Genomic DNA, 461373 nt, shown 5'->3' with positions numbered 1-461373 from the left:
TGTGGAGAATCGACGCCACTATTCTCCAATCGATGCTAACACCGCACCTGCCGTTGCCATCATTGTCCCCGGTTATAATGAGGAGGTGAATGTCGTGCGCACGCTCACAACCCTCAAACAGCAGGACTATCCTAATCTGCATATCTACTTCGTTGATGATGGTAGTAAGGACCATACGCTCGAACGAGTGCGGGCAGCTTTCAACAATGATGACATGGTCACGGTGTTGGCTAAGAAGAATGGCGGAAAGGCTTCAGCCCTGAACTATGGTATTGCGGCCTGTCCTACAGAGTATGTCGTTTGTATTGATGCCGATACACAATTGAAGAATGATGCTGTAAGCCGACTGATGAAGCATTTCATTGCGGATAAGGAGCAGCGTGTCGGAGCCGTTGCAGGAAATGTGAAGGTCGGGAACCAACGGAATATGCTCACCTACTGGCAGGCTATTGAATATACGAGTAGTCAGAACTTCGACCGTATGGCTTACTCTAATATCAATGCCATAACGGTTGTGCCAGGTGCCATCGGGGCTTTCCGCAAGAAGGTGATTGAGGAAGTGGGTGGCTTTACCACCGATACCTTAGCCGAAGACTGCGACCTGACGATGAGTATCAACGAGCATGGATATATCATTGAGAATGAGAATTATGCCGTGGCAATGACTGAAGCACCAGAAACCCTGCGTCAGTTCGTAAAACAGCGTATCCGCTGGTGCTTTGGTGTGATGCAAGCCTTTTGGAAGCATCGGTCATCACTCTTTGCGCCTTCCAAGAAGGGTTTCGGTCTGTGGGCTATGCCGAACATGCTTATCTTCCAGTATATCATCCCAACGTTCTCCCCACTGGCTGACGTGCTGATGCTACTCGGACTCTTCAGTGGTAACGCCTTACAGATATTCTTCTATTACCTTATCTTCCTCATCATCGATGCGAGTGTGTCTATCATGGCTTACATCTTTGAAGGCGAAGGCTTATGGGTTCTTCTGTGGGTTATCCCCCAGCGCTTCTTCTATCGCTGGATTATGTATTATGTCCTCTTCAAGAGCTATCTCAAAGCAATCAAAGGCGAACTACAGATGTGGGGCGTGCTGAAGCGAACAGGACATGTGGGGGAATAGAGAAGGAAAGAGAATGGGTATATCAAAATGCAAATACCATTTTGATAACCTTACAGTTTGAAACAATTCATTAAAAAAAGACCGTTTCTGTACTCAATTTTGAGTCTAGAAACGGTCTTTTCTTTGCTTTAAGAAAATTACTTATCGTTTGAAAGTTGTCAAGTTATTAATTTGCCTTCTGACACCCCCTCATGTTCGTAGTCGCTATTTTACTGCCTGCCTCGTTACTGTCTTCCCCCTTCTACCCGCAGCTGACCTCAATCTTAATGCGGAGCATAGCACTGACAATACGCAGGACTTTTACTTTTTCCTTCGTTGTAGTAGGGGTGGTAAGCCATCGCTGTTCATCAATCTGCACCTGATACTTCGTTTGCTGTGTAGATGTTATTAATTCGCTTTTGCCCCATGGAATATGTTTACGCACGATATCATTGATACCCATCTTCTTTATCGCCTCAAGATAGGTTTCTGTAGCATTGCCCTTGCCTATCGTCTCACCATCGGGAAACGTTACCTGCAACCTATCACTATTTCTCTTCCTTTTCGAGGTATCGGAATCAGTATGGACATCAAAATCTGCACCCACTTCAACGACAAGTCCTAGGGAGAGCTGATTACTGATAGACCGCAGCTGCATATACCTCGTATCTGCATCAGACTGTGTGTTAACATACCAACCATCGCAGACGGGTTTCATCCATTCTTCATACTTTGGATAGATGGTCTTTGACAAGAGTGGGAGGTGGCACATCGTCATGTCAATCAAAGGGAATTTGTCAGAGCCTATCTCGATAAAAGTGGCTATCATCGTTGATAAAGAGCTCTTACAGCAAATCACTTTCCCATCGGGAAAGGTGATGCGAAGACGCTTTTTCTTTGTCCGTTGACGTAATTCATCTTTTTCATTCATAGCTTAATATATTGTTATAGTTTATCAATTCAAAATTTTTCAAATGATATCTGTCCATCAGTTTCCTCTTCTCACGGTTCACACATTAACGTTTAGTGCATTACACCTTCTCGAAAATAGACTCTCGGCTAATTGGAATTATTAGGTTTTAATTCTATCTGATTAAAAGTTTCAAACAACATAATGTTATACACAGATTCAAAGGTAAGACGCAAAATCTAAAGAACAAACCATATACGTACAGACGCTGTTATCTTTTGATTTTAAGGCTTCACATGGAAAATTGAAATTCTGGTTTTCTTTCTATCCATTCTCTAAGAGGTACATTGTATTCGTTAGCAAACTCACTGCATGTTCTGAGCCATGACTCATACGCATTACCATTTTCCAGAAGAGTTGGATTAAAATCCTTTATCATCATAACCATCTCAGTAGTTAGATTGTTTAGCAACGCCTTTATATCCTCAGCATGTCCAACAATAATATTAAAAACTTGTGGTACAGGCCTATCTAACTTCACACCATCCACATGCGTTATTTTTCCACCAGCAGAATATAAGTCACGAATATTAGGATTAACAACCTGATTATATGAGCATAACCATAGAGTCGTATTATTATATTTTGTCTTAGATACCGCAGGGTTTAGTGCCTCTGGAAAAAGTATCATACATTTTGTTTGAAGTTCTCTCCTCTCTTGAGGAGTAAGTGTACTCCATAATTGAATATTAAACGAATGACCCGTTTCAACATTTTCAGATGTTATCCACCATGGCATTTCTACACGTTTAAGTTTAATAGCGCGCTCTCGATAATACTTTCTTACTTGTGAGATATTATCAGGTGATATCCTGAATTTATTATAAGTTGTTCCCATCTTTGCAAAAATAGTTTCAGATTTTTTCAACTCCATATTAATAAGATAACGTGGAGAATGGGTAACGGCTATATCATATAGAACCTCTTCATACGGCTTACATTTGAACTCTGGTATTTTACCCCCCCAACTTACCAAACAGCATATAGATATCATCCACATTCTCGACACGAGTTGTTTCGACGATACTACTTCCAGTTGAAGTCCAATGATTCTCTTTTGTAGATTTTACTTCTATTCCATAGTATTTCTCTGTAACTATATCAGGAAAACGCTGGCCTGAGATAAGTTTGACCTCATTAGGATTAAATGGAGAATCTGCACATGCCAATTTTATTTTTTCAACGGCACATTGTTCTAAAGTTGATGCGTTTAATTGTTTATAATCCTTGGGATTATTTCTTGCCTCAGTATTAAGTATATCCTCAGTTTTGCTCATCAACTCAACAAAAGCTTCATGAGCGGCATCTACATCTCGCTTTCTGATAGCAATAATGTTATTTCTAGTATTCATAATTATTCAAAGTATAAAGGCCAAACTTCTTGAATTCTTCGTGCAATATTAAATGCCAACATTGGTGGTACTGCATTTCCTATAACTTTATAAGCACCAGAAGGACTAACAGCATATCTTTTAGAATACGATTTACGGAACACAAATGGATAATCAGGTGGAAATGTTTGTATAAGCGCACATTCACGTGGCGTTAAGCGACGTTCTTGATACCCCTCATTTAGTTCTTCTTCTAATTTCCCTCCATGCTCCTTTGATAATCTTCTAAATTCTATATTACCATGATGCTCTGAACGAATAGTCGGAGCTAAACCATCAAAGTTTATTTCTGTTTGCCCTTGGCTTCCATTGGTTAAAAACTTTGCTTTAGAATAAAATTGTTGTGCAAGATCTAAAGAATTAGAAGGTTCTGGTAAGTCCTGAAGGACATCTCTACAACTTACAGGATTAGGCAACTTTTCATTGTTCACATTATAATTATGTGTTGGCAAAGGATATGGATTATATTCTACAGGAATAACCTCTTGCTCCAATGCTTCTATTGCGGCAGGTGTTAACGCTGAACGCTTTATACCTATAAAGAATACACGTTCTCTTGTTTCAGGAACTCCATAATTAGCCGCATGAAGTACTTGAGGATTCAAAACAATGTAATTATTACCATTCGCAGAAGAGAAATCGCGCTGAATGATATCCTTTACATCACCAAGACTAACAAGTCCTTTTACATTTTCAGCAATAAACATCTTGGGTTGAACAATATCTATAACTTGCTTCATCCACATATATAACTTTCCACGCGTTTCCTCAGAAGGTTCGTCCTTAAGTCTTTTCCTTCCGTCATGTGATACTGATGATTCAAAGCCCTTTCTTTTGCCAGCAACACTAAAGTCCTGACATGGGAAACCACCTGTAACAATGTCAATATTACTAGGAAAGATATTCTCATTCCCGTCTTTATATAGTTTTACAAGATCGACTATACTATCTAAATGATAAATGTCAGGGTTGATATTATATCTTGACATATAATGTAACCATGTAAGTCTTGCTTCCTCCAAAATATCACAACCGAAAACAGTACGGAATCGATTTCTGTGAAGTAATACCCAATCTTTATTTATTTTACTATGTATCCATGTCGGACTTGTTACAGATTTACGATGGCATATAAAGCCACCCTCCAATCCTAAATCCATACCACCACAACCTGAAAATAAAGAAAGAACTCTCAAAGTTCCTTCTTCGTGACGTTCGTTTTGTCCATTGTTAAAAAACAAATCACATATTGGTTCAGATATTATATCTGATTGTGACTCGAATTCTATATCATTATATTCCGTAACCTTCTTTTCCATTAACGTTTCATTCAGGTAAATAAAATAGTCACAAGCCACCTTTCCTCCTAAAGGAATAAGCTAGGATAACATCCATTATTGCACACAAAGAGAGATAAACTTCTTGCACAATTCTTCACCATTTGTCAGACAGGGCGTGATTATTGAGATACACTTTGGGGTTGGTTGACGAGTTTTTAGTCAACTTGCTGCTTGTAACGGAAAACCTCAGCAAACGGAGGATATCATAATTTCAAAAGATTTTCTGTCTTTCAATACAAACAACTTGTTAACTTGTTAACTAAAAACTCGTCAACTACACAAAGTTATGCTTCTCCTCACGCCTACAGCAAGCTCTCGCCGAAGATGGCGTTCTTAATATCCTTCTCGTGCTCGAAGACGAAGCGGGCAACAATGGCACTAAGCAATGCTGTTGAAGGGAGTTTCACGCTCGTAGCGGACTTCAGGCGATCAAGGACACCCTTGAGGTCTGAGTCGATATAGACGGTGGCCAGACGAGAGTCGCGTGCCTTATAATCGCGTGCCAAGTCGAGGAATATCTGCCAGCTATCCTCACCACTATCCTTTGCTAGCGAATACTCACGTGCCAGCTGTCGGCCTTCAGCTTTCGGCAACTTCTTTGCTGCAGGTGCTGTACGATCCTTGCGGTCAGCAGCCTCTTGCTTTGGATCTATGCGTCCGAACTGACTTGATGGTGCTGCAGGTTCAGCTGGCTCAGCAACGGCCTGTGTTGGCTCATCATACTGCGTTGGCTGCTGTTCCTCAACCTGAGTACGAACCTCCTGCTCAACACTGTTTGTATCATACTGTGCAGGCTCATTAGCTTCCTGCTCATCCGCCGTCGTCTCCTCTGAATTGGTAGTAGGATTTGGTCTTGCACCCTTCTGTACGCTATGTGCCAAGTCGGTCATTGCACCAGGCATCATAACCATTGTTTTCTTCTTCTTAGCCATTGTATCTTTATGTCTTTGTTTTTACTTTATTATATATAAACGTGGGACCTTATCATTTCCTTTCTCTTGATGTGTCCCCTCGTCATCATCTCTCCCCTATTGCGTCTTCACGAAGTCTTCTCAGTCAGAATCGTCTAACATCGTTTGTCTAACCAATTTTATTAGATTTTATTTATCTAATCAGTTTTATCAGACCCTATTTATCTAACCAGTTTTATCCAACTTCATCCCGTTAGGCACTCCCCTCTCCCTTCGGAGAGGGGTTGGGGGTGAGGCTTCGTTTTGGGGGTGAGGCTTCTACTTCATCCTCCTCAGCATATAATCAAATGCCTTTTTCACTGCGTCGCGCTGTGTACCGAGCAGTTCGAACGTGTTTGTGCGCTTCAGTGTCGCACGGCTATTGACAACGGGTGTGACAAGTCCAAAGTTACCAAACACCTCATCAGTTCTGCGCCACATCTCCTGCTCTTCAGCCGTACCAATACGTGGGTCGATGCGGTTTGGAACGAAGAACAACTTCGCATTCATCTGTGGATTGTGTTCACGCAACACGTTGAGTACCTGCACGAAGACACCAGTTGAGTCGAGTGCCTTATCCTCGTATTCGTAAGGACAAACTATGTAATCGGCACCTACGAAGAGCGGTGCCAAACCGTCCTCGCTGATGTTACCTGGTGAGTCAAACAGCACGAACCCTTCTACCTGCGAAGCTGAATCGACCAGTGTCTGCATTGTCTCAACATCGGTCACGTCGAAGTCCTGAACGTTATAGGGTTCTTCCTCACCCTCATAGATGAGCTTATCCTTTCGACGCTGCATCAGAATCGTCTTCTGCAAGTCGGTATCGATGATACAAACGTCCTTACCCTTTGCAGCGAGATAGTTGGCAAAGAGGATGCACAACGTGCTCTTCCCTACTCCACCTTTCTGATTTGCAAAAACAATTTTCTTATTCTTCATTGTTTATATATTTATATTTTTACCTTTTCGATTGTTTATCTTTTTATACGTTCGAGTATTTATATTTTCACCCGTTCGTTTATTTACGTATTATAGTATTTGAATGTTTATATCTTTATCCGTTCATCTATTTACGTATTTTTGTCGGTTCGTCTTTCTATCGTCAGATGATTGTGCATGGACTAGTTTGTCCCTATCTCTTCACCGCAATGTTGGAAGTTTTATGAGCGAAGGACGAACTTTCTGTTCTTTTAGTCCTCTTCGTATGCTTTTTACGCCTTTTGGACGCTATTTCGTCTTCTTTCATCAACAACTTTATGAACATCAAAAATATCATATTGATATTGTTTTATCTTCATTATTGTTCATTTCAGTTCAAAACTTGCTCACTCTGACTGATTCTCATCCGTAATACTTTCATTCTGTCAACCGTCCCCCACTCCATCAGCTTTCATTTCTGCGATATTTTCAAACTCCTTACTCCTTACCCGCAAATTTTGAAATTATGAACGATTTTTTCAACACTTTCTGCAATCTGCTCGAATGTTATCTTGACGGATGGCTCCTAACGCTACACGGATGTTCAAAATAATCCCTGATTATATGTAATCGAAATCTACGCAATTTGATATTTATATATTTACATTAATAACAAAAACAGCTTTTTACATATTTATATGAATGCTGCACCTGTCGTATCATTCGTATTTACATTTTGTCTTCAGCAGTCAATGTATATTTAATGCTGGTGCGTAGGCGGTTTTCTCTGTGCGGGAAACAGCATACGTTAATCTTCTGCAACCATTGTGGTCCTTAACAGGAAGTAAGGAATCAGACCAACGGCAGAACCGAAGACATCAGCCATCTTACTATAAGTCATGATGTCATCCATGGAAACTCCTGCGACAGAGGTATATATAAAGAGGTAGGCGAGATTAGCCAACCAAGTGATGACTTGACAACCGAAGAAAGCAGCACCAAACAGACGTATCTTACCGGCAAAATTCTTAACTAATTGCAGAGATAGAACGAACTGTGTGATGACCAGAACAACATAAGTTACCTTTGAGAATGAATAAAACAATGATGGGCAGCCTCCATGAATCAATGACTGCACACGTTCCAGTGAACTAAAAAGGAACATTGGCAATATGTCTGCCATTGCCAGACTGAATATGAGTGCCATCAGAATGGTAAGCGTGAACTGTGCTATCTTATGTCCTGCCTTATTCAGACATCTGCGGAATACTTCAAACATCGTCAACTTGGTTGCTGCAATCATGAAGTATTCGATAGCACGAATGAAATCATTACCTTGTAGGGTAGCGAAGGCTTCAGATAGAACACCTTTTTCGTCAATAGGTGCTGATGCCCAACCATCAATTAGATTGAAGACACTAAAAACAAGAAGTAAGCTCAAACTCCAATTAAGAATCTGACCAGACTTAGATGTAATAGAAAATGTCTGTATTTTCATATCTATTTATATAAATGTGGAATCAAATAAATACACACATAATGATGTGGTTATATTTTTATACTTGCAAATATACGTCTATTTATCGAAAAAAACAAATACATCAAAACATTTTTAACGAGAAAAATAAAAAGATAAGAAAACAAAAATACAATTAGATATTTATTACTCTGTGTCTTAATATTTTTATATATTTATTTGTTTGTATATTCAAAATTTTAAGTGCGTGGAGTGTTCTTATTAAAAGAATATTGCAAAAATAGCATATAGAAAATAAATCATCAAAACGTTTTTATATATTTATATATTGTATATACATTTGTTCATCTAAGATATAACTATATGTTTATCTATTTATCTTTTTCCATGTATTTGTATTTATACATATAACGATTTAAAGAAATAAATAATAACATAAAATTGACATGATAAGATGTTAGACAAAGGTGAATTGAGCATACATTATAAGCAACGAAAAAACACTAAAAGAACGCTATAGAATAGGGATTATCTCGATTAAATCGAATAAATTCTACTGAATATATTCAGATAAATATATAAAAATACAGAATACTAGTAATCAAGAGCTAACTATATGAAATATTCGATTATTTCAGAGAATATAAATAAATGTAGATAAGAAAAATGTTTAAAAACATACGAAACCATCGAGAAAAAAGAAATAGAGCCGATAAATAAAACATGAATGTTATATAACAACCTACGAAGATACTTACAAGTAAAGACAAAAATATACTTATAGATTTATATACATATATATAATTCAACATTACAATGGATTACACACCTGGTCCTTATAAAAACGGTTCCTAATCATATAAACTAAGACTTCCCTTGGATACTGATACGAACCATAGAAAGAATAAAAACAAGAAGGAAGAATACATCTGAAAAGAAAAGAGAGAAAAGTGATTTGAAAAAAAACAAGGAACGCAAAATCACCAGCAGCATGTCTATAACACAAACTAAGACAACAGGAACTTTCAATGATAGTTCGACTATGGTTTATTAATAAGTAAAAGAATAATTTCAGAATAACAAAAGAATAATATGTATTTATATATTTCTTTATTTTTAAAACAAAACACATTAATCACCTTGCATTGTATATATTTATTTTATTCTTTATCTAAGTGTTTATATATTGTTTTATATATTTATATATTTATTTTACAAGTAAACATAATTATATTTTTTTGTGTTTATATATTTATTGCTTTACGTTTTCTTGTATTCATAGAAAAAAACAATTACGTAAATAAAGAAATAAAGTAAAGATAGAGTAAATAAAAAAGCAAAGAAATAAAACAATAAAAGTATTTTTATATACTTAAATATTCAAGCAAAAATATCAAAAAATAAACAGATGAAAGGGTAAAAATGAAGCCAAAATAAAGAAGAGAAAGTGCGACGAAAAGATGAAAAGAGACAGAATGACATAAAGACAAAATAAGAAGAAAGACAGAATAACAGGAAAAACAGAATGAAGAAAGACAAAGTAATAAAAGAGACAGAGTAACAGGAAAGACAGAATGCATAAAACAAAATACAATCTGAAATAAGAAAAGTAAGGATATAAAAATGAAAAAAAACAAGCTATAAACAGAGATGGGTAACAAACAAATTAAAAAGAATAGATAAATAACAAGAAAAGTTTAGATTAAATTTGCTGTCACTTTTAACAATTAAAACAAAATAACTATAACTCAAACGGTTACAACATAAAACTGAGTGAGAGGAGTGACAGCAAAACAAAAAATACTTCAAAACAATGAAAGGAAAGACAATGATCACCTGAAATATAGAGGAATAAAACAAAGCTCTTATATCCCTAATTCCGCAATATTTTTTCTTGTGAGAAAATTTTATATGTTGAGACGTCTTTTGGGGCTCTATATGTTGATATGAGGTGCTTCGGTGTTTCTTGGCTCTTTTCTAAGCATAAAAGCCCCCACCCAAACCAATGGGGAAGTATGATAACCACAAAAAATACTTCCATAACAGAATGCTTTGCCGCTACTTCCACGTTCACCCAATACAGATTCGGTAAGTTTTTCAAAGCCCAACTTTGAGAAAACGTCCATAATGTGATAAATTCCACCGAAAGAAGTGATATTCATGTTTTTAATTGCTACCTTTGCCATGTCAGATTTTTGCTTACTTGTTATGTTTGCAGCACCAAGATAGGTGAAATTTCTGACATATCCAAGTGTTTTGAGAACTTTGTTTCTCAGGCAATTGGAGTTCTCACAAGAGTTTATGCTGCGGAATTAAGGTAAGGTAAACCATATATGAACCATCATTTTATCAACTCTATACTTCAATGGCTGCTCATTGCTATTGTCTTGACAGCAATCGGAGCATTGGTCTTAGGGGTCGTTGCCGATGGCGGTAAGGGGCCGACAGTGATAGGTCTGCTCATCGGCGGGGCGCTCATCTGGGCAGAGCATTACACCAAGAAGCGGGCCGAGAAGCGTGACGTGCTGGAGATGGAAACGTCGGCAGATAAGGCGGAGGACGGCACGGATGCATTGCCAGCGAGCGAGGAAGCACCGACCGAGAGCTATCGCATCGAACGGGAAGACAATTTTTCCACAGCCATAGAGGCACTGACGCATCAGGAGATTGCCGCAGGGCAGAATAGAGTGCTTGCTTTTGAAGACTCGATGGTGTACGCCTATGAGCTGACGGAGGTAGGATTGCTCACGGGAAGCGGAGAGCAGATGCGCTTCTCGGTGGTGATTCCGCTGCGTCGCAGCAACTGGCAGACGGAGCAGGAAGAGATAGAGAGAAGGCTCGCAGAGGTATGGAGGTGTCTGTGGCAAGACTATGGTTTTGAGACGGCGCATGCGTTGTCAGAGAGCAGCCTGATGCTCAAGATAGAGGCTTGCGGGCCGGTAGCCCACGCCGTGAAAGCGTTGAAGCCCACGCAAGATATACTTCACGAGATTATCATACGTCGGGATCTGCATCTGTTAGACTCGTATTTGCTCATTCACGGCTATGATTGGCCAGAATATGCCTATCTTAGAGGTGGACAGGTGGTGCACGATTTCAGAGAAGAAGAGGGTGTGGCAAGAAGTGTGTACCATGAAGATGAGGCGATGGCTGTGGCACGACTGTACGACTTCCAAGACTGCCAACGTATCAGCGAGGCGGAGTATTTAGAGGCACTTTCCTCTTACGCCCACCTGCCTTTTGCGTATCATGGTTCTTACATGGCGTATAAAAACTATAAGTTCAAAGGCGTAGTCTTCACCCTGATTGCGGGTAAATTCCACTTGTTTTGCGGTATTGACGAGGCCTACTTCACGACGGATCTGAGCATGTTTAACCTTTGGGAGGCACGTCAGTATAACTGTCGAGTGATGGAGGTACGCTTCAGATACGACCATCTGCCCATGATGCGCCTGCAGGCAGGAGAGATATTATATATCGATGTGGTGCTGGAGAAGTATGGAGAGCCATTCTATTATCTTGTTCCAAGCTCGTATGGCGGCAGAGATTATGCTCGCATCAAGGCCGATTATGATGCTGCGAAGGTGGCAGAGATAGGGGTGAAGATGAAACTTTAATATAGTATAGCCTCAAATCCGCAACAAAGCCTTTCAACGTCCTTCTTGCGTGTACACATCCTCTCATTACTGAATTTGCAGATAATTTGAACTTGAAGCACCCACTTTTGCCTACAATATCCCCTTACCCCACAATATGACTTGAGGCAATACGCAATATCATTCCCATAAGTTGGGCTCTAATCTATAAAATCTTATTTTCAAAACAATTCTTTATTTTGTACATGCCAATCTCATACTTATATCTACCAAAAAGTATTTGAGGATTTACACCATGCTTTTCAGCTTCAGCCTTTATATAAGGAGCAATCTTATAAGGAACAACATCGCGAGTCCTAACTAAAAATTTCTTCCATTCTGGAGTTGGAATAACAGCATTCAAAGCAAATTCGTCAGCCTCTGTTTCCTCCAAAGATTTCTTATCATCAGGAATATTTATCATTGCTTGACCATCCCTTACAAGATGATTGTAAACATGACCAACCTCATGTAAAATTGTAAAAGCAAAATTATCAATAAAAGGGATGCGCTCAGTAACAACAATGGTTGGGTTATCACCTATCCAAAATGACATACCGTCCACTGGGACCTGACCAATTTTCGTAACATGTAAAAAGCGAATACCAAATTTATTCAGAAGTGTGGCTGTCTTTTTGATAGTTTCCTTATTCTCTTTAAATACTTCGTTAAGACCTTTTGTTAATTCACTTACACCATTCTTATCGAAATTGCCCAAAGAAGAATTATCATGTTGAGAAAGATAGTAACAATAGTATTTCCATGAAAAGATATCTATCGGATTCGTGGTAACTTTGTCAGACTTACGATAATAGTAAGAAAGTTCTTTTTCCTTTGCTTTAAGTTCCAAGAAACTATCTAAATTTTCAACAGAAAACACATCAAAGATTCTTTTGACATCGTCGATGACATTGCCATTTATAATACCAACTTTCTTAAAAAATAGTGTGTTTATTTGTTCTTTGAGAACATTCCATACGTCCAACATTTTTGTCTGCAACACAACTCTTTCGCTCAGTTTTGCACTGTCTAATTCGTATTGTGTCTGAACCTGCATGAGAAATGTCGCAGAAATATTAAGAGCTTTTTCCAATAATAATGCCATTTCAGGCGTTAGAGAACGCTTGCCTTTTATGACATCATTCAGAATTGGTCTCTGTATGCCAGTGAGTCCAGACAATTCACTCTGCTTCATATCGCGAGCAGAGAGCTCGTCCTTAATCACTTCTCCCACGTGAGTTGCCTCAAAGGGAACAGCCTGATTAAAGCTAAACTTAGTCATAATGATGTGAAATTTCTAATAGTTGAATGTTTGTAATAATGATGCTTCCATCAATAGGAGAACTTCGGAATATCAGCCGCCATGCACCATTGCAACGTACTGACTCTTGTCCTTTCCTTTTACCTTTCAGGGCTTCGTAGTTAAGTCCTTTCAAAGGGAAGAGGTCTTCTATTCGCCGAGCAGCTATCATGTAATCAACGGCTTTCTTAAACCCCTTTATTACTTGGGGCGGCAAACTCCTATATCTTTTATCTGATGTCTTGCCATTTGTGTATAATTCGAAGAGAGCTTCGTCTTCTGAGGTTATAATCATAAGCTTCAGGTATATGTAGATGATGCAAAGATAAAAACTTTATTTCAATTATCAAAATAGATAATTAATTATCTTTATTAAATTAGCTTTTTTACATTAAATACTTGTAAAATAGACTTTTAGATTAATAGAGAAAAATAGATAGTTATTCAAATTGATAACTAAACTAGTAGATATAAATACAAAAAGTAAAGCACTTTAAAAGATATTATGAACTCATGATGAATCTCCGTACACATTATTTATTATCGTGCGAAGGCTCCGCACACTTGGTGCGAAGGCTTAGCACTGCACGTGCTGAGGGCATATAACATTACAAGAATAGGAAAAACCTCAGCAAGTCTATGGTGAATGATGCGACAAATAGGGAGAGAAAACTCTATTTGAAACAATGCAGTAAAGCGACAAAATAGGAAGATTCTTCCAAACTATATATAAAAAAGGTAAATCATAACATTCTGAATGGCTCCGACAAATAGGGAATATACGTCCGATTAGGCTTGACACGACAAAAAGGGAAGTTCTTTTCTATAGCTGTATATAGCAATGTAAATCCCTGAAAATCAATAGTAAAGCAAGATACGATAAAAGTAAAGTGCGACAAAAAAGTGACAAGTTTTCTTACTTTTAAGTGATTTTAGATGAATAAAAAACGTGTAACATGCTCATTATCTGTTATATATGTACATTCAAAAGCGGATAGACTACGGATATTATTTCCCTATTTGTCTCAGTTATCATGTACGCTCAAATACCTTCATTATAATCGTTGGAAACATAAAAACAACGAAGAGCGACAAAATAGGAAGAAAAACTCTAGTCTAAAAACACCTGACATAGACATCGAAAGATAGCCAGAGACAGAAAACTCACAACAATAACAAGCGTAAAAAGTGAACGAAAACACACAAAACTTCTTGCACAATGAATCGCAATAGGCACAGAAGAAAATTCTAAACCTAAAGCGACGATCCAAAGAGAAGAAAAAGATACAAAAGCAACACATAGCACGCTGGAAACAAAAGTATTGCAGGGGGATAGGGGAGAGCTAGCAACTGAAACGAACGGAATGGATAATATACTGATACACAAATATATAAAAATATATTCAGAGCAAGCTAAATGCCCGTATCTTACTTCAAAAAAGCATTAAAACGCAAAGAAACACCTTCTTAAAACGCTCTGAAAACAAAACAAATACGTGCGACAAAGTGCGTAATATCACCCGAAAGAAGCAAGCACTCAACGCACTGCCAGACTCCTAAAAACTAGCTACCAAGCGAAAAAACTCTATCAAAAAAACCACCCATGACCACGTCACGACGCAACAAAAACCGCCCGTAGTACCCTAAAACCTATGTGCGACAAAAAGGGAGGTTGCACCCAAAAGCTTTGTTTAAAGTCTTCTTCACACACCGAGAAAATATATTTTTCTTTAAAACAAAAACTCTCTTCAGAACTTAGATTATCGTTATATAATCTTTATTAGATATTAGTAAGGGACCTCAAAGCCATTGAATCTTAAATAGTTACACGACTAATCGACGACAAATTAGTAACTTAGCGGCGACAGATTAGTAAGTAGGTTGCGACAAATTAGTAAGGATGGTGCGACACTTTAGTAGCTATTGGGGTGGGGTGGTCGACAACTTAGGAGGTTAGGTGCGACGAATAGGGAAGGAATAAGGCTTTGTTGTGAAAAATATAAACAAATTCTCCCTTTTTATAACGAATCTCCCTTTCTTTCACTTCTTTACCTGCACTTCATCCATAAATAAACTTGTGATTTTTCGAATTTCGCCTTCTTTGTTTTATCTTATAAACTATTGTTTTGTTGATACTTACGAATTTGTCCCTAAACGTGCGAGACAAAAAGGGAGGATATTGCCCAACTTGCCACTCACAAGTTACCGACAAAATAGGAAGTTTGTAAAAATACTTTACATTTATGAAGCCAGAATGACATAAAGACATAAGGGACAGAGTATGTAAAAGACATGGTAACAGAGGAACGGAAGCCAGAATGACATAAAGACATAGGGGACTGAGTATGTAAAAGACATAGTAACAGAGGAACGGAAGCCAGAATGACATAAAGACATAGGGGACTGAGTATGTAAAAGACATAGTAACAGATGAACACATAGGGGGCGGTAACAGAGGAATAGGGTAGTGAGGTGTTGGAAAAGGGAACAATGGGAGGGCAGACGAACAAGTAGTCGCGATATATATAGATAAATAAGTGGATGTGTGTATATTCTGTTAATTCGTTAACTTGTACACCAGCCTAAAGGATATCTTGCTATTCACTCCCTCTCCCTTTGGGATGGGGCAGAAAGATAGAATATGTTATTTTGATGATTTGTGGGTGCCATTTCAGTTTTGTTTTGTACATTTGTGATATAAATATAATTTTGACAAATATGAATAGACAAGATATAACAGAGTATATACGGATTCAATATCCTAACGAGAACGAAGGATGCGATTGGAAAGAGTATAAGAATCTAAAAAACAGTCTTTGTGGACATGAAGGTGATGATGTTGTTTCTTATATTTCTGCAATTTCTAATATGAATGGTGGTGCCATTGTTCTTGGAATTCAAGACAAAACATTAGAGGTCATCGGTATTCAAAATTTTGGGAATTATAATATTGAATCTGCTAAAGCAAAAATAGCAGAGAAATGTCGAAATCTGCCAATAGAGGATCTGAATATAGATGAACTTAGAGCTGAGGACACTGACCAAATTGTTTGGATAATTACAGTCCCTAAACACAAAGCAAAGTTACCTGTTTATGCTCATAATAAGGCATGGCAGAGAGTTGGTGACTCTCTTATTGAAATGAGAGAAGAGAGACTAAAAACAATATTGTCAGAACTTGAAATCACAGATGATTGGAGTGTCGAAATCATACCTGATGCGTCTATCGAAGACTTAGATGCTGATGCAATAGAAAAAGCTCGTAAGGAATATATTATCCGTAATCCCTATCGGAAAGCAGAGATTTTAGCATGGGATAATGCGAAATTCCTTGATAAAGCGAAAGTAACAATCAATGGTAAAATTACCAGAGCTGCCCTTGTACTGTTGGGAAAAGAAGAAAGTGAACACCTTCTTAATCCTTATGTAGCCTGTATTCGTTGGTCCTTAAGGAGTTTAGGAACGAATCAAAACAAAGATTATGAGATATTACCAATGCCATTACTGCTGAGTATTGACCGTTTATACAACAAGGTAAGGAATGTGAAGTACTGTCTCGTGAGACCAGAATCTCTTTTCCCAAACGAAATGTTACGTTATGATATGTTTAACATACGAGAGCCTCTAAATAATGCTATTGCACACCAAGATTATACAAAGTGTGCAAGAATAGAAGTTGTAGAGTTTGAAGATAGTCATATAATTTTCCAGAATCATGGAATGTTTTTGCCACAAAGTGTGGAAAATGTTGTGACTAAGGATTGTCCAGAGTCTGTTTATCGGAACCGTTTCTTGGTAGAAGCTATGCGTAATCTGAATATGATAGAGACAGAGGGTGGAGGCATAAAGAAAATGTTTATTAACCAACGAGTTAGATTGTTTCCGTTGCCTGAATACGATTTCTCTGACGGTAAGGTTAGAGTAACGATTATAGGTAAGGTAATTGATGAGAACTTTGCACGTATCTTGACGGAAAATCCTGATATTAGTCTTGAAGAAATAATGTTGTTAGATAATGTCCAAAAACGAAAATTAATTTCGGATGAACAAGCTGCTTTTCTTAGAAAGAATAAGTTCATAGAAGGAAGGAAGCCACATTTTTATTTATCACACGGGGTTGTATCTAAAACGAAAGATACGGGACTGAAGAGTCAATATATTAAAAACCGTAGCTTTGATGATGAATATTTTATGAAAATGATTGTAGAGTATTTGAAGAAATTTGGCAAAGCTTCTCGTAAAGATATAGATAATTTGTTAATGAATAAATTATCTGACGTGTTAAATGTTCGGCAAAAGAATAATAAGATAGATTATCAATTAAAAAAATTAAAGAAAGCAGGTAGAATAAGATTCAGTGAAGATAATTTTTGGGTTTTGGTGGAGTAGCTCTACATGCCCCTGAGAATTCACAGAAATTCCGTGAGAATTCCGTGAACCTTCGTAATAATTCCGTGAACCTGTTTCGTAACCTACTGATTAACAATGGATATAAGTTTTTGTAGTTTATGTAGTTTCCGTGAGTGTATTGCATTATTCCGTGTCCATCAATAATGACAAAAGAAAGGTCCTATAACCTACTGTATGGGTTGTGTGTTGATATTCCACACGTGTGGTGCGGATGCTTAGCACGTGTGGTGCGGATGCTTAGCACATGTGGTGCGGATGCTTAGCACATGTGGTGCGGATGGTATGCACCACATGACTCATTATAGAGCCAGAATCAAAAAGCTTTTAGTTCTCTTGCTGAGAGGGGAGTATGGGGTATTCCCTTTCTCTGTGTGCGTATTATATCGAGAGACTTACCTTATCACTCCAAATCTTGGAAGCCCCTTGTTTTCTTCTTCCGTTAAAGCAACACGTAAAGTCTTCAAGTATTTAAAACGGAAGAACCTTTTTTGCGTCGTCGCGTCGTACAGCAATCCTGATTTGTTCACCCTCTTCTGTTTACACAAAATCTCTTCTTTTCTGTTTTTTTTGTCATTCTGTCTGAAAATGATTATCTTTGCAGTGAGTATGTATAACACTGTTTTGTACTAAACGAGGAGAAGGCTATAACCAACAATCACTGCGGTAGATGGTAATAGAATAAGGCTCTTGAAATCAATGACAAAATACATAGAAATACTTAGTTATATTGCTCATAACTATTGCCGAGATTTCGGATATAACACTGAAAGACTTGGTCACATTATCTTGAATAAGTTGGATTATTAATGGTGAGGAAGAAAACATATAAATTTGTTGACTTATTTGCAGGCTGTGGCGGATTAAGTCTTGGTATGGAGCAAGCTGGATTTACACCATGGTTTGTAAATGAATTAGTTGAAACATTTTGTAACACATATAAGAAGAATCATAATCTTGGTGATGACCATTATTTTATAGGTGATATAAATGAGCTAAATAAGCATATTGATGATTACCAAAATTATCTAAGTAATATAACCTTGGTTTGTGGAGGACCTCCTTGTCAAGGCTTTTCCATGGCTAATCGTCAAAGAATCTTAGATGATCCAAGAAATCAGTTATATAAAGCTTATCTCTATTTTTTGAAGAACGTACGCCCTCAATTTTTCGTAATGGAAAATGTAAAAGGAATGTCAAATAAAATCGATGAAATTAAACAAAATTTCAAAGATTATCTTGGAGATGACTATTTATTTGATTATAGACTTCTTAAGGCGCAAGATTTTGGAGTTCCGCAGAATAGGGAACGCTTTATAATGATAGGTAATAGGGTGGGCATTACTCCATCTGAGATATTTGATACTATTAATAAATATAAATGTAAACCGTTTGTGTTGAGAGATGCTTTGCAGGGACTTCCACATCTTGGAGCTAAGAAAGTGAAAGGCGCTAAAGATGTTGAGAATGAAGAATCTGGGTTTACGGAAAGAGACTTTATATATCCTAATACAGCTTTTTATCGTTTTATTAATGGGAATAAAAAGATATATAAGCTTTACAATCATAAGAATAGATATAATAATCCCAGAGATCTTGAGATTTATAAGCGATTACCGCAAGGGGCAAACTCTTTGCATCCTTCTATTGAAGATATTATGCCATACAAAAGTCGAAATGGCATCTTCAAAGATAAATATTTTAAATTAGATGAAACACAAATTTGTAAGACAATAACTTCTCACATGAAGTATGATTGTAATATGTATATTCATCCTTGGGAAGCTCGTGGACTTAGTCCGCGTGAGGCAGCACGTATCCAGACATTCCCTGATGATTATATTATAACAGGGGCTCAGAATATGTGGTATGCTCAAGTTGGTAATGCTGTTCCAGTGAAACTTGCCAAAGCTATTGGTGATGGATTAATGAAATTCATAGATAGGGTATAAAATGACACACTTAGAATTGTTTTCTGGCATTGGTGGATTTCGTCGTGCTCTTGATTTACTAACAAATGATGGAATAATGAGCTTTAATTGTGTTGGTTATTCCGAAATAGATACAAAGGCTAAGGAAACCTATCAAGCAAATTTTAATGTAGAAAATGAGATTGATATGGGGGATATTGTTAAATTCACATCAAATAAAGACAATATTAGGAAACTTCCAGATTTTGATTTACTTACAGGAGGATTTCCATGTCAGACCTTTAGTGTTATGGGGGAACAAACAGGATTTAATGAAGTTAGAGGTCAGATGTTTTTTAGAATAATGGATATTATAGAAGTAAAACATCCCCGATACGTCCTTTTGGAAAATGTAAAGAATCTATTCCGTCATGATAGAGGAAAAACCTATGCAAGAATTCAGGAGGAATTGGAAAAAGAAGGATATCATGTGTTCTCTCATGTATTTAATACTATTGATTTCCATTTACCCCAAAAGAGAAGTCGTGTTTTGATATTTGCAACATTAGAAGATGTCCCTAACAATTTTGCTGAGAGATTTACTTCACAACATGTAAAAGAACTATTTGATCAAAACTATCTTAAGCTAAGTGTATCTCATTATGAAAATACATTAGAAATTCTGGAAAAGAATGTAGATAGGAAGTATTATCTCTCAGAAAGGATTAAACCGACAATTTTAGCTGACGGTTCTGCTAATTTTAAATCAAAATCTGATATTAACCAATTGATAGCAAGAACACTTACAGCATCGATGCACAAGATGCACAGAGCATGTCAAGATAATTATTATAGTCAAGACTTTATAGAATCTAATGGAGCTATAAATCATGTGTTTGATTATACCAAAGAACAATTAGCTCAATTACAGATTCGTAAGCTTACTCCTCAAGAAGCTTTTATGCTTCAAGGTTTCCCTGCAGAATTTGCTACGAAAGCGCAGAGTCGAAATGTTTCAAATGGGGCTCTTTATAAGCAAGCAGGCAATGCTGTGAGCGTAAATACTATTTATGCAGTTTTATATTACCTAATTACAAACCATTTATTATTTGAATAAATATGTTTATATTCTTTAAGTTCAATAAAGAAAAGAGACTTGGATTTAAGAAACTAACTGAGGCTGATTTAGGACTTTCAACAAGCCATCAGACCCATATAGGTCTTTATGAAGGTGTTTTTACATTCCTTCAAAATTCTGATGTTGTAAAATCAGGTATACTCATATATAATGACTATTGTGAGGTCTTAGATTGTAGTTTTGATAGAATTCAGAATCCAGATGGGTCATTTAGAAGTCCTAAAATAAAAATTGGTTCTGATTCCAATAACTCTATTGTTGCTAAGATTCGCGAATTTGCAAAGGTAAGTCCTAAATCAAAGTGGTATTTAATCTGGTCTGGACTGGAAAGTGAAGAACTTACTTTCTGGCTTATTAGAAGTGATTCTGAGGATTACAATGTTATTAGAGAAGTTTTACCTTACGAGAATCGTGTTTATGGGGAGGAAGACTCATATTACGATAAAGCTATTGAGATATTGACCCAAAAGATTAATAATGTTAGTATATCTGTTCAAAAGGGTATAGAAGTAGCAAGCCAGATTGGAGATAAAAGTAAGTTATTCAAGAAAGTCGACATTGAGCGAGCTGAAGCAATGTTTCGTAGTGTTGGTAAACGTGGAGAGGAACTCATTGCAGAGTATCTTGAAAAGCAAAAACAGGCTAATAATATTCAATCATTTGATTGGCTTAATAAGTCTATGGAGTCTGGTGCTCCTTATGACTTTATTATTGATAATAAGAATTACGTAGATGTAAAGTCAACACTTTACGACTTTAATCAGTACATTTATTTTAGTAATCAAGAGATATCCTTTGCCAGCAAGAAAGATGTAGATTATTGTGTTTTTAGAGTTTATGGGATGAAGGAAGAAAATGATATTTGGCTAAAGAAATGCTATCAATGTAATCCTTACATATCAACAATGAATTCTAATATTACTAATTTTATGAATGAGGTAAATGTGCAAAAGGCTATGTTACAATCCTTAAAATTAGGAATACTTCCAGAGAATTGTTTTAATGATATACAATCAGCTATTAAGTTAGGTTAACTATGAACGAAATTGTAAAGCACATAAATGATACAAATGCAAGCTATCGGAATACGCATGCAGGTGATGCTAAAAATACTGATTTGTTTTTGGATAACGAACATTATGAAATGTTTAAGGATGTTGGTGAACAAGTTACTGTTAGATTTAGCAAAGAAAATCTATCACAAGCAATTCTATTTATAGCATCTATTCTTCCACGAAAGTATGATAATTCTGCGGTACATAAAGTAGTTTATTATTCTGCGCGTTTTATTCGAGAACAATTGAATATGTTGGATGGTTTCTTCATGGAAGCTGGCAATCCAGTAAATTTTAAGATCCAAAAGTGGAATGCACGTAAGGATGTTCCTAAAAAGAATGGAGAAATAGACAACCGTTTTTATTTTAATGGTCTTTTGGAAGAGTATTCTTATTTTGATATAGAAGGGAAATTACAAAGAACCAAGTTTACTATAAGGAATTATCTTGCAGGAGGGTATTCATCTATTCATATTAAGAAATCAAATGATAATATTTTTGATATAACTGTTGTTAATACGACAGAAGCGTATTACGATGACAATGACAATGAAAACAATTTAGATGTCTTAGAAACAACACAAACATTATCAAATCTCCCTCTCCAGCAAATCTTCTATGGTGCACCTGGCACAGGTAAATCATGCAGTATAAAGAGGGCTTTGGAAAGGAATAATGTGTCAAAAGATAATATTTTCCGCACAACCTTTCATCCTGACAGTGATTACTCTACTTTTGTAGGTGCGTATAAGCCAACGATGGAGGTTGTACCACGTTATGAAAGTAGTACGGGAACGCAGGTTGAAGAAAAGCGCATTGCTTATAATTTTATTCCGCAAGCCTTTCTAAATGCCTATGTGCGTGCTTATCAAACAGATGAGAATGTTTATCTTATTATTGAGGAGATAAACAGAGGTAATTGTGCTCAGATATTTGGCGACTTGTTCCAACTCTTGGATAGAGGTGATGATGGGAAGTCGGATTATAGTATTAAGGCAGACACAGATATAAGAACATACTTAGAAACAGCGTTGGGAAGTGAGAGTGAAGGTATCAAGAATGGTGAGCTTTGTTTACCATCAAACCTCTATATCCTTGCCACGATGAACACCAGCGACCAGAGTTTGTTCCCTATCGATAGTGCGTTTAAGCGTCGTTGGGAGTGGGAGTATGTACCTATTCGTAATGAAGCAAAAGGCTGGGTTATTGCAGCTGATGGACAGGAATGGGACTGGTGGGAGTTCTTGAATACAGTGAATGAGAAGATAGGCAGTATCACCGACAGCGAAGACAAGAAACTTGGCTATTTCTTTGTTAAGCCAGCCGATGGGCACACGATTACAGCAAAGACCTTTGTGGGTAAGGTATTGTTCTATCTTTGGAACGATGTGTTTAAGGATTATGGCTTCAGCGATGACGAGTTCCAGACGGAAGAAGGTAAGGAGATGAAGTACCCGATGTTCTATGAAACCGAAGGTGGAAAGGATGTTAATGAGCCTCTTATCGCACGATTCTTAACCAATTTGAAGCTAAAGACGGTTGATGCTGCGGACGTAACAGCAGAGGAAATAACAGCAGAGGACAACGAGGCGTGAGAGTCATCATAGAAGGATATTGCTATCGAGCCAGTGCGGTGCGTGATGTGTTGCACGAGCTGAGTCCGCTGGAGAATGTGGAGGGCGAGATAAGTGTGGGTTATGTAGGCTACTATTATCACCCACAGCTAAGAGATTGTGTCTTTATTCTTCCTAAGGTATTGGTCAATGAGGAGAACAAAGTATTCTCTCGATTAGATCCGCATGACATCATCGACCTTGACAACTGCACGGAACTATTGTCAGAAGAGCGTAGCTTTATCTATGAGTTTGCTGTATGGATATATCGTGCTATTGAGGTGTTCAATAAGAGTAATCCTAAGAATGACATTGTTTATCGTCGGCAGATAGCTGAGATGGGGAAGGGCAAACGAATGTTGAGTAACACCTTCCTTGACATCTTGCTTTCACTCTTACGGTTTAACAAGGAGCAACATAGTTTCTTCACGACCATACTTCGCAACCTCCATTCAGGCTATAATAAGATAAACTGGACACGCACCATCTCACGTTCTGCGGCATGGGTGCAAGACGGCAGACCAGTCTATCTCAATCCAGTGAATAAGAAGCGACAGATAAATACCGATGAGGAGTTGATTATTATCTACTTCTCAATCCTCAATCATATCAGTGAGACATACGGTTTCCCAGTTGATATCTCGTTGGGCTTTGAATTGATAAAAGGACGAAAGTTTGAACATTATTTGAAGGGTTATGGTAAGCGTCGTTTGCAACAGATAAAGTATCGTTACTTCTCTGACATACAGCTGCGTCTGTGGGAGTTGTGCTATGCCTTCTTTGATAAGGCACATCAGATTCATATTGTGGCAGAACAGCGAGAATACCTGTTGGTAAAGAACTTCAATATTGTCTTTGAAGCTATCATCGACGAGCTGATAGGCGATAAGGAACCGCCACGAGGACTGAAGGAGCAAGACGATGGTAAGCGGGTAGACCATATTTACAGTTACCGCAATCTTACGAACAACGAGGAAGATAAGCCGATTTATTATATCGGCGACAGTAAGTATTATAAGATTGGTAATCAGGTTTCTGCAGAGTCGGTCTATAAGCAGTTCACTTATGCCCGTAACGTGATACAGTGGAATCTGAACCTCTTTTTAGATGAAAGTAAGGAGAATAAAGAATTACAGAAAACTCATCCGAAATACAGGGACGACCGAACAGAAGGATATAATGTTGTCCCGAACTTCTTTATCAGTGCCAAGATGGACGAAAAGCTGTCGTATGCAGATAATATTTCGGCATCGGACCGTAAGGAAAACACCTTCCTCTCTCGTCATTTTACGAATAGACTTTTTGATCGTGACACGCTGTTGGTTTATCACTATGATGTAAACTTCTTATACGTTGTTTCGCTTTATGCGCGGGAGAATAAGTTTCAAAAGGCACAATGGAAGGAGAAGGTGCGTGAACTCTTCAGAGAGAAGATACAAGCGGCTTTGACCGAGAAGTATGCCTTCTATGCTATGCGTGCTAAGCCAGGTGTCGATGATAAGGAATACCTCGAAACGCATTTCCAGCAACTATTAGGTAAGGTTTATATGCCTTTCCAACAATATGATGATATCTACTCTCTGGCACTTGACAATGATGAGAAGTGTCAGCAGGAAAACAAGTTGTTGCTTGAACAACTGGAAGCGTATTTCTTTGTAGAGCCATGTCCTTTGGGGCATGACCCACAACAGGTGTTGCCAAAGACGGATGATGCAATATTACGCCTGTTACCAGCTAACGTTACAGAGAAGAATGTGCTCACCTGTCTGGTTCGTAAAGGGGATAGCAACTATAAAGTCTTTGAAAACCATGCGGGTAAGACCTATATAATGGAGCGTGTCCCCAATATCAACCTCTTAGGTATCACGTATCTCTTGCCGATGGTTGGTGGTTGCATTGATGGCTATTATGACGTTAACCGCATGAGTATTGATGTTAAGGATGGCGTTCCAGTTCTTAGACTACGCTTAGGCGACTATCACGCCCTCGGTGCTTCACGTGTGCAAATCTATCGCACGAAGATGCAACCTGGTGAACTAATCTCTTTAGAGCAGACCATGAAATTGTACGAGACATAAACTCGTTCTTATGTCACTCAGTCAACATGCAACTTGCCTGTCCATCGTCTGTATGCCCGAGGAGGGGATGTGTATCCTGTGGGCTTGATAGTATCGGTAGGTACAATCATTTTCGCACGGGCTTGCGATTGCGGGTATTCGTGCTTGGTTTGGGCATCGCTTCAATATACGGTGGATTCCCAATGACAATATCGAAGCCCTCTTTTGAGGGTCACAGATTCTGTCCACCTCTATTCAGCAGGAAATCAAAAATGTTCAGAATGAGTATACCATCATCATTGCGGAAAGTGGGCTGCATACCTCCTACGATGACAACTTTTAGAAAACTATCTTTAATCTGTTTTAGCGATCTTAGTTCTTGTTCCGTTTTTTCTTCAAATAGCAAAGCGTAAGCTGACTGGATATAGATTCTGTCCTGCCCCCTATTGCATACGAAATCCACTTCAAGTTGCTTGCGTTCACTTATTCCTTTTTCGTTCTTCGTATTTTGGATAACCTGTCCTACATCCACAGAATAGCCACGCATTCGCAACTCATTGTATATAAGATTCTCCATCAAGTGTGTGTGTTCTGTCTGACGGAAATTCAATCGAACATTGCGTAATCCTAAGTCTTCAAAATAGTATTTTGCTGGAGTATCAATGTATTTGCGCCTACAAAGACATGGTTATTTTCTCACAACATCAAGATTCTATTCGTTTTTTTTTGCGTAAATACGCGTTGATTAGGAAATAAAAAATACATTATATGTATAGTGTGGAAACTATCTGATTGACTTTCTGTTGCTCCGTTTCATAGTCTTGTCCGCCAAGCATCCACCAAACATGTGGAATATCAACACACAATCCATACAATGCGTTATAGACCCGTTGTTTGTCGGAAAAAACATAGCAAACTGAGCATATCATAATTATGAATTGTGAAATATGAATTATGAATTAAAGCCGTTCTTTTGTTACTCTGTCTTAAATTACCCTCTCAACAAGCAACTTGTTCACCCGTCTAACTTGTCCACTTGTCAACTTGAAATGTCCACACAAAAAACGATGTGTTCTTCCGTTATCTCCATTAAAAACGCTACCTTTGCAGGTATAATGGCTGTTTTCATTTTGAGAATCATCATATAGCATTAATACAAGTATTAAAAAACGTGCAGGGTAGAGAATCACAAGACAAAAAAGTGGTTTTCGCTCAGACTCGGGAAAGCTGAGAAAACGATATCAAGATGTAGAACTGATAAGGTGCAGCCTTCACTCAAAACCTAATTGAAACAAGACTAATATTTGATGTTGACATCGAGGAGTTATAGGTTTCAAGAAAATAATTATTATGGAGCTGATTGATAATATACAAAAGACTTTTGCAGAGGATCTACGTTCTGAGCTTACGACAGGCAGCCACATGTCTATTGCGGCTTCCTGTTTCTCTATTTATGCCTATCAGGAGCTCCGAAAAGAACTCGAGGGCATCGAGGAATTACGTTTTATTTTTACCTCTCCGACCTTCATAACTGATAAGGCAAATAAAGAACAGCGAGAGTTTTATATTCCTCGCCTTAACAGAGAGCGTAGCCTAACGGGAAGTGAGTTTGAGATACTTCTTCGTAACGAATTAACCCAGAAGGCCATTGCCCGTGAGTGTGCCGAATGGATTAGAAAGAAGGTACGATTCAAGTCTAACTGCACAAAAGAGAATATGATGGGCTTTGGTGTAGTGGACAATTGTGCTTACATGCCACTCACAGGATTTACTACTGTTGAATTGGGCGTAGAGCGAGGGGATAATGCCTATACGATGATTCAAAAGTCCGAAGCTCCATTTAGTCAAAGTTATACTCAGCTTTTTGAACAACTTTGGCAGGATAAGGAACGTTTGCAAGATGTAACTAATGAGGTCATTGAAAGTATCTCAAATGTCTATAAAGAGAATGCACCAGAGTTTATCTACCTGATTACGCTCTATAATATTTTCCGTGAGTTTCTGGAAGATTTGTCAGAGGACGTACTGCCCAACGAGGCAACGGGCTTTAAGGACACGTTAATCTGGAAGAAACTCTACAACTTCCAAAAAGATGCTGCGCTCGCCATCATCAATAAGTTGGAGAGATATAATGGATGTATCTTGGCGGATAGTGTCGGATTGGGCAAGACCTTCACGGCATTGAGCGTGATAAAGTATTATGAGAATCGCAATAAGTCAGTGCTGGTACTCTGTCCTAAGAAGCTGTACGACAACTGGGCGACATACAGAAGTAATTATGTGAACAACCCGTTGGCTGGCGATCGTCTGCGTTATGATGTACTTTTCCATACCGACTTAGGACGCAGGAATGGTGACAGCAACGGGATAGATTTAGAAAAGATCAATTGGAGCAATTACGACCTTGTGGTGATAGACGAGAGTCATAACTTCCGTAATGGGGGTAAGGTGACAACTGACGACGACGACGAGAACCCACGGGAGAATCGTTATCTCCGACTATTGAATGAGGTCATCCGGAAAGGTGTGAAGACCAAGGTGCTGATGCTCTCTGCCACCCCTGTAAACAATCGTTTCAACGACCTCAAAAACCAGTTGCAGTTAGCTTACGAGGGTGAGACCGAGCGTTTTGATAAACTTCTTAACACCAGTGCCTCCGTTGATGATATCTTCCGGCAAGCACAGTCGGTTTATAACCGATGGGCAAAGCTGCCAGAGGAGGAGCGCACCACCGAACGCCTGCTGTCTGAGTTGAGCTTCGACTTCTTTGAAGTGCTCGACAGTGTGACCATAGCCCGCTCGCGTCGGCATATCCAGCAGTATTACGATACCACCGATATTGGCTCATTCCCAAAACGGTTGCCCGTGAAGTCGCAACGGCCTCACCTTACTGATCTCGAGGGTGCCATATCCTATAATGAAATCTTTGAGCAAATCAACCACCTGAACCTCGCAATCTATACGCCGTCTGACTTTATCTTGAAGAGTAAGTTAGAGAATTATCAAATGGTCAATGATGAGGGTATGGCAAGCGGACTTACCATGTCGGGGCGTGAGCGAGGCTTACGACGACTGATGACCTTCAACCTTCTGAAACGCTTGGAAAGTTCCGTACACTCCTTCCGCCTTACCTTGGGACGCATTCAAGAGGTTATTAGGGATACACTAGACAAGATTGAAGCAGTAAAAAGAGGGGAGACTGTCGTTGTTGATGACTACCCGTCTTCTGACAGTTTCGACCTCGATGACGCTGGTAGCGAACTTTTTATTGGTGGCGGTAAGACCACTATCAGCCTGACCGATATGGACTATCTGTCGTGGCAACGCTATCTTGAAGCCGACTTAGAGACGCTCAGTCTGCTCACCTTAATGCTGAAGGACATCACACCAGAACACGATGCAAAGTTGCTCCAGTTGATGGCAGACCTGCGCAATAAATGGGCTAACCCTATCAACGAAGGCAATAAGAAGGTGATTATCTTTACGGCTTTCTCTGATACGGCGGAATACATCTATGATACGCTTGCAGAGGATATCAAGACAAAACACGGATTGAACACCGTGCTGATTACGGGTTCGGTAGATGCGCGCAGTACGTTGAAACTAAAGGGCAGCAAAGGATTGTCATTCAATCAGGCACTCACCCTCTTCTCTCCACGCTCGAAAGACAAAGAAACCCTCTATCCTGATATCCATGAGGGCATTGACGTGCTGATTGCTACCGACTGTATCTCTGAAGGACAAAACCTGCAGGACTGTGACTATCTCATCAACTATGATATTCATTGGAACCCAGTGCGTATTATTCAGCGTTTCGGACGTATCGACCGTATCGGCTCAAAGAACACACACATCCAGTTGGTGAACTACTGGCCAGACATGACGCTCGATGATTATATCAATCTTAAAGCGCGCGTGGAAAACCGTATGAAAGTGTCGGTTATGACTTCCACAGGCGATGACAACCTACTCTCAAATGAGGAGAAAGGTGACCTCGAATACCGACGTAATCAGCTGAAACGCCTGCAAGAGGAGGTCGTTGACTTGGAAGAGATGAACAGCGGTGTCTCTATTATGGACTTAGGGCTCAACGAGTTCCGCCTCGACTTGATAGCCTATACGAAGGAACATCCTAATATGGACCTAACGCCTTTTGGCATGAGTGCGGTCGTTGCTGCTACGGAACTCGTGCCAGCGGGGGTAATATTTATCTTGAAGAATCGTAACAATGGGGTCAATATAGATCGTACCAATCAGTTGCATCCGTTCTATATGGTTTATCTCTCTGATGAAGGGGAAGTGCGCTGCAATCACCTCTCACCCAAGCGATTGCTCGATACGATGCGCCTGGCATGCAAGGGAAAGGATGCGCCCGACCTCAAACTTTGCCAACAATTCAATAAGGAGACAAAAGACGGATACCGAATGGATACCTACAGCCATCTCCTGCAAAAGGCAGTGGAGAGTATCATCACCGTGAAGGACGAGTCGGATATCGACAGCCTGTTCTCTGAAGGAGATACCACAGCCTTAGAGAACAAGGTGAAGGGGCTTGACGACTTCGAACTGATTGCCTTCCTTGTGATAAAATAAGCGAGCAACAATGAATACAGATAATCCGCTCAACTTTCCAACGTCGACAATCGTTGCGAAGAATGTGCCAAAGAACGCCTTCTATAAACGGGCTAAGGCGCAACGAACGACTGCCTTGCGCACATTCCTGACTGAGGCTTTTGAGCACATTCTGTGGCTCTATAAGCTGCATCCCTCAACGCTCAATATTGCCGATGGCCAGCAGGTACACGAGATAGACGTGTTCTACTGTAAGATGAGAACAACGAAGATTGACGAAAAACTGCTCGGCGAACTCGATATGCTCTTACCCCGACATACGCTCTATATCATAGACCGTGACGGAAGTACGGACCTGATGATGTTCCCCAAAACAATCAACGCTCAGGGACACATCGCACAGAATGGGAAGATGGAAGCATGGACGAATGTTGAACTGTCTGCCACGCCGCTTACGATTACAGGGCACGACATGGATATGCTCTATGGCGACTTCTTAGGCAAACTGTCCCACTTAAATACCCGAACGGAAGCTGAATATGCGAAAGCTGCCGAACAACGGCAACAGCAAGAACTGCTGAAACGGCAATATGCCGCCCTGCAAAAGAAAATAAAAAGCGAAAAGCAGTTCAGTCGACAGTTGGAAATGAACAGAGAACTAAAAGCGTTGAAGGACAAAATGGCACTATAACGCATCGTATGGCTTTTGTATTGATATTCCATTGGTTTGGTGCGGGTGCTTAGCACTAATGGTGCGGGTGCTTAGCACGGATGGTGCGGATGGTATGCACCACATGTGCGAAGGGTTAACACCATTGCCGTGTAGGACAGGGTAGGAATTTACGAACGAAAAGTCAAGGAGTAAAAAAGTCAAGGAGTAAAAAAGTCAAGGAGTAAAAAGTCAAGGAGTAAAAAGTCAAGGAGTAAAAAGTCAAGGAGTAAAAGTCAAGGAGTAAAAAGTCAAGGAGTAAAAAGTCAAGGAGTAAAAAGTCAAGGAGTAAAAAAGTCAAGGAGTAAAAAAGTCAAGGAGTACATAGCAACAAAAGAAAATAAACATTAGAGGAAATAAAAAACAATATAGAATGAAACCAATCAGACTGGAAACAACATCGGTAGATGGCACGAAAATTAATTTAGAGGCTCTCTACCAGATAGCACCTTCGTGCTTCACCGAAGAGAAGGACGAAAAGACGGGAGAGATAAAGCGCATGGTCAATTTTGAGACTCTGCGCCAGCTCCTTGGCGGCGATGTACTCAGCTTCCTCGAAGGGGCGTCGAGGCGATTTGTTCTCTAAAGAGATTAAGGGGTTGGACGACTTTGAACTGATTTGCTTTTTCGTTGTAAGATAATAAGATAAAATTAATAGTATTATGGCAAAAATAACAATCAAATATGTTGGTCCTTTAAAGGAAGTTAGCCTTGACATTAAGCGCATAAATGTGTTTATGGGACCACAATCTACTGGTAAAAGTACAATTGCTAAGATAATCTCTCAAGCATTGTGGGCAGAAAAGAACTTTCTCATAATGGGAAAAGAATATGACTTCTACAATGGACTTTTGGATTTCCATAATATGGACAAGAATTACTTTAGTAATCCTAAAGCTGAAATCATCTATGAAAGTTCATGGACTACTATTCAAATGAAGTATAAGAAGGGAAATATACTTCCCAAAACATCTTATAAGAAAAATAAGAATAAAGAAATTTATCACAATTCTAAGATAGAGTATATTCCAGCAGAACGAAACTTTGTAGCAAGCATTCAGAATATTCATAAGTATACGGAGTCATATAATAGTACTATAAATTTTCTCAATGAATGGTATGCTGCAAAAACTTCATATCAGGAAGAAAATAGATTTAAAGTAGAATTACCAGACTTATCATTCACGTATCGATACAAGGAGAATGATGAGCAGGATATTATACAAGTTGCAGACAACGAGGTAAACCTTCAGTCTGGATCAAGTGGACAACAGTCTCTGTTGCCTCTTTTGCTGGTAGCTGAAGAGGTTATGGTGTCTACTTACAAGAAGCGACGGATTATTAGTCCTGCAGAGATTAGTCGTATTAAGAAGGAGATCCCAGGCTTAGAGTCTGTTATAGATATATTATTTTCTGCAATGAAAGACGATAAGAAAAATATAGCTGATAAAGGTTTAGATGCTTTATGGCAGTTAATCGGTTATCAAGTAGACTACAGCTGTAGTCATCTGGTTGTGGAGGAGCCCGAGCAGAATCTGTATCCCTCTACACAAAGAGGATTGCTACAACGCCTTGTTTCTTACCTGACCAATGATAGTGAGCGTCAGCATACTCTCACCCTCACAACTCATAGTCCTTATATCTTGTATGCACTCAACAACTGTATGCTGGCAGGATTAGTTGAGCAGAAGAATCCCGATGCTGCTGAGAAACTTTCAGGTACAACCAAGATTAATCCTACGGAGGTGGGACTTTGGTTACTTAAAGATGGGGAAATTAAAGCCTTACAGCATCCAAGCACTGGTTTGTTGACAAAAGACTTCTTTAATAGTGAGTTCCAGAAGAATCACGAAGATATGTTCCAATTATTAAGATTACTTCCAAATGAAAGCCTCTCTAAAACAAATACGACCAAGTAATTGGAAAGAGCATCCATTATCTTCTAACTGGATGATAATAGATTGGGATGGTGATTATTTTAAAAAACATGCTGAGCTTAAACCTGAAAAGGCTGGAGGCTGTTGTGTTTATACATTAGAAAACCAGCCTGATGGTATAAATATATCCCTATATTCAGTTAGCATCCATTCTGATGCACCAATGGGAATAACTTCTCTGGGATTAAGAAAAAATGCTTGGAGACCTGAACAAAGTATTGGGCAATGTGATGCACTATTATTCCCCACTTCAGACAATAATGGTGATGCTTTTTTATTGGTTGAAACGAAGTATAGTGAGAATGCAAGTTCATGGCAAAATTATAAAGAAAGTGCGCTCAAACAGATTACCGATACTATTTCTCAACTTTCAAAGAGAGGGTGTCCTATAGACAATAGGAATATTTTTGGCTTGATAAGCTGTCCATTACTTAATCCTATGGGTGCCACAGCGTTTTCGACTGAAGAACTTGAATCAATATGCATGGAATATGGTGTGCAAATAGAAATGGGCAATTCTGCTACTTTCAAGGACTCACAAACAATAAGTTTTATTGGCGAAGAGTAAGACCTATGTACGCACTACCTAACAGCACATTGCTGAGCAAGCAGATACCGAAGAAGGCTATTGAATATGGAAACAAAAGATATAACCATGCTACTCTCTATGGGAGAGCGAACTAATTTTGAGACGAAAAATTCGCTTAATAATGATGAAATCCTGATACTCTCTGTAGCGAAGTGAATCGAAACTTTATCAAAATAGAAAAGTCAAGGAGTAAAAAGTCAAGGAGTACATAGCAACAAAAGAATATAAACATTAGAGGAAACAAAAAACAATATAGAATGAAACCAATCAGACTGGAAACAACATCGGTAGATGGCACGAAAATTAATTTAGAGGCTCTCTACCAGATAGCACCTTCGTGCTTCACCGAAGAGAAGGACAAAGAGACGGGAGAGATAAAGCGCGTGGTCAATTTTGAGACACTGCGCCAGCTCCTTGGCGGCGATGCTGTGGATGAGGACGAGGAGATGTATCAGTTTACGTGGCCGGGCAAACGGGCGGCACGCTATGAGGCGGCAGAACCTATCGACGACACCCTGCGCCCTGTCCCTGCTGACTCTGTAGATTGGGACACCACCGAGAACCTCTATATCGAGGGCGACAACCTGCGTGTGCTGAAACTCCTGCAGCGTGGCTATATGGGAAAGGTGAAGATGATTTATATTGACCCACCTTACAATACGGGCAACGACTTTGTCTATCATGACGACTTCGCACACTCTGCCGAAGAAGAAGACCTCGCTGCGGGCAACATAGATGAAGAAGGCTATCGCTACCGCCGCAACCTTGACTCCAACGGCCGTTTCCACTCTGATTGGTGCTCAATGATGTATAGCCGCCTGCTCGTGGCACACTCCCTGCTGAAAGAGGATGGCGTGATATTTATTTCGATTGATGATAACGAGGTGCATAACCTGCGCAAGATTTGCGATGAGGTGTTTGGGGAAAAGAACTTTGTGGCGGAAGTTAGTTGGCATAGAAATTATGCATCTGCAAATGATGCTAAGACTTTCTCGAATGTATTAGACTACATCATAATATATCGCAAGGAAGAAGAGTTTAAGCGCAATCTTCTACCAAGAACAGAAAAACAAAATCATTTATATAAATATGATAGTAATGACGGAAAAGGGAAATGGCGCTCAGACAATCTATCTGTAAGAACTTATTCAGCTGCATATGACTTTCCTATTATTAATCCCAATACAGGGGTATCCTATATTCCTCCCAAAGGAAGAAGTTGGATGACGAACAAGGAAACGATTAAGTTATGGATAGACGAAGGGCGTATCTTCTTTGGTCAAAAAGGAGATGGTGCTCCCCAACTAAAAAGATATTTATCAGAAGTTCAAGATGGAGTTGTTCCTATAACATATTGGTCGTACGATGAATGTGGGCACAATGATGAGGCCAGAAAAGAAATAAAAGTATTATTTGATGGACAGCCTCCTTTTGACTCTCCTAAACCAACACGATTGCTTCTTCAAGCTTTACGAATAGGAACCTCCCCCGATTCCCTCATCCTCGACTTCTTCTCAGGTTCAGCCACTACCGCCCACGCTGTTATGCAGCTGAATGCAGAGGATGGTGGTAAGCGTAAGTACATTTGTGTGCAGCTACCAGAGGAAACGCCAGAGGGTAGCGAGGCACGCAAGGCGGGTTACGACACGATTTGCGAGATTGGTAAGGAGCGTATCCGTAGGGCTGGCAAGAAGATTAAGGAAGAATCTCCGCTGACCACTCAAGACTTAGATACGGGTTTCCGTGTCTTCCGCATTGACAGCGGCAACTATAAGGACGTTACGATGCAGCCTAACGAATACAACCAGCAGATGCTCGACCTCTTTGTTGACAATATCAAAGCCGACCGCACCGACCTCGACCTCCTCTTTGGGGCTATGCTTGCGTGGGGCGTACAGCTCTCGCTGCCTATGACGACGGAAGAAGTTGACGGCTGCAAGATCTACGCTGTGGATGGCAACGGACTCGTGGCTTGCTTTGCTGAGAACATCAGCGAGAACGTGGTGCAGGCTATGGCTGCCAAGCAACCGCTGCGTGTGCTCTTCCGTGACAGCTGCTTCGATGAGGACAAGACGAAAATCAATATCTTTGAACGCTTCAAGCAACAACTTGACTGGGACGAGAAGGAGGCGATACAGAATATCAGGGTCGTTTAGAGGATAGGGCTTAGACTATGGACGAGAAAAACAAAATCATCATCTATACTGACGACAGCGGACTGACGAAGATAGACGTAAAGCTCGAAGACGAAACTTTGTGGCTTACACAGGCACAGATGTGCGCACTCTATCAGACGTCGAGAACCAATGTGGTGGAACATATCAAACACATATATGAGGAAGGCGAATTACAGGAAGTGGCAACTTGTCGGACTTTCCGACAGGTTCGCCAAGAAGGTAGCAGGATGGTAAATCGTGAGATTCCTTATTACAACCTCGATATGATTATAGCCCTTGGCTATCGTGTGCGCAGCATCATTGCAACACGTTTCCGTCAGTGGGCCACTATCCGATTGAAGGAATACATCACGAAAGGCTTTACGCTCGACGACGACCGTCTGAAGCAGTTGGGCGGTGGTGGCTATTGGAAAGAATTGCTGGAGCGTATTCGTGACATTCGTTCCACGGAGAAGGTGTTGTATCGGCAGGTGTTGGAAATCTATGCCACCAGTATCGACTATGACCCACGTGCATCTGTATCGCAGAAGTTCTTTCAAAAGGTGCAGAACAAGATACATTATGCCATCCATGGACATACGGCTGCTGAACTCATTGTAGCACGTGCAGATGCTGAAAAAGATTTTATGGGATTGCTGACGTTCAAGGATAATCAGCCAACGCTATTGGAAGCACGCACGGCTAAGAACTATCTCAACGAGAAAGAACTCCGTGCGATGGGGCAGTTGGTTTCCGGATACTTGGACTTCGCTGAGCGTCAGGCTGAGCGTGAACAGGCAATGACCATGAACGATTGGGCAAACTATCTGGACCGAATACTCACCATGACGGGCGAGCAACTGCTACAAGATGGTGGAAGCGTGTCGCACGATGACGCCATGGAGCACGCCACAACCGAATATCGTAAATACAAGCAACGCACCATCAGCGATGCCGAGCATGATTATCTCAATGCGATCAAACGCTTGGGGAACATCAACAAAAAGGAAAGTGAGCATGAAGATTAGATATAAACATCAAGGGTTTCAGGCTGAGGCTGCCCGCAACGTGGTACGTGCCTTTGGGGGACAGCCTTTTTATGACAGTGCCAACTTCATTATGGATTGGGGCACGCAAAAGCAATTATTCGATGCGGGCTTTGGCAATGCGCCGCTTAAACTCTCCCGCAGCGATATCAAGGCTAACGTGCGCGCTATTCAGATGGAGCAAGGACTGAAGCCTGTTGACCACTTGCAGGGCGAGGGCGTAAACCTTACCATCGAGATGGAGACGGGTACGGGTAAGACTTATACCTATATCAAGACAATGTTCGAACTGAACAAACACTACGGCTGGAGCAAGTTTATCATTGTCGTGCCGAGTGTGGCGATTCGTGAGGGCGTATATAAGAGCTTTGAGACGATGCAGGACCACTTTGCCAATGAATATGGCAAACGCATGCAGTACTTCGTTTACAACTCAAAGCAACTGACGAAGATAGACAGCTTTGCCAGTGACAACAACCTGCACGCTATGATTATCAACACGCAGGCTTTCAACGCCTCACTCAATGAGGACAAGGCGGGTTCGAACAAGGATGCCCGCATCATCTTCTCAAAGCGTGATGAGTTTGGTAGTCGGCGTCCGATAGACATCTTGGCACAGACCCATCCTGTCATGATTGTCGATGAGCCACAGAGCGTGCTTGGCGCGAATGTCAACAATGCAACGCGAAGAGGTATCAAACTATTTAATCCGCTTGCCTTGTTACACTATTCAGCTACACACCGCGAGGTGTTGAACATGGTGTATCGCTTGGATGCCATCGATGCCTATAACAAGAAGTTGGTGAAGAAGATTGAGGTGAAGGGTATACGCCAGGTGGGAAGTACGGCTACCAATAGCTTCCTCTATCTTGACGAGGTTGTGGTGAGCAAGGGCAAGAACCCACAAGCACGTATCACCTTCGAAAGCGTAGGCAATACGGGCAATGTGCGCCAGATAACCCGACTCGTAGGTGAGGGGTTCGACCTATATGCGCAGAGCGGACAGATGGCAGAGTATCGTGACAATTACGTGGTGGAGCGTATCGACGGACGGGCAGGCAGCCTGAAACTCCTCAACGGCGTGACACTCTATGAGGGAGATTCGCAAGGTGAGATTACGGAAGACACTATACGCAGGATACAGATACGCGAAACCATCAAGACACATCTTGAGCGTGAACGCCAGCTGTTCTCCAAAGGGATTAAGGTGTTGAGCTTGTTCTTCATCGACCATGTCGAGAACTATCGTACATACGACCAGCACAATGATGGCAAAGGTAAGTTTGCCGAAATGTTCGAGGAAGAATATCATCGTATGGTGCAAGAGCTAATGCCTACCTTTGGCGATGAGGCTTATGCACGCTATCTGTCACGCTTCACGGCAGAACAGGTACACAATGGTTATTTCTCTCAGGACAAGAAGGGCAAGTTTGTTGACTCAAAAGTGAAACGTGGCGAGAGTGGTAGTAGCGATGAGAGTGCCTACGACCTGATAATGAAGGATAAGGAACGACTGTTGAGCTTTGACGAGCCTACACGTTTCATCTTCTCTCACTCGGCGCTGCGTGAAGGATGGGACAACCCGAATGTCTTTCAGATCTGTACGTTGAAGAATACCGCAAATGAGATTGGTAAGCGTCAGGAGGTGGGACGTGGTATGCGTCTCTGTGTGAATAAGTATGGCGAACGCCAAGACGCTGACATTCTCGGTGATTCGGTGTTTGACACCAATATATTAACTGTGATTGCCAGTGAGAGTTATGAGAACTTCTCTAAGCAGCTGCAACACGAAATAGCTGAAGTGGTCAGCGACCGCCCAGTGGTGATCACTGCAAACCTCTTTGTGGATAATGTCTATGAGACAGCCGAGGGAGGAAAGATAAAGATGACGGTTGATGACGGTAGGAAAATCTATCATCAACTCATCAAGCGCGATTATGTTGATGATGATGGTAAGCTGACCGATACCTATTTCGAGGCAAAAGCGACTGACACAGTCAACTTTGGTGAACAATTCGAGCCTGTTAAAGCTGGAATCATTCAGACCTTAGACAGCGTCTTCAATCCTCAAACCATCAGGATAGATGATGGACGCAAACCGAAGGAGGCCAACTTCCAAGAAGAAATCTTCAAGAAGAAACAATTCCAGGAGTTGTGGAGACGTATCAATGTGAAGACCTACTATAAGGTTGATTTTGAGCGTGCGGAGCTTATCCAAAAGGCGGTAACGGCAATAGATAAAAACCTGAGTGTGACAGAGATTCGTCTTGTCGTGGAATCGGGAGGAATGGATGAGATACCGGATAAGGAAACACTGGAGGCTGGTATGGCGATGGCACGAGAGAAGGTTGACACCTTCCACGTGCGTGAGACGGTAGGCTCAGGTGTGGCTTACGATTTAGTGGGTAGGCTGGTGGCTGACACCGGACTGATGCGTAAGACTATCGTGGCGATCCTGAAAGGTATTAAGCACGCCACCTTCCTTCAGTTTAAGCAGAATCCAGAGGAGTTCATCCGTAAGGTTGGTAACATCATCAACGACGAGAAGGCGATGGCAGTGGTACAGAAAATCTGTTATGAGCGTACCAATAATACATACGCTGTGGATATCTTTACCGAGAACACCGTGCGCGGAAAGATTGGTGTCAATGCCATAGAAAGTACTAAATCGTTGTACGACCTTGTGGTGGTTGATAGTGAGGGCGTAGAGAAGCACTTTGCAGAATCATTAGAAGAGGAGACGGACGTGGCTGTATATACCAAGCTGCCACGTGGTTTCTATATCAATACGCCAATGGGACATTATAACCCAGACTGGGCGATTGCGTTCAACGAGGGTACGGTAAAGCATATCTACTTCATTGCTGAGACGAAAGGTAACGAGTGGCAACGCTCGCAACTCCGTGGTGCTGAAGATGCTAAACTTGAATGTGCCGCCCGCCACTTTGAGGCTATTAGCACCAGTGGCAATGTGGTCTATGGTGTGGCTAAGGATTATAAAACATTATATGATAAGGTTATGAAGTGATAAAAACAATGCCGACAGCTTATTTGCTTGATAAAAATAGAAAAGGAGTTGGGTAATTTTTCCTAACTCCTTTTTGTTTTTAGCTGGATAAGTTGTATCTTTGCAACAGAAATAGGAAAGGTTTCTCAAATACCGCGTCGGATTGCAGTTCCGAAGGGAAGGGTTTGGGAAACCTTTTTCTTTTTCTCTACAGAAACTTTAGATGATGAATAATTAAACCCAAATCAGTCATTAGGCCACAATGGACTAAATTCATACTTTTTGTTTTGTTGACGATGTCATATCAACTGTGTCAACGGCTAACACAATAAACTCATATAACCGCTGTTATATCAGCATACTTAGATTTAGCAAATGACACAAGACGAGTACGCCGAGATGTTGTCTCAGGCAAAAGAACAGTTCAAACAAGGTACTCCTTTGTTTGGTAAGGATGGTGCATTCCATCGTGTATTGGAAGATTTCCTCAATTCAGCTCTCGAGTGTGAGATGGACTCTCACCTTTATAACACTAAGACATCCACAAAGATTAATCGCCGTAACGGCAAGATGTCCAAGGAGGTTCAAACAGAGTATGGTCCTGTAGAAATAGATACTCCACGTGACAGAGAAGGGAGTTTTACCCCTGAGATTATCAAAAAACGACAGACGATATTAGCAGAAGGTTTGTCCGATAAGATTATCAGTCTTTATGCTACAGGTCAGAGCATGTCTGACATAAGTAAGTTCCTTGAAGAGAACTATGGTACCAAGATATCCAAAGAGACAATAAGTAACATTACGGACAAGGTCTGGCCTGAGATAAAAGCCTGGCGCACACGCTCTTTGGAAGAAGTCTATCCGATAGTTTGGATGGATGCTATCCATTACAAGGCACATGACGACACGGGTGCTACAACATCTCGTGCAATATATAATGTCATTGGTGTTGACAAGGAAGGACATAAAGATCTTCTGGGTATGTATGTATCTCATAGCGAGGGCGCTAACTTCTGGCTCAGCGTACTTACAGACCTTCAAAACAGAGGTGTCAAAGACATTCTTATAGCTTGTGTAGATGGCCTTACGGGCTTCCCAGATGCCATCCAGAGCGTATTTCCTAAGACGGATGTACAGCTATGTATTGTACATCAAATCCGTAACTCAGTGAAGTATGTCGCCAGCAAGAATCAGAAGGAGTTCCTAAAGGATTTGAAGATGGTTTATGCTGCACAAACTAAGGAGAAAGCAGAGATAGAACTCGATAATTTGGAGAAAAAGTGGGGTAAGCAATATCCTATCGTCATCAAGTCGTGGCGTGACAAGTGGGATAACCTCTCACACTATTTTGACTATACGGAACCTATCAGACGTATCATGTATACTACCAACATTGTAGAAGGTTATCATCGTCAGATACGTAAGGTAACAAAGACAAAGGGAGTTTTCCCAACTGACGAAGCTCTCTTCAAACTCGTATATCTTGCCTATCGTAACATCAAAAAGAAATGGACTCAGCCATTGCGAAACTGGGGCCAGACAGCCCAACAGTTCGCTATAAAGTTTGGCGACCGCTTCCAATTATTATAGGTTCATGAAGTTAGGCATCCGGAAATTAGGCAGTTCAAAAATACTGTCGTATCTTTGCAACACCAAGAGAAGATGCGATGGTTTATACCACCAGCAAATTAAAAATCAGGCTGGGCATCGAGCCCAGCCTGATTTTACCAAGAGAAAGACTGCTCCGGTTTGCCCATCAGCATTCCTCATGCTCCTAAAGAAATGAAGCCAATGACACAGTTCAGATGACGTACCCGTTTTGTTTCCTAACATCTTTTATTTTCTTGTCGGCATCTTATCTGTCTTTTATATGTCGTTCTGTTTTCCTATCTTCTCAGAAAAGTGTCCAAGTATTTAACGGAAGAACCTCTTTTTAGCTTATAGTAATATTTCCATTATTATTTTCTATATATAAAGATTTTTCACCATTCTGAGTGATAACTCGGGTTCCTGTAGGCTTTGTTGCGGTTGTAGGCGTGAAGTTCTCAGTATCTGGTGCCAATTTAAGACATAAGTATTTTTTTATTTCCTCCATTAATTGTTTTGCATTATTATCTATAAGTTTATGGTAGCTACCAGAGTTTTCACGACACAAGAACGTCCATAAGTCATCCATTGTTTTAAGGATATCATCTATTTTTTGTATTTCTTTTATAAGAAAGCTTGAGCCACCTGGTTCTGTCTTTATTTGCTCAGATTTTTTTATTTTTTCTTTGCTCCAATAATCTTTTATCTTTATTAAGCCATCTCCATTTCGTTTAATCTTTCCCATATCAACAACAGGAAATACCCTTGTTTTTATATTGCCATTTTTAAATATTTGCGTCATTTCAAACATACATTCTAAAGATGTTAAATAATTAGGTATTACAAACATAATGACAATGTCTGAACTGCCAATTTCTTTCTCGTAGTCATCAATATTGTCGCGATATAAAATGTCGTATTCATCTATAGAATATGGAATATTGTTCTCTTGAAGTCCTGTTTTAATTGCAAGGATATCAGCTTCATATGCAGTATCATGTTTATATGATATATGCACTTTCTCAGTTCTTTTTTCCATAAAATTGTTCTCTTGAAATGTTATTATGTTTATATTCGGGTCTTTTTTAATTCCTATAGCATGCTTTGGTTTATTAATTATAATGATAGGGTGTGAACTATAATCTAAAGATGTTTTAAGTTTACAAAGGTCCTCATGTATAAATGAGGATAAATCTTTTTCACCCTCAAGATGAAGAATAGTCCTTCTCTCTATGTGATTTCTCATTATATCTAACAGAATAGTTAACAGGACATTATCTCTTTTTTGTGTAGCATCTGATAATAACAACTTCACCATTTCTGCTAATGTTTGATTGTCGAATTTATAGCTTAACCCAATCACAAACATTTCAAAGACTGAACTATCTTTAGGTGGAAGCAGAGGTAATTTTAGATAAGCACAGTTATTTAATCCCTTTATATGCTTTTCTATCTCGTTATCGTCTAAAACTGTATCAATTAGATACAGACCAGACAAGGTATCTGGGCTTTCTATTACCTTTCGTAATTGTCCTAATTGATACTCCTTATTCATTATCAAGTTTGTTTATAAAGTTGGTAATGAGTGTTTTATTACTTTCGCTTTGCATAATAGTATCTATTAAATCCATAGCAAACTCTAATATCTGTTGGTTGCTATTATTATAGAATGTTTTGATACCATTATACGACTGGATAACAACTTCAACGATGTTATTCCATGTAAATACATCATCTGGTGTATCTTTTTCTATTATCTTTGATATCCATTCAAGAGTCTGCTCAGGATAATTGACAGCAAAGCTGCCTAAGAATTTAATGAAATTTCTTATTTGATACTTGCTTAATGGAGATGCTGCAAAGGCTTCTGCAATTTGATATTGAAACGTAATAGACCAATTCTTGATATGACAGAACAAATTATCGTAAGCCTCTCCCATTTCTTTTGTTTCAAAACGAGAATCCATTAAATCCAAAATATAATCAACGGCTTCCTGGTTTATATTGTCTTTTAGTCTACTTAAGAATTGTAGAAGTGATAGTCTTGCATCTTCACTCTTATTGCACATTTGGTCAATGAATTTCTTTAACCGTTCGTCTTTATGATTATGTAGCCATCCTAACCATAAAATGATAACTTGCTCTTTATAGCATTCTGGATAATCTAAAGTATGCTGAAAGAAATCTATCAAATCATCAATGGCATAATTGACAAAATAAACTAATGGGTTGTAGTTATGTACAGGTAGTGCCATCAGTCTTGGATTATAATCATGCAACAATTTCTTAAATAGATCTAAATTTCTATTTTGATCTAACCAGTTTAACTTTGCTAAATCCAGAAGAATAGCTGCTCGTGTATACACTGATGCTGTTTCTGCTATCTTTTCTATAGTTTGAAAAATATCTTCTTTATATTTCTTGTTATAAGCTAAGCCTACTAACATGTATCCTGCTTTACCTCTTGGCTGGTTAATACCTATGTTATATATATCCTTAGCGTCTTGATATTTATCTTCTTCTGGTTCCTTAGCATTAATTACAGTATTACATAGTAAATCGAAAACAAGTTCTGGCACGTCTTCATTGTTAATGACATCATTTAGTGCTATTAGGAGGGAATGGATAGAGAATCCTCTTTCGGTTGTGTTGATGTCATTGTTGATTACATTGAGAATATCTTTTAGGATATCCATTGCATCGTTTATTTTTTTTGCATCTAAAAGTCCCTCCAATCCTGCTAATGGATAGGCTAAAGAAATCTCTTCGTTCTTAATTGTCTGCTTTATCAAGTCCAGATATTTTTCAGGCTCCTGCCCCACCACGTTACGAAATAACTGGCATTGTCCTGTAAACGAAGGCTTTTCCCATTCAAAAGGATTATTAGTATATTTAAGCATTGAGTTGAGCCAGTCTTTATTGCTCATTCTAACTCCTTGCTCTTGTTTAAGAGATGGCCAACCAAAAAAAGATGACGTTCTGGATGGTTTTTCATTTCTAAGAAGATTCTTATTGAATTTACGTTCAATTCGTTGGCGTTCTTGGTAAGCTTTCCATGATATGTCTCTAAGTTCTTCTTTCGGTATAACATGCAATGCTTTTCCTTTGTGAGAATCTATACGAAGAGGTGGAACTCCATATTTTAGTCTTATCTCAGTAGACTCTCTCATTAGTCTATATTCTCCCTTGTCGTTGATAGCAAGTATTCTTTCTACAATGGTTCTTTTTTGTTCAATACTCATTAAAGGAAATGTAACTCTTAGAGCTTCTACAGCTTGGTATTCTACCCACGCAGGCGCATTTGCCAAAACTTGACGATTTGTTATGATCTTATAAACATCATCTTTAAAGCATTCTGGGTGTGAGGTGTAAAGATATAAAGCAATGAAAACAAAGCCTTCATACTTGCTTTTGCTAAAAGTTTCAATGTACCGCTTAGTTTGCTCAGTATCAATCGTTTTTAGGAAATTGTCGATAAGAATGTTTGCAGCTTCTTGAGAAAAGTTAGAGTTAAGAATGTTATCTTCTCCCCTCTGAAAGTAATCGAATGCTGTTGAATAATATATTTCTGCATTATCGATATTGTAATGAGTTGATTTATAGATTATGGTTAGTATCTCTACTAATAACTTTATACCCAAATCATAATACTTTTCAAGAAGTTCTTCGTAAAGTTCTCTCACCTCATAATTAACTCCTATATGGTATACTTCATTATCCTTTAACTGTAAGATAATATTCTTCTTTAGTTCTTCACATACAAAAGAAGGACTGTCGTTAAGAATATTTTTTAATATTGAAGTATATTCTGATGGCCCTCCAAACTTGACCAATTTGTTGTAGAATGCTATTAACTTTTTGCTATCGCATTTCTGAGTATTGTATTGTAGTAGAGTGCTCAGATGTTTGCAGTCTTCTTCATCATCAAGATTTAATGCCAATTCCAGTTTATTTAGAACAATGTTAGGCTCTATAGAGAATGTACGGAAGCACATCACCATAGCTTTCTGCTTATATTCAGTATTCAGATTTATCCATCCACCCATACTATCAACAATTCCCCAAATAGCATTAAACCAATTTGGTGTATATACAGATTCAAATATAATATTCATATATTTTTTATCTGTATAGATTTGTCTTATAAGTCTTAGTTCTTCTTGTAATGGTTTTTCAAAGAATGGAATGTTGCTCAATGCAAGTGCTTTTAAATGGAACCTATAAGTATCTTTTCCATTTTCATTTTTGGTATAAAGTAGCCCCTCTATTGTGTTAATATATTGCTGAATATCCTGTTCACGTAAGAATGTCAAGATACTTTTTACAGAAGCCCTGGTGAATAGTCCTTGGTGCTGTGTTTTGAGAACCTCTAACAGATTATGTCCCTTTTCAATAAATCTTCTTGCATATACATAATCAAAGAGTGTTTGGTGGAAAAACTGAATTAGTCCCGTCTGTGTCTGAATTAGCAAACCGTTAGTAAAAAGGTAGTTCAACTCAGCATTATATTGAGTTTCAAATGTCCTAATGTGTACAGACAACTCTTGCCTCTCGTACATTGTATCAACAAGACTATCGAATAACGATAGTAAGGTGTTTTTATCTACTTTACGTATGCTGTCGTCATTTATATATTTGCGCCATAACTGGTGATAAAGCATATTGGTAGAAAGAGGATCCGTAAGTTGTTCATATTGTCTAACTTTTAAGAATAGATATAGGTTCAGTGGATTGCCTAAAAAGCATAGTAGGTTGTCACTTAGTCGCTCTTTACATTGATTTGCCTGTATTGTCTCCTGTACCTGCTCTTTAGATAATTCTTTTAGCTCCCATTGCTTCTTTATACGTTCTTTCTCAAGTTCTGGGTCATACTTTAAATCATACGGTCTACAAGAAATGACAACTCTTATATGAGGGATGCCTTGTATTTGGTGTATCATTTTTAACAAAGAACGTAGAGGAGTACGGTTTGAAGAAAGTGACAATGATAGTGCATCTATTTGGTCAATCAATACTACTACTCTTTTATACTTCTTAGCCATCTCCTTTAGAACAATCTCTAAAGGATTACCCAAATGAATCTTTTTAGATAACTCATCTGTATCTAAAAACTCTATTTGATCAGACTTCAACCCAAGGACTAAATAATCGTTTATTGTATGTAGTTTTTTTAGAAGTTCGTGCATCACAATGGACTTGCCAATACCAGCCTTCCCATATAATAAGCCTAATCTCATAGGATTGTTAGTGGATGCATCTTTCTCTATCCATTCTAAAATTTGATTTACTTCTTCTCTGGGAATAGCTGGTTCAATTGTTGGATTGTATTCTCGTAATTCGTATGAACCTTGATGAAATGCGGATGTAGTTTCTTCCACATAACGTTCAGTAATATAAACATTACCATTATTTTTCTCAATAAAGATAGAGTTTTTACCAAATTGGTTAACGTTTTTTGTTTGCATATTGTTTTGTCAAAAAGTTTGCTTTTATTTTTCTTGAGTGTTTATCAATAACTATAGTGAAATAGCTTCACTAATGTAAAATGATATTTATTACTACAAAGTTAAATTATTTTTCTTTAATCAAATAATGTTTTTGAGGAATTATTGCTGTCCGGTAAAATTAAAATACCCTATAAAATCTTGCGGAATTGCCTATATAAAGGTAATTCCGCAATCATTTTTGAAATCTAAGCCCTACTAATCAAAAAAAATAAGTGCTTTTTTATCTCTTTTACTATTTAAACGTTATAGCAATAGTAGATATTCCATTAGGGACAGTAAAGCCAAAGGAAATTGCTTCGGGCATTTGTAGGTTGCTTTTGTTTTTATATTATTCTGTCTTTTGTTCTTTTTGTCTTATTCTGCTATTTGTCTTTTTTAAGCACTTCGTAAACTTGTTACTTGTCCACTTGAAATAATCTAGTACCGACTACATACATTACTACCTATATCATCCTTGCAATCGGCTTTTGTCTGTTGTACCTTTGCATCGTCATCAGAAATGAAGGGATGACGAACAGAGGTTTTATAACGTACCTATAATAATTAATGTGTATGATAAACGATAATCATTCTACTGAGATAGACTTTGAGGAGCGGCTCTCTCCTCATTTTACAGTCGGCGAGATGATGCGCTCGGGGACGGCGGTGAACATGGGTGTTAACAATGTGCCTGAGGAGAATCCAGCGCCTGGAGAGGCTTCTAGAGAGGAGGTGATAGAGAACCTTCGGGAACTTTGTAGATGCGTCTTAGAACCGCTTAGAAGGTGTGTGGGACGTGTGATCGTTGTGGGAGGTTATCGCTGCGAGGCTGTGAACAGGGCTGTTATGGGGGCTGAACACTCGCAACATTTGCGCGGTGAGGCGGTTGATATTCATGTCACAGGACTTGAAATGTGTCGGAAATATGCGGCTGTTCTCTCCAAAACCGACTTCGATCAGATGATTCTTGAACCTCAAGACGCGGTTATGAAACGATGGATCCACATCAGTTATAAGCGTAATGGGAAGAACAGACATCAGATTTTGGGAGCAAAATAGGGTAGGGAAGCAGGTGAGATTTTTCACTTTTTTGTCGCCATAAGTCCGAAAGATGCATCTTAAGTCATTGAGAATAGCAATTTTAATTATTTACGTGAATATCTTTTCATATTTTTAATCTTTTATGTTTATGATGAAGTATGTTTTTACGTTTTTGTGTTTTCCAACTTTTACCTTTATATTTTTATACGTTTTTGCGTTATTGTGTTTTTAGTTATTTGCGTGTTTATCTTTTTATCTTTTAGTCTTTTTATCTGTTTACTTTTTTATTTGTTTGTTTATTTATTTTTACACTTTTTTGTCGCAATATGTATTTTAGGTTGTTGTCCCTCCCCTTCTTTCTTTTGGGGAGGGGGGGTGACCAGCGGACGGCGGCGAGGTAGGAGAGGCTTACTTTAAGCGCATTCGGATTAGCAAGATTTTAGATTCTTTTTTTTCAATAATTTCTTTGTTTCACTTTTTAAATTTTTCAAGTTATGTCAATCAAGTTTCGTATGTATCAAGACAATCGTAAGAACAGCAAGCGCAAGGGTTTTTGGTATGCCCGTGCGGTATGTCCAGATGTTGTTGGTGTTAAGGATCTCGCACAGCGTGTCAGTGAGCGTTGTACTGTTACTGAGCCAGACATCTTGGCGGTGATCAGTGCGTTGGTGTTCGAGATGAATCAGGTTCTCAAGGATGGTAACCGTGTGAAGCTCGACGGATTGGGAACTTTCCGTGTAGGTATTCACTCACTGGGTGTAGAGAAGGCACAAGACTTCAATGCACAACGTGACATCTATGGTGCGCATGTTCTCTTTGCGCCAACGGTGACCATTGATGCTATGCACCGTCGTGTGAAGAACCTTCTCAGCGGTTTGCGTGTTCAGGAGGCTGTGCAGTATGATGCGCCTAAGGCTGCTGCCAAGTCAAAGGAGAAGTCAAAGAAGAACGCTGAGCCTTCAGCCGGTTCAGAGACTGCTGAGCACACACCATCAGGCGAGGGTCACGCATAGTCGTTGAGCATGAGGTGTGAGGGTAGGGGAGTGACAGTCGCAGCCCCTGCCCTCCGTTAACTAAGTATTCACTTTTAATGGTTTGAAATCGTATGAATAAAACTCTTTGGAAGAATATCTTGCATATTCTCGTTACTGTACTTACGGCATTGGCAACCAGTCTGGGTGTCAGCTCTTGTATGTAAAACGCTAACAGAACACTCCCGTCTAGGCTTTAGACGGTCATTAGAGTCGCTTTAGTTAGACTTATTTAGGAATTTCAGACGCTCTGAAACACAGCTGCTTATGCTGCTTATGACTGACGGATAAGTAGGTTTCGTCCGACTTCGAGGGAGGTTTTCCTTGACAGTAAGGTAGGTTCTGTGCGACAAAAAGGGAGTCTTTTTCTTGAATGTCCGACAGATTGGGAGGAGTGGTGAGACAGATAAGGAAGTTGCTGGCTTTATCTTTCTCTTTTCTTTACAAATATCGCGTATTTGTTTTGTTTTTCTTTCTTTATCATTGTTACTAATTTGTATCCCGTTCTTTTTTGGTTGATTTACTACTATTGTAGATTTTTGTAAATCAGTTGGTTGTGAACGTGGGCGACAAATTAGTAACTTTCTTCTGTTGTAATGATTCGCTTATGTACGACAAATAAGTAGATTGCTGAAATAATTAAACTTTACACTTTTTTGTCGCCGAATTATATAAATATATATTCTTTTGTTTATCCAAAGAAACAGAAATTCATCTGAATGTTTTGCAGTTGACGGGTTGACAAGTGAACAAGTTGACAAGTGAACAAGTTGCTTGTAGCGCCTTTAGCAAACTGAGTATATCATAATTATGATTTATGAATTAATGAGGATTGTAAATTATGAATTAACTTTGCAGATAAACTCTTAATTAACATTAAATCTTGATAGACTTAGGCAATAAAGCGGACAGATGTATTCTTAAATTTGTTATCTTTGTGGCAAACATAAAAAGCATAGTCTATGATAAAAAATATATTTACTCCTTTACTTTTCACATTACTGCTGTCTGTAGGCTTCGCTGCTCCGGTGCAGGCGCGTGCGGCAATTGATTTGATAGACTTTGATACACAGACGATATCAATTTCAGTTGTGGGTAACGTGTTGCATGTTGTTGGGGCTGAGGATGAGCAGTTAGCTGTCTATAATGTGACAGGCGTACGCGTGATGAGCGTGAAAGTTGACGGCAGCGATAAGCACTATACGCTCAACTTCCCGAAGGGATGCTATATCGTTAAGGTGGGCAATGTAGTCCGCAAGGTATCTATCCGTTAAGACGCTGTTTAGCGCTTGACCATCTAAGCCTTTTCCAGAAGAGTAGTGACTCCCCTCGATGAAGCTGAAGTGATTCGCCAGTTGGCGAGTCCAGAAGGAAGACAGAAGGTTTTCCCCACGATAGTTGACCAATACAGCCAGGCGTTGTATTGGAAAATTCGTAGTATAGTCCTTACTCATGACGATGCCGATGATGTGTTGCAAAACACGTTTCTCAAGGCATGGAAGAATCTTCCGACCTTTCAAGGAAAAGCAAAGCTCTCCACATGGTTCTATCGTATAGCTATCAACGAGGCACTCGACTTCCTTCGTCATCAAAAGACAGCGACATTGTCCAGTGCTGATGCCGACCTCACGGTGGCAAATCGGTTGATGGCAGACGACTACTTCGATGGTGACAAGAGTCAGGCGTTGTTGCAGGAAGCCATCGCAACCTTGCCTAATGTGCAGCGTACGGTGTTCACACTTCGTTATTATGACGAGATGAAATACTCCGAGATGAGCGAGATATTAGGTACAAGCGAGGGCTCGCTGAAAGCTTCTTATCACATTGCTGTGCAGAAGATTACTGACTACGTGAAGCGGAATGAATAATATTTTACCTTGATAATTAAACCATTCTACCTTTCTGCAATCTAAGTTATATCAAAGAAAGAACTTTATGGAATCAACGAATCATTTACAAAAGAAATATGGTACGCAGCGCCCTTTCACAGTTCCGGAGAATTACTTCTCTGAATTGTCTTCCCGTGTGATGGATCAGATACCAACAGAGGAGCAGAAAGGAAAGGTTGTAACGTTGAAGTCGCGTCACGCTACGATGCGTTATCTGCGTCCGTTAGTGGCAGCAGCGATGACCATTGGAATTGTGTTGATAGGCTTCCTAACCTTCCATGACTTTGATGCTTCGAAGGGTAGCGAGACTGCTGTACACAATGGTATGGCTGGACAAACAAAGTATCAGGCAGCTTCGTCAGGTGATGATTTCGATCGTACAGCCGACTATTTTATGATAGATGAGGGAGATATGTATGCTTCTTTGGCAAGCGAATAATAATAATGATGGTGAAGGAATGAAATACAAAAGATTACTCTTATTGCTCTGTATTTTCTTTAGTGCGACATTGATGCACGCACAGGGGAAGGTTGACTTTAATAGGTTAAAGGCAGAGACGCATCGCTTTATAACGCAAGAGGCTGGTTTGACTACACAAGAGGCAGCACGACTTTTTCCTATCTTTGATGAGATGAGGACCAAGCAGCGTGGTTATTTCGATAGACTGCGTGCCATTCATAGTGCGCGACCATCGTCAGAACGTGAGGCACTCGAGATGATTGAACGGGCTGATACCTACGAGATACAATTAAAACAAATAGAACAGCGTTATCATAAGGAGATGCTAAAGGTGATTCCTGCCACAAAGCTGATGCGCGTGTTAGAGGCTGAACGCCGCTTCCACCGCCAGATGTTTAGGAAAATGGCAGGGAGGAGATAAAGCCTCACCCCCCAACACAAAGCCTCACCCCCCAGCCCCCTCTCCGAAGGGAGAGGGGGAGTGCTGGAAACAGTTTGCTTGGGGACTCACAGAAAGGGGTTCTCTTACTGAGAGAGGGGCGGAATCACGCATAAAAGTTCCCGAACTGATAGGGTATCGCTCATAAAAGCTTTCTTAATTGATAGGGTTTTCACCCATAAAAACTTTCCGAACTGATATGGGTATCACGCATTTCACTCCCCTCCCTTTGGGGGAGGGGTAAGGGGGAGGGGCTTCTTATTCGCATATAACTAAATTAAAATAATGAGACAATTTCATTCTCTATTGAGATTATTGATTGCCGCAGTGCTTTTCATTGGAGCGGGTAATGCCCTATATGGACAAGTCCCAGCTAAGAAACGAGAGTTCCGCGGTGCGTGGATTCAGTGTGTGAACGGACAGTTCCAAGGAATCGGGACACAAGAGATGCAGCGCACGCTACGTTATCAGTTGGACGAACTGCAGAAGGATGGTGTGAATGCGATCATCTTTCAGGTGCGTGCCGAGTGTGATGCGCTCTATCCAAGTAAGTATGAACCGTGGAGCAAGTTTCTCACGGGTCGGCAGGGAACACCACCCTCACCTTATTGGGACCCATTGCAGTGGATGATTACCGAGTGTCATAACCGTGGTATGGAACTCCATGCGTGGATTAATCCTTATCGTGCTAAGACAAAGAACACCACGCAGTTGGCAACAAACCATATTGCGATAACTAATCCTTCGCATGTCTTCTCATACGATGGACTTTACATCCTCAACCCTGCTCTGCCAGAGAATCGTAATTATATCTGTGCGGTTGTGGATGATATCATCAGCCGTTATGATGTTGATGGCTTGCATATTGACGATTATTTCTATCCTTATCCAGCACCGGGACAGACCATTCCTGACCAGGCTTACTTCCAACGTGACAGACGAGGATTTACCAATATCAACGATTGGAGACGTAACAACGTAGATCTCTTTATCAAGCAACTGGGTGAGACCATCCGTCGTCGTAAGCCATGGGTGAAGTTTGGTGTGTCACCTTTCGGCATCTATCGCAATCAAAAGAGCGACCCAAGCAATGGTAGCCGGACAAATGGTTTGCAGAACTATGACGACCTTTATGCGGACGTATTGAAGTGGGTGAACAATGGTTGGATAGACTATTGTGTGCCACAGATTTATTGGGAGATAGGCAACCGTGCGGCCGATTATAAGGAACTCATCGGATGGTGGAATCGTTATGCAGGTAATCGTCCGCTTTATATTGGTGAGGACGTGCTTCGTACGGTGAGATATGCTGATTTGAAGAACCCTAACTCCCATCAGCTACCAGCGAAACGACTGCTACATGATCAGGCATCGAATGTGAAGGGAACCGTCTTGTGGTATGCTAAGTCGGTTGTTGACAATCCTGGCAACTATGGTACACTCCTTCGCACCCATTATTGGCGTTATCCTGCTTTGCAGCCTTTGATGCCATTTATAGATGATGAGGCTCCATCAAAGCCTAAGAAGGTGAAGGCAAGACAGGAGAGTGATGGCTACTATTATCTGACATGGAAGGCACCAAAGGGAGAAGGTTGGCAGGATGCTCCTTATCGTTATGTCGTTTATCGCTTCTTTGCTGATGAGCCAATCAATCTCAACGATCCTTCAAAGATTGTGGGAATGCCATATGGTAATAAGCTCCGCCTTAATTATAAGGATGGGCAAACAAAATACGTCTATGTCGTTACAGCGCTCGACCGCATGAGTAACGAGAGTCATGGGAAAAAGAAAAAAGTGAAGCTTTAGGCTTCACTTTTTTTATTGGGGTTATTAGCCTAATAGGGCTTATTAGCCTGATTGTTATTAGCCTTATTGGACTTATTAGCCCAATTGTTATTAGCCTTATTAGCCCAATAAGGCTAATACTCCTTCTCCCTTAACAGCCCCCGATAAAACACCTCATACTGGTGAGCAACCTTGATATACTCATGATGCTTGCGTACATATTCATAACTCTCGCGGCGCAGTTGTGGGATGAGATTAAGGTTATTGACAAGGCGAGTAAGCTCTTTAACACAGCTCTCGTAAGTAGGGAGGACGTTGATGATAGGGTGGAGGGACGTCTCGTGGATGATTTCGTAGTTCTCTGGCTCACCACCACCGATGCAGATAATACCATGTGCCATCGCTTCAAGTGGATTCATTGAGGGCGTATAACTGTAAAGCTGGTCCATGATAGCGTCAGAGCCAAGCATCCTTCGCACGTATTCGGCAAAAGGTAAGCCGCAGACAACGGTGAGGTTGAGTCGGTCGGGATAATCTTTCTTCACGGCTTCAGCGGCTCGCAACATGATGTCTGTCCCTTTATATATCGACCGGCTCTTACTGATTCCGATAAAGAGGTTCAACCTCTCGGGTGTTTCATCGGCTATGACAGGGGCTTCCCCCACAACAATGGGGAAGGGGATAAAGGTTGTCTTCTCAGGGAAACAAGGTTCATAGCAACGCCAATACTCATAGAGTCCGGTCACAATCCCATTGCATTGCTCCGCCATCAGTCTGTTCAGGCGTTCTTTCTCGGTCCCTATCCAGTCTTTTCTTTCGATGCTTGCCTCCTTATTCTGGCGCAGTTCTTTCCCGATATTGAAGTCGCTGTAGCGCAGTGGCATGGTTGTTGAGCAAGTGTTCACCCAATAATAATCCATTCCGAAACCACCAAGTACAAGTTTTTTATTATGCTTTTTCAGATACCGAAAGAGTGGAAAAAGCCGTTCCGCCTTCAGTTCACAGAACTGCGGGTTGATGAATTGCACAATGTCATAGCCTCGCAGACGGGGTAGAAGCGCATAAATCTTTACCATCAAAAGCATGCCCCCCATCTTACCGGGTCGCCTGGTAACATCGATGTCACGTGGATAATTCTTCCAAAAGTCCCCATTCGACACCACCGTTACCGTATGTCCAAGTTCACGTAAGCCCCGTGCCAGCGTGTTATGTACGTTGCTATATTCTCCTAATAGTAGGATTTTCATGTGGCTTTATACTCCCTATTATAATGAAACGTCAATGTTGAGCCTACCACCTAAACCACGCTCAACGATATCAAAAAGGGTTTTCAGTGTGATATTCTCGCTATTACTTTCTATCTTAGATATAAAGGAACGTTTTTTGTCAATGCGGTTTGCTAATTGCTCCTGTGTCATCTTGAGTTGTTCGCGTGCCTCTCTTATCTTCAGACCAATGCGCTGCGACTCCAATTCCCGTTCTAACTCATCACGTTCAGGAGTTCCTTTTAAACCATAGTATTTGTCTTTTATCTGGTCGAGTGTTTTGATATTCTTCATTTTTTGTCCCCTTCCTCAGTCTTTTCTTTGTAATAATCAGCCATTATTCTTATGGTTATAAATTACATTTATACAAGTCTTATGGGGTAATTTTAGATTCTAATGCAATTCTTTTATCTCTTATTTACCCTCAAAAGCATTATTAATGTCTTACGCCCGAAACTGCTGTTAGTCATCCTTCTGAACCACTTATACTTAGTTGTATAATCCTTATCGGGCAGCGGGAAGAGCCCATGTCGAGACAAACGTTGGAGCACATGGTCAAGATGGGTCTCGTCATGTGTCATGGTAATGACATTGTAAATGTGGTCCATTGTCAGTTGGGCGATGCGTCGTTCCATTGCAATACGCTCTTTGACAGGGAGATAATCGACTCTGTCTTTCAGACGATAGATTACTTGTTCGGCATCAGCGAGGCGGCGGATATACCAACGCTTGTCACGCTTGTGCATGATAGAGTTCTCCCGTTTACGATAGTAATAAGCCTTGTTTTTCGTTGTATAAAGGTTATCTACCCGCAACATAATCTGTGGCGTAAAAGCTTCGTCCTCGTGAAGTACGCCCTTTGGGAAACGCAGGTCGTGCAGAATCTCCTTGCGGAAAAGGTAGGTCCACACACTTCCACGCAGGTTATGGTGCGTCATATACTCTGTTCCACTTATCGGACCCTCCGCATCGGCAAGTGGTTTTGCGGTTTTCTTATCAGTTGACTGGAACAAGACCATATCCGTTTCGCGGTATCTGATGATATCCAAACACTGCTCATAAGGACTTGTTAGCAGGAGATCGTCGCCATCAATAAACTGGATAAAGCTTCCCTCAGCCAACGCTATACCCGTGTTTCGTGCTTGTCCTAACCCCTGATTAGGTTGACGTACGTAGACGATATTTGATGAAAGGGCAAGCAATTCGTTGATAGGAGAATACTCCGCACCGTCATCCACGACGATAATCTGGCGTTCCGTCTCGTTCAGACTCAATGCCAAGATACTGCTGATACACTCCTTTAGCATATCAACAGGCTCGCTATAGAAAGTCACGACGAAGCTTACAAGTGGCTTATCTTCCTTATTTTGTGAATAAACTGGTTGAGTTGACATAAGCGTTTTAATCCTATTACGTGGAGAATAAAGAGTTTCAAGGTTCCTTTATAGGGCAGAACGGGTAGGATAGGGGCAGCATGAGTAGCCTCATAGACATCTAATTGAATGTTAACCAGCGACTGATAGTAAGCAGGGGTCAGTTCTCCCCACAGCTTAAGGTGTTTGAGATGCGCTTCCAAGAGATCGTTTAATTCTTTTCCGCCTGCCTGAGCAGTGATACCCTTGTCGTTCTGACAATAGTAATACAGTCCCACAGACGTTGTTGCCACTCTCTTTGCCTGCTGCAACAAGAAAGGATAAGTATAGACATCCTCAAATACTTTACCCTCTGGAAAGCGCGTCTGCGCAAAGAGTTCACGTTGATAAAGCTTATTCCAAGCATAGGTGTGGAGATGAGCTCTGTCCAACCAGTAGTCACGGATAGAACCGATGGTTGTATCAGTGAAAGTCAGCAGGCGTTGCTTTGTCGCACTTCCGTAATACAGCAAAGCAGGATATTCAAGGATATCATAGTCGGGATGTGCTGACAACACAGCCAACAGCGCATCGTATGTACCCTCCGCAACGAAATCGTCAGAATCGACAAAGGTGAGATAATCGCCCGTTGCCACTTCTATTCCTGCATTTCTTGCTGCCGAAAGACCCTTGTTCGTTTGGTGGATAAGCCTACAATTCCCCTTGTCAGCCGTCATTTCTTCCGCTATCCTCGCAGAGGAATCCGTTGATCCATCGTCAATGAGCACCACCTCCATCCGCTCATCCGCCTGCGTTAACACACTCTCTAAACATCTCTGGAGTGTGTCTTCAACGTTAAAGATGGGGATAATAATAGATAGTCTCATGTAATATTGTTTGATGCAAAAATAATAAAAAACTTTGAAATCCGTTAGTTAATGTAATGAAAAAAGCCTCTAATCCTGACAGCTATCTGCATATCTTGAAGTACATCAGTCTCTTCGGTGGTGTACAAGTGCTCAATGTGTTGATAGGTCTCGTTCGCAATAAGTTTGTTGCTATGCTTCTCGGCACGCAGGGTGTAGGGCTTACCTCACTCTTTAATTCCACCATCAGGTTTATCAGCGACTCTACGAGCTTTGGCCTATCCATGAGTGCAGTGCGTAAGCTGTCAGAGGATTACGACCAGAACAACGAGGAGAAATTGACGGAAGACATTGCCGTTGTGCGCTCATGGAGTATGCTCACGGCATTGTTGGGCCTTTTCGTCTGTGTCGTGTGTAGTCCTTGGCTGAGCCGTTACACCTTCTCGTGGAACGGACACACGCTTCATTTCATCCTTCTCTCTCCTTGCGTAGCATTGGCAGCTTTGGCAGGTGGCGAGTTTGCCATCCTCAAGGGAGTTCGTCAGTTGCGTTCGTTAGCGCTCATCTCTGTCTATAACGTCTTGGCAGCCTTAGTCCTAACCATTCCCCTTTATTATTTCTTTGGCATTGCTGCCATCGTTCCGTCGTTGGTATTGATGGCCTTTGTGCAATTGCTGTTAACGATAATGGTTTCCTATCGTCTTTATCCTTATCTCATCTCTTTCCATAAGGCTTTTCTCGGCAAGGGGTGGGGGATGATTCGTTTGGGAACGGCCTTCGTCATCACTGGCATCTTAAGTTCAGGTGCTGATTTGATTATCCGCAGTTACCTTAATAATGTTGCCAATATCGACACCGTCGGTTTCTATAATGCAGCCTTTATGATGACGATGGTGTATGCGGGCATGATATTCTCTGCGATGGAGACCGACTATTTCCCGCGTCTGTCAGGAGCGAACAATCTGAGGTTTACATTTAATCAGATTGTCAACCGACAGATTGAAGTGACCCTTTTGCTCATCTCTCCTTTGCTCACAATCTTCCTCTTGTTGCTGCCCCAGTTGATTGTTTTTCTCTATTCCGATAAGTTCTTACCAGCCCTCAACATGGCGCAAGTACTCGTTCTGGCGATGTATATCCGTGCTATTCGTTTGCCGGTTGAGTATATTCCTTTGGCAAAAGGTGATTCAAAGTCTTATTTGCTTTTAGAGTCTTCATATGATGTTTTTCTGGTAGTCCTCGTCCTACTTGGCTTTTCCAAGTGGGGACTCTTTGGTGCGGGTGTGGGTATGGCAGTAGCAGGTTTTTTCAACTTCGTCTGTGTCTATGTCTATGCTTACTTGCGTTATCGTTATCGTTTGTCGTCATGTTTAGCGTTCTATGCCGTCCTCCATCTGACAATCGGCATCCTCGTCTTCCTCTGTGTACGTTCTGATAACGATTGGTTACGCTGGGGAGTAGCATCATTGCTATGTGTTGTGAGCACCCTCTTCTCACTTGGTGTCATGAAGGCGCGCAGAATATTAATTCAGAATTAAGAATTAGTACACCCAGAACTAAATTAAACTTACTATAAATTTCCAAACTTACCGGCTCCTCCCCCTTTGGTTTGGTTGGCGAGTTGACGAGTTGACAAGTTAACAAGTTATTTGTAGCGATAAGCACAGCAAACAGAGCAAATCATATTTCTGGTTTCTGGTTTCTTATTTCTGGTTTCTGAATTCAAACCGTTCTTATGCTACTCTGTCTTATATTATCCTGCTTACAAGCAACTTGTTAACTTGTCAACTCGTCAACTCGTCAACTCGTTAACTGCCTTGTGTCTATAAACAAAGAGAGGCAGACCCCTCAAAGATTAAGTAAGCAATCTTTGCAGGAGCCTGCCCTAAGTGCATATTAAAACTTAAAAACTACTTCTTGATAAATTTCTGAGTTGCCTTACCCATGTTGATGAGGTAAACGCCAGATGCCAAGTTTGTAACATCAAGGACATTTTCACCAGCCTTCACATTGTGCTTGCCGATAAGCTTACCCTGGATGCTGAACATATTTACAACACCATCGTTAGGAGCAGAAACATTGATTTCGTTTGTAACGACGCTTGGATAAACAGAAAGTTCAGCGTTGCCAGTCTTCACCTCGTTGATACCTGTGGTACTGTCGATAACACCACCTTCACCCTTGTTACCAATTGACTGATACTGCTCGCCATAAACAGGAGCCTCGTTAAAGTCGAAGGTTGGGCCCATTGTTGGGTTAGAGCTCCATCCTGTCATATCAGAAGGATTATCGTTTGCTGAGCTTGTATAGAATGGAACAGCGTCAGTTGGAGAGTACAACCAGTTAGCACCACCATTGTTGAAGAGGATATTCATGTAGAAGCGCTTGCTGTTGAGATATCTTGTTGGTAAGCTGACTTCGATATAACCATTGGTGTTAGGCTTAATAGAAACGGTACGTTTGTCAACCATATTGCTGTTCATTGGTCTTGAACCATACTGCTGATCAGTTACGTAGAAGCTGATGCGACCCTCATAACCATTTACAGACTTGATGTAAACGCGTGCAGTGAAGGTGTCATACTTCTTAGAGATGAATGAGTTGTCAGAACCAATGTACTTACCATTCTGATAGAAGAAGATAGTTTGCAACTTCACGTCGTGAACAGTGATATTCTCTTCATCATTGTCAGCTGGGTTGATGGTAAGTTCACCAATCTTCCATGCCTCAGAACCTGAACTTGGCTTAACAGCGATTTCCTTATCATTTACGAAGTAACCTGCGACAAGACTATACTTACCCTCAGCAAGTTCCTTGATATTGTCATTGGTATAGAATGAGAAGGTTACGCGCTGGCTCTTACCAATCTTAGCCTTACCTTCAGAAATCAATACTGCCTGCTTGGTATCGTTGGTGCCGGCTGGGAGAGCATATAACTTCAAGTCGCCATCATAGGTAGCATTACCTTGATTTGCGATAGTAGCAACAATCTTAGGAGTCTTACCCTTCTCTACATATTCTACCACTCTTTGCACTGCATAGAGATCAGGTACTAATGTTGATGGGTCTGGTTTTGGATCTGGTTTAGGTTCTGGCTTAACCTTACCAATTGTTACTGTACCAGCAATCTGATTGATAGTCTCATATTTAGAGTCCTTAGCATAAGAAACAACCAAGTTATAAGTGTCAGGTGTCACGTTAGCGAGGTTAGCATAGAAAGTGATAGCCTTTGATGCATTAGCGCTGACAGCTGTTGAAGTTGTAGCAACGATGCTCGCACGTGTTTCGCCATTTTTGAAGATAGCCAATGCCAAACGACCAGAATAAGCTGCGTTCTCATTTCTATTACCAACAGTAACAGTTACAGGAACATAGTTGCTCTGTGGCAATGCTGTTTGCTCACACTTCTGAGCGATGTAGAGGTTAGCACCTGTTTCTACGTCAGGTGTTGGGTTTGGACGAGGTTCTGGATTTGGATTAGGATCTGGATCAGGGTCACCATCGCGATCTGGCTTCAGATAACGAAGCATCTGCTGGTTACGGCTGTAACCGCCATAGCCACCACCAATACCTTCTTCACCTGGCTGAAGAGCGGTGAGGAGGTGCCATCCATTAGAATTGGAGTTCCAACCCCAGTCAACGTGTACAAAACGATTTGATGCATAACCATCAAGAACGAAGCAGTGACCACCACCATTAGAGAAACCTGCATAAACGATTGGTCCGTAGTCGCGCATCTCGTCATGTACCTCTTTCAACCAGTTGTTGATTGTGAAGTTACTACGCTCAAGGAAACGTAAAGAATTTTTGTAACCAAAGTTGTTGATAAGAACTCTTGGTGCATCATAAACATAAGCACCTGAACCACCAGCACGAGCTGGGTTATAGTCCATCTTCACTGCATAACCAACATCGCGAAGAAGACGACCAATGTTGTCAGCTTGTACGTCAGTAAGACGACGACCCGTAGCGCGGTCATTGCCATAACTGTCAACACCGGCAGGCATCTGTGACCAATCGTAAGCAGCATTCTCAGGACCATTGCCATCAAAGTTTAATGACATATAGTTGTTCTTCCAATAGTAGCTTACTGAGCCCTTTGCCTTCCGTGGCCACTTGTGCCAACGAAGAACAGTAGAGATAGCTGTTGCTACACAGCCAGAAACTGTTGGATAGGTTCTTCCGTTATAACGATAGTTTGGAGAATACTGGTTAAAAGGCCAACTCTGACCCCAGCTGATAGGAGTCTCCAGCTTTGTGGCTCTGTCTGTCGCATATTGTAACAAAGGCTGAATCTCTACCTCGTAGTTGGCTGCATCACGTGATGTGATTGCCTTCTTATATTCTGGAGAAGGGATGTCAGGGGTGTTTTCAATCGCCCACTTAATCTCATTGCGATACTCGTCATAGAGCCACTTAATTGAAGGATGTGCATTGAGGTCATCCTCTGTAAGCGAACCCTTGTCAGAGAAGGCCAAGATAGGCATAACGCGGTTATCCGCAGCTACGACAATATAACCTTGGTCATGTCCACGATTAATGACATAGAAGAGGTTTGACTCACCTTTTCCGTTACTAAACTTCTTGTAAGGAGCCTTGTAAGACATCTTCAACTGTGACTTTGTTGTTCCGCCACCAAAGAAGTTCTCGGCAACCTTAAAAGCCTGACTTTCGTCAACAGGTCCTGCTAATGCCATCTGGCATATAATTAGCAAGAACGATAATAGTGAAAAAATCTTTTTCATATTAAGAATTGTTTTTATCCCAATCGCCCAATAGGAGATGTCTGCAAGCCATTTTTTAAGCTTACATGTTTCATGATAGAAGAGTATTTTTTTGTCATGCCGACTCCTTTTCTCGTGTTGAGATAAGGTGTTGGCTGTATTTTTTTTCTCCTATTGAACGGATTGGGATATTGATTACTTGTTAAAGAATTTGAGATCCATGATCTCTACATAGGCAGAGACTCTGACTTTCTGTCGAGAGCAATCCAACTTAATAACGCGGTTGTCACTCTTGAAAAGTGAATAGAGTGTACCAAATGTATGGTCGTAATTAAGTTTTCCAAAATTGTAATTACCTCTTGCTGAATGAAGATCGGTGTAGAATGAAATCTTTTGATGATCAATGAAGTCCTCTAAGCTCTCGTCACCCGTCTTATCGAATTCAATGTTTACGACATTGTTCTGATCGAATGGGTGCATCGTCTCGTCCTTCTCACGATAATCGAAATAGAAAGGATTATTCTTAGGTATGCTAACGAGTCCAGTTTCCTGACCGTTCATTGAAATACCTACGTCACCCCATATTCTTGCGTCCTTATCAATATTTGGGAAAGGACCTGTATTCTTACCAGAGAAGCCGAGGAAACGAAGCTGCATACGTACCTTGTTAAATACTGGAACGAAGTCGCGCTGTGTTACAGTAAATTCGTTATTAGTTACGACGCGAGCCTGTGAGTTATCCACAGCATAACGGAGTGAGAAGCTGATTGGTTGCATCTGCTCCATTGGAATGTCGGCTGCCAAGAACTTCTGGAATGAGTCGATATCACCCTTGAGGATTTCCTGCTGGATGGTTTTTCCACCACCAAGAACAGTGATATGAACATCGCTCTTAGCAAGCATCTTTCTGTAGGTAAGGGCCTGATCAACTGATACGTTTACATCAACACCCTTAATCTGATTGAGTGCAAACTCAATAGCCTCATTGATATTCTTTTCACTCTCATCGGTATCAATAGAGAGGTAGATAACACGGCCATAGTTGATATTAGAAATGTAAACAGGCTGATAACCATCGAGTGCATCCTTGTCAATAGACTCAAAGATTGTACCCTTCTTTGGAGCATCTGTTGACACAGAGAAGTGCTTCTGAATAAGTCGAGCAAGGATATGGTTACGCTTCTTATTGAAGTTGAAACCAAGGTTCACTGACCCATTACCAACAGGAGTTGTCACTGCTACGCCAAGTTTTGTAACAAGCTCTTCCTGTGAATTAATCTTCTCAACACTCTCAATCGTTGTGACTGGTGATTCCTTCCAATCCATGGTAGCCCACTTGTTCCACACTTCCTGGTATTCGCTCTTACGAATATTTGGAATCGTAGCAGATGTAGCGTGAGCCTCTGCAGGATTAGCAGGTGCCAAGCTGATAGAGAATGTAATGTCACCCGTCTGGTGAGATGTAATCATAGCATAGGTTCCGTTAGCGATGGTACCACCCTTAAGAACACAACCAGGATAGATAATATCAACGGTTGGGTCGAAAAGGAAGTTCTCATCAAACGAGTGCGTCATCTTGTAACGACGTGTCGTTTTTACCCAGTTACCAGGAATACCATCAAGGCTACCATGTTCCTCAATAACAGAGTCGCCTTCATTAGTTGGTATTGGCGAACCATCTTCAGGGTCAACGGGTGTGTTGGCACGCGTCATCTGTGGTGCCAAAGGTAAGGTACGGAGATAGTTTTGGATATCAGCTTGAGTTCCAACCTCCGTTTTTCCTTCTTCCTTTGACTGGGTTACTAACTCATCTTGAGAGCAAGAACCAAAGGTCATGGCAAGTAAGGCCAATGTGGCAGGCAAAACTGCCTTAAGTAAAGAACTGTTCATTTCTTTAATTTTTTGATTTGTTAATATTAATAGGTAAAAAGAAACCACTTGAGTCAGCGGTTTATATCGTAATAGCTTACACAATCAACATCATGCAGCTAGAATGATCATTCAGGATTGTTCTCCTGGTAGCACCATAAGGACGAATCCTCATGCCACCTCACCGCTTTTGCGACTTCCTGCAATATTAGCTTTGGCTTATCTCCACCTTCATTTCTGACACATAGATAGCTATGCACGTTTACGCAGACGGATGAGTTCGCTTAACTAAGAAGCAAAACGTCACAAGCTGATTAACCGAACCAACCTTTACAATTTATCTTATTATCTTATTAATGTCGTTTTCCAAACTTATCTATGAGTTTCGTTTCTCAATCTTATTCTAAATTAGTAAGGTGCACTTTTTACTTTTCACAATATTTGAGTTGTTCTTATTATATGCCGTGTCGTTTTCATCGTAATTCGTTGGCAAAAATATATATTTTTTCCTTACTTCAAAGTTTTATTCTCAAAAAAAATGATAAAAGTGTAGGATCTTATGCTAATTTTACGTTTTTTATCTAAAAATCCCCTCTTGTTGTAATTGTAACACTCTTGTTTTCAAGTGATAATCGCCTTAGGAAGGGATGATATGCAAGATGGCGACCCTCCCCTTTAAGAGTGTATAAATATACAATTTTATTAATTGAGAATTCTCAAACTTTAAGTTGAGTTTTCCTAAAAGCAAAGAAAAAGACCATTTCTTTACTCCTAATCGAGTACAGAAGTGGTCTTTTTTTTGGTTCTCGTTTTCTCTTGGGTGACAGGGACTATAAATGGATTATAGACTTGCTCAAGGATGCACAGGCGCAGCAAGCATTGACTGACTTGGGACGCAACTTGCTTACTAAACTCGAAGAGTTGTGGCCCGTGGTAGAGGGTAGAGGTGGTGACCTTACTTCGGTAGGTGAGCGTCAGCATCGTGGAATTGCACATCGAATGTATGCCCACTATCCTGAAGTTTTTCGAAAGGGGAAGAAGGTTTCTGCAAGATCCACCATGTCCTTGCGGTGTGCAATGAGCATGGCTGCCTTCTGCGATGAACTTAAAGGATTATCACCTGGACTTGACATGCATCTCGAGGCTAGTGAAAAATATGTGAAATATTTGAACTGGCAGTCGAAAGCCTCAAATGCATTTGCCGATGGAAAGCATGGCCCCTAGGTGGAGGAATATCGCAAGTTCTCACTCGCTCAGACGCACCCAGAACGTATGTGTCAGTCTATTTTTAACGATAGCATCTACGTGTTGAAGAAGGTAAATCCAAGCGAACTCATGTGGGGACTTTATTGGATAGTTGTTGATATGCAGGACATTGATACCAATATTCAGTTGCCTCAGGTGCTGACCAATCGTGAGTTGTTCGACCTGTGGCAGGTCATCAACTATAAGTTTTATGTTGATGGCGCCAACCATGCAGATGGAAAAGGTGCTTGTCCAGGTAAGGCTGCGCCATTGGTGAAGAATATAATAGAAAGTGCCGATGAGGCAATTGCAAATAAGAACATTGCAGCCACCTTGAGATTCGGTCATGATGGCAACATTATTCCATTGCTGGCTCTCATCAAACTTGAACACTTTGATGTCAGTGTTAGTAATCCTTATGAAGTCTATAATGTGTGGAGTGATTTCAAGGCTGTACCCATGGCAGGCAACATTCAGTTTGTTTTCTATAAGAATAAAAAGAATGATATCTTGGTGAAGGTCCTCCATAACGAAAAAGAGGCACATCTTGCATTACACACAGATGTCTTCCCGTATTATCATTGGAAAGATCTTCGTAATTACCTTCAATCATTATTATAATCATTCTCCACCGGTTTGGTGCGGGTGCTTAGCACATGTGGTGCGGGTGCTTAGCACTAATGGTGCGGATGGTATGCACCACATGTGCGAAGGGTTAACACCATTGCTGTATGTGGAAGAGTAGGGATTTAATGTGCGTTAAGCATATTAAAACTAAGACCAATCTGGAGTTGTGTCTAGGTGGAGACTATACCTTCCAAAAATAATTTTAGGCTCTATGGCGAATCACCCACATGATTTGTTATAGAGCAAAAAAAACTGGCAGTAAGCGGAAGCTTACTGCCAGGAACACAATAATATAAGCTTTATAAAGGAATCATGATATAGGATTAATAGGAAGTCGTCATGTCCTCTGGGACACATATATAGTAATCGGCAAGCCCCTTGAAGGTGTCTTCCAATTTGGAGATATCTTCTTGTCGCACGGCTCTTACCACGGCATAGGATACGCCTGGTTTATATTTAAGGAGGTAAGGGATGATACCATTACGTCCGTCAGAGTGGAAATTGCCATTGAAGTGCACGAATTTCTCTTGCAGGTTGTTGGCAATGCTCCAAGCCATTGTGGCATCCTTGATGGCTTGTGCCTCCGCAATCTGGCGTGCATTCGAATGTTTGTTCTTTCCGAGCATACCCATCATGGCGAAGCCCTGTTCCGCATTTTCGTTCTCTTGATACTCAATTGGCAGGGGAGCCATATATGATTTCGCTTCCGCAGAGAGTGAATCGAGGTAGGCAAGACTATGCTCCTTCACCGCAGTAGCATAGCGGCGTGGCACATTTGTAGCGATGACGGGAACGTGATTCTCACGTGCGAAGCTGATTAATGGGGCATAATCAGTGCTGTAGTTAGGCCACAGGCGGACTTCATCTTCAAAGCGGTCGCTCGTAATCTGTCCTTGTAGATACTCGTTGAGAATCAGTTGGTTGTCACGTTCAAACATCTCTAAACCTATCTTCAGCTTCTTTTTATCCGCTTTGTATAAACTCTCTAATAACTTTAGTTCAAGCCAGTGGGTGATGGTACAGTTATGGATTTCGCCAATGAAGACGACGTCAACCTTTGAAAGAGATTTAATCAGTTGGTCATAGGTGATGACGTTCCCCTTGTTATCGTAGAGCTTATAAGCTTCAGGCTGTTTCTCAGCATGTGTCAGTGTTGTCATCAATAAGCAAAGCAGCGTGAAGACAATACGTAAGATTCTTGTTCTGTTCATTGTTTCTGCGATTTATAAACCACGATTCTGTGGTTCCAATTCAACATTTCGTTTATCATTTCTTGTAGCATTTTTGGCGTTATACTGTGAAGCACAGACGGATAGTCGTTGAAATCAGAGAGCGACTCCCCATTCTTCACGAGTGTCATCAGTGCTTTCTTCCATTCCGTTGGTGCCTTGTCCGTGAGCACCTTATCCTTTGTGACGAGGAAGGAGCGTTTCATCTTGTAGAGTTCAGCCTCGCTGATAGGTTTCTCCTTTAGTTCGTCAAGGATGTCCTTCAGCAATTGCTCACACTGTTGGCGGTTTTCATCTTTCACCGAGAGTGTGATGATGAAGTTGTACTTCTGTTGTGGGACGCCATCGTAATAGAGATCAACGTAAGGCGAATAAACGATGTTTGCCCCCTCACGTAGGACTTTCAAGACCCTATCCTGTAACACATCACGTATCAGCTTCATGCTCAATGACGCCTGAAGGGACGGGTCGTAACTACCTGCGAAAACATATTTCAGCACCGTTTGATGGTCGTTCCCCCCTTCAAACGCTCTGACGATCTTCTGTTGATTTGGGATGAAAGGCGACCCCATAAGCGGTAGTGCTGCGGCAGGCGCTTTCATCTGTGCGAAGGTGGCAACCGCCCTTGGTATCACCTGCTGAGGATTAAAGTCGCCCGTCAGGATGATGGTTAGCCCATTAGGATTAGAAAATAACTGCTTGTAATACGTGGTGAGCGTGTCGATATTCAACGCCTGCAACGCCGCTTTCGTCATCACCTGCCCGTCCCCTGCAGAAACATTCCCCACCAGAGAGTCGATGGTGTTTGACATCAATCGATCGACATCGTGCGACATCAGTCGTTCTAAAACGCTTTCTTTGCCAACACTCTCAATCTCAGAGGCTATGCTCTCAGCAAAGTCGTCACGATTAATACCCGGATGGCACATCTTCTCATAGACGAGATTAAACAGTGCAGAGGTCTTTCCCGTAGGTGCTGAGGCTAAGAGCTGGTACCAGTAAGCATCCTGTCCGACGGTCATCGACAGCTCTTTTTGTGTCATGGCAGCGAGCAAGGTGTCGTTACAGGTCTTCTCCAGACCGCCCATGTCAACATAGCTCACAGCATCATGATACTTCTGTTGCATCTTCGCTGGCAGGTCAGCAGTACCGCCACGACCTAGGGCTGAAATGTAAACCGTTGAGTCGCCATCCATCGTTGGGCGGACAATCAGCCTTATCCCATTCGTCAGAGTAATCTCGTCAACGCCTAAATTAGTCCAATGGTGACGTGCCTTAATGAACTTATCGGTGTAAACAGGTTCCTTACGCAAGCAGTCAGGCAGGGTGATGTGCACTTCTTCCTCCGTTTCTTTCGGATGAAAAACATAAGGTTTCAGTGTGGTTTTCCATCCTTTTTTCCATACCTTATTTACGGATGCAGCGGTGAGCAACGGACTTCCAGTGCTGTCCGTTGCATGTGTATAAGCATACAAACAATGCTGTTTCTTACACTGCAGAACCTCCTCCAGCAATGTTTGTAGGTGTTGTGTGGTTGTTGTCTGTACTTGGTTGCGCACCCATTCGAGGTCGTTGCTATCAGAGATTGCACGATCGCCAGAGAGGACATAATCAGTCAGGTCGTCGCAAAGAGCATCCGAGAAGCGTTGTGATGTGTTCGGTTGTAGATGCTCCAGACGGGTTTGGATGAGTTGATGTAGCTCATCACGCCCCACGCCATATTTTAGCAGTCGGTGACATTCATTTGAGGTCGCAGCCACTTGGTCTGCCAAAGCTGCGGAAGCTGCACCATGGAAGGCAAAGACGAAGTGGTCCTTATCAGCCAAATACCATGCGTTAGAGACGTTACATTTCACGTCGTCGGTCGTTAAGCGACTTGAAAGACATTGCACGAGCATGTGCATGCGCTGCTTATCGACTGCATCTTGTAAGGTTCTCTCGATGATTGTCGGGTGGGGGATAATCAGTTCCAACTTGTTTTCCTGTTTGATGCTGTCCGCCAATTGCATCCACGCATCGCCCTTCTTATAAGTCATGGGGTAAGGCTTAAACGCCGCATCATGCTGAGCTACAGGGATTGTGCCCATAGCTTTGTTCAGTAGTGCAATCACTTCAGGCGCTTTCACGTCACCTACCACTACCACCGTAGCATGCGATGGCTTATACCAGCGATGATAGAAGGACTTCAGTCGTTCGCTGTCAATGCTGTTGATATCGTTCTCTGTGCCCAAAGGGATGCGCTCTGCATAACGATTCTCGCCCATCTTTAGTGCATAGAAGTCGTCATCCTGCTGATAAGCACGCAACTCTTCAACAATCACACCACGTTCTTTCTTCACTCTTTCAGCGTTAAAGTCAATGTCGCAGAGCCAGTCGCGCAGAGCTAAGAACGTAGAGTCAAGGAGGGTTGTGTTGTCGGGATAGTTCGGTAGAGACAGACAATAGATGGTACGGTCAAAGCCCGTAAAAGCATTGATATCACGTCCGAACTTCATTCCCTGATGTTCGAAGTAATCGATGAGCGAACGTTGCGGAAAGTGTTTTGTCCCAATGAACGCACTATGTTCGAGAAAATGAGCCCCACCTCGTTGGTCGTCTTCCTCCTGCAGCGAGCCCACGTTCATAATCATTCGTACTTCAATGTTATGCCGTGGAAACTCGTTGGGCAGAATGACATAACGTAATCCGTTATCCAATCTCCCCTCCACGATTCCGGCAGGCAAGGCGATATACTTTTGTTTCAATATGCAGGCCTTACTTGAGGTGCTAAGACAGAGGAAGAGCCCTAGGACGATAGTGGATAGTAGTGCGTATCTGTTAAATCTAAGCTTCATGTAATGTGTTTATTGTTCTATTGGTGCAGGGTATAAACGACAGTCACCTGTTCGTAGCCATTGGCATCGGCAAAGTCCCATGGGAAGGTAAAGGTAAGCGTCCCTTTCGTGAAGTCTAATACCGATGATGATGCAATCCAGTCGCTTGGACTATTACCGAAGCCATCACTACTGATGTCACTCACGCCAAGGAACTTATTCGGATTGAGCGACCCACCCATTAAGAGGAAGTCGTCGTCGATGGTATAACCAACGGTATTCCCATCCTCTTCAATCTCGACGATTGTTCCTTTTGCCTTCTCTTCTAACAGCCGGTTCCATGCGGAGTAGTCGTATTTGAACGGGATGCACGTAATCATATCGCCATAAGGGGATTCCTTCTGTCCTGTAAAGGTAACGTCCTTCGTGGTTGGGTTGATACCAATATTATCCAACGAAGCCGTGAACGTCTCCTTGTCAGCCTGATAGTTAATAGCCTTCACGGCAGCTTTACCATAAGGTGTCTGCATGAAGAACTCGTTATCATCAACCGTCTTACGCTTTAACACGTCATAGAGGAACGTGGTGAGCCCCATTGGGTTCGTCAGGATTTTCAGTTTTGGCTGGTCAATGGTCGCATCGTCCGCAAGCGTAATGATGCTATGTCCTTCGTAGGTGCGTTGTGCTTGTCCTTGGAAGAAACCCTCCTCGTCACCTTTATTAAACGTGATGGTGGTCTTGACAGGGACCTTTCCTAGCAGACGGCTGAGGTCAAAGCCATACTTCTCCTTTACGTCATTAATCAACTGCAACTGCGCCGCTGTCAGTACGGGGATGTCAGTATCAGGATTGACAATGAGGTGAACGCCTTTCCCGAATCCTTTCACCACTGGGTTAGCACTTTCGCGAACCTGTAGCAGGATGTTTCTTGGGAGTGAAAGCAAATGCTTCCCATTAGATTTCACACGGAAGACAACCTCCTTCTGACCCGGTTCGAAGACAATCTCCTTACTGTCTGTCTGCAAGATGTTGTCATCATTTCCAGTGAAAGTCAATGGTAGCGCGACCCGCTCAGATGGTGTGAACGCAATCATGGCATGAACGAGGACACTAGCCGTGTCGTCTTCTGACAGGATTGCATTACCAGGGATAGTGAGTTCAACACTGTTCGTCATCGTCTCACGTGGATTCTCTTGTGACTGACAGGCAACTAGCGTCGTCACAAGGATAAGAAAAAAACTATAGAATAACTTCTTCATTTTTCTACTTTTCTGTTTTAAGCTCCTACTTAAAAGTGTTGAGGCGGGAGCTTTGTTCTACTTTATTTCCCTTGTGTTGTGCGAGCCACAGACCGATTGAAGGGATGAAAGGATGCTGACCGAACGGAGGTTAATTCGTTGGCCAACCTGCATTTTGTTCCAGATGATTGTATCTAACATCAGCCTTCGGAATAGGGAAGGTCCATCGGTAGTCGTTCGTTGCGATTGAGTTACTAACGCTGTTTCCCCATTGTGAATAACGTGGCAGAGCGGTCGTATGCGTGCGTTTAAGGTCAAAGAAGTTAACGCCCTCACCAGCAAACTCGCACTGCTTATCAGTAAGGATAAGTGCCAAGAGGTCCTGAGCAGACACGGTTGCAGGTGCTTCTGTCCTACCAACACATGCCCAATAATGATTCATCAGCGTACGTGCCGCCTCAGTCTCGCCCTTGCGGCAGTAGGCTTCAGCTACAATATAATAAGCTCCAGCATAACGCATTAAGTTGATATAGGTAATCGTTTGGTTCAGTTTATTGCTCCGATTATACTTTCCAAGAAGTGTACGTGAAGAACCGTTCATTGTAAATGGGTAATAGAACGACGTGCGTCTTGCGTCATTGTTCTCAAAGAGCAACTTCGGATTGACGCAGAAATAATCGCCTTCAGCAGCACTGTATTGGATAGCAGAATAATAGGTAGTGTTGGTGTTGAACGCAAAGATACGTCCTGCGTAATTCTCCTTTGTCCACAAACTGTTCAAACCCTCTGAGGTGAAATAGCTATCATTACTCTTTGCGATGACTTCATTACCCTTGCTGATAGCCGTAGCGTAATCGCCAGAATAAAGGGCTACATCAGCCTGCAGATATTTAACAGCCGTTGCCGATAACCAACCATTGCGTTGTGAGGTCTCATCCGTGAAGTTGGCTTCGCTGAGCAATTGGTTGATAGTTGCCACACAATCACGGATTGACGAACGCGGTTTGTCTTCTCTGCCGAGTCTGTCTTTCAGTACGATACCCGGTGCGTCAGGGTTTAAGTCGTAAGCAGGTGCAAAGATCTTAAGGAGTTGGAAGTAAGCCAAAGCCTTCAATGCCTTCGCTTCAGCAATGATGTTTTGTTTCTCCTTCGCTTCGTCATCAGTTGATGTTACGACAGCATCCATGCGCTCAAGTGTTCCGTCACATATGGCAATGACGTTGTAATAATCCAGCCAAAGACTTGGCGCAATCTTACTTATCTCAAGGTCGTTCCAGTTATAGAGGTTTGAGGTTGTGATGTTCTTAACCGAAAGTGATGTTGGGACGAAATCGTTACCAAGTAAAGAGAAATCATACTCATGATGAGGGTAAGCCTGATAAGCCGAAGCCAGAAACGAGCGTGCGTTTGAGACGTTTGTAATGGCGTCAGGGTCAGAGTACATGTCCTGTGGCGGAATATTCAAACTGCAGGCCGTGAGCAGGATGGATGATACGCCTATAATGATATTTCTGAAAACCAATTTATTTCTTTTCATAATCCTTTCTTAGAATGTAAGATTGAGGTGGAAGGTGAAGACAGGTTGGAGTGTCCCCACCAAACGACCACTTTCTGGGTCGGACTCTTTATAGTTGGTCCATGTAAAGAGGTTTGAGCCTTGCAAACCAACGTTCGCATAGCGCACAAGTGGCAACACCTGCTTCAACCATTTTGATGGAACCCTATAGCGCATTGAGAAACTTGAGAGTTTTAAGTAATTGCTACTGCCCACTGTGCGTGAGTTAGGATAGAGGGCAATGTTGTCCTCGGCAATACTCTGTGTATAGAAAGGTGTCCAGTAATCTTTGTATTCATCGCCTCGCTTGAACCACATCTTCTCCGTCTGACCTGCGACAGCGTTGAAGATGGCGTTGTCCTTGTTGCGCACATATTGATAATTGAAGCGTTGCTTTCCTCCTAAGACATAATAGAAAGCAATGTCGAAATCGAAGTTCTTATATGAGAAGTTCGCATACAAGCTACCTGAGTAAGGCGGTGTGAGATGGCCGAGCGCAACAAAGTCATCGCGTGTCAGCTGTTCAGTTCCTTGCTTCTCTTTACCATCAGGCGTTAAGAAGACAGGGTAACCCGTGAGTGGATTGATGCCTAAGGAATGTAAGCCGTAGAGCATATCGTATGACTTGCCCACCTCATAATCGGGTACAATGGATTGTTCGTCAATGTAGAGTTTGTCGGTCCAATAAAGACTAATCACTTTGTTATCATTATAAGCAATGTTTCCACCTACGGACAAGCGATAGTCGTAGGCATCTAGGAGCTTTGCATTGAGTCCGAACTCGATACCTCTGTTCTCAAGGATACCGATGTTTCTTTTCATTGAGGTAAAGCCTGAATTGGTGGCAATAGGAACATCCAAGAGTGCTTGTTCCGTCCGACGGTTATACCAGTTCACGTCTAAGGTGAGGCGTTTTAATAGTTCGACAGACAAACCTAAGTCGGTTGACTTATTCTGTTCTGGTTTCAGGTCTTTATTATACAATGACATCAATGAAAGGACACGACTGTTCTCGTAAGCCGTCTCGCCAAACATGAACGTACCCACCGTGTTGGATACCGTCACACCATTAAGGTTGGCGGTCACACCATAAGAGGCTTTGAGGTTTAGGCGCGTCAGTATCTTGTTGTCCTTCAGCCATGAGTAGTTCGTTGGTGTCCAGCCCAGCCCAGTTGCCCATGCCGTGTTCCAACGTTTGTCCGCTGGCAAGATTGACGATGCATCGTTCTTATAGGTGAAGTAAGCATCATAAACGTTGTTGTAAGTATATCCTGCCACGAAGCCAACTCCCAATTGTGCATTCTTATCGCGAGGGTTCTTAACCGTTGGTTGACGGAAACCTTGTAGGGAGTTGTTGATGGCTGATGGTGCATCGATATTGCCAACGCCATAACCAACAATGCCTACTGCATCTGAATTAGTGCCATAGTAGTCCATGTTAGCACCGAGGGTCACATCGTGAACATCAGCAAAGACATGGTTGTACGTCACACGAAGGTTGCTCGAGATATTTGTTGTCGTACCCTTCGTACGGCTGTAGATGCCTTGTGCAAGTACAGGGATGCCCGAGTTTTGTTCTGAGAAGGCTGAGGCTGGCGTGAAACGATGCACATCGTTTTGTAAGAAGTCAAGCCCCGCCACGTAAGCTAGGGTAAGGTCCTTCCATGGGGTAAGTGTGATGTTAATGTCGGCTCCAGCATTCCTATCCGTTGCATCGCTCTGATATTGATGCATCAAGTCGTTAAAGGTCCTGTTAGGATAAGAGAAAAGCTGACCTGTTTTTTGTTCATAAGGATTAAGGTTATAAACGAGTGAGGTGGGGTCGAAGTCTGTACCATTCGGTGAATTGCTCTTAGCATATCCGCCCGAAACGCCTATCATCAGGTAGCCTATCTTCCCCAACTGCTGGTCAAGTCCCATCCTGACATTGAAACGTCGTTTGTCGTTCCCCTCGATTCGTCCACCTTGGTAGGTGTAGTTCCCTGAAACATAATAGGTTGTTGACCCGTTCCCTCCTTTAATACTGATGTTATGTTTCTGATAGAGGTTGTTGTGGATAAGCTCTTTGAACCAATCGGTATGAATCGCACGAAGGGCTGCCAGACGCTGTTCGCCCTCTGCAATCAGTTGTTCTTTGTTCGGGTCAGCGGCATGGTAACGCTCGTAGTAGTCACGACTGTATAAATAGCCCGGTGCGGCAGGGTTCTGTAGTAAGCGTTCCAGTTCGAGCTTCTCATCCGTATCCATCAGTTTGATACCTCGACGGCCGCGAAGTGTCAAGCCCATATCCATGCTGTAGGAGAGGGTCATCTTCCCGGTATAACCATGCTGCGAAGTGATTTCAAGAACGCCATTGGCAGCTTTTATACCATATAAGGCACAGGCAGCAGCATCTTTCAGCACCTTAATGCTTGCTATGTCCTGTGGGTTCAAGTTGTAGAACGTCTCTGCCGTGATAATCTTTCCGTCTAGGACATACAGGGGTTCGTTGCTCGTGTTACCACGTCGGAAGGATGAGTTACCACGGATTCTGATTTGTGGTGCACTTCCTAAGTCGCTTGTGTTGATGATGTTCAAGCCCGGCACCATACCCTGAAGGGCAAGTCCCATGTCAATCATTGGCTTGTCAGTGAGCCGTTTGATATCTACATTCTCAACGATACCAGCTTTCGCACGAAGGTCGATGGCGTTGATATTGCTTTTGGCTTTTACGACGACCTCACCCATTTGGTTGTCGGCTTCAACCATCTTCACGTCCATGCGTTCGCGGCCAGCATCTTTCAGCTGTTGTTTTTTATAACCAATGTAACTGAAGGAAATCGGTGTCCCACTTCCCCAATCTCCACTCAGTTGATATCGTCCAGTTGCATCCGTCACTGTCATTATCTTCGTGCCCTGCACATGGACAGTCACACCAATGAGGGCTTCGTTATTAGCGTCAGTGACATAGCCATAGAGTTTCTGATGCTGTGCCACTGCCTCAATAGGATTGATGAAAAGGGTTGTCAATACGAGGACACCCAATCCCAACAGTTTTTTCATTTCTTTTAATTTATCGTTTGCTTTCTACCCATTGCTTTGTCTGGGCTACAATCCACTCTACAACACGAGAGGTAGAAGCTGGAAGAATTCCGTCTGGGCTATAGATAATCTCTGCACCAGTCTTCTTCACCAATTCCTTCTGCACATCCTGCATCTTGTGACGGTCAGCCATACGCTTCACATCAGAGGTGAGATAGATTCCTTGTACGATGATACGCTTTTTCTTCTGGGCAGCCTTGGTGAGCAATGGCATCAGCTCATTACTAAAATTGTGTCCCATCTCAATGAGTGCATGGTCAACATAGTTAATCTTCGTATTCTCCTTCGTGTACTTATCTACGTTGTTAAGCACCTCCTTCCAAAAGCCTATGCGCTCGTCATCGCCATGTGCGAGGAAGATGACAGCCTCGTTCTGAGGGTCTTTTGACAGACTCTGAATGCGGTCGTGCATGCTCTTCTCTAAGAGGTAGCTATAATAGAAGGTGGGACCGAGGATGATTGGCGTCTTCGTGTGTACCATCTCCGTCTTCTCTTCAGCCAGCTCTTCGCGCACATAAGGGTTGTATTTATGACCAAGGATGTTTGGCAAATCCTCTTCTGTATGACCGGATGGTGCGATGAAGATAGGGAGTGCAAAGATGGTGTCAGCACCTTCTGCTTCGCATGCCTTTACCACGGATGCCACTGAAGGCTCGGTATATTCCATCAAGGCTACCTTTACAATATCAATACCTTTTAGTTTCCCCTCTGCAACCTGTTGTTTCACAAGTGGCTCTAAGTCTAATACGGGCTTACGCCATGACTCCATTGGTGATCCGTGAGCTACAATCATTAAAGCTGTTTTCGCTTGTAGCGTTGAAAGGGTTGTTAGCATGAAGGCTAACATCAAAATAATCTTTTTGTTCATTTTATATTGTTTTATTTATTAATTCGTCATCCTGACTAGCGTCAGGCGTAGAAATTATGCAAAGTTATAGATATTTTCTTTACACGCCAATACCTATATTTTATGATTTTAGTGGCTGTAAAAGACAATACAGCCTCACTCCACTATCCCCTTCAGAGGGGAGGAGTGTAGGAAACAATTTGCTTGTAAAATGTTGAGTAAAATTACTGCAAAAATACCGAACGAAATGCCGCAAAAATACCGAACTATTTGCGTAATACGAAGATAATCAGAATCTTTGCTATTAGAGCAAAAATTGTGATTCTTTTGGCATGTCTGAAAGATTAGTCATTTAGCAAGATGGTCTGTGTTTGTATGGTAATATAAACGCGCTTTCCCTGACAAGCTTCCTCTTCAAGCATTAATATAAATGGTGCGGAGGCTTATAGTTGGCAAGTTTGCAAGTTGATGAGTCTGTAAGTTGACGAGTTAACAAGTTGCTTGTTGACAGGGTAATTTAAGACAGAGTAACATAGAAACATTTTAATTCATAATCTCCGTCAATTCATAATTATGATATCCTCCGTCTGCTGTATTTCTTGCTACATATAACTTGTCAACTCGTCAACTAACCAAAGGGGTATCTCGGTAATTACGCCCCTCCCTTTTTACTTCTCCAACACCTTAAACTCTGCCCCAGTGGCGAAGTCCTGACCATTCTGCTCACTGAGGGCTGTCAGGCGGACGAAGCGGGTCCTGACAGGGGTGGTGAGGAGGATGGTCTTCTCCTTTCGGTTATTCTCAAAGGTACCCTCAGCAACAGGCTTGCTCCATGTTTTACCATCGTTGCTCACCTGGATGCTGTAGTTCTTGATGTTACCATTGTTGCTGTCCTGACGAGGAAGATAGGTGAAGCCCTTGATGGTCTTCATACCGCCACAATCGAAATCGACCCAGTGAGGGTAGTTTGCCACTGTCACTGAGTACATCGTGTGCCAGTAAGTGCTTGGGTTGCCGTCAGTTAAGTGACTTGCATCACCTTCACCGCTCTCCTGACTTGAGGCAAAGACAACAGACAATGGGATGCTCTCAATGCGTGAGAAGGTTTGAGAAGCAACGAGCCAATCGTTCTCCTTCGTCCACGCTGAGATGGTACCACCATCATGTAGGTTCACTGCTCCCATGTACTTCATCGCCTTCTTGCTACCATTGATACGATAGAAGATGTCGCCTTTGGCTCCATTTGCATTGATTGTCACGTTGCCTTCCGCATCTCGAACGATGGTCAGTGGGGTAGCACCCTTCAGACTTACATTCGCATCACGCACGAGTGCGTCCGTCTTGACCGCAGACATAGGACGAATCATATAACCGAAGGTATGTGGCGTTGCCATTACACGGTCGTGCTTCAGCGGACCACCCTGTCCACAGCTGTTACCACCAAGCCCCGTGATAGCCATGTCAAGGTGTAGATAGGTGTAGTCGCTCTGTGGCAACTCGTGTGGGTGGTTAGCCATGGCGATGGTGTTATCCGACCAAGGCAGCGCTGAGAAACTCATCTTATCTTTTGCCACGAAGAGCGCACCGTTACCATCGTCACCCGTCAGTGAGAGCCAACGTGTATCTTGATGGTTGCCAGTGTCCTGTGGTTTAGGGAAGGCAACGAACTCATCCTTCACATTCGGCTGTGCATAGATACCAATCATCTGACCCGTCTTGCGGTCGGGATAGTTATCTATGGTACCACGACCATAGTAGTTCAGACGACCGAGCTGGTTAGGAATACGAAGGGTATAACCCAATTTCGCAAGTGTCAGGTTAGGTTTATTACTTGTGATTGCACTCTCACTCTCTATACTTCCGTCAGGGAAGATGGTGTAAACCACCTGCGTATTGAAGTGGAAGTCGTCCTTGCCGAAAGGCTTCTCTTTGTACTCAATCAGCTTCTTCCAGTTGGCATTGCCACCCTCAAGGCGATAGCCATAAGGTGCTTGTGACACAACGTTGAAGACCACTGACACTGAGCCGTCAGCATTGGCGTGGGTGGTATAGTCAGTGCACTTATGTTGGAGGTTGTTCAAACCGTTCGCATACCAATCCTCGTAAGCCCAGTTGTCGTTGTTGACCCACGCACGGAAGGCGTTCAATTCTGGTCCACAACCATCAGGAATGATGGTCTTACCAGCATATTGAAGGTTATAAATAGTACCCTTAGAGAGGTCGAATGTTGTCGTAAAGTCCTTACCTGAAAGGGCTAACTTGTTATCCTTCACGGTAGATATCATCACCTTACCCTTTGCGTCGAGGGCAGGACGCACCGCTGCTACCTGTACAGGCAACTGCTCCTCAGCCTGAATATAGCCCGCCTTAGCCCATGGCATGTCACGTTTGAGACGATAGGTAACGTGAAGGAGGTACTCCTTGTTAGGGTCGAGACCCTCGTTGAGGCCTGCTATCGTGATGCTCTTATGCTTTCGTGCGGGTACGCTACCAAGTTCGAGCTCGCCCTGTTTTACGCGTACGCCATCAGCTGTCAACTCGTACGACATAGCGTAATTGCTGAGGTCATCCGTGTAATAGTTCTTATTGAATACGTCCAGAGTAGCGGTCTTCGTATCCTTCCAGCTTGTACCAATATACTGATAAACCTTCTTCACCTCATAGTATTGTGGCTTTGGCAGCTCATCTCCGAAGATGATACCATTCATAACGAACTGGCCGTCATTAGGTGTATCACCGAAGTCGCCACCATAACCTAGGTAACGTTTGCCATCCTTTGTGTAGTTATACATACTCTGGTCAATCCAGTCCCAGATGGCACCACCCATGAAGAAGTTGGTTGACTCCATCGCGTTCCAATAGTCAACGAGGTTGCCGACAGCATTACCCATTGAGTGGGCATACTCTGAGATGTGGAAAGGATACTTGATGTTCATCTTTCCTTTCACGGCATCACGAGTCCACGCAATACTTGGATACTGGTTAGAACCTATATCCACGATGTCGTTATTGCGCTCATACTGAACGGGTCGGGATGCATCGTAAGCCTTCAAAGAGTCGTAAGCTACAACGAAGTTATGACCTGGTCCTGCCTCGTTGCCAAGACTCCAGATTACGATGGATGGCTGATTGACCAACTGACGTGTCATTGTCATGACGCGATCGACGTGGGCTGCTTGGAACTCTGGCACGTGAGAAAGTGACGCCTTGCCATAGAAGTATTCGTGGCTCTCGATGTTGGCTTCGCTCTCCAAGTAGATACCATACTTGTTGCAGAGATAATAGAAGTAAGGGTCGTTAGGATAATGTGAGGTACGGATGTGGTTGATATTCGCACGTTTCATCAGCATAATCTCACGTTCCATCTGCTCACGAGAAATCACCTTACCCGTCAATGGATTCGTGTCGTGGCGGTTGACACCCTTGAGTTTCACAGGTTTACCATTGATATAATAATATCTTCCAGCCAAACCGAACTCGTCCTGACTGGCAGGTGTATCCTTAATCTCAACGGTACGGAAACCAGTTTGGAAACTGATGGTTTCAACAACCTTCTTCCCCTGCAACAGCTCGCCAACAAGGACATAGACATTTGGCGCTTCAGCCGTCCACGCTGCCACATTGTTCAGGGTGAGCGTCTGCCGGAGGTCGGTCTGGGCATTGCTGCCACAAGCGGTCCTCGTCTTCGTATCCTCGAAGGTTGCAACGAGTTCGTTGTCGTCAGCAAAGAGTCTGTTCTTATAGATGCTCCAACGGAGGTGGAGGTCCTTTGCATTCTTAGCAGTGAGGTTCTGCAGTGTTGTATTGAGGTCGATAGTACCCTTACCATCTTCAAAGGAAGGGATTGCCTTCACGTCAGCGATATGCACCTTTGGCGTTGCCGTAACACTCACGTTACGGAAGATACCAGGCAGGCGGAACATGTCTTGCGCCTCAAGGAAACTACCATCCGATGAGCGGTAAACCTCAACAGCCACCTCGTTCTTACCCTTTGTGATATAAGGTGTGATATCGAATTGTGCCGTGTTACGAGAGTTCTTTGAGAAGCCTACGTAATGGCCGTTAATCCATAGATAGAAGAAGGAGTCAACACCATCAAAGTTCAGATAGACCTCCTTGCCGTCCCAGTTGGCTGGGATATCAAAACTTCTTCTGAATGAACCCACTTCATTACGATATTCGTAGGTGGTATAGTTCTTTGGTGGTTCACGCATAACACCCTTCTTCCAGTCGCCTGGTTCGATGTTATACTTAAAGATAACCCACTGATTGACATAGATTGGTACACCATATTTCAGCGTTCCATCCTTCTGAATACCTGCCATATTCCAGCTTACAGGCACCTGCAGACGATCCCACTTACTATCATCATAACCCTTTGCGAAGAAGTCCTTTGGACGTTTATCAGGGTTTTTTGCGAAGTGGAAATGCCATTCTCCGTTGAGAGAAAGGTAATCCTTTGCGAACTCTGGCAGCACCTTCCGTGCTTCATCGACGGATGAGAAGGATGAAAACAAGGCACGAGCAGGCAACTTATTGTAGCCCAATGCACCTGGCGACTGCCACTCATCACCCGTTGGTGCTGTAGCCTGACCGAAGAGATAGCCTCCCGTAGGATGGTTATCAGCTTGTATCGGTGTCGCTGTTAATGACGATAATAGTAAACCGAATAGTAATTGCTTATACATAATAGTTAGGTTTTTATTCTTCTTTTGTCATGCCTTAACTGCTGTCTCAAGGGGCAGGGTTAATGGCACTATGGGGCTGTTATTCAGATTGTAAGCCCCCTGTTGTTGGCGAACTTAGGCAAAGTTAATAAAAAAAACAAATAAGCAATAGGAAAGGGAGGATATTACGTAAATAATACACTCTTGGGAGAAAGTTGACAAGTGAACGGGTGGACGAGTAAACAAGTTAATTGCGAAGAAAGATAGAGTAACGAGGGAAGTGGACAAGGGAACGAGTGAACAAGTGAACGAGTTGATTGCGAAGAAAGACAGAGTAACAAGGGGACGAGTGGACAAGAAGACGAGTTGACGAGTGAACAAGTTAATTGTGAAGGGAGACAAAGTAACAGGGGAACAGGGGGTAAGTACTTATAATATATGGGGCGAGAAGGGCTTGAAAAAAGCAAGAGACTAATACACTTCTTACAAGAAGAGTTTAGTTTTCATTTGCTGTCACTTTTAACACTTCAAGTAATCACACTGTAAACTAACAAGTTAGACGAGTTCTTCGAGTGATAGCAGTGACAGCAAAGTTTGTTTTATAGAAATGTATTGAGAGAACAATGCAACATGAGGGGTGACAAGTTAGACGAGTGAACGAGCCGACAAGTTAACAGGTTGCTTGTGGAGAGTACAAGGCAACATGAGAACTTGGTTTCCGCTATGCCGCTAAATCTATAACAAGTCACAAGGAGCAACGACTTTCTGATTTGGGTCCATACCACGTCTTTTCATTAGTTTACCAAGTCCGAAGATATGATAAGACTTGACAGGCTTGGGCGTAGCAAGTTGAATACCAAACTGATCCTTATAGATGTCGTATATAAGTTCTGAACAATAATACTTGTCATTATTAAACTTAAAGGCTAAATCATAACGCTTACCAAGGTATTTAGCATACTTAATTTTGACAGGTTTGTTCAGTACTCGTCTTCTCTTACACCTTCCCATCTTACCCCTATCAATCCACTTCTTAAGTGGAGTGAGCTTGACAACATTAGAGGCTTCAAGCACATAGAGTTTTCCTTCCTTTTCTACAATCACACCACAATGTGACCACGGAGAATTAGTTGCTAATTGAATAAAAGGCGACTGACGACTTTGCGATACTTGAAAGATTAAGTCTCCTTCCTTAAAATCATTCGTCACTCTTGGAGTTCGCTGCGCATACAATGCAATAGCAACCAATAGTAACATGATTATTGTCTTAAACTTTTTCATTATTATTCTGTAATTCTTTGACTTACAAGGACTCTAAAATTACATTTCCCATTATTTAGGAGTAGCCGTAAAGCGATTGCAAAGGTAATGATTCTAAAACAGAATGTCAAGCGGAGCAGACTTTTTCTTATAAGCTACTCTCTGTCTAATGTTTCCTAAAGTGAGAATACTACTAAAAAAAGTAGAAGTACCATGCTTAAAAATACTAAGCAATAATCCACCTCAACTTTGCCAGCTCTATTTACCCTTGTTTTAATGGAAGATACTCTCAGAGCTCATTTCGAGGAGAATTATAAAGATTAACTAAAGTTTTAATCCTTGTTGTAATGGAAGATACTCTCAGAGTTATGATTCGCCTAATACCAGAACTGGCTGATTAGTCTTAATCCTTGTTTTAATGGAAGATACTTTCAGAGGTCGGTGGTTAACCTTCGTCAGCAGTTAGTTGGTGAGTCTTAATCCTTGTTTTAATGGAAGATACCCTCAGAGAGTTGGATGCAGTAGTAGCTAATGGTGGTAAGCAGTCTTAATCCTTGTTTTAATGGATGATACTCTCAGAGTGGCAGATTTTTGAACAACAACGCTTAAACAAGTGTCTTAATCCTTGTTCTAATGGAAGATACTCTCAGAGTAGCAGACTCATAATCAGAAGGTCATAGGTTCAAGGTCTTAATCCTTGTTTTAATGGAAGATACTCTCAGAGAGATTATAATCGTTATAAAGATAGTGTTATATGGGGTCTTAATCCTTGTTTTAATGGAAGATACTCTCAGAGACACTTCGACGAAGATAAACTTTTTTAATACTATGTCTTAATCCTTGTTTTAATGGAAGATACTCTCAGAGAATACACAGCTAGAAAAGTGTAAAACTTATAACAGAAAGTCTTAATCCTTGTTTTAATGGAAGATACTCTCAGAGATCGATGGAACAGTATATTACGGTATATGGAGTGTCTTAATCCTTGTTTTAATGGAAGATACTCTCAGAGGTTGCACAACTTCGTGATGATGAGAATGCAAGTGTCTTAATCCTTGTTTTAATGGAAGATACTCTCAGAGTGATATCATCCCATCGAATGAACATACAAAGTAGTCTTAATCCTTGTTTTAATGGAAGATACTCTCAGAGCATTTATTGCGTGTCAGATCTACATTGACGTAAGGTCTTAATCCTTGTTTTAGTGGAAGATACTCTCAGAGCAACAATGAAAAAGGAAATTAAAATCGCTACACTGTCTTAATCCTTGTTTTAATGGAAGATACTCTCAGAGCATATCTCAGCATATAGAATTGGCTTCTTCTAAAGCGTCTTAATCCTTGTTGTAATGGAAGATACTCTCAGAGACAGAAAGGGAACCAAGAATGTTGTTCTTGAGTTCTAGTCTTAATCCTTGTTGTAATGGAAGATACTCTCAGAGACAGAAAGGGAACCAAGAATGTTGTTCTTGAGTTCTAGTCTTAATCCTTGTTGTAATGGAAGATACTCTCAGAGCCAGAACTATGATAGCATGGACGAATTATTCGCCGGTCTTAATCCTTGTTGTAATGGAAGATACTCTCAGAGAAAGCACCGCCTTTATGAAGATTATCTAAAATCTTGTCTTAATCCTTGTTGTAATGGAAGATACTCTCAGAGACAAGCGTTTTGAGTCTTGGAACACTTATTATCTTGTCTTAATCCTTGTTTTAATGGAAGATACTCTCAGAGGTAATGAAAGTTGACTCAGTACTTGAAGAGGTATTTGTCTTAATCCTTGTTTTAATGGAAGATACTCTCAGAGATCGTAAAGCATAAATATTATATATTAGCAATTCGTCTTAATCCTTGTTTTAATGGAAGATACTCTCAGAGTGATACTCGAAGATGGACGCGTGCATAAGATGATGTCTTAATCCTTGTTTTAATGGAAGATACTCTCAGAGATCGCAGAAAGTTTCCTCGCTGGAGATTAGAAGTCTTAATCCTTGTTTTAATGGAAGATACTCTCAGAGACATTCGCTTGTGTCTAACATTGGACAAACCTGTTGTCTTAATCCTTGTTTTAATGGAAGATACTCTCAGAGCGTTCGTATTGTTTGCGCCTGCAATTATAGGAATGTCTTAATCCTTGTTTTAATGGAAGATACTCTCAGAGCACACTCAAAACAGTGTCAAAGAAGAACAAAGATGGTCTTAATCCTTGTTTTAATGGAAGATACTCTCAGAGGTGATGATAATGCTTAAACAGAAAAAAGGCTTAGTCTTAATCCTTGTTTTAATGGAAGGTACTCTCAGAGATAAAATTATGAAATTTAACTTAGGTATTAATAAGTCTTAATCCTTGTTTTAATGGAAGATACTCTCAGAGTCAAGAGACATTCGTAGGCTTCGAGAAACAGACAGCAAAGTCTTAATCCTTGTTTTAATGGAAGATACTCTCAGAGTGGGCAAGTACAAGCTACTGTATAGAGGGTAGCAAGTCTTAATCCTTGTTCTAATGGAAGATACTCTCAGAGTCTATCTTGTGGAATAAAATGAGAAAACTTGGTGTCTTAATCCTTGTTCTAATGGAAGATACTCTCAGAGAAAGAGATATTAGAAACTGCACTTAATTTGTGTAAGTCTTAATCCTTGTTTTAATGGAAGATACTCTCAGAGTCATCTGAAATGAACTACGATAAAGACAATGAGTCTTAATCCTTGTTGTAATGGAAGATACTCTCAGAGATTAAGATTGGCGATAAAGTTTGTAACAAAGAGTCTTAATCCTTGTTTTAATGGAAGATACTCTCAGAGCGAATCAAAGCTGATACGTTCTACAAGTTAGTTAAGTCTTAATCCTTGTTCTAATGGAAGATACTCTCAGAGCAAACAAGTTTGGGTACAAAAAAAGCAAGTATCTATAAGTTTTAATCCTTGTTTTAATGGAAGATACTCTCAGAGCCAGGCTCAACCAACTCTTACGTGGGAATTGAGCTGTTTTAATCCTTGTTTTAATGGAAGATACTCTCAAAGTCATCCAGAGATGTCGTCTGTAGATGAGGCTGTGTTTTAATCCTTGTTTTAATGGAAGATACTCTCAAAGCGCAAGACATACGAATCCTTTGTATAAGCGGGATTGGTATTTATAAGACCAATAACGCATGCTCATGTTAACAGAATTTAACTACCTTCTAAGCGAGTGCAAAGGTAGTAATTTTTAAGCAAAATGTCAAGGAACGCTGGGTTAAATATTATCAACCAAAGGTGACTTTTTTATAGGTTATTGCCTATCTGATGTGTCCAAAAGCGAGAAGTGATATCCTCAAAGCTTCCATCTGTGCAGCGGCGGTACATTCGTTGATTGGTGCGTGGGAAATCGAGTCCACCAAGATGGCGGAGGTAGGCTCCCACTTTGATATAGTCGAAATGCTGTTGATTGATGAGCGGAGAGATTGCTGTGCGCCCTGTGTACCAACCAACCTTCAAACCGTTGTGACGTTCTTGGACATATTTTGCAAGCAGGTCAACAGCCGCTGGGTCACCATCGCCACCCATAAAACCCACATAGGTAATGGTATCTTTCGCACCATGAATCAGTGCAGACAGTGCTTCAGCCGTCAATTCATCTCCTTGTTTGCCCACAAGAACTGACTATGGCAGGCCGGACAACGACACGGACATCCCGAAATATTAATGGCAAGCGTCACCTCATCGGGAAACTCCTGAAAGACAATATCTGTATTGATATAACGAAGCATTACTATCTGATTCTTTTTTCTAAACACGCTTATGCTTAAGTGATTATCTTCACCCACACAACATCGTGTCACCTCCTTTTATGTGAACGATTTTCTACCCTACAAAGATATAAAGAAAGTATTAAACAAAGCAGACTTTATCTGGAATTATTGATAAAATTTGTAAGGGACAACAACTTTACTAATACTCTTATAAATCACACTTAATAAGAATCATACATTTTTATAAAGTTTGGTTTACAAATTGAACCTTTTCTATAAAACAAACTTTATAACCTCTGACTTTCTACGCTTTTTTATCATGAATCATAATTTCTCATAACCTATACTTGTGCTAAGGTTTATTTATAGGTTTTCAGGATTTTGGAGTGATAAGGTTTGACACATAAAGTTAGGTTTCTAACGAAATGTCACACGGAGAAAAGGAGAAAACGGAGGATTATTAAAAAGCGATAGAAGTCACGGAGGCACCGTCGGTGCATAGAGCGACGGAGCTTGTTTGCCAATTCTATTAGCAATTTATATACAAAGCGTTTACCTCAAAATTGTTATCAAGAATCTGTACGCTATACCTCCGTCGCTCTTTGTGCTGTCGGCACCTCCGTGACATTACGTTTAGCTCCGTCCCCTCCGTTACTCCGTGTGCCTATTATATAAGACTTTTAGTTTATTACTCCATATTTCGGAAGAACCTTTTGTTATCCTGTATTTTCAAAGGGTAGGTCTTTTAGCTAATAGACTATATTTATATAAGAAAAAAGGAGTGGAAGAAACGATATTTTCTTTCACTCCTTTTCGTTTTGTAGAAGCCTGAAATGTCACTAAATACAATGTTACACCTTGTTAGAACTATTGCCTTAGAGATGGGGAAACATTCCTCTCACACCAAGCGATGAGGGTTGAGACGAGTGGAAAGAGTTCTTTCCCAATGTTTGAAAGGACGTATTGTTTGTCGCTTTCAACAATAATCCGATCTTCTTTTAATATATTTAGCGAGGCGGATAGGGGAGAGTCGGGCAGGTCATACCTTAACTCTTCGTAAGTTGCTCTGCCTTTCTTACCGAGTGTTTGGATAAGGCAAAGCGTGTCCGCCACGCATATCCGTGAGAGGATATTACGTATCGGACACGTAGGGAATAGTGGGTCAATTACCATTTCAGTTCTTCATTCAGTATCACACCATCGCCAGCAGGTGCATCATTCTCAGCAAAGCTGTTTGCCTTATACTGGATGCAGAGCATTAACATCTCGTCATTACCAGTATTCTTCAGCGCACGCTTACCTTCTGGAGCAACGCGAATAATACTACCTTCAGTCACTGGGAAGACCTCGCCATCAACCTGATACTCACCTTCACCTTTGAGGATAAAGTAAAGTTCCTCGTGTGTCTTGTGTGTGTGAAGGAAACCACTATCTTGTCCGGGAACGAGTGTCTGGAATGAAAGTTCGCTACCTGTCGTCTGTAATGCCTGACCAACGAATACCTTACCCGGAATCTCTATCTCTCCGAATGGGAGCACATAGTCCTTGATATCGCTGAGCTTACCTACGTTTACTGCTGTGAAGTTCTTACCATTCTTGATCGTTTCAACTGTTTTCATAATTCTTTTTGTTTTATTGTTTTGTTTGTTTTGATGATGCAAAGGTATTGACTTTCAGTCTGTTCTGCAAGTAGGCACGCAAATGTCAGCCAGTTACCTTGAGGTAAGTAATGCTGATAATAAAGCATTTAAAGGGTACTTGTTTTACATAGTTTAACACTAAAAGATGCGAGCCTTAGCTTATAATAGTTACTTTTGTGCAGTAATATGACTTAAAGAGCTTATAAGTATGAATAGAAACGAAGTCAGAGATGCCCTCTATCCTAACTGCCCTATAAGAAATGTACTATCAAGAGTAGGGGACAAGTGGTCGATGTTGGTGCTTTTCACGTTGGAGAACAACGATTGCCAACGCTTTAAGGAACTGCAACGTAATATACCCGATATTTCTCAAAAGATGCTGACTGCAACGCTGAAGATGTTGGAGGGTGATGGACTTATTCATCGGGAAGTCTTTCCAGAGATACCTCCCCGCGTTGAATATTCGCTTACGGAGAAAGGGAAAAGTCTACTACCGCTTATCGACAACCTCCTTTCATGGGCGAGTGAGAACATGGAAGATATTATAGAGTCGAGAAAACAGTATCTTTTAAAGTAGGTTTTTTAGAGATCTTGGAGGTTAATAGTTCAATTGTTAGCAATCCTCTTTGTAAGTATTTTTCGTCTACTCGATTTTTATTAAGGCTTAATTGCATTCGAATTAACGCCTTTTTGGCTTGCAAGATAATTCTTAAAATACAACTTGTTGAAAATAAAGAAGTTACCTTGTTAGTAGAACTAAACTGGTAACGATTTAGAAACGAGCGAGTTACTTGGTTTCGCTGTTTTCTGCCTAACAAAGAACGCTTGTTATTCTGTTTGCAAAGATAATACTTTGTTACCGAATAACAAGCGTTCTTGATGAGATATTCTTCTTTCTGCATTTTGTTCAGGCGTGAGTTATAATCCTCTTCCACGTTTTTTCTTTCTGTTGGCTTGGTTCCTGAGCTTGCGCTGCCACGCTGTTTCAGCATAGTCATTGCCCTGTGTGGATGGTGTAATCAAATCGCCTAATCCTTCCACAACTTCATCGGCTGCACTAACAATGGTGTCTGCCACTGTACTAATAGGATTCTGCACTTGTGGTGTGTCATTGTCTCGTGAAATTGAGGAGCGGCTTGGAGGTACGAGTTGATAACCGGTATCAGGGCGTTCGTTCTTTTCTGTTGCCTCCTGTATTGTTTGGTGTGGTTTCCTTGGCTCTTCCCTGTTGGTTGGTTCAAAGTTTTTCTGCAGGGAACGGTAGCCGAACTCCCTGCCGATTTCGGATGCCTTGAATGATTGTCCTGCGTATGAGAACTTCAAGCCATAGACCTTGCCCTGCTTGTTCTTCATGCGCTCTATCGCGATGCCGTTCTTGTTCAACTCGTAAAGGAACATGGAATGCCCAGTAATACCCATACCTTTGTACTTGTCAAGCAGGGCATAGCAGATTTGCTGTACCTGCTGTTTTGTCTGCTCTCTTATTGGACTGGCTTTTGGCTCCTGATGCTGCTTTTTCGCCTTGACCTCCTTTGCGATGGTCAAGTGTTTCTCCCTGCTGATTTCTTCCGCCACCCTTGCTGCCCTATTGCTCACAAAAGTAGTATCATAGACCTCTCCGTACAAACTGATGCGGTTGGCAATGATGTGAATGTGTCTGTTGTCGGTATCCTTGTGCGTTACCGCCACCCATTGGTGGTTGTCAAGTCCCATTTGCTTGGCAAATAAATGGGTTATCCACATGAGTTCGGACACAGACAGCTTTTTCTCGTCCTGCGGTGCGATGCCTATTTCGATACGGAGAAACTTGTTCCTGCAACGACTGTTGTAATCGCTGACCACTTTCATTTCCTCATAGATAGCCTTTGGCTCCCTGCTGCAAAGATTGTGGAAGGCAAGTCGATAGCCAAGCTTGCCCTCTCTGAAGATATAGTCTAAAGCCGTGCTGCCGTGCGCTATCGCCTTACATTTTCCTATCATTTCTTGTTAGATTTAAGACCTTATATACCTCATCTTCCACACGAAAATGAGGGTCGTAAAACCGCTTAAATGCTTCTTTTGCACATAGTGATAGGTTCTTTGTGATGAGTACCCACCTTTCGTCCTTGACCTTGATGAGATTGGATACCTGTCCATAGAACTTTCCTGTATGATGGAGAATGGCAATGGCTTCCCTCTCATTGTCTGTCATCTTGGGAACGGCTGTTACTTCTCCGTTAAGGAGTATCTCACGGCAGTAATCTGAGAACTTCCGCCCTGCACTTTCCGCTTTTGACTTGATACGCTGCTTCTCTTCTAAGGTGCATCTTACCTTGATGAACTCCGTTTTGTTCATCCGCTGTTCTTCCTTATCCTGTTGCTGCCATCGGGCAGCTTTTCCTTTGTATCTTTTCATATAAGTTTCTTAGAAAGTTAATCATTGTAGATGATTCATTGTTTCTTAATTCCTGAATACTGACCGATGAGAACGGAGTGATTACGGTCTTATCTCCCCGACAATCGAACGAGGGGAGCAAGAGCAGTTTGTGGGTACAAACTGACGTCTTGCAATGTCAGCTAACGAAACGTTTACGCATAAAGCGTTTTGGTTATTAAAAGCGAATGCCGTGCATTCAGTATCTAACTGCGTTCGTAGCGTTCCCACCATTCAGTGTTTTTAGCAAAAGTTCGTTGCCTTACTCTCTGAAAAGTGTCGAGGGTTTTGAGTGAAAGAGGTGTTCCTTTTTCTGAAACCCCTCGACCATTTTCTTGCGGTTCACAGTTTTCTCCATTTCTCTACATCCTCACCGTATTCCCCCAAATGGATGCGCACGATGTTCTCCACGAAACTTGAAAGATTGCTACCCCTGTCACCCAACCTGCGAACGATGAAGTCGGCACGTTCCTGCGTCTCCCTGCTCAGGTAAACCGCCTTTCTCTCACTTAGCTTTGTCGGAACGAGGAACGCCTGCTTGTATGCGTCGAGTGTCTCTTTTCTCATCTTGGCACTGATGCGTTTTTGAACGGTTGCATGCTCTGTATGCTGTGCAGGCTCGGCTGGCGTAACATACTTTATGACATGTTCTGTTCCTTGTTGTTTTTGCTCTTGAATATTTTTCATTCCCTTTGCTCGAAATTCAGCGACGGTTTGTTCACTTGAACTTTCAGCTTGGCTCATACTGAAAGATTTCCTGATGGTATTTTCCATTTCCTCTTTGCTGACTGTTTTCTTTTCCATACCTCTATCTTATTTTAAGTTTGACTTGTTTTCTTTTGTTGCTTGTATTGGGAGTTTTCTCCAACTTTTTCTGTTGCTCACGGACACGACTGACATGAAACTCGTTGAGGTCTTTGAAGTCTCTATAATACACTGCCATATCTTCTACCTTAAAACCTGTGTTTACAAATTCCTGCACAGCTTTTCGACCTGCATCGTCATTATCAAGAAAAGCACGAACAGAGGTTATATTTCTTTTATTCAGGTAGTGAATACTTCTTACAACATTACTCACGGAATTCATCACAAGGCATTGGTTGGTTACTTCCTCTTTCATTGAAAGGAAAGAAAGAAAATCCATAAAGCCCTCGAACAGACAGACAGGTTGTGCCTTGTCCTCAAATATAGGGGTGATGTCTTTCGGGGCAATCGTTCCCTTAAACAAATGATTGTCCCGTAGTTCATAACCACCTGAAGAATTGGCAAAGCCGATGGCTTCATATCTTCTTTCCCTTACCTCGTAGCTGATACATTTGAGAAAGGGTGTTGCCTTTTCTAAATCAATACAGCGTTCCTTTTTGAGATACTCCTGCAGGTGCGGCGGCAAGGTGTCTGAGATGCTTGTCAGTCTCCTTGTTCCGCTTGCTGTTATATCCTTTCTTTGATTTGGACTGATAGATGTTTCTCTCTTTGAAGAACAGGAGCAGTACGCTGTATGCTCTAAAGCGTTCTGCCCCAAACGGCAGATGGCTTCCGAGAGCGTGCAGCCTTCCAAGCGTATACAAAGGTCGATGATACTTCCGCCCCTGCCTTCGGCATAGTCTATCCAAAGGTTCTTTTCCGTGTCCACCTTGAAACTCGGATGAGTTTCCTCCCTGAGTGGTGAGCGATACATGACATAGGTAGATGTTTTACGGACAGGCCTAATGCCTTTCCTTTCGAGATATTCCACGATGGAATATCGTTTGATTAGTGATAAATCTTCTTTTTTCATTGTTTTGATACTTTAATGGGTTGAATGATAATTATTTATGCTTGTCTGTTTTATGGTTTTACCGTTTCCAAAGTTTTTCCCCTCCAAACTTTTTCATCTTTCTTCTTACTACATATTATTTTGTGATAAGTGATTGATAATCAGTATTACTTTGTAGTATAAGACAATACTACACATTCTACTACATTTGACTACTACAAGTTTGAAGGAGCGGGCAGGGCAAGATTTTCCTAATCTTGTAGACATAGATGGGGCTACCACCGTTTCTTCGTTTGCTCACCTTTATATATTCTGCTTTCTTCAAGGCTTCGCCCATACGTTTGGCAACAAGTGGCTGGTGGGTATAAATACCCAAATAGGTGAGTATCTCCGTAGTGGTCATTAACGAATAGTTTTCGTCCTCCGCTGGTTTCTCGAAGCAACGCAGCAAGAGTTCCATCTCAGCGGTCTGTACCTGAAAGTCCTCACTCTCCCTGTATAGTTCGGCAATCTCTTCATCATCAAACCAATAGCGGAAACCTGACTTTAGCAGGGCTTTGGCTTCAGCATAGACATTGTCCATTGAAATACGCTTGGCTTTCTCTATGTCTATGGAAAGTACTTCAAAGGGCAGGAACCTTCTGCTGCCTGTCGGGTCTGTAAGAAAGTCATTGCCGTTCACTGATGCCACAAAGCTTGCCAAGTGGGGATGCTCCTCCACGTACTTGTCATACGGCATACGGTACTTGACCATCGGACAGGTGATGAGGTTTTTCAGCTCGTTCTCATCCCGCTTATTGAGGGCTTTTAGCTGGTCGTCTATGTTTACGATAAGGTTCTGACCGATATAAGTGAGTGTGTCCTTTTCCTGCGGATATATTTTTCCTGTGTAACTGTAACCGTGCAGTGCTGGGGGACAGAGCAGGTCAAGGAACGTGGTCTTGAACTTGCCCTGCTCGCCTGTGAGTACGAGGCAGGTATGGTTACGGCACTCACGGTCGTCCATTGCGTTGGCAACCACTGCCACGAGCCACTTGGTGAGGTACGGCAGCCATTTGTCGGAGTTGCGCACGACAACGCAACTTGCCAAGTCGGGAATGGCTTTCAGTGAAAGGGAAACTTTATTTCCACAATCAGGGTTACTGCTGCCTATATCCGTTGCAGACAACTTTTTGAAATACTCCTGTATGGGGTTGATGCGTGGAGAGAAACTGCTCTCGATGATGGAATAGAGATTATCAGAAGATGTGATAATCCCGATGTCGTTGTCTATCTCCCTGCGGAGCGTGTTGATTTCATAGCGACCCACTTTTGAGAAATGAGCATCGTTCTTGCTTCGGTATTCGGTTCTTCCCAATACAGTGTTGTATCTGAACTCATAGCGAGAGGACAGATAGGTTTCTATCTCACCGTTTTTTGAGGAAGTCTTCTTTTGCTTGGACATATTGTTTCCTCCCTCCGATTTACCTTTATCTGCATTCTTCTTCATTATATGCTTGGTTTGGTTTCCAAGAGTGAAGTTATGAAGAGAACAAGAAAGTGCCAAGCATTCGGAGAGTGCTTGCATAATGTTGCGTACATTGGCTATGAATTTCTCACAGATTTTTGACAAGAAACTGTTGGAAAGTATGGATTTAAGCCCAAAACAAGAGGACAAGTGTGTAAAGGATGCAAGAAAGGCAGGTGCTAATTTGCTACAATACGCATCGTATTGCGTCGGCTAAAAGGATATGATAAAATGGAGTAAAGAGACAAAGAAAGAGAGCGACAATCCTTTTGCCATTTCCATGTTTTTCCCTCTATTTCCCTACTGTTCCCTCGTGCTTTGAAGTATGGCAAACACTCTCTACTTTTGCAGGCAGAAATATGCGGTGAAACGCAAGACGGACAAAGGTTTTATTAAACCAATAAGACAGAAATACAAACAAAACAATAATAAAACTATGGGATATTTTATCATTACGGATTCAAACTGGGCAAAGCTGAGGAACGAGATTCTCAGCCTTGCCGAGACCTGCCACAAGGCATTCGGGGAACGAAGCAGGCACACCGATTGGCTGCACAACGGTGATGTGTGCAGGCTGCTTAATATCAGCAAGCGCACCTTGCAGCACTACCGTGATACGGGTGTGTTGCCCTTTGCCCAAATCGGGCATAAGTGCTACTACAAGCGTGAGGACGTGGAACAGTTGCTCCAAACAAAAACGGAGAAAGCTGAAACGGGAAAAACTAAAATCAACAAATAGACACGAAGATTATGGAACAGGTAAGAGATTTGAATATAGAGGCGGACGATATGCAGGTGGTGCTGTCAGCTATCAGCGGAGTAAGCAAGAGAATTAAGGAAGTGGCACAGACACACAAGCCGCTATTTGGCGATGAGCACTTCCTTACAGGTAAGGAAGTATGCGAGAGGCTGTATATCAGCCCTCGCACCTTGCAGGACTATCGGGACAGGAGGATTATTCCTTACACACAGTTTGCAGGGAAGATACTTTATAAGGAGTCGGATTTGGAAAAAATGTTGGAGGAGAATTATAAGAGGTAACGAAACCTCTGCAAAAGTCCGTAAAAAGAAGAATAAAGTGAATATAACTTACTGATAATCAATCATAGTTTTTCTTCTAAAAATAGTTTTGCAGAGGTCTCGGTAACAGGTATATTGCAAGTAGCTATTCAGCGACAAAGGACATAAAACAATATTAATAATCAAATAGTTACTTGTAATTACTAGACATTTCAATCCGTATATCTTCAGTAGAAAATCCAACAAAACCACTTTTCGATATCAACTTTTGCCTGATACGATATTTTGGAGATAGTACTCAAATTAGATTATAATCCTCTACATATTGTATGGCCTCAGTAATATTGCTAACTCCAAGTTTTTTGAATATGTTTGTTCTGTGAGTCTTGATTGTAGTTATCGAAACAGAGAGATACTCTGCGATGTTCGCTATGCTTTTACCATTTGCACTTTGCCCAATAATAACTTTTTCCATATTAGTTAAATGTGAATTATTGGTTTGCACCCATTTATCGTTTCTCAATTCAAAATGATAGTCAACCCCAGATAACTTAACCAAGGCGTTCCCTATTTGTTTTCTTGTTGAATACGTTAACATACAAATTCCTAGTGTAATATGTTTGTTACTGTCAATTAAGTAATGATTAAAAAATAACTTGGTACATTTTCAGGCCAAAGACATCGGCATTGAACAATGTATTCAATTCGATATTAGCAGTTCTCATATATTTTATTTAACCTCAAATCCGCAACTAAGCCCTTGAAGGTTCTTATTGCGTTTACACGTCCTCTCATTACTGAATTTGCAGATAATTTGAACTTGAAGCACCCACTTCTGCCTACAATATCCCCTTACCCCACAATGTGACTTGAGGCAATACACAATATCATTCCCATAAGTTGTAGGCACTATCCAAAATCAGTCTGGAAAACATCTGCGTAAGCATAATTACAGGTATAGATATTCAGCACATACCGCCTTGATGTCTTGATCCACTTGGCTGGTACAGAGATAAACCTGAAGACAAACGCTTTTATGCGACTTGTTACATTGAGTCCGAACTTCTTTACGTCAAGTCTTTGAATAATGGCCTTGTAAAAGTTACGGATAAGTGCTGTAAGAAGAAGGAACACTGTGTTCTCTGCCATGAAGGATTTGGGCAATCTGTCCCACCCGAAACCATTGTTCATATCATCGAAGATACGTTCCTTTTCTCCACGAGGGTTATAGAACTCGACAATTTCTCTTACGGAAGAATCATAGTCGTTAGTCAGGATACAACGGTATGTGTATTCTCCTTCCCAAAAATCCTGCACACCATCCATCCGTTTCTGTCTTTGAATCACAAGTCGATATGCCTTACCTTTCCACTTCTCAACAAGGATAGAGTTCAATTCAAACTCAATGCCATTGATTTCTTCAGTTTTCCAGCCTTTGAGAGCAAAGGTGTCATTGTAGATCGAACTGCAGCGGTTAGCACGGATATAGAAGGACTTGCAGTGTTTTTCTATTTCCTCCACGATTTCCTCGGAACATGATCCACAATCAGCTCTGAAGCGATTGATAATGAGCCCATTCTGTTCAAATCTCTCAAAGAACCTCTTCAGCGTGTCCTTCTGATGGAAACGAACATTTGTGTTACCATCGCTATTCTCTATACCGACTATCAAATCGCCAATAACCGCCACGCCAGGGCGATAACCAAGGAACTTCTTGTATGTAGGCTTTGCATCATACTTCTCTGTCTCTATGAACTGATGGTCGAAATCAACATCATACATCTCACCCTCTTTCAGTTGGCCAGATGCAAATATACAATTGAGCAATAAAGTATTGAGAGTGTCAGCCGTATTGAAATCGTAGGTCTTGCCCATATCTGATGTGTATGAAATGTTTTCTTGCGTCAACTCCTTTATCGCCCTGAGGATAGTATCAGAGCTACAAGTGCGAAGTGTCGGATGAAGTGAGAGGTGGTTCATCAAATGAGTAGTGACATCCTCAATACATGAACCGCCACAGAAGTAGATACTCATGAGAGAACGGATGATTTCGCTGTACTGATAACCGAACGATCTACACCTTAGACCGAGGGTTGAGTCGATGACAGATGATAATGTGGAGTCAAATTGCTCCATGATTGAAAATAATCCCCCAAAAGGAGTGAGTCTCTCAGATTTAATTTGTATCTTCGCCATGTCTATCGTTGGATTCTCTTGTTTTTTTTTGCAACACTAAGATAAGTGAAAATTCTGACATGGCAAAATCCTGAGCAACTTTTTGTTGCTCAGGTACTTAAAAAGTTTAATTTATAATAGTGTTGCGGAATTAAGGTTTAATTAACTGATACGTAATGATATACGTTGTTGTTTAATTCTTTGTTGTCGTTTATTTTTTGTATCTTTGCCCTTGCGCAGGGCGCAGGTGGAAGCATACAAGAGAAGACATAGCGAGTGCGACAAATCAGGGAGTTTCCCAGAAGTCGCCAATCTGGACGAACGCCAACGCAGGTTGTTCTGTGCCCACAAGGCGATGGAACTTGGAACGCACGGCGTGAGTCTGGTCTGCAAAACATATCATGTCACCAGAAATACAGTGTATAGAGGTATTCACGAGCTTGAGAGCGGGGACACAATTGCTGCCGGACACATAAGGAAGAAAGGTGGAGGCAGAAAGAGTATTCTCAGTGTTCATCCCGAGTATATCGACATCTTCCGGGAGATTACGGAAGATGCCATAGGCGGCTTGCCGCAAGATGAGAGCGTACGCATGCTTTTCTATTCGCCTGGCATCATAAGAGACAAGATGGAGGTGGATTACGGAATAAGCATAAGCTATCACACCCTCAAACAAATCATATCCAAAGAGGGATTCAAGAAACGCACTCCGAAGAAGTGTACCTCGATGGCAGAGTGCAATAAAAGAAACGAACAGTTCGAGAAAATCTCCGCAATGAGAAGCATGTGTGAAGAAAATCACATACCCGTCTTCAGTATAGACACGAAGAAGAAAGAGTTGGTCGGCCCATTCAGAAGAGGCGGACAGGTATACTGCGACAGGTCGCCGCGATGCAGGGACCATGACTTCCCCTCCTTTGCAAGCGGCAAAATCATTCCCTATGGCATCTACGATGTTCAAAAGAATACTGGATACATGAGCTTCGGAATAAGCCATGACACAGCCGGGTTCTTCTGCGACAACTTCAAGTACTACTGGTATCGTGTGCTCCAAGACATCTATCCACATGCAACTGCCATCATGTTGCTCTGTGACGGTGGAGGTTCCAACAGCAGTTCCAGCAGGCTTTTCAAGCAAGAGCTGATCAAACTTTCCGAAGACCTCCATATTGACATAATAGTGGCGCACTATCCCCCGTACACGTCGAAGTGGAACCCCATTGAACACAGGCTTTTCTCTCAAATCACCAGAGTATGGAGTGGTATTTCCTTCGAGAGCGTTGAGCAGGCATGCGAACTTGCCGCAGAGGCCAGAACGAAATCCGGCCTTTGTGTCTTCACCAACATCAACAGAAAGAAGTACGACACTTCTCGTTGTGTGGATAGCAATTATGATGATGTCTGTCAACGGCATATTACCTTTGATGAAGAGCTACCGAAATGGAACTACAAGGTTTCATGGAGAGACAAAAAATACCAAGTTATTTTTTAAACGTTACTAAGTAATGATTAAAAAATAACTTGGTACATTTTCGGAGCCGAGGCATCGGTCTTGAGCAGTGTATTCAATTGATGAAAAACTCCAGAAATGGAACTATATGGTTTCATGGAGAGAGAGAAAAAAATACCAAGTTATTTTTTTATCATTACTAAATGGTTTTAAAAACGAAGTTGCATTCCCGTGTAGATGGAACGTCTGTTATAGTGTCTGTATCCTGTTATCGTAGAATAGTCTTCGCTGAACATTATGGCGCTTTCATTCTTGATGTCAAAGATGTTGTTGACAGTCAGAAAGAATATTAAATTGGATGATTTTAAGGTCAGCACTTTGTTGTAAGAGAAGTCAACGCTGCAATATCCTGAATATTGTTTCACATTATAATCGCCATATAAAGGTTTGTATGCCCCTGTTTCATTTATCTCGGCATTTATTATCGGGCTATAATAAAGCCCGGGCCGGGTTAAGCAAGACAGTGAGACAGTGCCTGCTTTCTTATGATAGTAAGAAATAAACGCTTTTATTAAATAGTCCATCCGGTTGTACGAGTTATACCATTTGCCCCCATTTCTGAATTTGGAATAGAGATAAGTGTATGCAAGTGAACCTGTCAAATTTTCGTATTTCTTACTCATACTGATTTCCGCTCCCCATATTTTTCTTAATAATCTTTCGGAAGTATCTGTTTCAGAAAAGTTTTCCTTCAGATTTTCTTTCTTATGATATGTAGCCAACCGGAGATTGAAATCATTTCTCGAAAATGAATACTCCAATGAATACTGCCTCGTTGATATGGAGGAAAACTCCTGTGTGTTGTAATATGGGGTTGCATATCCGTTATACTTCCCTAAAGAGGCCAATATAGAATTATAATTATTGAATGAATATTTTATGTTCGTTTGATAAGACCAATATCCGGATTGTTCCTTGACAGGTATATTTTTTCTGATTCCTACACCTAAAGTTAATTCGTTAAAGATCTGCACTCTGTTATACAGATAAAATTCGAGGTTGTTGTTTGATATACTGTTTTCAAAATAATAACTTGGGTTTTCAGGTTTTACCGCAAAATAATACTTTGGAAACCGGCTCCGGTAATTTTGCTTGGTATATTCATGTGAAAAACCGGATTGTAAATTCCATGACGGAGTGAAATAATATTTGAAATCGAAGTTACTGTATACATAGCAGTTCTTTTGCTTGGATAAAATATTGCCAAATTTAAAGTCCTCGTTTGAAAAGTCTGTGCCATTGTTTATTGAGATAAATCCTTTGCCCAATTTGTATTTGAAATTCAGAATATTGAAATTTCGTCTTTTACCTGCATCCACTGTCCCTGAAAAAGTATAAGAATAATCATTAGCCAGATACTTTTCATTAATAAAATAGGAATAAAGATTGATGCTTAACCTTTTGGTTAATTCTGTATGAAAATTCAAACCGGTATCTTCTGATGAAAATTTATTAATATCCTTATTATTTGCATTGACCCATAAATAAGGTTTAGAAAATTGATAATTTCCATATATCTGAAGAAAACTTTTTTTATTAATGGGCTGAGAGTGGAGGAAACCGATATTTGCAAGTGATAGAGAGAGAGCCGTTTCGCTTGCTGACAACTTCTTTATTGTGCCTATCTCTACCAGGCCCGCAGTTGCATTGCTGTAGACCAATGGGGGATTACTGGCATAGACGTTTTGCTCTTCTATCATTTCTGTATTGAACAGACTGAAATTTCCGATTCCATTTATCTGGGAATTGCGTACGGGTTTATATACCGGTACTTCATTTAACATCACTCTTGACATATCGCCGGCACTTCCTCTCAATTCGACATTGGCACTTTCTGATACATTGGTGGATGCAGGAAGGACAGTGACCATTTTCAATGCGTCACCGGCAGAAGAAGGGGTATTATAAATATCAAATTTAGAAACTTCTTTTATTGAGAATTCTCTTGATAAAGATGGATTAGCCATAATCACTACTTCTACAAGCATCTGTTGATCTTCTTCCATAACGATTGATATCTCTTTGCTTGTATCTAAGTGCACTGTTGGAATGATTTTGGTTTTCAGACCTAAAAAAGAGATGATCAACGTATCATTGTTGAAACTATGGCTTTGACACCGGAGAATAAAATATCCATTTATATCAGAAATGGTTCCCTTATCAGGTTCTTTTTTCAGATAGACATTGGCCGCCAATATAGGTTCACCTTTCTTATCTGTTATTTTTCCCTGTATATTCGCATCCTGCGCATATATATATGATGACCTGATTAAAAACAGGAGAAACAAACTGAATAAATGGAAGTCTATTCTCATGTTCGATCGGATATTTAGCTATTTATAAATCGTTTGATTTTATCTTACCTATGTAGGTGGAGGGTTTATTTATTGATTATTTTTTTGTACTCACCAATAAAGTAACTGTTCGGGTATTCTTTTTCCGCCATTTGTACATATTTCCTGGCTTCGTTCATTTTTTTGTTCTGGATGTAATATCGGATTAATAGTTCGAAAGCATATTCTCTTCCCCAAGTAGGCAGATATGGGTTTTTTATGCTTTTAGGCACTGTTGAAATAGCTTTTTTCAAATAATACTCCACTTTTTTCCCACCACCGAAACTCGCGGGTGTATAGAAATCATTGCTGCCCAGAACGTACCATCCTCTCAGATTCGTTGAATCAAGCTTCAAAGCTTTCTCTGCATTTCTTGTGATTTTAGATGAAAGGACTCCGGCGGCCATTCCTGAAGTGAATTGTATATAAAAACTTTGGGTCAGAGCCAGCAATGCATAATCTTCCGAGTTCTTGTTATTCATTTTTTCCAGAGTTATATATGCCTCTTTGATAGCTTTTTTGCTTTTGTCTTTATCTCCCAGCTTTGCATAAAAGACGCTTTTATAATAATTGACGTAAGATTTCCAATAAAGTACGATGTTATTTTGACTTTTCAGTTTATTTAGCTTTTGGGAAATACTGTCAAGAGGAGAAACGGAATTCCGGGCGAAACAGTTGTTCATGGCTGTCTCGATTTTGTCTTGGATGCCATTTAATATATTCTCTGGAGTTCCGACAGAAGAATTACGGTTCATACCGGTTGCATGCGTACTTGTAGTGATAGTTGCAATGGCAAAGAAAGTAACAAACAAAACGATAAACTTTTTCATATTTTTTCTTTTTAACGAGTTGATAAATTAAAGATATATGTCAATTCACAGGATGATAGAAGGTAAAAGGTGAGGTGATAATAGAGCAATCACCACAAATACCCAGCCTACGAACTGCAAATACCATATATTGCTATACATATATTTTTGAATAATAAATGAACGGTTAGCCTCTATTTCTTTGTAAGTTAATTTGTTACCTACTTTGAGTTGTAATTTTAACCATTTCATGTATTTGTAATAGCAAAATAATTTTGTGTAATCCGAGAAGAATGGATTCGTTTCGAAAATCAGTTGAGTGGCGAATGCCATATAAACCGGATAAGGGACTTTGAACATACTTCCGTAAATCATTAGCATAACGAATAAGAACCATGTCATAGCATTGCCGCTTATCAGGAATAAAAAATTCTTTTTATTAGACACTTGTGCGTTGATGACAGAAACATAAATATGAGGCAGAGGTTTCCAAGTGCCCCCTATTTTGTCTATTTTCATATTTACGGCCTTTGCTGTCAATACATGAGCCAGTTCGTGGAGCATCATCAGGATAATGAAAGTAATTATAAATGTGATCATTGTTTACTCCTTTTTACTTGAAATCTTTTGAAACAAAAATAGAAAGCTATCATGAAAGCCGCGGCCCACAAAGCCAAATACAATGTATAGGTATAATCACCTCTGAGAACTTTCAACACGGGCGTAATCGGGGAGAATTCCACAATGCCTTCGAATACGGGATTTATTTCTGTCATCGGATAAAATGTGTCACTTAAAAATATCAGTCCAAAATAGATGATGTTGATTAATCCTTTTTCGCTTTCAGCTTTCATGTTGGTGAAAGAGAGCAGTAAGCCCAAGAAAGAAAACTCTATTAATCCCAATATTGATCCTGACAGTATGGAAAGGTATTGCGGCACGTTTAATGTCACGCCAAATATGGCTCTACCTAATATAAACAGTATTACAAAAGAAAACAGGATGTAAATCATCCGGCTGAATACCAAACTGATAATATGAGTAATGATGTTGTAAGGCATTACTTTTATGAACTTCATGACTCCTGATGTGTAATACTGTTTGATAACCCCGCCAATAGCGAATAATCCGTCACTGGCTATGGTCATAGCGCAAATTCCCGTCAGCAAGAATACACAATATTCTTTGTTGTTGATTCCCCATATACTGGAAAATATAAGGAAAATAAATGCCGGAAATATCACCGTAAAAAATACGGCTTGCTTGATTCTCATGGAAGAAAGCAATTGATAATAGATTGAAGCTATGAGTACTTTCATCTTTCTGATTTTGTTAAGTAATGATTAAAAAATAACTTGGTACATTTTCGGAGCCGAGGCATCGGTCTTGAGCAGTGTATTCAATTGATGAAAAACTCCAGAAATGGAACTATATGGTTTCATGGAGAGAGAGAAAAAAATACCAAGTTATTTTTTTATCATTACTAAAATTTGATATATATCCTCTAACTCAACAGGCATAAGTGAAAAATTGTAGGTTCGGGTCTGAACCTTTTGTAATGTTTTGGTATCTTCTCTCTTCAAGTATATTTTGAGGAATTTATCATCTGGGATGACCAATACATTTTCATCATTTTCAAAAGGATCAGTGCCGGACAGTTCTTTAGAGATGACAATCTTTTGCTGATATGCCGACTCATTTATCAATTCCTGCGGGCTCAATGCTTTCGAGATAATTTTCCCTTCGTAGATAAAATAGATTTTGGTTGCATATTTTCCGGCTTCTTCCCAAAGATGTGTCGTGAACAGGACACCCCGGTTTTTGCTTTTGAAAATATTCCTCCAGATAACCTCCCTTATCATCGGATCGAGATCGGCGGTCGGTTCATCCAGAATCAACAATGACGGGTTATGTAATACGGACAAAAAAATGGCAACCCTTTTTCTTTCCCCTTTTGAAAGTTGATAAAAGAACCTATTCTTTATCTTATCTAATTCAAGGAAATCGTAGATGTCTCGTGGCAATTCCGATATGTTATAGATTCTTCGAGTGAATCCGATTATTTCTTTGACTTTTAACATGGGGAAAATAACCGGATTATCCCAAAGCACACCAATATTCTGTTTGTTCTGGTCGAAGTTGCCTTTTCCGAAAAATGCGAAATTGCCGGATGAACATTTCATCATATTACACAACAACTCAATGAATGTTGTCTTTCCGGAACCGTTCTGTCCTAATAGAGCTACAATTTCTCCAGGATTAACTTCCAGCGATACATTGCGCAGGATGGAAGTACCCTGAATCGAAAAAGAAATATTATTTGCTTGTAACATTGTCATCTTGAACCTCCTTGTTTTTTCCAATTACAATCACATTTTGCACAGTTTCAAAGGTTCCGTCAGCAGAGAGGATCTGGTTGATGTTGTCATCAACGTAGCTTCCCAGAACGCAAGAGCCAAGTTCGAGAAATTCGGCGAGTAACGAGATGTTCTGAGTTAAAAATCCAACTTCCTGAAGTATAAATCGGTAGCCTCTGTCGCCATATTTGATAAGTACTCTCTCAAAGAAGGACGTGATGAAGAACACGCAACTACAATGTTGCAAATCCACGAAAGGTTCTGCTACGAGATTTTCTCTTAAATATTCCATATAATCTTCTTCTTTGATGAATTCGAGAACTGACTTATTGGGGCTATAATGGTAAATTCCTTTAGGCAATACACTTGTATTCAAATATACGTATAATTCAAGTGGATATAAGGCACCTGCAGATGGAACCGTTCTGAATCGTAACGTAGCTTCTGATTCTTTATTAAAGTCTTCTCCGCTAATTCCATAGCTATAATGGCAGAGTAGCGCCAGCTCGTTGAGCGAAATGGAGTAAGGAGAATAGGCTCTTCCGGAACGGCGCTTAGCAAGGATATTGAATAGATTGGTTTTTTCACTACCAGGCATCTCTTTGAGATAAGGTTTCAAATCATACTCTTTGCTGGTGGGAAACACTTTATACGGTTGGCACGAGCGTTGGTGGACGTATTTATTGGAGAAACTTTGGATACTTTCAACTTGTTTGCGAATCAGAAACTTATCAAATTTCACATTCTCGTTAAAAATCAAAGCCAACGATTCACCAAAATTTTTAGCTCCATATAGTCCTGAATCTAAGCTTGCTATTAATGCTTTTGATTTTATTGTTTTCATATTATTAAGGGAATGGATGTGGATATACATTTAATTCTTCAAAAGGATAGCATTTGTAGCCTAGTTCCTGCGGTATCGTATATAGTCTTTTTCCGCCCAGGAAATAAAAGGAATACGCACCACCCATTTGTATTAATTGAGGAACGATAACCCTCAGACAATAGAAGCCTGCCTGATTTACATCAGGAGTCGTGATGTCTTTTACTAATACATTGTAACCTTTGGACTTCAGTACGCTGGTAATGTGCCGGATGTTCTCTTTGGTTGAGCGTGCAGACTCTTCAAGAAAATCAATCTTTCTGGTCGGCTTTGTTTCCGTCCAGATTTTGAAGACCTCGCACAGTTCTGGTTTTTTTATATATAGTATAGAATGGTCTTCGAAATCCAGTAATGTATGAAAGTTTTCAGAAGGCTGCCAATTCTTTTTCTCTCCTAACAAATATCTGAAATAGCTGACGCTTTGCCCCATTTCGAGAATAACTTTCTTCAATGCTTCGCCATAGGTGTCTCTTGTCGCAGTGCCTACGGCTACAAATTTACCATATTCGGCTTCACCGAAACAGATACCATAAACTGTCGGAATACCTAAATCGTAAGTTATATCCATAAAATGCCACTCGTAGCTTGCTGGAAAACGCTCATGGATAAAATGGCTGATATCCTCGTCTATAATAATTTTTGGAGCGCTTATTTTCTGCCACCAAGTGAGAGAAAACGAATCTCTTTCAATGACTTCATGTAATGCAACCAGCAAAGCCTTGTCCCAATTCGTATGTGCTGCCAAGCCTGTTGATGTACTTACATTTATCCATTGCTTTTCACATGACCAGGGAAGATAGATGCATGCTCCGGGAACCCAGGTTTCTTTCCCATTAGTAATATCCATGCATTTATCCCAATGTAATTCGATATTCTCGTCGAACCGATGGAGAGGATAATTTTCCTGGGCATATTGCTTCTCATGGAACAAGGCATATTCCGAGGGCGGTATAGCGTGTACTTTTAGATTTTTATAAGAACTTAGGATCATATTCTCTTTATTGTAGAATACGGGGCAATACCTTTCTACCGTTTCACCTAAAGTTCCCATAAATGACTTTTGCAGATCAAAGTTACATCCGCTACTTCTTCCTTCATACTTTTCTGCTCCGAAAGCCAGAGTGTTGCTGGGCCAAATACCAAAGCTTACAAGTTTAGGATCGTAATTGAGCCTGGGTAATTTGGATACATGATTTACGATTCCAAACTGATTGGAAATCAGCATTGTACCTTTAATCAGAGAGTTGTTGACTGCATCCATTGTTTTTTTATGTTAAAGAGTTACTGATTCGAGCCACGGAGCCGGATTATAATCCAATGCTGGTTTACATACATGACAAATCGGAGCTTTTATAAAAGTATGCTTTTCTACTTCATAATTGGACGGATTTATCAATATACAACACTTCCAAGTTTCCGGGGGATACCAGGCATAAAGAAACTTCAGCATATCTGCAATTACAATAGCGGAAGCCATATCCTTTACTACCGGTTGGATATTCAAGTCTGGTTTTGCTGATGCTTTCTCTGTTTCAAGGTATTTAACGTAAGAGTCATTGAAGTTGATGAATTCGTCATTGCTCCTTATTCTATTTTTGTAACAATCATAACATCCTGTGTATTTGCCGTGGAAAATCGGCCCAATACTGAATTTTCCAGAGAAAGTCAGTCCTTCAATCAATAACCATGGTTTGCTGTGTTTCAATGCCTTCTCGTTGATAATGTGCATTTTGTACGGATTCCAAGTCAAAGAATCAACAATGATAAAATCGCTGTTACAGAGGATTGACTCAATTGTTTCATCCGACAATTCATCTATTGAGTAGATAACAAAATGTTCTATGTTATATTCGGATGATTTCTCTTTCACTTGGTTGCCAAAATCTGTATTGCCAATATAAGCAATCTTCATTTCTGAAACCGGTTTGTGATTGACTTCATTATATATATCAGAAATAACAGTGGCACCTTCTGCTTCGAAATTCAGTTCATCTAGAATTCCACATTCTTGTAACTCTTTTACTACATCCAAAAGTTTGTTATAGTCAGCCTTATTTAATAGTTTTTGGATTGTTGAAAAAGATATTTTATCCCGTGTATCGTACAATCTGATCAAGTCTTTAAAAATCAGTTCTTTTTCGGAATCTGTAAATTCTATGGTTGTTGTATCTGTTTTGGTTCTTACTTGATACAGTTTATTGTCATTATCGAAGAATATATCAAATTGTTTCATTGTTTTTTAATTTAGTAATGATAAAAAAATAACTTGGTATTTTTTTCTCTCTCTCCATGAAACCATATAGTTCCATTTCTGGAGTTTTTCATCAATTGAATACACTGCTCAAGACCGATGCCTCGGCTCCGAAAATGTACCAAGTTATTTTTTAATCATTACTTAATGGGTAAAATCGAAACCAGCTATCTTCCGCTTCTTCCTTTCGTGATGAATCGAAAGATAGTCTGGCTTCAAAAACAGACTTGTTGATTTTTGATAGTTGTTTGAATAACTGCTAAAATCTCATTCTGCGTAACAGATAAATGTGAATAATCGTACCATAAACTAATAATCGTAGTATATGTGTGTGATTTCACAACAACCTCGTTTTTAATGATTTAGAGAATAGCTGACTCAAAACGAGCTACACTCATTTGGCTACTATTAGGCTACAGCAGCCTGTTCCATGGATGCACTGGAGGAGAAAAGTGACCAGCAGCAGCAACATGAATTGCAATTACAGCAACAACCTGAAGCAACAACTTTAGCTGCATAATTTGTGTGGCTTAGTAGTTTTTTCGTTTTCATAATTGTATTATTTTAAAGAAACCTACTCGTAAGCTTTTCGGTATCCGCTCCTGTTTACACAGCCAGGACTGTTTCATATATTTCATTTACAAAATACACATATATAATGTGTGGCAAATATATGGAAATTCTTCGAGATATGCAAGGATTTCTCAAAAAAATAAGCGCCACAGCTTGTTTTTAGTAATGATTAAAAAATAACTTGGTACATTTTCGGAGCCGAGGCATCGGTCTTGAGCAGTGTATTCAATTGATGAAAAACTCCAGAAATGGAACTATATGGTTTCATGGAGAGAGAGAAAAAAATACCAAGTTATTTTTTTATCATTACTAAACAAGGGGTCAACGAGGCATGTATCATTTGCTTACATAAAGAGGTATTTATTGAAAAGTCAAAATGCAAGACAGAGGACTCTATACGGGCATAGTTTTTTTGTAACGCGAAATACGATTTAAGAATATTGCTCAAATAGCTTAACTGCCTTTCATCAAGTATATTATCAATTCTTCCTCCGTTATCTCTAAATCTTTTTTGTTGTAGAGTTGAAAAAATAGATGGTGATATATATAGAAAAGTATATTGACAGAAATCAATCAGAACTATTTTTCCATATCCAAGCCTATCAGTAGCTTGGGCACTTTTTATATAAGGAGAATAATCACTGGTGGCTTGACTCCGGATACTCTGTGTGTTGTCGTCTGCCTCTTTTAACCCTTTTAAAATATCGAAAATCGTCATTCTATGGAGTTTTTTACGTGTTCACGTTTTTTGACTATATAATGTTACATGAAAGATTATATATTATCATACAAAAGTATGATTTTGCAAGGAAACCTGCAAGAAAACATCGAAATTATTTGAACTCAACTATATATTTTTCTAATTTTGACGACAAAAGAATGCAATGCCTGAAGCAGTAAGAAGGCGATTAAATGTTACATTAAATGAAAAACCAAAAACTTTTTTCAGTTGAGGAATTATCCTTAATGGAGTCGCTTGAAGTCAAGGGTGGAGCTTCTGAAATGGCAGCCTCTCAGACAGGATGTTCTAACAATGTTGCCGGATGCGGATGTGATGTTATTATTGTGACAGATCAATCTCAACCGGGGGTACAACATGCTTAATGAACAGTTCTACATCATTTCAACGTGTACCTGAAGGTATTTCGTGGTAGATGATAATGAAACTTCAACACTTTAAGAGCCATATCGTTCATTACCATACTTGATATGGCTCTTTTATTTTTTTACGGGATGTTAATTAAGTATTGTAATACCTCAATTCCGCAGCATTATTCCTTGTGAGGTACTTTTATATATTGAAGTGACATTTTTGGGGTTTATCCATTGATATGGGGATTTTCTGGGGTTCTTGGTTCTTGCATAGACATGAAATCCCCCACCCAAACCAATGGGGAATATGATAACCACAAAGAAATACTGTTTATTCAAGGAAGACTTCAGAGTAGTAGGTTTTATTTGTATATAGGTTCAGAACGTTCTGCCTTCCAGTGCGCACCCATTTTGCTGGCACGCTGACAAAATGTAGGATAAAGGCTTTCAGCCTGCTTGTCTTTTTCAATGGCTTGACCTTTTCGCTGATATGACGGACGAGATAGATATATAAGTTCTTCAGCATGGCGGTAACCATCATGAAAACCATATTCTCAGCCATAAAGGAAAAGGGCAGATGCGACCAGCCAAAGTCATTGTTCTGTATATCGAAGTTCTTTTCGCTTGCTCCACGCTCATTATAAAATGTAATGATGTCTTTCTCGGTAGACATCCAGTTATTGGTGAGGATACAGCGGTATGTGTATATTACTCCGAACATATCCGTCTGTTGCTTGCCATCCTTGTCTTTCAAAGGACTACGCTGTACGACAAGCCTGTATGACTTACCTTCGATGAGGTTGTCTATGCTGATGGAGGTGACATCGCATTTCTCGTAGCCAAGCTCAACGCCTTTCCATTCTTTCAACTGTCGGAAGTTCTCATAGCGACTGCCACAGTTGGCTGCACGTATATAGAACGTGTTGCAGCGCGACTCTACGGTTTGGATGATTTCCTTTGAGAACGACCCACAATCAGCACGGAAACGCTCTATTACCACACCAAGTTCTGAGGTTACACGGTCCATAATGCGACAGAGCGTGTCTTCTTGATGGAATCTCACATTGGTGTTTCCGTCACGATTCTCACCTCCGACTATGATTCCCCCGATGGAAGCCCAACCAGGGAAATAGCCAAAATCCAGCTTGTAGGAATACTTTGCATCGAACTTGTGGGCTGGAATAAACTGATGGTCAAAGTCTAAGTCAACATGACTACCCACCTTTATAAGCCTCATCCTCCGTATCATTCGTAAAAGTAAGGTATTCAACTTCTGTGCCGTATTGAAACTATACGACTTGTCGGAGGTTTCGCTCTTATAGATAATGTTCTCTTCAGCAAGCTCCTTTAGTCCGCGCCCTACAGTGTCGGCACCGGGTAATAGCGTATCAGGTCTCTGCTTGAACTGTCCTATAAGCACATTGATGTCCTCAAGGCATTCTCCACCACAAAGGTAACTGAAGAAGAGAGAGCCGAAAATACTTCCATGGCTGAATGCTTTGCCGCTACTTCCACGTTTACCCAATACAGATTCGGTAAGTTTTTCAAAGCCTAACTTTGAGAAAACGTCCATAATGTGATAAATTCCTCCGAAAGAAGTGATATTCTCGTTTTTAATAGCTATCTTTGTCATGTCAGTTTTTTGCTTACTTGTTATGTTCGCAGCACCAAGATAGGTGAAATTTCTGACATATCCAAGTGTTTTGAGAACTTTGTTTCTCAGACACTTGGAGTTCTCACAAGAATTTATGCTGCGGAATTAAGGTAATATATGAAAGCAAGTAATTATAACTATATAATATACCAAAATAACCAATCTTATTGGTACAATGGGCTTGAACACACTTATTTTAAGCTTCCCAAGGATTTAGGGTTAAAAATAGAGAGGCTACTCACAGACAAAGAAAGAATTGAGTTCATCCCTAAAGTTCTAAAAGACAAGCTATCAGCAAGTGGTTTCATTGTGCCGGATAATACTGATGAGCTTTCAATAATTAGGAAAAGATATTGTGATTCAGTAAACAAGAAGAACTATCTGTTAATCATTCTACCAACCTTGGATTGCAACTTTAAATGTTGGTATTGCATACAAAATCATATACCTTCAAGAATGTCGAAGAGTACAATGGAGAATGTGATGACACACATCAAATATATGATTGATGTACAGAATATAGAATCACTTCAAATCGAATGGTTTGGTGGTGAACCGTTAATGTACTTAAAACAAATTATAAAGCCAATATGTGAATTCGCACAAAAAGAATGTGAGAAAAAAGGTGTAAAATATTCAACAACAGCTACATCAAATGGTTACTTCATTTTCCCCAAAAACATTCCATTAATTCAAAAACTTGGCATGACGCGGTTTCATATTACATTAGATGGACCCAAACAGAACCATGATAAAGTAAAATATCAGAAAGGTTGTGATTCTGCATTCGATCATGTTCTAAACAACATCAACCAATTGCTCAGCAATACAAAGGCTGTTAATATTCTATTGAGAATTAACTATACTGACGAGAATCTAAATTATGAAATAGTAGATCAAATCAACCATCACATTACAATGGCTAATCGGGGAAGAATAACGATTACCCCCAAAAAAGTATGGCAAGAAAAGGTAAGGAAAGATAGATATAAAGACATCGGAGAACTTCTTAATTTATTTGAACAATCTGGTTATAACACAATACGTCTGGACGTTATCACAAACTTCGTTCCATGTTACGCTAGTCGTAAGTATTATAATGCCATTAATTTTAATGGTGATGTTATAAAATGTACGGCATGCAATGATTTGTATGAGAACAAAACTCATGGCATTATTCAAAACGATGGTTCTATTTCTTGGAACATGGATTTTATCAGAAAATATGAGGTGAAATCCTTTGAGAATAAACGGTGCTTACAATGCAAACAACTTCCAATTTGTATGGGGGTGTGTCCAAGGGATAATGAATATGTAAATGCGTGTAAATTCGATGGAATGGATATCAATTTGGAAGATTCGATGGTAAATTACATTGATTCAATGTGTAAATAATTTATATTATGGTGGCAAGAATTTTCACAACGTTATGGTTTGCCTTTGTAGTCTCGTTGATAAGCAGCAACGCACAGAACAGGATATACGGTACGGTGACCGATCCGTCTGGCTGTCCATTAGCCGGCGTTGACTGCGTATTGGCCAGCTTATCTGACACGGCAGCCATTGCTCACACGTTGACGGATTCAAAAGGAACCTTCAGTTTGAATGTAGACGAAGACGGACAGTTCCTGTTGAAATTCTCTTGTTTAGGGTATCGGCCACAACAGCTAACGTGCAAGCGTGGCGATGTCGGAGTGGTCAAGCTGACAGAAAGCATACAGAACCTTTCAGAGGTCACTGTGTCGGCTCAAGGGCTAAGAAGCTTCGGCAACGCAGACATCATCCTGTTAGACAGGCGTGCCAGACAGATGGGAAACAACGCTTTGGAGGCCATCAGTAGCCTGCCGCAATTCAGACTTTCAACAAACAGCGGTGAACTGCTGACGGCAGATGGTAAAATTGTCTTGGTGCTGATTGATGGAATCAGGAGGTCGGTACGTGAACTGATGCTGCTCAAAGCCGACGAAATAAAGACCCTGCACTACTATTCCAATCCGCCTGCAAGGTTTGCGCATGAGAAGATAGGTGCTGTATTAGATGTAGCGACTAAGCGCACCAACAAAAGGCACTATTCACTATATCTCGACACCAAAAACAGTATCACCACAGGATATGGTACCAACTTGATTTCCACCAGTTATAGCGATTCGCTCAACAAGGTGTCTGCGGCATATTTTCTGGACTACAGACATCTTGACCGGAACACCATGGAAAACCGTTATGTCTATCCGGATGTGACGAACGATTACAAGGGTCTGTCGGGTAAATACACTGGTACCTACCACATAGGACAATTATTCTATCAGCGTTTCCAAAACAGCAACCTTTTCAATATCACTTTAGAATATCGTAAGTTTCCGGCTACCCAGCAATACAGTCAACAGCTCTTGCGGACGGGTACATTGGAAGATGCCAACCACAGAAGGCTTCAAAGTGACTTTTCATCCATATCGGCCAACATCTACTTCGGACACACCTTCCGTAAAGGCAACAGTCTGTCGGTCAATGTGGTGAACACTTATTTCAAATCCAATTCGAACAATAATCTAACAAACACCTCGGGAACGGGAACGTTTACCAACGTCGTCGACAACAAGTCTTACTCGCTAATAGCAGAAGCACTTTATACTGACAAACTGTGGCAGGGAAATATACAGATAGGAGCCTACTATCAATACAAAAACCTGCGTCAGACAGACGGGGCATCCAATTTGTCGACAGTGAATACGCAAAAGGAATACCTATACGCCGACTACACCAATCAATGGGGGGCATTGTCCTACAACCTGGGAATCGGTGTGGAGAACAACCGATATAGAACTGCGACGAAGGCAATAGCCAACTACATCCTTATGCGGCCTTCTGTTTCTCTTAATTACCAGCTGCACAAACACAGTTCGCTACGCCTGACGTCGTCCATAGCATCTGCGGTTCCTAACGTCGGTCAGCTCACAGATAGTCGTACCGTCGTGGATGAACGATTCTATCTACAAGGCAACAGCAGTCTGAAGCCCTACCATTTCTACCGCACCGAACTTAGCTTCCAGTATGCGTCGGCCAATAATATCTGGTTTGTCAAACCTTCCGTCAGCCATGCCTACTATCCCAGCAAGAATATGACAGTTGTTTCCGCTGACGGTTCGGACTTCGTGAACCAGATTGTGGGCATCCGCCATGTCAACGAGTATGGCGCATCGCTTGTTCTGAGTTGCAGACCTTTCTCCTGGCTAACTTTGCAGCCTTACTATAACTATCTGTCTTCCAAATACAATACGCCTAATCAGCGTGTCAACCACAATCTGAACAATGTCGGAATCTCTTGTCAGGTGGTGGCAGGCAAGTGGCAGTTCATTACCAACCACAATCTACCGATGACCACTGTTGAAGGTGATGTCTTTGAGAAGATTGGGTATAATGCGAACGCATCCCTTACCTATAAATTAGGTGCAATCACCGTGGGTGCCATGTTCATTTACAATCCCGATCCTTCCAGGATTTATGCGGACACTCCTTCATTCCATTTCGTAGAAAAGACCCGATGGGGTAATTTCAAAAATCTTGTGGCACTGACTTTCGTCTATTCTTTGTCAAAAGGCAATTCACGAAGGCATCTGGGTAAAAACATTAATAATAGAGACAACGACTCCGGTCTTACCAAATACAACACAGCAAAATAAATGTCCTTTTATTTTTATAGGCAACATGACGCCATGCAGTGTGGGATTGCCTGCATGGCTATGGTCTGTAAGTATTATGGTAGAAAGTGTTCATTTGAAACTCTATCAAATACCTGTACTATAACCAATGAGGGTGTTTCAATGCAGGCTTTAAAACAATTGGCAGAAGCCTTAGGTTTTGATGTGCTATGTGGAAAAGCAAGCTTGTATCAAATAAAAGACATAAATTATCCTTGCTTACTCCATTGGAACCAAAATCATTTTGTTGTACTATACAAAGTTAAAAAGAACGGATTCTACATTGCAGACCCTGCAAAAGGGCATGTAAAATACGACCTCGAAGTATTTAAGAAGCATTGGGTCAGCACTCAATCGGACGGTGAGGAGAAAGGAATAGTCATGTTCTTGGAACCCACACCAGCATTTTATGAAAAGCAGATGGAGGAACAGCCAACAGAGGAACGCTCGTTCAGATTCCTCTTTGGCTACATCAAGCAATATCGCAAGTACTTCGGGCAGATTGTCTTAGGTTTGCTCGTGGGCAGTTTGTTACAGCTTATTCTGCCTTTCCTCACCCAGTCTATCGTGGATGTGGGCATCAAAAACCAGAATATCGGTTTTATATGGCTGATACTCTTAGGACAACTGATGCTTACCGTGAGCCGTACTGCCATCGACTTTATTCGCCGTTGGCTGTTGCTGCACATCTCGCTGCGCATCAACATCTCATTGGTAAGCGACTTCTTCATCAAGCTCTTAAAGCTGCCGATGTCATTCTTCGATACCAAACTGATGGGCGACCTCATGCAGCGTATGGGCGACCACAGTAGGGTGAACACGTTTCTGACGCAACAGACGCTCAGTATCGTGTTCTCACTCTTCACCTTTGTGGTGTTCAGCATCGTACTGCTATCCTATAATTGGCTCGTCTTTGCCATCTTCATGCTCGGCAGTCTGCTTTATGGCGGTTGGCTTGCACTCTTCCTCAGGCGCAGAAAGGTACTTGACTACGAACTCTTTGAGCAGCAAGCCATCAACAACAACAAGACCTACGAGTTTATCACCTCCATGCAGGAGATAAAGCTCCAAGACTGCGAGCAGCGCAGACGCTGGGAATGGGAGGACGTGCAGGCAGACCTCTTTGGAGTGCAGATGAAATCGTTGAAACTCCAACAGACACAAGAGGCAGGCAGCATCTTCATCAATGAACTGAAAAACATCGTCATCACGGTGGTCGCAGCAACAGCCGTCATTCATGGACAACTCACGCTGGGTATGATGCTTGCCGTGCAGTATATCATTGGGCAACTCAACTCACCTGTCGAGCAGTTGATGAGTTTCTTCTATTCGGTGCAGGATGTAAAGATAAGCCTTGAACGTATCAATGAAATCCACCGTATGGATGATGAGAACGGAAAGCAAGGATTGGAAACAGCAGTGAAAGAAGAAAACGAAGGCATAGACCTTGAAAACGTAAACTTCAAATACGACCCTCACGCACTGAAAACTATTATAGATGATGTTAGTCTCACTATCCCCAAAGGTAAGGTAACAGCCATTGTGGGCGCATCGGGCAGCGGTAAAACAACGCTCATCAAACTCATGTTAGGCTATTACCCCGTATTGGGAGGTCAAATAACTATTGGCGGAACAGATGTAAACGCACTTAATAAGAAATGGTGGCGCAGGCAATGTGGCGTGGTGATGCAAGACGGTGTGATATTCTCCGAGAGTATAGCAAGGAACATTGCCGTAGATGACGGCGAGATTGACAAGGAGCGATTGCAGAAAGCTGCTGAAATAGCTTGTATTCATGACTATGCAATGGGACTGCCCTTAAAATACAACACTAAGATCGGTCGCGATGGCGTTGGTTTGAGTCAAGGACAGAAACAGCGTATCCTGATAGCAAGGGCAGTGTATAAGAATCCCGACTATATCTTTCTTGACGAAGCCACCAACTCGCTCGATGCCAACAATGAGCGTATGATAGTAGAACATCTTGATGAGTTCTACAAAGGCAAGACGGTGGTTATCGTGGCACACCGCCTAAGTACGGTGAAGAATGCTGATCAGATAGTGGTATTGGATAAAGGCAAGGTGGTAGAAATTGGCAACCACGAAGCACTCACAGCAAAGCGGGGTGCATACTATAACCTCGTAAAAAATCAGTTAGAATTAGGCAACTAACAGCAGAAAGGAATATTATGGCAGACAACGAGATAGAACTCCGCAGCGAGAAAGTAAGGCATATCATTGGCGAGATACCGTCAAGGATTGTCCGTTATGGTATCACGATAATCACCATTGTGATATTGGGACTATTGGTGGGCGCATATTTTATACCTTATCCCGAAACCATCAGTGCAAAGGTGCAGATGACAAATGCCCATCAAGGCACAATAACCGTTCCCTATAAATACGTGAATACGATAGCAAGAGGAATGACAGCGAACATCGAAGTTGAGGGTTACGATGCAGAAACATACGGAGTTGCAAATGGTGTAATAACAGCCACATCGCATACACCCCGACAAACGGCAGAAGGCAGCGTATTCACGGCACAGGTAAGGATAACGGATTGCAGGTATAAAATTATCAGCGGAATGGTGGGCACGGCATCTATACTTATAAGCAATGAAAGCGTGCTCCAGAGGATAGTCAAGCAAATAACAAATAGCATATAATTCCCTTTTTAACCGTAATGAAGCAGTGAAAGAAGAAAGGCAAATGTAGTTACTGCGTAGTACAATTATTTTGAGCAGCCAACTACACGTTAATCCTTTCTCTTTCACCGCTTTAACTCTTATTGTAGTAATGTAGTAAGATATAATCGGTGAAAGAAAAAGGAAATATATTCATTAGTTCTTGGTATTGCCTAACAGGAAGATTGGCGTTACAATGGCAGACTCTGTCTGCAATCTTCTACTGATGTACTTTCTGAATAAATGCGCTTCCATGCTGTCCAATAGAAAGGACAGGGCAATGATTGTTGAGAGCGGATAAAGTGATGAATAACCAACACACTCTCTACCATTGATAACTTCTTCTTGGCCTGCACCCCTTTCATCGGGATGCAAGTTGGAAGATTTTATTATCGCTTGAAGCCTATGATTGAGTTTTCTCCACGTCACACCGAAGAACCTCGCAAGTTCTCCCTCCGTCATGGCAATCTCGCCTTTACCCTTGTGGACAACCTGCATATTACTCCCCCAATCAAAGTAACTGCGATGATTGTACGTGCTATTTTTGCTCTTTGAATTATTGCTTGCTTTCATGCCGTTTCCTCCATTTTACAGGTTGCAAAATCCGAAGGTTCACAAGCCTCTCTCTCCGCAATTTCTTTCTCTTTTGCAGATTGCTTGGCAATGAGCCTGTCCATATCCTCCGAAATCTTCCTGTCCGTCACCTGCGCGTAAATCTGCGTGCTTGATATGGAGGCGTGCCCCATCATCTTGGCAATGCTCTCAATGGGTATTCCTGCACTTAAACTCATTGTACCGAAAGTGTGCCTTGCCATATGATAGGACAACCGTTCTCTGATACCGCAAGCCTTGCCCACAATGCACAGGTTCTTGCCCATTACGCTACGGCTGCAACTACGGGGGAAGACAAGGCTGTCGCCTTTTTCTTTCACCGTCTGCAGTTCTTCGTTTCCCTCCTGTTCTTCCCAACAATGGCGGATAATGGCCTCCGCTATTGGATGCAGCGGCACAACGAACTCCACCTTTGTCTTTTGACGTTCCTTTCGGATATACTTCCTCCCGCCCGCTGCCGTTTGGATATGCCCATATTGCAGAGTTTCCATATCAGCGATTGCCAGTCCCGTAAGACAGGAAAAGACGAACATCAGCCTTGCCAATTCCGCCTCGCTGTCATTCATTTTCATTGTCGCAAGTTTAGCAACTTCACTCTTTTGCAGGAAGCGTATCTTCTTTTCTTCTTTCTCATACTTGGCATGCTCAAAAGGATTGCAGCGAATAATCCTCTTGCTGACCGCACGGAACATCAGCCTGCTCAGCCAGCAGAGATAGTTGTTGATGGTCGTTCCCTTTAATCCGCGCTTTTTGAGAAAGAAGCGATATTCCTCAAACAAGTCCTCCGTAATGGTGGAAATGGATATGTCCTGCAATCCTTTATCTTCCACAAACTCACGGAGGTTCTTGTCAGAATGGGACAGATTCAGATAAGTTCCCTCCGCCCTTGACTTTCCAACGCTTTCCTTGAGTGCTTGCAGCTCCGCCCTGCTCATGGCAAGGAGGGTTGACGGATTCTCTGTTATGCCTTGCAGGTGGTTCTTGATAAGTTCAGCACTTACCACTCCGTCCCTTGTCAGTATATCCTGATAGGTCTTTTCCACAATTTCCCTGAACTCATGGAGTCTTTGATTGGTTTTCCTGTCTGTCGTCAAGCCCTGCTTGGTGTTCCACTCGGAGGGATTGCATTCTTCGCCCGTGGTAATGGTTGTGCTTTTTCCGTCTATGGTGATACGGCATAGAATGGCGGTATTGCCATCTGCCTTAATTTTCTGTCTGTTGATATAGAACATTATCTTGAATGTACTTCTCATTGTCTTGATGCTTTAATGTTTTGATTGATTGGATGAAAAAAAATAAGATGATGAGACTTTATCGTTAGATAGTCAGCTGCATATCACCTGTAAAAGAGAGGAAAAGGTCGAACTCCTCAAAAAGTTTCAGTGGAGTTACTTTGGCATAGCGTTCCGTCATGCTTATGTTGGAATGTCCCAGCATCTTGCTTACCGTTTCAATAGGCACACCCTGTTCAAGCGTGATGAGTGTTGCAAAGGTGTGCCTTGCGGTATGAGTGGTAAATGGAAACGATATGCCTGCACGAAGCCGCAGGGCTTTCAGACAGGTCTGATAGCTCTTGTACTTGATATAGGGAAGCAGTGTTTCCCTTTCATCGCAGTGAAACCTCTCTATCAGCCTAATGGCTTCGGGCAATAACTTGATACGGCAGGGTACGCCTGTCTTGTGGCGGTTGAATTTCAGCCACATTTTGCCTTCATCATCACGGACAAGGTGGGACTTGCTCAGTTCCATCAGGTCGCAATAGGCTGCACCAACATAGCAGGCAAAGAGGAATATGTCCCTTGCCGTTTCCATTTCTTCCTCCAAATCCTCAAAGCAGAGAGCCTTCAGCTTTTCCAACGCTTCCTTGTCGAGTGCCTTGGGGAGTTTCTTGTTGCCCTTTGATATCTTAACCTTGTCAAAAAGGAGCGTGTCTGCCAATCCCTCACGGTATGCCAATCTGCATACCGTCTTCAAATGCGTGGCTACATTATAGAACGTGCTTTCCTGAAAACCACACTCACCTAAGAAATACTGCTGGAACTCATGGATAAAATCCTCTGTAAGTTGCGAGAATGCCAAGTCCGAAACCTTGTACTTCCGTTGAATAAACTTCTGTAAATGTATCCGGGTGGAGTGGTAGCCGTGTATGGCTCCTTCCTTGATGTCTATACCTACATGGTTTTCTTTTTCCTTGATGAGTATGTCCAGCCTTTCGATGAGCATGCACCGTGTCTGCACGCTGCCCTGAAACTGCTCCTTCACATCGGTTGCGTCAAACGGGCATCCTTTGGAGAGCAGGGACTGATAAGCAGACTGAACGGACAGCAACAGGTTTTCCAACCTGCTGTTCACTTCCACCGCCTCACGGCTCTTTCCGTCCATTCGGCTCTCACGGGGATTCCACAAATCGGGATTGCAGGAGAGTTTGCAACTGAACTGGGCAATGGAACGGTCGATGGTTATCCGCCCCATAATCGGGGCTTTGCCCGACTTGTCAAGACCGCTCTTTTTGAGGTAGAGCAACACCTTCATTTTTCCTTGTTTCATACGCTTTAATTTCTGTGGGCAAAGTTACCCGAATTAAAGCGTTCCTCACTTACGCAGAAAACTGCCGACCGAAGCAACAGCCACACGAGCGAAAATAATTCAGTTACCGAATATTACTCCATCGTTACCTATGCTAGAATCGGGTAACGTTCTGGTAACTGAACTTCTGCCTAAATCTGCATATTGCTGCCCTTTTTGAAAGAGGCAGTTTTATGCAAATTGTTCCGTTTCCTGCTTATTATCAGTCTGTCTTATAGCAGATTTACTTCACATCATTTTAACATTTAAAATTCAAAATGGGAAGTAAACATTCTAAACACAGAACATTCAGTGAGGACTTTATTCTCACTTTACTTCGTGAGTATTACTCATCAGAAGTGTCAATTAATTTCATCTGTCGTAAGTACGGCATTAATAGTGCCAGCTTTTATCAATGGCAAAAAAAGTATGATTTAGATGAAAAAAAGCTATCTTTGTCGCATGATATTATTACTAAAGTAAAAGCTATGCGTAGTAAGAAAGCTATGGAGAAAGTCCCTCTAACTCGTGAGGAAGAGCTTGAAGAACAAGTATCGAATTTGAAGAAAGCTTTGGAGTATTCTGAACTTCGCAATCAAGGTTTGATGAAAGTCATAGAGATAAGCAGTAAGGAATATGGTGAGGATTTGCTAAAAAAAGCTGGCGCCAAGCAGTAGACAGCCTTCGAGTCAGCAACCCTTGTTTATCAATTGGGCTGCTGAGTGGACTGTTTGGCAAGACTCGTGAAGGCTATTACTCTGTGAGTAAAGAGAAGAGGGAGCATCGTAAACTTACTGAGAAAATTGTCGTACGTGCAGTAATGGATGTTCGTGCAGATGCTCCTCGAATAGGTGCAAAGAAACTTTTGCACATGCTTATGGATATCTATCCTGGCTTAATGCTTGGGCGCGACAGGTTCTACCAGCTAATGCACAAGCATCACCTTATGCTGAAGCCATCCAGATGTCGCCACACCACGAACTCCAATCACAACTATTTCAAGTATAAGAACACGGCAAAAGGAATGGTTCTTACACGTCCTGCACAACTCTGGGTAGCAGACATCACATATATAGATACTGAGGATGGTGTGGTCTATCTTCACCTCATAACCGATGCATTCACTCATGAGATAATCGGATGGAAGCTTTCTGACAGTCTGCAGGCTGTCAATACGCTTGCTGCCCTAGACATGGCAATAGAACATTCACAGGGTATGAATCTCTCGCTGATGACGCACCACTCTGATCGTGGGGTTCAATACTGCAGCAACGCCTACGTGGCAAGGCTGGAGAGTATACACTCGGGCATAAGCATGACTGAAGACTACAACCCTACAGATAATGCAATCGCCGAAAGAGTGAACGGAATAATAAAGCAAGAGTGGCTCTACCACATGAAACGACCGAAGAACCTCGATGATGCACGATGCACTATTGCTGGTATCATAGACTTCTACAACAATAAGAGACCCCATATGAGCAACGGCATGCTTACGCCAAGACAAATGAGAGAAAAGCACTGCAATGTAGCATAAGGGTTTCTGTGCGTTTCATGGTATTAAATTTTGTAAGTTGAAGGAAAAATACTAACTTTGAACATGTGCTACACACGTTCAGACTTCATTGTCAAGATTTATGACTATGTAAAGCGAATCAGTAAAGTTTCCATGGGGGTGTAAAGCTGTTCAGGAAGCAAGTAAAAAATGTGTAAACCAATTTAGTAACAATAACCAGAAAAGTGTGAAGTAAATTTAGGCATAGTCAGTCAGTTTACACCAACTTCGATTTTACTTCATTTTCTTTGATTAGTTGGATAGTAAAAGATGCTCTTTAAGACCCTTACTAACGCCCTTTTGATGTCCAATTAAGCACCTTTTGAAAAGCAGTTGACTATGCCTAAATTTACTTCACACTTCCAAAGCCAAACAATCTACTCGATAATAAAACAAAAAATGTTTAGGCTCTAATAACCGATTGGGGTTTTAAATATAACGGTACAAGAGTTTTGTTGAAGGCTAACGATATAGCCCTCCCTATTATTAGGCTGATGAAAAGAGAGGACAACAGGATGTGTATGGGCTGAGAAGATTCTTTTCAGCCACGCTACACATCGGTTGTCATTCTCTAAAGTGTGTTAGTTACTACTTGGATTTTGTTCCAGATTGCCCTTATAAGCATTGATAGCCGACTGTGGAATGAAGTAAATCACACGGTAGTCGGTTGCAGGAATGTCAACCATAGGCTGATGAGGACCAGGGAAACGACGTGTAAGGGTGTCGCCATTGCGGAACACATCATAGCTGCGCTCTGCCTCAAACGCCAACTCTAACTGACGTTCTTTATCCACCAAAGTCTTTGCTGTGGCAGCAGTAAACTGAGCACTCGTATAGCTTCCACCCACGATAGCACGCTCACGAATCGTGTTCACGTCAGCCATTGCATTAGCAATATTACCCAACTTCACATTTGCTTCAGCACGATTGAGATACATTTCGTCAAGACGAGAGATGATAGGCGAATACAACTGATTCTCCTTGCCACCCTGACGAGAACACTTCACCACATAGAACATAGGATAAACGCGGTTGAGCTTCATCTGATAATCAAGCACACCGCGATAGGTATGTCCCTGATAATTAATCGAGTAAAGACGCTGTGTAGGGTCGATTGGTGTGAGAACAAGCGGAGTAGTGTGTCCCGTTCCAGTGGTATCGCAAGTCAAACTATTGTCTGGGTGGCGGGTATAGCGCAACTGTACGTAGTTGAAATTCACCTGATTACCACTTGCATCATAGACATTCTTAATGAAACGGAAGACAGGGACGTACTTATCAGTCTTGTCTTTTACATACTGTGGCTCAATGAATTGCGCACGAATATCGCTGTACTTCTTATTAAACCAGTCGTTCTGACCCGTCTCGTTCAGCAAATCAAGGTATTTACCAGACGCATACATTTCGCCCCAACCCATACCGCCGATATTTGAATACATACCGCCGATGGTGTAATAATAATCCCAACCGGGGAACTCAGAGTCAACTCTTTTCACCACGAAGATGTTTTCAGGGTTGTTTTCTGGCTCAAGGGTGTTGCTAACGCCATAGTCCTTACGGCTCAACAGACTAAACTTACCAGAGTCGATTACCTTTGTAGCATACTCAACACTCTTCTGAGCGTAGGCGGTGTTAGGCGTTTCGTAAGTTCCACTCATATAGAGATAGATTCTACTCAACATAGCCCAAGTAGCCTCTTTAGAAGCAAAGATACAACGTTCTTCGCTGTGCAGGTCTTCTGTCATCAGCGAAGCCGCCTTCTCTAAGTCCTTAATCGCCTGTTCGTAGGTTTCCTTTACGGTTGAACGATTCGGCAACACAGCGTTTACTGGGTCGTCAGGTGTACCGTTAACGATAGGCATACCGAGGTTTGTATCAGGGTTTTGCGCGTATGGTCTACCGTATGCACGACAGAGATAGAAGTAAATCATGCCACGCAGATAGTAGCATTCGCCTAACTGTGTATCGGTAATTGTACTCTTACCTTCAGGAATATCCTTGATAATATTAGATGCCTGCGCAACCACTTTATAGCTATAATCCCAGAAGTTCTGCAATCGGTAGTTATTAGGAGTGCGCGAATAAGAGATAAACTCATAGAAAGCATCGGTCGAAGTACCACGAATCATGATATTATCTCCAGCATATTCGCCACAGCGATACATAGGGTCCGACCACGTTTTCAGGAATCCATAGCATCCATTCAGTAGCGATGGAAAACTCTCATCAATATTTTTAGTCATGGTATCATCATCCATCATGTATTCAGGATGACGCTCTACGCTACACGATACCATTGCAATAGCTGCTAAGAGCAGCACATATACTTTTTTCATAGGGCAGATTCTTTATTTAGAATGTAACGTTAACGCCGAGCATAAACTTGCGAACAGAAGGATAAACACCAGCACCTGTTGAGATTGAAAGGGCTGTTGAGCGTTCGCCAGAAGCATTGCGACCACCATCGGCAGCAGGCAATTCTGGGTCAACACCAGAGTAATCGGTGATGCAGAAGAGGTTTTCACCACTGATATAAACGCGCAATGCCTTTACGATATCACTCTTAAGATTGAAGTTGTAACCCAAAGTAATGGAACGAAGCTTCAAGAAGTCAGAGCTCTCTAAGTAGCGAGTTGACGCCTTGTTAGAGTTAGATGGGTTGTTATAGGCAGCAACTGGGTGTGTTGCTACGTCTCCCTTCTGTGCCCATCGTTTCCAACCTTTCTGCAAGCTGAACTGGTTACGATCGGTATAAGCACCATCTGAGTCATACTCCTGTCGTGAGTAGTTATAGATGTAAGCACCCAATGAATAGCCGAAGACAGCATTAAAGTCGAAGTTCTTGTATGTTAAGGTCGTTGAGAAACTACCGAAGACGGTTGGCGTAGCGTGTTTGTCAAGTGCTATTTGGTCAGCCTTAGCATAGTTGTTAGTAATAACACGATTGCCATTCGCATCAGTTGTGTACCATTGTGGTGCACCATTCTCTGGGTCAACACCTGCCCATTCACGCAAGTAATAAGTATCTGCGCTCAGACCCGGACGTAACAACGTGTTGGTTGAACCAGCAATACCATCACCTTCGATAATCTGGTCTCTACCGCTATATAGCTTCTTAATCTTATTAGAGTTGGTAGAAAGGTTGGCATCAACTGTCCAAGTGAGGTCCTTGCTCTTGATGATATCAGCCGAAAGAGTGGTCTCAAAACCAGTGTTGGTAAGCTCACCAATGTTCTGCCAGATGCTTGTCACACCGATAACACCAGATATAGGCACTGCAAAGAGCAAGTTGCTTGTACGCTTGCTATAGAAGTCGAAGGTCATACGCAAGCGTTTAAACATATTCAGGTCGATACCTACACCAGTGGTATAGCTCTTCTCCCAAGTCAGTTTCTTATTGGCAAGCTGAGTGATGACAGCACCAGGAACCTCATTATAGCTTGCACGTAAGCTGTAAAGTCCGTATTGAGGATAGAGGCTGTTAGGGCGACTACCTACCGAACCAAACGATGCACGCACCTTCAAATAGTCAATACAAGGTACCTTAAACCACTTCTCAGCCGTAGCAACCCAGCCTCCACTGACAGAGAAGAAGGTTCCGTATGCAGCATCCGAACCAAAGTTACTTGCACCATCGGTTCTCAGTGAGAGTTGCAACAAGTACTTATTAGCATAATCAGCATTGAGGTTGGCGAAGAAAGACTGCACTGCCCACTCGAATTTATTACCTCCCACAGCCTCAGGAGTTGAGGTGATATCAAGTTGAGCAAAGCCCGGAACCAAGCCTGTTCCATCGCTGCTATGATAACGATATTCACCATCATTGAACTCATAACCGAGCATCAAGAAACCATGATAATCACCGAAACTACGTGTCGCTTTCAGCAGTTGGTTGGTATAACGACGTGTGTTCGTACTCGTGCTTTCGCTCACACGCCCCTTACCCTCTGCTCCTGATGTACGAGGGTCAGAGTAACTCTTATCGAGGTGAGTACTCCAACGATAGCTATTCACAGAAGAGAACGTAAGCCAATCAGTGAGATATATGTCAAAATCGAAGTTGCCATTAAAAGCATAAGAATCGTACTTGCTCCAATTATACTGCAATTCGTAAAGGTAATTAGTAGAGTTGCTATTCACCCATGACGATGATCTATTGCCAACAATCTTGCCCTCTTCATCGTAAGGGCTATCCCATGGAAGCATAGAATACATAGAATAGGTAGAGCGTTGACGGTCGTCAATGACTCCCTTGCTACCATTAAAGGATGGACGGATAGCAATCCAAGAATAAGGTTTGAAGTTCAGCTTCATCATCGTGTTGTATCGAGTGAAGTCGTATCCACGCACAGCACCATCCTCCTTATAGACACCACCAGTAAAAACAGCACTCAGTTTCTCGCCGCCACTGTTAATAGTAAGGTCGTAATTCTGAACGTTTCCCGTGTGTGTAGCCAACTTCCACCAGTCGAAATTACTATCACGAAGTTTATCGTTCCAACGTGGGAAAGCAATCTCTGCAGCGTTAGTAAACGACTTATAATAGTCGTATAGCTCAGCTCCATCCATCATCTTCACTTTTCCATTGTTCAGAGTTGAAATACCCATCTTGGTAGAGAAGGTAATAGAAGTCTTACCAGACTTTGCCCCCTTAGTTGTCACAACGATAACACCATTGGCACCCTGCGAACCATAGATAGCCGTTGAGGCAGCATCTTTGAGTACGGTAAGTGTCTCGATATCGTTAGGATTGATGTCACCTGGGTCTTTACCAACGATTACTCCATCGATAACCCACAGCGGAGCAGTGCTACCGTTGATAGTAGACTTACCACGAACAATAATGGCACCGAACGAACCCGGCTTACCAGAACCCGGCATTACGTTCATACCAGGTATCTTACCCGTCAACATATTGGTGACATTAGCTGTCGTAATGTTAGTAAGTTCTTTATTATCAATACTCTGCAACGAACCCGTCAGACTGTTACGTTTCTGTGTGCTATAGCCCACAACTACTGTCTCACTAAGCATCGTAGATGAAGAAACCATGCTTACGGTCATGTTGTTTTCAGCTCGCACCGTCATTTTCTCATAGCCTAAGGACGTAATCACCAGCTCCTCACCAGCCTTTACGTCGATAGAGAACTCACCATCGATATTGGTAAGTGCGATTTTCTTCGTACCCTTTATGGTGACACTGGCACTTATAACCGGTTCGCCCGTACGTGAGTCGATAACTTTTCCTTTGATAACAGAGGCCTGCGCCTGTATGGTTACTGATTGGGTGGCGTATGCCTTATGTGCAGTATAAGGACAACACACAAGGGGCACTACCAGTAGCAGCGACCTTCCAAGGTTAGTTTTTATCATAGATTTCATACTTAAAAGGTTTTGTTTAATATTTCGTTTAGGTCTTGTGACATTATGTATGGCACTTAGATTGTCATCTAGCTTAGATGACTGCAAAAGTATAATATTTTTTTTAATTCACGCATATTTCGTTTTATTTAACATAATATCATGCGAGTTCTTGGGCTCTTCTGCTAAATGCCATAGGTTGGAAATAGAATAAAAGGCTTATATGCTTGCATGATAGGATTATTCCTACTGGCTCTATAACGAATCGTGTGGGTTGTGTGTTGATATTCCATCGGTTTGGTGCGGGTGCTCAGCACATGTGGTGCGGGTGCTTAACACTAATGGTGCGGATGGTATGCACCACATGTGCGAAGGTTTAACACCATTGCTGTATATGGCAGGGTAGGGATTTAATGTGCGTTAAGCATATTAAAATGAAGGTCAATCTGGAGTTGTGTCTAGTTGGAGGCTATACCTTTCACAATATTTTGGCTCTATGACGAATTACCCACACGATTCGTTATAAAGCCATTAAGTATTGGGCTAATTAGGCTAATTAGGCTAATAAATTATTAGGCTAATTACCCCAATAAAAAACAGGGATAAGCAAACGCCTATCCCTGTTTATTAGTTCTTGTTCATTGCCTACCCAAAAAGCAGGCAAGAAGTTAGTTATTTACCGTACCGCCAACAATATCGAGCAACTCAGACGTGATGGCTGCCTGACGCGACTTGTTATATTGCAAGTTGAGCGCACGAAGTAGTTCGTCAGCATTATCAGTTGCGGTCTGCATGGCAACCATTCGGGCAGCATGCTCAGAGGCATTGCTGTCAAGAAGAGCGGTATAGACCATGAGATGCAACAGCTTTGGTATTAATGAAGTCAATACTGTGTGCAGATCAGGCTCAACAATGAAGTTGTCATTCAGTGGAACGACAGTCTCATTATTAGACTTCTGTGTTTCAGACTGTCCTTTCTTCTTCAGATATTCCTGTGCAGCCTTGCTCGTAACATCCGATGAGAGGTCGCGTGTGGTGTCGGCATTGAGTTCTTCCTCAAGGTCAATCGGAAGGAAATTCTTACGTTGGAGAATCTGGCTTCCTGCACTCTTGAAATGGTGATAGATCATCTCCACCTTATCAAACTCACCTTTCAGCCACTTCTGTCCTAACTCCTTGGCGATATTACGGCAGTCCTCAGAGTTCGGTTTGTCGGCAAGTTGCGGATAAGGATATACGCAGGTATATCCACGCTTCTTAGCCGCTTCAAACACTTTTCGTCCTACGGGGTAGATGATGATGTCGTCCTTGGTCAAGCCCTTCGCATGATATTCGTCTATCGTCTGCAGCATCAGCTTGATGGCATTCGCATTGTATCCACCACAGAGGGAGCTGTTTGAAGAGAACACGAGTAAGGCAACACGTTTCACAGGTCTCTTGACATCGAACGGAGTGTCCGTATCAGATGTAGAGATAAGGAAGGTCTTGAGAATGTGTTCGAGCATAGCCTCGTAAGGAAGCATACTCTCGATAGCATTCTGAGCATGATGCAGTTTACTCGACGCGACCATCTTCATCGCACTCGTAATCTTACGAGTACTCTGAACACTGGCTATACGCGTTTTGATTTCCTTTAAGGATGCCATTCTGTATTGTCTTTATTTGTATTGTCCGGCAATATTGCCCATGACTTCTTCGATTACCTTGATTGAATTATCCGTGAGGTTGCCACTTGCTAAATCGTTGATGACCTCAGCATGTGTGCTGCGCAAACTCTCGAGGAACTCATCCTGGCACTGACGAACCTGCTCAACAGGTACGTCACGAAGCAATCCGTGTACGCCACAATAGAGGATGGCAATCTGCTCACCCACTGGCATTGGGCTGTACTGAGGCTGGATAAGCAACTGGTTGTTCTTACGTCCACGGTCAAGGGTCATCGCTGTGACCTTGTCCATATCTGATGAGAACTTAGAGAAGGCTTCCAACTCACGATACTGTGCCATATCAATCTTCAACGTACCAGCTACCTTCTTCATACTCTTAATCTGTGCTGAACCACCCACACGTGATACGGAGATACCCACGTTGATAGCTGGACGGAAGCCCTGATTGAAGAGGTCGGACTCAAGATAAATCTGACCGTCGGTAATAGAAATCACGTTCGTAGGGATGTAGGCTGACACGTCACCTGCCTGTGTCTCAATGATTGGCAATGCGGTGAGTGAGCCACCACCTCTTACATGACCCTTCATACACTCTGGGAGGTCGTTCATCTTCTCAGCAATCTCCTGTTGGTTGTTGATACGTGCTGCACGCTCAAGCAGACGAGAGTGGAGATAGAAGACGTCACCAGGGTAAGCCTCACGACCTGAAGGACGACGAAGAATCAGTGACACCTCACGATAGGCAACAGCCTGCTTTGACAAGTCGTCATAGATAACGAGGGCAGAGTAGCCACGGTCGCGGAAGTATTCACCGATAGCTGCGCCAGCAAATGGTGCATAATACTGCATAGCAGCTGGGTCAGCCGCTGTTGCACTCACGATGATAGTATAAGGTAAGGCGCCACGCTCCTTGAGGTTCTGTACCAATGTAGCAACGGTAGAAGCCTTCTGACCAATGGCAACATAGATACAATAAACAGGATTGCCCTGCTCGTAGAAGCTCTTCTGGTTGAGGATTGTATCAACGGCAATGGCAGTCTTACCAGTCTGGCGGTCGCCAATGATAAGCTCACGCTGACCACGACCGATAGGAATCATTGAATCGACAGCTTTCAGACCTGTCTGGAGTGGTTCCTTCACTGGCTGACGATAGATAACACCCGGAGCCTTACGGTCCAATGGCATCTCAAACGAGTCAGTCAGGTCGATATCACCCTTGCCATCGATAGCCTCTCCAAGCGGATTGACTACACGTCCCAAGAAGTTGTCATTGACACGGATAGAGGCAATACGATGTGTACGCTTCACGCTCTGTCCCTCCTTGATGCCTTCAGTAGGACCCAGAAGGACACAACCGACATTGTCTTCCTCCAAGTTCATGACAATAGCCATGGTGCCATTCTCGAATTCAAGCAACTCGTTGGCTTCAGCATTGCGAAGACCATAGACACGTGCCACACCATCACCGACGGTTAGTACGGTACCGACTTCATCAAACTTTTCCTCAGAGTTGATGCCTTGAAGTTCTTTGAAAAGAATCTCAGACACCTCACTTGGTTTAATTTTATCTGACATGTTATTAATCTAATTACTTTTTTAATTGTGTGAGGATAGCATTCAGTTGGCTCTTCACGCTGGTATCCATTCTGTAAGTATCATACTCCAGAATAAATCCACCAATGAGTGAAGGGTCAATCTTAGTGTTGAACTCTACGGTTCCCTGCGCTCTGGACTGTATGAGAGCCTTCATCTTGTCTTCCACCTGAGAAGAGACCGGTGAGGCTGTGATAACCTTTCCACGAATGATGTTCTTCATCTTACGATACAGCGTGACGTAATCATTCGCCATGAGCTGCAGCAAGTCTTCTCTCTCATCTTTCAAGACAAGGGATAGGAATCTGCCAACTAGCTCAGGACAGTCATTTCCACAGGCTACTTCCAATAGCTTACGCTTCTTCTCCTTCGGAAGCATCGGGTTTTCAATCGTCATGCGGAGGTCGGGTACCTGAAGGTAGCTCTGGGCAAGTGTCTGCATGAGCGCATAGACCTTGTCTTCAATCCCTTGCTCACAGGCAGCCTTCAATAGCGCACGAGCATAGCGAACCGATATTACACCTGTATTCATAAGCGATTATTTACTTTCTGTTCCGTTAGAAGAAGCAACTTCATCCAATAAGCGGTCGATAAGCTGGGTCTGCTCAGCAGAAGAAGAGAGTTCCTTTTGCAGAATCTTCTCAGCAATCTGCACAGAGAGCTCTGCTACCTGCGAACGAATGTCGCGGATGGCAGCCTGCTTCTGACTTTCAATCTCAGCCTTGGCCTCAGAAAGGATACGTGCACTCTCTTCGTGTGCCTTCTCCTGTGCCTGACCGACTATGGCGTCACGTGTGTTTGTGGCTTCCCTAAGGATTTGTGCCTGTTTCTCACGTGCCTCCATAAGCAGCTCCTCACCTTGTTTCTGAATGCTTGCAAGCCTCAAGTTGGCTTCCTCTGCTTTGGCAAGACTCTCATCGATATACTCCTTGCGCTCGTTCACCATCTTGATGATTGATGGGAAACCCCACTTCCACAAGACGAAGAAGACCACTAAGAAGACGAGGGTCATCCAAAAGAGTAAGCCACTATCTGGCAATAATAATGACATAAGCTGCTAAATTACTTTCTTACCAATTATGTTTAATTTATTCTTCTGTGTTGTTTAGAATACACAGAGGAGAGCGATAATGGCAGCGAAGAAGGCAACACCCTCAACCAACGCAGCTGCGATAATCATTGCAGAACGAAGTTCACCGATCTTCTCTGGCTGGCGTGCCATAGCGTCCATTGCCTGACCACCGATACGACCAATACCAAGACCTGCGCCTACGGCTGCGATACCTGCACCGATAGCGGCGCCTAACTTTGCAGTTTCTGCTGCTAATAACAATGATGTCAACATAGTTTTTTGCTTTTAATTTATTAATTGTTTTTATTTTCTTTGTTTTCTTTTTGGGCTAGGTTTTCTAGGGCTCCTAGGGTTCCTAGCTTTCCTAGGGTTCCTAGCTTATCTAGGCCTCCTAGGCTTCCTAGTTCTCCTAGGCTTCCTAGGAACAGCAAAGCTATCAATTACCTTGTCAACTTGTCAACTTGTCAACCCGTCAACTAGCCACTACGCTTCCGTTTCATGCACATGTGCCAAAGAGATAAACACGGCACTCAACATCGTGAATACCAAAGCTTGGATAAAGCTTACCAGAATCTCCAGGAGCATCATGAAGATACTCATAGCCACGCTCACAACTGTCATGGACGAGCTAAGCACAACACCCATCGTTGCCATGATGAAGATGATACAGGTTAAAGCCAACGCAATAGCATGTCCTGCCATCATATTGGCAAAGAGACGAACCATCAAGGCGAAAGGCTTTGTGAAGATACCAAAAATCTCAATCACTGGCATCAAAGGCACTGGCACCTTCAACCATGCTGGGACGTCTGGCCAAAAGATATCCTTCCAATAATGCTTTGTTCCTGAGAAGTTAGTTACCAAGAACGTGCAGATGGCCAAGAAGAATGTAATCGTTATGTTACCCGTGAGGTTACCACCACCCGGTGGGAAAGGTACGATACCCATGATATTGGCTACAAAGATGAAGAAGAAACACGTCAGAAGATATGGCGCATACTTCTCAGAGTCCTTACCCAATGTCGGTTTTATCACCTCATCATAGACATACATCACGAACATGTGCATCAATCCTGTAAAGCCTTTCGGAGCCTTATCCGTCACCTTATGGCGGCGACACCAACGTGCTGGAATCAAGATACACAACATAAGGATGATAGCGTCAATGAAAAGTACACACACCGACTTCGTTATAGAGAGGTCGAAGGGGCGTACTTCTGTGCCGTCCTTCTGCAACTCAACGATACGACGTTCGTAGTTACCCTTCGTCGCAATGAACAAATCAGGATTGTTCTTGCAAGGACGATAACCAGCGTGTGGACCTTCCTCTATTGGCTCTTCGGCAAAGTCTTCAGCCCAACCCGTGTACCAGCCCTTTGACGTCTTCACGATGACGGGCAGGTTAATGATGATGGGCTTGTCTCCGATATTGGTGACGTGCCACTCGTAAGAGTCCTTAATGTGTCCCCACAATATCTCCTGCAGGTTTACGCCCTCGTCCTTTTGCTCTGATGCGGCAACGCCAGGCACGAGCAGGAAGAGCATCACAACCATGCAGAGAAGATGTCTGAGATATTTCATTCGTCAATTATTAATTTTATTGTTCTTTTCCACTTTGTAAAAATAGATGGTATCGAATGCTAACAGCACAAGATAGAAAATCATAAAGATGACAGCGAAACCGATGACCATTGCACGCTCCTTCACGACGAGCGCGTAAATCAATACGGTCAGGAACGCCAACAGCATACGAAGAACAGAGCCTGCAAGATAGAAGTTGCGCAGCACTGCTGGCGACTTACTTGCGACTGCCTTCCACGCTCCTCCATATACAGAAGAGGTGATAAGCGAATAAACAGCACAGATGGTCAGCGATTGTATGTAAGCCGTCTGCTGCGTCAGCTGCACCACGAGTAAGCCCATAAGATAAAGTCCTGCGATAATCCACAAGTTATTCTTATAGTACTTCTTATACACGCTACCCGCATCCATCATTCCTATTCTTCTGTCTGTTAGTTCTGTCTTTTAGATTTCTATGCAAAGGTTCACCACATTCTTCTGCACTTCGACGAATCCGCCAACAATATGCAGTTCAGTCTTTGCCCCTTTGATGCCATAGACAACCTTGCCTTCCTCCAGTGTTGAGATGATGGGTGCGTGACCTGTCAGAATCTCGAATGACCCCATTGCGCCAGGAACCAACACGCTATCTACCTCACCTGTAAAGACAACCCTTTCGGGAGAAACTATTTTAAGTGTCAACATAGACAATTCAATTATTATTCAGTTTGTGCAAGGAGCCGGTTACTTGGTAGCTTCCAAGAGCTGCTTAGCTTTCTCCTTCACGTCTTCAATCGTACCCACGTTCAAGAACGCCTGCTCTGGCAGGTCATCTACCTCACCATTCAGGATGGCGTTGAAGCCCTTGATAGTCTCCTCGATTGGAACCATAACACCCTTAACACCTGTAAACTGCTCTGCAACAGTAAATGGCTGAGAGAGGAAACGCTGTACACGACGAGCGCGGTTCACTACCAACTTATCCTCGTCTGACAACTCGTCCATACCCAAGATGGCGATGATATCCTGCAACTCGTTATAGTGCTGCAACAACTGCTTTACACGCTGCGCACACTCGTAGTGTTCCTTACCAACAATCAGTGGGTCAAGGATACGTGAGGTACTGCCCAGTGGGTCAACGGCTGGATAGATACCCAACTCGGTAATCTTACGGCTCAACTCTGTTGTAGCGTCCAAGTGGGTGAAGGTTGTTGCTGGAGCAGGGTCGGTCAAGTCGTCTGCAGGCACATAAACAGCCTGTACAGAAGTGATTGAACCATGCTTCGTTGAGGTAATACGCTCTTGCATACGTCCCATCTCACTTGCCAAAGTAGGCTGATAACCTACGGCTGAAGGCATACGTCCTAACAAGGCTGACACCTCAGAACCCGCCTGTGTGAAACGGAAGATGTTATCGATGAAGAACATGATATCTGATGCCTCACCATTCTTACCTCCGTGATCGCGGAACTCCTCAGCAACGGTCAGTCCTGACAATGCCACTGAAGCACGTGCCCCAGGAGGCTCATTCATCTGTCCATAGACAAGTGTTGCCTGTGACTTCTGCAATTCGTCCTTATCAACAAGCGAGAGGTCCCACTTGCCTTCATCCATTGCCTTGCGGAACTTCTCACCATAACGGATAACACCTGACTCCAACATATCGCGAATCAAGTCGTTACCCTCACGTGTACGCTCACCAACACCGGCAAAGACAGAGTAACCATTGTGACCCTTTGCGATGTTGTTAATCAGCTCCATAATCAACACCGTCTTACCAACACCGGCACCACCGAAGAGTCCAATCTTACCACCCTTCATGTAAGGTTCAAGCAAGTCGATGACCTTAATACCCGTCTGAAGCATCTCCTTATGTGTTGAGAGGTCCTCAAACTTTGGTGCCTCACGATGGATAGGATAAGCACCCTGCATATTCAGCGTACTCATACCATCGATAGGCTGACCGATAACGTTCATCATACGACCCTTAATCTGGTCGCCAGCTGGCATGACGATAGGACTGCCTGTTGGCACAACCTCAAGGCCACGCTGCAGACCATCAGTATTATCCATAGCCACACAGCGCACGGTATCTTCACCGATATGCTGCTGTGCCTCGATAATCAAATCCTGCCCATTTGGACGTTTTACGCATAGGGCATCGTAAATCTTAGGCAGAACCTTCTCAGGATTCTCTCCCTTGGTATCAAAATAGACATCGATAACAGGACCGATAATCTGGGAGATACGCCCATTAATCTGTGACATAAATATCTTTATTGTTTTTTATTATTATTTCCTCTATATATAAATAAGGTGGAACCCGCTTTAGATACTCAACTCGTCGAGCACTTTGATGAGTTCCTTGGCTAAAGGCTTATCTGAACGGATGGCCTCAGACAGTGGTACATAAACCACCTCGTTGTTTCTCACGCCAATCATGACATTGCGCTGACCTTGGAGGATAGCCTCGATGGCACCAACGCCCGTACGGCTCGCCAGGATTCTGTCGCGTGCTGACGGACGACCGCCACGCTGCAAGTGACCGAGGATAGAGACGCGTACATCGTAGTCAGGGAACTCCTTGCGCACACGATCAGCATAATACATCGCACCGCACTTAGGGCTCTCAGAAACAATCACAATACAGCTTCTCTTTGACTTGCGAATACCGCGTTCCATGAAACGTGCCAACTGGTCAACATTGGTTGAGTCCTCTGGGATAATAGCTGCCTCTGCACCACCCGCAATCGCTGAGTTCTGTGCAAGGAAACCGGCATCGCGTCCCATCACCTCCACGAAGAAGATGCGTTCATGGCTCTGTGCAGTGTCACGAATGCGGTCAACGCACTCAACAATTGTGTTCATCGTCGTGTCATAACCGATGGTATCATCCGTGCCATAAAGGTCGTTGTCAATCGTGCCTGGCAAGCCAATGCAGCAGAGGTCGAACTCCTGTGCAAACTTCATCGCACCCGTCAACGAACCATTACCGCCAATGACAACCAGTGCGTCAATGCCTTCCTTCACAAGGTTATCGTATGCTTGCTGGCGTCCTTCTAGGGTTTTGAAACCCATTGAGCGTGCCGTCTTGAGAATCGTGCCGCCCAGACCGATAATGCCACTGACATTCTCAGTTGTAAAAGGTTTGATGTCACCTGTTATCAATCCTTCATAACCACGATAGATTCCTTTGATTTTAAATCCATTATAGATACCTGACCTGGTCACAGCGCGTATCGCTGCATTCATTCCTGGGGCGTCACCACCAGAGGTCAGAACTCCAATTGTCTTTATCTTAGCCATATATCGTCTTAGAACTCGTTTTTATGAAATGTACCGCAAAGATAATAAATAAAACAGATAATCGCAAAGCACAATGGGAAAAGTTGCGGGGATGATTGAAAATTTTTTAATTATATGACAAATCAAGATAATAATGAACAATCAAAATCTAAAAAGCGGCTCTTCCCTTCTGTTAGTTGACTAGTAAACGAGTTGATTGTTGTTCTTAACCACTGCAAATTTTGAAGTAAGAAGGTGTGTCAGAAGGCAAATACCATTTTGGTAATCTTATCGTTTGAAACAATCCAATAAGAAAGGGCTCTATAACGAATCGTGTGGGTAATTCGTTATTGAGCCTAAAAATATTGTCAAAAAGTATAGCCTCGAACTAAATAAAACGCCAGATTGACCTTAGTTTTAATATGCTTAACGCACATTAAATCCCTGCTCTTGCATATACAGCAATGGTGTTATCTCTTCGCACATGTGGTGCATACCCTCCGCACCAAATGTGCTAAGCACCCGCACCAAACCGGTGGAATAGCAACACACAACTCACTCGATTCGTTATAGAGCCAAAGAATGACCATTTCTATACTTGGTATTGAGTAAAGGAATGGTCTTTTCTTGGGTTCTTCCGGGAAATGGAGTGATGGCGTAGATCTATTCTATATTCCGCAAGCGGTTACTGGCGGTTGGTAAACTGTTTGCGGAAGCAGGAAGGGAAGTGTTGGCAGGAAACAAAAAAAGCGACTCTTTGAGTCGCTTTTTTATTCTAATATTTTTCTTACCAAGCTGGACTTTTCAGCCAAGGGATGAAATAGTGTGTAGGGCGTCCTCGGCCAACAGTTAGCTTATCTTGTGAGACGCCATCAGTGGTAAACTTGGTAATGCGTGGTCTTGGCTCATTTGACTGTATCATATAGTTAGTGGTAAGCCAGTAAGTGTCCAGTGGGAACTCTCGTGTGATGATATCCCTGCTGTCCAGCCTCTTCCAGAACTCATTGTGACACAAGTAATAACCTGCTACATTGAGAGAGAGGTTATAGTTTGGACCCAAATAATAAGTTTCTATTTTTGCAACACCCGATGTAGCTTTAGAAGATGGGAAGGTCATTCTGACAGCCACTTTGTAGTTGTCTGTAGAGGTTGCGTCACGGTTACCAAATGGCTTGAAGCACATTATACCATATAAAACTCGCTTTCCTCGTTCTGTACAGAACCAGTTGTCAAACTTCTTTTGCTTTCCATTTAGGTCTGCAAAAGCGAGATTATTTCCCATCGTTAATATATATCCATATTCTGGTCCAATATCCATAGCATTACTTCCGTTAAATCCTTTGCCATCATCGAGCTGAAGCTTCGGGTTATTGAAGATAGGAGTAAACTCTGAGAATTTTGTTAATCTATATTTCCCGTTGTTCAGAGAAGGGTAGTGGTTGTCAACCTTTTTACCCTCGGCAATTTGCCCAGCTTCTCCTTCTTGTTTCTTCTCCAGTTCATTACCTTGTCTGTAAGCCCATAAGCGTTCAATAAACAGTGTAGGACGGATGATTCTCAGTGTCATGTTATAGCTTGAACCCGTTTTGAGGGCATCACTGAAGCTGGCCAAGAGATATCTACGACCCATATAAGGACGCCAGGTGCTTGGGTCAGTCTTGTATGTGTTCTTATCGTATGTGTAGTTGGTTCTGTTTGCATCCGCCACTTCAACATCTCCGAAGAGCAGGGTCTCATTTACGATACCACCATAATTACTAGTCTTCTTATAGTCAACAGGCATCAGGCACAGGAGGAAGCTACGGTTTGTCCTGGTGTTTGGAGTGTTAGTACCCGTTGATTTGTTATAGCTGTTGAAGTAGATGTGACTGTTGAGGTCACTCTGTCCATTACGCAGTGTTCCGTCGTTCTTAGCCCCATCATACTTGAGCGTGATGTTGGTAGTATAGTGCTTTGCGTTATACTTCTCGTAAATACTTGAGCTGCGGCTGATAGCATTCGCACTGTTTGGCTCCCAGTAAGAAGCTGCCAGGTCAGCATCGTCAGAAACGTTAGTTCCTACGCTGTTGAAGTTATAGTCACCAGAAGCGCAGAAAGCATTACTTTCCATAGTGATGTTACGACTCATCTTTGTAGGAAGGGTCATACGGCTCTCTAGTGACAGAGCGAGGAATACGCCCTGTGGCTTGAATACCATCTTCTTGCTTTCGTTGCTGAGCTTCAGCTTGTTGCCAGTCTTGACAATGCGACGCCAGTTGGTAGCGAAAGGACAGGATGCAGTGAACTCCTGGTTCTTCTCCATCAGGTCAATGGTGGTCTGAGTGTTCACAGACAGCTTGTTGCCATTCTTTTCACCACCCATAAATGACATAATGTACCATTCGCCGTTAGCTAGGTTGCTTGTAAGATTCAGCTTGTTGAGGTTAAACTTTATGCTTGTACCTTCCTTAATAACGCTCCAGTTTGCCTCGACGACTTCCTTGGCACCATTTCTCTTATTGTAGAGCACAACCAGCGAAGGCATCGTTTTTTGTGTGATGTTCAGTTTCGGATACAGAACGGTCTTGCCGCTGAGATTCTCTTCTGTAACCTTGAATGGCATAGCTGCCCTTGTATCAGGTTCGTTGGTAGGCTCATTGGCTTGTGCTTCTATAGCCACTTCGTAAGTCTTCAATTCATTTGCAGATGTAGTGGTTGTTGTCTTGGATTCGTAGTCTGTGCTAGTCTCGCTACACGACACGAATAGCAGTGAGGCTAAAATAGCCGTTGAAAAAACTTTAATAGACATTTTTATTAAGATGTTTCTGTATTCTTGTTTCGTTATTAAAACCCGTATAAGGGTATAGATATTTGACACATGTTTGTTTATTCGGGAAAGGATGCCTACTGGTCGTCAGTATCTTGGGTAAGGTCTCCCCCGTAATTAATGTCCTCAATAGTCGCTTCTGGTCCGGAGCCAGCTAAAAGGACTGATAATTCAACAGATATAACACTTGTATAAGGGGCAACATACTTTTTGCCTCGATTTGCCGATAATAGGCACGTTTGCTTGTCTTTTTTAAACATAAAATCTCACTGTATTAAAATTTGGTAGTACTTTTTAATGTTTGTCGGACAACCGCAAGTTGTCCTATATTTTCATATCGCATTGTTATTCTTTTCAGGGTTGCTTTTTAAGCCGCAAGCTGTTTTTTAGAACGAAATGAGATGCAAAGGTATAAAAAAAATACGAAATAACGCAAGAATAATGAATATCTTTATGGTTCTTGTATGAAGATCTCAGAGGAGAGAATACAGGCTGGGCAATACTGCTGAATAGTTACATCATTCAATCGTAATGTTAACATTGCCTAAAATCCCGAAAATAAATTGCCTAAATCAGCGAACCTGCATTTTTTTTTCGTATTTTCGCACTTAGAATTTTTTATGGCATGTAGAAGGCGATGTTCACATGCCTCATTTTGAACGTGATGAAGCAGAAGATAACGATAAAAATCATTTATGCGTGGGCACTTATGTTAGTGTTCACATCGATGCTTTTGCTTAAAGATTTCCACTATCACAGCACGTCATCGCTCAGCCCAGAAAAGGCATCTAAGAGTCATGTTGCTTCGGTAAGTAAGGTTTGTAGCATTTGTGATTTTGCTATGCACAAGACGACTGCTGCCAAGGCGACAGTCTTCGTACCTGTTGTAACAATCACTTGGGTTGCAAAACATATATTTACAGAACAAACTGTCTATCAGACTATTGTATCTATCAATAGCCATTCGCCTCCGACAGTGGGCTAATTATTATTTTTACAATATATAGGATAGGTGTGCGCAGGCGTGTACATGTCATTCTATATGCGAAACTTTCGTAGGTTTTTCGGTCGCTGATAGGGTCGAAGAGCCATCAATTGACATTTAATATTCAGTCTATGATGCTTAATTTAAGATTAGACAGGCATCAGTGGGCAGGTGTTTTATGCGCATTGTTGTGTTGGTGTATGCCATCAGCAGCACAGAATGAGCATACCACTAAGCCTACTCATGATTCCATTTGTCTAAATGAAGTTGTCGTTTCCACGCATCGTCAAACGATGGGTGCGAACCAGATAGGTACTCAACTCAATCAAACAGCCATTACCAATGCGATGGGACGCTCATTAGGTTCACTGCTCGAGGGTGTCAGTGGTATGAGTTCTATCCAGACCGGAACGATTGTCTCAAAGCCTGTGATACATGGAATGTATGGCAATCGTATTCTTCTGGTGAGCAATGGCGCACGACTTACGGGGCAGCAATGGGGTGCCGATCATGCCCCTGAGGTCGATAAAAATAGTTATAGTAACATCGAAGTGGTGAAAGGAGCCGATGCCGTAAAGTATGGCTCTGAAGCCCTTGGCGGTATCATTCTGATGCAGCCTGCACCCCTGCCTTATGACGTGCGGGGGCTTCATGGTATGGTTTCTGCCCTTTATGGCACGAATGGCAGACGCTTTGGTGCGTCAGGTTATCTTGAAAGTAGTTTCAAGTGGCATGGCAACTGGGCGTGGCGCTTACATCTGAACACTGAGAATGGTGGCGACAGAAGTACAGCCCATTATCTGCTCAACAACACCGGTATGCGTGAGAACGACCTGGCTTTAGCCTTAGGCTACAGCCGTGATGCATGGCGTCTGGAGGCTGGATATAACCTGTTTACACAGAAGTTAGGTGTGATGCAGAGTGCACAGATGGGTAACGAGCAGTTGTTGCAAGAGCGAATCCGACTCGGTCGTCCTGTTGATTTCACACCTTTCAGCAGACAGATAGGCTATCCGTTCCAACAAATCAATCACCATATTGCGTTCCTCAAAGCCTTCTATGATAACGATAAGTTAGGGCATTTTGCCTTTCAATCTACCTTTCAGCAGGACAACCGACGAGAGAATCGTATCCGTCGTCTGAACCATTCTGACATTCCTATGGTCAGTTTGCACTTGAAGTCATGGCAGAACTCACTCGTGTGGAACAAGGGTTATAATCATTGGAAGAGCGAGGCGGGAGCCCAGATGCTCATCACCGATAATAACAACGAACGTGGTACGGGCGTTGTACCTATCATCCCGAACTATACGGAGGTTGCCTTCGGACTTTATGGGCTGCAGAAGTACACTGCCGACCGATGGGGTATGGAGGCTGGAGTACGCTTCGACGGACAGCAGACAAAGGCTGATGGCTATGATTGGACTGGAAAAAGATATGGCGGAAAGCGTGATTTCACGAACTTCACTTATAGTCTTGGTGGTCATTATCACATCAATAGGCAGCTGAAGCTGACCTCACATTTCGGTGTTGCTTGGCGTGCCCCACACGTTTACGAATTGTATAGCAATGGTAACGAACTCAGTTCTGGTATCTTTGTGAAAGGCGATTCAACACTTCGCTCAGAGCAGAGTTACAAGTGGATTACGTCATTGAAATATACCAGTAAGGTCGTTGATGTGGAGTTGGCAGGCTATCTCCAGTGGATTAACAACTATATCTTTGACCAGCCAACGGGTAGAAACATTACCGTCGTGTCGGGTGCTTACCCTGTGTTCCAATACACACAGACACGTGCTTTCTTCCAAGGAGTAGATTTAGATACCCACATCCGCCCTATTTCGTCACTCGATTATCATCTTGTTACAGCAATGATTTGGGCACGTGAGATGCCATCGCACACCTATCTCCCATATATCCCGAGCTTCCGTCTGACTCATTCGCTGACTTGGTCGCTGCCTTTCCTCAAGGCTTTCGCACCAACAATCGGACTGACCCATCGATTCGTGGCGAAGCAAACACGCTTTAATCCAGCCACCGACCTCATTGCCACCAGTCCTGATGCCTATCATCTGATGGGTTTTGAAGCCAGTTTCTCAGTGCCAATGCGCGAGGGACAGTCATTCCGTTTCAGTCTGATGGGCGACAATATCTTTAATCGTGAGTACAAAGAATACACAAACCGCAGCCGTTACTATGCCCACGATATGGGACGTGACGTGCGCTGTATGATTACATGGAACTTTTAATTAAAACATAACAACGATGAAAACAAAGAGATTTATAAATGGTTTTTTACTTGCCTTCAGTGCAGTAATGACCCTACTGTTTGCGGCTTGTAACCCAGAACAGCCAGAGAACGAGAAGGAGAACAAACTTCACGAAGACCCAGTTCGTGCTGTCTTTACACTGCAGGAAGGAACACTTGACAATGCTTCTGCCTTTGACAATACGCCAAAGCAATCCGACTTCAAGGCTGCTGCCACGCCAGCGCAAGTGATTGAGTGGCAGACAACACCTAGTCAGGGTTGGCACGTGACAAGTCCTACGACTTCGTTCAAAGTTAAGAACAGCGTTGACAACCCTTCTGTCGTCTATCTTTTGAAGATGGACTATTATAATGCGAAGGGCGAAATGATGAACAGCCAGTTCTATAACCTCGGTCAGGACAAGATTCATCAGCACTTCTTCTCAATGTTCAAGCAGGTGATGTATGAGGGAAAGACGAGTTCTGTGCGTGTCACAAACAAGGCAGAACTACCTTACGACTACCGTTATTTGGACGAACTGAATGGTACGTTCATCGGCGATACTAACCCAATGGGCTTCGAAGGTCTTATCAAATTCGTGAAGCCTGGTCGCAACTTTACGCTCTCTATTGACCTCCTTCACGCAGCTGAGAGTAAGTTTGGTGATGATGGTAAGCCTTCTCCTTTCTACAATCCAGCAAAGAAGTTGCTCAGCACGGGTCTTTGGGATATTAACGTCAACCTGCCTATCGTGATTGATGGGCAAGATGATGGGCAGGATGCTGACGATGCTGCGCTTATCAATCCTGCAAAGGCGGTGATTGAAATCTATAATGGTCACCTCCATGGTCCACATGCTTTTCATCAGAACCCAACACCAAAGGAGTTGAAGTATATCGGTCGTAACTATAAGCTGATCTATACTTTGCAGAATGGTAAGTGGGTGGCTGATCCACAGAATGGTAAGTCAGTGAACCTCATGGGTAGCAGTCAGGACCATTATGTGTCAGCTTTTGTCATTCACTACTACGACAAGGCAGGTAACGAAATTACCTCTCAAATTGTCAATAATGGTGAAGACAGCCACTATCAGCACTTCTTCATGGTAGATAATATTCGCCCTTCTTATGGCGGAAAGAAGGAGGCTACGGACGTGAACTCAAAGGAATTTTTGATTACGTATATTGTGATACGGACCCATGGAATAAGACTAACAAGTATGACGGTGCTAAATTCACTGGTCAGTCGAACCCTATCGGACAAAAAGGCTACTTTAAGTTTTTGCGTACGCATAAGCAGTTTAACCTCGAAATTCGCCTGATGCGCGCGCATAAGTCTAAGTTTATAAATGGTGAGGCTAGTCCTTTCTGCGCACCAACCGAACGTCAGTTGAAGGATGAAGCGTGGTTGCCAACCATCGTCGTACCAATGAATATCTATATGGACAGCGATGAGCGTGAACTCGATTCAAAGGTTTTCGACACTGATTTCGATAAGTTAAGCAACGATGCAAAGGATTATTCTGAGAGCAACCTCGTGTCAATCCGTTCGCTGATGGATGCCTTTGGAATAACCGATATCAAGACAGCTGTCCTCGATTTCTGGTGGAATTTCCATGGAGAAAGCAAGCACAGCGATGCCGGCTTCTGGTTCTAAGCGGAAGAGGGAGGAACTTCTGTTGGTTGACTTAAAGCAGAAGAGAATGTAAAACATCAGGAAGACAGAAAGCGTGAATATGCTTTCTGTCTTTTTTTATAGCCAATCGGCTACGAATCACACGAATGATGAGGCTGAATGTACAGATTAACCTTAGGGGTTAATGGCTAAATCGAGCAATGAATCGATTAGACAATATGTCATTGAAAAAACATGTCTTTGTGTCATTCTGTCTAAAACACAAGCAATTTGTTAACCCATCAACTCCCCAAGGGGTATCTTGCATTTCATTCCCTTTGATAGAGGGGGCAGTTTACTGTTTGCTAGCCTAATTACCAGTTCCTTTATTTTTCCTTAAATCATTTTGCTTATCAATATTTTTTTATATATTTGCGCCGAATTATAATCTATATATTACATAACCTAAATATTTTGAATTATGGAACACATTCCACAAGTTTTTTGGCTCATCCCTATTGCATCAGTGTGCGCATTGGGAATGGCATGGTACTTCTTTAGGTCCATGATTAAAGCCGAGGAAGGCACACCACGTATGATTGAGATTGCTGAGTACGTAAGACGAGGCGCAATGGCGTATCTGAAACAGCAGTACAAAATCGTATTGATTGTCTTTGTAGTCCTCGCTATCATCTTCGCCATCATGGCTTACGGCTTCAATGCCCAGAACGAATGGGTGCCTTTCGCCTTCTTGACAGGTGGTTTCTTCTCTGGCCTTGCAGGTTTCTTCGGTATGAAAACCGCAACCTATGCTAGTGCTAGAACAGCCAATGCAGCCCGTAATGGACTCAATGATGGACTCAAGATTGCCTTCCGTTCGGGTGCTGTCATGGGTTTAGTCGTTGTAGGACTGGGCTTGTTAGACATTGCTATTTGGTTCATTGTCCTCACTTGGTTCTACGCTGATAAGATGACGCCAAGCGAGATGCTCATCACCATTACGACAACGATGCTGACCTTCGGTATGGGTGCATCTACACAGGCTTTGTTTGCACGTGTCGGTGGTGGTATCTATACGAAGGCGGCTGACGTTGGTGCCGACCTCGTTGGTAAGGTGGAAGCCAATATCCCTGAGGACGACCCACGCAACCCTGCAACGATTGCCGATAACGTAGGCGATAACGTGGGCGACGTGGCTGGTATGGGTGCCGACCTCTACGAGAGCTATTGCGGTTCGATTCTCTCAACTGCTGCCTTGGGTGCTACCGCCTTTGCAGCGTCAGCAGGCGACATGCAGTTGCGTGCTGTCATTGCTCCAATGCTCATCGCTGCTGTGGGTGTCTTCTTGAGTTTGTTCGGTATCTTCTTAGTAAGAACGAAGGAAGGAGCAACGATGAAGGACCTCCTCCGCGCTTTAGGACTTGGTACGAACACGGCTGCCGTACTCATTGCTGCAGCGAGCTTCCTGATTCTCTATCTCTTAGGCCTTGAGAACTGGCTCGGCGTCAGCTTCTCTGTGATTGCTGGTTTGGCAGCTGGTGTTGTCATCGGTCAAGCTACAGAGTACTATACTTCCCAGAGTTACACGCCAACAAAGGCTATCTCAGAGGCAAGTCAAACGGGTTCAGCTACTGTTATTATAAAAGGTATAGGTACGGGTATGATTTCTACTTGTATTCCTGTCCTCGCTATTTCCATCGCTATCATGCTGAGTTATCTCTGTGCTAACGGCTTCGACATGTCTATGTCTGCGCTTTCTATCCAGCACGGACTCTATGGTATTGGTATCGCTGCCGTGGGTATGCTCTCAACCTTGGGTATCACCTTGGCAACAGATGCCTACGGACCAATTGCCGACAATGCGGGTGGTAACGCTGAGATGAGCGAACTAGGAGCGGAAGTGCGTCAGCGTACAGATGCCCTTGATGCCTTGGGTAACACCACAGCGGCTACCGGTAAGGGCTTTGCCATCGGTTCTGCAGCGTTGACAGCGTTAGCGCTCTTGGCTTCATATATTGAAGAAATCAAGATTGCCATGGCGCGTGTCGGTACACAGATGACGAATGTTGCAGGCGAGACCATCGATGCTACCAAGGCTACGATACCAGACTTCATGAACTTCTTCCAGGTCAACCTGATGAATCCTAAGGTTCTCGTTGGTGCGTTCATCGGTGCTATGGCAGCCTTCCTCTTCTGCGGTCTCACAATGGGTGCTGTGGGTAGAGCAGCTGGTAAGATGGTGGCAGAGGTGCGCCGTCAGTTCCGTGAGATTAAAGGCATATTAGAAGGAACAGGCACACCAGACTATGGTCGCTGTGTAGAAATCAGTACACAGAGTGCTCAGCACGAGATGATTATCCCATCTTTGTTGGCTATCATCATCCCTGTCATCGTAGGTCTTTTACTTGGTGTAGCAGGTGTATTAGGTTTGTTGGTAGGTGGTTTAGCAGCAGGCTTCACCCTTGCTGTCTTCATGTCGAATGCTGGTGGTGCGTGGGACAACGCCAAGAAGTTTGTTGAAGAGGGCAACCATGGTGGTAAAGGCTCTGACGCTCACAAGGCAACGATTGTTGGTGACACCGTTGGCGACCCATTCAAAGACACGTCTGGCCCATCGCTTAACATCCTTATCAAACTGATGAGTATGGTCAGCATCGTGATGGCAGGTCTCACTGTTGCTTGTTTGTAAGTAAGCTAATAATTACTTTGGTTCTATAACGCATCGTGTGGAGTGTGTGTTGATATCCCACGTGTTTGGTGCGGGTGCCTAGCACTAATGGTGCGGATGGTATGCACATGTGGTGCGGATGGTATGCACCACATGTGCGCATGATTAACACCCTTACTCTCCCCGATGGGGAGGGATGGGGTGGGTTACCACTGCCCCTTCAACACCTCTAGCAACTCCTTCGAGATGGTCTCATTCGCAGCCTTCGTATAACGCAGGTCGGTGAAGACTTGTGCGAGGGTTTCTTTGTTATTGATTTCAACGAAATGCTTATTTTCAGGCAGCTGCTCCTTTGGCGTATAGAAGGCGTTGATGCGGTCGGGCGTGTAGTCATTATACGTCTCGTTGTGGATGATGCTGTCGATAGGCAGACGGTCAACGAGAGGAGGGTTTTCGTCTGGCCAGCCGAGTGTGATGGTGGCGACAGGCATCACTAGGCGAGGGAGTTGTAATACGTCAATGATTGCCTTAGGGTTGTAGATTGTCGTACCTAAGAAGCAAGTGCCCAAGCCCTCTTCTTCTGCGAGGTTGCAGAAAGTCTGACAATAGAGCAGCGCATCCGTGGCAGCATTCAGGAACGAGAGGAAGTTGTCGTAACCCGGTGTAGCCTTGCGGTTCTCCGCCCACAGTGTTGTACGGCGGAAGTCGGCACAGAATGTCAGTACTACAGGTGCTCCCTCCACCATCGGCTGATTGAAGTGCGCAGGGGCAAGTTGTGCCTTCTTCTCCGCATCGCGTGTGATGACAACAGAGTAAAGTTGTAGGTTCCCCATTGTTGGGGTACGTTCTGCTTTCTCCAGTAAAGCCCTTAACAGTGGCTCAGAAACATCCTTATTGGTATATTTCCTTATCGTCTTTCTTGTATTGATAGTTTCCATTTTGGATAATTTTGGTGCTACAAAGTTAAGTAAATGTTTTCTATTTTGGAAAACAATTCGTAACTTCGCAGACGAAAAAATTTCTAAAACGACAAGAATGGACACCAATCAAACTTACTCATACGATGAAGCTTTCCAAGCTGCATTGGCTTATTTCGGTGGCGATGAACTTGCTGCCCGTGTATGGGTCAATAAGTATGCGATGAAGGATAGCTTCGGAAATATCTATGAGAAATCGCCTGAACAGATGCATTGGCGCATTGCCAATGAGATTGCTCGCATTGAAAAAAAGTATAAAAACCCATTGACAGCTCAGGAGGTGTTCGACCTCTTGGACCATTTCCGATATATTATTCCTGCTGGAAGTCCAATGACTGGTATTGGCAACAACTATCAGGTAGCCTCCTTGTCCAATTGTTTTGTTATTGGACTGGATGGTGATGCCGATTCCTATGGTGCTATTATGCGCATTGACGAGGAGCAGGTGCAGCTGATGAAGCGTCGTGGTGGTGTGGGACATGACCTGACCCACATCCGTCCAAAGGGCTCACCCGTGAACAATTCTGCTCTGACTTCAACAGGACTTGTCCCTTTCATGGAGCGTTACTCCAACAGTACACGTGAGGTAGCGCAGGACGGTCGTCGTGGTGCCTTGATGCTTTCCGTAAGTATTAAGCATCCTGACTCTGAGGCTTTTATTGATGCCAAGATGGAGGAAGGAAAGGTGACAGGTGCCAATGTATCGGTGAAGATAACCGATGAGTTCATGCAGGCTGTCGTTAAGGATGAGAAATACGTGCAGCAGTTCCCTACGGAGAGCGACCAGCCAAGTGTTACAAAGGAAGTGTCAGCGAAGGAACTATGGGGAAAGATTGTACACAATGCATGGAAGAGTGCTGAGCCAGGCGTGTTATTCTGGGATACGATTATCCGCGAGAGCATTCCTGACTGTTATGCCGACCTCGGTTTCAAGACCGTTTCAACCAACCCGTGTGGTGAGATTCCGCTCTGTCCTTACGACAGTTGCCGACTTCTTTCGTTGAATCTCTATTCCTATGTTATCGACCCATTCACTGACCATGCACGTTTTGATATGGATCTTTTCAAACGTCATGCACAACTTGCACAGCGTTTGATGGACGATATCATCGACCTTGAGATGGAGAAAATCGACCTCATCATGTCGAAGATTAAGACCGACCCTCAGGATGATGAGGTTAAGCTTGCAGAGTATCATCTCTGGGAGAAGATAAAGAAGAAGAGCTGTCAGGGTCGTCGTACGGGTGTGGGTATCACCGCTGAAGGCGATATGATTGCCGCTATGGGTTTACGCTATGGTACTCAAGAGGCAACCGACTTCTCTGTTGAGATTCATCGTGCCTTGGCACTGAGTGCTTACCGCTCATCGGTGACAATGGCTGAGGAGCGTGGAGCCTTTGAGATATATGATGCGAAGCGTGAGGAGAAAAATCCGTTCATCCTTCGTCTGAAGGAGGCTGATGGACAGCTTTACGAGGATATGAAGAAGTATGGTCGTCGTAATATTGCCTGTCTGACCATCGCACCAACGGGTACCACCTCGCTGATGACACAGACGACCTCGGGTATCGAGCCAGTCTTCATGCCAGTCTATAAACGTCGTCGTAAGGTTAATCCTAACGATGCCGATGTGCATGTTGACTTTGTCGATGAGGTGGGCGACTCTTTTGAAGAGTACATCGTTTACCACCGTAAGTTCTTGACATGGATGGAGGTAAACGGAATCGACACGCAGAAGAAGTACAGCCAAGAAGAGATTGACGCACTTGTGAAGCGTTCACCTTATTATAAAGCGACAGCCAACGATGTTGATTGGCTGATGAAGGTGCGTATGCAAGGTGAGATTCAGAAGTGGGTTGACCATTCTATCTCCGTGACAGTGAACTTGCCTAACCAGGTTGATGAGGAATTAGTCAATAAGCTCTATGTTGAGGCATGGCGCAGCGGCTGTAAGGGATGTACAATCTATCGTGATGGTAGCCGTTCGGGTGTGATGATTTCTGTCTCTAAGAAAGATAAGAAGAAAGAAGAGAAACCAGCTGATGAAGAGAAGGCGAAAGATCTCAACTCAGCCGAGGAACACCACGAACACCTCAGCAGTCGACCACAGGTGATTGAAGTTCGTCCAAAGGAATTGGAATGCGACGTTGTTCGTTTCCAAAACAATAAAGAGAAATGGGTGGCTTTCGTTGGTTTGTTAGAGGGTTATCCTTACGAAATCTTTACCGGTTTGCAGGATGATGAGGAAGGTATTGCCCTTCCAAAGAGCGTCACGAAGGGTAAGATTATCAAGCAGACAGCTGAGGATGGTAGCCATCGTTACGACTTCCAGTTTGAGAATAAGCGTGGCTACAAGACGACCGTTGAAGGCTTGTCAGAGAAGTTCAACCCAGAGTATTGGAACTATGCGAAGCTGATTTCAGGTGTGCTGCGTTATCGTATGCCAATCGACCACGTCATCAAGCTCGTTGGTTCGCTGCAATTGAAGAGTGAAAGCATCAACACCTGGAAGAATGGTGTTGAGCGCGCTTTGAAGAAATATGTTACGGATGGTACGAGTGCGTCAGGTCTGAAGTGCCCTGTCTGCGGTCAAGAGACCCTTGTTTATCAAGAAGGTTGCCTGATTTGTACCAACTGTGGAGCCTCACGTTGCGGCTAAATAGTGAGTAGTAAAAACGTAATAAGTCAGAGGGCAGGCGGCTCGTCATGCCCTCACATTCCCTAACGAATGATAAAAATAATGACAAGTTATATTCTTCTGCAAGGGCTTCACTTCCATGCTCGCATCGGAGTAGGCGAGCAGGAGCGGGTTGTCGGTAACGAGTATGTCATCAACCTACGGATAGGCTATCCTCTTGCAAAGGCAATGAAGAGCGATGATGTGGCGGACACGCTGAACTATGCTGAGGCTTTTGAGGTCATTCGTGAGGTGATGAGACGTCCCGCCCAGCTGTTAGAGTCAGTCGCTGGTTCCATTGTCGAAGCATTGTCAGCGGCTTTTCCAATGATAAGTAGTATCGACTTAGAACTCGTGAAACTTAATCCGCCAATGGGTGCTGATTGTGACGGAGCAGGCGTGGAATTACACTTAATAAATGATAAAACCAAGGATTAGCGACTTGGTTTTCAACGAAAAACCGTATCTTTGTCGTTTAAATGGTTAAGTATGTTTAAGAAAATATCGCTTCTCTTTGTTTTCTTGGTCATGTTTGTTAGCGTTTCCTTAGCTTCAAACGGACGATTCACACTGGTTATTGATCCTGGTCATGGTGGTCATGACGCAGGTGCTATAGGTGCTATATCAAAGGAGAAGGACATCAACTTGAATATAGCTTTGGCTTTCGGTCGCTATGTTGAGCAGAATATGCCGGATGTTAATGTGATTTATACCCGTAAGACCGATGTGTTTATCCCTTTGCATCAGCGTGCCGATATTGCCAATAAAGCCAAGGCTGACCTCTTTATCTCTGTGCATACGAACTCCGTGGGTTCGGGGCGTTACGTGAAAGGCTTCCAGGTTTATACCTTAGGTATGCACCGTGCGAAAGATAATCTCGACGTTGCGATGCGTGAGAATGGCGTTATCTCAATGGAGAAAGGCTATCAGCAGACTTATCAGGGCTTCGATCCAAACTCTTCTGAGAGCTATATCATGTTTGAATTCATGCAGAATGCGAACATGGAGAGAAGTGTTGAGCTGGCGCGAATGATACAAAACTCTGTTTGTTCTAGTGCCGGACGTGTTGACAAGGGCGTTCATCAAGCGGGTTTCCTCGTACTTCGTGAGAGTTATATGCCGAGTTGTTTGATAGAGTTGGGCTTTATCACAGCAGCTGATGAGGAGGAATTTCTGAACTCTCCTACAGGTATCGATGCGATGGCGAAGGGTATTTACAATGCTTTTGTACAATACAAGAATAAGTATGACTCACGCATCGTTGTTCCTTATCGCCCTGCTGAGAATAAGCGTATCGTCGTTGATCGCGTTATCCCAACTGTACCAGCAGGTAGGCCAAACGCTGTAATCCCTGTTGAGAAGCCGCGTCCTTCGGATCGTGGACAAAGCACACGTACTACTGTTCCTGTTGAGCAACCACGTTCTTCAGCACCAACACCAAAGCCTCGCCCTATGACGAAGATACAAGAGGCGAAGAAACGTATCTCAGATGCCATCCGCGAGTTGCTCCCATGTAATGACGCAGAGTCTGAGACACAGAAGAACCAACCCGTGTTTAAGGTGCAGATTATTGCCTCTAACCGCCAGTTGCGGTCGGGCAGTGAGTTGTTCCGTGGTCGAAACGATATTGATTGTACACAAGAAGGCAACTTCTATAAGTACACCGTAGGTTCCAGTACGAATTATAATGAGATAGCCAGCCTACGCAATAAGCTGTTGAAAGACTTCCCACAGTCATTCATCATCGCATACAAAGGGGGCATGCGTATGGATGTTAATCAGGCGATAGCAGAGTTTCTTAAGAATAAAAAGAATAAGTAAATAAAACGGATATGAAGAAATTTTTCACTCCTCAAGTAAAGATTGCACTTGTTGCTATACTTGCTGTTGTTGTGTTGTTCTTAGGAATGCAGTTCCTAAAGGGCTTATCACTCTTCTCGAACGATGCACATTATAAAATCAAGTTCGACGATATTACGGGCTTGTCAAATTCAACACCTGTTTACGCACGTGGTTTCAAGGTGGGTATCGTTCGGAACATTAACTACGACTATGACAAGTTGGGCGAACTAATCACCGTCGATATCAATGTTGACAGAACCCTGAGAATCCCAGAGGGTACTACCGCTGAGATTATCAGTGACATCATGGGTAATGTGAAGGTTGAACTCAAGTTTGCCAAGAACAGCCAAATCCTGAAGGAGAATGGATGGATTGACGGACGCATCAACGATGGAACCTTAGGCGACTTGAAGAGTATGGTCCCTTCGTTCCAGAAGATGTTGCCAAAGGTGGATAGCATCCTTGGTAGCGTCAACGCACTGCTTGCCGATCCAGCCCTGAAGAGTTCTATGCATAACATCGACAAGATTACGAACGACCTCACCACTTCAACACGTGAGTTAAACACCCTCTTGGCACAGGTCAATGGCTCTTTGCCTTCGCTGGTGACGAAGACGGGGCGTGTGATGGACAATGCCAATGGATTGATGAACAATGCCAACAGAGGCATCACAGAGGCACGTGGCGCTATCCGTGGCGCAAACACGATGATGGCTACACTTAATAATAAGGTCGATGGAGTGGATGTTGAAGGAACGATGGCTAGGGTTAACGCAACCATCGACAACCTGAATGCTTTCACAGCTAAGTTGAACAGCGGAGAAGGATCAATGGGCCTGTTGCTAAATGATGCATCATTGTACAATAATCTTAACAATACAGTGCGTTCAGCTGATAGTCTTTTGACAAATCTTAAGGCTCATCCAAAGCGTTACGTTCACTTCTCTATCTTTGGTAGAAAAGACAAGTAATTTAAATAAAGTCTAAATAGTTTAGGCAATGTTTCACACACGGGGAAAGGGTAATGAAGCCATTTGAGAATCAGCTTCTTTACCCTTTCCTCGTTTTTGTTTCACTCTTTTTGCTGTTAAAGGTGTGACGGCGGTTGAACAAGTTGTTTTTCAAACACTTACAAATACACAACCAGGAAAATGTATTGATTCCAGGTGGATATGATGCAACGTACACAGGTATAGCGATTTACATACTTTTCCGCATCTATTATATAAAACTGATGATAGCTAAGTTTACAAATAAATTGCTAACTTTGCACTATCAAAAAAAACAGAGATAAGGGCTTGCCGCTATCTCAAGAAAGGCATAGAAATTATAGACAACCGATTATGAACGTCAATCCTAAAAATCTTTGGGATAGTTGTCTCCAGCTCATTAAGGAGAATGTGACCGAGCAGCAATTTGACACTTGGTTTCGCCCGATTGTATTACAATCTTATAAACCGGCATCCAAGACATTGTTAGTTCAGGTTCCAAGTCAATTCGTATATGAGTATTTGGAGGGACATTACGTAGATTTGCTACGTAAGGTGCTCACGCGTGTCTTCGGACAGGGCGTGCAGCTGACGTATCGTGTCATGGTTGACCAGGAGAATCACCTCTCGCAGGACTTTGAGCAGGATACCGTTGAGGATATCTCTTCACAGCGTCCGACAGCGCGTGCCAATCAAAGCCCTACAGTGCTGGATACAGTTCCGCAGGACCTCGATTCACAGCTCGACCCTCATAAGTCATTCAGCAACTATGTTGAAGGCGACAGCAACAAACTTCCACGCTCGATCGGTCTTTCTATCGCAGAACACCCTAACACAACACAGTTTAACCCAATGTTCATCTATGGACCATCGGGCTGTGGTAAGACCCACCTGGTCAACGCTATCGGATTAAAAGCAAAACAGCTTTATCCACAAAAGCGTGTGTTGTATGTTTCTGCACGTCTGTTCCAAGTACAATATACTGATTCTGTACGACAGAATACTACCAATGATTTTATCAATTTCTATCAGACAATTGATATCCTCATTGTCGATGATATTCAGGAATGGGTCACTGCTACAAAGACACAGGACACCTTCTTCCATATCTTCAACCACCTTTTCCGTAATGGAAAACGTATCATCTTAGCCAGTGACCGACCACCAGTCGATCTCAAGGGCATGAACGATCGCCTGCTGACGCGTTTCTCTTGCGGATTGATAGCTGAGCTTGAGAAGCCTAACGTTCAACTTTGTGTGGATATTCTCCACAGCAAGATTAAGCGTGACGGACTCAATATCCCTGAGGATGTTGTACGCTTTATCGCTGAGACTGCTAATGGTAGCGTGCGCGACCTGCAGGGTGTTATCAACTCCCTCTTGGCTTACAGCGTTGTCTATAACAGCAACATCGATATGCGTCTGGCTGAACGGGTTATCAAACGTGCCGTGAAGATTGACGACGAACCGCTGACCATCGATGATATCATGGATAAGGTATGCTCACATTATAATGTCACGATGATGGCAGTCAACTCTCGTTCGCGTAAGAAAGACATTGTGATGGCACGCCAGGTGAGTATGTATATGGCGCAGAAATATACGAAGATGCCTGCAAGTCGTATCGGAAAGTTGGTGGGTAATCGCGACCACAGCACCGTCATCCACAGCTGTTCAAAGATAGAAGATCGCTTGAAGGTTGATAAAGGATTCTCTGCTGAAATCGCAAGTATCGAAAACTCGTTTAAGTTAAAAGCATAGGGTATTAGTTTGAAGTCTGTCGCAATGATTGGTGACAGGCTTTTTTTAATTCTGAATTATCCACTCACCCAACTGATAATTTTCCTCTCTTTGTTTCTGAAATATCTTTACATATTTCATTCAAAAATCCCTTCATAGGTCCTGAAAATCCCTCAAAAAGCCACCTTTGTAACCCTCTTGTTTTCAATAGATTACAAAGCTGTTTCTAAAAGGTGCTTAGTAAGGGGCTTAAAGGGCGTTAGTAAGACCCTTGAAGGGCGTCTTCAACAAGCCAATTGGGCGTCTTTAAGTATCTCAAAGAGCATCTCCTAAAAATGCGTTTGTGAATTTATTTTACATTCAGACTTTGTTTTTAAGGCAGAATGTACAGAATGCCCAGATTTTTAATGTACATATTTGGGTGCTCGATTTATTAACTGGACTGCCGATACGCCCTGAGACTTTTCCAATGACATGTGACAGAGAAGGTGACCGATTCCAAAACGTGAAAAAGGATAGAATATTCAAGGTGATGGTGCTTGTAACACTCAACAAGTGGGCTAACTCAGATAAATTGCTTAATTTATGCATCCATAACAGTTCCCTTTAAAAAGGTGATACCTAAATGATTGGATACCATAAAGGTACAACTCTTCTCAGAGAAACTGTTATGTTTAACTCTCTATTTGAGAGTGGGAAACTTTAGTGTTTAAAAATCTTTTGTGCAAAGATAGTCAGATATTCTCTCCAGTTACGCCAGGTATGACCACCTTTTGTCTTAAGATAAACGTATTTATAAGATTCTTTATCCAATGCTGCACGAAGCTTTTCATCATCCTGTGAGAGGAAATCATCCTTACCAATACCTATCCATATAAGCTTAGGAGATTTCTTACATAGCGTCTTAAACTTCTCGTCAATATTCTGATAAATAGGAGAAAGACGATCACCATCCTTTGACATCTGACTGAATGCCGCAGAAAATAAGCCAATATAATCAAAGGCGTCAGGATTATTTAATGCAATGTAAATTGAATGGAAACCGCCCATAGAGAGTCCTGCAACAGCTCTGTTTGCCTTATCTTTCTTCACACGATAAGCCTTTTCAACAAACTGAATGATATCTGGGAAGGCCTTTTCAAAGTTTCCATCCATTGTTTTAGGGTATCGCAATGCAGCAGTAACTAATCCGCTAGAACCCTCACCTGGTGCTGCTTCCTGCGAAATATTACCATTTGGCATCACCACTACCATTGGTTCTGCTTTTCCCTCGGCAATGAGGTTATCTAAAATTTGCGTGGCACGACCCAATTCTTCCCATGCATTCTCATCACCTCCCATACCATGAAGCAAATAAAGAACAGGATAGCGTCGATTGCTTGTCTCGTAACCTGCTGGCGTATAGACTGTCATACGACGTTTAATCCCTGCTGTTGGACTATCATACCATACCTTTCTTACCGTTCCATGAGGTACATTCTTTACCGCATACAAGCCATCTACACCGCCGCCAACAAGCGCAACACTATATGTATTACCAATATCGCGCACCGTATATATGTTCTTTGGATCAGTTATCTTTACACCATCAACAATGAGATTATAACTGTAGAACTCTGGTTTTAAGGGTGCAGTTGTCAGTGTCCATCGTCCAGTTTCATCTTTATTCATCAGCTGTGGGCTCCAGTCACCATCCGCATACTTATCAGAAGTATCTTTCCCTGCATATAGGAAATTACCTGTAAGCTCAACCTTCTTTGCATCTGGTGCAAAAAGACTGATAGTTAAAGTGTTATCAGCATTTACTATAGGAGATACAATCTCGTTGTCTTTCCAGTTAAGAACCTCCTGAGCAGCTACTAATGATATGCTTGTAAGGCAAGCAAAAAAAGAATGAACCTTTTCATGATTTCGTATTTTTATTTATGACATTAACTTAATTCTCAATGGTTGTGGGCACTATTTTTGAAGTGAGACACATATTTGATGATGTCTATATACGTTGATAAACCTTAAAAACATTATTACCAATGAGTTATAAAGGTGTCAGATATATGAAGACTTCTCCCCACCATTTCAAATATCTTTTATTATTTACTACTTATAATCAGTAAATCCAAAGCTGTTTTATAGCTCAATCTGCTTATGTCTTTTGAGACTTCTCTACGCACAGGCAAAGGTAAATAAAAATCATATAAATTCAAATACATAAACAAAAAAACAAAGTCATGTGCTATTAAAGAACAACTACGCATCCCATATAATATGAAACATTCACTTCTGTTTTCCAGTGCTTTGGTCATAATCTCAAAGTTGTTGCGCATTTCTGAGCCGGTGACTATTAATTGCCCTATCTCACTAACAGAGAAGCCAAGAACGCCACAAAGCGCAGTAGGCAAGCTCTCTATGCACTTCAGTACACGATGCCATAGCGTAAGTGCCGTGACATCTTCTTCCATGTAGGCAAACAATTCCCCATGGTCTCATAGTCTGAGTAGATGACCAAGACCAAAGTATGAGAAAAGTGAGAAAATATCGCTGCTTATATTTTTTTAACACTCAAAAGCTTGGAAGTTTCGCTTAAATTATCTAGATTCGCATCCATAATAGTTACTCTTTAATTTATTGATAATCAATGTAATAAAGCACTAAAAAGTTACCAATAATTATTGAGAAACTGTTATTTTAAGCCAACTTCTTGAGGGTGGGAAACTTTAGATGTTTAATGACTTTTTATGACTTTTCTGTTAAATGCGTAGATGTTTTTCGTATAGCGTTAAAGGAAGAATCGAAGTTATGGTTCTATAACGTTTCATATGGGTAATAGGTTTTGATTAGTTCGTAATATAACATATTACTACAATAAAGTTTTCAGTTTTAGAATATCTTTCATACTCTCTTTTTGCTAATAAAACTCATGAGTTCGAAAATCTAAGGTCTGTCTATGAATGTAACGGAAATTATACTATGCAAGTTTCTAAATCTACCTGCACGAAACGTTACAGAGCAAAAAATCCGATGCCTATATCTCCAAGAATATGAAAGGCGGAGGCTGTAAGTTTTTTGTAATTAACCACTATTTTTTCCTTTTTCTTGACATAACCTTAGTAAATAAATACTATCTTTGTACCCGAACGAGTTGAAAAGCCAAACAATGGTCAACACCATAAGTATTACTACCTGACACTAAGGCCTGAGAACATCTTAATATTTATCTTTGTAAGTTCAGTCATATGGATAGAATGTATTTGATTAAAGAACTTTCTTTTCTGTTGAAGGTTTCGAACGTTAAAATTGATAGAAGTCTTTTGATAAAAGAACTCCTGTCTGATCCATGCTATCCTAATTTGGTATCGATCTCGAAGACGCTAAATTTTTTCGGTGTTGAAAATGAATCCTATATTGTTGACATAGATCATTTGTCAAGTCTCAAAAATGTTATTGTTCATACCACAGATGAGAATGGTCATTTTTATGTATTAAAAGGATGCTGCAAAGATGATGTATACCTATATGATGGCAGTGACAAAACTATTTCTAAATCAGAGTTTCTATCTATTTGGAATGGTGTTACTCTAAAAATAAACAGGGTACATCAGGATTATCACCCATCTAATAATCATACTCTGAGCATTTTTTTGCGACTTTATTCTTATTGGTAGTTAGTAGTGTCTCTATTCTTCAAGATAAAATGATTCAGGCTCTTTTTTTTCTGAACATTATAGGGTTGGCACTTGCAGGTACTTTACTTAAGAAGCAGATGTACAACTATGATACAATTCCTTTTTGTATGAGGGGAACTAAGTTTGATTGTAAATATGTTTCTGACCGAAATCCATTTAGGCGCTGGATTCCATTCGATTTGCCCGTTTTAGGATTATTTTTTTTCATTTTCTGCATAAGCTATTTAATGCTAACTCAATACACAAATTTTATCTTATGGACAGTTAACTTTGTTGCTGTTATTATTATGCTTATACTAACATGTTACCAATTGTTCATGATACGCAAGTATTGTGTGTATTGCTTGAGTATAACAATAATAGTAATGATAAAGATTTTCCTGCTAAAGCCATCATTAGCAACAATAAGACTAGTTACATTTTCGAACTTAATATGTGCATTTTCATTAGCAGTTCTTTTGAGCATAATAATTTATAAATTTGCATATGCTGATAGTATCTTAGATGAAAAGGAGATTGAATTATTAAGATTAAAACGAAATAAAAGAATCATGTCTGAGTGTTTCTCTAAAAAACACTTGGGAAATCCTATTAGCGATATGATGGAGTTTGGTAATAAAAATGCCGACATAGTTATCACAACCTTCATTAGTCTACGTTGTACTCATTGTCGGAAAGTTGTGAACGATGTTATAAATTTATTAACACAATTCCCTAAACGCTTCCTTTGGAGAGTTGTAATAGATGGGGTATATCACCCTGCTATGCCTGAAGATGTATTTGCTAAAATCAATGCTCGTCAACTAAATCTGTTAAGACTATATCACCAAGACAAGAAACAGTGTATGAAAGCATTAAGGGGATGGAATATTATGAGAAATAATATTAAAGACGCATATTTAATAGCCGCTTATAGGCATCAGCTTGAAATGCTTCAAAGTAAAAATATTAGTCATTATCCTCATATCTGGGTAAACGATTATATTTTTCCAAAAGAATATACTATAAAAGATTTACTATGTATGCAAGATGAGATTATTCAACTTCGATGAAAAAATATAACTGCATGTTGTCGAAGGCATAGCTACCCTTTTGCTCACATGGAGTATATAGAGGAAATAGCCTAATTCCTCTTTAAATATCATGGTACCTTAGAGTCGACATATGGTATGCATGGTTTAGGATTATTACTAACATTAAACTTTTGAATATGAAAAAGTTAGAACTATCACAAATGATGAGTATTTTGGGAGGCTATCAAGCTTCTGAGTGTAAGGCTGTTCAAGCTCATGCTGTAGCACTTTCTAAAAAGAATGCTTCTTTTGACGAATGGGAAGAATGGTGTCATCTTTACGATAAATACTGCTAATATGTATAATCGTAATTAATATTAATATTTGCATAGGGGAGTTTCCCCTATGCAAATTTAAAAATAATTATTATGAAATTATACTCTTTCTTTATTACATTTATAATGTCTCTACTTAGCTGCTATGGACAAAATACCCATATAATAGAACCAAGCATAATTGAAATCAGTTACCATACAAAGTATTGTAATGGTTATGATGATTTTGCACTTAGAGTAGGAAAAAACCTAAGTGAATATTTTAGTTATCATAAGTTACAATTTGATTCTTTGGCAACTAATCCAGAAACTGCTCTAGCTGTGATTAATGAAAAAATCAAAGCAGCCAAAAGCAATAATAAGACAACTGAACATAAAATAGAATTCCCAGGTCATGGAGACTATATTTATAGAAATCTTGAAGAAGGGAAACTAATAACTTATACACAAGTTTGGTTCTCTTATTATAGAATAGTAGAGGATATTCCCACGCAAAAATGGGTTATTTATGAAGACAGTACACAGAATATAATTGGATTCAATTGTACGATGGCTACAACACATTTTCGTGGACGAGAATGGAAAGTTTGGTTTAGTGAAGAAATTCCTTTATCACTCGGTCCATGGAAATTGGGAGGCTTACCTGGACTGATTTTAGCGGTACATTGTGATAATTTTGTGGATATAATTGCAACTAATATAAAAAGAGAGCAATTATCGCCAATTAAATTTTATAATTTCTGGGAAAATAAATTTGAAGATATAGAACGTTGCACCTTTCTAAAAATGGCTGCTAATCCCAAAGGCTGTCCAAAGAATGTTATTATTATTCCTGAAATGGAATTAGAATAAAGAGCAGCATATGAAAAAATATATTATCTTGATTTTGGTTCTACTATATGTACAATCTGTAAGAGCACAAGAGATAGTACAAGGAAATGTTACAGATATTGGGGGGCATCCAGTACCTGCAGCCATTATTAAAACTATAGATGTTTTCACAAAGAAAACATTAAATTTCTGCCAGACTGATGATAAAGGAAATTTTACTATTACAGCAAAGGAAGGTACTATTTTGCGTATTTCAGCAATGAGTTATAAAAGCCAAGAATTAAAGATTGTGAAAAGTATGCCAAAACAGTATATCACATTAGAAGAAGATACTAAAATGCTGTCAGAGATAACTGTAAAAGCAAAACCTGTTCAATTAAGTGGGGATACTATAAAATACCTCTTAAATACTTATGCAAAGCCTAATGATCGAACTCTATCAGATGTTCTTGCACGTGTTCCAGGTTTTGAGGTGAATAAAGAGAATGGAGAAATACAGTATGAAGGTAAGACTATAAGCAATTTTTATATTGAAGGTATGAATATGATGGATGGTAAATATGGTTTGGCAACTAAATCATTACCGAAAGATGATGTGGCTACCGTTGAAGTAATGAAGCATCATCAACCTATCCGCGTACTAGATGACTTTACTTATTCTGACGACAATGCCATTAATGTTAAAATGAAAAAAGGTGCAAAAGCACATTGGATGACTACTTTTAGTGGAAGTCTTGGTCTAAAGACTCATGGAGGATTGTGGAAATTTGAAACATTTGCTATGCGTCTTAAGCCAAATTTCCAAACAATTCTTACCTACAAAACCAATAACATTGGCGACAATATACGAAGAGAGGCTGATGATCTTTTGAGTTTTGACGAGTTACATAGTCCTCTAACAGCCCTGCTCTCTCTCCCATCTCCATCACCTTTATTACTCAGAGGACGTTCGCTTTTTAATCGTTCTCATGCTATAAGTTTAAATGCATTACAACGTATAAATGAAAATTCTCAGATAAGTGCACAAGTTACTTATACCAATAATCGTGAAGAAGCTACTTCACTGAGACAATCGTATTATTATATGAATAGCGGAGTAAAGGCAGTGGAAACCAGCAAACAGTTTGTAGAAAACAGCAACAACCTCTTTGCAAAAATTAAATACGAGAATAATGCCAGCAATCATTATCTTAAAAACGAATTTTCTGGTAACTTCTCATGGAACAAGCAATGTTTGAATGAGCAAGGAACTAATCCACATACAATGTTGGGTAACTTGCCTATTTATACGCTGAAAGATAACTTCAGTATTATGAAGAAGTATGGTAAACGCCTTGTTACTTTTGAATCGAAGAATATATTAGAACTTCGTCCACAACAGATGTACGTCGACTCATCAGCACAGTCTATCAATCAGCATTATTATGAAACTAATACAGATATAAGTGGAAGTTTTAAATTAGGCAAATTTGTTGTATCAGGAAAAGCAGGAGTAAATGCAGGTATCCATTCCTTTTCATCAAATTTAGTAGGTGTTCCTGATAGCTTAGGATTACTTATAGGTAAAAGTAGTTTTACATTTGCAAAAATCTATATTAATCCAGATATCGAATATATAATAAAGGACTTTGAATTTACATTGTCCAGTGACATATCTTACAATCATTATAAGTATAGTTTAGACAATGTACATTATAAATTTCTATTTTCTCCTAATTTTCATCTTAGATGGAAAGTTACAGCAAGATGGAAATGTTTTGCGGATGCCTCCATTAATACAATACAAATTAATGCTGCTCAGTTTTATCCAACAGTGGTATTGCAAGACTATCAATATATGAACAAGGGCTTTGCTGATTACCACTTAAGTAAAGAAAAAAATATGGGTTTAGGCTTTACTTATAATGATGCTTTGGGAGGCACATCATTACGCTTACGACTAACTAGAGCATTTGGTAAATCGCCTTATATATCAACACAAGACTATATAGGCAACTATATTGTAGAATCCTTAACTCCTGGCAATACAAAATACAATAGCTGGAGTATTTTGTTCACAGGTTCACAGAGCATTCCTTTTATAAAAGGAATATTAAATGTAAGAACTTTGTATGATGTAATGAATAGTCATATAATACAGAATGGAAAGCAAATGCCATATGATAGGAAAAATTTTAGACTTACTTCTAGTATTGATATTGGGTTGATAAAAAAGGTTGATTTTACTTATAAGCTTACTTATAGTTTTAATCAGATGAAGATGCCTATGCTCGGAAGAACCTCTAATTTAAATAGTTGGAAGCATGAAGGAAAGGTTGTAATACCTCTTTGTAAAACTTTGAATTTAGAATCTTTGACAGAATACTATCATAACGAAGTCGCACAGAAAAAATTTAAGGATATTTTCTTTCAGGATTTCAGTTTGAAATTTAAAGTTAAATACTTCGATTTCAGTCTTGCTTTGAATAATGTTTTCAATAAAAAAAACTATGGCTATGGATTTAATAATACGTTTTCAAGTAGTTTTAGTAATCAAGACATTAGAGGAAGAGAACTAATGATTAGTTTCTATTATAAACCTTGATATGAATAGTTAATGCAGTTTTCAGATTATCGACAAAAAGATTCTATGCTCTGCGGCATTACCTGTTTACAAATGATTTGTAAATACTATGGAGCATATTTGAAGTTAAACTATCTCCAAGAACTTTGCCAAGAAGGTAGAGAGGGTATTTCGTTGGCTGCACTTAAACAAGGAACAGAGAGTTTAGGCTTTGAATGTTTATGTGGATTTGCTAATACTAAAGAATTATCGTCATCACTTCCTTGCATCCTCCACTGGAATCAAAACCATTTTGTGGTTCTGTATAAGGTTAAGAAAGGCAAGACTTTCTACATTGCTGACCCAGGCAAAGGACTTGTAAAATATAACCTTGAAGAATTTAAGAAGCACTGGATTAGTACTCAGTCGGGCGGTGAAGAGAAAGGCATCGCCATGTTCTTGGAACCCACACCAGCTTTTTATGAAAAGCAGACAGATGAACAGCCAACAGAGGAACGCTCATTTAAGTTCCTATTTGGCTATATCAAACAATACCGAAAATATTTCGGACAGATTGTCTTGGGGCTACTCGTGGGTAGCCTGCTGCAACTCATTCTGCCTTTCCTCACTCAATCCATCGTGGATGTGGGTATCAAAAACCAGAATATCGGCTTTATCTGGCTGATACTCTTGGGACAGTTGATGCTCACCGTGAGCCGTACTGCCATCGACTTTATCCGCCGTTGGCTCTTACTACATATCTCTTTGCGTATCAACATTTCTTTAGTAAGCGACTTCTTCATTAAGCTCTTAAAGCTGCCGATGTCGTTCTTCGACACCAAACTGATGGGCGACCTTATGCAGCGTATGGGCGACCATAGCCGTGTAAATACGTTCCTGACACAGCAAACGCTCAGCATCGTGTTTTCGCTCTTCACCTTTGTAGTGTTCAGTATCGTGCTGCTTTCCTATAACTGGCTCGTCTTTGCCATCTTTATGCTCGGCAGTCTGCTTTATGGCGGTTGGCTTGCACTCTTCCTCAGGCGCAGAAAAGTACTTGATTACGAACTCTTCGAGCAGCAAGCCATCAACAATAACAAGACTTACGAGTTTATCACCTCCATGCAGGAAATAAAGCTCCAAGATTGCGAGCAGCGTCGTCGCTGGGAATGGGAGGACGTACAGGCAGACCTCTTCGGTGTGCAGATGAAATCGCTGAAACTCCAGCAGACACAGGAGGCAGGTAGCATCTTCATCAACGAGCTAAAGAACATCGTCATCACGGTGGTGGCAGCAACAGCCGTCATTCACGGACAACTCACGCTGGGTATGATGCTTGCCGTGCAGTACATTATTGGTCAGCTCAATTCTCCTGTTGAACAGTTGATGAGTTTCTTCTACTCCGTACAAGATGTAAAGATAAGTCTTGAACGTATCAATGAAATCCATCGTATGGACGATGAGAACGGAAAGCAAGGATTGGAAACAGCAATGAAAGAAGAGGATAAGGGCATAGACCTTGAAAACGTAAACTTCAAATACGACCCTCACGCACTGAAAACAATCATAGATGATGTTAGTCTCACTATCCCCAAAGGTAAGGTAACAGCCATTGTGGGCGCATCGGGCAGCGGTAAAACAACACTCATTAAACTGATGTTGGGCTATTATCCCGTATTGGGTGGACAAATCAATATTGGTGGAACAGATGTAAATACGCTCAATAAAAAATGGTGGCGCAGACAGTGTGGTGTGGTAATGCAGGATGGTGTAATCTTCTCTGAGTCGATAGCTCGCAACATTGCCGTAGATGATAGCGAGATTGACAAAGATAGATTGCAAAGGGCAGCCGAGATTGCTTGTATTCACGACTATGTAATGGGGCTACCTTTAAAATACAATACCAAGATAGGACGCGATGGCGTTGGCTTAAGCCAAGGACAGAAACAGCGCATCCTAATAGCAAGAGCCGTATATAAGAACCCTGACTATATCTTCCTTGACGAAGCCACCAACTCGCTCGACGCCAACAATGAGCGCATGATTGTAGAGCATCTGGATGAGTTCTACAAAGGCAAGACGGTGGTTATCGTGGCGCACCGATTAAGTACGGTGAAAAATGCTGACCAGATAGTGGTATTGGATAAAGGCAAGGTGGTAGAAATTGGCAACCACGAAGCACTCACAGCAAAGCGGGGTGCATACTATAACCTTGTAAAGAATCAGTTAGAATTAGGCAACTAACAGCAGAAAGGAAGATTATGGCAGACAACAAGATAGAACTTCGCAGCGAGAAAGTAAGACATATCATTGGCGAGATACCGTCAAGGATTGTCCGTTATGGTATCACGATTATCACCATTGTGATATTGGGACTGCTGATTGGTGCATACTTTATACCTTATCCCGAAACCATCAGTGCAAAGGTGCAGATGACAAATGCCTATCAAGGCACAATAGCCATTCCTTATAAGTATGTGAATACGATGGCAAGCGGAATGACAGCAAACATCGAATTTGATGGTTACGATGCAGAGACATACGGAACAGCCAATGGTAAGATAATAGCCACATCGCATACACCCCGACAAACAGCAGCTGGCAGTGTGTTCACGGCACAGGTCAAGGTAACAGATTGCAAGTATAAACTCGTCAGCGGAATGGCAGGCACGGCAACTATACTTGTTAGCAATGAAAGCGTACTTCAAAGAATTGTCAAGCAAATAACAAATAGCATATAATTTCCTTTTTAATCGTAATAATGCGGTGAAAGAAAAAGGAAAACAATATAAATCATCAGTTATCCGTCTTTTCTATTAAGAATATCGGTGCAACATGATTTGTTATAGAGCCTTAGATTTTTTTCTCATTTTCTTGCATGTTTAATTTATATTGCATATATTTGCTACTGAACGTATAAAGCAAGTGATTATGAACTAAAGTTTCCCACCCCTCTATTTTATGGCTGTTTTAGCCAAATTGCTTTGTGAGTGCCCATGAAGGTGAGCCGTTAACACTTGCTTAAAAAAAAGTTTACGGTTGTGAACTTTTCTTGTTATCTGTCTTCCAATGCTTTGACCATAATCTCAAAGTTGTTCCGCATTTCTGAGTCGGTGACTATTAACTGCCCTATCTCACTAACAGAGAAGCCAAGAACGCCACAAAGCGCAGTAGGCAAGTTCTCTATGCACTTCAGTACACGATACCATAGCGTAAGTGCCGTTACATCTTCTTCCATGTGGGCAAACAATTCCCCATGGTCTCATAGTCTGAGTAGATGGCTAAGACCAAAGTATGAGAAAAATGAGAAATATCGCTGCTTATAATTTTTTTAACACTCAAAAGCTTGGAAGTTTCGTTTAAATTGTCTAGATTCGCATCCATATTAAAGTTACTCTTAAATTTAAAGATAATCAATACTGTATAACACTACAAAGTTACCAACAATTATTGAAAAACAGTTGTTTCAAGCTAACTTCTTGAGGGTGTGAAACTTTAGCAAATATATTTGCAACAGAAATAATCAAATTGACAAGATTATAAAGCAGACCAAACTGTAATAAAAAGGAGAAGAAGTCGAAAATCTATAAAAGTAGATAAAATAAATTACTAACATTAGATATGCGTCTTAAACCTATAATCATAGAAAGATGTCATAATATAGAAGCTTTAAAGGAAATTCATCCAAGCCTTTACGAGCTACTTATTAAGTGTGGTTTTATAGTGTTATCTGCGCATGATGAAATGAAAAGTTGGGTAGATGAGATTAATTCCAAATTGCAGTCAGACGATTATGTAAGAATAACCATAAACCCAACCTTGGATTGTAATCTAAGATGCTGGTATTGTTATGAAAGCCATTTAAAGGGTAGTTTAATGTCTAAGGATACATTATGAATTTCAAAATTGCAAATACCTGATATCGATGAGAAAAGTTGTATTTTTGTTTTTAGTAATAATGCTATCCTTCAATGGTGTTATGTATGCACAGGAAGTAGAGGGATATGTTTTAGATAATCAAGGAAAGCCTGTAGAGTCTGCATCGGTAGCCATCTTAGCTTCTACTGATTCTACGCTGGTAGGCGGTTGTATAACGCTGGCAGATGGACAATTCAAGGTTAAGGTTCCTGACGAAAACAAAATCGTGATTGTGAGAGTATCTCACATGTCGTATGAAGATGCTTTCCAAACCAAGCAGGTAGATAATACCCCCATGAAGATTATGCTATCTCCAAAAGCGGTTAATTTGGATGGCATTACTATATCGGCTTCAAGGTTTGTACAAAACACGATAGGGTACTCTGTAAACTTAACTGACTCTCCTATCTTGAAAGGAAAGAAAACAGCTGATGCTTTGATATTCCTCCCAGGAATAACTAAAAAAAACGGAGTTATCAACATTAATGGACTTCCTGTTAGCGAAATATATGTAAATGGATTTAAAATAACCTCGCAAGAAGAACTTAATAAGTTTCCAGCCAATATGATAGGCTCTGTGAAGGTTGATTACCTTGCAGGAAGTAACACCAATGCCTCTACTGGTGGAGGAGTTATCAATATCTCATTAAGGAAAATAGCCGATAGGAACTATTACGGTAGTTTGTCTGCGGAGGGAACCGCACACAAGGGGAACGGTATAGAAGAAGAAAGTTTAGGAGGAACGATATACTATAGATACAAGGATCTGCATATTTATGATAATTTATCTCTGCCTTGGTATCAGTATAAAGAGACTGGTAAACAATTTCTTTATAATAAATTGTCGGGCATTGAGAAGCAGAGTTGTGAAAGAGACTATAATAGAGGCTATAGTTTCTCTAATCGACTGAGCCTTACTCAACAACTTAACAAACAATCGTCTTTGAGTTTTAGTTACTATATCTCAGCCAACCACAACCATTCACACTTAAATACTTATGATGACGATAATAACATAAATATAAGAACTTACAAACGAGTAGTTGAACAAGAAGTAACAACAAAGTATTTAACTCCTCTCGGTAAGAGTAAAATTTTGGTAGATTTGACGATTGATTACTATAACAGGCACGCAAATACAGCTACAAATTATCTGGGGAATAGCTCAGAAAGCGTGGGAGCAGCTGACAAGCAAAATAATAATCTTTGGAAAACTTCATTAGATTTCACTCAACCCATAGGTAGAAATCTACTGACTTATGGGGGCGCTGTTCAGTATGTGAATCAGCATTTTACACCAATAATAGTAAACAACCTTGCTAACGAATTTTTCATAAGCAACAGTAGAACGGAGGTCAAGGGCTTTACCCCTTACGTCTATATCCAGTTGGCAGGAGCATTCAAGAAATTAAAATATGCTTTTGGTATAAATTGGCAAATAAATCATATTTCATATAGCGATAACGAATCCTCTGCAATTTCCAAGAACATACAAAGAGGATTAAGTCCCTCGATTAGTTTAATGGCTCCATTAAATAAAAACGGAAGCAGTATCTTTCGTCTTGCTTTTAAGCATATATTGGAGAACATTCCATATTCAGCAATATCATCAACGATTAGATGGTCGAATGCCTCGAATTATTCAGTGGGAAACCCATCTTTGAAAGCTCCAACGAATGATATGTTGATGGCTTCTTTCTCTTTCTTTAAGAATTTACTTGGAGTAACAGGTGTCTATATGCACTCTAATAATAATATCTATTGGCAAACCGAAAATAGTTCGGAGAATAAAAATTACCTTTACACTCGCCCTGTTAATCTTGATGGGATAAATGCGTATGGGATGAGCGTGGAGCTAAATCTACACCCTTTGAAATGTTGGATGATGAAAGCCACGGGTAAATTAGAATTGCATGTAGAGGATATAACTTTAGATGGTATAAAATATGACAAAAATAGACTCCGACAATATTATACCCTTTATAATAGTTTCAACCTCCCATCAGGATGGGGCGGTATGTTGAACATAATGTTAGAACCAACATTTAGGAACTTAGACCGTGTTTATTATACCGTCTATAATGTTACGGGAAATATCTATAAAGAACTTTTCAAAGATAAATTAGAATTAGGGTTGTCGTTTGGACTTGCAGGAAAAGGGCGCAGATACTCCAGACAGACTGATTTATTTAAGACTACCTATGATAATACCACCGCATTTCCATATATAGGACTCTCCGTAAAATGGACTTTCGAGAAAGGTAAGCATTCTACAATTAAGAAAATTACAGGTAATCAAGAATACAAAGAGATAAAAGATATTCGATAAAATGGCAACATCCAGTAAGCCGATGCCCATGATTTCAAGTCCGTGCTTCACAGCCCCTGCACATCCCGACCAAAACCGTCCGATATGAGGAGTTTTTGCTAACTTTGCACCAGATTCTTTCATTGATGTACGGATTGCATCCTTGAGGATCTCCTCATATTGGCTAAGTGGCTCTGAAAATATCATACTTTTAAAGTCTTGAATCAACTATAAAGGTACTGAAAATCAAGTACTTAGCCAACTTTATTTAGTTATGTTTTGTTGATTAACTTGCTCATTTTCAAACGATTACGTAATTATTAACAGAGTATTGTAATATAGTATGAATAGCAAAATAAAAAAAATAGAACTTTGTATTTTTCTGTGTTTTGCAACTTTTAGTTATGCGCAGAAAGTGATAGATCAGGCGTATATAAAATGTTCATATCATTATACAGAGTTGCAAGATACTGTGAGTCGAAATGTACTAGACGATTATCCCATACTACTGATAGGTGAAAGAGTTTCTAAATTTTATAGCCCCAAGACCTATTCAAATGACTCTTTGCTCATGACTCCTGATGGTAATCGGAAATCTCGTGGAGAACTATCAGAAGCAATCAAAATTTATCAAGCAACCGGAAATGATAATCTTATTACGGCTCATGTTCATGGCACTATAAAATATTATCTTTATAAGGGGTATCCACAAAACGAAACTTTGACACTTATTGATAGAATCGTGGATAACTTTTATCAGTATGAAGAAACAGGCTATAATCAATTATGGGAGATGAAAGATAGTACGAAAACGATACTCGGCTACGAATGCCAAAAAGCAGAATGTGAATTCAGAGGTAGACATTGGACTGCATGGTTTGCATCTGAAGTTCCTGTTAGCAACGGACCATGGAAGTTTGGTGGACTGCCAGGATTGATAATGGAGGTGTACGACCGCGGAAGACAATACGTTTTTACAATCAATGGACTTCAGAAAACCACCGAGTCTATAACTTTCACTATGGACAAGCAGTTGTTTAGAAACCTCGAAAAAGTTGAACGCAAGAAGATGAATAAAATGTTGATGAACTTTCGTAGAAACGAGAATAGTATCAATACTGCAATGACAGGAATAGACTTTGATAGTGGCAATACTTCCAAGCAACTCAATTATGATTTTATAGAAAGAGACTATTGGTAAATAAAAACAAGCCTATGAGAGTGATATTAACGTTGTTATCTGTATGTATGTGCTGCAAAATATCAGCACAGAATTATGTGTCCAGCCTCTAATATTTTGAAAATAGTTTATGCGATGAAAAAAATCCTAATATTAATACTATTATTGTACGTTGGAAATTCTACTTTTGCGCAAGAACTGCAAAACAGAACGGAATTCGAATGCCAATACAAATATAGCTATCAGAATGATACAGTAAAAGGGACAACAAAAGACGACAGATTAGTATTGTTGATTGGCTCGAAAGTTTCAAAGTGCTGTAGCTTCTATAGCCTTCAGATAGATAGTTTAATGTCTAAGCCTAATTGGTATGAAATCTATAGAAAGCAATTAAATAAAGCATTTGCAAGTAATATAGACCCACCTCATAGACGTATGAAGGCATACGTCTACAAGAATTATCCCGAAGGCAAAATGACCGTTACAGATGGACTATCGCTACAGGATTATATTTATGTTGATTCTCTGAATAATATCAACTGGACGATGGTAGACTCCACAAAAACAATTTTGAATTACACAGTTCAGATGGCAACATGCGATTATAGAGGACACCACTGGACAGCATGGTTTGCTCCTGACGTGCCTGTCAGCGATGGTCCATGGAAATTACATGGCTTGCCAGGACTAATTATGGAGGCATACGATACCAATGCTTATCATCATTTCACGATTGTGGGAATACGAAAGGTTAGTGATATGCCAATTGTCATGAGTAAGACTTATGTTGGTACCAATAAATTTGAAAAAGTAAAACGGAAAGATTTTCTCAAGATGCAAAGACAGTATCTCGAAAATATGAGCGGAATAATCAAAATGGAAACAGGAATTGATATTGATCCAAATTCTTCGCGGAAGCAATTAGGTTTTCAGCCCTTGGAAACAGAATAGAGCCGTTAAGAATATAAAACACAACATAGAATTATGAGAACACATCAGCGATACATTACATTGACCTTATTGTGTATATTGGCATTGCAACTCCATGCACAAATAACGCTGACCGGAGTTGTACGCCTACAACGGACAGGACAGCCTCTGTCAGGTGTGATGGTCAATCTGAAACAAGAAGGTAGTAAACGTATCCTGAAGTTCACACGAACTCAGGCTGATGGCAGTTACAAGTTGCAGACTACTACACCACTTGCAGGCAACGAACTGCAATTCTCCTTGATGGGCTACGCCACAGAAACACTCTCACTTTCGGAAGGGCAGACACAATACGACATGATGATGACAGAAAAGTCTACCGAACTGAGAGAAGTCATAGTGAAAGCTCCAAGCATTCACCAACGTGGCGACACACTCGCCTACAACGTGGCAAGTTTTGCCGATATAAACGACAAGTCGTTGGCAGACGTATTGAAGAAAATGCCAGGTATAGAGGTGTCGGAAAGTGGAGAGATAAAACACAATGGCAAGCCTCTAAATAAATTCTATATCGAGGGACGCGATATGTTGGGTGGTCGCTACAATTTGGCTACTACCAATATTCATCAGGCAGACGTTGCATCAGTGGAAGTGCTACAAAACCATCAGCCCATCAAAGCCCTTGAAGATATGTCGTTTTCAGAGAGTCCAGCCATCAATATCCGACTGAAAGAGGCAGCAAAGAGCAGGCTTGTTGGAACAATCAAGACGGGTGGCGGTTTCAGTCCTAATGTGTGGGAGAGCGAGGCAACACTGATGCGCTTTGCCAAGAAAACACAACTACTCAATACATTGAAGAGCAATAACATCGGAACAGATGTTACAAGGGACAACATGGTGTTGATAGATGATATAGGCAGTAGTTTTCTGAGTCGCAACTATACTTTGAAGAACCATATAAATGTAATCCCCGACCGATTGATGGATATCAGTGAGAATAGAGTACGCAAGAACCAGACCCACACCATTTCGATGAACAATCTTTGGGGCGTTGGAAAAAACACCGACCTATCCACACAGTTACTTTACTCGCACGACCGATTAGTATCGGCTTCATGCTCGCAAACCTCTTATTTCCTCAATGACAGCACAATTTTGACCAACGAAAACCAAAAGGCAAAAACCCGACAGAACAAACTCTCAGCAAGCATTGCACTGAACACGAATACGAGCAGATTGTATTTTACCAACACCCTCTCAACCGATTTACAATGGAACGACACCAACATAGATATGGAAGGAACTTATCCCAATCGTCAGACAGCTCGACAGCCATCGTATAAGGTTCACGACAAGTTTGAACTGCTCAGACGTACAGGTAAACAAGCGTTCACATTCAATTCCTACAATGCTTATATGTCTAATCCACACACATTATTGGTGCAGCGACCTAATGGAACGCAACAACAGAATGTGCGCTCTCAGGCTTTCTTTAGCAATAGTAGCACCTCGTTGGGCTATTATCTAAAACCCTTTATGGTATCAATGAATTTAGGGCTGGTTATTCTGAGCCGAAGTATGAGAAGTATAGCAGATGGCATCCCCGACTCATTAGGTTTGGTACACAATCATGTCGGTATGACCTACCTTTGTGCCTACGTTTCTCCTGAAGCCGAATTTAAAAGTGGCGGATGGCAAGTTAGATTGGCATTGCCCGTAAATTATACTCCCTATTTCTTTAAAGACAAACTTGTTCAGGCTTCCAACAACTACCATAAGGTAATCGTTTCGCCCAGTGTTTATCTGCAATACCAATTCTCTTCCAAGTTCAAGATGTCGCTTTCGGGAAGTATATCTCAAAATGAGATTAGAGAACAGAACTTTTACAATGGGCTGATACTTAGTGATTTTCGAAATCTGAACACAGGTTTTGTGAATTATGACAGCGAGCACGGTAAATCTCTGTCTTTGTCTTTTGATTACAAACGCCCCTTGAATACGCTTTTTGCCAATGCTTATATCACTCGTTCGTGGAACGAAAGCACACTGACCGCCTCTCGTCGATTTATAGATGCCTATATTCTGAACTCGTTTTTTGCTCGGAAAACCCACTCAAATACTTGGATGACAGGTGCAAGAGTGAGCAAGGGACTCAACCTTCTTCGAGGAATGATAAGTGCTTCTACGGATTATATGAGTTTCAATGGTGCATTAGTCCAGAACAACAATCTCTCTCATTATCAATCAAACTTATGGAGTGTTACAACCAAAGTCAATCTTCATCCTCTTAAATGGCTTGGCATGAACTATGAGATAACATACAGCAACGAATCTATGACGCTTAAAGATATTGATATACATTCCTCGTCCAACCATCTTTCACAGCGTTTTTCTTGCAATCTAAACATCACAAAGGCTTGGCTGCTGAAACTATCAGGCGAGCATTACAGCAATCAGTTGTCCGACAACACGCATAAACAACTCTTGCTTGCCGATTTCTCCACCTCCTATACCTTTGCACATGGTGTGGAACTGAGCCTTAACGTGCGTAACTTATTCAATCAAAAAACCTATGCCTACACTAGTTATACCGATCTGATGCAGATACGTCAGGAATATGAACTACGCCCAAGAAACATTTGGGCATCTGTGTTTTTCCATTTCTAAACTTAGTTAGCAGACCCTAACTAAAGTTTCCCACCCCTTTATTTTATGGTTGTTTTAGCCAAATTGCTTTGTGAGTGCCCATGAAGGTGAAGCCGTTAACACTTGCTTAAAAAAGGCTCTACAACGAATCGTATGGGTTGTGTGTTGATATTCCACCGGTTTGGTGCGGGTGCTTAGCACATGTGGTGCGGATGCTTAGCACGTTTGGTGCGGATGGTATGCACCACATGTGCGAAGGGTTAACACCATTGCCCTAAACCTCTGTGTCCCCGTGTGACAAAACATATAATTCAGAATGATGATTATCACCACGGAAAAGTAAAGAAGGAAAAACGTAAATGCTTAAACCCTAAACTCCCAAGTCTCATGTTGCAAGTTTGATATTAAAAAATATTTGCTTAAAGCATTGCCGTTTGTAAAATATAGTGTATCTTTGCCACCAAGTTATAAAAGAATAATAAGCTAAAAACCAAAAGACGTTCGAATCCCAAGGAGCCTAAGCTTGGGAACGGCAGACAGAGACCTGTTTGGAACCTGTTAAGGAGATCTATAAAATGAGAAAGAATAAAGCAAAGATTTTACTTGCTGCCTTGTTATTAGCTGTGGGAGAAACCGCATTTGCTGATGGAAAGGCTGTGAGTGGTATTCGACAAATCAATCCAACAACAGTAGAGATTACCTACAATGATGGCGGTGTGATGACGGTAGATTTCTATGGTCAGCATGTCTTCCGCCTTTTCCGCGACCCAAAGGGTGGCATCGTTCGTGACCCTGCGAGCAACCCACCAGCACGAATCCTACTTGATAACCCACGCAAGGACGCAGGACGCTTGAGTGTCAACGAAACGGATGCTGACGTGGCTGTGTCAACGGCAGAGGTGCGTGTGCGCTTTGATCGCAGTACGGGTCTGATGACTGTCACCGACCTCCGCAATGGTAAGGAGGTTATTAAAGAAGTGAAAGAGATTGACTTCCAAAAGAATCGCACCACCATAACCCTCGCTAATGCAGTGGGAGAGTATTATTATGGTGGCGGTGTACAGAACGGTCGCTTCTCTCATCGTGGCAAGCGCATTGAGATTGTCAATACCAATAGCTGGACCGATGGCGGTGTTGCATCTCCAGCTCCTTTCTATTGGTCAACAGGTGGTTATGCTGCGATGCCATATACCTTTGCTCCTGGTGCTTACGACTTTGGTAGTACGGACAAGAACACCGTGACAATCAGTCATGATATGCCTTATCTCGACCTCTTCATGATGGTTGATAGTACTCCCATTTCTTTGCTTCAGGATTATTATCAGCTGACTGGTAACCCTGTCTTGTTACCAAAGTTTGCTTTCTATGAGGGTCATCTCAATGCCTACAATCGTGACTATTGGAAGGAAACGAAGGAAGAAGGCAAGGGAATCCTCTTTGAGGATGGCAAGCGATATGTAGAAAGTCAGAAAGACAATGGCGGTACAAAAGAAAGCCTGAATGGCGAAAAAGATAATTATCAGTTCTCTGCTCGTGCCGTTATCGATCGATATAAGCACAACGATATGCCATTGGGTTGGATTCTCCCGAACGATGGTTACGGAGCAGGCTATGGTCAGACGACAACCCTCGATGGGAATATTGCCAACCTCAAGAGCCTTGGCGATTATGCACGTAAGAATGGTGTAGAGATAGGTCTGTGGACACAATCAAACCTCCATCCAGTTGATAGTATCCCAGCACTCTTGCAACGCGACATCGTCAAGGAGGTGCGTGATGCAGGTGTGCGTGTGTTGAAGACTGACGTGGCGTGGGTTGGAGCAGGTTATTCTTTCGGACTCAATGGTATTGCTGATGTGGCTAGCATCATGCCTTACTATGGTAGCGATGCACGTCCGTTCATCATCACCCTCGATGGCTGGGCTGGTACGCAGCGTTATGGTGGTGTATGGTCGGGCGACCAGACAGGTGGCGAGTGGGAATATATCCGTTTCCATATCCCAACCTACATTGGTTCAGGACTCTCGGGAATGGGAAATATTACCAGTGATATGGATGGTATCTTCGGTGGTAAGAACGTACCAGTGAACGTCCGCGACTTCCAGTGGAAGACCTTTACACCCATGCAGTTGAATATGGATGGATGGGGTAGCAACCCTAAGTATCCGCAGGCCTTGGGCGAACCAGCTACAAGTATCAACCGCTCTTACCTAAAGTTGAAGTCAATGCTTCTGCCATACACCTACTCTTGTTCATACGAGGCGGTGACTGGTAAGCCATTGATGCGTGCAATGTTCCTCGATGATACGAACGACTATACCCTCGGTAGCGCAACCCGCTATCAGTACATGTATGGTCCTTCGTTCCTCGTCGCACCTATCTATCAGAACACGGCAGCCGACAAGGAGGGTAACGACGTGCGCAATGGTATCTATCTGCCAAAGGGGACATGGTACGATTACTTCACAGGTGCTACCTACGAGGGCGGTTGTATTCTCAATGATTACTTCGCACCTATCTGGAAGTTGCCTGTATTGGTGAAGGCTGGTGCCATCATTCCGATGGTCAATCCGAATAACAACCCTTCAGAGGTTGACAAGAGCCGTCGTGTGTTTGAACTTTATCCTGACGGAAAGACGGAGTTTACCCTCTATGACGACGATGGTACAACACAGAAATATCTCTCTGGTGAGAAGGCTACGACCCGCATCACTTCTGATCTTAACGATAAGCAGGTGCTGATGGTGACAATCAATAAGACCGAAGGTTCTTTCGAGGGAATGGTGAAAAACCAGAGTACAACCTTCTATCTGAACACCAATGCGAAGCCAAAGAAGCTCACAGCTGTTATTGGTGGAAAGAAGATCCGACTCACAGAGACTGAACAAGGCGATAACACATGGCAGTATGTTCAGGTATCGAATATCAACCGCTTCTCAACGGCAGGCAGCGAGATGGAACGTTTGTTGGTTTCAAAGAATGCCCAAATCATCGTGCGTTTAGCATCATGTGATATCACGAAGGAGGCAATAGAACTTCGCGTGGATGGCTTTGTACGATTGAATAAACCGAATGAAACCTTGAGCAAGAAGGGTAGTCTGACTGCTCCTGAGTTGCTTGCTGCTGATGTTCAGCCATATTGTGGTACACCAAAGTGGAAGCCGGTACAGAATGCCGACTACTATGAGATTGAGTTTAACGGACAGACCTTTACGACAATCCGCCACAACTCGCTCCTCTTTGAGGACTTGCAGCCAGCAACCGACTACGACTTTAAGGTGCGTGCGGTGAATAGCGATGGCGTAGGAGCTTGGACGCCGCTGCATGTGAAGACAGCTGTCAATCCGTTGGAGTATGCCATTAAAGGACTTACCGCTACCTCAACTGCTCGTGATATGGAAGGTTTTGAAATTAAACGACTTGTAGATTTCAGTACGACAGGCGACATCTGGCACACTTATTATTATACGAAGGCCGTACCATTCGACTTTACGATCGATCTCCATAGTACTAACACGCTCGACAAGCTGCAGTATGTGCCACGTGCGAATGGTGGTAACGGAACGATAACGAAGTGTGACATCGCTGTCAGTAAGGATGGTAAAAACTGGACAGAGATTGGTCCACAGCAGTGGGTCCGTGATGGTAGAACGAAGGAGGTGACGTTGACCGCTCAGCCTGTGGCACGCTATGTCAAGGTGAGTGTGAAGGAGGCTGTTGGCAACTTTGGCTCTGGTCGTGAGTTCTATGTCTTTAAGGTGCCCGGCACAAAGTCTATCCTTCCAGGCGATATCAATCTCGATGGTAAGGTTGACGAGAACGACTTCACCTCTTATATGAACTATACCGGACTTAAGAAGGGCGATGCCGACTTCGATGGTTATATCTCAGGTGGCGACCTCAACGGCAATGGTCTCATTGATGCTTACGACATCTCGAATGTTGCCGTACAACTTGAGGGTGGTTGCAATAACGATGAACCAGAAACTGTCGGCGGTAAGGTTTATTACGAATTTAATCGTAAGTCTTACGCAGCAGGCGATGAGGTCATCATCAAGGTGAAGGGTAAAGACCTACGGGCGGTCAATGCCTTCAACCTCGTCTTCCCATACAGTCCGAAGGAGTTGCAATTTGTTAAGGTTGAGACCGACCCATCAATGGTGATGCGCAACCTCACTTACGACCGCCGTCACAACGATGGCTCACAGGTGCTCTATCCAACCTTCGTGAACGTTGGCGACCACCACACGCTCAATGGCGATGCCGACCTCCTCGTCATCCGTATGAAAGCACTTAAACCATTCACCGTTAAGAACACAACAGCCAAGGGCTTGTTGGTGGATAAGAAGTTAAATCAAGGGGAGTTGTAAAAGAGAAAGCAGAACAACCAGCCCAACTGACCCCACCCCCGTCCCCTCCCCCAAAGGGAGGGGCGTGAAATGCGAGATACCCCGTAAGAAGTAGGCGAGTTTACAAGTAGATGAGTTGACAAGTAGATGAGTTGACAAGTAGGCGAGTTATATGTCACAAAGCATATAACTCGTTAACTTGTCTACTACAAACTTGTCTACTAAAAACTTGTGTCTTATAGCAGATTTACTTCACATCATTTTAACATTTGTCAATTAATTTCATCTGTCGTAAGTACGGCATTAATAGTGCCAGCTTTTATCAATGGCAAAAAAGTATGATTTAGATGATATACTCTTTTCAGCAAGAGCCAGCCAGACCAGCATCCAAATACTCATATAGCCAAGCCATCTGTAAGGTGAAGGAGTTTCTTCCATAATTACTTATACTCTTAAATGTAATTTCTATCCCTATCAAAGGAATAAAAAACTTATAAATAATCCTTTAATATAGTTAGTAAGCCTAAGAATTCCTTGCCTCATTACGACTATTCATCAATAAGTTACACGCCACTCAAGCAGCGATTACTGCCAGCGAAGATACATAAATAATTCGTAGTATCAGCGTTTCTGCAAGGGAATTGGTAAAGAAAAAGCATACAGAGTTATCCTTAATACTCCAAGATGACCCCCATTACTATGAAATAGAGAAAATACGGGAAAAAGTCAAGTATCATAGCCACAACAAATGCCAGTATGGCTAAGAATGTCCCTTTCTCCAAAGCAAACTTATACGCACAATAAGAATTGATCACTATTGCTAATAATAAAAGGATGATGATAAATATATCGGATCTTATTTCTTCGTTAAGAATAAATAGACATGCCACCATCCAAACAAACATATAGCCGAGCCATCTGTAAGGTGAAGGAGTTTCTTTCATAATCACTTTTGTTTTTTAAATGTAATTCTATCCCAATGAAGGAGATAATAGTTATTTAATAAAGTCGGTGAATCTAACGTTATTCTTAAGAGTTGGATATGCGAAAGAAGGTATTACTTCTCTTTACCATTTCGTCAGCTCGTATATCATTGAACAATAGGGATAAGAAAAGTAGAAAACAACTCCGAAGCGTTAGTTATGTCAGCTTAATGAATATAAAATTAAGAATATTAAGATACAAAAAAATATGTCACATGAAATAGCAAAAATGAAAAACAATATGCCTTTTGCTATCCCTTTCTCTTCACCAAATTTATAAGAGCAAAAAAGATTTACCCCTATTGTCAGTACGTAAAAGGTATTGATTGCTCCTGACGAACCAAATCCAAGTATAACAAGTATAAGGAAAATGGGGCATATTAAAAGCCAAAGAGAAGCTAAGCCGAGCCATATATATGGTGAAGTTTTTTTTGTCATAATTACTTTTGTTTTCAAATGTAATTCTATCCCAATGAAGGAGATAAAAAACGCATGAATAGTTATTTGATAAAAGTCGGCAAATCAAAGGATAACCAGTGTTATTATGATTGTTCATCAATAAGTTACACCACCATTCAAGCATCGAATACCGTCGGCAAAGATACATAAATAATTCGTTTCGAGAGTATCTTTGCAAGGAATTTGATAAAGAAAAAGATATGAGATACTCCCTTACTTTTCAGTCTTTTGCCATCGCATCTCTTGTTTCTTTTGTCATTTTACCTTCTGTCCTTTTGTCATTATGTCTTTTCAATAAACGCATTCTGTCTTCTGTCTCTTTTGTCATTATGTCTTCCCCCATCATTCTGTCCTTCTGTCTTGATTTGCCAATATGAATTATTTTCGTTATCTTTGCCTACAAAACAAACGAAAGAATTAATGGCAACAGTAGACGACAAGAAGATTATCTTCTCAATGGTGGGTGTATCGAAGATTATCCCACAGAACCAGAAACAGATTCTGAAGAACATTTACCTCTCGTTCTTCTATGGTGCAAAGATAGGTATTATTGGTCTCAACGGCGCAGGTAAATCTACGCTGTTGAAGATTATCGCTGGTCTTGTGGAACCAACACAGGGCGAAGTGGTATGGAGTCCGGGCTACTCTGTGGGCTATCTGCCACAGGATCCACCGCTCGATGAGGCTAAGACCGTGAAGGAGAATGTTATGGAGGGTGTGCAGCATATCTATGATGCACTGAAGGAATATGACGATATCAACGTAAAGTTCGGCTTGGAGGAGTATTACTCTGATGCTGACAAGATGGATAAGTTGATGCAGCGTCAGGCGGAGTTGCAGGATATTATCGATGCAACAGATGCTTGGAATATTGATTCACGCTTGGAGCGTGCAATGGATGCACTGCGTTGTCCTAAGGGCGATTTGCCGGTGACGAACCTCTCTGGAGGTGAGCGCCGCCGTGTTGCACTCTGCCGTCTGCTCCTTCAGAAGCCAGACGTATTGTTGCTCGATGAGCCTACCAACCACCTTGATGCTGAGAGTATCGACTGGTTGGAGCAGCATTTGCAGCAGTATGAGGGTACGGTCATCGCTGTTACCCACGACCGTTACTTCCTCGACGATGTGAGCGAGTGGATTCTCGAGCTCGACCGTGGCGAGGGTATTCCATGGAAGGGTAACTACTCTTCATGGCTCGATCAGAAGACAAAGCGCATGGAGCAGGAAGAGAAGTCGGCTTCTAAGCGTCGCAAGACCTTGGAACGTGAGTTGGAATGGGTGCGCATGGCGCCAAAGGCGCGTCAGGCAAAGGGTAAGGCGCGTCTGAACTCTTACGAACAGATGCTCAACGAGGAGCAGAAACAACGTGAGGAGAAGCTCGAAATCTTTATTCCTAACGGTCCACGTTTGGGTAATAAGGTTATCGAAGCGCAGCACGTAAAGAAGGCTTTTGGCGAGAAGGTACTCTTCAACGATCTCAACTTCATGTTGCCTCCTAACGGCATCGTCGGTGTCATTGGTCCTAACGGTGCGGGTAAGACAACGCTCTTCCGCCTTATCATGGGCTTGGAGCAGGCAGATGGCGGTACGTTTGAGGTGGGTGAGACCGTTAAGCTCGCTTACGTTGACCAGCAGCATAAGGATATCGATCCTAACAAGACGGTATATGACGTAGTTTCGCAAGGCAACGAGACAATTCGTATGGGTGGACGTGACATCAACTCACGTGCTTATCTCTCACGTTTCAACTTCTCAGGAACCGACCAGAGCAAGCTTTGTTCAGTACTCTCTGGTGGTGAGCGTAACCGTCTTCAGTTGGCTATGGCATTGAAGCAGGAAGGCAACGTCCTCCTCCTCGATGAGCCTACCAACGATATCGACGTAAACACACTCCGTGCCTTGGAGGAAGGTCTTGAGGCATTCGCAGGTTGTGCGGTAGTCATCAGTCATGATCGTTGGTTCCTCGACCGTATCTGTACCCACATCCTCGCCTTTGAGGGTAATGGTGAAGTGGTCTATTTCGAAGGTGGCTTCTCTGATTACGAAATCAATAAGGCACGCCGTCTTGGCAATGAGGAGATTAAGAAGGGTAGATATAGAAAGTTGATGGAGGAGTAAAAGCCCCACCCCTTCCCTCCCCGAAGGGGGAGGGGGAAAAGCCTCACCCCCAACCCCTCTCCGAAGGGAGAGGGGAGTGATTAGCGTGATATCCCTATTGTTTAGGAAAATCTTTTAGTCATTCTTTAGCAAATTGTTACCTGCACTCCCCCTCTCCTTTCGGAGAGGGGGTTGGGGGGGTGAGGCTTCTAAACAAATATTATTATGAAAACATTATTTTGCGAGTCCAAGATAAAGGTTATCTTGTTCGCACTTCTACTTTTATGTTTTTCTCTTCATGGTAAGGCACAGACTGCACCAAAGAAGTTGATCGCACCTTCTCCAGAGCGTTTCCAAGCTATCAATGACTCTATCCTTGCAGAAGGAATGTTGTTATATACTTTTGAGAAACTGGCGTGGCAAGCTACTGATTCTCTTATGAAATATAATGTCAATAGGGCGGAGATTAATTCTGCTACCGCTATTGAAGACGGAAACTTAACTTGGCGTTATATCTTTGCTAATCTTGATAAAGAACAGACGGTCTTTGAACTGACGTTCCACTTAAGTAACGACACGAGTTTCTATGTCAGTTCTGCCACCCCACGTAAACTCAAACCAAATGAAATTGAACTGCTCAAAGCAAAGCGGCTTGCACCTCGTAAGGTTATAAAGGAGAAGGGAGATAGTATTCTCTTAGCTAACACATCAGGACTGAATTGGGACTTAATTCCTTTGGAGAAAGGCGGTTATAGACTCTATCTCCTGCATGGAACAACAAAGCATGGGGTGATTCCTATTGGTGATGACTACTCTTTCGATTTAGATAAGGAGATGAATGTGCTCAGTTGGCGCAGATATCACCGTAGCTTTCTTGAGCAACCGATAACAATGAATGGTGAGGAGATAAAAGAGGTAATGCACTCACATACTCCGATGACACCTTATTTCACAACAACAGATATTGCTAACTATATGCTTTACGGTCACGACCTATATAGGATAAAGAGGTTCTCCGTTCTCTCAACAGCCTTCGCAGATACTTCTTACCTCACTACATTTGATGTCGAAAAGATGAAACTGACCTCTACTGTCTGTCCGATAGAAAAACATTGATCTTTGAACTTTGAAGTTTGAATTTTGACCTTTATGATTTGAATTTTAAGGGTTAGTAAGTTCCAGTTGATTTTTCAACATCGGTAATTATAATTGTGCATTATGAATTATAAAGCATTTTCTTTCTAATTTAGTGCATTGAAAGTTAACAGGTGAGAGTTGAAAAATCATTACATAAATTCGGGTAAAACAGCTTAAATAAAGCGGTGAAATATGCTCAAAAAGCAAGTTTGCAACTAACAGAAAATCAGTTGGTTATAAAGTTGTGCAAGAAAAGGTGCTTAGTTGGACTCTTAAAGGGCGTTAGTAAGAGCCTTAAAGGGCATCTTTTGCAAGCCAAAAGGGCGTTAATTCGAAGCTAAAAGAGCATCTTTTGAAAAAGGGGATGAGAAAAATTATGACAAAAGAGAAGCCCCAACTCCCTACCAGCCTCACCCCCCCAACCCCCTCTCCTACAGAGAGGGGGAGTGCTGGTAACAATTTGCTAAAGAATGACTAAAAGATTTTCCTAAACAATAGGGGTATCTCGCTAATCACGCCCCTCTCCCTTCGGAGAGGGGTTGGGGGGTGAGGCTTCTATCTCTCACGCATTCTACTCCCCTCCCTATGGGGGAGGGGTTGGGGGTGGGGCTGGTTGCTTTCGTTACATTCTACTCCCCTCCCTACGGGGGAGGGGACGGGGGAGGGGCCAGTTGTTTGCTTGTTTCCTTATTTTTACTTACTTTTCTTATTCAGCAGTACATATCCACCTATTCCACCTAAGATGGAGGCGAGGAAGATGCCCAACTTCGCTTGTGTCATTAATAGCTCATCGGTGAAGGCGAGAGTAGAGATGAACATCGACATGGTGAAGCCGATGGAGGCAAGCATACCTAGACCCAGCAGTGTGCGACGGTTGATGGCACTTGGAAGGGTTGCCCAACGCATTTTCACCATTAAGAAAGTTGCTCCAATAATTCCAATCGGTTTTCCTAAGAGCAGACCCAATGTCACTCCGAGTGTTACGTGGGTAGAGAAGATGTCTGAAAGACTTAAATTCGTGAAGCTGATACCTGCGTTGGCAATCGCAAAGATAGGCATAATCACGAAGGTAACGATAGGAGCAAGTTTGTGTTCAAGCTGTTGCAGCAGTGGAATAGCAATCGTTGTGTCATGCTGAATATGTGTCAACACATCCACCTGTCCCTCCTCCAAGGTTCTCACCTCGTTAGGTTCCTCTTTCTCGAAACGTCTTGTCAGTTTCTTCATACGCTTGAGATAGACAAACTCGTTAATCCTTGCATCGGCTGGAATCATAAAGGCAGCGAGTACGGCTGCGATGGTTGCGTGGATTCCAGACAGTAAGAACGTCACCCATACGCCACCGATACCGAGTGCGGCATAAAAGAACAGACTCTTAATACCCAATCTGTTACCTACAAACATCACGGCAAGGAAGGCGAAACCAAAGAGGAGACTCACGATAGACAGTTCGGAAGTATAGAAGAAAGCAATCACAAGAACAGCCCCAAGGTCATCTACTATGGCAAGTGTTGTCAAGAAAAGCTTTGCCGAGGCAGGTACTTTATCTCCTAAGAGATAGATCACTCCTAAGGCAAAGGCGATGTCTGTTGCCATCGGTATGCCCCATCCCATCGTTTGTGGGGTACCTATGTTCAGACTTAAAAATATCAAGGCAGGTACAAGCATTCCACCTATTGCTGCACTCACGGGCAGAATTGTGTTTCTGATGTCAGCCAGTTCGCCACCGATGAATTCCCTTTTCAATTCTAAGCCTACCACAAAGAAGAACATCGCCATCAGTCCATCGTTAATCCAGTGGTGCAGACTATAATTCAGATAAGGCTCTCCGTTGACGATAAAGCCTACCTCCTGCTCAAAGAAATGAAAGTAATCTGTTGCTAAGTTGGTGTTTGCCAATACCATTGCCAAGGCTACACTGAGAAGCAGAACGATTCCGCCCGACTTCTCTCTGCCCATGAATAATTTTATTGGAAGCATCAAATGTTGATTCAGCTTCTTTTCAACTCGTTGTCTCATAATTTTCTTGTTATCTTGTTTTACAATATATATAAAAGGTGAAGAACGCTATAAGCCCTATATAATAAAAGCATATAAAGCCTATGTTCTAAACACTCTTCGATTTAAACGGAATACCCTCGTTAGCTAACATACTTGCGAGGGTATTCTGTTTTATTCTTCTTTCTTCTTCAACCTTCATCTTTTGTGATGACTTCCCCTTATCCCCACACTTCACTTTAGGCAGTGACCGCAAGTTCAGGGATGATTGGGGGTATCCCGCATTCAACGCCCTCCCCTTTCGGGGAGGGATGGGGTGGGGCTTCTATTTCTTCTTCCACTCCACATACCCTGCTCCCGCAATTGCTAAGAGTAAGATAATGCAGGCGATGTAAGCAATGGTCTCAGTCGTTGAGATACTTGTTGGGTGGAAGTCGAGGACTACGGTGTGCTTACCCGGCTTCACGCTCACAGCACGGAGGATGTAGTTCACACGTCCGAGCTCTGCAGGCTGACCATCGATAGTGGCTGTCCAACCAGGATAGTAGATTTCAGAGAAGACTACCACACCACCATTCTTTGAGTTGACGGTATATTGTAGGTTGTTAGGCTCATACTTGTCGAGCTTCACGGTTGCTGTTGAGTCGTTCACCTTTGCCTGACCGAGAGCTGCTTCAAACTTCTTATCGGCAACAGCCTCATGGCGCACGTCAATCTTACCCACCTCGGCATATTCGGCATTGGCATCGTTGACATAGTTGAGCTTATCGACAAACCAGCCGTTGCCCTGTGCGTATGGGTTCTGTATTGGTGCCGTTGCACCACCCTGCAGCGGAAGAATAAAGTACTTCGTGTTCAGCATATTCAGTACAGGGAAGGTCTTCACGCCATCCACCGCCTGCATATTACCACCCGCAGCAGCAATCGCCTGCATCGTCTTCTGCATCTCAGGTGCGATGTAAGCATCAATCATCTCTTGATAACGACGGAGCTTAGCTGGGTGATAACCACCGATGCTCTTATGGAAGTAAGAGGTCTCATTCTCATTAAACGTGTTGGAAGCGAAGTTCAGTACACGGTAGTCGAGGCTCTTGTCCTTGTTAATCTCTAAGTCGGCTGCCGTTGGTTGCTGTGGCATATCGCGCTCACTCTTTGGTACGAACATCTCGTCATTGAGGTAACGCTTATCTACCTGCCACATGTCAATGAGGCAAAGCACCAACAATCCAGCTATCATATAGTCGGCACGCAACTTCTTCATCTTATAAGCGAAGAGCAGGGCAAAGCCAATGAGGATGATGATAACCGAACGCCAAGCGTCAGCGCTAACCATTGCAGCACGCATCGCAGCCACATTTGAGAGGATGGTACCAGCCGTATTGCCGTCCATTCCCTGAATACCATTTATCATCTGGCGTTCCTGATCGCTGACGAATGGACCCATCATGTCTGGGAATACAGCCACTAAGACTGCCACACCCGCTGTCAGAGCGAGGCTGATATAAGCATACTTCATCTTCTTATTGAGTAAGTCAGGCTCGTCAATAATCCGCTTTAAGGTCAGTGCTGCCAAAAGCGGGATGGTGAACTCAGCGATAACAAGGATACTTGCCACCGTTCGGAACTTCGCATACATTGGGATGTAATCGAGGAAGAAGTTGGTGAAGCCCATGAAGTTATGTCCCCAAGCGAGGAGAACAGACAGAATTGTAGCTGCCAACAAAGCCCATTTCGTTGCACCCTTCACAAGGAAAAGACCCAAGATGAAGAGGAAGAGCACGAAGGCACCCACGTAAACTGGTCCGCTCGTACCCGGCTGTGTACCGAAATACTGTGGGAAAGCATCATAAAGCTGAGGAATCATTGACTGTATCTGTGGGTCAACCTTCGACATAGCCGTACTGCTTTGGCTTAATGGAACACTCGCTCCACCCTTTGCATCAGGTACAAGTAGGGTCATCGTCTCATCAATACCATAACTCCACTGCGTGATGTAGTCGCGATCAAGACCTGAACTTGTCTGGTTGGCACCATCTGCCTTTTTCAGCTCGCTCTTGCCACGCATACTCTCCTTTTGATACTGCCATGTGTGGTAAAGGCTTGAGAGATTGATTAATACACCAATCAATGCCGCAATAGCCAATATGCCCGTAGCCTTGAGGAAGTGGGCAAGCTGCTTCTCACGAATGGCTTGCACGAGATAGGCAATGACCATGAAGAGGATGATGAACAGGTAATAATAAGTCATCTGCACGTGGTTGGCTTTCACCTCAAAGGCGGTGAAGAGTGCCGTCACGATGAATCCCGACAGATAACGTCCTCGATAAGCCAGGACAACACCGGCAATCATCGGTGGAAGATAAGCCAGTGCCATCACCTTCCACAGGTGACCGGCAGCAATGATAATGAGGAAATAGGACGAGAAAGCCCACATGATACTACCCAAGGCTGCCAACGACTGGCGGAAGTTAAAGGCTCTCAACAGGATATAGAAGCCTAGGAGATAGGCAAAAAGAAACCATACATTGTCTGGTAACCATAGGTGATAGGCATTCATCACCTGCGACAATCCGTCAGTTGACTGATACGATGGCGACATCTGATAGGTAGGCATACCCCCGAAGAGGGCGTTCGTCCAACGTGTTGTCTCACCTGTGCGATTCTGAAACTCTGTCATCTCCTGTGCCGAACCAACACCTGCAGAGGCATCGTGGCGAAAGAGAATCTTACCCTGTGTGACGGGTACAAAGAAGTAAGCGAACGAGATGACCGCAAACAACACAACTACCACAACATCGGGTAGAAATCTTTTCCAAGTTTTCATGCTTATTTATTTTTGCTTTTGTCTGACTTATAGTAATCTTTGCAAAGTTACAAAAAACAAAGCACTTACAATATCCAACTTGTAACTTTTTCGTACCTTTGCAGTATGAAAATAGGAATCATCGTTGCTATGGACAAGGAGTTCGAGCAACTTAAAGCAATTCTTTCCAACACGGAGACGGAGCATATCAACCATAAAGACTTCGTTACGGGACGGTTGGGAGAGAAAGAAATCATCCTGCAGCAGTGCGGTATTGGTAAGGTTAACTCTGCCATCGGTGCGGTGGAGATGATAAATCATTACCATCCTGACCTTGTTATCTCAAGTGGTTGCGCTGGTGGGGCTGACACGTCATTGGAGGTTACTGATGTGGTGGTGGCAACGGAGTGTGCTTACCATGATGCCTACTGTGGCGACGAGGTGGCTTACGGTCAGATTATCGGTATGCCTGCCCGCTTCAAAGCGCCAGCTGAGTTGATTGAGAAAGCACTGTCATTGAATAACTTATCTGATTGTAAGGATCTGCACGTCAAGGCGGGACTGACCGTCAGTGGCGAATGGTTTGTCAACTCACGTGAGAAGATGCAAGAGATCATGGACCACTTCCCAGAGGCAACAGCTGTTGATATGGAGAGTTGTTCCATCGCACAGGTCTGCCATATCTATCACATGCCTTTTGTCTCCTTCCGTGTCATCAGTGATGTTCCGCTGAAGGATCATAAGGCCAGCCAGTATTACGATTTCTGGGAGCGCATTGCCAATGGCAGTTTTGAGGTGACAAGACACTTTATAGAGGCAATTCATAATTCTGAATGTTGAATTATGAATTAAATAAGAATTTTGAATTAAGTAAGAATTATGAATAAGATTCCTTCCTTTACCATTGACCACGAACGTTTGCTGCGTGGCATTTATGTGAGTCGTAAGGACGAGGTGGGTGGCGAGACTGTTACCACTTTTGACATCCGTATGAAAGAACCCAATCGTGAGCCGGTGTTGCACGTCGGTGCTATCCACGCCATCGAACACTTGGCTGCCACTTATCTACGCAATGATGACGAGTGGAAAGACCGAGTTATCTATTGGGGACCAATGGGTTGTTTGACAGGTAACTACCTTATCCTTCGTGGCGACCTGGAGTCGAAAGACATTGTCGAACTCATGCGTCGCACCTTCCAATTCGTTGCCGACTTTGAGGGTGAAATCCCTGGTGCTGCACCACGCGACTGCGGTAACTACCTGCTCCACGACCTGCCTATGGCAAAGTGGGAGTCACGTAAGTTCCTCACCGAGGTGCTGAACAACATCACTGACGCCAACCTCGTTTACCCGGAAAAGTAGTCTGCGAGTTGACGAGTTGACGAGTGAACAAGTTGACGAGTAAACGAGTTGCTTGTAGATAGAATAGTAGAAAGGCATAGTAACAACAGAACTTTGTTCATCTGTTACTTTGTTTTTTACTACAAGCACCTTGTCCACTTGTTCACTCGTCAACTTGTTCATCTGTTACTTTGTTTTTTACTACAAGCACCTTGTCCACTTGTCCACTTGTTCACTCGTCAACTTGTTCTTCTGTTACTTTGTTTTTTATTGACTCTATAACGAATCGTGTGGGTTGTGTGTTGATATTCCACCGGTTTGGTGCGGGTGCTTAGCACATGTGGTGCGGGTGCTTAGCACGTTTGGTGCGGATGGTATGCACCACATGTGCGAAGGGTTAACACCATTGCTGTATATTGAAGAGTAGGGATTAAATGTGCGTTAAGCATATTAAGACTAAGGTTAATTTGGAGTTGTGTTTTGTTGGAGGCTATACTTTTTGACAATATTTAGGCTCTATGACGAATTACCCACACGATTCGTTATAGAGCCAAAAAAGTCTTCACTATTTATATGTCGTCTCCTGATAAGCACGAGGAGTCAAGCCCGTTTCGCGTTTAAAGAATTTGGAAAAAGCAGAAGCACTGGGAAAGTTCATTCGGTTTGCTATTTCGTAAGCCATCATCCCGTTGGTTTTCAACAACAGCTTTGCTTCCTGTATGGTAGCTCGGTTAATCCAATACATCACACTCTGCCCGCTTGCTTTCTTTATAAGAGCAGAGAGATGATGCGGCGTTATACGAAGTTGGGAGGCATAAAAAGGGATTGAGCGTTCCTGCATACAATGTTGTTTTATCAGCCGTTTGAATTGGAGGAAAAGCTCCTGCGCACGCGTAGAGCTTTCATTCTGAATATTTTCTGACTCCCTATCCATCATTTCCTGAACATCAGAAACAATCGTATTGAAAAGGTTGTGTACAGTCTTCCTGCGATAGGGAGTAAGTTGTATGATATCCCATAAAAGATAATACATTCTCAACAATCTATCAAATTCTGTTGGAGAAGCTTTATAAATCACCTCATCGGACAATTCTAAACTATCTCTGAACACAATAGCCATTACACGAGCATCATCAGAAATCTCATTGACTTCAACAATGGTGTCAGCAGGAATCAATATAACATTTCCTTTCTCTACGTGATAATCCTGCAGATTGATGCAAATCTCTGCACTACCTTCCAACACAAGAACAAAACGAGGTTCTACCATTTGATATATTTCCTTCAAATTGAAAACAGGAATCCTCTGTACACTTCCATTGAGAATAAGAACTGCATCGTCATTGGCAAAAAACTTGTCTTGCTGACTAAGAACCTCATCCATATTCAAATTCTCGATTGAAAGATGGTTTACTACCTTCGTTGTATTCATAAAGTTTCCTTTTTGTATGATTTTATTGCAAATATAACATTATTCTATTGAGATAAAGAATGATTTTAATATTAATCGTACAAAATGGCAATTTAATCTAATTTTTGGATAATCAGAGTGCAAGAAAGATATAATAATTTTGCATTATCCAAACAAAAAGAGGACAGAAATACAGTAAACAAGCATATATATAAAGGTGTGAATATGAAGAAGATAATGATAACCCTTGCTCTGATAATGATGACTACCATTAGTCAGGCACAGACATTGGGAGAATGTCAGCAGGCTGCTGAAAAGAATTATCCCCTTATCAAGCAGTATGGGTTGATTGCCAAGACCACTCAGCTGACGGTAAAGAACATCCAAAAGGCATGGTTGCCACAGCTCACAGCATCAGCGCAAGCAACCTATCAGAGTGCTGTTACGGCTTGGCCAGAGCGTATGCAAACGATGTATCAACAGATGGGACTCAACATGAAAGGGCTAAGTAAGGATCAGTATAAGATAGGTGTCGACCTTCAGCAGACCGTCTATGACGGTGGTAGCATTAGTAATCAGCGTAACATCGCACAACAGGAGGGGAAAGTACAAGAGGCACAAACGGAGGCAAACTTGTATCAGGTGCGTCAGCGTGTCAATGAAATGTATTTCTCACTTTTGTTGTTGAACGAGCAAATCCAGCTAAACGAGGATGTTAAAACGCTACTGCTATCAAGTGAGAACAAACTCTCAGCTATGGTAAAAGGCGGTACTGCAGCTACAAGCGACCTCGACAATGTTCGAGCTGAGCGACTAAGCGTAGAGCAGCAGAACGAAAGTCTGAAACAGCAAAAGCAGATGCTACAGCGTATGTTAAGTGTCTTCTGCGGCATTGAGGTTAACAACATACATAAGCCAGAGCCTATCCAAGTGACTTCTTCAGCAAGCAATCGCCCAGAGATGCGCCTATATGATAGTCAGCTAAAGCTTACCGAGGCTAAAGAGAAGGCATTAGACACGCAGCTACGCCCCAAGTTAGGACTTTTTGCACAAGGCTATTATGGCTATCCGGGACTGAATATGTTTGAGGATATGATGAACCGAAAGTGGAGTCTGAATGGTATTGTCGGCATCAAACTGTCATGGAACGTGAGTGCACTCTATACGCACAAGAACGACAAAGCAAGGCTAAGCGCACAACGAGAAATGATAGAGAATGCGCGTGAAGTATTCCTTTTCAATAATAAGATGGAAGAGATACAGCAGTCTGAAAACATCAGTCGCTATCAAACGATGATAAAAAGCGACGATGAAATCATCGTATTGCGTACGAATGTACGTAAGGCTGCAGAGTCAAAGCTTGCGCATGGAATCATAGATATCAATAGTCTGCTGCGAGAGATAAGCAATGAGAATGCAGCCAAGACTCAACAAACCATTCACGAGATTGATATGCTCAAGGAGATGTATCATTTGAAATATACAAACAACGAATAAAAAAACAACCCACCAATGGATATGAAGAAGATATTGATATTTGCCAGTCTTGCCGTTATGATGGCATCTTGCGGAAATGACAAGAAGGATTATGATGCTACAGGAACATTTGAAGCTACCGAAGTCACAGTATCTGCTGAGTCTACAGGTCAGTTAATAAGTTTCAATGTTACTGAAGGACAGTTGCTTAATAACGGACTGGCTGTTGGTCAGATTGACTCACGCCAACTCACATTGAAACGTGAACAATTGGCTACAAGTAACGAACAACTGACGGCAACACATAGTCAGCTCGAAGCAAACAAGCGACAATTGGCTGCCAACCGACAAGCTACGGCAAGCAGACAGTTAGATCTTGAGAAGCAAGTGGCGTCTATCCGCCAACAGATTGCTAATCAGCAGCGTGAGCGTGAGCGCTTTTCTGAACTTTTGAAAGACGGTGCTGTACCACGTAAACAAGTTGATGACATTGATTATCAGATACAAGTATTGCAGAAACAACTTGTGGCGACACAGGAACAGATTGCCAGTCAAAACGCATCTTTAGCCGAACAGAACAAGGGTATAGCTGCTCAGATGGATGGTATCAGTTCTCAGCAGAGTGGAGTAAACGCACAGCAAGCTGGTGTTCGTAATCAACAGGCACAGATTGACGACCAGATTGCACGCACGTTTATAAAAAGTCCGCTCACAGGAACAGTCTTAGAGAAGTATGTTGAGCAAGGAGAGTTTGTCTCCGCTGGCAAACCTTTGTTCAAGATTGCAGACACCAAGCGGATGTATATACGAGCATATATCACCTCTGAACAGCTTAAAAATGTTAAGTTAGGACAAAAGGTAAAGGTGATAGCAGACTATGGTGGCGGTGAGAAAAAGCAATATGACGGTGTCGTTACATGGATATCAAGCCGTTCAGAATTTACTCCAAAGAGTATTGTCACAGAAGACGAGCGTGCCGATTTGGTCTATGCTATCAAGATACAGTTCCAAAACGATGGCTATGCAAAGATTGGAATGTATGGAGAAGTGAAGTTTTAAAGTGGTAAGTAAACGATGACAGCAATAGAAGTAAACAACATATCAAAGCACTACGGAAAGGTTCAGGCACTGAAAGAGGTTAGCTTCTCAGTAAATAAAGGTGAGGTCTTCGGGCTCATCGGACCTGACGGAGCTGGCAAGACGTCAATGTTTCGCATTCTCTGTTCGCTGCTTTTACCTGAGAAGGGTACGGCAACGGTAGATGGGTTTGACGTGGTGAGCCAAATGGAAGAGGTGCGCAAACGAGTCGGTTATATGCCTGGACGATTCTCTCTCTATCAGGATTTGACGATAGAAGAGAACCTTCACTTCTTTGCTACACTCTTCAACACAACGGTAGAAGAGAACTATGATGCCATCAAGCCTATCTATTCGCAGATTGAGCGATTTAAGGATCGTAAGGCAGGGGCACTCTCTGGCGGTATGAAACAGAAGTTGGCTCTCTGCTGTGCATTGGTTCATCAGCCAAGTGTTCTCTTCCTTGACGAGCCAACAACAGGTGTTGACCCTGTCAGCCGCAAGGAGTTTTGGGAGATTCTCAGCCAGCTGAAGGAGCGTGATATAACCATAGTTGCCTCCACGCCTTACCTTGATGAGGTGAGGAGTTGCGAACGCGTAGCTTTCCTTTCAGAAGGAGTAGTGCAAGGAATAGGCACAGCTGACGATATTCTTACAGCGTTTAAAGACATCTTTAATCCACCGAGTATCGAACGAACTGCGGACAGCAAGACAAATAACCTCACTAACAATGAAGCTGAAAAGGTCATCGAAGTAGAACACCTTGTCAAAGCCTTTGGTGCTTTCCATGCTGTAGATGACATCTCCTTTTCGGTGAAGAAGGGTGAAATCTTCGGATTTCTCGGTGCTAACGGAGCCGGAAAGACCACAGCCATGCACATGCTTACAGGCTTAAACCAGCCCACAAGCGGCACAGGAAGGGTTGTTGGATTTGACATCCGTACGGAGTATGAGCAGATCAAACGGCACATCGGCTATATGAGTCAGAAGTTCTCACTCTATGACGACCTCACCGTTGCCGAGAATATCACCCTTTTTGCAGGTATCTATGGTATGAAGGATGGCGAAATACGCCGCAAGATAGACGAGTTGTTAGAGCGTCTGAACTTCTCAGAGCATCGCAACACGTTGGTTGCAAGTCTGCCTTTAGGCTGGAAACAGAAGCTTGCTTTCTCTGTAAGTATCTTTCATGAGCCTGGCGTTGTGTTCCTTGACGAGCCTACGGGAGGTGTCGATCCATCCACACGTCGCCAGTTCTGGAAACTTATCTATGATGCTGCAGAGCGGGGAATAACGGTCTTTGTGACCACACACTATATGGATGAGGCTGAGTATTGCGACCGTATTTCCATTATGGTTGACGGAAAGATAAAGGCTCTGGGAACACCCGACGAACTGAAACGAGAGTTCAACCAACCCGATATGGACCACGTTTTTACCTATCTGGCACGCCAAGCAACACGCAGTTCGGATTAAGGTGACCAATTCATTAGAAATAAACAATTATAGATGAAGCCATTTTTTTCATTTGTTATCAAGGAAACCAAGCATATTCTTCGCGACAAACGCACGATGTTGATGCTCTTCGGTATGCCCATCGTAATGATGCTTCTCTTTGGTTTTGCCGTCACCAATGATGTGCGAAACGTGCGTGTTGTCATCGTGATGAGCAATGCCGACAATGCCACCCAGCAAGTAGCAGACCGCTTGGCAGCATCTGAATACTTCACACTGACAAAGGTTGTGGCAACGCCTGCCGAAGCTGAGAAAGCTATCCGTGACCAAAAGGCCGACATGGCTGTGGTCTTTGCACAGGATTTCGCAAGCAGAAAGTCTAACTATCAGCTCATTGTCGATGGCACAGACCCTAATATGGCACAGCAGTGGACTGCCTATGCCAAAGCCGTCATAGCCAATGCGGAAAGCAGTGTTGTGAACTCAAAACTACTTTATAACCCTCAGATGAAGTCGGCTTACAACTTTGTTCCAGCTATTATGGGTACGTTGTTGATGCTGATTTGTGCGATGATGACATCAATATCCATTGTTCGAGAAAAAGAAAAGGGAACGATGGAGGTGCTGCTTGTATCGCCTACAAAGCCTTTAATGATGATTATTGCCAAGGCAGTACCCTATCTTGTGCTTGCCTTCGTCATCCTGATCGTGATACTCCTCATGGCTACGTTTGTCTTAGGCGTACCAGTAAAGGGTTCATTGTTTTGGATATTCGTGATTTCTACTATCTATATCCTCCTTGCCCTTTCATTAGGACTACTTATCTCAACAGTAGCTAAGACGCAGCTTGTCGCCCTTCTTTTGTCAGCGATGGTATTGTTAATGCCTATTATAATGCTCTCTGGAATGATATTTCCCATCGAGTCAATGCCACAGATATTACAAGATGTCTCAGTCATCATTCCTACACGATACTACACAAGTGCTATGCGCAAACTAATGATTATGGGTGTTGGAATTGAGGAAGTTTACTTTGAGCTAACAGTTCTTATAAGTATGCTCATAGGCCTGATGTCGCTCGCATTGGCTAAGTTTAACAAACGATTAGAATAGAACACTATGGTACTGAAATATCTTTTAAAGAAAGAATTTACACAGATCCGACGTAATTCCTTTCTGCCAAGACTTATCATTGTCTATCCCATAATGATCATGTGTGTCATGCCGTGGGTAATGAATATGGAGGTGAAGAATATTGTGGTGGATGTTGTCGATAACGACCATTCTACACAGTCACAGCAGTTGGTGCACGAGATAGAAGCGAATAAGTACTTTATCTTCCATGGTCAGCAGCCAACCTACGCACAGGCACTCAGGAATATAGAACATTCAGAAGCAGATATCGTGGTTGTCATACCTCAGAACTATAGCCGCGATTTAAGTTCAGGACATCTACCGCAGGTGCTGATTGCGGCTAATGCAGTCAATGGAACAAAGGGAACGTTGGGTTCAGGATATCTTTCTCAGATTGTTACTGCTAATGCTTTTCCTTCTTCAGCTGCTGTGAAGTCAAAGGTAGATACGCTGTTTCTCTATAACGAGCATCTCAACTTCAAACTCTTTATGATTCCTGCGTTGTTTGCAATGATAATGATGTTGATGACAGGATTCCTACCAACACTTAACATCGTTGGCGAAAAAGAAAAGGGAACAATAGAACAAATAAACGTGACACCCGTAAGCAAATGGACATTCATACTTTCTAAGCTGATTCCTTACTGGATGATTGCCTTTTTCATCGTAACGGTCTGCCTGCTGTTGGGATGGCTGCTGTATGGCATCACACCTGTGGGCAATATTGCCCTCATCTACCTATTATCAATGTTGCTTGCGCTGTTCTTTTCATCTTTCGGACTGATTATTTCCAATTACTCCGATACAATGCAGCAGGCCATCTTTGTAATGTGGTTCTTCGTAGTCATTCTCCTGCTACTCTCAGGACTATATACTCCGACACGTTCGATGCCACCTTTTGCTTATCTTTCCACTTACATCAACCCTGTGAGCTACTTCATTGAGGCGATGCGTACCGTATTTATTCGTGGAGGTGACTTCAGCAGTATTGCTCATCAGCTGCTTGCCCTCTCGGGAATAGGGCTCTTTATGGGTACTTGGGCGGTAGTGAGTTACAAGAAGAATAACTAAAGTTCTATTCATTGTCCACACAAAAGAATTTTGAGCCATTCAAAACGCCTTATATTTCATTCTCACTTCTTATCCATCTTGTCGTGTACAGAGCCTTGTTTGTTCGTCTATGAGAAACAAGAGAAGGTGTTTTATTTCGGCTCTATAACGAATTACCCACACGATTCGTTATAGAGCCTATAATTTTCTCCGTTTAATAACATTATTGTAAATTTGCCACGTATTAACATAAGTGAAGTTACTATTTAGAGGATAATATTAAGATATTTTACTTTATTTATGTGCTCAGTCGTGTTATAATACACTAGAACTCAAGAAATCATATAAAAAAACAATAAATTAAATTACCCAATTTAAATAAAAAAAGTTATGTAAAGCCATGCAGTACATGTGTTATCATGGCTGTTGAGCAAGCTATGTTAGCTGGAAGCCTTCGTCTTAAAAACAAAACTTTGAAAGAGCGGATCATACTACACTTGGTTCTTCTACGGCTGGAGGTGCTAAGGAGAACCCATTCGAGTATGATGAAGAGTAAGTAAAACCATTAAAAAAAAAGAGAAACTAATGAATTTCAAGAAGATTTGCGGCCTTATTCTTGCTGTTGTTGCCGCAGGCTTGACATCATGTTCAAGCGATTTGAATAACGAGGAGAAAGCGCCTGTTAGTCCTAATGAGACAGCGAAGCGTGCGCTGAGTATTGCTACTGGGGATGCAAAAACTCGTTCAGAAGTTAATATTGATGCTGATAATAAGTGGGTTGCTGGTGATAGGTTTATGGCTTATAACCGCACCTTTACAGGCAGTGGGGTGTTTATCAGGGCTTCTCTGGTACTACTGAGAAAGCTTTGATTAACAAGAATAATATGCACAGCATCCGTCCAATCTATGTAGGACAGTAATATAGAAGGTCACCCAATTGGCTCTTCCCAACCTCCTCCCAGGCAGGGAGGGGGACAGACACGACAATCTCTCTATGGATATATACGTAGTGGAGAGCTGAAAGTAGGGAGACTGAGAAAAGATTATAAGGAAAAAGGGAAGATGTAAAAGATGATTTTACGTCTTCCCTTTTTCTGTTTATATAACTTTGTATTGTAAATAGCAATCCAGCCTCGTTTATCCCGAGAAGTAGTTGACATATTACAAGCATTGCATACGAACATCTGTCCGGAACTTCCGGACAACTTGCCCGGGGACTTCGGATAACTTGTCCGGAAGTTTCGGACACTTTGTCCGAAAGCCTTGGGACAGGTATCCCATAAGCATTGAAGGAGTAACAGAAAAGGCTCCGAGCAGTCACAGAGATTGCTCAGAGCCTTTTTAAGGTTTAATCGACCAAGAATTTCTTTACGACAATACCCTTGTTTGTCACAACCTTCAAGATATAGTTACCAGCTACCTTTGGCATCTCAACCTCGTTAACCTCGCCTACTGTACGCTTCAGCAACAAACCCGAAGTAGTGTAGATGCTTACTTCACGTACGTTAATAGACTCTGATTCAGGTTGTAAGCGAAGTTTATTGGCCTCTGTCCAAATCTTCACACCTGCTACTAACGCATTGTTGTCAACTGTCTTGATGCCATTAGTTGAGTTGACAACCCGCACAATGCGATAGTAATTATCATAACCCGATGCAGCTTCATCGACCGAGCCTTTACCAAAGCCTTCCTTACATGTGAGTTGCATCAGATAAAGACCTGGAGCTATTTTGCCCTCCTTCGGTGTATAAGTCAGTTTGCCATTCGCCACATCATTTGCCTTTGCCGTCAGCCTTGTCAGTGTAATCAGCTCACCACCACGACCTGTAAACGTACGTAAGGCGACTTTGACAAGAGCATTCTTAAGGTCCTTAAGGGCTTTAACGGAATAAGAACCTGTCGCCGTCTCGCCCAAAACCAATTCTGTTGGGAAGTCGAAGGCTGTACATTCTAACTTCGTGTCGGGGTTCTTCTCTACGACGACTGTTGCTGGTTCGTAGGAAGATGCGATATCTACAAGACCAGACTGGCTCAGGTATTTAGTTCCCACCTTATAGGTGCCAGGCTCCAGTGGTAAATCCTTATAGAACTTCATGGTTTCCATTGCGCCCTTCTCTAGTTCCTTCGTTTCCTGCATGAAGACATACTCCTTGTCGGTTGTCGTGTTTTTGAAGTAAGACACAACACTTGCCATTCCGTCCTTACCATAGTTGCGGACGTCACAAGCCAGCACAATCTTCTTGCCCTGAAGGATAGGGTCCTGTCCCTTGGTCTCGGCATTCAGCCATCCCATCTCTGATACCTGACGCAACAATGGTTCGGTAACGGCTGGCAGCACTTCAACCTTCGTCGTGCCCACCTCACTGTCATCAAACATAATTTTGTCAAACTTCTCATGATAAAGCTGCACCTTATACTTACCTGCTGTAAGTTTCTCAGGAAGGGCAAATACCATCTGTAAGTCCTCTGTTGATTCATTATAAACATTGGCTGCGATGGTGTCGCTAAGGAATACCTTCTGCGGATTGTCGAGGGAGGTGAACTTAAAGATTAACTTGCTAAGGCTGAAATCCTTACCGAGGTTTTGTAATCTTACATTCACAAGCGCAGCACCATCTGCATAGAGGTCGCCATCAAAGTTGATTTTGGTCAGTAGTTTCACCTTTGGCAGTGGCTTATATTCCAGGTTACGGACAATCATACCCTTTTCAACCTTCACACTGCCATAAGCTGGGTAGCCGATAGGGTGACGGAGGATTGTCCATTGGCTGTGTCCTTCAGGGCGCACAGCAAAGCATACCTTATACTCGCCATCCTCAACACCCGTTGCGTCCAAAGGAATATCGCGCATTATGTAATACTTGAAGCCAGCCTTACCATCGTTATAACCCGTGAGCGAAAGCTTATCTTCTTTCAGATACTTTACAATCTCGTCATTCTTCATTAAGACAGCCGTTACATCTGTCTTCACAGGGTCAACGTCATAGTTCTCGATGTAGCAAGCCAGTGACATTGATTTTTTAATTGTCGTGTTATCATTAAACAACATCAAACTCAGTCGGGTTGGTGAGCTGATAGGGTAATACGTTTCATTCGTACTTGCCTCCGCAGGTTTGATGTTGATGATGATTTCCTGTTCTATATTGAAGCCGCTCTTGTCAGCCCCAATGCCGAGTTTGGCGGGATTCATGTGGTTAACCATGAAGTAACCATTGCTCTCGCCATGCCATCCCCAGTTGATATGAACAAAGTCCCTGCTGTCGTAACCATCACAAACAAAGGCATGACCGCCCTGTCCGTCTTCTGATGTAGCCGAATAGTAAACAGGTCTGCCAGCGTTGAGTTCGTTCTTTATCAGTGCTATCCATTCGCTTGTCGGACAATGTTCGCGCTTGACATAACGAATCGATTTGTCGTAACCGAAGAAGGTTCGCAAGGCATAAGGAACCATTGGTGAGTAGGCACCACTTCCCGTTGGACTATAATCCATATTGACAGAGATAGCTACATGGGCATTCAGGAGTGCCACTGCCTTAGCTTGTTCAGCAGTGTAGGTCATCGTAGAATAGTTCGGTAGCATCTTGTCCCACTCGTAGGTATCCTTGCTGAAATCAGCTGACAAGGTTAACTTTTTGTTCGTTTCTTTCCCGTTTATGTCAGAGATTGATGCGTTATAGGTGTGACTTCCCGTTCCGTGTACTGGCCACTTGTAGTAACGCATGATTTGAGCAGTAGCCGTAGCAACACAACCGACGTAGTAATGATGTGTCTCGGAATCTTCCGACCATGTTGGTCCATCATTATTATAAGGTTCGTCCTGTCCCCAGTTAATCTCTCCCAAGAGTGGCTTGACAACAGGTTGTGGCGTATCAGTTTCTGTCTCTTCAGGCGCATCATGTGCGGTGATAGCCCGAACACGTTTCGCATAAGCCTCCATCCAGAAGCGGAGGTTCTCTGGTGCATCCTTGAAAGAGAATGAACCTTTGTCAGAGTAAGCCAGGATGGTACCCACGGCGTCATCACCTGACACGATTACGAAACCCTTTCCTTTCTCATTGTTGTAGATGTAGAAAGGCTCCTGTCCACTCCTCCCTCTTGCTCCATGAGGTAATGACGTAATGGAAACCATGCGCATGACAGGTTTCTTAGTCCATTTTTTCATAAACTGTGTTGCTAGTCGCAGCGCCTCTGACTGCTGTATAGGTCGTGCATCGACCATGCAAAATGCTAACAACAACATTACTGATAGTAATAATCTTTTCATAGCGATATTATTATGTAAAGGATATATAGATTCAAAGAAGTACATTGTACTCGCCTTCATTCCTTCCCAAGCGTTGTAGGGGAATATGTCGGGCAGTAATCCCTATAGTAGTGATTTAAGTTAATACCTCTTTTCAGAGGTAAGCGCAAGGCTTTTATATGAATAAGAGATTTATAAACACTAGATTAGGTTTCGATTGCAAAGGTAGTTGTTTTTCTATAATGTATGCCAAATTGCGGGTTGTTTTTTTCTTAAATATATGTTAACCTGTGTGTTACATAGTATTCATAATTATGAATTACCCGCATTCTGTCAGCTGTAAGCAACTACGATGGCTTTTCCCTTTAGGTGAAATGGCTCTGTGATGAGGGCAGTATCGTGTTTGGCGAGGTATAGGTCATCAATCATACAGTCTTCAAGGGCAAAGACAAGTCTTGGGCGAGGGGTAGGGAAGTGGGTGTCTTGGAAGATGCCCGGCTCGACGGCTATTCCATGTCGCACGATGATATTGAAATCCACGGCGCCTTGTGTATTCACAGAATGAATGGTTTCATCACCCTCAAACTGATATAAGGCGTTGTGTGATAGTGGTATTTGCACGCTGTCTTTATATAAGGTGATGTCGCCTTCTAAAGGTAGGATGTAGCGTGTGAAGCCCGTGAAGTCGGAGAAGGCGCTCTCCGTACTGTCGATGATTGCTGATGACACGCGCAGGTCGAAATGGCGTGTAGAGAGGTCGCCGTTAGCAGGGGAGATAAAAATCTGTCGTGTGATACCACCTTTCCAAGTGGTTGTCTGATAGCTTTCTTTTCTGATTATTTCCATGTTATTTCTTTTTCTGATTGTTTTTTTGCCACTCGATTGTCACCCTTTTTGTAGGGGGTGGGGGGATGGGTAGCTAGGATAACTAGGATGCCTAGGTTAACTAGGATGCCTAGGATAACTAGACTAACTAGGCCAATAACCCTAAAACAAAAAAACCTTGGCTCATCGCCAAGGTTTCTGATTTCAGCGGTGCGTACGAAACTCGAACTTGTTTCTGTAACACTCTGTATCACAACTATTTTTATCACTCTCTTTCTTCTATGTAGCCAATTTGTAGCCTCAATAGAGTATTTTGAGAGTACTTAAATAATTTGCTCTCCTGACATCAGCTATGTCATTTCGGGTACAAAGGTACATAAAAAATGAACTACTGCCAAATATTTGAGTGAAAATCTTTTAGAAAAATTCTGGCTACAATTTCAGTGCACGGTGCAAGTCCTTATATATAAAAGGGACTTGCACCGTGCACTGATGGTCTATGCCGTAGAAAAGCAATTAAAATTGCAAATGGTATCATATTACCAACATTGGCAATCTAATATTCTAAAAAAAGGTTTATTTCTTTAGAACTTTGCACTTGGAAATCAATTAAATACACAAAATGGATAAGAAGATGATACCTCAAAAGGGAGAGGGACGCTTGTTTATCGTGCTTCCCACTCTTGAAACCATGCTGTCTTCTTGCGATAACAGCAAGATGCGAGCCCAAGGTGCCGGCATGGAGTATTCCAATTTTAGGAAACATTGTAAGATGCAGACGGATTTGAGAATTGAGACCTATACCAAATGTGCCTCCGCATTCGATATGGATGTGCTTCTTTTGCATCTTCCCAAAGGAATGATAGAATCTTTGGTGCATACCACTGAAGATAAAGACCATAGTTTCTTTACAATTGAAAAAGAAGATCTCATCTTTTTATTGAACAAGCTCTGTCATGTAGATCACAAAAGAATGATTCAGCATATCATATTTCTAGCCAACCGTATAGTAAAAAAACAAAATAATATGTCTGAATTTCGAGATATGATGGAAGCTATTGAGAAACTTATTAAAAAACTGATGCATAATGACAGAGAATAACATGCTTTCTGCCACTCTTTTGGAAGAGATACATTCCTTGAAAGAAAGTATAGATCGAATTGCAGGCTTCATTCTTGAACTGAAACAGAATTATGTTGTTTTGGAAGAAAAGATTGAACTGAACTCTTCTGATGTATTGCGCCTTCTCGGTATATCCAGAGCTTCACTGGCACGATGGAGAGACAGTCAGGTAATCCCTTATCGTTATGTTTCCTGCAATCATGTGGTCTATCCTTTCAAAGGATTATATATTGCAATCAAGACGGGACGTGCTTCCTTCAAAGGTTTTCGTAGAGTGGAAGCTCTTCAAAGGCTCAATGCTTACAAGGACGGTATCCTAAAAGGATATATGGGAGACTCACAAATTTCGTTTGAGGAGCTATGAACATTAAGGAAGAGATATTGGAACACACAAACAGGGGACTGGAAATTTTTTGTTTCTATATGCCGATTGATTTCGTTCCCAAACGGAATTTCCGGAATCCACTTTATAAGGACAAACGGGCATCCTGCAACATCTACCTTGATACAAAATCGCAATGCTACCGCATGAAGGATTTTGGGAACGAGGCATATTCGGGTGATTGCTTTTGGTTTGCAGCAACGATGCTTGGTCTCGATGTTCGATCGGATTTCAAGAAAGTCTTATTGACTATCATACAGGATTTAAATCTCAATATTACCATGGATTTTAAGACTGACGAGAATAGAAAAACAAAATCTCTCAAGGACATTCGTCTTGTTTCTTCAACATCAACCAATGCAAAAGAAGAACTTTCCGAAAAGAAAAAGATATTCAAGCTATACGAACAACCTTTCAGGGCAGACGAAATCGCCTATTGGCAACGTTATGGAATAACTGACAAGGTTTTACAAAAATATCATGTGAAGTCACTGTTCCGTTATGAGACAATTTCCAATCAAGGGAATCCTTTTAGTCTAACCTCTACTAAGAATGAACCTATCTTTTGTTATGTAATGGGCGATTTTGTCAAGATATACCGCCCAAACAGCAAGTTACGGTTCCTTTATGGAGGGGATAAATCGAAGGATTATATCTTTGGTTTTGAACAGTTACCAAGTAAAGGGGATATTTTATTTATCACTGGCGGAGAGAAAGATGTATTGTCATTATCTTCGCACCATTTTAATGCAATCTGTTTCAATAGTGAAACAGCCTCCATCCCTGAGCCTATTATCGAAAGCCTGCAACTAAGATTTCGACACATCATTCTGCTTTATGATACGGATGAAACCGGATTAAGAGAAGCAGAGAGGCAGGCCAAGCAGTTGGAACCATACCATGTATTTTGTCTGAGTCTTTCTTTGCAAGGAACAAAAACCGAAAAGGACATTTCTGATTTTTTTGCTTTGGGAAAGACGGCAAAGGATTTAACTTCTTTGTTAACAGACAAGCTGTCAAGTATATATACCCATACAATTATGATGCTACAATCATGTGAAATAGACTATGAGAATCCTCCTGATGCTTCAAAGTCCATCGTAGCAGTAAATGGTGTGCCGCTGGGTACGCAGGATAATCTGCTTTGTATTACAGGGGGCGAAGGAACTGGCAAAAGTAATTATGTGGCTGCCATTCTTACTGGGACATTAGGAACAGAACGGTTACCTGCCGAGAGGACATTGGGATTGGAAATTACGCCCAACCCTAACGGCTTGGCGGTATTACACTACGATACGGAACAGTCCGAGGCACAACTGCATAAAAACTTGGGTAAAACCTTACAACGCGCTTCACTGAAAAATGTGCCGAAGTTTTACCATTCCCTATATCTAGCCTCGCTCTCACGCAAGGACCGCTTGAAACTTATCCGTGAGAGTATGGATTTGTTTTACCACAAACATGGAGGTATTCATCTTGTGGTAATAGATGGTATAGCCGACTTAATACGTTCCGCCAACGATGAAACGGAAAGTATAGCCATTGTTGATGAACTCTACCGATTAGCAGGAATATACAATACTTGCATCATCTGTGTGCTTCATTTTGTGCCTAATGGTATAAAGCTACGTGGGCATATAGGATCGGAACTTCAACGCAAGGCGGCGGGCATTCTCTCCATAGAAAAGGACGACAATCCTGAATACTCGGTCGTAAAGGCATTGAAAGTCCGTGACGGAAGTCCGTTGGACGTACCGATGATGCTTTTCGGCTGGGATAAGGCTGAGGACATGCACGTCTATCGTGGCGAGAAGTCTAAAGAGGACAAGGAAAAGCGCAAGACTGATGAACTCATTGCCGTTGTCAAAGAAACCTTCCGAAATTCTTTCAAGCTCACTTACCAAGAACTTTGTGAGGTTCTGATGCGCAAAATGGAAATCAAGGACAGAACTGCAAAGAAATATATTGCCTATATGAAAGAGCAGCATATTTTGATACAAGATACAAGTGGGAATTATCAAAAAGGAGAATTATGCCATACTTAGATCAACAGCCAGAAAATGCATGGCAGAAACGCCTGTTTGATAAATTGAAGAATATGGAAGACAAGCTCGACCGTCTGCTTGTCCTACGGGAACAGGAAGTAGATACGACCATTCACCCTCCATTGAAACCCGAATACTTGGATATCATAGATGTCTCCAAAATTTTGAAGGTGGAACAAAAGACTATATACAACTGGGTTTGGGCAGGAAAAATTCCCTACCTTAAAGCCAATGGCAGGTTACTTTTCCTTCGGGAAGAGATAGATGAAATGGTACGGAAGCGAGAAGGGTGGTAGAAGTCAGTTCTATACAAGTATGTTGGAAATGCTCATTTTTTATTTCATTCTTTTTTTTCACTATGGTTGAAATATTATCCTGCAAGTCAACTATTAGTTTACTTTCGGGAAAATAATTCAACCAATCGACTGTAATTAGTAAAGTCTTTTGTACCTTTGCGGTTGGTTTTAATTACAGCAAGTAAACTATGAGTATACTAAAAGGAAAAAAAATAAACCAAATGCTTCAATCCGGGCAAAAGAACGGATTGCTGTTTGCGACATGGCTCGTAGAGCATGGCTATTCCAGGCAGTTGTTGAGCAGATATCGTTCTTCCGGTTGGTTATCCTCTCTATGTAAGGGAGTCATGTACCGCACAGGCGACACGCTGTCCGCTTTTGGTGCTTTGCAGTCCTTTAACGAACAAGTAGGAAAGAGTTTTCGTGTTGCAGCGCATTCTGCTTTGGAGCTTTGGGGTTTCAACCATTATGTTCCTATGGGCAAACCCCTGTTAATGGTATCAACGGCAAGTGATAAAATGCCACAATGGATGAAGCATGACGTTTTCGACCGTGAATTTAAGTTTTTCAAGACAGAGGTGTTTACCAGTGCACAGATAACAACTTTAACATACTTGGACTGGAGGCTGCTTATATCCTCCCCTGAGCAGGCCTTTATGGAATGTCTGTTGTTAACTCCACGCCAATATAACTATATGGATCTATTTTATATAATGGAACAGTTGACCACTCTGCGTCCGAATGTCGTCCAATCGTTATTGGAAACCACAAAACATTACAAAATGAAGAGGCTGTTTCTATATATGGCTGAGAAAGCGGGGCATTATTGGTATGAAGATTTAGACCTTACAAAAATAGATTTGGGGACACATAAACTCCAACTCGTCAAATCTGGTATATATATCAGCAAATATAAGATGATTATACCAAAAGAATTAAACGATTATGAATGATCAACAATATAAAAAACAGGTGGCATTGTTACTACGCATTCTGCCTTTGGTTTACAAGATAACGGACTTTGCTGTTCATGGAGGTACGGCTATTAACCTGTTCCACCAGAATATGCCGCGTTACTCGGTTGATATTGACCTTACCTATATTCCGATAGAGCCACGCACGGCGAGTTTGGAAAAGATAAATCAACATCTCGGAAAACTGAAAACAAGTATAGAACGTGCCATTCCCGGAATACATGTGGAACATAAATCCGAAGTATGGAAATTGCTGTGCACACATGATGGCGCTACGGTGAAAATAGAGGTAAATGGTACAAAACGGGGCATACTTGGAGAGGTTGAAATTATGGAACTCTGTCCGAAAGCGAAGGAAGAGTTTCAAGCCAGCTGTAAGGCACGTATAGTTCCTTATTCTCAACTTTATGGGGGGAAGATTACAGCTGCCCTCAGCCGCCAGCACCCACGTGACATGTTTGACTGCAAATACATGAAAGACCAAACGCTTGAAAGTGTAAAAGACGGGCTTATCTTATGCTTATTGGGAAGCGACAAGCCTATCGTAGAATCTCTGTCTCCTAATAGCATAAACCAAGAGGAGGCACTTGAAAACCAATTCAAGGGAATGTCAGATATTCCATTTACCTATACAGACTATGAGCAGGCTCGTGAATCCATTATTAAAAAGGTAAATGACTGCCTTACAAATACAGACAAGGATTTCCTCGTTTCCTTTGAGGATGGAACACCACTGTGGAATAAATGTTGTGCAGGTGATTTAAGCCTATATCCATCTGTACAATGGAAATTACTGAATATAGGTAAACTCAAGAAGCAGACTCCCGATAAGCACAAAGAGGGAATAGATAAGCTAAAAGGTTATTTGCTGATATAGTGATAAAAGTCAGACATTCAATACGGATGTCTGACTTTTAACCCCTCGGCATATGTTTAGTGCCTCCATTTGGGTCTGAAACTCTGCAAACGGCTATTCTCTTCTTTATCTTGGATAGGATTATTCTCATTTTTCATCTCGACAGAATAATTATTGTTGGGTAAATTCTCTTCTTGCTCCTTTTCTTCCGTTTCATCTTTTTCCTCATCAGGTGGAGCAAGTGTAAGTGCAATCTTTCTGTCCAGCTCCGCAGCTTCACTTTTAAGTGAGCGAAGCTCGTCCTCTTTCTTCCACGAGCTGTTTGCAATAGTAATGTAAACATCCTTATTGGCTGTTACCTTCTCCATTTCCTTCTCATGCGACTCTATCACCTTTGGAATACGCTCCAAGGCGTTAACGAAGTTTTGGCAGGCAAGTTTCGGGTCAGTTGCCAACTTACCGTTATTATAGGTATAGTAAATACTCTCCTGTCCTTTCACAAAGAAGCGATTCACTGAACAGTCGAATAAGTCCTTGGAAGTGCTCTCTGTCTTGACCATAATGGAAAAACCGTATATCTCACCGATTTTGTTGTACTCTCCTTTGGTGCGTGCCTTCTCGTCTATCTCCTGCAGACGTGCAGCAATGATCTTGATGTCAGTGCTGTCTTCCACACCTTTGATTGTCAGTTTATTGACGGGCAGTCCCTCCGTATCACGTTCTACACGCTGCTCAAATAGAGCCAGGTCTGACTGTGCCTCCTTTATTTTGTCTGTATGAAAGGACACGGAACTGTCAATCTCTGCCAACTTGCCCGTTGCGGCATCACGCTCACGAAGGAAGTTCTTGCGCTCTGATTCCAAGGTGGTAATCTTCTTATTCAATCTTGCTTTTTCCAAAAGGTCGGTATTACCTGAAAGAACGGCCACGTACTCTGAAAAGTTCATGCCGCTGTCCTCGTCCATCGAACCCTCATCAATGGTACGACTACCAAGCGTATTGGTCTTCAACTGATTGATAAACAATTGCTTGTTATGCAGCAGATTGAACTTGTAGCTGTCCAGTGACCGCTCTACGGCATAGATAATCACATCAACCTTGTTGTCCGCAAACTCCTTGGCGATAAGGTTTCCCTTGCGCACAGCTCGTCCGTTACGCTGCTCTAAGTCCGAAGGTCGCCAAGGCGTGTCCAAATGATGGACCGCAACGGCACGTTGTTGAGCATTCACCCCAGTACCCAACATAGAGGTAGAACCGAAGATAATGCGAATGTCACCACGGTTCATGGCATCTACCATCGCCTTCTTTGCCTTCTCGTTCTTGCACTCCTGAATGAAGCGTATCTCGTAGGACGGGATGTGATAGTCTTCTACCAGCTTACGCTTAATTTCCGAATAGACATTAAAGTCTCCACCGGGCTTATAAGTACCTAAATCAGAGAAAACGAACTGCGTACCTTTCTGTGCGTCGAACTTTTGGTAATAGTCATTGAGCATCTTGGCACAATGGCTTGCCTTGTTGTCTATATGGTCTGAGTACCCTTTTTCATCAATCATGCGTAAATCAAGGCTCATCTTCCTCGCGTAGTCTGTTGCAATCAGCATCTTTGCCCTTTCCTCGCTCTCACTCAGAGGTGCTCGTCCCAAGATTGTGGCATCGCCACTCTTAGCAAACTCCATCAGCTTGCCGATAAAAACCTCCTGCTCGGGTGTTGGCGGTATATTGTGTAGTATCTCATTCTTCTCTGGTCTGTCGATACCGATGTCTTTGGCGGTACGAAAATCGCAAATCTCCGCATAAAAGTAATGGGGGTGAATGTAATCGACTGATTACTAATAAAAAGCAGAATATATAATCTGATAAGGTGAACGACTAAGAAACGAGCGAGTTTCTTTCCCTTTCTTTATTCTGCAAAGTCTCAAAGAACTCTCTGTTTGATGTTGCAAAGATAGCGATATAATTCATATAAGCAAAGTATTTACGTTGTTTTTTCAATGAAAATCAACCTTAGACATTTCTAATTCTATAAAATCGCCATTTTAAGGTATTGCATATATCTATGAACAATGGTAATTTTGCAAAATGATAATCAAAAGAATTCTTTTAATCTTCATCATTCTACTTCTGCTGTTTCCCACTGCTAATGCTACTATTTTGAATTTAGTTGTGGGTGATACTATATACCCTACTCGAAAACATGTTTCTTCATTACATAAAACGATAGAACTCGATGAAGTTCAAGTTATTGGACAGCGGAAATTGTTTTCCATAAGAAAAGACACCACGTTTATCAATACTGATTGCCTTCGAGTAAGGAAAGGTGCTAACTTGGAAGACTTAATCAGGAATATTCCGGGCATGGAATACGACAAGGCGAACAGGCAACTATCATTCAAAGGAAAGCCATTGAACGGCGTAAACATCAATGGCGAGACCTTTATGGGCAACGACATTATCGCAGCGTTGGAGAATATGCCAACCGATGCAGTGGAACTACTGAAACTGTATGACATGCTCAGCGCATTGGAGAAAATGACGGGAGTAGATGATGGTGCCGACAATTATGTGCTGGACATCAAGACCAAATCTACCTACAATGGCAGCCTGACAGGAACACTAACGGCTGAACACGGCAATCGCGACAGACGCAGGGATGAGGTACAGGGCAATCTATTCAATGCCGATGGCGAAAACACCTCGCTGACTTTGCGCTCTGACAATCTTAGTAATATGAACATTGGGGGAAACAATTTCCAAAACATATTGTCGGGCAATATCGTGAAGAAATTTGGTAAGAAAATTACGCTCAATGCAAGCCTCTCACTCAATGCCTTCCACAATGGAAGCGAGAATCATGACTATGATGAGCAATATCTTTCATCGGGAACAAAATATCGGGAATCAATGCTGCTTTCCTTGAGCAAGAATCACAGTAATGCCGCAAACATAAATCTGCAGTATAACATAGACAAAAAGACTTTGCTGAATATAAGTGCAAATGGAAACTTCGGACGGTCAGACAACCTGACTGACAACACAACATACCTATATGAGCGCAATACGGCTGCGGACACGCTGACCTCGGGAACGCTGCGAAATAACACAAAAAGCAATGGAAAGAATTACCATGTATCTGCCGACCTCACACGGCGGATTGGCAAGGCTGGGGCATCATTTACCGTGAAGGCGACACTTGGCGGTAACTCGAATGAAACTAATAATACCAGCCTTTCACTGACGAAATTCCACCACCTGCGCAACGCTGTGGGCGGAGATTCACTACTGTTGCGCAATCTTTGCCAACAACTGCCCACCCTGCGCAACGAAAGCAGAATATCATTGCAATATACCCATCCTTTTGGCAAACAGTTGAAATTGCAGACAGGGTACGGACTGCATCACGAAGAGGATAGAAACACAAGCAACACTTACGACTATACTATACCGAATAGACCATACATAGATAGCCTAAGTTATGAGAACACACTATCTATATGTGGGCAGGAACTCACCCTGAGAATGGATTATAAGGGTAAGCAATGGAAGATAAACAGTGGCATTGATGTAGAATGGCAACGCAGGAATATCTGCCGGCAACACAATTCGGAAACAGTGGACTATACAGTCAAGGCTACGGAATACAAGCCCAAGTTCGGCGCAAAGTGGAACAACGGAAAAATAGAAGTTGAACTGCGTTATAACGGAAACACACAACAGCCTTCCATACAGGCTTTGCTGACACTTGATGACAAGAGCAACCCGCTGTCCGTGAAGATAGGCAATCCGCAGTTGAAGCCAGCCTATCAACAACAACTGTCCATCAGATTAAATGAGAGAAAATATGGTATTACCTTTATGGGCAATTACCACAACTCGTTCAATGATTTTGCAGAGGAAGTAACGTATGACTCAAATACTGGCGCACGGACATACAGAACTGTCAATATCAACGGAAATTATTCTGTGGACGGGATGCTGCAATGGCAGAAACAAGTGAAGCGTCTGATGCTCTCTGGTACTATGAGAACTTCTTTTAAAAACCACGTCTATCTCTTTCACGAACAAACGTACGGTAATGCTTTGAAGAGCAAGACACATACAACGGGTAATGAGGTTAGCCTACGATTGAACTACCAGCCGAAATGGGGGAATATTGACCTACACGCCAGTTGGCAACTCTACCGTTCCAACAACTTACTGACAAACACCCATGTAAATACCATTGACTACGACTGTGGCATCAGCGGCACAGTAGAACTTCCCCACGACATTGAAATATGGGGCGATGCAAATTGTCATCTGCGCCGAGGAACCTATTCAACCACAGATGATGACCAGTGGCTATTGAACGTGGGAGCATCGTGGCGTTTTCTCAGGAAGAAACAAGCCACGCTCTCATTCAAATGGAACGACATTCTGAATAGGCGAAGGGACCTCAACCGTTCCGTTTCAGGTTACGGGTATCACGAGAGTTTCCGACCGCAGATACATAGTTATGCCCTCGTATCGCTGCGATACCGTTTTAGCCTTACCAAAAGTAAAACAGATAAAAATTCTCACAAACAGCAAAATCCTAATAAATAAGGATTGCAAAAATAAAAATAAAATCATAAGAAATAGGTATTGTGAAATCCAAACAAGGCTCCTACCTTTGCAACTCAAAACAATTAATTTATTATCGAAAATGAAAATAGTAAAGAATTTAACATTACCAGTATTGGTATTCCTTGTGATGGGACTTGCCTCATGTAGCAGTGATGATAATACAGTTCATTACAGCACAAACTCCCTTAAAAATACAGAATTGATGACTGTGTTGAAATCGAAAGGTTATCAGTTCGACAAAGACGGTAAGTTGGAACTCAACGATTTGGCCAACAATACCACATCGCTTGACCTTAGCGGTACAAACCTGAAGGATCTCAGCGGTCTTGATATTCTTCCAAACCTAAAAGATGTAAAACTCTCCAATAACGGGTATGGACCTGTTTTCGACTTCGCTCAGCTGCCAGCACAAATTACCGGTGTAGATTTGACGGGCAACGACATTTATGACTTTGAAGGACTGGTGAATGTAAAGACGGAAGAGAATGGTGATGAAACCGTAACACAGTTGCACAAAATCACAAAATTGTACTTGCCACAGACAGCAAAGTTCAACATCAAAGACCTTGTGCGTTTCTATCGAGAGAAGAAGGCAGAGATTGAGTCTGGAAGTATAGACGTGAAGATGGAAACAGCAAAAGGCGACTTGCAGAAATACAATACCATTCGCGAGATACCTGATGAGAATATAAGGGCTAATTTCAAAAAATATTTTTCCAGCATCTTTGATGAAGACGGTATTCATATTGACATCAGCAAGCGGTTAAGCAACAAAGATAGGTCGAATGCCTGTGTATTTAATAAGTGGTATGGAGTAGCCACTGCTGAAACACTGGAAGGGGTACAATATATTGTGAACAATCCTTATTGGGACGGCAAACTTCTTACTGTAAACCTGACAAACAAAGCGAAACTCCCATACCTGAGACCCTGTAGCGGTCTCATGACCTTGTCATTGACAGACGTGGATGCCTCTGAAGGCATCAATCTTGAGGATGCTACAAACATGACAGGTCTCCTATGGGTAAAGGTTAGCGGTATTAGCGAAATAGATTTAAGCCATAGTACCCTGTTTGGTCAGAGAGCGATTGAGCAGGAACAGGATGGTCCCGGTGGTTCCTCACTTGTTTTTGTAGAATGCCCGGATTTGAAAAAGATAGCTTTACCGGAAAAAAGCGGATTGCGATCTTATATGATAACATTTGCGAATATGAAGAGTTTAGAACAGGTAGATTTGTCCAAATTTAAGATGATATCCAATTTGGAACTTGGTGGTTTATCTGCGAATTGTCGTGTTACCTATCCGGAATTGACGGAATTTCATACCTACGATAAAAAAACCTCTTTTGCGTGTACGCAAGACGTGTTTGACAGACAGGAAACAAAAGACTTTATCAAGAAGTATCTCAAGGTCTTGACCAGTGGTGGTGGCTACATAGATGGAGTTGAATGGTCATCACTAATTAATAATTAACAAAACATAAAAAAGATGAAACATTTATTTATTTCTACCGTATTGACGGTAATCAGCATTTTAGGATTTGCAGTAAATTCTAATGCGCAGACAGGTACTTACAATGGTACGTTGAGTAACATTACTATGAATGGGAAATCATACAATGATGCTACAAATCAGAGCTTTACATTGACAAGCACTGGTGGTAACCTGTATGATTTGAGAGGTACAGTGGGACCTATTGGCAAGATGCCAGGAACAATCAAAGTAGAACTTAAAGTTTCTATCAACAACGGAGTTGTTACAGCAACGACCCCCATAGGCGGTTATGCCGGTAAATTGATGTTGTTGGATGGTGGATTACCCATTAAAATTAAATTATCCAGTTTTACAGGCTCTCTTGTAAATAATGAACTCCATTTCGTTCTTGACACATACGCAGGTTGGCAATTTGTTCCTGTCTTCCCTGCTTCTGTTACTTTTGACGGTACGCTACAACCATAACAAGGCGACATGCGATTCATAACAGTAAAATGTATCCTTTGCCTCTTGGCAGTGTTCTCATTGGGTTTATCTTCCTGTAACAGTGATGACAATTTGGAACAAAAAGCCCCCGCTCAGGAATACCTAAAAGAGGCAAAGGATATTTTGTCAGGAGATATTGTCCTTTCCACAAAAGCGACAATGAACACGGTCGATAAGACCCTCCTGCCCCAAGGATGTCCTACTAAATTTAATTTCAATTGGGAGAAGGACAGTCTTCGTCTGACGCTCGATGGCTTTACCGTAGGCAAGATGCCATTGATTGTGTATTTCTCATGCAAATGTAAGTTTATGCAACTCAACTCTTGGGAAAAAGACGAATATAAAGGGGATGGCTGGATAAAGTTTAAGGGTAAGGACGGTAGCGTTACGGGAAATCCTAAAGATGATTCCGGAGTACAGCAAGGAAGTGGCGCAGGTGTAGAAGGCTATCTGAATGTGAAAACAAACCAGATTACATTCATAGTTGATTACAACATGATGAACGTACGTTCCGAGTGTTTCTTGCAGACCATCGACAAGAACCGTATCAACAATTACGAAGCCGAGTTTGCCCAATACGAGAAGGACTTGGCAGCCTATAAGAAGGAACACGGATTGTAATACGTTACAAATATGACAATAAAGGAAGTGAGGGGCTGTGAGTGCTTTCACTTCCTTTTTCAATAATAAAAAGAAACGATGCAGAAGAAAGGATTCTTATTCTTACTCCTTTGCCTGCTTTTGGCGATAAGCGCACAGGCACAGCGCAGGGTAAGGATAACCATACTTGAGAAAGATACGCAGCAACCTTTGGTAGGGGCTACTGTGCAATATGCCACGAGCAAAGAGATGTTGGATGTTAAGAATACCATTACCGACATTGAAGGCAAGGTGATATTAAGTATAGAAAAGGGAAAGGAACTATACTATAATGTCCATGCAACGGGCTTCGTCCCCGTAAAAGGAAGTGTGCCGCCACAGGAAAACAACATAAAGATTGTTATGCGCGAAGACGTGCTGCACCTGAACGATGTCGTTGTAACAGGTTCACGAACAGAGCGCCCCGTAAAACTTTCGCCCATTACCACACAGGTATTGGGCGGAAAGGCACTCGTTGATGCAGGGTACAGCGACCTACAACATGCCCTGCAACAAGAGACACCAGGACTCAACATTCAGAAAGTGGGTTTCGGCAACGAAATCTCGATGCAGGGACTCGACGCGCGCCACGTTCTCTTTCTGCAAGACGGTGAACGAATGACGGGCGATATGGCAGGCAACCTCGACTACGAACGCTTTAATCTGCACGCCATCGACCGTGTGGAGATTGTAAAGGGTGCCAGCAGTACTCTGTATGGCAGTCGTGCTTCGGGTGCGGTCATCAATCTTATTTCTAAAAAAGCGACCAAACCATTGGATATTCAGGCAGGTATGCGCTGGGCACAGATGAACGAGCGCAACTACAAGACACCGTCTCCAAAAGATTTTCTATATATGTTTGAGAAGAACAGCGACCGCCCTAACCTGCAAGCATGGCTTTCGGCAGGAGTGAAGCACAAGGCTTTCACCTCACAAACCGACGTATGGTATAGTGAGAGCGATGCCTTTTATCTGTATCAGGCGGAGAACGACAGCAAGACCTACACAAAGGAGGCTAACCCATTCCTCCCTCACGACATCACGCTAAACGGCACTGCCGTCCGTTCACCAATGGGTATTGAGGGAACGGAGCATATCTCGGCAGCGCAGAAGTTCTATTACGAGCCTAACAGAAACCTGTCGGTACAGGTGTATGGTTCGATGTTCTTCATGAACTCATACGACCTGATACAAGACATGACCTTCTCGCAGAGTCGCGACTTCATGGCAGGCGTTAAGGCGAAATATAATGTAAAAGACTGGTTTACCGTAAACCTTAGCATACACAACGATTTCTACGACCGTTTCAAACGGCACGAGCGTATCGATGAACGCAAGAAGGTGTACAAGAGTAAAATATTCGAGCCACGTCTCACACTGACAAGTACCTACTTTAGCGGACACAGCATCATACTTGGAGTGGAACATACTTCGGATGAACTCACCAGCGACCGATTTGTAAACCGTAAGATGACCACTCGGGCACTGCACGAGACGGAATACTTCCTGCAAGATGAATGGACGGCAAACAAGCATTGGATGCTGTCGACAGGCGTGCGCACTAACTTCTCGAAGGCGTTCGGATTTATGTATATGCCAAAGATTGCAGTTAAATATTCGCCTGATGAGCATTGGGCAATACGTGCCAACTACTCCATGGGCTATCGTGCGCCCAGCATCAAGGAACTGTTCTTCAACTGGGATCATCTCGGAATGTTCCAGATAAGGGGTAGCGAAGACCTGAAGCCAGAGAAGAACCATTATTTCTCTTTGGGAGCAGAATACACCCATAATGGTTTCTTCATGAATGTAAATGCTTACATTAATAAGTTCCGTAACAAGATAGAGGGCGTATGGCATATTTACGATATGCAGTACAACTTCGAATACACCAATCTCAGCAGTCAGCGTCTGTACGGAATCGAGGCTATCCTGAAGTGGCATTTCCTCGACCACTTTACCCTGAACGGAACTTACAGCTATGTAAACGTGAGCAAGCAGGATGGCATACAAGTGAATACCACGTCGCCACATGCTGCCACGGCAAGCATCGACTATGTATATAACAAGCCTAACTACCGCTTGAAAACCATCTTCAGTGCATCGCTCATGGGCGAGAAAAACTTTGATGTGCAAGATCGTGTGTGGGTGGAAGAACATCATAAGAGCTACGATGCCTATTTCCGCTGCACGCTGCCTACCTATGCACTCTGTAACTTGGCAGTGGTGCAGACATTCTACAACAAAGTGAAAGTTACGCTCGGAGTAGATAACATCTTCAACTATGTGCCCCACACCTTGGGGTCGGGCATCACTATGTTCAATGTTCCTGCCACCAGCGGTGCAAAGGGATATGTGCAAGTGGAGTTTCTTGTTGATGACATTGTAAAATCATTAAAAAGAAAGAAATGAGAAAATACATATTCATACTTTTCGCTTTAACGACAGCATTGTCCTCGTGCGTGAGTTACGATGCGGAGGAGTTTACGGGCAAAACGCTGCCAAGAGTTACGGGATACACCACTGGCATTACCAACGATTGGCTGTACATCAATTTGCGCACAGGAAAAATATTCAACCTTGACAAGCCCAATGGCGACATTAAAGAGGGCGAACAGCGGGAACGTACCGACTGGGACATTGCCTTTTGCGGCTACCGTATGCGAACGAATAGCGGAACATCGGGTAATGGAAAAGGCGGAGCCGCCGACTTAGGATACGGCAGTTACGACACTTGGAAAACGGTGGCGCAATTGCCAACCAATTTACAATGGGTGGTGGATGACCATTCGGTATATATCACCATGTCGCAAAACGACTGGAACAAGTATCTCATCGCCAATAAACTCGACTTTGAACAGAATCCTTGGTTCGATCCCAATCGCGGTCCTGCATCGACACAGACAGATGCTAACCCCATATTGGCAAAAGCGATGACCTTCACAGGTCCGCCACCTGTATATGCACCCTCGTTCCATACATACGTGGTACGCACTGCCGACGGAGAGCGATATTTCAAATTACAGATCATCAGTTGGTACAAAGCCGATGTCGAAATAGGCGACACGGGCGGACAGATGAGCTATTATTGTGATGAACTCCGGTAGGTTTTAGGAAGTGTATTACCAATCAACGAAAAGTGCATTATGAAACTCAAAAAAGTGCATTATGAAACTTCAAAAAGTGCATTATCAATCAGACAGGAGTTAATGAGCAATCCCGAGAAAGTCAATAGGCAACAGAAAAATAGCTAATGAACATCCTTCAAAAAGCTCACGACCAATTTTGAAAAAGCTAATTACCAATCTGAGAAAAGCTAATGAGCTTTTTGCACTATCTTCTTATCTGTTGGCAAATAACAGATTGACTAAAACGAAAGAAAAGAATGAAAAATAAACAAAAATACTATCCAAGGCAAACTCTTATAGCCTTTCTGTTAGTTCTCTTCGCCATGCCATTGGGACACGCACTGATGATACTCATGGAAAAATTCATGGGCGAGGGAGCCATGCACATCGCTGGTTTTATGATGGGCTTTGTAGGTTTAATCCTTGTCATTATCGGCGTGTTCGTAAAGGGAGATACTCGGCAGACATTGTGGGGTTTCATCGGTGGACTGCTTTTTTGGACAGGCTGGGTGGAGTTTCTTTTTCTCTATTATGCCCGTCGCTATGGTGTTCAGCCCGAGATTGAAAACGGAGAGATAGTAACCAAGCCCGAATACCTTATCATGCCCGCATCGTTCGGATTATGGATGATGGTGATGACGATGTATGTGTTCAGCACCCGCAACGGTTGCGACTTCATCACATGGATTCAGAAAGTCGTTTTCCGCACAAAGCGTAAGGTGATAGCCGCCCAGCACATGACACGCCACACCAGCATCGTAACCTTTATGGAGCTCAATATGATGCTCTGGGGGCTTTACCTGTTGCTGATGTTCTGTTACGACAAGCGTTTCCTCGGCGACCACCATCCCGTTACGTTCCTCGTAGGAGTGGGGTGCCTCATAGGCTCGTTCTTTATATTGCGTCGCCAACTGCGTCTTGCCTCATGGGGTGCAAACATCCGCATGGCAATCGCAACGGTTGTCGTGTTCTGGGTACCTGTGGAAGTGCTTGGTCGCCTTGACTTTTTCAAGGAGATTTGGATTGAGCCGGAGAAGTATACTACCCAGATGATTTGCATCCTCGTGGCATTCGTGGCATTGCTCGTCTATATCATGTTTGCAGCTCACAAGAAGAAAAGCCATGAGTAACAAGAAACTATATTGGTGGAAATCCATCGTGTCGATGGGCGTGATATTGGGAAGCATGCCCATGGTTCACTTGGTGGCACGAGTATTGAAGGACAACTACGACGGCACGCAACTGTTGGGTGCTGGCATGGCTGTGGGATTCGTGGGCTTGGTGATGGTGGTGGTCGGTGTTTTCGTCAAGGGACAGACTCGCCAAACCTTGCTCGGACTTATCGGTGGCATGTTCTACTGGACGGGTTGGGTGGATTTCCTCTTCATGTATTATGCCCATCGTTGGGGCACACATGCTGAGATTGACCCAGTGACAGGAGAAGTGTTGAGCCGCCCTGAATATCTTCTGCTCCCTGCCACCTTTGGCTTGTGGGCAATGGTGATGTTGCTCTACATCTTCTGTTCCCGAAATGCCTGCAACTTCCTCAACTGGTGGCAGACGCTCTTCTTGGGGAAGAACAAGCGACTCATCGCCGCTCGCCCGATGACACGCCACACCAGCATTGTTACCTTCATGGAAATCAACACAATGCTCTGGACTTGCTATCTCCTGCTGATGAACCTCTACGATCCTCAATTGTTTGGTCGTGAGAGTCCAGTCACCTTCGGTGTAGCCTTCGGTGCCTTGCTTTCCGCCCCATACGTATTTCGCAAGCAACTCCACTTGCAATCGTGGGGAGCAAACATCAGAATGGGTACGGCAACGGTCATCGTGTTCTGGATAGCGGTAGAGGCATTTAATCGCACGGGCATCATCGGGAAGCTCATTGCACATCCGAGCGAATATCCTTGGCATTGGGTGGTAATGGTGATAGAACTTTGTTTCTTGGCAGGAAAGATTGTCAAGGATGCAAGGGCGAAGAAAGAAAAGAAATAAGATAGATAATCAGATAAGGAAATCAATGAAGAAAGGAACTTGGAGAAAACAACATAAATGGCTTGGTATCGGCTTGAGCTTCTTCATGCTGATGTTCTGCGTGTCAGGCATCCTGCTCAATCATCGTTCACTCATCAAGGAGGTGAACGTGAGCAGGAAGTACCTGCCAAGTCGTTATGAGTTTCGGAATTGGAATGGTGGATTGCTACGAGGCACGCTTGACATTGGCAAGGATTTAATGGTAGATTCCATGAGGAATGTGGATTCTTGTCGCCAACTGTTGCTTTATGGCAATGGTGGCATCTGGCTTACCGACTCCAAGGATTTCAATGAGGGGTTGCCAGAAGGTGCAGACTATCGTCAAATCAAAAATGTCATAAGGCTTGATAATGGAAGGATATTTGCTGTCTCACCTTTCGGGGCTTTATCGCTATGGAGTGCATAACAAATGGCATGAGGTGAATATGTCACTGGAGGATGAGGAGAAATTTACGGACATCGCTTCGCATGGCGACACCCTTGTAGTGCTCAGTCGTTCCTTTGTCTATACCTCGCTTCCTCCTTATACACAGATACAATCCTCAAACCCATGGAGGGACAATTGGAGAAGTTGAGGCTATTATTTCTCAAACTAACCATAAGTCATGGAATAATGTTCCAGAGAGCTACAGGCAATCACAGGCATCCTATGCTTATTATAGCCTTACTAAAGCCATTCCAAAGTTGTCCAAGCCCCAAATTGATAATTATATTTATAGATTAAATGATGCGTTTATAGGGACTGCGACTTTCAGTTTTGAAAATAATATGGTGAATTTTATATTTAATTTGCAAGAAGTTATTGTACCTGCATCAAAATAATCTTGTAAGTGTATGGAACAAAATAAAATATTGTTTATTATAGGTATAATGACTATGTTCTCTTGCCATTCTATTCATAAAACAATGGAATCTGGCAATGGGCAACTTAGCAATTCAGAAATTATCCAATTATTAACTGATGACAGTGTAAAGTATTGGATAGGTGTTAATTTTGGTTCTTCTTTTAAATTTGCCAGAGAAGGCTTAAGATTCAATTCTTATAATAAGAAAGGAGATGAAGAATTTACTTCCCAACAGGACATTTTATTCCCTAAAGTGTTTGATGTTGATGGCATGCGAGTTTTTATTTATTGGAAACTTCCACATCCTGTGGAAAAGCTCTATCCATATGTTGATTACAAAATACGGAAAATTTCAAAAGATACGTTAGTTATAGGGGATTATACAGACTTTGTGTTTGTTAATGGTCATGGTAATGCCCCAAATCGGGAATTGTCAAAATAAAAAAATAATAAATGTGGGGTAATACTCCAAATCGGGAGTTATTGAAATAATTATCTGATTATCAATGTACTTTCCAAAAGATAAAGTATTAGGGCAGAGTGGAAAAATCGTTGAAACTGGTCCTATGTAATCGTTCAAAGTGACCCTTTTGTATCATCCAAAGAGGGATTGGACATTCGCGGTACGATACGAGTATGGGTGTTATGATTTATCAGCATTCATTCTTCTCTACTCCCAAAGGATTTTGTCAGTTGTACTGCTTGCTGTTGTAGTCTGATGAGAATTTGGGAATAGGTTTCGAGTTTGCCGAGCAGTTGTTGAGCAGTGGCAACAGAATGATAAGTATTGAGGACTTTCACGACTTCGTTGTACAGAACTCCTATCTTATGAGCCAAGGCAACGATTTCTGAGAGTTTCTCCAAGTAAGGTTCTTTTGCAGGGTCTTGGGTGATGACCTTAAAAGATTCACCAAGAAGCCTTGCTCGGACAAAGTCGCTCTTTGTCTTTGCTCCCGACTTGCGATAGAGTCTGATAAGTTTCTGCTGGTCTTCGGAATTAGGTATTCTGATGTGCCATCTGTCCCATCGTGGGCAGGTGGCACATCTGCCGTCTGGCTTCTTTTGTTTTTGCTTCTTCATTGCTTTCTAATCACGACTTTGGAGTGATTTAATCCCCTTTCGGGGCAAGGGTCTTTGTGGTACAAATGGCAATTTGTGGTACAAAGACACACCTTGCTGATGTAGAAAATGGGATTATAAGCCCCTGCTGTGTTACTGCATTCATTGAATACAGTAACTCGGCGTAGGCTTGCATTCGAGGAATGCAGTAATTCAGAGTTTCCTCCATCTTTCCACATCTTCCTTGTATTGGTCGAGGTGTTCCCGCAGTACCTGTTCGACATATCCCGAAACGCTCGCTCCATGCTCACCGATTCTCCGCACCACGAAGTCTAACTTTCGTTGGGTTTCCTCTGATACATACACGGCTTTGCGGTGGCTGTTGCGAAAGGGCTGGAGATATTTCCCCTGAAACTCGGATAATTGCTTTCTGTCCTTTGTTTTTCCCATTCTTTGATGAAATTCTTCGGTAGAAGTAGCCCTTTCTGTTGGCGACAACGCTGTTTCTTGATAGGACGGTTGAGAAAAATCCTTGTTACTCTCCTTGTCATTTTGTTCCTCAACTTTATCAACAGGCTCAAACCTTCTCTTTTCCTCTTCATAATCGAAGGGCTGGTCAAAATCGGGTAACTCTTCGGGCTTGCGGAGCTTAACGCCATAATTTCCCATATCTCTAATGGCTTGTTCCAAGCGTTGTTTCCTTTTTTCATCTATTCTTGCCATAATTTCTTGGGTATCGGGTTATAGTGTTTTTCAAGCATGGCTTGTATGTCACTCTGCTTGTAGAGTATCTTCCCTCCGATTTTGTAGAAAGGAAGCGTTCCTGAGTTTCTGTACTCTTGGAGCGTGCGTGTGCTGAGCCGTAATTGGCTGCAAACCTCCTCACCCGAAAGGTAAACCTCACCATTCAGCATCGGACGGGCGGTAGAGCAATACCGCTCCAACTTCTTCAAAGTGCCTTCCATCAGTTGTGAAAACAACTGCATCTGAGGGTCTTCCCGCGTAATGATTTCATTCTCTGCCATAATTCATTCATTCTTTGATTTCAATCCTTGACTGCATTCAGCATTTCACAGATGTCGGTCTGTTTGTAATAACACTTATGTCCAATCATGGAGAAAGGGATTTTGCCCGTATCTCGGTATGATTGTAGGGTACGCTTGCTGATGCCTAAACGCTTGCACACGGCTTCGTTGTCGAGCCATTGCTCGGTCTTGGGAGGATTACCGATGAGTTTTTCCACACGATGGATAAAGTCTGCAAATTCGGAGCGATGTCGCTCCCACGCTTTGCGGTCGATGATAATGAGTTTCATTGCCTTAATTTTGTTTTGATTACTTTATTGTTACTCAGCAAACAAACTGTTATGCAGTCCATTGCCGTACTTCTCGGGTGCAAAAGTAACCCCTCGGAAGCACCACTGCAAGAAATGAGGATAAGCAGGGAAATAGAGAGAAAGCAATAGAAAAACAAAGGAAATCCGTCTGTGTTATTGCGGTAATGAGATGAGGTGCCGGCTCGTTCCTTTTATTATCTTGTTGTTTTATCGATAATTCGATAGTTCGACAAATCGAGATGTCGAAGTGTCGATAGATAGTTTTATCGATAGATTATTTTGACGATATATAGTTTTGACAACAGATAGTCATGACAACAAATTGTACAAACAATAGATTGTCCGTATTATCGTCAGTCCTATCTGTTGTTAGTTGTTACGCCTTGCGTCCAAAGAGCCTGAGTATGCCGTATTCTTGTCGTGCCTATACTCTCTACGGCAGCCCAGCCCTGCAAGGTTGGGAGAGATGAATACGACCGCATGGATATAGAAAATGGCAATACCACCTTGAAACAGAGAAATCCTGCGGTGGAGATTCTTCTCTCCATCCGCAGGACTCGACCTTGTCAGGGCAGACAGGCTGCCGTTGTACCTTTGCACGATAAGAAACGGCATCAGGAACTTTGCGTGCGCCGCCTTTGCCTACAACGCCTTCAGGCTTGCTTCCTCCGTCAGTCTGACCGTTGGCAGATTGTTGCTCTCGATGAGCAGCACTATCGTGCCTGTCAGTTCGGTGTAAAGACGGCCGTATTGCTCGTCAGAAGCCAATGTGTCCGTCAAACCGAACTTGTCGAATGTGGCTTGAACAGCCTTGTTCGACAACAGTATAGGTACGAGTTTCTCTGGGAGCGGTGCAGGAAGTTCCCTTTCAAACTCGTTTTCCAACACGGATATAAGCGTATCGTACTTGGAAAAGTGCAAGCCTTGATACAATGCCTCGCTTGCCATGCTCTCCGCTTCAATGTGTGTAAAGCCTTGTGCTACAGCATCGCAGTAAACTGTGAGAGCCATATCTGCCCGTGCAGTGATAAACTCCGTATCTTGCAACTTTTCGGGGTGATGCTCACTCATGTAACTTCTTAACTTCAATCGGAAGTAGGAAAGTTCCTTTTTGTTCTTCTGTTTCATTGTTTTTCTTGTTAAAAAGTTGGACTTCTTTTTTTTGAATCATTCATTACGGCTGTTACATCCCAATTATGGGACTTGACTTTTTCGGTGTTCTTGACGGACACAGCCGTAAGGCTTTACGCAGTACCCTTGTATGCTCACTACCCATCAGGGGTTGCATTTCCTTGGCAATCTTGCTCTTGGTCACCCGTGCATAAATCTCGGTCGTGGAGATGAAGCGATGCCCCAGCATCTTGCTCACCGTCTCTATCGGAAGTCCGTTCTCCAGACAGATGGTCGTGGCAAAGGTGTGCCGTGCGGTGTGCGAGGTCGCTTGAGTATGCGGTGGCAGTCCTGCCTTAATACATATCTCCTGAATAGTTCTATTGAAATTACTGTTGCTGGGAAACTCTCGAAAGAAAAGCCCCTCCCTTCGTCCGTGGCTCACAATGGCGAGTATTTTCTCGGCAACGGGCAGCAACGGGACAATACTTCTGTTCTGTGTCTTTGTTCGACAGAGCGATATGTACCTACGCCCATCCCCGAATGTATAAACATCGTCCATTCGGAGTTTCTTTAAGTCTGAGAATGCCAGCCCCGTGAAACATCCCAAGAGGAAAATAAGTCTGCAATGGTTATCTGTCGAGCGGTGCGGACGGTAAGCCAAGAGTTTTTGCAGGTCGTCCGCCGTAAGTGCATTGCGCTCGTAGGTAGGCGTTTCTATGTCTATGAGTTCAAAAGGGTCTTCACGAACGTATCGCTCCTGCAATGCCTTGCGAATGACCTGATGCAAGTGGCGTAGGCGGTTGCCGACACTGCTTTCCTTGTTTCCCAAGTCCCGAAGCATAAAAAGGCGATAGTCCTCAAGCAAAGTCTTGTCCACCTCTGTGGGCATACAGTCTGCCCTGTCCCTTACTTGCAGGAAATGAACAAAACTCTTGTAGCTGTCCTTAAAAGCCCTGACAGTTGCCTTGCTTAATGTTCTGCCCTGCAATTCCTCCTTGTATTCACAAACGGATTGATATAGCTCCGTAAGTGTTGGCATGGGGCGACTTTGCTGCATATAACGCTCCTTGAGGTATTCCGCCGTGATATAGTTTTCTTCCCTTAATGTACGTTCATAGAGTGAATGCAAGCACTCTTCTATTGAGTTCAGTTGCAGATTGATGCCGCTTGAATTACCTGTTGTCGCCTTGATGCACCCTTTTCGGGCAAGCCACTCGTCGGGGGAAGTTTGCAACTGCGTGGAAAACGATGAGGACGTTCCATTACAGGTGATACGGCAACGGATTACGCATAGTCCGTCTTCATTGGTCTTGCTTCTATCTATGTAGAATAGTATGGCAAATGTACTTTTCATTGTTCTGCGGTTTTAGTTGGTCAGTTGATAATGTGCGAGTTGTGGAAGTATTTTCTCTATGTCCAGAAAGACACGCTCGGGAGATGTCTCCGCATACACTTGCGTGGTTTTGATTTGACTGTGTCCGAGCATTTTGGAAACGCTCTCAATGGACACGCCCTCCGACAGTGTCATCTGAGATGCGAAGGTATGCCGTGCCATGTGATAGGTCAGCGTTTTCTGAATACCGCAAAGCCGTGCTATCTTTTTGAGGTGTATGTTTACCGTGTCGCATCCGGGTATGGGCAGCAGATACCCCTTGGGCGGTTCGTGTCGGAAAGCCCTCGTGTGAATGCCCCGATAACGCTCGATAATGGCAGCGGCTTCGGGAAGTAGGGGGATGTGGCACACGTTGCCCGTCTTTATTCTCGGCTTGCGTATCCAAGTCATTCCCGCTTCGTGAAAGACGTGCTGCTCCGTCAAGTGATACACGTCGGTATAGGAAAGCCCCGTCAGGCAGGAGAAAAGGAACATATCCCTCGACACTTTTTCATAGCCTTGCAGTTCGTCTTCTCCCAAGGCTGCGATACGGCTTACCTCCTCCCTCGTGATGTAACGTGGAGTGCCCACTTCCCAACGAATGGAATGGTTGATGAAGGGATAGGTGTCAATGATATGCCGTTTATGCAGGTCTTTGAGCAAGGAAGCCAGCATGGAGAGATAACCAGCCGAGGTATTGAGCTTGAAGCCCTTTTCTTTGGCGAAGTAGTCCTCCAAGTCTTTGATGAGGGCTGTGTCCACTTTCTGTACGGGAATATCCTCCACATGGTAGCGGTACCTGACGAAGTTTGCCAGATGCTTGCGGAAGAGCAACAGGCATTTTAGTCTGCGTTCGCTGCGGTCTATGCCCACACGCTCACGGAAGCGGTTGATATACTCGCCCGTATGATAAAGCAGTCCTTGCGACTCGCTGTTCAACCCGAACACCAATTCCCTTACTCGCTCTGCCGTGACGCGAGCATCGGATTTTCCCGAAAGAGACTCATAAACCTTGTGAATACTCACCTGAAGGCGGTCAAGTTCCTTGTTTACCGATACGGCTTCGGCACTCTTGCCCAGCAGTCGGTTCTTGCGACTGTCCCACAAACGAGGAGTACACGAGCATTTGCAACTAAATTGTACCATAGAGCTTCCTGCGCTGATGCGTCCCATGATGGGACTTTTTCCGTTTTTGTCCTGCGTACCTCTCTTGAGGTAGAAAAGCAGCTTGAATTTTTCTTTTTCCATTGTTTTTTACTTGCAAAATTACACTTCTTTGAGGAACTTTGAACGATGCAAAACACTGATAATGAAAGAGAAAGCACCGTTTTTGTTACCACTTTCAGCCGTCCTTTTCCTTTCATCGTTTGTCGAACGATTTGGTAACTGAACTCCCTCCTTTTCGCTCCCTTTTCTGCCTATTTCCTCAAATGCAACCCGATGAAGAAAAAAGCAATATCCGCTGTATTTCAGTCAGATATGAGTTTTATGCCATTTTCTGCTTTCTACTCCCACACTTCCGCATAAAACGCCGCCAGCTCAGGCACCTTGATAAATGTTCTGAAGCGTTCCTTCTGAATGATGTCGTTTGTGATGGAGAACTCGTAGTCAGTCGACTTCTTGGCAAAGACGGCTGCCCAAGCATCGAAACTGTTGATGCCCTGCTTCTCCAAAGCCTGCGGACGAAGATACTTGAACAGAAGATACAATTCCGTCAAACTATTGGAAATGGTCGTTCCTGAAAGGAAAGTGGCTCCCAAGTCCTTGCCAGACCGTTCTTGTATGGTACGAATGGCAAAGAGCATGTTTAAGGCACGCTGTGAACCATCAGGATTGCCCAAGCCCGACACACGGTCGTGGCGGGTATTGAACATCAGGTTCTTGAACTGGTGGCTTTCATCTACAAAGAGGTGGTCGATACCCATCATCTTGAAGTCTACAGCATCGTCCTTACGCTCAGCGATGCTATCTTGTATGTTCTGTAACTTGGCTTCAAGCGTCTGCTTGCGCTTCTCCAATCCTTTGAGCATCCCACGGGAGATGTCTCTTCCTTGTTGTCGCAACACTTCGAGATTCTCTTCCACTGAGTCCAGTTCCTTTTGCATAATCGCTTCCTGTATCTCCAAGGCCTGCGGTATCATGCCGAACTGTTCGTGCGTGAGGATGATGCAGTCCCAGTCGTTGTTCTTGATGTCGTTAAAAATACGTTGGCGGTTCTGCTTATTAAAATCGTTCTTACCTGGATAGAGTACCTTAGCATTGGGATAAGCTTTCCTAAAGGTATCAGCAATGTCGAATACGTTTGCCTTCAGACCGATAATCATCGGCTTGTTTGCCAGTCCCAATCGCTTCATCTCGTAGGCAGCCGTACACATGATGAGTGTCTTTCCCGCTCCCACCTCGTGGTCGCAGATGCCGCCACCGTTGGTTTTGAGCATCCACACGGCATCCTTCTGGCTTTTGTAGAGGTCGGCAATGCCCAATCGTCTGAGGTCAAGGTCGGGAAACGTCTGGTGCGTGCCGTCAAAGTTGGGTCGCACAAAACAGTTGAAAAGACGATTATAACGGTCAGAGAGTTGTTGCTTGAACGTGTCAGGTGTACGTCCGAGCCAATCAACAAAGCCCTGTCTGATTTCCTCAATCTTGGCATTTGCCATCTGGATAGCATGTCCGTCCCTTACTTTAATGGTCTTGGTCTCTCCCGTAACCTTGTCCGTCACCTCCTTGCTCTTGTTGATGTCGGGAATAGTATTGTGCAGGGCATGCTTTAATAGATTGACGCCATCATAACGGCGGAACTCCCCCTGTACGGCATACTTATGCCAGATATTGGCATTCTTTCGGTCGCAGACAATGCAGTACTCGTCCATGTTGGAATGGTAGGATACGCCAATATCCGTCCCGAAAAACTCCGATGCGAACCTGCCATAGACCTTTGAGGGTATCCAGCGTTCACCGAGGTTGAAGTCAAGGTCTGCAAATGGAATGGGTGTTGGCGTGGCTGCACGCAGGGCGGCAAGGCTCTGTTTTGCCTCTTCATGTTCGGGATGGTCCAAGAGCCACGACTCGATACGCTCCGCCTTTTCTATTACATTGCCCGAAATGTACTTGTCCGCAACCTCATAAGCATTCTCTTCGGGGTTGAAGTAGATACGACCTTCCAAGGAAGAAATGATGTCGCTTTCCTCCATATCAGGTAAAAGCGAACTCATGTAGTCAAGTTCCACCGTGCCATACTTGTTGAGCGATGCACCCAGTGCCTCCATCGGGTCTGCGGCAACGGTCAGTTCCGTGGTGGAAAATGCCGTTGGATGGTCAAAGATGTCCGCCTTGACGTATCTGCCGTTCTCAGAGCGTTCCAAGAACAGCATTTCCACGCCTGTAGCATCCATCTTGATGATGTCGGTGTTCGCCTTCTGGTTAAAGTAGCCCCAGCGTGCAACATAGTCATCATACAGGTGGTTGAGCCTGCTGCGGTCTTCCCTGTCTTCTGCATGGTTCTCTGCCTCGTAGTCATAGAGACGATGATAGCACTCCCGTATCTCGATATAGCTTTTTAGACGGGAAAGCTGCGCATACGGCAAGTCCATCGGGTTAAAGGTGGGATGTCGCTTCAGATCAGAAAGAAACCCCACCTGACCTTTCTGTACGACAATGGAGCCGTCTCTCAGATGAGAGTCCGGCGAAGAGAGAAAAGGGCGCGGTGAAGCGTCAAACTCCTTTCTGACTTCTGCTATCGGCTGTGGCTTGTGTTCCTCGGCTTCGTTCATAAAGTCAAAGAGCGATGGCTCACGTGGAGAGGAAGAAGCTGCTTTCCTGCTACTACGAGTACGCCGTTGAGGAATAGTTGCTGCCTTTTGCATCTTGGACTCCGATGATTTCTGGGGAACAGTTTTTGTTATAGGACGATGCGCCTGTGAAGTTCCTGAATTATCCTTGATTTCATTGTTCACACGGGTAACTTCTCTTGCCCAAAGGCTGTATTCCTCTGGGGCAAACAATGACAGCTGCTCCGGTTGTCCGATGTCTTCCATGTTATTGTCCACCACCGGATGATGATCATCGTCAAAGAATATTGTCTGTCCGTTCATCTCTCTTGGGGCTTCAATATCCGTACGGATTTCCTGTGGTTCCTGCTCGTATTGATGATGAAGTGTCAAAGCGGGTACACCTTCGGGAGCAGGTTCTATAGTTATGGAAGGCTGTCCTGATACTGATTGTTGTGGGGCGGACTCCGATGATGGTGGTTGCAATGGAGTGGTCTCTCCATTGGAAATGGTATTTTCTTTTGCCTGTACCTTGGTAATGGTAAAATCGTCTGGTTCTATGACTTGCCCGACATTAATTTCTGTTTCAGTTTCCAACTCTTCCTTGGATATCTTGATTCCAGAAGTACCGTTCACAGTCTTCTTAACCGTGTCTTCTGTATTTGTTACCGATTCTTCCTTGATTTCCTCTGCCACCACTTCTTCTTTGGTATATTGTTCCCTGACGATTTCTTCCAACTCGGCTATCTCGTGCAATTTCTTAGGAGAGAAATACAGGTCACGTTCAATGCCCAGTCCTCTTACCTTCACGCCTTCCATCTCGTCGAGGGACATATTGCCGAGCTCCCAGCCATAACCCATCGTGACAGCACCGAAACCAATGCGGCTCTTAGGGTCATATTCCAGAAGGTAGGCTGTGTATGCTCCCATCGGGAAGAAATAGCGTGCGTAGGCAACCTTATCGCCTATGAGTTCCTTTTCCGTGCTGTAAAGTTTTGGTAACTGTTTCCTGATACTGTCGGGCATTAGGTTATAGGCATCGTTTATACCCTTGTCTTCAGTCTTTGTCTTCTCTGTTTCTTCTTTCCGACTTATGGTAATACCCAACTTGCGAAGCTGTTTCTCTGCTTCCGCCTCCCGCTCTGCCTCTGTCATTGGTATACCTGTTTCATATAGCTTACGGTCGATACGTTGTCCCATTTCAAGGGAGAGCCGTGTTCGGAGACTTTCTGCCATTTCCTCAATCCCTCCTGTGAACCGATACTCCCATGCTGGTCTTCCATAAGGGTCTGTACCCATTATGCGCTCTGTGGCAATGGTGCGATGAGATATGTCTTTCCAATCTCCTACAAAAAGAGAGTTATGCTTGAAGACGACAGTAGAGCCTTCTTCCTTGGGAACGGAAACAGTTTCTACGAACTGCTGTTCAATTCCCTTGCTGATTTCTTTACTAGTCTGCTTCTGCAGGACGATGAGGTCACTGCCTACGTCCGTACCTGCATTGTCTGAAAATAGACCTGATGTTAGTCGGAGAGCGGAGATAAGGCGGCTGTTCTGCATGAGGTAACGGCGTATGGCTTCATTGCGGGGACTGTCTAATACGCCCTGTGAAGTGATGAATGCCAAAATTCCACCTTCCTTGATGCAGTCCAGACCTTTCACGAAGAAGTAATTGTGAATGGCACGTGTGGACTCACGTTTAAGAGTGTCCTTACCTTTGCTGTATTCTCGGTCATAGACCATGAAATCACCGAAAGGAATGTTACTTGTAACAAGGTCGTACTTGTCTTTGTTTTCTAACTCCCCAATGGCTTCAAAAGGCTCATTTCGGACGAAAATATTGCCTTTGCCATAGGGGTGCAGGGCTTGGCTGATGCGGGCAGTAAGCAGGTCTTTTTCCATTGCATCTACAACTCCCGCTTGCCTTGCAAAGGTCTCTGCAAAGGCACCCATGCCAGCCGAAGGATCCAAACATCGACGTATGGGTACATTTACAGAAGTGAGAGCATCGGCAATGGCGGTGACAATACGGGTATCGGTATAGAAGGAAGTTAGTACGCTTGCCTTGATGCTTTCCCAGTACCGCTTGGCGGTGTTAGCATCTAAGGCTTCACGATAAATCATCTGTTTGAGCTGCTGTGTCGGCTCAAAGAGATTCTGCTCTGACTTGCTCCAATAGCGTATATCATCGGGGTTGTCTGTGCGGTTGAGTACACATTTCAAGCCACCGAAACCTTGGTAGTTCTGTAAGATACTTTTCTCAGCTTCGGTGGCTTCGCGGCGTTCTTTTTCCAGGCGCAAGACCACACGGATGGCGTCCGTGTTGGCTTGCAGGACTTCTTTCTTATTGTATGCCATAGTGTTTTCTTTTAATAAGTGGAGGTAAAAAGGTCGGGAGGCAATACTTGTATCTCCCAACCTATATCTGTTCCTCGTTGTTTCTGCCAGGATTATCTCCTTCTTTGTTTTCCTTTTTTGTTCTCAAATTCAAAGGAAGTGGTGTAGTCTTCACCCAGAACCAGTCGGGCATTGAACTTCTTGCCTGCCTTGCTGGTCAGCCCTTTAAAGATAGGCGTACGACCGGAGCTTATCAAGTCACGGATATTATCTTCAGAAAGATGTATGCCGCAGACTTCACGAAACACGTGAAAACCACAGGTTTCATGCCTGCACTTGGCTACCTTGGCATAGATGCCGACACTCTGCTGTCCGCATTTTGGGCAGCGGTAGACAGGATAGGACTTCTGTTCGGGAGTAAGTGTTAGGAGTTCCTCGCAGATTGTTCCCACGTATGAGTTGATACCCTGTGAAAACTTATTCGCAGGCATTTTCCCCGCCTCGATGGCGGCAAGTGCCAGTTCCCATGCACCTGTCATCTCCGCGTTGGCAATCTTTTTATCTTTGACAATCTCATAGACTGCCAGGCCTTTCTCGGTAGGTATGATGGCTTTCTTGTCCCTGCAGATATAATCACGGAGGATAAGCGTTTCGATGATGTTGGCTCTTGTGGCAGGTGTGCCAATACCGCACTCTGCCATTGCCTTGCGCTTATCGTCTTCCTTCACTTCCTTGCCAGCATTCTCCATAGCAGAAAGCAGTGTCGCTTCTGTGTAGAGGGGTTTAGGTTTAGTCTTATGCTCGGTTATTTCAGCAGAAACAAGTGCCAAAACCTCTCCCTCCGTCAAATCAGGCAATGAAGACAAAATCTGTTCATCGCTATCCTCTTTCTTTTCAGCTTCTACTTCTTTACCTTTCTGTACAGCTTTCCAACCTAAAGAGATTTGTCGGTATGCTTTCCAAGTAAAGGTGTTGGTACCGTCAGTAAACCGCACCTGCATACGCTCTTCCTCTGAATTGGAGGAAAAGGATTCGACAAAGCGATTGACCACCATTTGATAGACAGTTGTTTCATCTGTCGACAATCCTGATGGTGTTTCACCTGTTGGAATAATGGCGTGGTGGTCGGTAACTTTGGTATTGTCCACAGAATGGCGGTTAAGCGGAGTCAGAAGTGTTTCTCTTATCTTGCGCAGCAGGGCGGGGACTTCCTCGAAGACATCCTCGCTGATGTATCGGCTGCCAGTGCGGGGATAGGTCGTGATTTTCTTCTCATAGAGGCTTTGGGCTATCGAGAGGGTCTTGTCTGCAGAAAAGCCATGGCGTCTGTTGGCATCCTTCTGCAAGGCAGTAAGGTCGTACAAGAGTGGTGGCGGTGTACCAGCCACCTTTCTTACGACCGATTCCACTGTAAGCTGGCTCTGACTGCGAAGCGTAGCGAGAGCAGTCTGTGCCAATGCTTCATTCTCATAGTCTTTACAGCTAACGGCTTTTATCGACAAGCCCTCTTTTTCTGTAAGGACGGATAATTTCCAATAGGGTACGGAAGAAAAGTCACGGCTCTCTATGTACCGATGGCAGACCATAGCAAGTGTTGGGGTCTGTACCCGTCCCAAAGAATAGCCGCCTTTGCGGGCAATGGACAGCGCACGGCTGGCATTAATACCCACCAGCCAGTCGGCTTCACTTCTTGCCTTGGCAGAATGATAGAGGTTGTCGTAATGGCTTCCTGGTTTGAGATTGGAAAGTCCCTCACGGATAGCTTTGTCCGTGAGAGAACTTATCCAAAGGCGGTCAAAAGGTTTTCTGCAATCAAGATATTGATAGATATAGCGAAAGATGAGTTCACCCTCCCGACCTGCATCAGTAGCGACGATGATACGATCTGCCTTGTCGAAGCAGGAACGGATGACTTTAAGTTGTTTGAGTGCTGCAAGGTCTGATATATACTCCTTGTCCTTACGTACTTGTCGTACCACTAACTGAAAAGGATTGGGACGAATGGGCAGGTCTTCAGCTTTATAGGCAGAAAAACCGTAGGCTTCGGGCATGGCAAGGGCTATGAGATGTCCCATTGCCCAAGTGACGAGGTAGCCGCTGCCTTCCATATATCCGTCTTGCTTGCTCGTTGCTCCTACAATGTGGGCAATATCTCTGGCTACCGAGGGCTTCTCGGCAATAATACAAGTTGTCATAGTGCTGAATGGTTTTAAGGTTACATTCTACGTCCACGAGACTTTTTCTGCTTGTTCTCGTCCTGCTTTTGCTTCTGCTCGGCAGTAGGCTGTGTCTGACCGGTCTTCAACGGCTCCTTCACGTTCTTCGTGGCTTCGTTGGTCTTGCCGTGATTGTTCACGGCTACCTGTGTTTTGTGTTCTTCGGCTACGGCAACCACCTTTTCTTTGCTGGTTTCCTGCTTCTTGTCAGGATTCCACTTGTAAAAGCGTGGGCGGTTCTGATCCTTGTCCATGCGAACGTATGCGTTGAAAGGTTGCCCTTGTTTATCCACCATATTCTTTAGATATAGTGTGCGACCGCTATCCAATGCTTCACGCTGTTTATCTGATAACTCTAAGCCGCAGAGCTTATGGGGTACACCTTGCTGCTGTGTCTGTTTGTGTTCCTGTCGTTCTCTTAAACTCTTGTTGTCACCAAAGATGAACTCAATGCCCTTTCGCTCGGCATTGACCTGAAGCGTGGCATTAAAAGACTTGCCGCTCTTGGCAGTCATGCCTTCAACCTTCACGGCTTTACCTTCCACAAGGTCTTTATACTGAGCGTCAGAAAGAGTCACGCCCTTGATTTCCTTGGGGATATTTACACGGTCGGCACGCAGGGCTATGATTTCATTGGTCTGCGGGTCGATAGAGACGTAGGCAGAGAAAGGCTCAGCGTTCTTGGGAGTCACTTCGATGGTTTTACCGAGATTGCCCGTAGTGAGAAGTGTCTCCTTTTCTTCGGGAGAGAACTTGTAGCCCATATAGGGAAAGTCAAGCTGTGGTTCTTTTCTCAAAGGATGAATTGCCAAACCGACATTGCCGTTATCGTCCGTGCGGAAAGCAAGGCGAGCTTCGGTGTAGATGGTAGTGTCTCCAATAGGTACGGCTATCGTCAAGAGATTGCTCTTCTGCCAATTGAGCATCTTTTCCAATTCTCCACTCTGCTCCAATCTCTCACGGGACAGTCCAAGGTTGTCGAGCATCTTCCAGTCCACTTTCTCGGGGTCGATGGCAGTGGTATTCTTCTTTTGCGGCAGATAATCATCAAAGGACACCCCAATCTCTGCCAGCTGCTGCTTGCTTTCGAGCTTCTCGCGGTTTTGCAGCATGGTACGCAGGTTGTCCACGCCCTGTTCCACATTGTCTGCCACGACCTTGTACAATCCGAAATGAGTCGGGTTGTTGAACTGTTTGAGGAAGTTGGTCATGAAGTTCTTCAGAAGTCCGTCCTTGTTGTTGAACTTTAAGAATGCCGCCTGATTGGCAGCAATTGCCTCAGTGGTTTTAAGGTTTCCCTTTTCGTCAACACTGGATACGACGGACAATTTACCCGCTTCCTGTTCATTCTTTACCTCCGTGCGGTCTTCCAGGACCAGCACGTAATTGTCATTGCTGTTTGATTCCATTGCTTGATAATTTTAATGATGAATACTGTTATCAAGCTGCTAAATTATAGGTATATGAAGAGATGAAAAAGTTTTCGGGTAAAGTAGGAAATAAAAGGAATTTATGGGAAACAATCTATTATGTTTAGTTTATGGTAAAGCCTAAAATATCACTTTATTAGAATATAGTTTCTACGCCAGTTCGGGATAAGGGTTTGTTTAGAATAGTTCCAATTGCCTACTCTTTTCAATGCGCACTAGCAGTCCCTCGGGCTTATTCTCGAAGAAACAGTATGCAGCCAATGCCGCACAAAGATTCATGAGGAAGTTATGTACGGAACGATGGCGTGAGTGGACAAGGTTAGCCTTGTTCTTGAGCAGTTCGTTGATGCATTCTATTATATATAGCTTGCGGAGTATCATCTTGTCCCACAAGGGCATAAGCTTGTTTTTCATGTTCGACTGAGCCCATGAACGAGGTGGATGCCTTGGTTGAAGAGGTTCTCAAAGAATTCTTGCTTGATGTACCCCTTGTCGGCAAAAACTTTGCTGTAGAGCACTTTGGTGAAGACCTTCCACACCCTAGGGTTTCTGTCGTCTTCATTTGCGGGAGTTAGGCAGAACATGAGTACGTCGCCTATCTCGTTGCACAGCAGATGCAGCTTGAGACCAGGGTATCAGCCCATCGTTCCCTTTCCGTTCTTGGTAAGTTCATCAAACACCTTGTTGAATTTCCTTCTCATGTTGTGGCATACTGGAATCATTGTACTGTCGACGAAACTAATGCCCATGCACTTTCCAAAACCTTGGATGCGCATGAAGGGCATCAGGTCGAAAAATACGCAGGGCATGAGTTCCACGAAACACGTGTAGGACACGGCATAGAGGAAGTAGCTTGCCAAATGTTCCTCGATGAAAAAGAGGTAATAGTGCTTGAAGTTGCGGAATGAGCCAAAATGGTAGCACAGTAGGATGGTCATGATTTTGCTTTTGGACATTTGCCCTTTGCAGTTTCTCATTCGCTTATATCCCTAGTCCATGGGGCGATATAGAGATCTTTAGTTAATTCGGTATCTAAATTCTTGCAGAAGTCATCCAACACACAGAATATTTCAATAACTTTGTCAGTGGTAATCAACGCTATATATGTTCGTAAGTTGTTGATTTTCAACCATAAGGTTGCAAAATAATGGCGAAATTACCAACTTTTTAGGGAATTTACTTATCCCGAACTGGCATTATTGGAGGGAGCATCCGGTGCTTTGAGCATCTCGGTGAGCATTCGTGCACTGGCAACAACACCCTCGAAGAGGACTTTGAAGAAGTGGAATTGTGTGGGGGCTTGAACTGCCGTATGAAGTTGGAGAGAAAGTTCTCCAAAGCATTGCTTTGCTTGTCGAACTTCAGGAAACTCTGTTCATGCTCGGCGGTGGACGATACTGTCTTCAGTCCGCCTTTCTCATCTGTCCCTGAGATGGCTTTGAGATTCTCGTCCTTGGAATCTTTCACCAAAAGGGCTTCTTGATCTTTGATTTTTTCGTCCATCTTACAATGTATTTAATGACACCAATAGCGGTGTATGGGCAAAGGTAAATCAAAGAAACCGTGTGTGTTAGCAGTTGGAGATAAATGCGTACTTGTGGCGTCGATATGGATAGAAGTGGCTTTTTAGAAAGAATTACCTATCTATATGGTTATGTTGGAAATTCTCCTTTTTGCGTACCTATAATATTCAGAAGACGTAAAGATAAAATTGAAAAATACCCATTTTTGGGTATTGCGAGAAACTGATAGATGCTTTAATTTTGCACGAAATTAAGACGTTGTACTATTTACTATGAGTAAAGACAATCAAACGAGAGAGAGATTACTTCTCTTGGCAAAGAAAGAATTTCTTAGAAGAGGCTTCCAAAAAGTTTCTATGAGGGACATTTCTGCTATTACGGGAATGGCTTTAGGGAATATATACTATTACTACAAGACTAAAGATGAGCTATTCCATGATGTCTTATATCCTGTAGTAGAACAAATTCAACAACTAATAGATAGTCACAATACAGCATCAAAGCTAAACAAGTGTTTTTTTGAGGAAGAACATCATAATGATGCTATTTTATGGCACTTTTCACCCTTAGTTTCTCAAAATAGCGATGAGTTATATCTTTTGTTTTTTGGAGCAAGAGGTTCTTCTTTCGAGAATTATTCAGAGGTGTTAATTCAAAAATTCACAGCTATGGGGATAGAGTATATTCGTAGAATGAAAGAGATTTATCCTGAGATAAATTCAAGTATAGATCCATTTTTTATGCATGTGTATGCGGCTATACAGGTTTCAGTCATAAAGGAATTTATTCTTCATCGAAAAATTCCCAAAGAGAAGCTACAAACATTTTCGGAAACCTATTCGAGTTATACGAAAGCCGGATGGAAGTATTTAATGAGAGTCTGAGAAATCAGACTCTCATTTTTTTAGTACAAAATCAAGAAATCGTCCTATATAAAAATTGAAACCTATAACATACTGTCATGAATCAAAATTTATTTGACGCTATAAAGCGTTATGCAGGAGAAAAGTCATCATTCATTCCCATTGCAATGTTTCTTTCGGGATTGAGTGCCGTGTGTAGCATGTTCCCTTATCTATATATATATTACATTATAGACGAGGTAATTTCTCACATACACGAAGGGGAATATCCTTCCGTAATCAGTCAATATGCATATTCTGCCTTAGCTTTCGCCTGCGGTGGAATCTTTTTCTATTTTCTATCTCTTACCTTTTCCCATTTGGGTGCTTTTCGAATAGAACGGGAAATGAGATATCAGGCTATGAAGAGAATTCTTTCATTTCCTCTTGTTTTCTTCAATCAGAACACAACAGGGAAAATACGCAAAATCATTGATGACAACGTGAGTATCACACATAGTTTTGTGGCACATCAGTTACCGGATTTAGTTGCAGCAATAACAATGCCTATTGTTTTTATTGTCGCTTTATTTGTTTTCGATTGGAGATTCGGAGTTGTAACTCTTTGCTTATTGCTTTTGAGTGCCTTTTTCATCAAACGTATGATGGGAGGAGAAAAAAGCAATAGTATGAGACAATATATGAATGCTCTTGAAGACATGAATACGGAAGCGGTAGAATATATCAGAGGAATACCTGTGGTAAAAACATTCCAGCAATCTGTTTTCTCATTCAAAGGATTTCACGATGCCATTTTGAGATATAGGGATTGGGCATATAAATATGCATTGAGTTGCTGTAATCCTATGCGAGGGTTCATTCTATCAATACAAGGTATGTCCATAGCTTTTGTTTTCCTGTTTGTCCTATTGCTAAAACTAGGATATTCAAGTGCAGCCCTAATCAATCCCTTTATTTTCTATGTGATATTCACTCCCCTATGTGTCGTTATAATGAATAAGATAATGCATTTAGGAGAAGCTGCCAGTCTTGCAAGAGAAGCAATAGACAGAATTGGCAATCTTTTGTCTCATCCTACACTACAAGAAGTTGCGACAGATAAAGAGTATATTCCTACGGACTTTTCCGTAACCTTTGAAAATGTGAGTTTCTCATATACGGATGATCAATCTCAAGAAAAAAAGAAACAAGCTGTAAACAATGTCAGCTTTACCATTCCGCAAGGAAAAATGGTAGCATTGGTAGGAGCTTCGGGCGGAGGAAAATCAACCATAGCCAAACTTATACCTCGCTTTGCTGATGTCAATTCAGGCTGTATTAAAATTGGCGGTATTGACATTCGGAATATTTCGAGCAAAAACCTGATGTCCTACATTACTTTCGTTTTTCAAAGTTCGAAGTTATTCAAGATGAGTTTATTGGATAACATAAGATATGCTAAGCCCAATGCGACAATAGAGGAAGTCAATAAAGCTTTAGCTATAGCCCAGTGTAAGGACATCATAGAAAAAATGCCCGATGGGTTGAATACTATTATTGGGACAAAGGGAGTTTACTTGTCCGGTGGAGAACAACAGCGAATCTCTCTCGCAAGGGCTATACTGAAAGATGCACCTATCATCATTCTTGATGAAGCAACGGCATTTTCCGATCCTGAAAATGAGCATCTATTCCAGCAGGCGTTTTCCGCAATAACACAAGATAAAACAGTACTTACAATTGCTCATAGGCTATCCACTATCAAAGACGCAGATAGCATCATTGTAGTCAAAGACTCTGAGATAAAAGAGACGGGTACGCACTCGGATTTGGTAGCACAAAATGGTGTGTATGCAAGTATGTGGGCAGAATATCAAAAATCAATTAGTTGGAAAATATAAGATAAAATAATCATGCTAAAATATTTAGAAAAAAAGTTCGCACTAACAAATAAAGGAGCTGTCCAGTTATTGAAAGGAACATTGTTGTCGGCTCTGTTAGACCTTTCGTTCATGTTGCCAATAGGTCTTGTAGTTTATGTTCTGACTACTACTATTGAATACTTATCTAAAGATATATATCATTTTGAAGTCCCTATAATCTTTTATATCGGAACTGGAATACTATTGTTATTTGTAATGGGAGTAGTCGCCAAAGCTCAATACAAAAGTGTTTATGTCAGCACTTACTATGAAAGTGCCAATAGACGTATTCACCTTGCAGAGAAACTGCGTCGCCTACCCCTTTCATTCTTCGGTAAAAAAGATTTATCCGATTTGACCAATACAATAATGTCAGATTGTGCAGATTTGGAGAAGGCTTTTTCACATGCCATCCCCCAATTATTCGGTTCTACCATTGCTCTTATTATAATGTCTATTCCTCTGTTTATAACCAGTTGGCAACTGGCGTTGTCTTTGTTGTGGGTTATACCGGTAGCATTTATTTTGATATTAGGAACCAAACAGATTCAAAAGAAATACAATCATGTGCATTTTGAGGAGAAAAGGAAAACCTCAGATTTGCTTCAAGAGGGATTAGAAAGTATACACGAAATTAAGTCTGCCAATGGAGAAAAACGTTATTTGGATGGATTGGACGAACAATTAGCAATAGCAGAAAGAACCCAAATAAAATCTAACTTATTAGGGGCACTCATCGCTAATTCTGCTCAGTTAGTTTTGAAATTAGGACTCGTAACTTTAGTCATTGTTGGAACAGCATTATTGACAAAAGGAGAAATATCCCCAATGTTATTTTTTATGTATCTGATAGTCGCTTCCCGAATATTTGATCCGGTTATTTCCATATTCGAATACATTGCACATATCACAAATGTGAATAGCCAAATAACCCGAATGAATGAGATTATCAATTATCCCATTCAAGATACTGCACGGAATATTACTCCTACTCATTTTGAAATAGAGTTTAAGGATGTAACATTCGGATACAATAGAACTGATTCAATTCTGAAAGATGTGTCCTTTACTGCCAAACAAGGAGAAGTTACAGCATTGGTCGGTCCGTCCGGAAGCGGCAAAAGTACAGTTGCAAAGTTAGCAGCCCGTTTCTGGGATGCCAATTCGGGCACAGTTACCATTGGAGGCATTCGTGTGGAGGATTTTGATTCAGAGGAATTGCTGAAATACTATTCTATCGTCTTTCAAGATGTGACCCTTTTTAATACATCTCTGAAAGAAAACATTAGAATAGGAAAAAAGGATGCGACAGACAAAGAAATCATGGATGCCGCACATGCTGCAGGATGTGATGAGTTTATAAAGCGTCTACCGAATGGTATTGATACGATTGTCGGCGAAAATGGAACCACGATTTCCGGAGGTGAAAGACAGAGAATATCTATCGCTAGAGCATTGTTAAAAGACGCTCCCATTATATTGCTTGATGAAGTATCCGCCTCTTTGGATGTCGAAAATGAAACCAAAATCCAAGAAGCGATATCCTGCCTGACAAAAAACAAAACCGTAATTATTATAGCTCATAGAATGCGTACGATATCAAATGCCAATAAAATTGTAGTTCTTGAGGCTGGGCGTGTCGTACAATGCGGAAATTATAATGAACTGATAAATCAAGATGGTATATATAAACAAATGGTACTGCTCCAATCTAAGAAATAAACGACAATGAGAAGAAATAGTATTGCCAAACAACTCTCTTGGGTCTACCGGGTCTCATTGATTTTTATTGCTTTGACGTTTGTTGAAAGCATGGTTATGGCACAATCAAATGAAGAGCTTTATGAGTGTTGTGGAGTTGTGAAGGATAAGAAAACAGGGATTCCATTGGAAGGGGTTTCTGTATGTTGCAAGATGCAAAAAAACGGAACAACAACGAACAGCAAGGGAGAATTTACATTAAAACTACCCTTAGGGAAACATGAACTTTTGTTCTCCTATATTGGCTACGAGGATGAGAAAAAGCTTTTGGAATGTCGAAAGGTTACAAAACCGATTACTGTCTTTCTTACAGAAACTTCCTCTTCTTTGCATGAAGTAGTCGTTGTGGGGAAAAGCAAGGAGCAAAGGATGCGAGAATCGACAATTCCCGTTTCTGTAATTTCAGCAAAGGACTTACAGGGTACTGTAAGTAATGCCAACGAAATACTTGCCAAAACTGTAGGTGTTACGGTAAGGAACGGAGGCGGTGAAGGAAGTTCGGCGAGAATATCTGTCAGAGGACTTGAAGGAAAGCGTATCGGGGTGTTCGTTGACGGTCGTCCTATGAATGAGAACAGCGACTATGCCGATATAAATGATTTCCCTTTAGATATGATAGAAAGAATTGAAATCTACAAGGGCATTGTACCTGCATGGTTAGGCGGAAGCTCCATAGGAGGAGCGATAAATATCGTTCTGAAAGAGTTTCCTCCCGGTTATTACGACATTGCTTACGGATATTCGTCATTCAATACGCATAAGTTCAATTCTGTAGTGAAGCATAATGAGGAAAAGTTGGGACTTTTATTTGGAATTGGAATTGGATATACATATTCCGACAATAATTACATGATGGATTCTCCCTATTATGACAACTTAAAAATCAAGCGAAACCATGATCAGTACAAGAAGTTGCTCACTGGTTTTGGAGTGAAAGCTGTTAAGTGGTGGTTCGATGAAGTCGAAATCGAAATGGGACGTATTCATAGCCAGAAACAGATTCAAGGGATAGAATATGACATTCGGCAGGCTCATACAGATACCAAGAGCTATATGGGCAAGCTTCATTTGGACAAAACAGACTTCCTTATAAAGAATTTGGACTTGAAATCGGATTTCATGTATTCGTATGGCAACACCTCTTTCGTGGATACGGCTACGATTCGTTATCAATTTGATGGAACATCGTTCCCTTGCCCTTCTCCTTATGGAGGAGAAGTCGGACGCTATCCATCACAGGCACAGAATCGGAAGCATGGATTCATGAGTAAAATAAATCTGAATTACATGTTTGCCCGTCAGCATACGATAAACTTCAATTCTCTTGTCAATTATGCTTATGGCATTCCTAAAGACGAGGTGAGAGACGCCGCTTTAGGGTACAAAAACAGCTTTGATACCCACATGACAAGTGCTACGCATGGTTTATCCTATGAATACAAGACAAAAAACAGTCGCTTAATGAACGTATTGGCTGCCAAGCATTATTTCTACGACACGCACACGACAATGGTAAATCCGTTAAAAAAGCAAGAACGTTATCAGCAAGTACATTGTAAGAAACATGACTTGGGAGTCAGTGAGAGCGTACGCTACCAATTGTTCCCCTCTCTTTTCCTGAAAGGAAGCTTTTCTTATGACGTGCGCCTTCCTTCGGAGGAAGAATTATTGGGCGACGGCTGGGTGATAGAACCATCCACAAACTTGACACCGGAACATAGTAGAAGTACCAATGTAGGTTTGATTTTTAATCGTACAAGCTCTAGCGGAAATAATTTTCAGATGGAATTGAATGGCTTCTATACTTATCTGACGGATATGATTCGATTTGTCGGAGGTCCGATACGTTCCCATTATGAGAATTTTGGAGAAATGAGAATGACAGGAATAGAGTATGAAATGAAAGCAGACATTAACCGTTGGCTATATGGTTATGGAAATATAACCTATCAAGACTTGCGCGACACGAGAAAATACGAACCGCTAACTCAAAATCCCAATCCTACCAAAGGAGACAGAATGCCCAACATACCCTTTTTGATGATGAATGGAGGGCTGGAGTTCCACAAAGAAAATTTGTTTGGAGGCAAAGGGCAAAACACACGAATAATGACTGATTTTTCATATATCCACGAATATTACTACGATTTCAAGCAGAGTAATTATCAGGAAAGAAAAATCCCCACCTCCTTTACTGTCAATTTAGGAATTGAACACAGTCTTTGGAGTGAGCGACTCTTTATCTCCAGCTACATTAACAATCTGACAAACGCAAAGATTATGTCGGAGTTTAATCGCCCTCTCCCCGGAAGAACTTTCGGACTGAAAATTCGATATGTACATCGTTAGAAGATTTTTTAACTCAATTGTTTAATATAAAATTAAAAGTCATGATTAAAAACAACCTTTTCAAATTCACGCTTGCAGCTTGTGCAATGCTTAGTTTTGTGGGATGCAGCAAGGATAATCCAAATCCTACCCCGGAACAGTTAAAAGGAGACATCGCCGTTTCCTTCAATATGGTGAATCCTGACGGCAAATCAGGAACCGTTCATGTAAAACTGCTTGATGGTATAGAAGCCAAGCATGTAGACAATGCAAATGCTTTCTATGGAGGATTCTCGTCTGGAATGTTCGGGCATAAAAATAGCATTTATGTATTCCCCGCTTATATGGGCGGAGACAAGCCAGAATTGTCCAAGTACAACCGTAATAACGGTAAACTCGAACCAGCAGGAAAACTCCCTCTTCCGCCACAAGCTTCCGCCGCTTGCATGGAGATTCTCAACGAGAATAAGGCTTATGTATCATTGCAGGCGTTGGGCAAACTGTTGGTATTCAATCCAACCACCATGCAGCAAATCGGGGAGATTGATCTCAACGGCTGTATTCCCGACCTGAAGGATGAGAATGGAACCATTGTCAAGAATCCAAGTCCCGGTGCAATGATTATCCGAGATGGAGTGCTATTTGTCGCTTTGGATGCGATGGTGGGTGAATATTGGCTACCTTCAGAAAAGCGACCTTATTCAGACATGGCTGTTATTGATACTAAAACAGATAAACTTGAGAAGGTCATTACGGAAAAAAGCAGCGGCATCGCTTTCCCATCCCGTCCTATTGACCGCAAAACAATCTTTATGGATGAGCAAGGGGATATTTACATTGCCTGCATGGGAGGATTCGGATATAAACCAATAGATGCAGGATTCTTGCGAATCAAGAAAGGAACGACAGAGTTCGATCCCAGTTATCATTGGGTTATCAGTAAACAACCTTTAGAGGGTTTCTCTGTCAGTCCTAAATATATTCCTGCATGCCGATATATCGGTAATGGCATAGTATGCGCCTATGTGTTTGTCAAGGAAAGTAACCAGTCTATAGGACACATTGACTTGGCTTGTGTTCCCGTAATGATGGATTTGAAGTCCAAGACTATGAAGCGAATCAACATCCCTATTTCCAGTGGATATTCGGTTGCCATTGAGAAGTACAAAGACAAGGTTCTGTTTGGTAACATGAACGAGAAAGACAAAGGCATATACATATACGACCCTAAAACAAATACGGCAAGCGACAAGGCTGTTATTACGACGGAAGGACAGGCTTGGCAAATGCACTATTTCGGAGAATAATCTATTCTGATTATATTTCTGTTTGTAGTAAGGGCAAACTGTCCAATGTCTTTTTAGAGAAGATATATCTAATTCTCTAAATAGCATTTATTGGATAGTTTGCCCTTCATTCATTTTATTATTTATAACATGAAAAGACTCATACAAACAACAGCATTTGAACATAGGTACGGCAATCGTCAAGAGATTGCTCTTCTGCCAATTGAGCATCTTTTCTAATTCTCCACTCTGCTCCAATCTCTCACGGGAAAGACCGAGATCGTCGAGTTGCTTCCAATCAACCTTCGACTCATCGATGGCAGTAGCATTCTTCTTGGTCTTTGATTTTTTCGTCCATATTACAATGTTTTTAATGACATTAACAGCGGTGCACGGACAAAGGAAAATCAAAGAAATAGTATGTGTTAGCAATTGTAGATAACTGCGTACTTGTAGCGTTGATATGGATGGAAATGGTAAAAAAGAGGTATGGTTCAAATACCATACCTCCATATTTTTCATTGATTAGGTTATTGCATAGACAGCAATTTGCAGTACATTCCGTTTTTTGCTGCAAGTTCTGCATGCGTCCCGTTCTCTACAAGGTGTCCCTTGTCCATCACAATAATTTGATTAGCATTACGGATGGTTTGCAAATGATGGGCAATGACCAAGACTGTGCGATTTTGGATAAGGGAAGACATTGCCTGTTGTATCTTATATTCATTGACAGGGTCAACATTGCTTGTTATCTCGTCCAAAAGAATGATGGGAGCATCTTTAAGGAACGCACGGGCGATTGAAAGCCTTTGTTTCTGACCTCCAGATAATCCCAAACCGTTTTCTCCGATTTTTGTTTCATAACCTTCTGGCAGATTGATGATAAAGTCGTGTATCATCGCCCTACGTGCTGCGTCTTCGATTTCTTCCTGCGTAGCATGTTGATTGCCTACTTTGATATTATTGGCAATGGTATCTGAAAAGAGAATAACATTCTGCATCACCACACTGATTTTACCGAGTAAATAATCATAGTCCATTTCTCGAATGTCTAAACCACCGATACGGATACTGCCGGTCTGCGGTTCCCAGAAACGGAGTAACAGGTTGGTAATGGTTGTTTTACCTGAACCTGACGAGCCAACAAGTGCCGTTACTGTTCCTTCGGGAACATGGAACGTGAGATTTTTCATCTCAAAACCTTCCTTCTCATAATGGAAATCCACTTTGTCAAAGGAAAGATTGAAATGGGTTGCTGTTTTCGGCTGTTCAGGATTGGTGATAACAGGAGCATTCAATAAATGGGAAATGCGTCCGTAACTATCTTTTACCTTGATATAATTCAACCAATGATTCTCCATATTGACAAAAGGTTTGTAGAATTCTTTTGAGACGATGATAAACATTAAATAAGCGAAAAGAGAAAGTTCCCCCTGCTGTGTCCACCAAAGACCGATTGTAGCCATCAGAGCGAAAGCCAATTCTATCAGGAAAGTGTATCTGCCCACACTCACAGCTGCCAAACGAGAAGTATTCTTACTGCTTTCTCCAAATTCACTGACAGAGTGGTCAAGTCTGTCACGGAACATTCCTTTTCCTCCAAATACTTTCAAAACTGGGATGCCCTTGACGTATTCTACAAAGAGGCTGACCATATCTGCCAGATTGTCCTGTGATTCCTCCTGTGCTTTCATTCCCGAGCGAATACCCCGATACAGAGAAAATAGGGCAATGGGGAGAATGGCTACCATTGTCAATCCCATGCGCCAATCCACGCAAAATAGTCCAATACCGAGTATTAGAGCTACAATGAAGTCGGCAGACATCCGTGTCCATAGATGTCCTACTACCATTTCCATATTATCAACGTCTTTGTGAATGATTGTACTTATCTCTCCCAGACGCTCATTGGTATAGAAACCGAGTGAGAACATTTTCAGTTTCAGTATGATTTTCTCGCGGATACGTTCCACAAGATCAAATCCGGCAAAATGCTTACTCATATCGGCAATGGCATTGGATATGGTTTTCAAGACCAGCAGACTACCGAGTACCCATGCTGCCGAAATGAAAGAGATGCTTTCTCCATGTATATGACGGTTGATGAGAAACAAGACTGTGAGCATTATCGCCGTGCCACAAAGGGCATAAACCACGAAAAACAGTGCGGAGATAATTAGATGCCGAACTCCGCTAGCGGTCAATTCATTCAGTATATTGCGTACCATTCTTATTCCTCCTCTTCTTTTAATTGCCATTTACTTACTTGCTCTTGCGTTTCCGTCATATTACGGTACAGAGAACAGTCTTTCATCAGTTCTTGGTGTGTTCCTTTTGACACAACCTGCCCTTTGTCCATCACAACAATACGCTCCATATCCTGAATAGTATTGAGACGGTGAGCAATGGTAATGACGGTCTTGTTGCGCTGCAATTCATCAAGAGCTTCTTGGATTAGTTTCTCATTCTCTCCGTCCAATGCGGCAGTGGCTTCATCGAGAATAATTATTGGAGAGTCTTTGAGCAACATTCGAGCAATGGAAATACGCTGTTTTTCTCCGCCAGAAAATTTTACGCCGGCTTCGCCTGCCAGCGTATCATAACCATTCGGCAAGCCCATGATAAAATCATGAATACGAGCACGCTCTGCTGCCATTTCCACTTCCTTTTGTGTGGCGGTAGGTTTTCCTATACGGATATTGTCCCGAATAGTTGTGTTAAAGAGAAAAACCTCCTGCTGTACCATCGAAAAATAATCTGCGATATTACGTTCGGAGAGTTCCGTAATATTCTCTCCTCCTAGTCGGATAGTACCTGTTTGAGGTTGCCAGAACCCCATCATCAGACTTGCCAGTGTGGTTTTTCCCGATCCGGATTCGCCGACGATAGCTGTATGACTTCCTTTCGGAAATTGAAGACATACATCTTTCAGCGCATTGTCTTCCTTGTTTGGATAGGAAAATGTAACATGCTCGAAACAAACATCCGTTTGTGTCGTATCCGTTTTCTTGTCAGCAGTTTCCTTTGTCTGTACCTCTGTAATGGACTGTACTTTTGCCAACGACTGACCATAGACGATTCGGAAATGTTGGAATGTTGCCAACTTAGCAAAAGAGGACGAGAACAATCCACCCAATATCAGGGCAAGAATAAAACGGGCTACAGTTAATTCGCCCGAACTCATCATCCATAGTCCAATAAGGGTCATTACCACGATACCACCTTCCAAGAACATCGTTATCAATGTCATGGGAACGGTAACGCTAAACATGCTCCGCTTTACCCAACGGATGTAGTCGCGCATACCACCAAGTACCCGTTCCGTTCTGTTTTCCTCGTTACTGAAGGCTTTGATTACCGATATGGTAGCCACATATTCCAAAAGGTCTTCCGACATTTTTTGCGTACTTTCCATAAAGTGCTGAAAGCTCTTTCCCCAAAGTGTTTTGACAGCCATTTGCAGAAGAAATGCCACAGGTAAAAGAGAAATGAGCGACAGCCCCAAACGCCAGTCTAACACCATAATGATTACCCAGAGTAAGGCTGGAAAAAGAGTAGCCGAAAGGATTTCGGGTAATCCATGTGCTAAATAAATTTCAATTTGTTCCACATCGTGGTTAATAATATTCACCAAGTCGCCAACTTTCCGTTCTTGAAAGAAACCGAGCGGCAAGCGTTGCAAATGACTTATGATACGCAACCTCAATCGTGTAAGGGCATTGTAAGCCGACCGGTGTGCGCGCCAAATCGAGGTTCCATAGAATACGCCTCGAAGCATTGCGAATAGTATCATTATTCCTCCAATACCCCAAACTATTATGGGAGGGAGCGTGCCATTTATCAACTTGTCCACAGCCCACACTACAAGCAGTATAGGGAGTGTGCCTAAAATAAGGTGCAATATAACCACAACATTGGAGAGCAGGCTACGGCTCTCCCGTTCCTCATCAAGAGGTCTGACTTTTTGTTTATCCATATATGTGTCGTTTTGATTTTTTCTGTTGCAAAAGTACGGCAACAAACAGGGATAAAATAACCCCGATAAGCATTACACTGCCCCAAAACAACAATTTGCTCGCATATAAACACAACAGGGGTATAAGCGTGTATAATAGGGTTATTTATTTGCTCGGAAGGTAAGTACCTTTGCACAGAATCTCACAAACAAATATGATATGCCAATCAGCTCAATAGTCCATTTATACAAAAGAATGCTCATTGTCGGCTTTCTATCGTTGTGGTCTTTTCCTATGTTTGCACAACTGCAACCAACAGAAATAAAAGTTATTGATGCAGAAAATGGGAACAGTATAGAATTTGCCGCCGTACAATGGAAAGGTTTGAATGCTCCAACGTACACGAATGGTACGACTACAAACAGGAAAGGTATTGCAAAATTAAATGCATCAAGTAATCAAAAACTTATGCTTATGGTAAGTTATGTCGGTTATCAGACCATTACCGATACGATTACTGCAAATGGGATGCGTTATACCATAAGACTACTCCCGGAATCAACAGAGCTGGCAGATGTAGTCGTAGTAGGAAAAACAAGAGCACAAATACTCAGAGAGTCGCCTGAAGCAGTTTCTGTAATAAATGCAAAAGAACTTCAAGGCAGATCTATTTCGTTAGAAACCGTTTTGAATAAAACCATAGGTTTGAAAGTTGGGCAGACTGGCGGTTTGGGAAGCAGTTCGAGAATTATTGTTCATGGTTTGGAAGGAAACCGTATTCAAATCTTATGGGATGGAATACCAATGAGTACTTCTGACGGGGCTTTTTCTCTTGATGAAATTCCGATAGACATTATAGAAAGAATAGAAGTCTATAAGAGTATCATACCCGCTCGTTTCGGATGTGATGGATTGGGGGGAGCCGTCAATATCGTTACTAAAGAGTTTAGTACGGATTATTTAGATGCCTCGTATGAATTCGGATCTTACCAAACACACAAAGGAAGTGTCTTCTCTCGCAAGAATTTTCCAAAGAGTGGCATTCTACTCGGTGCGGGAGGTTATTATACATCTGCAAAGAATGACTACTCTTTCAGAGTTCCCGAGAGAGAAAATCTGTTAGTAAGACGTGACCATGACCGTTTTCGTTCGTATATGTTGAAGGGAAAAATTGCTTTCACGAAACTTTGGCTCGATGAGATTAGTACCGAGTTCGGGTATTACAATCGTTTCAATGAAATCCAAGGTATCTTAAAAAACATACAACATGCCGAAAACAAATCAGGAATGTTTATGTTGGAAAACAAATTGATAAAAAGCGGAATGCTGAACGACCGCCTTAACTTTGAGTCCCATTTCTCCCTTTCACATACAACAAACAATTTTGTGGATACGGCACGAGTTAATCACGATTTCGAAGGAAACATATATCCGAGTCCGAATGGACAGGGAGAAACAGGGGATGTTCCTCACAACTCGAATGACAAAGGATTGGAAATCAATGAACGTATCAATTTTGATTACAAGTTGTCCGCCAATCACAGTTTGAATCTGAACACACTTATTAACTACGCCAGAAGACAACCGAGCGACAACATTGCAAGTCAGCATGCAGGTTTTGTTATCGGAGGATTTCCCAGTAAAAAGACCAGTTTCATTTCGGGGTTGACTTGGGAGTCAAAACTCTTTGATAAGAAACTGACGAATATGCTCTCCGCAAAGTATTTCCACCTCCATTCCGAGATAGAAGATTTGACTTCATACGAGATGATTGAGGCTCCGAAGAAAAAGAACAATACGACCTCACAAATAGGCTGGATAGAGGCTATAAAATACGAGCCCTTCAGAGGTTTTCACTTGAAAGCATCTTACCAGTGGGCAATACGCCTTCCCAATTCACAAGAACTATTCGGTGATGGTATCATCACCTTTCCTGCAGCCGGATTGAGACCAGAGAAAAGCCACAACTTCAATCTGGGGTTCTTAATAGACAAAAATGATGTCCTCGGCTTATCGCGATTGCAGTTTGAAGTGAACAGCTTTTATATGCAGGTAAGCGATATGATAAAATTGATGAAACAACACATGGCAGCCGGATATGTAAACGCAGAAAAGGTACATATTAAAGGTATAGAAACCGAAATAAAATTGGACATATCGCCAACGGTCTATGCCTACGGAAATCTAACTTATCAGGATGTGCGTGATGTCTTGAACTATTTACCCGGTACCCAAGCCCCCAATCCGACAAAAGGATTGCGACTACCGAACATTCCCTATTTGTTCGCCAACTTCGGGGCGGAGTATCACAGCAACAGATTATTCAAGAATTGGTATGTCAAGGCTTTCTGGGACGGCAAATTTACTGAGGAGTTCTTCTACTTCTGGGAACTTACCGAATTACAGAAACGACGTATTCCCCGCAGTTTCGTCAATGACATAGGGCTATTGTTGACCTACAAAAGCAAATATTCCGTAGCCTTGGAATGCCATAATATAATGAACAAAGAAGTTTGGGACCAATTCCGCCAACCATTGGCAGGACGGACACTTCACCTCAAATTCAGATATGTCTTCTCAAAAGGAATTTTCTAATTTAACAAATATAAAAAAGATGAATACAACAATTTTCAATCGTATAGCTTTTTCTGCTATGCTGGTCGGCTTCATAGGGCTGACATCTTGTAACAAAAATGATGAACCCACGCCTACTCCTCAAGAGGTTCAGCAACATTTCACCTTTGTGCATTATGTGGACAAAAGTGCTTATGTAGGGACATTCAGTGATTTGACTCCTCAAGCAACCGACAATAAGAAAGCATTTGAATTCGGGTTCGGTTGCTACCTCTTTGCTAAGGGTAATACAGTGCTTGTACCCGAAGGGAAATTCGGGGATAAGATACATAAGTTTACAAGAGGTGCCCATGGAGAACTGATAAAAGCAGGTACTATGACATTTGAACAGATGGCTCAACCCGGAGAAATTAACTTCGTTGATGAACAGCGGGCATACGTTGCTTTGCACGGACGTGGAAAAATTGCGTTAATTAATACTTCAACATTGCAAAAGGAAGATGAAATTGACCTCTCGTCTTATGCGGTTCAAGACAACAATCCTGATCCCGGCTGTAATGTCATCCGTGATGGAAAGATGTATGTTGCCCTCAATCAGCTCAATTCGCCTCATACCTCCGTACCGGGTACTGGAGCAGAGGTAGCTATCATTGACCTCAAGACAAAAAAGACTGAAGTTATCAAAGATAACCGCACAAGTGTTGTAGGATTGTTCCGCCATTCTGACGCATTCATAGACGAGCGGGGTGACATCTACTTTTACAGTGCGGGTAACAACTTCAATGTTGCCAATAAGGAAGGTTTCCTGCGTATCCGCAAAGGAAGCGACAAATGGGATAGCGATTATCTGTTCAACCTATCGAAGACAACCATAAAAGGAATAGGCAAAACAGGGCAGTATATGATTAAGTCTTTCTATGCAGGAAATGGTATTGTGTATAGTTGCGTGAAAGTAACGGATACAGAATTTGGAATACTCAAGAAAGACTTCCAACCTGTGAAAATCGACATTTGGAACAAAACCATCGAAAAACTTGATTTGCCAATGACCGACAGCAATGGCTCTTTTGCTATAACTCGCTACAAGGACTTCATCGTCTTTGGAATGATATGTAACAATGGTACGGGGTATTACACCTACAATACCAAGACAGGCGAATGCTCGCAAAAGCCAATTGTTACTGCCATAGGAGTTCCTTCAAGTTTAGTCGCATTTGAGTAAACTCTCATTAAAAACATTTCTCATGGAGCTATTGGTTCTTTTTTTTGAGAGTAATACGGATAAAAACTTGCAATAATTCAAGTTTTTATCCGTGTTTGTTTGTAACTTTGCAAAAAGACATGATAAAATGACCATAGAATTTTGTGCAATCAATAAGCCTGAAGATTGGATGGAGATGGTTGCCGAACAATTTGGCACATCAGTAATAAACGATGGATTTACCATTCCTTCTTCTATTGGTAGTGGATTCTTCAAACAATATTATCCTCTGCCATGGCTAACATTGACTTATATCAGTTTCGTAGCATACGAGCCGATAACTATGATACGTCGCTCGGTAGAAAACTCGAAATGGATTCCTGTCATGTTCTATATCAATGAGCATAAACACGAGCAGATAATTGGAACAAGTACAAAAACGGTCGGAGTGGACACGCTCGATGGCATTTTCATGCCTTCAAGTAGCATCCCGACTGAGTGGAGTTTTCCTCCAAAGAAACGATACGAAAATATTACACTGACTTTCAATAAGGATTGGATTGAAAAGATTGATGCAGCACATGAAACCTATATCGGTCGGCTTCTCCAATCGGACAAGGCTTTTTATTTGTTTGAGACCATTACACCTGCAATGCAACAGGTCTTGGATAACATTAAGTCTATAACTGAAATCGACAATCCTTTTTCAACGCTTCATTTGCATGGAAAAACTATGGAATTACTGACAATGTTCCTTGAAAAGCTCGAAAAACGTTCGGAAGTAAAATCTCTTGCCAACCTAAACTTGAATGATGTTGAATCAGTATTCCGTGTTCGTCGCCAGATTCTTCAAAGTCTCAGTAATGTGCCGAGTATTCCCGAATTGGCGCGTGAAGCCAATATGAGCAGTTCCAAATTACAAAAGTGCTTCAAGCAGGTTATTGGAAAAGCCATCGCAGAATATGCCCTATCCGAAAAGATGGAATGGGCAAAACGACTGCTTTCCACTCGCCTCTACTCGGTGTCAGAAGTAGGCTATAAAGTTGGATATACTAACCTCAGTCATTTCACAGAGGCTTTCTGCAAATATCACAGGATGAAACCTAAGCAATATCTTGATTCATTATAAGTTTTACACAAATATTACTTGCATTTTGAGGGTTATTTTGCCCTAAACAATCTTTCGAACTTAGCCTGCAAAAACATCAGGCAATGAAAATAACGACATTTAAGTTTCATTTTTTTTTTGCGGAGTAACAATCTTATCATTGTCTTCTGGTATTTCTGTTTATGATCTGGTCGAACTCTTGTATGCTCTCGACACCTGCAATTGTATCAGTAATGGAGAAATTGGTATGGAGGAATTGGCACACACTCTCTCTGAAATCTTCGGAGTGGAGATAAAGAACTGCTACAACCTATATATGAATATAAAGCATCGCAAAGATGACAGTCGCACTTATTTCCTTGACTAACTCCGTGAAAAAATCAATAAGCGGATGGTGGGGAGCGACCTGAAAGGCGCAAGTTCAAGAAGTAGTAAATCAAAGGGAGATATTCTGACTCTGTAATATCTCCCTTCATTCATTCTTTGATAAGCACTTCCAACTTTTTGGCTATATCCTCTGAGGTTGGAAGCACTTGTTTCCGTATTTAATGCATTATGAGAAAATAGGCTATAATATTAATATACTCAATTTTGAACGAAATCGTTGTGAGATTTACAGAGATCATACCTTTGATTCTTATTGGGAATAATCAAATCCATAATTAATGATGTATAGATGAAAGGATTACATTTTGATTAAATGAGCAAGCTTCGGATCATTCTTAATACGCATAATCTCTGAATCAACTAACGAGAGAATTTCTTCCTTGACTTTGCGATAGTTAGCTTCGATGGTCTCTTTGAGATTATCGGAGCCATCTTTATTTGTAAAGTCTACTATCACAGGTATGGGCTGATAGGCTTTCATCTCAGCAGAAACCTTTGCACTATCAACTACTATCTCTGCATGGAAAATCTTTTGGTCGATGCGTTCATCGAAATTATCGGAAACAGCACCCACAAACATTCCTTGTGTGAGGTTAGAAATCTTGCTAGCAGGGATAAGACTGTCCATCTGTGTGGAGATAGAGGTGGATTTGTCATTACGGTTGATGGTCATGGATTGGCGTTGCTGGAGCACCTTTCCAAACCGCTCAGAAAGTGTCTTAGCTGTTTCTCCTACCACTTGTCCAGAGAACACGTTACCTACAGTGTTCTGTATTACCTTGCTCTCCTTGTCTCCATAATCACGGGTAAGTTGTGAGAAGTCCTGAAAGCCCAAACATACGGCAACTTTATTGCTTCGTGCAGTAGCAATGAGGTTGTCAAGCCCACGAAAGTAGATGGTTGGCAACTCATCGATAATCACTGAGGATTTGAGTTGCTTCTTCTTGTTGATGAGCTTCACAATACGACTGTTATACAAACCGAGTGCTGCCGAATAGATATTCTGACGGTCGGGATTATTACCAACTACAAGGACTTTCGGCTCATTAGGGTTATTGATGTCAAGTGAGAAATCATCACCCGTCATCACCCAATAAAGAGCAGGTGAAATCATGCGTGAAAGCGGTATCTTGGCACTGGCAATCTGTCCCTGCAACTGGTCCTGCGCTCCACCCTCCCAAGCATCCATAAAAGGAGATAGGTAGTTGGCAAGCTCATCGTAGGAAGTGAGTATCGGAAATATCTGTGCGTAGGGACGGTTCAGGAACTCAATGGCATGAGGAAAGGTGCAATACTTCCCGTCCTCATAGATTTTCAGAAACCAGATGATGGCAGCCAGCAAGATAATCGGCGACTCCACGAAGAAGTCTCCCTGTTTCTGAATCCACGAGCGGTTGAGATTGAGCATGATCGTATAGGCACTCTCATAGGCATCCGATATATCCGTCATAAAGGCTGGATTGATGGGATTGCAACGGTGGCTTCTTCGAGGGTCGTCAAAGTTAATCACAAAGAATTGCGGCTTTACCTTATAGGCATCCAAATGATGGAGCAGGTGATTATAGGCTATCTCTGAAAGGTCAGGGAACTTATAATCATAGATATACATAGCAAAGCCTTTTTCTATCTGCTGCTTGATGTAGTTGTTCACGATAGCGTAGGACTTACCCGACCCTGGTGTTCCAAGCACCATTGAGGCACGGAAGGGATTGACCACGTTAATCCAACCCTTGTTCCATTTCTTCTTATAGTAGAATCGTGTAGGAAGGTTTACCGAGTATTCATTTTCCATTAAACGTGTTTCCTGCATGAAACTCTCGTTTTCTGTGTTGAATACATCGTCCATCAAGTTATTTTTGAGCAGTCGGCTCATCCATACGCCACCCATCAGCAGGCAGATATAACCCACGGACAGTGTGAAGATATATAGAGTAGCTGCTCCGACTTTTCCAATGGGCAATACCAACAGCCACCAGTTGAGAAAGAAAAAGGCAAAGCCAGAGAAAAGTACCGTCCAAATCTTTGACCATGTTATTTTCTCCTCCTTCACACCTTTCGTTCCCAAACATGAGAGAGCAAGAAATACTACACAAAATAGTTTCGTCCAGAGGATGGATGAAAACAAGTCCGTGGTGCGCTGGAAGTTCATTAGAATTTTATCAATGATGCCAAGCGTAAACCCCCAGACATGAAATGCCTCGTAACAGAACCAATAACAGTTAATGAGGAGGAATATCACGGATATGCCCCTCATAAAGTCCATAACCTTACCCAATGCTCTTAAATCATCTTCTTGTGCCATAATTATATTGTTTTTATATTTGTTGTATTATCGTTATTTGAATTGCATTTGAATGTTGCTCAAACATAGTTTGAAATACCTTACCTATCTTTTCCTCCGCCTGAGATTGACTTTGTTTTGCCTGCGGAGTTTACGCTGCCACGCCGCCTCCTTCCAATCATCGTTGCCCGTAGACAGGAAAGAACCATCTGCCATATCCTCGATAAGTTCATCGACAAGGTTGTCGCTTTCCTCCGTATTTAGCTGCGAAGGGTGAACGGTTGCAGATTGATCCAAATGGACAGACGGACTGCCGTACAGCGTTTCGTCCAAGAATGGGTTGTCCGTTGGATTGGAGAAATAACCATTGAATATATTGGCAGCATATCCCTTGCCCAAGCGTGAGCCATTGAGCGCAACGCCCTCCTTGTCGTCAATGAACGTGATGCCATAGATGCGCCCGCTTTCGTTCTTTCGGATAAACACACGCAAACTCTGTTCCTCCAATCGTTGCCAAAGTTCTTCCTCCGTCTGGGGAGAGGTACGCATTGTTTGTAACACCTTACCTCTTATAGTCGGCACCAACGGCTTGACGGCTTGTTTGGATTTCTGCATCTTGTTCAGCACGGCAGTATAGCCCACACCACGACCGATGTCCGATGCGTTGATGGGTGTACTTATTTTGCCTCCCTTATCATCAGTTGGAACATAGACCAGTCCATCGTATTTCTTTCCCCGAAACTCCGTCTTTACTTCTTCTACGGCAAGGTTATATTTGCTCAAAATGGCATTGAGCTCGCCCAAGGAACAGAAGCGATAATGCTTCAGAACCATGCGGACAACATTTGACATCTGCTCCTTGATATTTCTTTGGGTGGTATCAATCTTGGGCGTTTCTTTCATCGCCTTGTCAGTAACTTTTGAACTTGGAATGAGACTAAATTTCCTCTCCAAGGCATCGGTAATCTTCTTGCTCCGCCGTTTCTCAAACTTATCATTAATCTTCTGACCACGACTGTCCACCCGAAGCGACACGATGTGGATATGCTCACGGGGAATGTCATTATGTTTGAACACGATATAAGGCTGGTTGCTATAACCCAGTGCCTCCATATACTCCTTGGCTATCTGTGTGAGCCTTTCATCGGATAGTTTCTCGTCCGGGTGCGGATTGAGCGAACAGTGGAACACCGTTTTCTTGGTACGGCAGTTCTTCGGTATCAATGCCTCCATATCAGCAAGCACATCCTCCATCGTATAACGTCCTTCCTTGCTCTGATACAATTCAGCGGCAAGGAGAATGCTTGCTTCCCCTTTCTCCACCTTTTTGAAGTTGTAGCCCAATGCCCCTCCAAGGTTTTCCGTACTTGAAATCTTCGCTATCATTTCTTGCGATAGTCTATGGTCAGACGGATAGCCTGTTCTTGCAAGGCAATGATTTGAGCCGAGAGTTTCTCCAATTTTTCAAGCAGAATCTGTGCACTCCTCACGCTGTGATAGCTGTTAATGGCACGCACGGTTTGGTTATAAAGTACGCCAATCTTATGGATTTGCGCCGTCAGTTCTGAGAGTTTTCGGTAATATTCCACGGCAGATTTGTCCACCGTAATCACTTTGAAACTCTCTCCAAGGATACGCCCACGCACAAAATCCGACTTGGTTTCCGCACCTGATTTATGGAACAAATCAATCGCCCGTTGCTGGTCTTTGGGTTTGGGAAGACGGGTATCCCATCTGTCCCATCGTTCTATCTTTTCGTTCATTGTTTTTATCCTTATCTAATTACGACTTTGGAGTAATTCTCTCCCCTTCGGGGCAAGGGGCTTTGTCGGCAAAAACGGAGTTTGTCGGACAAAGACACACCTTGCCAATATCAAGAGTTGATATGATTGAAGTATCCACCCTTTTGGGGTGTCTGCTTCGGGACGTTACCTCCATGTATTATTCTCGCCTGCAAAGTTACGGCAGATTTTCAAATATCTCATTATCAGAGATATTCACTCTTTTTCCTCGTATTTCCCTGCACTTCATCGCTGTAATAAAATCAGCAGAAATATCATTTATTTTGCAATCAGAACGAGCGAACAATGGTATGATAACACAAGCAAAAGATATATCATATTATCGCCTGCTTGCACCAAAGATGACAAGAAGGAACAATACATATTCATAACAATTTATTGTCATGACAAACTATTGTCAATACAACAAATTGTAAGAACTTGAAATCGTCCTTTTGGACTATCGCCCGAACCATACGCAGTCAGAGCAAACTGTCTGCTGATGACTCTTAATAATGAGAGAATATCCAAACATCAAATAGACAAATAATATGAACTAAGAAATTATCATTATGGAGAACAAAGAACAACGCCCCCTTTTTCTGGGCTTCTCTTCCCAAAAGGGAGGAGTGGGAAAAAGTACTCTTGCCGAAATCGTAAGCAGCATATTGTACTACGAACAAGGCATCAACCTCTTCGTGATGGACTGCGACCTGTCGCAAGACTCTTTCTACAAACTGAGGGAACGTGAGAAAAGTATCGTTCAGGAGAGCGAAGAGCTTTCCAAATCCATGCAGGAGTACTTTCATCATCTCGGCAAAAAAGCATACAGAATTTACAAGTCTGCACCCAAGGAAGCCGTCAGGACTGCACGAAGTAAAATCGACGGTATCAGCAACGAGAAGTACCAGTTGGTTATATTTGATTTCCCGGGACATGCTGGAACAACCGAACTGATGGAACTGTCCCTTCAGATGGACTATATCCTTTCTCCGATTGAAGCTGATATTCAGTCGCTGGTTTCATGTCTGGCATACGCCAAGACTATCACGGAGATTGGAGTTTCGATGTCCGACTCTCGGATAAAGGACATTATCCTGTTCTGGAACAAGGTGGACAGAAGAGTAAGGAACATCATCATCGACGAATATACAAAGCTCATCCATGAATACGAACTCACGCTCCTGCCCGGCTATGTATATGCCACGCACCGCTTCTCTCACGAACTTTCCACATACGGACTGCGCGGAGTGTTCCGCTCTACCTATCAGCCCCCTGCAAGGGGATTACGAACGGGTACGGGGCTGGACGAACTCGTCAATGAGATAATTCAACGTCTCAAACTAAAAACGAAAACAGAAAATGGCAACGATTGAGGAAAGAAAGCAGCAACTGGAAAAGAAGCTGAAGAAAATGGCAGAGGACAATGTCGTGGTAAAACCTGTCACGATACCAAACTCCTTCGACCCTTCCGAGGAAACTGAGTCCTCCCCTGCAACATCAGGGGAGGAAGACAATAATTTAGAAGAGACGAAAGAAACGAAAACAGCAAAAGAAAAACCGGTAGATGAAATAGAAAAAGAGGAAACGGGGAACACGGAACAGAAACGGGAAAGGAAACCGAGAATGGAAAAGCCCGGCGTGTCCTCCCTTTCCATAGAGGACTACCGTTCCCTGTACTTTCATCCCGTCCGCTCCCAAATGCGGACAGCCTTTTCCATTAATCTGGAAACGCTACAGAACCTGCGCAACGTGTTGCAGGACTTGGGGGAGCGTGTTTCCATAGCCGCATATATAGACAACATTCTTAGGGAACACCTGCGTGAACATTTGGAATTGCTCAACAGTGCGGCAGCAAAACAAAGACGCAAGACAACAATAACACTATGATGGAAACAATACTTTTCAGTTTTATACTGATACTCATCACCATTTGGATAATGCTGGGTATCCTGTACTTCTATATGCGGTATGTTTCTCCGTATGGCATCCTTATCAAGAAAAATAAAAAGGGCAATGAGCAGACTAAGGAGAATGAAGCGACGAAGGAAAAAGACGGACAAAAAGGAGAAGGAAAAGAAGATCAAGCCGAGTTTGTACTGATTGGCAAAAGCCGTTCCATTTCCCCTATTATCCCACAAGTTCCCTCTGCTTCTTCATCTGAAAATTCAGAGCAGAATAGTAATAATTTTGCACCTCAGAACTCCGAAAAGAAAGAGGACATGAAGGAAGGGGACAACGAGATGGACGTTGATTTTGAGATGGAGCGAGTTGATGAGAATGAGGTCGCCCGTGAGGAATTAATTCTGCCCATTGAGTCCACATCGGACGAAACCGAGATGTCAGGGCAGTCCGTCCTCGCACGTGACTTAGTCCGCCTGCAAAAATGGGCAAAGAACTGTGAGGAGGCTGATGAGAAAGAAGTCAAAGAGACCATTCGGCAGCTTCAAGACTCAGAGCTATTGGATAAGTACAAGGAGAACATCGCCAAGATGCAGGGTGAGCAAACTTCGCTATTGGAGAAAATCCGTAAAGCGGAAGAACAAAGCGAGCAACAAGCAATGTCGTTTTCTCAAAACTCAATACCGGCAGATTCAAGCGCTTCTGACACTTCATCCGATGATAATGACGACGACAAGCCTCTTTCATATTATCTGTAAACAATCAACGATGGAAGCGGGAAAAGAAAACGGCTCATTAACAGCTACATGGTTTCCACATAAAAATGTGCCTTTCTTTCCCCTTCCTTTTAAGAACAAGCAATTTTATCACACTTAAAATTATAATATACAAATGAACAAAAAATTACACTGATGATGCTCCTGCTGATGACTGCCACCATAGGGGCATACGCACAAGGCAACGGCATTGCCGGAATCAATGAAGCAACGAAAATGGTAACCTCCTACTTCGATCCCGGCACGAAACTCATTTATGCCGTAGGGGCGGTAGTGGGGTTGATTGGAGGCATTAAAGTGTACAACAAGTTCTCAAGTGGTGACCCCGATACGAGCAAGACCGCAGCCTCTTGGTTCGGTGCATGTATCTTCCTCATTGTGGCTGCCACTATCTTGAGAAGTTTCTTCCTGTAAGGCGATGGCTGCATTTGAAATCAACAAAGGTGTAGGCCGGACGGTAGAGTTCAAGGGCTTAAAGGCACAGTATCTCTTCCTCTTTGCAGGAGGGCTGCTGGCAGTCTTCATTCTTGTGGTCATTCTCTATCTCTGTGGAGTCAGCCAAATTACCTGTCTGGTCATAGGCGTAGTGGGTGCCAGCCTTGTGGTATGGCAAACGTTCACCATGAATAGAAAGTACGGGCAATATGGGCTGATGAAGAAAGGAGCAGTGCGTATGCATCCACGCTACCTTGTAAACCGCCGTACGGTCTGCCACCTTATTCGTAACCTTCAACCAAAGAAAGCGAAGAAATGAGAAATAAAAGCAAGATAACCATCTTGGAGTCGAAGTTTCCACTGCTCTCCGTAGAGCAGGGCTGTATGGTGAGCAAAGATGCAGACATTACGGTTGCTTTCCGTGTGGAACTGCCAGAACTCTTCACCGTCACTTCTACAGAATACGAAGCAATGCACTCTGCTTGGCATAAGGCTATAAAAGTGCTACCCAATTACAGCATCGTACACAAGCAGGACTGGTTCATTAAGGAAGACTATCAAGGAAAGCTCTCCGATGGCGGACTGAGCTTCCTTGCCCGTTCCTCTGAGCGGCACTTCAATGAGCGTCCGTATCTCCACCACTCAGTCTATCTCTTCCTTACCAAGACCAACAAGCAGCGTATGGCGCTGCAAAGCAATTTCTCTTCGCTCTGCCGTGGACACCTGCTGCCTAAGGAAATCACCAACAAGGACGAAGTGATGAAGTTTATGGAAGCCGTAGACCAGTTCGAGCGTATCATCAACGATACCGAGCAAATAAGAATTGTCCGCATGACAGAAGAGGAATTGATAGGTACAAAGGAAAAAGGCGGTCTCTTGGATCGTTATTTCTCCCTCTCGGAAGAAGGACACGCCTCGTTGGAGGACATCCGCTTGGGCGCAGACCTTGTGCGTGTGGGCGACAATATGCTTTGTCTGCATACACTCTCCGACACGGACGACCTGCCTACAACAGTCAGCACGGACAGCCGATACGAGCGATTATCGACCGACCGAAGTGACTGCCGTCTTTCCTTTGCCTCTCCCGTGGGCTTGATGCTGCCGTGCAACCATATCTATAACCAGTATCTCTTCATTGAGGATAGCGACGCCAATCTGGAACGCTTTGAGAAGCAGGCAAGAAATATGCACTCACTGGCACGCTACAGCCGTAGCAACCAAATCAATGAGGAATGGATACAGGAGTATCTCAATATTGCCCACTCACAGGGACTAACCTCTATCCGTGCCCACTTCAATGTATTGGCATGGAGCAGCGATAAGGAAGAACTTCGCCAGATCAAGAATGACGTGGGCTCTGCACTTGCTCTTATGGAATGCCACCCTCGCCACAATACCATTGATGCGGCAACGCTCTACTGGGCGGGTATTCCCGGCAATGCGGCAGACTTTCCTGCAGAAGAGTCATTTTATACTTTCATCGAGCCTGCCCTCTGTTTCTTTACGGCAGAGACGAACTATAAGGACTCACTCTCTCCCTTCGGTATCAAGATGGCAGACCGCCTTTCAGGAAAGCCCGTCCACTTGGATATATCGGATTTGCCGATGAAAAAGGGAGTTATCACTAACCGTAACAAGTTTATCTTGGGACCTTCGGGTAGCGGCAAGTCTTTCTTCACCAACCACATGGTACGTCAGTATTACGAGCAGGGGGCGCACGTCCTCTTGGTCGATACGGGTAACTCATATCAAGGCTTGTGTGAACTTATCCACCGCAAGACCAAAGGTGAGGACGGTGTGTATTTCACCTATACCAATGAAAGTCCGATATCTTTCAACCCTTTTTATACGGATGATTACTTCTTCGATGTAGAGAAAAGGGAGAGTATCTGCACGCTGCTGCTTACACTTTGGAAAAGTGCAGATGAGCATATCACTAAGACCGAGGCTGGTGAACTTGGTTCTGCTGTAAACTCCTATATCGAGTTGATATGTGCAGACCACAGCGTTATACCCTGTTTTAATACCTTCTATGAGTATCTACGGGACGTGTACCGCAAGGATATGGAAAAGCGTGACATCAAGGTAACGCTCTCGGACTTCAATATCAACAACCTCTTAACGACATTGAAGCAATACTATCGTGGTGGTCGATATGATTTCCTGCTGAACTCGGACAAGAACATCGATCTACTCTCTAAACGCTTCATCGTCTTTGAAATTGACCAAGTGAAGGACAACAAAGACCTTTTCCCTGTGGTAACGATTATCATCATGGAAGCCTTCATCAACAAGATGCGCCGATTAAAGGGTATCCGCAAGATGATACTCATTGAGGAAGCGTGGAAAGCCATTGCTTCGGCAAACATGGCAGACTACATCAAGTATCTCTATAAGACGGTGAGAAAATATTTCGGAGAAGCCATTGTCGTAACGCAGGAGGTGGACGACATCATCCAGTCACCCATCGTCAAGGAGAGCATCATCAACAACTCTGACTGCAAGATACTGCTCGACCAGCGCAAGTACATGACCAAGTTCGACGGCATACAGGCGATGCTCGGCTTGTCTGAAAAGGAAAAAAGCCAGATACTCTCCATCAATCAGAACAACGACCCGAACCGACTCTACAAGGAAGTGTGGATAGGGTTGGGTGGTATGCAGAGTGCCGTCTATGCTACGGAAGTAAGCATGGAGGAATACCTGACCTACACCACGGAGGAAACCGAGAAGGTGGAGGTGATGAACAGGGCGGCACAGCTCGGTGGAGATATCGAAACGGCTATCCGTCAGCTTGCCATAGAGAAAAGAAACCACAAAAAGAAATAAGTACAAACCATCAAAACTATAGTAACAATGAAAAAGTACATTTTCATGGCTCTCTTAGGATTGAGCCTTTCTGTTCCCAAAGCCCACGCACAGTGGGTAGTAACCGACCCTGGCAATTTTGCCGGCAACATCGTTAATTCGGTTAAGGAGATAGCAACAGCTTCGAAGACAGTGAAAAACACCCTTGACGGTTTTAAGGAGGTGGAGAAACTCTACAACGACACCAAGAAGTATTACGATGCCCTGAAGAAGGTGAACAACCTCATCGGCGATGCCTACAAGGTCAAGGAGTGCATCCTGATGGTGGGCGACATCTCAGAGATTTACGTCACCTCGTATAAGAAGATGCTTTCGGACAAGAACTTCCGTCCTTCAGAACTCGCGGCGATGGCTTCGGGCTATGCCAAGCTTCTGGAGCAGAGCGGTGAGAGTCTCAAGGAACTAAAGTCTATTGTCAAGAGTAATGTTTTCTCGATGAACGACCATGAACGAATGCAGGCCATCGACCGTATTTATACCACGCTGAGGGAAAACCGCTCGCTTGTATCCTACTACACAAGGAAAAACATATCCGTGAGCTATGTGCGTGCAAGGGAGAAGAACGATCTTGCCTCTGTTAAGGCGCTCTATGGTAATACGGCAAGTAGGTATTGGTAAATCCACAGACTAAAAAAAGAACTTGAAAGAACTTTCATAAAACACACTTTTGCTTATGGATTTTGCCAGTTTACATGAGCTGCTACGCTCAACCTATGATGAGATGATGCCGCTCTGTGCCCAGATGACGGGTATTGCCAAAGGCATTGCAGGCTTGGGTGCACTCTTTTATATTGCCCTTCGGGTATGGGCTTCCATTGCCCGTGCCGAGGCGATAGATGTTTTCCCACTTCTCCGACCTTTTGTCTTAGGCTTTTGTATAATGTTCTTTCCGACAGTCGTACTGGGTACGATGAATGCCGTTCTCTCGCCCGTAGTGCAGGGAACGGAGATGATGGTACACCAGCAGGAGGGAAACCTTGCTGAGCTTACTGCCAAGCGAGACAAGTTGCAAGAGGAAGCCTACCTTAGAAATCCTGAAACAGCCTACCTTGTTTCCAACGAGAAGTTCGATGAGAAGATAGAGGAAATGGGTATCATCGGACCTGAAGATGCCGTGACGATAGCGGGTATGTATGCCGAGCGCGCTGCCTATCAGACCAAGCAATGGATTATGAAGATGGTACACGACCTTTTAGAACTTCTATTCCATGCCGCAGGACTTATCATCGACACGCTGCGCACGTTCATGCTCATCGTCCTTTCCATCCTCGGTCCGATAGTCTTCGGCATTGCCGTATGGGACGGGTTGTCGGGTTCGCTCACGGCTTGGTTCTCACGCTATATCTCTGTCTACCTGTGGCTGCCTGTCAGCTCTATTCTTACGGCATTGCTTACTAAAATACAGGTGCTGATGATAGAGAAGGATATCGAAGCACTCAGTGACCCTAACTACCTACCTGATTCGGGGACGTGGTACTACATCGTCTTCTTCCTTATCGGTATTGTAGGCTACTTCTGTGTACCTACCGTGGCAGGCTGGATTATTGAAGCTGGAGGTGGTATCGGCTCATACGGTCGTAATGTCAACCAGACAGCACAGCATGGTGCGCAAGGCGCATATACTGGTGGCAAGGCTGCTATGGCTGGCGCAGGTGCTGCTGTGGGAAATGTCGGTGGACGTATCAAGGGTGCACTGCTCAAAGGAAAATAGAAATCGAACAACTATGCTTAATTAATCAACAGATATAAAAGAAAAATGGAATTCAAATCACTTGGTAATATCGAGACCTCATTCAGACAGATAAGACTCTATGCCTTTGTCTTTGCCATCGTCTGCGTGGCAGTAAGTGGTTATGCCGTCTATGCCTCGTACAGCTTCGCTAAGGAGCAGAGGGAGAAAATCTATGTGCTTGACCAGGGAAAGTCGCTCATGCTTGCCCTCAGTCAGGATGCAAGCCGTAACCGCCCTGTAGAGGCAAGGGAGCATGTACGTCGTTTCCATGAGCTGTTCTTCACTATCGCACCCGACAAGGATGCCATCGAAAAGAACATGGAGCGTGCCTTTGTGCTGTGTGACAAGTCGGCTTTCAACTATTACAAAGACTTGGCAGAGAAGGGCTATTATAACCGTGCCATATCGGGTAATGTCAATCAGCGCATAGAGGTGGACTCTATCCACTGTAACTTTAATACTTACCCTTATGCGGTAACAACCTATGCAAGGGAGTTTATCGTCCGTCAGAGCAACGTTACAGAGCGCAGTCTTGTTACGACCTGCACGCTGCAGAACTCTGTCCGTTCGGATAACAACCCACAAGGCTTCCTGATGGAGAACTTCCTCGTTAAGGAGAACAGAGACATACAGACTTATAAACGATAAGGCTATGGCAAGGAAAAGAAACTTTTTACTCTCACGTCACTATCTGCGCTTTCACCTATGGCTCCGCCATCGGTGTGAAAGGCTCACGATAAGGCAGAGAAAGGAAATCGTCTATGGGCTGAGTTTCATCTATCTGCTCTGCTCGCTCTGGATGATAGCGCAGTTTTTCCTTCCTCCAAAGAAGGAGAAACTACCCATCCCCACGGGAAAGCTGACGGACAGTCCGATACGGACAGACAGTACTTTACAAGAGTTACACGGCAATTTTTATCTACAACATCATCAAACAATCAAAGAAAATGGATAATAAACAGAAAGAACAAATGAAGAAAGGCTTGGTCTTCGGAGGATTAGGACTGCTGTTTGCCCTCTCGATGTGGTTTATCTTCGCACCATCGGGCAAGGATAAGATCACAGCAGAGCAGGGACTCAATGACAGCATCCCGCAGGCAACGACAGAAAAGCTCACTGAAAACAAGCTCAAAGCCTACGAATTAGGCGACAAGGCACACGAGGAGGAACAGACCCGCGAGGAGATGGGCAGACTATCGGACTATTTCACCCAGAACACTGCTCCATCAGAGGAACAGCGTGCAGAGACGACTGCTTCTACGGCAAAGATAGAAAACTCCATGCATCGCTATGAAGAGAATAATCGGCTCTTGAACTCCTTTTACGCTCCCGATCCACACGAGCAGGAGCGTGAAGCCTTGCGCTCGGAGATTGATAATCTAAAGAAAGAACTATCTCAAAAGGATACTAAGGAGGACAATGAAGAGAAACGGCAGCTTGCCTTGATGGAAAAGAGCTATCAGATGGCAGCGAAGTATCTTCCTAAAGCATCAACTCCACCTACCCTCAATAATGGTCTGACGGCAGGAAAGGAGAAGTCGGAAGACACTGTAGGTGGCTCTGAAGCCACTAAGGGCAAGACCATGCAGAAGGAAAATCCTGTAATGGAGGTGCTGCCAGAGCGTAGGCAGTTAGTATCTTCACTTGACCAACCTATGAGCGATGTGTACTTTATGGAGGAATACGGCAAAAAGGCTCGCAACTTGGGTTTCCATTCGCTTACCAGTAGTTCTCCATCTTTAATGCGCAATACGCTGAAAGTCGTAGTGGACAGAACGAGCACGCTCAAGGAGGGGGACAATGTCGTACTCCGTCTGCTTGAAAGTGCCAAAGTGCAGGGCTTGCACATCCCACGTCAAAGCCGACTCATAGCAGTCGCCAAGATAGAAGGCAATCGTATGCACCTGCTTATCAAAAGCATAGAGGTGGACGGACATATCATAGCCGTCAAACTCTCGGCGTACGACACGGACGGACAAGAGGGCGTATATATACCCGGTTCGGAGGATATCAATGCGCTTAAGGAAGTTGGGGCGAACATAGGTGGTTCAATGGGAACATCCTTTACCTTCGCTTCCTCTGCCAAAGACCAAATAATCTCAGAGGCTGCCCGTGGGGTGATGCAGGGTGCAAGTCAGCTGCTTCAGAAGAAACTGCGCACCGTCAAGGTAACGCTTAAGGGTGGCTACCGCCTTTTCTTGGTTCAGTCCAAATAAAACAATCAAAAATGATAAGTAAAAAATAACATCAAATAAAAAAGGAACAATGAAGAAAATTATTTTATCAATGGCTATGCTTGCCATGGTGGGAGCAACAGCCACAGCACAGGAAGACAATGATGGTCTGACACCGAGCCGTCCGCTTACTTCGGGAGAGCTCTTTCAAGGTATGAGCCGTGCCATTCCAACAGGGCGTGTCGTACTGCCGTATGGTCTTGACGTTACCTTTGACAAGACTGTGCATCTTATCTTCCCTTCTGCTATCCGCTATGTAGACTTAGGTTCGCAGAATATCATCGCAGGAAAGGCGGAGGATGCAGAGAACGTACTGCGTGTAAAGGCTTCGGTGAAGGACTTTGAGACGGAAACCAATATGAGTGTCATCTGTGAGGACGGCTCTTTCTATGCTTTCAATGTAAAGTATGCCGATGAGCCGGAGAAGCTCAGCATAGAGATGAAGGACTTTCTTTCTACGACAGAAGGCAGGCTGCCAAGCAATCGCTCTGATATTTACTTTAAGGAACTCGGCAACGAGTCGCCCGTATTAGTAAAGTTGATGATGCAGACCATCTACCAGAATGACAGACGCAGCATTAAGCACATTGGTGCACAGCAGTTCGGTATGAAGTTCCTGCTTCGTGGCTTATATGCCCATAACGGCTTGCTGTATTTCCACACCCGTATGGAAAACGGCACGAATATGCCGTACTCAGTAGATTTTATCACCTTTAAGGTGGTGGATAAGAAGATGGCAAAGCGTACCGCTATACAAGAACAGGTGATTCAGCCACTTCGTGCCTACCATCAGGTGATGCAGGTGCGTGGCATGGGTAGTGAACACACTGTGTTTGCGCTCGAACAGTTTTCTCTTGCAGAAGACAAGCAGCTTGAAGTGACGCTCTATGAGAGAAATGGCGGTCGTACGCTGACTTTTTATGTGACAGCAGAAGACCTGCAGCTGGCAAAGAAGATTGATAACCTCAAACTGAAATGGTAATGAAGAAGAACAATATCATTCTGACAGTATGCGTTGCGGTGGCCATGACTTTCAGTCTGCCATCGCAGGCACAACGACTGATACCCAAGCAAAGGGGAATAGAGGTCGTAGGGAGTGTTCCACTTATCAAAGGAGAAAAATTTCTTGCAGCTGACAATTTCGGTATAGGAGTATCACTCACCCGCTATCTGGGGCGTGAGAACTATACCTTTGTGGGAGTTGAGTATGAACAGCAGAATATGCCGTACAGAAGTTATGACGTAAAACTCAAAGATGCACTCTTGCACTTGGGCTATATGCACCCTGTTCTCTCCGACAGAGGCAAGAACATATTTCTCTATGGTGGTATATCCGCCTTGGGTGGCTATGAGCAACTGAACGAGGACAAGAAGTTGCTGCCCGATGGGGCGACACTGCTCGACCGTTCCCACTTTGTCTATGGCGGTGCTGTGCATGGCTCGGTGGAAGTGTTTTTAACAGACAGGGTTCTCTTTCTTGTAAAGGCACAGGGACGTTTCCTCTTTGGAACGGACGTGCATCGTTTCCGTCCGGCTGTTTCTGCAGGGCTAAGGTTTAACTTTTAAGTAGAAGAAAAGATGAAGAAGATATTGAATACGATTTGGGTAATGGGTGTACTGACCCTTGCCGTGTTTTGCCTATCTGCTTGTGATAGGGATTTGGATGTTCAACAGTCTTATCCGTTTACGCTGGAGACAATGCCGGTTCAGAAGGACATCATAAGGGGGCAGACGGCTGAGATACGCTGCACGCTGAAGCGGGGCGGTGAGTTTGCTGACACTCGCTATACGATACGTTATTTCCAGTCTGATGGTAAGGGCTTGCTAAGAAATGATAATGGTACGGTATTCAAGCCGAACGACCGCTATCCGCTGACGAAAGATGTGTTCCGCTTATACTACACTTCTCTGTCATCTGATCGCCAGACAATTGATGTATATGTGGAGGATAACTTCGGCAGGGTTCAGCAGCTAAACTTTAGTTTTAACAACGAGCGAGAAGAGGGCAAAGATAAGCCTGCATCTTCTCGCCACTAATAACATAATGGATGCGAACGATAAATTCTTTCATTTTACTTTGTATATTCTGCCTGTTCTGTCAGCCGACCCTTGCTCAGCGCAGGGTGCGGCTGGCAGACTTGCCACCTTTTGAGCGTGCAGTAGTTGTTGTAAAGTACTTTGAGGGTATGCACAGCTGGAAGAATTATCCGTATGTTGGATATGGGCATCAGCTGCAACGGGGAGAGCACTACACGGCAGATATGACGGAACGGCAAGCAGACTCATTGCTCCGTGCCGACTTATGGAAATGCTTTGAACACTTTAAAGGCTATGGTAAGGATGCCCTGCTGCTCAGCCTACTTGCCTATAACGTGGGTGTGGGGAGATTGCTTGGTTATGGTAAGCATCCCAAGAGCCGATTATTACAAAAGATTGAGGCAGGAGACAGAAATATCTATCGTGAGTATGTTTCGTTCTGCAAATACAAGGGACAAGTTTTGAAAGGATTGGTCAAGCGCAGACAGGTGGAGTTTACCCTATTCTTTATTCCTTGATTTTCCAATCAATCTTCCTGTTTGTTTAATCAACTTGCGAGTGAGTTTTATTCCCGTTTTTCGTATTTGTCACTATTAATAAGTAACTTTGTAGAAATTTTAATTAATGAGAAATGCGATGGCTACACTTCATATAATTGGCAATGGCTTTGACATTCATCATGGCATAGCTTCTTTGTATAGTGATTTTAGAGAATATGCATGGGAACATTCTGGCTCAGATGGGTATTGGTTAGGGCAGTTAGAAACGTGTTATCCCACGAAGAATAAAAAAAATGGAGAACTAGAACTATGGTGTGACCTTGAATATGCTTTAGGAAATATTGATTTTCAGAACGCATTCGATGAATCGACAGAAGATATTGAATTGGAGGAAGACCATGAAATGCGGTTTCAAGCTCAAATGGAGGACGCCCCCAAATATCACCTAGAAATGATGTTCGAGGCTTTCCATGGTATATTTGAAGAGTGGGTTAATCAAATAGATATAGATGCTCAGCCTGTAGTCTTGCCACATTTTGACAGAAATGGCATGTTTCTATCTTTCAACTATACCGAAACATTGGAGACCCTTTACAGAATTCCAAAGGCACAAATCAATTATATACATGGAAGGCGAAACTGTAATCAAGGATTAGTTGTTGGGCATATAAACAACCTTAATGGAAATGATTTCCTTTCAGAAGATCCAATGATTTATGAATATGAGGCATACGATAATATTGCTGAAGTTGTAAATGAGCAGCAGAAAAATATTTCTGAAATAATTAGCGACAATGCTAAGTACTGGAGCAGTTTAACCAATATAGATAAAATCGTCATTTACGGACACTCTTTATCTGATATTGATTTAGATTATTTTGTAGAGATAGCTAAACATGTCACACCAGATGTTCAGTGGTTCTTTTCCATTTATTATAATAATCCACAAGAGCGTGACAAAGAAATTTCGAGAGTAAAAGACTTTATCTCGAAGTTAAAACTTGATGCTTCAAATTGTCAAACGTTTACTCTGTAATTAAACCTATAATGCAATTCTTGCGACTTTCTTTTGCTTCTTTGCTTTGGTCGCCTGCTTGTTCAAAGACAAAGAAAAGAAGCCACGCAAATTTTCGGTTTGCGTGGCTCTTGGTATATTTTGGATGCCATTCCTATACCTTTGTTATTCTATCTATCTTTTTATCCGGATGAATGTCAAACGCCCAATTCACCTCCCCATCGGGCAAGATGCTGTGAATGCTTCCACCCATAACCAACCCACAATTTTGCAGGACTTTCTGCCGTGCTTCTTCTTTGTTCTCCGCAACCACATCAAACACTCCCTCGAAGATGTATTGCGTCCGAACTCTGTAAGCTTTCTTCTTCATAATCTTAAAATTCAACTTTTAATAATCTGTATTCCTTTGGCTCTCCATTGGATAATTTGCGGTGTTTAAGCCAAAAATGATGCGCACCATAACCGTATGCAAAGAACTTATCAAGTTCAGTTTCTTCGGCTATTTTGTTGATAGCCGACCTTAACTCCTCTTTGTTGTCGGATAGAGTTATTGCGTTGATAACCCTAATGAGAATATGCGGTATCTCATTCGCATAGTTGTAGATGATGTTCTCAATCTCTGTTTTCATATCTCTGATAATTTAATGGTTCATACTTTATGCCGTTGCTTTCATTCTTCGGCTTATAAGACCTCGATTGGCATTGACAAGGTTTACTATCTGCTCGTGGTATTCTGTATTCTTGTTGCACACTCCACGACTTTGTACCACTTCCAAAGTTCGTAAAGACATTTCAATGGTTTCTATTCTCTTGCCTTCAATGGTAGCCGAAAGGATAAGGGAGTCTTCCTTAAGGTAGTATGCATTAGAAAATACGCAATGGTGCATTGATACACCTTCTTCTAAATGTTCCTGCACGCTCTCTAATACGTGGACTTGAATAGTGCCATCTGTAAAACAGATACCAAAAAACTTGGATTTGAGTTCCTTGAAACGCTTTTCGTCTTCCATTGCCTTCTGCTGCTTCTGTTCTATCTCCTCCCTTTCACGCAATCTGAGAAGTTCCTCGTGTCTGCGGTCGTGTTCGCCTTTAAGGTCTGTGGGGCATAAATATTTTGGATTATGAATATCCTTTCCTAATCTTCTAAGTGTATCTACATAATCATTCCAAAGAGAAATGTCTGCTATCTCATAGCCGTTACGGACTGCAATTTTGTAGGACTGCCATAGTTCCTCAAAAGTCCTCCTGTTACCAAGAAAGTAACGTAAATGGTCTGTGCTACCTGCCTTTAGCAATGTTTCCACACGGCTGTCTGTAAGTAATGCAGGAATAAACTTAGTAGGCACGATGCCATAGAAATTATCCTTAAAACCATTTCTACGAAGTATGTCTGTAACCTTGAACTTCGGATATATCGGTGAGTAGGCAATATGCTGGTAGGCTTCATTATCGTTGCGTATCGCCATAGGACTATAATAGGAAAAGGTATCAACATAGTGTCCCAATACCCTCTGTATGGCAACCACTGCTTTTCGTCCCTGCATATTCCACCAATATTGCCCAATCTCAATTATAGACGTCTGTGCTTTGTAACCTTTCTCCATACCCACAATAAGTAGGAACATACGTAATACTTGAAACTCTCCACAAGTGGTAAGTAGGGTGAAATACTGCTTCTGCTGCAACTTGCGCTCGTATGTTTCCTTGACCTGCAACTTTGCCCTGCAATGAGGGCAAGTACAAGTTTCTCTCTGTTTGTTTATTACCCAACTATGCCCACAATCCATACAAGTGGTGCGACCTTTGGGCAAGCGGTAGGCAAAGTGGTCTATGCACTCACGGAATGCCCACTTGTCTTGTGTCTTGGTTATTGGGCGAAGATGCTTGCTTTGTTCTAAAACCGCCTTCTCAAATTTGTTTCTCGGTTTCATAGGCTTAAAAATCGAATAGTGATGGTTGTACTTGGGATGCTATGTTCTCGGTCTTTTTCACTCGTGCGTTACGGCTCTGTAACTTGGCAAGTTCCTCACGCTGATATTGCTTAATGGCTTCCTGCCTTGCTTCGGCTTTTTCTTCCTCTGTGAGTTCTACAATGTGATTAACGGCAACTTGGCAAGAAATAGCCTTACCCACCTCAATATCGTCTTCATCATAGTAGTGAACAGCCATAGAGAAGATTTCATCATCATCAAAGCCGTTGCAACCGCTTTTCTGCACTTCATTAAGAATGTAGGTGATGCACTCCTCGATATTCTTGTTCGGTTTCATCAAGTTAGGGGCAAATAAGGGGTCTGCCATAGCACGCTGATTGAGATACTCGGCTATTGTTCGTGTGAAATGTTCTGTTCCTTTCATTGTCGTATATGTTTTGATGTTGTTAATACTTGGGAATTTCTACTATTTGATTGATGCGTCCATATAGGTAGGCTCTTAGGCTTGTTCTATCGGGTGCGTAATACTCTATCCATTGTCCGTACTGATTGACAAGATATTTCTTCAGTACATCAAAGAAGTCAAAGCGATAGCCTTGTAGGGGAACGGCTGTGCGGAAATAGGTGTTTGAGTTCACCGCCTCACATAGCCAATTCTTTTCCTCACGGCTCATACACTCGCCACGATTGAGTTTCACACGCAGGAGATATACTTTGCTATTACAAAGGCTCTCCAAAGGGAGTACGTCCCATTGTACAAACTTAATTGCCAACACTTGCTCACTTTTTTCAGCCACAGGGTTAATGCGGTAATGAGAGGAGGAGCTATATCCTTTTCTGTTCATCGAAGATGTTGTATTTACTTTTTGCTTATCCATAGCGACATTTTTTTTATGCGTCCAAAGATCGGAGTATGCTGATTCCTTTTTGTAGCAAAATCAAGGTAGCGGGGCAGGCTTACACAAGGTTTTGGCGGAAAATACTACCCGTAGGTGTGGAGATTTTCCAGACAAACCAAGTGGCACAGACCTTTTGAAAGCCACCAGCCCCGTACTACCTTTGCGGATAAAAAGGGAACAGCATCCGTCTTCTTGTCATCGCATATCGTGGAGCATTGGAAAGGAAGCGAAAGTGCAACGCTCGTAGTGGAAAATAGAAAAGGTGGCTATCTCAATATGCGAGATAACCACCTGATGAAATAGTATGAAAGGTTTTACAGAGCTATGCTTCTCAAAGCACGCATAGTAGGAGGGCACAGAGAATAGCCAACCAAAATAGAATGCTCAGCAGCGTAATTGTCACTTTTAGAATTACCCTGACTATAAAACGTAGCATCAGAAAGCCTGCAATGACAGAGACGGCGGTTACGACTTGCGGCGTTACCACCTTCGAGATAAGCCAAATGACACCGATAACAACGGAAAGCAGGGTAGTGAGTTCGATGAAGCGTGTCCAAGAGAAGCGGCGGACTTGCTTGGGAGAAATCGACTGCTGCTTGATATTATCGGTTTTATTCGATGCGTCTGCCTTGATGAAGGCAGGTGTGTGAACGTCTTGATTCATGATGATTGTATTCATATCGGAGCTTTTAATAGTTCAAGAGCAATAACAAGATATTCTGCCTCACAAAGCCAAGTGTTTGCTTAAACTCTTGGTGTGTGGGGAAGAATAGTTATCTTGGCTCTTGACACTACAAAAGCTCCCGATGGTGTTACATCAAGTCATGTTCTCACTATTGACGGTTGGCAGACCATTAACCTCGATGATCAGAACGATTGTCCCTGTCAGTTCGGTGTAGAGTTTCTCATACTCCGGACTTGCGCCAAAATCGTCTGTCAGCTCATACTTGTCGAAAACACTTTGCACAGCCTTATTCTTCAGAAGTATTGGTGTTAGTCTTTCAGGAAGAGGAGAAGGAAGTTCTTTCTCGAACTCATTCTCCAAGACAGACACAAGCGTGTCGTACTTGGAAAAGTGCAGTCCTTGATACAGAACTTCGCTTGCCATTACCTCTGCTTCTGGGTAAGAAAAACCTTGTGCTATAGCATCGCAGTAAGTTGTCAATGCTTCGTCTGCGCGAGCAGTTATAAACGTATTTTCATTCACTCTCTCTGGAAAATGCTCTCCGAGATACGCTTCCAACTTCAAACGGAAGTAGGAAAGTTCTTTCTTTGTTGTTGTCATAATCTTCTTGGTTTAGGGTTGTACATTATTTTGAGTTGATGCCCATAGCAACATTGAACTTGTCTAACTTGCCAGCCAGCTGTTCCATATCGTGTTCTATCTTCTTGTTGGTTATACGGGCATAAATTTGTGTCGTTTTAATGTTGGTATGCCCCAGCATCTTCGACACACTTTCCATAGGAACGCCCTTGCTGAGCGACATGGTCGCAAATGTATGGCGAGCCATGTGGAAAGTAAGATTTTTGACAATACCGCAAATATCAGCTATTTCTTTTAGATAAGCATTCATTTTTTGATTACTTAGTACAGGAAACAGTTTTCCTTCACGATAAGTATTATTGTTATATTTAGCTATAATCTGCTTTGGAATATCAAGAAGAAGAATATAAGATTCTACATTCGTCTTCTGTCTCTTCGTCATAATCCACTGTTTATCGTCCATACTAACTAAATGTTCTGGTGTGAGATTGGCAACATCTATGTATGATAGCCCTGTGAAACATGAGAAAATGAATATATCACGGACAAGAGATAAACGAGGTATCGTAAGTTTTTTATTCACAATTTTGAGAATTTCTTCATCAGTGAGAAATCCTCTGTCGACAAGCTCCAAGTGAAAATGATAATTAGCAAACGGATCATGGTGCAGCACACCCAATTTCCGACCTAAAATGGTTATTGTCTTAAAAATCTTCATTGTCTTTGTTGCTGTGTTACGACATTGCCCGGCAACTGTTTGAAGATAAAGGTCAAAATCATAGATGACTGTATAATTTAATTCACACAACTTTATATCTGTCCGACCATATTTCTGCTTCAGGAACTCTGCAAAGTGACGCTTGCATAATTCATACTTTCGCAAAGTAGTAGCAGATACAGAAACTCCTACTTGCTTTCGGAAGTCTTCATTATGCTTCTCGAAAAGAGCCATAAACGTATCTATGTCCCCTTTCTTTCCTAAAAACTCTTCTTTGATTCGTTCCAAACACAAATCATCAGAAAACTCCAAACGTCGGAAGATATTAAGCAACCCAGTACTGATATTATCGAGTTGCAAATTCGTCCTCAGGACTTCAGTTGTTCGACCCTTGAGACGTTCTTTGTCAATATCCCAAAGAGACTTCAAAACAGAGATCCCCGTTGATCCAATCGAGAGACGCTCATTATTGAGATAGATTCTCAACATCACAGGATTCTTCCCTTCTTTGTTCACATAATTACTTCTAAGATAGAATGTTGACTTAAAATTTGACTTCATAAATACTTGTTTTTAATTGTAGCCATAGTATGGATTTTGTGTAGCCAAAACTAAAAAGTTGTGTAGCCATTTGTATCCACAACCATGCTGCAAAGTTCAACATAATTTTCAAATGATGAGCAATTCTTACGTACTCTTGATGTACTCTGTAGCCACTCTTGGCTACAATTTTTGAAATTCAAGAATTTCTGTAGCTGAATTGTAGCCGTTGTGGAGTATTTTGGGATATTTTTGTGTATCTACACATACTCCGAAAAGAGGAAGTGATACAAAACAAAAGTATCATAACTCCTTGAAGTTATGATACTTACGATTTTCTTTAGAAAACTCTGATACTATTTTCAGAGTACTTAAAGCGGTGCGTACGAGACTCGAACTCGTGACCTCCTGCGTGACAGGCAGGCATTCTAACCAACTGAACTAACGCACCATGCATTACAGATTCGGGCTTCAGCGGTGCGTACGAGACTCGAACTCGTGACCTCCTGCGTGACAGGCAGGCATTCTAACCAACTGAACTAACGCACCAAAATGGATTAATAAAACCCTTTTTCTGTTTTGCGAGTGCAAAGATAGGAATAAAAATTTATTCCACCAAATTATTTATCCTTTTTCTATAAAAAGTTGCATTATCCGTGCATCTTTGTATTTTCCGTCACAATAAAGCCAATCCTTTAAGATACTTCCATTTGTAAATCCTATCGAGGATAGACAACGGATAGAAACCTCATTATCAACGTCAACGACAGCATAGATTTGTTTCAGATGTAAGCCGTGGTGCGTATAGTCGATTAAGGCTGAGATTGCCGCATGGGCATAGCCTTGTTGGCGGAAAGGTTTCATGATGATGATTCCCATTTCAGCTCGCTGGTGTTTCGGGTCGAAGTTGACAAGGTCTATAATGCCAATAACCTCCTGCTCCCGATTCTCAATCATCATGCGTAGTTGGCCATCAATATAGATGTCGTTTTTCGCATCAGCAATGTAATTATGCAGGGCATAACGGCTATAAGGAACATTCGTTGCGCTGATGTTCCACAGACTACGGTCGTTCTCAATATGATAAAGCATATCGAGATCTTCTGGCTCCATCGCTCTCAGTCTGACTTGCACATGCTGTTTCTTTTCCATAGCTTAATCTCCTATCACTTCCGTCATGGTGATGACTCTGTTTTCCTTTCTATAGTAGAATCCAATGTGAATGTTCTGTATGGGTTGTAGAGAGAAGACGTTCAGAATGTCTTGAAAACTGAATAAGTCGGTGTCATAGACGATGCAGTAGGTCTTGTTCTTTCCTCCATATTGTTGTATCAAGGCTGTATGCAAGTTCTCCAAATCGTATTTACCCGGTGTTCGAAATTCTGCCTTTAAGGCATTGTTAGTTGCAAGCTGTTGGCAATGCTGCACTGCCTCTTCACTGATTGCAAATATATAATGTGGAATTGATGCTGCATCAGAATTGCAGAACCCCAACTTTTTCCTCGTTGCAAGCAGGGTTGTTCCTATCAATGCACCCATGGCTTTCATATAGATAGCTGTCTTAATCGGCAATCGCCACAAGGCATTCATTCCTCTATAATGCTTGCGGAAGAAGATGAACATGGCATCATAGAAGACATGAACATATCGGAAGCTTGACTTCTGTGTGCTTTCGCCCTTATAGTGCAGGATACGCACAGGAAGATACCAGTTCTCGAAGCCGCCTTTCAGCAGTCGATAGCTGAGGTCGACATCCTCGCCATACATAAAGAAATCCTCGTCTAAGAGTCCAATCTTGTCCAATGCCGACTTACGCAGGAAGCAGTAAGCACCGCTAATCACCTCAATCTTGCCTGGTACGTCCCACGACAAACTACCCATATAATAATGTGCAAAACGATTGCTCTGTGGGAAGTGCTTGCAAAGTCCTATCATTTTATAGAACGAAACCACGGGAGAGGGCAAGCCACGACGGCTTTCTAAGGCTCGTTCGCCGAGGTGGGTAAGCATCTGTACGCCATGTCCTCCAGCCGTTAGGTGGCTATCCATAAAGTCGATAGACGAGTGGATAACCTCCTCGCCGACAACCGTGTCGGGATTTAATAGCAAGACATATTCGCCCTTACTTTGCCGAATTGCAATATTATTGCCACACGCAAAGCCTAAGTTATGCGCACTGGCAATGAAATGAACATCAGGGAAACGGCTGCGAAGATAGGCTACGGAGCCGTCATGTGAATGGTTGTCAACCACAAATACCTCTGCTTCAACGCCTTTCAAAGCGCGCTGAAGACTCTCAAGACACTGTTGGAGATAATATTTTACGTTATAATTAACGATGACAACGCTCAGTTTCATTTATGCTTGTTCTGAATTATCCATAGAACATTCATGCTCGCAACGCTTCTTGTTTGGGAATACGAAGAATAAGCTCAACGCTAAGATGACAGCAAGATAGAAGAAACTTACGCTATCCCCGAAGGCATAATAGAAGAAGGTGTTGAGTATCATCGGAACGCAAAGCATCATCATTCGCACGCTACCCCAGAAGAGAAGCTTGCGACTGACGTGGCTTTCGTCGGTATGCAAGTCGGAACGTACGTAGCCAATCTTGAAAAGGAAGAGTGCAAGTGGGATGGCAGCGAGGGTCAGCAACTGCATGAGAAACTGCACAGTCACCATGTTGCTGCTTTCAGCATCAGCCCAACCACCGGGCAAAATCAGGTTAAGTTCATACACCGCAATGATGAGCAGTGTAATAATGCAAGAGCTAATTAGCTCTGTAAGAAGTACTTTTCTTGTTTTATCCATAGTCATGATTAAGATTCAAAAGGTGTTCGGTTCAGAATACTTCTGCCCAACGTCACCTCATCAGTATATTCAAGTTCGTCGCCAACAGAGATACCTCGTGCGATAACCGACAGTTTCACGCCTGTGTCTTTCAGCTTGCGGGAGATATAAAAGTTGGTTGTGTCGCCCTCCATCGTACTGGCAAGGGCAAGGATGATTTCCTTCACCGTACCCTCTTCCACACGCTCTACGAGCGATTCAATCTCTAAGTCGTGCGGTCCGATACCGTCCATAGGAGAGATGATACCCCCCAAAACGTGGTATAATCCATGGAACTGCTGGGTATTCTCAATCGCCATGACGTCCTGAATGTTCTCTACCACACAAACCACCGAGCCATCTCGGCGTGGGTCAGAACAGATAGAACAAACCTCATTATCAGAAATGTTATGGCAAACCTTGCAATACTTCACATCGTGTTTCACACGTATGACAGCATCCGCAAAGCTATCCACGTCTTCTGTTGACTGGCGTAGCAGATGCAAAACAAGGCGCAGAGCGGTCTTACGCCCCACACCTGGCAACTGTGAGAAAGCCTCTACGGCACGTTCTAAGAGTTGAGAAGGGTATTGTTGCATTTAAAATTAATTCTCGTAGGCTGGAGATAATCGAAAGGAGGGTTACACTTGTAATCCTCTTTTTTATTCTATATAGTCGATTAGGACAATAGCTTTGATTTTGAGAGATATAGGGACACACCCAGAAAGTGCATCCCTATACAGACAGCCAGTCCTTAAAATAATATCTGTTGCTTCCTCTTGATTAATCATCAAAGAGGTAGATGCCGAGACCAACCTTCAAGCCCACTGTCGAATAGTTATGTGTCTTGAATGACTGGTCATAGTAAAGCGCAGGCTCAATTGTCACCGAACGGTTGATGAAGAAGGCATAACCCACCTCAACACCCGGCATCAGGTCGTTATAATTATGGTTGGCATGGAGAAGCTTCACACCCGCACCCAAGTAGAGTCCGTTCTGTGTGATATAATAACGTCCACCAACACCTACGCTGATATGGTCGGCAACAGCCTCAGAGCCATTGTGTGCCGCATCGAATGTAGCAAGTACCATGAGGTTATCCCAAGGGAAGTAACCCGCCTTAGCCTGCACACCAATATTCATGCCGTCCTGACCATTATAGTGCAAGTCGAGTCCTGTCAGGGAAGCACCTAAGTAGCCCTTACCCTCCTGAAACTGCGCAAATGCACCGATGCTCACTACCATTGCTGCAACGAGCAGCATAAATCTTTTTATCATAGCAATATTTACGATATAAATAATAATTTAGGATTGACAAGTAATACCATAGGTTTTATGTCAATAATCTTAAGACAAAGGTAAGGATAATATTTGGAATGAGGAAAAAATTGACATTCTTTATAAAATAGATGGGGACACCAAGGCTTTTGCCTATCATTTCATAGCAAGCAAATTCAGTTCCATTGTCAGTTGTAATAGACTTGACATACTCTTTGAATGGAGATGGCAAATGTATTACAGTGCGTGCCAACTCTTTGCATTTCTTTATTTAATATTACGACTTTCTTCTATTAGTTTTTCTTTTGATGGTAATTTTTCTACGTTAAGGATAAAGGCTATTTTCTCATCATATATTAAAGTTAAATATCCTTTATGTTCCCATTCTTTTAATACAGGAAGTATTCTTTCCCTTTCTGTATATATAATTGGAGGAAAGCCATCCCATGTCCAGATAGGACTATATGCAAATGGATCATGACAAATATAAGTTGCCAATACACGAATAATTTTTATTCTCTTCATATTATTTTAATGTTATTGTTCTACCTGTTTTCAAGTTCACCATTCTCATCAATCATTATTTGAAATTCAGGCTCTCTTCTATTAGTTTTTCTTTTGATGGTAATTTCTCTGGAATAAAAGAAAAAGCAATCTCGTTATCTTCTATTAATTTTATATATCCATTTTCCTGCCATTTCAACAAAATGGGTCTAATTCTTTCATAATTATTTCGAATATTTTTATTTAGCACATCTAATAAATTCCAATCAACAATTGGAGACATCAAATAAATATTATCGTGATAAATATAATTTATTATTATTAATAATAATCTACTACGTTTCATAACTCATGTGTTATTTGAAGGTTATGACTTCTCCTGTTTTTAGATTTGTCATTCTTGTTAATTTAATTTTAGATTGTATTATAAATTGCGTCTACTTTCTTACCGCTTCGTATTTTAAGCGATTCAGTTGAATGTGTTGAAGGGTCTATAGTTTCTTAGTCCATGTATTATTTATTGGTTCTTTTATCAAGCTATTTGCTTACTCATAAGTGTATTAAAAGCAAAAGTTCCACCTTGGTACGCATTTAAAAGAGGCGTGGTGGAAACTGTCACGACAAAGATAGTTCTTTTATTTTAATCTTGCAAGTCTTTAGAGTAAATCTTTGAAAATCATTGGAAAAGGTAAATTAAAGTATGAATAGAAAAGCTATTGTTCTCTGGTTTAAAAGTGTTTGTAAACTATTTTCACTCATCTCAAAACCAATACATGCTCTTTAGGGGTCTAAAAGATGCTCTTTTGGCTTACAAAAGGTGCCCTTTAAGGTTCTTACTGACTATGCCTAAATTTACTTCACACTTTTCTGGTTATTGTTACTAAATTGGTTTACACATTTTTTACTTGCTTCCTGAACAGCTTTACACCCCCATGGAAACTTTACTGATTCGCTTTACATAGTCATAAATCTTGACAATGAAGTCTGAACGTGTGTAGCACATGTTCAAAGTTAGTATTTTTCCTTCAACTTACAAAATTTAATACCATGAAACGCACAGAAACCCTTATGCTACATTGCAGTGCTTTTCTCTCATTTGTCTTGGCGTAAGCATGCCGTTGCTCATATGGGGTCTCTTATTGTTGTAGAAGTCTATGATACCAGCAATAGTGCATCGTGCATCATCGAGGTTCTTCGGTCGTTTCATGTGGTAGAGCCACTCTTGCTTTATTATTCCGTTCACTCTTTCGGCGATTGCATTATCTGTAGGGTTGTAGTCTTCAGTCATGCTTATGCCCGAGTGTATACTCTCCAGCCTTGCCACGTAGGCGTTGCTGCAGTATTGAACCCCACGATCAGAGTGGTGCGTCATCAGCGAGAGATTCATACCCTGTGAATGTTCTATTGCCATGTCTAGGGCAGCAAGCGTATTGACAGCCTGCAGACTGTCAGAAAGCTTCCATCCGATTATCTCATGAGTGAATGCATCGGTTATGAGGTGAAGATAGACCACACCATCCTCAGTATCTATATATGTGATGTCTGCTACCCAGAGTTGTGCAGGACGTGTAAGAACCATTCCTTTTGCCGTGTTCTTATACTTGAAATAGTTGTGATTGGAGTTCGTGGTGTGGCGACATCTGGATGGCTTCAGCATAAGGTGATGCTTGTGCATTAGCTGGTAGAACCTGTCGCGCCCAAGCATTAAGCCAGGATAGATATCCATAAGCATGTGCAAAAGTTTCTTTGCACCTATTCGAGGAGCATCTGCACGAACATCCATTACTGCACGTACGACAATTTTCTCAGTAAGTTTACGATGCTCCCTCTTCTCTTTACTCACAGAGTAATAGCCTTCACGAGTCTTGCCAAACAGTCCACTCAGCAGCCCAATTGATAAACAAGGGTTGCTGACTCGAAGGCTGTCTACTGCTTGGCGCCAGCTTTTTTTAGCAAATCCTCACCATATTCCTTACTGCTTATCTCTATGACTTTCATCAAACCTTGATTGCGAAGTTCAGAATACTCCAAAGCTTTCTTCAAATTCGATACTTGTTCTTCAAGCTCTTCCTCACGAGTTAGAGGGACTTTCTCCATAGCTTTCTTACTACGCATAGCTTTTACTTTAGTAATAATATCATGCGACAAAGATAGCTTTTTTTCATCTAAATCATACTTTTTTTGCCATTGATAAAAGCTGGCACTATTAATGCCGTACTTACGACAGATGAAATTAATTGACACTTCTGATGAGTAATACTCACGAAGTAAAGTGAGAATAAAGTCCTCACTGAATGTTCTGTGTTTAGAATGTTTACTTCCCATTTTGAATTTTAAATGTTAAAATGATGTGAAGTAAATCTGCTATAAGACATACTAACGCCCTTTTGAACCCTTACTAAGCACCTTTTGAAATGCAGTTTCACAAACGCTTGATAACGAACAATTTATACGAGTATTGCTGACGCTCGTTTTTAGCCTTGTTATCGGAAATTTTTCAGCTTGTTTTGTAAATAAAATTCCAATGCTTCAAGTGGCAAAGTTTCAAAGACACTTTTGTCACAAGGAGAGAAAAACCGCATATTCATCGGAAAGAAAGAGGGGGTAATTTCAATGAAGAAAGCAGATTTTATCACTCCTCATTCAGCATAAACCGCTTTTTGGCATGGATTTAACGTGTATTTCGTCACATTATATTAAAAAACGAACAGAAGTCATCTGCCATACGAAATAATTTAGTAATTTTGCCCTCGGTGGCTATTGTGGTTTCTGTTTGTAGTTCTTTAAAGAGCACATGATAAGGGGTAGAATTGCATTAATCACTGAATTTACAGATACTTATACCCCATTAAAATCAGGTTAGTTTGTCGCCCAAATTCACGTACATCATTAATTCATATATGAAGAAGCTTTTTTTGTTTACGCTCCTTTGCGTAATAACGATTACTGCACATGCACAGACGAATCTCTCTGACTATCTTACGAAGAAGATGCCGAAGCGGGAGACGCGTGCCGTATGGCTGACGACACTTGCCAGCCTTGACTGGCCAAAGATCTATGCACGGTCGGAGGAGAGTATCGAGCAGCAGAAGCAGGAACTCATTGATATCCTCGATAAATATCAGAAGGCAAATATCAACACCATCCTCTTGCAGGCGCGTGTGCGTGCGGCAACGATTTATCCGTCGGATATTGAACCATGGGACCGCTGTATCACTGGCGTTGAGGGAAAGGCTCCAGGTTATGGTTATGATCCGCTTGCTTTTGCCGTGGAAGAATGTCACAAACGTGGTATGGAAATTCACGCATGGATAGCAACGATTCCCGTAGGGGCAAAGAACTCTTTGGGCTGTAGAAGACTGATGCAGAAGGGTTTTCGAATTAGAAACTTCTCAACTGGTTCCTATCTCGATCCATCCGATCCAAGTGTTGCACCTTACCTTGCCTCTATCTGTGGAGAGATTGTAAGGAAGTATGATGTGGACGGTATCAACCTCGACTATATCCGCTATCCTGACGGATGGCCACGCCCTTCTTATCGTGATGGCGACACACCCGATGAGCGTCGTAGCAATATCACAGCCATTGTGCGTGCCATTCATGATGAGGTGAAGACTATCAAGCCCTGGGTGAAGATGTCATGTTCACCAATCGGCAAGCATGCCGACCTTAGTCGTTATAGTTCAAAGAATTTCAATGCGCACGATCGTGTTTCACAGGAGGCGCAGGAGTGGATGAGACTCGGTTTGATGGACCAGCTCTATCCGATGCAATACTTCCGTGGCGATAACTATTATCCTTTCCTTGCCGACTGGGTTGAGAATGCTTATAAACGAGAGATAGTGACGGGACTTGGTACTTATTTCCTCGACCCACGTGAAGGAAATTGGACTTTGGGCGACCTCACCCGACAGATGTACGTCAGTCGCGACCTCGGTGTGGGACATGCTCATTTCCGTTCTTACTTCCTTACGTCAAATAAGCAGGGTGTTTACGACTTTGAGAAGCAGTTTAATGCGGCACTCTCCCTCCCTCCAAAGATGCAGGGTGTCGTCTCTACGGCAGCCACCCCATACCCTGTCAACGCCTCATTGGTTGACAGACGTGATGATAATTCTGCAACACTTGCATGGAAGGCTGTATCACCTTATTATAATATATATGCTAGTTATAGCTATCCCGTTGATACAGAAGATGCACGCAACCTGCTCTTCACACGTTATTCTGGTCAATCACTCCAGCTGAGGAACGTCAACCCTAACCTTTATTTTGCGGTTAGAGGGTTAGATCGGTATGGGCATGAGACACCAGCCTTGCAAGAGAATGTGAAGTCATCTAAGCTTTCCGCTTCTCATACCATGTTGTTACAGAATGATGGACAGTACTTGACACTCCCAGCAGCAGTGAAATTGACGGATGCCGACCACTATGTCATCCTCTCTTTACAGGGTGTCATTCTTCGCATCATAAGTGCTAAACCCGTTAGAAATAACCAGCTCTTCATCGGCGACCTCTCTAACGGAATGTATTCCCTTAAGGTTTACAACCATAAGAAGAAGTCGTTCCCAATGGGAGCATTCATGGTGAGAAGGAAGTCTTAATTCGCAATTCATCATCCATTTTCGGACTAATATTATCATCAATATGTCATGATAATGAATTACCATTGCCTACTCAACCCCATTATTTAAGGACTATCTCTTTAGGGCTCAGTAGGCAGAGGGTGTGGAAATAGGCACATAAAGAATATTGATAAAAAGCACTTTCAAGCTTTTGAATAACAAGTATTTCAAAATAAGAAAAAATCATCGCATAAAATACGAGAGAAGTTTTATTTTAAGTTGCTGTCATTTTTAACATTTCATGCATCTTGCTGAGACACAACCAGTAATGCACCTATCATAAATGATAGGAGTGACAGGAACTAAGATTTATGCGTTGTCTGGCGAAACGAAATCGGCTAATTGTTATAAACTTCTTCTCTTCCAAAAATGAAGTGAATAACGAAAGTCTCGCAATATCATTTGTCACACAGAGAAAAGGCGGTACAGAACTAAATTCCACATCATGGAGGTGCCGGGAAGTATCAGTTATAGAAATTTCACCCACCTTCTTCCTACTGAGCCCCAAATGTTGAGAAAAATGAGAGAATATCGTTGATTATTTTATTTTTTACACTCAAAACTTGGATATCTCAGTTAAATTGTTTAATTTTGCGCCCTTAAGGGTTAATCTTTAATTTATTGATAATCAATTGAATATGGTACTACAAAGTTGCCGATAGTTATTTATAAACCGATGTTATTAAAAACAACTTTACGCAAAAAGATACTACTGACTGCAATGGCTCTGACTGCCGTTGTACCAAGCGTTGCGAAAGCTTTATTACTCTCTGCAGCACCAACTGCAGAAGGAGAGAACCAGCAAGTCAAGACAGGCGTTTACTATATTGTAAACGACAAGCGACAATCGGGTACAGATTTATGCGTGTATGCTGATACGGATGGTTCGTTGCGTGGCACAATGTCACCTGCACCTTATTCTGATTTGTTTATCCTTCATTCGAAGGGTGGAGAATACTATACCATTCAGAGTTTGAAGGATGGTAAGTATATTCAGAACGTGTCAGGCAATTATCAAGCCTACAAGGCAGGTAATGGTGCTCACAAATTTCAGATTGTATATCAGACTAAGTCAGCCGGTACTGGCAAGTCTTATTTCAATATCTATAATAACAGGTCGGATGGTGACTGGTGCTGGCACCTTGATGGACAAAAGAACGTTGTACGCTGGTATCCACTAAGCAATAATGGTATAAGCGCCCTTGGACCAAGTGAGTTCCGTCTTGAACCAGTGACTTCTCTCACGCAGGAACAAGTCCTAGAACGTTTGGCGCAGTTGACAAAGGTTGTTAATCCAACAAAGGACCTGAATAAGTATTATCAGATTGTGTCTGAGACTTATGGTAGGTCAATACGTGAAGACTATATTGTTGGTGAATTGTCAACGGGTAGTTACAACGATACCGACTACAGCTATTGCTGGAAGCTAGTGAAGTTGAATAGTGGTCGTTATGCTTTCCAGAATGCGGTCACAGGTAAGTACATCGTTCCACAGAATGGAGCAACAAGCCGTTACTACACCACATCCGATGCTCAGGGTTCTGGTTTTGATCTCAAGTTTAACAGTAACGACCCTTACGAGTTGGCTTTCGAGATGCTTGATAATGGTAATGTTGGTATTCATTGTGCTGAGAGTCAGGGCTATCATCCTGTAGGATGGTACAATAACAATGATGCGAATAAATGGCTCTTTAAGGAGGCAACCATCAATGCGGCTAAGCTTAAGGAACAGCAGAATGCTTACAAGGCACGTGTTGCCTTGACCAATAATGTAAGCAAGTATGCTGATGCCATTGCAAAATACTTCACAAATAGTGCGGCTACTGAGGTAACTGCACAGGTGAAAGGTATGCGCGATGAGAAGTTGAAGGCAAAGATGGCTGCTGATGGTCTTCCAGAAGGTTTGCAGAAGATTGTCTTAAAGATTAAGAATCAGAGTTGGAAGAGCTATGCAAGCGGTCGTAATTGGGAGAAGAAGTTCCGTATTGCGGACTATAAGGCTTATAGCGAGAACAACTATGATGCGTGGGCACGTTCAATGGGTATCGGTTACGACTATGGTAGCATGACCAACCCAACAGGTATCACGGTTCGCGATGGTGAAGACCTCTTCGTCTTCCTTGGCGATGATATCCTCCCAACAGCGTCTGTACAGATTGAGTTGGTACCATTAGGTACACGTAGTGCTGGTAAATACTATACCTTAAAGAAGGGTTTGAACATCATTCTTAACCAGGGTGAAAATAACGTCTTCGTAAACTATATTGGTCGTACCTATAACAATGGTATGGTGCTCAAGGATTATAAGCCTATTAACATCCACATCGAAGGTGGTGATGTGAATGGTTACTTCGACCTCACAAAAGGTGATACCAATGAGGATTGGCAGACGATGCAGTCTGACAAACTTGTTTGGGCTAAAGCTTTCAATATAAAGGGTGATTTGATTGTGATGCACATGCCGAGTGATGCTTGCAAGCAATATACTCCTGTTCACATGAAAGAGCTTGTTGAAATTTGGAATAGCATCGTACAGCGTGAAGACGATCTCATGGGCTTCCGTGCTGGCGTGAAGGATAAGTGCAACAATGTTCTCAACGCTACTGCTGTAGATCATGGTTATATGTATGCTACAACAGGTGGAACATACTATAACTATAGTACTTTGGGCGATGTTCTCAACTATGACAAGATGAAGATGGGTAATGGTACGCTCTGGGGTCCTGCTCACGAGTTCGGTCATAACCATCAGCAGCTTTTCAACACAGCTGGTATGACGGAGATTTCAGTGAATATGTACTCTAATATGGTGATGTTTACTTCAGGTCGCGTAACCAGTCGTTCAGAAAACTGCGCTTACACCGATGTTGATGGCAAGAAGTATGATGGTGTTTGCGAGAGTGCTGTCTCAACTTATGCTGACCGCTTCGCTAACAAGCAGAAGTGGTTTGAATATGGTACATGGGGCACAACGCAGATGTACTATAAGCTCTATTTGATGTTCCATGCAACAGGTCTTGACAATCAGTTCTGGCACAAGTGTCTTGACTATCTCCGCAAGAATCGTCTTGAAGGTCAGGGTACAGCCAACTGTCAGGGTCAGAACGACTACTTGCTCTTTGCTAAGGCATGTTCTTATACAGCTCAGCAAGACCTCTCAAGCTTCTTCGAGGCATGGGGTCACTTCTATGATGTGAATGGTTCTGTTATCGGTGACTACAGCAATACAACCATGTACACCACACGGGCACAGTGGGTGGAGGCCAAGAAATTCATGCAGCAGTTCCCTAAGGGACCTGCTAACAACATGATTTTCATCGATGACCATATCCGTCCTACAAAGGCTTTCTATCCTGGTGCTCCTGCTGACGCAAAGCGTGAGGACTTCAACGGAGCAGTGAAGATTGGTCGTATGGGCGACTTCGGTTCATGGGACCAGTTCTGCAAAGACAGCTTAGGTCAGGGTTATGCTATTGTTAAAGAGCAAAAGGATATCGATGGTAAGCGTACCTACACCATGGAAGCTAAGAACAGCCACGTTGTTGGTTTCAAGATTTACGACAGCAAGGGCAATCTTATCTACTTTGCTAACACCAAGACCTTCACTATTCCTAAGAAGGTGATGGAGGATGCAGGTAACAATATCGTTGTTAAGGTGTGTGGCTCTGATGGTTCTGAGGTTGACCCAGGTGTTAACCCAACAGGTATCAAGACTTTTACAGTGCAGGCAAGCGATGGTAAGGTAGATGTTTATAGCATCTATGGTGTCCTCGTTCGTAGCAAGGTGAACGCTGCAACAGCCCTCGAAGGTTTGCCTAACGGCGTTTACGTTGTTGGCGGTAAGAAGGTGGTAGTGGGGAAGTAACCGACCTGTCCCTCCCCCTTGCCCCTCCCCCAAAGGGAGGGGAGTGAAATGCGGGATACCCCTATAAGATAAAAGTCAGAGTAATGGGGGAAGTTGTTACGCTGGCTTTGTGAAGGGGGGCTTATTTAATTTTCAGAGAACTATCGTCCATATATTTATGGAAAACATGTAACTTTACAACTTCAAATAATTAGATGATTTCGTTTTCAAAAAACATAGAAGAGATGAATCTTTCTAAGACCTTTTGTTTAATAGTATTGCTACTCGTATGTCTTTGCAGTCGGGCAAAGGGCTCTATTGCCTTAGAAGACTCTCTTCAGCAGACGACCTTAACAGATAGTATTGACAGTTTAAAAGCTGTCACCGATACCATTCCCATTCAAAAGCACGTGAAAGCGGGTGGCAATGTTTGCAACACTCGTTTTCAAGTGATGGCTTATACCTGCGCACCACTGATAATAAATGGTCTTATCATAAAAGGGCAGAGCAGGAGTTTCCGTGGATTGAGAAACGACTATATGCCACAGTTTCGTATGAGTTTAGATAACTATACGCAGTATCTCCCTGCTGCCGTGATGTTAGGTTTGAAGATAGGCGGTGTGAAAAGTAAAAATAGCTGGGGACGTATGCTGGCTTCCGACGCACTATCAGTGGCACTGATGGCGGGTATTGTCAATTCGTTGAAGTATTCTGCCCAAGTGGAACGCCCTGATGGTACCGACCTTCGCTCCTTCCCTTCAGGACATACAGCCACAGCCTTCATGACGGCTACCATGTTAACCAAGGAGTATGGCTTCAGAAGTCCATGGGTCGGTATTGGTGCTTACACCGTTGCCACTGCAACTGGCTTAATGCGTATGGCGAATAATAAACATTGGCTGAGCGACGTAATGACAGGCGCAGGAGTGGGTATCGTATCTACGGAATTAGGATATTATCTTGCTGAATTGATATTTATAAAGCATGGATTGAACACATCAGACATCAATGAAACGTTTGTCAAATTGCACAACCCATCGTTCTTAGGTATAAACTTCCTCGTTAATGATCCGTTGGGGTCCTATCTCAATGAGAAGGGTGCACCCATCAAGATATCACGTGGCTGTAGCACTTCTACTGAAGGAGCCTACTTCTTTAATCCCTATATTGGCATCGGTGGAAGACTCTCTGTAACGCGTGCTTCGGTGATTGTTGATGGCGTTAAGACAGATGACAATGTCTTCGATGCATGGAAGATAGGTGGCGGTGCTTATTTCTCTTATCCGCTATCTGCGCGGTGGCTTCTTGGAAGTCAGCTTTTGGTATCGTCTGTCTTCTTTCCAAACATAAAACTAACAGACGATTTAATTGACACAAATCACGGAATAGCTTTTGGTACAGGACTGTCACTAACTTTCAGAGTTCGCCGGAATTATAATATCCGTTTCCTTGTTGACTATAATCTCCAACCTTACCGCACATCAGGTGTTCGTGATTATTTCCACTCCTTGGGGATAGGCTCTTCTTATGCCATTAGCTTTTAACCCTTCGCACGTGTGGTGCATACCCTCCGCACCACATGTGCATACCACCCGCACCACATGTGCTAAGCACCCGCACCAAATCGGTGGAATATCAACATACAACCCATATAGTGCGTTATGGCGGCATGTTATTCCCTCTTTGCAATCAATAATGGGGTGGGATGAGACTTTTCTCCATCAGATGGAAGAGCTATGGATAGGCTTGTTTCGATTATCTTTCTCACTTTTCTTTGCGCTTATTGTTAATAATATTAAATATTGTATTTGCAACAATGAATATCTGAAAGAATATGTTTATATTTGCCATTGGCTTTAAAGAGATAAAAAAATCATTTTAATAGAACCTAGAAACAAAACCTAACAGTATATTAAAATAACAACTTTTATAAAATAAGAACCAATTATTATTACAAAATATGATAAAGCTGTTTCTCTATTTTCATTGTGTTGTGAAGTAATTCGCAATCAATAACTTTAGGGGCTGTATCAAAAGAAAGGTGCACACGTGTGTGTGCCTGTCAGGAGGCACAAGGATGAGAACATGATAAGCGTCATTCCATAACTTGCCACTGGCAGGATTTTGATGCAACCCCTTTTCTGCTTATAATCAAACATATAATATTTCGATTGATTCTATTCTTTATCTTCTATGAATATCTGTAAGAGTATTTGCGCTTCTCTGCTTTTGTCTGCCGTAAGTATCGGACACGGTTTGGCACATCGTCTTCCTCTCGTTAGTACCAAAGGCGACATTAACAACGTGTTGACCTATGGTAGCAAAGAAGACAAGGTATTCCCATATTACTTTCCTACGATTTCAACAGCAGCAAACCCTGTTTATTATTATATCCAGTTCCAGACGGGTAACTGGCTCTTGAGTGCCAAGGGCGAGAAGGCAACCTGCCAAACAGCCTCATTGCATAATGGTAATCTTGATGACATGCTGTGGCGTGTGTCTGAGACTAACGGCAAATACGCTTTCGTTAGCAAGAGCGGAAAGATTCTTTATATCAACAACGACTACGTCAACGCATCGAAGGAACGCAGTTCTAAGGATACGCTCTTTACGATGGTGGAGTCGAAGAACGCTTTGGGAGGCTTCGAGATTGGTAAGGCGTTCTCAGGTCGTAACTTCTTTAACATGTACCAAGGTGCTGGTGAAGGCAAATATATCAGCTTCTGGGACTTAGGCGATGGTGGTAATGTGGTTCGTTTTGTACCAGCTGACGAATTGGTACCGGTGACAGGTATTACTACCTTCAACCCTGAAAACAAATATACGCTTTGGTACACAAAGCCTGCAACCAACTGGATGACCTCTTGTTTGCCTATCGGTAATGGTCAGTTTGGTGCAACGTTAATGGGCGATGTTGCCATTGACGACGTACAATTTAACGACAAGACACTTTGGAGCGGTAAGCTTGGTGGTCTGACGAGCACGGCTGCATACGGTTATTACCTTAACTTTGGTAATCTTTATATACGTAGTCGTGGTCTGACATGGGTGACAGACTATGTGCGTTACCTTGATATCAACGATGCTGTGGCAGGTGTGAAATATACGATGGATGGGGTAGAGTATAGCCGTACTTACTTCGCAAGCAATCCTGATAGCTGTGTGGTTGTTCGTTATACTGCCTCACAAGGGGGTAAAATCAATACTACACTTACGTTGAAGAATCAGAACGGACGTAACGTAAGTTACAATGTTGATAACAACAATCAAGCAACGATTACCTTTGAGGGTCAGATAGCTCGCCAAGATGATCATGGTGCAGCAGCACCAGAGAGCTATTATTGTGCTGCGCGTATCGTGACAGATGGCGGTATGATAACGAAGAATGATAAGGGCGTTATTGAGGTGAAAGGTGCCAATAGCATGACCGTTTATCTCCGTGGTTTGACCGACTTCGACCCAGATGCACCAGCGTATGTGTCTGGAGCTAACCTCCTTGCAGGTCGTGCTATAAAGACTGTTGATGGTGCACAGCGTAAGGGTTACGATGCAGTTTTGACAGCACATAAGGTCGATTATAAGTCGCTCTTTGAGCGTTGTCAACTCACCCTCGGAGACGTGAAGAATACTATTCCAACGCCACAGCTCATCAGCAACTATCGTGACAACCAGCATGACAACCTCTTCCTAGAAGAACTCTACTTCAATTATGGTCGTTATCTGCTCATCAGTTCGAGCCGTGGAGTGTCACTCCCAGCCAACTTGCAGGGTATTTGGAACGACAATAATACCCCAGCATGGCACGCTGACATCCATGCAAACATCAACGTACAGATGAATTACTGGCCTGCAGAGCCAACCAACCTCTCTGAACTTCATCGTCCTTTCCTTGATTACATCTATCGTGAAGCGTGTGTGAAGCCAACATGGCGCCGCTTTGCACAGGACATGGGGCACGTGAACACAGGTTGGACCTTACCAACTGAGAATAATATCTATGGCTCTGGTACAACCTTCGCCAACACCTATACTGTTGCTAATGCGTGGTATTGCCAGCATCTGTGGCAACATTACACCTACACGATGGATAAGGAGTACCTGCGCACGAAGGCCTTTCCAGCCATGAAGACGGCTGTTGACTATTGGTTTAAGAAACTGGTGAAGGCTGCTGATGGCACCTACGAGTGTCCTAACGAATGGTCGCCAGAACATGGACCAACGGAGAACGCTACTGCACACAGTCAGCAGTTGGTTTGGGATTTATTCAATAACACTCGCAAAGCTATTCATGTGCTCGGTGATGGTGTAGTGTCAAAGACCTTCCGCGATTCCCTCGCCACCTACTTTGCTAAGCTTGATGATGGTTGCCATACGGAGGTGAATCCTACAGACGGACAAACTTACCTTCGTGAGTGGAAGTACACTTCACAGTTTAATAATCCAAGTAAGATTGGTGTAAACGAATATAAGAACCATCGTCATATCTCACATTTGATGGGTCTTTACCCTTGTACACAGATCAGTGAGGATGCCGATAGTAAGGTGTTCCAGGCTGCTCGTGCTTCTCTGATAGCGCGTGGTGATGGTCATGGAACAGGCTGGTCACTCGGTCATAAGATTAATCTCAATGCTCGTGCTTACGAGGGACTACACTGTCATAACCTCATCAAACGTGCTTTACAACAAACTTGGGACACTGGAGTAAACGAGGGCGCAGGTGGTATTTATGAGAACCTTTGGGACGCTCATGCCCCTTATCAGATTGATGGTAACTTCGGTTACACCGCTGGTGTGGCTGAGATGCTGCTCCAGAGCTACAATGATAAGCTCGTGATTCTTCCTGCCTTGCCAACAACGTTCTGGCAGAAAGGCTCTGTCAAGGGCTTAAAGGCGGTTGGCAACTTCACCATTGACATCGTTTGGGCGGATGCTAAGGCTACGAAGGTGAAGATTGTCTCTAACGCAGGAACCAATTGTGTGGTGAGATATGCTGGTGTAGCAAAAGACTTCAAGGTGACGACTGCAAACGGAAAGACTGTAAAGGTGAAGCGTATCAGCGATGATGAAATCAGTTTCCCAACGGTGAAAGGGGGCGAATATATCCTCGTTTCTAAGCAGGCAAACGCCATTGCAGCCTTACAGAGTGTACCAGATGGCAACATTGCTTCAGTAGATTATTATACACTTGACGGCACAAAACACAATCAGTTACAATGTCATAGTGTCTATATCAAACAGATGAAGTACAACAATGGTGCGATAAGTAGTTCAAAAGTAATCAATTAATTATATCACATTTCTATTCCCAGTCACAATAATTTGACGAAGTTTTGGGTTATTTAAGAAACATCTATTTATCTTTTAATTAAATGAAAACAATAAGAAATTACAGTCTTCTTGCGCTACTCATGGCGCTTTTGCCAACCATGCTGTGGGCTGGCAACTGGGGAAACGAAGGCAACGATGCACAGAAGTGGAAGCATGTTGCTGTGTCAGGGACTCCTGCAGTGGCTACACCTGAGAGTCTCGACTGGGAGAATGCAAAGGTCTTTGAGCGTAACAAGGAGACGGGCCATGCTACCTATATGCCTTACCCATCAACAAAGGCGATGAAGGCTGATGCACAGCGTTACGATAAACCTTGGTTGGAACCAACAGGAGCCAACTATCTTAGCCTTAATGGTACATGGAAGTTGCGTTGGAACGAGGGACCAAAGCCAGTACTGCTGGGTAAGGATGAGTTCTGGGGGGATGGTGTCAGCACTGATGGTTCAGTATGGAATGACATCACTGTTCCTTCTTGTTTGGAGATGAAAGGCTATGGTAAGCCTATGTATGTGAACGTAGATTATCCGTTTGAGGATAATCAACCTCACATCAAAATGAAGGGTGATTTGAAGAATTCTGTAGGCTCTTATCGTCGTGACTTCACCTTGCCTGCCGGCTGGGAGAACAAGCGTGTCTTCCTTCACTTTGATGGCATCTACTCTGCTGCGTATGTTTATGTAAATGGTAATGAGGTTGGTTATACCGAAGGAGCTAACAACGTCAGCGAGTTTGATATAACAAAATATCTGCGTACGGGTAAGAACAACGTTGCCGTACAGGTGATTCGTTGGAGCGATGGATCTTATCTTGAAGGACAGGATATGTGGCACATGAGTGGTATTCATCGTGATGTCTATCTCGTGGCAACACCAAAGACCTATTTGGCTGACCATTATATTAAGTCAACCGTCACACCGGGTGCAACAACTGCAGCTACAGGTAGTGCAGCCGTTTCAGTTGACCTAACTGTCTGCAACCGCGATAAAGAAGCAACACAAAAGGTGATAACCGTCACGCTCTTTGGACCGAATGGAAAAGAAATAAAGAAACTGAAGTCCGACTTTGTCTTTGCAGCTGGCGACAGCCTGAAGACTCAGACTGTAGACTTTGGTACACTCACTGGCTTAAAGCTTTGGTCAGCAGAGACTCCAACCCTCTACACCTTCACCTTCAGCCAGGCGCAGAACGGCAAGGAGGAGGAGGCTTTCTCAACGAAGTATGGCTTCAGAAAGATTGACCTTAGCAAGGGTTATCTCGAGGTTAACGGCCGTCGTACTTATCTGAAAGGTGCTAACTCACAAGATACTGACCCATTGCATGGTCGTACGTTCAGCACCGACCTCATGATGCGTGACATCACTTTGATGAAGCAGGCTAACATGAATACTTTCCGTACCAGCCACTATCCACGTCAAGCAAAGATGATGGCTATGTTCGACCACTATGGACTCTTCGTTGTAGATGAGGCTGACATGGAACTTCACAAGAACTGGGAGGGTCCAAAGACAATCATCAATAACGCTGATTGGACGGGTGCTATTGTTGATCGTAACGTACGCAATACGCTCCGCGACCGTAACCACCCAAGTGTTGTCTTCTGGAGTCTGGGCAACGAGAGTGGTTCTGGTAAGAATATCATGGCGGCTTACGATGCCGTTCGCAAACTTGATAATCGTTACATCCACTATGAGGGTTCTACACGCGATAAGGCTGAGGGTACCGATATCCACTCTGTCATGTACCCTGCAATGGACAAATGGCGTAGTGAGACAACCGGTCCTGTGACTTCTGATGTGAACCATCCAAACACAGATAAGCCTTATTTCATGTGTGAGTATGCACATGCTATGGGTAACGCTGTTGGTAATCTTCGCGAATATTGGGAGGCAATGGAAGGCTCTAAAATGGGCGTTGGCGGTTGTATCTGGGACTTGGTTGACCAGAGTATCTATCCTTACGAGGCTATCCGTGACAATCAGTTGACACGCAATGGCTTCCCAGCTTATATCACTGGTTTCGACTGCCCAGGTCCTCATCAGTACAACTTCGTTAACAATGGTTTGGTGAATGGTGATCGTAAATGGAGTGCTGAGTTGGATGAGGTGAAGCGTATTTACCAATGGGTAGGCTTCGACCTGAATAAAGCAACTCATCAGTTGAAACTGACAAATAAGTATCTAGACAGCAACCTCGATAAGTTCTACCTTAAGTGGACCCTCCTCGCTGATGGTAAGCCAGTACAGAATGGTACCTTCAAGAAGCTCAACTGCGCTGCGGGTGGCAGACAGATGGTTGACTTGAAGTATGATACTTCTTCTTTGGCGGGTAAGGAACTCTTCCTCAATATTGGTCTTTATACAAAGGAGGCTACCGAGTTGTGCGGACGTGATTACCCAGTTGCGCAGTTCCAAGCGCAGTTAGCAGCAGGCACTACTACCCTCGCTGCCGTTGATAACGCTAAGGCTGAGGCACTCCATGCAATGCGTAATGCGGATGGTGGTTACACTTATGCTAATGACAAGCAGAAGGTGACATTCGATAAGCAGGGCAATATCACGGAGTGGTCTTACAATGGTAAGAACCTCTTTGTGCAGAATGAAGGTCCTCGCTTTGACCGTTATCGCTGGATTGAGAATGATGCTCCGATGGAGGCGTATGGTAATGACCCAACTGATAATGGTGTGACTTCACAGACGGCTAACTTCCAACTCTCTGGAGATGGTAAGACTGCTATGGTGAATGTATCACAGAATGGTAAATATGGTAAGGCTTCTTATAACTATACTATCAATGCTAACGGGACCATCGACCTCACCAGCACGTACGAGGTACAGGGTGATGGTGCAAGGCGTCTTGGCTTTAGTCTGAACTTCCCAGAGGAACTGACAAAGGTGCGCTACTATGCACGTGGTCCTGAGGCAAACTATGCTGACCGCCACGATGGTGCTGACTTCGGTATCTATGAGACGTCAGTGAAGGATATGTATGAACCATTCGCACATCCACAGAGCAATGGCAACCGCGTCGGTCTGCGTTGGCTCACGCTCACTAATAGTGAGGGAACGGGTGTGAAGGTAGAGGCTGCGGGTGATGTAGCTTTCTCTTTGGGCCCTTGGACAGAAAGAGAATTGCGCGAATCACGCCACGAGTGGAACTTGCCGGCAAGTAACCGCACCGTAGCTCACTTCGATGCCGTACAGCGTGGTCTTGGTAATGGTTCATGCGGTCCTGGTCCTATGGAGAAATATGAGATTCAGAAGGGAAAAACCTACTCAAATACCGTGCGTTTCCTCCCTTACGGAAACGGCAGATGATGACGCAAGAGGAATTTCTGCCGTAGAAATCCCAACGACAATAATAGCACAAGTCTATGCTCTCTCGGGGGCGTAGGCTCCCTGAAGTTCCGGCTAAGGACTCTATAGTCAGGGGATAAGGTGAATGTAAACTAAGCGGTAAATATCCAAGCGCAAAGCAACAAGCGGGTCAACCGACACATCGGTCAGTAAGTAGGTAAGGCTGCTTCGTACGTTTGTTGAAACATCACCATAACGTTTGTTATGAAGCAATAAATAAAAAATATCTTTATTATGGAACAAAAAAGTAACTATCTATTTCCATTAGTTATTATCGGCTTGTTCTTCTTCTCTATAGGCTTTGCCTTGGGTATCAACTCTTATCTGATGCCAGTATTGGAAGAGTCTATGCATATCTCTGGTGCGGCTTCTAGTCTGTTACTAGCAGCGACTTTCGTTCCGTTCCTGTTGTTCGGTATTCCTGCCACACATTGTATCAAGGCAATCGGTTACAAGCGTACGATGGCGCTGTCATTCGTCATCTTTGCTGCAGCCTTTGGACTCTTTATCCTCGCAGCGAAACAGAACTCTCTGACATGGTTCCTCATTGCGAGTTTTGTCAGTGGTGCTGCTAATGCCGTTCTGCAGGCATCAGTCAACCCTTATGTGACCATACTCGGTCCGATGGATTCTGCTGCTCGTCGCATCTCTTGTATGGGTATCAGTAACAAACTGGCATGGCCTGTGACAACTCTTTTCATAACTTTGGTGATTGGTAAAGGAATCGGAGAGACACAGCTGAGCGACCTTTACGTTCCATTCGCTATCATCATTGGTATCTTCTTACTCTTGGGTGTTATTGCCTTGATGGCTCCACTGCCTGATGTGAAGGCTGCTGGCGAGGACGATAGCGAGGGCAATGACGAGGTAGAAGCAAGTTCCTATGCTGATGGTAAGACCAGTATTTTGCAGTTCCCACACTTGTTATTAGGCTGTTTGGCGCTCTTCCTTTATGTAGGAGTAGAGACTATCTCACTGGCTACCGCAACGGGTTATGCGAAATCGTTAGGTTTGGATGGCGATAACTACGGATTTATCCCTTCAGTGGGTATGATTGTCGGTTACATCTGTGGTGTGATTTTCATCCCACGTTATCTCTCACAGGCTGCTGCAATGCGTATCTGCGCTATCGTTGCGCTCGTTGGTAGTGTGGCTGTTGCAGTCGTACCAAATCCTGTTATCTCCGTTTATTGCATCTTCTTGATGGCTTTAGGTTGTTCACTGATGTGGCCTGCGTTATGGCCTTTGGCAATGGCAGACCTCGGTAAGTTTACTAAGTCGGGTGCTTCATTGCTGACAATGGCAATTGCTGGTGGTGCTGTGATGCCATGGTTACGTGGTGTGGTTCAGGATGCAACCTCTTTCCAAACCTCTTACTGGGTTAGCGTTCCTTGTTTCCTCTTCATCCTTTACTACGGGCTTTCAGGCTACAAGATTAGAAAGAAATCATAATGATGGCTCAATAATGAATCGTGTAGGTTGTGTATTGATATTCCGCACGTGTGGTGCGGGTGCTTAGCACGTGTGGTGCGGATGCTTAGCACATGTGGTGCGGATGGTATGCACCACATGTGCGAAGGGTTAACACCATTGCTGTATATGGAAGGGTAGGGATCTAATGTGCGTTAAGCGTATTAAGACTAAGGTTAATCTGAAATTTTGTTTAGTTCGAGACTATACTTTCTGACAATATTTTGGCTCTATGACGAATCACCCACATGATTCATTATAGAGCCATAATTATGAATTGTGACTTATGAACTCTGAATTAAAGCCGTTCTTCTGTTACTCTGTCTTAAATTACGCTATCTACAAGTAACCTGTTTACTTGTCCACTTGTTCACTCATCTACTTGTTTACAAAAAAAAAGTGCCAAGAACCTTTCGATTCTTGGCACTATATGTTTAACGCTATAAGGATGATATCCTTACGTTATTTTAGTAGTTTGACTCCTCAACCTGGAAGAAGCTCTGTGGATGGTTACATACAGGGCAAACAGCTGGAGCATTCTTGCCGATAACGATGTGACCACAGTTGCGGCACTGCCAGATGCAGTCACCATCACGAGAGAAGACAACCTTGTCCTCAATGTTCTTAAGAAGTTTGCGGTAACGCTCCTCGTGGTGCTTCTCAACAGCACCAACGCCACGGAACTTAACAGCCAACTCTGGGAAGCCTTCTTCCATAGCTACCTTTGCCATCTCGTCGTACATATCAGTCCACTCGTAGTTCTCACCTGCTGCTGCGTCAGCGAGGTTCTGAGTAGTTGTAGGGATACCACCCTCGTGGAGGAACTTGAACCAGATCTTTGCGTGCTCCTTCTCGTTGCGTGCTGTCTCCTCGAAGAAACCTGCAATCTGCTCATAGCCGTCCTTCTTAGCCTTTGAAGCATAGTAAAGATACTTAGTGTGAGCCTGGCTCTCGCCTGCAAAAGCCTTCTTGAGATTCTCCTCTGTCTTAGTACCCTTCAAAGCTGCTGGGTTGAACTCTTTGAACTTTGCTGCCTTAGCGTGGCATACTGGGCACTCTGCTGGAGCCTCTGTTCCCTCGTGGATATAACCGCAAACGGTACATATAAATTGCTTTTTCATAATGTTTTGTTTTATAATGTTATAATGTTTTTGTATTACTTCTTATCCTGATAGATGAGATAGACTGATGTGAACTGATTATCAGCACTTAAGAGTTATCTATATTTCCTGTAATAATTTCAATCTTTCGTTTGCAAAGGTATTAATTATTTCTTAAACATTCATCATTCATTCACGATTTTTTTGTTTGGAAAGGGCTATTTAGACGATGGATAAATACAAATCATAATTCGGAATTATGAATTACCAAGCTATTTCTTTGGTTTGGTTGACGAGTTTTTAGTAGATAAGTATAATTGTTCCCAACACTCCTCTTTGAAGGGGGTGGGGCGGGGTATAACCCTTGTCTATTCCTCTATCTCAGAAAGGCTTCTGACGAAGTTGCTGAGAAAGTTACTGGTTGTCTCAATGGGAGCATATCCTACGTAGCGGAGGCTACGGCTGAGGTTACGACGGAGCACAGCACCATTGTTTTGAACAAAGCCTGTAGAGGTTTGTTTAAAGTGCCATTCGTGCGCAGTGTCTTTAGCTAGGTCGGATATGCTTCGTAGTGTCAGGCGATAAGCATTCGGGTCACTCTTTGTTACGAAGGGAATTTCGTCTTCTTCAAAACCAAAGACGGAGATGAGGACATTGCCTTGAAGTTCAGCCATGGCTTGCAGCTGTAAAGTCCTCAGCCAAGGCTCTAGTTTGACAAAGTCAACCTTGTTTCCTCGTGTTCTCAAATATTCTCCCATCGTGATAATACCACCTAAGTTCATACCACGTGTAAACATGGTTTCAGAGTTAGAGACGATGAGCTTCAATAGGTCGAGCGTCTCAACAGAGGTGTCGATACTATGGAGCTCGTTGTAGATAAGATTTTTCAGTCTTCGATTTAATAAGGTGTTGCTCAATCTGACAGTCTTAGGTATTCTTGCTGACAAGGTTTTTCTTTCCTCGTTTTTAGCTTTGATATCAGCAATGATACTCTCAGGCAGGTTAAGTCCTTCATCCAAGGAGTGTCTTGCAATACCATTGATGAAGACAGGCATCACCTGTTGTGCTTCAACCATTTGAATGAGTCTTCTCCATTTGAAAGCCGACATCGGTTCAAGGTTTGATTGTGTGGCGAAAGCTCCCGAACTTAAGATTCGGAAGAAGTTGCGTTGGATGATGTCCATTTCGGATGATTCGATTGATTTCATGGGGCGTGATGGGTGTTGGGTGATATGTTATGAGTAACGGCGTGGATAATGGAAGATAATAGAGAAGAAGGCGGTGACGCCTATTAACATCGGGTAATACAGGAACGGGATAATGCTAACTGGATTTATCTTTGCCAATCCTGCTGCCATCAGCACTTGTGCGCCGTATGGGATTAAGCCTTGTACACAACAAGAGAAGGTGTCGAGGATGCTGGCTGCCTTCCGTTTATCTACGCCATAGCGGTCGCCAATCTGCTTTGCAATACCGCCCACGGTAAGGATTGCCACCGTGTTATTTGCAGTACAGATATCTACTAAGCTTACTAAGAATGCAATTGTTAACTCTGCACCGCGCTTGTTGTTGACGTGGCGGGTGATTATCTTTATGAGGTAGTCGATACCTCCATTCTCACGGATGATCTCTAACATTCCACCTGCCATCATCGTGATGATGATGAGTTCGCCCATACCAGTGATACCTGTTCCCATACTTCCAAACCATCCATAGATATCGTAATTGCCATCAGCGATACCAATGATACCCGTGAGGAGGATGCCGATGGTCAGTACTGCCATCACGTTCATACCAAAGAGAGCACATACCAACACTGCCATATAAGGGATGACTCTGTAGATATCGACACTTTGGGTTTGTCCCATCGTGTGTAAGTCTCTTCCCATGAAGATATAGACAAGGAGAATCAGAACGGCAGCAGGTGCGACGATGAAGAAGTTTACCTTAAACTTATCCGCCATCTTACACTCCTGCGTCCTTGTTGCCACAACGGTTGTATCGCTGATGAACGACAGGTTATCACCGAAAAACGATCCGCCCACAACGATTGCTACAACAAAAGGTAACGAACTACCTGTTGAACTGGCGATACCAGCTGCGATAGGCGTTAGGGCGACGATGGTTCCAACACTCGTTCCGATACTGATTGATATGAAGCAGGCTGCAAGGAAAAGTCCCGGTAGCAACATGTTATCGGGTAGGATGGAGAGTGTCAGATTGACCGTTGCATCAATACTGCCCATCTCTTTGGCTGAATTAGCAAAAGCACCAGCAAGAACAAATATCCACATCATCATCATCATATTGTCCGTACTGGCTCCCTTGCTGTATATCTCTATACGTTTCGCAAGTGGATAACCTCCAGAGATAGCTATAGCGAAGATACTCGATGCCATGAAAGCCACAGTAATCGGTACCTTATAGAAGTCGCCTGAGAGGATGGAGGTGACCAGATATAATACGATGAATACAAGTAACGGACTCAATGCAAGGAGTCCTTTTTTGTTTTCTGTCATTGCTGTGTTGGTTGTATGTGTAATGTTTGTAGTGGAATCTACTGTTGGGTGTATAACATTGAATGGAGGAGATCTGTAAAGCGTTCTCCATGGAATCACCCTATCTAATATGTTCTTAACTTTTCTCCATTAGCGCTCTCCTCCTTTCGGAGGGGTTGGAAAAGGCTTTCTCTAATCCCACTCCCTATGATAAAAGTCTATATTCTCTTTTGTCAGCAAGTCGATAGGCATGTAGTTGACTGGTTCCACTTTCTTCTTCAGCACAATAGCACGGAAGAGAGAGTCAACACTAAAGTAACCTTGCTGGTAGGCATGCTGTGCAATGAGGAACGAAATGCTCCCAGCTCGCAGACAAGCAGCATTCTTATGCACCACGTCATAGCCCATTATCTGAACGTTCTTACGATGGGTCTTCAGTAAGAATTTACCCACGATATGTGCTTTCGAGTTAAAGGTGATACAATGGTGTATCTCTGGATGCTCGCTAAAAAACTTTTCCAGTATATGGTCATAACGCTTTCGTTCCTCATCCAAAGGGAGGTTTACCTCAATAATCTCCACGTTAGGAAAGTTCTCTTCCATATAATGGCGGAAGCCCACCTCACGATTCTCCTGCTGACGGCTCGCCATCTTTCCGTCTTTTATCTGCCTCATAAGCATGATGCTCTTTTCCTTTTGTGCAATGAGCATCAACATTCGTGCTGCAAATCGTCCACTCTGGATAGAGTCCTGCCCATAGAATGACAGAGGTTGCAGCGATGGCATATAAGAGTCAAGTAGGATGAAAGGAATATTGCGGTCATGTAATTCGTCTGTGAATTGGCGTGTCAGCTCCACTGTCGTAGGCACGAGGATAACACCATCGGGATTCTTCCTAAGACATTTCTGGTAGGTTTCAATATAAGAATGAGGGTCCAAACGGCTGTAATACATAATCTCTACATCGACATGAAAGTCTCTGCGCGCCTCTGCCGCCTTCAGTGCGCCAATCTCAATCTCTTCCCAGTAAGCCTCACTGCTATGTTTTGGAATCAGACAATAGAACGTGTAACTCTTGTTATAAGCCAGCGCACTCGCATATACATTTGGCTGATAATTCATTTCTTTTAGCACCTTTTCCACGCGTTTTAGTGCCGATTCCGATACATTCGGACGTTTATGCAATACTCTGTCAACTGTTCCAACGCTTACACCTGCGCGTTCTGCAATGTCTTTGATTCTTATCTTTTCTGCCATAAATATGGGAAGTGAATATAATATTTTTGCGCTGCAAATTTACTAATAATTGTTGGAATGTGCGAAAGCACAGTGTTAGTTTTTATGCTATCAACTTCTTTTTATTATTTAATTACGTTTAGAATGACTTATAATAGGAAGTTTTTATCTAAATTTGCGTCTTGAAATAAAACTGAGTGCAGACATGTCAATTAAAAGTAAACTTCAAAAACTATCTTTCCGTACGGGTGTTATCGTACTCATGATGTGCGTCCCTTTTTATATCCTTTCTTTTGTACAAGTGTTCTTTCCCGTGTCAACGGCGGTAAAAGGCGTATTGTTTACGGTTTTCTTCGGATTGGCAAAGAGTTTTCAATATGGCGGTATTGCTATCCTTGGGGCTGAAGGCTACAAGCGGGTAAAAGGTTATTTCAGACGTAAGAAGCAGGTGGAGGGCGTGCCTTTCAATGCGGATGGCAATGTCGGAAGGCGTTATTGTCCTGACCTTTTCTCCAATCCAGACATTCTTTCAGGCATTCGTTTGGTTATCTTTGATTTTGATGGGACACTTGGTGACTCACAAAAGTTGATTACCGATACGATGCTTGCAACAATAGAACAATTGAATCTGCCAAAGCGAAGTCGTGAGGAGTGTGTGCGAACGATAGGTCTACCACTGAAGGAAGGCTTCTCATCCATCATTCCGATGAACGACGAACAGGCTGAAGAATGTGCAAAAGTTTATAGTGATATTTTCAATGTGAAGAATGTACCGGGTGCGGTGACACCTTTCCCTGGTGTTATCGAAACGCTTAAAAGGCTTGCGGCGCAAGGTGTTGCAATGTCAATAGCAAGTAGTCGTAATCATCATTCACTTGCTATGTTGGTAAAGGATTTGGGGTTATCGGAGTACATAACATATCTGATTGGTGCTGATGATGTTGTCAACAAGAAACCGGCTGCCGAAGCAGTCCTTACCACCTTGAGTTATTTTAACGTTGAAGCGCATGAGGCACTTGTCGTTGGTGATGCTGAGTATGACATTCTCATGGGTCGCAATGCCGGCACTCACACATGCGGTGTCACCTATGGCAATGGTAGCAGAGAGAGTCTGGAGGCAGCAAAAGCCGAGTGGATAGTTTGTTAAATAATGTATAAATCTTTGGTGGTTTCGTAATAAACTACTACCTTTGCACTCGCAATTCAGAAATGACATCTGTTCATCGATGAATCAATCTTAATTAACATCGCGGGTTGGAGCAGTTGGTAGCTCGCCAGGCTCATAACCTGGAGGTCGCATGTTCGAGTCCTGCACCCGCAACTTCAAAGCTTAGAAATACTTAGTAATAAGTTTTCTAAGCTTTTTTTGTGTCCACCAAAAACTAATATTAATTCAGAATTCATAATTCACAATTCATAATTATGATTACCATTGTAGGAAAAATATTCAACTGGAAAAATCAAGGGTTAAAGCACAAATCAAAAAGTTCAATGTTCAAATCTCAAAGTTCAAAGGATAAAAAATCAAGGGTTAAAGCACAAATCAAAAAGTTCAATGTTCAAATCTCAAAGTTCAAAGGATAAAAAGTTCAAAGTATTTAACGCTCCTTGGCGCGGTGTGAGATTTAAATAACGCACATTCAATTAGTAAACACGAATGCTCTCGGTTAGAAGTATATTTACAAAATAAATATGAAAAGGGCTGGGGACTGAACTAAAAACAAGAAAATTTACCGCCTTTGTAATCAATTAGTTGCGGGAGTGACTTTCAAAAGGTACCTAATAGGACTTCAAAAGGGCGTTAGTATGGGGCTTAAAGGGCACCTTTTGCAAGCCAAAAGGGCGTTAATTGGAAGCCAATTAACGCCCTTTTTATTTTTAAGATTTGAACTTTCTTTACAAAACAACGGTTAATTAACGCGTGAAAAGACTAATAAATTAACAAGTCACTTACCGCAATAATCTCTGTTAGGAGGAGTAAGCATAAAGAGGAATTATCAGGCTTTGCGTTTTAACATCCCAGTCCCTTTAATCAGTTTTCTGCCAAATTTATCCGTATTTTTCAATAAGATACTTGACAAAAGAAAGGCTATTGAAGTCGATAAATCCTGCATCTTGCTGGTTAAGCGTAGCCACCTGCGTCATTTCATCAGCGGTAAGACTGAAGTCGAAGATATCAAAATTCTGCTGCATACGCTCTACGTGTACACTCTTTGGAATGGCTACAATACCACGCTGAGTGAGCCAACGGAGTGCCACCTGAGCAGCTGTTTTACCATATTTGGCACCTATAGCCGAGAGAATTTCGTTCTGCACAATACCGTCTACACCCTGTCCTCCAAGTGGTCCCCACGCCATCATCTTTGTATCGGTCTCATTCAAGACTGGTATAATATCGTTCTGCTGTGCCATAACGTTACACTGCAACTGATTGATCATCGGCTTTACATCTACATAATGAGCAAATTCGAAGAAGCGTCCTGCCTGAAAGTTAGACACACCGATAGCTCTCACCTTACCGCTACGATAGGCTTTCTCCATAGCTCGCCATGTACCATAGATATCGCCATATTGCTGATGAATGAGCAGAAGGTCAATATAGTCTGTATCAAGTTTACGCAGACTCTCTTCAATGCTGGCAGCAGCCTTCTCCTCTCCTGCATTAGAAGGCCACACCTTAGTTACGAGGAAAAGTTCGTCACGTCTAAGTCCACTCTTGCGCCAAGCACGTCCGACACCTTCTTCATTACCATAAATCTGGGCGGTGTCAATAAGGCGATAGCCTACTTTCAGAGCCTCACTCACACAGCGTTCGCACTCGTCAGGACTTACCAAAAATACTCCATAGCCCAAAAGAGGCATCTCAACTCCGTTGCTTAATTTGATTGTTTCCATATTTCGTCTTGCTTATTTATTAATGAATTATTTGTTCTACTTATTATTTTATGTCGTTAGACGGATTCAAACTCGATTGTTAACAACCTGTAAAAAAGCATCTTATCCCATAAAAGGACTGTGCTTTTGCTTCGACAACAAAACTTGTTATTATCGTTTGACGGTGCAAAATTACACAAAAGAAACCAATGATTTGTTTCACTTTTTCTACCTATTGTTTCACTTTTTACACAAAAAAGATTTGGAGTAGACCAAAATAGTGCTTATTTTTGCAATATGATGATATTAAAGGACTTCGACCTTGCTTATTCAACCGATATCCACATGATAGAGGATGAGCGGTTTTCTCACTGCATTTTTCATATTATCTGCATGGGTGGGGAGGGTAGCTTCGTCTATAACGAGTCGTGTTTTCACATCAATAAGAATGACCTTATCGTTATAAGTCGCCCTGACGAGGTAAAGAATATTGCCGTCACAAACGATTTCCGAATAGAGTGTTTCGCTGCTAATGCTCACTTTCTTAGAAATTCACTTCCCCCAAACAATTACAGCATCAGAGGAAGTATGAGTCTCTATCAAGACCCTATTATCCCGCTTTCTGCGGAGAATGCAGAGAAATTCTTAGCTGATATTCACCACCTTCGTGACAGACTCGGAGAGAAAGATGCTATCTTTTATCGTGAAATCATGGAAAGTCTGTGCCTTACGATGATATATGATATCTTTGAATTTCACACTATCTATTATCGTAATCAGGAGCACGTAGACCATGCCAATTATGTGGTCAATGAGTTTCTAAGGATGCTTTCTACTGGGATTACACGTACACAGCGGGATGCTTCCTATTTTGCTGACCAGCTGCATGTGTCTTTGAAGTATCTTTCACGTGTCGTCAAGCGTGCCACAGGAGAAACAATTACCTCCTATGTCGACCGTGCCACCATCCCCATACTACGTAAATATCTTGATGACGAAAGGCTCTCACTGACGCAAATCAGTGATATCATGAATTTTACTTCCCTTTCCTATTTCAGCCGATACTGCTCTAAACACTTAGGAATGACGCCAAGTAAATATAGAAGTTCTAAGGCATAATCCTCATTAGGACGATCGTTCCTATCGCTTTATGACACAAGAAAAGCTGCATTAGAAGTCTAATACAGCTTTACTTTATTTTTATTTCGTTCTTTATACTACCTTTCTATCGGATAATTATATAATGATTTTCTCCCTCTCCTTAGAAGCAATGTCGCTTAAGGAACTCCTCATACTGGTTGCAATAGCCATTGAAGACGTTGATGTCGACATCGCCATGGATACCACGCACCTTACCATCAGGACTTAACTGCCAGTAAGCTAACTTGAAGTTGGGCTTATATTCGCCATAACGGGCTATCCAAATGTGATAGTTATCGCCCAAATCGGGTGCCAATGGCATATAGGTATTGGCAAAAGTCTGACTGATATAAAGGATAGGACGTTTACCTGTATGCTTCTGCACACGACTCATCCACGCACGAATATGGTGGAACATCACCTTCGGACCACCCATTGCCACAATCTGTGCGTCGGTTGGCTCAACGTCTAAGACTGGCGGCAAGTCACCCTTGTTAAACTTACTACATTTTAGGAAATAGTCAGCTTGTGCTACACCCGCTGATTTAGTAGAGAAGAAATGATAGGTTCCAGTCCGTATGCCATGTGCACGTGCGGCTTTATAATCAACTTCGTAGTAAGTATTCAGAACCGTACAACCCTCCGTAGACTTCACGTAAGCGAAGGAAACAGGATAATCCACCTTCCCCTTGATAGTCTTCGTACTCAGCGTACCGAGGTCGGTAATGCGCAGTTTGTTCCAATAGATGTGATACACCTTATTATTCTTTTCGTGCTGATGACGTGAGAGGTCGATGCCGTAGATGCGGTCGGGAGTATACGTAAGGCGTTCACCTTTAAACACATCCGCCTTCCATTCGCCCACTTGTAGATACTCGTGTGGCGCAACATAGATGCCAAAGCCGTTGCGTTTTCCGTCCTTCCAATGTCCGTCATAGAAGCTGCCATCGTCGCCATAGTACTTTCCATAACCATTCGGAACGCCCTTCTGGTTCTCACCCTCATATCGTCCGCTAACAATACGAATGCCCTTTGCAAGGTTGCTGATAGTAGCTGCGTGGGTCTTATAGTATGTGTTCAGTGCGTCTATCGCCCCAGTTTTTTGCAAGCGAGTAATCAAGCGAATTGGTGTTCTTTTACTTTCGGTTTGTAAGAGTACGCAATCATTCTTCTTATCTATTTCCAATCGGCTGCAAACAGTAGGTTTCGCCTTCTTAGAGGAAGTCAGGATAGCATAGCGATTTTGCTGTCTAATGCGCAGTTGGGCAGAAGAAGTAGAGAGAGAATCTAATACCTTTATCATCCGACGAAGCGAATCCATCTGCTGCACCACTTCGGTATGATACTCCGCAATCTTGTTATATCCGTAATCCTGAACACTATGTACACGAAGATAATAACCCATCTCATTGCGCTTCGTTTGCAATCCGTCTAACTCCGAATCCATTTGAGTCATCGTCTGACGAATAAGCCTTAGCACCCCTTTTCCTTTCAAGTTGACGATTGTTAAGGGTTTATAATTCCAGCGAATGAGAATACGTCCGTGGCAAGAAGGCACTACGGGCAATCGGTTCACCCAATAACCGCGCTGCGTGATACTACGTGTATAAATCGAATCCTTATTGATAGAGCCACCCACAAACGCCGAATCGACATAATCAGCAAAGTATGCAAGGGGCTTACCATCAGCCTCTAACGTGTAATACGCCTCCTGACGAATGGTCACAGCACTCTTATCCACCTCCTCTTGTGAAGGGGGCAGACAACGAAAGACAATATATATGAGTAGAAGGACAAGCAAAATGCCCCCTCCTACATACAGGGTTCGCCTTGAAGGGCGGTAGTTGAACATTAAAATAAATCTAAAATATTTGCAAAGTTACAAATAATTATCTAACTTTGCAGCCAAGTTTATGAGAAAAACGACAGACATATTACTATCCCTTCTATTGTCAACGATGATAGTATGGATTGGTTCGGGCATCATGACAGTGGTGTGCGCACATACTGGTAGTGTGTCTGTTGCTAAGATGGAAGATAAGGGTCATTGCAATGATAACGATGTAAAAAATTGCATGAAGATTGAGGTAAAAACCTTGTCGCCCACAGACATGGCGCACAATGACTTTTACCACATCCAGCCTATACAGCTTTTTCTTCTCCCACAATTCGTAAGTGATTGTCAATTATTGCCTTTGCCTGTTTTGACAAAGGCCCCAGAGAGGATATTGTCGTTGCTCTGGCATAGTCCGCCACGCCAATATCTCCGATTACTTACGACACTTATCATTTGATTTTTGGTTGTTTTCTGTTCCTCATGAAATGGGCAACAGAAGGTTTATCGTACCTGTTACACAAGTGTGTTCGGGTAAAAAAGCGTATCAGTATGTTTCCCATTCTGATACCACACAGGCTTTATAAATTTTAAATAACAACTGAATATCAAACAAAATGAATAAAATTATATATTTAGCAGGACTGACCTTGCTGTCTGTCCTACCTGCTACCGCACAGAATACTGTAGTCGACTCGACCGCAACCCTAAAAGATCAGACGCTCTCTGACGTGACTGTCACCGCAAGAAAGGCATCAGTGAGATCGCTCTCTGGAGCCATCAACGGTAAAGACATCCTACGTGACGAACTCTTCAAGGCTGCTTGCTGTAACCTTGGTGAGAGCTTTGTCAACAATGCTTCGGTAGATGTAAACTACTCGGATGCAACTACTGGTGCCAAACAAATCAAACTCCTTGGTCTAAGTGGTACGTATGTTCAGATGCTGACCGAGAACCTTCCTAACTTTCGTGGTGCTGCCCTCCCTTACGGTTTGGGCTATGTTCCAGGCAGTTGGATGAAGAGTATGCAGGTGAGTAAGGGTAATACATCCGTCAAGAATGGCTACGAAGCGATGACAGGTCAGATTAATGTGGAATACGTTAAACCTGAAGATCCAACAGGTTTGAGTGTCAACCTCTATGGCAATACGGTGGGAAGATTCGAGGCAAATGCGGATGGTAACATTCATATCAATGGCAACAAGAACCTCAGTACGGAAATCCTTGCCCACTATGAGAACAACTGGCTACATCATGATGGCAATGGAGACGGATTCCAAGATGCCCCAAAGGTGAGACAATACAACCTGCAGAACCGTTGGTTTTGGAAGAAGGGCGATTATATCTTACATGCTGGTTTGTCGCTGTTGAAGGAAGATCGCGTGAGTGGTCAGACTCCTCATGCTGCTGCAACGAATCCTTATCGCATTGATATCGGCACCGACCGCTACGAGGCTTATATGAAACATGCCTTTGTTCTCAATCAGGAACACGCCACAAACATCGCTTTGATGGGTAATGTATCTATGCACAAGCAGCAGGCGCAATATGGTATTAAGCAGTATGATGTCAACGAGAAGAATGCTTATGCATCACTTATGTTTGAGACAAACTTCACCGATGAGCACAATCTCTCTGCTGGTTTGAGTCTCAACCATGATTACTTGCATCAGACGCTGACACTCCCAGCAACGGCTGTGCCTTCTGATTATGGTAATATCTACCCGCTCACACGTGGTATTGAGAGCGAAACAACACCGGGCGCATACGTTCAGTACACCTATAATCTGCATAGTCGATTCATCGCTATGGCAGGATTGCGCGTCGACCATAGCAATGTTTATGGTACGTTCTTCACTCCTCGCTTCCACTTGAAATGGGTGCCAGCTGACTTCCTGACCCTTCGCCTCTCTGCAGGTAAGGGCTATCGCAGTCCGCACGCACTGGCTGAGAACAATTACCTCATGGCTTCGGGGCGCCGACTCATCATCGATAAGCTCGATCAAGAGGCTGCATGGAACTATGGTGCGAGTCTTAATTTCAACATTCCAATAGGAAATAAGATGCTGAAAATCAATACTGATTACTATTACACGCACTTCCTTTCACAGATGTTGATTGACTATGACAGTAATCCACAGGAGCTGCATATCACAAATCTCAATGGAAAGAGCTTCTCGCATACCTTCCAAATCGAAGCTTCTTATCCTTTGTTCAAGGGTCTTGAGCTGGGAGCAGCCTACCGATATAACCTCGTTAAGGCGACGTATGGAGGAAAACTGATGTGGAAACCACTGCAGAGTCGTTACAAAGGACTCTTGACGCTCAGCTATAAAACACCTTTAGGACTCTGGCAGTTTGATGCTACTGCAGCCTTGAACGGAGGTGGTAGAATGCCAGAATCTTACACCTTAGCATCGGGCGAACGCTCATGGGCAGGCAGCTATAAGGCTTACGGACAGCTTAGCGGGCAGGTGACACGCTACTTCCGCCACTTCTCGCTTTACATAGGTGGGGAAAACCTTACCAATTATAAGCAGAAGAACCCTATCATTGGTTATCAAAATCCGTGGGCTAACAGCTTCGAACCAACAATGGTCTATGGTCCTGTCGAGGGTGCCATGGCATACGTTGGTATCCGTCTGAACCTCGGTAAACGACAGTAAACATTGATTCATTTACAATAGAATAACATAAACGACAACACAGAGAGACGTCTTGAAACACGCTTTCGGACGTCTCCCTCAAACAAAGAACAATTATGAAAAAAGCTATTTTCACAATGCTGATGCTCATGGTAGCCATGATTGCAACAGCCAAAGACATTAAGACAGTTATCTTCACAACTACTCCACAGATGCACTGTGCTAACTGTGAGGCGAAAGTAAAGAACAACCTCCGTTTTGTAAAGGGTATTAAGGAAATCAAGACGAACGCTGAGACACAGAAGGTCTATATCACTTACGATCCTAAGAAGACTACGGAGGAACAGTTGCAGAAATCCTTTACGAAATTTGGTTATAAGGCAGAGAAAACAACAGAGGATGCTAAGATTCCTGTTCATGAAAATGAGGAATGCGATAATATGTAATTGTCAGAATACACAGATTTCAAATTGTAATTCTCTGATGCCTATACTATAAATAGGCGAAGGGGCAAACTTCGAATCAACAGTCTATCCTACTGTATTTGAAGTTTGCCCCTTTTTTTTATTCCCTTTGAGTTTTGTACTTTGAACTTTGAGTTTTGTATTTTGAATATTGAACTTTCCCCTTTGAGTTTTGTACTTTGGACCTTGAATATTGAACTTTCTCCTATGAACTTTGAATTTTGAGCAATAACGTTTTTACTTTTTTCCCCTTTTACTTGTTTCTCCTTATCTCCAACCTCATCGGGTCTTGAATCTTAGCTTTACTGATAAGTTGCAGATAACGTTCACGGAGCGGACCAACTCTTACGTTCTTTCTAGCACGTACAGCGGAGATAACGGATGAGGGATTGTTAGGTTCGCGCACGTGAAGTACCCTACATATATTCCGTACAATCGTTCGGAAATCTAAGGGGTGTCCCGTCGCATCCAATAAAGCACCGCTCTCCCAAACCATGTGGGCTAGTTCTATGAGGTCGCACTTTAAGCCGGTCCAATATAATCCTTCGTCTTCGCTTCTATTGATTAGGTCGTGAAAATTATTCACAATTCTTCTTGTCAATTGCTCCTCCTCTTCTTTTGTCCAGAGGTGAGTAGCCTTCATTGTTATTGTCACTCTCTTTGTCATTGGTCTTGGTGTTTTTGTTATAGAATAAATGTGTTTCAATCATCTACCACCTTATATTATAGTGACGCAAAATCGGTCAGTAGGAGAAGTCGTCAGGTGGTATGTGTATCATCCTCATCGAAATAATCTACTGGGGAGAAGACTATTTCTTGCGATAGTTGCAAAGGTAAAATAGCATGGTGCAGTATATGTTCAATACCGAAAATTTTTATTTAAATAAAACTAACAAAACAATGACCATAATCATAAGTCGGAAAAAAGTTGACAGAACGGGCTAAAACCATTTGGTTAATCTATAAATATTGAGCTATATCTTTTTAATTTTAAGTATTGATATTTTACTTCTTAGCTTTCAGGGCGAATATCAATATCATTGTTGTTCAGTTAGCAAGTTGACGAGTAGCCAGAATGATATAAGAACATATCACGCCCCTCCCTATGGGGTATGGGATCAGTTGGGGTATGGGCCAGTTTTCTTTGTGAGGCTAGTTGCTACCCGCTAAACCATTAAAAATCCCGACTTATTCTTTACATCTTTTGTCTGATACTAAAAAAAGTGTTATATTTGCACGCATAAACCTAAATCATTGTGATTATCTCCTTTCGTTCAAATGCGTATGCTCTCATTGATAGCCTATGGAGCAGCATCCTAGGAGGGGATAAATAGTTGATATAAACTAATTTATCATATATGCAAACAAAAGTTTTATGTGGTTTGACAGGAGCGCTTGCAATGGGTGCCGTCGTACCTGCTCACGCACAGAAGAAACCGATGAACATCGTTTTTATCATGAGCGATGACCATTCGTATCAAACCATCAGTGCTTACGACAAACGTTTCATTAGTACACCTAACATCGACTGGCTGGCTGACAATGGTGTGAAATTCCAAGAGAGCTTCGTTGCCAACTCACTAAGTGGTCCGTCACGTGCTTGTATGCTTACGGGCAAGCATAGTCATGCCAATGGTTTCACTGACAACTCCAAGACCTTTGATGGAGAACAGCAGACCTTCCCAAAGTTGCTGCAGAAGCAGGGCTATCAGACCGCTATGATTGGTAAGTGGCATCTTACCTCCCTACCAACAGGCTTCAACTACTGGGATATCCTTATCGGACAGGGTGACTACTACAACCCTGACTTCCTAAGCAATGGTAAGCGCATACGCCGTCCGGGTTATGTGACCAACATCATTGCCGATATGGCAATTGACTGGATGGAGAACAAACGTGATAAGAACAAGCCGTTCTGTCTGTTGATGCACAACAAGGCACCTCATCGTGTGTGGAATCCTGATACCTGCGACCTTCGCCTCTATGATGACATCAAATATCCATTGCCAAAGACCTTCTACGATGACTATTCTGGTCGTCTTGCTGCACAGAAGCAGAAGATGAGCATCATAAAGGATATGGACCTCGTCTATGACAACAAGATGGCTGACAAGGAAAATGAGATTCATACCACGACTGGTCTTGAAGAATGGGGACGTGCTAACTACAAACGTATGACACCATCACAGCGTGCCCAGTGGGATAGCTACTATGACCCAATCATCAAGAAGTTTAAGGAAGACAAACTCTCTGGTAAGGCACTCGCTGAATGGAAGTATCAGCGTTACATGCACGACTACATGCGTGTGATTCACTCTGTTGACCGCAACGTAGGACGTGTCATTGATTATCTGCGCCAGCACGGACTCTTGGAAAACACGATGATTGTCTATACTTCTGACCAAGGTTTCTATATGGGTGAACACGGATGGTTCGATAAGCGTTTTATGTATGAGGAATCCTTCCGCACACCGCTGTTGATTTACTATCCAGGTGGTAAGCATGGCGTTATCAGTCAGATGGTACAAAACATCGATTATGCTCCAACCTTCCTCGATGTAGCAGGTGCAAAGATTCCATCCGACATCCAGGGCCGTTCTTTCCTACCACTCCTTGAGGGTAAGAAGCCAGCCAACTGGCGTCAGTCGCTCTACTATCACTACTATGAATACCCTGCCGAGCACTCTGTTTGCCGTCACTATGGTATTCGTACCAAACGTTATTCGCTTATCCATTTCTATAATGATATTGACGCTTGGGAACTTTACGATCTAAAGAAAGACCCAGAACAGATGCACAATATCTATGGTAAGCCTGGCACGGAGAAGCTCACGCAGAATCTAAAGAAGCAACTCCTCCAGCTGCAGAATCAGTATGATGACCCAATTCGCAAGAAGGAGAACAACATGAAGTAGTAAGTTCTTTCTATTCCCATATAGAATCCTTACGCAGTTGTCTTTCTCGTGAAGCTATATATATGATGTATGGCATGGATGTGATACATACTATATATATAATGTGTCTAAGTCATTCAACATCGAGAATAGCAAGCCACATGCCAGTAGGGTTATTTTATGGAGAATATTTTCTTTATATAAGTTGTTCTTAAACAACTGCTACATGTAAAGAAAATTCAAATATTAAAAAGTAAGAGGACGTTAATTGGATTTCAATTAACGCCCTTTTGCCTTCTAATAGGTGCCCTTTAAGGACCTTGTTAACGCCCTTCAAGCCCCTTGTTAACGCCCTTTTAGAAGCGTGTTTGTAATATGCTGATAGTGAGTGGATTGCAAAGGCGATAAAAATGGAGTTTTTGACCGCTTTTTGAAGATTAAAGTCTGAATAAATGTAAAGATAATTCAGAGCATTAGACGTTTAATTTTGACTTTTGAATTTTACCTTTGACTTTTGAACTTTTGTAGTAATATATGCAGGCATCTGTTTGTTTATTAACCATTAAGAGTGCTCGATTTTGCAATTAAGTGATTGGTCTCAACCCCTTTAGGGGAGGGGTATGGGAGAGGGACCGCTAGTTCTTAATTATGATTAGTTTGTATGCTGTGTCAACAAGATAAGATTTCTGCGAAAATCTTTGGTAATATCATTTTAAGGGTGTAACTTCGGAAGCAGAAATCTATACACCTAAAAGCATGAACCTTAAACGGAGAATCATCTTCAATTTGGAGAACGGTAAGAAATGCGATATTTTCATTGTGAGAATGCATCTCCCATTTGCATGTCTATTAGTTTCCCCAACGGATTTTGTTCATGACTGATAGTTCCATAGAAGGTAACAGCTCGTTGCCATGAAATCTTGTATTGACATTACAGACGAATCAAGACGAAGACCCTGAGGAAATTCGGTCAGTTATAACACCCAGATAGTATGCGCCAAGAATTAAGAAAAACAGAGAAACAAGATTTATCCCTCATCGTACGAGCTATTGGTACCGACCTAGAGCATATACAAGTACGCATGATTACTTCGGCTAATGCCGATATGCTTTTCCACTATTGGAAAGTAGGGCATTTTATTCTTAACCTCCAAAAGAAAGAAGGTTGGGGAAGCAAAGTCATTGACAAACTTTCTAAAGCGATACGTTCTAAATATCCAGACAAGAAGGGGTATTCCACTCGTAATCTTATCTATATGTGCCAGTTTGCAAAGGCTTATCCTATGGAGGTTCTAACGGAAATGGGTAAGGTTGAAGAGTTGCTTAATAGCCCTTCGGTTGATAATGTATTACAATTAACAAACGAACTTAATCAGTTTACGCAACAGCCTGTTGCACTAATTCAAAATTCAGATATTCAAGGAGATATAATTACGCAACACCCTGTTGCGTAATTGCGCGAAGTATCAGAAAAACTTTGTCGGCTATCTACCACAGCGACATCAGTCAGATAGAAGAAGTCTTCAAGCAATCAGCCATTGTTCGCACCAACTGGGCAAGCCATGTAATCCTACTTAACAGCCAGTTGCCCTTGGGTGAGCGTTACTGGTACATTACGCAAGCAGTAGCTAATGGATGGAGTCGCAATGTTCTGCAAATGCAGATTGAGACAAACCTTTTTGCTAGACAGATTGCTGCAAAGAAGGTCAGTAACTTCGCAGTATGCTTACCCAATCCACAAAGCGACCTTGCCAACTATCTGATGAAAGACCCTTATATCTTTGACATGATGGGACAAACGGAAAAGATGACTGAACGAGATGTGGAGCGTCAATTAGTTTCTCACATCACCAAATATCTTTTGAAAATGGGGAGTGGCTTTGCGTTTGTTGCACAGCAAAAGCATTTTGAAATAGGCGAATCAGATTTCTATGCCGACTTGATTCTTTATAACATCCAGTATGCATGCATACGTAGTAGTCATGTTATAAACCTGTTAACAACTCATATAAATATGAATGAACAAATATATTACAAGTATATGTCTTTGGAAAAGTTAGAACGTTTCCTAGAATATCTATAATGAGTATTGTCATGTATTTACCTTGCTTGTCTATGAGTATGATTTTTGTATAAACGATGCGTTTGAGGTTATCAAGAAAATAGATCATAATGCAAAAACCTATTTTTTTGATTGAGATATTTTGTAAGCTGTAACAAGGGGGATTGTCGGGGCTTCCATGAATTTTGTGGGTAGAAGGTGTAGCTAATGGGAGATAAATCTTTACGCTCCTATACCTTATATAAGTAGTTTCGAGAGAGACGATAGAAGCTTATTATAGGGAATGAGTATTTTTTCTACACTTTTTACCCATAACAAGTATTAACTCACTTTTTTTTTGTATCTTTGCCTTTGGAAGATGGAATTCCGACAAAAAACCTAAATACAAAATATTCATATTAATCAGAATGAAGAAAATCTTACTTTCAGTGGCATTGATGATTGCGAGCATCTCGCTTCATGCCACAGACGCGAACTACCAGGTAGTGCCGCTACCACAGAGCATCACTGCTGAGAAAGGTGCAGCTTTTGTTTTGGATGCTAACACCATTATCAACGTGGCAAGCAACGATGAGGCGATGCGCCGTAATGGTGAGTTCTTGAAGCAGTATATCCAAGAGAAGACAGGTATTGTACTCAATGGAATGAATAAGAAGGGCAATACTATCACTTTGAAACTCAATGCAAAGGTAGAGAACGAGGAAGGATATGTTATCACCGTAAAGGGTAAAAATATTACAGTTGAGGGTAAGACTCCGCGTGGTGTTTTCTATGGTATTCAGACACTTCGCAAGTCATTGCCATTGGAGAAGGTTGAGAACGTAACCTTCCCAGCAACACGTATTGCTGACTATCCACGTTTTGCTTATCGTGGTACGATGCTTGATTGCGCTCGTCACTACTTCAAGATGAGCTTTATCAAAGAGTTCATCGATATGCTTGCACTCCATAACATCAACACCTTCCACTGGCATCTCACTGAGGATCAGGGCTGGCGTGCGCAGATTGACCGCTATCCAAAGCTTACAGAAGTGGGTTCAAAGCGTGCACAGACGGTTATCGGTCGTATGACAGGACTCTTTGATGAGACTCCATACGGTGGTTACTATACAAAGGACGAGATGCGTGAGGTTGTGAAGTATGCAGCTGATCGTTATATCACTGTTATCCCAGAGATTGATATGCCGGGTCACATGCTCGGTGCATTGGCAGCTTATCCAGAGCTTGGTTGTACGGGTGGTCCTTACAAAGTGGCTGAGCAATGGGGTGTTTTCCCAGATATTCTCTGTGCTGGAAACCCTAAGACTTACGAGTTTGTGAACAACGTCTTAGACGAAATTATTGATATTTTCCCATCTAAGTATATTCACATCGGTGGTGATGAGGCTCCACGTATTCGTTGGCAACACTGTCCACGCTGTCAGGCTGAAATCAAGCGTCTTGGCTTGAAGGGCTCAAATGGTTTCTCTGCAGAGGCTCAGCTACAGGCTCACTTTATGAACCAGGCAGCGAAGCACTTGGCAGAGAAGGGTCGTTACATCATCGGTTGGGACGAGATTCTCGAGGGTGATGTTGATAAGGGTACGACTGTCATGAGCTGGCGTGGCGTGAATGGTGGTATTGAGGCTGCTAAGCGTGGCTTGGATGCAATCATGACACCAGTAAACTACTACTATCTCGATTACTACCAGAGAAAAGACAACACGATGACGCTCATCGGTGGTTTCCTCCCTGTTGAGACAACTTACGGCTACAACCCAGTGCCAGATGATGCTGCACCTGAGTTGAAGAAGCATATCAAGGGTGTTCAGGCTAATCTTTGGACAGAGTATATCATTGGTCGCGACCTGGCTTTCTTCCAGCTCCTCCCACGTGTTGCAGCTATGGCAGAGACTGGTTGGACAGAGAATGCTAAGAAGGACTTTGCGTCTTTCAAGGAGCGTGAGACACGTCTTAACGAACTCTACAAACACTTCGGTTGGAAGACTTGTCAGGACCTGTACAAGGAGAAGAAGTAACAACAAAGACGTATTAGCCTAGGCTCATACAAGCCTTAAAATTAAAACGGCTGATAAGGTACGAGAACTCATCTCGTGTCTTACCAGCCGTTTTTGTTTCTCCCTATTGATTAGAGTGGTGTATATCTATTTCGGTCTCAGAAGAATAAGAAACGGGTTTCTAAAAGGTAGTACATGGAAAGTGATGGTGACAACGGAGTCGCCATCGTCTTGTATTTATCAAACCTCCGTGTTCCTCGTGTTGCAACAGCTTTAATTCATATTATTGCACAAAGGGTTGTAAGTTTTTCCTTTTTATGATGACATCGAGAGAGTATTGGAAGGCAATGTAGATAAGAATATCTATCGCAATAATCCAAGTTACGACGAGTTCGTTGAAGAGGGTAAGGTTGATAATAATAAAAAGGACCGATAATAAAATAACGCTAATCAATGTCTGGTGTTGTGTCAATCCTGTACGCATCAGCTTATGATGAATATGGTTCTTGTCTGCGGTGAAAATTGGTTTATGGTTTATGAGTCTTACGATGATAACTCTGAACACATCGAAGGTTGGTACAAGAAGTAAAGTCACGGAGAGGAGTGTAGCGCCCTTCTGGTAAGGCATCACATGTGGGTTGTACATACAGAACTTAATCATCAGTACACCAAGGATATACCCCAGTGTCAGACTACCAGAGTCACCCATAAATATCTTTTGATTTTTTTCTTCTTTCCCCCAAATGTTATGATAAAGGAAGGGAATCAAAACACCCATCAAGCCTGCAATGAGGATGCAGTAAACCCATATCTGTTCACGATGAAAGATATAGAAAAGACCGCCTAAGGCAATGAGCGTAAGACTTGCAGAGAGTCCATCAATACCATCAATCAAGTTGATAGCATTCATGATAAATACCAGTACACCAATGGTTAAGATAGTTCCTACAAGTGGTGGAATCTCATAGATGCCTAAGAATCCATAGAGGTTATTGATGTAAAGATAGGACATAGGGAGCAGACTGGCAACGACAATCTGCATAAGAAGTTTTACCCTTGCTCTCACACCAAAGATGTCGTCAATGACACCTGTTATATAGATGATGGTGATGCCGATACCAAAGAAGATGCACCAAGGGCTGACACATATCTTGTTACACTTGCATGTAGAGACCCATACCAATAGTGCAACAATTGTAGCAATCAGCATACTGGGCATAAAAGAGACACCCCCTAAACGCGGAACAGCACTCTTGTGTATTTTCCTAGCATCTGGAGCATCGTATAAGTTCTTCTTCTTACAGAAGGAAATAATTTGTGGAATCATAATAAATCCACAAATAGCGCTCATGGTAAAAGCAAAAAGAATTATTAACGTATATGTCAACATCCTATTTCTATTCTTGTGTTCAATATAACTCTTAAATTGCTATATTATTGCATTTAGATATCTAAAAAAATATAATTTATCTTCAACATCAATTGTTTTTATTGAAATTTCTTGTCACGCATTGTTCTTTGTTATTTTCTTTTTGTATTTTTGTAAATATGAGATTTCATTAGAATCGTTATACCATGCGCCTTAGACGAATCTTTTGAAGATTTTTTGTTAAGTAACCCTTTTAATCGATATATGGAACGAATTGATATTTCAGTTTTAATGGCTGTTTACAAGAAAGATAATCCTACTTTCCTTCGTGAAAGTTTAGAGAGTATCTTTTCTCAGACGGTGGAAGCTGCTGAAGTAGTTTTGTTAGAGGATGGACCTTTAACGGATGCTTTATATGATGTTATAAAGTCATTTACTATGCGATATGCATCATTAAAGGTAGTACCATATCCAGAGAATAGAGGGTTGGGCAAAACGCTGAATGATGGGTTGCAGCTTTGCAAATACGACATAATAGCGCGTATGGATGCCGATGATATCTGTAAACCCAATAGATTTGAAGTGGAGTATAACTGGTTAAAGACGCATAAGGACTATGATTTGGTAGGGTCTTGGGTAGATGAGTTCTCGGACGATAAGATGGTGGTAAAGACTAAAAGAAAGGTGCCAGAGCAGAATGAAGAGATAAAGCGATACGCCCAGTATAGATGTCCAGTCAACCATCCGACAGTGATGTATCGTAAAGCAGCAGTATTAGCTGCTGGTGGTTATCTGACAGAATATTTTCCTGAAGATTACTTTCTCTGGTTGCGTATGCTAAAGAATGGAAGTAAGTTTTATAATATTCAAGACTCTTTATTGTGGTTTCGCTACTCTGAAGACACGGTAGGCAAGCGTGGTGGATGGAAGTATGCTTGTGATGAGGTACGTATCTTGGAAAAAATGTTGAAGATGGGCTTCATCCCATTCCATGTTTTCTGTCAAAGTGTTGTTATCCGGTTTACTACTCGTGTTATGCCTTTGCCTATCCGTAAACGGCTGTATAAGCTGATAAGAAAGACATAGCTTGAGGAGTTTCTGGCTCTATAACGCATCGTGTGGATTGTGTGTTGATATCCCACCGGTTTGGTGCGGGTGCTTAGCACGTGTGGTGCGGATGCTTAGCACTAATGGTGCGGAGGGTATGCACCACATGTGCGGAGGATTAACACCATTGCTGTATATGGAAAGGTAGGAATTTAATGTGCGTTAAGCGTATTAAACCTAAGGTCAACCTAGAGTCGTGTTTTGTTGGAGGCTATACTTCTTGACAATATTTTTATGTTCTATGACGAACTACCCACATGAATCATTAGAGAGCCGAGTTTTTAAGGATTATAAATATTTGGTTTATCTACACAGATATAATGCAATAAAATAGCTAACTTTGCGTTTTTATTTTTACTTAGTAAATTGTTAAAGATAAATAAAGAATAAAATATATTTTCAATGGAAGATCAAAAGAAAGAGGATGTTGCAATTGTTTCCTTTCTCAAAAAGCTTAAGCATGACCTGTTACGATATATTATCGTTTTTGTTGTTGCTTTGGTAGGTTCAATCCTAATTATTTTACCTGTTCCTCGCTATTATAAGTGTGATATTTCCCTTGCTCCTGAAATGGATAATGCAGAAGGTGGTGGTAAATTGAGTTCTATTGCTTCTTCTTTTGGTGTGGATCTTGGTGATGTCGCTTCTGGCAATGCCTTGCAGCCCAGTCTTTATCCAGACTTGATGAAGTCTAATGAGTTTGTTAAGAGCTTGCTCCAGATTCCTGTACAAACAAAAGATGGTTCGGTAAAGACAAATTACTATGATTATCTTTATCATCATCAGAAGGAGTCACCTTACACTAAGGTTATTTTATGGTTTGGTAAGAAGTTTGGTGACAACGATACCCTTACAAGTAAAACCGACTCCATTAACCCTTTTATGCTTAATAAAAAGCAGGATGAAATCTTCACAAAGATAAAGAAAAGTATTGCTTGTGATATTGATATTAAGACGGGGTTGATAACCATTTCAGTGGAAGATCAAGACCCACTGATTAGTGCAACGATTGCTGACTCGGTACGTGCCAAATTGCAGGACTTCATCACAAACTATAAAACAAATAAGATGAAGAATGACGTGAAGTATTATACGAAGTTAGTTGCCGAGGCAAAGAAGAAGTATGAGAATGCACGTCAGAAGTATGCTGCCTTTTCGGATGCAAATCAAGATGTTATTTTGCAGGAACTTCAGTCGCAACGTGATGATTTGGAGAATGATATGCAATTGAAGTTTAATGCTTATAGTGCGTTAAGTACACAGTTGCAAAATGCACAGGCAAAGTTGCAAGAGCATACTCCTTCATTTACGATGGTTCAGAGTGCATCAGTCCCCGTTAAGCCTGCAGGACCGAAACGTATGGCATTTGTCTTTATTGTGGTTTTCCTCAGTTTGATGGTCACCTTCGTTATTCGTAATTTCTCGTTGTTGTTTGGTGGTGGAAAGGACGAATAGTTGATGGTTACAGTTAAGGAGATTATAACCCGATTAAACTCTTCCTCCATATCACGAAGAATGGGGCAAGGACTGGCTTGGTCGTTTACTGGGACGGCCTTAGCTAAGTTTCTTACCTTAGTGGTGGGTATTATCTGTGCCCATATATTGCAGAAGGAGGCATACGGAGAGTTCTCTATGGTGCGCTCCACAATTAATATGTTTATTGTTCTGGGCTCTGCGGGGTTAGGTGTTACGTCAACAAAGTACATTGCTGAATATAGAGTTGAACAAGCAGATAAGATTCCTGCAGTATATGCAGCAACCAATTTCTTTGGATTTTTAATGGCAGTGATAACTGCAATCCTGATATTGTTGGGTGCACCCTTTATTGCGAATAATATTCTTCATCACCCAAGTATTGTGTTACCAGTACGTGTGGGCGCAGTATTATTGTTCTTTTCCATCATCAATGGTGTTCAGAATGGAGCACTGATGGGCTTCGAAAACTTTAAGGCAATAGCGATTAATACGCTGTCAGGAAGTATCCTTGAATCTATTCTGACCATTTTTGGAGCTTATTATTTTGGTGTCAACGGAGCAATCCTTGGTTTTGGTATGGGGTTTATCTTGATTTTCGTAATGAATCATCTTTCCATCAACAAGAACTTTTATGCAATTCAGATAAAGAAGTTAAGTATCAAAGAACTCCAATTAAAGGACTTTTCAATCTTATATACTTATAGCCTGCCAGCAGCTTTGTCGGCGTTACTTATTACGCCTTCATTCTGGTTAATACGTTCAATACTTGTACGTTCAGAAGGTTTTCAAGATCTTGCAGTCTTTGAGGCAGCCGACCAGTGGAAGGTTATCATCTTGTTTATCCCTACAGCTTTTAGCCAGATTGTACTCCCCATTTTATCGAGTCTGAATAAAGAAAAGGCTTCTTTCGTATCAACATTAAAGTATAATATGTTGATAGTCGGCGTTACGGCATTGTTGTTGTCAATAGGCGTGATACTCTTTGGTGGCTTTATTATGCGACTGTATGGTGCTACCTATGACAATCCCGTACCCGTACAGATACTTGCCATCTCAACAATCTTCTCTGCCTTGGCAAATGTCCTTGAGATGGCTGTCTATAGTCTTGGTAAGATGTGGCAATGTTTTGTTATTAATATTGTCTGGGCTATGCTAATGGTAGGATGCTCTTATTATCTTTGTATGAGAGGGGAGGGTGCTAATGGCTTGTCAATGGCAGTATTAGTCTCATACGTTGTGTCCTTTCTTATGTTCTTGGTGTACACAATCATCGTTGTTAGAAAGGAGGTAAAGTGATGTCAGAGAAGGCTCGTTATATCTTATTTGCATTCTTTCTTTTCCTTACCCAGATTCTAGGTACGGGCATCGTTCCTATGGGATTGTTTGCTCTTTCGCTGTTAATGATATTCTCACCTACCACCTTTCTACGCAGTCTGGGATATACCCCAATCTTCTTTTTGTTTATCTGTTTCTCCTTGGGAGTCGGTTTTTACTTTGCGTTATGCAATGGTCTGAAACCTTGGAACATAGCCTATTGGGGGCAATTCTATTTCCTTTGTATCCTTCTCTTGGGTGTTAAGGATAAGAAGTCGTGCTTGGAAGCATTACGCATCTTTGTTTTTATCATTTTTATCCTTGACTTTGGAACGAACCTTTTGTTTCTTGTAGGAGTAAATGTGCCTTGGACAGAACTGCCACCTGTACGTCCTGGAGAATCGCTTGCACGTTTTCCTGGCTTTAAAGGTAATGCTTTATATTCAGGAAGTATAACCTTTGTTGCAGCTTGCTATATGCTAAATCAGAAGAGAGTGAATAAGATAGTCTTCTATTTAGGACTTGCAACCATGGTTGGAAACCTTATTCTTTCAGGTTCTTATCGTTACCTTATTATCGGAGCTGTTGTTGCAACGATGTATTACCTTCGCTTATATAGAAGTAGGATTATGATGGTTGGGATGTATGTGTCGAGTATTATCGTAGTGTTTACAGCCACGCTTGTCACGATGTTCTCTAATCTCAGTAATTTCTATCGTGCATTTATTTGGTTCCATTTCATTAAAGAAATTGCGAAAGATCCATGGATAGGTCATGGTTTCTTTAATATACACCTTGATGAGTATCAGGACTTTAGTACGCCTTCTCACTTGATTGCAAATGGCGTGACAGAGTCTTGTATTCTTACGATTGGCTATAGCTTTGGTATTATCGTCTTGTCATTCTTCCTCGTAAGTATCGTCAGGACCTTGTTACGATACAAAGCTTATAAGAAGTATTCCGTCGAGTTAGGAGTGTTCATTGGTCTGACACTTGACCTCTTCTGGGGTGGAAGCTTCGACAACACCTATACCTTTGCATTATTGTTATTAAGTTGGTATCTGATTAATGAGACTGCTTGTAAACGAGAATTGAATGAAGACATTCACAATAGTACTACCGACGTATAATAATCTTGACCTTTTCAAGAGTGCCTATGGTTCTGTTTGCAAGCAGGACTTTAAGGATTATGAGATTGTTGTGGTTGACGATTCCAATGATTCGTCCATAGCAGATTACGTTTCTTCACTCAATAACCCCGCTATTGTTTATCGACATCACGTCCCATCCTCAGGGGCTGTCAACAACTGGAATCATGGGTTACAACTAGCAACGGGAAGATTTGTTATTGTGGTACATCATGATGAAGCCTTTGAAGAAAATGATTATCTGTCTTCATTGAATAAGCTGTTTCAAAAAGGATATGACGTACTTGTGACGCGTGTGAAAGTCTTTAATGGTGGAGTATTAAAGCCTAATTTATTCTCACGGGCTATGATGAATCTCTTCGTTACCATTCCTTCTCTTCTTTTCCTTTGTAATGTCATTGGTCCTTGTTCTTGTATAGCTTTTAATCGTTCGCATCTTATAGAGTTTGATAACAGATTGAACTGGCTTGTCGATGTTGATTGGTATTACCGATTATTGAAAGGTAAGCGTCGAAAATTCTTAGATAATCTATACATTGACTCTTTTAATGACCATGAGGATAAGATTACAAATCAGATAGACGTCAAACAGGCTGAGGTGAAGGATATTGCTATTCTCAACTCGAAGTATAAGTGTCATCTTCTGTTAAGAGGTTGCTTGTTTATTAATAAAATCGTTATGCTCAATGATTTAAAGGGTATAATAAAAAAAGTAATACGCCGATGAAGATTGTTAAGATATTAGGTGGCTTGGGAAATCAGATGTTCCAATATGCTTTGTACCTTTCCCTGAAGGAAACTTTCCCAACGGAACGTGTAACATTGGACCTTTCTTGCTTCAATGGTTATCATCTACACAATGGCTTTGAGGTGGATAAAATCTTCTCTGTAACAGCTGAAAAAGCTTCTGCTTTTGATATAATGCGTGTTGCTTATTACTATCCAAATTATCTTTTGTGGCGTATTGGCAAACGTCTTTTGCCGCATCGAAAAGGAATGTGTATAGAAAGTTCTTCTCTTCGATTTGACAGTTCTGTGCTGATTCAAGACGGAGACAGATACTTTGATGGCTATTGGCAAGATGAAAGATACTTTCTTGCTTTTCGGGAAAAGGTGTTGAAGGCTTTTACTTTCCCTGCTTTTAATGATAAAGAGAATTTATCATTATTAGAAAAGTTAGATGGCAATAGCGTTGCTTTACATGTACGACGAGGCGATTATATAGGGAATAAACTTTATCAAGGCATCTGCGACCTCGATTATTACCATGCAGCCATCGAGAAGATGTGTACTTATGTTACACCTTCAGTCTTTTGTGTTTTTAGTAATGACATAGGGTGGTGTAGAGAGCATTTAGAGCAATACATTAAGGCTCCTGTTGTTTATGTCACTTGGAATACAGGGGCTGAAAGTTATCGCGATATGCAGTTGATGTCTTGTTGTGCGCATAATATTATTGCAAATTCGTCTTTCTCATGGTGGGGAGCATGGCTCAATCAGAATAGTAGTAAGGTTGTCATTGCACCAAAGAGATGGTTAAATATGGAAGAGTGTGATTTCACTTTACCAGACTCTTGGATAAAGATATAGGTTTACTTATGCCGAGTACATTTGAAGCTATCTATTGGCAAAATCCTAGGATAACGTACAACATATTTACAAATGAACTTCTTGATTGAAAGGGTAAGATCCACAAATTTGTAAAAGATTAAGTGTAATTAATTTCATAGTTCATATAAAGAAAAAGGTTAGGTCATTGAAAATCATTTTGACCTAACCTTTTTCCATGTATAATCTGCGCCAGCGCCTTTTTGAATCCTATAGAACCTTACTTCATCAAGTTAGCAATCGTTGCAATGATGGCTGCAATGCTGGCTGCACTTGAACCAATGCTGAGGGTCTCTGCAAGACTCATTTTGCTTTGTATCTTTGTAGGAACGATGATTTCGCAACCAGGACGTACTTTGGCATTATGCCCTACCTTCGCTAACATGCCGTTCATGTAGAGGATGTAGGTGTTGCTCTTCTTTGCATCACTAGCAAAACCACCCGCCTGATCAATATAATAACTGACGTTCTTGCCTTCAACATAGCCGACAGAGTTAGGATACATCACTGCACCATTAATCTTAACCGTACCATTGTATTGTGGGATGATGATGCGGTCGCCTGCACGGAGAACGATGTCGGCGTCACTACCAGGGTTAGCGATTGCTTTATCGAGTTCGATACCAACAGGATACACGTCAGGTGCTTGGAATTTCTCCAGTGGTTTTTTGTCGCCCTCTTTTGCAGTTTTTCCGTCACCTTCTTGTAATGCTTGTATCACACCAGCATCCTTTGTTTTCACAGCAAAGTTTATCAAGTTCTTACGTTGCTGTTCCATCTGCATCTTGTAAGCGTTCTCCATGCGGATACGTTCGCTTGGCGTTGTACGACGCTCCAGGCGGGCACCTTTTATATAACCATTTTCTGTTACGCCACCTGCTGCCTTATAGATATCGCTTAGCCGCATCCTTCTAGAGGTCAGTGTGTAGCTTCCACCAAAGACGACTTCGCCTTCGATACTAACATTCTGTTGGTTCGTTGTACCAGGACTCTTACGAACATACACCTCGTCGTATGGCTCAAGAACAAAACCTGGTGCACCTTCAATGACAAATCCATCGCGCAGAGCGAATGAATAGGTGCGTGCAATGATGGAATCAGGTGTCAGTGCTTGCGAGTTTGTGATACGGCGTGACACATCCACTCTTACGGTTGAGGCACTCTGTTTAAGACCACCTGCCTGTAAGATGAAGTCTTCTAACGACTCATTATCAGCATATTGATAAACACCAGGATAGAGAACTTCTCCATGAATGGTTATTGTTCGTTGTACCTGTGCGTCAGTGCGAGTAGGAATAAAGAGTATGTCTTCATTCTGTAACGGGATATCAGCCACACGTCCTGTGAGGATACCTTCTACATCAACAGAGATAACCTCTAATGTTCGGTCAGCCTTCTTTCGATGTAATACCGCATGTGGGGCAAATGCCACCTCGGTCAGTCCGTCTGCTGCTTCAATCAATCCACGAACGCTATTGATACGTCCACCCACCTCATACATACCTGGACGGAACACGGCTCCCTTGATTTCAACCATGTTTTCATATCTTGGGATAACAGAATCGACGCTGACAGAGTCTTCGTCAGCTACACGGAAGTTGCGCATATCAAACTCGTTGACATTGAAGATGGAGTACTGACGACCCGTCTTTCTGCGTACACGTACCGAACGAGTATAGGCATCACCAGCAAATCCACCCGCATAACCGATGAGTGTGCCAAGACTTTCGCCTCGTTTCATCTCGTAGAACATCGGACGCTTTACCTTACCGCTGACCTGTGCCAGCATCTCGTAAGGTCCAACAACGATAACGTCATTATCTGCTAAGCGCACATTACCACTCAGATGTCCACGACGTAGGAAGTCATAAACGTCAACCGTACTGATAAGTGTGCCTCCTCTATATACTTTGATGTTACGGAGTGTTCCTAAATCACCTATACCACCCGCCATATAAAGTGCATTGAAGACTGTTGCAAAAGATGATAGCGTATAGGTACCAGGTGTCTTCACCTCGCCTACAACGTTGACCATGATTGTATGTGTCTGACCTACAGAGAGCCGGATGTTAGAACTACTAAATCGCTTGCCAATCTTCTCACGGATGCGATTGTTGGCTTGCCCTACGGTCAGTCCACTAACCTGAATAGGTCCAAAACCCTCTAAGGTGATGTAGCCATCAGGTGCAACCGTTGTCTGATATGATTTCTGTGAAGCCCCATAGATGTCAATAAACACGGCATCACCAGGTCCGATGTGGTAGTTGCGTGGCAGTGCCATGTTCATGTTAGGTTCAAAAGAAAGACTCTTATTGTTAAAGATGTCACGTCCCCAAACCCTCTTGCGGTTACGGCTTAACTGCTTGAGAAGGTTCTTGTACATTGCGGCAGTATCTTGCGGCATCCAATCGTTCATCTCTGACTGCATCTTAAGAAACTCGCCATCATTCTCATTATAGGTATTCGTTAACGAACGATCCGGTGTGATACGTCCTTCTGAATATCTATCGCCCACCTGCTCATTGTCGTTATAGTCTTTGAGCGTCTCTTCGGCAATCTGTCGTTTGCTCTTTCCTGAGGTAGTATTAGGATTTGTCTGTCCGTTGTTCGTACGACTACGATCTGTCGTTGTCCCCTCTTTCACAGCGCCAAAAGCAGCATTACCCTTCTGCATCTTCTCGTATGAGTTTCTCACACGGCGTATCTGCGAGATATCTACACCACTCTGCATGAGTTTAGTGACAATCTGTGATTGTGGTGTACCTTTCTTATGTTCCTTCATCACGAAGTCCATTACTTGAGAATCCGTCATGGACGACTGTGCAAAGCCGTTCAAGGAACACAAGGCGAGTAATATGAATAGAATGTATTTCTTCATTTTCGTGTTTAGAATTTCTTTCCTGTAAGAATTTTTAGAACCGTCTTAATGACGATGGTAAAGTCCAACCACAAGGTGCGATTCTCTAGATAATGGATGTCCATATCCATTCGTCTGAGCATCTTTTCCATTGTGTCAGTGTATCCATTATAGAGTGTGGCCTCTGAAGTGAGTCCTGGTCGCATTTGGTAGATGAGGTGATAACTGTCAGTTTGCTCCATAATCTTGTCAATGAAGTACTTGCGTTCAGGACGTGGTCCCACAAATGACATGTCACCACGCAGTACGTTCCAAAGTTGTGGCAGTTCATCTAGATGGTGTCCACGCAGGAACTGTTCTAGCCGGGTGGAGTTCGTGTTGTCACAATTTGCAACAAGTTGTGGCCCATTCTCCTCCACGACACTACTCATTGTACGAAACTTATAGATGGCAAAGGGACGTCCTTTATATCCGATACGTATCTGTCGGAAGAATATCGGACCATTACTTTGATAAGTAATAAGAACACTGATAATGAGAAAAAGTGGTAAGCAGAGGATGAGTCCTAAGAGAGCTGCAACAATGTCGAAGGTACGCTTCAAACTTCGTTGAAACTTTCCCATGGTATCATGACTCTCAATTTCTCTCATTTGATTCTTCGTACTTTGATTCTGTATCTTTATTATAACTCGATTTTTGTCATTTTGTTGCAAAGGTAAGCTTTTTTCTTTATTTATTTGTTAGAAATACTTGTCTTTCCACTCTTCGTCGTACCTTTGCAATGAAAAGAGGACACGATTATGCGTAAAATTATTCACATTGACATGGATGCTTTCTTTGCTTCGGTTGAGCAACGAGATAATCCAGAACTCCGTGGTAAGCCGATTGCTGTTGGCTTCGACGGACCACGTGGTGTGGTATCTACAGCCAGCTACGAGGCACGTGTCTATGGCGTGCATTCGGCAATGTCAATGGCGCAGGCGAAACGGCGTTGTTCGCAGCTGATTGTTGTCCCTAGTCATTTCGATAAATATAAGGAAGTTTCACGACAAATTCATGCTGTTTTTCATGAATATACTGATTTGGTTGAACCCATCTCATTGGATGAGGCTTTTCTTGATGTGACTGACAACAAAATGGGAATAGAACTTGCCGTTGATGTGGCTAAGGAAATCAAACAGAAGATATTCGAACGTACTTCGCTAACAGCTTCTGCTGGTATTAGTTATAATAAACTATTAGCGAAGATTGCCTCAGATATGCGCAAACCGAATGGTATCTTCACAGTGCATCCCGACCGTGCGCTTGATTTTATTGGCAAGCTCCCAGTGGAGAAACTATGGGGCGTAGGTCCAAAGACAGCTGACCGAATGTATGAAATGGGGGTTTTCACAGGTGAACAACTCAGACAAATATCGCATGAACACCTTGTGCAGGTGTTTGGCAAGATGGGGCATGTCTATTATGATTTCTCACGTGGGATTGACAATCGTCCAGTTGTCGTTGCACATGAACGTAAGTCAGTAGGGTGTGAACGCACGTTCCTTGAGGATTTACACATTGAGTCAAAGATTATCATCGAACTCTATCATATCACCCTCGAATTAGTTGAACGATTGGAGAGGACGGATTTCAAAGGTAGAACGCTTACGCTAAAACTCAAGTGGGATGCAACAACACAGATAACGCGCAGTATTACACAGGATAAAATCCTCCGAGCGAAAGACGATATCCTACCCCTTGCCAAGCAGTTGTTGAAAGATACGGACTATCACGACCGCCCCATCCGACTGATGGGACTGTCGGTTTCTTCGCCTGATAACACCGATGGGAATGCTGAACCCAAGCCGATGTGGATAGAGGGGTTGCTGCCTTTTAAAGAAGATTAAAGCGATGATAATTAGTTTTACGATAGGGAGATATGAGCAGTTTACAGCTTATTGTACGTCATCAGATAAGGAATTTAAGATTGTTCGTTGATTTAGGCTTATATTATTGATTAAAACATTTCCAAGTATGGAAGAAAATTACTAAATTTGCACAAGATAGTACGTGTTTAACTATGTAAGGACATCATGCATCCTTTGTTCTCACTAATCATTGATCTTAAGAATTTATAGTATATGCAATATAATGTGACCTGTAGTAGATGTCATCGCTCATTTGCGATTTCGGCAGATGACGATGAAAAAATACGTTGTACATGTCCTTATTGTGGGCAGTCATTGCTTGTCAACCTTCCGTCTGTTGGCACTCCTATCACACCTTATGAGCAACAACCTATAGTAGCGCAGGAAGGGAGAAAGAGTCAAGGTTCAGGAATGAAGGTTTTTCTAACGGTACTGATTGTACTTCTTTTGGGCGGTGGAGCTGTCTTTGGCTACCTTTATTGGCAAAACCAGCAAGAGACAGAAGCTTTAGAGTTGCAGGCACAACGCAAGGCACATGCCGACTCTGTGATGCAGGTTCGTGCGCAGCAAGAAGCGCAAGAGGCTGAAGCACAACGGCAAGATGAAAAGCGCAAGAGCATCTGTAAGTTCTTAGAGTCGTTCTATCAGAAGGCTGTCCTGTCAGAAGATGCCGATGCTATGTTCTATAGTCGTTATCTCACCGACTATTGTAACCGAATGATTTTTGGAACGCAAGGCAGTGACGAAACAGATGTTGATTCATGGACAGTATGGTGGGGAGCCTTTGGAAACACGGCTTCAGAGCCTGATTTCCAGCAACTTCAGCGTAACCTCAGTGTCGTTCCAATAGATGATAATTGGTACAAGGTGAGATTATCACAAGATGGTGAAACAGAATATCGTCAGGTGAAGGTGCAATCGCAAGATGGGCATATCCTCATTGATGACGTACGATAAATCAACGAAAGGAAGAAAGAATGCAATTTCAAATAGCTTGCAAACATTGCCATCGCCCCTTTGTTATAGAATCGGAGGGTGGTAATACGCTAAAATGTAATTGCCCCTATTGTGGTGAAAGTATGATTGTTGCAACCCCACAGGTGGGTGCGACAACGGACAGTGGTGCTGAGACAACTGCCCCCGTGAATCATACACAAGCAAGAACAGATAACATGAACGAGCAAGTTGCTCCAATGAGGTATGAAAAGTCCTCGAAGAGTGGGGTTGGTAAGAAGGTTACAATCGTCTTTATCTCCCTATTGTTGCTCGTGATACTGCTATCATCCCTCTTATATATGATTTTCTCAGCAATGTCGAATTAAACAATAACACACTCAATTTTATGAAACAAACAAAGATAGTATGTTCTATTAGCGACCGCCGCTGTGACGTTGACTTCCTAAGAAAGCTTTTCTTCTCAGGAATGAATGTCGTTCGTATGAATACGGCACATGCAAGTCCTGAAGGTATTAAGGAGATTATTCGCAATACACGTGCTGTGTCTCAGCACTTGGCTTTACTGATTGATACCAAGGGACCAGAGGTGAGAACCACAGCTGTGGCGGAGCCTATTCATTATAAAGTAGGCGATATGGTGAAGATTTTCGGTCGTCCTGATGTGGATTCAACAAAGGACATCGTGAATGTTTCTTACCCTGACTTCGCACGTGATGTGAAGGTTGGCGATCATGTCCTCTTTGATGATGGCGCTTTAGATATGCAGGTTATCGAGAGTGTTGGTCCGATGTTAGTGGCGCAGGTGCAGAATGAAGGTGATCTTGGCTCACACAAGAGTGTGAATGTACCTGGTGAGCACATCGAACTACCAGCGCTTACAGAAAAAGATAAATCGAACATCTTGTTGGCGATAGAGGAAGATATTGACTTCATCGCTCACTCTTTTGTACGTTCAGCAGCTGATGTTCATGCCGTTCAGAAGATACTTGATGAGCATAACTCTGATATAAAGATTATTTCAAAGATTGAGAATCAGGAGGGAGTTGATAATATTGACGAGATTATTGATGCTTCATACGGTATTATGATTGCACGTGGTGACTTAGGTATTGAGGTTCCTATCGAGCAGATTCCTGGTATTCAGCGTAGCATCATCAATAAGTGTATCTTGAAGAAGAAGCCTGTTATCGTGGCTACTCAGATGTTGCACACGATGATAAACAATCCTCGTCCTACTCGTGCAGAGGTGACGGATATCGCAAATGCTATCTATAGTCACACCGATGCGTTGATGTTGAGTGGTGAGACAGCAAGCGGTAAGTATCCTGTTGAGGCTGTACAGACGATGGCACGTATTGCTGAGGCGGCAGAGCAGGATGCACATAAGCGTGGACATATCACTGTTCCGATGATTAATCAGAATGACCAGCGTGAGTTCTTGTCACGAAGTGCAATTGAGGCAACTGAGCAATTGGGTGTAAAGGGCATTATCACTGATAGCGAGACAGGTCAGACTGCTCGTAATCTTGCGGCTTTCCGTGGTCCACATCCAGTGTTGGCTATCTGCTACAAGGATAAGGTGCAGCGTTGGTTGAATCTTAGCTATGGTGTGATTGCTATTTATCAGCATCGCCAAAAGTCTAACGAGGAGATGTTTACGGCTGCATTGCGTATGCTCCGCCAGAAGGGGTATATAGAGTTAGAGGATAAGATCGCTTATCTTTCTGGTTCATTCGGTGCTGGTGGTGGCACAAGCTTCCTTGAGATTAATAATGTGGGTGATGTCTTTGCACGTAAGTATCGCTTCCACCTTCCTGAAGAAGTTGACGAAGGTGAAGAGGAGGCTTAATCTCTCTTCTATTCAATCGGGAAAGCTTTCAATGTCTTGTTGATAGGGTGAAGGCTTTCCAAATGATTCTTCATCATGTTGCTGTTTAGGCTAATATACTGATACAGAAAAAGGAAAAATTGATTTTATAAATAGAAAAAGGTGTCCTGAATTACTTCTGGACACCTTTTTCGTTAAATTAGGAGGGCTAGGCGTACTAGGGGAACTAGAGAAACTAGGAGTACTAGGGACACTAGGGTCACTAGGAAACCTAGGATTTACTAGCAATAACTAGCAGCAGCCCATCAACCTGCTAGTTCTATTCCTGGTGAACAGGAATTTTCTTAACGCGACGTTCATGTCTTCCGCCCTCAAAACTTGCTTTGAAGAAGGCGTCAAGAATCTTTTCAGCAGTCTTATTATCGATAAAACGGCTAGGGAGTACGAGAACGTTAGCATCATTATGTTGACGAATCAACTCAGCAACGTCCTTGTTCCATGCCAAACCTGCACGTACTCCTTGATGTTTATTAAGTGTGATAGCCATACCCTCACCGCTTCCACAGATAGCAATACCTGGATAAACCTCACCGCTCTCTATGGCTTCAGCCAGTGTGTGAGCGTAGTCAGGATAGTCACAACTCAAATCACTATTACAGCCAAAATGCTTATACGGATACTTGTGTTCTTCCAAATATTGGATCACGAATTGCTTTAATGGATAGCCTGCGTGGTCGCAGGCAACTCCTACTGTCTTAATTTCCATAAGCTGTTTAGGTTTTATGAGCCCCTTCGTTCGATATGGAACTAAGGGACATCTGGTTAAACGTTTATGCTAAAAATGCTTTTACTTGTTTGTAAACATTCTCTGGGTTGAAGCCTAACTTCTCATCGAGAACTTTGAAAGGTGCTGAGAAACCGAAGCTGTTGAGACCATATACCTTACCATTGGCACCCACCAAGCCTTCGAGTGTCACAGGAAGACCAGCGGTAAGACCGAAGATTTTTGCATCTCTTGGCAGTATCTGCTCCTGATATTCCTTGCTTTGGCGGCGGAAGAGACCCTCTGATGGTGCGCTAACGACGCGTACCTTCACACCGTCTTTGCGTAACAACTCAGCTCCTTCTACGCAGGTTGATACTTCAGAACCACTTGCCACGAGGATAACATCATACTGCTCGTCAGAGCCTGTCACGATGTAAGCACCCTTACGTGTCTGTTGGTAATCGGTTCCCTCTGGCAGACTCATCACGTTCTGACGTGATAAGATGAGTGCTGTTGGCGTGTCCATGTTCTCCATTGCCATCTGCCAACAAACTGTTGTGGCATCACTATCCGCAGGACGAAGTACACGTACAGAATCCTGTCCAGCATGGTTTTGCAACTTCTCCATCAAGCGGATTTGTGCTTCCTGCTCTACAGGCTCGTGCGTTGGACCATCCTCACCAACACGGAAGGCATCGTGGCTCCAAACAAATTTCACTGGAATACGCATGAGCGCAGCCATGCGAATAGCTGGTTTCATATAGTCAGAGAAAACGAAGAAGGTTCCCATTGCAGTGATGACACCACCATGAAGCATCATACCGATACACATACATGCCATTGCTAACTCGCTAACACCTGCCTGGAAGAAGGCACCGCTGAAGTCGTCACGTGTGAAGGCATGTGTCTTGTTGAGGAAACCATCCGTCTTATCAGAGTTGCTGAGATCGGCTGATGACACAATCATGTTAGGCACTTGCTCGGCAAGAACACCAAGACAAGCTGCAGAACCATTACGTGTTGGGATGTCGCGTTTCTGTACCAGACCGCTCCAATCAATCTTTGGAGCCTTGCCAGAGAACCATTCACGCATTTGTGCTGCCTTTTCAGGATTCTCTTTCTCCCATGCTGCTTCAGCTTCATGACGCTTAGCTACAATCTTCTTGAGCTCAGCTGCACGATCATCGTAGAGCTTCTGTACCTCTGGGAAAATCTTGAATGGGTCGTTAACATCACCACCAAGATTCTTTATTGTATTGATATAGGCGTCACCACCCAATGGTGCGCCATGTGTTTTAATGCTATGTTCGTAGCTACTGCCATCAGCCTGCAGAGCTCCCTTTCCCATCACAGTCTCACCGATGATAAGGGTAGGGCGATGCTCTTCCTTGTTTGCAGCAACGAGTGCTTCGCGGATAGCATCAGGGTCGTTACCATCAATCTTCAATACGTTCCAGTTCCATGCACGATATTTCATGGCTGTGTCCTCAGACATAACGGCACCACACTCAGTAGAAAGCTGAATATCATTGGCATCGTAGAACATGATGAGGTTGTTAAGGCCCAAGTTGCCGGCTAAGCGACCTACTTCTGCACTGATACCTTCTTGGACGCCACCATCAGAGATGTAAGCATAAATCTTATGCTGCATCATTGTGCTACCAAGGCGTGCTTCGAGGAATTTCTCAGCTACAGCTGCACCAGCTGCATAGGCATGACCTTGACCGAGTGGACCTGAAGAGTTCTCGATTCCATGTGCGATATCTCTTTCAGGATGTCCTGGGGTGATTGAACCCCACTGACGAAATTGTTTTATATCATCAACCGTGAACTTTCTCTGGAGGGTTAATGCAGCATAAAGCATTGGTGACATGTGACCAGGATCGAGATAGAATCGGTCACGTCCTGCCCATTCAGGTTTTTCAGGGTCAAAGACGAGAAATTCAGAGAAAAGGATGTTAATAAAGTCCGCACCACCCATTGCACCACCAGGATGTCCTGATTTAGCTTTTTCAACCATAGACGCTGCGAGAATTCTAATGTTATCCGCTGCTCTGTTCATTAATTTCTTGTCATTCATAAATAGATAGGATTTTTAAATTATAATGCAAATATAAAGATAAATATGCATACATCAAAATATTGAACTTACTATTTTGATTAATTTACCCAAAAATAATGAGTGCGATGGGCTTGTATGGTTTTGTTCGGTTGTTGAGTGCTGTCGTGTTGATGGCTCGCACATGTGGTGCGGGTGCTTAGCACGAAACAGCGGTTTCGTGATGATGGATGCGTTATATGGCAGGGGATAATAAAGTAGGATTTGAAAAATTTTGGTGGACCTCCGTGTCTTCCGTTCTTCCGTGTGACCTGTCTGACAATATGATGTATCAAGAAGGTGAGCCAAAAGGTGAGGTCCTCTCGTTTGTCCCAACACCCTTCACCCTAGGGCTGTAAAGAGCCATATAAAAAGAGAGGATATATCAGAATGTTCGTTATGACGTTTTACATTCGATATACCCTCTTCAGTAATTGTAATCTTAGATTCTTACGATGTTAGCCTTACTCGTCAACGTTAGAGTGAGGCCTCGTTGTATATTTCTTTGTTGATGCGATATAATGCTGCACCACGTTTACTCGTAATCTTATCAATAAGCTCTGTCTTCTCTATGAAATCGATTTGTTTGATGCGTTTACGGAAGTTACGCTTATCAATCTCAACACCTAAGATGGCTTCATGAACATTCTGAAGCTGGGTGAGTGTGAAGAGCTCTGGAAGAAGATTGAAACCGAGTGGGTCCTTGTTGATGAGCTTACGGAGTTGTGCCAGTGCTATCTGTACCATCTCAATATGGTCACCATATAATTCAGGCAGCTCATTGATGTCAACCCATTGCAAGTCGTTTTCTTCTAACAACTTCTGATCGTAATCAGAGACGTTGATGAGGGCACAATAAGCAATTGAGATGACACGGTCACCAGGGTCACGATCGGTTTCACCGAAAGCACCTACCTGGCGCATGTAAATGTCATTGATGCCTGTACATTGAAACAATACTCTGTTCGCTGCTTCTTTCAAACTCTCGTCTTCTCTTACAAATCCGCCATAGAGTGATAACTTACCGCTGTATGGTTCAACTTTACGCTTACCGACGAGTAATTGCAATTTCTTGTTTTCAAAACCCAAGACGATGCAGTCAACTGAGACTAGGTGTTTGGGTTCCCCTTTGTAGTATGTATTCATGTTCATGATTTTGATTAGAGATGTAAAATCTTGATTGTTTTGGTTTTGCTGTAGTATTCTTTTTGTTAGGTAACTTAATCTAAATATCCTTTATGTATTTCTTTTTTGATAAGGGCTGAATCTCTATTGAAGAATCCAGCCCTCTACCAATATCATACTTTCTAAATAGAAAGATGCACCTTGTCAGATGCCGTTATATTCTTAGCAAACCTTGTGAGAGCCATCGCTGATGACAACAGGATAAACCTCAGGCGCATGGCCATACTTGGCATTAAACTTCTCTGTCACGTCAGCAATGAACTTGTCGTACAACTCGTCCTTAACGAGGTTGATGGTACAGCCACCGAAGCCACCACCCATGATGCGCGAACCTGTCACGCCATCCTCCTTAGCAACATCGTTGAGGAAGTCAAGCTCTTCGCAGCTAACCTCATACTCCTTGCTGAGTCCGTGATGTGTCTCGTACATCTTCTGGCCAACTGTCTCGTAGTCGCCTGCGTTGAGTGCATCACACACAGCGAGGACACGCTCCTTCTCACCAAGAACGAAGTGTGCACGCTTGTAGTCCTCTGCACTTACCTTATCTTTGACAGCCTCTAACTCATCCCAATTAGCATCACGCAATGTCTCGTACTTCTTCTCTGGGAACTGCTCAGCGATAGCAGCTACAACATTCTCACAACTCTTGCGACGATCGTTATATGGGCTACCAACGAGTTCATGTTTAACCTTAGAGTTTACAAGAACAAGCTTGTAACCCTTTGGATCGAATGGGAAGTACTCAAATTCACGGCTACGGCAGTCGAGGCGCATCAGCTTGCCTTCTTGACCGAAGACGCTTGCAAACTGGTCCATGATACCACAGTTCACACCGATATACTTGTGTTCTGTAGCCTGACCTGCGAGGACGATGTCCCACTTTGAAATCTTATTATCAGCGAACAAGTCGTTCAATGCACATCCGAAGCAACTTTCCATAGCAGCAGAAGAACTCATACCTGCACCGAGAGGAACGTCACCTGCAAAGGCAATGTTGAATCCCTTTACGTCAACGCCGAGCGCCTTAAACTCCTGAACCATACCATAGATGAATCGTGCCCATGTGGCGCGTGGACCCTCTGGGTCGTCAACCTTAAATTCTACACGGTCCTTGAGGTCGATTGAGTAGCACATTACTGTGTTTGTGCCGTTAGGACGAACCTCCGCCATGATGCCCTTGTCAACTGCACCTGGGAATACGAAACCACCATTATAATCGGTATGCTCACCAATGAGATTGATACGTCCTGGTGAGAAATAAATGTTTCCTGTCTTGCCATCGAAGTGCTTAATAAAACGACTTCTTACAAATTCAATGTCCATGTTAGTAATTCTTTAAATATGATTGTTAGTATATATATAAGGTGTTATTTTAATTTAATGGCAAGCATAAAGCCTGCCATTATGAGGATACCATTTAAGCCTTCTTTGAAGGGTGTGAGCCAATCAACGCATAGAAGAGCATGTAAGCGAGCATTGCTACAATCAACCAGTAGCTCTGGATGTCGCCAACCTTGGTTGCCATGAGGTTCTGAATCAATGGCATTACACCACCACCCACAACCATGGTCATGAACAGACCTGACGCTGTAGCTGTATATTTACCAAGTCCCTCAGTTGCGAGGTTGAAGATAACACCCCACATTACTGATGTACAGATACCGCAAAGGATAATTAGCAACACCTTTGCAGGAACCTCTGCCTGAATCCATGTGCTCTCTGCAATGTTAGGAATTGTAAGGCTCATCTTGTCTGTTTCTGGCATAAAGATAGCCACAATCAGAAGCACAAGAGCCAAAACAGTTGTTACAGTAAGCTGTGTGCGTGAAGAGACCTTACCACTGATGAAGGCACTAACGAAGCGACCAACGAGCATCAACAACCAATAGACACCTGCGATAAGACCTGCAATAGCTGCGCTACCGAGTACGCCACCTTCTGCAACTGGCTCACTAAGGTAGAACAAAAGCTGTCCTGGAATACCCACTTCAATACCTACGTAGAAGAAGATGGCAATGATACCAAGTACCAACTGGCGATAACCCAAGGCACCCCTGATACCACCTACAACGTCAGACTTCTCTGTCTCTGGCTCAGTTAGCTGTGTAAACCAAACGATAACGAATGATGCTGCAAAGATAACTAATGCAATCAACAACAATGGAGTTACAACCTTGAGAGATGTGCTCTTAGTAATCTCTCCAATCATTGAACCTGCAATCATCGGAGTCAGTGTTGCTGCAAGTGAGTTTAATGATGCACCTGTCTGAATAAGTTGGTTACCACGATTACCACCACCACCAAGAAGGTTCAACATTGGGTTTACTACGGTATTCAAGATACAAACACAGAAACCACAAACGAAGGCACCAAGCAGATAAACTGCGTATGTGCTGATTTCGTTTCCATCCATTCTACTTGAACCATATTGGATGGCAATGCCGACGAAACCAAGTGCCAAAGCAACAAGAGCAGTCTTCTTGTAACCATACTTTGTAATCATCATACCTGCAGGAATACCCATGAAGAGGTAAGCTGCAAAGTTCATCATGTTACCCATCATACCTGCCCACTCATAGTGCTGCTTCCAGATTGTACCGAATGGGGCAGCCATATTGGTGACAAATGAGATCATCGCAAATAGGAACATCATGGTGATGATTGCTACCAAGGTTCCTTTCTTGTTAGTTTGATTTTCCATTGTTGTATTTCAGTTTTTATTTATTATTCTTATTAGCCGTAGTCGTTATTTCTCTACACCGAACTTATAAATGGTCTTCTGTGTATATTCCTTACATGGCTCCAGAATGACTGAAGGGAAGTAAGGATGGTTTGGACTATCAGGGAAGTGCTGTGCTTCGAAGCAGATGGCACTGCGACGTGGGAAGGTTGCACCATGCTGACCCTTGTAACCGTCCGCCCAGTTGTGGGTATATACCTGCACACCTGGCTCTGTGGTATATACTTCCATCGTTCTGCCACTGTTTGGCTCCTTGATGCGTGCGGCGAATGAGAGTTCGCCTTCTTCCTTCTTGTTCAACACGAAGCAGTGGTCATAACCCGCACCATGCTTAATCTGTTCATGGTCAGCATCAATCTCTTGACCTACCTTCTTAGGCTTACGGAAGTCAAATGGGGTGCCAGCGACTTTCAAAATCTCACCTGTTGGAATTGATGTCTCATCAATAGGGATGTAGAAGTCGGCATTGATCTCACACTCTAAATCGTCAATCGTTGGGGTTGGATTGGCAATACCTGCCAATGAGAAGAATCCATGACTGGTAAGATTGATGATTGTCTTCTTATTTGTCTTTGCAGAATATTTGATGATGAGTTCGTCATCATCAGAGAATGAATAGGCTACCCAAACTTCAACTTCGCCAGTATAACCTTCTTCACCATAAGATGATGTGTATTTCAAAACAACAGCATGGTCGTTAACCCGTACTGCATCCCATACTTTTGCATTGAAGCCTTCCTTACCTCCATGTAAAGAGTTAGGACCATTGTTAATAGCGAGTTTATATTCCTTTCCGTTCAACTGGAAGCGTCCTTTGGCAATACGATTGCCATAACGACCAATAAGGGTTGAAAGGTAAGGCTCAGGTGAACTGATTACCTCTTGTATATTATCATGTCCTTGAATGATATTTGCCAAGTTTCCGTCTTTATCAGGAACCATGATAGCAACAATAGCACCACCATAATTAGTGATTGCAACCTCATTGCCCTTGGCATTTCTAAGTACATAAAGATCGGTTTTCTTACCATCTATCGTAGTTTGGAAGTCTTCTTTCTTCAACCCACACGCATAGTGTGGCTCTTCGGCTTTTACCATGATGTTCTGTTTTTAGTTACTATAACAAGACTTGCAAAGTAAATAAAAATAAACGATAACAGCAAACTTAACTTTGAAAATAATGGTGTATAGTGTGTTAAAAACAATTAACATAATAAGGTTTTAACCCAAATCAGTCATTAGATATTGTTAGAAACGATATTTCTATTGACTGAATAGGGTTAAAATCAATTTAATTACAAAAGCCTTATAACAATCTTTGTAAATGTGAGTTGATAACTCAGACTACATGTTTAGTGCCTTTATCTTCTGTTAAAACTCCTCAGAATAGGTTCTGATTTTGCCTGGACAGGATTTAAGCAAAGGATAGTCTGAGTTCTCTTGAAACTTTGTTAGCTTTTGCCTAATAGCATCCCTATCCTCATGACTCTTTATCCGAAGCATGTCTTTGATAAAAGGTACTGTCGGACTATCTGGGTAAGCCTTCATGAATCGTTTCCACTCTTCTTTAACTTCTTGGTCTATGTTTTCATAATACACAGGAGTATTGTCTACGCCAAACAAATAGGCAGACTGAAGGAATATATAGTCATCTTGTAGTCTACAGAAAAATTCTTTCTTTGTTGGATATGTTTTTACGTAAGCTTCGTGTCGAGCAAGCAGGTTACCCAACTCTCGCCACGATATTACGAGGGCTGCATCTGGGGCAATATTCTCTGCATCCTTTATCAGGTACCAGTAGTCTTGATAGTACTTAGGCAATAGTTTGACATACTTAATGTATGTTTTGGTCTGAAGGTTCATTTCCACGATTCCTTCTCCTAAATCTACTATTTCCATCCCTGCGTTCTTATAGAATAGCTCCTTCTTTTTGATGGAATCGTGTGGCACTATTTCATTGCCCATGCTGTCTATTTTATACTCGTAATAGTGCTCAAGGAAATGACTCTCACGGTCATTGACCTTATTCAACTCTTTTTGCACTTCCGTACTAAACTCATCAAAGATTCGACAACGCTCCTCTGGCGATGCACTCTTAAATTGGATGTCAATTATTTGCTGATGAAGCTTGATGCGCTTCAAGGGATCAGTCGTTTTTGCAAGGATTTGCTTAACGCTATCAACCTTAGCCTTTTGTTGGATGCTATCGATATTTGTTTCTTGCTTTGCACTATTGATGTTTTGAACATCTTTATCTGTTTGCTTAGAAGGAGTGTTCTGACAAGCTGTCAATAGGACAATTCCTGATAAGAATAGATATATGATTTGTTTCATGTGATTAATGTTTGAAAGTTTTATTAATGATAAATATTGTTCCCTGTTTTCTTATCTTTTCTTCTGTGCAAAGATATATATAAAAAAGGAGGAAACTCTCAGTAGTTTTGATTTTATTCTTTCTTATAGTTTTCCTCTTGTTTATAAGTTGTTTGATATCAGTGATGTTTTCTTGTTTTTGCTCTGACAGCTTTGTCTTGTGTTTTATTAGGTTCTATAACGCATCGTGTGGGTTGTGTATTGATATTCCGCACGAGTGGTGCGGGTGCTTAGCACATGTGGTGCGGATGGTATGCACCACATGTGCGGAGGATTAACACCATCGCTGTATATGGAAGGGTAGGGATTTAATGTGCGTTAAGCGTATTAAAACGAAGGTCAATTTGGAGTTGTGTTTCGTTGGAGGCTATACCTTTCAACAATATTTTATGCTCTATGACGAATTACCCACACGATTCGTTATAGAGCCTTACTTTCTGAAAGTCCAAAGTCCTTGACAGATGATGTCTGATAAATTTAATCCGAATATGGTAGGCATTAGGGGCTTACTCTTCAAATTCTCGTTTCCGCTCAATGGCGCACTTGAAATCAGCGATAAGTTCTTCTCTTGTTTTTTCTTTGATTTTAATCATATATTACTCTCCTTTTCGTTTTGCAAATATAACTCTTTGCGTTGATATTTGTAAGAAAGTAAATGAAAAAGCAGCAAATGATTGCTCACTTGCTGCTGTATAGTAATAAGGTTTTCTGTATAAGCCATCGAAGTTTTCCTTGTAAGTTTCTATTCCTATTCTTATTTTTTTGTCAGATAAACATACAACAGGTAAAAATATATAGTGTGGCTTAGGAAAACCGATGTGTCTGTTATTTAATGATTATCTTTTTACCATTGATAATATAAACACCCTTAGGCAAAGCATTAATTTCGTCAGTGCTTGCTTTACTTAGCCGTTTTGCACCATCTATTGTATAGACATCGGCAAGTCCTGCTTTATTATAAACAGTGTTTGTAATGCCAGTAGTACTACCCTCTATTAAGAGAAAGTCTTCCCATTGGTATGCTTGTTTATATGCGTCAAGACTATTATTAGGAACAATAAGTTTACATTTAGATGTATTTATGTAGAAAAAAACACCTGATTCACAGGTTGGAGGTACGACTGCCTCACTTGAAATCTGTGTTATATTGGTACATTTGTTAAATGCGAATTCTCCTATAGTCTTAACACTATTTCCGATATTTACTTTTTGTAGGTTGGTGCAATCGCTGTATTTACAACCGATTATTACTCAATATTTTATAGATAATAAGTCAGAAATATGGTTGTTATTTTTAATTGCACATTCTAAAAGGTGAAGATTTAACGCTTTTATTGATTATTAACTCAAAAAGGACATCAACTTGGGTCGTTTCTTCTCTTTTCCTTGCTATTCGTTTCCGATATTCCACTTTTGTTTTGGTCTATCTCATATGTACTGCAAAGGTATTGATTTTTGTTTGATATTGCTCCTTGCTTGCTCCTTGTCGTAGATTAATTTTCACACAGGAATTTTTGTTCTCTTTCTATAGGGGCTTGAAACAATCCATTTATTGGAAACAATTAAAGACGGAGCTGGTTTGCCCCAGTGCTTTTTAAGAAACAGGGCAATTATTTTATCTCCACAAAGGCTCTTGTTCCCAATTATGAGGAAAGCCTAATAAACGAGTTCTTACTGATGGGTATTTCGATAAAAGCTGCTTGAAATCTGCAACAAAAGTGTTGCCCATAGAAATGGAGTTAAGCCAATACACCACATAGCAGAGTTGCGGATAAAGTGTTTGTTCACGGAACGAGAAATCCGTAATCCATGTGTTTGGCATACGCATAGGCATCATTGGCTTGACAGGAAAGACCCGATTTGACAGTCTTGAATGATGGGCGCAGCAATTACGAAGTACGGGTCTGGGTACGGATTAAAAGGCTAAGTGATTATTTTCAGTCATTTAGCCTTTTTAATTATCTAATTTTTCCCCACATTTTCCCCACAGCTGTCTATTTATATACAGGGCAACCGCATCAAAATAACGTTAGCTTAGGAAACAAACGTAGTTTTCAACCTCCTCCTCTCCCTTATTGTCCATTTTCCTAAAAAAACCATTGGTCCAAATCGAAACTACTACCCCATAAAAATTGATTTTTTGCCCCATATAATTCAAATTTCCCTTGCGGGTAATATTTTTTAAGAAACATGATTTTTGACAACAGGCTATTATTCAGACAAATACAAAATTATGCATTTTTAAGGGGGGATATTGTAAATTGTTGAAACTTCTCATCCTTGTATCCACCCCACTTATCCCTATTAATACAAAATCGACAAGTATTGATTATCAGGTTATTGACATTTTGATGCGGTTGCCCTGATTTATATATTTTAGAAACATATTTTTCCGTAAAATTATGTACCTTTGTCGGCAAATAAAGATATTCTCGTCAAACAAATATAAATAATATAAACATGGAAAAAAACAGAAAAAAACAAATCGTAGTTTTGAGTATAGCTTTAGTTTGCATTTTCATCTTGGTATTTTCATTGTTCCATAAATCAGCGACAAAAGATAGCGCAAATCCTCCTTTAACAAATGTTTTGACTGATAGCATTTCTCAAATTGTCTCAGCTTGTCCTGGCGAAATTGGTGTGGCGGTTATTGTTAATAACAGAGATACGGTTAAGGTCAATAATAAGAGTGTTTATCCTATGATGAGTGTGTTTAAGGTTCATCAGGCATTAGCTCTTTGTAATGACTTTGACAATAAAGGAATTTCACTTGATACCTTAGTAAATATAAATAGGGATAAACTTGACCCAAAGACTTGGAGTCCTATGCTGAAAGATTATTCAGGGCCAGTCATATCATTGACAGTGAGAGATTTGCTGCGTTATACTCTTACTCAGAGTGACAACAATGCAAGCAACCTTATGTTTAAGGATATGGTTAATGTCGCTCAAACAGATAGTTTTATAGCCACACTCATTCCTCGTTCAAGTTTTCAGATAGCTTATACGGAAGAGGAAATGTCGGCTGACCATAACAAGGCTTACTCTAACTATACATCTCCTCTTGGTGCTGCAATGTTGATGAATCGTTTGTTTACTGAAGGTCTTATCGATGATGAGAAACAAAGTTTCATTAAGAATACGTTAAAAGAATGCAAAACAGGTGTAGATAGGATAGCAGCTCCACTTCTTGATAAAGAAGGGGTTGTTATAGCGCATAAGACAGGTTCAGGTTATGTTAATGAAAATGGTGTTCTTGCAGCTCACAATGATGTTGCCTATATATGTCTGCCTAATAATATCAGTTATACCTTAGCGGTATTTGTTAAGGATTTCAAGGGAAATGAATCACAAGCGTCACAATATGTTGCGCATATATCAGCTGTAGTATATTCTTTATTAATGCAAACTTCAGTAAAATCTTAAACTGCACTTGCTTTGATAATTAATGATAAACAATCTAAAAGCACTCTAATCGTTATCGGAGTGCTTTTAGATTACTAATCAAATTGCTTCTATTATAATTTGAATCCTCTACTTTTTCTTTCTTCCTGTTGCGGCACTCTTGCTCCATATCTAAGCCTGTGCCATTGCTCCCTGAACCAGTCGGCAATCGGCTTCCTGTTTATTGTCAGGTTCAGCCTGCTTTCATCGTCAGGGTCATTTTCCACCCTTAAAATATCATCCTTTATATCAAAGTTCCGCCTGTGTTGCTCGGAATAGATTTTACCGCTACATTTCAGGGCTTCTTTTTTGACTATAAGACTTTCAGTCATTTCTTTAGAGAATCCCAGCATGGCACAAAACTTTTCCATGCGCAGCATTTCCCTGAACATCGGAAACCACCTGAAAGCCTTGTCTATGATTCTGGCGAGCCGTGACAGTTCTTTTTCTTTCATGTCAAGTTCCTGCCTGTGCATTTCTCTGAGATTGTGGATTTGCGTATCATGCTGTTTCTGCATCTGCTGTACTTGGCTCTGCAATTTTTCAATATTGGTGTTCCGTTTTGAAACCTCGTCTTGCAGTTTTTCGTTGGCACGTTCCAGTTCTTTCAGTTTTCCACTCCCGAAAAGAGAAGCAACTCCACTAGTTATGGCTGTCGCTGCCGTGGTGGCTGTCTTCTTTAACTTGTCAGTGCGTATTTCTGATTTCACCTGTTTCAGTTCCTGCTCGGCAAGATTTATCTGTTCTTCTTTGTGCCGTTTGGCTGCATCCATGCGTTGCAGTTCAGCTTTCTGCTTCTCAATGATAAAGTCGTTCCGTTCCAGATGCTCCTTACCAGTGACAGCCTTTGACTGCCCGCGTTCCATCAGCAGGATGTCGGATGCAAGGGTCTGCATCTGCATCATGTCATCGTCATTGAGCTTTCGGCTCTTTCCTGTTTCGTGGTTCATCCAGTCGAAAACGATATGGGCATGATAGTTCGGCTTGAACCATCTGTCCCCGACTTTGAAGCTTTCCCTGTCTTCCGCTTCCGGCTGACCGTTCAGCCAATGCCCTTCATCCTTGTGCAGGAAGATTTGCAGCGGTGTGATTCCCCAGCGTCTTTGACACTCCTCACCGAATTTACGCACGTCTGCCAGTGTGGTGTCCGACCTGACAAGCAGCACTCCTTCACGTATGGGGGAGCATCCCGCAATCTTGACTATTTTACCGTTCTTGCCTTTGCGTTCACGCTCCTTTTCCTGCATGGCACGTCCGGTCTTTTCCTTTACCATCTGTCTGATATTGTCATAATGCATCCGCAAATCCGGACTGCCGAAGTCGGGATTTATCCACTGCTCATTATCGGTGGAGAGTTCTGGAACCACATAGGTTCTGGACTCTCCGATGTGGCGCATGTATTCGGCAGTCCTCCTGTTGTGAGCCTCACTCGATGCGATATTGCAGGGCTTGATATGTATGCTTGATTTTGTTGCCATAGATACTTGTTTTTTGGGTTTGTACTTTATTGTTTGCTTTTCCGCTGTCCGTAAACGCATGGGGTTCTTAGGGGTGCAACCCATAAGCGGAGATTGCAAAGAGAGGGTCACTCTTTGCTCTGGGTTCTCAGGGGAGAAACGCCCTGAGTGGGTCATTAGGGTAAAACCCTAATCCCCTCGGGAGAGCCCACAACTACGTAAGCGGAGCGTGTAGTTATAGTGGGCTATATCAATGGCAAGCCATTGTCTGCAAACTCCAGCCTACGGCTTCCGCTCTCCTCCGTCAGGGAGGTTTTTCATCATCGTTGCCGATTGGAGATGCACCGACCAGCACAAGGTCTAAATCGTCTATCAGTTTTTGCAGGACGGGATTCTTCTCTATCATCCGCTGGAGGATTCTCTCAGCCTCGACCAAGTGGTTGGCTGTACTCATCACCTTGCCCTCCCGTATCTGAAAGATAATCCAATCGGCTATGTCGATATGGGCTTCTTTTTGTTTCGGGGTGGCATTCCTTTCGATGATGTCCGAAACCACCACCTTACAAAAGTACATGCTCTCGGCTCGCTGTTTCCACTCGGCATAAGCATCGGCATCGGGAAAGAGAAGCACGGTTCGCCCTGACAGTACACGGAGTTTCTCTTCTCTCATCTGACTCTTACCACCCGTAGCCAGCCATACATAATCGGGGAAGATAGCAGAACCGATAACGGCACTCTTCTCGGATTCCACCAAGACCACCACCTTGTCGGGATGCGTTTTCAACAAGTGTTCCCCGAAAAGGCATTGGGATAGTTGCCAATCCTCTGCCAACACACGCTGCTTTTTCAATATGCTGTGTATCCAGTTCACTGCCGATGTCTGTCCTCCCTTGATACGGTGTCCGTCTTCGGGATTGTACTGCATCACCTTTCCCGTGCGTACCTTGCCCGTCCTGTCTATCTGCCAAAAGATAACAGAGCCGTCACGGGTAGCCCCCAAACGGTATTCCTCCAACAACCGCTTCAACACCTCTTTCGCCTTGTCGCCATAGTAGGAAGTAAGGAGTGTGAAGAGGAAACGGAAGAAATTGCTACGCTCGCTTTGCGACTTCTCCACATAGTGAGGGGGAATATAGCCGATGGCTGTCGGCTTACTTTGCTGCTTCACTTTCTTCTGCTCTGCTCTTTGCCTGTCAAAAGAGAAATCATTGGTAGTTCTGTGTTCAGGATGCTCTTGAAAATACTCTTTCGGAGTGTAGTGATACCCACAACCGCTTTCGTGGTTACATCTGCCGACCGATGGATGCAACGGCACATTATTTTCGTCCACGTAATAGACGAAAGAATGCCTGTCTCCGCATTTGGGGCAGGTATGCCGTGTTGCCGTTCCTTTATACTTCTGTAATGAATAATTGCCCATAGCTTAGTCCGTTTTTGATGGTTGATTGTCGGCTGTCCCATCCTGTCCCATTGTCCCACACTCTAAGGGTTGGGACAGTGGGACACTTGGGACACCTGCGTTTTTACTCTCTTTGCTGCGCTGGATGATACGGTTTACGGTGGACTTGCCACAATTCACCTGTGAGGCTATCTCCCTGACGGACTTGCCCGATTGGGAGAGTTGCAGAATTTGGCAATCCCTTTGGCTTGATTCATTGTCGCCCAATTTTTTCAAGTGTTCCTTTTCCGTGGAATAGCCCCTGAACACGAACTGCAAGAAAGCATCCACCTTGTCAATCTCGTAAACGATTACATTATCCGCATCATGAGAGAACGTGCCATAGCGCACTTTAAGCTGCTTCACATAGCGAAGCCCTCCGTCTTGGGCACTTTTTCCAATGGTGAACACGCTGTCAAAGAAATTGTAGAGCCGTTTGCTTCCGGCAAGGTCGTTGGATGTGATGGGACAATCCAAAGAGCGTTTGGGCGTATGTGCCAGGACAAGGATAGAGAGCGCATATCTCTTTTTGAGATTGTTCAGCTGAATCATCAGCCGTCCTGCGGCATCGCCTTTCTCCATGGCGCAACACAGGTAGGTAAGATTGTCAATGATGAAAATCTTGCAGTCGGTCTGCACAGCCATCTGTTCAATGCCGCCTATGATAGCTTCCTCAAAGTTGGCATCCAAAAGCTGGTTGCAGTCAATAGACACCCGATAGATTTTGTCGGGAAAGGTGTAGAGCTCTCCATGCTCGTTGGTATAGCGGAGCTGGAACTGCTTTTCGGACAGTTCAAAGTCCAGATACAGCACATTGTCGGTTCGGGCGATGCGGTCGGCTATCTGCACGGCAAGGATGGACTTGCCCACGTTGGAATCGGCAAACAAGCAGGAGAGTTCCCCCTCGTACCAAAAGCTGTCCCACAGCGCACGGGGCGTAGGCAATAACGATGCTTCAAGAATGGTTTGGTTTGCCGTCTTGATATTCATCATGCCTACACTGTCGGGCATACCGTTATGCGCTTGGGATGCTTTTGTGAGGTCGCCACGTATCAGGTTGATATAGTTCTTATCCTCTTCCATATCATTCACCAGTTACGTGGGTTGGGCTTGCGACGGTGGGAAGAGGATAAGGACTTGTTCAGTTCCTCGTCTGACAACGGTATGGGATTCTTTCGGGCGGTTTCCAGCCACTTGTCCAGTTCGTCACGGTAAAGGCAATAGCGTTTGCCGGGCTTGGTGGCAGGGATTGTCCCTTCTGACAGTTTCATGTAGAGCGTACCCTTAGGGATACCTAAATACTCTGCTGCCTCGTCCACAGACATGGGCACGTGGGTGTCCACCGTTTTGGCATTGTTCACACTGCGCTGCTCGGCGAGCAGGCTTTTCAGGCTCATCACTTCGTCTCGAAGCTGAGCGACAACCTCGGGGAGGTCGTTGAAGGTAAGAATTGATTTTTCCATTCGCGTACTCGTCTCTTTTGTAAGACTTGGCGCAAAGGACTGAAATGATATATCCGTGAATATCTCCACGACACGTCATTGCAAAATAATTCCCGAATAATTAAGCCCAGCCATAAATGACGGGTAAAATTACTCGGGAAACGATGTAAAACAGGCGGTTATGAGTTACCGGATGGTTGTCGTTGGTGTCGTGATTATCCTAATTCCGCACATAATCCTCGGGATAGTGGAAATCAAGTTTGCCGTTTTCGGGTTCATCAATGGGAATTTCCGTCTTTAACGGCTCTACCTTGAAATTCTTGATGGTTGATAAGTCTGTATCAGCAAACGATTTCGGGAAAAGGGCTTTGATGAACTTGGCACGGTTATCCCCATTGTAGTATCTCTTGTACAGGAAACGCTCAGAGATATTCCATACGAAGTGACGGAGTGGAATGTTGTTGATGTCTTTGGTAAACGGTCTTTGTATGGGCTTCGGGGTATAAGTGTTAAGATTCATCCATTTGTCCACCTCAGTACAGATGTGGTTCACGGTTTCTTGGTCGGCAATGCGAGGCAGGTAATAATGGCAATACTCCATGACCATGCGGATGCGCTCTTCCTTTTCCCGTTGCTCTCTGCTTGCGTAATTGGCACGGTTCTTTTCGTGAAGATCCGGGGCGATAGTAAGCTCTATCGGTTGTGTTTGGATAAGTGTCTCTTCTTTTGTCGGGGATGATTCGGGTACAGGCTCAGGGACTGATGTAGGTCCAGGCACAGATGTGGCTTCTTCAAGTGTATTTTGTGACAGTTCTTCCTGCACCTCTATGGCTTCGGCAATCGTTTCTTTCTTGCCGAACTTGATTTTGTAGATTTCGTATGTATCAAAGATAAGTGTCTGAAAGGAGAGATAGAGCAACCATCCCAACAGGTTACAGCATACGAATACTATCCACCTGACAAAGTTGTCTTGGTTGAAGCTGTCCGCTATTACCAGCGTGGCAATGGAAGATATTAGGACGATGGCGAAGCCGACAAAGCCCAAGATGATGTATTTGTCCTTGATTGATGATTCCATATTTCGTTGAGAGATTGAATGTTCCTGTATTATTTTGTGCAAAGTTAATGCTATTTTTCCCAATTACTGCCCGTTATTTGCGGTTAGAACGGTCTTTTTCAATGTATTTCACGAAATGTCATCATATCATACTCTGTTTCATACTCTGAGGGGCTTATAAATGGTGGCATCAAGCCAAAAACATAGAGGGGCGATTATAGCCTTGTAGCCATAACCGCCCCTCTGAATACCTGTCAATGTGAGACATTTATGCCTCCTTGCGCTTCAAGGTTATCTTGTCCACCACCTGACACATCTGCTGCGCTGCTATCTTGGAATAGATTTGTGTGGTGGTAATGTTCTTATGTCCGAGATAGGCTTGGATGACAGCCATGTCCGTTCCCATTTCCACGTGCAGGCTTCCGAAGCTGTGGCGGGTACAGTGAAAGGTGATTTTCTTGGTTATCCCTGCTGCCGTGAGCCACCGTTGGAGTGGTCCTTGCAGCATCTTGTCCTTGAAATCCTCAAAGATAAGTCCCTCGCCCCGTTCTCCCAGCAGTCCATAGGCTTCATCACTGATGGGGTTATGCACTATTTCTTTGGTTTTCTGCATACGGGTGGTAACGAACATCCTGCCGTTGGTGTATGGTTGTATCTGCTGCCACGTGAGCTGTCTGATGTCGCTCTTTCTCAGTCCCGTAAGACAGGCGAAAAGAAAAGCTTTTTTCAAGACCTCCTCCTCACAGGGTGTTTCGGCAAGCCGTATCAGTTCCTCTTGGCTCAAATGCTCCCTGATGGTGGGAATGCACTCGATGCGGTCTAAGAAGCCGTTTGGGTTCTCCTTTATCTTCCTGTCACGGTAGGCGGTGTGCAGCACGGCACGGAAAGTTGACCAATAGCCTGCTGCGGAGTTGATGTGCAGCTTTTGGTTGGTGTGGATGGATTGGGGTGCATCAAGCAGGTATTCCATGAACTTGCGGCACAAATCCACATCCACCTCCTCAAAGGTGCATTTGCCGTTCACGAACCGCTGGAAATGCTTGTATACGTGCTGCCACTTGATATTCTTGCGGTCAGCCAGTCCTTTGAAATAGGCAAGGAAATCGCCCTTCATCTTGGTCTTGTCAAAAAAGCCGTTGTTTTCATTGAAAATGGCTTCGTAGCGCTGGTTGCGCAGGATGACCGCTTTCTTCATCATGCGTGCGTTGAAGTCCCGTTCCTGCTGGTTTGCAGGTTTGGCGAAGATGTAAATTCCTAAGGCTTCACGTGTAATCACTCTCATGGTGACATTGTCACGGTAGCCGGGATAGTAGTCAAGGCATAGTGAATACTGTGTCCCGTTCTTAATCTTGCGCTTACGCAAGGTAACTGTTTTGCATTTACTCATAATAATTATGTTTTAATTGGTTGTATACATTTTGGAGTTGTATCCATGTTTCCGATGGCAAAGGAACAACGTGAAATATCCGTGAATACCTCCACGATACATCATTTTGAAATAATTTTCGATAATCCCGATTTTTCACGGTTATTTGTTCCTTTCAGCCATGACACGCTCCACATCTGAGCGCAAAAGCAGGTTTTTCACACCCACCTTTATCTTTTCGATGTGCTTCACCTTGACGATATGGCAGATGTTGGCTGACGAAAGACCATAGATTTGCTGCACCTGCTCAACGGTATAGTAGCGTTCATCGTTCACAAGGTCAGTTCTGCGGAGTTCGTTCAAATGTGATTTGGAGTAATAGGTACGCCCGTACTCTCTTTTAGTGGGTATCTTATGGCGATAGGTGTAGGCACGGAGTGCGGTCGGCTTCATGCCGAACAGTTCCTCCACCTCCTCGGTCAGTAGCCAGTCGGTAATTTCGCTAATATCAACTGCCACACCGAAAAACTCGTCAATATGCTTCTTGCTGTAATAGTTCTTTCCTGCGATACGGCAGATGGGGATATGGTTACGCTTGGCGGAAGTGTAAAGCCATGACTGCTTTACCTTAAAAAGGGACATCACCTCCTCGCCCGAATAGAAGTCCAACACTTCTTCGCTTTCCTTTTCCCTTTTTTCTCTTTTGGCAGGTAAGGAAGATGAAGATGATTTCCTTGGTGTGGAGGTGTTGCCGGGCAGGATGCGGTGATAGGGATTGCCCTCCAACATCTGCTCGATGTCGGCTCTGCGGATGAATGCCATGCGGTTGCTGATGCGTGAGGCTTTCAGCTTGCCGATGGCTACAAGTTTGTAAATGTACTGTCGGGAACAGCCCATGAGGATGGCTGCTTTGGAAAAGGTGAGATACTCCTGATGCTGTATCTCCATCAAGGGTTGGGCGACTTTGAAGAGGTTGTTCTTCTGCATCACTCTGGCTCGTTTGGCTTCTGCCTGACAAGCCTCACTGCAATATCTTTGCATACCGCTTCGGGTTACAAAGGACTTGCCGCAAAAACTGCATTTTCTGGTTGCTTTCATACCGTTTTATCGTTTAATGGTTCATTTCTTCAATCCTATATCTCTGAAATGGTAAACGGATGTGAACGGAAGTCAACCATTGTCGCTTTTCTACACAGTGTGACTGTTTCCGCATATCGGGGCGGTTATTGTCGCTTGTCGTAAACGGTTGTAAACCCTTGTCAACTGTCTGCACGGTGTGACAAAAAACAAGCCCCGCAAATTCTCCACGTCAGAAATACGTCTCAAAAATATGTGGAAATTTGGGAAGCGACAAATGGCAACCGAAAAGTGTTAAATTTTAGAATATGCTGGTAATTAAAGATTTACACTCGGATATTTCTGATTAGTTTTGGTTGTTCTATGGTTATAAATACAATTACGAAAAGCTTCGCTACCTATTCTCGTAACACTATTGGGAATGGTTACAGAAGTTAGAGAGCTACAACCGATGAAAGCATTATCGCCAATTGTAGTAACACTATTTGGAATGGTTACAGAGGTTAGAGAGCTACAAATGCTGAAAGCCCAACCTCCTATTGTCGTAACACTATTGGGAATGGTTACAGAAGTTAGAGAGCCACAACCGCTGAAAGCCCAACCTCCTATTGTCGTAACACTATTGGGAATGGTTACAGAAGTTAGAGAGCTGCAATTGTCGAAAGTATACTCTCTAATTGTCGTAACACTATTGGGAATGGTTACAGAAGTTAGAGAGCTACAACCGTTGAAAGCCCAACCTCCTATTGTCGTAACACTATTGGGAATGGTTACAGAAGTTAGAGAGTTACAACCGTTGAAAGCATTGTCGCCAATTGTTGTAACACTATTGGGAATGGTTACAGAAGTTAGAGAACTACAATTGCTGAAAGCATATTCCTTAATTGTCGTAACACTATTGGGAATGGTTATAGAGGTTAGAGAACTGCAATAGCTAAAAGCATACTCTCCAATTGTCGTAACACTATCACCTACTATAATTCGTTTAACACCAAAGTATCTCCATGGTGCACTGTTGTATGGAACTGAATAATCATACATTTCCCCTTTTCCTGAAATGGTCAAAACTCCATCATCAGTAAGGTGCCATTTTAGATTAGGTCCACAAGTACCAGAGCTTTCTGCTTTAGCTGATAAGCCCATGAGTAGGGCTATTAACAAGATGTAGATTTGTTTCATGTTAGTATTTTTATATAAATAATACTTTTTTGATTTACGGAAGTTCAAATGCAAAGATAAATAAAAAATATTATAAACCTTAATTTCGCAGTATAAATTCTTGTAAGAACTTCAAGTGCCTGAAAAACAACGTTCTTAAAACACTTGGATATGTCAGAAACTTCACCTATCTTAGTGCTACGAAAAGTGTGAGATTTAATATATTTAACTTTCGGTCACATCAAAAATTACATAAATATGGACTGGATGGGGTCGTTTGAACCGCCCTCCCCATAATATGATAAAACGGAAACAAAGAAGATCATGTAATGGAGTGAATAATCAGTAGTCATTCCAAATGTTATTACCTCCATAATGGTTCCGTTTTCCACCCCTGCGGAAAGCCGAGAGCTTTTAAGTCAATTTCGGGAAACCGAATGAATAACCATGTTAGTTTGGATTGCATATCATTATTTGGGGATATAACATTAAGAAAGTATTTGATGATGCAGAGGTCAAAGTAAGCACGCATAGAATCTGTTGGAAGCGTTATCCATTCTCCTGCGGGACTAATGGGAATTGCTGGCTGAATGGCATTTTTCTTGTTCCATACTCTTGAATGATGACCACAGGCATTTCGAGTAACAGCAATAACCGTGAGCCATGACTCAAACACATTTATAGGTAAACCAAAACGTTTTGCTATGCGTTTGCGTATGCGATTTTGTTTGATGTTACGATAAATGGCATTGACGTTTCCAACAGTAAGCAGTTCTCCTAAAATCCACGATGGTGGATAAGGTTCTGAGTAGGTTCGTTTGAAATGAAGAATGAACTCTTCCTTAGATTTACTATATTCCTTGGATATAGCTCGCATTGTTTCATTAAATTTGAAACCATCTAAGAAATAAGAAAAGTCTGTCAGCCAAAAAGGATTGCCTGTCATATCTGCTGTTATTTGCATCACCGCACGTCTGATAGCAATTTCAATCTTTTCTATCTCATTAAACATGAGCAGTCTTAGTTTCTTGTCAAAGCGATAAAGCATCATCACCTTCTTGAAGGATGAACCTTTCTTGTACAAATGTGCTGTTTTGGGCATTTTCAACAAAGGATACATATAAGCAGACAATCTGTAATAACCAATGTTATCAAGGTATTGTATGGCTTTGTTTCTATCACAAATTTGTAAACCTCGAGATTCAAGCAAATCAACGAGATTTTCTGAAGATTCAAATCGTTTTGTAAAGGGAATAAGATTCACTATATTCAAATGTGTATAAACAAAAAACGCCTCGCACGATTTGAGCATTGTTAAGAGGCTTGGCGAGGACTGACTCAGCAAAGATACGAATAATTATTGATAATACAAACTTTTTAGTAAGAAAAATCACGCAAAAGTGGATTTCTTTTATTGCACTTCGTTTTGGAACTTGCAGAGATGGTCGTGAAATTATGAAAATCAATTTTCCTGTCACTTCTGTCATCACTTAAATGCCTATAATATATTGAGTATAAGCACATAGGAAGAAGTGTTAAAAGTGACAGGAAACGAAAATTAAACTTTATGTAGTGATATGGGGTTAATGGAGAAGGGACTTTTGCTACTTCTTTTGTAAGCCTGTCAGTAAGTCGGCAACCACATAGCTGGAGCCACCAACGAAGATGAAGTCGGATTGGGCGGCATCATGAAGGGCGGCTTGGTAGGCTTCAAGGACGGTTGGGAAGATGTTTCCGTGTAGGTCGTAGTCGTTGGCTGTTGCGGCAACCTTCTCTGCTGGGAAGGCACGATGCGTACTCGGTTGTGTCCAATAGTAAATGGCATCATCGGGGAGCATAGACATGACTGCGTGAAGGTCTTTATCATCCACCATACCAAAGACAATGCGCTTCTGCTTACATTGTTGACGTTTGATTTGTTGGGAGAGGTAGGTCCATCCACCAACGTTGTGTCCTGTGTCGCAGATGACCAACGGGTTAGCCTGTAGTTTCTGCCATCTACCCATCAGTCCGGTCAGTTCGCAAACATTGGCAAAGCCTTTAGCAATACTCTCTGCGTTCTTGATGACACCTTTATTATACAGTTGCATGACGGCAGTGAGTACTGTGTTGGCGTTCTTCTCTTGGTAACTACCACCCAATTCGCCCACAATATCACCAAAGAAACGAGTCTGATAAGCGATACCACCATCAGGGTTCGGGTGAGAAGAAAGTATTGCAGGGATGTCTTCAGCAAAGACAATGAGGGCATCCTCTTTCTGTGCTTTTGCCTTGAAAACAATCTGTGTTTCAGGGACAGACTCACCAATAACGACCGGTACACGATGTTTGATAATACCAGCCTTCTCTGCTGCGATTGCTCCGAGTGTATTACCGAGGAACTGGGTGTGGTCGAGTGATATATTGGTGATAATCGATAAGATAGGAGTGATGATGTTTGTACAATCGAGTCTACCACCTAAGCCCACTTCAATAATGGCAATATCAACCTTCTGCTCAGCAAAGTGCTTGAAAGCTAAGGCTGTTGTGAGTTCAAAGAAAGAAGGGTGCAGTGGCTCAAAGAAGTTGCGTTCTTGTTCAACAAAGTCAATCACCTCCTGTTCAGATATCATTTCTCCATTTACTCTGATACGTTCGCGGAAGTCAACGAGGTGCGGACTGGTATAGAGTCCGACCTTATATCCTTCAGCTTGGAGGATAGCTGCCAACGTGTGGGAGCATGAACCTTTTCCGTTGGTTCCTGCAACATGAATAGAAAGGAAGTGGGTATGCGGATGATCAAAGTGTTCATCTAATGCCTTTGTCGTCTCCAGTCCTTCTTTATAGGCTGATGCCCCGACATGTTCGAAGACGGGGGTGCTGTTGAATAGATATTCTACTGTTTCTTGGTAAGTCATAGTTGGGTGTTGGGTGGTGATGGAATGTAAGGAAATGACTTAGCCCCATTAGCCAATGAAGGCAAATGGGGCATATAATCATTATTTCAATTCTGTTTTTAAGCTCATTGCTTATTAAAAACTCGTTTACTTGTCAACTCGTCTAACTCGTTAGCAAACTCACTCAAAGAGCTTCTTAAAGTTTTCGAAGATAGAGCATTTGGTCTTTTTATCGCCTTGGAAGTTATCGCTTTTACGCATGCCTTCTATCATTTTCTTCTCTTCTTTCGTCAGCTCCTTTGGAACGTAAATACTAACGTGAACCACTAAGTCGCCAATACCGCTGCCATAGCCTTGTACGGCTGGGAGTCCCTTACCGCGTAAACGAAGCGTCTTACCAGGCTGTGTTCCTGGTTCAATCTTAATCTTTACATTACTGCCATCGATAGTTGGGATGTCAACCTGACCACCTAAAGCAGCTGTTGGGAAGTCGAGTAGGAGGTTATAGATAATGTTCTGTCCGTCACGAATGAAGGTGTCGTTAGGTTCCTCCTCGATATATACTTGGATATTACCAGCCACACCATTGTGTCTACCAGCATTACCCTTGCCCGGAACATTGACCACCATACCCTCAGCAACACCCGCTGGTATGTTGATTTCAACAACTTCTTCGCCCTTTACAACACCTTCGCCATGACAGTGGGTACATTTGTTTTTAATGATAGTACCCTCACCATTACATACATGACAGGTAGTCTGGGTCTGCATCATACCAAAGATACTCTGCTGTGTACGGATTTCAACACCCGAACCATGACAGTTCTGGCAGGTTTCGGTATCGCTACCATTCTCCGCACCAGAGCCATGACAATGTTCGCAAGTTACGTCCTTGCGTACCTTGAACTTCTTGGTAACGCCCGTAGCAACCTCTTGTAATGATAGACGAACCTTTAAACGAAGGTCTGTTCCGCGATATTTAGGTGCCTGTTGACCACCGCCTCCGAAGCCTCCGAAACCTCCACCATGTCCGCCGAATACATCGCCAAACATAGAGAAGATATCGTCCATAGAGAAACCACCTGCACCGAATGGGCTACCACCGCCAAAGCTGCCAGGAGTATCGAAGCCAAATTGGTCGTACTGTTGGCGTTTCTGTGGATCGTGTAATACATCGTATGCCTCAGCTGCTTCTTTAAATTTAGCCTCAGCTTCAGCATCACCAGGATTGCGGTCAGGATGATATTTTATAGCAAGTTTTCTATATGCTATCTTTATTTCGTTATCAGAGGCGTCTTTGCTGATACCCAACACTTCATAGTAATCTCTTCTTGCCATTTTCTTATTATTGTCCTACAGCTACCTTTGCGTGACGAATCACCTTGTCATTGAGTGTATAACCCGTCTGAACGCAATCAATTACCTTACCCTTTTTATCATCGCCCATTCCTGGAACCATTGCTATAGCTTCATGATAATCAACATTGAAGTCGGCATCATCGGTTTTAATCTTATTAACACCAAGTGTCTCCAAGGTCTTCAAAAACTTCTTATAGATAAGTTCAAAACCTTCTTTGATCGCCTGTGGGTCTTCTGTCTTGTCAGCAATAGCACGCTCAAAGTCGTCGAGGATAGGCAGAATAGCAGCTACAGTCTTCTCACTTCCGTTGAGAATCAGTTCTGACTTCTCCTTCAGTGTACGTTTCTTGTAGTTCTCAAATTCAGCAACCAAACGGATATACTTGTCTTTCCACTGCTCAACTTCTGACTGTGCAGAAGATACAGTGTCCTGTTCGTCTTCTGTCGAAGCTTCCTCTTCGTTTGACTCTTCAGCCTGTGTGTCAGCGTCGTTCTGGGTAGTCTCTTCGTTGTTCAACTCCAGATTGTCGCCTTCAATTTTTATTTTTTTCTCTTTCTTATTCATAATTAAATTGTACTATTTGTTTTGGCAGATATGCAAATTGTATGCCATGTTTTGAAAATCTTAGTACATTCCTGCTTTTTGCTCCTTAATCTGCTCATCATGGATATAGTCATCGTAGCTCATCAGCTTGTCGATGGTACCCTTTGGAGTCAACTCAATAATACGATCAGCAACGGTGTTAATAAACTCATGGTCGTGTGAACTGAAGAGGATATTACCCTTGAAGCCAATTAGGTTGTTATTAAACGCCTGAATACTCTCCAAGTCAAGGTGGTTGGTTGGTGTATCAAGAATCAAGCAGTTGGCATTCTGAAGCTGCATACGTGCAATCATACAACGCATCTTCTCACCTCCAGAGAGTACATTCACCTTCTTCTCAACCTCTTCCTGCTTGAACAACATACGACCCAAGAAGCCCTTCATGGCCACTTCGTTGCCCGGACCATATTGTGACAACCAGTCAACAAGGTTTAAGTCGCTATTGAAAAATTCGGTATTGTCCAATGGGAGGTAGGCTGTGGTGATTGTCACACCCCAGTTGTAAGTACCACCATCAGGCTTGCGATTGTCATTGATAATCTCAAAGAGGGCTGTCATAGCCTTTGAGTTGCGAGAAAGGAAGACTACCTTCTGTCCCTTCTCAATATTGAAGTTCACATTATCGAAGAGTACTGTTCCGTCCTCATCAACAGCCTTTAAGTTCTCAACCTCAAGAATCTGGTTACCTGGTTCACGTTCCATAGAGAAGATGATACCCGGATACTTACGACTTGATGGACGAATCTCCTCTACATTCAGACGCTCCAACATCTTCTTACGTGAGGTTGTCTGCTTACTCTTAGCCACATTGGCAGAGAATCGACGTATGAATTCCTCCAATTGCTTCTTCTTCTCCTCAGCCTTCATCTTCTGGTTCTGAGCCTGACGTAAAGCCAACTGTGAACTCTCATACCAGAAAGAGTAGTTACCAGCAAAGACGGTCACCTTACCGAAGTCGATATCGATTGTCTGTGTGCTGACTGAGTCGAGGAAGTGACGGTCGTGCGATACAACCAATACTGTCTGATGCTCGTCAATCTCACCGAGATAATCCTCTAACCATTCAACGGTCTCAAGGTCAAGGTCGTTAGTAGGCTCATCGAGCAATAAGTTCTCTGGCTTACCAAAGAGAGCCTTAGCCAACATTACGCGTACCTTCTCAGTGTTTGATAGCTGTGACATCTGCTTCTCATGCAACTCTTCTTTAACACCAAGATTCTGGAGCAACTGTGCGGCATTGCTTTCAGCCTCCCATCCATTCATCTCAGCAAACTTCAACTCTAAGTCGGCAGCACGATTACCATCCTCTTCCGTCATCTCTGGTTTAGCGTAAAGTTCCTCACGCTCTTTCATGTTCTTCCAGAGTGCTTCATGTCCCATGAGGACAGTGTCCATTACCTTATACTCGTCATATTTGAAGTGGTCCTGTTCCAAAACAGACAGACGTTCTCCTGGGCCTAACTCTACTGTCCCCTTGTTGGGCTCTAAGTCGCCAGAAATGGCACGAAGCAAGGTTGATTTACCAGCACCATTGGCACCAATGACTCCGTAAATATTACCTGGTGTAAACTTTAAGTTAACGTCCTTGTATAGAACTCTCTTGCCAAATTGGATAGCAAGGTTTGAAAGTGTAATCATCTTTTTCTAATACCTTATTATATAATAATTTGGCTGCAAAGGTACGATTTTTATTTCAAACGACAAAGAAAGAAGTAGATAGATGAGTCGTAGTTCTTTTGATATAAAACTCCCATTGTTCAAGTGTATTGAAAAAGATGAAAAAGAAGGTGTTGTTTTAGTTTAGAATCTTGCAAGATTGAAATTATTTCAGTAAATTTGCTCCCGAAAATTAATTACTAAAAGGATGTAGTTTAGGGATACACATAATTAAGGACTAACGACAACCTAATATATAATTAGGGTAAAAGAGCAGTGTGATACTGCAATGGGTTCTTCAATTAGGATAACAGAATCAGGAATAAATACCAATTCTTATGACCCTTACACTCCCACTTTTTAAAAAGTGAGTGTAAATGTTCTGGCATCCAACAAACTCAGAACAAGCATTAAAAAACATATTTAAGTAACATATTCACATTATAAGTTATGAAACAGAATAAGATTAAGATGGGTTACCAAACACCCTATACAGAAGTTATTGTTATCAATAACGAAACTTTACTTGCAGAGACTTCATTTCCTGGTCAGCATAAACCGGGTAATCACAAGAAAGGTCCTAATGCTAATAATGCAAAACAAGCACTTGAGTGGCTTGAGGTTGGTGATGAGGCTTCGTTAAGCAATGGACATACTTCTATGTGGGAAGATTAATCAAAAGAGGATTTTATTTAAATAAGTAATAAGCATAAAAGAACTTATAATAATGAGAAAACAGACATTTGAGGTGCGCCTGCTTTCATTAATAGCATTGTGTGGCATTGTAATGGCGTTTGCATCTTGCTCTAATGAAGATGTAGCACAAAGCACTATAGATACAAACACTGAAAACAATAGCAACCTGACTTCATTTGTGACTGGTGCAGCCGAAACTCGTACCTCACTCAACTATGATAATGGTGCTTTCTTTTGGGAGGCTGGTGACCATATCTATGTAAAGGATGATAACGGAACTTGGAACAAGAGTAGCAATGCTCCAACAGAGAAGACTCCAAGCTTTAAGTTTAAGGTTCCTGGTAAGTACACAAATAGCACTACTTATAAGGTATATTACCCAGGTAAGAATGGTCTTAACAACAACGTAACTATCTCTGCAGCACAGAGCCAGACACTGCCTAACAGCACTCTTCATATTGGTGAGGTTGGTGACTGCGGTACAGCAGATGCTACAGGTAGAAATGGCGCTTTTTATTTCCGTCTCGACCATCAGGCTGCTATCCTTGTGTTTCAGCCTTTTACAAACAATACAGCCGTAAAGAATTGTCAGCTGACAAAGATTGAAGTGACATCTGACAATGACCTTACTGGTACTTACACACTTGATACAACTACAGGTGAATTGACAGGTTCTGCAAGCGGTAAGACTATCACTATGACCACAAAGGGTAGCGGTTCTTATGCAAACGGTTTCTCTTTGAATACCAGCACAGCAGATGTAAAAACCAATGGTGCCTATGTTGTTATTCGTCCAGGTACACACGCCTTGACTGTTCGTTATTGGATCAAGGACTATGTTACAAACGTTGAAGGTGCTATTACTAAGACTTATCCAGCGTTCGACTATGAGAAGAACGACTACTATGATATGGCTGCCGATATCAACGTAACAGATTACGATGGTAGACAGTATTATCAGTGGGATGCAAACAATAATTTCTGGAATGGCTGTGAGTGGAATTCAGCAAATCCTTTGCAGCCTGTACTTGCAAATGGAACTTATTCAGGTTATGGTAATGACAACTTCTATAATAATGATAGAACAGCTGGTGTTAATTATGCTAAGTACTCTTGTCGTATGCTTCCAAATGTTAATCAGATGGCATGGTATATCTCGAATGGTGACCCACGTTGGGATGGAGAAGAAATTTGGACATCTATGGGACATCTTCATAAAGGAGGTATGTGGCTACTGAAAAAGTCATATATTCCTCAGATATCAGAGTATAAAGCTCCAGCCCCTTATAATAGAGATATACGTCAAGATGACTTCTCACTCAATAAAACAGTTAAACAGGGTACTCCTACATATAAGAGCAGCTACTTCTTCCTTCCTGCTTTGGGATACTACGCTTGGGGTAGCTTCAGTGGCTTAGGAACAAGTGGACACTATTGGACGTCAACTGGTCATGCTGATGATAGTAACTGGGCTTATTATTTAACGTTTGATAGTAGTACTATAACTTTGGCATGGGATAATTCAAATGCAGGTAGATATGTAATGACTTTCCAGTAAGAAACTTTTTAATATCTCTCTTTAAGAAGTCCCCTTCTTAAAGTTGCAGGTTTAAAAATATAATCTTGCCAACGCTCGTACAGTCTTGAGCTGTCTTCGGACAACTTAGTGAAGTACGATGTCGTTGGCAAGTTTTGTTTCTTTGCCTACTTTGTTTATTTTCTTTACCTCGTGTTTTTCAATTGATGCTTAATTGGTTTCAAAAAGATGCTTTTCAGAGGGTGTGCCAAAATGCAAATATCATTTTGATAATCTTACAGTTTGAAACAATTCATTTTAAAAGACCATTTCTATACTCGATTTTGAGTAAAGAAATGGTCTTTTCTTTGCTTTAAGGAAAAAAGTACTTATAGCTTGAAAGTTGTCAAGTTATTAATTTGCATTTTGACACATCCTCTGAAAGTACAAGCCACTATAAAGTTACATGATAAGTATTTCTATTTTAGTTTATCTATTATGCACTGTGCCATTTCGTGCATTTGTGTAGCAAAGAGAACAGGAATGCCATTATTATCCGCAGCGTAATGTTCTTTGCTATTTTTTATACCATTGTTCATATACCCGAAAGCCCTAATGCCATTTAGTCCTCCTTTTACAACTTCGTTGCAACGTTGTTTTAGTATTTTGCTTCGTTGATTGGGAGATAATGATGTTATACAATTCAAATCATTATTAGGGTCATTTTTATAACAATAGTATAACCATATCTCAAAGCAGGGATTGCTTATAATCCATCTTCCAGAATCATCCATCGCCTTAGAAGAGAGAATGTCCTGTAACTGATCGTAAAAAATATCGACATCAGTTAATAAGAAGACCTCATCTATTTTTTCTAAATAATAAGTCTGGTCATCAATTATAAATTTACCCTCCTTTCTAATCTTCTGCCATTCTTTCTGCATTTGATCAGGAAGTAGTCCTTGCCTCTCTTTTGAAAGAAATAACGCTCTTAAAACTGAGGATTTCTTACCGCTTATAAGTTCTTTCAGGAAATCTCGTTCTCTTTTTTCTCCACCTGAGATAATAAAGATAAGTGATGGCTCACGAAAACTATCCCCTTTTTGGTAGTTTGGGGAGGCATTGAAAGCTGTGATGACATTGTTTGCTTCACTATCCCCTACGTCTGTCTGCCTATCCTCTGCATCAGTCTGTTCTTCATTTTCTCGATAACAAATAGACGTTTTTGGCTCCTGTTCGGAGTCATCTTTTATATATGAAAACTTTGAAAAGTCCATAAGCCATTATATCTTTCGCTCTCCAATAAAGGGAATAGCACCATAGCGTCCTTCCATATACCCGTTTTCAATATTGATGGTATTATGAATCTTAAAATCATTTAATGAGTACATGTGAGTGCTACCATCCTTTTTCTCAACCATCCAAACCTCATCTGTACGAATAAACTTTTGATCCAACAAACATGTCTCATGCGTAGTGAATATCAGCTGACCAGTTGTCTCCTTATTAGAAAATATTTTTACTAATTCTCTTGTAAGATGTGGATGGATACTATGTTCAATTTCATCAATTAGGACTGTTTTACCAACCATCATCGCATCATAAAAAGCAGGAGCAAGATTGAGTAAGCGAACTGTTCCATCTGATTGTGCCACAATATCCATATCTTTTGAAAAGCCGTTTTTCCCAAACTGTTCAAACATCATCTGACTAATCTTTCTAACCCCTTCTTCAACGGTGATATTTCGTCTAATTCTGTTCTCTGTTATTTGAGATATTCCACCAGATTGCATTTTGTTTAATTTCTCTATTAACGGTTCTGCCTCATCGTGGGAGCGAATCCATTCATCAAAATCCTCTGTTTGAACTTTGACCGTATTGATTCCTAAATCAACAGCCTTGAATAGAGCCGATGTAAACTCAGTGATTTCTTTATTTCTTCTAAAAAGTTCAATTAAGCTAGGGATGAACGAATGAAAGCCGATTAGTAATAATTCTTCATGAAACCAATTCTTGGCAATAGCAATGTTTTCATCTGATAAAACAGGCATATCATCATTAATAGTCAATAAACTGGCAAAAGGATTTTTTTTCAGCCATACTTTAATCATTTGTTGCACCTCATCTGATGGTTTTACTGCAAAAGACAAAGTGTCGCCTTCTCTTGTAAAGACATTTTTATTCCCTTTTGCACCAAGTCCAGATTCTTGCAGGATTTCAGATTTAATACCATCTTCACCAATTTCAACAGCATAGATAAATGCTTTTCCTGCTTTTGTAACAAACTCTATTGTCAGAGTTATTGGTTGTGAAGCAGGATCATCCTTTAACGCATAAAAATATCTTGAAACTTTAGATTGATTTAAAAAATCTTTATTAGTCACTAATAACTTGATAAAGTCAACACCTTTAAGCATATTGGATTTTCCAGCACCATTGGCACCATATATAGCAGCCATTCTTAGTGTTGGTAACACTCCTGCAGCCATAGTAATATGATTGGGGAGAGACTCCTTTCTCATATTAGGGAACATATCAAATTGAACCTCATCTTCAAAAGACAGGAAATTCTTTAGTATTACTCTGAGTAACATAACTTACAAATTTAAATGATCATAAATGATAAAATACAGATAGCATCTAAATGCATCTTTTATTTTTAATAGGTGCAAATATACAAAAAATAAATATATGCCGTGAAAAATTCACGCAAATTAACTGCATACAAAATTCTCATTCACCTCACGGCTCACCCAACACCTCGATAATCATCATTACTTGCCGTGGTGTGTAGCCGATTGCAGAAAACTGTTTGGACAAACAGGGATAGAGGTTTATGTCATCAGAAAGTTACATTGGGATATTTTGTAAAAAGAGCTTTTAAGGAAAGACTATGTTATCTTTTAGGGATATAAGGTAATTGCTTAGCTGCTGCTAAAATGTACGTAGGTTAATTTAGTGTAGGTGTATCATGGGGTTCACATCCCCGTCGTGATGAACAGACGAAGGAAAGGGGAGAGAGGGGCAAGTTTCGTTCTTTGCCTACTTTGTTTATTTTCTTTGCCTCGTGTTTTTCAATTGATGCTTAATTGGTTTCTAAAAGACGCCCAATAGCATGGTAAAAGATGCTCTTTAATGCTTCAATAGATGCCCTTTTGAAGGCTTAAAGAGCATCTTTTGAAATGCTATTTTGTAATAACTTGATAAACAGATTGTTGTAAAGATACTAAAAGGATGAATTTTCTTTTCTTTTAAAGTGAGATAGTCTGTTGAGTTTGTAATGTTTTTTCGAAATCTATTGCGTGTTTTAAGATAAGTTGTTGAGTCTTTTTTATAATGGAATTTACGCAGAACTATCTATGACCTTTCTTCTATGATTTACTATGCGTAACTAATATAGCGTTTAGCTAATACGTGTTTACTCTATATTGTTATCTCCAAAGTAATAATTTGGCAAGTATGGATTAGGTAGTAACCTTGTAAGAAGTTTTATACGCTTGTGGTATAAGGGAAAGTACTCTTGTTTTTGTTTGGATTTTTAGGTAAAATTCTTACCTTTGTGTTATACATTAAATTTAAAGCTTATGGGCATTATAGCATCACTTATTATTGGAGCCATTGCAGGATGGTTAGGTGGACTTATCTATAAAGGTAGCGGTTTAGGACTTTTTGGAAATATCATTGTTGGTATTTTTGGAAGTGGCGTAGGATCTTGGCTTTTAGGAAGGGTGCTTCATATTTCACTTGGTGACGGGTGGATTGGTTCTATCATCACAGGTGCTATAGGTGCTGTTGTGGTTTTATTCTTATTAAACATTGTGTTTGGAAAGAAAAAATAAGGACACTAAAGTGGGTGTTTTAACCCAAATAAGTTATTAGAGCCTATATATATATTGTTTTGGCTTATGTGACAAAAGTGTGCTTATTTTAGCGTCGTTTTCTCTTATGTGACAAAAATGTGCTTAAAATCTCCCATTCCCCTTTTATTTCTTAGGAGAATGGGACTTTATAAAGTCTTGGATGAAGATCTTTCTTCTTTCCATACTGATCCCCTTGTGTAGGTTCAATTTTGTCTTTAAATCTGCATTGAGTGATTCAATGGCATTGTTTGTATTTGGCATCTTCAATTCAGGGTAATCATAGTATGTCCACAATGACGACATATTCCTTTTAAGGCTCAAAAAAGCACTACGTAGAGCTTTATGAGTATAATGTGATTTTCCATCTTCTGTTGTTGTCCGTTCCTTAAGAAAATCCTCCCACTTGGTGTACCATTCCTTTAAAGCCCCAATAAAGGACTCCTTGTCCGTATGACATAACATCTTGGATAATTCAAGCAGTTCTTTTGAAGCCTCAAGCTTGGGTCTTGAAGTTAGTTTTGTCTTTATAGTCATTACTTGATGGAACTGGCATAATTGGAATTTATAATTGGGAAAAGCTTGCCTAAGTCCCTTAAAACCATCGCATACAAGCCCTTGAATGGTATACCCAAGTGACTCCAAGTAGCTTATGCCCTCCTTATAGTCTTCAAGACGTTCATGCCTATTGATAAACTTAAACCAAAGTACATCACCAGACAATGAATCCTTCATGATAACGACACCAAAATTACGTCCCCAATAGGTGGCATCCATTAAAACCACTACAGGGCGAACAAGAAGGTTGGGAAGTTCTTCTTTATAAGATTTGGTGAGTTTTCTATAAATTGTCCTGGTTGAAACTCCGTACTCCTCTGATAGATCTTTGACTGTTAGATTACCCTTGGAATAACGATTATTGACAATGGTATTGGTAAGGCGATTATGTCCAACAAAGCTCCTCTTACAGCACTTACAATACCAGCGTTGACTACCATTAAGATGACCACGTTTTATAGTCGATTTTGAGCCACAATAAAAGCAGATTTTTTGCCATAAAAATATAAATAAAACAAAGATAATGATTATTAGATAGTTACAAGGATTTTAAGCACATTTTTGTCATATAGGCCATTGTTTTATTATTGAGTAGATGTTTGGCTTTGTAACGCAGGCATAGCAGACTATGTCGAGTTATATAGACAGACAAGAAACTGATAAGAAAATAAAGATGGTAGGTAATACTCCCATAGTTAAAATATATATATATTGCGGTCTAATGGTAGATATGGGTTTAATATCAACTTTTTATTTCTAAATCTCTCTATCTAATAAATGGAAAGCCCCGAAATGTCATACATTTCGGGGCTTTTCTCTTATGTTTTTTCTCTACTATCTCTTTCCGTTAGCAGTCCATATTTTGCCATCTTTAGTGTATAGAATATTCAATGATGAAGCATTGATTCTAATTATTTTTACGCCTTCTTTCAAGTCGATATTTACTAAAGTGTGGTCACCTTCCTTCTTAAAGGTTACGCCTTTAAGGTCAGGGATTCCATCTGAAAATCTAAAATAGTAGCTACCAGCTGCCTTAATGACGGTTATAGAACCATTATCGGCACTTTTCTTTATTTTATCACCTAAATAAGTGATTCTTCCTTTGTATGTTCCTACAAAGATATCATTGTCTGCAGGGTCATCTGTCTTGCTACAAGAGATTGAAGTAAGAGCTACTATGAATAAACAAATCAAAGTAGCTAAACTGAAGATTCTTTTCATAAATAATTTGATTTTAAGGGTTACTAATCTGCTAAGTTATTTCTTAACTTTTTCTTTCAATGACGCTAATTTCTTTTCTAATAGCTTAACAAGGTCTTCAGGTTTACTGTCTGAATCTGATAAAAGATTGTCAACCTTTTCTTCTAAAGTGCCTTTTAACTCCATTGATTTATCACGCATTTTTCTTGTAAGACTATCTATTTGGTCTTTTAGTTCATCAACTTTATCGCCTATAGAATTCTTTTTACATAAGGTTTTATCCTTGTCAAGTACAAAAAGTACACCTATACCTGCAACTGTTCCAGCTGCTACTCCTAATAAAATGCTTCCAATTTTCGACATATTCTTAGATATGTTTTATTTAGTTTAAAATATGCTGTCGTTGTAAATATAATAAATAAATTTGATATAAGCAATATTGATGTGAGAATTGTGTGGTAATTTTATAAAGAATAACATTATCTCATGGTTATTGTGATAATATTTTATATATTAATAAAAATCACTATCAGCGCCTTTTAAAAACAATGTTTACTTGATAGCAATACAATTTTTACAAAAAAGTCAAGTCTATATAACTATCTTCTACATTCAATTTTAGTGTTTTTGTTTATGTATGTAAGTATAAAAAAAATACCAAACCCGTGATGGTTTGGTATTTCTTACTCTTGTATAGTACTATTATTATGGTAAAATAATTAGTTCAAGGCTGTCAGATTTGACTTTCACTTTCAGCCAGTCATAAAGCTGTTTTCTGTTGTCTTTGGCAAGTGTCTTGTTTGTTTTGATTATAGCCACGATGTGATTTTTTATTGAGGCAGAATCAACGAAAGACTCAGATGCTTTCGAAAGCATAATACTCTTTGCTTCGGGGCATACGACTTTAAGTTCTTCTTTCATGTCGTTTGCAAGTACAGGATAATGCGTGTATGAGTTTAGCTGCTTCTGTAATACATCATTTCTATATGCAAGTTCTTGCCATTCAGCCGTATTCTTTTCTCCTACCATCAACTGACCTTTATTCTTGTGCTGTAAGAGTAATAAGCTATCAGAGTTAGATCCTTGTATCACCTTTAGTGCGTAGCCATCAAGCTGATAATTAGTCATCGCTTTTTGTGCTTTAGCTATCGAATCAGTTGATATCGGATTGCCCACCGCTACCACATGGAGGGTTTTGGTTTTTAGGTCGTATTGGTGTGAGAGAATGTTTGTTCCGCTATAATTAAGTTCCTTTGTAACGAAATTCTCTATGTTATTTTCAAATACACTTTGCTTAATGATGTTCCATGTCATGTAGCTTGCAGGGATAATTGTGATAATGATAATGCTGACGATGTAAAGATTTACTCGTCTCATTTTTTCACGATTGATAAACTGCTTTCTATGAAAATGCAGAAAGCGTACACCTACGCAGGTTGTAAAAGCAATGAAAACAGTATTGATGAAATAAAGGTAAAATGCCCCAAAGAAGTAGGATGTGTTTTGTACAGCCAGTCCATAACCTGCTGTACAAAGTGGTGGCATTAAGGCTGTGGCAATGGCAACACCCGGCACCACGTTGTTTCTTCCTTTTGTTGACGTAGCTAAGAATCCAGCAGCACCACCAAAAAGAGCTATCAATACGTCATAAAGGGTAGGCGATGTGCGTGCTAAGAGTTCGGATTGAGCATCCGTGATAGGTGAAAGTGTAAAGTAGATTGTTGCAGTAACAACGCTAATGAATGTACTTACCAAATAGTTTTTTATGGATTGTTTGAACAAGTCCAAGTCAGCAATTCCAAGAGCTAATCCCATACCGATGATTGGTCCCATCAGTGGAGAGATGAGCATAGCACCAATAATTACTGCTGTTGAATTGACATTTAAGCCTAAGGATGCAATAAATACGGCAAAGATAAGTATCCAGAGATTAGAACCTTGAAAGTTGATGCCATTAGTTATTTGTTTAATAACATATTTTTCGCCGTCTTTGTCAGGTAAGACATTGAAATAACGCTTAATTATCTGCCATAAAGTTTGATTGTTATTTTCCTGCATTTTGTTTTTTTTGCAAAGATACTAAATTTAATGGAACGTTTCAAGCAATTTCTTGATTAACTATTAGGGAGTGGGCTGGTGTTTGTGAGCGTACATTCTTTTCGTTTCACATAAGAACAAGATTGGTAAAGATAAGGCTCCGTTGTAGTGCACAGCCGATATGCAATTACGATAGTCCTATATATGAATAGGTGTTCTGATCAACAAGGAGCTATGAGAATAAAAAAAGAGTACCAAGAAAACTTGATACTCTTTTTATTTATGTTAGATTTTAGAGTGTAAATTACTTGCCACCCTCCATCTTCTTCTTCAAGTCAGCGAGAACACCGAGGTCACCGAGAGATGTACCAGCAGCAACGTTGTTGATAGCAGCTGCGTCATTCTTTGGCTTGTTCTGGCTTGCTGGACGCTGGCGACGTGGCTCTTCCTTAACATCCTCAAATGTACGAGAGTGAGAAAGGATGATACGCTTAGTGTCCTTAACGAACTCGATTACCATGAATGGGAGAACCTCACCAAGCTGTGCCTGTGTGCCGTCTGGCTTAACAAGGTGCTTTGGAGTTGCGAAGCCTTCACCACCCTCAGCGAGTGTGATAACGGCACCCTTGTCCATAACCTCAGTAATCTTACCCTCGTGGACAGAACCAGGAGTGTAGATTGCCTCGTACTCATCCCAAGGATTTGTCTCGAGCTGCTTGTGACCAAGGCTCAAACGACGATTCTCCTTGTCGATTTCGAGAACAACAACCTCAATCTCTGAACCCTGTGAGGTGAACTCTGATGGATGCTTAACTTTCTTAGTCCAAGAGAGGTCGCTGATATGGATAAGACCATCAACACCTTCCTCAAGCTCTACGAAGATACCGAAATTAGTGAAGTTGCGAACCTTAGCAATGTGCTTAGAACCTACAGGGTACTTAACCTCGATAGACTCCCATGGGTCTTCCTTAAGCTGCTTGATGCCGAGAGACATCTTACGCTCGTCGCGGTCGAGTGTGAGGATTACTGCCTCAACTTCGTCACCCACCTTCATGAATTCCTGTGCAGAACGCAAGTGCTGGCTCCAGCTCATCTCTGAAACGTGGATCAAGCCCTCAACGCCTGGCTGAATCTCAACGAATGCACCATAGTCAGCCATAACAACTACCTTACCCTTCACGTGGTCACCAACCTTGAGGTTTGGATCCAGTGAATCCCATGGGTGCTGAGTGAGCTGCTTGATACCGAGAGCGATACGTTTCTTCTCCTCATCGAAGTCGAGGATAACAACGTTAATCTTCTGGTCAAGTGCAACAACCTCGTGTGGATCGCTTACACGGCCCCAAGAGAGGTCAGTGATATGTACGAGTCCGTCAACACCACCGAGGTCAACGAATACACCATAAGAGGTGATATTCTTAACGGTACCCTCGAGGATCTGACCCTTCTCAAGGTGAGAAATGATCTCCTTACGCTGTGCCTCAAGCTCAGCCTCGATGAGTGCCTTGTGTGAAACGACTACGTTACGGAACTCCTGGTTGATCTTAACAACCTTGAACTCCATTGTCTTACCAACGAATACGTCGTAGTCGCGTATAGGGTGAACGTCAATCTGGCTGCCTGGAAGGAATGCCTCGATACCGAATACGTCAACAATCATACCACCCTTAGTGCGGCTCTTGATGTAACCCTGGATAACCTCGTCGTTCTCCAGTGCCTTGTTGATATTCTCCCAGCTCTTCTGGAGGCGTGCCTTCTTGTGAGAAAGAACGAGCTGACCACGCTTGTCCTCTTGGTTCTCAACATAAACCTCTACCTTGTCACCAGCCTTGAGCTCTGGGTTGTAACGGAATTCAGAAGCAGGGATGATACCATCGCTCTTGTAGCCGATGTTAACAACTACTTCCTTCTTGTCAACTGAAATAACAGTACCTTCAACTACCTGATGCTCCTGGATCTTGTTAAGAGTTTCGTCATAAGCCTTTGTAAGATCGTTCTTACTTGCCTCGGCATGTGAGCCGTTCTCGAACTCATCCCAGTTGAAGTCAGCTAAAGGCTGTACATTCTGGACGTCTTTGAAATTTGTCATAAAGTGTTTAAAAAATAATTTAATTAATAAAGTTCGACTTTATATTGCCTTTGAAATGGGTACAATCCACCCATAACGGGTGCAAAGTTACGAATAATATTCTGTATATTAGTGCTTTTGTTTCTCTTTTTTTGTTTTTTTCTTTCTGCTTCCAAAGATATCACTCAGTCTGTTGAAATCTTTCTTTAGTATCAAGCCTATACCCTGCGTTGTCAATGAGTTACGTGTAAAGTAACGGTCGTTCGTCTGGTTATAGACGTGGAAGGCTACGTTTCCGCTAGGGAAGAGGAGGTAACGGATGTCGAAATCGCCGATGAAGGAGGCTTTGTCCTTGGCTACATTGTTACGATAACCGAACTGTCCATTAAAGAGTAAGCGGTTGTTAAGCATACTTCCTGAGAGTAATCCTTCGTATTCTGCATTGTCGAAGCCTTCATTACCTGTCGCAATGTTTGCACCAAAGTTCCAGTTGTTGTCCTTCACAACATTGGACAGGACGGTGTTGATTTGTTGTGAAATCGTACCAGAAAGAAGGCTCTGCATGGCTAGTGACGTACGACTTGGCGACCCACTGTTTCGTGCCGTATTGTTATTGTTGCTCTGTGGATAGAAACGTCCAACAGCCAGTAAGTAAAGTACTTGCTGGTTAAGTTCCTGCTCAGAGTTGAGGATTGAGTGTATCATCTGTTGTGCATCAGGGGAGAGCGTTGGTAGATCGAGACCGAATGAGACTGTCGGTGCGCCTGGCGTACCTTCAATGTTTAGCAGACAGTTCACCTTCGTGTTATTCGCTGTGAACGACCTTCCCAACCCGAGGTCGCCCAATGGTACAGAGTTGATGAAGTAATTGGCTTTCAGGTTCAATGCTGCGTTGAAAGGGTCGCCACCGAAGGCGATGGTTGAACCTGGCTGGAAGACAAACTGCTTCTTGATTATGTTCTGAATCGTAAGATTGTATTGTCCATACTCCACGTTGTAGTTTCCAAATAGCTGGAAGGCTCCCTTATTATAATAGGTGGCACGGATGATTCCGGAACCATTCAGGCGGATGTTATCACCTGTTGCATCATCAAGCAGCACACCCAGTGTAAGATTTGGGTTCGTCCGAACGAGGCAGTTGATATGCAGGTCGCTTGGGATATCGTCGAAGTCGATTTTGGTGTTATTCTTCTTTGGAGCGGGTTTGGCTGCAAAACTAAGGGTGTCAGCAGCTTCTGGGATTAATACGCCCGTACTATCCTTTGGTAAGTTAATCCATCTTATGAAGTTGTTTGTGCCAGCATCGTTCGTCAATGAAGCATCGTATGTTATATAGGTGTTCTTTTCAGGCTTCACGTCAATATTCATGGTTGTTGAACCGGGTTCACCTTTTATATTACATTTACCAGTTGCATATACCATACCCCAGAATGACTCCTTACCCAGCTTCTTTGGGAAGTTATAGCTTAAGAGATTCCGTGCGAAGATATTGATGTCGTACGTAAGGTGGGTAAGATTTGTATGATGTAGCCCACCTGTTACGATACCAATATTTCCTTTTGAGTCGGTGATGGTGTCATTGCCAAAGATAATCTCGTTTGGAATGATACGTACACGTGCGTCCCGCATGGTATAGGTAACGCCAATAGGCATTACATGTACACTTCCGTTCACCTGCATATCGCCTTCAAGGTTGATGGCACTAAGAGGTCCGATGACCTTACACCAGCCATTTCCCTGTATTTCAATGTTATCCATAAAGGAGCCACAGAAGGTTTTGAGGAAGTAGAGGTGTGAGTTATTTGCAAAGATTGGAAGGTTGATATAGCTTTTCTTAATATCAACATATCCCTTTATATCTGTGCGCGTTCCATCACCGCCATCTGCGTAAGCGTCGATGTTTATTTTACCTTCTTTGTCATTGTAGTTTGCATCAGCATAAAGAGTTCCCAAGTCACCATTTTCAAACTGGAAGTTTTGCACTTCAAGCTTCGCTTGCAACAGTGGATGATGGAAGAATGACTTGATAGAAGCGATACCTGAGGCGGTTCCAGCAAACGAAACGCTATGAAAATTGACGAGGTTGAGAATGTATGGAACATTGACATCCTTGAATCTTACAAGGATGGAATCGTTCTGATTACCAGAGGTCTGTCCGTTGGCGATGATATGCTGATTGTTGTTAGAAAGTTCAAAGTGATCGATGGTGAGATAGTTCCGATGATATGAAATATCGGATGGTTGCACTTGCAGGGTTATAGAGTCAAAGTTAATCTTTGATGGATTGAGATGCAAGCGTGTCTTTAAGTCGCCATGAAGGCGTGAGAAGGATGCCTCACTATTGATGTTCCCATATATAGGAGCTAGTCCTGGTATGCGGAAAGAAATGTCTGAACTGATTGTGTTGTCGGCGATAAGTCCTTGTGCATTGATAAGAATATGTGGACCTTGCTCTCCCTTTCGTTCGGCAGAGATGGTCGTAACTAAGCCTTGCGGCTCACTGTTAATGTTCAGCAGAAGTTTCTTTATCTGCTGTCCTTTGTAGGTCACGTCGGGGGCGTTGACGTTCAAGTCAAGTTCATGCTGCCGCTCACGAACAATACCCGTTAGTCTCATAGCATGTGAAGAGGTGATCGGTGTTTTAAGCAGACTGTTCAGCAGTTTCGTATCATTCAAGCGCAAGGTGAAGGCATAGTTTGCCTTTCCATACGATAACGGATATTGCGATTTTGCCTGGATAAGACTTGGTAAATAATGTTCTAAGGTTCGCATGATACTTTGTGGGAGTGCCTCGTAGTCGTATTGCCCCACGAGGTGTAGCTCTCCAAAGTCAGTTTGTGCATCGAGCGATTTACCTAGAAGTCCGTTGTTGGCATTGATATTTACTTGGTTCAGCGTGATGTTCTGACCTTCGCCAATCATCGTAAAATTCTTCACGTCAAGGTTGCCGATGACGTCATTCAGACTTCTGCCCTGTCCTTTTATCTTGGATGTAAACGAAATCGTTCGGTTGCCCAAAGCCTCTGTCAGCTGTAGTTTATGTAGGTTGACCGCATCAGCGGTAATTGTGACGTTGGTAGATAGTTTTCCTTTCTGTTGTATGAAAGCCATGATATTGGCAGCCTTTCCGTCAATATCAAGCTTTCCATTCGGGTCATGGATTGCGGCTTTTCCTGTCAGAATATCATTCTTGTAGCTTCCGTCAAGGTGGATGTTCTTGTAGGTATAACCTTTATAATAAAAAGAGGAAACGTCACCCCTAGCAATGATTAACGTGAGGTCAGTATTTCCTTCCACCTTAATGTTTGTGTTTACTGTTCCAAAATCGTTGTTGTCAAGTACCTTTGCAAGGTTTAAGTCGGTTGTGTTGATAGTCCCTTGGATGTTCTTTCCATGAATGGTCGTCGCTAGTTGGACGTTTCCGGCTTCCGTGTTGAGCAATCCTTTTGCAGAATACTTATTCATGCTGTGCGCGAAGCTACCACGATAGTTGATATTACCGATGTTACTCAAAGGTTTAGGGAGAGACTGATGCGCAACTTTCGCAATGGCAAGAAGCGTATTCTTGTTTACCTTTAAAGGGCTGAATGTGAAGTCCCATGTAGGCTTCTCCTGAATGTTTTTTATCCATCCGTTTGCCTTTATGTGGGTTGAAAAGGATGGGTCAGAAATGTTGAGTTGCTTTACTACTACTGATTGGTTCGTACCCTTTGCGTCAATCGCAGCTGTATAGTTTGTTGTTATAGTTCTTAATTCGGGGAGAAGTGGGACGAAATCGGATGGTTTTACTTGGGCTTTTAGGCTCTGAAGGTCATAGCGTAAGGTATTGATGTCCAACTTCTTGTCGTTGAACTTATAGGTCGTAAGTAAGGCTTTTAAAGTAATCTTACTATTTGTTCCTTCGTAAACAAAGTTACGCAGGTTGGCTTGCTTTTGATTGGCGTTTAAATCAAAGGCTAACTGCTTGACCTCTAAACCTGATGCCTCCTTAAAGGCCAATGACCTCAAGTTTGCCCATACGCTCGTGTCATCCAATTTGTGAAGGATGATATAAGACGAGATGTTTGTGAGGTTGATATGGTTCAGATTCAGTCTGTTAGGTGTCGTGGGTGCATCCATACAATCGTATTTGATGCTACCATGACGGACAACAAGACTATTGATGGATAAGTGCAAAGGCGTGTGACTGGTCGTGTCTTTGGAAGCCAATGAGTCCAATGCAAATTGGAAGTTTGGTTTGGCATCTTTGCTTGTTTTGTAGAGCTCAGCTTGTAAGCCAAAAATCTGTGCAGAGGATATGTTTATCTCTCCTGTTCGGAGAAGATGCCAGATGTCAACTCTTGCACCGATGCGTGATGCTGATAGCATCTTCTTATGACTTTGGTCATAGATGAGGATGTCGTCTAAAACAAAGCGGTTGATGAAGCCTAAATCAATGCGCCCTACATGTACTTCAGTACCTAGTTTATCACCTGCAAGGTTACCTACTTTTTGGGCAAGAAAATCCTGTACTACTGGTATGTGCAGCAGTACGATTGCGGTTAAATAAAGACCCGCTATAGTCCATATAACCCACCGTATAGTTGTCCTGAGTTTCTTCAATGCGTTTACAAAACTAATAAAAAAACGTTTTATACTGAAATTATTATGTTGAAATGTGCCAAATCCGCTTAAAAATTGCTATATTTGCAGAAAATAAGCTACGCTCGGCAAATTGAAAGTAACTTTTCTTTGCGCTCGCTTGCATTATTTTTGTCAGAAAATAAGCTACGCTCGGCAAATTGAAAGTAACTTTTCTTTGCACTCGCTTGCATTATTTTTGCAGAAAATAAGCTACGCTCGGTAAAGTAAAGGATTGTTTATCTTATGTCTGAATAGCTTATTTACGACTAAAAAAGTAGAATGAAATAATATAAAATAAATCGCATTATCATTGTTATGGCAAATGTAATTAAGTTACGAAAGGGCTTAGACATTAACCTTACAGGACGCGCACAGGAACAGATGTTACCTGTGAAATCGGCTATGGAATACGCTTTGGTTCCAGATGATTTCCCAGGCCTGACACCTAAGGTGGTTGTTCGTGAAGGTGACCATGTCCGAGCTGGTGACCCATTGTTTGTTGACAAAGGGTGCACTGAAGTTAGCTTCGCTTCTCCTGTGAGTGGTACAGTCACAGCCATTGAGCGCGGAGACAGACGTAAGGTGTTGCGTGTAAAGGTTGCTGCTGATGAGCAGCAGGAGTATGCTGACTTCGGCGTGAAGAGCTTGGCAGGTATGTCTGCTGATGACGTTAAGGCTTCATTGTTGCAAGCGGGCTTGTTTGGTTATATCAATCAGCTTCCTTACGCAGTTGCTACACGTCCAGACACAGCGCCAAAGGCCATCTTCGTGTCTGCACTTCGTGATAAACCTTTGCAAGGCGACTTTGAGTTTGAGTTGAAAGGTCAGGAATACGACTTCCAGATTGGTTTGACTGCTCTCGCCAAGATTGCAAAGGTTTATTTGGGTATTGGTGCTAAGCAGACAGCGGGTGCGCTGACAGAAGCAAACGATGTTGAGGTCGTAGTGTTTGATGGTCCTTGTCCAGCAGGTAATGTTGGCGTACAGGTTAACCATCTTGACCCTGTTAACAAGGGTGAAGTGGTATGGACGGTTGAACCAACAGCTGTTATCTTTTTCGGTCGTTTGTTCAATACGGGCAAGGTGAACCTCACACGTCGTGTTGCCGTTGCAGGTAGCATGGTGAAGCAGACGGGTTATGTTGATGCGCTCGTTGGTACGCCTCTGAAGCAGATTCTTGCTGATAATATCGCTGATGGTTGCAACGTTCGTATCCTCAATGGTAATCCTCTCACTGGCGTTATCGCTAATGACGAGACCGTACTCGGCGCACATACCTCTGAGGTAACATTGATTCCTGAGGGTGATGATGTACACGAAATCTTCGGTTGGATGCTTCCTCGTTTCAATGACTTCTCAACTTCACATAGCTATTTCAGCTGGTTGCAGGGTAAGAAGGCTTACAACCTCGATGCTCGTGTCAAGGGTGGCGAACGTCACATGATTATGAGTGGTGAGTACGACAGAGTGTTGCCAATGGATATTTATGGCGAGTACCTTATCAAGTCAATCATCGCTGGCAATATCGACAGCCAAGAGCAGTTGGGTATTTATGAGGTAAGTCCAGAGGACTTTGCACTTGCTGAGTTCGTTGACAGTTCCAAGTTACCTTTACAGAAGATTGTTCGTGAAGGCTTGGATATCCTTAGAAAAGAGAATTCATAGGGGTCTGATGAGCCCACAATAACTTTAACTATAGTTTCAAATAAAGTTTCTCAGAATGTTATCAGCAGTCAGTCGATAATCGGTTATGGACCTACAAGAATGTTGCCAATGCCTTTTTAACGTATTACAAACGCTTTGTAATAGTTGTACAAAGGTCTTGTAATAACATTACAAAGGCTTTGTAATCATTCTGGAAACAGAAACTTGGACTTTAAGAACCCTATAATAAAAATAATATGAGTTTAAGAAATTATCTCGATAAGATACGCCCAAACTTTGAGAAGGGCGGAAAGCTTCATGCTTTCAAGAGTGTCTATGATGGTTTCGAGACGTTCCTTTATGTTCCTAACGAGACATCAAAGAGCGGAACTTCTATCCACGACGCAATTGATTCGAAGCGAATTATGAGTATAGTTGTACTGGCAGTAGTACCTGCTATGCTCTTCGGTATGTATAATATCGGTTATCAGAATGCTTTAGCAGCTGGCAAGTTGGGTGATGCTACTTGCTGGGGTATGTTCCTTTATGGTCTGCTTGCGCTGTTACCAAAGATTCTCGTGTCTTACATTGTTGGTCTGGGCATTGAGTTTGCTTGGGCGCAGATGAAGGGTGAGGAGATACAGGAAGGTTACCTTGTATCAGGTATTCTGATTCCATTGATAATCCCTGTTACCACACCACTTTGGATACTCGTTCTTGCAGTAGCCTTTGCGGTAATTTTCACGAAGGAAATCTTTGGTGGAACAGGTATGAACCTCTTTAATGTTGCCTTGGCTGCACGTGCCTTCCTCTTCTTCTCTTATCCGAGTAAGATGACGGGTGATAGCATCTGGGTAGCACGTGAATCAATTTTTGGACTTGGCTATAACCTGCCTGACGGTTTCACTATGGCAACCCCATTGGGCGAGATAGCGCAGGGAACAACGGTAAACACTTCTATCTGCGATATGATTGTTGGTCTTATTCCAGGTTCAGTTGGTGAGACCTCAGTAATCGCTATCGCTATCGGTGCTGTCATCCTTCTTTGGACGAACATTGCCAGTTGGAAGACAATGTTAAGCGTCTTCCTCGGTGGTACTGTGATGGGCGTTCTCTTCCAGTCAACGGGTGCAACACCAATTCAGTGGTATGAGCACCTCGTCTTAGGTGGTTTCTGCTTCGGTGCAGTCTTCATGGCAACCGACCCAGTGACATCCGCACGTACAGAGACAGGTAAGTGGGTGTATGGCTTCTTCATCGGTGCAATGGCAATCATTATCCGTGTGATGAACCCAGGTTATCCAGAAGGTATGATGCTCGCCATCCTCTTCGGCAATATGTTTGCCCCACTCATCGACTATTGTGTAGTTCAGTCAAACATCAGCAAGCGCGCAAAACGTGCTAAATAAATAAGGAGGACGAAGAAATGAAAACAAATAGTAATTCTTATACAATTATCTATTCTGCCATCCTTGTGCTGATTATAGCCTTTTTGCTTGCTTTCGTATTCCAAGCATTGAAGCCGATGCAGGATGCTAATGTGCAGCTTGATCAGCAGAAGCAGATTCTCTTTGCGCTCAATCAGAATCGTGATATGAGCAACGAGGAGGCTGTTGAGCTTTGGAAGAAGATTATCGTGGCTGATGACATTATCAATGCTGATGGTAAGGTCGTTGAGGCTGGAAAGCAGGGTGGCGTTGATGCCGGCTTTAAGTTGAATAGTAAGGATGCCAAAGAAGGCAAGCTCGCTCTGTTCCGTTGTAAGGTAGATGGTCAGGATAAGTATGTTATCCCTGTTTATGGTAATGGTCTTTGGGGTCCTATCAATGGCTTCATCGCTATCAATGGTGATAAGCGAACCGTCTTCGGTGCTTACTTCAACCACGAGAGTGAGACAGCTGGTCTCGGTGCTGAAATCAAGGACAACAAGGCATGGCAGGATTTGTTCAAAGGTAAGCACCTCTTCAAAGGTAACGATACGCAGAAGGTAGCGCTTGCTGTTGAGAAGAAAGTCGAGGATGCATCTACACAGGTGGATGCTGTCACTGGCGCAACACTTACCAGTAATGGTGTAACAGAGATGTTCCACGCAGACAAGGGCGGACTTCAACCTTACGTTAAATTCCTGAACAGCAAATAATATTCTAATCTTTAGAACAATAAGAATATGGATTTATTCTCAAAACAAAATAGAGAGGTGTTCAGCAATCCGCTGAATCTGGACAACCCTATTATGGTCCAGGTGCTCGGTATCTGTTCTGCCCTTGCCGTAACTTCACAGCTGAAGCCGGCGATTGTTATGGGACTTGCCGTTACTATTATTACGGCATTCTCTAATGTTATTATTTCACTTATCCGTAACACAATCCCTAATCGTATTCGTATTATCGTGCAGTTGGTGGTTGTTGCAGCTCTGGTAACGATTGTTAGTCAGATTCTTAAGGCTGTAGCTTACGATGTGAGTGTAGAGCTTTCTGTCTATGTTGGACTGATTATTACCAACTGTATCCTCATGGGACGTCTTGAGGCCTTCGCTATGACAAACAAGCCTTGGCCAAGTTTCCTCGATGGTGTTGGTAATGGTTTGGGTTACGCTATGATACTTGTTGTCGTTGGCGCTGTTCGTGAGTTCTTTGGTCGTGGCTCATTGCTCGGCTTTAAGATTATCCCACAGAGTTTCTATGACGCTGGTTACATGGACAACGGAATGATGTCAATGCCTGCTATGGCACTCATCCTCCTCGGTTGTGTTATTTGGATTCATCGTGCATATTTCTATAAAGAAGACAAGAAGTAATTATGGAACATCTTATTAGTTTATTCTTCCGGTCCATCTTTGTGGACAATATGATATTTGCGTTCTTCCTTGGTATGTGTTCATACCTTGCAGTATCAAAGAGCGTAAAAACTGCATTGGGTCTTGGTGTGGCTGTAACATTCGTGTTGCTTGTTACCACTCCTGTTAACTATCTCTTGTTGACAAAGGTTCTCGGACCTGATTGTCTTGCAGAGGGAGTAGATCTTACTTATCTTAGTTTTATTCTCTTTATCGCTGTCATCGCTGGTATCGTACAGATTGTGGAGATGGCAGTTGAGAAGTTCTCACCTTCACTTTATGGTGCGTTGGGTATCTTCCTTCCGCTGATTGCCGTTAACTGTGCCATCATGGGTGCATCACTCTTTATGCAGCAGCGTATTGGTCTTGACCCAGCAAGCACTCAGTATATTGGTAGTGTATGGGACGCTCTCATTTATGGTACTGGTTCTGGTCTTGGCTGGACACTGGCTATCGTGGCAATGGGTGCTATTCGTGAGAAGATGGAATATTCTGATGTTCCAAAGCCTTTGCAGGGTCTTGGCATCACATTTATTACAGTAGGACTGATGGCAATGGCAATGATGTGCTTCTCAGGTCTTAAAATCTAAGTAAACAATGGGACAATTCATAACAATAAGTATTGTGGTATTCCTTATCACCATCCTTGTGTTGGTGATTCTCCTGCTTGTGTCTAAGAAGTATCTCAGTCCAAGCGGAAAGGTAAAGATAACAATTAACGGTGATAAGGAGATGACCGTTGATCAGGGTAGCTCAGTTCTGTCTACGCTGAATGAGAACGGCGTGTTCCTCCCTTCTGCTTGTGGTGGTAAGGGTAGCTGTGGTCAGTGTAAGCTACAGGTTACAGAAGGTGGCGGTGAGATTCTCGATTCTGAGCGTCCTCACTTCAGTCGTAAGGAAGTTAAAGACCACTGGCGTCTTGGATGTCAGTGTAAGGTGAAGGGTGATATGTCACTCAAAGTTCCTGAGTCTGTTATGGGCGTTAAGGAGTGGGAGTGTACTGTTATCTCAAACAAGAATGTTTCCAGCTTCATCAAGGAGTTCAAGGTTGCCTTGCCTCCAGGTGAGCACATGGACTTCGTTCCTGGTTCTTATGCACAGATTTCTATTCCTGCTTACGATTGCATCGACTATGACAAGGACTTCGATAAGAATGATATTGGTGAGGAATATCTTGGACCTTGGAAGCAGTTCAACCTCCTTTCATTGAAGGGAAAGAATCCTGAGCCAACTGTTCGTGCTTACTCTATGGCGAACTATCCAGCTGAGGGTGATATCATCACACTGACTGTTCGTATTGCAACACCTCCATTCCTGCCACGTCCGCAGGTTGGTTTCCAGAACGTACCAACGGGTATCGGCTCTACTTACATCTTCTCTCTTAAGGAGGGTGATAAGGTGATGATGAGTGGACCTTACGGCGACTTCCATCCTAACTTCACTTCTGGTAAGGAGATGATTTGGATTGGTGGTGGTGCTGGTATGGCTCCTTTGCGTGCGCAGATTATGCACATGACAAAGACCCTTCATACACGTGACCGTGAGATGCACTTCTTCTATGGTGCACGTTCACTCAGCGAGGCATTCTTCCTTGAAGACTTCTGGGAACTTGAGAAGGAATATCCTAACTTCCATTTCCACCTCTCACTCGACCGTCAAGACCCTAAGGCTGATGAGGCTGGCGTGAAATACTACACTGGTTTTGCAGTAAACTGCATCCGTGATGAGTATCTTCAGCAGCACGAGGCACCAGAGGATTGTGAGTACTATCTCTGTGGACCTCCAATGCTCATCAAGACTGTTACTGATTATCTTGATAGCATCGGTGTTGATCAGGATGCAATTATGTACGATAACTTTGGATAATTCAATATCCTATTCATATAAAGCGAGGAACCTTATTGGGCTCCTCGCTTTTTTGTAGATAGAAAAGTAAAGAGTTATTTGGAAGGGTAAAAGGGTACAAGAGAGTAAAATAATTATTAGAATATATGACATTGCGAAACGAATCAATGATAGCAAAATGTTCCCAAGTATATAAAATATAGAACAACTTTCCCAACGCAATGAAGATATATAACTGATGAGTAAATATAGATTCATATTCGTTGATGGACTATATTGGCAAATCTATATAAGATAGTGAAGTTCTGCTACCTGTTATTAATGATACAAATAGTAGACTTTGACTATATATGCTTATCTCCAAAGTGGTTCGCTTTCCCATCCTTGTGGGAAGCCAAGTGCATTCAAATCTATCTCAGGATAATTCGCAAAAAGCGTCTTTATCTTTTGGAACAAATCATTGTTTGGAGAGATGATATTCAAGAAATACTTGATGATACATATATTATAGTATACACGAAGTGAATCCGTTTGAAGTGTAATCCATGGATGAGTCATCTTTTTAGGGGACATTGGACGGATTGTATTTTGCTTGTTCCACACACGCGAGTGGTGGCAACATGTATTTCTTGTCAGAGTTACAATGGTCAACCAAGATTCGAAAGGTGCTATTTGTAGTCCAAATGATTGGGAGATCTTTTTCTTGATTTTCTTGTCCTTGATGTTGTTGTATATGTTTGTGATGATTCCAAATGGAAGTACTTCTGAAAGAATCCATGCTGGTGGGTATGGGTCAGAATATGTTTTCTTAAAATGAATGATGAAGTCCTCTTTTGATTTGTAAAGCTCCTGATTTATTAAGTTCATTGTTTTATGAAACTTAGCCGAGTTGACAAAGTTTGCAGAATCTGTCATCCAGAAAGGATTTCCTGTAATAAAACTGCCTATGTTGACAATTGCACTGCGAACAGCAACTTCTATCTTTTCGAGTTCGTTGAATAGCAAAAGACGTAACTTCTTGTCAAACCGATATAGCATCATTACTTTGCTAAATGTTGCACCTCGTTTGTACAAATGATGTTCTTTTGGTATCTCAAGCAATGGGTGCATATAAGCAGACAGACGATAATAACCGATATGCTCCAAGTAGTGTTCTGCCTTCAAAGCATCGGGAATATAAAGACCTCTTAATTGTAGTAAAGAAACAAGGTCGTGGGGTGATGTATAGCTTTTGCCGAAAGGTATTGTGTTTGTCATATAATATTAAAAAACGACCCGCACATTTGAGCATCGTTGAGAGGCTTGGCGGGTTCTAGCATTGCAAATATACAAATATTACTTGGATAATACAAACTTTTAGGAAAAAAGATGTTAGGAAACAACACAAAAACAAGAAATTCTGAAACATTGTGGCTAATGACCATTTGAATTTATCTTTCTTTAGTTCCGCTATTAGACTGACAAGACATTATACTCGATGGCAAATTCGTTATTTTAAACTTGTTGTCTTCGATAATTTTTACGATACCCTTTTCTTCCAGAACCAATAAATAATCTTTTAAGAGACTCTGAACATTTCTATCGTTTGTAAAGTCTTCTACAGACCAAATGCTACCCAAATTTCTATAGAAAAACTCCAGTTTGTGTAGAAACTCCTTTTTGATTTTATTATTTTTCATAAATATCAGTGACCAAATTGAATGATTTTTTCCAGTTCCCAAATGAATTAGTCGGTTGACTTTTATTTGGCTATTGGTTATAAATTGTGAATCACCTCCTTCCAATTTTATACTTTTTATTTCTGGAAAACTTTTACATAAAACTTCTTTATATTCTGCACCCATGTATTTACCATTAAGCAAAAATTCTTACCTTCGTATTTATCAAAACTGAATGTTCTTTTTTAGCAAAGCTGATTTTTCTTTTAAGGCAAAGATAATTAGTTTTATTTATAAAGCCTGATAATAGTAGCAAAATGTAATAAGTCTCTATTTTTTTTCTATGTGTTTTTCTTCATATATTTATCGTATAATGGTTTGAAGATAGGAGGGATGGGGCGCGTTTTATATCGCTCTGCAAGATAATCCTTGGCAATGTCACTGTAGCTGTAATCTCCTTTCTGAGTGAGCAGTTTTTTAAGTATTTGGTAGCTCCAAGGGGCAGGGTAGGCACAAAGAAGTTGGAGGACCTCATCAGCATCATAGTATTCTTGTTTGATGGTAGCTTGACAAGCAGCCTTAGCATACCACTCGAAGGCAGGGTCGTTCCAGTTGCTGATGGCTTCACATGCCTCATAGGAGCATTCACCTGCTTTCTTTAGATTGTCTTTCAACAACTTGTTGATACGCTGTCGGTCATTGGGATTCTTGTATTGAGCGAGGAGAGGGAGGATAGCATCATTCCCCTTGTCGGCTTCTTCGATGACTGTGGCATAATAAATCTTATGGGGTTTGAAGTCTATGGGCAGTCCATCTTCAAAGCCATAGTGCTTCATATAATCGAAGAAGATGAGGCTGTCAAGGGAGAAACGCAGCTGGTTGGATAGTTTAAGTTCGTAGCCATCGTACCTATAGACAGAGATAGCAGCGCGATTATAAGGTTCTTCAAATCCTATACAACCAGACATCATCTCTACGTATGTCGTATCTTTCAATGCCTGCTTCAATACATCAAATACTTGATTGTCAGCCTTCTTCAGTAGAATTCTGTATGCCCAGAGCCTTGTTATGCGTGAAGTATCTGTATTGGCAATCTCCACTAATTGTTCTGCAGTTGTGTGACGGCTGAGCAGATCGGCATAATCTAATTGCTCTGACCGCCTCCCTGCTGCACCGAGACCCCTCGAAAGTGCCATATACTGGCAGTGGTGGAAGGAATCGAGTGCCACCATAGCACTATCAGATAACCTGTCTGAAAACATTGTGCAAGAGCCGTAGCCACTGCCTAAAACTATCAGTGTGAGGACTGATATGACAAGATAAATACGTTGTTTAAGCACTAAGTAGTTCATTATTATATCTTTTTCGTTATTTATTCAGCCAGTGTATAGCCGAGTCGGGCGTTAAGGCGGTGGGCAAGTTGTTCCACTTCTTTCTTCTGTTCGGGCTCTATCGGGCGATCGTAGAGCTGTTCGATGACACGGATAGGGGCAATGGTGTCGCTGACCCATGGGTCTTCTACTATCCTTGTAGGGCAATAGAAAGCGATGACATTCAATGAATCGTAAACCTTGATAGAGTCGGGACTGCTGTAGCGATAGAATGCAACTCTCCTTTCTGTCAGCCTGATAACCTTATAAATAGCCGTCATGTTGTTTTCGAAGAAGTCGTATCTGTATTGCCTTGCAAGGTAGTCACCGTCTTTGCAGAAGTAGGTTGGAGGGAGAAAGATATCGCCTCCTATGGCTTGAAGGAAAATAGCAAATAGCCAAAGCCCTATGCCTATCACTCCACTATAAAGGCGTATCACCAACTTTCTTTTGCTTTTCCGTGCTGCAATCATCAGCGGAATGGGCGACAGGAGGACAATCCATATCAGCCAGTAAGTCAATCCCCAACGTAGGTGGATGTCTTCGGGCAGTAGGATATAAATCAGCCCACAGAGGAATATTGCACCAAGGTGTAAGCCCATTGCAAGCGATAGTTCTTTGCGTTGAACAAAGTCCTTTATCCTATTCCATTGTGGTTTTTGCATATTGTTAAAGTTACTTATGGGACAAATTTACGCTTTTCTACATTAATAAGCAAGTGTTTGTTATGTTTTTTGTGGTTCTTACTATCTATTTTTTTTCTCATCCTCCGACATAGAAACCTTTTTCTTTTTGAGACTCGAAAAGCTATCAATAGGGATTTGAAAGATCATTACATAGGGAAATTCTGAATATCCTTAATTACAGTAGAACCTTCTTTTTAATACCATCAAAAAGTATTACCCTTATAGCCCCTTGTTTTTCCAGAGTTTCTTTTCATGGAAATGGCGCATTTTTGCCTTACATGAAGTTCCTCACATTTCCTGTCAAATTCCGGCTTCCTCATAGGACCTATGACCTGATTTGTCTCTTTATTTATAATCCAATAGCAATGTTTCATTTCTTTCAGCTTTGCGAACTGGATAAACAAACTGTCTTTTTCTTCTGCTATTTGGTTAGAATTATACCAGTCACTGCCATCGTAAATCTGATAGGCTATAATGAATTTATTGTCATAGTCATAATTCAAGACCTGTGGGCGGATAAGAAGATCATAGAAAAGGCTGTTTTCCGTTTCTTCTTTTATCTTAACTATTATTCTGTCCTCCAACCATGCATAATGATTGCCTAAGTCTATATAGAACACACCAAGACACGAAGTTAGGAGGTTACAGAGAAGCAGGACAACGATATTTAATATTCTTCTACACATTATTTGTTATGGTATAATCCGTTAAAAATTATTTTAAATGGGGTTCCGCTACCATGCAGAATACCGGCACTTATGGTGTCGATGTTGCGCTTTATCATATGCCACCTTAATTCCGCAGCATAAATTCTTGTAAGAACTCCAAGTATCTGAGAAACAAAGTTCTCAAAACACTTGGATATGTCAGAAATTTCACCTATCTTGGTGCTACAAACATAAAAAGTAAGCAAAAATCTGACATGACAAAGATAGCTATTAAAAACGAGAATATCACTTCTTTCGGAGGAATTTATCACATTATGGACATTTTCTCAAAGTTGGGCTTTGAAAAACTTACCGAATCTGTCTTGGGCAAACGTGGGTGTAGTGATAGGGCTTTTAGTCATGGAAGCATTTTCGGTTCTCTCTTCTTCAGCTACCTTTGTGGTGGCGAATGCCTTGAGGACATCAATGCACTTATAGAGCAGTTCAAGCAGCGACCTGATACGCTATTACCCAGTGCCGACACAGTGGGGCGCAGACTAAAGGAGCTTGCCGAAAAAAATATTGTCTATAAGAGCGAAACCTCTGGCAGGTCTTACAGTTTCAACACGGCAGAAAAGTTGAACACCTTACTTTTACAGATGATACGGAGAATGGGACTTGTAAAGGTGGGCAGTCATGTTGACTTAGACTTTGACCACCAGTTTGTTCCAGCCCACAAGTTTGATACAAAGTATTCTTACAAGCTTGTCGGACAGCGTAGTCCTTTGAAAGACAAGGAGGGCAAGCAACAGACGGATATGTTCGGAGTAATATACACATACCGCTGTATCCTCACCAATAACTGGATGGCTACCGAGAAAGACATCATTACATTCTACAATGAACGTGGAGCAAGCGAAAAGAACTTCGATATACAGAACAATGACTTTGGATGGTCACATCTGCCATTTTTCCTTCATGGCTGAGAACATGGTTTTCATGATGATTACCGCCATGCTGAAGAACTTCTATCTCGTCCGTCGTATCAGCGAAAAGGTCAAGCCGTTGAAAAAGACAAGCAGGCTGAAAGCCTTTATCCTGCATTTTGTCAGCGTGCCAGCAAAATGGGTGCGCACAGGAAGGCAGAACGTTCTGAACCTTTATACCAATAAAGCATACTACTCTGAAGTTTTCCTTGAATAAACAGCATGTCTTTGTTGCATTTATTTCCCCATTGGCTTGGGTGGGGGATTGTATGCGCCTGTAAGGACAAATTCCAGCCTAAACTCGCTTTCTATCACACGTAGAGGCAAAAAGACATCTCAATACACAAAATCATCTCACAAGAAAAAGTGCTGCGGAATTAAGGTGAAACAAGAGATACTATCACTTGTTGATTCAGAGATTCAAAAGATTAAAAACGATCCCATGCTTAGTAATCTTATTAAAGGATAATATTCAGTAATAGCTATAAAATATAGCACTAATAATGACAGCTGGTTATTACTGTTGTAGATATATGAGAAGCAATCGTCAGCGAGACGCCCAATTACCAACAGAGTCTTAGGACATAATGTGTAGGAACTTGCGAATGCTCATCCCCACACACCTGCTATTCATATACTATTTATAAGTAAGACATCAATTACATCAAATACTACAAAGTATAAACTACCAGCTACAATTCCCGCAAAAAGATAGTTTCCGTTGATTCTTGTTACGATCTTCTACAATAAGAATGCCTTTCACATTATAGAATTCACTATCACCTTTGCTTTGTGTATGGTTGATTGTCACTTTTAAAGTAAACCTTTTATTCTTGTACCAAAATACGTCTTTCCGCTTGGATACAAGAGTAAACTCTTCTAGACGATGATTAATCACCATGTAGACCGTGGTTGCAAGGTCATTCACCATTATGTAGCTTTTATTTCGCATTTTGTTTGGATACTTATAAAAGACACAACATCCACCATCTATCTCTGATGGTATAGAGTCGAAGGTTCCTATTTCAATACTGACATTCGGTTTTACCTCTGCAAAAGATGTGAGAGAATATAGTATTGAAAAACAAGTAATTATAGATAACTTTAAAGTATTCATTTCTATCTGTTTTATAATTTCACTTTGGCATAGATATATGCACATGATTGTAATGCCCACCTCTAATTTCTCGAGCCCATGGAGCAGGAATTACTTTTCCTTTTACTACCTTATTTATAATAAATGGACCATAATTTTCCATATACCCGGGAGTATTCCGGATTAAGTTCTGTAAGTATCTTGCATAAGCATTTTGAGGTGAAACATGCTGACCATTTATATAGTTAATATCTATAGCTCTAGACCCATTTGCTACACTATGTGCTGACCGTGTTGCATTAGAAGGGTGATTAGACGTGCTTGATATATTTACGGAATAAATGCCATTCTGAGAGGCTGTATGTAGAATACTATTGAGATAGACACTTAGACTCAAAGCTATTGGGTGGTCAGCTCCTCTGTCAAATGTTACACAAACATCCTTACTTCTAAAGGGGACTAGACCATTACTTTTGTGACCAATGACCTCGATTTCATCCAACTCTACTGTACCATCAGGGAGCACTTTATATGGTTTATCATCATTGTTCCCATCATGCGCCGCATGATTGAACAGTCCTATATTCATCCCCTGCATTGCTCCCTGCAGGAAATCTCCTCCCGTGGCCCAAGCTACTACACCACCCATGACCGTCGTAGAAGCTACCATAAGTCCAGAGTTCAAGTTAACGCTTTGTGCATAAGACCCCATACCTGAAGAAGCTGCTCCTGAAATTAATCCATTCCAGAAATTATCTCCATTTAAAGCATTAAAGACACCACTAGACAAGCCATGTGCACCAGCTCTCAACAGTTCATGTCCAAAAGTCCCAACGCCATTAAAAATTGATCCTATTCCATAAGTAGCGGCTGCACTAGCTGCACCTAATAAAGCTCCTTTCCATATGGGCTTGTCTGACATAGCTGCATTCATGGCACCCATCATTGCTCCCATTGCAGTTATTGCGATAAAATCGTCAAGGACAAATACATTACCACTAGGATCAGCATATTTGAGTGGATTATTCAGACAATAGCTATAACGGTTGAAGTTCTGGCTGTTATCCGGCATCTGCACATAGTTGTCCGGGCTAAAGAACCGACCAAGCACAGGGTCGTACAAGCGACCGTTCATATTGATGATGTCGAACTCGCTGAGCATCTCATGTCCCGTGTAGTCTCGGTGTAGACCGATGGAGTTGAGTGTCGCCGTCGAGGTAGTAGAACTCGCGCGTGACACCGTTCTCCGTTATCTTCTCGTATTCACCGGCATAGACCGTTGTCCTGACATCCGTGCCGTTCTTTGACAGCTCCGAATACCATCTTTCCTGATCCGGACCATAGCTGAAGTCCATCCTGAGCCTCTTGCCCGCATCTTCTATCAGCTGGATCTTTCCGAAGTCGTTGAAAGATGTGGTCAGTACATCGCCCGGTATCTTCCTATCAGCATTCTCCATCTCCGTCACAGCATGAAGATAGACATTCTTGTCGTAAGAGAAGTATAGTCCAATCAGCGTAGAAACACACCGACAGCCTTATCTGATAAACAGACTAGCTGCCAGTGTGAATTTACAGTGTTCAAGGATGTTTATTAAATACCCTTCGTTAGAAGAACTAAAGGTATTAAAACGGTTAATTACCACAGCTATTTCCTCTTCGGTCTCCTCAATACTATTCTCAACGAATCTGTGAGTACTCTTTTGTCATTTCTCATAATGAAGTTTGATGGTAAAACAAATAAGACTATAGGCTCATCAACCCCTTGATTCTTAGCTTTAGATTCATAGTGTAATTGTACTTTAATTAAACGATTCTTTACATAAGTATTATTTTTATTATATGTATCTGTTTCAGAGCAGGGTAATAATTTCCCTACCATTATACTCTCATCGCAAAATTTTAATTTTAAGGAATCGGGGTTAATTACATATTCACCTTTTAAATCAAAGAGAAGATAATACCAGCCATTGAAGTACATACTGCGAACCTTAACCATACTGTCCTCCGATAAAGAAATGTCATAACTAAACTTGTTGTTGTTTAACGGAAGTATGAATCCCATATCGCAAGATTGTACAGATAACATAAAAATCATGTACAGCCCAAGCCATTTAATGTGTCGGCCACCAACTGTAACTATCGACAAAATCTTCATAATAGTTTTTATTTGCTACAAAATTACCTTTTAAAATCAAAGCATATAATCCTTGAAGTCCATAATTCGCTAAAAACAAATCATTTAATGCACGAGAATACCATAGGTGATGAGAGCGACAAACAGCAGTTCCTACGGGCTCATAGGAATAGTCCCTCATCCATAACGAATAGGATACTGCCTCAATTGTCTGTAAAGACAAAGTAATATTGCGTGTTTCATAATTAACTATGATCTTTTAAGCCCGGTTTCAACTCTACTCGCAAAGTGTCATTGGTTATTCGTTGACCATTAAATGTGATGAAGTCTGATGGCAGGATAGACAATACCAAGGGATTTACTATGCCAAGGGATATATCTTTACGTTCGAATCCTAAACGAATAGAGAGATACTCTTCCTTACGCAGTTTATACATGCGAACACCTTTACGAGGCAAGTTGTTATGAATCACTAAATTATTATCATTAGTCTGCAATTTAAGAGAGTCGTAATTCATAGTACACTCACCTTTCATACCATAGTGTAAATAATAACTGCCCTGAAAGTACGAACAACTAACCCGTATCGTGCCTGTATCTGTCTTTATACAGATAAACGGATGGGACTGTCCTTCGAATGTTAGATTATGCCCTATATCACAAGAACATAAAAAACAAGGTAGTATTAAAACAAACAAACAACGTTGTAATTTATTTCCACACTGATTCAGTATTCCACCATGGATAATAATTGACAAAATCTTCATAATAATTTCTTTCATCGACAAAGTTTCCTTTTAATAGTAATGCATTCAAGCCTTGAAGACCATAGTTTAACAAGAATAAGTCATTCAATGCACGTGACTGCCAAAGGTGATGTACCGTCACAAATAACAGAATTCACGATGTTGTAGTAATTTGGTAAGTCTCTGAGAAAGCTATTTATTCTCAGAGACCTGGTAACTATCATTCTATTTAGAACTATAAACTTCTATAATCTTGTTGTTGTTTTGTAATTCATCATCTGCAGTTACTACTTTTATGTCATAAAGTTTGTGTTTGCATATATCACGCCATGCATATTTTCTTGCATTGCTTAATTTAATTATGAATAGGTATCCTTTATGATTGTGATTAAACAATGACGAATATGTAGTTCTGCCGATCGAGTCTGGTAAAATGAGATTTCCATGAATATTCAAAAGCCTGGACTCGTCAATACTGGTAAAACTAGAAAATGCAGTGTTATTACTCGTTTCTAAAAAAACATCTACACTATCAATGCAGTTATATAAAGATCCACCTATAATCACTGTGTCGCAGGTGCAATTTCTGACTCTTATGGAATGTATCGTATCAAATCCGGGGATGCAAGATAACAATACCTGACAAATTAAGAATGTAGACGCTATTGTTATTCGTGAAACTAATTTTATTTTTAGCATAGGAGAATCTTTTTATTAGTAATAAATGGGCAATCCATTGGGATCATAATGTGTATGCGTAGATAAATATATTTTCCATTTATTTATCAAGCTAATATCTTGTACAGGATAATCTCTTGGGAAAAATTTTCCAAGCCAATTAGCTCCAAAATGTTCTTTTGATAGATAGTTTGCCCATGTTTCTGTCCAATATTTGTGATGTTCATCACAAGAGGACAGTGAAGCACTGAATAAACTTTCGGGAGCAATGACAGACCAATATGCCCGAGGACCAATAATTCGATATTCAAGGATATGTCCAAACTCGTGTTGCATCATAGCCATTCCTTCTGTTCCCCTATATGTAAAGACACCTTTCCCGACAATTATTCCTCGTTCTGGTATTGTTACACCACTATATTTACCTATTTTATAAGATCCTAACTTAGAACTTTCGAATACATTTTGACCCTCATAAGTCCCTACATATTTCCCTGTAATGGTTGTCTCACCGATTTTAAAATTACCGGAAGCAGCATAGCCTTGGCTTAAGTCAAGAGAAGTATTCCCCGTCCAAAAGTTTGTACCTTTGTCCAAGGCATCAAGACCACCAAGCAAACCTCCAGCAATACCACCTTCTAAAGCTCCTATGCTTCCAAAACCTAAGCCAGCAAGAAGACCTTTTCCAAAGCTGTGTCCATCTAACCAAGAATTGCCTGCATTATTAATAAAACCACCAGCAAACCCAGCGCTAGCACCCGAAGCAGCGCCTGCAAGGAATCCCGTAGAAGAAATTCCCTTCGCCAATCCTGCGGCTTCAGTCCAGAAATTACCTCCTGCCATGGCAACGTTCACTCCCGACGCTAATCCTGCACCAACAGCTCCTGCAACAGCTTCAGTGACGAGGTGCCCAAGTCCTTTCGCATTAAGCTGGAATCCATGTGACGCCCAGTTGAAGACCCCTCCAATAGCAGCACCTATGATAAGGTTCCAAAAATCCCCACTCGGATCCGTATACTTCAGTGGGTTATTCAGGCAATAGCTGTAACGGTTGAAGTTCTGGCTGTTATCCGGCATCTGCACATAGTTGTCCGGGCTAAAGAACCGACCAAGTACAGGGTCGTACAAGCGGCCGTTCATATTAATAATGTCGAACTCATTCAACATCTCGTGTCCTGTGTAACCGCGGTGCAAACCTATGGTGTTGAGCGTTTCCGTCTGCTTACCCCCACGCATCGTATGAAGCATCGAAGACTTTCGTGCCCTTCTCATCCATAACGTAAAGGATGCTGCCCAAAATGTCCGTGAAGGCAAGATTGCATACATTCTTTAGTCTCCATTTTTGATAACAGTCTGCTTGAATTCTTTTGCTTCTCTATCGTAATAGACCGAATTCCATAAGTCGTTAAATTCTTTTTCGGTTATCATATTTATACCCATCTTTTTGAAATCTTCCAATTCGCAATTTGTATCCAGCCAATAACCATAATTTCTATCGTCTGGCATTTTTACAATAATCCTACCATCTTTAGCAAATCCAATTTCTCTGTTTGCAATATGATTTACCACATCGTCATATTCAATAAACCATAGAGTAACATCCTCTATTTTATCATCAAAATCAGGATTTGCACTGAGTGAAACGATCATCTTATGCAGCAAACGACACCATAAGCTTCGTTTTGTTTTATTGTTCTGCTTTTTTTCTGATGACCACTTTAAAATAAAATATTTCATAAAATAGTCTGATTATATCTGCGGGATATCCTCCATAGAGTCTACGGAAGGAATATGACAAATTTCTGAATCATCTACCTTCCAAAAATCTAATTCATAGAGCGTATCATTAGAATCTATTAAAAGATAAACCGCTACTTCAACATTATCAACATCATGAAACTTGCAACATGAAAGAACTCTACTTTGTCTTCGAGTATATTTCTGGTTATTTTTAAAAAGCCCAATACTGCCTATTTTCTCTTTTGTGAGAGGATAAGCAATAAATTTATTTTCCCAATTACTTTCTAATTGGAATTGAGCTTTGGACGCTAGAAAGGCAATAAGAGCTACTTCCTCAGGAAAAATTTTTCTTTTATATTCCATGAATCCGACCTATATTATAAATATATTTACCATTCTCCAACCTTTTGAATACAGTATATTGAGGTTTGTCACCTGACACATTTATTAGGTTCTTCCGTTAAATGGATAGATATCTCTGATTAGTTATACCTTAATTCCGCAGCATAAATTCTTGTGAGAACTCCAAGTGTCTGAGAAACAAAGTTCTCAAAACACTTGGATATGTCAGAAATTTCACCTATCTTGGTGCTGCGAACATAACAAGTAAGCAAAAAACTGACATGACAAAGGTAGCAATTAAAAACGAGAATATCACTTCTTTCGGTGGAATTTATCATATTATGGACGTTTTCTCAAAGTTAGGCTTTGAAAAACTTACAGAATCTGTATTGGGTAAACGTGGAAGTAGCGGCAAAGCATTCAGCCATGGAAGTATTTTCGGCTCTCTCTTCTTCAGTTACCTTTGTGGTGGAGAATGCCTTGAGGACATTAATGTGCTTATAGGGCAGTTCAGATAGAGACCTGATACGCTATTACCCGGTGCCGACACTGTAGGGCGCGGACTAAAGGAACTTGCCGAGAAAAATATTGTCTATAAGAGCGAAACCTCTGGCAGGTCTTACAGTTTCAACACTGCAGAGAAGCTGAACACCTTACTTTTACATATGATACGGAGGATGAGGCTTATAAAGGTGGGCAGTCATGTTGACTTAGACTTTGACCACTAGTTTGTTCCAGCCCACAAGTTTGATACAAAGTATTCTTACAAGCTTGTCGTACAGCGTAGTTCTTTTAAAGACAAGGAGGGCAAGCAACAGACGGATATGTTCGGAGTAATATACACATACCGCTGTATCCTCACCAATAACTGGATGTCTACCGAGAAAGACATCATTACATTTTATAATGAGCGTGGAGCAAGCGAAAAGAACTTCGATATACAGAACAATGACTTTGGCTGGTCGCATCTGCCCTTTTCCTTTATGGCTGAGAATATGGTTTTCATGATGGTTACCGCCATGCTGAAGAACTTATATATCTATCTCGTCCGTCATATCAGCGAAAAGGTCAAGCCATTGAAAAAGACAAGCAGGCTGAAAGCCTTTATCCTACATTTTGTCAGCGTGCCAGCAAAATGGGTGCGCACTGGAAGGCAGAACGTTCTGAACCTATATACAAATAAAACCTACTACTCTGAAGTCTTCCTTGAATAAACAGTATTTCTTTGTGGTTATCATATTCCCCATTGGTTTGGGTGGGGGATTTCATGTCTATGCAAGAACCAAGAACCCCAGAAAATCCCCATATCAATGGATAAACCCCAAAAATGTCACTTCAATATATAAAAGTACCTCACAAGGAATAATGCTGCGGAATTGAGGCATATTAAAAATGGGTTTGTAACTAACTCGTTTTCAAAACATCATCTTTTGGCTTTGAAAAGACGCCCAATTAGCTTTGAAAAGATGCCCTTTAAGTCCCCTACTAACGCCCTTTTGCACCCTTATAAACGCCCTTTTGAAAGCCATCCTTGCAACTGATTGAATACAAGATGGTTACGGTGATGTTTAAAACACTCGTTTTTAGTCTTTTACTCTACCTTTTTTCTTGTTATTTTGTAACAATATTTCATAATGTTGAACGGATGGAATTTTCTCATATAAGGCACAAATTTATGGGATATGATATTGTTTCCTAACAGCTTTTATTTTCTTATCGGCATCTTGTTTGTCTTTGTAACTTGACGTAGCCTGCTACGTCTGCGCCTAAAAGACAAACAATCTGCTCGATGATAAAACAAAATATGTTTAGGATCTAATAATCGATTCGGGGTTAAAATACCTATTAGTAAGTATTGACAAGACGGAAATCTTCGCCTATCTTTGCAGCAAAAGTAGATAGAATGGAGAAGAGATTAAAATGCCATAGAGCACCAAACAATTGAAAGCGTACTGCAGAATGAATGCAATACGCTTTTTTTTATGAACAAAATAAAACATTGTCCGTTAATAAGATAATTAATGAAAACATTAAAAGAAGATGTGCGGAGTAGGATTGTTATGGCTGCCCGCAGTGAATTTGTTAAGTGTGGATATAGAAAGACATCGATGCGTACAATCTCGGCTAAGTCCGGTGTTGTGCTAGGGAATATATACAACTATTTTAAGACAAAGGACGATATCTTCTGTGCTGTCCTTCGTCCGCTGCTCTCTGTGATAGGCGAGTGTATGGCGGAGCACAGCAAGGGTGAGCACGAGGAAAAGCGTCTTGACTTCTCTCGACAACGGCAGAAGGAATTCCTATCGAGTATGCTTCGCATCATCTTCTTATATAAGGAGGAGTTGAGGCTACTGCTCTTTGAGTCGCAGGGCACCTCCTTAGAGAATTTCCGTGAGAACTTTATCGACGAACAAGTGGCGATAAGTAGGACTTACATGGAGCAGGTGGAGACGAGTGTGTCGCCCCTCTTCTTTCGTATCAGCGCCTCTACATGGCTGACGATTATCGGTGAGATTGTGTCAAGACCCGACCTTCAGCAGGAGGAGGTGAGGCAGGCTCTGACCGAATATATACGCTACAACACGGCTGGGTGGCAGGAACTCATAAAAAAATAAGTTAGGTATGAAGAGACTAATCCTTATTACAATGTTATGTCTGTGCCCTCTGCTCGTGGCAGCCCAACGGCTGTTAAGGGGTAAGATAGTGGAGAAAGAGACGTCGACTCCTATCTGTGGAGCTTGCATAGCAGTTAAGGGAACGAAGCAGAAGGTGCTCTCTGACAGGACAGGCGGTTATGAACTGACGATTACCGCAGCGGGTGCCTATACGATAGAGGTGTCGGCTGTAGGCTACAAACGGCTTAGAGAGGTCGTTACGGTGGGTGGTGATACGACAAGAGACTACTATCTCGAACCCTCATCGATCTCGCTTCGTGAGGTTGTCGTGCGGAGTTCAGTGCAGAGTGCGGAGATAAATCAGATACGGCAAAGCCCTATGGCTGTGACAGTTGTGGATGGAGTAAAACTGAGAGGACGAGCGAGTAGCATAGAGGAGATACTGACGCAGACGTCAGGAATTAAGGTTCGGAGATCAGGCGGACTGGGGAGTGCGTCGCGCATCTCGGTTCATGGCTTAGAAGGGAAGCGTGTGGCTGTGTATATTGATGGGTTCCCACTGAACAGTCCTGACGGGTCCTTTGATATTAATGACATCCCGATAGATGTCATCAAGTATATCGAGGTGTATAAAGGGATTGTTCCTGCGGAGTATGGCGGAGATGGCTTAGGAGGTGCTATCAATATCGTCACGCGAGAAGACGAGTGCGACTTAGTGGGTTTCACACAAGAGTTGGCATCCTTTGGGACGATGAAGACACTCGTAAGTGGACAAAAACTCTTTAGCCGACTGGGGGTATTATTTAACGTGGCCTTCTTTAAGAATAAGTCGAAAAATGACTATATGATGTCGTGGCCAGTGTTCGAGACCAATCTGCCTGCGTCGGCATATAGAAAGGTGCGACGTAGGAACGACTATTACGAAGCCAATTTCTATCATGTTGGGTTAGGGTTTAGGAAACTTTACTTTGATAAGTTCGACTTAGAATGTGCCTTTTATAAGAATGAGAAGGGGATACAGTCGCTTAATTTCGACGCTCGACATGCCTATACAAAAGGGATAAATATCATGCCAAACCTCGTGTTGGAGAAACAAGACTTCCTCGTTAAAGGATTGGATATGAAGTATGCTATCGTTACTCCCATTATCCGCTCAAATATGATAGACACCGCCACTACGAGGAGACAATGGGACGGAACAGTCACGCAAGCCGTAGGAGAGACGGACGACAACCTTTTTAACGAGTCGCATGATCGGCAGTTTGAGGTGAGGAGTAAGTTTAACTTGAAATATACACGGGGTCGGCACACGCTTAATCTCAATGACCAATACGCCTACTCGGCTTATACTCCTAAGGACGAACGCATGAAAGGCTATCTTGGCTTTGACCCCAGTGCCTATCCAAGTAGGATGACTGCAAACAACATTGGGCTCAGTCATCTGTTTGTGTCGAATAATCGTCGACTACAAAACTCATTGACAATCAGCATATACTACCTTAATTCAAGGGTTTACAGAACCAGTGACGCACTGGTAAAAGGGGCGGTAACAGACGAGTTAGCACCAAAGCAGACTCGTGTGGAACGGTCGTATTATGGATTCAGTGAGGGCTTCAGCTATGAACTGTGGAAGGATGTACGGGCAAAGCTGTCATTTTCGCATAATGTGAGGATACCTGATACGGGAGAACTCTTTGGCAATGGGATAAGCATCAAACCGTCGGTGAACCTACAGCCAGAGGTGGGGAATAATCTGAACCTTGGCTTCATCGTTGATAGAAGAGGACTATGTGGACTCATGAGGGTACAGTGGGAGACGAATTTCTACTATATGATGATGAAGAACATGATAAGACTCTTTCCTGCTGACACACGTTCTATCTATACGAACTTAGGGAAGACAAGGACCATTGGAATGGACACTGACGTGAAGGTGGACGTCACACGCAATGTCTATCTCTACTTTAATCTCACCTTACAGGATATCCGAGACAGGCAAAGATGGTTTAATGACGAACAAGGAACGAGCAACCCTACCTATAATAAGCACGTTCCTAACATCCCTGCCTTTTACTATAACTATGGCATGGAGTACCATGCAGAGGGCTTGATAGGCCGCCGTGAGCTGTCGAGAGTATATATTGACGTGTCGCATGTGGGTGAGTTTGACTGGGGATGGCAGATGAGTTCGCTCGCAGAGGAGCGTAGGAAATGGCGCATACCATCTAATGATGTCTTCACGATAGGCCTCCAACAGTCTTTATGGCATAATAACATGTCACTGAGCTTTGAGTTAGAAAACGTCTTCAACAAGGAGAACTACATGGAATTTAAGATGCCTCTGCCCGGAAGAACCTTAAAGGCAAAACTACGCTTCAACCTGTTCAGAGACAAACTGGCAGGTGGGGCAATGAGCTTATAATTATTAACTTCTTTAATCAAAACACAATGAAACATTATTTCTTAGCCGCAGCTATCATGCTGCTAACGACCGTCGGACTACTATCTTGCGACAAAGACTCACCTGACACACCGCCTGCACCGGCAAAGACGGAGATGGGTTTCGTCCATAGTGTTAACATCGGAGACAATACATACGTAAGTGTTTTCAAAGACATGAACGTTGGCTCGCTCAATACCGATAATGCGCTGGTGATGCCAAAGGGTGCTTTTTCCTTCGTATATAAGGGGAAAGTGTATATTACCGACACCGAACACATCTATAAATATGCACCGAAAGAGGGTAAACTCGTGCAGGAAGGGAATACCATCCTACTACCCAGTGGAGCGGCAGCAATGTGCATCACCTTCGCTTCTGACAATAAGGCATACGTCTCTTGTTCTGGGTTAGGAAAGGTGATCATCATCGACCCTACCGCAATGGAGAAGGTTGGAGAGATTGATTTAGCGGAGTACTCCTTGGGGAAAGCCGCTGGTGACAATAATCCAGAGCCTGCCGCATCTATCATAAGAGACGGAATACTCTATGTGGCACTTAGTCAGATGAAGTCTACCTACGTCTGTGAAGCAGGAGCTTACGTGGCTTTGATTGACACAAAAACCGATAAACCTATCAAAGTTGTTAGTGATCCTCGTGTCTCAATGGCCTCTGGTGAGTCGCCAGCTGGCGACCCTTTCATCGATGAGAAGGGTGATATCTACTTTTATTGTGTAGCGATGTTTGGCTATCAACCTGGTGTCAAGGAGGGATTTCTGCGTATTAAGAAAGGTCAGACAGACTTTGATAAATCCTACTGCTTCACCCTTGCGGATGTTGACTTAGTAGGAGTCAAAGGCAATAAAACCTCGTATGCTTACATGAAGGTGTATGGCGGCAACGGAAAGGTGTATGCTTACTTGAACATCCCAGGTGCTGCAAGCAATCCACCAGACTATGTCCACGATAAATGCTTCCAACCTTTCGAGATTAATCTCTACAATAAGAGCTGTACAAAGTTGGACCTCTCTGCCACAGCTGGGTGGGCTGCAACCCTCTGTAAGTCGGGTAATGACATCATCTTCGGTATGTCCACCGACCAAGGTATGGGCTATTCTGTCTATCATCCAGCCACTGCAACCTACGAGACCCTCAAGGTAAAAACCTCTGGTGCACCATATGCAGTGCATGAGTTGAGGTAGTTTGTGTACATATCGAATCTACAGAAAGAGTAGTATGTGGGGGTGTCAAAATGCACATTAATAACTTTATATTGGTGTCCGATAAAACTTTTAGTGCATTCATATCTTTTAATTTAGAATAATAAAAAACGGGCTGATTGTTTTGCACATTCAGCCCTTCTTATTTCCTTTGTAGTTGCCAAAATAAAAATGAAATAAGATGAGCAAAAGTACACATTTTGTCGGACAGCTGCTATATGTTCAACTATTAAACTATTTTAATCGTGATGAAATTCTCTCTCTGAGCCAAGCTCAGGGGGGTGAACACTATATAAAGAAGTTTGACGCATGGCATTATCTTGTCGTCATGCTTTATGCAGTAATGATGCGTTTAGACTCTCTGCGTGAGATAAAGGCCTCTCTCTTTGCTAATGTTAATCGCTTTAATCATCTTGGTTTAAAGCATTTTCCTTGTCGAAGTACCTTGTCAGATGCAAACAAACGTCGAGATTCCGAGATATTCGGTTCGATCTATATGAACTTATATGAGAAATACCGCCATGAGCTTTACTCGGACAGCCGAAATTGTGGACAGCCCAAATGACTGAAGAATCTAAAGATAATAGATTCTACGACAATAAGTCTGTTTTCTAACTTGGTCTTTAAAGGTGTAGGACGTAATCCCAAAACTGGTAAGAAAAATGGTGGAATAAAAGTACATACAGAGATATTTGCCAATGAGAATGTTCCAAGCGATATCAAGTTTACATCTGCAGCTAGTCATGATCAATTTGCATTTATTCCGGAACGATACGCCAATGAGGAGCTGATTGCTTTTGACAGGGCCTATACCAACTATGAAAAGTTCTCAGAACTGACGCAAAGAGGTGTTATATATGTAACTAAGATGAAAAATAATCTTATCTTTGAAAGAATTGCCGATACAGATTATGAGATGACTACAGATTATGGAGCTGTGCGCGTAGAAACCATTCTCTTCCATAAGCATACAAAGGAAAAAGATATCTACTATAAAGCAAGAAAAATCACATATCAGGATAAGACTAAGAAAGGGAATATCAAATTCATATCACTGCTGACCAATGATTTTCAGATGTCGGCAGAAGATATTATAGCGATTTATAAGAGACGATGGCAAATAGAAACCTTATTTAAGCAAATAAAGCAGAATTTCCCTCTAAGATACTTCTATGGAGAGAGTGCGAATGCTATAAAAATACAAATATGGATTACGCTTATAGCCAATCTGCTTATAACACTGGTGAAGAACAAAATAAAGAGAGCTTGGAGTTTCTCAGGCTTGGCAGCAATGATAAGAATTCTACTTATGAGTTATGTTTCAATACAAAGTTTCTTTGAGTAGCCACATAGAGACTGGGATAGATTGATTACCCAAGTAAAAGCCCCACCAGAAGAGTTGTCATTATTCTAGGGGGGCTTGGAATTTGAAATTAGAACTAATCACGCGTATTTCAGCAGGATTGAGGGAGAATATTGCAGCATGGAGAGGTTTTATCGGACAGCAATATTATTATACCTTTGGTGGCATTTTACGCTCATGTTCGGTAAGGAAACCGCAGCGATAAGCATAGAGAAGTTCTTTGAGTGCTTCAATCTGCAGACGGAGTTCTGTACCCTTGTCGGTGTCTTCCACACGTAGGCGCTGTTGGTTCATCTCAACAATCTGAATGGTTGAGACAATGTCAGTACCTCGTTTGATGGCATCTTCTGTTGATGTGAAAGGCTCGTGCTGTACGAGCTGGAAGCCACGTGAGTGATAGACGAGGGTGTAACCTGCAATACCTGTCTCCTTATGGTAGGCTTGTGAGAAACCACCATCAATAACCATTAGCTTTCCATTTGCCTTAATTGGATTCTCACCCTTAGCAACATGTACAGGAACGTGACCATTGATGATATGACGGTTCGGATGAGGAACATCGAATTCGTCCATAATCATATCAGCAACCTCCTCATTGTCGCGCATACCGAAATAGTAGCCTTTCTCCTCATAGTGCGTCTCCTTCTCAGCAATGAAGTAGCGTTCGAAAGTAGCCATCTTCGCTTTGTCGAAGAGAGGACTATCTGGTCCACACCATAGAAAGAGGAAGAAGTCAATAGCATCTTGACGCTCTTCATCCGTCTGCATCTCATTGTTTGTCTGGAAAGCAGAGCGTATCTTCATTCCCGTCTGATGGAGTAGTTCTTTACCTTTCAGTTTTACACCTGGTTCTATCTCTACCTCCTTCAGCTTACCCTCTTTCGTCAGTGGGATAGATGCATGATAAAGGAGGTTATGGTTGAAGATGTTATACATACATCCATTGCGGAGTAGGGCACGGATATGACTTCTGAGTTTCTCACTACCTGTAAACGACTGGTGTAAACGGTCGATGAGTGCTTGTTCTGCGTCCGTGAGTTTCTCAGGATTCTTTGGGTCGATGGTAGGGAAGTTGCATGAACGCATCTTGTATTCCTTACTATCGATGATAATCGTACCCTTTTTATAGTCGATTGCATTGAGCAGACGGCGGTCATTCATCTTCCAAAGAGGATGACGGCTAATCATTTGTGATTCAATCTTAAACTGAAGGACACTGATGGCCTTATGCATCTGTGCTGTTAAGGTTAAGCTACGCTCATCTAGTGGATTGTCCTTTGACACCTTTGGCATAAACTCTTCACATGGATCGTCACCATATACGTCCATCGCAAAGGTTGCTAACTGAATAAGATTGATACCATATCCATCCTCAATCGTAGCCATGTTGGCATAACGCAGGGCGATACGAATGACATTACAGATACAAGCATCGTTACCGGCACAGGCTCCCATCCACAGGATATCATGGTTTCCCCAAGTGATATCCCAGTTATGATAATGCTTTAAGGTGTCCATGACGATGTGCGCACCTGGACCACGATCATAGACATCACCAAGGATATGAAGCTGGTCGATGACTAAACGTTGGATGACCTCACAGATTGCAATGATGAAGTCGTCAGCGCGTCCTGTAGAGATAATCGTCTTGATGATGGCACTGACATAGTCGGTCTTATCCTTGTCGTCAGCATGTTCATGGAGCAGCTCTTGGATGATGTAAGAGAAGTCATCAGGCAACGATTTCCGAACCTTAGAGCGTGTATATTTGCTAGACACATCACGACACACCTTAATCAGTCGGTGAATGGTGATATGATACCAGTCTTTAATATCCTTTTCTTCTTTCTTTACGAGTTCTAACTTTTGTTCTGGATAATAAATCAGCGTACAAAGCTCTTGCTTCTCAGTGTTTCTAAGTCTTTCGCCAAAGAGCTCATTTACCTTTCTCTTAATATTTCCAGAGGCATTCTTCAGTACGTGTTGGAACGCCTGATACTCACCATGGATGTCAGCAAGGAAGTGTTCAGTACCCTTTGGTAGGTGTGCGATAGCCTCAAGGTTGATAATCTCAGTTGTAGCCTCAGCAATGTTTGGGAACGACTTTGCTAGTAGTCGTAGATATCGTTCATCTTTTTTTAAATCATATTTGTTATTTGCCATGTTCTAATGTCTTTGTACAAAATTATTCTTTCTAATACCCTTTGTTTTCTTGTCATCACGTGGAGGGAAGGGCATAAATCCCTCTTTTAGTTGCACCTTCTCAGCAAGGAGCTGTATCATCCGCCGTGAATAGCGATAGAGACGAAGGTGGCGCAGAACGTCAGCTAGTCGGTCTTCGTCGTAATCATTATACTTTATAGCTGTGTATAAATCAGCCAATAGCCGTAGAGAGAGCATCTTCTTCCGTTCAACTTGACGCGTGTTGGCGATGATTGTCGCTATCTTCTTGATGATTGCATCATCCTCGTTGTTATATTCACTCAGTCTCTGGCGTGTCATAGGCTGGTTTCCTGATAGCTTCTGTGTGTCAACCGAGTCTGTTCTTTTCGGTGATAATAGTGGAAATCGTTCTATCGCAGCAGTGTCAATGGCTGGAGCATTGAGTTGAAGACGAGTGATACAGTTATCTACAATCTCTCTAATCCCTTCATCGTCAGCATAGAGGAAGATTCTTCGCCATTGTTCTGGATTAAGACTTCGCAGGTTCAGAAGCTGGTCGCTGGGTAAGAGGTTGTGACTGCCTTCTTGTGCTAATCCTGCATGTAGCAGGCTTGGGATAGCATCTTTCTCCATCGCCGACATGGCGTATTGGTAGCGGGTGTCAAGTACTTTACGATAGAATGAGATTGTTTGTAGTGCCATCTCATCATCGCTCAACGTACTGTTGAGGACGCTATTATGCACAATGTCAATACGCTTAGTCCATCCTAACTTTAGAATGTCCTGCTTCTCATACTCGTTGTCAACCAATAGTGCATCCATCTTCTGCACCATCATCTCCTGATAGAGTAGGGTCTTCACCTTCTTAACATGCTTCTTTTCTGTCGTTCTTGCCAACTCATCCAATGCCCAATGTGGTGAAAACACTACTGCGCAATGCTTCTTCTCAGCCCAATTGGTGTGTTGCGCTGCTTGAAGTTCCCAGCATGTATGAATATGTACGATGTCAGGTTGATAGTCAGCAAGGAGCTTTTTGAAGTCGCCCTGCTGTGTAATTGTCTTGACATCAGCATACTCTTTCTGTGCTATGGTGAGTCGAAGAAGGTAATCAGATAGCAGATTGCCTGCTTTTATGCTGTCTATGTAATGGAGGATGCGCATTTATAGTTTGTGAGATATGAAGTCATACTTATCTGCACGATGGTATTTTAATTTATAACCAAGGTGCTTCCATGCGATAGCAAGCTCGTATGGGATAATTTTCCAGGCTGGAATATCAATGTCGAAACGTCTTAAGGCTTTCTTCGCCATGACTAAACGCAGGATGATAGTGAGGATAAGCGACAGTCCAGCCGCAACAGCGATAGTCCACATACCGAGGAGGAGCGAGCCAGCAAGTGCAACACATTGTAAGAGGTAGTTACCATGCAGAGCCGTTTGGTCGATATATGGGAGAAGACGATGTTGTGGTGTTCGTTGCAAGTGTTGGCGATTCTCCATATAGAAAAGGTGGGTGCTGAGCCAGACTTTCTCTGTTGGCGTCTCTTCTATGAGTGTTCCTTCAGGCGAATTTTCAAAGGCCAAGTTGCTACCTTTGGCGTATTTGTTCACCATGAAATCGTACTCTCCACGTATATACTTCAAGTTCCCACGGAATCCCTCTTCACGTAAGAAAGTGGCTTTACGGAATGCTAAAGCGTTAAACGGGCATGCGTAAGCCTTATTACGTTGATATTCACGCATGATGTAGCGTGCTATGTAATGTCGCTCAAATTGTCGATAGGCAGGTGTCTCTTCCTCATAACGCGTATAACCCACAACGAGTTCTTTGTTTTCTTTGCAGTTTCTGGCGATAGCTTGCAGCCAGTTGTCATTCGTGGGATAGCAATTGATGTCAGCCATTATGACCCAATCATACTTAGCCGCCTTCACCCCTAAGGTAATGGCAAGCTTCTTCTTGCTCATATATCGTGATGACTCCGGAATGAAAGTGGAGTATAGATGTGGGTTCGCTGCAAAGCGTTTTAGCACATCACCTGTCTCATGATCATTTTGTGGAGCCACAACAATCACCTGAAAGTCGGTTGGGTAATCCTGATTCAGATAGAGTGGGAGGTTCTTTGCCAGTTCCTGCGCATTGTCGTGTGGGGTCAGGATAATCGTGATAGGAGGGAGGTTTGGCTGTTGTTCGTCACTAACAATAGATTCTGCTATCGCCACATCCGCTTCCTCAGCAGGCTCTTCTTCATCAATCGTCTCTTCACTTTCGGTTGCGGATGTAGGGACACCATATTCTGCAATCCTTACTTTTCGAAAAAAAGGATTGATCAATGAGGTCAGCAATGCTATGAGCAACAGCACTACTGAGATGATAATGGTCGTATAATCAAAAGCGAACATTTATTCGTTTTCTAATTAATTAAAGTTTGTCTGAGGTATAGCCTACAGGCAGTTTTCTACAGTTGTATTGTGAAGCCATGATTTCCCCGTATGCTCCAGCCGAACGCATCGCAATCAAATCGCCTCGATGAACAGTATTGAGTTCTATATCTTTGGCGAAGACATCACTCGATTCGCAAATCGGTCCTACCACGTCATAAACATGCAATGGCTCCTCACTCGACAGGTTTTCTATCTTATGGCTCGCTTGATAGAGGGCAGGACGAATCAAGTCGGTCATACCAGCATCGACAATAGCAAACTGCTTTGCTGTTCCTTGCTTCACATAAAGGGTGCGAGTGATGAGACTTCCCATCTGTCCTACTACTGCACGACCCAATTCAAAGTGGAGCTTCTGTCCTTCTCTTAGATTCAAATAGCGTGCGAAGGTATAGAAATAAGACTTGAAATCAGGGATTGGATGGTTGTCAGGATTGTCGTAATCGATGCCCAATCCACCACCAACATTGATATTCTTAATCTTTATATTCTCCTGCTCTAATGCATCTTGTATCTCATTGATACGGCTGCAAAGGTGACGGAAATCGGTCATTTCGAGCAGTTGTGAACCGATGTGGAAGTGCAAACCGATAAAGTGAATGTTCGACATCTTACTTGCTGCAAGGATGGTAGGTAGCATGTCTTGCATGGCAATACCAAACTTATTCTCAGCCAATCCAGTGGTAATCTTCTCATGAGTATGTGCACCTACGTCAGGATTGATACGGAAACATACGTTTGCTGTCTTACCCTTTTTCGCTGCCAACTCATTGATAATCTCCAACTCAGCCACACTCTCTACGTTGAAACAGAAGATGTCATGGTCTAATCCGAGGTTGATTTCCCAGTCAGCTTTACCCACACCTGCATAGACAATCTTGTCTGCTGGGAAGCCACTGTCTAAGCAACGCTGTATCTCTCCACCACTCACACAGTCAGCTCCTATACCTGTCTGCTGGATAACATTCAACACCTTAGCGTTTGCATTGGCTTTAATAGCATAGTGGACGATGAAGTTTTCGTACTTCTTCAACTCTTTATTAATTGCTTGTAAGGTCTCTCTCAAGAGGTTATAATCATAATAATAAAAAGGAGTTTCAATCTTTTCGAACTTATCTATAGGGAATTGTTGTCTCATGTGTGTTGTGCCGTGAAGTTTGTTTATCTGAGTTGTAGAGGAGACATACGCCCTCGTATGTCCAGTTGTCTGCTTCCAGTAATGAACAGTCGAGGGCGTTTGTTCCTACAATAAATATTTATTGTTATTTTATCCGTTCTTTCTTTCGTTGAAGAGGACGTTTGATAGCGACTGCAAAGCACGCTGCTTGTCTTCCTCACGTATCAAGAATGAAATATTATAGTTGCTTCCACCATAGCTAATCATACGTACAGGGATGTCCTTCAATGCGTCTGTTGCCAATGTCTCAAAGCCAACGTTGCTCCAATCGAGGTCGCCGACAACGCAGACAATACACATCTCTTTGTCAACAGTTACAGTGCCATACTTCTTCAACTCATCAACAATCTCTGCCAAATGGCTGTTGTTCTCGATGGTCATTGATACACCCACCTCACTGGTAGTAATCATGTCGATAGAAGTTTGATAGCTCTCGAAGATTTCAAACACCTTGCGCAAGAAGCCCGAAGCACCCAACATACGACTTGACTTAATCTTGATAGCCGTGATATTGTCTTTGGCTGCAACTGCTTTAATATTTCTTCTCACCAATTTGTTGTCGATGATTGTACCCTCTGCATCTGGGTCCATCGTGTTCTTTAGACGAACAGGAATACCTGCGTACTTCGCTGGTTGAACGCAAGTAGGGTGGAGAATCTTTGCGCCGAAGTAAGCCAACTCGGATGCCTCTTCAAAGTTCAGCTGGCGTACCGCCTCGGTCTTCTCAACGACACGTGGGTCGTTGTTGTGCATTCCGTCGATGTCAGTCCATATCTGAATCTCCTCTGCGTTGATGGCAGCACCCACGAGAGAAGCAGTATAGTCAGAACCACCACGCAACAAGTTATCTACCTCTCCGTAAGCGTTACGGCAGATGAACCCTTGTGTGATATAAATCTGATAGCCCTGATTCTCATCCATAATCGCTGTCAGATGTTCTTTGATATACTGTCCGTCAGGCTCCGCATTCTTGTCGGTGCGCATGAAGTCGAGTGCAGAAAGTAATATTGCTTTGATGCCCTGTTCCTGAAGATAGTTCACAACCATGTTAGTTGAGAGGACTTCACCCTGTGCAACGATGCTCTTCTCTTCAAATGAAGTGAATAAATCCTTTGTGAAGGTACGCAGATAGTTGAATTCCTCACTCAGGAACTGGCGTGCCTTCTGCTTGTATTCCTCAGTAGAGTAGAGCTCTTCAACGTGGCCAAGATATTTCTGTTCGAGGTTGTTGATAAGTTCGTTCGCTCCCTCTGGATTTTTACGATAGAGGTAGTCTGATATTTCTATCAATGTGTTAGTCGTTCCACTCATTGCGGAGAGTACGATGAATGTTGGCTCTCCTGACTTTGTTATCAAGGAAGCAACATCCTTCATGCGCTCTGGTGAGCCTACGGATGTACCTCCAAATTTCATTACTTTCATCATCTTCAATCTTTCTAATTGTGGATTTATGTGGCGTTCTATGCGCTTAATCGTTTTGTTCTAGCTCGTCAACCGTCTCTACAGGAGCCGTTTCTTCTGCTAATTTACTAACCTCTTGCTTGTCAGTGACAAGGTAGAATTCGCCGTTATTACAACGATAAACCTTACCAGGGAACTGGTCAAGGAGGTTGATGTTATGGGTTGACATGATAACGGTTGTACCTGCCTTGCATGAGTCCTTGAGGATACTAACGATGTTCGCAGCCGTCTCTGGGTCAAGATTACCCGTAGGCTCATCGGCAATAATAATCTTTGGAATGTTCAGTAAAGCACGTGCAATAGCAATACGCTGCTGTTCACCGCCAGAGAGTTCACTTGGCATCTTGTTCTTCTTATCTGTCATGCCCACCTGAGCCAACACTTCTTCGATGCGGCGGTCAATCTTCTGGCTGCTACTCCAACCTGTTGCCTGCAAGACAAATTTGAGGTTCTTTGCTACAGAGCGGTCATGCAAGAGTTGAAAGTCTTGGAAGATAATACCCATCTGCTTGCGGAGTGCAGGGATACGACTACGCTTGATGTTAGGCATACTCTCGTCGAGAACGACAGCCTTCTCAGCATCTTCGTTATCAATATCCAACTCGCCATAGATTGTTTTTAACAGCGAACTCTTGCCTGAACCAACACGACCGATGAGATAGATAAACTCTCCTTCTTCTGCCTGAAAGTCAACATCTTTCAGAATTAAGCGTTCATCTTGATATATGTTTACCTTCTTGTAGTCTATTAACATGATTATCTCTGTATGATTTATTATTGTCAATTGATACTTATGTCCATTGCCTATTGGCAAGGATTTATTCTGCAAAGGTACTAAAAAACGCTGTAATAGATGCAGGAAATAAGAGGTTTAACGCATTTACACTTTATTATGAATAGGCGATGGTGTAAATAGCGGTATTAAAAATGCAAATGGACTGATAAGACAGTACGTTCCTAAGTCTGAGACTTTTGAACACATCAGCCATCAACAAATAACAAGTTTGGCTCTATAACGAATCGTGTGGGTAATTCGTTATAGAGCCTAAAAATATTGTCAAAAACTAAATACAACTTCAGATTGACCTTAGTTTCAATACGCTTGACGTACATTAAATCACTACCCTTCCATATACAGTAATAGTGTTAGTCCTTCGCACATGTGGTGCATACCATCCGCACCAAACGTGCTAAGCATCCGCACCACATGTGCTAAGCACCCGCACCAAACCGGTGGAATATCAACACACAACCCACACGATTCGTTATAGAACCACAAGTTTTCAAACAAAATTAACATGAGATCAAGAAAAAAATGAATTTTAGAACACCAAGAGACTGCTTTTACGAACTGATTAAGTAAATTTGCACTTACTTGTTGAATCCACGCATTAAAGAAATTTGGATGGAATCCTTAAAAAAAATAGAAACGGCTTATAGGAAGTTTGAAGAAGCTGCGATAAAGCATGCTGAAGCAACAGAAACAGGTAATTACACACAAGCAAATAAAAGCTATCAGGTAATAGCTAAAAGTGCTCGTTATTTAAAAGAGACAAATAGCATAAAGCAATTGTCTAAACTTCTAGATAGCGAATCTGTTGGTGTTCGCATATGGGCTGCAACATATCTTTTGCCTATTTTTGAACGTAATGCTATGCAAATATTGCAAAGTATTGCAAGTGGTAATAATATTCATTCGCTAACAGCTAAAATGACTATAGATGAGTGGGAAAAAGGAACCCTAATATTATAACCCAGTAATGCTCCAGATTAGGAGTTGTTAGAATAACTACCTGATAATCAATTTGGTTCTAAATAAATTAGGTATAATGCCAAGGATAAATTCTCTGCCTTTTGCTATTTTTGTAACCGAAAACAAAGAAAAAATGAACTTACGAGAACGCTTCGGAACCTTATGCTCCAGGTTGGAAGTTATGTTTAATATTTGTATTGTAGTTCAACGGAAGTCGCTAAAAGTGGGAGGAATAGCATGTAGTATGGTAAGAACAAAAGCCTGCAAGTTCAACATAGAACTGCAATATACCTGAAAACACCGAGGGGTTTGGGGGCGAGCAGCCCCCATGTAAGATTTAAATCACTTACTAAAATATATGAAAATAGATAAGAAATATAGAAATTTGTTAGGTGGTATTGCGATCATTCTTAGTTTGGTCTCTTCATGCATCCCTATATGTGATTCAAGGACTATCGCCATTTTCACGAATCGTACGAATGACACCTTATTTATAGGTGCCTCCCACTACGATACGATTGATAGTGTGGATTGTCTATTGCAACCTGCATATTTGCCTACTGATAGTGACCTCTATCCTTCTAAGGTGACGTTGTGGAACGGTATTGATGTCCAAGGTGACATCGTATATCCAGACTCGTTGTTTACCATAGATGGCAATTATCTATTCAACAATACCGATACCTGCTATTTCTTCTTAATCAAATGGAAAGATGCTAAAAATCATTTATGGGATGAAATCCGCATGAAGAAGTTATATCGTCGAAAAATAGTTGTTCGAGATTGTAACGGTAAGTTTGATCAGACGATTCAATAGAAGGATCCTAACCATGTTCCCATACTCGTCGAAGGATAACGCTATAGCATAAGGTCATAGATGATACATTTGCAATACAAAGTTAGTTAATCTTTGGGAGACTTCGGTCTCCTTTTTTATTTGTATTGCTGGTTGTTTCTTTTTCCTCTCCGAGAGATGCAGACAACCTCGCACTATGCGTCGAGAACGTCTGCATCTCTCGGAGAGGGACACTCTTTTATTGCACTTTGTTTTGGAACTTGCAACTAATTAAGTAAATTTGCACTTACTTGTTGAATTCACGATTATTAAAAAACCGGGGAAATGAGAAAAAACATTCAGAAGAATTTATTAAGTTTAATACTTTTCTTCATCTTAGCAATACCAAGCATTGCACAATCAGAGAAACTAACCTATACAAGGGCGTATGACCTGAACTTCGTTATGCAGCCTGACTCGATGAGACTCTATCCTTGGATAGAGAATGGAGCCTATACAAACAGTGGCATTACGTTGGGAAGGAAAGACGCTAACCGCATTTTGTTCTCTAAGAATTATATGAAGGCCCTGCCACTAATTAATAAGTTAAGATCGGAATTCACACAAAGAATATTGCTACCGAATAATCGACTTAAAGAAGGTGTTGTGGGTTTTGAATGTAAGGGCAACGGACTAAAGCGAGTTTCTATGCTGCTAGAAGCCATTGATGAGAAAGAGAGGGTGCTGGCATCAGAAAACTTAACCTTCCAGCCAGAGCAAGTCGTCAGAGTCTTTTCTAAACGTATCAACTTGTCAAATGCCTCTTCCTTGAATATCCGAATCAATGCTTTAGGGGAGGAAAACACAGAAGCCTATCTTGCCTTCGCACGTCTCAGCGTAACACTTGACAATAAGCCCATTGACGACTATCCTGTAAGAATTCTCGAACCCGTAAAGATGAAGGATAGACTCAGCTATATCCAAGAAAATAAAGATAAAAACTTTGATTTAGAGCAAATTAACGAGATAAAAGGTAAGAAATTTGTAGCCTTAGGGGAATCAATGCACGGAAACTCGGACATTAATTCATTTACTTTCAGACTGATTGAAGAGGCTATTGAGAAGCAAAATTGCAAATTGGTCTTACTTGAACGTATCATCGAAAAATCTCTTTATTATAATCGTTATGTACAAGACGAGTCGTTTGTCATGGACTCATCGCTGGTCAAGGAATGTCAAGAAAAGGGATTATTAGACAAGATTAGAGCTTATAACAGAGGAAAGAATGATCACGAGAAAGTAAGAGTACTCGGAATAGACTACCCTTGGAGTAAGAACCGATATACCTCTTCTTCCTTTTACCTCTTTGATTTCATAGCCGATATGAATAAGAAATTGCGTGTCCCAGAAGCTGACAGACTTGCCGTATTAATAGTAAACGACAGACTTTCAGAAGCTATCGACTATCTTGCGCAACATCGTTCTAAGCTCGGTAAGGTGCTTAACAACGATGAACTTATTTGTTTAGAGCATCTTCTGAATTTAGACCGAAATGAGATAAATACGTCTGAGGTTGACAGAATGATACGACGAGACTCTGTTATGGCTATGAATGCGCATTTCTTAATAAACAAGTTTGCAAATGAAAAGGATAAGATGGTGTGCATATATGCACATGCAGGACACGTTAACCCTATTTCTACCTTCCCAGCCATTCCTTGTGTGCCAATGGGCAGCTATATGAAAAAAGAATATGGGAATGACTACTGCCCCCTATTTATTACATCAGCGGGTGGCTATGCCTCGGGAGTAAGCAGAGATAGGAAGAATGAGCAAAAAAGGTTGGATAAAGCGCCAACAAACAGTTTAGAGCATTACCTCAATGCTTTAACCGATTGCTCGATATATTTCCCTATAACATCATCTTTCGACCAATTGACGCTAACACGGTTTAGAGGACTTTTGGATACCCCGTATCAGTTCTACCCTTCTAACCTATATCAGAAGTTTAATGGTGTGTTCTTTATAAAACATGATGATCAGAACAATATACCTTTCTATAATATATCCTTTGAGGAGAGAACGAAACAGATGATAGAAAAGATGAACCGTAGAAAAGAACTTGTCAAGGAAATTGAAAGTAAACTGAACACAAATTTTTCTGGAATTCGTAGTCAACAAGTTACTCATGAAAAAAGTCTTTAGGAGAAAATGAAGACAGCAATTTCTTAAATATAATAACACATCCTTCCCATCTTTTGTTTGAAAATGACCAATATTATTTGCACCAAATGAGATTCCATTTGTCCTCATTTCGATAGGAGGTACTATTGCATTTTCTTTTATATAGATTATGCTTGATATTGGTATCTCTTTTGCGTATGACCATTTTATAAACAAAGTGAATATCAAGAACTTATAACTGCAATATTGTGACGAAATGCCTCGAAATGACCTTATTCACCTGAGCTTGTAAGTATCAGTTTATGTAACTTGTAAATAATCAATAATAGTTGTACGTTTTGTCGCTTAATACTTATGTGATTTCCGCATAAAATCATCTCACGAATAGTAAAATCCTGATTATTAGAAGTCTGAGAAGGATATGTGTCAAAGGGGGAACGAATAAGAAACGAGCGAGCTTCTTTCCAATTCTTTATTCTGCAATGTCTCAAAGAGCCTTCTGTTAATGCTGCAAAGATAGCAATTTTCTCGTAGAAAACAAAGTAGATAGGAAGAAATTGGACTATAAACTTTGGATTTCTTACATCTTAGTTAAAATCTCTTCAAAGCCCTTTTTCGATGAGATATTAATATTGATAAGATGTTGATAATCAAAATATTTTTTTAACAAGTCAGTTCTAATTGAGTGTCGTAATTGTGAAAACGAAGCCTTCTCAAATAGCCATGAAATGCAATATAGTGCAATAAAACTAAAAAATCCTCAAAAATAATTTCCGATTTCTTTGGATTTCTCAAGAATGTTATATACTTTTGCCAACAAGGATATAACTAATAACAGGCTTATGGTCGTAACTCATTCTTTGAATGGATTTCACTCTCCGTCTACGGAATATATCCTTCTTATTCGTGGCGTTTGAGTGTTGGCTGAAATTAGGGCAAGATAATTTCAGCCATACAGGTTTATTGCACATTCTGAGTTATCCACTTTTTAATGCTTATTAATTTTACAGGCCCATGAGACGATATTTACTCCCATTGTCCGCCCTTGTTGTTTTTGCTAGTATGGCTACTTCCGTATCCGCCCAAGTTCCAAGGGCAAGAATTGCCCCCGAAGCATGGTTCCGGACTGTCCCTACCTCATCCTCATTGTTAGGAACTTATCATTGGATAGACCTTTCGGGCGATTCTGTAACAACAGTTTCTCGAAACAGAAACAATCCCACATTGGTAAATACTAATGCCCTTCCCTTCTCAGACACGCACAGTATCAATTTTCATCCTGCGCTTAGGTTTTCAGGCTCTATCTTCCAAAAGGAACTGGCACTATCTTACAGTTCCCTTGCCCAAGGAACTGTCATCGGAATCTTTGCTCCCATAGCAGCCACCTCCTCCTCCGATGCGGCACTTTTTGGCTTAAAGGGACGAAATGGAGAAGAAACCCTGGTTGGAAAGGATAAGGTACATCATGCTGGCAGTGGAGCATACCTTGACTACGGCAAAGCACAGGGAGAGGACCTGCTTTATGGCTCTGCCGAGAAAGAAACCAAACCAGAATTTCTGGAACGTTTCCCTAGGGTTGTTTCCTATATGTGGGCTAACCGGCCTGTACATTCCGTTTGGGGTGAGCCGAAACACTCGTTAGTCACTGTCGGAAGTGCTCCCGGACATAGAGATACTCGGTTCAGCCAGTCCTATCTTGATATGACAAGGGATGTGGCATCCTTTGATGGGTATATCCCAGAGTTCATTGTTTTCAACCGTATGCTGACACCTGCAGACCGACTCCGTGTTGAAAGCGGTCTAGCCCTACGCTACGGTTTAACCCTCTATAGTTCCTATCTTGACAGCCGAGGAAACCTTCTTTGGAACTTTGCCACCAACAAGGCTTACCACCACAGGGTAGCTGGCATTATCCGTGACGATGAAAGCAAGGAGGCATTGCAAGGCAAAACGATAGGAAAGGCTACTGTCAGGGCTTTCAGGGACAGTCGGAAGAATTTTGCACTTTTTCTAAAAACAAGGGGAAATGGGGATTGCCTTCCCAAAGAGGCAAACAAAGACCTCATAGAGAACTACCGCTTGTTTATGCTAAAAGACTTGGGGAACAAGGAAAGTTCTGTTTCCAATCGTCTGGGGCATCTTGCAAAAAGACGGATATGATAGTAAAAGACATTTTATATAGGAACGAAGATATTGATTATGGGCTAAATGTCATCTTTAAACTAGATGATAATACATTTTTGCTATTTGACTCTATTGGTTTCTCTTTTGTTGAGAAAGCCAACCTGTTGGACAATAAATGGAAACACTGTTCATATTGGAAGAACAAATCGCAAATAAATGGTATTTATGAAGATGAGTTAACTGCTTATTTTGTTGTATTCTCAAACGGTGATATACTATATATATATCAATCCATTAGTGGAGATGAAAAAATTAGACAAGAAATGCGTTTCGTTTTGCCAAATGATTCGGATTATAATGACATAATTTCTTATATGAATGAGGATTGGATAGATGTATGGTATAGTAAGACTGGTTCAATTAATAGAATTATTTTTAGGTCTGGAGATAAAACTCACAAGTAATGCAATTATATGATTACAAAAACGAGCCGTCTCAAACAAAAATGTATTCTGTACTTAGTGTCTCGCAATGCCTCCCAGAATCGCATTGGCAGATTGATGCTTCGTGAGGACGGTAGTGGTGCTATCGAGTATTACTATGGTAAGATGGGTGAGGTCTTGAAGACCGTGCGCACGCTGATTGTACCAAACCAGGCGGTGGCAACCTACGTAACACAGTGGAAGTACGACAGCCACAACCGCCTATTGGAAATGATTTACCCCGATGAGGAAAAGGTCACCTATGGCTATAACCTCGGCGGACAGGTAGACCACGTGCGTGGTTACAAGGCTTATTTTAATACTTGAATTATTCTATTTATGTAAAAAAATCAGTTATGGCAGTGTTATTCAATTTGTATACTATGCGGAAGATCATTTTATCGACTACTTTGATAATATTAATTATAAATGCTTTGTCTTCATGTAATTGTTTTTATAAACGAAAGACTTTAAGAATTGCTAATAGTATATCTGCAGCAGAATCTCAAGGGCGAGGTGCACTTGTGTCTATATATAAAACGGATAGAACTACAATAGTATTTGATAGTATATGTATTCATATAAAAGGATCATTTGTAGAACATCCGTATAATTACAGAGATTACAATAGTGAAGCATTAATAGTTGATAGAGATAGCTACCAATTTATAATTATCTTATCAGGTAGTGATAACTTGCAAAGCAAAGGTTATGGAGAAACTTGGGAAATAGATAACATTCCTGCATTTGAAGCACCGTACACGCTTAATTATTATTTTGAAAGGCAAGTTCCACCCGATACCATTGTGGTTACAATCTATGACATTCGTGATTTACCTAAGAAAAAAGTTATAAAGGAAATATCTTTTTACAAAGCACATGAGAAATAGTTGCACTGGAGAAATGTGGCGGAGCAATTACTCCTAAAAATATCTCATTAAAAAAAGGACTCTCAAGGAGACTCTAAAACTATGTTCAAGTCAGAATAAGGTGCTAAGTATTCAGAAAATCAACATTCATTATGGAAAAATTCTATTGTAGAATCTGTGGGTATAGATTAGGTTTTGAGCCATGGGGAGATGACGGAAAAACTCCAACCTATGAAATATGTCCTTGTTGTGGCGTTGAGTTTGGTAATGAAGATTGCACAATTAAATCAATTAAGGAGTATAGAGAGAGTTGGATAAAGTCTGGTTGCAAATGGTTTGAACAGAGTAAACGCACCACAACGTGGTCATGGGAGAATCAGCAAAGACATATCCCCAAAAAATTTAGATAATTATTTTCGGTAATGCTCCAAATCGGGCGTTGTCAAAATAAAAAGAACAACAAACGTGGCACACAAACGCCAAGCCACAGTAGCGATAAATAACAGAATGTATAATATTAAAACAACAAGAGAGTGCTAAACCATATATAGATTGTTTGAACTTTCCCATACAAGAGCGCGCTCCAACACCCATACAAGGGTAACAGGCAATACCCTTATATGGGTGTTCACTATTACCCATATAAGGGTATTGAAAGCCGCAAGCAATAAACAGGAAAGAACAACGTTAAATAATTGATAACCACAATTAATTAGATATTATGATTGAATTTGAAGTAAAATCAAAAAAGCAGTATATATCGGTGAACATAAGAGACAGACCCAAGACGAATACCGTATGCAGGCAATGAAGCTGATGGTGTAACCGTAGACTATAAGGTAAAATATAGTCAGCAAGTGCAATCCATTAAGGATAACTACAAGGCGTTTGACCAACCTTATAATGGTAAGGACAACGACGACTATGTAAATGGTCAGGTTTGTCTAAAAGACATTGTCGGCTGCACTCGGGAAAGCTTGAGTAAGCTCACTTTCCTCTCGTTTGCACGACAATTCTGCTGTAACGACGCTACGCAGGAGGCGGCACAAGCAAGAGCGATGGCACGCATAAGAGCTGTAAACGATAATTTCCATGACAAGGACAATTACAAAAAGATGCAGTTCTACTATCACCCTGACCACTTGGGTAGCAGTAGTTACATCACCAACTTGGACGGTGAAGTATCACAGCATATCGAATATGTACCATTTGGAGAGGTGTTCATAGAGGAACGCAACAACACTTGGAACACGCCTTATCTCTTTAATGCGAAGGAATTTGACGAGGAAACAGGTATGTATTACTATGGTGCGAGGTACTATGAGCCACGTCTTGGCTTGTGGATGAGTGTTGACCCTATTTCAAATTATGATCCGCGAAATGATGACAATTATCTTGATGGGGAACATAATGGAGGTGTTTATAACTCTTTTAATTTATATCCATATGAGTATTGTTATCAAAATCCCATACTATTGGTTGATTATACTGGGAAACAAGCAAATAGTAGTGTATTATTAGCACGAAATCCTAGTGGTGATTATTATTTTACGCCCGCAGCTTCCCATTTATTGCATTTGGTCAGCAAGGTGAATGAATACCAAATTCTTGTTGCTACCGTAAGATTTGAAGAAACAGGTATATTAAAAGGTTCAGTTGGAACTGCCGGGTCATCTTTAACAGCAGGTAAAGATCCAGACCATGCTGTAATAACTCATTTTTATAAAAATATGGAGAATAATATGACCTACAAGGAAACCAATGGAAAGTTCTTTTATGAATTCTTTAATAGAAATGCACACGAAGTCGGACACATTCCACAGGTAAATGGTACTCAACATCTGGCAAGTTCTCTTGGTCAATATTTAAAAAATGTAATATCTGGAGAGAATTGGCATGATGGTAGATATTCAACGAAGGAGCATGATGCAGACAAAGGAGCACAAGAGTTTCAAAAATTCAATAAATTTATTGATAATAAAATTCAAAAAAATGGCTTAAAGAACCTATTTTATAATAAGAAAAACTCTCAAGATAAGATAATTGAGACAATTGATAAATGGTGGAATTTATACGAAAGATCTAATCATAATAAAGGTAATGAATAGGAAAGTAACGTTTATTATATGTTCTTTATTATTATGCAGCTGTAATAGAGAAGTTGATTTTTGCTTTAATATTGGCTCTCAATCCTTATGTGTATATAAGAGTTCTTTCTATAATCTTAGTATTGAGAATGACTCAATTACCCCAGATGGAAGATCATACGAAGGGGCGATATCCTTATTCTGGACTGATTCAGCAAATTCTCCTCCCCAAAGAATATATTTAGACAGAATCCCCAAGGGCTACTCTGTTTATCGTGGTGGAATAAAATCAAGCGAAAAAAGAATAAGTCTAAAAGGAAACTCCGTCTATACTATAACATCAACAGGGATAGCTGCTGTGGGCTGTAGTATTAAGGTATGGACTAATCATCGAGGCGAAGTGATAAAAGCTATTCAAATGCCACAATTGGGAAATGCCAATGGAGATTCCTAAAGAAATTATGAATATTACAAATAAGTGATAGATGCAAATAAAAACCCATATTCTTTATCTTGTTTTGTTATGGTAATATGTAACATTTCATGTTGGTATTGCTTAAGCAGATGAACAAGTGAAGGAGTTTCTCTGATTCGTTCTATTTCCAAATCAACCAGCGTCAGTATCTCTTGTTTCACCTTACGATAGTTGGCTTCGATGGTCTCTTTGAGATTGTCGGAGCTATCTTCGTTTATGAAGTTCGCTATCACAGGTATATACTGGTAATGCTTTATTTCGGCAGAGACTTTGGCACAATCCAACACTATCTCATCATGAAATATCTTTTGTCAATGTATTCGTCAAAGTTCTTGTGTAGAAATTGAAATAACGTGAGTTCGACGAATTTAGAACAATGCAAGCTGTGTGTCAATGGTCCTTTGCACATTGATGCACGGCTTCTTTGGAAACAAGCAATAGGCAGCAATTGATCCTAATAGGTTGACGATGAAATTGTCAAAGCATCTATGTCTGGAGTGTTCCACCTGCGCAATGTTCTTAAGTTCATTATTCACCGTCTCTATAATGGCTCTTTTTCTGAGTAAAAGTCTGTCTGAAACACTCATTAACGCTCCTTTCATGTTACTTTTCAATTTGGTAATAAGCTGTATTCCGTCAACGAAAAGCCTTTGAAAGAGGTTCTTACCGATGTAGCCCTTGTCACCGAATAGCTTACCATATATAAGATCTATGAATGCTTTGTACTCCAAAGGCTTACGGTCATCAATATCTCCTGGCGTTATCATAAAGTTGAGAAGTTCTCCTTTCTCATTGCAAATCAAATGCAACTTGAAGCCAAAGAACCAACCCATAGAACATTTTCCTCTTTGAGCTATGCCTTTGAAAACCTTGTGAATATGTATTCTTTGGTTTTTGCAGACACGCAGTGGTGTGCTATCAACGAAGCTTATACCCGTGCATTTGCCCAACAGGACCTTCTTGATAAACAAGGTTAAGGGTACGGCTACATCCCTTTCCAATTCTACTATACGGTTATAAGAAACAACTTTTGGAAACAGATGACGAAGCTGCTTGCATACTTTTTCAAGATAGAAATGTTTGAAGCAACGATAACCAGAATCGTGGAAAAGAATCATTATCAGCATAACTTCTGCCTTTGACATTGTAGAATTTCGATGATATTTCCTTTTTCCTGTAGGTTTTAGCGTATATTTTGCTGTCATTGCATCAAAAAACTTGCAGAAGTCATCTGCCATACAAAATATTTCAGTAACTTTGTCCTCGGTGATCATAGCGATTTTTATTTGTAACTATTTGTATATTAGCTCTTTAAAGTTACAACAAATTTCGCTAATCACCAAATTTATAGACACTTATAATTCATCGAACTCACGTTAATTATGCTTTTTCCATCAAAAATAGAAAATTAGACTATGTGATAAATCCTCTCGGGTAGTTATTGCTACGATGATAATTCTTTGTATAAAATTCATATGCTATGGATATACTATGGATATATTTAGTTTAACTCGTTGGCGGAATTAAATTAAAGGATAAACTAAAGTTTCCCACCCCTCTATTTCATAGGTCTTTCAACCAAACTGCTTTGTGAATACCCATGAACGTGAGCCGTTAACACATGTCTAAAATATGTTTACGGTTGTGAGCTTTTCTTGTTGCCTGTCTTCCAATGCTTTGACCATAATCTCAAAGTTGTTCCGCATTTCTGAGTCGGTGACTATTAACTGCCCTATCTCACTAACAGAGAACCCAAGAACGTCACAAAGAGCAGCAAGCAACCTCTCTATGCACTTCAGCACACGATGCCATAACGTAAGTGCCATGACATCATCTTCCATGTCAGCAAACAATTCACCCATGGTCTCGTACTCTGACATCCGTTTTTCTAACGACATCACGATATATGTAATGTAGCAGAGCGTTGCATCAGCAATCTGACCATCAAAGTCTCTCCCCATGTATGAGCCGAGCCTGAGATGTCCTTTTGTCTCCTTGTTGACCACTTCAATGTTCCATCGTATCTGGTATAACTCGAAGGCACGCACAAAGCTCATCGATAAATCAGTACTAAGCATGATGTTCCAAGTCTGTCGACGTCCATATTTAATCAGGTATATCCTGACTGGTATATTCCCCAGACATCCCCTCAACTCAATGTACTGACACTTGTACTTCCGGCAGCATTTGGTACGTCTTGTATACATTGCTACGAGCTCAGCGGCATTGTGTCGCTTATTCTCCACAAAGTACTTTGTCTTTCCCATCTTTGCAAGACCGATGTAGTGTATAGCTCCGTTGCCTACTCTCCTGACTTCCTCAATGAACTTCTCGCAGGCAAACCAACTATCCGCCAAGGCATAATGGGGATGAATACCACTCTTCCACATGCGCTGGAGCATCCTTATGGCGGAGTCCATCTTGCTCATACCGCACTCTTGATTCCGCTCATACGCTGGACTCTCTTTCATGCGTCTCTTGGAGAATCTGCTGCGGAGTGCCTTCTTGCCAAGTCCGCCATCCTCTTTCCCTCCAAGTTCCTCATGGAGGGAGAAGTCGAACGGCAGAGAGGACTTACCATCGAAGAACAGGCATAAAAGAAGCTTGTAGCCCAGAACATAGTTCATTCGTACATGGTCGAAAACCTTGGTGATATGCTCAAGCTTTCTACCAGTCTTTTCCAAGGTTGTATCGTCAAATATGACACAGGAGTTCTCGCTCTCTGTCTGAATGCCATTCTTCGGAGAATGCATTCAAAACGAAGAACAGTATAGCTAAGCAAACGACGCCAGTTCCTTGTCTGCCTGACCATCATACGATAATAGCAGTTCTTTCCAGTGGTGAGAAGATGGTAGAAATTCTTCTTGTATATGGAGTGTATTGTCTCACCATTAATACGGAAAAGACAAAGGGAAAGAATCAGTTGAACAGCGGAGATACCATCGTGTTTCTCCAAAGAAAGCCTACAGAGCATACGTCCAAGACCAAATTTTGAGAAAAGTGAGAGAATATCGCTACTCATCTTACTTTTAACACTTAAAAGCTTGGATATCTCGCTGAAATTGTCTAATTTTGTATCCATAACAGTTACTCTTTAATTTATTGATAATCAATGTAATAAAGCACTACAAAGTTGCCAATAATTATTGAGAAACTGTTATTTTAAACCAACTTTTTGAGGGTGGGAAACTTTAGTTAGTGATTTATATCGACTAGGTGCGAAAATAGGAAGCGGAAGTTCTATGGATGCATTTCGATTTGAACAAAAGACAGGTCAGTTAGTAGGAGGAAAGTTCCATTCTATAAAGTTGTTAAACTACCGAACCGTTCTGCAGAGACTTTGGAGAAGTAGGTCAGATTTATCAGAAGGTGATATAAAAATAGTAAAAAGGTTATTAACAGATGTTCAAAATGCACTTTCAGGTCATTAAAGATTATTTTTATAATCAGATTTATGAAGAAGTTCATAAGTCATTTCCGTCTTTTTTCTCCGTGTTCGATAAGGAAGATGGTGCATATCCTCTTTTAGGTGAATTAGGATGTTTCATTTTAAAACACTCTGATAAAAAAGATATTATAGAACAGACAATTGATTTTATAAACAAGGCATTACAAAAAGGTGAGTATGAAACAGAAGATGCGATTATTATTGAAATGTTTTCAAAATTATATGAAGATAGTATACTAGCAGACAATATAGAACGAGGTTTATATGGTAAAGCATTGATACTTTTCAGAAAATATCGAAAGGAATCTTATGAGGACCATTAAAATTTGGATAAAAATAAGGAAGCTTTAATGTCCACATTGCGGTTCATCAGAAATTATCACAAAGGGGGAATAAAATTGCAAAATGAAGATAATTCAATCAAATACTAACATTAGGGGGATTATTTTGATGATTCTTCTATTTGTTGAAATGCTTTTCCTTCATTTTCTTTTTAATGCTACCTTAGGTAACAGAGAGAGTCTTATTAGGATATTCAATGAATCACCATTCCAAATATTCTTTGGATGGACAATTATATGTGTGCTAGTAGTATTCCTATTACAAGTATCGTGTTGCTAATTGCTAATTATGCTTTTTCCATCAAAAATAGAAAATTATACTATGTGATAAATCCTCTCGGGTAGTTATTGCTACGATGATAATTCTTTGTATAAAATTCATACGCTATGGATATACTATGGATGTATTTAGTTTAACTCGTTGGCGGAATTAAATTAAAGGATAAATTAATATGCAAGAAAAGTTGAACATACAAGAAATTATTTGTAACTTAGTAAAAACCAATACACTAAGTTCAATAATTCGTATGCATAACTTATATGAAAATTTCGTAAAATTCCTTGATATATGTGGAGGAACAGGTATCATCGAGCAGCGCACTTACTTGAAATACTGCAACGGAGCGGAAACGTTCTACAGTTACGGCCCTGCACGCAGACGTTTGCAGAACCTCGTGGTCAATGCTAAGGCAGGTACTATTATGGAAAATACCTACAGCTACGACGCAGTGAGCAACGTGCTCGGTATTAAGAACAATGCTCCACTCCCACAGAGTGGCAAGGCAGGCGGACAGATGAGCCATAGTTATACTTATGACCCATTGTATCGTTTGGCAAGCGCAACAGGTACTTATAAGGGAACGGACAATAAAGCCGCTTCTTATACGTTGTCTATGGGTTACGACAACATGCACCGCATCACGAGTAAGAAGCAACATCTCTCGCAGACAGGTGTGCAGTTTGACGGCACGCTCAATGCAGGCTATGACCTCACCTATACTTATCAAAAGGCAGATGGTAAGGAGTTCCAGCTTGACAATGTTCATGATATTAACTACCGAACGGAAGAAACTCCTACGGAGAGTACCAATATCAACAACGGACACAAGTACACTTACGACCTCAACGGGAACCTTGTTTATATCAATACCTCTCGTGTAAAGAAAGACGGCAAGGAAGATGAAAAGGCAAGTGAGCAGAAGTATCGTTGGGACGAGGAGAACCGCTTGTTGGCAGTGGATGAAAACGGGTTTGTGAGCAACTATTGGTATGATGCCGATGGTGAGCGCACGGTGAAGACCTCAGGCGAAAACGAAGCTATCTATGTGAACTCTGAGTTCTCGGGTGGCAACACCGGTACGGCACGCTTCAGCCTTTATGTCAGCCCATACTTGGTGGCAGGGCAAGGTGGTAAGTACACCAAGCATATCTACATCGGTAGTCAGAGAATTGTCAGCAAGCTTGGCGACTTGGCAAGTTACGGTGCAGACCCAAGACGAATACCGTATGCAGGACATGAGGTTGATGGTCTCACCATTAATTACAAAGATAAGTACAATCAGCAGTTACAATCCATTAAAGACAACTACAAGGCGTTTGACTTGCCATATAATGGGCAGGACAATGACGACTACGTGAATGGTCAGGGGTTCTGCTGCAACGACGGCACGCCCGAGGCAGCACAAGCAAGGGCAATGGCACGCACAAGAGCTGCAAGCGGTAACTTCAAACCCAACGACGACTACGAGAAGATGCAGTTCTACTACCATCCCGACCATTTGGGTAGCAGTAGTTACATCACCAACTTGGACGGCGAAGTATCACAGCATATCGAGTATGTACCGTTCGGCGAAGTGTTCATCGAAGAGCGCAACAATACGTGGAACACGCCGTACCTCTTCAACGCTAAAGAGTTTGACGAGGAAACAGGTATGTACTACTATGGTGCAAGATATATGGATCCCCAAAATTCTATGTGGCTGGGGGTTGATCCGCTAACGGAGAAATATCCGAATTTAACAGGATATTGCTACACAAATAATAATCCTGTCAAGTATATTGATCCAACTGGTACAGATTGGTATAGAAATGATGAAACTGCTGCTATTTTCTGGCAGGAAGGGAATGCTAACTCTATAACATACGATGGTCAGGAGTATAGAAATATAGGTGAAACATATAGTATATATCAATCTGGAATGAGATACGATTATCAGCAGGATAAGATTATAAAAGTATCCGATGCAAGTGGTAGGTTTAATGTAGAAGGTGGGCAATATATACCTAAGAGTTTTATAACAGATGATGGAACTAAAGTTAGTGTAACTTTTAAGTATAAGAGTCCAACTGGGGGTTATGGTGATTATGCATTGTTAAAAGATGCTGTTAGTTTATTAATTAAAGGGATAAACGATGCTAATATTTCTGGCGCAGGAATTACTTCTATTGATGTTTCTACAACTACAACTGGGAAACATTCCCCTTCAAGCAATCATTATGCATCAAATGGAGGAAGAGCTATAGACATTGACATGGTAAATGGAATCTCAGTTAAAAATCCTAAATCACATGAAAAAGTTGATGCTTTTCAACGTGCAATTAGAAAGAATCCTATCTTAAGAGAGAATTTTGGACCTAATATACAAGAAAAAGAGGGGAAAACTAAGAGGATCTCTGGGCATAATAATCATATTCATATTGCAACTCAAAAGCGATGAAAAAATATAGGGCATGTTTTTTAAGCATAATTATATTGTATTGCTATATAGGATTACCTATTTATTCACAGAATAAGGATACTTTGTGCATTCACGGAGATTTTGTTTGTACAATAGGTAAATATTTGGTTTATTGTCAAAATAGCGATGATACGGAAGCGATTGAAAGGAAACTGCAAAGACTGGATATAAGGAATTACCGCAACCACAGTTATTGTATCGATTCAACCATGACCTCGAATTGCTTAAAGATCTCGGACTCTGCACTGATATATGCAAAAGGTAGGAATATTATACTTTGGCATGTTCCTCAAAATGCAAAATATATTTATTGGCATTCAAAGCAGAATTTACCCATTGTGAACCTAGCTCAAAGTCGGAATAGGGATTATTTAATGGTGAGTCGAATAGATTACGAAGCAGAAGAGATGCTATTAACAATTATGGGAAAGAAAATGAATATTCTTTTTGAAAAGAAAATTAAGCTAAATGGTATGGAGATAGAGGGGGCGATTCCTATATCGTATGCCATTGAATCTTGTTTTGTTATTCTTGTCCAGGACAAATTATATCTCATCGACTGTGAAAGATTAAAGATTAACTTAATCACGAATCATTGTGATGTTTTTACCACCAGTACTCACTCAATTATCTATTACAAATTTATTTCAGATGATAAAACTAGAGGATATGAGTTGATACCATCCCGAAACGAAATACAAGAAATAGACAGGAGTCTTGAACAATCCTTATATGATTGTCCTCTGACTTGGTTGTTTACTTCAAGAGTTAACGACGAAAATATTCCCATATATTACGTATGCGGAAAAGCGTATCGATTAGAAAAACATAATTGGCAAGAAATTCCTAAAATAATTATCTATCAAGATAAAGCAATTAGTATTACCGTCCCAATTATTAATGGTACTTTTCAATATAACTGGTTCAGTTTTTCTTTTCTTAATGATAGTGATTGGTAATGCTTCAGATTGGGAGTTGTGAAAATAGGGTCTTGATTATCAGGACTATCTGATAAATTAAAAATGCGAAGGCAGGAATTAGCGCTTTGCCTTCGCATTATTTTCGCAATTATAGCATAAGCAAATGAAGCAACAGGATAGTTTTGAAACTTTATGCTCCAGATTGGGAGTTAAGTTTGTATGTCGCTATTGTCAATCTGAGTCTATCGTCAAAAGTGGGAAGAATTGCAATGACAGACACCGCTACCAATGCAAACATTGCCACAAGCGTTTTATTACCGAGTACATCTACAATGCCTATCTTCCTGACACCGATTCCAAAATCACCCAACTGACCAAAGAGGGATTGGGCAATCACAGCACGATACTAACGTTGGGCATTATGATTTATCAGCATTCATTCTTGTTTACTCTCAAGAGATTTTGTCAGTTGCACTGCTTGCAGTTGCAGTCTGATAAGAAGTTGGGAATAAGTTTCAAGTTTACTGAGCAATCGTTGAGCAGTGGCAACAGAATGATAAGTATTGAGGGCTTTCACGGCTTCGTTGTACAGCACGCCTATCTTATTCATCATGGCGACGATTTCGGAGAGTTTCTCCAAGTAAGGCTCTTTTGCAGGGTCTTGGGTGATGACCTTAAAGGTTTCACCCAAAAGCCTTGCTCGGACAAAGTCGCTCTTTGTTTTTGCTCCCGACTTGCGGTAGAGATTGATAAGTTTCTGCTGGTCTTCGGAATTAGGTATTCTGATGTGCCATCTGTCCCATCTTGGGCAGGTGGCACGTCTGCCATCGAGCTTCTTGGATTTCTGCTTTTTCATTGCTTTCTAATCACGACTTTGGAGTGATTTAATCCCCTTTCGGGGCAAGGGTCTTTGTGGTACAAATGATAATTTGTGGTACAAAGACACACCTTGCCAGTATAGAGAAAGAGATAGTTTGTTATGTTCCATAAAGTAACCTTTCTGGGGTGCTTTTGATAGACGAGAGTTCAAAGTTCAAGAAGTAAGTCAAGAGATAAGTTTAGACTAACTTCTTGACTTACTGACTTTATGAGCTGACATATTTTTGACTAAAGTTAATTTTGACTTAGGTCGAAACTAATTTCTTGACCAAAGTCACAACTGACTATTTGACTTAAGTCGCGACTGATTTCTTAACTTAACTCATAACTTACCTGTTTGCGGTATGGGATTATAATGCCTTTCAAGCATTGTCTGCATGTCGCTCTGCTTGTATAGTATCTTCCCTCCGATTTTGTAGAAAGGAAGTATTCCTGCATTTCTGTACTCTTGGAGCGTGCGTGTGCTGAGCCGTAATTGGCTGCATACCTCCTCGCCAGTGAGGTAAACCTCTCCACCCAACATCGGACGGGCTGTGGAGCAATAACGCTCCAGTTTCTTCAAAGTACCCTCCATCAACTGTGCAAACATCTGCATTTGAGGGTCTTGCTGTGTAATGATTTCTTTCTCTTCCATAGTTCATTCTGTGTTTGATTTCATTCATTGTTTGCATTCAGTAACTCTGCGATGTCGCTCTCCTTATAATAGCATTTATGTCCAATGATGGAGAAGGGTATTTTACCCGTGTCGCGATAGGATTGCAGGGTGCGTTTGCTGATGCCGAGCCTGCGGCATACGGCTTCGTTGTCAAGCCATTCGTTCGTTTCGGGCGGATTGCCGATGAGTTGTTCGATACTGTGGATAAAGTCTGCAAATTCGGAGCAGTGTCGCTCCCACGCTTTGCGGTCGATGATAATGAGTTTCATTGCCTTAATTTTGTTATGATTACTTTGTTGTTGCTCGGCAAACAAACTGTTATGCAGTCCATTGCCGTACTTCTCAGGTGTAAAAGTAAACCCTCGGAAGCACCGCTGCAAGAAATGAGGATAAGCAGGGGAATAGAGAGAAAACAAGAGAAAAGAACAAAGGAAATCCGTCTGTATTATTGCGGTAATGAGATGAAGTGCCGGCTCTTTCCTTTTATTATTTTGTTGTTTTATCGATAATTCGATAGTTCGACAAATCAAGATATCGAAGTGTCGATAGATAGTTTTATCGATAGATTATTTTGACAACAGATAGTCATGACAACAGATAGTCATGACAATAAATTGTACAAACAACAGATAGTCCGTATTATCGTCAGTCCTATCTGTTGTTGGTTGTTACGCCTTGCGTCCAAAGAGCCTGAGTATGCCGTATTCTTGTCGTGCCTATACTCTCTTATGGCAGCCCTGCCCTGCAAGGTTGGGAGAGATGAATACGACCGCACGAATATTGAAAATGGCAATACCAACTTGAAAAGAAAAATCCTGCGCTGGAGATTCTTCTCTCCATCCGCAGGACTCGACCTTGTCAGGGCAGATAGGCTGCCGTTGTACCTTTGCACGATAAGAAACGGCTTCAGGGGCTTTGCGTGCGCCTTTGCTTACAACGCCTTCGGGCTTGCTTCCTCCGTCAGTCTGACCGTTGGCAGATTATTGCTCTTGGTGAGCAGCACTATCGTGCCTGTGAGTTCGGTGTAAAGACGGTCGTATTGCTCGTCAGAAGCCAATATGTCCGTCAAACCGAATTTGTCGAATGTGGCTTGAACAGCCTTGTTCGACAACAATATGGGTGCAAGCATATCGGGGAGCGGAGCAGGCAGTTCCCTCTCAAACTCGTTCTCCAAGACAGAAACAAGCGTGTCGTACTTGGAAAAGTGCAAACCTTGATACAATACCTCACTTGCTATGCTCTCCGCTTCGAGGTGCGAAAAACCTTGTGCCACAGCATCGCAGTAGGCAGTGAGAACCATGTCTGCCCGTGTGGTGATAAACTCCGTGTCGTGCAATCTTTCGGGGTGATGCTCACTCATGTAACTTCTTAATTTCAACCGAAAGTAGGAAAGTTCCTGTTTGTTGTTCTTTTTCATTTTGTCCTTATTCAGTGTTGATACTTAATGATGGTTGTTTAACGGTCTAAGAAAATCATTTTATCATATTCTTGGCGGACAGACACGCAGGGCCTTTCGAAGTTCCCTTGTGGTGTTGCTACCTATGAGTGGCTGCATTTCACGTGCAATCTTGCTTTTGCTAACCTTTGCATAGAGTTCGGTGGTTGAAATAAAGCGGTGTCCGAGCATCTTACTGACGGTTTCTATCGGCAAGCCGTTCTCCAAGCAGATAGTTGTCGCAAAGGTATGTCGTGCCGTGTGCGAGGTGGCTTCGGTATGAGGTGGGAGTCCTGCCTTGATGATGATATCCCTTATCTTGCGGTTGAAATGGCTATTCGTGGGGAACTCACGAAAGAGCAAACCCTCCTTTTGTCCGTCGCTGACAATGGTGAGTATCTCTTCGGCAATGGGTAATAAAGGAACAATGCTTCTGTTCTGAGTTTTTGTGCGACAGAGCGATATGTACCTGTGCCCATCGTCAAGAGTGTAAACATCGTCCATTCGAAGTTTCTTCAAATCAGAAAAAGCTAGCCCCGTAAAACAGCCCAAGAGGAAGATGAGCCTGCAATGGTTGTCCACCGAGCGGTGTGGGCGATATGAGAGAAGTTTGTGTAAATCGTCAGAAGTGAGGGCATTGCGCTCGTAGGTGGGCGTTTCAATGTCTATCAGTTCAAAAGGGTCTGCATGGATATACCGCTCCTGCTGTGCCTTTCTAATAACTTGATGCAGGTGGCGCAGACGGTTGGAGACGGTGCTCTCCTTGTTTCCTAAGTCCCTAAGCATGAACAGACGGTAGCTTTCTATTAGGTCCTTGTCGGCTTCTTTGGGAAGACAGTCCTCATTTCTCCTTGTTTTCAGAAATTTAACAAAGCTCTTCCTGCTGTCCCTAAAAGCCCTGACGGTAGCCTTTCCTATAGTCTTGCCCTGCAATTCCTCCTTACTTTCGCAGACAGCTTGGTAAAGCTCTATGAGTGTTGGGGTAGATTTTCCTTGATGCAGGAACTGCTCCTTAAGATATTCTGCCGTGATATAGTTCTCTTCTCTTAACGTGAGTTCATAGAGTGCGTGAAGTCGTTTATCTATTGAGTCCAGTTGATGATTGACGGCATTCGCTCTGTTAGCTGCCACCTTTATACGTCCTATCTTTGATTGCCAATCATCGGGAAAGGTGTGCAATCCTGTTGAGAATGAAGCAGACGCACCATTGCAGGTGATACGGCAGCGGATAATGCATTCATTCCTTTCGCTTGTCTTGCTTCTGTCTATATAGAATAGAATTGAAAATGTACTTTTCATTTTTCCATGTATGTTTTATCGTTTGTATTCCTTATAATTTCTAGTTAGTCAGACGATATTGTGCGATGAGAGGGAGAATCTTCTCCACATCCCGAAAGACACGCTCTGGAGAAGTCTCTGCATACACCTGTGTGGTCTTTATTTGGCTGTGTCCGAGCATTTTCGATACGCTTTCGATAGACACGCCTTCAGAAAGCGTCATCTGCGATGCGAAGGTATGCCTTGCCATGTGAAAAGTCAGCGTTTTCTGAATACCGCAAAGCCGTGCTATCTTTTTGAGGTGTATGTTCACCGTATCGCAGCCTGGTATGGGCAGCAGATACCCTTTGGGCGGTTCGTGACGGAACGCCCTTGTATGGATACCCCTGTACCGCTCGATGATGGCGGATGCTTCGGGCAGTAGCGGAATGTGGCATAGGTTGCCCGTCTTCACTCTCAGCTTGCGTATCCAATCCATATCGGACTCGTGGATGATATGCTCTGACGTGAGGTGGTACACATCCGTATAGGAAAGACCGGGATAGCACGAAAAGAGAAACATATCCCTTGATACCTGCTCGTAGCCTTGCAGTTCGTTATCGCTTAATGCTGCTATTCTGTTTACTTCCTCCCTTGTGATGTATCGGGGTGTACCCACGTCCCAGCGGATAGAGTGAGCGATGAAAGGATAGATGTCTATGATGTGCCGTTTGTATAGGTCCTTGAGTAGGGATGCCAGCATTGTAAGATAACCAGCTGAAGTGTTGAGTTTAAAACCCTTTTCTTTGGCAAAAAACTCCTCCAAGTCTTTGATAAGGGCAGTATCGGCTTTTTGCACGGGAATATCGTTCACATGGTAGCGATGTCTGAGAAATTTTGCCAGATGCTTACGGAAAAGCAGCAGACATTTCAGTCTTCTTTCACTGCGGTCTATACCCACCCGCTCACGGAAGCGGTCGATATACTCGTCTGTATGATGAAGCAGTCCCTGCGATCTGCTGTTTAACCCGAATACAAGTTCCCTTATCTGCTCTGCCGTAACAGTGTTGTTCAACTTGCCCAAAAGCGATTCGTAAACTTGATGGACGCTTACTTGCAGTCGGTCAAGTTCGTTGTTTACTGATACGGCTTCGGCACTCTTGCCCACAAGTCGCTGTTTACGACTATCCCAAAGTTTTGGGGTACAGGCGCATTTGCAACTGAACTGAACCATTGAGCGACCGATACTGATGCGTCCCATTACGGGACTTTTTCCGTTTTTGTCCTGCGTACCTCTCTTGAGGTAGAAAAGCAGCTTCATTTTTTCTTTTTCCATTGTTCTTTTGCTTGCAAAATTACACTTCTTAGAGGAACTTTGAGTGATGCAAAACATTGATAATGAAAGAGAAATCACCGTTTTAGTTACCACTTTTAGCTGTTCTTTTCCTTTCATCGTTTCTCGAACGATTTGGTAACTGAACTCTTGCTTTTTCACTCCTTTCTTAGCCTATTTCCTTTGATGCAACTCAATGAGTAAGCAGGAAATATATCCTCTATTTCAACCAGATACGCATTCTTCTCCTTTTCTTGCTTCCAACTCCTATACTTCAGGGATAAATAAAGCTGGCTCTATAACGTATTGTATGGTTCTTGTGTTGATATTCCACCGGTTTGGTGCGGGTGCTTAGCACATGTGGTGCGGATGGTATGCACATGTGGTGCGGGTGGTATGCACCACATGTGCGAAGGGTTAACACCATTGCTGTATAGAGAAGGGTAGGGATTTAATGTGCGTGAAGCGTATTAAAACAAAGATTATTCTGGAGTTGTGTTTAGTTGGAGGCTATACTTTTCGACAATATTTTTAGGTCTATGACGAATTACTCACATGATTTATTATAGAGCCATAAAGCCTGATGAGTCATGGGAAAAATCTGCTTTCATTGTGGAAAACAAATAAAATATGCAGAAAATGACCGAATACGGATCTACCTATCAGTTCTTTATATCATGAAATATTTGACAATTGCTTTTAGCGAAGAAGCAAATAAAAAAAGCGGTATAAAGACATCATTTAATGTTCGTCTTATACCGCTTTGTAAGTTGAGGTTGTACTTATCTGCCGTCAAAAACCACTTGCGGTTTCCGGCGATTTGTTACAGATAATACTCCTGATACAACCATTTATCTATGAGAGGTGGTTTACTTCTCGCAGCTGCAGCCCGTCCAAGGCTTCAATTCTTTGAAGAAGTCATGACCCTTATCGTCAACGAGGATGAAGGCAGGGAAGTCCTCAACGGTAATCTTCCATACAGCTTCCATACCGAGTTCAGGATACTCTACGCACTCAATGCTCTTGATACTGCTCTGTGAGAGAACGGCAGCAACGCCACCAATCGTACCGAGATAGAAGCCACCATGCTTCTGGCAAGCATCTGTGACAGCTTGTGTACGATTACCTTTAGCAATCATCACGAGTGAACCGCCATGTTCCTGGAACTCGTCAACGTATGGGTCCATACGGTTGGCAGTGGTTGGTCCCATTGAACCACATGGGTAGCCCTCTGGAGTCTTGGCTGGTCCTGCATAGAGGACAGGGTAGTTCTTGATGTAATCAGGCAAATCCTCGCCAGCATCCAAACGAGCCTTGAGCTTAGCGTGAGCAATGTCACGTGCAACGATGATGGTACCCTTGAGGTTGACACGTGTTGAAACAGGGTATTTTGTCAGTTCAGCACGAACAGCATCCATACCCTTGTCGAGGTCGATTTCGATACCCTTTGCCCCTTCTCCTGGCTTGCGGAACTCCTCTGGAATCAACTCGCTTGGGTTAGTGTCCATCTTCTCCAACCAAATACCATCTTTGTTAATCTTAGCTTTGATATTACGGTCAGCAGAACAGCTAACACCCATACCGATAGGGCAGCTTGCGCCGTGGCGTGGCAGACGGATGATGCGGATGTCGTGTGCAAGATACTTACCACCAAACTGTGCACCAAGACCAATCTTATAAGCCTCTTTAAGGAGCTTCTGCTCGAGGTCGATGTCGCGGAAAGCACGTCCTGTCTCGTCACCGGTAGTAGGAAGATTATCATAATACTTGATACTTCCGAGTTTCACGGTGAGGAGGTTCTTCTCGGCAGAGGTACCACCAATCACGAAACAGATGTGATAAGGAGGACAAGCTGCTGTACCTAGGCTTTTCATCTTCTCAACGAGGAAAGGAATGAGCGTACCCTCGTTCTGGATAGTAGCCTTTGTCATTGGGTAGAAGTAGGTCTTGTTAGCAGAACCACCACCCTTAGCAACCATTACGAAACGATATTCTACACCCTCAACAGCTTCAATATCAATCTGTGCAGGGAGGTTACACTTGGTATTCACCTCATCATACATATTGAGCGGAGCATTCTGTGAATAGCGTAGATTCTCCTCTGTAAAGGTGTTGAATACACCACGAGAGAGCGCCTCTTCGTCCTCAAAGCCAGTCCATACCTGCTGTCCCTTCTCACCATGAATGATGGCAGTACCCGTATCTTGGCAGAAAGGCAGTACGCCCTTCACAGCTGTCTCAGCATTGCGGAGGAACTGGAGAGCAACGTACTTGTCGTTCTCTGATGCCTCTGGGTCGGTCAGAATCTTTGCAACTTGCTCGTTGTGTGCACGACGGAGCATGAACTCACAATCGTGGAAAGCCTCCTGTGCTAGTAAGGTGAGCGCCTCTTTGCTCACCTTTAGGATTTCGTTACCTTCAAACTCACCAACGCTGATACCTTCCTTCGATACCAGACGATACTCGGTGTCATCTTTGCCCAATTGAAACATGGGTGCATACTTGAATTCTGCCATAATGTTTTGTGTACCTGTCTGCCCTTTGTTAGTTGGGCAGACAGGGTTTTTACTATTTGTTTATAATATGTTTTTGTATTTTCTTTCTACGTTCGATTAATAACCGAAGATTTCTTCAGTTGTCACTTTCCTGATAGGTGCAATCTTTTCCAATGCCTTGAGGTCGAGCTCTTTCTCGTCACCGAGGATGATATACTTGAATGGCTTGTTCGCAATGTACTCCTTCTCGAAGTTGATAACATCCTGTAGTTGCAGACTTGGAAGGGCCTTGTAGATCTTTTCACTCAATGAGTAGTCGATGCCTAAACGCTGTGCTGCAAGGTAAGAGGTGAGGATAGCATACTTAGTTGTACGGTTAGATGCAAGGCTCTTCATCAAACTCTGCTTTGCAAGGTCGAAACCACTCTGACGTACAGGGACGTTATTGAGGAGCTTATTGAACTCGCCTACGCAGTCCATCATTTTATCGTTTTGTGTGATGATATAGGTGTAGAAACTCTCATTTCCTCCTAAACGATAAGGAGAAGCATAGAGAGCTGAAGCTGAATAAGCCAAACCGCGTGACTCACGCAACTCCTGGAAAACGATAGCGTTCATACCACCACCGAAGTATTCGTTGAAGAGGGCAATGATTGGAGCACGGTCAGCTGACCATTTCTGATCATCGTTATGGAACTGTACCATATAGATATTCTTTGCATCGTAAGGAGCAATGATTACCTCATTCTTCGGTGTAGTCTCCTCTTTATAACGCTTGATAGCTGGTACAGCAGCAAACTTCTTTGGTGAAAGGATGGTCTTGCTGACAAGCTGGTCGATGTCTTTCAGACTTGAAGGACCATAGTAGAGCACGGTCTGCTTGTAGTTCTTCAGGTTCTTCAGCAAGTTGAGAAGTTCCTGTGGGTTCATCGCCTTCAATGCTTGCTCGCTTGGAGCGTTGAGGGTAGGGTTGTACTTTCCGTAAATTGCATAGTTTCTGAGGGCAGAGAAGTTAGCCTTCTGGTTAGCCTTGTTATCGCTACGTGATTTCAGAATCTGCTCAACATAGAGGGCGTAAGCCTCCTTGTCAACCTTTGCATTGTTGAGTAAGTCGTTCAACAGTGCAAGTGCCTGAGGCAGGTTAGAGTTGAGACCACTTAATGTGATGTATGATACATCGTTTCGTTCAGAGATGCTATAGTCGCAAGCTAACTTGTAGAACTGCTGCTTAATCTGCTCGTTGCTGAACTTGTTCGTACCTAAATAGTCCAAGTAACCAGCTGCATAGTCGAGCAATGGGTTGTGTTCTTCACCATAAGGGATAACGAAGCAAAGTGTGAAGAGGTCGTTTGATGTATCCTGCTTATAAAGAACAGGAAGCCCCTTCTTTGTTGTTGCCTTGGTAAGGTCGTGCTTATAGTCAACAAACTGTGGCTGGATAGGAGTTGACTTTGTGTTTACAATCTCCTTCAAGAAGTCACTCTGCTTGTCGTTGTTGGTTGGGATTGGAGTGATAGTAGGCTTCTCTACCTTTTTAATAGTGGTGTCGTTGCCTTGCTCCTTATAGACGCATGCGAAGTCGTTACGGAGGAATTGATTGGCAAAACGCACAATCTCTGCCTTGGTCAACTTAGATACACGAGCGAGTTTATCAACTTCCTGCTTCCATGATTTATGATTGATGAAGGCATCCACATACTGCTTAGCACGGAATTGGTTCTTGTCAAGTTCTGTGTAGTAGTAACGTTTATAGTTGTTGATGATAGATGGTAGGAGGTCATCAGAGAACTCACCCTTCTTAAGCTTCTCAACTTCTGATAAAGCCAAGGCACGTGCCTCTTGTAAGGTCTGGCCTTTCTTTGGCTGTCCATAGATATAGAAGACAGAATAGTCGTTCATATCGCTAACCCCTGCACCTACTTCTTGTACTTTTAATTTCTGGGTAAGGTCAAGGTCGAAGAGTCCTGCTGCTCCGTTAGAAAGCAATTGTGCCACAATCTCCAGTGTGTCCATCTGGAGAGAATTACTTGCCTCAGCACGCCAACCCATGAAGAAGGAAGGAGCTTCCTTACCGATAATGGTTGTGTCAACAGGTGCTGTGAGAGCAGGCTGTACTGGGAACTGTGGCACGTCAATATGTGCGCTTGGCTTCCAGTTGCCGAAATACTTCTCAATGGCAGCCACTGTCTCGTCAGGGTTAAGATCACCAGAGAGACAAATAGCTACGTTGTTAGGTACGTAATACTTATTAAAATAATTCTTGATGTTTGTGATTGAAGGGTTCTTCAAGTGCTCACCAAGACCGATTGTTGTCTGGGTTCCATAAGGATGGGTAGGGAAGAGTTTTGCAAACAAGGCTGCATACATCTTGCGCCAGTCGCTGGAAAGACCGATGTTATACTCCTCATATACCGCCTCTAACTCTGTATGGAAACCACGGATAACCATGTTCTGGAAGCGATCACCCTGAACCTTTGCCCATGTGTCCAACTCGTTAGATGGTATGTTCTCTACATAACATGTAACGTCATTAGAGGTATAAGCGTTGGTACCCTCACTACCGATTGCTGTCATCATCTTGTCATACTCGTTAGGAATGTTGTAACGAGCTGCAAGCTGTGAGATAGAGTCAATCTGGTGGTACCACTTCTTTCGTGCAGTTGGGTCAGTGATGTGGCGATACTGCTCAAAACGTGCTTCGATAGAGTCGAGGTAAGGACGCTCTGCCTCTACATTAGAAGAACCAAAGTGGGTTGTACCCTTGAACATAAGGTGCTCTAAGTAGTGTGCCAAACCTGTTGTCTCCTTTGGGTCATTACGAGAACCCGTACGCACAGCGATATAAGTCTGTATGCGTGGTTTCTCCTTGTTGACAGAAAGGTAAATCTTCAGACCATTCTTCAGCGTATAGATACGCGTCTTCATTGGGTCATTGGGTACGCTCTCATAGCTGAAACGCTGAGCGTAAGCCGTTACAGTTGCCGCGAGGAACAATAATCCTAAGGCAAGCCCTTTAGAAAGGGTGCGGTTAATAGAATGTTTTCTCATAATAATCAGTTGTTTCTGTTATTTTCTATGTATATGAAATTTATATTTTAATCCTCAAAATCAATCTCGTGGTCGAGGCTGTTAACGAACGACTCAAAGACTTCTCTATCGACATCACCCATCTCAAACTCCTTCTCGGCATCCTTACGTATCTCTGCAATCCAAGCGCGGCGTGCCTCAATATAGTCCTTCTTGATGCGTGCGTCGTCTTCGGGTGTTATCTCGTCGATACCATAATATTCTAGTATCATACGATAAGTCCATGCCCATTGATAAACACGATAATTGTCGTTAATCTCACAGAAGCGTTCTACAACCTCCTGAATGGTTTCTAGGCTACCGCTCTTGATATCCTCAATGAGACGCTGTTCCTCAGATACTGGGAGTAACAGACCGGAAAGGTCGTCCCATCTACCCAGTCCGATCTCAGTCTGTGGCTTACCAAAGAAACCCCATTTGTGTGCACGCTTCAGGACGGCACCCATATAGATGCGCAAGGCAATGTCGTAGTATTTGATACCTTTTCGTAAGCTGGTGGCATTGATGACATATTCATGATAGTTATAAGATGAGACGTTGTCGCCACTTGCCTGACGTAAGTTCTCGAGTATCTTCTTACCTTGTACGATACCCCCTACAGAGAAAGGTGATAGCCAATCGAAGTTGACAATGCTCTTCTGTGTCTGCTGTGGGCGTGTGTCACGCTTCGGCCACTTGCGAATGTCACGATAAAGACCGACGGTTGTGATGTTACGACCTGGTACGAGATACATCTTGTCAGCCTCGGCAATGAGGTAAGAGAAGGGTAGGGCAGTTGTGTTCGGGTGGTGCATCAGCTTACCGAAACATACGGAGAATGTACCAATCGTTGCTGGCATGAGCAGATAACTACCACTTGCCGTCTTTGTACCACGTTGCAAGATGCCCCAGTGCATTGGCCCCATCTTATATGCATGGTTAGAGAAGTTGGTGCCAGAACCTGCATTATAGAAAGAGAACATACCACCGATAAGCAGTGAACTCTTATGGTGAGAAGCACAGAACGGACCGCAGAAGGCAGCGCAGGCCTCACCATTTGACATGAAGGAATTGGCGAAGAAGACACTCTGTGAGGCTGTAAAGCCATTGCTTATCTGACAAGCTTCACCTACGAAGCAGTCTTGCATCTTCACACTGTTCACTATGCTTGAACCATCTGATATGATAGAATTCTCGCAGATAACTCCTGTACCGATATAGACACTGGCATGTTCAGAACTGAGAATGGTACAATCGCTCAAACGACTTGCACCAGAAATCTCGCAATCGTTCTGAATAACAGTGTTGGTAATCTCCTTGGTGTTGACAATCTTCACGTTATTGCCAATCGTTCCACGTTCAGGGTTTGTACGTTCTATCTCCTCTTTAATCAGTCTTCGGATAGCATTCTTGAGGTCTTTGTCGTTGAAATGCTTCACCATGAAGGCTGCAAACTGACTGTTGAGGTCATGGAAGAAGATAACATTCCCATCACCGACCTCATTCAGAACCGAGATAAGATTACCTTCACCGTATGTTGCTCCCTCCGTTGTCTCCATGACGGAGATGTTGGAGATGAGGCAGTCGTTGCCAATCGTATAGTTATTGATGTAGTTCCCCACCTTCTCAATCAAGCAGTCATTGCCTACCGTTACGTTGCGAAGCGTCGCATCATTGATACCAGAGTGCTTGAAGAAGTCTTTTGTTATCTCGACTTCTTTCTGGAAACTACCGAGTCGTATGTCGCCATAGAACATGACACGATGGAAGAATTTCGGATGAAATCCATCTTCCGCAACCTCTACTCGATTCCAATCTTCTGCCCAACAGCTGTTGCTCTCGAGTATCTCAATCTCTTCAAAGGTAAGGGAACGATATTGCATAAGCCTTTTATTTTAATTGTTGTTATTAGCCTTATTAGCCTTATTGGGCTTATTAGCCCTATTAGCCCAATAATCTTTATTCCTCTTCGATATTGTAAAGGAAGTCGTTGTAAGGATACTTCTGCACGTGGAGTTCACGCACTTTCTTATAAAGTACCTCCCTGAACTCATCGATATTCTCTTTTTCTTTAGCCGAAATGAAGAGACAATTGTCGTGTTCTTTAGCCATCCATGTCTTTTTCAGGTCGTCCAAAGTGATATTCTCCTTTGTGGCTGGTGTGAGGTCATCCTCTTCCTTCTCTACCCAATGATAGTTGTCAATCTTGTTGAAGATAATCATTGAAGGTTTGTCGGCACACCCCAATTCTGACAAGGTCTGGTTGACAACTTGTATCTGTTCTTCAAAGTCAGGGTGAGAGATATCTACAACGTGCAAGAGAAGGTCGGCTTCGCGCACCTCATCGAGTGTTGACTTAAACGAGTCAACCAAGTCTGTTGGCAACTTACGGATAAATCCAACGGTGTCAGCCAGTAGGAAAGGAAGATTGTCAACAACGACCTTGCGTACGGTTGTGTCGAGTGTTGCGAAGAGTTTGTTCTCAGCAAATACCTCGCTCTTAGCCAAGAGGTTCATGGTGGTTGACTTACCCACGTTCGTGTAACCGACCAAGGCAACACGAATCATGCGACCACGGTTCTTACGCTGTGTCACCTTCTGTTTGTCAATCTCAGCAAGTCTTTGCTTCAAGAGTGTCATACGCTGTAAGATGATACGGCGGTCCATCTCCAACTGTGTCTCACCTGGACCACGCAGACCTACCGAACCTTTACCGCCACCAGAGCCAGAACCACCACCCTGACGCTCCAGGTGAGTCCACAGACGTTGCAGACGTGGGAGCATATAGCGGTACTGTGCCAACTCAACCTGCGTCTTGGCATTGGCAGTCTGAGCACGCATTGCAAAGATATCGAGGATGAGAGATGTGCGGTCTAATATCTTTACGCCGAGTTCTTGCTCGATATTGCGCATCTGCTTAGCCGACAATTCATCGTCGAAGATGACCATACCAATAGGTTCATCCTCGTCCTCCATCATCTTGATGTAATCTCTTATCTCTTCAAGTTTACCCTTGCCGACGTACGTCACTGCACTTGGCCCTGTCACCCTCTGCGTGAATCGCTTCACAGTGACAGCACCAGCTGTATCAGCGAGGAACTCTAATTCGTCAAGATATTCCTTCGTCTTCTCCTCGTCTTGCTCCTTAGTGATAAGACCAACAAGAACGGCTGTTTCAGCCTTGACGTCAGATATGATAAATTCTTTCATTCAGTAATTTCTATTATTGCTTGTTTTTGTGTTGAAAAGTGTACTTCCCTACCACTCGAGTAGTTAGACACTGCCACATGGCAAAGTTACTCATAAAATCTGAAAAAAGCTAATGATAAACTCCGTTTTTATGTCCTTTAGTAAAACTCTTTCGTGTGTTTTTCTTTTGAACTTTCTTCTTCTTGCAAATTATTTACATGAAAAAAATAATTATTTACGTGAAAAGAAATAATTATTTACGTGAACATAAATATTTTTCTTCATGAAAATAATTTGGAACTTGTCGTTTGTTTGATAGTTCTTAGACTGGTTTTTATTCTTGTAAGGTTATGGTTTTCAGTTGAATATAGAGTATATAGGTTTTCTATTTTGAGTCTCTTTAATTATTCTTGAAGGTACTCTTACTTTCAGAGCTTGATATTACGAGATTTCTCTTTTACGAAGATGACAGATTAGATCTCTATTTTCAAACCATCGTATGCAAAGAATACACCTTCTGGGAGTTGTCTTTGTGCTTCTTCGTGTAAACCAATCTTGTGGGTAAGATGAGTGAGGTAAGTGCGTTTAGCTCCAATCTTCCGACTGAAAGCTATGGCTTCTGATATGAGTTGGTGGGAGTGGTGTGTACGTTCCCATCGTAGTGCATTTACTACTAAGGTCTCAACGCCTTCGAGATAAGGAAGTTCCTCATCGTCAATGGTTTTCATGTCTGTGATGTAGGCGAGTTTGCCAAAGCGATAGCCAAGGATAGAAAGTTTTCCGTGCATCACGGAAATAGGCATCACCTCGATGTCGCCAATATGAAAGCGAGAGTGGGGTAGAATACTGTGAAGGTTCAACTTAGGAACTCCTGGGTAGAGATTTTCTGTGAAGCAATAAGGGAAATTGTGGCGTAATCCTTCGCAGGTGCTGGCGTTAGCATAGACATCTATATCGCCCAACATACAAAAGGGGCGTACATCGTCAATGCCTCCAACGTGGTCGTAATGGATATGCGTAATCAGTAAGCCGTCAATCTTACGGAAGGGTTGTGGTAACATTTGTTGACGAAAGTCTGGACCACAATCAATGACGATACGCATGTCATCTGTTTCCAATAAAGCAGCGGTGCGCAATCGATTATCACGAGGGTCCTTGCTCTTACATACCTCACAATTGCAACCGAGTACTGGTACACCATTGGATGTGCCAGTGCCAAGGAAGGTAAAGCCACCCCCGCCCCCTCCGAAGGGAGGGGAGTCCTTGATGGGTTGTTCGTTGCTTATATGTTCTTCTTGTTTCAACAGATATGTTCTTAAGAGTTGGTTTGATGCTTTATAAGTATTTCTTAATTAAAGGCTTATTTATAACGAATGTCTATGGCTGGATGTTGCAGTTGTTATGATATATCTTAATATTAAACCATACCACAACCTAAAGAAGTAGCTACCGTTGTTTTAGCACTCCCCTCCTTTCGGAGGGGTTGGGGGAGGCTTTATGGAATGGTGTTCACCTCCGGATGTATCTCAATCCCAAACTTCTCCTTTACATCACGTTGAATGGCCTCATAAAGGCGGACGATGTCGGCGCCCGTTGCACCACCAAGATTCACTAATACCAACGCTTGTTTCTCATAAACACCTGCAGGGCCAAGAGCCTTACCCTTCCAACCACATTGTTCAATCATCCATCCAGCAGGAATCTTCTCATGATTCTCATCGATAGTATAATGAGGCATACGCTCATATTGCGCAGCCAATTCCTCATACTTAGCCTTAGGAACAATCGGATTCATAAAGAAACTACCAGCATTACCAATAACTTCTGGGTCGGGGAGTTTCGCATTACGGATGTCTATAATTGTCTGACGGAGTTCTGCTGCCGTAGGATTCTCTATGTCTTTCTCAGCCAGTGCAGCACGAATGTTACCATAGTCGAGCTTTGGGTCATAATTCTTGGAAAGACGATAGGTGACTGATGTAATGAGAAATTTGTTACGCCATTCATGCTTAAACTTACTCTGTCGGTAGCTGTATTCGCAATCGGCATTCTTGAAATGATGTACTTCGCCAGTGGCAATCTCTACTGCTTCCACCTCTTCTATTAAGTCTTTTGATTCAGCACCATAAGCACCAATGTTCTGAACAGCACTCGCTCCGCACTCACCAGGGATGATAGAAAGGTTCTCTGCACCATAGAGATTGTGAGCAACGCAATAATCTACAAAGTCATCCCATACGTAAGCAGAGCCACAGCGTACACGTTCATTGTCGAGTTGCTCTATAAAAGAGATACCCGAGTGTAGAACTGTTCCCTTGTAATTATCTGTGAGTAGAAGGTTACTACCTCCACCAAGAATCAGTAGCGGATAGTCTTCTGCATTCAAGGAGCGCACAAGTTCCTGTGCTTCCTCTACAGATGCGTATTCTATAAAACGACGGCACTTTGCATCAATGCCGAATGTGTTATGCTCTAAGAGACTATAGTCACTCTCTATTTTCATATTTTTGTTATTCCTTTTTAGCTTTGCCCTTTGTTTCTGTTTACAAGAAGGGATTATCCTTCCTGATATCTGATGACTCTTGCAGGATTGCCTACAGCCACCGCATTGGCAGGTATATCCTTTGTCACTACCGCACCCGCACCTATCACCGCATTACGGCCAATCGTCACACCAGGCAGGATAACCACTCCTCCGCCAATCCACACACCATCTTCTATCTTAACAGGTTTCGCATAAACGGTCCATCCACCACCGGCGACCATCCGTTCCTTGGCATTGACGGGATGCGTCGCAGTATAGATTTTAACGTCTGAAGCAATGAGGACATTATCACCGATGTCAATACGGCTATTATCTACAAAGGTGCAATTCATATTGATAATCACCCAGTTGCCTAAGTGGATATTGATCCCATACTCACAATGAAAGTCCACATCTATATGGATTCGCTCACCTACAGAGCCAAACAGCTGTTCGATAATCTTGCGCTTGCTTTCGCGGTCAGCATAGTCGCAATCGTTCAACCTGCGCACCAATCGTTTTGTACGTAGTGTCATCTCCTGCAACTCCGGGTCAATTGCATTGAACAACTCACCCTCTAAGGCTTTCTGGCGCTCACTCTTCATAGGCAACAGATATTAAACAGCTGGGTAATAAGATGAAAGAAAGACCCACAGCCAATCTCTCGGCAGGGGTCTGTTCATTAATAAGCTACAATCTTCTCTAAGCGCCAATCTTTACCATTCAAATTAAAGATTAGCTGTGTCTCAACACCATTTGCCAATCCTCGGAAGGTGATAATTCTGCGGTTAGACGCAGAATATTTCTGACCATATAGGATGTTGTAAATCATGTCATTTGGAATCTCTGGTAGGAATGATGACCATTCGTCGGCAGGAATTGTGGTGTTGATGATGTTTGTCTCTTCGCCATTAGGATCTGCCCCATGATAAGCCAATGGACTCTTTACAGCACCCTTACCGCCGTTCGCAAAGAATCGTGAAAGGAAGCTATAGAAAGAGGCGTTATAACTCTCTTTGAAAGGAATGGTGCGAATCTGGTTCAATTTCCAGCTACCATCCTGATGATCGAACCAATACTGCTCTATCGTACCTTTTCTTAAGTGTATCTTCTCAACGATAACGCTATCCAAGTCGGTTGACTTTGAGTACTCCATCTGCTTCTCATTGTCGAAGATAAGCGTATAATAACCCTGCTTACGGAAGAAATAATCCATCTTCCATTTCTTGCGGGATAACTCGGTAGTCTTGGTACCATTCACGATAGGTAATGGGAACTTAATACGATTCATCTGTAACTTCTTATTAGCTATGAAGTTGAAGAAGAAATCGTCAAACAATTGGTCGGCTGCCTTTGGCATTGGAGTAGCGGCAATCACTCCAGTGGCAGAGTCAACGCTGTCGATAGTGTCAGCTTCCTCTTCAGCTGTGGAGTCCGTTTTAGCACTGTCGGCACCCTCTACTTTCTTATTAGAGCAACCTGTGGTGACTGTAATCATCGCCACACACACACACACAATAAGTAAAAAAGCTTTTCTCATACTCTCTTTTTATTCATCTCAAATTTCCTGCAAATGTACGATATTTATTTCTAATAAGATAGGTTTTTTATAAATTTATATTAGGGTAATTTCTCCGTTACGATTATAAATTGTACCTTTGCAGGAAAATAATCAAGAACTATGTTATTAGACAAGATAGAAGAACTTCTCAAGGAAGTAAGCACACTCACAGCAAAGAGTGCCGATGACGTAGAACAACTCCGTCTGAGATACCTCAGTAAGAAGGGAGAAATCAATGCGTTGATGGGTGAGTTCCGTAATGTAGCAGCCGACCAGAAGAAGGTTGTCGGCATGAAGATTAATGAACTTAAGCAAAGTGCACAGAACAAGATTAACGAACTCAAGGACCAGCTTGAAACAAGTGAGGCACAGAGTGATGATATCGATTTGACTCGTACTGCTTATCCTATTAACCTCGGTACACGTCATCCTTTGACGCTTGTGAAGAACGAGATTATTGATATCTTTGCTCGTATGGGTTTCACACTCTATCAGGGTCCAGAGATTGATGATGACCAGCACGTCTTTACAATGTTGAACTTCGCTGCTGATCATCCTGCACGTGATATGCAAGATACCTTCTTCATTGAGCGTAGCAATACGATGGACGTTACAAAGAATGTTATTCTTCGTAGCCATACTTCTAATGACGAGGCACATTATATGTCTACACACGAACCTCCAATTCGTGTTCTTTGCCCAGGTCGTGTGTATCGTAATGAGGCAATCTCAGCTCGTGCACACTGCTTCTTCCATCAGGTAGAGGGACTTTACGTTGATAAGAACGTTAGCTTTACCGACCTAAAGCAGGTGCTTCTCACCTTTGCGCGTGAGATGTTCGGGGCTGATACTAAGATTCGTCTTCGTCCAAGTTACTTCCCATTCACGGAGCCAAGTGCAGAGATGGATATCAGTTGTAACATCTGTGGCGGTGAGGGCTGTGGCTTCTGTAAGCATACTGGCTGGGTTGAGATTCTCGGTTGTGGTATGGTTGACCCACACGACCTTGAGGCTTGTGGTATTGATCCTAATGTTTATACAGGTTATGCCTTCGGTATGGGTGTAGAGCGTATTGCTAACCTCAAGTATCGCGTCAGCGACCTCCGCCTCTTCTCTGAGAATGATACCCGCTTCCTCCGCGAGTTTGAAGGTGCGTAGTGTTGGGTGTTGGGTGTTAACTGTTAGGTGTTGATGGTCACTTCGGTGGTAAGTGATGGGTGTTGATGAATAACCCTTTCTATAGCTGACATCTTCGAGTTATACGCTGTAAGGAGTAAAAACTTTATAGATTTTTGATAATAAGTAATGGGTGTTGATGAAGTTTTATGCTATTCATCAACACCCATTCTCGTTCTTATATCTTCTGCTTAATGAGTGGTTTCAGATATCGTATAAGTCCTAATTAGGTAGAAGTTCTCCACAAACTTAGAGTCGTCAAACTTCTTTCTAACGGTATATAGCAATCGTGTTGCTAACGTTCTTTCATGTGTCCAGCGTCTAATAAGATGCGTGCGGGACCTTAGCACTACGTAAGCGGAGCCTTAGCACAACAAGCTCGGGGCTTCTGCACGTTTGTTGAAGAGGGGTACGAACCTTATTCTTGATATCCTTTGTATGGAAAGGTAATGGTAACTTTATATAAATATAGTGGTGACTAACCTTTGTGAAAACACCTTTCATAGTTATCACCAGTATTTCTCACGTAACATATCATCACCATCCACCACCCATCACCCTACAATATCTCACGTGCTATCCACGCACAAGCCTCTGCATCAGCAAGGGCATGATGATGGTCGGTTAGCTTATAACCACAAGCCAAAGAAACCGTTTGCAACTGATGGTTTGGAAGATGAGGAAGCATCTGACGTGCTGCTTTCAGCGTATCAAAGAACTCATAGTCGGGATAATCCATTTGATAGGTATAGAAAGAAGCCTTCAAACAACCTTTGTCAAATGGTGCGTTATGTGCTACCAATGGCAGACCTTCTATCATTGGTTCTATCTGCTTCCACACCTCGCTGAATACGGGTGCACCATCAGTATCTGCACAGGTAAGTCCATGCACCTCCGTACATCGCCAATGATAGTAATTCGGTTCGGGCTGTATAAGCGAATAGAAGCTGTCAACAATCTCTCCTCCCCTTACTACTACCACACCCACCGAGCATACACTACACCGCTCAAAGTTTGCTGTTTCAAAGTCAATCGCTGCAAAGTCCTGCATAGTTCTTTATAAATTTGTTAGTTGTTTTCTATATTTTAATTCTATAGATGACGCTCTATGTTTGTTTAGACAAAGTCTCTTTGTTCATTCTTGACAACCATAATAGTCATAATACATATCCCATAAGGTATCGGAAAAGCCCCAACCACATTGTGTTGACTTAAGCATACTTTCAATTCTCGGTCTGAAATGTTCCTCAAGGTTATGGTCGGAAATATGCTTCAGAGCTTTCTCAAAATTCGTTTCTAATGTAGTATAATACTGTTTCCACATATCACCGAAGGTCATTGTGTATTCACATCCCAACTCTATATAGTAAAGCATCAAATCTCCAAGACTGATGGCATCAGCCTTCAACTTCTTGAAATCTGAGATTGCCTTCCGACATGTTGCAAATGAGGGCTTATCATAAAAGCCCCGAGCGGGGAAAAATTCGTTACGGATAATCTTCTTGTATCTTTCCAACGCTGCACTATAATCAGGTGTAAGATACATTTCCAGATACATCTTCGCTTCTGCGCTTGCATCATACAGACTTAACACAAGGTTTATTACGTCTTCCTTTGGTAGTACTGCAAGATGTTTCTTCAGTTTTAATTTGGTCATATCAGAGTCCTCTCCACATTAGTGTTTGTTAGTAATATAAAGTTGTTATGCACAAAGTTACAACTTTATTTTTTATTCTTTTAACTTGATAACGAGTTATTTCCAATCTTTTTCTTACTTTTGCAGAAGGAGCATCTACTGCTATAAAAATACTTTCTATGGAAGAAAAAAGTTACACATCAAGTTTAGATAAATATCAGATTCCTGTTGTTGAAGCCAGTCAGGGACATCATCTTGTGCTCGCATCGCCAGGATGTGGTAAGACACATATCCTCGCAGAGAGGATAAGATACGCACGAGAAAGGGGTGTGAAGTATGAGGATATGCTTTGTCTTACGTTCACCAACCGTGCTGCAAGGGAGATGACCAACCGTATTCAAAAGGTAGTGGGAGGTGATTTCTCGGAACTGATGGTAGGTAACGTGCATCGTTTTTGCTCTAAGTTCCTTTTTGAGCAGGGTAGGATTCCAGCTGATTCTGCTATTATTGACGACGAAGAGGCGGTGAGTATTATCGCTGATTATCGTAATGAAGATGAAGAGGGAGTGACAAGAGACTTCAACCGATACAAAGGTTATCAGACGATTATCTTCTTTCAGCATTTCATCTATCAGATGGAACACCGCCATTCATGGAAGTATTACCTTCATCCAGAGAGTTTTACAGATGACGATAGAGAAGCTGTAAAGCATATCTGTGCCTCACAAAAGATTGAATATGACGAACAGGCGGTAGTGAATATCTATCATCATGCACAGGAATATATGGACGAAGCGAATGCACCCAGGCTTGATGCAAAGACGGCGGATAGGATTCGTGTACTGCTCTGGAAGATGTATTACGCTAATTGTTATGCCCGATACAAGGAGGAGAATCACCTCTTTGACTTTGAAGACTTGCTCCTCTATACATACGATATCTATCATTCTGACCCCACTTGCAAGCGTTATCCATGGATACAGGTCGATGAAGTGCAGGATCTTAACAGTATGCAGCTTGCTATCATCGACTTACTGACAGCAGAAGACAACCCGATGGTGATGTACTTAGGCGATGAACAGCAGGCTATCTTCTCTTTTATGGGGGCGAAAGTGGAGACACTGACCCTCTTGAAGATGCGCTGTAAGGGTAATATACATCATCTGCAGCGTAACCACCGTTCACCAAAATATCTACTTGACGTCTTTAATGACTATGCAGAAAAGCAACTGAAGATAGACCGCGAACTACTCCCTCTTTCCGATAATGACACTAAGGCTACGTCGGGAGACTTGAGAATCATACATAGTAGTACGATTGAAGCTGAACATAAGGATATTGCCACTGAGGCTCTCCGCCTTTATGAGCAAAATAAGGAAGAGCGTACAGCCGTTATCGTTAGTGCTAATTCGGATGCTGACCGTATCAGTGAAGCTATGACGGAAGCAGGGCTGACCCACTTTAAGGTGTCTGGTCGCGACCTCTTCGATACACCAGATGTCAAGCTATTGTTGGCACATTTGAGTGTACTCTCCAATGAACATAATTCTATAGCGTGGACACGTATCATGAAAGGGGTGCGTGCCTTCCCTTCTCATGCCCTTGCTCGCCGATTTAATTGGAAGCTAAAGCAGTTGGCACTATCGCCATCCGACTTCCTTCTTTACCCCGAAAGCTGTTATACAGCTGAGTTTCTTCGTGCCTACAACGAGGAAGAAATCGTTGTTTTCGATACCGAAACAACTGGCTTAGACGTGTTCAATGACGACATTATAGAGATTGCTGCCATCCGAATCAAGGGTGAGGAAGTGGTTGGCGAACCGCTCGACCTCTACATAGAGACCGATAAACCGATTCTACCAATGCTCGGAGATAAGGAGAATCCGATGTATGCTATCTATCATGAGAAGATGTCTTTTGGCGAATTACTCTCTCCCTCTGATGCCTTACGACGTTTCCTTGCTTACGTTGGGACCAGTCCTATTCTCGGTCATAATGCTAACTATGATTACAACATATTGGACAACAATCTGCAACGCTACTGCAATGACACGATGCAGGCACACGAGAATCGTTGCTTTGATTCGCTCAAACTGATAAGACTTTTGGCTCCGAGCCTTCATTCTTATAAGTTGGAAAGCCTGCTTGAAACCTTCCAACTGACAGGTGTTAATAGTCATCAGGCAATTGATGATGTGAGGGCTACGGTCAGTCTTGCACACCTCTGTGCTGAGAAAGCACGTGAGAAGCAAGCACAACAAGAGGCTTTCATCCACCATCCGAAGGTGAAACCCTTTGCTAATGTGCTCCGTAGCAATTATGGCGAATGCTATCGAGAGGCTGTCAACCGACTTTATCAGCTATCAACCAACCATGAACCAGCCCTTGTAAACGAACTCTCTACTGCTTATAATGCCTTTCGTTCAGATGGCTTAATCAATGACATCCCCCGATTAGACTATATCCTCCGTTACCTCCGCATAGATATGCTGATAGACGAAACGGTTGCTAATGCCCTTGCACCACAGCTCTCGCAGTACGTAATGGATATTAATACGCTGAAAGAAGCCGACTTCTGCAATAGTAAGAGTATTCTTGAGCGTATCTATGTGACGACTGTTCATAAGGCAAAGGGACTGGAGTTTGATAATGTTATCATCTTTGATGCAGCCGATGGACGCTACCCGAACGCCTATAACAAGACGAAACAGCAGGACGAGGAAGACGCTCGTAAGTTCTATGTTGCCATGTCGCGTGCTAAGCGTAGGCTGTTCATCGCCTATGCCCTGCAGATGGTCGACCGCCATGGAAGGGTTTTCAATCGTGAATTGACACCCCTAATGGATAGTATTCAAAAGTATTTTAATTAGGATTCAGCTATATCAAATAACTGATATAAAATAAGAAAGTAACAGATGAAACGATATGTTTTGTCTATCATTTGTTTTAAAAAAGAAATAATTTGTATCTTTGTAGCGTTAGAATGAAATGTTAGATAGGTAAATAAAAGATATAAACTAAATCCTTCTTGTATTCATAAACAAATAAAATCAGAATAATATGACAAAAGAAAAGTTCTTCACCTCTATGGGTTGGATTGGTATGGTAACATCAGTGTTAATGTATGTTTTCTATTTTCCACAGATAGAAAACAACTTAGCAGGGCAGAAGGGAACCTTCATTCAGCCATTTATGGCAGGTGTTAACTGTACCTTGTGGGTTGCTTACGGATTGTTCAAAGAGAAGCGTGACTGGCCATTGGCGATTGCTAACACACCGGGTATCATCTTTGGTTTTGTAGCTGCTTTCACTGCATTGTAAGTTCAAAACAATATAAAATGTGCGTCCTCTTCATTCTTTCGGATGAAGAGGATTTTTGTTTTATGGCTGAAAATCAGTAGAATTACATTGTCGTATGCAAAACTTTTATTATCTTTGGCGTAGCTAACAGCACCTATTTTCGAACACTACAAACGAACAACAACGATGCATATGAAACGATATCAAACAGTTCTAACACTGCTCTTTCTCTCCTTTCTGCTGACTGCCTGCAAGACAAAGACGGCTGATGGGCAGAAGGATTCGGGAGTCGCAGTAGGTCATTTTCCTGACCAGAGGGAATATCTAAAGGAGTTCAAGGACGACATTGTCATCATGGAATGCGAAGATTACGACTTCAATACGGCTCCAATAGGTATCGGAAATAAGTTCTTTACGCTGTTACATGGATGGGTATATACCGATGGTGTCCTCTCTCATACCATAACAGGTGAGGGACTGACAGAGGGTATCTTGGTGCAAGACTTCCCCAATAATGAGGATTTGAAAGAATATGGTGGCTATTATGTTTCAGATAAACCTTATATCAAGATGAAGCTTTATCGCACGAAGGATGCCGTTTGGTTTATGAATAAGCGGTACCCCATTGCACGAGAAAATGGTGATAGTATCTTCTCACCTTTAATAAAAAGTGAGAACGGAAGGAGTCAATCTGTATGGATTTTTGTAGGGGATATTCCGTTGAAAAACAATTAATCGAAGCGTATGAAGACTATACTACTTATCTTTTCTTGTCTCCTTCTATTCTGTTGCACAACAAAGACGCGAAAAGTAACAACCGTTCATTCTCCATATGATACTGTGTATGTCTACCCAAAGGATGAGACGGGACAAAAGATATACAATGTTATTTCCGAGAAAGCGGTAATGGATAATGGAGACCCGTTATTTGGCAAGATAAGAACAGAGGTTCCAAAGCAACTGAATGATAAAGAGTTTGAACTCGCTAAGAGTGTCGTAAGGAAGTATATTCATGGGCATCAAGATGAGTTTCTTCCCTTTGACTGCTATTTTCAGCAATACTTAGGTTATAAGAAAGAGGGTGTTTTAATGGCGGATGTTGCTTTATTTTCAGATTATAGAGTCATCTATCAAAAGGGCGTTGCAGGGATTACTCGTGAAGACTATAGGGTGAATTTCAGGTTTCTGAAAGACCTTGGGAAGGAGCGTAAGAGGCTTACAATAAACTTGGATAAAGGAATTATTGTAAATGAATAGGACGATTTTAGAGACGCCACTTATCTTTTTTTTGCTGCACAAAGCTTGCTGCTTTTCTTTCATTCCACAGCAATCCTTTGATAGTCAGTATGCTATAGGGTAACCATTGTCCTGAATTACCTTACTTCTATAAACGAGAAAACCGCAAGACATGATGTCCTGCGGCCAATTTCTCTCTTTTTCTGTTCGTGCTCTGATTACTTTTTAACAGAGTCTGGAGTAGCTGTCTGAGCAGCAGCTGAATCAGCGTTAGCGCTATCAACAACAGCAGAGTCAGCAGTTGAATCAACAGCAGAGTCAGCTGTAGAGTCAGCGTTAGCAGCTGGCTTAGAGTTGTTACCACAAGATGCGAAAGAGATAGCTGCGATAGCTACGAACATTAAAACTAATTTCTTCATTTTCTTTGCTTTTTAAATCTGTAAAACAATCATTTGTTTGTTAAAACGATGCAAAGGTAAGTATTTTTTTTATTCGGCAATAATATTTTTAGAACTTTTTTTGAGCCTTTTTTGTAACAAAATCGTAACGCATTGATAACCAGTGATATGTAAACGTTAAATAAATGTTAAACAAATTTGTGTGTGCCTACACAATCTTAAATCACTTACTTTTTTAAGTTTCTTAAGTCTTGTTTTATAACTTAGTTTCGTTCTTTTCTTTGCTATACTCACACTTTTATAGTGTGTAAACGAGACTAATTCTTTGGTATTGTGTTCATTTTACTGTAACTTTGCAAGTTATATGATAGATACAGCAGCATTTCAAGGCAAGACAGCCAAGTTTTATACGTTGGGTTGTAAGCTCAATTTCTCAGAGACAAGTACCTTCGCGCGTACATTATATAATATGGGCGTACGTGAGGCGAAGAAATCTGAGCAAGCAGACATTTGTCTGATCAATACCTGTTCAGTTACAGAAGTTGCTGACCATAAGTGTCGTCAGATTATCCGTCGTATGGTACGCAACAACCCTGGTGCTTTTGTTATTGTCACCGGTTGTTATGCACAGCTTGAGAGTGCAACAGTGGCTAAGATTGAAGGTGTCGATCTGGTATTAGGTAGTAATGAGAAAGCCGACCTTGTCCAATATCTTAGTGATGCATGGAATAAGGTTGATACAACAAAGGAAAAAGAGTCAGAGGGCGAATACCACTCTGTACGTACAAAGGATATTAAGAGTTTTCAGGCAAGTTGTTCGCGTGGTAACCGTACACGCTACTTCTTAAAGGTACAAGATGGTTGCAATTACTTCTGTACTTATTGTACCATACCTTACGCACGTGGTTTCTCACGTAACCCAACGATTGAGTCGCTTGTTGCACAGGCGGAAGAGGTAGCTGGTGAGGGCGGAAAGGAAATAGTACTTACGGGAGTTAACATTGGTGACTTTGGTAAGACAACGGGTGAAAGCTTCTTAGACCTCGTTAAGGCATTAGATAAGGTAGAGGGAATACAGCGTTTCCGTATTAGTTCGCTGGAACCCGACTTGATCGATGATGAGTTGATAACTTATTGTGCAGAGTCACGAGCATTTATGCCACATTTCCATATCCCACTTCAGAGTGGGTCTGACGAGGTGTTGGAACTGATGCATCGTCGTTACGATACGGCACTCTTTGCACATAAGATAAAATTGATTAAGGAGAAGATGCCTGATGCCTTTATCGGAGTTGATGTGATGGTAGGTTCTCGTGGTGAACGACCAGAGTATTTTGAGGATTGTTATAACTTCCTTGATTCCCTGCCAGTCACACAGCTCCATGTTTTCCCTTACTCAGAACGACCAGGGACAGCGGCCTTGTCAATCCCTTACGTGGTAGATGAGCGTGAGAAGAAACATCGTGCGCATAAGCTCTTGAAGCTATCGGATGAGAAGACACGTGCTTTTTATGCAGCGCATATTGGTCAGGAGGCAAACGTACTCTTTGAGAAGGCGGCACGTGGTAAGGCGATGCATGGCTTTACGGATAATTATATTCGAGTGGAACTATCGCCTAATCAAGCGAAGGAAGAATACGATAACCAAATACTCCGAGTGCGTTTGGGAGAATTTAATTTCGACCAAAGTTCATTAAAAGCAGAACTCTTATGAAGGTAGCAGTTGTTATTTTGAATTGGAATGGGCGACGCATGATGGAGCAATATCTTCCTTCTGTGCTGACCTTCTCGCGTGAAGAGGCAGATATTATCATAGCCGATAATGCTTCAACAGATGACTCTGTCGCATGGTTGAAAGCTTCTTATCCAAATATCCGTGTGATAGAACTGACAGAGAACTATGGCTTCGCAGAAGGTTATAATCGTGCTCTCAAGCAGGTGGATAGCGAATATTATGTATTGCTGAATAGCGATGTTGAGGTGACGCACCACTGGCTTACGCCTCTCATTGAGGAGATGGATGCCCACGAAGAGATAGCTGCCTGTCAGCCAAAGTTACTCTCAGTAGCCAATCTTGATGCCTTCGAGTATGCTGGTGCATCAGGAGGTTTCATTGACCGTTATGGTTATCCCTTCTGTCGTGGGCGCATCTTTGACACGATAGAAGAGGACAATGGACAGTATGATGATGCAGAGGAGGTTCTTTGGGCAACGGGGGCTTGCCTGATGATACGAGCTACGGATTATTGGGCTGCAGGTGGATTGGATGGGCGGTTCTTTGCGCATAATGAAGAAATTGACCTCTGTTGGCGACTGCATCAGATGGGTAAACGCATCTTCTGTTTCCCCGAAAGTTATGTCTATCATGTTGGAGGGGGCACATTACCGAAGTCAAACCCACGCAAAACCTTCCTGAACTTCCGTAATAACCTGACGATGTTATGGAAGAACTTACCTGAAGAAGATCTCAAGCACGTGATGCGTGTAAGGTGGTTCTTAGACTACTTAGCTGCATTCCAAACGCTGATATTGAATCGAAATTGGGGCGAGTTCAAGGCAATATTTGCGGCACGGCATGCGTTTAAGAAGTGGCGACACGAGTTTGAGCGCTTACCTAATCGTCCTGATGAGAGGATTGAAAGGCGAGAAAAACTTCCGTTCTGTACATGCGATGGTCGTAAGCGGTATGCTCTCTTATGGCAGTATTATGTGAAAGGACGTAAGGTTTTTAGTGATCTGCCTGAATGAAAATTCAACATAATTGCAGTTTGTTTTAATATTTTTAGCAGATTGCTTGTGTTTTAAAATATATTTTAGTAAATTTGCACTCAATACTCAAATATTGTAAAAAAGTAACCTGTGAAATATCTCTATTGTATATTGTTAGTTGTTCTGTTCACCTGTGTTGGTTGTCAGTTCAGACTTTCATCTGATGACATGAAAGAAAATTCTATGTTATTAGAGATAGATCGCTATGACCGCTTAGAATATCGTTATCTGACGACGGGTGATTTCTCTGCACTCCAGCAGATGAACACGGAGTATCCTATTGAAACGCGTACACTAATAGAAAATGTCGTGAAGATAGGTGAGATTACCGACCCAGACATCAATACAAAGTTCTTGAAGTTTTATCAAGATACAACCTTGCAGTCTGTTATTGCTGCCGTAGAGTCTGAGTATGTCAATACGGAGGATTTGGATCATCAGTTTAGCACAGCATTCGCACGACTGAAACAGTCGTTACCTGATATTGCCCTCCCAAGAGTCTATACTCAGATTTCGGCTTTGGATCAGAGTATCGTGGTAGGTAATGGTACAATTGGTATCTCACTTGACAAGTACCTTGGTCCTAACTTCCCATTGTATGCGCAGTTCTATACGCCAACACAGCGTAAGCAAATGTCACGTGAGTATATCCTTCCAGATTGCTTGACGTTTTATTTGGTGAGTGTCTAT

At 42.1% G+C, this 461373-nt stretch carries 350 protein-coding genes, 3 tRNA genes, 19 pseudogenes and 1 CRISPR repeat array (2 of these 373 running past the window's edge); of the genes and pseudogenes, 179 read left to right on the top strand and 193 right to left on the bottom strand.

The window, feature by feature from the left end; genetic code table 11:
* Positions 1–1120 carry the end of a trifunctional glycoside hydrolase family 18/polysaccharide deacetylase/glycosyltransferase family 2 protein gene (locus J4856_RS05300; RefSeq protein WP_065367958.1) on the top strand. It extends 2282 nt beyond the left edge of the window, so only the last 1120 of its 3402 coding nucleotides appear in the window; its start codon lies off the left edge, out of view; it ends in the stop codon at positions 1118–1120.
* Between the two features lie 241 nt (positions 1121–1361).
* Here the strand turns inward: J4856_RS05300 and J4856_RS05295 are convergent, their stop codons facing one another.
* The 8 genes from J4856_RS05295 to J4856_RS05260 all read right to left on the bottom strand — a co-directional run bounded on the left by J4856_RS05295 (position 1362) and on the right by J4856_RS05260 (position 10334).
* Positions 1362–2030: a hypothetical protein gene (locus J4856_RS05295; RefSeq protein ID WP_025839127.1), complete on the bottom strand. Its 669-nt coding sequence runs from the start codon at positions 2028–2030 to the stop codon at positions 1362–1364.
* Positions 2031–2301: 271 nt separating this feature from the next.
* Complete coding sequence (locus J4856_RS05290; protein WP_143150341.1) at positions 2302–2943, bottom strand: hypothetical protein; 642 nt, start codon at positions 2941–2943, stop codon at positions 2302–2304.
* An 82-nt stretch (positions 2944–3025) separates the two neighbouring features.
* The gene (locus tag J4856_RS05285) at positions 3026–3421 is read right to left on the bottom strand and encodes a hypothetical protein (protein WP_065367956.1); all 396 of its coding nucleotides are present in this window, start codon (positions 3419–3421) and stop codon (positions 3026–3028) included.
* A 2-nt stretch (positions 3422–3423) separates the two neighbouring features.
* Entirely contained in the window at positions 3424–4779 is a 1356-nt protein-coding gene (locus tag J4856_RS05280; RefSeq protein WP_025839123.1) for a DNA cytosine methyltransferase, read from the bottom strand.
* A 323-nt stretch (positions 4780–5102) separates the two neighbouring features.
* Entirely contained in the window at positions 5103–5732 is a 630-nt protein-coding gene (locus tag J4856_RS05275; protein ID WP_025839118.1) for a hypothetical protein, read from the bottom strand.
* A gap of 297 nt (positions 5733–6029) precedes the next feature.
* Positions 6030–6692, bottom strand: a complete 663-nt coding sequence (locus J4856_RS05270) for a ParA family protein (RefSeq protein WP_025839116.1) — start codon at positions 6690–6692, stop codon at positions 6030–6032.
* A 787-nt stretch (positions 6693–7479) separates the two neighbouring features.
* Positions 7480–8169 (bottom strand): hypothetical protein, encoded by a 690-nt coding sequence (locus J4856_RS05265; protein ID WP_025839114.1) that lies wholly within the window; start codon positions 8167–8169, stop codon positions 7480–7482.
* A 1913-nt stretch (positions 8170–10082) separates the two neighbouring features.
* Positions 10083–10334: a hypothetical protein gene (locus J4856_RS05260; protein ID WP_025839362.1), complete on the bottom strand. Its 252-nt coding sequence runs from the start codon at positions 10332–10334 to the stop codon at positions 10083–10085.
* 147 nt (positions 10335–10481) lie between these two features.
* On the opposite strand from J4856_RS05260, the gene J4856_RS05255 reads away from it, so the two are divergent.
* Positions 10482–11765, top strand: coding sequence for a hypothetical protein (locus tag J4856_RS05255; protein WP_065367955.1), 1284 nt, complete (start codon positions 10482–10484; stop codon positions 11763–11765).
* Here the strand turns inward: J4856_RS05255 and J4856_RS13185 are convergent.
* The 3 genes and pseudogenes from J4856_RS13185 to J4856_RS05245 all read right to left on the bottom strand — a co-directional run bounded on the left by J4856_RS13185 (position 11707) and on the right by J4856_RS05245 (position 13378).
* Positions 11707–11934: pseudogene (locus tag J4856_RS13185) on the bottom strand (hypothetical protein). The gene J4856_RS05255 and the pseudogene J4856_RS13185 overlap by 59 nt on opposite strands.
* Before the next feature lie 15 nt (positions 11935–11949).
* On the bottom strand, positions 11950–12978 hold the full coding sequence (locus tag J4856_RS05250) for a helix-turn-helix domain-containing protein (protein WP_234967197.1): 1029 nt from the start codon (positions 12976–12978) through the stop codon (positions 11950–11952).
* Positions 12979–13057: 79 nt separating this feature from the next.
* Positions 13058–13378, bottom strand: a complete 321-nt coding sequence (locus J4856_RS05245) for a type II toxin-antitoxin system RelE/ParE family toxin (protein WP_025839366.1) — start codon at positions 13376–13378, stop codon at positions 13058–13060.
* Between the two features lie 2423 nt (positions 13379–15801).
* Between J4856_RS05245 and J4856_RS05240 the strand changes: the two genes are divergently transcribed.
* The 6 genes from J4856_RS05240 (at position 15802) to J4856_RS05215 (ending at position 25284) form a co-directional block, all read left to right on the top strand.
* Positions 15802–17472 (top strand): RNA/DNA-binding domain-containing protein, encoded by a 1671-nt coding sequence (locus J4856_RS05240; RefSeq protein ID WP_025839368.1) that lies wholly within the window; start codon positions 15802–15804, stop codon positions 17470–17472.
* 827 nt (positions 17473–18299) lie between these two features.
* Complete coding sequence (locus tag J4856_RS05235; RefSeq protein ID WP_025839372.1) at positions 18300–19442, top strand: DNA cytosine methyltransferase; 1143 nt, start codon at positions 18300–18302, stop codon at positions 19440–19442.
* A 1-nt stretch (position 19443) separates the two neighbouring features.
* A complete protein-coding gene (locus J4856_RS05230) occupies positions 19444–20517 on the top strand; it encodes a DNA cytosine methyltransferase (protein WP_025839373.1) in 1074 nt (357 codons plus the stop codon).
* A 2-nt stretch (positions 20518–20519) separates the two neighbouring features.
* Positions 20520–21572 (top strand): protein NO VEIN domain-containing protein, encoded by a 1053-nt coding sequence (locus tag J4856_RS05225; RefSeq protein WP_065367954.1) that lies wholly within the window; start codon positions 20520–20522, stop codon positions 21570–21572.
* 2 nt (positions 21573–21574) lie between these two features.
* Complete coding sequence (locus tag J4856_RS05220) at positions 21575–23188, top strand: McrB family protein (RefSeq protein ID WP_025839378.1); 1614 nt, start codon at positions 21575–21577, stop codon at positions 23186–23188.
* A complete protein-coding gene (locus J4856_RS05215; RefSeq protein WP_025839380.1) occupies positions 23185–25284 on the top strand; it encodes an LlaJI family restriction endonuclease in 2100 nt (699 codons plus the stop codon). The genes J4856_RS05220 and J4856_RS05215 overlap by 4 nt, the downstream gene beginning before the upstream one ends.
* A gap of 106 nt (positions 25285–25390) precedes the next feature.
* Here J4856_RS05215 and J4856_RS13455 read toward each other — a convergent pair whose 3' ends face one another.
* Together J4856_RS13455 and J4856_RS05205 are read right to left on the bottom strand one after the other, a co-directional pair.
* Complete coding sequence (locus J4856_RS13455) at positions 25391–25468, bottom strand: hypothetical protein (RefSeq protein WP_428842428.1); 78 nt, start codon at positions 25466–25468, stop codon at positions 25391–25393.
* Between the two features lie 27 nt (positions 25469–25495).
* Positions 25496–25840, bottom strand: coding sequence for an ATP-binding protein (locus J4856_RS05205; RefSeq protein ID WP_025839382.1), 345 nt, complete (start codon positions 25838–25840; stop codon positions 25496–25498).
* A gap of 773 nt (positions 25841–26613) precedes the next feature.
* Here J4856_RS05205 and J4856_RS05200 point away from each other — a divergent pair.
* The 9 genes from J4856_RS05200 to J4856_RS05160 all read left to right on the top strand — a co-directional run bounded on the left by J4856_RS05200 (position 26614) and on the right by J4856_RS05160 (position 40869).
* Positions 26614–29856: a helicase-related protein gene (locus tag J4856_RS05200; protein WP_025839384.1), complete on the top strand. Its 3243-nt coding sequence runs from the start codon at positions 26614–26616 to the stop codon at positions 29854–29856.
* Positions 29857–29866: 10 nt separating this feature from the next.
* Positions 29867–30526 carry a DUF4391 domain-containing protein gene (locus J4856_RS05195; RefSeq protein ID WP_025839386.1) on the top strand — a complete coding sequence of 220 codons (660 nt, stop codon included), beginning with the start codon at positions 29867–29869 and terminating at the stop codon, positions 30524–30526.
* Between the two features lie 391 nt (positions 30527–30917).
* Positions 30918–31130 carry a hypothetical protein gene (locus J4856_RS05190; RefSeq protein WP_025839387.1) on the top strand — a complete coding sequence of 71 codons (213 nt, stop codon included), beginning with the start codon at positions 30918–30920 and terminating at the stop codon, positions 31128–31130.
* 76 nt (positions 31131–31206) lie between these two features.
* Positions 31207–32463 (top strand): ATP-binding protein, encoded by a 1257-nt coding sequence (locus J4856_RS05185; protein WP_025839388.1) that lies wholly within the window; start codon positions 31207–31209, stop codon positions 32461–32463.
* Complete coding sequence (locus tag J4856_RS05180; protein ID WP_065367953.1) at positions 32429–33049, top strand: hypothetical protein; 621 nt, start codon at positions 32429–32431, stop codon at positions 33047–33049. The genes J4856_RS05185 and J4856_RS05180 overlap by 35 nt, the downstream gene beginning before the upstream one ends.
* A gap of 278 nt (positions 33050–33327) precedes the next feature.
* The gene (locus J4856_RS05175; RefSeq protein ID WP_025839391.1) at positions 33328–35226 is read left to right on the top strand and encodes a site-specific DNA-methyltransferase; all 1899 of its coding nucleotides are present in this window, start codon (positions 33328–33330) and stop codon (positions 35224–35226) included.
* A gap of 17 nt (positions 35227–35243) precedes the next feature.
* Complete coding sequence (locus J4856_RS05170) at positions 35244–36254, top strand: virulence RhuM family protein (RefSeq protein WP_025839392.1); 1011 nt, start codon at positions 35244–35246, stop codon at positions 36252–36254.
* Positions 36244–39300 carry a type III restriction-modification system endonuclease gene (locus tag J4856_RS05165; protein ID WP_025839394.1) on the top strand — a complete coding sequence of 1019 codons (3057 nt, stop codon included), beginning with the start codon at positions 36244–36246 and terminating at the stop codon, positions 39298–39300. The genes J4856_RS05170 and J4856_RS05165 overlap by 11 nt, the downstream gene beginning before the upstream one ends.
* A 378-nt stretch (positions 39301–39678) precedes the next feature.
* Positions 39679–40869 (top strand): IS256 family transposase, encoded by a 1191-nt coding sequence (locus tag J4856_RS05160; protein ID WP_428842427.1) that lies wholly within the window; start codon positions 39679–39681, stop codon positions 40867–40869.
* A 343-nt stretch (positions 40870–41212) separates the two neighbouring features.
* Here the strand turns inward: J4856_RS05160 and J4856_RS05155 are convergent, their stop codons facing one another.
* Together J4856_RS05155 and J4856_RS05150 are read right to left on the bottom strand one after the other, a co-directional pair.
* The gene (locus tag J4856_RS05155) at positions 41213–42421 is read right to left on the bottom strand and encodes a toll/interleukin-1 receptor domain-containing protein (RefSeq protein WP_065367952.1); all 1209 of its coding nucleotides are present in this window, start codon (positions 42419–42421) and stop codon (positions 41213–41215) included.
* Positions 42414–46331, bottom strand: a complete 3918-nt coding sequence (locus J4856_RS05150) for an NACHT domain-containing protein (RefSeq protein ID WP_025838950.1) — start codon at positions 46329–46331, stop codon at positions 42414–42416. The genes J4856_RS05155 and J4856_RS05150 overlap by 8 nt, the downstream gene beginning before the upstream one ends.
* Positions 46332–46925: 594 nt before the next feature.
* Between J4856_RS05150 and J4856_RS05145 the strand changes: the two genes are divergently transcribed.
* From J4856_RS05145 to J4856_RS05110, 8 genes are all read left to right on the top strand, one after another.
* The gene (locus tag J4856_RS05145; protein ID WP_025838952.1) at positions 46926–47411 is read left to right on the top strand and encodes a D-Ala-D-Ala carboxypeptidase family metallohydrolase; all 486 of its coding nucleotides are present in this window, start codon (positions 46926–46928) and stop codon (positions 47409–47411) included.
* A gap of 476 nt (positions 47412–47887) precedes the next feature.
* Positions 47888–48406 carry an HU family DNA-binding protein gene (locus tag J4856_RS05140; protein WP_025838954.1) on the top strand — a complete coding sequence of 173 codons (519 nt, stop codon included), beginning with the start codon at positions 47888–47890 and terminating at the stop codon, positions 48404–48406.
* Between the two features lie 92 nt (positions 48407–48498).
* The gene (locus J4856_RS05135; RefSeq protein ID WP_156766852.1) at positions 48499–48591 is read left to right on the top strand and encodes a smalltalk protein; all 93 of its coding nucleotides are present in this window, start codon (positions 48499–48501) and stop codon (positions 48589–48591) included.
* Between the two features lie 795 nt (positions 48592–49386).
* On the top strand, positions 49387–49698 hold the full coding sequence (locus J4856_RS05130; RefSeq protein WP_025838956.1) for a T9SS type A sorting domain-containing protein: 312 nt from the start codon (positions 49387–49389) through the stop codon (positions 49696–49698).
* 45 nt (positions 49699–49743) lie between these two features.
* Positions 49744–50292, top strand: a complete 549-nt coding sequence (locus J4856_RS05125) for an RNA polymerase sigma factor (RefSeq protein WP_025838957.1) — start codon at positions 49744–49746, stop codon at positions 50290–50292.
* Positions 50293–50359: 67 nt separating this feature from the next.
* Positions 50360–50752: a hypothetical protein gene (locus tag J4856_RS05120; protein ID WP_025838959.1), complete on the top strand. Its 393-nt coding sequence runs from the start codon at positions 50360–50362 to the stop codon at positions 50750–50752.
* Between the two features lie 19 nt (positions 50753–50771).
* The gene (locus J4856_RS05115) at positions 50772–51194 is read left to right on the top strand and encodes a hypothetical protein (protein ID WP_025838961.1); all 423 of its coding nucleotides are present in this window, start codon (positions 50772–50774) and stop codon (positions 51192–51194) included.
* A gap of 303 nt (positions 51195–51497) precedes the next feature.
* Positions 51498–53018, top strand: coding sequence for a glycoside hydrolase family 10-like protein (locus J4856_RS05110; protein ID WP_065367951.1), 1521 nt, complete (start codon positions 51498–51500; stop codon positions 53016–53018).
* Between the two features lie 113 nt (positions 53019–53131).
* Here J4856_RS05110 and J4856_RS05105 read toward each other — a convergent pair whose 3' ends face one another.
* The 4 genes from J4856_RS05105 to J4856_RS05090 form a co-directional block, all read right to left on the bottom strand.
* The gene (locus J4856_RS05105; RefSeq protein ID WP_065367950.1) at positions 53132–54244 is read right to left on the bottom strand and encodes a glycosyltransferase family protein; all 1113 of its coding nucleotides are present in this window, start codon (positions 54242–54244) and stop codon (positions 53132–53134) included.
* A gap of 18 nt (positions 54245–54262) precedes the next feature.
* Positions 54263–54556: a helix-turn-helix domain-containing protein gene (locus tag J4856_RS05100; protein ID WP_025838963.1), complete on the bottom strand. Its 294-nt coding sequence runs from the start codon at positions 54554–54556 to the stop codon at positions 54263–54265.
* A 113-nt stretch (positions 54557–54669) separates the two neighbouring features.
* Entirely contained in the window at positions 54670–55569 is a 900-nt protein-coding gene (locus J4856_RS05095) for a glycosyltransferase family 2 protein (protein WP_025838964.1), read from the bottom strand.
* Between the two features lie 35 nt (positions 55570–55604).
* On the bottom strand, positions 55605–56501 hold the full coding sequence (locus tag J4856_RS05090) for a glycosyltransferase family 2 protein (protein ID WP_025838965.1): 897 nt from the start codon (positions 56499–56501) through the stop codon (positions 55605–55607).
* 56 nt (positions 56502–56557) lie between these two features.
* On the opposite strand from J4856_RS05090, the gene J4856_RS05085 reads away from it, so the two are divergent.
* Positions 56558–58018, top strand: a complete 1461-nt coding sequence (locus tag J4856_RS05085; protein WP_065367949.1) for an oligosaccharide flippase family protein — start codon at positions 56558–56560, stop codon at positions 58016–58018.
* A gap of 372 nt (positions 58019–58390) precedes the next feature.
* Here the strand turns inward: J4856_RS05085 and J4856_RS05080 are convergent, their stop codons facing one another.
* Together J4856_RS05080 and J4856_RS05075 are read right to left on the bottom strand one after the other, a co-directional pair.
* Positions 58391–61225: a C10 family peptidase gene (locus J4856_RS05080; protein ID WP_025838967.1), complete on the bottom strand. Its 2835-nt coding sequence runs from the start codon at positions 61223–61225 to the stop codon at positions 58391–58393.
* 174 nt (positions 61226–61399) lie between these two features.
* Positions 61400–63094, bottom strand: a complete 1695-nt coding sequence (locus tag J4856_RS05075) for a thiol-activated cytolysin family protein (RefSeq protein ID WP_025838970.1) — start codon at positions 63092–63094, stop codon at positions 61400–61402.
* A 795-nt stretch (positions 63095–63889) separates the two neighbouring features.
* Between J4856_RS05075 and J4856_RS13180 the strand changes: the two genes are divergently transcribed.
* Both J4856_RS13180 and J4856_RS13175 read left to right on the top strand, forming a co-directional pair.
* Positions 63890–64297, top strand: a complete 408-nt coding sequence (locus tag J4856_RS13180; RefSeq protein WP_234967241.1) for a histidine phosphatase family protein — start codon at positions 63890–63892, stop codon at positions 64295–64297.
* Positions 64298–64939: a histidine-type phosphatase gene (locus tag J4856_RS13175; RefSeq protein WP_234967243.1), complete on the top strand. Its 642-nt coding sequence runs from the start codon at positions 64298–64300 to the stop codon at positions 64937–64939. It begins immediately after the preceding gene.
* A 329-nt stretch (positions 64940–65268) separates the two neighbouring features.
* On the opposite strand, the gene J4856_RS05065 is transcribed toward J4856_RS13175, so the two are convergent.
* From J4856_RS05065 to J4856_RS05020, 10 genes and pseudogenes are all read right to left on the bottom strand, one after another.
* Entirely contained in the window at positions 65269–66105 is an 837-nt protein-coding gene (locus J4856_RS05065; RefSeq protein WP_373277343.1) for a ChaN family lipoprotein, read from the bottom strand.
* A gap of 47 nt (positions 66106–66152) precedes the next feature.
* Positions 66153–69008 carry a M16 family metallopeptidase gene (locus J4856_RS05060; RefSeq protein WP_025838973.1) on the bottom strand — a complete coding sequence of 952 codons (2856 nt, stop codon included), beginning with the start codon at positions 69006–69008 and terminating at the stop codon, positions 66153–66155.
* A 17-nt stretch (positions 69009–69025) separates the two neighbouring features.
* Complete coding sequence (locus tag J4856_RS05055; RefSeq protein ID WP_025838976.1) at positions 69026–70246, bottom strand: DUF4929 family protein; 1221 nt, start codon at positions 70244–70246, stop codon at positions 69026–69028.
* A gap of 130 nt (positions 70247–70376) precedes the next feature.
* Entirely contained in the window at positions 70377–71762 is a 1386-nt protein-coding gene (locus J4856_RS05050) for a RagB/SusD family nutrient uptake outer membrane protein (RefSeq protein WP_025838978.1), read from the bottom strand.
* 9 nt (positions 71763–71771) lie between these two features.
* Entirely contained in the window at positions 71772–74822 is a 3051-nt protein-coding gene (locus J4856_RS05045; RefSeq protein ID WP_025838980.1) for a SusC/RagA family TonB-linked outer membrane protein, read from the bottom strand.
* Between the two features lie 10 nt (positions 74823–74832).
* Entirely contained in the window at positions 74833–75729 is an 897-nt protein-coding gene (locus J4856_RS05040) for a sirohydrochlorin chelatase (RefSeq protein ID WP_025838982.1), read from the bottom strand.
* Positions 75730–76376: 647 nt separating this feature from the next.
* Positions 76377–80396 (bottom strand): glycoside hydrolase family 2 TIM barrel-domain containing protein, encoded by a 4020-nt coding sequence (locus J4856_RS05035; RefSeq protein ID WP_065367948.1) that lies wholly within the window; start codon positions 80394–80396, stop codon positions 76377–76379.
* Between the two features lie 714 nt (positions 80397–81110).
* Positions 81111–81656, bottom strand: a complete 546-nt coding sequence (locus J4856_RS05030) for a YiiX/YebB-like N1pC/P60 family cysteine hydrolase (protein ID WP_025838984.1) — start codon at positions 81654–81656, stop codon at positions 81111–81113.
* Between the two features lie 237 nt (positions 81657–81893).
* Positions 81894–84723: direct repeats of the CRISPR family, unit length 37 nt; unit sequence GTCTTAATCCTTGTTTTAATGGAAGATACTCTCAGAG.
* A gap of 170 nt (positions 84724–84893) precedes the next feature.
* A pseudogene (nrdG, locus tag J4856_RS05025) lies at positions 84894–85378 on the bottom strand (anaerobic ribonucleoside-triphosphate reductase activating protein).
* A 1148-nt stretch (positions 85379–86526) separates the two neighbouring features.
* Entirely contained in the window at positions 86527–86979 is a 453-nt protein-coding gene (locus J4856_RS05020) for a cupin domain-containing protein (protein ID WP_025839662.1), read from the bottom strand.
* Positions 86980–87208: 229 nt separating this feature from the next.
* Between J4856_RS05020 and J4856_RS05015 the strand changes: the two genes are divergently transcribed.
* The gene (locus J4856_RS05015) at positions 87209–87577 is read left to right on the top strand and encodes a winged helix-turn-helix transcriptional regulator (protein ID WP_004359338.1); all 369 of its coding nucleotides are present in this window, start codon (positions 87209–87211) and stop codon (positions 87575–87577) included.
* Positions 87578–87918: 341 nt separating this feature from the next.
* Here the strand turns inward: J4856_RS05015 and J4856_RS05010 are convergent, their stop codons facing one another.
* The 5 genes from J4856_RS05010 to J4856_RS04990 all read right to left on the bottom strand — a co-directional run bounded on the left by J4856_RS05010 (position 87919) and on the right by J4856_RS04990 (position 92736).
* Positions 87919–88980: a relaxase/mobilization nuclease domain-containing protein gene (locus J4856_RS05010; RefSeq protein ID WP_008449737.1), complete on the bottom strand. Its 1062-nt coding sequence runs from the start codon at positions 88978–88980 to the stop codon at positions 87919–87921.
* Complete coding sequence (locus J4856_RS05005) at positions 88964–89395, bottom strand: plasmid mobilization protein (RefSeq protein ID WP_008449726.1); 432 nt, start codon at positions 89393–89395, stop codon at positions 88964–88966. Before J4856_RS05005 ends, J4856_RS05010 begins: the two co-directional genes overlap by 17 nt.
* A 360-nt stretch (positions 89396–89755) precedes the next feature.
* Positions 89756–90217, bottom strand: coding sequence for a DUF3408 domain-containing protein (locus J4856_RS05000; RefSeq protein WP_008449678.1), 462 nt, complete (start codon positions 90215–90217; stop codon positions 89756–89758).
* A gap of 4 nt (positions 90218–90221) precedes the next feature.
* On the bottom strand, positions 90222–91190 hold the full coding sequence (locus J4856_RS04995) for a toprim domain-containing protein (RefSeq protein ID WP_009012342.1): 969 nt from the start codon (positions 91188–91190) through the stop codon (positions 90222–90224).
* Positions 91191–91371: 181 nt separating this feature from the next.
* On the bottom strand, positions 91372–92736 hold the full coding sequence (locus tag J4856_RS04990; RefSeq protein ID WP_009435903.1) for a virulence-associated E family protein: 1365 nt from the start codon (positions 92734–92736) through the stop codon (positions 91372–91374).
* A 376-nt stretch (positions 92737–93112) separates the two neighbouring features.
* On the opposite strand from J4856_RS04990, the gene J4856_RS04985 reads away from it, so the two are divergent.
* Together J4856_RS04985 and J4856_RS04980 are read left to right on the top strand one after the other, a co-directional pair.
* Entirely contained in the window at positions 93113–93415 is a 303-nt protein-coding gene (locus tag J4856_RS04985) for a helix-turn-helix domain-containing protein (protein WP_008449658.1), read from the top strand.
* Between the two features lie 11 nt (positions 93416–93426).
* On the top strand, positions 93427–93717 hold the full coding sequence (locus J4856_RS04980; RefSeq protein WP_008449754.1) for a helix-turn-helix domain-containing protein: 291 nt from the start codon (positions 93427–93429) through the stop codon (positions 93715–93717).
* 277 nt (positions 93718–93994) lie between these two features.
* On the opposite strand, the gene J4856_RS13170 is transcribed toward J4856_RS04980, so the two are convergent.
* From J4856_RS13170 to J4856_RS04970, 3 genes and pseudogenes are all read right to left on the bottom strand, one after another.
* Complete coding sequence (locus tag J4856_RS13170) at positions 93995–94171, bottom strand: response regulator transcription factor (RefSeq protein ID WP_009435960.1); 177 nt, start codon at positions 94169–94171, stop codon at positions 93995–93997.
* 236 nt (positions 94172–94407) lie between these two features.
* A pseudogene (locus J4856_RS13165) lies at positions 94408–94593 on the bottom strand (hypothetical protein).
* Between the two features lie 12 nt (positions 94594–94605).
* Entirely contained in the window at positions 94606–95892 is a 1287-nt protein-coding gene (locus J4856_RS04970) for an IS1380-like element ISBf12 family transposase (RefSeq protein ID WP_008449762.1), read from the bottom strand.
* A 334-nt stretch (positions 95893–96226) separates the two neighbouring features.
* Here J4856_RS04970 and J4856_RS04965 point away from each other — a divergent pair, with 334 nt between their 5' ends.
* Complete coding sequence (locus tag J4856_RS04965; protein WP_008449745.1) at positions 96227–97363, top strand: ISAzo13 family transposase; 1137 nt, start codon at positions 96227–96229, stop codon at positions 97361–97363.
* Positions 97364–97530: 167 nt separating this feature from the next.
* Here J4856_RS04965 and J4856_RS04960 read toward each other — a convergent pair whose 3' ends face one another.
* The 9 genes from J4856_RS04960 to J4856_RS04920 form a co-directional block, all read right to left on the bottom strand.
* Positions 97531–99696 (bottom strand): TonB-dependent receptor, encoded by a 2166-nt coding sequence (locus J4856_RS04960; RefSeq protein ID WP_009012969.1) that lies wholly within the window; start codon positions 99694–99696, stop codon positions 97531–97533.
* A gap of 65 nt (positions 99697–99761) precedes the next feature.
* On the bottom strand, positions 99762–100544 hold the full coding sequence (locus J4856_RS04955; RefSeq protein WP_008449717.1) for a tetratricopeptide repeat protein: 783 nt from the start codon (positions 100542–100544) through the stop codon (positions 99762–99764).
* Between the two features lie 45 nt (positions 100545–100589).
* Positions 100590–101042, bottom strand: coding sequence for a hypothetical protein (locus tag J4856_RS04950; protein ID WP_230586368.1), 453 nt, complete (start codon positions 101040–101042; stop codon positions 100590–100592).
* Positions 101043–101119: 77 nt separating this feature from the next.
* Complete coding sequence (locus J4856_RS04945) at positions 101120–101842, bottom strand: ABC transporter permease (RefSeq protein ID WP_008449671.1); 723 nt, start codon at positions 101840–101842, stop codon at positions 101120–101122.
* A gap of 147 nt (positions 101843–101989) precedes the next feature.
* On the bottom strand, positions 101990–102856 hold the full coding sequence (locus tag J4856_RS04940; protein WP_232214123.1) for an ABC transporter ATP-binding protein: 867 nt from the start codon (positions 102854–102856) through the stop codon (positions 101990–101992).
* Positions 102840–103724: a SagB/ThcOx family dehydrogenase gene (locus J4856_RS04935; RefSeq protein WP_009012966.1), complete on the bottom strand. Its 885-nt coding sequence runs from the start codon at positions 103722–103724 to the stop codon at positions 102840–102842. Before J4856_RS04935 ends, J4856_RS04940 begins: the two co-directional genes overlap by 17 nt.
* Before the next feature lie 4 nt (positions 103725–103728).
* Positions 103729–105024: a YcaO-like family protein gene (locus tag J4856_RS04930; RefSeq protein WP_009012965.1), complete on the bottom strand. Its 1296-nt coding sequence runs from the start codon at positions 105022–105024 to the stop codon at positions 103729–103731.
* A 12-nt stretch (positions 105025–105036) separates the two neighbouring features.
* Complete coding sequence (locus J4856_RS04925) at positions 105037–105996, bottom strand: TOMM precursor leader peptide-binding protein (RefSeq protein ID WP_008449695.1); 960 nt, start codon at positions 105994–105996, stop codon at positions 105037–105039.
* Between the two features lie 883 nt (positions 105997–106879).
* Complete coding sequence (locus J4856_RS04920; RefSeq protein ID WP_019036535.1) at positions 106880–107305, bottom strand: hypothetical protein; 426 nt, start codon at positions 107303–107305, stop codon at positions 106880–106882.
* A 206-nt stretch (positions 107306–107511) separates the two neighbouring features.
* Here J4856_RS04920 and J4856_RS04915 point away from each other — a divergent pair, with 206 nt between their 5' ends.
* Entirely contained in the window at positions 107512–107691 is a 180-nt protein-coding gene (locus tag J4856_RS04915; protein WP_009012962.1) for a hypothetical protein, read from the top strand.
* 319 nt (positions 107692–108010) lie between these two features.
* Here J4856_RS04915 and J4856_RS04910 read toward each other — a convergent pair whose 3' ends face one another.
* Positions 108011–109312, bottom strand: coding sequence for an IS1380 family transposase (locus J4856_RS04910; RefSeq protein ID WP_065367821.1), 1302 nt, complete (start codon positions 109310–109312; stop codon positions 108011–108013).
* A gap of 138 nt (positions 109313–109450) precedes the next feature.
* Between J4856_RS04910 and J4856_RS04905 the strand changes: the two genes are divergently transcribed.
* The 4 genes from J4856_RS04905 to J4856_RS04890 are packed head-to-tail and all read left to right on the top strand — an operon-like array spanning position 109451 to position 115697.
* A complete protein-coding gene (locus tag J4856_RS04905) occupies positions 109451–110728 on the top strand; it encodes a radical SAM/SPASM domain-containing protein (protein WP_008449654.1) in 1278 nt (425 codons plus the stop codon).
* 8 nt (positions 110729–110736) lie between these two features.
* Positions 110737–113010, top strand: coding sequence for a TonB-dependent receptor (locus J4856_RS04900; protein WP_009012961.1), 2274 nt, complete (start codon positions 110737–110739; stop codon positions 113008–113010).
* A complete protein-coding gene (locus J4856_RS04895) occupies positions 113011–115200 on the top strand; it encodes a peptidase domain-containing ABC transporter (RefSeq protein ID WP_008449702.1) in 2190 nt (729 codons plus the stop codon).
* Between the two features lie 17 nt (positions 115201–115217).
* Entirely contained in the window at positions 115218–115697 is a 480-nt protein-coding gene (locus J4856_RS04890; RefSeq protein ID WP_008449756.1) for a hypothetical protein, read from the top strand.
* A 174-nt stretch (positions 115698–115871) separates the two neighbouring features.
* On the opposite strand, the gene J4856_RS04885 is transcribed toward J4856_RS04890, so the two are convergent.
* The 3 genes from J4856_RS04885 to J4856_RS04875 all read right to left on the bottom strand — a co-directional run bounded on the left by J4856_RS04885 (position 115872) and on the right by J4856_RS04875 (position 118874).
* Positions 115872–116288, bottom strand: a complete 417-nt coding sequence (locus J4856_RS04885; RefSeq protein WP_025839922.1) for a hypothetical protein — start codon at positions 116286–116288, stop codon at positions 115872–115874.
* Positions 116285–117580 carry a site-specific integrase gene (locus tag J4856_RS04880; RefSeq protein WP_008449741.1) on the bottom strand — a complete coding sequence of 432 codons (1296 nt, stop codon included), beginning with the start codon at positions 117578–117580 and terminating at the stop codon, positions 116285–116287. The genes J4856_RS04885 and J4856_RS04880 overlap by 4 nt, the downstream gene beginning before the upstream one ends.
* Before the next feature lie 64 nt (positions 117581–117644).
* Positions 117645–118874 (bottom strand): site-specific integrase, encoded by a 1230-nt coding sequence (locus J4856_RS04875; RefSeq protein ID WP_008449768.1) that lies wholly within the window; start codon positions 118872–118874, stop codon positions 117645–117647.
* Between the two features lie 296 nt (positions 118875–119170).
* On the opposite strand from J4856_RS04875, the gene J4856_RS04870 reads away from it, so the two are divergent.
* Together J4856_RS04870 and J4856_RS04865 are read left to right on the top strand one after the other, a co-directional pair.
* Complete coding sequence (locus J4856_RS04870) at positions 119171–119569, top strand: transposase (RefSeq protein WP_025840005.1); 399 nt, start codon at positions 119171–119173, stop codon at positions 119567–119569.
* A gap of 83 nt (positions 119570–119652) precedes the next feature.
* Positions 119653–120429, top strand: a complete 777-nt coding sequence (locus J4856_RS04865) for an IS3 family transposase (RefSeq protein ID WP_025840004.1) — start codon at positions 119653–119655, stop codon at positions 120427–120429.
* A gap of 599 nt (positions 120430–121028) precedes the next feature.
* Here the strand turns inward: J4856_RS04865 and J4856_RS04860 are convergent.
* The 13 genes from J4856_RS04860 to J4856_RS04800 form a co-directional block, all read right to left on the bottom strand.
* Entirely contained in the window at positions 121029–122783 is a 1755-nt protein-coding gene (locus J4856_RS04860) for a RagB/SusD family nutrient uptake outer membrane protein (RefSeq protein WP_025838731.1), read from the bottom strand.
* Positions 122784–122799: 16 nt separating this feature from the next.
* A complete protein-coding gene (locus tag J4856_RS04855; protein WP_025838733.1) occupies positions 122800–125829 on the bottom strand; it encodes a SusC/RagA family TonB-linked outer membrane protein in 3030 nt (1009 codons plus the stop codon).
* 647 nt (positions 125830–126476) lie between these two features.
* Positions 126477–127454, bottom strand: coding sequence for a F0F1 ATP synthase subunit gamma (locus tag J4856_RS04850; RefSeq protein WP_065367947.1), 978 nt, complete (start codon positions 127452–127454; stop codon positions 126477–126479).
* A 12-nt stretch (positions 127455–127466) separates the two neighbouring features.
* The gene (gene atpA / locus J4856_RS04845) at positions 127467–129050 is read right to left on the bottom strand and encodes a F0F1 ATP synthase subunit alpha (protein ID WP_025838735.1); all 1584 of its coding nucleotides are present in this window, start codon (positions 129048–129050) and stop codon (positions 127467–127469) included.
* A gap of 13 nt (positions 129051–129063) precedes the next feature.
* Positions 129064–129600 carry a F0F1 ATP synthase subunit delta gene (locus tag J4856_RS04840; protein WP_025838737.1) on the bottom strand — a complete coding sequence of 179 codons (537 nt, stop codon included), beginning with the start codon at positions 129598–129600 and terminating at the stop codon, positions 129064–129066.
* 6 nt (positions 129601–129606) lie between these two features.
* Positions 129607–130119, bottom strand: coding sequence for a F0F1 ATP synthase subunit B (gene atpF, locus J4856_RS04835; protein ID WP_025838739.1), 513 nt, complete (start codon positions 130117–130119; stop codon positions 129607–129609).
* 54 nt (positions 130120–130173) lie between these two features.
* Entirely contained in the window at positions 130174–130413 is a 240-nt protein-coding gene (gene atpE / locus J4856_RS04830; RefSeq protein WP_004360677.1) for an ATP synthase F0 subunit C, read from the bottom strand.
* Between the two features lie 210 nt (positions 130414–130623).
* Complete coding sequence (gene atpB / locus J4856_RS04825; RefSeq protein WP_065367946.1) at positions 130624–131721, bottom strand: F0F1 ATP synthase subunit A; 1098 nt, start codon at positions 131719–131721, stop codon at positions 130624–130626.
* 3 nt (positions 131722–131724) lie between these two features.
* A complete protein-coding gene (locus J4856_RS04820) occupies positions 131725–132135 on the bottom strand; it encodes a hypothetical protein (protein ID WP_025838742.1) in 411 nt (136 codons plus the stop codon).
* A 30-nt stretch (positions 132136–132165) separates the two neighbouring features.
* On the bottom strand, positions 132166–132405 hold the full coding sequence (gene atpC, locus J4856_RS04815) for an ATP synthase F1 subunit epsilon (protein ID WP_025838744.1): 240 nt from the start codon (positions 132403–132405) through the stop codon (positions 132166–132168).
* A 39-nt stretch (positions 132406–132444) separates the two neighbouring features.
* Positions 132445–133968 carry a F0F1 ATP synthase subunit beta gene (gene atpD / locus J4856_RS04810; protein ID WP_025838745.1) on the bottom strand — a complete coding sequence of 508 codons (1524 nt, stop codon included), beginning with the start codon at positions 133966–133968 and terminating at the stop codon, positions 132445–132447.
* Between the two features lie 60 nt (positions 133969–134028).
* The gene (pfkA, locus tag J4856_RS04805) at positions 134029–135006 is read right to left on the bottom strand and encodes a 6-phosphofructokinase (protein ID WP_065367945.1); all 978 of its coding nucleotides are present in this window, start codon (positions 135004–135006) and stop codon (positions 134029–134031) included.
* A gap of 766 nt (positions 135007–135772) precedes the next feature.
* Positions 135773–137773 carry a hypothetical protein gene (locus tag J4856_RS04800; RefSeq protein ID WP_065367944.1) on the bottom strand — a complete coding sequence of 667 codons (2001 nt, stop codon included), beginning with the start codon at positions 137771–137773 and terminating at the stop codon, positions 135773–135775.
* 682 nt (positions 137774–138455) lie between these two features.
* Between J4856_RS04800 and J4856_RS04795 the strand changes: the two genes are divergently transcribed.
* From J4856_RS04795 to J4856_RS04780, 5 genes are all read left to right on the top strand, one after another.
* Positions 138456–138776 carry a hypothetical protein gene (locus tag J4856_RS04795; RefSeq protein ID WP_025838749.1) on the top strand — a complete coding sequence of 107 codons (321 nt, stop codon included), beginning with the start codon at positions 138456–138458 and terminating at the stop codon, positions 138774–138776.
* A 131-nt stretch (positions 138777–138907) separates the two neighbouring features.
* A complete protein-coding gene (locus J4856_RS04790; RefSeq protein ID WP_065367943.1) occupies positions 138908–141025 on the top strand; it encodes a TonB-dependent receptor in 2118 nt (705 codons plus the stop codon).
* A gap of 16 nt (positions 141026–141041) precedes the next feature.
* A complete protein-coding gene (locus tag J4856_RS04785; protein WP_249117978.1) occupies positions 141042–142346 on the top strand; it encodes a hypothetical protein in 1305 nt (434 codons plus the stop codon).
* A complete protein-coding gene (locus J4856_RS13160; protein ID WP_249117977.1) occupies positions 142346–142681 on the top strand; it encodes a hypothetical protein in 336 nt (111 codons plus the stop codon). The genes J4856_RS04785 and J4856_RS13160 overlap by 1 nt, the downstream gene beginning before the upstream one ends.
* A 439-nt stretch (positions 142682–143120) precedes the next feature.
* Entirely contained in the window at positions 143121–145328 is a 2208-nt protein-coding gene (locus tag J4856_RS04780) for a sodium-translocating pyrophosphatase (protein WP_025838752.1), read from the top strand.
* A gap of 185 nt (positions 145329–145513) precedes the next feature.
* Here the strand turns inward: J4856_RS04780 and J4856_RS04775 are convergent, their stop codons facing one another.
* Positions 145514–146245, bottom strand: a complete 732-nt coding sequence (locus J4856_RS04775) for a nitroreductase family protein (protein ID WP_025838754.1) — start codon at positions 146243–146245, stop codon at positions 145514–145516.
* Positions 146246–146342: 97 nt separating this feature from the next.
* On the opposite strand from J4856_RS04775, the gene J4856_RS04770 reads away from it, so the two are divergent.
* The 5 genes from J4856_RS04770 (at position 146343) to dnaA (ending at position 153553) form a co-directional block, all read left to right on the top strand.
* Positions 146343–148943, top strand: a complete 2601-nt coding sequence (locus J4856_RS04770) for an adenosylcobalamin-dependent ribonucleoside-diphosphate reductase (protein WP_025838756.1) — start codon at positions 146343–146345, stop codon at positions 148941–148943.
* 81 nt (positions 148944–149024) lie between these two features.
* Positions 149025–149399, top strand: a complete 375-nt coding sequence (gene folB / locus J4856_RS04765; protein ID WP_143150364.1) for a dihydroneopterin aldolase — start codon at positions 149025–149027, stop codon at positions 149397–149399.
* 51 nt (positions 149400–149450) lie between these two features.
* A complete protein-coding gene (locus J4856_RS04760) occupies positions 149451–150782 on the top strand; it encodes an N-acetylmuramoyl-L-alanine amidase family protein (RefSeq protein ID WP_025838760.1) in 1332 nt (443 codons plus the stop codon).
* 11 nt (positions 150783–150793) lie between these two features.
* Positions 150794–151774, top strand: a complete 981-nt coding sequence (locus J4856_RS04755) for an MlaD family protein (protein ID WP_025838761.1) — start codon at positions 150794–150796, stop codon at positions 151772–151774.
* A 372-nt stretch (positions 151775–152146) separates the two neighbouring features.
* Positions 152147–153553: a chromosomal replication initiator protein DnaA gene (dnaA, locus tag J4856_RS04750; RefSeq protein ID WP_025838762.1), complete on the top strand. Its 1407-nt coding sequence runs from the start codon at positions 152147–152149 to the stop codon at positions 153551–153553.
* A 681-nt stretch (positions 153554–154234) separates the two neighbouring features.
* Here the strand turns inward: dnaA and J4856_RS04745 are convergent.
* Both J4856_RS04745 and J4856_RS04740 read right to left on the bottom strand, forming a co-directional pair.
* Positions 154235–155203, bottom strand: coding sequence for an alpha/beta hydrolase (locus J4856_RS04745; protein ID WP_346267152.1), 969 nt, complete (start codon positions 155201–155203; stop codon positions 154235–154237).
* Positions 155204–155622: 419 nt separating this feature from the next.
* Positions 155623–155991 (bottom strand): hypothetical protein, encoded by a 369-nt coding sequence (locus tag J4856_RS04740; protein ID WP_143150365.1) that lies wholly within the window; start codon positions 155989–155991, stop codon positions 155623–155625.
* Between the two features lie 774 nt (positions 155992–156765).
* Between J4856_RS04740 and J4856_RS13450 the strand changes: the two genes are divergently transcribed.
* The 8 genes and pseudogenes from J4856_RS13450 to J4856_RS04705 all read left to right on the top strand — a co-directional run bounded on the left by J4856_RS13450 (position 156766) and on the right by J4856_RS04705 (position 164677).
* Positions 156766–157194, top strand: a complete 429-nt coding sequence (locus J4856_RS13450) for a cysteine peptidase family C39 domain-containing protein (RefSeq protein WP_025838768.1) — start codon at positions 156766–156768, stop codon at positions 157192–157194.
* A 29-nt stretch (positions 157195–157223) separates the two neighbouring features.
* Positions 157224–157535 (top strand): annotated as a pseudogene (locus J4856_RS13445) (vitamin K epoxide reductase family protein); the annotation flags it as partial.
* Between the two features lie 45 nt (positions 157536–157580).
* Positions 157581–158267 (top strand): thioredoxin domain-containing protein, encoded by a 687-nt coding sequence (locus tag J4856_RS04730; protein ID WP_234967329.1) that lies wholly within the window; start codon positions 157581–157583, stop codon positions 158265–158267.
* Positions 158268–158425: 158 nt separating this feature from the next.
* A complete protein-coding gene (locus J4856_RS04725; protein ID WP_156766850.1) occupies positions 158426–158584 on the top strand; it encodes a hypothetical protein in 159 nt (52 codons plus the stop codon).
* A 72-nt stretch (positions 158585–158656) separates the two neighbouring features.
* On the top strand, positions 158657–159415 hold the full coding sequence (locus tag J4856_RS04720; RefSeq protein WP_025838771.1) for a GLPGLI family protein: 759 nt from the start codon (positions 158657–158659) through the stop codon (positions 159413–159415).
* Positions 159416–159425: 10 nt separating this feature from the next.
* Positions 159426–161978, top strand: coding sequence for a carboxypeptidase-like regulatory domain-containing protein (locus J4856_RS04715; RefSeq protein ID WP_025838774.1), 2553 nt, complete (start codon positions 159426–159428; stop codon positions 161976–161978).
* A 12-nt stretch (positions 161979–161990) separates the two neighbouring features.
* Positions 161991–164180 (top strand): peptidase domain-containing ABC transporter, encoded by a 2190-nt coding sequence (locus J4856_RS04710; RefSeq protein WP_211817812.1) that lies wholly within the window; start codon positions 161991–161993, stop codon positions 164178–164180.
* A gap of 17 nt (positions 164181–164197) precedes the next feature.
* Positions 164198–164677 carry an HlyD family efflux transporter periplasmic adaptor subunit gene (locus tag J4856_RS04705; protein WP_065367941.1) on the top strand — a complete coding sequence of 160 codons (480 nt, stop codon included), beginning with the start codon at positions 164198–164200 and terminating at the stop codon, positions 164675–164677.
* 314 nt (positions 164678–164991) lie between these two features.
* On the opposite strand, the gene J4856_RS04700 is transcribed toward J4856_RS04705, so the two are convergent.
* Positions 164992–165174 carry a hypothetical protein gene (locus J4856_RS04700; RefSeq protein WP_044080974.1) on the bottom strand — a complete coding sequence of 61 codons (183 nt, stop codon included), beginning with the start codon at positions 165172–165174 and terminating at the stop codon, positions 164992–164994.
* A gap of 687 nt (positions 165175–165861) precedes the next feature.
* On the opposite strand from J4856_RS04700, the gene J4856_RS04695 reads away from it, so the two are divergent.
* Complete coding sequence (locus J4856_RS04695; protein WP_044080973.1) at positions 165862–168183, top strand: outer membrane beta-barrel protein; 2322 nt, start codon at positions 165862–165864, stop codon at positions 168181–168183.
* 6 nt (positions 168184–168189) lie between these two features.
* Here the strand turns inward: J4856_RS04695 and J4856_RS13155 are convergent.
* Positions 168190–168369, bottom strand: a pseudogene (locus J4856_RS13155) (transposase); the annotation flags it as partial.
* Between the two features lie 136 nt (positions 168370–168505).
* Here J4856_RS13155 and J4856_RS04690 point away from each other — a divergent pair.
* The 4 genes from J4856_RS04690 to J4856_RS04675 all read left to right on the top strand — a co-directional run bounded on the left by J4856_RS04690 (position 168506) and on the right by J4856_RS04675 (position 177288).
* Complete coding sequence (locus J4856_RS04690) at positions 168506–169363, top strand: GLPGLI family protein (protein ID WP_025837017.1); 858 nt, start codon at positions 168506–168508, stop codon at positions 169361–169363.
* 114 nt (positions 169364–169477) lie between these two features.
* Complete coding sequence (locus J4856_RS04685) at positions 169478–170293, top strand: GLPGLI family protein (RefSeq protein WP_159102083.1); 816 nt, start codon at positions 169478–169480, stop codon at positions 170291–170293.
* Positions 170294–170326: 33 nt separating this feature from the next.
* Complete coding sequence (locus J4856_RS04680) at positions 170327–172939, top strand: TonB-dependent receptor (RefSeq protein ID WP_072904653.1); 2613 nt, start codon at positions 170327–170329, stop codon at positions 172937–172939.
* A 554-nt stretch (positions 172940–173493) separates the two neighbouring features.
* The gene (locus tag J4856_RS04675; protein WP_065368075.1) at positions 173494–177288 is read left to right on the top strand and encodes a TIM-barrel domain-containing protein; all 3795 of its coding nucleotides are present in this window, start codon (positions 173494–173496) and stop codon (positions 177286–177288) included.
* A gap of 282 nt (positions 177289–177570) precedes the next feature.
* On the opposite strand, the gene J4856_RS13335 is transcribed toward J4856_RS04675, so the two are convergent.
* On the bottom strand, positions 177571–177705 hold the full coding sequence (locus J4856_RS13335) for a hypothetical protein (protein WP_262502726.1): 135 nt from the start codon (positions 177703–177705) through the stop codon (positions 177571–177573).
* Between the two features lie 1424 nt (positions 177706–179129).
* Between J4856_RS13335 and ettA the strand changes: the two genes are divergently transcribed.
* Both ettA and J4856_RS04665 read left to right on the top strand, forming a co-directional pair.
* Entirely contained in the window at positions 179130–180827 is a 1698-nt protein-coding gene (gene ettA / locus J4856_RS04670; RefSeq protein WP_065367938.1) for an energy-dependent translational throttle protein EttA, read from the top strand.
* Positions 180828–181031: 204 nt separating this feature from the next.
* Complete coding sequence (locus J4856_RS04665; protein WP_234967187.1) at positions 181032–181922, top strand: hypothetical protein; 891 nt, start codon at positions 181032–181034, stop codon at positions 181920–181922.
* 714 nt (positions 181923–182636) lie between these two features.
* On the opposite strand, the gene nhaA is transcribed toward J4856_RS04665, so the two are convergent.
* Both nhaA and J4856_RS04655 read right to left on the bottom strand, forming a co-directional pair.
* On the bottom strand, positions 182637–183962 hold the full coding sequence (nhaA, locus tag J4856_RS04660; protein ID WP_065367937.1) for a Na+/H+ antiporter NhaA: 1326 nt from the start codon (positions 183960–183962) through the stop codon (positions 182637–182639).
* A 304-nt stretch (positions 183963–184266) separates the two neighbouring features.
* Complete coding sequence (locus J4856_RS04655; protein WP_025837004.1) at positions 184267–186765, bottom strand: YfhO family protein; 2499 nt, start codon at positions 186763–186765, stop codon at positions 184267–184269.
* Between the two features lie 105 nt (positions 186766–186870).
* Between J4856_RS04655 and J4856_RS04650 the strand changes: the two genes are divergently transcribed.
* Both J4856_RS04650 and J4856_RS04645 read left to right on the top strand, forming a co-directional pair.
* Positions 186871–187584 (top strand): 5'-methylthioadenosine/adenosylhomocysteine nucleosidase, encoded by a 714-nt coding sequence (locus tag J4856_RS04650; RefSeq protein ID WP_025837003.1) that lies wholly within the window; start codon positions 186871–186873, stop codon positions 187582–187584.
* Positions 187585–187623: 39 nt separating this feature from the next.
* Positions 187624–188106 (top strand): S-ribosylhomocysteine lyase, encoded by a 483-nt coding sequence (locus J4856_RS04645; RefSeq protein ID WP_025837001.1) that lies wholly within the window; start codon positions 187624–187626, stop codon positions 188104–188106.
* Positions 188107–188650: 544 nt separating this feature from the next.
* On the opposite strand, the gene J4856_RS04640 is transcribed toward J4856_RS04645, so the two are convergent.
* On the bottom strand, positions 188651–189517 hold the full coding sequence (locus J4856_RS04640; protein WP_025837000.1) for a helix-turn-helix domain-containing protein: 867 nt from the start codon (positions 189515–189517) through the stop codon (positions 188651–188653).
* Positions 189518–189721: 204 nt separating this feature from the next.
* Between J4856_RS04640 and J4856_RS04635 the strand changes: the two genes are divergently transcribed.
* From J4856_RS04635 to J4856_RS04610, 6 genes are all read left to right on the top strand, one after another.
* The gene (locus J4856_RS04635; RefSeq protein ID WP_025836999.1) at positions 189722–190993 is read left to right on the top strand and encodes a TolC family protein; all 1272 of its coding nucleotides are present in this window, start codon (positions 189722–189724) and stop codon (positions 190991–190993) included.
* A 21-nt stretch (positions 190994–191014) separates the two neighbouring features.
* Entirely contained in the window at positions 191015–192031 is a 1017-nt protein-coding gene (locus J4856_RS04630) for an HlyD family secretion protein (RefSeq protein WP_025836998.1), read from the top strand.
* Positions 192032–192046: 15 nt separating this feature from the next.
* The gene (locus J4856_RS04625; RefSeq protein WP_025836997.1) at positions 192047–193525 is read left to right on the top strand and encodes an ATP-binding cassette domain-containing protein; all 1479 of its coding nucleotides are present in this window, start codon (positions 192047–192049) and stop codon (positions 193523–193525) included.
* 33 nt (positions 193526–193558) lie between these two features.
* Entirely contained in the window at positions 193559–194617 is a 1059-nt protein-coding gene (locus J4856_RS04620) for an ABC transporter permease (protein WP_025836996.1), read from the top strand.
* Positions 194618–194623: 6 nt separating this feature from the next.
* Entirely contained in the window at positions 194624–195709 is a 1086-nt protein-coding gene (locus J4856_RS04615; protein ID WP_025836995.1) for an ABC transporter permease, read from the top strand.
* 564 nt (positions 195710–196273) lie between these two features.
* A complete protein-coding gene (locus tag J4856_RS04610) occupies positions 196274–196558 on the top strand; it encodes a hypothetical protein (protein WP_025836994.1) in 285 nt (94 codons plus the stop codon).
* A 478-nt stretch (positions 196559–197036) separates the two neighbouring features.
* Here the strand turns inward: J4856_RS04610 and J4856_RS04605 are convergent, their stop codons facing one another.
* Both J4856_RS04605 and J4856_RS04600 read right to left on the bottom strand, forming a co-directional pair.
* Positions 197037–199952 carry a C10 family peptidase gene (locus J4856_RS04605; RefSeq protein ID WP_159430557.1) on the bottom strand — a complete coding sequence of 972 codons (2916 nt, stop codon included), beginning with the start codon at positions 199950–199952 and terminating at the stop codon, positions 197037–197039.
* Positions 199953–200264: 312 nt separating this feature from the next.
* A complete protein-coding gene (locus tag J4856_RS04600) occupies positions 200265–200777 on the bottom strand; it encodes a HutD/Ves family protein (protein ID WP_025836991.1) in 513 nt (170 codons plus the stop codon).
* Between the two features lie 601 nt (positions 200778–201378).
* Between J4856_RS04600 and J4856_RS04595 the strand changes: the two genes are divergently transcribed.
* From J4856_RS04595 to J4856_RS04570, 6 genes are all read left to right on the top strand, one after another.
* A complete protein-coding gene (locus J4856_RS04595) occupies positions 201379–201858 on the top strand; it encodes a hypothetical protein (RefSeq protein ID WP_006045148.1) in 480 nt (159 codons plus the stop codon).
* Positions 201845–202243, top strand: a complete 399-nt coding sequence (locus J4856_RS04590) for a hypothetical protein (RefSeq protein ID WP_006045147.1) — start codon at positions 201845–201847, stop codon at positions 202241–202243. The genes J4856_RS04595 and J4856_RS04590 overlap by 14 nt, the downstream gene beginning before the upstream one ends.
* Positions 202240–204306 (top strand): bifunctional DNA primase/helicase, encoded by a 2067-nt coding sequence (locus tag J4856_RS04585; RefSeq protein WP_025836989.1) that lies wholly within the window; start codon positions 202240–202242, stop codon positions 204304–204306. Before J4856_RS04590 ends, J4856_RS04585 begins: the two co-directional genes overlap by 4 nt.
* Positions 204294–204602: a helix-turn-helix domain-containing protein gene (locus J4856_RS04580; RefSeq protein ID WP_025836988.1), complete on the top strand. Its 309-nt coding sequence runs from the start codon at positions 204294–204296 to the stop codon at positions 204600–204602. The genes J4856_RS04585 and J4856_RS04580 overlap by 13 nt, the downstream gene beginning before the upstream one ends.
* A 188-nt stretch (positions 204603–204790) precedes the next feature.
* Positions 204791–205555, top strand: a complete 765-nt coding sequence (locus J4856_RS04575; RefSeq protein ID WP_025836986.1) for a type IV toxin-antitoxin system AbiEi family antitoxin domain-containing protein — start codon at positions 204791–204793, stop codon at positions 205553–205555.
* A complete protein-coding gene (locus J4856_RS04570; RefSeq protein WP_025836984.1) occupies positions 205548–206453 on the top strand; it encodes a nucleotidyl transferase AbiEii/AbiGii toxin family protein in 906 nt (301 codons plus the stop codon). Before J4856_RS04575 ends, J4856_RS04570 begins: the two co-directional genes overlap by 8 nt.
* Positions 206454–206509: 56 nt before the next feature.
* Here J4856_RS04570 and J4856_RS04565 read toward each other — a convergent pair whose 3' ends face one another.
* A complete protein-coding gene (locus J4856_RS04565) occupies positions 206510–208111 on the bottom strand; it encodes a helicase C-terminal domain-containing protein (RefSeq protein WP_025836982.1) in 1602 nt (533 codons plus the stop codon).
* Between the two features lie 403 nt (positions 208112–208514).
* Between J4856_RS04565 and J4856_RS04560 the strand changes: the two genes are divergently transcribed.
* The 11 genes from J4856_RS04560 to J4856_RS04515 all read left to right on the top strand — a co-directional run bounded on the left by J4856_RS04560 (position 208515) and on the right by J4856_RS04515 (position 220109).
* Positions 208515–211016 (top strand): outer membrane beta-barrel protein, encoded by a 2502-nt coding sequence (locus J4856_RS04560; protein WP_008822855.1) that lies wholly within the window; start codon positions 208515–208517, stop codon positions 211014–211016.
* 100 nt (positions 211017–211116) lie between these two features.
* Positions 211117–212511: a leucine-rich repeat domain-containing protein gene (locus J4856_RS04555; protein WP_020967129.1), complete on the top strand. Its 1395-nt coding sequence runs from the start codon at positions 211117–211119 to the stop codon at positions 212509–212511.
* A gap of 15 nt (positions 212512–212526) precedes the next feature.
* On the top strand, positions 212527–212997 hold the full coding sequence (locus J4856_RS04550) for a hypothetical protein (protein ID WP_008822857.1): 471 nt from the start codon (positions 212527–212529) through the stop codon (positions 212995–212997).
* 9 nt (positions 212998–213006) lie between these two features.
* On the top strand, positions 213007–213639 hold the full coding sequence (locus J4856_RS04545) for a DUF4903 domain-containing protein (RefSeq protein ID WP_009228512.1): 633 nt from the start codon (positions 213007–213009) through the stop codon (positions 213637–213639).
* A 78-nt stretch (positions 213640–213717) separates the two neighbouring features.
* Complete coding sequence (locus J4856_RS04540) at positions 213718–216069, top strand: TonB-dependent receptor (protein WP_008822859.1); 2352 nt, start codon at positions 213718–213720, stop codon at positions 216067–216069.
* The gene (locus J4856_RS04535) at positions 216066–216764 is read left to right on the top strand and encodes an HmuY family protein (protein ID WP_008822860.1); all 699 of its coding nucleotides are present in this window, start codon (positions 216066–216068) and stop codon (positions 216762–216764) included. The genes J4856_RS04540 and J4856_RS04535 overlap by 4 nt, the downstream gene beginning before the upstream one ends.
* Before the next feature lie 278 nt (positions 216765–217042).
* A complete protein-coding gene (locus tag J4856_RS04530; RefSeq protein WP_025001302.1) occupies positions 217043–217915 on the top strand; it encodes a hypothetical protein in 873 nt (290 codons plus the stop codon).
* Complete coding sequence (locus tag J4856_RS04525) at positions 217908–218783, top strand: hypothetical protein (protein ID WP_008822862.1); 876 nt, start codon at positions 217908–217910, stop codon at positions 218781–218783. Before J4856_RS04530 ends, J4856_RS04525 begins: the two co-directional genes overlap by 8 nt.
* Before the next feature lie 25 nt (positions 218784–218808).
* The gene (locus tag J4856_RS04520; RefSeq protein ID WP_025836971.1) at positions 218809–219228 is read left to right on the top strand and encodes a hypothetical protein; all 420 of its coding nucleotides are present in this window, start codon (positions 218809–218811) and stop codon (positions 219226–219228) included.
* Positions 219173–219397, top strand: coding sequence for a hypothetical protein (locus J4856_RS13150; protein WP_234967185.1), 225 nt, complete (start codon positions 219173–219175; stop codon positions 219395–219397). The genes J4856_RS04520 and J4856_RS13150 overlap by 56 nt, the downstream gene beginning before the upstream one ends.
* Before the next feature lie 259 nt (positions 219398–219656).
* Positions 219657–220109 (top strand): hypothetical protein, encoded by a 453-nt coding sequence (locus tag J4856_RS04515; RefSeq protein ID WP_008822864.1) that lies wholly within the window; start codon positions 219657–219659, stop codon positions 220107–220109.
* A gap of 218 nt (positions 220110–220327) precedes the next feature.
* On the opposite strand, the gene J4856_RS04510 is transcribed toward J4856_RS04515, so the two are convergent.
* The 13 genes and pseudogenes from J4856_RS04510 to J4856_RS04450 form a co-directional block, all read right to left on the bottom strand.
* A complete protein-coding gene (locus tag J4856_RS04510) occupies positions 220328–220747 on the bottom strand; it encodes a plasmid mobilization protein (protein WP_004359027.1) in 420 nt (139 codons plus the stop codon).
* Between the two features lie 192 nt (positions 220748–220939).
* Positions 220940–221449 carry a DUF3408 domain-containing protein gene (locus tag J4856_RS04505; RefSeq protein ID WP_004359024.1) on the bottom strand — a complete coding sequence of 170 codons (510 nt, stop codon included), beginning with the start codon at positions 221447–221449 and terminating at the stop codon, positions 220940–220942.
* Positions 221437–221751, bottom strand: a complete 315-nt coding sequence (locus tag J4856_RS04500) for a helix-turn-helix domain-containing protein (protein WP_004359023.1) — start codon at positions 221749–221751, stop codon at positions 221437–221439. The genes J4856_RS04505 and J4856_RS04500 overlap by 13 nt, the downstream gene beginning before the upstream one ends.
* Positions 221752–221771: 20 nt before the next feature.
* On the bottom strand, positions 221772–222041 hold the full coding sequence (locus J4856_RS04495) for a helix-turn-helix domain-containing protein (RefSeq protein WP_004359021.1): 270 nt from the start codon (positions 222039–222041) through the stop codon (positions 221772–221774).
* 390 nt (positions 222042–222431) lie between these two features.
* A complete protein-coding gene (locus J4856_RS04490; RefSeq protein WP_118264313.1) occupies positions 222432–222677 on the bottom strand; it encodes a hypothetical protein in 246 nt (81 codons plus the stop codon).
* Between the two features lie 27 nt (positions 222678–222704).
* Positions 222705–223190 (bottom strand): DUF1896 domain-containing protein, encoded by a 486-nt coding sequence (locus J4856_RS04485; protein ID WP_004359020.1) that lies wholly within the window; start codon positions 223188–223190, stop codon positions 222705–222707.
* Between the two features lie 55 nt (positions 223191–223245).
* On the bottom strand, positions 223246–224529 hold the full coding sequence (locus J4856_RS04480) for a site-specific integrase (RefSeq protein WP_004378883.1): 1284 nt from the start codon (positions 224527–224529) through the stop codon (positions 223246–223248).
* Between the two features lie 12 nt (positions 224530–224541).
* Complete coding sequence (locus tag J4856_RS04475) at positions 224542–225795, bottom strand: site-specific integrase (RefSeq protein WP_025792440.1); 1254 nt, start codon at positions 225793–225795, stop codon at positions 224542–224544.
* Positions 225796–226052: 257 nt separating this feature from the next.
* Positions 226053–230672 carry a DUF2958 domain-containing protein gene (locus J4856_RS04470; protein WP_025836959.1) on the bottom strand — a complete coding sequence of 1540 codons (4620 nt, stop codon included), beginning with the start codon at positions 230670–230672 and terminating at the stop codon, positions 226053–226055.
* Positions 230673–230764: 92 nt separating this feature from the next.
* On the bottom strand, positions 230765–232846 hold the full coding sequence (locus J4856_RS04465; RefSeq protein WP_025836956.1) for a type IA DNA topoisomerase: 2082 nt from the start codon (positions 232844–232846) through the stop codon (positions 230765–230767).
* 20 nt (positions 232847–232866) lie between these two features.
* On the bottom strand, positions 232867–234276 hold the full coding sequence (locus tag J4856_RS04460; RefSeq protein ID WP_004342575.1) for a DUF3945 domain-containing protein: 1410 nt from the start codon (positions 234274–234276) through the stop codon (positions 232867–232869).
* Positions 234277–234474: 198 nt separating this feature from the next.
* Positions 234475–235393 (bottom strand): annotated as a pseudogene (locus J4856_RS04455) (IS982 family transposase).
* Between the two features lie 102 nt (positions 235394–235495).
* Positions 235496–235800: pseudogene (locus J4856_RS04450) on the bottom strand (hypothetical protein); the annotation flags it as partial.
* 292 nt (positions 235801–236092) lie between these two features.
* Here J4856_RS04450 and J4856_RS04445 point away from each other — a divergent pair.
* The 5 genes from J4856_RS04445 (at position 236093) to J4856_RS04425 (ending at position 243980) form a co-directional block, all read left to right on the top strand.
* Positions 236093–236704, top strand: a complete 612-nt coding sequence (locus J4856_RS04445) for a TetR/AcrR family transcriptional regulator (protein WP_025001566.1) — start codon at positions 236093–236095, stop codon at positions 236702–236704.
* Positions 236705–236781: 77 nt separating this feature from the next.
* Entirely contained in the window at positions 236782–238563 is a 1782-nt protein-coding gene (locus J4856_RS04440; protein ID WP_025836946.1) for an ABC transporter ATP-binding protein, read from the top strand.
* Positions 238564–238575: 12 nt separating this feature from the next.
* A complete protein-coding gene (locus tag J4856_RS04435) occupies positions 238576–240306 on the top strand; it encodes an ABC transporter ATP-binding protein (RefSeq protein WP_025836945.1) in 1731 nt (576 codons plus the stop codon).
* Between the two features lie 96 nt (positions 240307–240402).
* The gene (locus J4856_RS04430; protein ID WP_234967183.1) at positions 240403–242694 is read left to right on the top strand and encodes a TonB-dependent receptor; all 2292 of its coding nucleotides are present in this window, start codon (positions 240403–240405) and stop codon (positions 242692–242694) included.
* 41 nt (positions 242695–242735) lie between these two features.
* Positions 242736–243980, top strand: a complete 1245-nt coding sequence (locus tag J4856_RS04425; RefSeq protein ID WP_044080964.1) for a DUF4374 domain-containing protein — start codon at positions 242736–242738, stop codon at positions 243978–243980.
* A gap of 162 nt (positions 243981–244142) precedes the next feature.
* On the opposite strand, the pseudogene J4856_RS04420 reads toward J4856_RS04425, so the two are convergent.
* From J4856_RS04420 to J4856_RS04410, 3 genes and pseudogenes are all read right to left on the bottom strand, one after another.
* A pseudogene (locus J4856_RS04420) lies at positions 244143–244295 on the bottom strand (DUF4099 domain-containing protein); the annotation flags it as partial.
* A gap of 194 nt (positions 244296–244489) precedes the next feature.
* Positions 244490–246187 carry an ABC transporter ATP-binding protein gene (locus tag J4856_RS04415; protein WP_025836937.1) on the bottom strand — a complete coding sequence of 566 codons (1698 nt, stop codon included), beginning with the start codon at positions 246185–246187 and terminating at the stop codon, positions 244490–244492.
* A gap of 2 nt (positions 246188–246189) precedes the next feature.
* The gene (locus tag J4856_RS04410; RefSeq protein WP_025836934.1) at positions 246190–247935 is read right to left on the bottom strand and encodes an ABC transporter ATP-binding protein; all 1746 of its coding nucleotides are present in this window, start codon (positions 247933–247935) and stop codon (positions 246190–246192) included.
* Positions 247936–248134: 199 nt separating this feature from the next.
* Between J4856_RS04410 and J4856_RS04405 the strand changes: the two genes are divergently transcribed.
* From J4856_RS04405 to J4856_RS04390, 4 genes and pseudogenes are all read left to right on the top strand, one after another.
* A complete protein-coding gene (locus J4856_RS04405) occupies positions 248135–250510 on the top strand; it encodes a TonB-dependent receptor (protein ID WP_065367934.1) in 2376 nt (791 codons plus the stop codon).
* 19 nt (positions 250511–250529) lie between these two features.
* Complete coding sequence (locus J4856_RS04400) at positions 250530–251711, top strand: DUF4374 domain-containing protein (protein WP_025836932.1); 1182 nt, start codon at positions 250530–250532, stop codon at positions 251709–251711.
* Positions 251712–251838: 127 nt separating this feature from the next.
* The gene (locus tag J4856_RS04395; RefSeq protein ID WP_021826119.1) at positions 251839–252819 is read left to right on the top strand and encodes a helix-turn-helix domain-containing protein; all 981 of its coding nucleotides are present in this window, start codon (positions 251839–251841) and stop codon (positions 252817–252819) included.
* 163 nt (positions 252820–252982) lie between these two features.
* Positions 252983–253162 (top strand): annotated as a pseudogene (locus J4856_RS04390) (RteC domain-containing protein); the annotation flags it as partial.
* 321 nt (positions 253163–253483) lie between these two features.
* Here J4856_RS04390 and mobC read toward each other — a convergent pair.
* The 3 genes from mobC to J4856_RS04375 all read right to left on the bottom strand — a co-directional run bounded on the left by mobC (position 253484) and on the right by J4856_RS04375 (position 257229).
* Positions 253484–255487 carry a conjugal transfer protein MobC gene (gene mobC, locus J4856_RS04385; protein WP_025836928.1) on the bottom strand — a complete coding sequence of 668 codons (2004 nt, stop codon included), beginning with the start codon at positions 255485–255487 and terminating at the stop codon, positions 253484–253486.
* Positions 255488–255571: 84 nt separating this feature from the next.
* Entirely contained in the window at positions 255572–256852 is a 1281-nt protein-coding gene (gene mobB, locus J4856_RS04380) for a conjugal transfer protein MobB (RefSeq protein ID WP_025836926.1), read from the bottom strand.
* Entirely contained in the window at positions 256849–257229 is a 381-nt protein-coding gene (locus J4856_RS04375; RefSeq protein WP_025836924.1) for a plasmid mobilization protein, read from the bottom strand. The genes mobB and J4856_RS04375 overlap by 4 nt, the downstream gene beginning before the upstream one ends.
* A 590-nt stretch (positions 257230–257819) precedes the next feature.
* Here J4856_RS04375 and J4856_RS04370 point away from each other — a divergent pair.
* From J4856_RS04370 to J4856_RS04295, 16 genes are all read left to right on the top strand, one after another.
* Positions 257820–258623, top strand: coding sequence for a division plane positioning ATPase MipZ (locus tag J4856_RS04370; protein WP_065367933.1), 804 nt, complete (start codon positions 257820–257822; stop codon positions 258621–258623).
* Positions 258610–259137, top strand: a complete 528-nt coding sequence (locus J4856_RS04365; protein WP_025836923.1) for a DUF3408 domain-containing protein — start codon at positions 258610–258612, stop codon at positions 259135–259137. Before J4856_RS04370 ends, J4856_RS04365 begins: the two co-directional genes overlap by 14 nt.
* Entirely contained in the window at positions 259134–259907 is a 774-nt protein-coding gene (locus J4856_RS04360; RefSeq protein WP_025836921.1) for a hypothetical protein, read from the top strand. Before J4856_RS04365 ends, J4856_RS04360 begins: the two co-directional genes overlap by 4 nt.
* A 153-nt stretch (positions 259908–260060) precedes the next feature.
* Positions 260061–260339 carry a DUF4134 domain-containing protein gene (locus J4856_RS04355; protein ID WP_008824130.1) on the top strand — a complete coding sequence of 93 codons (279 nt, stop codon included), beginning with the start codon at positions 260061–260063 and terminating at the stop codon, positions 260337–260339.
* A 4-nt stretch (positions 260340–260343) separates the two neighbouring features.
* On the top strand, positions 260344–260679 hold the full coding sequence (locus tag J4856_RS04350) for a DUF4133 domain-containing protein (protein ID WP_006046155.1): 336 nt from the start codon (positions 260344–260346) through the stop codon (positions 260677–260679).
* Positions 260676–263189 (top strand): TraG family conjugative transposon ATPase, encoded by a 2514-nt coding sequence (locus J4856_RS04345; RefSeq protein WP_025836918.1) that lies wholly within the window; start codon positions 260676–260678, stop codon positions 263187–263189. The genes J4856_RS04350 and J4856_RS04345 overlap by 4 nt, the downstream gene beginning before the upstream one ends.
* 27 nt (positions 263190–263216) lie before the next feature.
* On the top strand, positions 263217–263846 hold the full coding sequence (locus J4856_RS04340; protein WP_018968337.1) for a DUF4141 domain-containing protein: 630 nt from the start codon (positions 263217–263219) through the stop codon (positions 263844–263846).
* Between the two features lie 55 nt (positions 263847–263901).
* Complete coding sequence (gene traJ / locus J4856_RS04335; protein WP_025836917.1) at positions 263902–264939, top strand: conjugative transposon protein TraJ; 1038 nt, start codon at positions 263902–263904, stop codon at positions 264937–264939.
* A gap of 45 nt (positions 264940–264984) precedes the next feature.
* The gene (gene traK, locus J4856_RS04330) at positions 264985–265608 is read left to right on the top strand and encodes a conjugative transposon protein TraK (protein ID WP_004353758.1); all 624 of its coding nucleotides are present in this window, start codon (positions 264985–264987) and stop codon (positions 265606–265608) included.
* Positions 265609–265612: 4 nt separating this feature from the next.
* The gene (locus J4856_RS04325; protein ID WP_004353772.1) at positions 265613–265915 is read left to right on the top strand and encodes a hypothetical protein; all 303 of its coding nucleotides are present in this window, start codon (positions 265613–265615) and stop codon (positions 265913–265915) included.
* Positions 265908–267176 (top strand): conjugative transposon protein TraM, encoded by a 1269-nt coding sequence (gene traM, locus J4856_RS04320; RefSeq protein ID WP_065367932.1) that lies wholly within the window; start codon positions 265908–265910, stop codon positions 267174–267176. The genes J4856_RS04325 and traM overlap by 8 nt, the downstream gene beginning before the upstream one ends.
* A gap of 49 nt (positions 267177–267225) precedes the next feature.
* Positions 267226–268176 carry a conjugative transposon protein TraN gene (gene traN / locus J4856_RS04315; protein WP_025836912.1) on the top strand — a complete coding sequence of 317 codons (951 nt, stop codon included), beginning with the start codon at positions 267226–267228 and terminating at the stop codon, positions 268174–268176.
* Positions 268170–268760 carry a conjugal transfer protein TraO gene (locus tag J4856_RS04310; RefSeq protein ID WP_025836910.1) on the top strand — a complete coding sequence of 197 codons (591 nt, stop codon included), beginning with the start codon at positions 268170–268172 and terminating at the stop codon, positions 268758–268760. The genes traN and J4856_RS04310 overlap by 7 nt, the downstream gene beginning before the upstream one ends.
* 12 nt (positions 268761–268772) lie before the next feature.
* Positions 268773–269231, top strand: coding sequence for a DUF3872 domain-containing protein (locus J4856_RS04305; RefSeq protein ID WP_025836909.1), 459 nt, complete (start codon positions 268773–268775; stop codon positions 269229–269231).
* Positions 269232–269242: 11 nt separating this feature from the next.
* Positions 269243–269749 carry a glycoside hydrolase family protein gene (locus J4856_RS04300; RefSeq protein WP_025836907.1) on the top strand — a complete coding sequence of 169 codons (507 nt, stop codon included), beginning with the start codon at positions 269243–269245 and terminating at the stop codon, positions 269747–269749.
* Positions 269750–269855: 106 nt separating this feature from the next.
* Positions 269856–270767, top strand: a complete 912-nt coding sequence (locus J4856_RS04295; protein WP_249117976.1) for a bacteriophage abortive infection AbiH family protein — start codon at positions 269856–269858, stop codon at positions 270765–270767.
* A 133-nt stretch (positions 270768–270900) separates the two neighbouring features.
* On the opposite strand, the gene J4856_RS04290 is transcribed toward J4856_RS04295, so the two are convergent.
* The 20 genes and pseudogenes from J4856_RS04290 to J4856_RS04200 form a co-directional block, all read right to left on the bottom strand.
* Complete coding sequence (locus J4856_RS04290) at positions 270901–271116, bottom strand: hypothetical protein (protein WP_025836903.1); 216 nt, start codon at positions 271114–271116, stop codon at positions 270901–270903.
* Positions 271117–271120: 4 nt separating this feature from the next.
* Entirely contained in the window at positions 271121–271375 is a 255-nt protein-coding gene (locus J4856_RS04285) for a hypothetical protein (protein WP_025836901.1), read from the bottom strand.
* A 27-nt stretch (positions 271376–271402) separates the two neighbouring features.
* The gene (locus J4856_RS04280) at positions 271403–272677 is read right to left on the bottom strand and encodes a PcfJ domain-containing protein (protein ID WP_065367931.1); all 1275 of its coding nucleotides are present in this window, start codon (positions 272675–272677) and stop codon (positions 271403–271405) included.
* Positions 272678–272681: 4 nt separating this feature from the next.
* On the bottom strand, positions 272682–273101 hold the full coding sequence (locus J4856_RS04275) for a PcfK-like family protein (RefSeq protein WP_025836899.1): 420 nt from the start codon (positions 273099–273101) through the stop codon (positions 272682–272684).
* Positions 273102–273123: 22 nt separating this feature from the next.
* Entirely contained in the window at positions 273124–273555 is a 432-nt protein-coding gene (locus J4856_RS04270; protein WP_065367930.1) for a hypothetical protein, read from the bottom strand.
* A 352-nt stretch (positions 273556–273907) separates the two neighbouring features.
* Positions 273908–274255, bottom strand: a complete 348-nt coding sequence (locus tag J4856_RS04265) for a hypothetical protein (protein ID WP_025836896.1) — start codon at positions 274253–274255, stop codon at positions 273908–273910.
* Between the two features lie 138 nt (positions 274256–274393).
* The gene (locus J4856_RS04260; protein ID WP_025836895.1) at positions 274394–274861 is read right to left on the bottom strand and encodes a DUF1896 domain-containing protein; all 468 of its coding nucleotides are present in this window, start codon (positions 274859–274861) and stop codon (positions 274394–274396) included.
* Between the two features lie 25 nt (positions 274862–274886).
* Positions 274887–276119 (bottom strand): site-specific integrase, encoded by a 1233-nt coding sequence (locus tag J4856_RS04255; RefSeq protein WP_025836893.1) that lies wholly within the window; start codon positions 276117–276119, stop codon positions 274887–274889.
* Between the two features lie 356 nt (positions 276120–276475).
* Positions 276476–276549 (bottom strand) — tRNA-Asp (locus J4856_RS04250).
* Positions 276550–276573: 24 nt separating this feature from the next.
* Positions 276574–276647, bottom strand: a tRNA-Asp gene (locus J4856_RS04245).
* Between the two features lie 75 nt (positions 276648–276722).
* Positions 276723–277250, bottom strand: a complete 528-nt coding sequence (locus J4856_RS04240; protein ID WP_025839988.1) for a GNAT family N-acetyltransferase — start codon at positions 277248–277250, stop codon at positions 276723–276725.
* 3 nt (positions 277251–277253) lie between these two features.
* Positions 277254–278456, bottom strand: coding sequence for a glycosyltransferase family 2 protein (locus J4856_RS04235; RefSeq protein WP_025839989.1), 1203 nt, complete (start codon positions 278454–278456; stop codon positions 277254–277256).
* Positions 278457–278909 (bottom strand): hypothetical protein, encoded by a 453-nt coding sequence (locus tag J4856_RS04230; RefSeq protein ID WP_025839990.1) that lies wholly within the window; start codon positions 278907–278909, stop codon positions 278457–278459.
* An 8-nt stretch (positions 278910–278917) separates the two neighbouring features.
* A complete protein-coding gene (gene recR / locus J4856_RS04225) occupies positions 278918–279526 on the bottom strand; it encodes a recombination mediator RecR (RefSeq protein WP_025839991.1) in 609 nt (202 codons plus the stop codon).
* Between the two features lie 184 nt (positions 279527–279710).
* A complete protein-coding gene (locus tag J4856_RS04220) occupies positions 279711–280190 on the bottom strand; it encodes an outer membrane beta-barrel protein (RefSeq protein WP_025839992.1) in 480 nt (159 codons plus the stop codon).
* A 139-nt stretch (positions 280191–280329) separates the two neighbouring features.
* A pseudogene (locus J4856_RS13395) lies at positions 280330–280473 on the bottom strand (IS30 family transposase); the annotation flags it as partial.
* Positions 280473–280730 (bottom strand): hypothetical protein, encoded by a 258-nt coding sequence (locus J4856_RS04215; RefSeq protein WP_025839993.1) that lies wholly within the window; start codon positions 280728–280730, stop codon positions 280473–280475. The gene J4856_RS04215 and the pseudogene J4856_RS13395, both read right to left, overlap by 1 nt.
* Before the next feature lie 55 nt (positions 280731–280785).
* Entirely contained in the window at positions 280786–281055 is a 270-nt protein-coding gene (locus J4856_RS04210; RefSeq protein WP_227950369.1) for a peptidase, read from the bottom strand.
* Between the two features lie 720 nt (positions 281056–281775).
* Positions 281776–282552, bottom strand: coding sequence for an IS3 family transposase (locus tag J4856_RS04205; protein WP_025840004.1), 777 nt, complete (start codon positions 282550–282552; stop codon positions 281776–281778).
* An 83-nt stretch (positions 282553–282635) separates the two neighbouring features.
* Positions 282636–283034 (bottom strand): transposase, encoded by a 399-nt coding sequence (locus tag J4856_RS04200; protein ID WP_025840005.1) that lies wholly within the window; start codon positions 283032–283034, stop codon positions 282636–282638.
* Positions 283035–283609: 575 nt separating this feature from the next.
* Between J4856_RS04200 and J4856_RS04195 the strand changes: the two genes are divergently transcribed.
* The 6 genes from J4856_RS04195 (at position 283610) to J4856_RS04170 (ending at position 299308) form a co-directional block, all read left to right on the top strand.
* Positions 283610–285310 carry a glycoside hydrolase family 10-like protein gene (locus J4856_RS04195; protein WP_025837598.1) on the top strand — a complete coding sequence of 567 codons (1701 nt, stop codon included), beginning with the start codon at positions 283610–283612 and terminating at the stop codon, positions 285308–285310.
* 697 nt (positions 285311–286007) lie between these two features.
* Positions 286008–289196, top strand: a complete 3189-nt coding sequence (locus J4856_RS04190) for a M60 family metallopeptidase (protein ID WP_065367928.1) — start codon at positions 286008–286010, stop codon at positions 289194–289196.
* 224 nt (positions 289197–289420) lie between these two features.
* Entirely contained in the window at positions 289421–290719 is a 1299-nt protein-coding gene (locus tag J4856_RS04185; protein WP_083130819.1) for a phosphatase PAP2 family protein, read from the top strand.
* 649 nt (positions 290720–291368) lie between these two features.
* The gene (locus J4856_RS04180; RefSeq protein ID WP_234967224.1) at positions 291369–294461 is read left to right on the top strand and encodes a glycoside hydrolase family 95 protein; all 3093 of its coding nucleotides are present in this window, start codon (positions 291369–291371) and stop codon (positions 294459–294461) included.
* 83 nt (positions 294462–294544) lie between these two features.
* The gene (locus J4856_RS04175) at positions 294545–297817 is read left to right on the top strand and encodes a glycoside hydrolase family 2 TIM barrel-domain containing protein (protein ID WP_234967222.1); all 3273 of its coding nucleotides are present in this window, start codon (positions 294545–294547) and stop codon (positions 297815–297817) included.
* 273 nt (positions 297818–298090) lie between these two features.
* Positions 298091–299308 (top strand): MFS transporter, encoded by a 1218-nt coding sequence (locus tag J4856_RS04170; protein WP_065367927.1) that lies wholly within the window; start codon positions 298091–298093, stop codon positions 299306–299308.
* Positions 299309–299793: 485 nt separating this feature from the next.
* Here the strand turns inward: J4856_RS04170 and rbr are convergent, their stop codons facing one another.
* The 4 genes from rbr to J4856_RS04150 form a co-directional block, all read right to left on the bottom strand.
* A complete protein-coding gene (gene rbr, locus J4856_RS04165; RefSeq protein WP_025837601.1) occupies positions 299794–300447 on the bottom strand; it encodes a rubrerythrin in 654 nt (217 codons plus the stop codon).
* Positions 300448–300794: 347 nt separating this feature from the next.
* A complete protein-coding gene (locus tag J4856_RS04160) occupies positions 300795–301610 on the bottom strand; it encodes a hypothetical protein (protein ID WP_025837602.1) in 816 nt (271 codons plus the stop codon).
* 51 nt (positions 301611–301661) lie between these two features.
* Positions 301662–302945 carry a Na+/H+ antiporter NhaC family protein gene (locus J4856_RS04155; RefSeq protein WP_025837604.1) on the bottom strand — a complete coding sequence of 428 codons (1284 nt, stop codon included), beginning with the start codon at positions 302943–302945 and terminating at the stop codon, positions 301662–301664.
* A gap of 171 nt (positions 302946–303116) precedes the next feature.
* The gene (locus J4856_RS04150; protein ID WP_025837607.1) at positions 303117–304181 is read right to left on the bottom strand and encodes a LacI family DNA-binding transcriptional regulator; all 1065 of its coding nucleotides are present in this window, start codon (positions 304179–304181) and stop codon (positions 303117–303119) included.
* Between the two features lie 184 nt (positions 304182–304365).
* On the opposite strand from J4856_RS04150, the gene J4856_RS04145 reads away from it, so the two are divergent.
* Both J4856_RS04145 and J4856_RS04140 read left to right on the top strand, forming a co-directional pair.
* Positions 304366–305307, top strand: a complete 942-nt coding sequence (locus J4856_RS04145) for an HAD-IA family hydrolase (RefSeq protein ID WP_025837608.1) — start codon at positions 304366–304368, stop codon at positions 305305–305307.
* A 101-nt stretch (positions 305308–305408) separates the two neighbouring features.
* A tRNA-Met gene (locus tag J4856_RS04140) sits at positions 305409–305481 on the top strand.
* Positions 305482–306209: 728 nt separating this feature from the next.
* Here J4856_RS04140 and J4856_RS04135 read toward each other — a convergent pair.
* Positions 306210–307055, bottom strand: coding sequence for an aldo/keto reductase (locus J4856_RS04135; RefSeq protein WP_025837610.1), 846 nt, complete (start codon positions 307053–307055; stop codon positions 306210–306212).
* Positions 307056–307331: 276 nt separating this feature from the next.
* Between J4856_RS04135 and J4856_RS04130 the strand changes: the two genes are divergently transcribed.
* Positions 307332–308153: a helix-turn-helix transcriptional regulator gene (locus J4856_RS04130; protein ID WP_025837613.1), complete on the top strand. Its 822-nt coding sequence runs from the start codon at positions 307332–307334 to the stop codon at positions 308151–308153.
* 142 nt (positions 308154–308295) lie between these two features.
* Here the strand turns inward: J4856_RS04130 and J4856_RS04125 are convergent, their stop codons facing one another.
* The gene (locus tag J4856_RS04125; RefSeq protein ID WP_025837615.1) at positions 308296–310026 is read right to left on the bottom strand and encodes a GH25 family lysozyme; all 1731 of its coding nucleotides are present in this window, start codon (positions 310024–310026) and stop codon (positions 308296–308298) included.
* Positions 310027–310087: 61 nt separating this feature from the next.
* On the opposite strand from J4856_RS04125, the gene J4856_RS04120 reads away from it, so the two are divergent.
* The 3 genes from J4856_RS04120 (at position 310088) to J4856_RS04110 (ending at position 313099) form a co-directional block, all read left to right on the top strand.
* Positions 310088–310468, top strand: a complete 381-nt coding sequence (locus J4856_RS04120; RefSeq protein ID WP_025837616.1) for a hypothetical protein — start codon at positions 310088–310090, stop codon at positions 310466–310468.
* A 157-nt stretch (positions 310469–310625) separates the two neighbouring features.
* Positions 310626–312674 (top strand): TonB-dependent receptor plug domain-containing protein, encoded by a 2049-nt coding sequence (locus J4856_RS04115; protein ID WP_025837617.1) that lies wholly within the window; start codon positions 310626–310628, stop codon positions 312672–312674.
* A gap of 95 nt (positions 312675–312769) precedes the next feature.
* Entirely contained in the window at positions 312770–313099 is a 330-nt protein-coding gene (locus J4856_RS04110) for a cation transporter (RefSeq protein ID WP_025837618.1), read from the top strand.
* A 271-nt stretch (positions 313100–313370) separates the two neighbouring features.
* Here J4856_RS04110 and J4856_RS04105 read toward each other — a convergent pair whose 3' ends face one another.
* A complete protein-coding gene (locus J4856_RS04105) occupies positions 313371–313784 on the bottom strand; it encodes a hypothetical protein (RefSeq protein ID WP_083130802.1) in 414 nt (137 codons plus the stop codon).
* A gap of 691 nt (positions 313785–314475) precedes the next feature.
* Here J4856_RS04105 and J4856_RS04100 point away from each other — a divergent pair.
* From J4856_RS04100 to J4856_RS04090, 3 genes and pseudogenes are all read left to right on the top strand, one after another.
* Entirely contained in the window at positions 314476–316032 is a 1557-nt protein-coding gene (locus tag J4856_RS04100; RefSeq protein WP_025837620.1) for a sulfatase family protein, read from the top strand.
* A gap of 971 nt (positions 316033–317003) precedes the next feature.
* Positions 317004–317999, top strand: a pseudogene (locus J4856_RS04095) (PDDEXK nuclease domain-containing protein); the annotation flags it as partial.
* A 481-nt stretch (positions 318000–318480) separates the two neighbouring features.
* Positions 318481–320091, top strand: coding sequence for a beta-N-acetylhexosaminidase (locus tag J4856_RS04090; protein WP_025837623.1), 1611 nt, complete (start codon positions 318481–318483; stop codon positions 320089–320091).
* A gap of 262 nt (positions 320092–320353) precedes the next feature.
* On the opposite strand, the gene J4856_RS04085 is transcribed toward J4856_RS04090, so the two are convergent.
* Positions 320354–321460, bottom strand: a complete 1107-nt coding sequence (locus tag J4856_RS04085) for an MraY family glycosyltransferase (protein WP_065367926.1) — start codon at positions 321458–321460, stop codon at positions 320354–320356.
* A gap of 243 nt (positions 321461–321703) precedes the next feature.
* Here J4856_RS04085 and J4856_RS04080 point away from each other — a divergent pair, with 243 nt between their 5' ends.
* The 6 genes from J4856_RS04080 to J4856_RS04055 all read left to right on the top strand — a co-directional run bounded on the left by J4856_RS04080 (position 321704) and on the right by J4856_RS04055 (position 328074).
* The gene (locus tag J4856_RS04080; protein WP_044081032.1) at positions 321704–322525 is read left to right on the top strand and encodes a glycosyltransferase; all 822 of its coding nucleotides are present in this window, start codon (positions 321704–321706) and stop codon (positions 322523–322525) included.
* 423 nt (positions 322526–322948) lie between these two features.
* The gene (locus J4856_RS04075) at positions 322949–324001 is read left to right on the top strand and encodes a chain-length determining protein (protein ID WP_025837627.1); all 1053 of its coding nucleotides are present in this window, start codon (positions 322949–322951) and stop codon (positions 323999–324001) included.
* A gap of 60 nt (positions 324002–324061) precedes the next feature.
* Positions 324062–325318 (top strand): oligosaccharide flippase family protein, encoded by a 1257-nt coding sequence (locus tag J4856_RS04070; protein ID WP_044081033.1) that lies wholly within the window; start codon positions 324062–324064, stop codon positions 325316–325318.
* Positions 325318–326466, top strand: a complete 1149-nt coding sequence (locus J4856_RS04065) for an O-antigen ligase family protein (protein WP_025837630.1) — start codon at positions 325318–325320, stop codon at positions 326464–326466. The genes J4856_RS04070 and J4856_RS04065 overlap by 1 nt, the downstream gene beginning before the upstream one ends.
* On the top strand, positions 326432–327211 hold the full coding sequence (locus tag J4856_RS04060) for a glycosyltransferase family 2 protein (protein WP_025837631.1): 780 nt from the start codon (positions 326432–326434) through the stop codon (positions 327209–327211). The genes J4856_RS04065 and J4856_RS04060 overlap by 35 nt, the downstream gene beginning before the upstream one ends.
* Positions 327208–328074 carry an alpha-1,2-fucosyltransferase gene (locus J4856_RS04055; RefSeq protein ID WP_025837633.1) on the top strand — a complete coding sequence of 289 codons (867 nt, stop codon included), beginning with the start codon at positions 327208–327210 and terminating at the stop codon, positions 328072–328074. The genes J4856_RS04060 and J4856_RS04055 overlap by 4 nt, the downstream gene beginning before the upstream one ends.
* Before the next feature lie 238 nt (positions 328075–328312).
* Here J4856_RS04055 and J4856_RS04050 read toward each other — a convergent pair whose 3' ends face one another.
* Both J4856_RS04050 and J4856_RS04045 read right to left on the bottom strand, forming a co-directional pair.
* Entirely contained in the window at positions 328313–330970 is a 2658-nt protein-coding gene (locus tag J4856_RS04050; protein WP_025837636.1) for an SLBB domain-containing protein, read from the bottom strand.
* Between the two features lie 8 nt (positions 330971–330978).
* Positions 330979–331599 (bottom strand): sugar transferase, encoded by a 621-nt coding sequence (locus J4856_RS04045; RefSeq protein ID WP_025837637.1) that lies wholly within the window; start codon positions 331597–331599, stop codon positions 330979–330981.
* A 150-nt stretch (positions 331600–331749) separates the two neighbouring features.
* Between J4856_RS04045 and dinB the strand changes: the two genes are divergently transcribed.
* The 4 genes from dinB to pyk all read left to right on the top strand — a co-directional run bounded on the left by dinB (position 331750) and on the right by pyk (position 335665).
* Positions 331750–332838, top strand: a complete 1089-nt coding sequence (gene dinB / locus J4856_RS04040; protein ID WP_025837639.1) for a DNA polymerase IV — start codon at positions 331750–331752, stop codon at positions 332836–332838.
* 234 nt (positions 332839–333072) lie between these two features.
* Entirely contained in the window at positions 333073–333816 is a 744-nt protein-coding gene (locus tag J4856_RS04035) for a hypothetical protein (protein ID WP_025837641.1), read from the top strand.
* Between the two features lie 20 nt (positions 333817–333836).
* Positions 333837–334181, top strand: a complete 345-nt coding sequence (locus J4856_RS13145) for a hypothetical protein (protein WP_025837643.1) — start codon at positions 333837–333839, stop codon at positions 334179–334181.
* A 20-nt stretch (positions 334182–334201) separates the two neighbouring features.
* Positions 334202–335665 (top strand): pyruvate kinase, encoded by a 1464-nt coding sequence (gene pyk, locus J4856_RS04025; protein WP_065367925.1) that lies wholly within the window; start codon positions 334202–334204, stop codon positions 335663–335665.
* Positions 335666–335963: 298 nt separating this feature from the next.
* Here the strand turns inward: pyk and rpiB are convergent, their stop codons facing one another.
* The 8 genes from rpiB to J4856_RS03985 form a co-directional block, all read right to left on the bottom strand.
* Positions 335964–336410, bottom strand: coding sequence for a ribose 5-phosphate isomerase B (gene rpiB, locus J4856_RS04020; RefSeq protein WP_025837645.1), 447 nt, complete (start codon positions 336408–336410; stop codon positions 335964–335966).
* A 64-nt stretch (positions 336411–336474) separates the two neighbouring features.
* A complete protein-coding gene (locus J4856_RS04015) occupies positions 336475–338490 on the bottom strand; it encodes a transketolase family protein (protein WP_025837647.1) in 2016 nt (671 codons plus the stop codon).
* Between the two features lie 495 nt (positions 338491–338985).
* Positions 338986–339654, bottom strand: coding sequence for an NUDIX hydrolase (locus J4856_RS04010; RefSeq protein ID WP_025837649.1), 669 nt, complete (start codon positions 339652–339654; stop codon positions 338986–338988).
* 201 nt (positions 339655–339855) lie between these two features.
* Positions 339856–341016 (bottom strand): galactokinase, encoded by a 1161-nt coding sequence (gene galK / locus J4856_RS04005; protein ID WP_025837650.1) that lies wholly within the window; start codon positions 341014–341016, stop codon positions 339856–339858.
* Positions 341017–341110: 94 nt separating this feature from the next.
* Positions 341111–342394, bottom strand: a complete 1284-nt coding sequence (locus J4856_RS04000; protein ID WP_025837651.1) for an MFS transporter — start codon at positions 342392–342394, stop codon at positions 341111–341113.
* A gap of 45 nt (positions 342395–342439) precedes the next feature.
* Complete coding sequence (locus tag J4856_RS03995) at positions 342440–343531, bottom strand: aldose epimerase family protein (RefSeq protein WP_025837652.1); 1092 nt, start codon at positions 343529–343531, stop codon at positions 342440–342442.
* Between the two features lie 273 nt (positions 343532–343804).
* The gene (locus tag J4856_RS03990; RefSeq protein WP_025837654.1) at positions 343805–344767 is read right to left on the bottom strand and encodes a hypothetical protein; all 963 of its coding nucleotides are present in this window, start codon (positions 344765–344767) and stop codon (positions 343805–343807) included.
* Between the two features lie 864 nt (positions 344768–345631).
* Entirely contained in the window at positions 345632–345985 is a 354-nt protein-coding gene (locus J4856_RS03985; RefSeq protein WP_234967228.1) for a hypothetical protein, read from the bottom strand.
* 1281 nt (positions 345986–347266) lie between these two features.
* Here J4856_RS03985 and J4856_RS03980 point away from each other — a divergent pair.
* On the top strand, positions 347267–348232 hold the full coding sequence (locus tag J4856_RS03980) for a CfxA family broad-spectrum class A beta-lactamase (RefSeq protein ID WP_004339683.1): 966 nt from the start codon (positions 347267–347269) through the stop codon (positions 348230–348232).
* 92 nt (positions 348233–348324) lie between these two features.
* Here J4856_RS03980 and J4856_RS03975 read toward each other — a convergent pair whose 3' ends face one another.
* The 13 genes from J4856_RS03975 to J4856_RS03915 form a co-directional block, all read right to left on the bottom strand.
* Complete coding sequence (locus tag J4856_RS03975) at positions 348325–349728, bottom strand: hypothetical protein (RefSeq protein ID WP_004339684.1); 1404 nt, start codon at positions 349726–349728, stop codon at positions 348325–348327.
* Between the two features lie 283 nt (positions 349729–350011).
* Positions 350012–351127, bottom strand: a complete 1116-nt coding sequence (locus J4856_RS03970; RefSeq protein WP_004292742.1) for a DUF6371 domain-containing protein — start codon at positions 351125–351127, stop codon at positions 350012–350014.
* A 3-nt stretch (positions 351128–351130) separates the two neighbouring features.
* Positions 351131–352228, bottom strand: a complete 1098-nt coding sequence (locus tag J4856_RS03965; protein ID WP_004338330.1) for an AAA family ATPase — start codon at positions 352226–352228, stop codon at positions 351131–351133.
* A gap of 5 nt (positions 352229–352233) precedes the next feature.
* The gene (locus J4856_RS03960) at positions 352234–352608 is read right to left on the bottom strand and encodes an excisionase family DNA-binding protein (protein WP_004338328.1); all 375 of its coding nucleotides are present in this window, start codon (positions 352606–352608) and stop codon (positions 352234–352236) included.
* 199 nt (positions 352609–352807) lie between these two features.
* Positions 352808–353665 (bottom strand): transposon Tn4555 protein TnpC, encoded by an 858-nt coding sequence (gene tnpC, locus J4856_RS03955; protein WP_004339687.1) that lies wholly within the window; start codon positions 353663–353665, stop codon positions 352808–352810.
* 247 nt (positions 353666–353912) lie between these two features.
* Positions 353913–355031, bottom strand: a complete 1119-nt coding sequence (locus tag J4856_RS03950) for a tyrosine-type recombinase/integrase (protein ID WP_004338318.1) — start codon at positions 355029–355031, stop codon at positions 353913–353915.
* A gap of 141 nt (positions 355032–355172) precedes the next feature.
* The gene (tnpA, locus tag J4856_RS03945; protein ID WP_004292844.1) at positions 355173–356108 is read right to left on the bottom strand and encodes a transposon Tn4555 protein TnpA; all 936 of its coding nucleotides are present in this window, start codon (positions 356106–356108) and stop codon (positions 355173–355175) included.
* Positions 356109–356405: 297 nt separating this feature from the next.
* Positions 356406–357266 (bottom strand): leucine-rich repeat domain-containing protein, encoded by an 861-nt coding sequence (locus J4856_RS03940; protein WP_143150344.1) that lies wholly within the window; start codon positions 357264–357266, stop codon positions 356406–356408.
* 343 nt (positions 357267–357609) lie between these two features.
* Complete coding sequence (locus J4856_RS03935) at positions 357610–358365, bottom strand: Abi family protein (protein ID WP_234967226.1); 756 nt, start codon at positions 358363–358365, stop codon at positions 357610–357612.
* 484 nt (positions 358366–358849) lie between these two features.
* Positions 358850–360142, bottom strand: coding sequence for a bifunctional folylpolyglutamate synthase/dihydrofolate synthase (locus J4856_RS03930; RefSeq protein WP_025839883.1), 1293 nt, complete (start codon positions 360140–360142; stop codon positions 358850–358852).
* A 159-nt stretch (positions 360143–360301) separates the two neighbouring features.
* Complete coding sequence (gene dnaJ / locus J4856_RS03925; RefSeq protein ID WP_025839884.1) at positions 360302–361459, bottom strand: molecular chaperone DnaJ; 1158 nt, start codon at positions 361457–361459, stop codon at positions 360302–360304.
* 7 nt (positions 361460–361466) lie between these two features.
* Positions 361467–362045: a nucleotide exchange factor GrpE gene (locus tag J4856_RS03920; protein ID WP_025839885.1), complete on the bottom strand. Its 579-nt coding sequence runs from the start codon at positions 362043–362045 to the stop codon at positions 361467–361469.
* Between the two features lie 60 nt (positions 362046–362105).
* Complete coding sequence (locus J4856_RS03915; protein ID WP_065367923.1) at positions 362106–363722, bottom strand: ABC-F family ATP-binding cassette domain-containing protein; 1617 nt, start codon at positions 363720–363722, stop codon at positions 362106–362108.
* Between the two features lie 468 nt (positions 363723–364190).
* Here J4856_RS03915 and J4856_RS03910 point away from each other — a divergent pair, with 468 nt between their 5' ends.
* Positions 364191–364415: a hypothetical protein gene (locus tag J4856_RS03910; RefSeq protein WP_025839886.1), complete on the top strand. Its 225-nt coding sequence runs from the start codon at positions 364191–364193 to the stop codon at positions 364413–364415.
* Positions 364416–364467: 52 nt separating this feature from the next.
* Entirely contained in the window at positions 364468–365994 is a 1527-nt protein-coding gene (locus J4856_RS03905; RefSeq protein WP_065367922.1) for a hypothetical protein, read from the top strand.
* Between the two features lie 437 nt (positions 365995–366431).
* On the opposite strand, the gene J4856_RS03900 is transcribed toward J4856_RS03905, so the two are convergent.
* On the bottom strand, positions 366432–367229 hold the full coding sequence (locus J4856_RS03900; RefSeq protein WP_081764341.1) for an RloB family protein: 798 nt from the start codon (positions 367227–367229) through the stop codon (positions 366432–366434).
* Positions 367230–367235: 6 nt separating this feature from the next.
* Positions 367236–368546 (bottom strand): AAA family ATPase, encoded by a 1311-nt coding sequence (locus J4856_RS03895; RefSeq protein WP_025839888.1) that lies wholly within the window; start codon positions 368544–368546, stop codon positions 367236–367238.
* Positions 368547–369536: 990 nt separating this feature from the next.
* Here J4856_RS03895 and J4856_RS03890 point away from each other — a divergent pair.
* Positions 369537–369791: a GlsB/YeaQ/YmgE family stress response membrane protein gene (locus tag J4856_RS03890; protein ID WP_025839889.1), complete on the top strand. Its 255-nt coding sequence runs from the start codon at positions 369537–369539 to the stop codon at positions 369789–369791.
* A 144-nt stretch (positions 369792–369935) separates the two neighbouring features.
* Here the strand turns inward: J4856_RS03890 and J4856_RS03885 are convergent, their stop codons facing one another.
* The 6 genes from J4856_RS03885 to J4856_RS03860 form a co-directional block, all read right to left on the bottom strand.
* Positions 369936–370856 (bottom strand): IS256 family transposase, variant Zn-binding type, encoded by a 921-nt coding sequence (locus tag J4856_RS03885; protein WP_428842426.1) that lies wholly within the window; start codon positions 370854–370856, stop codon positions 369936–369938.
* Between the two features lie 345 nt (positions 370857–371201).
* Positions 371202–371588 (bottom strand): hypothetical protein, encoded by a 387-nt coding sequence (locus J4856_RS03880; RefSeq protein ID WP_025839432.1) that lies wholly within the window; start codon positions 371586–371588, stop codon positions 371202–371204.
* Positions 371589–371624: 36 nt separating this feature from the next.
* Positions 371625–371930: a YtxH domain-containing protein gene (locus J4856_RS03875; protein WP_025839434.1), complete on the bottom strand. Its 306-nt coding sequence runs from the start codon at positions 371928–371930 to the stop codon at positions 371625–371627.
* 342 nt (positions 371931–372272) lie between these two features.
* The gene (locus J4856_RS03870) at positions 372273–373625 is read right to left on the bottom strand and encodes a TIGR00341 family protein (protein ID WP_025839436.1); all 1353 of its coding nucleotides are present in this window, start codon (positions 373623–373625) and stop codon (positions 372273–372275) included.
* A 283-nt stretch (positions 373626–373908) separates the two neighbouring features.
* Positions 373909–375693, bottom strand: a complete 1785-nt coding sequence (gene rpsA / locus J4856_RS03865; protein ID WP_025839438.1) for a 30S ribosomal protein S1 — start codon at positions 375691–375693, stop codon at positions 373909–373911.
* Positions 375694–375801: 108 nt separating this feature from the next.
* Positions 375802–380274, bottom strand: a complete 4473-nt coding sequence (locus J4856_RS03860; protein ID WP_025839440.1) for a translocation/assembly module TamB domain-containing protein — start codon at positions 380272–380274, stop codon at positions 375802–375804.
* A gap of 336 nt (positions 380275–380610) precedes the next feature.
* Here J4856_RS03860 and J4856_RS03855 point away from each other — a divergent pair, with 336 nt between their 5' ends.
* From J4856_RS03855 to nqrF, 6 genes are all read left to right on the top strand, one after another.
* On the top strand, positions 380611–381960 hold the full coding sequence (locus J4856_RS03855) for a Na(+)-translocating NADH-quinone reductase subunit A (RefSeq protein ID WP_065367921.1): 1350 nt from the start codon (positions 380611–380613) through the stop codon (positions 381958–381960).
* A gap of 236 nt (positions 381961–382196) precedes the next feature.
* Complete coding sequence (locus tag J4856_RS03850; RefSeq protein ID WP_025839442.1) at positions 382197–383348, top strand: NADH:ubiquinone reductase (Na(+)-transporting) subunit B; 1152 nt, start codon at positions 382197–382199, stop codon at positions 383346–383348.
* A gap of 17 nt (positions 383349–383365) precedes the next feature.
* Positions 383366–384079 carry an NADH:ubiquinone reductase (Na(+)-transporting) subunit C gene (gene nqrC / locus J4856_RS03845; protein ID WP_025839444.1) on the top strand — a complete coding sequence of 238 codons (714 nt, stop codon included), beginning with the start codon at positions 383366–383368 and terminating at the stop codon, positions 384077–384079.
* 27 nt (positions 384080–384106) lie between these two features.
* Entirely contained in the window at positions 384107–384736 is a 630-nt protein-coding gene (locus J4856_RS03840) for an NADH:ubiquinone reductase (Na(+)-transporting) subunit D (protein WP_025839447.1), read from the top strand.
* Positions 384737–384738: 2 nt separating this feature from the next.
* Entirely contained in the window at positions 384739–385365 is a 627-nt protein-coding gene (nqrE, locus tag J4856_RS03835; RefSeq protein ID WP_025839449.1) for an NADH:ubiquinone reductase (Na(+)-transporting) subunit E, read from the top strand.
* A 7-nt stretch (positions 385366–385372) separates the two neighbouring features.
* Positions 385373–386641: an NADH:ubiquinone reductase (Na(+)-transporting) subunit F gene (gene nqrF / locus J4856_RS03830; protein WP_025839451.1), complete on the top strand. Its 1269-nt coding sequence runs from the start codon at positions 385373–385375 to the stop codon at positions 386639–386641.
* A gap of 333 nt (positions 386642–386974) precedes the next feature.
* Here nqrF and J4856_RS03825 read toward each other — a convergent pair whose 3' ends face one another.
* The 5 genes from J4856_RS03825 to J4856_RS03805 form a co-directional block, all read right to left on the bottom strand.
* Positions 386975–387877, bottom strand: a complete 903-nt coding sequence (locus J4856_RS03825) for an Abi family protein (RefSeq protein ID WP_025839453.1) — start codon at positions 387875–387877, stop codon at positions 386975–386977.
* Positions 387878–388050: 173 nt separating this feature from the next.
* Positions 388051–388464 carry a hypothetical protein gene (locus J4856_RS13135; RefSeq protein WP_234967305.1) on the bottom strand — a complete coding sequence of 138 codons (414 nt, stop codon included), beginning with the start codon at positions 388462–388464 and terminating at the stop codon, positions 388051–388053.
* Between the two features lie 155 nt (positions 388465–388619).
* Positions 388620–389630 (bottom strand): hypothetical protein, encoded by a 1011-nt coding sequence (locus J4856_RS03815; RefSeq protein WP_025839457.1) that lies wholly within the window; start codon positions 389628–389630, stop codon positions 388620–388622.
* Positions 389631–389650: 20 nt separating this feature from the next.
* Positions 389651–390313 carry a hypothetical protein gene (locus J4856_RS03810; RefSeq protein WP_025839459.1) on the bottom strand — a complete coding sequence of 221 codons (663 nt, stop codon included), beginning with the start codon at positions 390311–390313 and terminating at the stop codon, positions 389651–389653.
* 224 nt (positions 390314–390537) lie between these two features.
* Positions 390538–391020, bottom strand: coding sequence for a DUF3997 domain-containing protein (locus J4856_RS03805; RefSeq protein ID WP_211817811.1), 483 nt, complete (start codon positions 391018–391020; stop codon positions 390538–390540).
* Positions 391021–391256: 236 nt separating this feature from the next.
* Between J4856_RS03805 and J4856_RS03800 the strand changes: the two are divergent.
* A pseudogene (locus J4856_RS03800) lies at positions 391257–392184 on the top strand (transposase family protein).
* Between the two features lie 919 nt (positions 392185–393103).
* Here the strand turns inward: J4856_RS03800 and J4856_RS13125 are convergent.
* The 7 genes from J4856_RS13125 to J4856_RS03770 form a co-directional block, all read right to left on the bottom strand.
* On the bottom strand, positions 393104–394198 hold the full coding sequence (locus J4856_RS13125; protein ID WP_234967302.1) for an RHS repeat-associated core domain-containing protein: 1095 nt from the start codon (positions 394196–394198) through the stop codon (positions 393104–393106).
* Positions 394199–394226: 28 nt separating this feature from the next.
* On the bottom strand, positions 394227–394520 hold the full coding sequence (locus tag J4856_RS13120) for a hypothetical protein (RefSeq protein ID WP_025839466.1): 294 nt from the start codon (positions 394518–394520) through the stop codon (positions 394227–394229).
* A gap of 188 nt (positions 394521–394708) precedes the next feature.
* Positions 394709–395218, bottom strand: a complete 510-nt coding sequence (locus J4856_RS03790; RefSeq protein WP_234967301.1) for a hypothetical protein — start codon at positions 395216–395218, stop codon at positions 394709–394711.
* 224 nt (positions 395219–395442) lie between these two features.
* Complete coding sequence (locus J4856_RS03785) at positions 395443–395715, bottom strand: hypothetical protein (protein WP_083130800.1); 273 nt, start codon at positions 395713–395715, stop codon at positions 395443–395445.
* A 942-nt stretch (positions 395716–396657) separates the two neighbouring features.
* Entirely contained in the window at positions 396658–397947 is a 1290-nt protein-coding gene (locus tag J4856_RS03780) for an RHS repeat protein (protein ID WP_025839473.1), read from the bottom strand.
* A gap of 3 nt (positions 397948–397950) precedes the next feature.
* On the bottom strand, positions 397951–398358 hold the full coding sequence (locus J4856_RS03775) for a hypothetical protein (RefSeq protein WP_044081215.1): 408 nt from the start codon (positions 398356–398358) through the stop codon (positions 397951–397953).
* 12 nt (positions 398359–398370) lie between these two features.
* Entirely contained in the window at positions 398371–398724 is a 354-nt protein-coding gene (locus tag J4856_RS03770) for a DUF6984 family protein (protein WP_004359294.1), read from the bottom strand.
* 260 nt (positions 398725–398984) lie between these two features.
* Here J4856_RS03770 and J4856_RS13385 point away from each other — a divergent pair.
* From J4856_RS13385 to J4856_RS13110, 6 genes and pseudogenes are all read left to right on the top strand, one after another.
* Positions 398985–399917, top strand: a pseudogene (locus J4856_RS13385) (transposase family protein).
* A gap of 807 nt (positions 399918–400724) precedes the next feature.
* On the top strand, positions 400725–401318 hold the full coding sequence (locus J4856_RS03755; protein WP_025839707.1) for a TetR/AcrR family transcriptional regulator: 594 nt from the start codon (positions 400725–400727) through the stop codon (positions 401316–401318).
* 7 nt (positions 401319–401325) lie between these two features.
* Positions 401326–403740: a TonB-dependent receptor gene (locus J4856_RS03750; RefSeq protein WP_065367920.1), complete on the top strand. Its 2415-nt coding sequence runs from the start codon at positions 401326–401328 to the stop codon at positions 403738–403740.
* A 26-nt stretch (positions 403741–403766) separates the two neighbouring features.
* On the top strand, positions 403767–404957 hold the full coding sequence (locus J4856_RS03745; RefSeq protein ID WP_025839706.1) for a YncE family protein: 1191 nt from the start codon (positions 403767–403769) through the stop codon (positions 404955–404957).
* Between the two features lie 199 nt (positions 404958–405156).
* Positions 405157–405540, top strand: coding sequence for a DUF4372 domain-containing protein (locus tag J4856_RS13115; RefSeq protein WP_025839705.1), 384 nt, complete (start codon positions 405157–405159; stop codon positions 405538–405540).
* Positions 405541–405591: 51 nt separating this feature from the next.
* Positions 405592–406320 carry an IS4 family transposase gene (locus J4856_RS13110; RefSeq protein ID WP_234967311.1) on the top strand — a complete coding sequence of 243 codons (729 nt, stop codon included), beginning with the start codon at positions 405592–405594 and terminating at the stop codon, positions 406318–406320.
* 168 nt (positions 406321–406488) lie between these two features.
* Here the strand turns inward: J4856_RS13110 and J4856_RS03735 are convergent, their stop codons facing one another.
* The 6 genes from J4856_RS03735 to J4856_RS03710 form a co-directional block, all read right to left on the bottom strand.
* On the bottom strand, positions 406489–408501 hold the full coding sequence (locus tag J4856_RS03735) for a fructose-bisphosphatase class III (protein WP_025839704.1): 2013 nt from the start codon (positions 408499–408501) through the stop codon (positions 406489–406491).
* A 3-nt stretch (positions 408502–408504) separates the two neighbouring features.
* A complete protein-coding gene (locus J4856_RS03730; protein ID WP_025839703.1) occupies positions 408505–409662 on the bottom strand; it encodes a glycosyltransferase family 4 protein in 1158 nt (385 codons plus the stop codon).
* Complete coding sequence (locus J4856_RS03725; protein ID WP_065367919.1) at positions 409663–410901, bottom strand: glycosyltransferase; 1239 nt, start codon at positions 410899–410901, stop codon at positions 409663–409665.
* A gap of 19 nt (positions 410902–410920) precedes the next feature.
* The gene (gene lysA / locus J4856_RS03720; RefSeq protein WP_025839702.1) at positions 410921–412078 is read right to left on the bottom strand and encodes a diaminopimelate decarboxylase; all 1158 of its coding nucleotides are present in this window, start codon (positions 412076–412078) and stop codon (positions 410921–410923) included.
* Between the two features lie 129 nt (positions 412079–412207).
* On the bottom strand, positions 412208–413539 hold the full coding sequence (locus J4856_RS03715) for an aspartate kinase (protein WP_025839701.1): 1332 nt from the start codon (positions 413537–413539) through the stop codon (positions 412208–412210).
* A 46-nt stretch (positions 413540–413585) separates the two neighbouring features.
* Positions 413586–414332: a cell division ATP-binding protein FtsE gene (locus tag J4856_RS03710; RefSeq protein WP_025839700.1), complete on the bottom strand. Its 747-nt coding sequence runs from the start codon at positions 414330–414332 to the stop codon at positions 413586–413588.
* Positions 414333–414983: 651 nt separating this feature from the next.
* Here J4856_RS03710 and J4856_RS03705 point away from each other — a divergent pair.
* The 11 genes and pseudogenes from J4856_RS03705 to J4856_RS03655 all read left to right on the top strand — a co-directional run bounded on the left by J4856_RS03705 (position 414984) and on the right by J4856_RS03655 (position 424306).
* Positions 414984–415331: a DUF2019 domain-containing protein gene (locus J4856_RS03705; RefSeq protein ID WP_065367918.1), complete on the top strand. Its 348-nt coding sequence runs from the start codon at positions 414984–414986 to the stop codon at positions 415329–415331.
* A 358-nt stretch (positions 415332–415689) separates the two neighbouring features.
* Positions 415690–416148: a hypothetical protein gene (locus J4856_RS03700; protein WP_065367917.1), complete on the top strand. Its 459-nt coding sequence runs from the start codon at positions 415690–415692 to the stop codon at positions 416146–416148.
* 303 nt (positions 416149–416451) lie between these two features.
* Positions 416452–418311 carry an erythromycin esterase family protein gene (locus J4856_RS03695; RefSeq protein ID WP_065367916.1) on the top strand — a complete coding sequence of 620 codons (1860 nt, stop codon included), beginning with the start codon at positions 416452–416454 and terminating at the stop codon, positions 418309–418311.
* A 993-nt stretch (positions 418312–419304) separates the two neighbouring features.
* Positions 419305–420162 (top strand): annotated as a pseudogene (locus tag J4856_RS13490) (T9SS type A sorting domain-containing protein); the annotation flags it as partial.
* A 51-nt stretch (positions 420163–420213) separates the two neighbouring features.
* Positions 420214–420432: pseudogene (locus J4856_RS03690) on the top strand (site-specific integrase); the annotation flags it as partial.
* A gap of 14 nt (positions 420433–420446) precedes the next feature.
* The gene (locus J4856_RS03685) at positions 420447–420878 is read left to right on the top strand and encodes a hypothetical protein (RefSeq protein WP_025839696.1); all 432 of its coding nucleotides are present in this window, start codon (positions 420447–420449) and stop codon (positions 420876–420878) included.
* Between the two features lie 9 nt (positions 420879–420887).
* Positions 420888–421223, top strand: a complete 336-nt coding sequence (locus J4856_RS03680; RefSeq protein ID WP_234967313.1) for a hypothetical protein — start codon at positions 420888–420890, stop codon at positions 421221–421223.
* A gap of 56 nt (positions 421224–421279) precedes the next feature.
* Positions 421280–421786 carry a hypothetical protein gene (locus J4856_RS03675; RefSeq protein ID WP_244885770.1) on the top strand — a complete coding sequence of 169 codons (507 nt, stop codon included), beginning with the start codon at positions 421280–421282 and terminating at the stop codon, positions 421784–421786.
* Between the two features lie 131 nt (positions 421787–421917).
* Positions 421918–422175, top strand: a complete 258-nt coding sequence (locus J4856_RS03670) for a hypothetical protein (RefSeq protein WP_025839998.1) — start codon at positions 421918–421920, stop codon at positions 422173–422175.
* A gap of 369 nt (positions 422176–422544) precedes the next feature.
* Positions 422545–423261 (top strand): annotated as a pseudogene (locus tag J4856_RS03665) (RHS repeat domain-containing protein); the annotation flags it as partial.
* Between the two features lie 604 nt (positions 423262–423865).
* Positions 423866–424306 carry a hypothetical protein gene (locus J4856_RS03655; protein ID WP_025839996.1) on the top strand — a complete coding sequence of 147 codons (441 nt, stop codon included), beginning with the start codon at positions 423866–423868 and terminating at the stop codon, positions 424304–424306.
* A 101-nt stretch (positions 424307–424407) separates the two neighbouring features.
* Here the strand turns inward: J4856_RS03655 and J4856_RS13380 are convergent.
* From J4856_RS13380 to J4856_RS13105, 3 genes and pseudogenes are all read right to left on the bottom strand, one after another.
* A pseudogene (locus tag J4856_RS13380) lies at positions 424408–424700 on the bottom strand (conjugal transfer protein TraG); the annotation flags it as partial.
* Complete coding sequence (locus tag J4856_RS03645; protein ID WP_172823690.1) at positions 424696–425601, bottom strand: IS982 family transposase; 906 nt, start codon at positions 425599–425601, stop codon at positions 424696–424698. The pseudogene J4856_RS13380 and the gene J4856_RS03645, both read right to left, overlap by 5 nt.
* 351 nt (positions 425602–425952) lie before the next feature.
* A pseudogene (locus J4856_RS13105) lies at positions 425953–427409 on the bottom strand (IS4 family transposase).
* 329 nt (positions 427410–427738) lie between these two features.
* On the opposite strand from J4856_RS13105, the gene J4856_RS03635 reads away from it, so the two are divergent.
* The 4 genes and pseudogenes from J4856_RS03635 to J4856_RS13440 form a co-directional block, all read left to right on the top strand.
* On the top strand, positions 427739–428098 hold the full coding sequence (locus tag J4856_RS03635) for a hypothetical protein (RefSeq protein WP_143150333.1): 360 nt from the start codon (positions 427739–427741) through the stop codon (positions 428096–428098).
* A 545-nt stretch (positions 428099–428643) separates the two neighbouring features.
* Positions 428644–430833, top strand: coding sequence for an RHS repeat domain-containing protein (locus J4856_RS13095; RefSeq protein ID WP_234967142.1), 2190 nt, complete (start codon positions 428644–428646; stop codon positions 430831–430833).
* Positions 430834–431276: 443 nt separating this feature from the next.
* Entirely contained in the window at positions 431277–431813 is a 537-nt protein-coding gene (locus tag J4856_RS13090) for a hypothetical protein (protein ID WP_231728394.1), read from the top strand.
* Positions 431814–431937: 124 nt separating this feature from the next.
* Positions 431938–432045: pseudogene (locus J4856_RS13440) on the top strand (hypothetical protein); the annotation flags it as partial.
* 165 nt (positions 432046–432210) lie between these two features.
* Here the strand turns inward: J4856_RS13440 and J4856_RS03610 are convergent.
* From J4856_RS03610 to J4856_RS03545, 14 genes are all read right to left on the bottom strand, one after another.
* Positions 432211–432630: a plasmid mobilization protein gene (locus J4856_RS03610; protein WP_025836697.1), complete on the bottom strand. Its 420-nt coding sequence runs from the start codon at positions 432628–432630 to the stop codon at positions 432211–432213.
* Positions 432631–432975: 345 nt separating this feature from the next.
* Positions 432976–433287 carry a helix-turn-helix domain-containing protein gene (locus J4856_RS03605; protein ID WP_025836695.1) on the bottom strand — a complete coding sequence of 104 codons (312 nt, stop codon included), beginning with the start codon at positions 433285–433287 and terminating at the stop codon, positions 432976–432978.
* 20 nt (positions 433288–433307) lie between these two features.
* Positions 433308–433577, bottom strand: coding sequence for a helix-turn-helix domain-containing protein (locus tag J4856_RS03600; protein ID WP_072904647.1), 270 nt, complete (start codon positions 433575–433577; stop codon positions 433308–433310).
* A 662-nt stretch (positions 433578–434239) separates the two neighbouring features.
* Entirely contained in the window at positions 434240–434725 is a 486-nt protein-coding gene (locus J4856_RS03595) for a DUF1896 domain-containing protein (RefSeq protein WP_025836691.1), read from the bottom strand.
* Between the two features lie 63 nt (positions 434726–434788).
* Positions 434789–436042 (bottom strand): site-specific integrase, encoded by a 1254-nt coding sequence (locus J4856_RS03590; protein ID WP_025836689.1) that lies wholly within the window; start codon positions 436040–436042, stop codon positions 434789–434791.
* Positions 436043–436082: 40 nt separating this feature from the next.
* On the bottom strand, positions 436083–437336 hold the full coding sequence (locus tag J4856_RS03585; protein WP_065368070.1) for a site-specific integrase: 1254 nt from the start codon (positions 437334–437336) through the stop codon (positions 436083–436085).
* An 866-nt stretch (positions 437337–438202) separates the two neighbouring features.
* The gene (locus J4856_RS03580; RefSeq protein WP_065367913.1) at positions 438203–439849 is read right to left on the bottom strand and encodes a fumarate hydratase; all 1647 of its coding nucleotides are present in this window, start codon (positions 439847–439849) and stop codon (positions 438203–438205) included.
* A gap of 96 nt (positions 439850–439945) precedes the next feature.
* On the bottom strand, positions 439946–442876 hold the full coding sequence (locus J4856_RS03575; RefSeq protein ID WP_065367912.1) for a M16 family metallopeptidase: 2931 nt from the start codon (positions 442874–442876) through the stop codon (positions 439946–439948).
* 47 nt (positions 442877–442923) lie between these two features.
* On the bottom strand, positions 442924–444777 hold the full coding sequence (locus tag J4856_RS03570) for a DUF4954 family protein (RefSeq protein WP_025836686.1): 1854 nt from the start codon (positions 444775–444777) through the stop codon (positions 442924–442926).
* 76 nt (positions 444778–444853) lie between these two features.
* Positions 444854–446104, bottom strand: a complete 1251-nt coding sequence (gene hflX / locus J4856_RS03565) for a GTPase HflX (RefSeq protein WP_025836685.1) — start codon at positions 446102–446104, stop codon at positions 444854–444856.
* A 452-nt stretch (positions 446105–446556) separates the two neighbouring features.
* Complete coding sequence (locus J4856_RS03560; RefSeq protein WP_065368069.1) at positions 446557–447351, bottom strand: MBL fold metallo-hydrolase; 795 nt, start codon at positions 447349–447351, stop codon at positions 446557–446559.
* Between the two features lie 227 nt (positions 447352–447578).
* Positions 447579–448640, bottom strand: a complete 1062-nt coding sequence (murB, locus tag J4856_RS03555; RefSeq protein WP_262502719.1) for a UDP-N-acetylmuramate dehydrogenase — start codon at positions 448638–448640, stop codon at positions 447579–447581.
* A complete protein-coding gene (locus J4856_RS03550; protein WP_025836679.1) occupies positions 448640–449212 on the bottom strand; it encodes a sugar O-acetyltransferase in 573 nt (190 codons plus the stop codon). Before J4856_RS03550 ends, murB begins: the two co-directional genes overlap by 1 nt.
* A 77-nt stretch (positions 449213–449289) precedes the next feature.
* The gene (locus tag J4856_RS03545; RefSeq protein WP_025836678.1) at positions 449290–450147 is read right to left on the bottom strand and encodes a DUF4348 domain-containing protein; all 858 of its coding nucleotides are present in this window, start codon (positions 450145–450147) and stop codon (positions 449290–449292) included.
* A gap of 141 nt (positions 450148–450288) precedes the next feature.
* On the opposite strand from J4856_RS03545, the gene pheS reads away from it, so the two are divergent.
* Positions 450289–451326, top strand: a complete 1038-nt coding sequence (gene pheS / locus J4856_RS03540; protein WP_025836677.1) for a phenylalanine--tRNA ligase subunit alpha — start codon at positions 450289–450291, stop codon at positions 451324–451326.
* Positions 451327–451903: 577 nt separating this feature from the next.
* On the opposite strand, the gene J4856_RS03535 is transcribed toward pheS, so the two are convergent.
* Positions 451904–452395, bottom strand: coding sequence for an exonuclease domain-containing protein (locus tag J4856_RS03535; RefSeq protein ID WP_065367911.1), 492 nt, complete (start codon positions 452393–452395; stop codon positions 451904–451906).
* 84 nt (positions 452396–452479) lie between these two features.
* A complete protein-coding gene (locus tag J4856_RS03530; protein WP_025836674.1) occupies positions 452480–453001 on the bottom strand; it encodes a DUF6155 family protein in 522 nt (173 codons plus the stop codon).
* A gap of 158 nt (positions 453002–453159) precedes the next feature.
* On the opposite strand from J4856_RS03530, the gene J4856_RS03525 reads away from it, so the two are divergent.
* The 4 genes from J4856_RS03525 (at position 453160) to J4856_RS03510 (ending at position 457537) form a co-directional block, all read left to right on the top strand.
* Positions 453160–455850 carry a 3'-5' exonuclease gene (locus J4856_RS03525; protein WP_025836673.1) on the top strand — a complete coding sequence of 897 codons (2691 nt, stop codon included), beginning with the start codon at positions 453160–453162 and terminating at the stop codon, positions 455848–455850.
* A 190-nt stretch (positions 455851–456040) separates the two neighbouring features.
* Positions 456041–456301: a SemiSWEET family transporter gene (locus J4856_RS03520; protein WP_065367910.1), complete on the top strand. Its 261-nt coding sequence runs from the start codon at positions 456041–456043 to the stop codon at positions 456299–456301.
* Positions 456302–456472: 171 nt separating this feature from the next.
* A complete protein-coding gene (locus tag J4856_RS03515; RefSeq protein ID WP_234967144.1) occupies positions 456473–457015 on the top strand; it encodes a hypothetical protein in 543 nt (180 codons plus the stop codon).
* 171 nt (positions 457016–457186) lie between these two features.
* Positions 457187–457537, top strand: a complete 351-nt coding sequence (locus tag J4856_RS03510) for a hypothetical protein (RefSeq protein ID WP_234967146.1) — start codon at positions 457187–457189, stop codon at positions 457535–457537.
* A 197-nt stretch (positions 457538–457734) separates the two neighbouring features.
* Here J4856_RS03510 and J4856_RS03505 read toward each other — a convergent pair whose 3' ends face one another.
* Positions 457735–457935 (bottom strand): PG1828 family lipoprotein, encoded by a 201-nt coding sequence (locus J4856_RS03505; protein WP_025836671.1) that lies wholly within the window; start codon positions 457933–457935, stop codon positions 457735–457737.
* 343 nt (positions 457936–458278) lie between these two features.
* Between J4856_RS03505 and mtaB the strand changes: the two genes are divergently transcribed.
* The 3 genes from mtaB to J4856_RS03490 form a co-directional block, all read left to right on the top strand.
* Entirely contained in the window at positions 458279–459628 is a 1350-nt protein-coding gene (mtaB, locus tag J4856_RS03500) for a tRNA (N(6)-L-threonylcarbamoyladenosine(37)-C(2))-methylthiotransferase MtaB (protein WP_025836669.1), read from the top strand.
* Positions 459625–460662 carry a glycosyltransferase family 2 protein gene (locus tag J4856_RS03495; protein ID WP_025836667.1) on the top strand — a complete coding sequence of 346 codons (1038 nt, stop codon included), beginning with the start codon at positions 459625–459627 and terminating at the stop codon, positions 460660–460662. The genes mtaB and J4856_RS03495 overlap by 4 nt, the downstream gene beginning before the upstream one ends.
* Before the next feature lie 111 nt (positions 460663–460773).
* Positions 460774–461373 carry the 5' portion of a gliding motility protein GldB-related protein gene (locus J4856_RS03490; protein ID WP_025836666.1) on the top strand. 213 nt of this gene lie beyond the right edge of the window, so 600 of the gene's 813 nt are visible here — the first part of the coding sequence; the start codon lies at positions 460774–460776; its stop codon lies beyond the right edge, outside the window.

It is taken from the genome of Prevotella scopos JCM 17725, from assembly GCF_018127785.1.
GTDB classification, from domain to species: Bacteria; Bacteroidota; Bacteroidia; order Bacteroidales; family Bacteroidaceae; genus Prevotella; species Prevotella scopos.
Note: the sequence above shows the minus strand (reverse complement) of the source record. Positions and strands in the feature narration are given on the sequence as shown.

Excerpts from the sequence above, each read along its gene's own strand:
- J4856_RS05295 (WP_025839127.1), bottom strand. The coding sequence starts at position 2,030 with ATGAATGAAAAAGATGAATTACGTCAACGGACAAAGAAAAAGCGTCTT.
- J4856_RS05290 (WP_143150341.1), bottom strand. The coding sequence starts at position 2,943 with ATGGAGTTGAAAAAATCTGAAACTATTTTTGCAAAGATGGGAACAACT.
- J4856_RS05285 (WP_065367956.1), bottom strand. The coding sequence starts at position 3,421 with ATGAATACTAGAAATAACATTATTGCTATCAGAAAGCGAGATGTAGAT.
- J4856_RS05280 (WP_025839123.1), bottom strand. The coding sequence starts at position 4,779 with ATGGAAAAGAAGGTTACGGAATATAATGATATAGAATTCGAGTCACAA.
- J4856_RS05275 (WP_025839118.1), bottom strand. The coding sequence starts at position 5,732 with ATGGCTAAGAAGAAGAAAACAATGGTTATGATGCCTGGTGCAATGACC.
- J4856_RS05270 (WP_025839116.1), bottom strand. The coding sequence starts at position 6,692 with ATGAAGAATAAGAAAATTGTTTTTGCAAATCAGAAAGGTGGAGTAGGG.
- J4856_RS05265 (WP_025839114.1), bottom strand. The coding sequence starts at position 8,169 with ATGAAAATACAGACATTTTCTATTACATCTAAGTCTGGTCAGATTCTT.
- J4856_RS05260 (WP_025839362.1), bottom strand. The coding sequence starts at position 10,334 with ATGGCAAAGGTAGCAATTAAAAACATGAATATCACTTCTTTCGGTGGA.
- J4856_RS05255 (WP_065367955.1), top strand. The coding sequence starts at position 10,482 with ATGAACCATCATTTTATCAACTCTATACTTCAATGGCTGCTCATTGCT.
- J4856_RS05250 (WP_234967197.1), bottom strand. The coding sequence starts at position 12,978 with ATGAAGCAGAGTGAATTGTCTGGACTCACTGGCATACAGAGACCAATT.
- J4856_RS05245 (WP_025839366.1), bottom strand. The coding sequence starts at position 13,378 with ATGATTATAACCTCAGAAGACGAAGCTCTCTTCGAATTATACACAAAT.
- J4856_RS05240 (WP_025839368.1), top strand. The coding sequence starts at position 15,802 with ATGAATAGACAAGATATAACAGAGTATATACGGATTCAATATCCTAAC.
- J4856_RS05235 (WP_025839372.1), top strand. The coding sequence starts at position 18,300 with ATGGTGAGGAAGAAAACATATAAATTTGTTGACTTATTTGCAGGCTGT.
- J4856_RS05230 (WP_025839373.1), top strand. The coding sequence starts at position 19,444 with ATGACACACTTAGAATTGTTTTCTGGCATTGGTGGATTTCGTCGTGCT.
- J4856_RS05225 (WP_065367954.1), top strand. The coding sequence starts at position 20,520 with ATGTTTATATTCTTTAAGTTCAATAAAGAAAAGAGACTTGGATTTAAG.
- J4856_RS05220 (WP_025839378.1), top strand. The coding sequence starts at position 21,575 with ATGAACGAAATTGTAAAGCACATAAATGATACAAATGCAAGCTATCGG.
- J4856_RS05205 (WP_025839382.1), bottom strand. The coding sequence starts at position 25,840 with ATGGAGAATCTTATATACAATGAGTTGCGAATGCGTGGCTATTCTGTG.
- J4856_RS05200 (WP_025839384.1), top strand. The coding sequence starts at position 26,614 with ATGGAGCTGATTGATAATATACAAAAGACTTTTGCAGAGGATCTACGT.
- J4856_RS05195 (WP_025839386.1), top strand. The coding sequence starts at position 29,867 with ATGAATACAGATAATCCGCTCAACTTTCCAACGTCGACAATCGTTGCG.
- J4856_RS05190 (WP_025839387.1), top strand. The coding sequence starts at position 30,918 with ATGAAACCAATCAGACTGGAAACAACATCGGTAGATGGCACGAAAATT.
- J4856_RS05185 (WP_025839388.1), top strand. The coding sequence starts at position 31,207 with ATGGCAAAAATAACAATCAAATATGTTGGTCCTTTAAAGGAAGTTAGC.
- J4856_RS05180 (WP_065367953.1), top strand. The coding sequence starts at position 32,429 with ATGAAAGCCTCTCTAAAACAAATACGACCAAGTAATTGGAAAGAGCAT.
- J4856_RS05175 (WP_025839391.1), top strand. The coding sequence starts at position 33,328 with ATGAAACCAATCAGACTGGAAACAACATCGGTAGATGGCACGAAAATT.
- J4856_RS05170 (WP_025839392.1), top strand. The coding sequence starts at position 35,244 with ATGGACGAGAAAAACAAAATCATCATCTATACTGACGACAGCGGACTG.
- J4856_RS05165 (WP_025839394.1), top strand. The coding sequence starts at position 36,244 with ATGAAGATTAGATATAAACATCAAGGGTTTCAGGCTGAGGCTGCCCGC.
- J4856_RS05160 (WP_428842427.1), top strand. The coding sequence starts at position 39,679 with ATGTTGTCTCAGGCAAAAGAACAGTTCAAACAAGGTACTCCTTTGTTT.
- J4856_RS05155 (WP_065367952.1), bottom strand. The coding sequence starts at position 42,421 with ATGAATAAGGAGTATCAATTAGGACAATTACGAAAGGTAATAGAAAGC.
- J4856_RS05150 (WP_025838950.1), bottom strand. The coding sequence starts at position 46,331 with ATGCAAACAAAAAACGTTAACCAATTTGGTAAAAACTCTATCTTTATT.
- J4856_RS05145 (WP_025838952.1), top strand. The coding sequence starts at position 46,926 with ATGATAAACGATAATCATTCTACTGAGATAGACTTTGAGGAGCGGCTC.
- J4856_RS05140 (WP_025838954.1), top strand. The coding sequence starts at position 47,888 with ATGTCAATCAAGTTTCGTATGTATCAAGACAATCGTAAGAACAGCAAG.
- J4856_RS05135 (WP_156766852.1), top strand. The coding sequence starts at position 48,499 with ATGAATAAAACTCTTTGGAAGAATATCTTGCATATTCTCGTTACTGTA.
- J4856_RS05130 (WP_025838956.1), top strand. The coding sequence starts at position 49,387 with ATGATAAAAAATATATTTACTCCTTTACTTTTCACATTACTGCTGTCT.
- J4856_RS05120 (WP_025838959.1), top strand. The coding sequence starts at position 50,360 with ATGGAATCAACGAATCATTTACAAAAGAAATATGGTACGCAGCGCCCT.
- J4856_RS05115 (WP_025838961.1), top strand. The coding sequence starts at position 50,772 with ATGAAATACAAAAGATTACTCTTATTGCTCTGTATTTTCTTTAGTGCG.
- J4856_RS05110 (WP_065367951.1), top strand. The coding sequence starts at position 51,498 with ATGAGACAATTTCATTCTCTATTGAGATTATTGATTGCCGCAGTGCTT.
- J4856_RS05105 (WP_065367950.1), bottom strand. The coding sequence starts at position 54,244 with ATGAAAATCCTACTATTAGGAGAATATAGCAACGTACATAACACGCTG.
- J4856_RS05100 (WP_025838963.1), bottom strand. The coding sequence starts at position 54,556 with ATGAAGAATATCAAAACACTCGACCAGATAAAAGACAAATACTATGGT.
- J4856_RS05095 (WP_025838964.1), bottom strand. The coding sequence starts at position 55,569 with ATGCTAAAGGAGTGTATCAGCAGTATCTTGGCATTGAGTCTGAACGAG.
- J4856_RS05090 (WP_025838965.1), bottom strand. The coding sequence starts at position 56,501 with ATGAGACTATCTATTATTATCCCCATCTTTAACGTTGAAGACACACTC.
- J4856_RS05085 (WP_065367949.1), top strand. The coding sequence starts at position 56,558 with ATGAAAAAAGCCTCTAATCCTGACAGCTATCTGCATATCTTGAAGTAC.
- J4856_RS05080 (WP_025838967.1), bottom strand. The coding sequence starts at position 61,225 with ATGAAAAAGATTTTTTCACTATTATCGTTCTTGCTAATTATATGCCAG.
- J4856_RS05075 (WP_025838970.1), bottom strand. The coding sequence starts at position 63,094 with ATGAACAGTTCTTTACTTAAGGCAGTTTTGCCTGCCACATTGGCCTTA.
- J4856_RS05065 (WP_373277343.1), bottom strand. The coding sequence starts at position 66,105 with ATGACAACACTGACACATGCTGAGAAACAGCCTGAAGCTTATAAGCTC.
- J4856_RS05060 (WP_025838973.1), bottom strand. The coding sequence starts at position 69,008 with ATGAAGCTTAGATTTAACAGATACGCACTACTATCCACTATCGTCCTA.
- J4856_RS05055 (WP_025838976.1), bottom strand. The coding sequence starts at position 70,246 with ATGAAGAAGTTATTCTATAGTTTTTTTCTTATCCTTGTGACGACGCTA.
- J4856_RS05050 (WP_025838978.1), bottom strand. The coding sequence starts at position 71,762 with ATGAAAAGAAATAAATTGGTTTTCAGAAATATCATTATAGGCGTATCA.
- J4856_RS05045 (WP_025838980.1), bottom strand. The coding sequence starts at position 74,822 with ATGAAAAAACTGTTGGGATTGGGTGTCCTCGTATTGACAACCCTTTTC.
- J4856_RS05040 (WP_025838982.1), bottom strand. The coding sequence starts at position 75,729 with ATGAACAAAAAGATTATTTTGATGTTAGCCTTCATGCTAACAACCCTT.
- J4856_RS05035 (WP_065367948.1), bottom strand. The coding sequence starts at position 80,396 with ATGTATAAGCAATTACTATTCGGTTTACTATTATCGTCATTAACAGCG.
- J4856_RS05030 (WP_025838984.1), bottom strand. The coding sequence starts at position 81,656 with ATGAAAAAGTTTAAGACAATAATCATGTTACTATTGGTTGCTATTGCA.
- J4856_RS05020 (WP_025839662.1), bottom strand. The coding sequence starts at position 86,979 with ATGAAAACAGTTGAAACGATCAAGAATGGTAAGAACTTCACAGCAGTA.
- J4856_RS05015 (WP_004359338.1), top strand. The coding sequence starts at position 87,209 with ATGAATAGAAACGAAGTCAGAGATGCCCTCTATCCTAACTGCCCTATA.
- J4856_RS05010 (WP_008449737.1), bottom strand. The coding sequence starts at position 88,980 with ATGATAGGAAAATGTAAGGCGATAGCGCACGGCAGCACGGCTTTAGAC.
- J4856_RS05005 (WP_008449726.1), bottom strand. The coding sequence starts at position 89,395 with ATGAAAAGATACAAAGGAAAAGCTGCCCGATGGCAGCAACAGGATAAG.
- J4856_RS05000 (WP_008449678.1), bottom strand. The coding sequence starts at position 90,217 with ATGGAAAAGAAAACAGTCAGCAAAGAGGAAATGGAAAATACCATCAGG.
- J4856_RS04995 (WP_009012342.1), bottom strand. The coding sequence starts at position 91,190 with ATGAAAAAAGAAGATTTATCACTAATCAAACGATATTCCATCGTGGAA.
- J4856_RS04990 (WP_009435903.1), bottom strand. The coding sequence starts at position 92,736 with ATGCAAGCACTCTCCGAATGCTTGGCACTTTCTTGTTCTCTTCATAAC.
- J4856_RS04985 (WP_008449658.1), top strand. The coding sequence starts at position 93,113 with ATGGGATATTTTATCATTACGGATTCAAACTGGGCAAAGCTGAGGAAC.
- J4856_RS04980 (WP_008449754.1), top strand. The coding sequence starts at position 93,427 with ATGGAACAGGTAAGAGATTTGAATATAGAGGCGGACGATATGCAGGTG.
- J4856_RS13170 (WP_009435960.1), bottom strand. The coding sequence starts at position 94,171 with ATGGAAAAAGTTATTATTGGGCAAAGTGCAAATGGTAAAAGCATAGCG.
- J4856_RS04970 (WP_008449762.1), bottom strand. The coding sequence starts at position 95,892 with ATGGCGAAGATACAAATTAAATCTGAGAGACTCACTCCTTTTGGGGGA.
- J4856_RS04965 (WP_008449745.1), top strand. The coding sequence starts at position 96,227 with ATGGAACTTGGAACGCACGGCGTGAGTCTGGTCTGCAAAACATATCAT.
- J4856_RS04960 (WP_009012969.1), bottom strand. The coding sequence starts at position 99,696 with ATGAGAATAGACTTCCATTTATTCAGTTTGTTTCTCCTGTTTTTAATC.
- J4856_RS04955 (WP_008449717.1), bottom strand. The coding sequence starts at position 100,544 with ATGAAAAAGTTTATCGTTTTGTTTGTTACTTTCTTTGCCATTGCAACT.
- J4856_RS04950 (WP_230586368.1), bottom strand. The coding sequence starts at position 101,042 with ATGAAAATAGACAAAATAGGGGGCACTTGGAAACCTCTGCCTCATATT.
- J4856_RS04945 (WP_008449671.1), bottom strand. The coding sequence starts at position 101,842 with ATGAAAGTACTCATAGCTTCAATCTATTATCAATTGCTTTCTTCCATG.
- J4856_RS04940 (WP_232214123.1), bottom strand. The coding sequence starts at position 102,856 with ATGTTACAAGCAAATAATATTTCTTTTTCGATTCAGGGTACTTCCATC.
- J4856_RS04935 (WP_009012966.1), bottom strand. The coding sequence starts at position 103,724 with ATGAAAACAATAAAATCAAAAGCATTAATAGCAAGCTTAGATTCAGGA.
- J4856_RS04930 (WP_009012965.1), bottom strand. The coding sequence starts at position 105,024 with ATGGATGCAGTCAACAACTCTCTGATTAAAGGTACAATGCTGATTTCC.
- J4856_RS04925 (WP_008449695.1), bottom strand. The coding sequence starts at position 105,996 with ATGAAACAATTTGATATATTCTTCGATAATGACAATAAACTGTATCAA.
- J4856_RS04920 (WP_019036535.1), bottom strand. The coding sequence starts at position 107,305 with ATGACGATTTTCGATATTTTAAAAGGGTTAAAAGAGGCAGACGACAAC.
- J4856_RS04915 (WP_009012962.1), top strand. The coding sequence starts at position 107,512 with ATGAAAAACCAAAAACTTTTTTCAGTTGAGGAATTATCCTTAATGGAG.
- J4856_RS04910 (WP_065367821.1), bottom strand. The coding sequence starts at position 109,312 with ATGACAAAGATAGCTATTAAAAACGAGAATATCACTTCTTTCGGAGGA.
- J4856_RS04905 (WP_008449654.1), top strand. The coding sequence starts at position 109,451 with ATGAAAGCAAGTAATTATAACTATATAATATACCAAAATAACCAATCT.
- J4856_RS04900 (WP_009012961.1), top strand. The coding sequence starts at position 110,737 with ATGGTGGCAAGAATTTTCACAACGTTATGGTTTGCCTTTGTAGTCTCG.
- J4856_RS04895 (WP_008449702.1), top strand. The coding sequence starts at position 113,011 with ATGTCCTTTTATTTTTATAGGCAACATGACGCCATGCAGTGTGGGATT.
- J4856_RS04890 (WP_008449756.1), top strand. The coding sequence starts at position 115,218 with ATGGCAGACAACGAGATAGAACTCCGCAGCGAGAAAGTAAGGCATATC.
- J4856_RS04885 (WP_025839922.1), bottom strand. The coding sequence starts at position 116,288 with ATGAAAGCAAGCAATAATTCAAAGAGCAAAAATAGCACGTACAATCAT.
- J4856_RS04880 (WP_008449741.1), bottom strand. The coding sequence starts at position 117,580 with ATGAGAAGTACATTCAAGATAATGTTCTATATCAACAGACAGAAAATT.
- J4856_RS04875 (WP_008449768.1), bottom strand. The coding sequence starts at position 118,874 with ATGAAACAAGGAAAAATGAAGGTGTTGCTCTACCTCAAAAAGAGCGGT.
- J4856_RS04870 (WP_025840005.1), top strand. The coding sequence starts at position 119,171 with ATGGGAAGTAAACATTCTAAACACAGAACATTCAGTGAGGACTTTATT.
- J4856_RS04860 (WP_025838731.1), bottom strand. The coding sequence starts at position 122,783 with ATGAAAAAAGTATATGTGCTGCTCTTAGCAGCTATTGCAATGGTATCG.
- J4856_RS04855 (WP_025838733.1), bottom strand. The coding sequence starts at position 125,829 with ATGAAATCTATGATAAAAACTAACCTTGGAAGGTCGCTGCTACTGGTA.
- J4856_RS04850 (WP_065367947.1), bottom strand. The coding sequence starts at position 127,454 with ATGGCATCCTTAAAGGAAATCAAAACGCGTATAGCCAGTGTTCAGAGT.
- atpA (WP_025838735.1), bottom strand. The coding sequence starts at position 129,050 with ATGTCAGATAAAATTAAACCAAGTGAGGTGTCTGAGATTCTTTTCAAA.
- J4856_RS04840 (WP_025838737.1), bottom strand. The coding sequence starts at position 129,600 with ATGAATACAGGTGTAATATCGGTTCGCTATGCTCGTGCGCTATTGAAG.
- atpF (WP_025838739.1), bottom strand. The coding sequence starts at position 130,119 with ATGTCATTATTATTGCCAGATAGTGGCTTACTCTTTTGGATGACCCTC.
- atpE (WP_004360677.1), bottom strand. The coding sequence starts at position 130,413 with ATGTTGACATCATTGTTATTAGCAGCAGAAACTGCAAAGTTAGGCGCC.
- atpB (WP_065367946.1), bottom strand. The coding sequence starts at position 131,721 with ATGAAATATCTCAGACATCTTCTCTGCATGGTTGTGATGCTCTTCCTG.
- J4856_RS04820 (WP_025838742.1), bottom strand. The coding sequence starts at position 132,135 with ATGATGGATGCGGGTAGCGTGTATAAGAAGTACTATAAGAATAACTTG.
- atpC (WP_025838744.1), bottom strand. The coding sequence starts at position 132,405 with ATGTTGACACTTAAAATAGTTTCTCCCGAAAGGGTTGTCTTTACAGGT.
- atpD (WP_025838745.1), bottom strand. The coding sequence starts at position 133,968 with ATGTCACAGATTAATGGGCGTATCTCCCAGATTATCGGTCCTGTTATC.
- pfkA (WP_065367945.1), bottom strand. The coding sequence starts at position 135,006 with ATGGCTAAGATAAAGACAATTGGAGTTCTGACCTCTGGTGGTGACGCC.
- J4856_RS04800 (WP_065367944.1), bottom strand. The coding sequence starts at position 137,773 with ATGTCTATTAAAGTTTTTTCAACGGCTATTTTAGCCTCACTGCTATTC.
- J4856_RS04795 (WP_025838749.1), top strand. The coding sequence starts at position 138,456 with ATGAAGCAGAAGATAACGATAAAAATCATTTATGCGTGGGCACTTATG.
- J4856_RS04790 (WP_065367943.1), top strand. The coding sequence starts at position 138,908 with ATGATGCTTAATTTAAGATTAGACAGGCATCAGTGGGCAGGTGTTTTA.
- J4856_RS04785 (WP_249117978.1), top strand. The coding sequence starts at position 141,042 with ATGAAAACAAAGAGATTTATAAATGGTTTTTTACTTGCCTTCAGTGCA.
- J4856_RS13160 (WP_249117977.1), top strand. The coding sequence starts at position 142,346 with ATGCGCGCGCATAAGTCTAAGTTTATAAATGGTGAGGCTAGTCCTTTC.
- J4856_RS04780 (WP_025838752.1), top strand. The coding sequence starts at position 143,121 with ATGGAACACATTCCACAAGTTTTTTGGCTCATCCCTATTGCATCAGTG.
- J4856_RS04775 (WP_025838754.1), bottom strand. The coding sequence starts at position 146,245 with ATGGAAACTATCAATACAAGAAAGACGATAAGGAAATATACCAATAAG.
- J4856_RS04770 (WP_025838756.1), top strand. The coding sequence starts at position 146,343 with ATGGACACCAATCAAACTTACTCATACGATGAAGCTTTCCAAGCTGCA.
- folB (WP_143150364.1), top strand. The coding sequence starts at position 149,025 with ATGACAAGTTATATTCTTCTGCAAGGGCTTCACTTCCATGCTCGCATC.
- J4856_RS04760 (WP_025838760.1), top strand. The coding sequence starts at position 149,451 with ATGTTTAAGAAAATATCGCTTCTCTTTGTTTTCTTGGTCATGTTTGTT.
- J4856_RS04755 (WP_025838761.1), top strand. The coding sequence starts at position 150,794 with ATGAAGAAATTTTTCACTCCTCAAGTAAAGATTGCACTTGTTGCTATA.
- dnaA (WP_025838762.1), top strand. The coding sequence starts at position 152,147 with ATGAACGTCAATCCTAAAAATCTTTGGGATAGTTGTCTCCAGCTCATT.
- J4856_RS04745 (WP_346267152.1), bottom strand. The coding sequence starts at position 155,203 with ATGAATAAAGATGAAACTGGACGATGGACACTGACAACTGCACCCTTA.
- J4856_RS04740 (WP_143150365.1), bottom strand. The coding sequence starts at position 155,991 with ATGGAAGAAGATGTCACGGCACTTACGCTATGGCATCGTGTACTGAAG.
- J4856_RS13450 (WP_025838768.1), top strand. The coding sequence starts at position 156,766 with ATGGATAGAATGTATTTGATTAAAGAACTTTCTTTTCTGTTGAAGGTT.
- J4856_RS04730 (WP_234967329.1), top strand. The coding sequence starts at position 157,581 with ATGATAAAGATTTTCCTGCTAAAGCCATCATTAGCAACAATAAGACTA.
- J4856_RS04725 (WP_156766850.1), top strand. The coding sequence starts at position 158,426 with ATGAAAAAGTTAGAACTATCACAAATGATGAGTATTTTGGGAGGCTAT.
- J4856_RS04720 (WP_025838771.1), top strand. The coding sequence starts at position 158,657 with ATGAAATTATACTCTTTCTTTATTACATTTATAATGTCTCTACTTAGC.
- J4856_RS04715 (WP_025838774.1), top strand. The coding sequence starts at position 159,426 with ATGAAAAAATATATTATCTTGATTTTGGTTCTACTATATGTACAATCT.
- J4856_RS04710 (WP_211817812.1), top strand. The coding sequence starts at position 161,991 with ATGCAGTTTTCAGATTATCGACAAAAAGATTCTATGCTCTGCGGCATT.
- J4856_RS04705 (WP_065367941.1), top strand. The coding sequence starts at position 164,198 with ATGGCAGACAACAAGATAGAACTTCGCAGCGAGAAAGTAAGACATATC.
- J4856_RS04700 (WP_044080974.1), bottom strand. The coding sequence starts at position 165,174 with ATGGAAGAAGATGTAACGGCACTTACGCTATGGTATCGTGTACTGAAG.
- J4856_RS04695 (WP_044080973.1), top strand. The coding sequence starts at position 165,862 with ATGAGAAAAGTTGTATTTTTGTTTTTAGTAATAATGCTATCCTTCAAT.
- J4856_RS04690 (WP_025837017.1), top strand. The coding sequence starts at position 168,506 with ATGAATAGCAAAATAAAAAAAATAGAACTTTGTATTTTTCTGTGTTTT.
- J4856_RS04685 (WP_159102083.1), top strand. The coding sequence starts at position 169,478 with ATGAAAAAAATCCTAATATTAATACTATTATTGTACGTTGGAAATTCT.
- J4856_RS04680 (WP_072904653.1), top strand. The coding sequence starts at position 170,327 with ATGAGAACACATCAGCGATACATTACATTGACCTTATTGTGTATATTG.
- J4856_RS04675 (WP_065368075.1), top strand. The coding sequence starts at position 173,494 with ATGAGAAAGAATAAAGCAAAGATTTTACTTGCTGCCTTGTTATTAGCT.
- J4856_RS13335 (WP_262502726.1), bottom strand. The coding sequence starts at position 177,705 with ATGGAAGAAACTCCTTCACCTTACAGATGGCTTGGCTATATGAGTATT.
- ettA (WP_065367938.1), top strand. The coding sequence starts at position 179,130 with ATGGCAACAGTAGACGACAAGAAGATTATCTTCTCAATGGTGGGTGTA.
- J4856_RS04665 (WP_234967187.1), top strand. The coding sequence starts at position 181,032 with ATGAAAACATTATTTTGCGAGTCCAAGATAAAGGTTATCTTGTTCGCA.
- nhaA (WP_065367937.1), bottom strand. The coding sequence starts at position 183,962 with ATGAGACAACGAGTTGAAAAGAAGCTGAATCAACATTTGATGCTTCCA.
- J4856_RS04655 (WP_025837004.1), bottom strand. The coding sequence starts at position 186,765 with ATGAAAACTTGGAAAAGATTTCTACCCGATGTTGTGGTAGTTGTGTTG.
- J4856_RS04650 (WP_025837003.1), top strand. The coding sequence starts at position 186,871 with ATGAAAATAGGAATCATCGTTGCTATGGACAAGGAGTTCGAGCAACTT.
- J4856_RS04645 (WP_025837001.1), top strand. The coding sequence starts at position 187,624 with ATGAATAAGATTCCTTCCTTTACCATTGACCACGAACGTTTGCTGCGT.
- J4856_RS04640 (WP_025837000.1), bottom strand. The coding sequence starts at position 189,517 with ATGAATACAACGAAGGTAGTAAACCATCTTTCAATCGAGAATTTGAAT.
- J4856_RS04635 (WP_025836999.1), top strand. The coding sequence starts at position 189,722 with ATGAAGAAGATAATGATAACCCTTGCTCTGATAATGATGACTACCATT.
- J4856_RS04630 (WP_025836998.1), top strand. The coding sequence starts at position 191,015 with ATGAAGAAGATATTGATATTTGCCAGTCTTGCCGTTATGATGGCATCT.
- J4856_RS04625 (WP_025836997.1), top strand. The coding sequence starts at position 192,047 with ATGACAGCAATAGAAGTAAACAACATATCAAAGCACTACGGAAAGGTT.
- J4856_RS04620 (WP_025836996.1), top strand. The coding sequence starts at position 193,559 with ATGAAGCCATTTTTTTCATTTGTTATCAAGGAAACCAAGCATATTCTT.
- J4856_RS04615 (WP_025836995.1), top strand. The coding sequence starts at position 194,624 with ATGGTACTGAAATATCTTTTAAAGAAAGAATTTACACAGATCCGACGT.
- J4856_RS04610 (WP_025836994.1), top strand. The coding sequence starts at position 196,274 with ATGAATTTCAAGAAGATTTGCGGCCTTATTCTTGCTGTTGTTGCCGCA.
- J4856_RS04605 (WP_159430557.1), bottom strand. The coding sequence starts at position 199,952 with ATGAAAAGATTATTACTATCAGTAATGTTGTTGTTAGCATTTTGCATG.
- J4856_RS04600 (WP_025836991.1), bottom strand. The coding sequence starts at position 200,777 with ATGGAAATAATCAGAAAAGAAAGCTATCAGACAACCACTTGGAAAGGT.
- J4856_RS04595 (WP_006045148.1), top strand. The coding sequence starts at position 201,379 with ATGGATAAGAAGATGATACCTCAAAAGGGAGAGGGACGCTTGTTTATC.
- J4856_RS04590 (WP_006045147.1), top strand. The coding sequence starts at position 201,845 with ATGACAGAGAATAACATGCTTTCTGCCACTCTTTTGGAAGAGATACAT.
- J4856_RS04585 (WP_025836989.1), top strand. The coding sequence starts at position 202,240 with ATGAACATTAAGGAAGAGATATTGGAACACACAAACAGGGGACTGGAA.
- J4856_RS04580 (WP_025836988.1), top strand. The coding sequence starts at position 204,294 with ATGCCATACTTAGATCAACAGCCAGAAAATGCATGGCAGAAACGCCTG.
- J4856_RS04575 (WP_025836986.1), top strand. The coding sequence starts at position 204,791 with ATGAGTATACTAAAAGGAAAAAAAATAAACCAAATGCTTCAATCCGGG.
- J4856_RS04570 (WP_025836984.1), top strand. The coding sequence starts at position 205,548 with ATGAATGATCAACAATATAAAAAACAGGTGGCATTGTTACTACGCATT.
- J4856_RS04565 (WP_025836982.1), bottom strand. The coding sequence starts at position 208,111 with ATGGAGTTTGCTAAGAGTGGCGATGCCACAATCTTGGGACGAGCACCT.
- J4856_RS04560 (WP_008822855.1), top strand. The coding sequence starts at position 208,515 with ATGATAATCAAAAGAATTCTTTTAATCTTCATCATTCTACTTCTGCTG.
- J4856_RS04555 (WP_020967129.1), top strand. The coding sequence starts at position 211,117 with ATGAAAATAGTAAAGAATTTAACATTACCAGTATTGGTATTCCTTGTG.
- J4856_RS04550 (WP_008822857.1), top strand. The coding sequence starts at position 212,527 with ATGAAACATTTATTTATTTCTACCGTATTGACGGTAATCAGCATTTTA.
- J4856_RS04545 (WP_009228512.1), top strand. The coding sequence starts at position 213,007 with ATGCGATTCATAACAGTAAAATGTATCCTTTGCCTCTTGGCAGTGTTC.
- J4856_RS04540 (WP_008822859.1), top strand. The coding sequence starts at position 213,718 with ATGCAGAAGAAAGGATTCTTATTCTTACTCCTTTGCCTGCTTTTGGCG.
- J4856_RS04535 (WP_008822860.1), top strand. The coding sequence starts at position 216,066 with ATGAGAAAATACATATTCATACTTTTCGCTTTAACGACAGCATTGTCC.
- J4856_RS04530 (WP_025001302.1), top strand. The coding sequence starts at position 217,043 with ATGAAAAATAAACAAAAATACTATCCAAGGCAAACTCTTATAGCCTTT.
- J4856_RS04525 (WP_008822862.1), top strand. The coding sequence starts at position 217,908 with ATGAGTAACAAGAAACTATATTGGTGGAAATCCATCGTGTCGATGGGC.
- J4856_RS04520 (WP_025836971.1), top strand. The coding sequence starts at position 218,809 with ATGAAGAAAGGAACTTGGAGAAAACAACATAAATGGCTTGGTATCGGC.
- J4856_RS13150 (WP_234967185.1), top strand. The coding sequence starts at position 219,173 with ATGGAAGGATATTTGCTGTCTCACCTTTCGGGGCTTTATCGCTATGGA.
- J4856_RS04515 (WP_008822864.1), top strand. The coding sequence starts at position 219,657 with ATGGAACAAAATAAAATATTGTTTATTATAGGTATAATGACTATGTTC.
- J4856_RS04510 (WP_004359027.1), bottom strand. The coding sequence starts at position 220,747 with ATGAAGAAGCAAAAACAAAAGAAGCCAGACGGCAGATGTGCCACCTGC.
- J4856_RS04505 (WP_004359024.1), bottom strand. The coding sequence starts at position 221,449 with ATGGCAAGAATAGATGAAAAAAGGAAACAACGCTTGGAACAAGCCATT.
- J4856_RS04500 (WP_004359023.1), bottom strand. The coding sequence starts at position 221,751 with ATGGCAGAGAATGAAATCATTACGCGGGAAGACCCTCAGATGCAGTTG.
- J4856_RS04495 (WP_004359021.1), bottom strand. The coding sequence starts at position 222,041 with ATGAAACTCATTATCATCGACCGCAAAGCGTGGGAGCGACATCGCTCC.
- J4856_RS04490 (WP_118264313.1), bottom strand. The coding sequence starts at position 222,677 with ATGCCGTTTCTTATCGTGCAAAGGTACAACGGCAGCCTGTCTGCCCTG.
- J4856_RS04485 (WP_004359020.1), bottom strand. The coding sequence starts at position 223,190 with ATGAAACAGAAGAACAAAAAGGAACTTTCCTACTTCCGATTGAAGTTA.
- J4856_RS04480 (WP_004378883.1), bottom strand. The coding sequence starts at position 224,529 with ATGAAAAGTACATTTGCCATACTATTCTACATAGATAGAAGCAAGACC.
- J4856_RS04475 (WP_025792440.1), bottom strand. The coding sequence starts at position 225,795 with ATGGAAAAAGAAAAATTCAAGCTGCTTTTCTACCTCAAGAGAGGTACG.
- J4856_RS04470 (WP_025836959.1), bottom strand. The coding sequence starts at position 230,672 with ATGGCATACAATAAGAAAGAAGTCCTGCAAGCCAACACGGACGCCATC.
- J4856_RS04465 (WP_025836956.1), bottom strand. The coding sequence starts at position 232,846 with ATGACAACTTGTATTATTGCCGAGAAGCCCTCGGTAGCCAGAGATATT.
- J4856_RS04460 (WP_004342575.1), bottom strand. The coding sequence starts at position 234,276 with ATGGAATCAAACAGCAATGACAATTACGTGCTGGTCCTGGAAGACCGC.
- J4856_RS04445 (WP_025001566.1), top strand. The coding sequence starts at position 236,093 with ATGAGTAAAGACAATCAAACGAGAGAGAGATTACTTCTCTTGGCAAAG.
- J4856_RS04440 (WP_025836946.1), top strand. The coding sequence starts at position 236,782 with ATGAATCAAAATTTATTTGACGCTATAAAGCGTTATGCAGGAGAAAAG.
- J4856_RS04435 (WP_025836945.1), top strand. The coding sequence starts at position 238,576 with ATGCTAAAATATTTAGAAAAAAAGTTCGCACTAACAAATAAAGGAGCT.
- J4856_RS04430 (WP_234967183.1), top strand. The coding sequence starts at position 240,403 with ATGGCACAATCAAATGAAGAGCTTTATGAGTGTTGTGGAGTTGTGAAG.
- J4856_RS04425 (WP_044080964.1), top strand. The coding sequence starts at position 242,736 with ATGATTAAAAACAACCTTTTCAAATTCACGCTTGCAGCTTGTGCAATG.
- J4856_RS04415 (WP_025836937.1), bottom strand. The coding sequence starts at position 246,187 with ATGGTACGCAATATACTGAATGAATTGACCGCTAGCGGAGTTCGGCAT.
- J4856_RS04410 (WP_025836934.1), bottom strand. The coding sequence starts at position 247,935 with ATGGATAAACAAAAAGTCAGACCTCTTGATGAGGAACGGGAGAGCCGT.
- J4856_RS04405 (WP_065367934.1), top strand. The coding sequence starts at position 248,135 with ATGCCAATCAGCTCAATAGTCCATTTATACAAAAGAATGCTCATTGTC.
- J4856_RS04400 (WP_025836932.1), top strand. The coding sequence starts at position 250,530 with ATGAATACAACAATTTTCAATCGTATAGCTTTTTCTGCTATGCTGGTC.
- J4856_RS04395 (WP_021826119.1), top strand. The coding sequence starts at position 251,839 with ATGACCATAGAATTTTGTGCAATCAATAAGCCTGAAGATTGGATGGAG.
- mobC (WP_025836928.1), bottom strand. The coding sequence starts at position 255,487 with ATGGCACAAGAAGATGATTTAAGAGCATTGGGTAAGGTTATGGACTTT.
- mobB (WP_025836926.1), bottom strand. The coding sequence starts at position 256,852 with ATGATAGCGAAGATTTCAAGTACGGAAAACCTTGGAGGGGCATTGGGC.
- J4856_RS04375 (WP_025836924.1), bottom strand. The coding sequence starts at position 257,229 with ATGAACGAAAAGATAGAACGATGGGACAGATGGGATACCCGTCTTCCC.
- J4856_RS04370 (WP_065367933.1), top strand. The coding sequence starts at position 257,820 with ATGGAGAACAAAGAACAACGCCCCCTTTTTCTGGGCTTCTCTTCCCAA.
- J4856_RS04365 (WP_025836923.1), top strand. The coding sequence starts at position 258,610 with ATGGCAACGATTGAGGAAAGAAAGCAGCAACTGGAAAAGAAGCTGAAG.
- J4856_RS04360 (WP_025836921.1), top strand. The coding sequence starts at position 259,134 with ATGATGGAAACAATACTTTTCAGTTTTATACTGATACTCATCACCATT.
- J4856_RS04355 (WP_008824130.1), top strand. The coding sequence starts at position 260,061 with ATGATGCTCCTGCTGATGACTGCCACCATAGGGGCATACGCACAAGGC.
- J4856_RS04350 (WP_006046155.1), top strand. The coding sequence starts at position 260,344 with ATGGCTGCATTTGAAATCAACAAAGGTGTAGGCCGGACGGTAGAGTTC.
- J4856_RS04345 (WP_025836918.1), top strand. The coding sequence starts at position 260,676 with ATGAGAAATAAAAGCAAGATAACCATCTTGGAGTCGAAGTTTCCACTG.
- J4856_RS04340 (WP_018968337.1), top strand. The coding sequence starts at position 263,217 with ATGAAAAAGTACATTTTCATGGCTCTCTTAGGATTGAGCCTTTCTGTT.
- traJ (WP_025836917.1), top strand. The coding sequence starts at position 263,902 with ATGGATTTTGCCAGTTTACATGAGCTGCTACGCTCAACCTATGATGAG.
- traK (WP_004353758.1), top strand. The coding sequence starts at position 264,985 with ATGGAATTCAAATCACTTGGTAATATCGAGACCTCATTCAGACAGATA.
- J4856_RS04325 (WP_004353772.1), top strand. The coding sequence starts at position 265,613 with ATGGCAAGGAAAAGAAACTTTTTACTCTCACGTCACTATCTGCGCTTT.
- traM (WP_065367932.1), top strand. The coding sequence starts at position 265,908 with ATGGATAATAAACAGAAAGAACAAATGAAGAAAGGCTTGGTCTTCGGA.
- traN (WP_025836912.1), top strand. The coding sequence starts at position 267,226 with ATGAAGAAAATTATTTTATCAATGGCTATGCTTGCCATGGTGGGAGCA.
- J4856_RS04310 (WP_025836910.1), top strand. The coding sequence starts at position 268,170 with ATGGTAATGAAGAAGAACAATATCATTCTGACAGTATGCGTTGCGGTG.
- J4856_RS04305 (WP_025836909.1), top strand. The coding sequence starts at position 268,773 with ATGAAGAAGATATTGAATACGATTTGGGTAATGGGTGTACTGACCCTT.
- J4856_RS04300 (WP_025836907.1), top strand. The coding sequence starts at position 269,243 with ATGCGAACGATAAATTCTTTCATTTTACTTTGTATATTCTGCCTGTTC.
- J4856_RS04295 (WP_249117976.1), top strand. The coding sequence starts at position 269,856 with ATGAGAAATGCGATGGCTACACTTCATATAATTGGCAATGGCTTTGAC.
- J4856_RS04290 (WP_025836903.1), bottom strand. The coding sequence starts at position 271,116 with ATGAAGAAGAAAGCTTACAGAGTTCGGACGCAATACATCTTCGAGGGA.
- J4856_RS04285 (WP_025836901.1), bottom strand. The coding sequence starts at position 271,375 with ATGAAAACAGAGATTGAGAACATCATCTACAACTATGCGAATGAGATA.
- J4856_RS04280 (WP_065367931.1), bottom strand. The coding sequence starts at position 272,677 with ATGAAACCGAGAAACAAATTTGAGAAGGCGGTTTTAGAACAAAGCAAG.
- J4856_RS04275 (WP_025836899.1), bottom strand. The coding sequence starts at position 273,101 with ATGAAAGGAACAGAACATTTCACACGAACAATAGCCGAGTATCTCAAT.
- J4856_RS04270 (WP_065367930.1), bottom strand. The coding sequence starts at position 273,555 with ATGGATAAGCAAAAAGTAAATACAACATCTTCGATGAACAGAAAAGGA.
- J4856_RS04265 (WP_025836896.1), bottom strand. The coding sequence starts at position 274,255 with ATGAATACAATCATCATGAATCAAGACGTTCACACACCTGCCTTCATC.
- J4856_RS04260 (WP_025836895.1), bottom strand. The coding sequence starts at position 274,861 with ATGACAACAACAAAGAAAGAACTTTCCTACTTCCGTTTGAAGTTGGAA.
- J4856_RS04255 (WP_025836893.1), bottom strand. The coding sequence starts at position 276,119 with ATGAAGTCAAATTTTAAGTCAACATTCTATCTTAGAAGTAATTATGTG.
- J4856_RS04240 (WP_025839988.1), bottom strand. The coding sequence starts at position 277,250 with ATGGAAAAGAAACAGCATGTGCAAGTCAGACTGAGAGCGATGGAGCCA.
- J4856_RS04235 (WP_025839989.1), bottom strand. The coding sequence starts at position 278,456 with ATGAAACTGAGCGTTGTCATCGTTAATTATAACGTAAAATATTATCTC.
- J4856_RS04230 (WP_025839990.1), bottom strand. The coding sequence starts at position 278,909 with ATGGATAAAACAAGAAAAGTACTTCTTACAGAGCTAATTAGCTCTTGC.
- recR (WP_025839991.1), bottom strand. The coding sequence starts at position 279,526 with ATGCAACAATACCCTTCTCAACTCTTAGAACGTGCCGTAGAGGCTTTC.
- J4856_RS04220 (WP_025839992.1), bottom strand. The coding sequence starts at position 280,190 with ATGCTGCTCGTTGCAGCAATGGTAGTGAGCATCGGTGCATTTGCGCAG.
- J4856_RS04215 (WP_025839993.1), bottom strand. The coding sequence starts at position 280,730 with ATGAAGAGAATAAAAATTATTCGTGTATTGGCAACTTATATTTGTCAT.
- J4856_RS04210 (WP_227950369.1), bottom strand. The coding sequence starts at position 281,055 with ATGAAACGTAGTAGATTATTATTAATAATAATAAATTATATTTATCAC.
- J4856_RS04200 (WP_025840005.1), bottom strand. The coding sequence starts at position 283,034 with ATGGGAAGTAAACATTCTAAACACAGAACATTCAGTGAGGACTTTATT.
- J4856_RS04195 (WP_025837598.1), top strand. The coding sequence starts at position 283,610 with ATGAAGAAGCTTTTTTTGTTTACGCTCCTTTGCGTAATAACGATTACT.
- J4856_RS04190 (WP_065367928.1), top strand. The coding sequence starts at position 286,008 with ATGTTATTAAAAACAACTTTACGCAAAAAGATACTACTGACTGCAATG.
- J4856_RS04185 (WP_083130819.1), top strand. The coding sequence starts at position 289,421 with ATGAATCTTTCTAAGACCTTTTGTTTAATAGTATTGCTACTCGTATGT.
- J4856_RS04180 (WP_234967224.1), top strand. The coding sequence starts at position 291,369 with ATGAATATCTGTAAGAGTATTTGCGCTTCTCTGCTTTTGTCTGCCGTA.
- J4856_RS04175 (WP_234967222.1), top strand. The coding sequence starts at position 294,545 with ATGAAAACAATAAGAAATTACAGTCTTCTTGCGCTACTCATGGCGCTT.
- J4856_RS04170 (WP_065367927.1), top strand. The coding sequence starts at position 298,091 with ATGGAACAAAAAAGTAACTATCTATTTCCATTAGTTATTATCGGCTTG.
- rbr (WP_025837601.1), bottom strand. The coding sequence starts at position 300,447 with ATGAAAAAGCAATTTATATGTACCGTTTGCGGTTATATCCACGAGGGA.
- J4856_RS04160 (WP_025837602.1), bottom strand. The coding sequence starts at position 301,610 with ATGGACATCATCCAACGCAACTTCTTCCGAATCTTAAGTTCGGGAGCT.
- J4856_RS04155 (WP_025837604.1), bottom strand. The coding sequence starts at position 302,945 with ATGACAGAAAACAAAAAAGGACTCCTTGCATTGAGTCCGTTACTTGTA.
- J4856_RS04150 (WP_025837607.1), bottom strand. The coding sequence starts at position 304,181 with ATGGCAGAAAAGATAAGAATCAAAGACATTGCAGAACGCGCAGGTGTA.
- J4856_RS04145 (WP_025837608.1), top strand. The coding sequence starts at position 304,366 with ATGTCAATTAAAAGTAAACTTCAAAAACTATCTTTCCGTACGGGTGTT.
- J4856_RS04135 (WP_025837610.1), bottom strand. The coding sequence starts at position 307,055 with ATGGAAACAATCAAATTAAGCAACGGAGTTGAGATGCCTCTTTTGGGC.
- J4856_RS04130 (WP_025837613.1), top strand. The coding sequence starts at position 307,332 with ATGATGATATTAAAGGACTTCGACCTTGCTTATTCAACCGATATCCAC.
- J4856_RS04125 (WP_025837615.1), bottom strand. The coding sequence starts at position 310,026 with ATGTTCAACTACCGCCCTTCAAGGCGAACCCTGTATGTAGGAGGGGGC.
- J4856_RS04120 (WP_025837616.1), top strand. The coding sequence starts at position 310,088 with ATGAGAAAAACGACAGACATATTACTATCCCTTCTATTGTCAACGATG.
- J4856_RS04115 (WP_025837617.1), top strand. The coding sequence starts at position 310,626 with ATGAATAAAATTATATATTTAGCAGGACTGACCTTGCTGTCTGTCCTA.
- J4856_RS04110 (WP_025837618.1), top strand. The coding sequence starts at position 312,770 with ATGAAAAAAGCTATTTTCACAATGCTGATGCTCATGGTAGCCATGATT.
- J4856_RS04105 (WP_083130802.1), bottom strand. The coding sequence starts at position 313,784 with ATGACAAAGAGAGTGACAATAACAATGAAGGCTACTCACCTCTGGACA.
- J4856_RS04100 (WP_025837620.1), top strand. The coding sequence starts at position 314,476 with ATGCAAACAAAAGTTTTATGTGGTTTGACAGGAGCGCTTGCAATGGGT.
- J4856_RS04090 (WP_025837623.1), top strand. The coding sequence starts at position 318,481 with ATGAAGAAAATCTTACTTTCAGTGGCATTGATGATTGCGAGCATCTCG.
- J4856_RS04085 (WP_065367926.1), bottom strand. The coding sequence starts at position 321,460 with ATGTTGACATATACGTTAATAATTCTTTTTGCTTTTACCATGAGCGCT.
- J4856_RS04080 (WP_044081032.1), top strand. The coding sequence starts at position 321,704 with ATGGAACGAATTGATATTTCAGTTTTAATGGCTGTTTACAAGAAAGAT.
- J4856_RS04075 (WP_025837627.1), top strand. The coding sequence starts at position 322,949 with ATGGAAGATCAAAAGAAAGAGGATGTTGCAATTGTTTCCTTTCTCAAA.
- J4856_RS04070 (WP_044081033.1), top strand. The coding sequence starts at position 324,062 with ATGGGGCAAGGACTGGCTTGGTCGTTTACTGGGACGGCCTTAGCTAAG.
- J4856_RS04065 (WP_025837630.1), top strand. The coding sequence starts at position 325,318 with ATGTCAGAGAAGGCTCGTTATATCTTATTTGCATTCTTTCTTTTCCTT.
- J4856_RS04060 (WP_025837631.1), top strand. The coding sequence starts at position 326,432 with ATGAAGACATTCACAATAGTACTACCGACGTATAATAATCTTGACCTT.
- J4856_RS04055 (WP_025837633.1), top strand. The coding sequence starts at position 327,208 with ATGAAGATTGTTAAGATATTAGGTGGCTTGGGAAATCAGATGTTCCAA.
- J4856_RS04050 (WP_025837636.1), bottom strand. The coding sequence starts at position 330,970 with ATGAAGAAATACATTCTATTCATATTACTCGCCTTGTGTTCCTTGAAC.
- J4856_RS04045 (WP_025837637.1), bottom strand. The coding sequence starts at position 331,599 with ATGAGAGAAATTGAGAGTCATGATACCATGGGAAAGTTTCAACGAAGT.
- dinB (WP_025837639.1), top strand. The coding sequence starts at position 331,750 with ATGCGTAAAATTATTCACATTGACATGGATGCTTTCTTTGCTTCGGTT.
- J4856_RS04035 (WP_025837641.1), top strand. The coding sequence starts at position 333,073 with ATGCAATATAATGTGACCTGTAGTAGATGTCATCGCTCATTTGCGATT.
- J4856_RS13145 (WP_025837643.1), top strand. The coding sequence starts at position 333,837 with ATGCAATTTCAAATAGCTTGCAAACATTGCCATCGCCCCTTTGTTATA.
- pyk (WP_065367925.1), top strand. The coding sequence starts at position 334,202 with ATGAAACAAACAAAGATAGTATGTTCTATTAGCGACCGCCGCTGTGAC.
- rpiB (WP_025837645.1), bottom strand. The coding sequence starts at position 336,410 with ATGGAAATTAAGACAGTAGGAGTTGCCTGCGACCACGCAGGCTATCCA.
- J4856_RS04015 (WP_025837647.1), bottom strand. The coding sequence starts at position 338,490 with ATGAATGACAAGAAATTAATGAACAGAGCAGCGGATAACATTAGAATT.
- J4856_RS04010 (WP_025837649.1), bottom strand. The coding sequence starts at position 339,654 with ATGAATACATACTACAAAGGGGAACCCAAACACCTAGTCTCAGTTGAC.
- galK (WP_025837650.1), bottom strand. The coding sequence starts at position 341,016 with ATGGACATTGAATTTGTAAGAAGTCGTTTTATTAAGCACTTCGATGGC.
- J4856_RS04000 (WP_025837651.1), bottom strand. The coding sequence starts at position 342,394 with ATGGAAAATCAAACTAACAAGAAAGGAACCTTGGTAGCAATCATCACC.
- J4856_RS03995 (WP_025837652.1), bottom strand. The coding sequence starts at position 343,531 with ATGGTAAAAGCCGAAGAGCCACACTATGCGTGTGGGTTGAAGAAAGAA.
- J4856_RS03990 (WP_025837654.1), bottom strand. The coding sequence starts at position 344,767 with ATGAAACAAATCATATATCTATTCTTATCAGGAATTGTCCTATTGACA.
- J4856_RS03980 (WP_004339683.1), top strand. The coding sequence starts at position 347,267 with ATGGAAAAAAACAGAAAAAAACAAATCGTAGTTTTGAGTATAGCTTTA.
- J4856_RS03975 (WP_004339684.1), bottom strand. The coding sequence starts at position 349,728 with ATGGCAACAAAATCAAGCATACATATCAAGCCCTGCAATATCGCATCG.
- J4856_RS03970 (WP_004292742.1), bottom strand. The coding sequence starts at position 351,127 with ATGGGCAATTATTCATTACAGAAGTATAAAGGAACGGCAACACGGCAT.
- J4856_RS03965 (WP_004338330.1), bottom strand. The coding sequence starts at position 352,228 with ATGGAAGAGGATAAGAACTATATCAACCTGATACGTGGCGACCTCACA.
- J4856_RS03960 (WP_004338328.1), bottom strand. The coding sequence starts at position 352,608 with ATGGAAAAATCAATTCTTACCTTCAACGACCTCCCCGAGGTTGTCGCT.
- tnpC (WP_004339687.1), bottom strand. The coding sequence starts at position 353,665 with ATGGAATCATCAATCAAGGACAAATACATCATCTTGGGCTTTGTCGGC.
- J4856_RS03950 (WP_004338318.1), bottom strand. The coding sequence starts at position 355,031 with ATGAGTAAATGCAAAACAGTTACCTTGCGTAAGCGCAAGATTAAGAAC.
- tnpA (WP_004292844.1), bottom strand. The coding sequence starts at position 356,108 with ATGAAAGCAACCAGAAAATGCAGTTTTTGCGGCAAGTCCTTTGTAACC.
- J4856_RS03940 (WP_143150344.1), bottom strand. The coding sequence starts at position 357,266 with ATGAAACAAATCTACATCTTGTTAATAGCCCTACTCATGGGCTTATCA.
- J4856_RS03935 (WP_234967226.1), bottom strand. The coding sequence starts at position 358,365 with ATGTATCCTTTGTTGAAAATGCCCAAAACAGCACATTTGTACAAGAAA.
- J4856_RS03930 (WP_025839883.1), bottom strand. The coding sequence starts at position 360,142 with ATGACTTACCAAGAAACAGTAGAATATCTATTCAACAGCACCCCCGTC.
- dnaJ (WP_025839884.1), bottom strand. The coding sequence starts at position 361,459 with ATGGCAAGAAGAGATTACTATGAAGTGTTGGGTATCAGCAAAGACGCC.
- J4856_RS03920 (WP_025839885.1), bottom strand. The coding sequence starts at position 362,045 with ATGAATAAGAAAGAGAAAAAAATAAAAATTGAAGGCGACAATCTGGAG.
- J4856_RS03915 (WP_065367923.1), bottom strand. The coding sequence starts at position 363,722 with ATGATTACACTTTCAAACCTTGCTATCCAATTTGGCAAGAGAGTTCTA.
- J4856_RS03910 (WP_025839886.1), top strand. The coding sequence starts at position 364,191 with ATGAAACAGAATAAGATTAAGATGGGTTACCAAACACCCTATACAGAA.
- J4856_RS03905 (WP_065367922.1), top strand. The coding sequence starts at position 364,468 with ATGAGAAAACAGACATTTGAGGTGCGCCTGCTTTCATTAATAGCATTG.
- J4856_RS03900 (WP_081764341.1), bottom strand. The coding sequence starts at position 367,229 with ATGGACTTTTCAAAGTTTTCATATATAAAAGATGACTCCGAACAGGAG.
- J4856_RS03895 (WP_025839888.1), bottom strand. The coding sequence starts at position 368,546 with ATGTTACTCAGAGTAATACTAAAGAATTTCCTGTCTTTTGAAGATGAG.
- J4856_RS03890 (WP_025839889.1), top strand. The coding sequence starts at position 369,537 with ATGGGCATTATAGCATCACTTATTATTGGAGCCATTGCAGGATGGTTA.
- J4856_RS03880 (WP_025839432.1), bottom strand. The coding sequence starts at position 371,588 with ATGAAAAGAATCTTCAGTTTAGCTACTTTGATTTGTTTATTCATAGTA.
- J4856_RS03875 (WP_025839434.1), bottom strand. The coding sequence starts at position 371,930 with ATGTCGAAAATTGGAAGCATTTTATTAGGAGTAGCAGCTGGAACAGTT.
- J4856_RS03870 (WP_025839436.1), bottom strand. The coding sequence starts at position 373,625 with ATGCAGGAAAATAACAATCAAACTTTATGGCAGATAATTAAGCGTTAT.
- rpsA (WP_025839438.1), bottom strand. The coding sequence starts at position 375,693 with ATGACAAATTTCAAAGACGTCCAGAATGTACAGCCTTTAGCTGACTTC.
- J4856_RS03855 (WP_065367921.1), top strand. The coding sequence starts at position 380,611 with ATGGCAAATGTAATTAAGTTACGAAAGGGCTTAGACATTAACCTTACA.
- J4856_RS03850 (WP_025839442.1), top strand. The coding sequence starts at position 382,197 with ATGAGTTTAAGAAATTATCTCGATAAGATACGCCCAAACTTTGAGAAG.
- nqrC (WP_025839444.1), top strand. The coding sequence starts at position 383,366 with ATGAAAACAAATAGTAATTCTTATACAATTATCTATTCTGCCATCCTT.
- J4856_RS03840 (WP_025839447.1), top strand. The coding sequence starts at position 384,107 with ATGGATTTATTCTCAAAACAAAATAGAGAGGTGTTCAGCAATCCGCTG.
- nqrE (WP_025839449.1), top strand. The coding sequence starts at position 384,739 with ATGGAACATCTTATTAGTTTATTCTTCCGGTCCATCTTTGTGGACAAT.
- nqrF (WP_025839451.1), top strand. The coding sequence starts at position 385,373 with ATGGGACAATTCATAACAATAAGTATTGTGGTATTCCTTATCACCATC.
- J4856_RS03825 (WP_025839453.1), bottom strand. The coding sequence starts at position 387,877 with ATGACAAACACAATACCTTTCGGCAAAAGCTATACATCACCCCACGAC.
- J4856_RS13135 (WP_234967305.1), bottom strand. The coding sequence starts at position 388,464 with ATGGGTGCAGAATATAAAGAAGTTTTATGTAAAAGTTTTCCAGAAATA.
- J4856_RS03815 (WP_025839457.1), bottom strand. The coding sequence starts at position 389,630 with ATGAACTACTTAGTGCTTAAACAACGTATTTATCTTGTCATATCAGTC.
- J4856_RS03810 (WP_025839459.1), bottom strand. The coding sequence starts at position 390,313 with ATGCAAAAACCACAATGGAATAGGATAAAGGACTTTGTTCAACGCAAA.
- J4856_RS03805 (WP_211817811.1), bottom strand. The coding sequence starts at position 391,020 with ATGTGTAGAAGAATATTAAATATCGTTGTCCTGCTTCTCTGTAACCTC.
- J4856_RS13125 (WP_234967302.1), bottom strand. The coding sequence starts at position 394,198 with ATGAACGGTCGCTTGTACGACCCTGTGCTTGGTCGGTTCTTTAGCCCG.
- J4856_RS13120 (WP_025839466.1), bottom strand. The coding sequence starts at position 394,520 with ATGGAGAATGCTGATAGGAAGATACCGGGCGATGTACTGACCACATCT.
- J4856_RS03790 (WP_234967301.1), bottom strand. The coding sequence starts at position 395,218 with ATGAAGATTTTGTCGATAGTTACAGTTGGTGGCCGACACATTAAATGG.
- J4856_RS03785 (WP_083130800.1), bottom strand. The coding sequence starts at position 395,715 with ATGAATTACGACTCTCTTAAATTGCAGACTAATGATAATAATTTAGTG.
- J4856_RS03780 (WP_025839473.1), bottom strand. The coding sequence starts at position 397,947 with ATGTATGCAATCTTGCCTTCACGGACATTTTGGGCAGCATCCTTTACG.
- J4856_RS03775 (WP_044081215.1), bottom strand. The coding sequence starts at position 398,358 with ATGAAATATTTTATTTTAAAGTGGTCATCAGAAAAAAAGCAGAACAAT.
- J4856_RS03770 (WP_004359294.1), bottom strand. The coding sequence starts at position 398,724 with ATGGAATATAAAAGAAAAATTTTTCCTGAGGAAGTAGCTCTTATTGCC.
- J4856_RS03755 (WP_025839707.1), top strand. The coding sequence starts at position 400,725 with ATGAAAACATTAAAAGAAGATGTGCGGAGTAGGATTGTTATGGCTGCC.
- J4856_RS03750 (WP_065367920.1), top strand. The coding sequence starts at position 401,326 with ATGAAGAGACTAATCCTTATTACAATGTTATGTCTGTGCCCTCTGCTC.
- J4856_RS03745 (WP_025839706.1), top strand. The coding sequence starts at position 403,767 with ATGAAACATTATTTCTTAGCCGCAGCTATCATGCTGCTAACGACCGTC.
- J4856_RS13115 (WP_025839705.1), top strand. The coding sequence starts at position 405,157 with ATGAGCAAAAGTACACATTTTGTCGGACAGCTGCTATATGTTCAACTA.
- J4856_RS03735 (WP_025839704.1), bottom strand. The coding sequence starts at position 408,501 with ATGGCAAATAACAAATATGATTTAAAAAAAGATGAACGATATCTACGA.
- J4856_RS03730 (WP_025839703.1), bottom strand. The coding sequence starts at position 409,662 with ATGCGCATCCTCCATTACATAGACAGCATAAAAGCAGGCAATCTGCTA.
- J4856_RS03725 (WP_065367919.1), bottom strand. The coding sequence starts at position 410,901 with ATGTTCGCTTTTGATTATACGACCATTATCATCTCAGTAGTGCTGTTG.
- lysA (WP_025839702.1), bottom strand. The coding sequence starts at position 412,078 with ATGAGACAACAATTCCCTATAGATAAGTTCGAAAAGATTGAAACTCCT.
- J4856_RS03715 (WP_025839701.1), bottom strand. The coding sequence starts at position 413,539 with ATGAAAGTAATGAAATTTGGAGGTACATCCGTAGGCTCACCAGAGCGC.
- J4856_RS03710 (WP_025839700.1), bottom strand. The coding sequence starts at position 414,332 with ATGTTAATAGACTACAAGAAGGTAAACATATATCAAGATGAACGCTTA.
- J4856_RS03705 (WP_065367918.1), top strand. The coding sequence starts at position 414,984 with ATGGAATCCTTAAAAAAAATAGAAACGGCTTATAGGAAGTTTGAAGAA.
- J4856_RS03700 (WP_065367917.1), top strand. The coding sequence starts at position 415,690 with ATGAAAATAGATAAGAAATATAGAAATTTGTTAGGTGGTATTGCGATC.
- J4856_RS03695 (WP_065367916.1), top strand. The coding sequence starts at position 416,452 with ATGAGAAAAAACATTCAGAAGAATTTATTAAGTTTAATACTTTTCTTC.
- J4856_RS03685 (WP_025839696.1), top strand. The coding sequence starts at position 420,447 with ATGATAGTAAAAGACATTTTATATAGGAACGAAGATATTGATTATGGG.
- J4856_RS03680 (WP_234967313.1), top strand. The coding sequence starts at position 420,888 with ATGATTACAAAAACGAGCCGTCTCAAACAAAAATGTATTCTGTACTTA.
- J4856_RS03675 (WP_244885770.1), top strand. The coding sequence starts at position 421,280 with ATGCGGAAGATCATTTTATCGACTACTTTGATAATATTAATTATAAAT.
- J4856_RS03670 (WP_025839998.1), top strand. The coding sequence starts at position 421,918 with ATGGAAAAATTCTATTGTAGAATCTGTGGGTATAGATTAGGTTTTGAG.
- J4856_RS03655 (WP_025839996.1), top strand. The coding sequence starts at position 423,866 with ATGAATAGGAAAGTAACGTTTATTATATGTTCTTTATTATTATGCAGC.
- J4856_RS03645 (WP_172823690.1), bottom strand. The coding sequence starts at position 425,601 with ATGATCACCGAGGACAAAGTTACTGAAATATTTTGTATGGCAGATGAC.
- J4856_RS03635 (WP_143150333.1), top strand. The coding sequence starts at position 427,739 with ATGCACTTTCAGGTCATTAAAGATTATTTTTATAATCAGATTTATGAA.
- J4856_RS13095 (WP_234967142.1), top strand. The coding sequence starts at position 428,644 with ATGCATAACTTATATGAAAATTTCGTAAAATTCCTTGATATATGTGGA.
- J4856_RS13090 (WP_231728394.1), top strand. The coding sequence starts at position 431,277 with ATGGGAAAGAAAATGAATATTCTTTTTGAAAAGAAAATTAAGCTAAAT.
- J4856_RS03610 (WP_025836697.1), bottom strand. The coding sequence starts at position 432,630 with ATGAAAAAGCAGAAATCCAAGAAGCTCGATGGCAGACGTGCCACCTGC.
- J4856_RS03605 (WP_025836695.1), bottom strand. The coding sequence starts at position 433,287 with ATGGAAGAGAAAGAAATCATTACACAGCAAGACCCTCAAATGCAGATG.
- J4856_RS03600 (WP_072904647.1), bottom strand. The coding sequence starts at position 433,577 with ATGAAACTCATTATCATCGACCGCAAAGCGTGGGAGCGACACTGCTCC.
- J4856_RS03595 (WP_025836691.1), bottom strand. The coding sequence starts at position 434,725 with ATGAAAAAGAACAACAAACAGGAACTTTCCTACTTTCGGTTGAAATTA.
- J4856_RS03590 (WP_025836689.1), bottom strand. The coding sequence starts at position 436,042 with ATGAAAAGTACATTTTCAATTCTATTCTATATAGACAGAAGCAAGACA.
- J4856_RS03585 (WP_065368070.1), bottom strand. The coding sequence starts at position 437,336 with ATGGAAAAAGAAAAAATGAAGCTGCTTTTCTACCTCAAGAGAGGTACG.
- J4856_RS03580 (WP_065367913.1), bottom strand. The coding sequence starts at position 439,849 with ATGGCAGAATTCAAGTATGCACCCATGTTTCAATTGGGCAAAGATGAC.
- J4856_RS03575 (WP_065367912.1), bottom strand. The coding sequence starts at position 442,876 with ATGAGAAAACATTCTATTAACCGCACCCTTTCTAAAGGGCTTGCCTTA.
- J4856_RS03570 (WP_025836686.1), bottom strand. The coding sequence starts at position 444,777 with ATGCAATATCGTTCCCTTACCTTTGAAGAGATTGAGATACTCGAGAGC.
- hflX (WP_025836685.1), bottom strand. The coding sequence starts at position 446,104 with ATGAAAGAATTTATCATATCTGACGTCAAGGCTGAAACAGCCGTTCTT.
- J4856_RS03550 (WP_025836679.1), bottom strand. The coding sequence starts at position 449,212 with ATGAAGAGTGAGCGCCAGAAAGCCTTAGAGGGTGAGTTGTTCAATGCA.
- J4856_RS03545 (WP_025836678.1), bottom strand. The coding sequence starts at position 450,147 with ATGAGAAAAGCTTTTTTACTTATTGTGTGTGTGTGTGTGGCGATGATT.
- pheS (WP_025836677.1), top strand. The coding sequence starts at position 450,289 with ATGTTATTAGACAAGATAGAAGAACTTCTCAAGGAAGTAAGCACACTC.
- J4856_RS03535 (WP_065367911.1), bottom strand. The coding sequence starts at position 452,395 with ATGCAGGACTTTGCAGCGATTGACTTTGAAACAGCAAACTTTGAGCGG.
- J4856_RS03530 (WP_025836674.1), bottom strand. The coding sequence starts at position 453,001 with ATGACCAAATTAAAACTGAAGAAACATCTTGCAGTACTACCAAAGGAA.
- J4856_RS03525 (WP_025836673.1), top strand. The coding sequence starts at position 453,160 with ATGGAAGAAAAAAGTTACACATCAAGTTTAGATAAATATCAGATTCCT.
- J4856_RS03520 (WP_065367910.1), top strand. The coding sequence starts at position 456,041 with ATGACAAAAGAAAAGTTCTTCACCTCTATGGGTTGGATTGGTATGGTA.
- J4856_RS03515 (WP_234967144.1), top strand. The coding sequence starts at position 456,473 with ATGAAACGATATCAAACAGTTCTAACACTGCTCTTTCTCTCCTTTCTG.
- J4856_RS03510 (WP_234967146.1), top strand. The coding sequence starts at position 457,187 with ATGGATAATGGAGACCCGTTATTTGGCAAGATAAGAACAGAGGTTCCA.
- J4856_RS03505 (WP_025836671.1), bottom strand. The coding sequence starts at position 457,935 with ATGAAGAAATTAGTTTTAATGTTCGTAGCTATCGCAGCTATCTCTTTC.
- mtaB (WP_025836669.1), top strand. The coding sequence starts at position 458,279 with ATGATAGATACAGCAGCATTTCAAGGCAAGACAGCCAAGTTTTATACG.
- J4856_RS03495 (WP_025836667.1), top strand. The coding sequence starts at position 459,625 with ATGAAGGTAGCAGTTGTTATTTTGAATTGGAATGGGCGACGCATGATG.